Below are 461,373 nucleotides of genomic sequence, written 5' to 3'. Positions count from 1 at the left end.
GGAAGGGCGGGCTGGCCGGGGGCGTCCTCGGCGCGGTCTCGACGGCGGCGGTCTCGGGCGTGCCGGCGGTCGGTGGTTCCGGCGCCGTCGGCGCGGGCGTCAAGGCAGGGTTCCTGGGCCAACTGGGCCAACTGATCGGCGCGCATCCCGTCGTCGCCGTGGTGGCCGCCGGCACGGTGGCCGCCGGTGCCACGGTCACCACCGCGACCTGGCCGGCGGCGGATCCACGGCCACCGGTGGGGATCGCCGCCCCGACCTCGGCACCCTCGGCCGCGGAGTCCCGCTCGACGCCGGCGGTCGCCGTCCCCCCGACGTCGGCACCGCGCGCGACCACCCCGGCGCGGGTGCGGCCGGATCGGACCGGCGCCCCGTCGGCGAGTACCGGGCCGCGACCGTTGCCGCTGGGGCGGGTGTCGATGGAGTCGGTCAACCAGGTGGGGGCGTTCGTCACGACCGTCGACGGTCTCGGGCTGCTGGCCCGGGTCGGCGCGGAGAGCGACGATGCGACCCGACGGTGGGCGACGTTCGAGGCGGTCCCCGGCCTGGCGGACCCGGAGTGCGTCTCCTTCCGGGCCGAGGACGGGCGTTACCTGCGTCATTCGTCCTGGCGGGTGCGGTTGAGCGAGGTCGAGGAGAGCCGGCTGTTCCGTGGGGACGCGACGTTCTGTGTGCGGCCGGGCACGGCAGCGGACTCGGTGTCACTGGAGGCGTCCAATTATCCCGGCTGGTTCCTGCGCCACCGGAACTTCCAGCTCTGGGTGGACCAGGTCGTCGACGATCCCGCCTTCCGCGCTGACGCCTCGTTCCGGACCCGGTCCCCGCTCGGCGGGTAGCGGCCGGCTCCCCGTGCGGCTTCTTCTCGTGCGGCTTCTTCCCGTGCGGCTTTCTTCGGCGGTGGTCACGGTCCCGTCCGTGGCGGCGATCCGGTGGCCGTCGCCGGGGCGGTCCCGGCCGTCGTCGGCGGCATCGGGCGCGTGACGGGCAGGGCAGCGGACCTGGCGCCGGTACCCGCGACCGTGCGACACCGGGACCGATAACAGAAAAGTGCTGTGAGATTTGCGGCCGTGGTCGGGCCCATCCGATCCGGTGGAAAGTGTTATCGGATCCCGTCGTCCGGAGTCGGTGTTCTGCCCGGGATCGGCGCGGTCGGCGAGTACGGCAAATTCTGCATAGACATTGACGTTCACCCTTGAGTACGCCGTAACGCTATGGCAATATCCGGTACATCCAACGGAGCGGCTCAGCTGAGTTTGATTCGATGTGGGGGGACATCTGCCTCCTTCGTGTTAGCGCTCACATCAGGGTCACGGCCAGCTGAGCTCGGCAGGCGAGGATGGTCACCGCCAGAGGGAGAAACGCCGTGCATGTCGTGGCGCAGTCGCCGCCGGGCGGGCCGGCACCGGCACCGGCACCGGGGCACCGGTCCCCGGTTCGTGGCCGGCGGCGCCGCCGGCGGTCCATTCTCGTCGCCGTCCCGACGACCGCTCTCGTCAGCACCGCCGTCGCCACCTTCGGCCCGGTGGCGGCCTCGGCCGCCACCACGGACACCGGCGCCTGGCATGTGCTGGTGAACCGGAACACCGGCAGGGCGCTGGACGTGTACAACCGGTACCGGTTCGGGATCTTCAAGTACGCCACCCAGGCGCTCGGCGGCGCGGTCACAGCGCGCAGGTTCGAGCTGTCCACACCATGACGCTCGGGGCGCGGATGCGGAGGGGACCGCCCTTCCCCGCCACAGACCGCACCCCGGGACCGCCCACCTGGCGGAGGTGGGCGACGGGAGCCGGCGCGGAGTAGGCGACGCGTCGGCTCCCGGCGGTGTTTCGGGGGCGGCTGTCGGCAATGGTCCGCGCCGCGTGGGATCTCGACGACGCCAGATGGGAACCGGGCGTGGGGGCGGACCAGCAGAGAGCCGAGGTAGGGAGGGAGTGCCCGGGTTCGTCGGGCACACGTTCGACGGCGCCCGAGGTCGGCGACGACATTTGTCCAAGACCGGTGCGCGGCGTCCCGGGCACCATCGCCGGATGACCGAGTACGACGTTGCGCCCCCGCCCGGACTGCACCTGGTCCAGGACGGTCCACCGCAGGCACCGGCGATGCTGCTCATCCACGGCTCCGGAGCATCGAGCGGCTCCTGGAACCCGGTGGTTCCGGCACTCGCCGACCAGCACCACGTCATCCGGGTCGACCTCGCCGGTCACGGCAAGTCCCCGCCCGCGCCGTCGTACGACGTGCCCGCCCAGGCGAGCCGGGTGGCGGAGGCACTCGACCAGATCGGCGTCCGGGAGGTCGCGGTGGTCGCGCACTCCAGCGGCGGTTACATCGCCACCGCGCTCGCCGGCCAGCGCCCCGCCCTGGTGAGGTCACTGGCGTTGATCAGCACCGGCCCGAGCCCCGACGCGTTCCTTCCGCAGCCGATGCTGCTTCGGGTCCTGCTGGCCCCACCCCTCGGTCCGCTGCTGTTCGCGAGGCGTTCCGACGCGATGATCCGCCGGGGGATCAGCGCGACCTGCGTTCGCCCGGTGGAAATTCCGGACGACGTGGTCGCCGAGCTGCGGGGGATGACCTACCGCACGTTGCGCACGGTACTGCGGCGGAACACCGCGTACGTCGCCGAGCGGAGCGTGCCCGCACGACTCGCGGATCTCGACGTCCCGGTACTGGCGATCTTCGGTGCCGCCGACCCTCGCTGGGACCCGGCCTCGGCACAGCAGTACGGGGCGGTGCCGAACGCTCGACTCGAACTGCTGCCCGGCGTCGGTCACGTACCCATGCTGGAAGCGCCCGAGGCGGTCAGCGAGCTGCTGCTGAGTTTCGCCGCAACGAGCCGCTGACGTCCCGGGCCGTTACCTCGGAACCCTAGGCTGGTGGTGTGCTGCCCACCGGGACGTACCCCGACTGGGCGTCGGTGGAGATCGCGGTCCCGCGCCCGGCGCGCCGGCTGCCGGGAATCAGCATGGCCGGGTTCCGCCACCGCGCCGGGGCGGCCGTGGACATCGCCATGGTCGCGCACCCGTCCGTCACGCTGATCGTCGACCTCAGCGAGGGGGAGGGACTCGGCTACCAGACGCACGGCCGGTACGGTCGCGGCAGCGTCGTCGTCGGGCTCCTTCCCGGGGACTTCCGGGCGGCGGGCCGCCGGGGCGAGTGCCTGCAGATCCGCCTGGAACCGGTGGTGGCTGCCGCGGTGCTCGGCGCGCCGACCGAGCTCGACGGGATCGCGGTGTCCCTTGAGGACGTCTGGGGCGCGGACGCCGGGCGGGTCGAGGAGAGACTGCGCGGAACCGCCTCCTGGGACGAGCGGTTCACGATCGCCTGGGAGATCCTCGGTCGGCGGCTGGACGGCCGCCCACGCGTCGATCCGGAGGTCGCCCAGACCTGGCGGCGGACCCTTGCCAGCCGGGGACGGGTGCGGGTCGACGGCCTGGCGGACGACGTCGGCTGGAGCCGCAAGCGCCTCTGGTCCCGCTTCCGGGCCCAGATCGGCATCACACCCAAACGCGCCGCCCGGCTGGTGCGGTTCGACCACGCCGCACACCTCCTCGCGGCGGGTCGGGCCGTCGCCCACGTTGCCGCCGAGAGCGGCTACGTCGACCAGTCCCACCTGCACCGCGAGATCAGGGCGATCGCCGGGCTCACCCCCGCCGCCGTGGCGAACGCCCCGTGGCTCGCCATCGACGACGTCGCGTGGCCGGCGTCGGCGCGCCCGGGAGCCCCGGCGACCCGGGGCGAACGCCCTGCCGGCCGCTGAGGCCGACCACGATCACCGATGTCCGGGTCACCCCGCTCCGGTGGTGCGGTGGATCACCCCGGCGCGGCGGGCGGTGAAGCCTGTCGATACGGTGTTCGCGGCGTGCCGGCCGGTGCGCCTCGGGAACACAATCAGGACGGGGGGTTCCATGCTGCTCAGACGCCTGACGACAATCGGGATGGCCGCCGGGCTCGTCACCGGAGCCGTGCTGGCGATCGCCGCCACGCCGGCCCACGCGGCGCCGACGAGTGTGACGTCGTACTCGTTCACCAGCGAGGCCGGTGACTACATCGGCGGTGGACAGAGCCGCGACTACCAGGCGCCGTCGGCCGACATCCAGCTCTCCGGCACCGCCGGATACGTGACGATGCGGGTGGATGCCGGTTCGGAGTGGTGGACGATCGAGTTGGCCGCGCCGAACGGCGACGTGCTCCGGCCCGGCCGGTATCTGGATGCGGAGCGGGCCGCCTTCCGTACCGGCCGCTCGCCGGGACTCGACGTGTCGGGGACCGGGCGGGGCTGCAACCAGGTGTACGGCAACTTCTGGATCGACCAGATCGGCACCGACGCCGACGGTACGGTGACGATGCTCGACGCGCGGTTCACCCAGCACTGCGAGTCGGCGACCGCACCCCGTCTACAGGGGACGGTCAAGTTCGCCGCCTACCCGCTGTCGTACCGGTTCGTCAGCGATGCCGGGGACTACATCGGCGGCGGGGTGACCAAGGCGTACACCAACGCGACGACGGTGTTCGGCCTGCGGGGTACCGCGAGCGGAGTGTCGTACTCGGTCTCCGGCCAGCGTGACTACTGGACGGTCGAGCTGTACCCGCCGGCGGGGGAGACGCTGCGGGTGGGTACCTACACCGACGCCCAGCGGTACCCGTTCCACGACAGCGGCCACCCGGGCCTGTCGGTGAGCGGGAACGGGCGGGGCTGCAACACCCTGACCGGGCAGTTCACCATCCGGGAGATCGCGTTCGACGCGTCGGGTGCGGTGAGCGCACTCTCCGCGACGTACGTGCAGCACTGCGAGGGCGACACCGCGGCGTTGCGGGGCACGATCCGCTACTTCGCCTGACCGACGCTGGTCGAGCGGTGCATCTGGCCGAGGCTGGTTGAGCGGTGCATGTGACCGAGGCTGGTTGAGCGCTCACCCGGCCCGAGGCAGATTGCGCGGGGGCGTGGCCGATGGTCGCGCCCCCGTCGCTTCTCCGACGATGTCGCGCGTCGTTTCCGACATCCCCGACCGGTCGGCATCGGCGGCCGGCCAGCGAGCGACATATCGGCAACCCTGAGTGGCGACTCAGTGGACGAGTAGGCGAAAACTGCACTTCACTCGTGGAACGGACTCGCTTCACGGGTGGTGGTGTGCGGAATTACCACTCCGATTCGACATTGCCCCTAGTCAATATCGAAGGGCGATGCTATGAATTTGGTGGGTCACTGGCGGCCTACCAGGGCACTGCCGCCTCCACCGTCCGGGCATCGACGTCGTTTTAGGAGAGAACAGTACATGAGCGAAAATCAGGATGGTTGGTTGCGGTACGCATGGCGGCGATACCGGAGAGCTGTCGCCAAGGCGGCGGCATCGGTCGGAATCGCCGTGCTTGCCATCGGAGTCACGGCGGGCGCCGCCGTCGCCGGTACCGGTGCTGGTACCGGTGCTGCGGAACGCGGCCCGATGAACGTCTCGGCTGCGGTCGCTCCGACGGTTTCCAGCGTCGCCGCCGGTTACTCACACACCTGTGCCATCAGCACCGACGGAGGACTCTGGTGCTGGGGCGGCAACAGCAGCGGTCAGCTCGGTGACGGCACCACCACGAGCCGGACCACGCCGGTGCAGATCGGCAGCGTCACCAACTGGGCGAGTATCGACGCCGGCACCAGTTACACCTGCGCGGTTCGGACCGACGGCACGCTGTGGTGCTGGGGCCGTAACGGCAGCGGTCAGCTCGGCGACGGCACCACCACGCACCGGAGCAGTCCGGTGCAGGTCGGCAGCGCCACCAACTGGGCAAGTGTCAGTGCCGGCGACGGTCACACCTGCGGCACCCGTACCGACGGCAGCCTGTGGTGCTGGGGCCGCAACCGCAACGGCCAGCTCGGTACCGGTGCCGCCCTGGCCGACGCGAGCACCCCGGTACGGGTCGACACGGCGACCAGCTGGGTGAGTGTGGCGGCCGGTTACGCGCACACCTGTGCCCGCCGCACCGACGGCACCCTGTGGTGCTGGGGTGACAGCTCGAACGGCCAGCTCGGTCTCGGCATCCTGAGCTACCGGACCTCCCCGGCGCAGGTCGGTACCGGGACCACCTGGACCGGCGTGGTGACCGGTTACACCTTCACCTGCGCCGTCCGCGCCGACGGGACGCTGTGGTGCTGGGGCGAGAACGGCTACGGCCAGCTCGGCGTCAGCGGCCCGCACCGGACCTCGCCGATCCAGGTCGGCAGCGCCACCACCTGGAGTTCGGTGCTCGGCGGCAACGACACGGCCTGCGCGGTCCGCACCGACGGCAGCCTGTGGTGCTGGGGCAACAACTCGATGGGGCAGCTCGGCGACGGCAGCACCACCCACCGGAACGCCCCCACCCGGGTCGGCACCGCGACCACCTGGGCCGGCGGGGTTGTCGGCAGCTACCACAACTGCGCGGTCCGCACCGACGGCGGCCTGTGGTGCTGGGGCAACAACGCGTCGGGACAGCTCGGTGACGGCACCCTGACCCAGCGGTCGACCCCGACCCAGGTGACCATCCCGGGCTGACCGTAACCAGCCGCTCTTCCTGTCATGTCATCGGCCCGCCCGCTGAAACACCGGTGGTGCGGGCCGATGGCATGGCGACCACCCGTCCACTGAGGTACCGGTGATGAGGGCCGATGGCACGGCTACCGCCGGACGTCATGCCGGAACCGCGCCTGACACGCACACCCCCAGCTCCCGGTGGCCGCCTTCGGGGTGCACGTGGGCGTGGCTGGTGAGGGCGGCGAGCCGGCGTTCGGCCTCGACCCGCTCGGGTGCCCGGAGACGGTCGAAGATGGCCAGCGCCCGCGTCCAGTACCGGCACGCCTCGGCGCGGTCGTCCCGTTCGAGCAGGCCGGCGATGCCGGCGAGGGCTCGTCCCTGCTCGTAGGGGTGGCTGATCCGGGTGGCCACCTGCAACGCGTGCCGGTGGTAGCCGACGGCCTCGTCGGGGCGTTGCTGGGCCGACAGGGCCAGGCCGATCCCGTTGAGCGCCGCCGCCTCGCTCCGCCGGTCACCGGGCTGTTCCGCCGCGGTCAGCGCGCGTTCGTGGTACTCGCGGGCGTCGTCGAAGCGGCGCAGCCCGCACAGCGCGGCACCCAGTTCGGTGAGGGCGAACGCCTCGCCGTAGCGGCTGCTGGTGCGGTCCCCGATCCTCATCGCGGCGCGCAGGAAGCGGATCGCCAGCCCGAACTGGCCGAGACGCGATCTGACCGCCCCGATGTTGGCCAGGGCGGTGGCGAGATTGAACGGGCTGTCGGAGAGGCGTGCCGCGTAGAGGTGCCGGCGGTGCATGACCAGCGCGTCCTGATATTTACCGAGGAACATCTGCACCAGACCGATGTTCGGCAGGATGGTCATCGCGTACGGACCCCACGATCCACGGTCCGCCAACAGACCGTTGTACAGGGTGATCACGTCATCCACCCGGCCCAGGTGCCAGTAGACGGTCCCGAGATTGGCCTTGCTGCCACTGGCACCGGCCCGGTCCCCGGCCTGCTCCCGTACCTCGATCGCGGTCTCCAGATCCCGGACCGCGAGCTGTAGGTTACCGCTGCGCATGTAGGCGTACGCGCGGTAGTTGCACATCGTGGCGACGCCAGCCTGGTCACCGGACTCCCGCGCCGCCTGTAGCCCGTTCCCATAGATGTCGAGGATGTCGTCGGAGTAACCCCGCATCATGTAGAACCGCCACCCCGAGGCGGCCAGCCGCGGTGCCCACTGTGGACACGTCCCCGCCGCGAGTCGGACCAGCGCGCGCAGGTTCTGCCGTTCCGTCTCCAACCATTCCAGGTTCGTCGGAAGCGCCGGGAGCAGATCCGGCCGCAGCGGTCCACCCGGGTTCGTGATCGCCGGCATCGGGGCCCGCTCCATCGCCCGGCTCGCCGCCAGGCAGGCGTGCACGTAGTAGTCGAACAGCCGTTCCAGGGCCGCGTACCGGTCCGCCACCGCGTCTCGGCCCACGGTCAGCTCGCGCGCGTAGTCGCGGACCAGGTCGTGCAGCCGGAACCGGCCGGCGGCCGGCTCCTGGACGAGGTGCCGGTCGACCAGTTCCGCCATCAGCGTCTCCCCCGCCATCAGCGAGACGTCGGCCAGCGCCGCCGCCGCACCCACCCCGAAGTGCTCGCCGGGGAAGAGTCCCAGCAGCCGGAACATCCGGCGTACCGGCTCCGGCAGTGGCTCGTAGGACAGGCTGAACGCGTTGGCGACGGTGCTGTCCTCGGCCGACAGCTCGCCCAGCACGGGGCGAGCCCCGGCCAGCCGCTCCGCGAGATCCGCCACCCGCCACTCCGGGCGGTGCGCCAGCCGAGCGCCCGCCAGCCGGATCGCCAGCGGAAGATACCCGCACCGGCCCACCACCGCCGCCACGGCCTCCGGCTCGGCGTCGACCCGGTCCCGCCCGACGAGCCTGGCCAGCAGATCGATCGCCTCGGCGGGGTCCAGCAGCGGCAGGGTCAGCGGCGGCACGCTGCTGCTGACCACCAGCCGCCGCCGGCTCGTCACCAGCGTCAGCGATCCCGGCGCCGACGGCAGCAACGGGGTCACATGCTCGCTGCTGCCCGCGTTGTCCAGCACCACCACCACCCGCCGGCGGGCGAGTTCGGAGCGCCACAGCGCGATCCGGTGGTCGAGTTCCGCCGGGATCTGACTCGCCGGGACGCCCAACTGGCGCAGCAGGGTGATCAGCGCCGCCGCCGCGCTGACCTGACCGTCGGTGCCGTGTCCGCCCAGGTCGACGAACAACTGCCCATCCGGGTACGCCCCGGCGAACCGCCCGGCCAGGTGGACCGCCACCGCCGTCTTGCCGACTCCGGCCATCCCGTCGATGACCAGCACCGCCGACGCATCCGGATCCGCCCGCCGGATCGCCGTCGCCAGCCTGTCCACCAGCTCGTTCCGGCCGGTGAAGTCCGCCGGTGTCCGGGGCAGCCAGCGCGTCGGGAGCACCCCGCCACCATCCGGCACCGGCGATTCCGGCCGCTGCGAGCCGGTGCCGCCGCGCGGCGTCGACCGGTCCCGGGCACCCGGACCGGCACCGGCTCCGTCGAGGAGCGGATCCCGGTTGAGTACCGCCTGGTGCAGCCGCCGCAACTCCGCGCCCGGTTCGATGCCCAGTTGCTCCACAAGTGCCGAACGCGCCACACCGAACGCGGCCAGCGCCCCCGGTACGTCTCCCTCCTGGTAGAGCGCCCGGATCAGCAACGCGTACCCGCCCTCCCGCAGCGGATGAACGCTCAGATGGTCCCGCAGCATCATCACCGCGGTTCCGGACCGGCCGGTTGCCAGGCAGACCTCCGCCCACTGCTCGACCATCCCGATCCGCAGCTCCCGCATCGCCTCCGCCCGCGCCGACAGCGCCGGACCCAACGGCAACCCGGCCAGCATCGGCCCCCGCCACCGCCCCTCGGCCCGGCCGAGCGACCGCTCCGCCCCGGCGAGGTCCCCGCCGGCCAGCGCGGCGGACGCCTCCTGAAGCTCCGCCGTGAACCCGAACACGTCCACGTCCTCCGGGCGCAGATCGAGTTCATAGCCGTCGCCGCGCCGCACCAGCGCCCGACGGCCGGGTGCGACCCCGTCCAACAACCGGCGCAGGTTCGCCGCGTACCCGCGCAGGTTCGCCACCGCCGAGGCAGGTGGACCCGCGGGCCACAGCTCGTCGACCATCTCCGGCATCCCGACCCGGCGTCCCGGCTGCAACGCCAGCATGCTCAGCACGATCTGCTGTTTCGGCGGTCCGGGCGGCAGCCGCACGTCACCGACGCTGATCTCCAGTGGTCCGAGAAGCCGAACCTCCAGCATCACAGCCCCCCACCTGCGGCCCGATATCACCTGGTACCGAGGCATCCTATCGACGCCCACCACGGGAGAGGTGGATGGAACGTCGGGCGAGAACGGAGCACGAACGAAGAAAGACGGCCGGTGGCGGGGATGAGATCGTGGCTGCGCGGCGTCGGTCACGCCGCCCCGCCGGGCTCGTCTGTCGACAACGGCGCCGCCCGACCGGGCCACGGTCCTCGATCGGAAGGCAGGACGACATCATGGCGCACATCGATCTCGGGGTCGACGAGGTGCGGTTTCCCGGCATCAGCGGCCCGATGCGGTACCGCCCGGAGACGGCGAAGCCGCTCAACGAGTTGGCCGAGGTACTGCTGCGGGGCCCGCACCCGCTTCCGGCCGGTGAACGGGAACTGATCGCCGCGTACGTCTCGGGGCGCAACGAGTGCGACTTCTGCTGCGCGTCGCACTCGGCGTTCGCCGCCGCACAGCTCGACGACGGCATGACCCTGGTCGAGCAGGTACGCGCCGACCTCGACACCGCCCCGATCTCGGCGAAACTGCGGGCACTGCTGCGTATCGCCGGGGCGGTCCAGGTCAGTGGCCGCAACGTCACCACCGAGCTGGTCGCCGACGCCCGTGCGAACGGCGCCACCGATCTGGAGATCCACGACACCGTCCTGATCGCCGCCGCGTTCTGCATGTTCAACCGGTACGTCGACGGCCTCGGCACCTTCGCACCAGTCGGTCCGGACGCCTACGCCGAGTCCGCGCGCCGGATCGTCGAGGTCGGCTACGGCGCGGCGGTCAACGCGTAACCGGCCCAGACGTGCAGCCGGCCCAAGCGCTACGCGGAACCGGCCCAGACGCGCAGCCGGTGCGGGTGCGCAGCCGGCCAGAGGTGTCGGCATCCTGAGCACGGCCACGGGTGACCGCACCCGGATCCCCCTGCGATCGTCGACGGACACGCCTTGCCAGGCCCGTCACCCGGTCGGAGGGATCGATGGACCACCCACGCCGCCTGCTCGATGCCGCGCAACAGTTCCACGCGGAGATGGTCGACCGGTTGAGCACGCTCGTCGCGTACGAGTCGGCACCGGGCTCACTGCCCCAACTGGAGTCCTGTGCCGACCTGCTCGCCCGCTGGGGGGAGGAGGTGCTCGGCCGGCCCGCCCGGCGGGTCGTGGTCGACGGCCTGCCGCACCTGCTCTGGCCGGCGGTCGACCAGCGCGTGCTGCTCCTCGGCCACTTCGACACCGTCTTCCCGGTCGGCACGATCCGATCCAGGCCCTTCGCCGTACGCGGGGACGTCGCGACCGGCCCCGGCGTCTGCGACATGAAGGCCGGCATCGTGCAGATGTTCACGGCGCTGCGCCTGGTCGAGGAGACCTCGACGGTGGGCGTACTGCTCAGCTGTGACGAGGAGAGCGGGTCGATCACCTCTCGACCGCTCATCGAGCGGGAGGCACTGCGCTCGGCTGCGGTTCTGGTCTGCGAGGCGGCCACCCCGGACGGGCAGGTGAAGGTGGCCAGGAAGGGCGGCTCGGTCTACCGCCTCACCGTCCGGGGGCGTGCCGCACACGCCGGCGTCGAACCGCAGCGCGGCGTCAACGCCACGGTCGAGGTAGCGCACCAGGTTCTCTCCCTCGGTGCACTCGGCGCGCCGGAGGGCGGGGGCACCTCGGTCACCCCGACCCTGCTCTCCGCCGGCACCACGACCAACACGGTGCCCGAGCGCGCCAGCCTCTCCGTCGACGTCCGAGCCTGGACCACCGACGAACTCGAACGCGTCGACCACGCCATCCGTGGGCTGGTGCCGTACCTGCCCGAGGCGACGCTCGCGGTGCAGGGCGGGATCAACCGCTATCCGATGTCCCCGGAACTCGCACGCCCCCTCCTGGAGCTGGCCCAGTCGATCGCCGGCCAACTCGGCATCCCGAACCTCGTCGGCGCGTACGCCGCCGGTGCGTCCGACGGCAACTTCACCGCCGCGCTGGGCGTACCGACCCTGGACGGGCTGGGCGCGGTCGGCGGCGGGGCGCACTCCGCCGACGAGTACGTCTGCCTGGACCGCATGCCGGAGCGGACGGCACTGCTGGCCGGACTCGTCGACACGCTCCGCACCGCCGAGCGTCTCGTACCGCGACGCATCGACGAAATCCCGTAACGTGCTCACCGTCGGCGAACGACCGGCAGCGAGGGGTCGGCGTCGGCATGACCACGGGACAGCGCTCGGGATCGCGCATTCCGCTGCTCGGAGTAGAGGAGGAGTTCCTCGTCGTCGACGGCGCCCGGGGCGAGGTCGTACCCGAGGCAGCGACTGTCGTCGACGGCGCCCGACCGGCCCTCGGCGCCCGGGTGGGTGGCGAGATCACCAAGCTCCAGGTCGAGACCCGCACCGATCCGTGCCGGAGCCTGGACGAACTCGGCGGGCAACTCGTCGAGGGCCGCGCCGCCGTGCAGGCCGCGGCCCGGTCGGCCGGCCTGCGGGTGATCGCCAGCGGCTCGCCGGTGCTCGGTCGCGCCGTGCCGCCGCCCATCACCGAGGGGCCACGCCAGGACCGGGGCACCGCCACCTTCCGTGGGCTGCACGACGAACTGGCGATCTGCGCCCTGCACGTCCACCTGGAGCAGCCCGACCGGGACCGCGCCGTGCTGATCGGCAACCACCTGCGGCAACACCTGCCGGTGTTTCTCGCCCTCTCGGCGAACTCGCCCTACTGGGCCGAGCGCGACACCGGTTACGCGAGCTGGCGCAGCGTCACCTGGGGACGTTGGCCGGTGGCCGGCCCGCCGCCGTTCCTGAGGTCGGCACGGCAGTACGACGACCATGTGCAGACACTGCTCGAGGCGGGCGCACTGGTCGACCACGGCACGATCTTCTGGGATCTCCGGCTGTCGACGAAGTACCCCACGCTGGAGGTGCGGGTCGCCGACGTACCCCTCACCGCCGCCGAGTCCGTGGCACACGCCGCCCTGGTGCGGGCGCTGGCGGTCGTCGCAGGTGATGCCGTCGACCGGGGGGACGAGGGACCGGAGTTGGCGCCCGAGCTGATCCGGCTCGCGTACTGGCGGGCCGCCCGCGACGGAATGGGCGGGTACGGCGTCGACGTCACCACGGGACGGCTGCTGCCCGCCGCGACCCTCGCCGAGCGCCTGGTCGAGCTGGCCCGACCGGCGCTGGACGAGTCGGGTGACCGCGAGCGGGTCGAGGACTGGCTGGCCCGGCTCGGCACGGACGGCGACGGTGCGACCCGCCAGCGGGCGGCGGCGGCGCTGCGCGGACGCCTGACCGACGTGGTCGACGAGATCGCCAACCAGACCGCCCCCGATGCGCCCGCGCGCGATGCGTCCCCATCCGACGTGCCAGCAGTGTCCCCGTCCGACGGGTCGGTATCCGGCCCGCCGGCGAGCGGGTGAAGAAAGCACGCCGGCATAACGCGAATCGCCCCCGCCTCGGAAATGCTGGAGGAACCGGACGCGGCGGCAGGCAGCCCTCCCGCCGACGGCCGGCAGACCCGATCAGGGGAGGCCCCAGGTGACCGACGCCTACCTGCTACCCAAGATCCCGATCCGGCATCACCGGCGGCCGCCGGCGGAGATGGTGCGCGAGGCCGAGGCGTTCGCGGAACGGATGGCGCAGCGCCGTTCGGTACGTGACTTCGCCCCCGATCCCGTACCCGACGCGGTGATCGAGGCCGCCATCCGGGCCGCCTCGACCGCGCCCAGCGGTGCCAACGTGCAGCCGTGGCGGTTCGTCGTACTCACCGACCCGGCCCGTAAACGCCGGCTGCGCGAGGCGGCCGAGGCCGAGGAGCGCGCCTTCTACGACCGCCGCGCCTCGAAGGAGTGGCTGGAGGCGATCGCCGGCTTCGGCACCGACTGGCGCAAGCCGTTCCTGGAGACCGCGCCGGCCGTGATCGTCGTCTTCGAGATCCACCAGGGGCCGCACAGCCCGAAGCCGTACTACGTCAAGGAGTCCGTCGGCATCGCGGTCGGCCTGCTGATCACCGCCCTGCACCACGCCGGTCTGGTGACCCTGACCCACACGCCCAGCCCGATGCGGTTCCTCAACGAGGTGTGCGAGCGCCCGCCGGAGGAGCGCCCGCACGTGGTGATGCCGGTCGGGTACCCCACGCCGGACGCCCGAGTGCCCGACCTGACCCGCAAGCCCCTCGACGAGGTCATGGTCCGGTGGTGAGATCCCTGGTCAGGAACTCGACGAGCGGCTCGACGTGCCGGTCCGGGCGCCGCCACTGCGCGAGCAGATCCTCCAGCAGGTGCTGCTCGGCAACCAGCTCCGCGCCACGGTACCGCCGGATCACCGGGTGGATGAAGGCGCTCTCCCGGGCCCGGTCCGGGGTCGGGTGCCGGTCGATGGCGAAGACGTCACCGTAGTCGTCGCGCCCCCACCGCAGCGCGAGCGTGTACCAGTGCGGAACGGCCGCGAAGCGCTGCACGGCGTAGTCCTCCGGCAGGTCCTCGTAGTGGTGGAAGTCGCCTGTGACGTGGTCGCGGACGAAGACGTCGCAGAGGTACTCGAACTGGGTCCAGAGCGCCGAGGACCAGTTGACCCGGTCCAGCATCAGTTTGGCCAGCGACGCGGCCTCGGCAGGTGTCGTCGTGAACGGCAGCGGGACGTCCTCGTACCGCTCGCGCAGGATCCGGGTGAACGTGCGGAGGTTGTACCGAAAACCGTCGATGAACGGCGACGACGCGTGCTTGACGTCCCGGGCCTGGGCGATCGTGCCGGCGAAGTAGAGGCCGTCGACGTTGCTCGACTGCCAGTCGGGGCGTAACCCGGGCATCCGGCCGTCCCGCACCATCTCGGGCCGGCACGTCTCGTCGAACATCGTGGTGTCCATCCGGAAGCCGGTGCAGCGCAGTACCGCGTGGTAGTCGAGCACGGCCGTCTCACCGTCGGCGTGGGTGTACGTGATCGACACCTGGTACCGCCCGTCGACCGGGCGGATCTCGTCGATGGTGCAGTCGAGCACCGAGTGCAACGTCTTGAACTGGTAACTGTCCAGAATGGCGCCGTACTGGCCACGGACGTCTCCGGGATGCTTGGTGTTCCAGGCGAGCCGCAGCGGTTGCCGGCTGGCGAGGTGCACCATCGACGCCCGGCCGAGGATCGCCGACGCGGTCTCGAAGGCGGAGTTCCCCTTGCCGATGATCAGCACCCGCTGGCCGTCGTACGCCGTGGGCTCGATGACCATGTCCTCGTACCCGACGGCGTGCTCGATGCCCTTGATCGCCGGTACGAACGGTCGGCCCCAGCCGGTCGCGACGACGAGGCAGTGCGCGCGCACGTCCCCCCGGTCGGTCCGTACCGTGAAACCGTCGTCCGTCCGGGTGATCCGCTCGACCGTTGTGCCGTACCGGACGTTGAGCTGGTGGACCCGCTGGAACTCGGCGAGGTAGCGCACCAGGTCGTCGGCGGCGGGCAGATACTCCTCGCTGAACTTCGGGAACAGCAGATCCGGGCAGTCGTTGAGCAGCGAGTTCCAGTCCCAGCGCAGCCGGATCTCGGGATCGGTGCTGTCGGTGTGCACCTTGTTCAGCGAGATCAGCCGGCGATGGCGTGGGAACCGCCGGAAGAACCCGCCCGGTGCGTCGGCACTTTCGAGCGTCAGGTAATCGGCGCGGTGCTGCGCAAGGTAGTAGCTCAGCTGGAGTCCGGCGGGTCCCGCCCCGACGATGACGTACCTGTGCTCGTTGTCGACCATCCCGGACCCTTCGACGCAAGAGGTGAGTCCATCGACGATGGAATGGATAGTGGAGTGTGTCAATGCCGCCCGTCGACCCGTACGCGAAGCCGTCGGCGGTCGGTGACGCCGCCGAGGCGCTCGCCGCCGTCACCGGGGCGGTCTCGGTCTGACGGGCGACCATCCGGTACCGGGGCGGGCGCGGCAGTCGTACTTTGGACGGATCTGTAAGACGCACCGCCGTTCGTACGATGGTCCCGTGCACCCTCGCCTGCGTGCCGTGCTGGCCGAGCCGCGCGCCCCACACGCCCCGCCCCGGGTCTGGCGCGACTGGGCGCTGCTCGCCGTCTTCGCGCCGGTGATCGTGCTGGAGGGCGTCCTCCGGCCCGACCTGCCGTGGCGGGTTGGTTGCGTCGTCATCGCCCTCGCGCTGCTGCCCACCCTGCTGTGGCGGCGTACCCGGCCGCTCGCGACCGTGGCTACCGCGTTCGGCTTCACCGCGGTCGCCCCGCTCGTGCTGCCGGGCGATGCCTGCGACATGTACGCGTCGACCTTCATGCTCCTGCTCTGCTACGCGCTGTTCCGCTGGGGCTCCGGCCGGGACGTGGTGCTCGGTGCGGTCTTCGTGGCCGCCAAGGTGGCCGTCACCGGCCTGACCGGCTCGATCACCGGCGGCGAGGTGGTCGCCGGCTTCGCGGTGGTCTTCGCCGTCGCCACGCTGGGAGTCGCGGTCCGGTTCCGGGCCGCCGCCCGGCTGCGGGAGTTCGACCGGGTCAAACTGCTGGAGCGGGAGCGGCTCGCCCGGGACCTGCACGACACGGTGGCCCACCACGTGTCGGCGATGGCGATCCGGGCCCAGGCCGGCATCGCCGCGTCGGCCAGCCAGCCGGGCGCCGCCGTCGAGGCGCTCCGGGTGATCGAGGCCGAGGCGTCCCGCGCGCTCGCCGAGATGCGCGCGATGGTCCGGGTGCTGCGCCGTGACCAGCCCGCCGAGCTGGCGCCGAGCCCACGGGTCGCCGACATCGAGCGGCTCGCCGGCCGCTTCCGGGCCGGGCCGGCGGTGGACGTGCAGCTCCGCGGCGATCTCGACGACCTTCCGCCGACGGTCGGCTCCGCCCTCTACCGCCTCGCCCAGGAGTCGGTAACCAACGCCCGCCGGCACGCCCGGCACGCCACCCGGATCGAGGTCAGCGTCGCCGCCGACGAGACCCTGGTCCGCCTGCGGGTCAGCGACGACGGCGAGCCCCGTCCGGCCGGCCCGTCCGGCTTCGGCCTGGTCGGCATGATGGAACGGGCCGGGCTGCTCGGCGGCACCTGCGAAGCCGGCCCCAACCCTGACCGTGGCTGGACCGTGACGGCGGTGCTGCCGCGCTCCGGGGTCGGTTCGTGACGGTGCGGGTGCTGGTCGCGGACGACCAGGAGATCGTCCGTACCGGCCTGACCATGATCTTGAACGCTCAGCCCGGCATCGAGGTCGTCGGCGAGGCCGGCGACGGCCGCCGGGCGGTCGAACTCGCCAGGCGGCTCCGTCCCGACGTGTGCCTGCTCGACATCCGGATGCCCGGAATGGACGGCATCGAGGCCACCAGGGCGCTCGCCGGGCCGTCGGTCGCGGAACCGCTCGCGGTGGTCGTCATCACCACCTTCGATCTCGACGACTACGTGTACGCGGCACTGCGCGCCGGTGCCCGCGGCTTCCTGCTCAAGGACGCCGGCCCCGACCTGCTGGCCCAGGCCGTGCACGCGGCGGCCAACGGAGACGCGCTGATCGCGCCGAGCGTCGCCACCCGGCTGCTGAAGGCGTTCGCCGAGGCGGGGCCGGCCGGGCCGCCGAAGCAGCCGATCGAGGCGCTCACCGACCGGGAGGAGCAGGTGCTGGTCGCGGTCGCGCGCGGGCGTACCAACCGGGAGATCGCCGACGAGCTCTACATCACGCTGAGCACCGTCAAGTCGCACGTCACCAGCCTGATGACCAAACTCGGGGTACGTAACCGGGTCGAGATCGCGATGTGGGCGTACGAGACCGACCGGCACCGTGGTCGTTGACGGCTGCCGCCGAAGGTACGACGATCGGGTACGACCATGGGCCGGGCCGATCGCGGCCCTTGTGCCGATGAGCCGGGGCGGGTACGGCGGCCACCATCGACGACATGACGAGACGCGAGTGGCGGCTGCCGGCCGCGCTGATCCTGCTTGGCCTGATCCCGATGATCGCCGGAGCGGTGCGGGTGACCGAACTGGGCACCGGCCCGGAGGTGACCCCGGCGAACGCGCGCTTCGTCGCCGACCCGCTGCCGGTGGTGTCGCACGTCGTCAGCGCGGTGCTCTACACGATCCTGGGTGCATTCCAGTTCGTGCCCAGCCTGCGCCGGCACGGCTGGCACCGCCTCGCCGGCCGGGTGCTCGTCCCCTGTGGACTCGTGGTCGCCCTCTCCGGGCTGTGGATGACGCTCGGCTACGACCTGCCGGCCCATGACAACGACGTACTCGCCGTGCTGCGGCTCGTCTTCGGCTCGGCGATGGCCGTCTCGATCCTGCTCGGTCTCGCCGCCGCGCTGCGTCGGGACTTCACCCGGCACCGGGCGTGGATGGCACGCGGTTACGCGATCGCCCTCGGCGCCGGCACGCAGGCGTTCACCCACGCGCCGTACGTGGCGGCGACCGGTGAACAGCCCGACGGGAACGTACGCGCCGCGCTGGTGGCCGCCGGATGGCTGATCAACCTCGCCGTGGCCGAGTGGTACCTGCGCCGGCCGGCCCGTACACCCCGCCGGCCGCGTGTCGCCGCCGCCGGATGAGGTACCGGCGCCACCATGATCAGCACGGTATGCGGCCCGGAGTGGATTTCCGGCCGGGATCGGCCTGTGACAGCCCTCGCCGAGCCGGACAGGTAGGGGGTATGGACGACGAAGGAAAACACCTATGAGCGACGCTGACCCGGGCGGCCGGGCGGAGCGTTTCCGTGCCCTGCACCTGGAGACGTACCCGGATCTGCTGCGCTTCGTCGAGCGGCGGGTGCCGGCCAGCGAGGCCGAGGACATCGTGTCGATGGTCTTCCTGACGGCGTGGCGGCGCTTCGACGAACTGCCTGACGACACCCGGCCGTGGCTCTTCGCGGTGGCCCGCAACACCATGGCGAACCAGGCCCGGGGCTGGTTGCGGCGCCGAGCGCTGGACGTACGGCTGGGGTCGTTGCAGGTACCCGATGGCCCCGACGAATCCGCGGGTGCGGCGGCCCGGGTCGACCTGGCGCGTGCCTGGGCGGCCCTGGGTGCGGCGGACCGTGAGGTTCTCGCGTTGGTCGCGTTCGACGGTCTGACCGCCGAGCAGGCGGCCGTCGTGTTGGGCTGCCGAAGGTCGACGTTCGCGATGCGGCTCAGCCGGGCCCGGCGACGCCTCCAGTCCGCCCTGGAACCGGCCGGGTCGACCACCCGCTCGTCTCTCCGCCCTCACCCGCTCAAGGAGCAGCAGTCGTGGACGCAGGCATGAAGGATCTGGAGCAACTGTCGATGCTCGACCCGGCCCGGGAGCGTACCCCCACCGAGATGGAGTGGGCGCGCTCGCAGGCGTTCGTCGAGCGGGTGCTGGCCGGCGAGGTGACCCGGAAGCCGGCTCGGCGGCCGGTGGGCCGTTGGCTGGGGGTGGGCGTCGTCGCGGCCCTGGTCGTGCCGGTACTGCTGCCGGGCGCGGCGGAGAAGGCGATCGCGTCCTGGACCGCCACGCCCAGTGCGCGCACCGGGGAACAGGTGCTCCCGCAGGCGCGCACGTGCGGCGCGAACGATGTCGGCGGGGGCTCGTCCACGGTACGCCCGGCCGACGTGCTCCTGGCCGAGCAGCGCGGAATCGCGACGTTGCTCATCCTGCGGAAGAGCAACGGCGTCGTGGTGGAGTGCCTCAGCGTGGACGGGGAGCAGTTCGCCTCGATGTCACTTGCCGACAGCGGGCCGCTGCCCACCCCGCCGGCCAACACGGTCAACCTGGAGACGATGAGTTCCCTCGGGAGCGGCGGCGGCATGTGGTCGAACATCATCGGTCTGGTGGGGCCGGGTGTCACCGGGGTGGAGGTGCGGCTCGACGACGGCAGGCACTTCCAGGCCAGTGTGAAGGCCGGCTGGTGGGCGGCCTGGTGGCCGGGGCCGGAGGGCGGCGAGGTCGACCACCTCACGGTACTCGTGCACTCCGCCGCCGGTACGACCAGCCACCGCCCCTCCGAACTTCCCTGACGGCTGGCCGGGGCGCGCACGTTCCCAGGCTTTCAGCGGCGGCCCGGCGGCTTTCCGACAGCGGGCCGGCGGTGGGGGACCCGGTTGGGTCTCCCACCGCCGGTCGGTGTTCTCGGTCAGCGTTGCAGCGTCAGCAGACCCGGCCGGTAGGGCAGGAGGCCGTAGTCGCCGCCGGAGTTGGGGGAACGCCCCTGGTAGAGCAGGCGCAGGTTACAAGGATCGACGGTCATCGTCTGGTCCGCGTTGCTGCGGATCAGCTCGCCGTGGCTGATGTCGTTGGTCCAGGTGGCGCCGCTGTTCGCCTTGCCGGCGAACGGGTTGCTCTCGGTCGCCGCCTGCGGCGTCCAGGTGCCGCCCAGGCTGGTGGCGGTGAACGAGCGGAAGTAGCGGCCCTGCGAGCCGATCGCCTCGACGAGCATCAGGTACCGGTTCTGGCCCTGGAGCTTGTAGACCTGGACGCCCTCGAACAGGTTGTTCGTCGAGTCGGTCATGATGGTCGTGTAGTTCGAGCCGAAGCTGCCGGGGAAGTTTCCGATCGGCATGCTGGCCCGGTAGATCCGGCCGTTGTCCCCGGCGAAGAACAGGTACATGTTCTGGTCGTCGCCGATCAGCGCCTGGTCGATGGGCCCGGTGCCGGAGTTGGAGATGCTGCCGGTGAAGAGCGTCTGGTGCGCCGACCAGCTGTTCACGTTGGTGGGGTCGGTCGAGGTCCGGTAGGAGAAGGCGGGCCCACCCCACTGGTACGCGAGCACCCAGACGTTGCGGGGGGCGAAGTAGAACAGCGATGGCGCGACAGCGGAGAACGGCATCGCGTTCTGGCTGGCCGAGCCCATCTCCGACCAGTTCGTGAAGAGGCCGAAGTTCATCGAGCCCCAGCTCGTCCCGGTGTCGTGCGTCGTGGCGTAGACCAGTTGCCTGCCGTTGTAGGGGGCGTGGGTGAAGTCCTTCAGCGACACCCATCCGGACCTCGGCTGGGCCAGCGCGCCTGTCGACGACCAACGGTACGACGACGGCAGGTTGCAGGTTCCGGTTGGCGGTGGCGTCGTCGGCGGTGTGGTGGGGGTACCGCCACCGCTGAGCCGGACGAGTTGCCACTGCTGGTTGGCGCCGTTCCAGTCGTCGTACTGCACGATGTTTCCACCGTCGGCGGTCGAGGCGCCCTGCACCTCCACCACCTTGTTGCTGTTCCGGTTGATCAGCCGGACGTAGCCACCGTCGGAGTCGGCCAGCCGGAACTGCTGGTTGGTTCCGTTGGTGTCGCTCCACTGGACGATGCTGCCACCGTTGGCGGTCGACCAGTTGTAGACGTCGAGGACCTTGCCGGAGAGGCGGGACCGCAGCCGGTAGTAGCCGCCGCCGGAGTCCACGAACTGCCACTGCTGCTGGTTGCCGTCGTTCCGGGCCCACTGGGTGATCCGCGCGCCGTCGTTGGTGGCCAGGTTGTACACGTCGAGCGCCTTGCCGCTGTTGCGGTTGACCAGCACATACCACGCGCTGGTGTCGACCGTCGCAGCAGATGCCGGAACCGGACCGAACGCCACCGCCGCGGTGGCGACGAGGGCCGGCACCACGCTGAGGACGAGCGCGGACCGCCAGCGGCGTCGCCGGACCCGGGGTGTGGCCGGGCTGGCCGGTTCTGGACCCGGCGTGCCTGGTGGCGCCTTCGCCACGACATCCATAGTCTTTCTCCTTTGCCGAACCACCCGGGGCGCTGTCCGCCACGCGTGGCAGTGGTGGGGTTCCTCGCATTCCCTTCGACGACACGAAAGCGCGGGTGACCGGCAGTCGTCTGTCATTCAGGTGTGCGGACCGGACGGGCTGGATTGCCTGGTCACGCGCTGATCCGTCCTCCTCGGGGCGCCGGAACCGAACAGTGTTACCGCTAACATGACCAGCTGTGCAGTCTCACGGACATTAAGTGAGACACGAGGGAGCCGCTCTGGCGGATGTACGGCATATTGCCAGAGTGTTTCGAGGGATTCAAGGGGCGGACGTCAATGTGTAAATCGACGTGCAGAACCGTGCGGCGGGATGGCTTACTGCGGACGACCCCGACGTGTTCCGGGTCGGCCGATAACACTTTTCCGACCGGGAGAGTCGGGCGGGGCGCACGACAAATTCAAACGGCGTTTTCTGTTATCGATGCCGGTTCTGCGCGGTCGTGCGCCGTACTGTCGAACCGAACCCCAGCGTTACACCGGCCCCACCGACGTTCTCAGCCGGCTGGCCCGTGACTCCAGGTGGCGTCGCTCGGCGAGACTGGCGGTGGCCTTCGCGGCGCGCCGGTAGTCCTGGTACGCCCCGGTCGGGTCGCCGATCCGCTCGCGCAGGTGCGCCCGTACGGACAACAGCCGGTGGTTACCGGCCATCCGCTCGTCACCGTCCAACGTGGCGAGCAGGGCCAGCCCGGCCGGCGGACCCTCGACCTCGGCGAGCGCGATCGCCCGGTTGAGGGTGACCATCGGATTCGGAGCGATCCGTTCCAGGATCAGATAGAGGGCGTGCACCTGGCGCCAGTCGGTTTCCTCGGCGGTGGTCGCGTCGTCGTGCGTGGCGGCGATGGCGGCCTGGAGTTGGTAAGGCCCCAGCGCCGGGCCGGCCAACGAGGCCTTGACCAACTCGGTGCCCTCGTCGATCAGTCCACGGTCCCACCTCGTGCGGTCCTGCTCGTCCAGCGGAATCAGGTCGCCGGACGCCGTGGTGCGGGCCCGCCAGCGGGCGTGGGTGAGCAGCATCAGCGCCAACAGCCCCCGCACCTCGTCGTCACGGGGGAGTTGTGCGTGCACCAGCCTGGTCAGCCGGATCGCCTCGTGCGCGAGGTCGGCCCGGTGCAGGTCGGTGCCGGAGGAGGCGGTGTAACCCTCGTTGAAGATCAGGTAGAGCACCTGTAGGACGGCTCGTAGCCGCTCCTCCCGCTCCGCACCCTCCTTTGGCAGCCGGAACGAGCTGCCGGCCGCCTTGATGCGCTGCTTGGCCCGGCTGATCCGGGCCGCCATCGTGGGCTCCGGGACCAGGAACGCGCGGGCGATCTCGGCGGTGGTCAGGCCGCCGACCGCCCGCAGGGTCAGGGCGATCTGCGATGCCGGGGTCAGCGTCGGATGACAACACAGGAAGAGCAGGACGAGCGTGTCGTCGGTGTCCGGTACGTCCTCGGGTGCCGATTCGAGGGCGGCGGCCGACTCCCGGTCGCGGCGGGCGCGGTCGCTGCGCATCTCGTCGATGAGCCGACGGGTGGCGACCGTCAGCAACCAGCCGCGCGGGTTGTCGGGTACCCCCTCGGCCGGCCACTGCGCGGTGGCGGCGAGCACCGCCTCCTGTACCGCGTCCTCGCATCCTTCGAACTGGCCGTGCCGACGTAGCAACACGCCGAGGACCTGCGGCGCGAGTTCGCGCAGCAGGTCCTCGAAAGCCGGTGCCGTCACGCCTCCAATTGTCCGTCAGCGAACATCACCTGCCGCACCTCGACGCCCAGGCCGTCGATCGCGCTGTCCGGAATCCGCGACGCCAGCTCGACGGCCCGCTCCTTGCTCTCGCAGTCGACCAGGTAGAACCCGCCCAGGTACTCCTTGGCTTCCACGAACGGCCCGTCGGTGATCACGGGCTGGCCGTTGCGGACGGCCACCACGGTCGCCTGTGACGGGTCGACAAGCGCCAGCGTGTTGATCAGTTCTCCGGACTCCTTGAGCGCCTCGAGGAACCTGCCGTGGCCGTCACCGATCGCCGCCCTCTCCTCGTCGGTCAGCGCGTCCAGCACGGCCGGGTTGATATGCAGGCTGATCAGGAACTTCATCTCGTACTCCTCGTGCTTCGCGGGCCCGGGCCGGGCCGCTTCCGCCGGTTGGTCGGAGCCGCCGCCGCCAGCTTGACATCCCAGCCGGGGACGTTCCGACGAGTTTGTCAGCGTCGCCTCGCCCGGACCGTGGGCTCGCCGCCACCTCATCTCCGACTCGCTGGCCGGTGCGGTCGCCGCCAGCCGGCATCTTTGGCCAGCCAGGGCGCAGCCACCGGACGGCAGCCGGGCACGGGCAAAGGCGGCGTGGTGACCCCGTGGACATGGTACTAATTTCGACGTAATTGTCGGGAGAGACGGGGACCGGTGGCGGAGGCTCGATCGGGGTGGATCCTGCGTGGCCAGGGGGCCGCCCGCCGGACCTCCTACCTGGAACTCCTCTTCGACCTGGGCCTCATCGTCGCGCTCACCCGGCTCTCCGACCGGCTGACCGGCGCCCTCGGCTGGGACCACGTGCTGGAAACCCTGGTCCTGCTCGCCGCGGTCTGGTGGGTCTGGACGGTCACCGCGTACACCACCGACTGGTACGACCCCAGCCTGCCGTTGGTGCAGTTGATCGTCATCGGTGTCCTCCTCGGCGGGCTGCTGATGTCACTGGCGGTCAGCAGTGCATTCGAGGGAGGCAGCGGGATCGCCTTCGCCGCGTCGTACGTCGGCCTGCACCTCTGTCGCGGACTCGTCCTGGTCACCGCGCTGCGCGGCCACGTGCTGCGGTTGCGGGCCATGCGGGTGCTGGTCTGGTTCTGCCTGACCGGCGTGCTGTGGCTGGCCGGCGCCTTCCTGCCCAGCACGTGGCGGTTGGTGCTCTGGGCGATCGCGATCACCATGGACTTCGCGGTCGGCTTCTTCGGCTATCCACTGCCCCGGCTCGGCCGGTCGGGGGCCGAGGAACTCCGGGTGGGCGGGGAGCACCTGTCGGAACGCTACCGGCAGATGTTCATCGTCACCCTCGGTGAGATCATCCTGGTCGGGATACGGCTGTACGGCGACCCGCCGTTCGCGTCGCTGAAGACCGCGGCCGTGATCCTGCTCTTCGTGATGACCGTGACGATGTGGCGGATCTACATCGTCTACGTCGCCGATCACTTCGCCACCGGGATCGACCGGGCCACCAATCCCGGTCGGATCGCACTGATCGCCGCCTACGCCCACCTGGTCATGGTGGCCGGGGTCGTACTGGTCGCCGCCGCCGGGGACATCGTCGTCAAGAATCCCACCGGCGCGGTCGATTCCACCCAACTGGCCGTGGTGGTCGCCGGTCCGCTGGTGTTCCTCGCCGGCCGCAGCGTGTACGCGCTCGTGGTGTTCCGGGCGATGCTGTGGCGGCTGCCCATCGGCGTGGTCGCCCTGCTGGCGGCGGCGGTACTGACGCAGGGGCTGCCTCCGATCGCGATGAGTGCCGTGATCGCCGCCGCAATGATGGTGATCGCCTTCGTTCCGCACTTCGGCAGGCCGATCCACCGCGGTCGTTGGAACATCTGCACCCGGTGGTGATCCGGGGCGCCCGTCGGTCAGTACGGCGATCCCGGCACGTTCAGCTCGATCTGGTACAGCCCGAAGTTGCCCCACGTTCCGGAGGTGATGAACAGGGTCCGGCCGTCGGGGCCGCCGAACGCGGCGTTCGTGCTGTTCCGGCCCGCGGAGATCGTGCCCAGCCGCTCGCCGGTCGGGGCGAAGACGTGGATCCGGCCGTCGGTGTGCGAGGCCCAGTAGATGTTGCCGGCGCAGTCGACCGTGGCGCCGTCCGGGCTGGCCAGGCTGGCGAAGACGGTACGCCCGCCGACGCTGCCGTCGGGGTACACGTCGTACCTGAAGATGGTGTTCTGGGCGAACCCGCCCACGTAGAGGGTGGTCTCGTCAGGCGAGAGCACGACGCCGTTGGGTTGGCCCACGGTGCCGTCGACCAGGAACACCTCACCGTCGCCGCTCACCCGGAAGACCCCGGTCATCCCGGCCATCTCGTCCGGCCGGTTGCCGCGTTGGAAGTTCGGGTCGGTGACGTAGACGGTGCCGTCAGCGCGGACGGTGAGGTCGTTCGGGGAGTTGAACCGCCGTCCCTGGTAGCCGCTCGCCAGTTGGCTCCGGCTACGGTCGGCCAGCAGGTACGCCGACACGCTGCGCTGGTCGTGGGTGGCGGCGAGGATCCGGGTGCCGTCCGCGCTCACGGCCAGCCCGTTGCTGCCGGCGTTGTCGAGGAACACGTCGAAGGTGGCCGGCGGGGTGAACCGGCGGATCGTCGACGGCTGCACGTTCTCCGGGCCCGTACCTCCGCGCATGTCGGAGAGGAGCAGTTGACCCGATCCGGCGAGCCAGACCGGTCCCTCCAGGAAGGTGAATCCGCCACCGATCCTCGTGGCGGTCAGGGAGGGGGCGGGTAGCGGCGCCGGATAGGTGGCACCCGGGGTGCAGGGACCGGTCGGGCCGGCGAGGAGCCCGCCATCCACGGGGTTGCCGGCGGGTACGGTGTCGCCGGCATTCGCCGCGCCTGTGACACCGGTGCTGATGGTCAGGGCGGTCAGCAGCGTCAGGGCACCGGACAGGGCTGCTCGGGCGGATCGTCGGGGCATCGGTCGAATCCACCTCTCCACAGGCACCGTATCGACGTCTATGTATATCACGATGTCGTCGGTGGGTGTTCGTCGATGTCGACACGCTGCCCGGCCCGGTGGCGACGCGCGGCTGCCCGGTCCGGCATGCCAGTGCACCCACACCCGGCGGGCAATTTAGTGAGGCCCGTCCATATTGACGTTCGGCGTCGTCGGCGACAGGATCTCCGCACCACCAGCAGCGTGATCCCCTGGGAGGCGCCATGTCCCGTCCCCGCCCGAGGCTCCTGCGGACAGCCGCCCGGCTGACCGCGCTCGCCGTAGCCGCCGCCGGCGTGCTGCTCACCGTCGCCACACCCGCGAGTGCCGCGGTTCCCGCCGGCCGGTACGTCGCGCTGGGCGACTCGTACACCGCCGGTCCGCTGATCCCCACCCAGGTCGACCTGAACTGCCTACGGTCCAACCGCAACTATCCGTCGCTGGTCGCCGCGTCCGCCGGATCGTCGTCCCTGGCCGACGTGAGCTGCTCCGGCGCCACCACGAACGACATCCTCAACGGCGGCAGCGGCCAACTCGGCATCGCGGTACCACCGCAGCTGAGCGCGGTCACCTCGAACACGGCGCTGGTGACGGTGCAGATCGGCGGCAACGACATCGGCTTCTCCGGCATCATCAGCGCCTGCGCGGAGGCGAGCCTCAGCAGTCCACTGGGATCGCCGTGCAAGAACCGGTACACCAGCGGGGGCACCGACCAGTTGCAGGCCCGGATCGCGGCCACCGCGCCGAAGGTGACCGCCGTGCTACAGGCGGTCCGCCAGGCCGCGCCGAACGCCCGGGTGGTGGTGCTCGGCTACCCGGCGATCGTGCCGGACACCGGATACGGCTGCTGGCCGGTGGTCCCGATCGCCTACCAGGACGTGCCCTACCTGCGCGGCATCGCCAAGTCGCTGAACGCGATGCTGGCCAGTACCGCGACCGCGAACGGCGCCACCTACGCCGACGTCTACACCCCGTCGATCGGCCGCGACACCTGCAAGAGCAGTGGTACCCGGTGGGTCGAGGGGCTCGTGCCACAGAACTCCGCCGCGCCCTTCCACCCGAACGCCCGGGGCGAGCAGGGCATGGCCAACGCCCTGCTCGCGACGCTGAACGGCTGATCGCCCCCGACCGTCGAGCCGGCCCCGCCTGACGAGGTTCAGCTGCTCGCCACGTCAGGCGGGTCCTCGCTACGTCAGGCGGGTCCTCGGCATTTCAGGCGGTGGCCCGGCCGGCCAGCGCCCGGAGGTGGCTACCGCCGCCGAGGGCGCGCAGTGCGTTGAGGATGACGGCCACGTCGATGCCCTCCTGGAGAAACGCCCCGGCCACCGGAGGAAGCAGCCCGAAGGCGGCAGCCACCATCGCCAGCACCGCCATTCCCATGCCCACGGCCGCGCTCTGCACCGCGATCGCGCGGGACCGGCGAGCGATCTCCACCACGTCGGCCAGCCGGTCCAGCCGGTCCACCGACAGCACCGCGTCGGCCACCTCGGCCGAGGCGGTCGCCCCGGTCGCGCCCAGCGCCACCCCGACACCGGCGGTCGCCAACGCGGGCGCGTCGTTGATGCCGTCGCCGACCATCACCGTCACCACCCGCTCGGACTCGGCCCGGACCCGGTCGACCTTCTGCTGCGGCGAGCAGCGGGCCACCACGTCGTCCACCCCGACCGCGCGGGCGACCCGCTCGGCGACCTCCGGCCGGTCACCGGTCACCATGACCAGCCGACGGAACCCGGCCTGCCGCAACCGCCGTACGGTGTCGACCGCATCCGGGCGTACCGGGTCGCGCAGCAGCACCGCTCCGGCGAGTACGCCGTCCAGGCTCACCCACACCGCCGACAGGCCGTTCGACTCCGCCTCCCGCCGTTCGCGTACGGCCCAGTCCGGCAGGTCACCGCCGTGCTGTCCGACCCGGACCAGCCGGCCGTCGACCCGGCCGCAGACCCCCTGTCCGGGCTCCTCGGTCACGTCGGCGGGCAGCGCCAGCCGCATGCCCTGATCCCTTGCCTTCCGCACGATCGCGGCAGCCAGTACGTGCGAGGAGAGCTGTTCGACCGAGGCGGCCAGCCGCAGCAACTCGTCGACGTCGCCACCGGGCGCGGTCACCACCCCGGCCGTCTCCGGACGTCCCGTGGTCAACGTTCCGGTCTTGTCCAGCAGCAGGGTCCGGGCCCGGCCCAGCAGTTCCAGCGAGCCGCCGTTGCGGACCAGCACGCCGCGCCGCGCCGCGCGGGACAGCCCGGAGACGATCGCGATCGGGGTGGCCAGCAGCAGCGGGCACGGAGTCGCCACCACCAGGACCGCGACCGCCCGGACGAACTGCCCGGAGGCGCCCCAGGCGATCCCGGCCAGCGCCAGGGTGAACGGCACGAACGCCGCCGAGTACCTGTCGGCCAGCCGTACCATCGGCGCCTTCTCCGCGTTCGCCTCCTCGGCCAGCCGGACGATTCCCGCGTACGTGCTCTCGGCCGCCGTGGCGGTGGCCCGCAGTCCCAACGCCGCACCCGCGTTGACCACGCCACTGACCAACCGATCTCCTGCCCGGCGCTCGACCGGCTGGGACTCGCCGGTCACCGCCGACTCGTCCAGCGTCACGGCATCCTCGGCGACGCCGTCCACCGGTACGACATCACCGGGGCCGACCAGCAGCCGGTCGCCCGCACGGACGTCGCGTACGTCCACGTCCTGGATCCCGCCGTCCGGAGTACGGCGACGTGCCCGGCGCGGCGCCCGGGCCAGCAGCTCGTGCAGGTCACGGGTCGCCCGCCCCTGCGCGTAGCTCTCCAGGGTGTGCCCGCTGGCCAGCATCAGCGCCACCACCGCCCCGGCCAGGTACTCGCCCACCAGCAGGGAGGTGAGCATGGCCAGGGTCGCGATCACGTCCACGCCGATCCGGTGCCGCCGTAGCGACTGGACCAACCAGCGCAGCGTCACCAGCAGGGTGACCGAGGCCGTCGCCGCCCAGCAGATGTTGGCGGCCCCGCGCCGCCCGGCGAGCCACAGGCCCGCACCGACAAGGACCGGCACCGCCAGGGCGGCCAGCGGGGCGAAGGCACGCCACCTGCGCCAGCGTCCCGCCAGGGATCCGCGCACGCTCCCACCCCCGGGTCGAGCCGTGGCCCGCCACCCCGGACCGCCGACGGCGTGCCGAGCTGCGGGCCGGGCTCCGCCACCGGGGCCGGGGGTTCCGCCTCACCGGACGGCGGTGTGTCGTAACCAGGGTCTCAACCGGCCGTGGCTGACGTGGACGAAACGTCAGGATTCGGGTACGGCGATCAGCAGCGGAAGTGGCTCTCGGCTGTCAGCGGCAGTCCTGTCGGTGCGGTACGCCGACCGGCCCGGCTCCCGGCCTGGTCCACTGCGGCACGGGACGGCCGTCCCTGCGCCACCTCGTGCAGGTCGGTTCCTGCGGCCAGCCCTCCGGTGAGTCCTCCCAGACCTCCTGCCGGCCGTAGACGGTCAGGTCGAGCAGCCGGTGCGACGACATCATCGCTTCGACGCCCCGGCCGGTCGTCTCGTACGTCAGGAAGAACCGGTCGTCGCGGCGCAGGAAGCAGACGATCTCGCCGCCGCCGGCGTAGGCCGGGTCCTCGATGCCGTGCGTGGAGTACCACGGGTGCTGGTAGCCCATGAAGTCCCGGAAGGGAGCCAGCTCCTCGTACGGCCCCTCGCAGAAGACCGCGAAGGAGATGCCGCGCTCCTCCAGGTAGGCCGCGTTCTGGAAGTCCCAGATGCTGGCGGTGCAGCCCTCGCACTGGTCCTCGAACGGCTTTCCGAGGTGCCACATGTGCCGGTAGACGACGAGTTGGTCACGGCCGGCGAAGATGTCCGCCAGCGGTGTCGGGCCGTCCGCCCCGATGAGCGACATCGGCGTTATCTCGGTCATCGGCAGGCGGCGCCGGGCGGCGGCGATCGCGTCGCCCTCGCGCGTGTGCGCCTTCTCGCGGGCGAGCAGAGCCTCCCGCTCGCCGAGCCAGGTCTCGCGATCGACGACCGGCGGGGCGGCGGGGGTCGTGGTGTGGGTGATTGACATGTCGCTATCCTAAACATAGCTGACACTTGCTTGACCATAGATAGACGGAAAGGTTGTGAGGCGGTCGTGCCGACCAAGCGGACCTTCCGGGATCTCGGCGACGCCTGCCGGGCCGCGAATGCTCTCGACCTGGTGGGGGATCGATGGACCCTGATCGTGGTGCGCGAGGTGATTCTCGGGCCCAAGCGCTTCACCGACCTGCAGGAATCCGTCCGTGGCATCACCCCGGCCGTGCTCACCGACCGGCTGCGGTCGCTGCGGGAGGCCGGGATCGTCGAGCAGGTCGTCCTGCCGGACCTGGCCCGCACCCGCGCCTACGTCGCGACGGACTGGGGCCGCAAACTGGAGTCGGTTCTGGAATCGCTGGGGCGTTGGTACTCCGCCGGCCCCGACCCGGGCACTGTCGGCGGGATGACTCCCGACGGGACGGCCATCGCCATGCGGACGATGGCTCCGGAGGTGCCGGGCCAGCTGCCGGTGCTGGCCCTCCGCCTGTACGACGGCCGGCGCCCCGACCCGCCGACGCACGACTACCGGGTGACCACGGTCGGCGGGCGGCTCGACGTCCGGGCGGGTGTGGCCAGCCGGCCGGCGGCGACGGTGACCGCCGAGTCGACGGTGTGGAGCGGTCTCCTCTTCGACGGTGTGCCACTCGCCCGGGCCGAGCGCGACGGGACCGTACACATCGACGGCGACCGGGAAGCCGTGCTACGGATCGTGCGTCTCTACGCCTGAGAGAGATCCTGCGTCTCTATGCCTGAGCAGGATCCTGCGTCGCTACGCCCGGGCAGGTCGTCGACCCACTCGCGGATCTCCGTCAGCCACTGTCGGGCCGGAACAGCCGCGGCGCGAAGTCGATGAGATTCTTCTGCCACGCGTCCCAGCCGTGCGGGCCTGCCGTCACCCCGGCGAACTCGTACCGGATCCCGAGGGTGTCGAAGGTCGCCATCGTGGACAACACGATGGGGTAGACGAAGTCCGTCTCGTTGCCGGTGTACATCCGCAGCAGCTTGGTGCCCTCGTTGACCGCCGCCACGTCGAAGCCGGTGGAGTTGAACACCCCGGCGGAGAAGGTGCCGATGTAGGCGAACTCGCCCGGATGCCGCTTGAGGATGTCGAGAGCCTGGAACCCACCCATCGACAGGCCGGCGAGCGCCTGCCGGGCCGGTTCGTGCGAGATGTGGTACGCCGACCGGGCCGCCGGGACGACGTTGTCCAGCAACTCCCTGCCGAAGTCCGGCACGTTGCCGTTGCTCATCACCACCACCATCGGCACGAGCTTGCCGTCCCGGAAGCCGTTGTCGAGGATCTGCCTGGCGCGGCCCATCTCCACCCAGTCGGTGTAGTTCTGGCCGCTGCCGTGTTGCAGGTAGAGCACCGGATACGGCTCCGCACGACCGGGATCGTATCCGGGCGGCGTCCAGACGTACGCGGTGCGTTCGGCCGAGACCACGGTGCTGGTGTAGGTGAGGGTCGCGAGCGTGCCACCCCGACCGGCCGGTACGTCGGTGAGCGGACGGGCGGCCCGGCCAGGGGCGAGGAAGGTGCTCCAGGTCGGCTCCGAGGTGACGCGCGTCGGGTTCGCGGTGTCCTTCCTCGACTCCAGGTCGACGATGAACTTGTAGTAGTAGAACCAGGGCTTGAGTGGACCCACCGTTCCCCGCCACCGGTCACCGACGCGGGTGAGCGGAACATTGACCCAGCTTCCGCCCGGCGCCCAGTTGCCCCAGAGGGTCACCCGGTCCGCGCTCGCGAACTCGCTGCCCGTCTCGACGGTGGCGAAGGTGTCTCCGTTGGCGTCCCGGGTGAGCCACGGCGTCGGCGTGGTGCCCGGTGCCGGCGTCACGAACTCCCGGATCAACGGCAGGTGGCCGACGCTCGGACGGTGGTCGCGGACCGGCCGGAACAACCGCGGCAGGAAGTCCGCCAGGTTCTCTCGCCAGGCGTTCCAGGTGTGGCCGTCGTCCGGGTTCACCCCGTCGAAGTCGTGCCGCACCCCGGCCCGGTCGAGCAGGCGCAGGGTCCGGTAGGTCGGGTTGTACGCGGGGTCGGTCATGTTCCCGCTGTACAGGCGCAGCAGCCGGGTTCCGGCGTTGACGGCCCGGCCGTCGATCCGGAGGTGCTCGTCGGTCAGCGGGCCGGCGAACGAGCCCAGGTAACCGAACTCCCCGGGGCGGGTCAGGGCGGAGCGCAGCACTCGGGTACCGCTGACCGAGGCGCCGGCGAGCGCGCGGCGCGCGGGGTCGTCGGCGATGTTGTACCCGCGCCGGACCGCCCGCGCGATGGCGCGTAGCTCCTGCTGGAAATCGGCGGCGTCGCCGTCACCGAGCACTACCACCATGGGCTCGATCCGCCGCTGCACGGCGAGGTTGTCGAGGATCTGCCTGGCGCGTCCGAGGTCGAGCCAGTCGGTACGGCCGCCCACCGCGCCCTGCTGGAGATAGAGCACCGGGTACGGCTGGCGCCGGTCCGGGTCGTAGCCGGGTGGGGTCCACACGGTGGCGGAGCGCGTATGCCGAGGCCCGGCCGGGTAGCTGACCGTGCCGAGGGTACCGCCCTGACCGTCCGGCACGTCCGCGAGCAGGCTCGCCGAGTCACCCGGAACGAGGAAGGTGCTCCAGGTCGGGTCGGAGGTGACAGTGGTGGCGTTGGTCGGGTCCTTGAGGACCTTGGTGCCGTCGGCCCGGATCCGGTAGCGGTACAGCCCCGGTCGCAGTGGACCGATCACCGAGGTCCAGGCGTCCCCGGAACGTCCGAGGCCCAGGTCGGCGAGGGCGAAGGACGGGCCGAAGTCCGCCTCGACGACGACGTTCGACACCGTGCCGAACGCGCTTTCGAGGTCGGCTGCCGGAACCCGGAACGACGCGAAACCGCCTGTCACGCTGAGCCACGGGGTCGCCGCCGGCGCCGGCTGGGCTCCGGCCAGCGCGACGGTCGCCCCCAGGACGAGGGTGCCGAACACCGCCAGGCAGCGTACGCCGGTACGGCATGTCCGCCACCACTGCTGAGCTGCCCCTGCCATTGCCCCAACTCCTCGCGCCGTGCTGGGCGGCGACCCGAGGTCGGCTCCGTGCCCGTCGCCCAGCAAAGTGGCGTGCCGGCCGCCAACCGGGCAGGTCGGCTGCGACGAACGCCCTTGCTTTGCGCGGTTGCCCAGGCACTCCGGCAGGTCGTCGGCCGAGCTGAGCACCGCTACCAGGTTAGGTGTGAGCGATAACATACGCGGTACATCCAATTGCGTCAATCAACGGCGCTGCTGCCGCGCAGGCCGGAGACCCGGCACGAAGAGCAGTGCGACCGTCCTCATTGGTGCGAGCCCGCGTCCGGGCCACGACCTTGATCGCGAGGATTGATGGGGGCAAATCGATCGTGTAAGGTGAGCCCACCCCGGACAGCCTGACGATCCGGGCCGGCGGCGCGCGTGTCTCGGAGCAGATCGGGGCAAGGCCCACCGAGCGGCCGGGGTGACTATCTGATGAATGCGCGGCCGAGGGGGCTGCGACCACCCGAATCAGGCGATCGTCCTCATGTGCGGCTCGTAGCTGTCTACACGTGGGGCGGCAGGCCTTTCGGCCCCTTCGGCGTGTTGCGCGAGGCGATACGAAGGAGGCGAAAACCATGGAGGACAGTCCGCTGCGGTCTCGGCGCGGCTTTCTGGGGATGGGTGTGGGGCTGCTCGGCGCGGCCGGTCTGGCCGCGTGCGGAGACACCACGCCGTCGACCCCCGCTGTGCAGGCCGAGGTCCCGAAGGAGTTGATCGACGCCGCGGCGTCGTTGAAGGGCTCCTCGATGGGAATGCTGTCGCAGAAGCTGTACTCGGAGGCGGCGAACGGTGCGCTCGACAGCTCGATCAAGAAGTTCGCCGACACCACCGGTACCAAGATTGACAACAGTCTCGTCCAGGCCGACGCCGGTGACGTGGTGGCCAAGATCCACGCCGAGGTCGAGGGCGGCGTTGCGCGGGACCTGGCGTTCATGACCGACTCGCGTTTCGTCGCCCAGTTCCAGGCGCTGGGCGACCTGGAGGACGTGACAGACGTCGTTCAGGCGCTGACGGCCAGGTACGGCGAGCCCACGGCGGAGTCCAAGAACTTCTGCGTCTTCGACGGCAAGTGGTACGCCATCCCTTACCACTTCATCGGGATCGGGTCGTTCCTGCGCAAGGACTGGATGCAGGACAAGGGCATCACTCCCAAGGACATCTACACCTGGGAGGAGTTGCGAGACCTCTGCCTGGCCATCTCCGATCCGGGCAAGCGCCGGTTCGGCTGGGGCATGACCGTGAACCGGTCTGGTGACGCGAACGGCCTCATCGAGGCGGTGATCAACTCGTACGGCGGGGCGATCGCCTCCAACGACGGCCGGAAGGTCACCTTCGACTCGCCCGAGACGGTGCAGGCGGTGACCTTCCTGGCCGACATCTACACCAATCCCAAGTACAAGCCGATGCTGCCGCCCGGGGTGGCTGCCTGGACCGACTCCAGCAACAACGAGAACTGGCTCGCCGGGATCCTCGGCTACACCCGCAACCAGCTCAGCGTCTACGCGGACTCCAAGACCAAGAAGAACCCCGTCTACGACAGGACCCACGTCTTCGCCGACTGCATCGGGCCGGCCACCGACAATCCGCTGCTGCTCGGCCAGTCCCAGGCCTTCGTCATCTTCAAGGGCGCCAAGAACGCCCCGCTCGCCAAGCTCCTGGCGCAGTACCTGGTGAGCGCGCCCGCGCTGCTCGGGGTGGCGAAGGAGGCGCCCGGCCTGGCGCTGCCCGCCTGGGAGAAGGTCTGGGACGCCGACCCGTTCTTCACCGGTGGTGACCCGGCGTTCCCGATCATGCGCAGAATCACCGAGCAGTCGCTGCCGCTGACCACGAAGAACGGCCTGAACTTCCCGCAGAAGGCCAGCGCGGGCCAGCAGGCCGCCGTCGGGGCGTACGTGCTGACCGACATGATGCAGCAGGTCATCCAGGGAACGACGCCCGCGCAGGCAGTACGCGCCACCCACGCCAAGATGGTGCAGATCTTCACCCAGCAGGGGCAGCCGCAGTGACATCGGTCCGTCCGGCGCCGACCCCGGTGACGAAACGATCCTCGCCGCCGGGGTCCGGCTCCCTCACACCGGTCCAGCGCAGGCTGGGTCGCGACTGGCGGCTGGCGGCACTGTTCGTGGCGCCGATGGCCGTACTCGTCGGCGGGCTCGTGCTCGTACCGATCGCCTGGTCGATCTTCACCAGTACGACGGAACGGCACGGGCAGGAGAGCGTGTTCGTCGGCCTTTCCAACTACATCGCCCTGGCCGGCGACGAGCAGTTCCGCACAGGCGTGGTGAACTCGTTCGTCTTCACCGCGTACGCCGAGGTGTTCAAGGTGGTGCTGGGGCTGTCCGCCGCCCTGCTGCTGCACAACCTGCGCCGTGGCCGGGCCGTGCTGGCCGGGCTGCTCCTGTTGCCGTGGGTGGTGCCGACGGTGGTCACGGCATTCAGCTGGCGCTCGCTGCTCGACCCGATCTTCGGCAGCGTCAACATGCTGCTCACCGAGTCGGGGATCGGGCCACTGCTGGCAGAGGCGCACCTGGTCGACACCTGGCCCGCAGGCTGGCTGTCCGAGGCGTCGCTTGCGATGCCGTCGGTGATCCTCGTCAACGTGTGGAAGGGGGTGCCGTTCTTCACCGTCGCGTTCCTCGCGGGGTTGAAGGCCATCCCGGCAGACCTCTACGAGGCGGTGACCGTCGACGGCGCCTCGTCGTGGCAGCGGTTCCGCCACGTGACGCTGCCCGGACTGCGCCACGTGATCACCGTGACGGTGACGCTGTCGTCGATCTGGACGTTCAACAACTTCGACCTCATCTGGTTGCTGACGCAGGGCGGCCCGGGGGACGCGACAGCGCCGTACGTGCTTGTCGCCTATTCGAAGGCGATCCTGCAACTGCAGTACGGCGCGGGTGCGGCGGTCACCCTCGTGATGTTGCCGGTCATCGGCGGGCTGGTGTTCATCCTGGTCCGGCTGTTGCGCCGGGACGCCGGCGCCGAACTGCCCCGACGGGCCCGGCTGGCGGAGCGGGCGGGGAAGGCACGCAGGGTGCTGCCGTGGGCCATCGCCCTGGTACTCACCGGTCTGCTCGCGGTGGCCTCGCCGCACATCGTCTGGAAGGCGGCACTGGTTCTCGGGGTGATCCTGCTGGTCGTGGCGGTGGTCGGCCGGCTGGTCTCGGCGCTCCAGGCCTGGGGACGCCGCCGGGCGTCGTCGGTGGTGTCGAAGCTGGGGTCCGGTCTGGCGATGGCCGCGTTGCTCTTCTTCGTGCTCGCCCCGCTGTACTGGATCGCGGTCACGGCCTTCAAGTCCGAGGGTCAGATCGTCATGCGCGAGCACGACCTGTGGCCAACGCCGTGGACCATGCAACAGTTCACCGATCTCTTTGCCACCAAGCCCTTCGGTCGCTGGTATCTCAACACCGTGCTGGTTTCCGCCGCCTCCACCGTGGTGGCGCTGGTCTGTGCCGCCCTGGCCGGCTACGCGCTGGCCCGGCTGCGGTTCCGTGGGGCGCAGAGTTTCACGGTCACGGTGCTGATCACGTACGTGATGCCGGGCGCGCTGCTGTTCATCCCGCTGTACCAGTTGCTCATCGGGGTGCGGCTCACCGACTCGCTCTGGTCCCTGGTGGTGACGTACCCGACCTTCACGCTTCCGTTCGCCACCTGGCTGCTGGTGGGGTACTTCTCGTCGATCCCCATCGAGCTGGAGGAGGCCGCGCTTGTCGACGGCTGCACCCGCCTCCAGGCGTTCGGCCGGGTGGTGCTGCCGCTGGCCAAGCCGGGACTGCTGGCGGTCGCGCTGTTCACCCTGACCAACGCCTGGAACGAGTTCCTCTTCGCCTTCGTGTTCATCACGAAGGACGAGTACAAGACGCTTCCGGTGGGGATGCAGTCGATGATCATCGGGGACGTCGTACCGCAGGGGCAGCTCGCCGCGGCGTCGCTGCTCGTCAGCATCCCCGTGGTGCTCATGTACGCCTTCGGGCAGCGGTTCCTGACCGAGGGGCTCACCGCAGGCGCGGTGAAGGGCTGACCCGGGATGCCGGCCACAGCCTCACCGGCTCCTGCGAACGACGTTCCGCTTTGTGGGACACCCTCGCCGGAGGGGCGTCGACCGACCGGGCGCGGTGTGGTCGGCGGGGCTGGCCCCTCCGGTGTCCCGGAGGGCCAGAACTGTCACGCTGAACTGCCAACTTGCCACCCAGACGCAAGGGCCGGCCCATCCGGCGGGGGTGGCCCGAGCCATTGGCGGCAGCGTCAATCGGATTGGCATGGTGTACCGTCCTCAGGGAAGGCGTTCCAACATCGCGAGGGTGTGGTAGTCGACGCCTGCCTGTGGAGGAATCTGATGACGCCCAGCAGCTATCTGTTCGTTCCCGGTGACGCTCCGGACAAGATCACCAAGGCGGGACGGACCGGCGCGGGCGCGCTCATCCTCGACCTCGAGGACGCGGTGGCGCCGCCGAAGAAGGCGGTCGCCCGCGAGAACGTGGCCAGAGCGGTCGGCGACGGCGCGGACCGACCACAGACGTGGGTCCGGGTCAACCAGGAGCCGTTGCTCGCCGAGGACATCGCCGCGGTCGCCGGGCCCGGCATCGCCGGGATCGTCCTGCCCAAGGCCGAGCCGGAGCTGCTGACGGCGGCAGACAGCCTGCTGGCGGAGGCCGAGCGCCGGCACGGTCTGGCAGACCGGACCCTGGCCGTGATCGCGCTTGTGGAGACCGCGCGGGGGGTGTTGTCGGCGGCGACGCTGGCCAGCCATCCCCGGGTGGTCCGGCTCGGGATCGGCGAGGCGGACCTGATCGGCGAACTCGGCCTGCGGCCCGGACCCGAGCGCACGGAGATGACGTCGATCCGGCTGGGCATCGTGCTCGCGTCCTCGACGGCCGGGCTGGCCCCACCGATCGGGCCGGTGGAGACCGCGCTGGCCGATCTGGAGCTGCTCCGGGCGACGACCACGGCGCTGCTCGGGCTCGGCTTCCGGGCACGCACCGCACTGCATCCGCGCCAGATACCGGTGATCAACGAGGTGTTCACGCCGTCGGCGACCGAGGTGGCGCAGGCCAGGCGGATCGTCGCTGCCCTCGACGCGGCGGAGGCATCCGGCTCGGGGGTGGCCGTGGACGAGAATCAGCAGTTCATCGACCTTGCGGTGGTGCGATCCGCGCGGGAGATTCTGCTACGTCACAATGGCTCCGTCTGAGATTCCCCGGGCACGGCGGCCCCACGCGGCGCGTACGGTGTTCCAGTCCAGGAGGGCAGCGGTGGCCGTAACCGAGACCACGACAAACGATTCGGCGTTTCGTACCGTCAGCGGCGTCGAGCGTGCCCTGGACGTGCTGATGCTCTTCGCCGAGTCCGACCAGCCGACGCTCGGTGTCTCCGAGATCGGCCGGCAGATGGGCCTGTCGAAGGCGGTGGTTCACCGCATCCTGACCACGCTCTGCAGCCGACGCCTCATCGAGGTGGACGAGAACACCAGGCGGTACGTGCTCGGCCCGGCCGCGCTCGCCCTCGGCCGGGCCTTCCTCGACCGGGTGGACATCCGCGACCTCGCCCGTGAGCCGATGCGCCGGCTGAGCCGGTTCGCCAACGAGACCTCCACCCTGTCGATCAGGGTGCGCCACCACCGGATCTACGTCGACCAGGTGGCACCGGCCCGGGACGTCCGGATGACGGTCCAGGTCGGCCATCCGTTCCCGTTGCACGCCGGCAGTTCCTCCAAGGCGTTCCTCGCGTTCATGACGCCGGCCGAGCAGGAGGCGTACCTGACCGAGGCCGCGCCGCTGGTCGTGATGACCGATCACACAATCGTCGACGCCAGTCACCTGCGCGACGAGCTGCGGATCACCCGCGAGCGGGGGTACGCGGTGTCGTTCGGCGAGCGGCAGGCCGGTGCGGGTTCGGTAGCCGCTCCGATCCTCGACCACGACCGGGTACCCGTCGCCGTGCTGAGCATCTGTGGCCCGGTCGAGCGGATCCGGGGCCGTATCGACCAGCTGGCCTCCGCTCTGCTTGCGGAGGTACGCGGCATCTCGGTCCGGCTCGGTGGCGAAGGGCTCTGACCTTCCGTCGCGGGGCTCGGCGACCTTCCGACGCGGGCTCGAACCGGCGCTTCGCTACCCGGCGGAAGACCGGTTGGTGACGCCGTGCCGCCACACGTGACCGGGTGGGCTCCGGGGACCGGCCGGCATGCTGATCCTGACCTGCCCATTCGGCCCCCTGTGGCACCGTGGCGGGTGCGATAGGTTCCGACCATGTCTCTATTGAGAGAACTCTGTTCCGCTCAGTGGAACAAATGGGCGCTCCGATGATCACCCAGGCCGGGCCGAGCGCCCCACTGCGGGTCGGAGTCGTCGTCCCGCCGGCGAACCCGACGGTCGAACCGGAGCTGTACCGACTGCTGCCGCCCGGCGTCGTCCCGCACGTCGCCCGGCTGCCCGCCCTGCCCGACCTGGACATGGCCGACCGGCTGGCGCACTACGTCGACGATGTGCTGCCGGCGCTGGACACCCTGCGCGGGCTGGCTCCGACCGCGGCGTTGGTGGCCTGCACCGGCTCCTCCTATCCGCTCGGCGTCGACGGGGACGCGGCCTGGAGCCGGGACGCCGGCCAGCGGCTCGGTGCTCCCGTGCTCACCGCCGCCGGGGCGATCCGCACGGTACTGTCCCGCCTCGGCATCCGCTCGCTGGTGCTGGTCTCGCCGTACCCGTCCTGGCTGACGCGCCGCTGCGCGCAGTTCTGGAGCGACGCGGGTCAGCTGGTACGTGAGGTGGTCGAGATTCCGGGGAGCGGCGCGATCTACGACCTCGGTCCGGACCGTATCCAGGGCGTACTCGATCGGGTGCTCGCCTCGGTCCGCGTGGCTGATCCGGGCACGGCGCTGCTGGTGGTCGGTACCGGCGCCCCCAGCCTGGCGGCGTTGGACAGCCGGGCCGGGGCAACGGAGATCCCGTTGCTCTCCTCGAACCTCGCCGGCGCCTGGGCGTTGCTGGAGACGACCGGGCATCCGGAGCGGGCCGGTGACTCGTCGAGCACGGCGCTGCGACGGCTGGCCGAGCGGCTCACCGCGGCCTGAGCGTCCGTCCGGGCCGGCTCTCCGGTGCGGGCTTGCCGGGTGCGCTGATCCGGGTGCGCTGGTCGCCGGACGGTATCGCCCATCTTGGAACGCAGGACCGCTTAGCGGAAGGCTTTGCGGCATCCGTCCGGTGCCGTGCGCCGCCTCGGCGGTCGCGTTGCGGCGGTGGGCGCGGATACCCCGCCGGTGCCGGGCGCCGGGGCGTGGCAACGCAGCCGGCCTATCCTTCCACAGATGTAGATGCCTGCTCAGACGGCTGTTGACGGACGCCGCGCGCAGGTGTCCCGGCGCGTGCCAGACCGCAGGTCAACGGCGCGGGTGGGCCACGAATCCGCTGGTTGCAATCGTGATCGAAACCTTGACGGATCTTCAGGTGAGCCCTACTGTCTCCTCAACAGATACGGCGTTTCTATTAGCGGAACGATGTTTGCCCTACGGTGCGCGGCGGACATCCCGCTCCGGCACGATCCGCTCGCGGCTCAGAGCCGGCAGCACGTTCGGCGGGACCAACCAAGCTGAAGAATCGGGAGTGTGTTGTGGCCATCGCGCCCTATGGAGTCGCGTGTATCCAGTCGCCCATCCGGCAGATCACCGACGCGAACGACCGCGACGAGGTCATCCAGACGAACACCAACCGCATCCTGTCCCTGCTCGACTACACGACGGGACGCTTCGGCCGTGCCAAGGTGGCGCTGCTGCCCGAGTTCTCGTTGCAGGGCTACGACCACTTCGACACGGTCGAGGAGATGCTGGCCGTCTGCGTGACGATCCCCGGACCGGAGATCAACAGGTTCAGCGCGGTGGCCGCCGAGAAGGGCATCTACATCGCCGGCAACGCCTTCGAGGTCGACCCGGACTGGCCCGGGCGCTGGTTCAACACCGCGTTCCTCATCGACGACCGCGGCGAGGTCATCCTCAAGTACCGGAAGATCCACTGTGGCAGCGTGACCGGCCGGGCCACGAACACCAGTCCGGGCGACGTGCTCTCCGAATACCTCGACCGGTACGGGCTGGACGGGTTGTTCCCGGTGGCGGACACGCCGCTGGGCCGGATCGGGATGATGGTCTGCTACGACGTCACCTTCCCCGAGGTGGCCCGTTCGCTGATGATGCGTGGCGCGGAGCTGATCCTGCACCCGACCGGTGAACCGTACGGCGCGCACCGGCCGGCGTGGCGGCGCGCGAAGGCGACCCGGGCCTACGAGAACAAGGTCTACCTCGCCTCGGCCAACCACGCGGCGTACTACGCCAAGACCGATGACGGCGTCTGGACCGACGCGCCGGACCTGGCGTTCGCGCGACGCCAGAGCACGGCCATCCCGCCGAGCATGCGTTCGCACGGACACTCCGAGGTCATCGACTTCAACGGCACGACGATCGCGGAGATCGGCGGGCCCGGTGAAGCCACGGTGATCGGCACCATCGATATCGAACGACTGCGTTTCGAGCGCAACAGCATGGGCCTGAACTTCGCCGCACAACTGATGCCGGAACTGTTCGCGCATGTTTACCAGACCGCGCGGCACCGTCCGGTCGACCAGTGGAAGGACGCTCCTATCCAGCACTGGCAGGAAGGGCGTGAGCTGCTTCGCAGGTCGATCGACGGATTGCGTGAACGAGGCAGCATCAAGCCCTCCATCTACAGCAGCTAGTCCGGCTCAGAAGACCGGTGCACTGAACGGAGCCTCGCATGGCATCAAGGTCCGCTATGTATCAGAAGTCCGCCGTGCCGGCCCGAAAGGGCGGGCGCTGGCGGGCTCTGGTGGAGCATCCGCGGTTCGCGTGGATCTCAACACCGGTCCTGGTAGTTTTCTTCATCGTCCTGTGGGACCTCTACGCGGTCATCGCCGACATGTCGAGCTTCGTCCTTCCCCGGCCGAAAGAGGTCGCGGTGGCGTTCAGTGAACAGATCACCACGCCATTCGTCTGGACCGGCCACATCTGGACGACGTTCTACGAAATCGTGTTCGGCCTGCTCCTGGCCTGCGTCCTCGGTATCCCCCTGGGCTTCGTCATCGGTAAGTGGGAGCTGCTGGAGCGGATGACCCGCCCGTTCCTGGTCGCCTCCCAGGTCGTACCGATGATCGCGTTGATCCCGCTCTTCCTGCTGTGGTTCGGCTTCGGGTCGTTCTCGAAGATCGTCATCGCCGCACTGAGCGCGTTCTTCCCCTTCCTCATCAACACGGCATTCGGCGTCAGGTCGATTCCGAAGCCCCTCAACGAACTCATGCTGTCGCTGAAGGCGAGTCAGTGGGAACGGTTCCGCAAGCTGGAACTGCCCTACACCCTCGCCTACACCATGGCTGGTGCCCAACTGGCCATCGTCACGGCGACGATCGGTGTGATCGTCGGCCAGTACCTCGGTGGTAACCAGGGACTCGGCCGGTACCTCGTGATGCTGCAGAACGACCTGCAGATCGCCCGCGTATTCGGTGCGATCATCATGATCGCGCTTCTCGGCTTCCTCCTCTACTCGGCTGTTGTCGCGGTGAACCGTGTCCTGGTCCCGTGGCACGACTCGGTCAGAAACACCCGGCGCTGAGCACCAGCCGTCGGGTCGCGTTTCGCGACGAGAAGGGCTTCAGTCATGTCGCAGCACAGACCTCTCCAGAACAATATGAACGTTCCCTCCGCTTTCTCCCGTCGACGGCTCCTGGGCATGGGTGCCGGCCTCATGGCGGTTCCGCTGCTCTCCGCCTGCGGTGACGACGAGGAGACGCCGGGCGCCCCCGCCGGCGTCGACATGGTCAAGCAGACCGTGATGGCCCCGGCCGACTTCAGCGTCAGCTTCCTCGACATGCTCGTCTCCGCGCACCAGGGCTTCTTCGCCAAGGAGGGGATCGAGGCCGACCTGCAGAGCGGTACGGGCAGCTCCTCGGCCCTCCAGGCGATCATCGGCAACGTCGCCCACTACACCCGGGCCGGTCGTACCGCGTTGCCGGCGATCGTCAACGAAGGTGCTCCGCTCAAGGTGATCGCCACCGCGCAGCACAGCGACATCTGGGAGATCGGCTCGCTCAGCAAGAACCCGATCGCCGAACCCGGTGCGCTGCGCGGCAAGCGCATCGGCGTGGCGAGCGAGGGCGGCTCCACCGAACAGCTGGTCCAACTGCTGGCCGAATCCGCCGGGGTCAAGCGGGACGAGTTCAAGCTGATCGTGGTGGGCGTCGGCGCCGCCGGGTACCAGTTCATGCGCAAGGGCGACGTCGACGGCTGGATCGTGCACAACTACGTCCGCAAGGCCCTCGAGAAGGAGCAGGGCGAAAAGCTCACCGTGCTGGTGCCGGAGGATCACATCAAACTTGCCGGTTCGTCGTGGACGATGGCGGCCAAGACGGACGTCGGCGACGTACCGACCCGGTTCCTGCGCGGACTGCTGAACGGGATGCGGTTCGCCGTCGACGAGAAGAACCGCGACGCCGTCTTCGGGGCACTGCAGAAGTACAACGCGGAGGCCAAGCGCAAGACCTTCGACGAGCAGTTCCCGGCCCAGACCGACACCTGGCTGGCCAACAACGGCGTGGACGGGCTGCTCGACCTGGTCGAGGCGGACTGGGAGTCGACGCTCAAGCTGATGCACAGCGCCGGCATGATCAACAAGGTCGTCGACCCGAAGACGTTCCTGGACCGGTCCTTCATCGACAAGGCCAGGGCGTGAACGTCCTGACCGACGACGTACCGTCCGGCGGGCAGCCGCTGCCGGTGCTCGACGTACCGGTTCTGATCGCTGGCGGCGGGCCGGTCGGCCTGTCGCTGGCGACCGAACTGGCCAGGCGGGGCATCGAGTGCGCCGTCATCGAGAGCCGTGAGTCGGAGACCGAGCACCCCAAGGCGACGCTCGTCGGTGCCCGGACCATGGAACTGTTCCGCCGGTGGGGGATCGCCGACGCCGTCGAGGACGCGGCGATCCCCCCGGACCACCCGTACTTCATCGTGTTCGCCACCGAACTGGCCAGGCACGAACTGCACCGTTTCCGGTCGGCGTCCCGGGTGGAGATGCACGGCGGGCCCGGCAGCCACCGGTTCCCCGAGGTCGAGTGGTCGCCGTACGGCAAGACCCAGATCGGGCAGCAGGCGCTGGAGCCGATCCTGCGGGCCCACCTCGCCGGGTACGAGTCGGCCCGCACCCTCTACGGCTGGACCCTGACCGGGTTCACCCAGGACGACTCCGGGGTCGACGCGGTCATCGAGCACCGGTCCGGCACCCAACGGCGGGTCCGGTCCCAGGTGCTCGTCGGCTGCGACGGGGGACGCAGCCTCGTCCGCAAGGCGCTCGGCGTGCGGTTCGTCGGGCGGGGCGCGATGCGGGACAACGTCAGCTTCCTGTTCCGCTGCCCGGACTTCATCGACGTGCACGGTCGCGGGCTGGCCAACCTCTACTTCACCCTGCACCCGGACAGCTTCGGCGTCTTCACCGCGATCAACGGCAGCGACCTCTGGAACTACCAGTACTACTTCCTCGACCCGGACAGGTCGACCCGGGACCTGGACGTGCACGACGTACTGGCCAGGGCGGTCGGCAAGCCGTTCGACTTCGAGCTGCTCAAGACCACCCACTGGAAGCACTACCAGTCGGTGGCGGACCGCTGGCGGGTGGGCAACGTCTTCCTCGCGGGGGACGCGGCGCACCTGTTCGTACCCACCGGCGGGCTGGGCATGAACACCGGCATCGGCGACGCCTGGGACCTGGCCTGGAAACTCGAGGCACACCTCGGCGGGTGGGCCGGTGACCACCTGCTCGACAGCTACCAGACGGAGCGCAAACCGATAGCCATCCGCAACGGCCTGCTCTCGGCGATGAACTCCGACCGGCTCGACATCGTGATGGCCGAGACCGACCGGGCGGTACTGGCACCGGGCCCGGAGGGTGAGGTGGCCCGTACCGAACTGCGCGCCAAGGCCGAATGGGTGTCCCGCCAGTTCAACAGCGCCGGGCTGCACCTGGGGTACCGCTACGCACGGTCCCCGATCTGCGTACCGGACGGGACACCGGAACCGCCGGACGATCCGATGCGGGTGATCCAGTCGAGCTGGCCGGGCTGCCGGGCGCCGCACGCGTGGGACACCGAGGGGGTCAGCACGCTGGACTACCTCGGCAACCGGTTCACCCTGGTCATGGCCCCGGAGGCCGACGAGGCCGCGGCCGGCCCGCTGCTGTCGGCGGCCCGCGCCGCCGGCCTGCCGATCACGTCCGTGCGGCTGCGCAGCGACGCCGCCGCGGCCCGCTACGAGCGCCGGTACGTGCTGGTCCGTCCGGACGGGCACGTCGCGTGGCGGGGGGACACCACCCCCGAGCGGCCGGACGAGGTCGTCGACGTAGTGCGCGGAGCCCGGCGCGAGCCACTTCCGAGCACGCCCGTGCCTGATCGCGACCCCGTCGGCAGCACAGTCTGACCGGCACCGACACCGTGACCTGGAGAACGACGTAATGAATCTCATGTCCGTCAGGGGCGTCAACAAGACGTTCAACGCGGGGCAGAACCGTGAGGTCCGCGCCCTCGCCAACGTCAACCTCACCATCGAGGAGGGCGAGTTCCTGGTCCTGCTCGGGCCGTCCGGCTGCGGCAAGACGACGCTGCTGCGGCTGCTGGGCGGGCTCGAGACACCCACCTCGGGCTCGATCGAGTTCGAGAGCTCGTCGAGCATCCACCAGGACCGCAGCCCGATCGGCTTCGTGTTCCAGGAAGCGACGCTGATGCCGTGGCGTACCGCGCTCAACAACGTCGAACTCTCCGCCGAACTCTCCGGGATCCCCGCTGCCGAGCGGCGTGAACGCGGGTTGGCGCTGCTGGACCTGGTCGGGCTGCGCAGCTTCGCCGACAAGTACCCCCGGGAGCTTTCCGGTGGCATGCAGCAGCGCGTCTCCCTGGCCCGCGCCCTGGCCCACGACCCGCCGTTGCTGCTGATGGACGAGCCGTTCGGTGCGCTGGACGCGCAGACCCGCGACACGATGAACGTCGAGTTGCAGCGCATCTGGCTGGAGAGCCGCAAGACGGCGGTCTTCGTCACCCACTCCATCCAGGAGGCCGTCTTCCTCGCCGACCGGATCGTGCTGATGGCCACCGGACCCGGACGCATCCAGTCGATCACCGAGGTCAACTTCCCCCGCCCGCGGTCCATCGAGATGGTCGAGGAGCCGGAGTTCCGGGAGATCGCCCGGAAGCTGCGGGTCGACATGGGCGCGGCCCATGACCAGGCCGCCAGCCTCGGCGGATGAGCGGGCACCGGGCCATGGCCACCGGCACGTTCGAGGGTGGGAGACAGTGAAACTCTGGCAGGCGCTGCGGGAGACCCGGGTCATCGACCTGGCTCACGAGCTGCGGCGTGGCATTCCGGTGTCGCCGAACCATCCGGCGTTCCAACTCGCCCTGCTGCGGCGGCACGGCGACATGACCCGGCCGGACGGCGGGTCGGCGGCCAACGAGATCATCGTGATGGGGGGCCACGTCGGTACCCATCTGGACGCGCTGGCACACGTCTCCCAGGACGGCCGGCTGCACGGCGGCATCGTGGCCGACGAGGTGACCAGCCACGCCGGAATCGCGGTGCACGGCGTCGACACCTTCGAGCCGCTGACCTGCCGGGGCGTGCTGCTGGACATCGCCGCGCTGCACGGCGTCGAGGTGCTGCCCGCCGACTACGTGATCACCGCCGGGGACCTGGCGGAGGCCGAGGAACGGGCCGGCGTCACCGTCCAGGCCGGGGACGCCGTGCTGATCCGCACCGGCTGGTCGACCCACTACACCGACCCCGCACGCTTCCTCGGCCAGGTCGGCGGGGCGCCCGGTCCGGGTCCGGACGCCGCCAACTGGCTCGCCGCCCGCCGGGTCGCCGTCACCGGCGCCGAGACGATCGCGTACGAGGCCATCGCGCCGGGCGCGGGGCACGCCACGCTGCCGGTACACCGGATCCTGCTGGTCGAGGCGGGCATCAACATCATCGAGGTGATGGACCTGCGCCGGCTCGCCGAGACGGGTGCGACCGAGTTCGGGTTCGTGCTGGCCCCCCTCAAGCTCGTGGGCGCCACCGGTTCACCGGTGCGTCCGCTGGCACTGCTGCCGACCTGAGCGATCCCCGATGCTCCCCGCGCCTCCGGGTGATGCGGGCCCCCGGCCCGACGGCCGGAGTATCAACGGAAGGAAACAGATGACCGGCGGCGTAACCCCACTCTCCGGAATCCGGGTGATCGACGCGTCGACGATCCTCGCCGGGCCGTTGACGTGTCAGATCCTCGGCGACTACGGCGCCGATGTGATCAAGGTCGAGCACCCCCGGTACGGCGACGGCATGCGCCACCACGGTGCGGCCAAGGACGGCGTGCCACTGTGGTGGAAGTTGGTGTCCCGCAACAAGCGCACCGTCGGCCTCGATCTGGGCGACCCCCAGGGCGCGGAGATCTTCCTCGACCTGGCGGCCAGCGCCGACGTCGTGGTGGAGAACTTCCGGCCCGGCCGGATGGAGGCGTGGGGGCTGAGCCCGGCCCGGTTGCACGAACGCAACCCCCGGCTGGTGATCCTGCGGGTGACCGGCTTCGGCCAGGACGGGCCGTACGCCAGCCGACCCGGGTTCGGCACGCTGGCCGAGGCGATGAGCGGCTTCGCCGCGATCACCGGCGAGCCGGACGGCCCCCCGACACTGCCACCCTTCGGCCTCGCCGACAGCATCGCCGGGCTCACCGGCGTCGGCGCGGTGCTGATGGCCCTCTACCACCGGGACGCCGCCGGTGGGCCGGGCCAGGTGATCGACATGAGCATCCTCGAACCCATCATCACCGCCCTCGGTCCGCAGCCGCTCGTCTACGACCAACTCGGCATCGTCCAGCAGCGCAGCGGGAACCGTTCGTCGAACAACGCGCCCCGGAACACCTACCGCACCAGGGACGGCTCCTGGGTGGCCATCTCCACCAGCGCCACCCCGATCGCGGAGCGGGTCATGCGGCTGGTCGGCCACCCCGAGGTCATCGACGAGCCCTGGTTCGCCAGCGGCCGGGACCGGGCCAGGCACGCCGACCTGCTCGACGGGTACGTGGGCGGCTGGATCGGCGAACGGACCCGGGACGAGGTCATCGCGGAGTTCACCCGGGCCGAGGCGGCCATCGCCCCCGTCTACGACATCGCCGACCTCAGCGCCGACCCGCACATCCGCGAGCGGCAGGTGCTCGTCGAGGTACCCGACGAGGACTTCGGCCGGCTGCGCATGCAGAACGTCCCGTTCCGCCTCGACGTCACCCCGGGGGCGATCCGCTGGACCGGGCGGCCCCTCGGCGCCGACACCGACGAGGTGCTCGGCGGTGAACTCGGCATCGACCAGGAACGGCTCGCCGAACTGCGTGAGCGTGGGGTCGTCGCGTAGCCGGGCGCACCTCGAAAACGGGTCAACCGGCACCACCGGCCGGCCCGGCCCGAGGGCGGCTCCCCGCCCAGCGTTTCCCTGATCCGGACGGAGTGCTGATGAACGCGTTGCAACAGCTGGCCGAGTTCGCTGTCGAGTGCCGTGACAAGGGTGTGCCCGGGGAGGTCTCGCGGAGCATGCGCCAGCGGGTCCTGGACATTCTCGGGATCTCCCTCGGCGCGCACCGGTTGCCCTCCAGCCAGGCCGTCGTCGCGCTGATCGCTGGCGAGGGCGGCCGACCGGACGCCTGCATCATCGGCCGCCCCCGGCACCGGGTACCGGCGGCGCAGGCCGCGTTCGTCAACGGCGTACTGGCGCACTCGCTCGACTACGACGACACCCACCTGCCGTCGGTGCTGCACCCCAGCGCCAGCGTGGTACCCGCCGCACTGGCCGCCGGGGAGGCGGCCGGCAGCTCCGGCGAGCAGCTCATCCGGGCGGCGGCGGCCGGTGTCGAGGTGGTGGTGCGGCTGGGGATGGCCGGCTACGACCCCGCCACCGGCACGTCGCTCTTCTTCGACCGTGGCCAGCACGCGACGTCCATCTGCGGCACCGTCGGCGCGGCAGCCGCCGCCGCGTTGCTGTTCGACCTCGACGCCGAGCGGGTCGGTCACGCCATGGCGATCTCGGTGAGCTTCGCCGGGGGTGTGCTGGAGGGCAACCGGACGGGCGGCACGGTCAAGCGCATGCACTGCGGCTCGGCCGCCGGAGCCGGGGTCCGCGCCGCCCAGTTGGCCGCGGCAGGGATCACCGGCCCGCCCACGGTCCTGGAGGGCCGGTTCGGTTTCTACCACGCCTTCCTCAGCGGCCAGTACGACGAGCGGGAGCTGACCGGCGGGCTCGGCGAGTCGTGGGCGGTGCCCGGCATCTTCTTCAAGCCGTACCCGGCCAACCACTTCACGCACGCGGGTATCGACGCGGCGCGGGCGATGGCGGCGGCCGGGCTGCGGCCGGAGGACGTGGCCGAGGCCGAGCTGGCCGTCGCCGCCCCGTCGGTACGCACCATCGGCGAACCCATCGCCGAGAAGCGCGCCCCGCTGACCGGGTACCAGGGGCAGTTCAGCGGCCCCTACACCGTCGCCGCCGCGCTGTACGGCGGGGGCGGCCTGGGGCTGGGCATCGGCGACTTCACCGACGAGCTGGCTTGCGACCCCGGCCGGCGGGCACTGATGGCCCGGATCAGCGTCGTGTCGGATCCGGTCTGCGACGAGATCTTCCCGCACCAGTTCCCGGCGATCCTGCGGGTGCGCACCCACGACGGGCGGCGCCTCGAGGAGCGGGTGCTGGCCAACCGGGGCGGCCCGAAACGCCCGCTCGACGACAGCGAGCTGCACGTCAAGCTGGTCGACGCCGCCCGGCAGGAGCTGAGCGGGCCCGGTTGTGACCGGCTCGCCGAGCAGGTGTTCGAGCTGCCCCGGACGCGTGTCCTGACCGGGCTGCTGGCCGCGGCCGGGGCGGGCCCGGATTCCGAGAGCTGAGCTGGAGAAGAGAATGACTGAATACGATCGGATCATCACAAACGTGCGGGTCGTCCGGCCGGACCGGGACGAGGTCGAGTCGCTGGACATCGCCATCCGCGCCGGAACCTTCGCCCGGATCGCGCCCGGCATCGACCCGCAACTCGCCGCCGAGGTCGTGGACGGCCGGGGCCTGCTCGCGTTCCCCGGCGTGGTCGACGCCCACCAGCACTGGGGCATCTACAACCCGCTCGGGGTCGACGCCCGTACCGAGAGCCGGGCGGCGGCCCAGGGCGGGGTCACCACCGGGATCAGCTACATGCGTACCGGCCAGCTCTACCTGAACCGGAGCGGACCCTACGGTGAGCTGCTGCCCGTGTGCCGGGAGCTTGTCGACGGGAACACCTATGTGGACTACGCGTTCCACGTCGCGCCGATCCTGCCCGAGCACCTCGACGAACTCGAGTCCATCGTGGACGAGCAGGGTGTCGCCTCGTTCAAGGTGTTCATGTTCTACGGCAGCCACGGGCTGCACGGCAGCTCGCGGGACCAGAACGCCTTCCTGATGACCCCGCCGGGGCACCGCTACGACGTGGCGTTCTTCGAACGGGTGATGCGGGCCATCCAGCGCCTGCGGCAGGCCCGGCCAGACCTGGCCCGGTACGTGACGCTCTCCCTGCACTGCGAGACGGCCGAGATCATGGCCGCGTACACCGAGCAGGTCCGCGCGGAGGGCGTGCTCACCGGGCTGGCCGCGTACCACGCCTCGCGTCCGCCACACTCGGAAGGGCTGGCCGTGGCCGTCGCGTCGTACCTCGCGCACGAGACCGACCTGCCGACGATCAACCTGCTGCACCTGTCGTCGGCCAAGGCGATGGAGTCCGCGCTGACGATGGCCCGCGCCTATCCGCACGTCGACTTCCGCCGGGAGGTGACGATCGGGCACCTGCTCACCGACCTGGAGACGGTCAAGGGGGTCGGAGCCAAGGTGAACCCGCCGATCCGGCCGCGCGAGGACGTGGAGCGGCTCTGGGAACACGTGCTGGCCGGCGAGGTGGACTGGGTGGTCAGCGACCACGCGTGCTGCCGGGACGAGGAGAAGTTCGGCGGCGACCGGGACGACGTGTTCCTGGCCAAGTCGGGCTTCGGTGGTACCGAGTACCTGCTGCCGGGACTGGTCTCCGAGGGCAGCCGCCGGGGCATGTCGTACCCGCAGATGGCGCGGCTGCTGTCGTGGAACCCGGCGCAGCGGTACGGGCTGCTGCGCAAGGGGACGATCGCCGAGGGCTACGACGCCGACCTGGTGCTCGTCGACCCGACGGCGACCTGGACGGTACGGGCCGAGGAGTCGGAGTCGAGCCAGGAGTACACCCCGTTCGAGGGCATGAAGCTGACCGCGAAGGTGGTGGACGTGTTCCTGCGCGGTGCGGCGGTGCTGCGCAACGGCGCGGTTGTCGGGGAGCCCCGGGGCCGGTTCGTCGCCCGCCCGACCGCCGGGCCGGCCTCGGCGGCCGAAGCTGTTCCGGATGCCGCCCCGGCAGCGCGTTGATCCTGGAATCCCCACGACCGGCTCTTGATATATGACTTAAGTAAGCTAGTCTTGTATCACATCTAGTTGTGGAGATACGGGAGGACGCCGTGGCGATGGTGCCAGCCGGTGACACGCCGGACGGCTTCAGGGAAGCGATGCGCCGCTACGCCAGCGGCGTCACCCTGATCACCGTCCACTCCGCAGACCAGGCACCGATCGGCATGACGGCGACCGCGTTCAGCTCGGTCTCGGTCGACCCACGGCTCGTCCTGATCTGCCTGCACAGCGAAACCCGGACCTACGAGCGCCTGCTGCGCTCGGGGTACTTCGGGGTCAACCTCCTCGCCACCGGCGCCGAGGAGATCTCCAACCTCTGCTCCCGGCCGGGCGGCACCAAGGTGCTGCCCCCGGAGTGGCTCCTCGACCGGACCGAGTGGACGGCCCCGCCGGTACGGGACTCACTCGCCTTCTTCGACTGCGAGATCTACCGGCACTTCCCGGCCGGCAGCCATCACATCGTGGTCGGTCGGGTCCGGGGGATCGGGCTGGCCGAGGCGGCGACCGACGCCGCCGGCCCGGCCGATCCGCTCCTCTACTTCCAGGGCGCCTACCGCACGCTCCAGCCACCACCGGCCCCGGCCGCCCGGGCTGGCACCACCACCTCAGAACCCGTTGGCACAGCAGCGCGGTCGGCCCAGCCGGTGAGCGCGACGAAAGGTAGTGCGTAATGACGCGCGACGGTGCGCAGTACATCGAAGGGCTCCGCGACGGCCGACAGGTCTACATCGACGGCGAGCTGGTCACCGACATCACCCGCCACCCCGCGTTCAAGGGCGCGGTGCAGTCGATCGCCGCGCTCTACGACACCGTGCACGACCCGGCCAACCGGGAGAAGCTGACCTTCACCTCGCCGACCACCGGGGAGCCGGTCAGCCTGGCCCACCTCGTCCCGCGGTCCGCGGCCGACCTGACCCGCCGCCGGGTGGCGCTCAAGGCGATGGCCGAGCGGACCTACGGACTGATGGGGCGCGGGCCGGAACACGTTGCCGGCTTCCTCGCCGGCTTCGCCGGACACTCGCACGTCTTCGGCGAGGGCGGGGCGCACTTCGCCGAGAACGTGCTGCGGTTCCACGCCAAAGCCCGGGACGAGGACCTGTACCTGACCTACACGATCCTGCCGCCGCAGATCGACCGCAGCAAGCCGGCGCACCAGCAGGCCGACCCGCACCTGTATGCCGGGGTGGTGGCCGAACGCGACGGCGGAGTGGTGGTACGCGGGGCACAGATGCTCGGCACCGGCACCGCCATCTCCGACTACGTCTACCTGAGCAACATCGCGCCCCTGGTGCCCGGCGACGAGGCGTACGCGCTGGCCGCCATGGTCCCGCTGAACGCCCCCGGCGTGAAGGTCTACGCCCGCCGCTCCTACGCCACTGCCACGTCGAGCCTCTTCGACTACCCGGTGAGCGCCCGGTTCGACGAGACCGACTCGCTGCTCGTCTACGACGACGTCTTCGTGCCGTGGGAGAACGTCTTCGCCCACCGCAACATCGACGTGGTACGCCGGCAGTGGTTCGCCACCGCCGGTCACCTGCTCGGCAACAACCAGGCCCAGATCCGGTTCTGGACCAAACTCGAGTTCCTCGTCGGGCTGGCCCATCGGATCGCCGAGATGAACGGCTCGGTGAAACTGCCGCCGGTACGGGGCGCGCTGGGCGAGATGGCCGCCAAGGTCTCCACGGTCGCCGGCCTGGTACTCGCCCAGGAGCAGAACGCCGTGGTGGACTCCCACGGGGTGGCCTGGCCCGGCCGGGCGCAGTGCTTCGCCAACATGACGATGCAGCCGCAGCTCTACTCGGAACTGCTGGTGATGATCCGGGACCTCTGCGGCGGCGGTCTGATCCAGCTGCCCTCCTCGGCCAACGACTTCGCCAATCCGGCCATCGCCGCCGACCTGGAGCGCTTCGTGCAGTCTCCGGGTTTCCCGGCCACCGAACGGGTCAAGCTGCTCAAGCTGGTGTGGGACATGGTCGGCTCGGAGTTCGCCAGCCGGCACCACCAGTACGAGATGTTCTACGCCGGCGCGCCGTTCGTGGTGAAGAGCCGGATGTACGACGCGTACGACTTCACCGCCGGCCGTGAACTGGTCGACACCATGCTCGCCAGCTACGACCTCGGCGGGTTGCGGGAGGCGGCCCACGACGACCGGGCCCGGGTGGGGAGCTGACCGGGTGATCGCCCAGGACCTGCGCAGCGCCTTCGCGAAACTCGAACGGCACGGGCTGGCCACCACGCTCACCGACCCGGTCAGCTGGGAGTACGAGGCCGCCGCCGTGCTGTGGGAACTGTCCCACGGCCCGGCGGTCCGCTTCGCCACCGTCCCCGGGTACGAGGCGTCGCTGGTGGGCAACCTGCTCAACACCAGGGAGAAGCTCGCCTGCCTGCTGGACGTCGAGCCGGCCCGGCTGACCGACACCATCATCGACGCGATCGAGCGTCTCGTCCCGCCCGTCGAGGTGACCGACGCACCCTGCCAGGAGGTCGTGGTCACCGAGGGCATCGACCTGACCGCCCTGCTGCCGGTACCGGCGATCAGTGAACGCGACGCCGGCCGGTACCTCTCCGCCGGTGTCGTCTTCTGCGGCCCGCCCGACGGGCAGCGGCAGAACCTGGCCATCTGCCGGCTCCAGGTGCAGGGGCCGGACCGGCTCGGCGTCAACTTCGCCCCCACGCACTCGTGGCAGTTCCTGCACGAGTGGTGGAACCTGGGCCGGCCGATGCCGGTGGCGGTGGCCATCGGCTGCCATCCGGCGGTCATGGCCGCCTCCCAGCTGCTCGTCCCGTTCGACGAGTCGTACGCGGCCGGCGCGATGCTGGGCGGGCCGCTGCGGATGGTCCGTGGTCGCACGGTCGACGTCCGGGTACCCGCCGACGCGGAAGTCGTGATCGAGGCCGAGCTGTACCCCGGTGAACAGGCGCCGGAAGGGCCGTTCGGCGAGTTCCCCGGCCTGTACGCGCCCCGCCGCGACAACCCGGTGCTGCGGGTCACCGCGATCACCCACCGGCGTGCCCCGTGGCTGTCGATGATCGTGGGCGGTCGGCACCCGGAGCACCTCGTCACCGGCGCGGTGGCCCGGGAGGCGACCCTGCTCGCCTCGGTCCGCGCGGTGGTACCCAGCGCCCGGCGGGTGGTGCTCACCGAGGGCGGCAGCTGCCGCTTCCACGCGGTCATCGCCATCGAGCAGCGCAACCCGGGGGAGGCCCGGCTGGCCATGCTCGCCGCGTTCGCCGCCCAGGACCTGATCAAGCACGTCGTGGTGGTCGACGACGACATCGACCCGGCCGACAGCGACCAGGTCGAGTGGGCGGTGGCCACCCGGATGCGGGCCCACGAGGACCTGATCGTGGTACCCGGGATGAAGTCCAACCCGGTGGACCCGGCGTCGGTCGGCCGCACCGTCAGCAAGCTCGGCATCGACGCCACCCTGCCGGTCGGCGGTGACCCGGAACGATCGCTTGTCGCCGACGTCCCCGCGCCCTGGCGGGAACGGGTACGCGCACGATGGCCGCAGCTGTTCGGGCCGGCCACCGCTGGCGAGCGCCCAGCGGAGGTGTTCGACCCGGCCGCCGGTGACGGCAGCCGACCAGCGGAGGTGCTCGATTCGGGTGCCGGTGACGGCGGCCGACCGGCGAGGGCGGAGCGGTGAGCACCGGCGGCATCAGCGGCCTGGCCGACCAGGTCCGTGACCGGCTCGGCACCGAACCGCCGGGCATCACCGTCGCCGGTGAGCCGGTGACCGGACTGGCCGGGGCGCAGACCTTCGACCCGTCCAGCGGGGCGCCGCTGGCCGAGGTGCCGGTGGCCACCGAAACCGTCGTGGACCGGGCCGTCCGGGCCGGCCTGGCGGCCCAACCCGGCTGGCACGCGCTGGGCGTACCGGGCCGGCGGCGGTACCTCGACGCGCTCGGTCAGGTGGTCCGGGAACACCGGCACGAGCTGGCGATGCTCGACGCGATGGACGGCGGCAACCCGTACCCGGCGATGCTCGCCGACATCGAACGCTGCCTGCACCAGTTCGTCACCTGGCCGGCGGTGGCCGGCATGACCGGCGGCGACACGATCCCGATCGACCCTCGTGACCTGCACTTCACCGAGTACCAGCCGTTCGGGGTGGTGGCCCGGGTGGTCGCCTACAACCATCCGGCGTACTTCGCCATCAAGGCGATGCTGCCGCCGCTGGTGATGGGCAACAGCGTCGTGCTGAAGCCGGCCGACCAGACGCCGCTCTCCGCGCTGCGCCTGGCCGAACTGGCCCGCGACGTGCTGCCGCCCGGCGTGCTGACCGTGCTCTCCGGCGGGGCGCAGACCGGCCACGCGCTGGTCACGCATCCCGAGGTACGCCGGATCGGCTTCACCGGCAGCCTCGTCACCGGGCTCGCCATCCAGCGCGCGGCGGCCGGGTCGGCGGTGCGGCACGTGTCGCTGGAACTTGGCGGCAAGAACGCGATGATCGTCTTTCCGGACGCCCCGGTGGAGGCGGTCGCCGACGCGGTCGTCGCCGGGATGAACCTGGACAGCTGCGCCGGCCAGTCGTGCGGCTCCACCTCCCGGGTCTTCGTGCACGAACGCGTACACGACGAGGTGGTCGGGGCGGTGGCGGCCCGGCTGGCGACGATCGAACCCGGGGTGGCGTACGCGGAGGGGACCGCGATGGGCCCGCTCGTCTCCGCCGCGCACCGGGACCGGGTGGCCGGGTACGTGACCGCCGGGCGGGACGAGGGCGCGCGCCTGGTGTGCGGTCCCAGCGTCCGCGACCCGCGCGCCGGGTACTTCCAGTACCCGGTGCTCTTCGACCGGGTGGAGCAGGACATGCGCATCGCCCGGGAGGAGATCTTCGGCCCGGTGATCTCCGTACTGCGCTGGTCCGATCTGGACGACGCGCTCGCGCGGGCGAACGCGGTCCAGTACGGCCTCACCGGGGCGGTCTGGACCAACGACCTGAGCCAGGCGATGCGCGCCGTACGCGGCCTGGACACCGGGTACGTGTGGGTGAACGACGTGAGCCGGCACTACTGGGGCATGCCGTTCGGCGGGGTACGCGACAGCGGCCTCGGCCGGGAGGAGTGCCTGGACGAGTTGCGCTCGTACGCGCAGGTCAAGGCGGTCAACCTGAGGACACGACGGTGAACGACGACAGTCAGGCCGTGCCGTCCGGCGCCCGGGTCACGCTGCTGCGGGCGCCACTGGCCGAGATCGTGGCCGCCGGGCCGGGGCAGTGGTACGCGCCGGAGGACGAGGACACCGCCGCCCTGGCGTTGCTGCCCGGCACCGTCCCCGGCGGACTGGCGTGTGAACTCGTCTACGACTCCGGGCCGGTGGCGCGGGCCAGCGCCCATCTGCTGGTGGTCAGTTTCGCCGTACCGCCGCAGGCGCTGCCGGTCTTCGACGACTGGTACGACAGCGAGCATTCCCCGCTGCTGCTGAACGCCCCGTCCTGGTTGCGCATCCGGCGCCTGTACGCCCCGCAGGCGCCGCCCGGTGAACAGAACTGCTACGTCCTGCACGACCTGGCGGATCTCGACGTGCTGGCCGGGCCGGACCGGGAGGCCGCCAGGCTGGCGCCGAAGCGGGCCGTCGTCGCGGCGCAGCCCTGGTACGCCACCTCCCGGCGCTGGCGCTTCACCCCGTACGGCGCCGCCGCGCCGCGTGGCTGATCGTTCCCGGCCACGCGGCTCACCATCCGCGGCGGTCGGCTCAGAAGTCGCGCAGCAGCGGGCCCGCGTCGCCGCGCTGGTCGGTGATGCCGGACTGGCGCAGCGCGTGCCAGACGGTGGCGGTGTTCATCGAGATGGTCGGGGTGTCCAGCCAGCGTTCGGCCTCGGCGGCCAGGGCGAGGGCGTTGAGGTTGGTGCCGACCTGGACCAGGGCCTCGGCACCACAGCGGTCCAGTTCACGCAGGGCGGCGACGATCCGGTCCTGGCCGACCTCGGCGATGTCGGTGGCCGACGTGCAGCGCAGCCCCGCGACGTGGCGTACCTCGAACCCGCTCTCCTGGAAGTAGTCGCGGGTGATGGCGTCGGATTCCGGCTGGTAGGGCGTGAGCAGGCCGATCCTGGTCGCACCGATGCGGTGCAGCGCGGCGATCACCGCCCCCGGGCCGGTGGTGACCGGCAGCCCGGCCTGCTGCGCCACGTCGTCGACGAAGTCCTGGCCACCCCGTACGCCCCGGCGCATCACCTCGGCGGACATGGCGATGATGATCCGGTCGGGCTTGGCGGTCAGCACGTCGCGCAGCGCGGTGGCGAATCCCTGGTCCATCTCGTCCAGCAGCGTCTTGGCGTCCGCGTCGGTGGCCATGGACGGGCTGGCGATGTAGGCGCGGCCGGCGTGGAACGTCACGCCGTACGGGCAGAGGGCTGCGAAGTCGTGCTCCACCATGATGTTCGTGGAGGGGATGATGACTCCCCACTTGGCGCGGATGGTGCCTCCAGTCAACATGACGGCGAGCATAGGTTACCTGAGTGCCTATTTCTAGTGTGATATTAAGCTGCTATACATCTGGTGACCGGGCAGATTACCTTGCTCAGGTTGCTAACTTGACTGTGCTAGCCGAGCCGTGGGGGAGTGCCGTGCCACGACCGCTTGACGGTGTCACCGTGATCAGCCTCGAACAGGCGGTGGCGGCTCCGTTCGCCACCCGCCAGCTCGCCGACCTCGGCGCACGGGTGATCAAGATCGAGCGCCCCGGCGGCGGTGACTTCGCCCGCCGCTACGACGAGTCCGTGTACGGCCAGTCCAGCTACTTCGTCTGGCTCAACCGGTCCAAGCAGTCGGTGACGCTGGACGTCAAGCACCCCCTCGGCAGCGAGGTCCTGCACGACCTGCTGGCCCAAGCTGACGTGTTCGTGCAGAACCTCGCCCCCGGCGCCGCGGACCGGCTCGGGCTGCCCGCCGACCGGCTGCGCGAGCGGTACCCGGGCCTGATCGTCTGCGACATCTCCGGTTTCGGCGCCGACGGTCCCTGGGCGCACCGCAAGGCGTACGACCTGCTGGTCCAGTTCGAGACGGGGCTGGTGTCACTCACCGGTACCGCCGACCAGGTGGCGAAGGTGGGCGTCTCGATCGCGGACATCGCCGCCGGCACGTACGCCTACAGCGGCATCCTGACCGCCCTCTACACCCGGGCCACCACCGGTACCGCCCCGGCAGTCGAGGTGTCGCTGTTCGACGCGCTCGCCGAGTGGATGGGGCAACCCGCCTACTACACCCGCTACGGCGGGCGGCAGCCCGAGCGGGCCGGTGCGGCACACGCCACGATCGCGCCGTACGGCCCGTACCCGGCCGGCGACGGCACGTCGGTGCTGCTGGCGATCCAGCACGAACGGGAGTGGCGTACCTTCTGCGACATCGTGTTGGGCCGGCCCGAGCTGGCCGACGACGCGCGGTTCGCCAGCAACGCCAGCCGGGTGGCGCACCGGGTCGAACTCGACCGGGTCATCGCCGACCGACTGGCCACACTGGACGGCCCGACCGTGCGTGGGCTGCTCGACCGGGCCGGTATCGCCAACTCCCGGCTCAACTCCGTCGAGGACTTCCTGGCCCACCCCGTGCTGGCCGACCGCGACCGGTGGCGCACCGTGGCCACACCCGGTGGCGAGGTGCGCGCCCTGCTGCCACCGGCCGTGCTCAGCGGCACCGAGGCGTATCTCGGTCCGGTGCCGGACATCGGCGAGCACACCGACGCGGTACTCGCCGAGATCGGCCGCGACCCGGACCAGATAGCGGCGTTGCGGGCCGACGGAGTCGTGTGAGCGGATGCCGGACCTGGGCGAGCGGAGTCGGGTGAGCGGATGCCGGACCTGGGCGAGCGGAATCGGGTGAGCGCGTTGGCGGAGTCGAGGAAGCAGAGAGACCGGAAGGGATCATCGTGACCACCTTGAGCGCGGAAGAGCAGGCGGTCGTCGACGTCGTACGCGACTTCGTCGACCGCGAGGTCCGGCCGGTCGCCCGTGAGCTGGAGCACGCCGACGAGTACCCCGAGGCTCTGATCGGGACGATGAAGGAACTGGGCATTTTCGGCCTGGCCATCCCCGACGAGTACGGCGGCACCCGGGTCTCCATGTCCTGCTACGCCATGGTCACCGAGGAGCTGGCGCGGGGCTGGATGAGCCTGGCGGGCGCGATGGGCGGTCACACCGTGGTGGCCAAGTTGCTGCTCGCCTTCGGCACCGACGAGCAGCGGGCCCGGTACCTGCCCGCGATGGCGACCGGCGCGTTGCGGGCCACGATGGCGCTTACCGAGCCGGGCGGCGGCTCGGACCTGAGGGCGATGACCACCACGGCCCGGCCGGACGGCGACCACTACGTGATCACCGGCGCGAAGACCTGGATCACCAACGCGCGGCGTTCCGGGCTGATCGCGCTGCTGTGCAAGACCGACCCGGCGGCCACGCCCGCGCATCGTGGAGTGAGCATCCTGCTTGTCGAGCACGGGCCGGGGCTCACCGTCTCCCGCGACCTGCCCAAGCTCGGATACAAGGGTGTGGAGAGCTGCGAGCTGTCCTTCGACGGGTACGTGGCGCCGGCCGATGCCGTACTCGGCGGCCGGCCGGGGTACGGCTTCGCGCAGATGATGACCGGACTGGAGACCGGACGCATCCAGGTGGCCGCCCGGGCGCTCGGCGTCGGGCGGGCCGCGTTCGAGGACGCGTTGCGCTACGCGCAGGAGCGGTCGTCGTTCGGCGTGCCCATCTGGAAGCACCAGTCGATCGGCAACTACCTGGCCGACATGGCCACCAGGCTGACCGCCGCCCGCCAACTCGTGCTCTACGCGGCCGAACGCGCCGAGTCCGGCCAGCGCTGCGACCTGGAGGCGGGCATGGCCAAGCTGTTCGCCTCGGAGACCGCGATGCAGATCGCGCTGGACGCGGTACGGGTGCACGGCGGATACGGCTACTCCACCGAGTTCGACGTCGAACGGTACTTCCGCGACGCCCCACTGATGATCGTCGGTGAGGGGACGAACGAGATCCAGCGCAATGTCATCGTCCGGCAGCTCATCAGCCGCAATGGATTGGAAGCGTGACCGCCATGGCGGATCGGACCCGATACGGCAGCGACCTGATGGTCGAGACGCTCGCCCGGCTCGGCATCGGGCATGTGGCGATCAACCCGGGGGCCACCCTGCGCGGCTTCCACGACTCGTTGGTCCGGGCCGGCCGCCCGGAGCTGGTGCTGACGCTGCACGAGAACGTGGCGGTGGGCATGGCGCACGGGTACGCCAAGACCACCGGCCGGCCGATGGGGGTGGCGCTGCACAACCTGGTGGGCCTGCAGACCGGCTCGATGGCCCTGTTCAACGCCTTCCTCGACCAGGTGCCGATGCTGGTGGTCGGTGGCGCGGGACCGGCGGACGCCACCCGGCGCCGGCCGTGGATCGACTGGATCCACGCCGCCCGCGACCAGGCGTCACTGGTACGCGACTTCACCAAGTGGGACGACGCACCGGCCAGCCTCGCCGCCGTACCGCACAGCCTCGCCCGGGCGTACAACGCCACCGTCTCGTTCCCGCAGGCGCCGGTCTACGTGGCCCTGGACGCCGGGCTGCAGGAGGGCGGCTGGCCCGAGCCGCTCGCGGCCAACCCGCTGTGGGCGCCGGAAACCGCCCTGGCCCGGCACACCACGCCCACCGTCGCCGACGCCGACCTCGCGCCCGTGGCCGAGGCGCTGGTACGGGCGGAACGGCCGCTGCTGCTCGCCGACAACGCGGGCCGCAGCGAGGCGGCGTACCACGCACTGATCGCGCTCGCCGAGCGGCTCGGTGCCGGCGTGGTCGACCTGGGCGCCCGGCACAACTTTCCGAACACCCACTGGGCCGACGCCACCGGCCGCCACCACGCCGCGCTCTCCGAGGCCGACGTGGTGCTCGCGGTCGACGTACGTGACCCGTACTTCGCGCTCGGCCGCACCGACGTGGCCGAGCGGGACTTCGCCTGGCTGCCCCGGCCCGGCGCGCGGGTCTTCGTGCTCTCCGGCGCGGCGCTTGTCGAGCGGGCCCCGGTGGACCGCTCGGCAGCCGCCTGGGACCGGATCGAGGCGGTGCTCACCGGTGACGCCGCGCTCGCCCTGCCGCGGCTGGCGCAGATGGTGACGGAGCTGGTCGGTGCGGACCCGGACGCAGTCGAGGGGGCCGGGGCGCGTACCGCGCAGCTGAAGGCGCAGGCGAGCACCCCGGCGATGTGGCGGGCCAGGATTCGCCGCGACGCGGGGGAGTTCGGCCCGGCCCGGCTCGCCGCCGAGACGTTCGAGGCGGTCAACGACGGCCCGTGGCAGCTCGCCTTCGGCGCCCTCTACGGCAACACCCGCCGCGCCTGGGACATGGCCGGGTGGAACTGCTACCTGGGCATCTCCGGTGGTGGTGGGCTCGGCTACGGCGTACCGGCGGCGATGGGCTGCGCACTGGCCCACCGTGACGACGACACACTTGTCGTCGACATCCAGTCCGACGGGGATTTCCTCTACACCGCCTCGTCGCTGTGGACCGCCGCGAACCAGCGGCTGCCGATGCTTGTGGTGATGGCCAACAACCGCACGTACAACCAGGACCGGATGCACCAGACGGAGATCAGGCACCAGCGCGGCCGGGACACGGACGTTGCGGTGGGCATCGACATCACCGATCCGGACGTGGACTTCGCCGGCCTGGCCCTGGCCCAGGGCGTCGAGGCGTTCGGCCCGGTGCGGGACGCGGCCGACCTGCCGGCCACCCTGCGCCGGGCGGTGTCGATCGTGCGCGAGGAGCGACGCCCGGTGCTGGTGGACGCCCAGATGACCCGAGACCGGAGCTGAGCGAAGCCGGAAAACTAACCTCGGTACCCGTGCTTGGTATGTTACTCAACAGCGGCGTTTTCGTTGGCTGTCGAGAGGAACGGGTGTTGAACGAGACCGAGGTCGCGCTGGCCGCCTGGGCGCAGAGCGGGCGCGACGGGATCACCGACCAGAAGTCGTACGTGCAGGCCGTCGCCACCGCTCGGTACGTTATCCGCAAGGTGGTCCGGATCGTCGACGACGTGGCCCGGGAGCGCGGCTTCGATCCGCTGGCCCACCAGGCGCTGATCCAGATCTTCGGCGCCGGGGACGAGCCGCTCGCGGTCAACCAGCTCGCCGAGCGGCTGGACATCGTGCCGGCGTTCGCCTCGCGTCTGGTGCGGGACCTGGAGGATCGCGGGCTGGTGCGGCGGGAGCGCACCGACGAGGACCGGCGGATGATCAGGGTGGTGGCCACCCCGGAGGCCGGTCCGGTTCTCGCCGAGATCAACGATCTGGTGCAGGCGCACGCCCAGCTCTTCCACCGTCAGCTCACCGACGACCAACGGCAGGCCGCGCTCGTGGTGTTCGCCTTCTTCGTCGGCGTCAAGAGCGATTCGACCATCGGGGAGACGTTGCGGGCCGGTCTGGGCGCCGCCGCCAAGGGGTGAGCTGCGCCGATCCACCCACTTGACCATGGACATGCTGTGCCTGAGTAGCTAACCTGACTCAGGTATCAGGCTATGGTAGGGGTGTTCATTGATCGCATCGCAGCTCGCCACCGTCGCGATCCGACTCCACGCTGAGGGAGTCGGTGCCGAGGCACGCGCCGCCGCGTCCGCCGCCCTCGCGGCCTGCCGTCCAACGGATCGGACGAGGGGCGGCACGGCCATCACAGCCGACCCGACGGTCGACGCCACAGCGGAGGCCACAGTGGACGCCACGGTGGCGGCCACAGCGGACGCCACGATCCGTGCCGGCGCCTTCGGGCACACCAACCCCGATGACGGCGCCGTTGGTGACACCGTCCCCGGTGACGACAACGCTGAGGGCTCCGCCCCCGGTGACGATGTTGCCGCCCCCGGTGACGATGCCGCCGGTCCGGGGGGTACCGCCGGTTCGGGGCGTACCGCCAGCTCGGGGCGTGTCGCCGGTCCGGGCGGCGCCTGGGTCGCGGCGGCCGACCCGCTCACCCGGGCGCTGCGGCACGCGGCGCAGAGCCCCTCCGCCGCGTCCTGGCCGTGGCGACTCGTCGCGGCGACCCTGGCCGGGCAACCCGGCCACGGTGACCGGGCCGTCGACGCGGCACTCATCGGCGCGGAGATCGCCCACCGGCTCGCGGTGGCGCTGCGTGGCCCGGTGGCCACCGCCTGGGACGCCCCCGGCCGGGTCGGTGCGATCGGCGCGGCGGTCACCGCCGGCCTCGCCAGCGGCGCCGACACCAGCCAGCTCGGGTCAGCCGTCGCCATCTCCGCGAGCCTGACCTGTGGACACCGGGTACACGCCGGCACCCCGCTGGGCAACCTGCACGCCGGGTTCGCGGCGGCGGCCGGCGTACTCGCCGCGAGCCTGGGGCGCCAGGGCGTGACCGGTTCCCCGACCGCCATCGAAGGCCCCCGGGGGTTGCTCAACGCCTACGACGAGCGCGACGCCGCCGCCGGCCTGCTGGCGGGGTTCGGCAAAATCTGGTACGTCCTCGACGGCCAGCCGACCCACCCGGTGCCCGGCAGCGAGCCAGCGACCGCCGCCGGGGAAACCACTGACCGGGAGACTGCTGCCCGGGAAACCACTGCCGGGGAAGCCGCTGCCGGAGGAGCCCTCGCTGGGCAGATCCCCGCCGGACAAAGCCCCGCCGAGCCGACCGGCCCCGACGACGCGGACGACCTGGCCGACCAGCTTGCCCGGTTCGCCAGCGCCCTTCGGCTGGAGGACCTGCCCGAGGCGGTACGGCACGCGGGCCGGCGCACCCTGGCCAACGTGGTCGGGCTCGCCGTCGATGCGGCGGAACACCCCGCGGTCGAACTCGTGGCTGCCGCCCTGCGCGAGCTTGGCCTGCACGGCACCGCCAGCGCGCTCGGGCGCCCCGAGCGGGTGTCGCCGTACGCGGCAGCGCTGCTCATGGGGTACGCGATGCACGTGGAGGACTTCGACGACACGCACCTGCGTACCGTCCTGCATCCCGGGGCGCCGGTGGTGGCCGCCGCGCTCGCCGCCGCACAGGTGACCGCGGCAACCGGGGCGGAGGTGCTCGCCGGTGTGGTGGCGGGGGTGGAGGTGGGCAGCCGCCTCGGCATCGCCCTCGGCCCCGGCCACTTCGACCGTGGCTGGCACGTCACCGGCACGGTGGGTCATGTCGCCGCTGCGGCGGCAGCCGCCCGGGTGCTCCGGCTCACCGCCGCAGAGACCGCGCAGGCGCTGGCGATCGCCGGTGACCTCGCCAGCGGCGTGACCGAGCAGCTGGGCTCGATGACCAAGGCGCTGCACGTCGGCCGGTCCGCCGCCGACGGGGTGCAGGCGGCGCTGCTGGCTCGGGCTGGGCTCAACGGTGCGCCCAGCCCGTTCGGCGCCGCTGGCGGTCTGCGCTGGGCGCTCAGCCCCGGGTACGACCCCGACGCGGCGATGGCCGGGCTGGGCAGCGCCTGGGAAATCGAGGACAACGCGTTCAAGCCGTACAGCTGCGGGATCGTCAGCCACCCCGTCATCGACGCCGCCATCGCCGTACGCACCGCCGGGCTGAGCGCCGCCGACATCGAGCAGGTGGTGGCGACCGTACGACCCGTGGTGCTGGAGGTGATGGGCGTTGCGGAGCCGCGCGACGGCCTGCAGAGCAAGTTCTCCGTCTACCACTGCTTCGCGGTCGGACTGCTGGACGGCGGTGCCGGACCGGCCCAGTACAGCGACGCCCGCGCCACCGACCCGGCCGTGCTGGAGTTGCGCCGCCGGGTCGAGGTACGGACCGACCCGGAGATGCCCAAGGACGCCTGCCGGGTGGAGGTGCTGGATCGGGACGGCGGCCGGCACGAGTTCGTGATCGAGCACGCCACCGGCAGCGTGGCGGCGCCGATGACCGACGCCCAGTTGGCTGACAAGTTCCGGCTGTTGGCCGCACCGGTGCTCGGCGCCCGCGCGGAGGAGTTGTGGCGGGCCGCGATGACGCTGGACGCGGCGCGGCGGGTGGACGAGCTGTTCACGCTGGCGGTGCCGGCGTGAGCGCCCCGGAGGTCCTCACGACCCTGGCCGCGAAGGTCCGCCCCGGGCACACCGCACTGGTGCTGATCGACATGTGCAACGACTTCCTGAGCCCAGCGGGCAAGACGGCGGTACGGGGTGGCCGGTCGCTGGAGCACGCCCGCCGGGTGATCCCGGCGATGCGTCGGCTGCTCGACGCCGCCCACACCGCCGGGGTACTGGTGGTGCACGCCCAGCACACCACCCTGCCCGAGCATCGCAGCGACTCCGGCCCGTGGCTGGACGCCCGATCCCGCGCCACGTTCTCGGTGACCGACCTGTGCGTGCAGGGCAGCTGGGGACAGCAGATCATCGACGAGCTGGCCCCGACCGGTACCGATGTGGTGGTGCAGAAGTACCGCTACAGCGCCTTCGCCGGCACCAACCTGGACCTGGTGCTGCGCTCGGCGGGCATCCGCACGGTGGTCTGCGCCGGGGTCTCCACGAACGTGTGTGTCGAGGCGACGGCCCGCGAGGCGTTCAGCGCCGACTACTACGTGGTCCTCCCCGAGGACGCCTGCGGCTCCTGGTCGGCGGAACTGCACGACGCGGCGCTGGAGACGGCCCGCCACCGGTACGCCGTGGTCTGCGGCACCGGCGATCTGACCGCGATATGGGAGGAACACTGATGGACCTGCTGCTGGACGGCCGCCTCGTCGCGGTCACAGGTGCCGGTGCGGGTATCGGCCGGGCGGTGGCGACCGAACTGGCCGCGGCCGGCGCTCGGCTGCTGCTCGCCTCGAACGTGGCCGACGAGCTGGCCGAGGTCGCCGAGCACCTGCGCGCCCACGGGTCACCGCAGGTCGAGACGGTGGTCGGGGACATGACCGCCCCGACCGGGCTGGCCGCCCTGCGCGAGGCGGCCCAGCGGCAGGGCGGCCTGGCCGGCCTCGTGGCGTGCGTGGGCTCGACTCCGATCGGCACCTTCGACGAGATCGACGACGACGTCTGGCAGGTCGCCTTCACCACCAAGTTCCTGGCCTCGGTCCGGGCGATGCGGGTGGCCGCCGAACTGATGCGCGCCGACAGCGCTCACGGGCGGATCGTCGTCATCGCCGGCAACGCCGCCCGGGACGCCCCCACCGGAATGGTGACGTCGACCGCGATCAACGCCGCGTTGAGCGGACTGGTCGCCAGCGCCGGCCGGCTGCTCGCCCCGGAGGGGATCGGTGTGGTCGGGCTGCATCCCGGCCCGACCCGGACCGCCCGGTACGAGGCACTGGTGGCGTACCAGGCGGAGGCCGCCGAGGTCGACGGGAAGACGGCGGCGGCGGAGCTGGCGGCCCGTATCCCGGTGGGGCATCCCGCCGATCCGGGCGACATCGCCGCTGCCGCCACCTACCTCGTCTCGCCCCGGGCCGCGCACATCGTGGCCACCTGCCTGACCGTCGACGGCGGGCAGACCTGGGGTTGACCTGGTCTGCCCGCCCAGGACGCCGCACCCGCCCGAACCCGGCGTTGAAGGAGTGAGCATGTCGTGGATCCCGCACGCGTTACCGGCGGCCCTGCCGCCGCTGGCCCCGCTGGCCGGCGCCGGACTGATCGTGATGCCGGTGCTCAACGTGGAGTCCTGGCCGTTCGACCGGCCGATGCCCCGCAAGGTGCTCACCGGGCCGCACGGGCGCGACGACGTACCTGACGTGCCAAACTTCAGCTGGGTCGACTACGGTCTGCGGGCCGGCGTCGAGCGGCTGGTCACCGGGTTCGTCGAGCGTGGGCTACCGGTCGGGCTCAGCGTCAACGCCGCCATCCGTGACGACTATCCCGCCGTGTTCGACCTGCTGCTGCGGACCGGGTGGGAGTTCATCGCCCACGGGGTACGCCAGGAGTCGCTCACCGGCGCCGCCGACGAGCGTGAGGTGGTCGAGGCGTCGTTGCGGATGCTCACCGAGGGCACCGGGGTACGCCCGCGTGGCTGGATGGGCCCCGGCCTGGCCGAAACCATGCGTACCCCGCAGGTGCTCGCCGAACTCGGCGTCGAGTACATCTTCGACTGGTCGGTGGCCGACCATCCTCTGTGGATGAGCACCGAGCCGCCGCTGCTGGCGCTGCCGTACAACCTCGAACTCAACGACAGCGTCGTCATCGCGGTCGAGCGGCAGCCGATGCCCGAATACCAGCGGCGGGTCCGTGAGACGGTCTCCGTGCTCAAGGCCGAGTCGGCCCGGGGCGCCCGGGTACTGGCCCTGCCGCTGCATCCACACCTGCTCGGCGTACCGCACCGGGTCCGTGGCCTGATGACGCTGCTCGACGAGATGGCCGCCGACCCCGACGTCACCTTCGCCGGCCCCGGAGCCGTGGTCGACTGGTACCGCGAGCAGGTCCCGTCGTGACCCCGTCGGGCGGCCCGGAGGCGCCGGAGGCGCAGCACCCGCAGCAGCCGGTCACCTTCACCGAGAGCGTCCAGCCGGCACCGGTGCACACCTTCGCCGGGTTGCTCGACGACGGGCTGCCGACCCCGGAGGCCGGCGATCCGCTCCCGCCGTTGTGGCACTGGGTGGCCCTGCCCCGGTGGCCGGCGGCCGGCGCGGTGGGCCCGGACGGCCACCCCGAACACGTGGTACCCCGGCACCCACCGGGCTTCCCGCGCCGGATGTTCGCCGGCGGCACGGTACGGCTGGTCGCGCCGCTGCACGTCGGCGCCACCGTGCACCGCACCGTCCGGGTGCTGTCGCAGACCCGCAAGAGCGGACGGCAGGGCGAGTTCATGCTCGTCACGGTCGAGACCCGGCTGACCGGTACCGACGGGCACCTGGCCGTGCTGGAGACCCAGGACATCATCTACCGGCGGGCCGCCGAACCCGGCGCGACGACAGCACTCGGCGCGACGGCGGCACCCGGCGCGGCGGCGGCCGGCGCGCGTGAACCGCTGCCGCAACCGGACCCGGTGTCCCGGCTCCTGGAGCGGGCCGGTGACGGCACCTGGCGATTCCGTACCGACCCTCGTCTGCTGACCCGGTTCAGCGCCGCAACGGCCAACGGACACCGCATCCACTACGACTGGCCGTACGCCACCGGCGTCGAGGGCTATCCGGGGCTGGTCGTGCACGGCCCGCTGATGACCCTCGCACTGCTGGAGACGGTACGGCTGTGGGAGCCGGAGCGTCAGCTGCGCGTCGTGGAGCACCGCAACCACTGGCCGCTGTTCTGCGGGCAGACCGCCGAGATCAGCAGCGTCGCCGGGCCGGAGACGACGTCGACGCTCACCATGTCCAGCCCCGGCGTCGACGGTGAGCCGGTCGTGCACACCACGGTCCGGGTGGAGTACGGCCCCTGACGACCCTGTGCCGGACCGGGTTGACAGCAGTACGGGCCACCGCTCGTGGGTGCCGCCCCGCAGAGATCACCGGAGGCCGAGACGGGCCGGTCGGGCTGCGTGGTTGGATGGACGGATGGCTACTGACCTGGTCGCTTGCGTCGCGGGTGCCGGCTCGTCTCCTCCGCCGCCCCCCGGAGTCGAGGAGATTTCGCCCGGGTTCACCCACGCGCTGCGGCGTGCGGGCGGCACCGTGGCGCAGGGGCTGCTGGGGGAGCGTTCCCGTCCGCGCGGCCTGAGCGCTGCACCGTCAGTGTGACCTGGAGGAACCGGATGATCCGCTTCCGACCCGTGCCGGTGCTCGTGGGCGCGGTGGTCACGGTGACGGTGCTGGCGGCGCTGCTCGCGGTGCCGGCTGTCCGGAACCTCGTCGCGCCCGCCCGGCCCGGCGCGGCCGAGTGGTCCTCGACCGGTGGCGCCCCGACAGGTGGTGCCCCGGCTGACGGTCCGGTCACCCCCGACGCCGCCGCCCTCCGGCCGGCCGCCACCACCCCGGTCGGAATCAACGGCCGGCTGCGCGTCTGCGGCGCCAGGCTCTGCAACCAGCACGGCAAACCGATCCAACTGCGGGGCATGAGCACCCACGGAATCCAGTGGTACGCCCGGTGCGTCAACGACGCCTCGTTGGACGCGCTAGCCGACGACTGGCGGGCCGACGTCCTGCGGGTCTCCCTCTATGTGCAGGAGGAGGGGTACGAGACCGATCCGCGAGGCTTCACCGATCTGGTGAACGACTATATCGAGCAGGTGACGAAGCGCGGGCTCTACGTGATCGTGGACTGGCACATGGTGAACCCGGGCGACCCCAACCACAACCTCGACCGGGCCCGGACGTTCTTCGCCGAGGTCGCCGCCCGGCATCGGGACAAGACGAACATCCTGTACGAGGTGGCGAACGAACCCAACGGCGTCTCGTGGTCGAGGATCAGGTCGTACGCTGAAAAGATCATCCCGGTGATCCGCTCCCAGGATCCGGACGCGGTGGTGCTGGTGGGGACCGCAGGCTGGTCCACCTTCGGCCTCTCCGAGGGCGGCTCGGAGCAGGAAGTGATCAGGAAACCGGTTCGGGCCGGCAACGTGATGTACACCTTCCACTTCTACGCGGCCTCGCACGGCACGAAGTACTTCAACGCGCTGTCCCGGGTGTCGAAGGTTCTCCCGATCTTCGTCACCGAGTTTGGTACCCAGACCTACAACGGCGACGGCGCGGACGATTTCGCCGACGCCCGGCGGTACCTCGACCTGATGGCCAAGCGCAAGATCAGTTGGGTGAACTGGAACTACTCCGACGATCCACGGTCGGGGGCGGTCTTCAGGGCCGGGACCTGTTCGGGCGCGGAGTACGCCGGCACCGGCGTACTGAAGCCAGCCGGCGTCTGGATCCGCGAACAGCTACGCACCCCCGACGCCTTCCCCACCCCCTGACGCCCAGACCCCTGTCCCGCCACCTCGGTGGTCGGCCGCTGCACGGCTCTACACGCTCAATGACCTTGGCCTGCATCCGAACCTCTTGCGCGGCTTATGTGCGGGCGGCTGGGAGAAACACCTCGTAACAGAGTTCCGCGCTTCTGTCTCGACGCCCGCCCAGTCAGCCCTGGAAAATGCATTGAATCGCCGTAAATGGCGATTACAGAGTTCGCGAACCGTCTTCTCCGAGGCGTTGACCCCATATCGTCGACCTGTCCGAGATTGTGCCCTGGCGGAGGCAGGACTCTTGTGTCGCACCGCTGCTGGCGACCCCCGGACTCGGGGTGACAGCGGGGCTGCGCTTCGTGCAAGCCGTCCCGGGAATGGGACTCTCCTGCTATCCGACCCTGGTACGCCGGCCGGCGCACCAGGGTCGCGCCGATGTTACCGATCAGGATGTCCAATCTGCCCGGCCGGCAATGATCTGCGTACCGAGTTCACGACGCTTGTCAATGTCGTCTACATTGACCTCACTATCGCTGAAGAGTGCGGGAGATTCGTTGACTTCGTTGCAGATCAGAGTGGCCGCCAACTTCACCGCCGCGCCGCTCGCGGAGTCCCTGGAGTTCGTGTTCGGCCGGGCCGACATCCCCGCCGAGGTGACGTACGCGCCGTACGGCGAGGTGTTCCAGCCACTGCTCGACCCCGAGGGTGCCCTGCGGGGCAACAGCGACGGGGCGAATGTGCTCCTGCTGCGCCGGGACGGGTGGCTGGACGGCGGAGCGGACGCCGCCGGGCAGATCGCCGACGACCTCGTGCGGGCGATCGTCGACTGCGCGGCGGCGACCGGCGTGCCGCACCTGGTCGTGTGCTGTCCCGCCGACGATCCGACCGACGCCGCAGCCTCGGCCGGATTCGAACGGAGGCTTGTCGACGGGCTTGCCGGCGACGCCCGGATCCGGGTGCTGTCCGAGGCCGAGACGCTGCGTGGATATCCGGTGCCAGCCGTCCACGACCGGTACAGTCTGGCGACGGCGGACATTCCGTACACGCCGGAGATGTACGCCGCGCTCGCCCTGACCATCGCCCGGGCGGTGCACGCCTGGCGGGTGCCGCGGCCGAAGGTGATCGTCGTCGACGCCGACCACACGCTCTGGGACGGGGCCGTGGGCGAGGACGGCCCACTGGGCGTGCGGGTCGGCCCGGAACGCCGGGAGATCCAGCGGCTGCTGCTGGCGCAGCGCGACGCCGGCCGGCTGATCTGTGTGGCCAGCAAGAACGCCGAGGCGGACGTGCTGGCGGCGCTGGACGGGCATCCGGACATGCTGCTGCGGGCCGAACACCTGAGTGGCTGGCGGATCAACTGGGCGCCGAAGTCGGCGAACATCGCCGAACTCGCCGCAGAGCTCGATCTGGGCCTCGACACGTTCGTGTTCGTCGACGACAACCCGGTCGAGGTCGCCGAGGTCCGGGCGGCGCATCCGGCGGTGCTGGCGCTGTCCCCGCCGCCGTCCGCCGACGACATGCTGGCGTATCTGCGACACTGCTGGCCGCTGGACCACCCGCGGGTCACCGAGGACGACCGGTTGCGGGCCGCACGCTACCGTACGGAGCGCCAGCGCGACGCCGCCCGGACGAGCGCGCCCTCGCTGGCCGAGTTCCTGGCCGGGATCGACCTCGTCGTCGAGGTGGAGCCGATGGGCGAGTCCGACGCCGCCCGCGTCGCGCAGCTCACCCAGCGGGTCAACCAGTTCAACCTTGCCGGCACCCGCCGCTCGGTGTCAGAACTGGTCGCGGCGCAGCCGGGTGCGGAGCGCCTGGTCGTGCGGGCGCGGGACCGGTTCGGTGACTACGGCGTGGTCGGCTCGGTGACGGCCACGCTGACCGGCTCGGAATACCGGGTGGACGGGCTGTGGCTGAGCTGCCGCGCGCTGGGTCGTGGTGTGGAGCACCGGGTGCTCGCCGCGATCGGAGCCCGGGCGGTCGAGCGTGGCCTGAGTACGGTGTCGCTGCCCTACCGCCCGACCGAGCGCAACCAGCCGGCGGTCGACTTCCTGCGTGGCCTGTCGGCGGAACACCGGACCGGACCGGACGGCCTGGAGTTCTTCGACCTACCGGCCGGTGCCGCGGCGACAGTGGTGTTTCGGCCCGGTCCCGGGCACCCGGCGGCGCCGGCCCGGACCGGGATCGCGCCGGCACCGGCCGTCGTCACCGACAGCGCGGCCGTGGACCTGATCGCCCGCTCGCTCGCCACCCCGGCGCAGGTGCTCGGTGCGCTCGCGGCCCGCCGGTCCGCTCCGGACGCCGCCGAGCTGGCCACGGATGACGCGACCCAGGCCGTGGTGGCGAAGATCTGGGCCGAGCTGCTGGAGTTTCCGCCCCGGACGATCCACGACGACTTCTACGAACTCGGCGGCCACTCGCTGCTGGTGGTGCAGTTCGCCGCCCGGGTACGCGAGGAGTTCGACGTGGAGTTGCCGGTCGACGTACTCTTCACCGACCGGTTCACCGTCGCGGACATGGCGAAGGCGATCGACGAACAGCGCTTGGCGTCCGGCGACGACGACGTGCTGCTCGGGCTGCTGGCCAGGCTGGACGGGCTCTCCGACGACGAGGTGCGTCGCCTGCTCGACGCCGAGCGGTAGCCGGCGATGGCGACCTTTCTGCTGTGCACCGACGGGACGCACGGCGACGTGCTGCCGTTCCTCCGACTGGCGCAGGGGCTGACCGCCCGGGGCCACGAGACGGTCGTGTACACCCACCAGGTCTACGCCGAGTTGGCCGCACGGATCGGGATCCGGCTCGTCGCCACCGACACCACGGAGGCGTACGAGCGACTCCTCGAAGACCACCGCGACGTCCTGCTCAACGTGCTGACCCGGGTGGACCACGTGGTGGACTTCTACCACCGCAACGGGATCTTCGACCAGATCCACGGTGAGTTCGCCGCGATGGCGGCGCTGGCGCGTACCCGCCCGGCCGGCGAGGTGGTGCTCGTCGGCCGGCACACCTCGCGGCTGTCGATCCTGCTCGGCCGCGAGGCGCTGCGGATACCGGCGGCCTGGGTGTGCGTGACGCCGACCCAGCACATGGGCGCGCCGCTCACGCAGCGGCTCTATCCACGCGGGCTAGCCGATCCGATGAACGCGCTGCGGGACAGGTTGGGACTGCCCCCGGTGACCGACTGGGGCTCCTGGCTGTCTGATGTGGACGGCTGTGTCTGCCTGTGGCCGGACTGGTTCGACTCCGCGGGGCATCCGGCGCCGGCTGACGCCGCCCGGGTCGGGTTCCTGCTCAACGACGAGGCCGAGGGCGGGGCGCTGCCCGCCGAGGTGGCGGCGCTCGTCGCCGACGACCTGCCGGCCGAGGCCCGACCAGTGCTGATCACCGGCGGGTCCAGCCGGATGCTGCACCGCGACTGGTACGCCACGGCGGTGGCCGCGGTCGCCGCTGCCGGCCGTACCGGGATCGTCGTGTGCCGGTACCGGGACCTGCTGCCGCCGGACCTGCCGGACGGCATGCGGTGGTTTCCGGCTCTGCCCTTCGCCACCCTGATGCCGGAGGTCGCCGCGGTGGTACACCACGGCGGGATCCTGACCTCCGCGCGGGCGGTCCGGTCCGGCACCCCGCAGGTCGTCCTGGCGCACGGCGTGGACCGCCCGGACAACGCGCGCCGGCTGCGGCAACTCGGGCTCGCCGAGTGGCTGCCGGCGGCACGCTGGGAGCCGGCCGGCGCGGCCGCCCAGCTGAGCCGGGTGCTCGCCGACCCGGGCTACCGGCAGCGCGCCGCCGACCTGGCCCCGACGATCGACGGCGCGACCGCGCTCGACGCCGCGTGCCTGGCGGTGGAAAGACTTGTCGGCCGGGCGGTGGCGGCGGCCCGCCCCGTTCCGGCCCTGGCCGCTGCGGCACCTGGTCCTGCGGTCTCCGCCGGCCCGACGTCGGTCGAGGCGCTGCCCGCCGGGGCGGCGGACGGACCGGATCCGCGCCTGGCCGGACTGTCCCCGCAGCGGGCGGAGCTGCTGCGCCGCTGGCTCGACCGGCAGGCCGGCCCGGCCGGCTCCCTCCCGAACAACTGACCCCCACCGGAACCAGACGACGCCCCACCACCGGAACCAGACGACGCCCCACCGGAACTACACGGCACCGGCCGAGCCCACACGGTCGCGGCGAGCGAGGAGAGACGCACGGATGGACGCCACTGCACTCGACCACGTCGGCGTGGTGACCGACCAGGCCGAGCCGGCCCGGGAGAGCCTGCGACGGCTCGGGTTCACCCTCGCCGAGGAGGGCGTCGCCGACGCGTACGGGGTCGCCTGCCAGTTCTGGTCGCCGGACGGCAAGCCGGGCCCGACGATCGAACTGGTCACCGCGACCCGGGCCGGATCGGCCGTGGACGGCCACCTGAACCGGCACGGGCCGGGTGTGCACCACGTGGCGGTGGAGGTGGAGGACGTGGTCGCGGCCCTGGCCGAGCTGCGCCGGTGCGGCGCTGTGCCGATCGACAACGTACCCCGGCCGGGCGCCCGCCCCGGCATGCGTGTCGCGTTCGTCTATCTCGGCCGCGCTACCGGGATGATCGTGGAACTCGTGGACTACCGTGGCGTGCCGGGTGGTCCGGCGTGAGCGTCACCGGAGAGGACCGGATCGTCCCACCTACCGGCGACCGGGTCGCTCGGCTTTCCAGTGAGCGGCAGGCACTGCTGGACCGCTGGCTGGCGCGGGCCGAGGCGGCTCGGCCCCCGGCAGGTCCACGGCCGATCACGGCCCGCCCGCCGGGCAGCCGACCACCACTGTCGTCGGCGCAGGCCAGGATGTGGTTCCTGGAGCAGTACGCTCCGGGCACCAGCACGTACACCATGTGGATGCCGATGCGGCTCGGTGGCGCACTCGACGTGGACGCGCTGCGTACTGCGCTGCGGACCGTGGTCGCCCGGCACGAGAGCCTGCGGATGCGGTTCCCGGTCGGGCCGGACGGCGTGCCCTCGGTCGACATCGCCGAGCCGGCCGACGTGCCGATGCGCGTGCTGGACGTGTCGGACGCGATCGACGGAGCGGATCCGGCCGATGCGGCTCGCAGGCTGCTGGAGCGCGAGGTGGCCCAGCCCTTCGACCTCGCCGCCGGTCCGCTGGTCCGGTCGGTCCTGGTCCGGCTCGGTCCGGAAGACCACGTGTTCTGCCTGCTCGTCCACCACATCGTGATCGACGGTTGGTCCACCGACATCGTGCTCAACGAGATGTGGCTCGGCTACGACGCGGCCCGCGCCGGCCGGGAGCCGGACCTGCCGGAGCTACCGGTCGGGTACGGCGACTACGCCGCCTGGCAGCACGACTGGTTGACCGGTGCCGACGCCGACACCGGTCTGCGGTACTGGCAGGACCGGCTGGCCGACGTGCCCCCGCTCGCCCTGCCCACGGACCGTCCGTATCCGCCGGCCCAGACGGTGACCGGCGCCACCGTGACGTTCCGGTTCGACGCCGCCCTCACCGCGGGCCTGCGGCGGGTGGCCCGGCAGTACCGGGCCACCGAGTTCATGGCGCTGATGGCCGGCTTCCAGGCGGTTCTCGGCTGGTACGCCGGGCAGTCCGACTTCGGCGTCGGCAGCCAGGTCGCCGGCCGGGACCGTGCCGGTACCGAGGGCATGGTGGGGTTGCTGGTCAACACGGTGGTGTTCCGGGCCGACCTGGGCGGCGATCCGAGCTACGCCGCGTTGCTCGGCCGGGTCCGGGATGCCGCCGTGATCGCCTACGCTCACCAGTTGCTGCCGTTCGAGCACGTGGTGTCCACGCTGAACGTGACCCGGGACGTCCGGCGGCCGCCCGTGTTCCAGGTCAACCTGGCGATGCTCAACTGGGACCACGCCGGGCGGAGCAGGCACGGTGGCCTGCTGGTCACGGCCTTTCCGGTGGACAACCCGGTCACCCGGCACGAACTGGCGTGCTACATCCGTCCCGACGACGCCGGCCTTGCCGGCCACATTACCTACAACACCGACCTGTTCGATCGGGAGACCGTCGCCGGTCTCGCCGACCGGTTCCGGGTGCTCCTCACCGCCGCCGTGGCCGAGCCGGACCGGCGGCTGTCCGAGGTAGACCTGCTCGGCGCGGCCGACCGCGCGCGGTTGGCGGCCTGGTCCGACGGTGGTGCGCTCGCCCCGAGCGCACCGACCCTGCCCGACCTGATCCGCCCGTGGACGGTACGCACTCCGGACGCACCGGCCGTGGTGTACGGGACCAGGACCCTGTCGTACGCCGAGCTCGCGGCGGCGGCGCAGCAGTTGGCGGCGCACCTGCGGCGACTGGGCGCCGGTCCGGACATCCCGGTGGGCATCTGCCTCGACCACGCCCCGGCCCTGGCCGTGGCGGTACTGGCCGCCGTGACCGCCGGTGCCGGCTATCTGCCGCTGGATCCGGAGGCGCCGCCAGCGCGGCTGGAGTTCCTGCTGTCGGACTCCGGCGCACCGGTCCTGGTGACCGAGGCGGGGCTTCGGGACCGGTTCACCGGCTTCGCCGGCGAGATCGTCATTGTCGACGCCAGCGGCGCCCCGATCGGATGCGTCGACGCCAGCGAAGCCGAGGTCGGGTGCGTCGACGCCGGGGAGGCCGCAGTCGGGTGCGTCGACGCAGTGGAGGCGGTAGCGGAGGAGGACCCGGCCGGTGCCTCCCTGCCCGACCGGGTGGCCGCGCCGGACGACCTCGCGTACGTGATCTACACGTCCGGCTCCACCGGCCGGCCAAAGGGGGTCGCGGTCGCGCATCGCCAGCTCGTCAGATACCTCGACGGGGCGCGGGAGAGGCTGCGGATCGCCCCGGGTGGCCGGTTCGGGCTGATGCAGTCGATGTCGTTCGACTTCAGCGTCACGATGTTCTGGCTGGCGCTGGCAACCGGTGGAGTGGTGCACCTGCTGCCCCGGCGGGTCGCCGGCCGCGACCTCGCCGCCTATCTGGCGCGTACCGGGATCGACTACCTGAAGCTCACCCCGTCGCACCTGGCCGCGCTGGCCGGGGACGTCGACGACGTCGCGGCGCTGCTGCCCCGCCGCGCGCTGCTGCTCGGCGGAGAGGGTTCGCGCCTGGACTGGGCCCGCGATCTGGCCCGACGTGGCCGGATCGCCGTCATCAACCACTACGGGCCGACCGAGACGACCGTTGGCGTCACCACCTTCGAGATCCCACCGGGCGGCGACGTACCCGCCGAGGTGGCCGGCAGCGTCGGTACGCCGATCGGCCGGCCACTGCCCAACGCGCGGGTCTACCTGCTGGACCAGCGGCTGCGGCCGGTCCCGCCGGGTGCGGTCGGCGAGGTGTGCATCGGCGGGGACCGTCTTGCCCGTGGCTACCTCGGCCGGCCCGAACTGACGGCGCAGCGGTTCCTGCCCGACCCGTTCGGCCCACCCGGCAGCCGGCTCTACCGCACCGGCGACCTGGGCCGGTGGCTGCCCAGCGGCGACCTGGAGTTCCTGGGTCGCCGTGACGACCAGGTCAAGCTACGCGGATACCGGATCGAGCCGGGGGAGGTGGCGACGGCGCTCGCCGCGCTGCCCGGCGTCGGTCAGGCCGTTGTCGTGGTCCGCGACGAGCGGCTCGTCGCCTACCTGGAGCGGGCGGCCGGGCCGGCGCTCTCCGACACGGACCCGAACGCGGACTCGAACGCGGACCCGAACGCGAGCGTGGGCACGGCGGGTGGGGCCGATCCCGACATCGCCGAGATCCGGCGCTGGCTGGCGCCCACCCTGCCGGAGTACCTGCTGCCGGCCCAGGTGGTCTGGCTGGACCGGCTGCCGCTGCTGGCGCACGGCAAGGTGGACCGGCAGGCGCTGCCCGAGCCGGTGGTGACGCCGTCCGGGGGCGACGGCGGATCCAGCACGCCGGACGGGCCGGTGCAGTGCGCCATCGCCGAGGTGTGGGCGCAGGTGCTGCGGCTGCCGCAGGTCGGCGCCGACGACGACTTCTTCGACCTCGGCGGGCACTCGCTGCTGGCCACCCAGGTGGTCAGCCGGTTGCGCCAGGCACTGCCGGCCGGCACCCGGCCGGTCACGGTGATGGATCTGTTCAAACACCCGACGGTACGCCGGCTCGCCGAGCACGCCGAGCGGGCCGGACCGGCCTCGGGCGAGCTGCTGCACGAGTTGACGCCGTCGGTCGACCCGGCCCTGCACGTCCTGTCACTGGTGTGCGTACCGTACGGCGGCGCCACCGCGATCGTGTACCAGCCGCTGGCGGACGCGCTGCCGTCCGGGCACTCGCTGTTCGCGGTGGCACCGCCGGGCCGGGACCTCGCGACGGCGGAGGCCGACCGGTCGGTGGAAGAGGTGGCCGCCGCGTGCGTGGCCGAGATTCTGGACCGGGTACCCGGCCCGCTGGTCGTGTACGGGCACTGCGGCCCGGGCGGCGCGCTCGCGGTGGAGATCGCCCGCCGGTTGGAGGCCGTCGGCCGCCCGCTGGCGGCGGTGTACCTGGGCGGCGTGTTTCCGTTCGCCCGCCCCACCGGCGCGCTCGGCCGGCTGGCCAGGACGCTGCGGATGGAGCGGCTGCGCAGCGACACCGTCTACGCCAACTGGTTGCAGTCGATGGGCGCCGACGTCGGAGCGTTGGAGCCGGACGAACGCCGCCACCTGATCGGGGCGATGCGACGCGACGCCGAGTTCGCCGAGGACTATTTCACCCGTCTGTTCGACCAGGGTGCGGCGCGGCTGCGCGCCCCGGTCGTGTCGATCGTCGGCGAGCGGGATCCGGGCACGGAGTACTACCAGGAACGGTTCCGGGAGTGGGCCTTCCTCGCCGACCGCACGGCACTGGTCGTGATCGACGAGGCGGGACACTACTTCCTGAAGTACCGCGCGCCGGAACTCGCCGAGATCGTCACCGGTACCCACCACCGGTTGGCCGTCGCGCCGACCGCTGGTACGGTCGTCGACGCCGGGACGGACCCGGCGCTGGCCGGTCCGGCCGACGGTACGGGCACCTGGCGGGTCGGCGGTGTGCAGCACGGAGACGCCGGATCCGAGCCCGCCGGGCCGAGGCCGAGCATGGCCCGTTTCCTGACGGTTGCGCTGAGCCAGCTCGTCGCCAACACCGGCGCGGCGCTCACCACGTTCGCCATCCCACTATGGATCTACCTGCGTAGCGACTCGCTGCTGAGGTTCGCCCTCTTCTCGGTGGTGGCCACGCTGCCGGGCATCCTCGCCGGACCGGTCGCCGGGGCGTTGGTCGACCGGGGCGACCGTCGCCGTACCCTGATCGCCGCCACCGTGGCGGCGAGCGTGTTGCAGGGCAGTCTGGCCCTGCTGGTGTGGAACGACACCGTTCCGGCGGGTCTGCTCTACGGGCTGCTGGCGCTGCTGTCTGTGGCCGTGGCGGTGCAGCGGCTGGCCTATCTCAGTGCGGTGCCGCAACTGGTGCCCAAGCGATACCTCGGCAACGCCAACGGGGTCGTGCAGTTGGCGGCCGGAGCGGCAAACTTCCTGGTGCCGCTGCTGGCGGTCGGGCTGCTGGCCGCGATCGGGCTGGCCGGCATCCTGGTCGTCGAGGTCGCCTGCTACGCCGTCGCGCTGCTGGTCCTGGGGTTCACCAGGTTCCCCGCCACGATGGCGTGGCGTCGACGGGAGTCCGTCGGCCAGGAGATCCTCGGCGGGTTCCGGTACTTCTGGAGTCGTCTCGGCCTGCGCGCCATGCTGATGTTCTTCGTCGTGATCAACATTTTTCTCGCGATGGTCGTGGTGCTGCTGTCCCCACTGGTCCTGACTGTCGGCACCCTCACCGACGCCGGCCGGGTGGCGACGATCGCCACCGCCGGAGCGCTCGCCGGTGGTCTGCTGGTCGCGGTCTGGGGCGGGCCGCGCCGGTACCGGATGCGGGGCATGCTGATCAGCACTGCCGGATACGGCGTGAGCGCCCTCGTCGTCGCGCTCCGGCCGGATCTGGGCGTCATCGCCGCAGGCGCGGTGGGCATGTCGTTCTTCCTCGTGGTGCAGAACGGCATCTGGATGACCATCATCCACACGAAGGTGCCGCAGCGCTTCCACGCGCGGGTCATCGCGCTCAACCAGATGGTCGCGCAGAGCGTGGTGTCGGTCGGGTTCATCGCCGCGCCGATGCTCAGCGAGGTGCTGGGGTCGCTGATCCGGCCCGGCGGTGCGTTGAGCGCGATCCTCGGGCCGGTGCTCGGGGTCGGCCCCGGGCGCGGGATCGCCCTGGTCTACGCGGTCTGCGGGCTCGTGATGGCCACCGTGTCGCTCGGCGCGTTGCGGCGTACCAGGCTGGCCACGTTCGACCGGACGGTGCCGGATGCCGAACCCGACGACCTGGTCGGGCTCGCCGCGCTGGCCGAGCGGGGCCAGCCGGGTCGTTGACAGCCAAATCGTTGATAGCCGGGTCGTTGACAGCCGGTCACCGGGCGGTGTTCACCGCCGCCGAGGCGATGGTGCCCCGAACCCCGCCGTCGCCACCGAGAACCGTCCCAACCGGGCTGGCACATCCCCTGCGAGACGCCGACAGTAAGGGCAAGAGCAACGTCTGCCGCGAGCTCCGGCTTACCCTTGACCTGGAGCGGCCAACAGTCATGCCTGACTGAGATCGACGAGGTTTCCGTCCCTGTCACGGACACAGGACGTGCGCGGCTTCCAAGAAAAGTCCGTAGCCGGATGGACCTCAACTGCGCCCGCCTTGAGCGCGCGGTCGTGAGCGGTGTCGACATCGTCCACGAGCAGCCCGAATCGGGTGCTCCCACTCTCCGACGCCTGGCCATCGCACTCCTCGAGCGTGATCAGGAAGAACCGGTCGCTACGGTAGGTGCCGAACTGCAGCGACGAGATCGCCTCGTTGAACACAACGTCGAACGCAGTCGTGTAGAAGGCCGCCGCCTCCTGGACATCACCGACCTTGATTCGGATCTGGACGGGCCGAACGGCCTGCAACGCGGGCATCGAAGTTCCCTTCTCGATGAATTCGTCGACGGCGAGGATCCGCTGCGACAGCTCACGCACCTGAGCGACCAACCGATCCCGGTGACCGTCGAGCGTTGACCGGACCTGTCCTGCGGCTTGCCCCACCACCGCCCGGATCTCATCGATCGGCACGCCGACGGCACGCAGGCCACAGATCAGGCGAGCGTCGTCGAGCTGGCTGCGGCGATAGCGCCGGTAACCGGTGCCGGCATCCACCCGGGCAGGTTTGAGCAGCCCGATCTCGTCGTAATGACGCAGCGCAGGGACGGTCAGGCCGGTCGCCGCGGCGACCGCACCAATGTTGAGCAGATCATCACCGTTCACCCGTCCAGCTTCGAGCCTCAGGCCGCACGAGAGTCAAGCTCCGCGGCCGGGTGAGATCAGCAACCACGCGTTCGTCGCCGTGCGGCCCTTGACAGCTTGATCACGTGGGATGTCTCTACAGGGTTACGGCCGTAGAACCGTGCTTCAGCAGCCATTCCGCGATAGCGGAGTAGTCCGTGTCGGTGAGGCCGCGGCGCGGGTCCACACGGTGCAGGAGCGCGGGCGCACTGTGGTGCGACGCCACCCAGGTCCGGTCGACGTCCGTGATCTCGTCGTCGACCCATACGAAAGAGCGTCCCGCAGCCCACTCGACGAGGTGGCGTGTCTTCCAGTGCAGCCGACCGTCGTCATCGTCATCGTCATCGTCGTCCGGCCAGTCGACGATGGGCAGCTGCGGCAGGCCGAGCCGTGGTGCGAGCACCTCGTTCGCCTCGGCCATCCAGGTCGTGGCCCAGACCAGGTCGCAAGGCAACATGGTCAGGCGGCGGCCGTGTTCAGGTTCGAGCCGGGCCAGCAACGGGTTGGCCTCGGCGTCCATCTGCGGCGCGGCGCCAGCGAACGGCAGGAGCGTCCCGTCCACATCGAGGAACAACAGCGGACGCGCACCGATACCGTGTTCGGCGAGACGGCGTACCCCCGCCCCACCCTGATCCGACCAGACCTGATCCGCAGCCCAGTCCAGCCACTCGTGCGGCGGTTCGTCGGCTCGAAAGTACGCGATCCTTGCCGCCTCGTCCATCGGGGCGGACCCCCACCAGTGCGACCAGACCATCAGGTGCCACTCGCCGTAACCCATCCGCCAGCCGATGCTGAACCGCTCGATTTCCGGGTGTGCCCGCCACGGCGGCAGAACCCGCCCATGGGCGTCAAGCTGCTCGCGCACCGCGGCGTCGAGAAGTTCCCGCGTCCGGTCATTCACCGCCTATCCTCCTCGGCTCAGTTCGATGACGGATCGCGGTCAACGTACACGTTCCACTGCCATGGAAGTTCCGCGCTGCGGGCGGCGCAGCCGAAGTCATCGGCGTTGCTGATGTTGATCTGCTCGCAGACCGGGCAGCAGCGGAACCCGAACGCCGCAGTGAACCTCCGGAATGCTCCAGCCCCGCCTTCTCGCGAGCGGCGGCTACGGCCGGGCCATGAGGAGGGCTCCGGGACCTGTGGCCGCCGGTGGGCGACGTACAGCTCACCGGCGGCGACTCAGGGGTCAGTCACGAGGGACGGGCCTTGGGGTGATGAAGAACGCCAGGCCGGCAGCGGCGGCGGCGGCGATTGCAGCGGTGGCGAAGCCGCGGGAGAATCCCGCAGCGCTGGTACCCGCGATGCTCGCCGCAGCCATGCTCGACACGACGGCCGCACCGAGCGATGCGCCGAACTCGTGGAACGTGCTGACGATTCCGGACGCCAGACCTGCCTGTCCCGGGTCGATCTGTCCAAGCGCGGTGGCGGACGCGACGACGAACACCGCCCCGGTACCGGCGGCGGCGAGGCTGACCCCGGCGATCATGGCTGCGGTGCCGTCCCACAGCGCGGGGAGCGCCATGCCTGCGGCGGAGATGAGGAGTCCCATCACGCCGAGGATGCGAGGGCCGATGCGACCAATTATGCGGCCTGCCGCGTTCGCGCCGATCATGGTGGCGACGGCCACGGGGAGGAAGAGCAGCCCGGTGTGTAACGCGCCGTACCCACGGTGGTCCTGCAGATAGAACGATCCGAGGAAGAAGACGCTGATCATCAGAGCGGTGGCCACGAGGATCAGCAACGCCCCGGTCGCCACCGGTCGGCGCAGCAGTAGCCGCATGTTCATGAGCGGACTCGCGGCGAGGCGCTGGCGGGCGACGAAGGCGCCGTAGAGGATCGCCGCGGCCACCAGCAACGCCACGGTCGTCAGGGTGCCCCAGCCTCGGTCGCCGGCTCTGATCAAGGCATAGATCAGGGTTCCGGTGGCAGCCGTCACCAGTACCGCGCCAAGCACGTCGAGTCGACCCGGCGCGGGGCTGCTCTGCCCCGGCGGGAGCAGCGCCCGCAGGGCGAGCACCAGCACAAGTCCCACCGGGACGTTGACGAAGAACACCCAGGGCCAGCCGGGCCCAGCAGTCAGCAGCCCACCGAGGAGAACACCCAGGGCGGCGCCGGTGCCGCCCAGCGCTGACCAGATTCCGAGTGCCTTGTTGCGCTCGTCGCCGTCGAAGATCGTGACGACCAGTGACAGAGCAGCGGGGGAGAGGAGCGCCGCGGCGAGGCCCTGGGTGACGCGGCCGCCCAGGAGCATGGCACCGTTGGTCGCCAGTCCGGCGGTCAGGGACGCGGCAGTGAACAGTATGAGCCCCACGAGTACGAGGCGTCGGGCTCCGAACAGGTCGGCGGCGCGTCCCCCGAGGAGGAGCAGGCCGCCGAAGGCAAGCGTGTACCCACTCACCACCCAGGTGAGGGTCTCCCGCTCCAGCCCAAGATCTGCACCCATGTGGGGCAGGGCGATGGCGACAACGGTGACGTCCAGGATCAACATCAGTTGTGCGACGCCGACGAGCCCCAGGATCCGCCAGCGACGCGGGTTCGGGCTGTGGGTCGGCCTGGTCAAAGCCACGGGTTCGGCCATGAGTAGCCGCCTCCTTCCAGTCAAGTCGAACGGTAGTGTTCGAGTTGCAGGGGCAACCATAACTCGTACACGCCTGTTCGACTTGAGGAGTTGCATGTCTCACTCCGGAACCAAGCCGTCCCGCCGAGCTGACGCGCAGCACAACGTGGAGAAGATCCTGGAAGCCACCGTCACCTGCCTCGGCCGAAACATCGACGCCAGCGTCAGTGAGATCGCGCAAGCAGCGGGAGTGGGCCGGGTGACGCTGTACGGCCACTTTCCGTCACGGACGGCTCTCGTCGAGGCTGCGCTGACACGAGTCCTGCTCAAGGGGGAGGATGTCCTGGCGGGTCTGGATCTCACTGGCGACCCCCGGGAGGCGTTACGCCTCCTGGTCGAGTCGAGTTGGCTACTGATGGCTCAGGCGAGCGCCGTCCTCGAGGCGGCGCAGGCGACGTTGCCTCCCGGGCGGATACGGGAACTACACGCGAAACCCGCCCAACGCGTCGACGAACTGATTCGCCGCGGCCAGGCCGAAGGCGTCTTTCGCGACGATCTCCCGGCAACCTGGCTGGCCAGCGTCCTGCACCACATTCTCAAGGGTGCAGCCGTCGACGTGGCCGACGGGCGACTGAAACAGGCAGACGCGACGCGCTTCATCTCCGAGACCGTCCTGGCCGCCTACACCTCTGCCGACAACTAGCCACTGATCGCGGCCGGTCCTGAGGCGACCTGCCGGCGGAGCTGGACGCCATCGTCCTGTCCGTCGAGTACGCCGCGACCCTCGTGGAGGGCGAGCCTGAGGGCTGGGGCTTCACCGGCGCAGGCCGGCCCGTGAGGCCGAGCTGGTGCTGAACTCTTGACTGCCGGCGAGAGCGATAGTGATGACCATCGCTGCACGCTGCGGCGCCAGGGACTGAGATGGGGTACGGCGCGTGGAAATATAGTCGACGTAGGTCGATTAACTGAACGGGGGATCAACGTGACGACACAGTTGTCCAAGGCCATCGCCGTACCGGGTCCCGCCGGGCATCCGCTCCTCGGCATGCTGCCGGCGCTCCGCCGCGACCTCCTGGGATCGATCCTGGACGGCTTCCACACGTACGGCGACGTGGTGGCTTACCACGTCGGACTGCCTCGGGGGCCACGTGCCGTCAGCGTCGACGTGGTGAACGTGCACCACCCCGACGGCATCCATCAGGTCCTTACCACGCCTCAGGTCTTCAGCCGCCGTGCGAGCGCGTACGAAATCCTTCGGGAGTTCATCGGTGAGGGCCTGCTGACCAGCGACGGAGACCGTTGGCTGCGACAGCGGCGGACGCTGCAACCGCTGTTCACGCCGCGCCGGGTAGCCCGCTACACCGAGCTGATGGCCGAGGAAGCGGCCCGGGTCGTCGACGACATGGCGATCACCACGGGATCCGTCGTGGACCTGTACCAGGTCATGCAGCGCTACACGATGCGGGTGGTCGGCCGGGCGCTGTTCGGCGACGACATCGACGAGGTCGTCCCCCGTTTACAGGAGCTCATGCCCATTCTGGGCGACCTCGCGCTGGCGCGCGCCCTACAGGTCGTCAAGCTGCCGCTGAACTGGCCGACTCCGCGGTCCCGCCGGATCATGCAGGTACGTGCGACCCAGTACGAGATCATCGACCACATCATCGCCGCCCGCCAGCGGATGGGCGGCGAGGAGAACGAGGATCTGCTCAGCCGGTTGTTCGCGGCCGAGGATCCGGAGACCGGGCAGGCGCTGTCCATGGAGGAAATCCGGGATCAGATGCTCGTGTTCCTGCTCGCCGGGCACGAGACGACCTCGGCCGGGCTGGCCTTCACCATGCACCTGCTGGGTCGGCATCCCGAGGTGCAGGAACGGGTCGCGGCCGGAATCGGCACGGGCGACGAAAAACTGGTGCGAGCTGCGGCGATGGAAGGCATGCGGCTGTACCCGCCCGTGTACAGCATGGAGCGAATGACCGAGTCTGACGTCGTCGTCTCCGGTCACCGCATTCCGGCCAATACCAAGGTGGTAGTTGCTCCCTGGGTCACGCACCGGCATCCGGAATTCTGGCCCGACCCGGAGCGCTTCGAGCCCGACCGGTTCCTCGGGCAGCAGGAGCGGCCGCGCTACGCCTACTTCCCGTTCGGTGGCGGGCCGCGCAGTTGCATCGGGGAACACTTCGCGCTGCTGGAGATGACCGTACTGCTGAGCGCGTTGCTCGCCCGTTACCGTGTGGACACCCGCGAAGAGCGGCTGGAGGTCGTACCGATGGTCACTCTGCGTCCGGCTGGCGCGGTCCGGGCCACGCTGACCGTCCGGTGAACCGGTGTCCTGGCTGATCCGGACAGGATCAGCCAGGACACCGGTTCGGCCCGGCGTCCGGTTGTCGCTACCTGACTCGGGTCCCGTCACCCGTCGCGACGGGCATCGGCTCAGGGGCAGGCGAAGCGGTAGCCACGGCGGCGGGCTGAGGGCGGGCGGCAGGTTTCCGGGATTTGGCGAACCGGCGCATCATCGGCCGTTCCACGCCGATGTGAAGCAACGACGCAAGGCCGAGGGTCACCAGGTAGGCGCCGACCATCACGGCCAGCGCAGCGGCGACGCCGAAGCCGCTCGGCGACATGTTCCCGGCGCCGTACAACACCAGGATGTGAATGAGGTAGAAGGCGAAGGACGTGTCGCCCAGCCAGCCGGCGACCCGCCCGCGCAGCGGTGAGCGGTGCCCCTCGACGTCCGCTCGCGCCGCGGCAGCCACCAGCAACGCGAGCGGGATGACCATCGCCGCGACCACCGAGTAGAGCAGCGGCACGACCTCGGAAATGCCGTAGAAGGCCAGCGTGACAAGCGCGGCGGCGGGCAGGCTCAGCCTGATCCACAGCCCCCGCATGACGAGCTGGGCGATGACGATCCCGAGGACGAAGTCCAGCATCCGGATCAACGGGAACTGTTGTACGAACCAGAACTGCGGAAATGCCGCGTCCGCGTAGGTGTACGTCGGCTCGTCCGGCAGGAACGCCGTGGCGACGACGGGTGCGACAAGCATCGCGGCGACAATGCCACCCGCGATCGACCAGAGCCAGGCAGCGGAGAGCCTTCGGGCGCCGGCGAGCAGCCACGGGAACGATGCGTAGAAGAAGATCTCACAGCTCAGCGACCAGCTCGGCGGATTGACTCCGTTGAAGATGAACTCATCCGGAATCCAGCTCTGCACCAGCGCGACGTTCGCAAGCGTCGGCCACAGCGGCGCGCCCCCTCGTATCAGGACCAGAAGAACGATGAACACGGCACAGACGACCAGGTGGTTCGGCAGGATCCGGGCGGCCCGACGGCGCCAGAATCGGCGATTCGGCTCGTGGTCCGGAGCCGACCAGGTCAGGACGAAACCGCTGAGGATGAAGAAGAAGCCAAGCGCAGCAGATCCGGTACGGCTGAGAGCGGTGTACCACCAGTCGTCGACCCGCTCGTCGGCGAAAAAGCCGAACAACGTTGTGTGGGAGAAAAAGACCGTTACTGCGGCGATCCCCCGCAAACCGTTGAGCGTCGGCAACTGCCGGGCCATACGTCCCGCCTGCTGTGTCATCGGCGGCCACCCTCCGTTGGTTCGGAAATCTCCTGTCTGCGTACCGGCCGGCGCGTCCGGAATGCCTCCTCCGCGATGTCGGCCGCGCGCCGCACGCCGTCCAACTCGCGATCCGGGCGTTTGTAGTGCTGCGCTTTCGCGTGGTAGGCAGGGTCGTCGCTCACCTTGTCGATGGCCGCCCGCAGCCGCGCCGACTCACCGCGTGCACCGGGATGAACTCGCCCGCGCCGAGGTACCTGAGCCGGGCGGGCTGACGCACACCAGCCGACATCAGGCCAATAGGCTCGTGAAGATCGACGCTAGTCTTGCCGGCTTGTTCTGTAGCGCTCCTCGGGAACCAAGGTAAGAACCCAGGGATGCGGCGCTATAGCAGTGCAGGAAAAGTGGCGTTGCGGTGGCAGAGCATAGATCATTGATCCCCCCGATCCGCTGGTCTACATCCACCAGCGGCGATCGCTTGACGATCTCTCTGGAGCAGGATGCTACGCCGGACCCGCAGCGGGAGTCCAGTCCACTTTGTTACCGGATCCTTCCCGCCACTGCGCCCGCGCTGCCTTCCAGGCAGCTCGAGTCAGGTGGCAAGCGAGAGGATGAGATCAAGCGCATCTCAGTCCATTGGGCAAGATCAACGAATAGTCGTCACTGAATTCGGTCTCGCGCCGAGGGCGCCGCCCCGTGCGACAATGCCGTCGCGGATCGGCTGTACCTACGGGTCAGGGGCTTTGCGTAGTCGTCTGAGGGTGCTTCTGACCTGGGATTTCGCAGGTTCGTCGGCCTGATTGGAGGGTGACGTAGGACGGGTGCGGTCCGTCGGTGATCATGGAGTTGCTGAGACAACATGACACCGAGAAGGACCACACCCGCGCATGTCATCATCGCTGATCGACGTGATCCGTCACCATGCCCCCGCCCCGCCCGGCTCCTTGACTGCTGGAGGTGAGGCGTTTGGCCTGTTGGAGGCCCTGGCGAGGGTTCCCGATCCGCGTGACCCGCGTGGTGTCCGGTACCCCCTGGCCAGCGTGCTCGCGGTCGCGGTGTGCGCGGTGATGGCCGGGGCTTGCACGTTCGCCGCGATCGTCGACTGGGTCGATGATCTCGATGCGCCGGCGTGGGGCCGGCTTGGGTTCACCGGTCGGGTTCCGGTGCTGAGCACGGTGTGGCGGCTGTTGGTCCGCGTTGACGCCGAGACGTTGACGGCGGTCCTGGCCGACTGGCTGTGCTCCCGGCTGTCGGCGCCGCCGCCGATCAGGCGGGTCATCGCCGTGGACGGCAAGGTGGTGCGCGGCGCGGTCCTGACCGAGGGACGGGTCCATCTGCTGTCGGCCTACGACACCTCGACCGGTGTGGTCCTGGCGCAGGTCCAGGTCGCGGCGAAGTCGAACGAAATTCCCGCGTTCGCCCCGCTGCTGGAACAGGTCACGGCACGGCTGGGCAGCCTGGCCGGGGTGGTGATCGTCGCGGATGCCCTGCACGCACAGGTCGCCCACGCCCGAGCTGTCGCCGCTGCCGGTGGGGACCTGTACGTGTCGGTCAAGGCCAACCAGCCGACCTTGTACGCTCAGCTCAAACGGCTGCCGTGGGCGCAGGTGTCGATCGGGGACCAGCACCGCGACACCGGACACGGCCGCCGTGAGACCCGCACCGTCAAGGCGCTGACCCTGCAGACTCCCGGCGGCATCGGTTTTCCCCATGCTCAGCAGGCCGTCCGGATCACCCGCACCCGCACCGTGGCCGGCAAGCGAACCCGGGAGACGGTCTATCTGGTGGCCTCGTTGCCCGCCGCCCACGCCCAGCCTGCCGACCTGCAGCAATGGGCCCGGCTGGAATGGCACATCGAGAACCGGCTGCACTGAGTCCGCGATGTGACCTTCGGCGAGGACGCCCACCGAGCCCGCACCGGCACCGGACCCGCCGTCGCAGCCGTCCTCCGCAACACCGCCATCGGCTTCCACCGCGGCAACGGCGAAACCAACATCGCCCGAGCCACCCGACGCGCCAACCGTCGCCCACACGACCTCATCACCACCGTGACCAGCAGCTACCCGACTACGCAATGACCCTGACCTACGGGTAGTCAGTGGTGGCGGCTGACGTGGCTCAAGCGAGACCGTGCGCTCGCCGTACTACTCACCGGGTCTCACGCGGTTGGCCGCCCGGCTCGCCTCGGGACCGGCCGGCGGGGGAGTGGTGCCCTTGCTGGTGTTGCGCTACTGCCGGCTGGGTGGCTCCGGTACGTGACCGGGCGCGGGCAGGGGTGGCGTTGCTGTTGGCGGGTGATCCGGGCGGCTGTCTTCGGGTGGCGCTGCCCACCATTTTGGCGGGGAGTCGCGGACCCGCGCTGGCTTCGCCGGGGCCGGCGGGAGGGGTCGGTGAGCGTGCCGTCGCGGCGGCAGCGCGGCCCCGCGTCGTGCCGCTTGGCTTGCCCGGGTTGTCGTGCGGGTTCTGCTGTGATGTAGCGGTGAGGGCGAAGGATACGGACGAGCTGACCGTGCTGGTGGACCGGTTGCGACGGGATCGTCGCCGTGACCCGTACGCGGGCCGGGATGCCTACTCCCGGGCCGCGCGTGAGGTCGCGGACCGCTGCCAGAGACTGATCGACGCGGGTGAGGCGGCGGTCGCGGTGCCCGTGCTGCGCAAGGCGGTCGACCGGATGACCAGCGCCCTGATGTACATGGACAGTTCCTCCGGGGTGCTCGGCAACGACCTGGCGAACCTGATGGAGGTGTACGCCCGGGCGTGCCGGGCCGCGCCGCCTCGGCCCGTTGGGCTGGCAGCGTGGCTGGTGAAGCTGGTGTGCGAGGGCCCCGGCTGGCCGGACGTGGTGCTGCGCGAGTGGGCACCGGCGTTGGGGGCGAAGGGCGTGACCGAGATGGCACGGTTGGTCGACGGGCGTGCCGCCGCGGCCGACCCCGATAACTGGCATCAGCAGTGGGCGGTGCGGTACCTGCGGGAGCAGTTGGCCGAGGTCTCCGGCGACGTGGACCGCCACGTGCGGATATTGGCGGAGCACCTGGCCAGCGCCGACCAGTACGGGCGGATCGTACGGGTACTGGCGCAGGCGCACCGGCTCGCCGAGGCGATCAACTGGGCCCGACGCGGGCTTGTTGAGTATCCGTCCGGCCACCAGTCGGTGAAGCTACGCGACCTGCTGGTGCGGCTGCTGATCGAGACTGGTGAACCTGGGGCGGCGGTGGCCGAACGCCGGGCTGCGTTCGACGGCCAGCCGACGCTCGACAACTTCCGGTCGCTGCTGGCGACCGTGGCCGAGACCGACCGGGAAGCCGCGCACACCGAGTGGGCGTTGGCGGTGGTACGTGACCGCGCCGCATGGCAGGAGGCTTACCTGCCCGATCTGATCGACGCGCTGGTGCTGGCCGGCCGTGACGACGAGGCATGGCACACCGGGCTGGCCCGCCTGGACGAGTTGCCCGCCCGGCAACGCGTCGAGCTGCTGGAGTTACGGCGGCGAACCCACCCGGCCGAGGTGCGGGAACCCCATCGGGCGCTCATCGACGCCCAACTGATGGACTCGTACGACAAACGCCGCTACGACAAGGCGATCACGCTGCTGCGCAGCCTACGCGAGGCGTATACGGCCACCAGCGAGACCGCGCAGTTCGACGCCTACCTGCAAGCGTTACGCGCAGAACACAAGCGTCGGCCGACGTTCCTGGCCAAGCTCGACGCCGCTCAGCTACAACCCGACCGGTAGGGTGTACGCCCGTGGCGGTCCGCATCGATGTTGAGGCGTTTCGTGATTCGATCCCGACAGCCGTGGGTGAGGCTGCGGCACGGCTGCTGACCGACGACAGCGTTGGTGAGTTGGAGCCGGCCGGTGGCGGTTTCCAGGCGGTGGTACGCGACCGCGGCGCCGCCTTCCAGCCGTGGGTGGGCATCGTTGACGGGGTGTTTACCGGCGACTGCGACTGCGGGATCACCGGGGATGCACTTTGCGCGCACGCGGTCGCGACAGCGTTGACCGCGTTCACCGCCGGCGTCGCCTTCTCCGGCGCCGCAACCCCACCCGGCGCCGTCCCCGCGGAACCCGAACGCGCCCAGTACCTTGAGGCGGTGCAGCGCCTCTCGCCCCGCCAGTTGGCGGACCTGGCGGCGGGGTACGCGGTTCGGGACCGCCTGTTCGCCACCCTGTTGCTGGGCGAGGCCGGCATGCTCAACGGCGCCGACGAATCCGGTCTCGCCGACTTCCGCGCTGTTGTCCGGGACGCGTCGAATGTGACCACCGGTAGCAGGTGGCAGATCTCCGATGTGGAGGCCGCCGGGCACCGCTTGGCTGCCGAGGTCGAGATCCTGTGCGCCCGCCCCGCGACCTCTACTGCGCTTGAATTGGTCGAGGAGGCCATCCTCGTCTGGGACGAACTATCCGGACACCTCCGCGACGCCTACCACATCACCCGCACCGAACCGGAGGAGGTCACTGAGCCGCTCGTGGGCGCACACCGTGATCTGTGTGAACGCCTCGACCTTGACCCGGGGGAGATTGCCGAGCGGCTGAACCGGCTCGTTGAGCGCTGCCGCTACGACACCATGGACGTTGGTATGTACGCCGATCTGCTCGGCGAGTACGCGGGCACGGTCACATCCGCTCGCTGGTAGCCCCGCTGCACAGGTCCGCCGCGCGCGGTGACCGGTGCGACCGCGGCCCTCGTCGCGCCACAAAGACGTGCTCCCGTCCTGATGCGGATGAACATCAGCATCGCCCTGGATGTCCGAGACATGCTCGGTGGCGTCCTACCCAACTCGATCACCCAGCCGGGTACCGAAATCGTCTACGTTCGGCGCTCGGTGCCCGACCACATCGCGGCGTTGGTCGAGCTTATGCAGGACCCGGACCGTGAACTGACCGTGGGCGGCTCGACGGTGACCGCCAGCGAGGTTCTCGGCGAGACGTGGGACGAGTACACCGACGACGTGATACGCAAGGTCACGACGCACATCAAGGTCGCTGATCTCATCGGCGCCCGCCGTGCCCTCTGGTACGCGGGCTTGTCGGGAATCATCTACGCCTTTGCCTGGTTCCCCAATCCCTGGTGGTCCCAAGCCGCCGTCCGTCGATCGGAACGTCGGCCACCGTCCGCAGGTGAAATCCGTGCACCCGCCCCGACGACGGCCCGCACACCGGACAGACCGCGGTGCCCTGCGGAGTCCGTGCCCGCACCACGATCCGCTCGCCCTCATCGACGACATCCTCTATGACCAGCGGGGAAAGACCCGAGAACACCGTCCGCACCAGCTCGTTGACATCCTTCACGCGAGTGTCAACGACCATCACAACTCTCCGTCACCACCGAATGTGAGTCAGGGCCGTTATTTGTACAGTCCCCTTTCTAGCAGCCTTGGATGCGGCGGGACGTCGACTAGCCTTCCGATTGTGGCGGCAGACGATCTCCCGACCGGGCTTGTCGAGTCTGAGCAGCGGTGTTGTTGACAGATCGCGGCCGGGATGCGTTGTCGGAAGAGCGGGTGGCAACCGTCGGTTCCGGCTGACCCGATCGTTGGGCCGGGTACCTCGGTCAGCCCGGGTACTTGCCGTCCGGCGAGCGGACGCAGGGGGACATCACGATCAGGGCGATCCAGACCCGGTCACCCGAGGTCGTCCAGGAGAACTGGAAGCCGTCGGCGGGGTTGACCAGATCCAACTCGGCACCGGCGCCCCCGGGCAGGACCCGGAAGTTCTTGAGCTCATACCCCTTCGCGGTCCACTCGTCGCGGAGCCGTTCCAGCGCCATGGTGTGGCGCTCGACGGGGAGCGTCACGTGGCTGAACCCGGAGACGTGGAAAACGGCGTCGTCACGGTACCCATCGCAGGGTGCCGGTCTGACGGACGGCGCCGGATCCGGGCTGCCCTCGCCGATCGCCTCCGTGGCGGCACCGAGGTGCGCGCGGGTCGCCGCCTCGACGTCCGCTCTCGACTGGCTCTGCACCGTCGGATCCTTCCCGTTGTCCGCCCCCGAGCAGCCGGCGAGGGCCGCCAGCACGGCGGCGGTCGCCACCACTGCGGCTCGTACCCTCATCGTGGCGACTGCCCGTGATCGAGAGTCACCTGGTCGTAGAGGCCGAGCACGATCCGGCCCTGGTTCTTCAGGCTCTCACTGCCCGGGGTCCAGTATCCGCTGTGCCCGGAGGTGTCCACCTGGTAGCGGTTGGCGCCGAAGTCCTGGTCGGTCGGTTCGTTGTCGTGCACCCCGGGAATGCTGCCCGTCGCGCCGGTCATCGGGTCGTTCGCCGCGCCGCCCGCCCAGACGTGCCGGGGATCGAGTTGGAGTTCTCCGGCGGTGCCTACCGACATTCCGGGACTGCCGGCCGTCACGATGTCGTGTACGGTCAGGCCGTCGCCTCGGCTGGCAGCCTCGCCCACCACCACGCTGCCGTAGCTGTGCCCGATCACCGTGGTGTGGCTCGGCCCTGGATCGTGTGCGGCGTTTAGGCCGTTGACGAAGCTGTCCAGGGCCGGGGCGCCGGCCTCGGCGTGTCCGGTACCCATCGCACTGGTGTCGAATCCCGGGGCGTCGTAGCCGAGCCAGGCGATCACCGAGACGCCGCCGGCCGTCGGGCCGCCGATCTGTTGTGCCGCTTGCTGCACCTCGGCTGCCCGGTCGATCTGCCCGCGCATGTTGTCGAGTTCGGTGCCGGTGCCGGGGACCAGTACGGCGGTGTGCGCGGCGCTGTCGGGATTGCCGACCGCGACGATCGCCTTTCCGTCGTTGGCGTTCTCCAACCCGAGCAGGTACAACTCCTGGCCGACCGGCCCGTACTCGGCGGCCTCCAGTTTGTCGAGCAGCGGAAGCAGCCGGTCCAGTTCGCGCCGTTCCTGCGCACCCCACTCCGGCGCGTGCCCCAGTTCCGCGACGTGTGACCGCAACGCCAGCCGGTTCGCCTCGTCCCGGTCGGTGGCCGGCAGCCCGTCCAGCGCGCCGAGCCGGTCGGGATGGGCGGTCAGGTACAGCAGGCGCTGGTCCTCGCTGAGCCCGTCCCACCAGGCTCGAACGCTCGTCGGATCGGTGCCGTCCGCCGGGATGGCGGACTCCGCCACGCCGAGCAGGTCGGCGACCTCCCGGGCGTCCAGGATCGCGTTCTTCCATTCGAAGGTGTCCATGGCGCCACGGTCGAGCGGCTCCAGCTTGCCCAGGGCGTGCTTGATGTCCGCGTCCGCGTCGTCCGCCTCGGCGAGCAGCTTGCCGATCAGGTCGGTGTAGATCTCGGCGTTCTGGTACTGCAACGCCCGCTCGGCCCGGCCGTCGTCGAGGTGGATGTGCCAGTCCTGCGCGGGCGGCGGCACCACCCGACCGTCCTCCTCCACCCGCAGCCCCAGCAGGTCGCAGGCGTCAATCGCGGCGTGCAGGCGCTGCTGGACGTCACGTAGCCGCTGGGCGGCGTTGCCGAGCACGATCGCGGCCATCCGGTGCAGCAGGGCGGCCAGCTCGAACTCGTCGTCCAGCAGGTCGAGGCGGGCGAAGAGCGCGGACGCCGCGTCGCCGGACCAGCCGGAGGTTCGCAGCGGCGCGGTCAACTCGGCGACGACCCGCCGTTCCAGTTCACCGGATCGGCGGGCCAGCAGCCGCCATGCCTCCGCCGCCTCGGTCAGCGTGCCGAGCCGGGCGTCGCGCAGGTCGACGTACGTGATCACGCCGGTTCACCGTCCCACCGCGCGGAAGTTGTCCGCGCTGGCCCGGTCGCTATGCCGGTAGTCACGGGCGCACAGGCGTAGGCCCTCGGCCAGCGCGTCCAGCCGCTGTCGCAGCTTGCCCAGGTCGTCCTCCCACCAGTGCAGCAGGTTCTCCAGTGCGGTCCCGGTCTGCCAGCCGCGCAACTCCCGGGCCACCTGAGTGGTCTCCGGTTTCACATCCGTCAACTCCCGGTCGAGGCCCACCCGCAGCTCGGCCGCCACGCCGGCCTTCGCCTCAAGCAGTGCCGGGTCGACTCGTACCTCCGTAGCCATCGATGCCCCTCCCCGGATCGGAGGGTAGCAGGGCGGGCACAATACGTGTCTCCGTCGGAAACGGCGCCAGGTCGGGACCGACGAAGTGCAGCCGGTTCGGTCGCGCGCCGGTGCGGATGGTGGCGCCGAGCGGGCACGGGCACGGCGGATCGGCCTGTACGGGATGAGCGGCTCAGGCGGAGAGGTCGAGTACGTCACCGCGACTCGTACTGGGCTTCGGCAACCTCACCGAGGACGCCGTTCGCGACGCCGTCTGCATCATCGCCACGCTCGCCAAACACCGCGCACGCCCGCTGGGGACGCCGACTACATCGACTCGCCCCGACCCGGTCACCGCACCGCACGTGCATTGGATCTTCGCGCAGCGGATTGCCGGAACCAGTGCCGCCGGCATCGCCCGCACCCTCAACCACCTGGGAGTTCCGTCACCATCGCAGTACGACCGCAGCCGCAACTGGCACCGGACAGCGGAAGGGTGGACGGTGCGGACGGTCGCGGAGATCCTCGCCAACCCCCGCTACACCGGCCGGCAGGTATGGAACCGGCAACGCACCGACGTCAACTCCATCAGCAGCGGGCACGACCAACGAGACACCCGATGGAACCCCACCACAGACTGGGTAATCTCCAAACAGCAAGCCCACACCGCGCTGATCAGCGAGCAGGACTTCATCACCACCCAGGCCATCCGCCCCCACCGGACCGCCGCCGCCGGCGCCACCCGCAGCTACCTGTTCACCGGCCTACTGCGCTGCGCACCCTGCGGTCGCAGGATGGAATCCCACTGGGTCAACCAGCGCCCCGGCTACCGATGCCGCCACGGCCACACCAGCACCCGACACCCCACGAGCCGACGTCACAAGATCCTCTACCTGCGGGAAGACCACATCATTGGCAGGCTGGCCACCCACTCCGACTTCGCGGAGACCCTCCGTGACCCACACAAGTTGGTCAGCTTCCTGCGCACCAACAAGATCATCATCGTGTGCGATCAAGAAGCCTGCGCGCCAGCAAGAAAGACATCCACGCACGTCAGGACACGATATCCATGATCGATATGTGGTAATGATGTGTCCGAGGGGGGACTTGAACCCCCACGCCCTATACGGGCACTAGCACCTCAAGCTAGCGCGTCTGCCATTCCGCCACCCGGACCTGCATTACGTCACCGAGCCACCGACGAGACAACGACTTGTCCTGTCGGCCGCCCGCAGCGCCGCACGGGGGACAACTGTACACGGCGCCCGTAGATCACGCACGGCGGCATACCCCGAGCCGTCGGCGCCCCTGCTTCTCTCATACTGGCACCATGATGATCACTCGCAGCAACCCTGAGAAGCTCCATGCCACCCCGGGCTACCACCACGTCACGATCGTCCCGGCGGGCCGTACCGCCTATCTGGCGGGGCAGTGTCCGTTGGATGCCGGAGGGGTACTGGTCGGTTCTGGCGATTTCGGCGCTCAGGTGGACCAGGTCGCCGCTAACGCCATGATCGCGCTCGAGTCGGTGGGCGCCGGGCCGGAGCACGTGGTTCGTACGGTCATCTACGTGGTCAGCCCGGACCGGGACGTGCTCGCCGAGGTCTGGCGGCGCTTCCAGGCGTCCGCGCTCGCTCCGGCGTTCAGCACTGCCAGTACTCTGCTCGGGGTGGCCCAGCTGGGCTTTCCGGGTCAGTTGGTGGAACTCGACGTCACTGCTGCCCTGCCGATGTGATCCGCCGGGAGGCGGCGCGCGGACACTCCCGGCAACGGTGATCATAAGTCCCGGCGCGCTTGCACTCCGTAGTTGTAGATCGAGGGATCGACCGGCCGCGCGTGGGGTCACCGGCTCGGCGAGCATGATCAGGTATCCGGTGACCACGCGGTCCGGTCGTCGGTCAGGTGGGCGAATTCACCCCGATGTTCCCGCTCGTCACGACGCCGCCTTCATCTGCCTCGGCCGCCGTCGCTGGCGTTCCTGGTGTCCATGCTCCACGACAAAGATCCCTACCCACCTCGGTCAACGGGCGTCGCTGCTGCCACCCGACTCCTCGCCAAGGACTCTCACCCGGTCGTCTTCAACGTCATAACCGATGATCGGCGCTGTGTCCGAGCCCTCAGCGGTCATCACCACCGGCTTGCCCAGCCTGCGGCCGATCGCCCTCATGAACCGGCACAACACGTCCAGCCGCCGCTGACCCTGCACCTCCCGCAGATCGATGTCGAAGTCGATCTGCTCAGCGGCGTATGGCTGAAAGATCGCCAGTACCCCCGGGGCGGGCCACACCTTCAACGTCACACCCGCCTCGTCCCGCAAGCGCAGCATGTCCTCAACCCGATGCGGCACCCGGACCACGCGCCCGTCCACCGCGTACTCGTAGGCCCATCCCGTGGACCGGACAAGATCTACAACGGCCTGCCAATCAGCGACCGTCGTATCCGGCACATGCAGGTCCGGCAACACTCCGTTCGACGCCGGGTCGAACCACTCCCTTACGTCATCCCATTCAAGATCAGACACCTGGCCATGCTGCCGCCGTTCACCGCGACCCGCACCCCTGTTGCTTCACAAGGCGATAGGACACCCGCCGCGCCTACGCTGCCCGGTACGGCGGTCACCGCCACCGGCGGTGGCGCCACTGCGGACGGCGCGACCTGACCTTCCGTCCGGCGCCGGCCGAGAAACGGCAGGTAAGCCAGATCCATTGTGGATCAGCAGCCGCGTGGGCGCCGAACCGTGTCGATGTTCTCGGGCGTGTCCCACCCGCCAGGATTGTTGACAATGTTATTGGTAATCGTGTTGGCCACCCCTATGATCGGTCTGCCTCCGACAAGCGTGGCGGCTTCCGACCCGGACGTACGCGTGCCCGCGGAACCGCTCGGGAAGGATCGTCGATGACAGCGTCTCCGATCGGGCGCGGTCCGATCCTGGTGGTGAGCGCACACGCCGCCGACTTCGTCTGGCGGGCCGGTGGCGCCATCGCCCTCGGCGCCTCCCGGGGCCGGCAGGTGCACGTGCTCTGCCTCACCTTCGGCGAGAAGGGTGAATCGCAGGGGCTGTGGAAGCAACCCGGCATGACCCTCGACCGGGTCAAGGAGGCCAGACGCGACGAGGCGGGCCGGGCGGCGAAGGTACTCGGTGCCGAGATCGAGTTCCTCGACGCGGGGGACTATCCGCTGCGCGCCACTGACGACCTGTACGACAGCGTCGTCGCGACGATCCGCCGGGTCGACCCGGCCGTGATCCTCACCCATCCGGCCAGGGATCCCTACAATCTCGACCACTCGCTCAGCCACGAGATCGTGCTCCGGGCCCGGATGGTGGCCCAGGCGGCCGGACACGACCGGGAGACCCGACCGATCGGCGCCCCGAACGTGTTGCAGTTCGAGCCACACCAGCCCGAGCAGTGCGGCTTCGTGCCGAACCTGCTGCTGGACATCACCAGTGTCTTCGAGCGCAAGGTCGAGGCGATGCGGATCATGGGAGCCCAGGGTCATCTGGTCGGGTACTACACGGATCTCGGGGTACGGCGCGGGGTGCAGGCGGTCCGTAACGGCGGCGATCGGTCGATCACGCACGCCGAGGCGTACCAGCGGGTCTTCCCGGTGGTCGGCGGCGAACTGCTGTGAGCGGTCACGTCATCGTCAGGGTCGACGCCGCCCCACCGCCCGACGCCGTCGCGCGACTCGGCCGGCAGGGCGTGTCGACGGTGCACGAGGCGCAGGGCCGTACCGGCCTGCTGGGGCACCTGCTCAGACCCATCTACCCGGGTGCCCGGATCGCCGGCCGGGCGGTGACCGTCTCCGCCCAGCCGGGGGACAACCTGATGATCCACGCGGCCGTCGAGCAGACCCGCCCTGGTGACGTACTCGTGGTCGCCTTCACCTCGCCCAGCACGGACGGTGCCTTCGGCGAGCTGCTGGCCACCTCGCTGCGGGCCCGTGGTGTCCTCGGCGTCGTCATCGACGCGGGCTGCCGTGACGTCGCGGCGCTGACCGAACTCGGCTTCCCGGTGTGGTCCCGGGCGGTCTCCGCGCAGGGCACCGTGAAGGCGAGCCCGGGTTCGGTGAACGTCCCGATCGTGCTCGGCGGCGGTTACGTGCGTCCGGCCGACGTGATCGTCGCCGACGACGACGGAGTCGTGGTGGTGCCACGCGAGCGGGCCCGGGAGGTCGCCGAGGCCGGCGCCGAGCGCGAGGCCAGGGAGGAGGAGAAGCGGCGGCAGCTCGCGGACGGCATGCTCGGGCTGGACATGTACCACCTCCGGCCGCTGCTGGATCGACTCGGCGTCCGGTACGTCGACGCGACCGACCAGGGCGACGCCACCGACCAGGACGACGCCACCAGCCAGCGCGACGCGATCGGCCAGGACGACGCCCAGGATGCCGGGCAGACGCGAGCCGCACGCCCGCGCGATCCCGACGCCCGATAGGACCGAGGTAGGACCGCCGACCACCGAGGCCGACCACCGAGCCTGCGAGGGGCGGGGGAGGGGCTGGACACCTCAGCGCAGTGAGAGCACCAGTTGCTGCGGGCGGTGGTCGGAGACGCCGTTGGTCGACCCGCCGAAGCGGTACGAGTGCACCCGGACCGCCGCCGAGACGAAGGCCCAGTCCAACCGCCACAGTCGCGGCCAGCCGGGCGCGTCCGACCAGGTCGCCGGATAGCGCGCCGAGGACGCGTACCCGGCGTCCCGGAGCCCGTCGGGCACCTTGGCCAGGTCGCCCATTGCCGGACTGGTGTTGAGGTCACCGACGACCAGTATCGGATGCGGATTGCTCGCCACGTCCCGGGCCAGCGCCCGCCACTGCGGCTCGCGCTGCGCGTGCTGCTGCCGGATCACCCGGTAGAACTCGCCGCCCAGCGGACTGTGGTCCGGCACCAACTGCACCGGCATGTGCAGGTTGTAGACCGACAGTACGCGCCCCGCCCCGAGGTCCAGGTCGGTACGCAACACCTTGTACCGCCACTGTTCCGTCGTGCCCCACAGTGGCGGTGGCATGTCCGGCGCCTCCAGCGGCAGCCGACGCAGGATCGGATGGCGGGACACTGTCACCAACTCGCCGACGACCGCGACGTGGAAACCCGGGAACTCGGTACGCAGCCGGGCCAACTCCGCCTCGCCCGGACCGGACGAGTGCTCGTACCAGTATTCCTGCAGCAGGTAGACGTCGGCGTCGGCGGCCCGGAGCAGCGCGTACAGCCCGTCGGTCTGGCCGCCCTCGTCCCAGTACCCGGTGTTCCAGCTGAAGACCCGGACCGCGTCGGGCGGGGGCGGGCCGTCACCGCCGGAGAGCCCGCGCAGGTTGAGCCCGGACAGCGGCCCGCCCAGCAGCAGCGCGGCGGCGGAGAGCAGCGCCACCGGCCGGCGCGACCGGCGACACGGCGCGGCGGCCACCGCCAGCAGCAGCGGTACGCCGAGGAAGGCCGGCGGCGGCACCGCGTCCACCGCGAGCCAAAGCCACCACCGGCCGCTGAGTATCAGGTGTGCCACGGTGAAGGCCAGCCAGAACCCTCCGGCGGCGACCAGCCCGGTGTAGAGCCACCACCGCCAGCCGCGCCGCCCCCGCCGGACCACGTCGGACGCGGGCTCTGTCCCTGCCGCAGGCTCCGCCTCGGCTGCCCGCCCTGCCTCGGCTGCCGACCCCGTCCCGGCCGGCGCGGGCAGGCCGGACTCCGAGGAGCCAAAACTGCCGGAAGCGCCGCTGCCCGGAGCGTCAACGCGCGGTGGAACGGTGCCTTCAGCGCCAGTGCCCGGTGGAACGGTGCCCGGTGGAAGGGCGCCCGCAGTGCCAACGCCCGGTGGAACGGTGCCCGGAGGGCCGGTGGGCGGCCCTCCGGGCAGCAGTCCGTCGCTGCCGGGAACGGCGACCGTCACGCCGGCCCCCGCAGCGGGGCCGGGTCGACCGGGAACGAGGCGTCGTAGAGCCGGCGGAACGTGCCGGAGGCGAGCCACTGCAGCGTGCCGGTGGCCACCCCGGCGGTGATCGTGACGTTGACCAGGAAGTGCAGCCCGGCGAAGAAGACCAGGAAGGGCACCCCGTGCCGGCGGCGGACGAAGCCGTACATGCCGGCGTCGCAGGCGAGCGAGGCGGCCAACAGCCCGGCGGGGACCACCAGCCCCCAGGGGCCGAGCAGCAGCGGCACCGCCAGCGCCGGCAGTACGCCGAACGCGGCCAGGCTGCCCCAGGCCCGCGCGGCCGTCTCGAAGCCCTGCCCGAACCGGCGGGCCCGGGCGTAGAGCGGGATCCGCAACCGTCCCCTGTGGAACAGCTTGCGCAGCAGCCCGCGCAGCTCGTGGTCGTGGTCGTGCCGGCCCCGGACCAGCGAGGTGAGCACCAACCGGTAGCGGCGGCTCAACCGGTAGCCGTAGTCGACCTCCTCGGTGTGCCGCAACCCGGGGTTGAACGGGCCGATCTCCTCGAAGACGGTCCGGCGCAGCATGCAGACGGCCGGGAAGAGGAACGACACGTCGCCTTCCGAACTGATCGACCAGTAGTGATATTGCAGGCCACGGTACCGGGCCACCGCCGTGTCGTGCAGCAGCGGCTCGGGATCCTCGATCCCGCAGACCGCGCCGATCCTCTGGTCGCCGAGGATCAGGCGTACCGCGTTCGCCACCGCGTCCGGGGCCAGCACCAGGTCCGAGTCGACGTAGCAGATCAGCTCGCCGCTGCTGTGCGCGGCGCCGATGTTGCGGGCCCGGCCGCAGCCGCCGTTGCGCCCGGTGCTCACCACCCGTACCCCGAGCGCCTCGGCCACCGCCACCGACTGGTCCGTGGAGCAGTCGTCGACCATCAGGATCTCGATGTTCGGGTACGTCTGGTCGAGGATCGACCGCAGGCACAGGTCCAGCGACTCGGCGTAGTTGTAGTTCGGCACGATCACCGAGACCAGCGGGCCGTCGCCCGGCCGCGCACCGTTGACCGTCATCGGGTCGCCACCTCCGGCCGGTCGTAGAGGCCACGGAACCGGCCCGAGGCGAGCCAGGCGGCGACTCCGGAGATCGCGGCGACCGCGATCACCAGGTTGAGGAAGAAGTGCATCGCCATGAAGTAGCCGAGGAAGATCACCCCGCGTTCCCGGCGGACGAACCGGTACATCGGCAGGTCACCGGCGAGGCAGGCGGCGAGCGCGGCGAGCGGCACCGCCAGGAACGCCGCGCCGAAGACCACCGGCAGGGCGCAGGTCAGCACGGTCAGCAGGGCGGCCACGCTGACCCAGGCGCGCGGCCCGCTGCTCAACCCGCCGGGAAACTCCGGCTTGCGGGCGTACATCGGGATGTGCAAGGCGGTGCGGGTGAAGACCTTGCGGATCAGTACGCCCAGGTCGGCGTCGTGGTCGTGCACGCCGCGCACCTTCGGCGAGAGCCAGATCTGGTACCGCTGGGCGAGCCGCATCCCGTAGTCGGCGTTCTCGGTCTCCCGCAGTCGCGGGTTGAACGGCCCGATCTCGGCGAAGACCCGGGCCGGGATCGCCAGCAGCGCGGTGTAGAGGGTGAAGATCCGCCCCTCGTCGGCGATCAGCCAGTAGGACTGCTGGAGGCAGCGGTATTCCTCAAGCAGGCTGTCCCGGACCAGCGGCACCGGATCGTAGTTGCCGCAGACCGCCCCGATCTCCGCATCGGCGCCGAGCAGTTCGACCGCGTTGGCGACCGCGTCCGGCTTGGCGGCCACGTCCGAGTCCACGAAGAAGAGGATCTCGCCGTGCGCGTTCGCCGCGCCGAGGTTGCGGGCCGCCGCCGGTCCCGAGTTGGTCGGGGTACGCAGCACGCGCGCCCCGTACGACTCGGCGACCGCCACCGAGTCGTCGGTACTACAGTCGTCGACCACGATCAGTTCCAGGTTCGGATAGTTCTGTGTCCGCAGCGCACCGAGGCAGAGCCCGAGTGCCGTGGCGTAGTTGTAGTTCGGCACGATGACCGAGACGAGCGGTGTGTTCATAGGTCCATCCAGTTCACCAGATTGGGAAAGCGGGCGCCGATTTCCGCCAGGACCAGCGTGGTGCCGATCAGGACGGCGCTGGCCACGATCATCCGGTCCCGCAGCAGCGCCCGGATCGGGTCGCCGCCGGACTGCCGGACCAGTACGGCCTGGAGGTAGCGGAACGCGGCGAGCAGGCCGAGCGGCACCACCACGGCGAGGGTGACCGGGCGCCACGGCCCGAGTGGCGCGTCGGTGTTCAGGTAGAGCAGGAACGTCGTGCTGGCCAGCGCGGTGTTCAGCCCGAGCAGGTGATCGGCGAGCAGCACGTTGTAGCCGGCCAGCGCCGGGCGATGCGCCGATCCGGCAGCGGCCAGCTCGTGTCGCCGCTTGCCGAGGATCAGCACCAGGCAGCCGGCGAAGACCGCGGTGAGCAGCAGTCCGGACGGCGCCGCCCCGGTGGCCGCGTACCCCTGGAGGACCCGCAGCACGAAGCCGGCGGCGACGACGCAGATGTCCAGCATCGGCAGGTGCTTGAGCCACCGGCTGTAGGTGATGCTGAGACAGAGGTAGCCGACAAGCGGCCACCACGGCAGGTCGGGACCGAGCAGGACCAGGCCCAGCAGCAGTCCGGCCAACCCGACCGCGAGCAGCCAGGCCACCGGTACCGGCACCAGGCCGGCGGCGACCGGCCGGTTGCGTTTTACCGGGTGGGTACGGTCCAGCCGGCGGTCGACGATGTCGTTGACGACGTAGATGGTCGACGCGGCCACCGTGAAGACCAGCACCGCCCAGCCGGTACGCAGCAGCGCCGACGCGGTCCACAGTGGTGTGTCCAGCAGCGCCAGCGGTACGGCCAGCAGGTTCTTGACCGCGTGGCCGGGGCGGGTCAGTGCCAGCAGGTGCCGGGCGAGCCGGGGGGCCGGGAGACCGCGTCCCGCCGCAGCCGGTACGGCGGGCTCGACGACCGTCTCGACGGCGGTCATCCTCGGCTCCGGTCAGAGAGAGACACCTTCGACTCCGATCAGAAGAAGATCTTCGCGAGGGAGAGCACGCCCTGCCGCCACGGGTCTCGGCTGGTCCGCCCGTCCCGGGACGGGCGCGCCAGGTGGCGCTCCGAGCGCCACCACTCGTAGGTGCGCAGGATCGCGTCCTCGTTCGACAGTTTCGGGGCGAAGCCGAGCCGGTCGACGGCCTTGTCGATGCTCACGTAGGAGTCGTGCCGGAGCTTGTGCAGCAGCCGCCCGTAGACGGGGGAGAGCCGGCTGCGCTCCAGCAGTTCCAGGGCGAACAGCGCCGGCCGGGCCGGTATCCCGACCACCCGTTTGCCGTGCCCGGCCGCGTCCAGCACCGACTGGAAGTCCTCGCGCAGGGTGCGGAACCGTTCCGCGGCCAGGTTGTAGGTGTCGTTGGCCACCTCGTCGGGCGCGGCCAGCACGGTGAACACCGCGTCGACCAGGTCGTCGACCGCGAACATCTGGATCCGTACGTCGCCCCGGCCGAGTACCGGGAAGTTCCGGCCCTCCTCGGCCCACTCGAAGAGCATCGCGAAGAGTCCCATCCGGCCCGGCCCGAGAAACGTCTTCGGGCGCAGGATCGCGACCGGGAGCCCGTCGGCCCGGTACCGTTCGACGATCTCCTCGGCGGCCGCCTTCGCCGCGCTGTACGTGTCGACCGGCTCCCGGGGGTGCTCCTCCGGGGTCGGCACCTGGCGGGGGAGTCCGTAGACGGCTGTCGACGAGACGTGCAGTACCCGGTCCACCCCGGATCTGCGGGCGGCCCGCAGCACGTTGGCGGTGCCGTCCACGATGATCGAGCGGATCTCGGCGGCCGGATAACTGGGCAGCGCCGCCGCGCAGTGCAGTACCGCCGCCGCACCGTCGGTGGCCCGCTCCATCACCCGGGGGTCCCGGATGTCGCCGACCACAGTGACGCCGGGATCCGGGCGCAGGTCCACCCCGCACACCTGGTGCCCGTCGGCGGTCAGCCGCTCGACGAGCCGGGAGCCGAGCATCCCGGCCGCCCCGGTCACGGTGATCACCACAGCGTGGACCCCACCTTCTGCGCGACGAACCGGGTGACCAGCTTGGCCAGGCCCCGCTCCAGCACCTCGCCGAGCGCGTCGCAGGCGCGCTGCACGTCGGCCGGGTCGGTGACCAGGGACGGTCCGAGGATCAGCGGGTTGCGGCCGTTGAGGGTGTAGTAGGTGAAGATGTCGTGGTCCCGGTAGAGCGCGTTGATCACCGCGCAGGTGACCAGCTTCGCCTTGAACCTCGGGTCCCGGGCCATCCCGGCGGGGGCGAGCCGGGCGACCAGGTCGAGGATCTTCGGGCCGCCGTCGATCTGTACTCCCCACAGCGCGCCCGCCCCGGCAACCCGGCCCACCGCGTCCGGGAACTCCTTGGCCAACCGCTTCAGCGCGGGTTCCAGCACCCGCTCCAGTTCGCGGGCCCGGGCCGGGTAGTCGTCCTCCACGACGATGTTGATCGCCTCCAGCGCGGTGACGCACTCCTCACCCATGCCGTAGTAGGTGGTGCTGGTGCTCTGCAACAGCGCGTCGGTGAGGTTGTCGTACGCCTTCCGGAACACCCGTTCCCGCGCCACGAATGCAGAAATCGATGACTTTCCACCGCCGAATGACTTGGATGTGGTAAGGACGTCCGGGACCAGCTCCGGATACCGCATGAAGTAGAAGAGGCTGCCGGTCTTACCCCAGCCGGTGTAGATCTCGTCGAATATGAGCACGATGTCGTGCCGGTCGCAGAGCTGGCGAATGCCACGGAGGAAGTCCTCGTCGCACCAAGTCACGGTGGAGGCGCTGAAGGGCTCGACGATGAGGGCGTAGACATCGTCCGGATGTGCCTCGACCGCCGCCCGGACGGAGTCCAGATTCCCATAGGTAAATGGAACTATGCCGGGAATGGTGGGAAAACCGAACGACGGTTGACCGGTCAGCCCACCCGAACCCAGCAGCTTTCCGTGGAACCCGCAGTCCGCCCGCAGGATCGTCCCGCGCCGGCCACCGTGGTACTTGTACGCCAGCTTCACCGCCCCCTCGACCGCCTCCGCACCCGAGTTGGGCAGGAACGACATCCGCAGGTCACCGGGGAGGAGCTGGGCCAGGTTGTGCCCGAGCGCCGCCAGGTACGGCGAGAAGTACGTCTTGTGCACCTCCATCCGCCGGGCAGCCGCGAACCGTTGCCGGGCGGCCAGGATGCGCGGATGGTTGTGACCGTGGTTGAGTACGCCCACGCCTCCGGTGAGGTCGAGGACGCGGCGGCCGTCGCGGAGCACCAGGTGTGCGCCTTCGGCGTGGTCGACCAATTCCCGGCCGAACCCGAACGAGGTCATCAGGCTGACCTGGCTCGCGTTGACGTAACGACGATAGAGGTCGTGCACCTCGCGAACGGTGAGTCGATCGCAATCGGACAGGCTGACCAGATTGGGCATGTCGTGACGCTATCGATTGGTACGGGATCTTCTCTGGATCGGTGCTGGACGCAACCTTGACTACGTAAGGCAACGCTTGCCAGTCGACAACCGACTGGATAGCTTGGTCGCGACGGAGTAGATCTCGTAATGTCAATGTCCCTGACGGTTGTCCCGCAATCCCGCTGAGGTGGGTGAACATGTCGCCGACGGTGTCGGTCATCATCCCGGTACACAACGGCTCGAAGACCCTCCGCGCCTGCCTGGCGGCCGTCTACGCGCAACGGCACCCGGTCACCGAGGTCATCGTCGTCGACGACGCCAGCACCGACGACACCCGCCAGATCGCCGCCGAGTTCCCGTGCCGGCTGCTGGTGACCGACCGCAACACCGGGCCGGCCGCCGCCCGCAACCGCGGCATCCGGGCCAGCGTCGGCGAGCTGCTCTTCTTCCTCGACTCCGACTGTGCTCCCGAGCCGGACGCCCTGGCCAACGCGCTGGAGATCCTCACCGCGCAACCCGACGTCGCCTGCGTACACGGCATCTACTCACTGCGGCCGCTGTTCGACGACGGCCCTGTCGAGGCGTACCGGCTGCTGCACGGGCACTACTGGCGGCTGCGCCACGTGGGGCGGGTCCGGACGACCCTCTTCGCGGTCTGCCTGATCCGCCGGGAGGTCTTCGCTGACGTCGGCGGATTCGACGAGCGGCTGCGCGCCTCCGAGGACGTCGAGCTCGGCGACCGGATGGGTGACCGGTACGGCATCGTGCTCACCGACACCGTGGTCTGCCGACACGACGACGACAGCCACCTGGGCCGGCTGCTGCGCAAGCAGTTCGGTCGCTCCCAGCTTCTCGTCCCGGTCGCCCGGGCCGAGCGCGGGCCGGCCGGGATCCGGGCCAACACCCCGGCGGGCCTGCTCACCGCCGCCCTGGTGCCGCTGACCCTGCCGCTCGGCCTCGCCTCTCCGGTACTGCTGGCGGTCCCGCTCGCCCTGCTGGCGCTCTTCGTCGCCGCGGACCCGGGACTGCTGCGCTTCGTGCTGCGCCGACGTGGCCCCGGCTTCACGGCCTTCTTCTACGCGGTGCACCTGCTCGTCCAGTTGACCATCGTCGCCGGTGCCGTCGTCGGAGGGCTGCGGCACCTGGTGGACCGGGACTTCGGCCCGGCCGGGGTGCCCGCCGCGAAATCGCCGCGATGAGCGGGCCGTTCGGCACCCGGACGGCGGCGCCGGTCCGGCGGAGCCCTGCGGAAGAAGCCCGGATCGAGGCCCGGACCGAAGCCGGGCGCGAACCGGTCGAGGCGGGACGGCGATGACCGCGGAACCCGGCATCCGGCGGATCTCCTGGCCGTACCTGTCCGCGCAGGCGTTGCACTACCTCTTGTTCGCGCTCCGGGCACAGCAGTTCCGCAGTCGCCGGCCGATGCTCGGGGACGGGCACCGGCCCGTCTTCGGGGTGCCGGGGCAGAGCGTGGCACTCACCGTCGACGACGGGCCGCATCCGGAGTGGACCCCCCGGATCCTGGACCTGCTCGACCGGCACCGGATCCAGGCCACCTTCTTCCTGATCGGTGCCCGGGTCGCCGAACACCCCGGGCTGGCCCGCCGGATCCGGGATGCCGGCCACCTGGTCGGCAACCACTCGATGACGCATCCGCAGCCGTTCGCCGCGCTGCCCGCGCCCCGGCTGCGTACCGAGATCGTGGCGGCGCAGCGGCGGATCGAGGATGCCGTCGGGGCCGCGCCCCGACTCTTCCGCGCACCTGGCGGCAACTGGTCGTCGGCGGTACTGCGGACCACCGCCGACCTCGGCCTGGTGCCGGTGGACTGGACGGTCAACCCGAGCGACTGGCGCAGCCCGGGAGTGGACCGGATCGTCCGGCGGCTGTCCCGGAGCCGCCCCGGGCACGTCCTGCTCTGCCACGACGGCGGCGGCGACCGGTCGCAGACCGTGGCGGCCCTGGAAACCGTACTTCCCCGGTTGCTCGACCGGGGACTGCGGTTCGTCGTACCCGGTGTCGACCGTAGGTGACGACGTGCCGTTCTGCGTACGACGACGCCGGGCAGTGTCGCCCGGCCGTGCGGGGGGAAGCAGCGATGCCTCTCTAGGGGGAAGTGAAATGTCGGAAGACGACCTGAAGATCCTGCTGCTCGGCCCGATCCGGGCCGAGCGGGGCGGTACCAACCTCTACCTGGGCACTCCACGGCAACGGGAGGTGCTCGCCGTACTCGCGCTGCGTTGCGGGATGGTGATGTCGGTGCCGCAGATCGTCGACGCGATCTGGAACGGACGCCGGCCCGATTCGGTGGAGAACATGGTGCACACCTACATCGGCCGGCTGCGCCGGGTGCTGGAGCATCCGGGCCGGCCGCCGGCACTGGCCCGGGTGCTCCGGTCCACCCGTCCGGGGTACACCCTCGACGTCCCGGCGGTCGCCGTCGACGTCACCCGGTTCGAGCACGATGTCAGGGTGGCCCGGGCGGCCCGGGCCCAGGGCGAGCTGTCCCGGGCGCTCGACTCCTTCCAGCAGGCGCTGTCCCGCTGGTCCGGTCTGGCGCTCCAGGAGGCGACGGGGCCGCTGGCCGAGGCGGAACGGATCCGCCTCACCGAGCTGCGTCAGGACGCGGTGGAGGAGGCCACCGGGGTACGCCTGCTCCTCGGCGACGTGGAGAACCTCGTCTCCGAGCTGCGCTGCATGCTCGCCGAACAGCCGATGCGGGAGCGGCTCTGGGAACTGCTGCTTGTGGTACTCGGTCAGACCTCGCGGCGGGCCGAGGCGCTCACCGCCTTCGAGGACGCCCGGGTCACCCTGGCCGACCGGCTCGGGGTGGAGCCGGGACACCGGCTCCAGGACCTGCACCGGCGGCTGCTGCGCAGTGAACCCGTCACCGTGCGGCCGTGGTGGGAGCGGCGGGTCCCGGTCTGATCCCGGCACCCGGCTCGGCGTCGCCCGACCGGACGTGACCCGGCTCGGCATGGTCCGGCCCGGCGCGATCCGGCAGGGCGCGATTCGGATCGCTCTAACCCGGTAGGGCACGATCCGGCTCGATCGCCAGCTCGGTGCGATCCGGCTCGACGGTCGGCTCGGTGCGGTCCGGGGTCGGCTCGGCGGAATCCAACCCGGCGGATCCGCCGCGCCCGGGGCCATCGGCCCGGTCACCACCCTCCCGGCCGGTGAGCACGAAGAAGGCACCGGCAGGACTGTCCCCGAGGCGCGCGGGGACCTCCTCGACGCCGAGTCCGCAGGCCCGGACGATCCGGGTGAACTCCTCGGCCGGGGCCTCGTCGTAGATCTGCACGACGATCCGGCCCCGGGGCGTGAGCATCGCGGGCAGCCGGCGCAACAGTTCGGCGGCCTCGGCCTCGGTCAGGTAGTAGACGACCTCGCGGAGCAGGATCGCGTCGTACCGTCGCGCCGTGTCGAAGGTGCGGATGTCCGCCACCTCGAACGTGGTGTCCGGCCGGCCCAGCGCCCAGGCCGCCTCGATCGCCCGGGAACTGAGGTCGACGCCGTGGTAGTGCCGGTAGCGACCCGGCGCCAGCGGCAGGTTCGCGCTGGTGCCGCAGCCGAGGTCCAGGATCGTCGGTCGGGGCGCCCAGTTCTCGATCAGCGACAGCGGCATGTCACCATCGGACATGTCGTCGAGATAGCGCCAGAATCCCAGCGCGTACTGGACGTTCCACCACACCCTGTTGACCCTGGGATTGGGTCGGATCAGCACCCGGACGGGGATCCGAATCAACCGTGCCATCGCACGGATCAGCGCATTCGACATGGTGTCACCGACATTCTCGAACGTGGACGGCATTCTCGAACTGGGAGCCTTCTCGACCTGGCAGGCATTTTCGATACAGACGCGATCGCGACGGTTTCCGGGGGACGGGTTTCCGGTCCGGCTGGGCGGTGGGGCGACCGGCGGGACCGGTTGCCGGGTCAGCCGGTCAGCGCGGGATCGGCGCCGCGCATGCCGAGCCGGCGCCGGTGGACGTACTGGGCGAGCAGCAGCCCGCCCGCGCCCACCGCGACCTCGCTGAGTGCGCAGACCAGCCGGCTGGTCAGCACCACCGGGGCGGCGACCGACACCGGCATCACGGTCGACAGCCCCACCATCAGCACGGCCTCCCGGACACCGAGCCCGTCCGGTACGACCATCACCAGCAGCCCGGCCACGGTCGCGGCGGCGAACCCGGCCACACAGACCAGGTAGGAACGCAGCGGCGGGGCGCCGGCGGTCACCGCCAGCAGCCAGAGGTGGTGCCCGGAGACCACCCAGGACAGTGACTGCGCGGTGATCGCCCGCCGGACCCCGGCCCGGGACGCGCTCACCTGCGGCGGTGGCCGGCGCAGCAGTCGCGCCGTCGCGGCGAGCCCCCGGTTGAGCAGCTCGGGGCGGGCGAAGAGCACCACCAGCGGCAGTACGGCGAGCAGCATCCAGCCGGTCGTCCGATCCAGGACCGCAGGCCCGGCCGCGAGGCCGATGGTCATCCCGGTCAGTGCCACCACCACCCAGCTGAGTCCGAAGACACCCGCCAGGCGTACCGCCCCGACGTCGATCTCCTTGCCCATCCGGAGCAGTACCGGCAGCGCGACGAACCGGCCCGGGACGAACTTGGCGAGGAACCCGACGAAGAACAGCCGGGCGGCCGTCCACCTGTCGACCGCCGCACCGAGGTCGACGAAGAGTGCCTGCCAGGAGTGGTAGCCGAGCAGCAGCCCGACCGAGTTGATCAGGAGCGCGCCGCCGAGTACCACCGCCACCTGTACCGGGTCGAGTCGCTGCGCCAGCTCGCGTACCGGTGACCAGTCCTGGTCGCGCAGAAAGAGCGTCAACCCGGCCGTCAGGGCCAGCACGAAGACCACGACCAGCAGCTGGTTGGCCCGCCGCCACCAGCCGGGCCGCCGCCCGACCGCGCGCCGTACCGCTTCGACCGCGCGCCGCACCGCCTCGACCGCCGCACCCGGGCCGGGCGGGTTGGCTGAACCGGTGGCGCCGTCCGGGCCGGGCGAGCCCGTCGAGCCGGGTGTGGGTGTCGGTGTCGGGCCGCCGGGGGCGGGTGTCGGGCCTGCCGGGCGGGTCACCGGGTCGACTCCGGGGCCAGCGGGGCGACCCGGTCGGGCCGGGGACGCCGGAGCAGGGCCCGGCCCAGCCCGAGGGCCAGCCCGGCGAACTCGGTCAGGTGGGTAAGGAACCGCATCCCGGTGGCGAAGAGCAGGAAGCCCGGCCCGCGCTGCCGGAGGGCGAACCCGAGCAGCGCCCGATCCGCGGCGAGGAAGGCCGCAAGCCCGGCCAGCGGCACCGGCAACAGCCACGGCGACCAGGCGACCAGCGGCGACCCGGCCACCGTGAGGGCGCTGCCGAGCAGCCCGACGACCGAGCCGAGGTCGATCCGGTGCGGTGCCCGCCGCTCGGCGGCATCCACATCGGACTTTGCAGGCTCCGGGGCCCAACGGGCCGCGACGACCGCTCCGGCGTACGTCCGGGCTCGGCGGAAGTGCTCCGACAGGTACGGCCCCAGCCGGTCGACGTCGTCGTGCCGACCCAGCACCCGGTCGCTGGTGCGGATCTCGTACGACGCCGGCAGGCGGGTGCCGAACTCGACGTCCTCGGCGTCACGCAGTCGCTCGTCGAATCCGCCCACCAGCTCGAAGACGTCCCGGGGGACGGCGGTGAGGGCGAACACGGTCATCGAGGTGACCCCGACGTCGCGGCGCCGCCAGAAGTGCTCGAACAGCGTCTTGTAGGACTCGACCGGCCCGTCCGCGAAGAGCGGCGTCAGATCGTAGATCCCCTGCACGACGCCGCAGCCCGGATGAGCCCGCAACTCCGCCACCGCCCCGGCCACCGCGTCGGGGGCCAGCGCGATGTCCGAGTCGACGAAGAAGAGCAGGTCGCCGCCGGCTCGGGCGGCACCGGCGTTACGGGCCGCCGAGACGCCCCGGTTCTGTGGAAACGCCAGCACGGTGCAGGGAAACTCGGCCGCGATCTGCCGGGACCGGTCGGTACTCGCGTCGTCGACGACGATCACCTCGGTCGCCGGGTGCGTCTGCGCGTAGATCGCCGCCAGACAGGCCCGGAGAGTCTTTTCCTTGTTGTAGTTCGGAACGATGACCGACACCCGCGCGAATCGCGGGTCGACGGTGTGGTCGAGTGAGGACAATGTGCCTGGTCACCCCCTTTTTCCCGGCGGGCCGGTAAACGGTAGCAACCGGCGTACCGCCATTTCTGGAACCGGCCTGGATTACCGAGTGCGACGGCGACGGGCGCTCGGTGAATGGTCGGTGGCGCCTGGCGAATGGACGGCGGAGCTTGGCGATTGCGCGGCGGCGGCCGGGACGCGGGGCGACCCGGCTGCGCGCCTGACGGTCGCTACCGGTCGGAGCGTAAGCGAACCGTAAGGGCCGCTCCGCAGAGTGGGTGACGGCGGGGCGGCGGCAGGGGCGGCCGGATCGCCGGACATCGAAGGAGAGGACAGCTACCGTGAGATCTTCGACAGCACGCGGCTTCGCGGCGGCCGTGATGGTGGCGGCGGCCGTACTGGCGGTGCCGGGCGGCGCCGCCGGGGCGGCCGGGCCGGTGGACTGGTCGGCCGCCTGGGCGACCGGCGTGCACCACCCGGTTCCGGGCAACGATTGGGACGGGCCGAACTGGTCGGTCGACGGCTTCAGCGGCGAGTCGATACGTCAGGTGGTGAGGGTCAGCGCAGGCGGCTCCCGGCTGCGGGTCCGGCTTTCGAACCGGTACGGCAGCCAGCCGCTGCGGCTGACCGGTGCGACCGTCGGCGGCTCCGGCGGCGGCGCCAGCGTCCAACCCGGTACGCTGCGCCCGCTCACCTTCGGGCACCGGGCGTCGGTGACCGTCCCGGTCGGGGTTGAGGTGGTCTCCGACCCGGTCCGGTTCGGAGTCGCGGCGCTGGACCGGCTGGCCGTTACCTTCTACTTCGCCGACGCCACCGGGCCGGCCACGTTCCACCAGGGCGGCCTCACCACCAGCTACCGTGCCACCGGCGACCGTCGTTCGGATCCCGGCGCCGAGGCGTTCGGCGGTGACACCAGCCACTCGTGGTACTACCTGACCGGCGTCGACGTCTCCGGGCCGGCTCCCCGACCGGCCGGCAGGGACGGCTCCGACGGCCGGACCGCCGCCCGGAGCACGGCAGCTACCCGGGGCACGACAGCCGCCCGGGGCACCGTTGTCGCGTTCGGCGACTCGCTCACCGACGGCTACGGCAGCACCCCGGGAGCCGACAACCGGTACCCGGACCAGTTGGCCGAGCGGCTCTCCGCCCAGGGTGTGCGTCTGGGCGTGGTCAACCTCGGGATCAACGGCAACAAGCTGCTTGCCGACTCGCCCTGCTACGGCGAGCGGGGAGTGACCCGGTTCCACCGGGACGCGCTCGGCCAGCCGGGCGTACGGACCGTGGTCGTCCTGCTCGGCACGAACGACATCGGCGGGGGCGGCTTCCCGGACTTCGGCTGCGGCGTCTCGCCGGTGGTCACCGCCGCCGAGGTCGTCGACGGACACCGGTCACTGGTCCGGGCCGCGCACCGGCGGGGGATCCAGGTGGTCGGGTTGACGATGCCGCCGTGGAAGGGGGCGTTCGGCTACGACACCCCGGCGAACGAGGCGGTCCGGGACCAGGTGAACGACTCGCTCCGGGCAGGTGTCGGGTACGACGCCCTGGTCGACCTGGACCGGCTCCTCGCCGACCCGGCGGACCCGGACGCACTGCGACCGGAGTACGACGCCGGTGACCGGCTGCACGTCAACGACGCGGGGGCGGACCTGATCGCGACCGCGCTCGCCCGAGCCCTGCGCTGACCCGGGCCCGCATTTCACAGGAGGGACGAACGATGACCGAGTCCATGCTCGACGAGCATGTCCGAACCACCTACTCGACCGAACACCAGGCCATCATCGGGGTGCTGCGTGACCTGATGGCGGAGGCCGCACCGGGTGCGCGGGAGGTGATCAGCAGCGGGTCGCTCGCCTGGCGGGGAGAGCGGATCCTGGCGATCCTCAGCCCGAGCCGGACCCACCTCACCTTCGCCTTCGGGCGGGGAGCGGAGTTCACCGACCCGCACGGCCTGCTGGCCGGGGTGGGCAAGACCACCCGACACGTCAAGATCAAAAAGCCGGAGGCGGTGCCCGTCGACGCGCTGCGCGACTACATCCGGCAGGCGGTGACGCTGGACGGGCGGTGAGCCGCCCTCGGCCGGGGCGGCGGTGCGGATCGCCACGACCGGGCCGCCGCACGCCAGCTCACCGCCGCCGCACGCCAGCACACCGCAGCGCACGGCAGCACCGCAGCACCGCAGCACGCCGGCACCGCCGCACCGAGCGTGCGGCGGTGCCGGCGTCTATTCGCTGTTCGGCCGGTCACAATGGCGGCCAGGCGTTGGCCAACAGTTGCCGGAAGTGCGGCGGGAACCACTCGCCGACCGCCGGGGCGTTCTGCATGGCCCCGCTGGTGACGGTGGGGAAGAGGTGCGGGCGGTACGTCGGGTCGCACATCGGCTCGTACGGCCGGTTCGCCCCGAGTACGTCACTGGCCCCGTCGGACTCCCCGGGCGGCTTGATCCAGGCGTACGCGTCGATGCCCGGCCTCGGAGCCGCGACCGGCCGCTCGCCGAGTCCGGCGCCGACCTGGTTGCACCAGTTGCCGAGGTAGCCGCGCCGGTCGGTCCGGCCCGCCTCGACATACTCCTCGGCACTGGTGGCCGGACCGGGGCCGGTGGGCCGGTTCGGGCCACCCCAGCCGTTGCGCGAGGTGTCGACGAGCATGCCGACCTGCGCGGAGAAGCCGACCGCGACCAGCCGTTGGCGCAGTTGCTGGGCGTAGGGCAGCTCGTCGACGTACCGGTTGCCGGCGATCCACGGGGTGTCCCGGACCGGTTGGCCCTGCACCACGTCGTCGACGTCGAGGTACGGCTCGCGCAGCACCGAGTAGTTCGCCACGTTGACCGCGAAGCCGTGCACGGCCGAGGGGGTGCTGCCGGCTGTGGTGGCGGCCTGGTACAGCAGCGACGCCGTCGCGGCACCGTCACCGGACCACCCGAGCTGGCCGTGGTGGCTGGCGTCCAGGTAGGCGTAGACGTTGGGCAGGGCGGCCAGCCGGGCGAGCGCGTACCCGATGCCGGCCAGGTAGCTGCCCTGGGCCTTGACCTGGTCGCAGCCGAAGGTCGCGGCCGGCCGGGGCGAGGTGTGGGTGACGAGGTTCGGCAGCGAGTTCGGCTCGACGACGGTGACGATCCGCAGGTTCGCGTAACCCGGGTCGGCGAGGATCGCGACGATCGGGTCGATGAACTCGCTCCGGTACCTGTCGAGTTCGCCGATGGCCAGCTCGCCGTAGCTGACCCGGCGGTTGCAGTCCCGCCCGGGCAGGTCGTAGAGGGTCAGCTGCACCAGGCCGGCGCCCTGGGCCAGCGCGGCGTCCAGGTGGGCGCGTAACCCCATCCGTCCCGGCGTACCGGTGATGGCGGCGATCCGGTCCAGCCAGATCGCGGTCGGCTGGTTGGCGACGGCGGCGCCGCCCGGTTCGGCGCCGGCCCGTGCCGACCACTCCGGGTTGACGTACGCCGTGACGCCGAGGTAGGGGTTGTCGACCCGGACCGAGTGCCGGGGCCGGTCGCCGTCCCCGGCGGCTTCCGGCCGCCGATCGGGGTCGACGGGGAATCCGGTGCCGGCGTGCGCCGGCGCGGCGACCGATCCGGCCAGCAGGGCCAGCGTGGTCAGCGCGGGCAGCAGGGCCAGCGCGGTCAGGGCCCGGTGGGGCCCCTCCGACGCGGGTACAGACAGCCGTAGTCTCATGATTCGCTCACCCCACGATCCGACCACCCACGGGCCAGGAATCGATGACTATGAATTGATAGTACTACCCGTCCACCCGGAATGCCGCTGCCCGACCGGTCAGCCCGGGGTGCGGCCGACGGCGTACCGGAACGCGTTGTCGAGCCGGTAGCTCCCGTCCGGCTGCCGGAACGGGCGAGCGGCGTCGCGCACCGTCGGCCCGGTGGCGGCGATGGTCGCCGGATCCTCGCCCAGCAGTACGCCACGGACCAGCGCGTCGTCGTCCGGGGCGTACCAGGGGACCGGGACCAACCCTGCGGCCACCACGTCGAGCCCGCCCTCGACGAGCAACCGCTCCAGCCCACCCGGCTCCCGCAGTTCGCCGTCCGGCGGCAGGTCCTCGCCGGCGGCGTCCGCCAGCACCCGCTCGACCACGTCCAGGTCGTTGTGCCGCCCCTCCGCCCAGTTGGCGATCGCGACCAGGCCGCCGGGCCGGGTGACCCGGACGAACTCGGCCAGTGCGTCCAGGGTGTCCTCGGCGAACTGCACGGCGTTGACCGAGGTCACCAGGTCGAAGGTGTGGTCCGGCCAGGGCAGCCGTCCGGCGTCGCCGAGCCGGAGGTCGGCGGCCGGTACCCGGGACCGGGCCAGCGCCAGCATGCCGGGCGCCGGATCCAGCCCGGCGGTCGCCGCGCCCAGCCGGTCGAGGTAACCGAGCAGGTCACCCCCGCCGCAACCGACGTCGAGCACCCGGGAACCGGGGCCGATCCCGGCGGTCTCCGCCACCGCCCGCCAGACCGGCTCCGTGAAGCCGCCCCACAGTTGCGCCCAACCCGCCGCCACCGCCGACCAGCGGTCCGGATCCGCCCCGTCCACCTGCGTCTCCCCGGCCGGGCTCAACCGTCGCGCTGGTCGCGGCCGACCTCGCGATCCCGGCGTACCGTCGCCTTGCGGCCCTTGATGGTGCTCTGCCGCAGCCTGGCGATCACCTCGTTCGCCGCCGACCTCGGCACCTCCACCAGCGAGAACCGGTCGGCGATCTCGATCGAGCCGATCTGCCGGCCGCTGACCTCGGTCTCGCCGGTGATCGCCCCGACCAGGTCCTGCGGGCGGATCCCGGCCCGCCGGCCGACCCCGATGAACAGGCAGGCCATGTCACCGGAGCGCGGCCGGGCGCCGCGCCGGTCGTCCCGGCCGCCGTCCCGGCCACCGTCGCGCCGGGTCCGGCCGTCCCGATCGGCCCGGAACGCCACCTGCGGGATGTCCTCCTCCTCGTCGACCGGACCGCCGGCCGACTCGTGCGCCAACTTCACCGCCGCCAGCGCCACCTCCATCACGTCGAACTCGTCGGTGAGGGTCTCCACGATCACCCGGAACGGGTCGAGGTCGTCCTCCAGCAGGCTCTCGTGCAGCGCCGCCCGGGTCATCTCCAGCCGCCGGGTCCGCAGGTCGGCCACGGTCGGGATCTTGTCGATCGAGATCCGCTGCCCGGTGGTCCGCTCGATGGTCTTGAGCATCCGGTGCTCGCGGGGCTCGGCCAGGGTGATCGCCACCCCCTGCCGCCCGGCCCGGCCGACCCGGCCGATCCGGTGCACGTACGACTCCGGAGCGGACGGCACGTCGTAGTTGACCACGTGGGTGAGCTGCTCGATGTCCAGCCCCCGGGCCGCCACGTCGGTCGCCACCAGCAGGTCGGCGGTACCGGCCCGGAGCCGGCCCATCACCCGGTCCCGCTGCTCCTGCGTCATCCCGCCGTGCAACGCCTCGGCCCGGTAGCCGCGACCGTTCATGGTCTCGGTGAGCCGGTCGACCTCCTCCCGGCTGCGGCAGAAGACGATCGCCGCGGTCGGCGCCTCGACGTCGAGTACCCGGCCGAGCGCGGCCGGTTTGTGCGCCCGGGCGACCACGTACGCGGTCTGCCGGACCAGCGGGGCGGTGCCGGTGGGGGTGGGCTGCCGGCCGATCTCGATCCGGGCCGGGTCCCGCAGGTACTGCCGGGCCATCCCGTCGATCCGGGCCGGCATGGTGGCGGAGAAGAGTACTGTCTGCCGCTGCTCGGGCACGTGTTGCAGGATCGCCTCGATGTCCTCGGCGAACCCCATGTCGAGCATCTCGTCCGCCTCGTCCAGCACCACGGTGACGAGGCCGTCGAGGCGCAGTGTGCCCCGGGCGATGTGGTCCAGTGCCCGTCCCGGGGTGGCCACCACCACGTCGATCCCGCCGTCCAGTGCCCGCAGTTGCCGGGCGATCGGCTGGCCGCCGTAGATCGGCAGCACCCGTACGCCGAGGTCGCGGCCGTACCGGTGGATCGCCTCGGAAACCTGCACCGCCAGCTCCCGGGTCGGCACCAGGATCAGTGCCACCGGCGCACCGGAGCGTTCTCCCTCCGGCAGCCGGTGCAGCAGCGGCAGCGCGAACGCGGCGGTCTTCCCGGTCCCGGTGGCGGCCTGGCCGAGCAGGTCCTGGCCGGCCAGCAGGGGCGGGATGGCGGCCCGCTGGATGGCGGTCGGCTCCTCGTAGCCGAGTGTGCCGAGCGCGTCCAGGAGCTCGCTTCGCAGCCCGAGATCGGCGAAGGTGCCGGAGCCGTCGTCGGCGTCGTCCGGGCTGGTGTTGACAGGCGGAGCGGGTGGTGCGCTGTCGGAACTCATGCCTATCAGCTTTTCACCACGCCGAACCGGCCGCTGCGGCGACCGGCCGATCCCGGGCCGTGCGCCGCTCGCCGGTCAGCGCACGGACCGGCTCCGGGGCCAGCCGTTCAGCGCCGGGAACTGGCGTAGGTACCGTTCGCAGGCGAGGCCGAAATCGTCGTCGGGCGGCGGAGGCAGCCGGGTCGCGGCGACGAACCGGCGTGGGTCGGTCGGCCCGGGCCGGAGCATCCGGATCTCCTCGTCGAGGAACTCGCCTCCGGTCAGCTCGGCGGCGGCCAGCGCCAGGGCCGTGGCCACCACGACGCCGACGCAGGTGCGGTACGGGCTGAACACGGCCTGTATTCCGAAACCAACCTCGGGCAGGTGGTCGATGACCATCAGCCACACCCCGTCGCCACTGGCCGGGACGTCGAGCTCGTAGTGCAGCGCGCCGGGGCTGGTGGCGGACTCGGCCGGGATCGGGTCTCCGATGCTGGTAGCGGCCAACTCGGCGGGGTCGAGGCACCGCCCGGGATCGACCCGCTGCCCCTGGACGTACCGCCGGTCCGCGACGAGGTCCAGCTCGGGCGTGGGTACCGGGCCGAGCAGTTTGGCCAGGGTGTGCCGGGTACCGGCCAGCAGGGCGGCGAGCGTGGTGGGCCGGGCCAGCGTGGCGGCGAGGTCGACGGACACTCCGGAACGGTAGCCGGCGGTCGTGCGTCGCGGGGTGTCGACCAGGCGAGGCACGCTCCGCCACCTGGTCGACCGCGGGTGGCGGGCGCGGCCCGGCGTCGCAACGCCCCGCCGGACCGCTCTCCGGGCACCCGCCGGACCGCCCTTCGGCTCCTGTCCTCGCGCCGGGGTTCAGCCGGTGAAGAACTCGACCAGCACCGGGGCGAGCGTCTCGGCGGGTACGCCGTGCCACCCACCGGGCAGGCTGCGGCGCGTACCGTTCGGCAGCGCCCCGACGAGCGTGCCCGACATGTCGGTGAGATCCTCGCTGCTGCCCTGGCTGTCGAGTACCAGGGTGGGCACCGTGACCGAACTGACCAGCGGCAGCGACATCGTGTCGGAGAGCGTGCAGTCGTAGACCAGGGTGTGTGCCACGGCCTCCAACGCCGCCCGGACCTCGGGGGCCATCTCGTCGACGATCTCGTCCGGGACGCCGATACCCCGGTGGAAGTACTCCACCGCCTCGCGACGTTGACCGGCCCGGACGAGCTTGTCGAGGGCGAGGGTGAACTCGCTCGGGCCGCTGGGCGTCTCGGTGGGCACGATCGGCGCCTCGAAGAGCGCAAGCCGGGGGATGGGCAGCCCGCTGGCGGCGGCGTGCAGGGCGAGCAGCGCGCCTGACGACATCCCGTACACGAACGCCGACCCGCCGGCCGCGGCGATCACCGCGGCGAGGTCCTCGACCTCCCGCTCGACCGCGTACGGCAGGGTGTCGCCGCTGCCACCCCGGCCGCGCCGATCGTAGACGTACACAGTGAAGTGGTTCGCCAGCAGTTCCACGGGGGCGGGAAGTGCGCGGAACCCCGAGTAGTTGCCGGCGGCGTCCACCACCACCAGCGCCGGCCCGGTGCCGGTCCGCTCGTAACCGAGGACGGTACCGTCCCGAGAGGTCAGCTTGGCTGATCCGGACATTTCATTCTCCTTCGTTCGACGGGACACGGAGTCGTCCCGGGAAGTGGTCGAACGCGTCACAGCGGAATCGACATCGTGACCCGGTAACCTGCAGAGTCCCGCGCGCAGAGGAGGCGGCACGATGCGGTACGTCTGCCTGATCTACGCCGACGAGAGCCGGTACGCCGAGATGTCGCAGGGCGAGATCGACGCGCTGATCGACGAAACCACCGCGCTTACCGAGGAACTCGAGGCGAACGGCCGACTCCTGGTCGGGCACGCGCTGGAACACGTCGCTGGGGCCCGTACCGTGCGGGTGCGCGACGGCCGGCTCTCCGTCACCGACGGCCCGTTCACGGAGACCAACGAGCAGCTCGGTGGCTTCCTGTTGATCGAGGCCCGGGATCTCGCGGAGGCGACCGCGATCGCCGGCCGGATCCCGGGGGTCAGCATGGGCAGTGTCGAGGTACGCCCCGTCATCGACCTGATGCGGGAGCATTCGGCGGGATGACTCCGACCGCCAGGACCACCGGCTCCACCGGGCTCGCCGGCCCTGCCGGCACTGACGGTCCCGCCGGCACTGACGGTCCCGACAGCGTCTCCGGCGGGCCGGGGGGCGGGCGCCCGGACGGGGTGGTCGGGCGGATCGAGACGCTCTACCGGACCGAGTCGCGCCGGGTGCTGGCCACCCTGATCCGGTTGCTGGGCGACTTCGACCTCGCCGAGGAGGCCCTACAGGACGCCTTCGCCGTCGCCGTCGAACGCTGGTCCCGGGATGGCGTGCCGGACCGGCCGGGCGCTTGGCTGGTCTCGACCGGGCGGTTCCGGGCGATCGACCGACTGCGCCGCCGCGCCCGGTTCGACGCGCTCCTCGCCGACCTGGCCGGGCAGCTCGACGCGCAGGCCGCGCCGGGGGAGCCGGACCTGCCCGACGACTCGGACCTGCCCGACGACCGGCTGCGGTTGATCTTCACCTGCTGTCATCCGGTACTGCCGCCGGACGCCCAGGTGGCGATGACCCTGCGTGAGGTGTGTGGGCTCAGCACCGAGGAGATCGCCCGGGCCTTCCTCACCCGGCCGTCCACCGTCGCCCAGCGGATCGTACGGGCCAAGGCGAAGATCCGGCAGGCCCGGATCCCGTACGAGGTGCCTGCCCCGGCCGAGCTGCCGGAGCGGCTGGAGATGGTGCTGCGCGTCGTCTACCTGGTCTTCACCGAGGGGTACGCCTCCGCCTCCGGAAACTCTGTCGTCCGGGCCGAGTTGGTCGACGAGGCGATCCGGCTCGGTCGCCTGCTCGCCGACCTGCTCCCCGAACCGGAGGTGCTGGGTCTGCTGGCGCTGATGCTGCTCCAGGACTCCCGTCGGGCGGCCCGCACCTGCACCGAGGGTGAACTGGTGCTGCTGCCCGAACAGGACCGCTCCCGGTGGGATCGGGCCCGGATCGCCGAGGGAGTCGTACTGCTGCGCAGGGTGAACTCCACCGGGCAGGTCGGCCCGTACGCCCTCCAGGCGGCCGTCGCACTGGTTCACGCGGCGGCACCGAACGCCGCAGCCACCGACTGGGCCCGGATCGTCCGCCTCTACGACCTGCTGCTCAACGTCGACCCGTCCCCGGTGGTGGAGCTGAACCGGGCGGTGGCGGTGGCGATGCGGGACGGCGCGTCGACGGGACTGGCGCTGGTCGACGCCGTGCTGGCGGGCGGGCGGCTCGACGGCTACCACCTGGCGTACGCGGCCCGGGCCGACCTGCTGCGCCGGTTGGGGCGTACCGACGAGGCCCGGCGCGCGTACCGGCGGGCGCTGGAACTGACCCGACCGGGACCGCAGCGCCGGTTCGTCGAACGACGGCTGCGGGAGCTCGCGTACGGGACCGACGAGTAAGCGTCACCGCCTCGCGTCCGGTGTGGACAGAGGGTGCGGCAGGCGCTGGGACGGCTCCGAGCGGGCATGGCGTCGACGTGGTCGGACGGGGCCGGCATACTGTTCGGATCGTGGCTGCGGAAAGTACTCGATTCGTGCTGGCCGGCGCGACCGTGGTGGTGACCGGGGCGGGTTCCGGCATCGGCGCGGCGCTGGCCACCCGGTTCGCCGCCGAGGGCGCCCGGGTGTTTGTCAACGACCTTGACGCCGGAGCGGCCCGCGCGGTCGCGGATCGGATCGGTGGCGAGGCGTTCCCCGCCGACATGGCGGATCCGGCCTCGGTGGCCGCACTGGTCCGGCACGTCCGGGAGCGGTTCGGCCGGATCGACCTGTTCTGCGCCAACGCCGGAGTGCTCGGCACCGGTGGGCTGGACGCCGCCGACGAAGCCTGGGAGCGGGCCTGGCGGGTCAACACCATGTCCCAGGTGTACGCCGCCCGCGAACTGCTGCCCGGCTGGCTGGCCACGGGACGGGGGCGGCTCCTCGTCACCGCCTCGGCGGCCGGGCTGCTCACCATGCTCGGCGACGCTCCCTACTCGGTCACCAAGCACGCGGCGGTGGCGTTCGCCGAGTGGCTGCGGGCGAGCTACGCCCACCGGGGCGTCGTCGTGCAGGCGCTCTGCCCGCAGGGGGTCCGCACGCCGATGCTGGAGCAGGGCGAGGGCCCGGCTGCCGCGCTGCTCGCGGCCGGGGCGGTCACCCCGGAGCAGGTCGCCGAAGAGGTGGTGGCGGCGCTCGCCGACGACAGGTTCCTGGTGCTGCCGCATCCGGAGGTGGCGACGTACTACACCCGGCGGGCGACCGATCCGGAGCGCTGGCTGTCCGGAATGAACCGGGTGCAGCGTGACCTGGAACGGTCGGCCGCCGAAGCAGAGGCGGAGGCCGAAGCGGACGCCGACGACGACGGGCGGGGCGGGACCGGGCCCCGTTGACCTGGCGGGTGGCGCCGACGGTCCGGGTCGATCCGGGAACCCGCTGACCCGTCCGGCCGTGCCGCATCGGCTCGGCTGAAACCACACAACCGGGTATCGCTGTCGGTTTGCTTCCGGTATCTCGCACCCTTCATTGCGGCGGCACATGGGCGCGGAATCGCGGTAGCCTCGCGCCGAACTGGACGGATTGTCCTGGATACGGCCTCATTGCGTCCGCTGGATGACCAAACTGTTACGGCAGGATGTTGACGGACCACAGGAACGGGCGTAAACAGAAGACAAGCAAAAACGATCGGGCGGGAGATCCAACAGATGTACGCCGAGGAACGTCAGCAGGAGATCCTGCGTCTGGCCCGCGAGGCGGGTCGGGTCGACGTGATGGCGCTGGCCGAGGGCATGAACGTGACCGCGGAGACGATCCGCCGGGACCTGACCGTGCTGGAGCGGGCCGGCGTGCTCCGTCGGGTGCACGGCGGGGCGATCCCGGTCGAGCGGATCGGCTTCGAGCCCGCCCTCGCCGCCCGGGACGCCGTACTCATCACCGAGAAGGAGCGGATCGCCAAGGCGGCGCTCGCCGAGCTGCCCGACGAGGGCGCGGTGATCCTCGACGCCGGCACCACCACCGCCCGGCTGGCCCAGCTCCTGCCGTCGGACCGCGAGCTGACCGTGGTGGTCAACTCGCCGGTGCTCGCCTCGGCGCTCGGGTTGAAGCCCAACCTGACGGTGCTGCTGCTCGGCGGCCGGCTGCGCGGCAAGACACTGGCCACAGTGGATGACTGGGCGCTGCGCCCGCTCGCCGAACTCTACGTCGACGTCGCGTTCATGGGCACCAACGGCTGCTCGGTCGAGCGCGGGATGACCACGCCCGATCCGGCCGAGGCGGCGGTGAAGCGGGCGATGATCGGCGCCGCCCGCCGGGTCGTACTGCTCGCCGACCACACCAAGATCGGCAACGACTACCTGGCCCGGTTCGGTACCCTCGCCGACCTCGACCTGCTGATCACCGACAACGGGGTGGACGAGGAACTGGCCGACGAGGTCGAGGCGGCCGGCGTACGGGTGGTGCGGGCATGATCCTCACCGTCACGCTCAACCCCAGCCTGGACCGGGCGATGGAGATCGACCTGCTGGTCCGGGGCGAGGTGATCCGGGCCGCCTCCGCACACCTCGACCCGGGCGGCAAGGGCGTGAACGTCTCCCGGGCACTGCTGGCCAACGGGGTGCCGTCCCGGGCGGTGCTGCCGGTCGGTGGTGAGGAGGGGGCCCAACTCGTCCGGCTGCTGGAGAGCGAGGGCGTCGACCTGCTGGTGGTGCCGATCGCCGGGCGTACCCGGTCGAACATCACCCTCGCCGAGCCGGACGGCACGGTAACCAAGATCAATGAGTCCGGCCCGATCCTGAGCGGGCCGGAGTTCGCCGAGGTCACCAGCGCGGTGCTCGCGGCTTCCGGTTCGGCCGACTGGGTGGTCGCCTGCGGCAGCGTGCCGCCGGGACTGCCGGTGACGGCCTTCGGCGACCTCTGTGCCCGGCTGGTCGATGCCGGCGTGCGGCTGGCGGTCGACACCAGCGGCCCGGCGTTGCGGGCCGCCGCCGAGGCCGGTGTGGCGCTGGTCAAGCCGAACCGGGAGGAGCTGGCCGAGGCGGTCGGCGTCCCACTGCGTTCCCTCGGCGACGTGGTCGACGCCGCCGTGCGGCTGCGGAGCTGGGGTGCCGGTGCGGTGCTGGCGAGTCTCGGCGCCGACGGCGCGGTGCTGGTCGACGCCACCGGCGTGGTCACCGGCGAGTCGCCGGTGGCGCGGCCGAAGAGCACGGTCGGGGCCGGCGACGCGCTGCTCGCCGGGTTCCTGGCTGCCGGCGCGGCCGGGCCGGACGCCCTCGCCGAAGGGCTCGCCTGGGGTGCCGCCGCGGTCAGCCTGCCCGGCAGCCGGATGCCCGGCCCCGGCGACCTGGCCCGGAACACCGTCCGACTCCACCCCCGACCGGACCTGGTCCGGCCGCTGCTACCGCAGGGGTGAGCCGGCATGCCAGCTGCCGACACGACGACAACCTGCCGGGCGTCAACCTCCCGGACGACAACCTCCCGGACCTCGACCTCCGGACGTCAACATCCGGAACGCCAACATCCCGAACCTCAACCTCCCGAACGTCAATATCCCGGCCGTCAACCTCCCGGACGTCGGCACACCCCTCCGACGGCATGACATTCGAACCCGGCCGCGTTCGCCAGCGCCGGCCAACCTCTGCGAAGGAGTCCCCCTCATGGCCGTGTCGTACACCCCGGAGGTCCAGGGCAGCGGCTTCAAAGCCCGGATCCAGCGGATCGGCGGTCACCTGGCCGGAATGGTCATGCCCAACATCGGCGCGTTCATCGCCTGGGGCCTGATCACGGCGCTCTTCATCCCGACCGGCTGGATTCCCAACGAGGACCTGGCCAAGCTCGTCGACCCGATGATCTTCAGCCTGCTGCCGATCCTGATCGGCTACACCGGCGGCCGGATCGTGCACGGCCAGCGCGGTGCGGTGGTCGGTGCGGTGGCCACGGTCGGCATGATCGTCGGTGCGGAGATCCCGATGTTCCTCGGCGCCATGATCATGGGGCCGGCCGCCGCGTACCTGATCAAGCTCTTCGACCGGCTGGTGGAGGACCGGATCCGGCCCGGCTTCGAGATGCTTGTCGACAACTTCTCCGCAGGCATCGTCGGCGGCGCGATGGCGCTGTTCGGCGTCTGGGGGGCCGGCCCGGTGGTCGGCCGGCTCAGCGACTGGGCCGGCAGCGGAGTCGACTGGCTGATCGGGCAGAACCTGCTCCCGGTCGCCTCCGTACTCGTGGAGCCGGCCAAGGTGCTCTTCCTGAACAACGCGATCAACCACGGCGTACTCTCGCCGCTGGCGGTCGCGCAGGCGCAGGAGACCGGCAAGTCGATCCTGTTCATGATCGAGTCGAACCCCGGCCCGGGTCTCGGCCTGCTGCTCGCCTTCTTCCTCTTCGGGCCGCGCTCGCTGCGGCCGAGCGTGCCGGCCGCCGGCATCATCCACTTCCTCGGCGGCATCCACGAGATCTACTTCCCGTACGTGCTGATGAAGCCGCGCCTGATCCTCGCCACCATCGCCGGTGGCGCCGCCGGGGTCGGCACCTTCATGGTCACCGGTGCCGGACTGGTCGCCACCCCCTCGCCCGGCAGTATCTTCGCCTACGCGGCGGTCACCCCCCGGGGCGGCTGGTTCGGCATGGTGCTCGGCGTGCTGATCGCCACCGCGGTCTCCTTCGTGGTCGCCTCGGCGCTGCTCGGCTTCGGCCGGCTCAACGGCGAGTCGAAGGCCGGCGAGGACACCGACGGCGAGGTCACCGACGGTGCGGTCACCGACGGCGGGACCGGCGAACCGGCGACGGCGCAGCCCGGCACCGAGGCCCGGGACCGCGAGACCAGCCCGGCCGTGGCCCGTTCCGCTCCCGCCGAGAGCTGACCCGAACACAGTACGAGCGAGAGGGGTAACCGCCATGGGCAGCATCAACGGTAAGGACATCCACAAGGTCGTGGTCGCCTGCGACGCCGGGATGGGCAGCAGCGTCATGCTCGCCAGCCAGCTCCGCAAGCAGCTCAAGAAGTACTCGGTCACCGTGGAGCACACCCCGGTCAACTCGATCCCCGGCGACGCCGACGTGGTGATCACGCACAACGGGCTGGCCGCCCGGGCTCGGGCGGCCGCACCCGACAAGGTCGTCGTGCCGTTCCAGGTCTTCCTCGGCGATCCGGCGGTGACCGCCGTGGTCAAGGCGATCGAGTCCGGTGGTGAGGTAAGTGACTGAGCTGTCCGGGGACCTGCTCGACCGGCGGGGGATCCACCTGACCGAGGTGGCCGCCGACCGCGACGACGCGATCCGGCGCTGCGGCGAGGTGCTCGTCGACCTCGGCGCGGTCCATCCCGAGTACGTCAACACCATGCTCGCCCGGGAACGCTCCGTCTCCACCTACGTCGGCGAGGGTGTGGCGATCCCGCACGGCACGCTGGCCGGCAAGGACCTGGTGCACCGGGACGCGCTGGCGGTGCTCCGCTTTCCCGCCGGCGTCGACTGGGGCGGCCAGCCGGTCACCGTCTGCGTGGCGATAGCTGCCCGCGGCGACGGCCACGTCGAGCTGCTGGCCAGCCTCGCCGAGATCCTGCTCGACACCGACCGGGCCCGCGCACTGCGCGAGGCCACCGACCCCGAAGACGTGCTGGCACTGCTCACGCCGGCACCGGAGGACAGCAACCGATGAAGGCCGTTCGATTCCACGCTCCCGGCGACGTACGCATCGAGGACGTCCCCGAGCCGACCCCGGGCCCGGGTGACGTCAAGATCCGGGTACGCAACTGCTCCACCTGCGGCACCGACGTCAAGATCTCGAAGTTCGGGCACCACCACATCCACCCGCCCCGGGTGATGGGGCACGAGATCGCCGGTGAGGTGGTGCAGACCGGTTCCGAGGTCACCGGCTGGACGGTCGGCGACCGGGTGCAGGTGATCGCGGCGATCCCGTGCGGCACCTGTCCGGAGTGCCGGCGGGGCCGGATGACCGTCTGCCCCAACCAGGAGTCGATGGGTTACCACTACGAGGGCGGCTTCGCCCAGTACCTGGTCGTCCCGGCGAAGGTGCTCGCGGTGGACGGGCTGAACCGGATCCCGGACGGCGTCGGCTTCGCCGAGGCGTCGGTGGCCGAGCCGCTGGCCTGTGTGCTCAACGGGCAGGAGTTGGCCGGGGTCGGACCCGGCGACGACGTGGTGGTGGTCGGCTCCGGACCGATCGGCTGCCTGCACGTCCGGCTGGCCCGGGCCAGGGGCGCCGCCCGGGTCTTCCTGGTCGAGCTGAACCGGGAGCGCCTGGAGATGGCGGCGGCGCTTGTGCACCCGGACGCGGCGATCTGCGGTGCCGAGGCCGACCCGGTCGACGAGGTGCTGAAGCTGACCGACGGGCGCGGTGCCGACGTGATCATCACGGCGGCGGCCTCGGGCGCGGCGCAGGAGCAGGCGGTGCAGATGGCCGCCCGGCAGGGCCGGATCAGCTTCTTCGGCGGCCTGCCCAAGGGCAACCCGATCATCTCGCTCGACTCCAACCTCGTGCACTACCGCGAGTTGACGATCGTCGGCGCCAACGGGTCCAGCCCGGCCCACAACGCCGAGGCGCTGCGCCTGATCGCCAGCGGTTCGGTGCCGGTCTCCGACCTGATCACCCACCGGCTTCCGCTGGAGCGGGCCATCGACGCCTTCGGCGTGGTCGCCCGGGGCGAGGCCATCAAGGTCACGATCGAACCCTGAGAGGGAGGCCATCATGGCTACGCGTACGGTGACGGTCGGCTCCGCCAGCGGCCTGCACGCCCGCCCGGCGGCGCTCTTCGTCGCGGCGGCCGGGGCCGCACCGGTCCCGGTGACCATCCGGACCGGCGAGAGGCGGGCGGTACCCGCGAACAGCATGCTCTCGGTGCTCTCGCTCGGTGCCAAGCAGGGCACCGAGGTGGTGCTGGAGGCTGACGGTGAGGGGGCCGAGGCGGCCCTGGACGATCTCGCCGAGCTGCTCGCCCGGGACCTGGACGCGGAGGAGCCGGCCGATGCCTGAACCGGCCGGGCCGCGAGACCGCGAAGGTGCGCTGCACGGCATCGGGGTCAGCCCGGGAGTCGCCGGTGGGCCGGTGCTGCGGGTCGCCGGGGTGCCGGCACTGCCCGCACCCGCCCCGGTGACCGATCCGGCGGCCGAGGCCGACCGGGCGGTGGCGGCGCTGCGCGAGGTGGTCGCCGAGCTGAACCGCCGGGCCGACCGGTCGGGGGAGAAGACCCTCGTCGACGTACTCCGGGCGCAGGCGATGATGGCCGAGGACCCGGTGCTGCTCGACGCCGTACGCGAGAAGGTGCTGGCCGGCACCGACGGGCCGCATGCGATCGACGCGGCCTTCGCCACCCACCGCGCCGCGTTCGAGGCGGCCGGCGGATACCTTGCCGAACGGGTGGCCGACCTCGACGACCTGCGCGACCGGGCGGTGGCGGTCTGCCTCGGCCGCCCGATGCCCGGAGTCCCCTCGCCGGGGCACCGGTACGTGCTCACCGCCTGGGACCTGGCTCCGGCCGACACCGTCGACCTGGACCCGGAGCAGGTGGTCGCGCTGCTCACCGAGTCCGGCGGCCCGACCAGCCACACCGCGATCCTGGCCCGTGCGCTCGGGCTGCCGGCCGTGGTCGCCTGCCCCGGCGCCCGCGACCTCGCCGACGGCACGACGGTACTGGTCGACGGCACGACCGGTCTGGTCCGGGTGGACGTCGACCCGGCGGAGGTGGCCGCCGCCACCGCCGCCGACCGGGAACAGCTGGCGGCGGTGGCGGCGGTCTCCGGCCCGGGGCGTACCTCGGACGGGCACCCGGTGGCCCTGCTGGCGAACATCGGCTCGGTCCGCGACCTGGCGGCGGCCGAAGACGCCGAGGGGGTCGGGCTGTTCCGCACCGAACTGCTCTTCCTGGACCGGAGCCGGGAACCGTCCCTGGCCGAGCAGGCGGAGGCGTACCGGGAGGTCTTCGCCGGGCTGGCCGGGCGCCGGGTGGTGATCCGCACCCTGGACGCGGGGGCCGACAAGCCGTTGCCGTTCCTGCACCAGGCCGACGAGCCGAACCCGGCACTCGGGGTACGCGGCCTGCGGCTGGTCCGGCAGCGCCCGGAGCTGCTGCGTACCCAGTTGGCGGCGATCGCCCGAGCGGCCGGGCAGACCGGTGCGGAGGTCTGGGTGATGGCACCGATGGTCGCCACCCGGGCCGAGGCGGCCGAGTTCGCCGACGCGGTGCACGCGGCCGGGCTGCCGAAGGCCGGGGTGATGGTGGAGGTGCCGGCGGCGGCACTGCGCGCCGGTCAACTGCTTGAGGTCGTCGACTTCCTCAGCATCGGCACCAACGACCTCAGCCAGTACACCTTCGCCGCCGACCGGCAGTCCGGCGTGCTGGCCGAGCTGCTGGACCCGTGGCAGCCGGCGCTGCTGCGCCTGATCGCCGAGGTGGGTGCCGCCGGACGCGCCGCCGGCAAGCCGGTCGGGGTCTGCGGCGAGGCGGCGGCCGATCCGCTGCTCGCCCCGGTGCTGGTCGGCCTCGGGATGACCAGCCTGTCGATGTCGGGGCGCTCGTTGGCCCCGGTACGGGCGGCGCTCGCCGCGCGTTCGTACCCCGACTGCCAGCGGCTGGCCCGGCTGGCCCTGGACGCGGACGACCCGCAGCGGGCGCGTAAGGCGGTCGCCTGAGCGGGGCGGCCGGCCGGGTCGGCACCCGGCCCCGGCACACGGATCGGCCCACGCCGCTGTGCTTGGCGCGGGCCGATCCGTAGGTTGTCCGCCGGGCGGGGGTCGGGAATGTGGTTCCGTCGTCCCTCCGGCGACTGATCTCAGCCGAGGGCTGATCTCAGCCGGCGGGCGGGAAGGGGTCGTCGCTGTAGGTGTGCTCGGTCTCGATCTGGCCGTCCTGCTTGTGCACGACGAGCTGGCTCGGCTGGTTCGACTTTGCCGCGTCACGGCCGGCGCCCAGCGCGCTCTCCTTGGTGTCGTAGCGTCCGACCACTGTGGAGCCGTGCTCCACCTTCCAGCCGCTGGCCTCGGGAACGACGTGGTACTGCGTCCGGGATGCCATCTGTCCCTCCTGGTCGACTGTCGGTTATGGAGAAACTGCTACCCGCAGTCCGGAATCGGAAACCACCGACATCCGCCCGCTCCTCGTCCCCGGTTGACATGCAGCTGATTGGCTGCCTATCGTCATGGGCAACCATTTGGTTGCATTTTAGTGGGTGGTGGGGATGGACGAGGTGTTCAAGGCGCTTGCCGACGGCAGCCGTCGACGGCTGCTGGACAGCCTGAACACCTGCGACGGGCAGAGCCTGCGGGAGCTGTGCGCGGGGTTGGAGATGACCCGGCAGTCCGTCAGCAAACACCTCGCGGTGCTGGAGGCGGCCAACCTGGTCACCACGCTCTGGCGTGGCCGGGAGAAGCTGCACTACCTCAACGCCGAGCCGATCAACGCCATCGCCGACCGCTGGATCAACCAGTACGACCGGGCGCGGGTGCACGCACTCGCCGACCTCAAGAGGGCATTGGAGCAGGAACCCATGGGTGAGCGTGAATTCGTCTACACCAGTTACATCAAGACCACCCCGGAACGCCTCTGGCAGGCGCTTACCGATCCCGCCTTCACCAGCCGGTACTGGGGGATCACCTTCGACACCGACTGGCGGGCCGGCTCGGAGATGGTCTGGGTGCACAACGGGGTACGGATCGCCGGGCCGGAACAGGTGGTACTGGAGGCCGACCCCTTCCACCGGCTGTCGTACGCCTGGCACGACTTCAGCCCCGAGTTCGCCAAGGCGTACGAGATGGATCCGGCAGAGGTGGCCAAGATGGCCGAGGAGCCGCGCAGTCGGGTGAGCTTCGAGATCGAGCCTCGGGGCGAGGCGGTGCGGCTGACGGTCGTACACCAGGGTTTCGCGCCGGGCAGCACTCTGCTGGAGAACATCGGCGAGGGTTGGCCGGAACTGCTCTCCAGCCTCAAGACGCTGCTGGAGACCGGTGAGCCGCTGCCGCAGAGCGAGCCCGAGCCCGAGCCCGCAGCCGCGGCCGGCTGACCCGCCGGGTCGGTACCCTTTATCGAGCTCAACCACGCGGCGGGCCCGAGCCGGACGGCGCGGTACCTGCCGTCCGGCTCGCATACTGGAGATCGACTGTCTTGTCCGGCACCTTCCCGCCCGCCGCGTCCCCGACCGGCTCCGAGCCGGTTCGCCTGCCCAACACCGGGCCGGCTCGTCCGACCAACACCGGGCCGGCTCGTCCGACCGACTCCGAGCCGGCTGGGCGGCGGCGTCAGCTGCGCGCCGACTGCGAGCGCTGCTTCGGGCTCTGCTGCGTGGTGCCTGCCTTCGCCGCCTCGTCGGACTTCGCCATCGACAAGCCCGCCGGCCAGGCCTGCCCCAACCTCCGCTCCGACCACCGCTGCGGCATCCACCGCGACCTGCGGCAGCGCGGCTTCGCCGGATGTACGGTCTTCGACTGCTTCGGCGCCGGCCAGCAGGTCGCCCAGGTCACCTACCAGGGGCGGGACTGGCGGGGTGATCCGGAGATCGCGGCGGGGATGTTCGAGGTCTTCCCGATCATGCGGCAGCTCCACGAACTGCTCTGGTATCTGACCGAGGCTCTGGCGCTGCGTCCGGCCGAACCGCTGCACACCGAACTGGCCGCCGCCCTGGCCGCGACCGAAGGGCTCGCCGACGCCGAGCCCGCCGTGCTGGTCGCCCTGGACCTGCCGACCCATCGCCGGAGCGTCAACGAGCTGCTGTCACGGGCCAGCGAGCAGGCCCGGACCGGGGCCGGGCGGACGGGTGGCGACCGGCGTGGAGCCGATCTGGTCGGCGCCGACCTGCGCCGTGCCGACCTGGTCGGGGCGAACCTGCGCGGGGCGTACCTGATCGGGGCGAACCTGCGCGGCGTCGACCTGACCCTGGCCGACCTCACCGGGGCGGACCTGCGCGGCGCCGACCTGCGCGGTGCCGACCTGACCCGCAGCCTCTTCCTCACCCAGGCCCAGGTCGACGCGGCCGCCGGAGACGCCCGGACCGCCCTCCCGCCCACGCTGCGGCACCCGACGCACTGGTCCCTTCCACCCACCCGCCCCCGTCGCCCGTCCGCCCGCCTTCGGCGTCGTTCATGATCAGGTAGCGTCCGGCTCGCCCTGGGCGGCCGAACGCTACCCGATCAAGGGAGCGATGTTCGTCAGTGTGGGATGGCGGGGGTGGGGGAGGGTTGGGTCGGTCGGACGACCAGGAGCAGTACGGCGAGCGCGGCGACCATGCCACCGGCGATCACCAGGCCCATCCCCACGCTGCCGTTGCCGAGCACGCCGACCAGCGGCGCCAGCAGTGCGCCGATGCCGAACTGAACCGCACCGAGCAGCGCCGCCGCGGTGCCGGCCGCCTCGCCGTGCCGGGTCAACGCCAGCGCCGGGGCGTTCGGCATGGCCAGACCGCAGGCGGCGAGCACCACCCAGAGCGCCACCAGTACGGTGGGTAGCCCACCCAGCCCGGTCGCGGCGAAGCCGAGCAGCGCGAAGCCGGCCAGCGAACCGAGGGTCAGCGCGGTGAGCAGGATCCGCTGCGGGGCGTACCGGCGCAGCAGCCGGACGTTGAGCTGGGAGGCTCCGATCAGCCCCACCGCCCCGGCACCGAAGACGATTCCGAACTGCTGCTCGTCGAGACCGTACTGCTCCTGGAAGACGAAGGAGGAGCCGGAGACGTACGCGAAGAGCGCCGCCATCGCCAGCCCGGCGACCAGGACGAGCCCGACGAACGTACGGTCCCGCAGCAGCGAGCGGTAGACCCGGGCGGTGCCGAGTACCCCGCCACTGCGCCGCCGGTGCGGTGCGAGCGTCTCGGGCAGCTTGAACGCCGCGAGGACGACCAGGACGATCCCGAACACGCCGAGCGCGACGAAGACCCCGCGCCAGTCCGTCCAGCCCAGCACCGCGCTGCCCAGGGTGGGCGCCAGCACCGGGGCGGCACCCATCACCAGCATCAGTCGGGAGAAGATCCTCGCGAAGGCCATCCCGCTGAACAGGTCGCGTACCACGGCCATCGCCACCACCGAGGCGGCGGCCGTGCCGAGCCCCTGCAACACCCGCAGCACGCCGAGCGTGCCGACGTTGGGGGCGATGACGCAGAGCGCCGAGGCGACCACGTGCAGCACCAGGCCGGCGAGCAGTGGTACCCGCCGGCCGACCGCGTCCGACAGCGGGCCGATCAGCAGTTGACCGAGGGCGAGCCCGGCCAGCGTGCCGGTGAGGGTCAACTGCACCGCCGCCTCGGCGGTGCCAAAGTCGGCGGTGATCGCTGGCAGCGCCGGCAGGTACATGTCGATCGTCAGCGGCCCGATCGCGATCAGCGCCCCGAGGACGAGTACGAGTCGCAGCCGTTCCCGGCCCGTCATCAGGTCGCCGGGCGTGCTGGGCGGCCCGGACGCCTCGACGTGCTCGACGGTGGCGGTCATGAGACATTTCCCGGCTGGTGCTGACGGGTACGGACGCGATGAGCAAAGATCACACCTGCCTCCAACCGCTGCTGGTCCGGCACATTCCCGCGCTTGATCAAGAGGTGCTTCAGTTCACAGCCGCCCCGGCAGCCGGCGCCTCCGGTTCACATCTGTGCACGACGGGCGAAAAGGTCGTGAATGCGCGCCGGATCGCTGGTCAGCAGGTCCTCCAGCTCGTCCTCGTGCAGCACGGGGTGGCCGAACTCGGGCAGGTCGGTGTGCGCCAGTCCGGGACTGTTCAGCCGGAGCCGGCCAGCCTTGCGATAACAGCAGTACGGCAGCCCCGCCTCCCGCATCCGCAGGGTCAGTTGCCAGTCCCGTGGTGCCGAGCAGGTGACGCGGATGCCACGCGCCCGTAGCGCCGGAACGATCTCCTCGTACGACTCGGCACTCAGCGGGTTGCCGTCCGTGTTGACGTTCTGCAGCCGCGTCATCCGCAACAGCGGAGCGAGATCGGTGATCAGGTTCCGTGACAGGTCGAGCTGGATCAACGGTGGGTCGCCGATGCCGTCGAGTGAATTGAGACCGCTGTCCCGGACGACCAGGCACTCCAGCTCGGTGAGGCCCGACAGCGGACCGAGGTCGATCGGACCGCATCCGCTGAGGATCAGCATGGTCAGCCGCCGGCAGCGTTCGACGCCGAACAGCGTGCGGGCATGTGTGACGTGCAGCTCGGTGATCCGGGCCCAGTCGCTGTCCCGGGCCGGCAGCGTCTGGCCGACCGCGTGCTGCAACGCCTCCACAACGGCGGAATCGAGAACGTCCCTCATGCGCTGTGGCTCCTTCTCTACCCGGGGCGCGCCGGGCGGTTTCCAGGTCGAGGAAGGTTGGCCGACGACCTCTCGATACTGGTCGAGGGGTGCTCCGGTTCACATCCGCCGATCCGTCCCGGGCCCGATACTGCTACGACGTCCCGGACCGCCCGAATCGTGACGCCCGGCCGGCGTGGACTCGAAACGAGGGGCTGCCCGGTGGTGGCGGAGGACCGGCCGACCCTCGAACTGCTTACCGACCGGCGGCCGGGACAGCAGGCGTCGTACCTCTTCTTCGGGGCGGCACACTACCTGCTGCTGACCGGGGTACGGCATCCACTGCGCGACTTCTATCCCTCGCTGGTCGGCTCGTCAGCCGCCGATCCGGCCGATGCCGGGCCGGTGGAGACGATGCCGATGCCGGGCCGGTGGAGACGATGCCACCGGGAGCGTCAGTCCGTCGGGAAGGTGATGGTGTCGTCCGCCCGGACGTCCGGCAGGGTGCCGGTCCGGGCGAATTCGGTCCAGACACGGCGCAGGACTCGACCCCGGCGGTCCACCTCGGCCCAGTCGGTCGAGCCGAGCAGCGCGGCGCTTCCCAAGCCTGGCGGTTGCCGAACAGGAGTGGCAGGTCGGTGAGGTGCGCGCCGTATCCGTTGTCGTCCGGCCGCCACGTCATGCGGTACCGGAACGCTCGACCACCGGCGGCTCGGTGCCGGTCGCCGGCACCGGCGACGTTGCCACCGCCGTGGATCCAGACCAGCACCGGCAGCCGCTCGTCATCGCCGACGTCGGCCGGAGCGGTGACCGACAGCCGCTGGCAGTTCTCATCCGTACCCAGGTCGTCGTCGCCGATCAACCGGGCGAACAGCCTCGGCGGCAGTTGTGGCGCGGCCGGGGCCCGCCGGAACGCGTTGACCGGTGTCGCGTGATCGCGACGGGCGGAGCGAACCGTGCCGCCTCGGCGTACGGAATGCCGAGTGCCCGCACCACTTCGTCGTCGACCAGACCAACGACGACTCCGGCCCTGAGCACGAAGCGTCGCTCGGCCGGGTCAGCCCTACCAGCGCCGTCGTTCGCCCTCATCCGGCATCGGCTGCGGAGCCGGGAGTGCCGTAGGTGGGGCACAGCTCGACCGCCGAACCGGTCGCCGCGAGCACACCCTCGGCGGCCTGGAGCAGGTCCATCAGCTCCGGGCGGGTCAGCGAGTAGAACGACTGCCGACCCTCGCTGCGGTAGTCGACCAGGCCGCAGTCACGAAGACAGGCCAGGTGCTTGGAGACCGTCGACTGGGCGATTCCGAGCTCGGCGGTCAGGTCCACCACCCGCGCCTCGCCGGCAGTGAGTCGCTGCACGATCCGAAGCCGGGTCTCGTCGGCCAGCGACCGGAACAGGGCCACCGCCGGGGTCATCCCGGCGGCGATGCTCGCGCCCACGAACTCCCCGCCGCCATTCATCGCCATTGCGGAATGATATCCCTCAAGTGCGATGCTGGGTCATGGTCATGCTCTTTGGCGGCGAGGAGAACGCTGATCTAGAGTGATGGCTCGGCAGATGGTGCAGATAATGAGCAGCAGGTGCAACATGTGCACCAGACGGGAGCCCGATGACCCCGGTCGCGACGACCGATGGCCAGCCGACGCCGCTCGACGCGGTCTGCGTCGGCGAGACGATGGCGATGGTGACCCCGACCCCCGGTGGGCGGCTGGACGCCGAGTCGACCTTCGTGCTCCGGGCCGGTGGCGCCGAGTCCAACGTCGCGATGTTCCTCGCCGCGCTTGGCCACCGGGTCGGCTGGGCCAGCCGGGTCGGCGCGGACCCGCTGGGCGAGCTGGTGGTCGGGCAGGTCCGGGCGGCCGGGGTGCAGACCTGGATGGTCGAGGTCGACCCGACCCGGCCGACCGCCGTCTATCTCAAGGACCCCGGCCCGGACGGGACCAAGGTCTACTACTACCGGAGCGGTTCCGCCGCCGCCAGCATGGATCCGGGATACGCGGCCAGGATCGACGCCGTGCCGGCGGCCGTACTGCACCTGAGCGGCGTCACCCCGGCGCTCTCGGAGAGCTGCCGCGCACTCGTCGAGCGGCTGATGAGCAGCCGGCCGGCGGGACGGCAACTGATCTCCTTCGACGTCAACCACCGGCCGGCGCTCTGGCCCGACCTCTCCACCGCCGCCACCGAACTGCTCCGCCTCGCCCAGGCCGCCGACGTGGTCTTCGTCGGGCTGGACGAGGCGGCGCGGCTCTGGGACGTCAGGGAACCGGCGGACGTCCGCGCCCTGGTCGACCGGCCCGGCACCCTGGTGGTGAAGAACGGCTCGGTGGAGGCGCTCGCGTTCACCGCCGACGGGGTCACCGTCGAGCCGGCCCGGCCGGTCGAGGTGGTGGAGCCGGTCGGTGCCGGCGACGCGTTCGCCGCCGGTTGGCTCTCCGGCGCGCTGCGCGGCCTCGACCCCGCCGCCCGGCTGAGGCTCGGGCACCTGGTCGCCGGTGCCGCGCTCGGCTCCGTCTCCGACTTCGCCGAACTGCCTCCGGTGCCGACGATCTGCGCGACGCTCGGAATCAGCCTCGACGACTGGCACGGGTCGACGCCGTCACCGTCCGGCCCGTCGGCGTCCAGCCGGTCCGCCGGCCCGGTCGACTGAGGCGGGGAGTCCCGAGCCGTGTCCCAGACCGTCGAGCGCGCCCTGCGCATCATCGAACTCTTCGCCGAGCGGCCCCGTACGCTCGGCGAGATCGCCGACGACCTCGGGGTGCACAGGTCGACCGCGCTGCGGCTGGTGCAGACCCTGGAACGGGGCGGGTTCGCCCGCCCGGTCGACGGCCGTTACACGATCGGCTTCCGGATGGTGGCGATCGCGCAGCACGCGGTGGAGCAACTGGACCTGCACCCGGTGGCCCACCCGCACCTGGTCCGGCTCGGTGACCGGTACGGCCACACCGTGCACCTCGCCCAACTCGTCGACGACGAGATCGTCTACGTGGCCAAGGTGGACGGTCGCGGGGCGCTGCGGATGCGGTCCCGGATCGGCCAGCCGGTCGACCCGCACACCTCCGGCGTCGGCAAGGCGGTGCTGGCCCACCTCGACGAGCCGGCCCGGGATCGCTTCCTGGCCCGGCTGACGTACCCCCGGCACACCGACACCACGATCGTCGATCCGGAGCGGTTCCGGGCGGAGCTGACCCGGACGGTCGAGCGCGGCTGGGCCGAGGACGACGGCGAGTTCGAGGACTTCGTCAACTGCGTGGCCGTACCGGTCCGGGACGCCCGGGGGCGGGTGCTCGGCGCGGTGTCGCTCACCGCGCTGCGCGCCCTGGCCCCGCTGGAACGGCTCCGCGAACACCTGCCGGAGCTGACCGCGACCTGCGCCGCGATCTCCCGGGACCTCGGCTGGAACGGAGAACAAGGATCATGAACGGAGCCACCGTGTCGAACCCTTCCACGACCTTCTTCGACAAGCTCTTCGCCGAGCAGCCGGTGATGGCGATCCTGCGCGGGTTCGACCCGGCCCGGACCGTCGAACTCTGCGGGCGGGCCTGGGACGCCGGCATCGACGTGGTCGAGGTACCGGCGCAGACCCCGGACGCGCTGCCCTCGCTGCACGCCGCCGTCGCGGCCGGCCGGGAGCGGGACCGGCCGGTCGGCGCCGGCACGGTGGTCACCCCGGAACAGGCCCGGACGGTGTACGAGGCGGGCGCGGTCTTCACGGTCGCCCCCGGGTACGACCCGGAGGTGGCCGCCGAATGCTCCCGGCTCGGTCTCGCCCACCTGCCCGGGGTCGCCACCTCGTCGGAGATCGGCCAGGCGCTGCGCACCGGGCACACCTGGCTCAAGGCGTTTCCGGCCAGCGAACTCGGCACCGGCTGGCTCCGCGCCCAGCACGGTCCCTTCCCGATGGTGAAGTTCGTCGCCACCGGCGGGATGGACGCCGACAACGCCGCCGACTTCCTCGCGGCCGGCGCCCGGGTGGTGGCGGTCGGTTCCGCGTTGCAGGACTCCCGCCAACTCGACCTGCTCGGCCGGCTCGTCCGCCGGTGATCCCGGCTCGTCCGCCGGTACTCGCTCGGCCGCTTGTGATCCCGCTCGTCCGCCTGTGGTCCCCGCTCGCCTGCCGGTGATCCCCCTCGTCCGTTGGTGACCCGGCCCGAGCGGGGTGTCCCTGGCCGACCGGCGCGGCGAGGCGGTTGTACCGGCCTCGCCGCGACCCGATCCCGACCGGTCCCAGCTTGGTTCAGGAGACCCGGGTCTCCCGCTCCTGCCACGCGGCCCGCAGTGAGGTCTTGCCGTTGGTGCGCAGCAGCGACCCCTCGTAGAGCCGGGCGGCGAACGCGATGCAGAGCGCGGCGGCGCCGAGCAGGAGCACAAGCGCCACGATCGGCTCCCAGGCCGCGGCGTCGCCGAAGAAGAGCCGCAGCGGCATCGCGGTCGGCGCGGAGAACGGCACGTAGGAGAGCACCGACATCGCCGTCGGGTTGCTGTTGAGGAAGATCACCAGGAAGAACGGCACCATGATCACCAACTGTGCCGGGCCGGACGCCCCGCTGATGTCCTCCTGGCGGCTGACCAGCGCACCGGTCACCGCCCAGAGCGAGGCCAGCAGCACGAAGCCGACCACGAAGAACGGGATGAACCAGGCGATCGCCGGGCCGAGCTGACCCAGCAGCCCGGCGTCCCCGCCGACGGCCTGCATCGAAATCACCGCGACCAGCGCGATCAGGGCCACCTGGCCGAAGGCGAGCGCGCCGTTGCCGAGTACCTTGCCGGCGAGCAGGGCTCGGACCGGTACCGCCGCGACCAGGATCTCCACGATGCGGGTCTGCTTCTCCTCGGTGACGCTCTGCGCGATCTGCACGCCGAAGCTGATCGAGACGAAGAAGAAGACCATCGAGAAGGACATCGGCACCAGGAACGCCAGCAGCGGGTCGACCGCGTCCGGGTCGAGCAGTTGCACCGGGGGAGCGCTGCTCAGCGCCCGGACCACCGAGTCCGGGGTACGGTCCATCGCCAGCACCCGCAGGCCGCCGGCACCGTCGGTCGGTACCACGGCGGCGTCCACCTCGCCGTCCCGGACGAGTTGCTCCGCCGAGGCGACGTCGGGGGCGCTCACCACCTCCATGCCGGCCCGATCCAGGGCCCCGCCGGCCTCGCTGGAGCCGACCACCGCCACCGTGGAACTGCTGTTGGCGAAGAGCGCCGGCAGCACCGTGCCGGCCGCCGCGATCAGCAGGAAGAGGAGGGTGCTGATCAGGAACGTCCGGTCCCGGAGCTTGACCGCGATCTCCCGGGCGGCGACCAGCTTCGTCGCGCCCCACAGCGTGGTGGGGGCGGCGGCGGGTCCGGCCTGCGGCCGGGTGGGGGACGGTGCGAGCGTCGTCACTGGGTTACCTCCCGGAAGATCTCGGCGAGCGAGGGGACGATGGGACCGAAGGCGCGTACCGGACCGTGGGCCAGGGCCGCCCGCAGCACCGCCTGGTCGTCGGCGGGATCGGCGAGTTCGATCACTACCCGCGCGCCGTCGAGGTCCACTATGGAGACTCCCGGGAGGTCCCGGATCCAGCCGGCGTCGGTGTCGGTGACGAGTTGGTAGCGCGGGGTCGCGTACCGGGAGCGGAGTTCGGCGCGGCTGCCGGCGGCGCGTACCGCCCCGGCGGCGATGATCACCAGGTCGTCGCAGAGCCGCTCCACCACGTCCAGTTGGTGGCTGGAGAAGAGCACCGGCACCCCTCGGGTGGCCCGCTCGCGCAGCACCCCGGCGATCACCTCGACGGCGATCGGGTCGAGCCCGGAGAAGGGCTCGTCCAGGATCAGCACGTCCGGGTCGTGCACCAGCGCCGCCGCGATCTGGGCCCGCTGCTGGTTGCCGAGGGAGAGCTTCTCCAGCGGGTCGTCGGCCCGCTCGCCCAGACCGATCCGGTCGAGCAGCTCGTCGACGCTGCGCCGGGCGGCCGGTGCGGTCAACCCGTAGAGCCGGCCGAGGTAGACGAGCTGCTCCCGGACCTTCATCTTCGGGTACAGGCCACGCTCCTCGGGCATGTAGCCGAAGCGCTGCCGTACCGCCCGGGTGACCGGCTCGCCGTTCCAGGTCACCGTCCCCGAGTCGGCGGAGAGCAGGCCGAGGATGATCCGCATCGAGGTGGTCTTGCCGGCGCCGTTGGCACCGACGAACCCGGTCATCCGGCCCGGACCCACCTCGAACGAGATGTCGTCGAGCACCCTCCGGCCGCCGAACGACCGATCGACGGACGCCACGCGCAGCATCCAGCCTCCTTCGTCAGGTCTCCGGCCGGCGCACCCGCGCCGACCGGAGACGACGTTAATCCGGCCGGACCGCGCTGACGTCCGCCGCGCGACGGAACCGCAAGGATGATCCACTTCCGCCGCCGGGCGCTGCCGGGCGCCGTCGGGACGACCGGGCGACCCGCCGGGCGGCCGGGCCGGTCAGCCGCCGGCACCGCCCGGGGTCACCACACCGTGTTCGTACGCGAAGACGACCGCCTGGGTACGGTCGCGCAGCCCGAGCTTCATCAGTACCCGGGAGACGTGCGTCTTCACCGTCGCCTCGCCGAGCAGCAGCCGCTCGGCGATCTCGGCGTTGGAGGCACCCCCGGCGAGCTGCACCAGTACCTCCCGCTCCCGCTCGGTCAGCTCGGCCAGCCGGCGGCGGTCGAGGTCGGCCGGGCCGCCGGCCCCACTGGCCGTCCGGGGTGCAGGTCCCGGCGGCGCGGCGAAGGTCGCGATGACCCGCCGGGTGATCTGCGGGGCGAGCAGCGCGTCGCCCCGGGCGAGGATCCGGACCGCCTCGATCAGGTCCTCGGGCGAGCCGTTCTTCAGCAGGAATCCGCTGGCTCCGGCCTGGAGCGCGGCGAATAGATAGTCGTCCCGGTCGAAGGTGGTCAGGATCAGCACCGCCGGCCCGTCCGTTCCGGTGCCCGCCACGATCTGCCGGGTCGCCGCCAACCCGTCCAGGTGCGGCATCTCCACGTCGAGCAGTACGACGTCGGGCCGCTGGGCGAGGGCGAGTTCCACCGCCCGGTGGCCGTCCGCCGCCTCGCCGACCACCTCGAGGTCGTCCTCCGTCTCGAGGATGATCCGCAGGCCGGCCCGGACCAGGTGCTGGTCGTCGGCGAGGAGGACCCGGATCGGTGTCGCCCGGTTCGGCTCGGTCATGCCGTCATCCTGGCCGGAGCGGCGTCGGCGGTGTCCGCCTGGGTGATCGGGAACCGTGCCCGTACCCGGAAGCCGCCGTCGGTCCGGGCGCCCGCCTCCAGGGTGCCGTCGTGCGCGGCGACCCGTTCCCGCATGCCGATCAGGCCCAGCCCGGTGCTGCCGTGGGGGCGGGCCGGCGCGCTCCGGCCGTCGTCGGTCACCTCCACCTCGACCTCTCGGCGCAGGTACCGGATCCGCACGTCGACCGCGCCGGCCCGGGCGTGCTTGATGGTGTTCGTCATCGCCTCCTGCACCACCCGGTACCCGGCCAGGGAGACCGACTCCGGCACCGGCACCGGCGTGCCGTAGACCTTGTACTCGACGGTGAGCCCGGCATCCCTGGCCCCCTGGAGCAGGCTCTCGACCTGCGCCAGCCCGTACCCGAGCGCCTCGTCGGCGGCACCCGCGTTGCGCAGTACCCCGAGCATCCGGCGCAACTCGTCGACGGCGGTACGCGCGCTCTGCTCCACGGCGGCGAGCGCGGTCTTGGCCTTCTCCGGGTCCTTGTCCATGACCCGCCGGCTCGCGCTGGCCTGCACACCCATCACCGAGACGTGGTGGGCGACGACGTCGTGCAGTTCGCGGGCGATGCGTACCCGTTCCTGGGTGACCGCCCGCTCGGCGTTCTCGGCCCGGGACCGGCGCAGCTCCTCGGCCTGCACCGTCAACTCGTGCTGGCGCAGCGCCGAGGTCCAGGTGCGGTTGCCGAGCAGATAGGCGAGCAGGAAGAAGGCGATGTTGAACAGCACGGTGCTGATGGCGGCTGCGACGAACGGGGAGATCGGACCGGCTCCGCCCGGGAAGTCCGACTCCAGCTCCGCGATGCTCAGCCCGGCGGCGATCGCCAACCAGGCGAACATCGCGGCGATCACCCCGATCCTGATCCGGGCGGCCAGCCGGCGGTCCCGGCCCCACACGCCGAGGCTGTAGATCGCGATGAAGAGCGTGGCGGATGCGACCGAGACCTCAGGGTTCTGCCGGACCTGGGCGGCGATGAAGATCGCGGCGAGGACGATTGTGCTGATCTCCGGATGGCTGCGCCGCCAGATCAGCGGGAGGCCGCTGGCGACCGCCCAGGCCAACTGCTCGGGCCAGGACGGCGGGGGACCGAGCGGAAAGCTGCCCATGCTGTTCGACAGCACCACGCTGAGCAGGCCGAGTGCGGCCATCGACAGGCCCAGCCAGAGGTCGCGCTGGCGCTGCTGCCGGGTCGGCCCGGGGCGGACCCACGGACGTGCCGGCTCGTTCTCCGGACCGCCTACCGGTGCCGTGTCGTCTCGTCGCGCGCTGCCAGCCTCCACCCGACATGAATAGCGTATCCGTCGCGTCCGGCGCATCTTCGAGCTGCTCGGATTGTCAAGATCACCGACGATCCGCAGCCTGTTCCGGCGGGTTCGAGGTCGAGTGTCGGCTCCGCCCCCGACCCGGCCGGCGGAATAGTTGACGCAGCAAGTATGTTGTGCGGGGCAATCCGGGGGGTAGGCACCCGGGACCTAGTGAGGAGCTGGCGATGCAGTTCGGGATCTTCAGCGTGGGAGACGTGACCACGGACCCGACGACCGGACGGACCCCGTCCGAGGCGGAGCGGATCAAGGCCATGGTCACCATCGCGTTGAAGGCGGAGGAGGTCGGCCTCGACGTCTTCGCCACCGGTGAGCACCACAACCCACCGTTCGTGCCGTCGTCGCCCACCACCATGCTCGGCTTCGTCGCGGCCCGGACCAGCCGGCTGCTGCTGTCCACCGCGACCACCCTGATCACCACAAACGACCCGGTGAAGATCGCCGAGGACTACGCGATGCTCCAGCACCTGGCCGACGGCCGGGTCGACCTGATGATGGGTCGGGGCAACACCGGACCGGTGTACCCGTGGTTCGGGCAGGACATCCGCAACGGCATCCCGCTGGCGATCAACAACTACGACCTGCTGCGCCGGCTGTGGCGCGAGGACGTCGTCGACTGGGCGGGCAAGTTCCGTACCCCGTTGCAGTCGTTCACCTCGACCCCGCGACCGTTGGACGGGATCCCGCCCTTCGTCTGGCACGGCTCGATCCGCAGCCCCGAGATCGCCGAGCAGGCCGCGTACTACGGCGACGGGTTCTTCGCCAACCACATCTTCTGGCCCAAGGAGCACACCCAGCGGATGGTCGGCCTCTACCGGCAGCGGTTCGAGTACTACGGCCACGGCGACGCCGACCGGGCCATCGTCGGGCTCGGCGGGCAGGTGTTCATGCGGCGCAACTCGCAGGACGCGGTGGCCGAGTTCCGGCCGTACTTCGACAACGCACCGGTCTACGGGCACGGCCCGTCGCTGGAGGAGTTCACCCGGGAGACCCCGCTGACCGTCGGCAGCCCGCAGCAGGTGATCGACCGCACCCTCACCTTCCGCGACTACGTCGGCGACTACCAGCGGCAACTCTTCCTGCTCGACCACGCCGGACTGCCGCTGAAGACCGTACTGGAGCAGTTGGACATCCTCGGCGAGGAGGTCGTACCGGTGCTGCGGCGGGAGTTCGCCGCGCTGCGCCCCGCGCACGTACCCGACGCACCGACGCACGCCTCGATGAAGGCCGAGCGGGAGGCGGCGGCCGAGGCAGGGGCCGAGGCGGCGGCCGAGACGGGGGCCAGCCGATGACGGCGCGGACCCTGGCGGTCGTCTCGGCCGGGCTGCGCGTGCCGTCCTCCACCCGGCTCCTCGCCGACCAGCTCAGCTCGGCCGCCGGCACCGAACTCGACCGCCGGGGCGTGTCGGTTCGCACCGAGGTGGTCGAGTTGCGCGACCACGGGCACGACGTGGTGAACCACATGCTCACCGGTTTTCCGTCGACGGCGCTCAAACAGGCGCTGGACACCGTCTCCGGCGCCGACGGGCTGATCGTGGTCACGCCGATCTTCAACGCCTCGTACAGCGGCCTGTTCAAGTCGTTCTTCGACGTGCTGGAGGATGACGCCCTGGTCGACCGGCCGGTGCTGATCGGCGCGACCGGCGGCACCGCCCGGCACTCGCTCGCGCTCGAACACGCCCTGCGGCCGATGTTCAGTTACCTGCGCGCGGTGGTGATGCCGACCTCGGTCTTCGCCGCACCGGAGGACTGGGCCGGCGGCAGTGCGCAGGGTACACTGCGCCGCCGGATCGACCGGGCCGTCCGGGAACTCGCCGATCAGGTCGCCCAACGCGAACCGGCCGAGGCTGCCGACCCGTTCCGGCTCACCACCAGCTTCGACGAACTGCTGACCGGCGACTGACCAGCCTGGCGCGACTGACCAGCCTGGCGCGACTGACCAGCCTGGCGCGGCTGACCAGCCTGGCGCGACTGATCAGCCCGGGCCGTGCCCAGCCGACCCGGGACCGGGCCGGTCCGGGTACGTCCGGTTGAATGTGCCGATGACCCCACCGGTGCCCCGGGCCATCACGCAGGCGACCATCCGCGCTGTCGAGGCCGTCCGGGCGCGGGACGCCGACGTCCTCGACGAGGCGGCCGGCGACCTGGCCCTGCTCCCCGCCGAACAGGTCGGGCTGGTGCTCGGCGCGGTGTTGCGGCTGCTGCTGGAGCAGGCGCATCCGGACGGGCTGGCCGGGGAGGACGTGCAGGCCGTACTCGTGCGGTGTGCCCGGAGCAACGCCGACTGGTTGCCGGGGCTGGACGTCGGGGTGCTGGCGCTGCTGCTGACCGGTGCGCTCGGCGTACACCAGATGGCGGACGAGGCGCCGCCGGCCGATCCGGCGGCGGTGGCCCGGCACGCCCCGCTGCTCGTCGCCGACCTGCTCGCCGTCACCGGCGGAGCGGTCGGCGACTACCTGGCAGCCGCCCTGGCCGAGATCGCCGTCGCGGAGACGATGGAGCTGCCCTGACGACCTCTGCGGCGGTGACGTCCGAACTCCGTACGTGAAGTCCGGCGCCTGTCGACGTCGACTCAGTGGCCGGTGGTGTCGGAGTCGGTGGCGGCCTGCTCGCCCCGGTCCAGCGCGGAGAGCGCGGCGACGTCCTCCGGGGCGAGGGCGAAGTCGAAGACGTCGATGTTGCTCCTCATCCGCTCCGGCGAGGCGGTTTTCGGGATCGGGATGAGGTCCAGTTCGAGGTGCCAGCGCAGCACGACCTGTGCGGGAGTACGGCCGTACCGGTCGGCGATCTCGGTCACCACCGGATGGGCGAGGAGTTCGCCACCGTGCCCGATCGGCCCCCAGGACTGGGTGGCGATGCCGTGCTCCCGGTGGTACGCCCGGGCGGCGTCCCGGGTCAGCGTCGGATCCAACTGGATCTGGTTCACGTCCGGCGTCACGTCCGTCGCGGCGCGGATCCGGTCGATGTGCGCCGGCTTGAAGTTGGACAGCCCGACGGCCCGTACCAGGCCCTCCCGGAGCAGGTCGGTCAGGCCCAGGAAGGCGTCGACGTACCGGTCCTGCCAGGGCATCGGCCAGTGGATCAGATAGAGGTCCAGATAGTCGACGCCGAGTTTGCCGACGCTGTCCCGGAACGCCTCCCGCACCCTGTCCCGACCGTGCCACTCACCGTTGAGCTTGCTGGTGACGAAGAGCTCCTCCCGGGGTACCCCGGAGGCGCGCAGGCCACGGCCGACACCGACCTCGTTGCCGTACTTGTACGCGGTGTCGATCAGCCGGTAACCGGCCCCGATCGCCTCGGCGACGGCCCGCTCCGCCTCGGCGTCGGTAAGCGGCCAGGTCCCGAAACCGAACCGTGGTATCCGGGCGCCGTTCGCCAGCTGTCGGGTCGACACGGTCGGCTCTGCACTCATCTGGTCGATCTCCTGCGGTCGGGTCCGGCCCTGCGATGCGGCCGGTGCGGTGCGACGTTCCTGATCAACAACCTACCGCCGCCGACGCGCCGGTCGCCCCCAGGCGGCGTCGGACGTCAGGCGGGGGAGCGCCTCGAACGTCCGGCGGGGGGCGGGTCGGAGGTCAGGCGAGGGGAGTGCGTCGCAGGTCAGGCGGGGCCGTCGACCAGGGCCAGCAGGGTACTGGTCAGCGTGTTGCTGGCCAGCGGCACCTTGTAGGCGTTGCCGGGCAGCGGTCGGGCCTCGGCGAGTTCCGCCTCGGCAGCCGCCCGGAACCGGTCCTCCCGGGCCGGGCCGCCGCGCAGCAGCTCCTCGGCCCGGGTGGCCCGCCACGGCTTGTGCGCCACCCCGCCGAGTGCGATCCGGACGTCCCGTACCGTGCCGTCCGCCACGTCGATTGCCGCCGCCACCGAGACCAGCGCGAACGCGTACGCCGCCCGGTCGCGGACCTTCCGGTAGCGGGACCGGGTGGCGAAGGCGAGCGGGGGCAGCTCGATCGCGGTGATCAGCTCCCCGTGTGCCAGTACGGTGTCCCGGTGCGGTTCGCTGCCCGGCAGCCGGTGCAGCTCGGCCATCGGGATGCGCCGCCCGCCCTGCGGACCCTCGGTGTGCACGGTGGCGTCCAGCGCGACAAGTGCGACGGCGAAGTCCGACGGATGGGTGGCGATGCACTCCGGCGAGGTACCGAGGATCGCGAGTTCGCGGTGGTAGCCGTCGATCGCCGAGCAGCCGGTGCCGGGCTGCCGCTTGTTGCACGGGGTGCTGACGTCCTGGAAGTACACGCACCTGGTGCGCTGCAGCAGGTTCCCGCCGGCGGTCGCCAGGTTGCGCAGCTGGCCCGAGGCGCCGGAGAGCAGCGCCTGGGAGAGTACCGGGTAGCGGCTGCGTACCAGTGGGTGTGCCGCCAGTTCGCTGTTCGGGGTGGCGGCGCCGATCCGGATGCCGCCGTCGGGCAGCTCCTCGACCTGGTCCGAGGTCAGTCGGCGTACGTCCACCAGCAGGTCCGGCGTGGCCACCTCGAGCTTCATCAGGTCGACCAGATTCGTCCCGCCGCCGAGGAACGCGCCGTTGGGCGCCTCGGCGAGCAACGCGACGGCACCTGTCACGTCGTCGGCCCGGGTGTACCGGAACGGCCTCATCGCCGGGCCAGTTCCTGGATCGCCGGCACGATGTTCGCGTACGCGGCGCAGCGGCAGAGGTTGCCGCTCATCCGTTCCCGGATCTCGTCGGCGTCCAGCCCGGTCCGCCCCCCGTCGCCGGCCGGGACACGGTCCGTGGTCACCGCGCTCGGCCAGCCCGCCTCGGCCTCGCGCAGCATCGCCACCGCCGAGACGATCTGCCCGGGTGTGCAGTAGCCGCACTGGAAGGCGTCGTACCGGATGAAGCACTGCTGCATCGGGTGCAGTTCGCCGTCCGGTGCCAGGCCGGCGGCGGTGACGATCTCGGCCCCGTCGTGTGCCACCGCGAGGGCGAGGCAGCTGTTCACCCGCCGCCCGTCCAGCAGGATCGTGCAGGCGCCGCACTGCCCGTGGTCGCAGCCCTTCTTCGGACTGGTGTTGCCCAGCCGCTCCCGGAGCGCGTCCAACAGGGTGGTCCGGGTGTCGACGGTGACCCGGTGGGCGGTCCCGTCCACCCGGAGGCTGACCTCGGCATCCATCCTCGGCGGCCTCCCGTGGTCGAGTCGCGGACGAACATCCCCAAACTAGCCATACCAATGCGGTGAAGCGGTGAAATGCGGCAATCCCTTCGGAGGGCGCTGGCGGGGTGGAGCCGGCGCCGGGCGTACCCCCGGGGGCCGCCAGCACGGCGCTGCTGCTCCGGCGGACCTGGGCGTGCGGGCCGCCGCGCGGCGTGGGCGACAATCGACGCCATGCGGTTCGGCATCCTGGGCGCGACCGAGGTGTACGCGGGCGACGGCCGGCGACTCGCCGTCGGTGGCCCGCGCCTGCGTGCCCTGCTGGCGCTGCTGCTCCTCGACGCCGGCCGGGTGGTCTCGGCGGACCGTCTGATCCAGGGCCTGTACGGCGACGCCCCACCCACCCGGGCCGCGAACGCGTTGCAGTCCCAGGTCTCCCGGCTGCGCCAGGTGCTCTCCGGTGTCGACGGGCCGGAGCCACCTGTGGAGTTCCATCCGGCGGGCTACCGGATCGCGGTGCAGCCGGAGGACGTCGACCTGCACCGGTTCACCCGGCTGGTGGCGGACGGCCAGCGCGCCCTGGCCCGGGGTGACCGCCGGGGCGCAGTCGAGCTGCTGCGTGCCGCGTCGCGGCTGTGGCGCGGGGAGCCGCTGGCCGACGTCCGGGAGGCACCGTTCGCCCGGGCCCAGGCGATCCGCCTGGACGAGCTGCGGCTCGCCGCCGTCGAGGACCGGGTGGCGGCGGAACTCGACCTTGACGGGGCCGTGTCCTCCGTGGCCGAATTGCGGGAGCTGGTGGCGGCGTACCCGCTGCGGGAACGCCTGCGTGGACAGCTCATCCGCGCGCTGTATCTCGGCGGTCGTCGGGCCGAGGCGCTGGCCACCTTCGAGGAGGCCCGGCGACTGCTCGCGGCGGAACTCGGCACCGACCCGTCTCCGGAACTGGCCGCGCTGCACGTGGCGGTGCTGCGCGACGATCCCGCACTGCTCCCGGCCGCCGGAACAGCCAGCCCGGCCGCCGGAGCACCCGGCCCGGCCGTCGGAGCACCCGGCCCGGCCACCGATCCGCCGAGCCTGGCCGTCGAGGGTGCCGGTCCGGCCGTCGCTACGCCGAGCCCGGAGGTCGAGGTTGGCGGTCCGGCCGCCGCCGGACTGTCCGGGGTGGCCGTCGGCCTGCCCGGGCAGCTCAGCAGCTTCGTCGGCCGGGAGGAGGAACTGGCCCGGGTCGGCAAGCTCCTCGGTGAGGGGCGGTTGGTCACGCTGCACGGTCCCGGTGGTGCCGGCAAGACCCGGCTGGCCATCGAGGCGGCCGGCCGGCAGTCCGGCGAGGTGTTCCTGGTCGAACTCGCGGCGGTGACCGCGGGGGCGGACGTCGCCTCGGCGGTACTTGCCGCGCTGAACCTGCGCGACGCCGCGCTGCGCGCCCAGGGCGGTCCCCGGGACGCCGCCGACCGGCTGGTCACGGCGCTCGCCGAGCGCAGCCTGCTGCTGGTACTCGACAACTGCGAGCACCTGGTCGCCGATGTCGCCCGGCTCGTCGCGCGGCTGCTCGGCGCCTGCCCGAGGGTGCGGGTGCTGGCCACCAGCCGGGAGCCGCTCGGGCTCACCGGCGAGGCGCTCTGCCCGGTCTCCGGGTTGCCGCTGCCACCGGTCGAGACCGGCGTCGAGGCCGCCCCGGGGTACCCGGCCGTCCGGCTCTTCGCCGAACGGGCCGCCGACGTGGCACCGGGATTCGCCGTCGGCCCGGACAACCTCTCTGCGGTACTGCGGATATGCCGTACCCTCGACGGCCTGCCGCTCGCCATCGAGTTGGCGGCGGCCCGGCTCCGGGCACTGCCGGTCACCGAGATCGCGGCCCGGCTCGACGACCGGTTCCGGCTGCTGACCCGGGGCAGCCGGCTCGCCCAGCCCCGGCACCAGACCCTATGTGCGGTGGTGCAGTGGAGCTGGGATCTGCTGGACGAGACCGAGCAGCGGTTGGCGCGCCGGTTGACGGTCTTTGCCGGCGGCGCCGACCTGGCCGCCGTCGAGCGGGTCTGCGGGCCGCTCGACCCGGGCCGGGGTGACCTCCGCGCGGCCGGCGCCGAGCCGCTCGACCAGGGCCGGGGTGACACCCGCCCAGCTGGCGAAGACCTGCTCGACGTGCTCTCCAGCCTGGTCGACAAGTCCCTGGTGGAGGCGAGCGGCGGGCGCTTCCGGATGCTGGAGACGGTGCGCGCGTTCGGCGCCGAACGGCTGGCCGAGGCCGGCGAGGCGGAGGAACTGCGGCGGGCGCACGCGGCGTACTTCCTCGAACTGGCCCGTACCGCCGATCTGCGGTTGCGCGGCGCGGACCAGCTGGACTGGCTGCGCCGGCTGGACGGTGACCGCGACGACCTGCACGCCGCGTTGCGCCGGGCGATGGCCGCCGGAGACGTCACCACCGCGCTGGAGCTGGTCGCCGCGCTGTCGTTCTACTGGTGGCTGCGCGGCCTGCGGGGTGAGGGGGCCGCACTCGCCGCCCAACTCGTCGAGCAGGTCGGCGGCGACCCGCCCCCCGACCTCGCCGAGGAGTACGCCCTCTGCCTGCTGCACGCCTCGCTCGGCGGGTACGGCTCGGGACCGCGGGGCGTCGAACCGGCCGCCACGCTCCTGTGGAGCCTCGGCCGTCCACCCCGGCAGCCGTTCCTGCTCTATCTGTCCGGGGTCGCCAACGGCCCACCGCCGGAGCTGGCGGCGCAGTTGCTCGGCACCCCGGAAGGCTGGACCGGACTCATCGGGACCGACCCGTGGAGCCGGGCGCTGGCGGCGCTCGGCATGGGGATGATGCTGATGCTCGAAGGCCGCTACGAGGAGGCGTACGTCCGGCTCGACCGGGCGTTGGCCGACTTCCGGGCCATCGGGGAGCGGTGGGGGACGATCCTGGTCCTGACGATCCTGATCGAGCTGGCCTACCGGCGCCGCGACCACACCCACGCGGCCCTTGTCGACGAGGCGCTGCGACTGGCCGACGAACTCGGCTCGATGCTCGACATGGCCGAACTGCTGCGTACCCGGGGCGATGGCCGGCTCGGCATCGACGACCTGGCCGGTGCGGCGGACGACTACCGGCGGGTGCTGGAGCTGGCCCTGCCGGCCGGCGCGCCGGAGCTGCTGGCGGCGGCACATCTCGGGCTCGGCGAGATCGCCCGCCGGCACGGTGACCTGGATCGGGCGCGCCGGCTCTGCGAGCAGGCGTTGGCGGAGTGCCCGACCGGCTGGTTCGGCGCGGAGGGGGTACGGCTCTCGGCGCTCGCAGCCCTGGGACAGATCCTCGCGGCGACCGGGGACGAGGCCGGCGCCCGGACCCGGTTCCGTCAGGTGCTGGGCGGTGCGGCGGGAGTGTGGGAGCTGAGCATCCTGACGATCGCGGTCGAGGGCTTCGTCGGACCGGTGCTCCGGGACGGCGACGCCGACCGGGCCGGCCTGCTGCTCGGCGCGATCGCGGCGTTGCAGCCCGGCTTCGGCAGCGCGGCGGCGATCGACGACGCACCGGTCGCCGCCGCCGTCCGGGCCCGGCTGGGCGTTGCGGCGTACCGGCGTCTGCTGGCCCGGGGTGCGGCACTGACCCGGGAAGAGGCGTTGGCGATGCTGGCCACCCCCTGACCGGAGACGACCGCGCCGACCCGCGACCGGTGCGCGACGCGGTACGAGACGCAATAGGCGACGCGGTGCGCGGCCGGTCAGCGCGGCCGTCAGCGATCGGTGCGTGACCGGTGCGCGCGGTCGGCGACGGTCTACGGCATGACAACGCAGACATCAGCGGTCGTGGCCGAGGGACTGCACAAGCGGTACGGCGAGACCCGGGCCCTCGACGGGTTCGACCTGAGCGTGCCGGCCGGCACGGTGTGCGGGCTGCTCGGGCCGAACGGCGCCGGCAAGACCACGGCGGTCCGGATTCTCGCCACGCTGTTGCGCTTCGACTCCGGTCGGGCTCAGGTGGCCGGGTACGACGTGGCCCGGCAGCCCGAGCGGGTCCGTGAGGTGATCGGCCTGACCGGTCAGTACGCGGCGGTCGACGAGGTACTCAGCGGACGGCAGAACCTGATCCTTTTCGGTCGGCTACACCAGCTCTCGGCTCGGACGGCCCGACGCCGCGCGGACGAGTTGCTGGAGCAGTTCGGGCTGACCGCCGCGGCGAGCCGGTCACCGGCGGAGTACTCCGGCGGGATGCGCCGCAGGCTGGACCTGGCGGCCAGTCTGATCATGACCCCCCAGGTGCTCTTCCTCGACGAGCCGACCACCGGGCTCGACCCGCGCAGCCGCAACCAGCTCTGGTCGGCGGTACGCGGTCTCGTCGCCGACGGCACCACCGTGCTGCTGAGCACGCAGTACCTGGAGGAGGCGGACCAACTCGCCGACCGGATCCTGGTGGTAGACGCCGGGCGGGTGGTCGCGGAGGGCACCTCGGCCGAGCTGAAGGCGCGGATCGGGGCGGACCGGATCGAGGTGGTGGTCCGGCACGCGACGGAACTCGGTACCGCCGCCGGGATCGTCGAACGTTCCGCAGCCGGGCCGGTGGCGCTCGACGCGGAGATCCGGCAGCTCAGCGCTCCGGTCGTGGACCGGGTGGCGGCGCTCGGCGACGTGATGCGGGCGCTGCGGGACGCCGGTATCGCTGTCGACGACATCGGGTTGCGTCGACCGACCCTCGACGAGGCGTTCCTGCACCTGACCGGAAAGCAGAACCCGGCGGTGCAGCCGACCGCCACGGGAGCGTCAAGGTGACGGGGCGGGGCGCGGACCGGCCGGGCGGGTACGACGACGAGCAGAACGCAGGTGACGGCATGACCAGTACGTTGCAGGCACAGCACCGGGCGCAGCAGGTGCGTCCGGTCCGGCGGCCGGCGGGGCCGTTGGCCCGGTTCCGTCGGGCGGTGACCGACGGCTGGGTGATGACCGGCCGGAACATGGGGCACGTGATCCGCTCGCCGGAGGAGATCGTCATCTACTTCAGCCTGCCGATCATGTTCGTACTGGTCTTCGGTTACGTCTTCGGCAGCGGGATGGCGGTGCCCGGCCAGGGCAACTACCGGGAGTACCTGCTGCCCGGCGTCTTCGTGATGACCATGCTGTACGGGCTGGGCGCCACCGCCAGCGGCATCGCCATGGACGTCAGCCGGGGCGTGGTGGACCGGTTCCGGTCGATGCCGATGGCCCGGACCGCGCTGGTCACCGGGCGGACCGGTGCCGACCTGCTCCGCGCGTTGCTGGAGATGAGCATCCTGGTCGTCTGTGGCCTGCTGGTCGGCTGGCAGTGGCGCAACGGCCTGCTGGACGCGCTCGCGGCGGTGGGGCTGATCCTGCTGCTGCGGCTCGCGCTCACCTGGGTCGGCATCTTCCTCGGGCTGATGGTGCCGAATCCGGACACCGTCGGTGTGATCGTCTTTCCGCTGGCCTTTCCGCTGACCGCGCTCTCCAACGTCTTCGTGGCACCGGACCTGATGCCGGACTGGCTCGGCGCGATCTCGTCGTGGAATCCGCTGTCGGCGACTGTCGCGGCCAGCCGCGAGCTGTTCGGCAACCCGGGGACCGGCGGGGAATCCTGGGCGGCGCAGCACCCGCTGCTGCTCGCGGTCAGCTGGCCGCTGCTGCTGATCGTCGTCTTCGCACCACTGGCTGTCCGCCGGTACCAGCGACTGAGTCGCTGAACGGCAGGCCGGGTACCGCCCGGTCCGGGGGAGCGCTGGGGGATCCGGCCGGTGGTCGCGGGTGTGACCGCCGGCCGGATGCCCCCTGCCGGGCGTCAGGCGCAGAGCTGGATCTCAGGCGTGGAGCTGGGCGTCGAGCAGCGCCGAGGCGGTGAGCGCGGCCAGCCCGTCGTTCGATCCGGGCTGCGGCGGGTTTATCGGCAACTTGACGCGAAATCCGATCTCCTTTATCGTCTTGGCGACGAAAACAGGGGAGGTGGCGCGTCATGGCGGACGTGACCAGGCGGCTGTTCCTGCGACACCTGCGCGGGGCGCCGACCACGTGGATCCGGCACTCCGTGCGAGGCAACGTACGGCACGAGGGGGTCGGACAGTCCTTCTGGTACCGGCCGCTGGTCAGCGTACTGAGTGAGGTGCCGATCGACGACCGTGAACTGCCACTGCTGTTCCACGCCCGGACCAGTGACTTCGCCGACGTCACGGTGCAGGCGACGGTGACGTACCGGATCGCCGACCCGGCGCTGGCGGCGAGCCGGCTGGACTTCTCGGTCGACCCGCGCCGGGGTGTGGCCCGCGGACGGCCGCTCGACCAGATCGCCACCCTGCTGGCCGAGCTGGCCCAGCAGCCGGCGCTGGACCTGCTGGCCCGGGTGCCGCTGGCCGAGGCGCTCACCGACATCGCCGCCGTCCGCGAGGCGGTCACGGCGGCGCTGCGCGACGAGGTCCGGCTGGCCGACGTGGGCGTCTCGGTGGTCAGCGCCCGGGTGGTGGCGGTGCGGCCGGAGCCGGAGATGGAGCGGGCGCTCCAGACACCGACCCGGGAGTCGGTGCAGGTCGAGGCCGATCGGGCAACCTACGCCCGCCGGGCCCAGGCGGTCGAACAGGAGCGGGCGATCGCCGAGAACGAGTTGCAGAACAAGATCGAGCTGGCCCGCCGGGAACAGCAGCTGGTCGAGCAGCACGGCGCCAACTCCCGACGCAAGGTCGAGCTGGAGGCGGCCGCCGAGCTGGCGGTGGCCCAGGGCAAGGCCGAGCGGGAGAAGGTGACGAACGCGGCGGCAGCCGAGCGGGCCCGGGTGCTCGCCGCCGCCGAGGCGGACAAGGAGCGCACCCTCGCCGGGGCGAAGGCCGACGGGGTACGCGTGATCGGGCTCGCCGAGGCCGAGGCGGAGACGGCTCGACTGGCGGCGTACCGGGATCTGCCCCCGGAGGTGCTGCACGCGCTGGCGCTGCGCGAGGTGGCGGGGCAGCTTCCCGAGATCGGCCAGCTCACGGTCACTCCGGACGTGCTGACCGGCCTGCTGGGCCGGCTGTCCCGGTGACCGGGCCGGCGCCGGGCGCGGCACGGCCGCGGCGGTGCGGGGCGCGACCGGTCGGGCGGGCCGGATGAGCGCCACCCTGGCCCCCAGGGTGGTCGTGGTGAGCCGGCGCAGCGAACTCGACGAGTTGCTGGCCCACCACGGCACCCGGGCGGCAGCCGGCTACTACCTGCACCAACGAGGGCGCGACCTGGCCGAGGTGGTGACCCGGCACGACGCGCTCCAGGATGCGCTGACCACCGTCGGCGCGGCGATCCCGGCGGACTGGCGCCGGGGGCGGGTGGACCGGGACGACCTGCCCCGCTTCCCGTTCGCTCCGGAGGACATCGTGGTGGCGGTCGGCCAGGACGGACTGGTCGCCAACGTCGCCAAGTACCTCGACGGGCAGCCGGTGATCGGGGTGGACCCGGAGCCCGGCCGCAACGCGGGAGTACTCGTCCGATTCGGGCCCGAGGCGGTCGCCCGGCTGCTCCCCGCAGTGGTCGCCGGACGTGCTCCGCTGCGCGAACGGACAATGGTCCGAGCCGTCCTCGACGACGGCCAGGAGCTGATCGGGCTCAACGAGGTCTACGCGGGGCACCCCGGTCACCAGTCGGCGCGCTATCTGCTCTCCACCGCCGACGGTCGACGGGAACGCCAGTCCTCCTCGGGCCTGGTCGTCGGCACCGGCACCGGAGCGACCGGCTGGTGCGCCTCGATCGCCCGGGAACGCGCCGCCGCGCCGCCGTTGCCGGCCCCGGACGAACCGGCACTGTGCTGGTTCGTCCGGGAGGCGTGGCCGTCCCCGGCCACCGGCGCGTCGCTGACCGCCGGGCGGCTCGGCGCGGACGAGACGCTGGAGATCGTCGCGGAACACGAGCGGCTGGTGGTCTTCGCCGACGGGCTGGACGGCGACCACCTGACGATGGCCTGGGGGCAGCGGCTGACCGTCGGCCCGGCCGAGCGCCGGCTACGCCTGGTCGAGCCGCTGTCCGCGGCGGCCGGCTCGGGCGTCCGCCCGGGACGTGCGGCAGCGTGCCGCGGCCGAGGTTGAGTGCCGTGGCCGAGGTTTGACCGCCGCGATCGAGCCTGGGGTGTTCGCCGGTGGGGGCGCCACCCAGGGCAGGATGCCGTCGGCCATGCCGGCCGCGCCGGCCGCGCCGGACCCGGCGGTCTCGGCGAGCAGGGCCTGGCCGATCCCGGCGACACCGGCCAGCAGTCCGGGGTTCTGCCTGGCCCAGCGCGAGACACCGCCACTGCCCGGGACGAGCCTCGCGGTCCGGCACAGGGTGCTGGTCGCGGCGTCGATGGTGCGCGCGTACCGGGCCGGTGTCACGAAGCCCTGCCGCTCGATCGACCTGATGATCGTCAAGTTTCCGGCCAGCCCGTGACACAGGACCATCCGGTCCACTCCGTCCTCGGACAGCCAGTCGAGTGACCGGATCGTCGTGTCGAGTCCGGACGCGATCTCCTCGCGCAGCCGGGGTGTGCCGAGCAGTCGCCAGGTCAGGGCTCGCCCCAGCGCGATGCCCGGGGCGCCGTGACACCAGGCGAACGCATACCGCCGGCCGCCTCCGGAGCCTCGGGCGGTCGGCTGGACCCGGAAGTCGGGCCAGTTGCGCTGGACGCGGGAGAAGCGCTGTCGCTCGTACTCGACAGCGGCCAGCGCCGCGTTGCGGTACCGGTCGTCGCCGGTGGCCACGGCGAGGTCGGCCAGGGCCAGTGCGATGCCGGCGCAGCCGTGGGCCAGCCCGGTCAGCGGTACGTTGCTGCGCACCTGCGGCTCCCGCCAGGCGACTGTGTCGGCGACCCGGATCGCCCTGGTCAGCAGTACCCGGCCGACTTTCTCCGCCGCGTCGAGTACCGGGCCGTCCACTCCCTCCCGGACCAGCGTCAGCAGCCCGGTGACGGTACCGGCGAGACCCGCCAACCAGTCGTTGCCCGGGCAGATCAGATCGCGGTCGAGCCGGTCCCGGACGATCTGTTCGCCAAGGGCTCGAAGCTCGGGGCGGTCCAGCCGGTGAGCGGCCCGCAGCAGGCTGGTGGCGACCCCTGACCAGCCGAGATAGTAGCCGGCCTCATTCGGCGCCATCCGCTGCTCGACCTGTCGGGCGGCACACCGGAACGCGCCGACCGCCGCGTCGGCGAAGCGCCCGTCGTCGACGGTCTCGGCCAGTGTCGCCAGGAAGGACGCCACGCCTGCCGCGCCGGAGTAGACGTCCGCGCCGATCGCCGCCCAGCTCTCCCGGCCGCGCGGACCCCACCAGTTGCAGGCGTCGCCCCACCACACCGCCTCGGCCAGCAGTACCTCCCCGATGGCCACTGCGGCCCCGACCGGATCAGCCGGCGGCGAGCCGGCAGCGAACGGGTCGACCGCACCAGCCCCAGAACCGGCGGGGCCAGGGCCAGCGGCGGCGGCAGGGTCAGCGGGGCCAGGGCCAGCGGCGAGTTGCCGCAGTACGCCGGAGCCGGGGTTCTGATAGGGCACGACCATCGAGACCCCGTTGACGTCCAGCCAGTTGACCACCTCTGCCGCGCGGCGTACCGGTCCGCGTGCCCGGCGCGCAGCCGGGGTGCAGAGCGCCTCGGCGAGCAGCCGGCACCGGTGCTGGCCGAAGCTCTCGCCGCCGCCCGGATCCTGCGCCACCCCGACACCGCGCAGCAGCGCAGCGGTGAGCGGGGGAATCCGGTCCCTGAGCACCGGATCCAACTCCTGGTGGCAGCCGGCGACCACCTCGGCCACGGCCGGGTACAGCGCACCGGCCACGTAGAGCACCGCAGAGTCGCAGCGCTGGTACCCCTGCGGAGTGTTCGCCAGCTTGAGGGCGAACGGTATCGACCGGGCGTTCAGTCCGGCGCTCAGCAGCCGGGTGAGCGTGCCGGCGCCATCGGCCAGGATGTTCCAGTAGACACGGATCGTCGAGTCCGGTTTGGACGGCTGGGCGACGGTGCCGAACACGTAGCAGAAGCCCGGTTGCACCGCGCGGAGGCAGGCCGACTGCCGTACGGTCAGCGTGTCTCCCGGCGAGGTGCCCGGATCCGGTCCGGCGAGCGCCGAGCGGGGTACCAGGAAGGAGAGCCCGTCGCGGATGGCGATCACGCCCTCGGGGTGCGGGCGGGCGAAGCGCCAGGTTCCGTCCGGCGGACCGGCACCCACGATGCTGTCCCGGATCTGCTCGACGAAGGCGGCGTCCGGCGCGTTGCCGGCCGGAGCCTCCCGCAGGCGGGTGGGGACGGGAATGCCGGTGACGAAGAAGTGCTGGTAGAGATGTCGGGCCAGCGTCGACCGGATCGACGCCGACGCTGACCGGTCGGCGCTGTCGCTCGGCGGTGCGGCGGAGATCCGCTGTCCGAACCAGACGAAGCGTCGTTCGTCGAGGACCCGGACGTGCCTGACGAGATCCGCCAACTGTTCCCGATACGAAGTCATCGCGGGTTCCTCAGCTCACCGGGATACCGAGCAGGTGGCGGACACCCTCGTAGGGACGTCGGGCGAGATTGTGCGCGAGTTGGAGCGCCATGACGCATCGAGGGTCCAGGGTCTCCTCGCCCACACTGGCTTCGAAGATCGACCAGAGCAGTCTGACGACGCTGAACCGGACGGCACGGTCGAGCACCGAGCGGCGTTCGACCGCCGAGAGCCGCCGCGCGGTGGCGTAGCCACGCCAGAACGTCGCCAGTGCCTCCTGTAGCTCGGGTACCGACAGCGCCGACCGGGCGACCATCGTCTCCGCCGTCCCGGTGCGGGGATCCGGCATCGAGCCGAGCCAGGAGCCGAGATAGGCGGCGATGACGCAGCCGATGTCCCAGGCTGCGTCGCCCAGCCCGGCAGACTCGAAGTCGACGAGTACCGGTCGGGCGACGCTGCTGCCGTTCGTGTCCGGCAGCAGCACGTGTGGCCATTTGACCTCGCCGTGGATCCAGGTCGTGCGGCGCCAGCCCTCCCGGCAGCCGGTCAGGGTGGCACAGAGCGTCACGTCCTGCTGTACGCATCGGACCAGCTCAGTCGTGGCGGCGCCGAGAAACTCGCGAAGCGCGACCGGTGGCACGTCCAGCAGGAGCGACGGCGGCAGTGGCGCGTACGGATCGTCGGCGGTCGGCGGAAGCTCGTGCAGTGCGGCGAGGAGCCGGCCGAGTCCCCGCCCGATCCGGGTCGTCGAGCGCCGGGACGTGATCCGCAGCGGGTCGGACGGTCGGGACGGCCAGACCGCCTCCAGCACCAGCAGCGGCAGGTCCGGATCGTGCCGGACCAGCCGGGGGCCGATGCCCCGGTACTCCTCGCGGGGCGACAGAACCTGGTAGACCCGGGTCTCGTGCCGGACCGTCGCCCGCTGTTCGGGACTCGTCGGATGCTTGAGGAAGTAGCAGCGGCCCGGACCGGCCTCGACGACGTGACTCGAACTGCGGCTGCTCCGGGTGGTCAGCACCACGTCGCAGGGATCGTCGCCCTCCCGGAGCAGGAGACCATTGTCGCGCAGATAGCCCAGCAGGCTCGCCGGCGACGACACTCCCGGAGCGGGGATGCCCCGCGCGGCCGGACTCTCGACGGCGGGCGCCCCGCTCACACCCGGCAGAAGACCGTGCAGAAGCATGTCTGCTGTTCGATGGTGATCTGGGGGCGGCAGAAATAGGGGTAGGTCTGCGGATAGCGGAGGATGTCGACATCCGGCCCGCGGCGTCCGCGCCGCAGCCGGGGCCGCGACTCCGGTACGCCGTCGCCGGCCCCCTCCGCCGCGATCCCGGCCAAGTACGGCCCACGCAGGAAGTCCGCGTGCAGGTCGGCGGAGGCGGTGTTGACGTGGTCGACGGTGGCCGAGGCCCGGACGACGACGACACTCGGATCCAGGGAGGTGGCGTCCGCAGCGGCCTGGCGGAAAGTGACGATGTCCGTCTCGGCAATCCGGAGGTAGCTGTCCAGACCCACGGTCAGATAGAGCCGCCAGTATCCGTTCTGGATGTCCCGACCGAGATGGCCGTGCAGTTCCACCACGTCGGGGGGCGGATCCTGCGGCGCCGCCCGTAGGTCGTCGACGAGACGGTCCTGTCGCAACGGCGGTTGGTGGGCGGCCGGTCCCGATTTCTCATCCGGCATGGCGAAACTCCTCTGTGGATTCCGTCGAGCGACGTTCAGAAGGTCGCCTTCGGGGCTCCCCGGCCCGGGTCGACCCGGCTCGGCCCGGCCGCCGAGGGGCGTACGTCGACGTCGAAGATCGCCGTCGGCAGATAGACGGTGGCGCAGGCGTTCGGGATGTCCACCACCCCGGAGAAGCGCCCCTCGATCGGGGCGGCACCGAGGATCAGGTACGCCTGCTCGGGGCTGTAACCGAAGCGGGTCAGGTAGTCGATCGCGTGCAGGCAGGCGCGCTGGAACGCGAGCTGCGAGTCGAGATAGCGCTGCTCCCCGTCGGTACTCACCGAGATGCCGGAGAAGGCCAACCACTGGCTGTACTGCGGAGCCACGATCCCCGGTAGGAAGATCGCGTTCTCCGACACCCCGTATGTGGTCATCCCGCCCTTGATCACGTCCACGTGCAGGTCGATGTAGCCACCCATCTCGATCGCACCGCAGAAGGTGATCTCACCATCGCCCTGGGAGAAGTGCAGGTCGCCGACGGAGAGGTTGGCGCCGGGGACGTACACCGGATAGAAGATCCGGGTCCCCTTGGTCAGGTTCTTGATGTCCTGGTTGCCGCCGTTCTCCCGGGGCGGCGCGGTCCGGGCCGCCTCCGCCGCGACCCGGTCGAAGTCGGCGCCGGTCAGCGAGCCGAGGATCGCACCGTCCGGCAGCGGCGGCAGCGACAGCGGTGGCACCCGGTCCGGGTCGGTGGCCCGCAGCGCTCCCTCCCGCTTGTTCCACTTGGCCAGCAGCGCCGCCGAGGGAGCGGTGCCCATCAGACCCGGGTGGATCATCCCGGTGAAGGTCACCCCGGGAATGTGCCGGGACGTGGCCTGCTGCCCGCTGAAGTCCCAGATCGCCTTGTAGGCGTCCGGGTAGTAGTCGGTCAGGAAGCCGCCGCCGTTCTGCTTCGGGAAGATGCCCGTGTAGCCCCAGCCCTGGCCGGCGAGCGGACCCGAGTCCTCCTGCGGGATCGGTCCCACGTCGAGGATGTCGACCACCAGCAGGTCGCCGGGCTCGGCACCACTTACCGAGAACGGGCCGCTGAGCGCGTGCACGATCTGCAACGGCGCGTCCCGGACGTCCTCGGCCGAGTCGTCGTTGTGGATCGCGCCGTCGAACCACTCCCGGCAGTGCGCCCGGAACGACTGGCCGGGCCGCACGGTGGCGACCGGCGGGATCTCCGGATGCCACCGGTTGTGGCCCATCAGTTCCTGCTCGGTGAACTTCTTCGTCGAGTCCAGCGGAAACAACACCTCGGGCATCGCGGCTTCCCTTTCACCCGTCAAGGTCGTGGTAGACGGGCGTGCCCGGGGTGGGTCGGTCGGGCCGCCGCGCCGCGTCGGCCGGGAACCCGGGACACCACCTCCGGGGCTTCGGCGCTGCGGCCGGCCCGGTCGAGGGCCGCGACCAGGGGCCGCGGCATGGCACGCAGCGACGGAGCCGAGAAGACCCGGCCGGCCTCCGCCGCGCAGGTCGCGCACCGGAGGTGCGCGGGAGCCTGCCCGATCGGAAACCGGGCCGGGAAGACCCCGTCCCGGGGACACCGGTACTCGTACGTCGCCACGGCTACAGGATCGGACCAGATGGGGCGACTTCGCAGGTCAACGCCACAAGTGACACCTTTCGGTGCCAATGTTTCGCAGGCCGGTCGCGCGGCGACACCGGAGCACGCGGACGAGCTGACGAGGCTGTGTGCCGGCCACGTACCGATGCTTGCCCAAGAGCATCTAGTACCAGATACTGGCCGGCAACATTCACCGCGACCGTCCCGCGGGGCCACCAGCCCACCGCCGGTCGCTGCCACGGGGAGGCGACTATTCCTTCAACGACAGCACAGAGGCGTCGTTCGAAAACAGCCAGGCGACGGTCCCGTTGGGCCGTTCTGGCGGCCGGGGTGCTGCTGGCCAGCGGCCTGAGCGCAGTGGATCCCGCCGGCCCTCAGCACGCCGCCGCGGACGAGGTAGGCACCCTCGGTTCGTCGGCGCGCGCCAGCCTCGGCGGATACCCGGTGTGGGCGCACTTCTCGAACCCGCGTACCGGGCGGGACTACACGATCATCGATGAGCTGAAGCGGCTGATCAACGCCGCGCCGTCGGGTTCGGTCATCCGGGGCACGATCTTCTCGATCAGCATCGACTCGGTGGCGTCCACTCTGGTCAACGCGAAGAACCGGGGTGTGACCGTACAGGTGGTGTTGGACGGCAAGGTGGCGAACTCCTCCGACCCGTCGATTCCGCTCATCCGCCAGCTCACGCACAAGTTCTGCACCAACTCGAACGGCGGGGGTGGCTGCATCAGCACCAGCCCGGACGGGGACATGCACGTCAAGTCGTTCACGTTCACGTCCACAAGGGACCCGAACGGGACGGCCCGGAGCAACGTGTCGTGGTTCAGTTCCTCGAACCTGACCTACTCGTCGGGGCCGGACGCGTTCAACAACGCGGTCACCGTCTACGGCGACGCGGCGTTGATGAACGGACTGAACACGAACTTCGCCGACATGTGGGCGCGGCGCCACTACACCGACAACGACTACTACGATGCGGAGTCCGGGCGCGGGCGGTACATCGCGTCCGCCGGGGACGTTTACGCCTCGCCGGAGGGGGTCGGCCAGACCGACACCATCGCGACCCGGATCAACGACATCACCCCCGACAGCAACTGCCAGATGCGCATCGGGATGCCGTCCGTCACGAGTGGACGTCCGGTGGTCCTCAACCAGATCCTGCGCTACCGCAGTGGCGGGTGTCGGGTGTGGATGGTGGTCGGTGGCACGCCCGAAGAGGGCATCAGGATGAACGAGACGGTCTACCACACCCTGCTGAACGCCGGGGTGAACATCCGGCGGATGGCGAAGGTGCACGACAAGTACTTCATCTCGTACGGCAAGTACGGCGAAGGCGTGTACCGGTTCCGCGTGCACACCGGATCGCAGAACTGGACGCAGGACGCGCTCAACGAGAACGACGAGATCTTCGTCAAGATGGGACCTGAGGCGTCGGACTCGAATCCGCTCTACGACGCCTTCATCGGCCACTTCAACAGCGCCTACAACTACGGCACGACGTGCACGGTGAGCAACTTCCCCTGTAAGTGACCGACCGCCGTCGCCCACCCGACCGATCGCGGTTCGGGTGGGCGACGCGGACCGTCCCCGACCAGCCGTGGCCGGTCGCCGGGATGTCAGTCGACGACAGTGACGTCCTTCCAGAAGGCGACCCGGTCCCGGACCATCTCGGCGTCCGGCTTCGGCTCCGGGTAATACCAGACGGCGTCGACGCTGCGCCGGCCCTCGTGCTCCAGCGTGTAGTACGACGCGGTGCCCTTCCAGGGGCAGATCGTGTGCGTGTCCGAGTCTCGCACCAGGTCGTCGCGCAGGGCCGTACGCGGGAAGTAGTGGTTGCCCTCGACCACGACGGTGTCGGCGCTCTCCGCGATGACCAGGTCGTTCCAGATGGCTTTCGGCATGTCTCCCAGACTATGCCGGGCCTGGGGCCGATCGGCCCTGCTCGGGCAGGCGGAATCGAGCTGTCCCCCGGCCGGGTGGGGGACAGCTCGACCACGCGTGCGAGGCGGAGCGTCGTGCTCAGCGGCCGGTCCGGTCCAGGTTCGGCAGCGGGCGTTCCGCCATCACCGTTCCGGCCTCGTCGTACCCGACGAGCGTCGGCGGTTCGACGCGCCCGTCGGCCAGGTACCAGAAGAAGAGTTGGCCCTCGGCGAGCAGCGCCGGCCGGGTGCTCCCGTCGGGAAGCCGTAGCTCCGCCCGGGTGACGCCGCCGGCGGTGGCCCACATGGTGTGTATTCCGCGGTCGTCAGCCGATCCGCCGACGCTGTGGAAGGGCCCGCTACCACGGTCCGACGCCGTCTCGCAGCTCCCGCCGGCCAGCCGGAAGTCCTCCGGGGCGGGTCGGTCGAGCGGGCCGGGCGACTCGAACATCGGGGCGACGCATGTCGTGCCGTCCCCGCTCCGCGCGGACCAGACCGACAGGACCATGCCGTCCGGACCCGGTGCCTGGGCCACCCGCCGCGCCGTCTGGACGTCCACCCCGCCACCGGTTTCCGTGCTCCAGAACGAGAGCGGTCCGGTGAACGAGTCCGGCAGCAGTCCGCCGGCCGCCGCGACGCCCGCGCCCGACGCGAGCACACCGGCGGTCAGGGCGGTGGTGAGCAGCACCCGTCGCCGACGCGGCCGCACCTCGACCGGCGCCGGTGCGTCGGCGGCGGTTCGCAGCAGGCGGGCCAGCGCCGCCTCCCGGGCGGCGGAGGGCCAGTTGTCGTCGACAGTGCTCGTCGGCCGCAGCTTTTCGAGGGTGGCGAGCCTGCTCAGCCTGTTCATGCGGTACCTCCGGATGGCAGTGATTTCGGTGTGGGGTCGGTATTCGTGGCCGTCTCCGGGTCGCCGTCGGCCCGCAGCCGCCGGCGGGCCCGGAGCAGGCGTACGTGGAAGGCGGGCAGCGAGCACCCGGCCACCTTCGCCGCCTGCCGGGGGGTCAGCCCGTCCCAGGCGACCAGCAGCAGTGCTTCGCGCTCCCTGGGTGTCAGGGCCGCCAGCCCGGCCAGCACGGCGGCGCGTTCGGTGGCGATCACGTCCGCCGCGACGGCCGGTTCGGCGACCTGACGGAGCCGTTCCAACTCCGCGACCAGCCGAGCCTGTCGATGCCCGGACCGGCGCAGGTTGCTGATCGTGTTCCGGGCGACCACCAGCAACCAGGGCAGAGGGTCGTCCGGAACGCTGGCCAGCCGCCGCCAGGCCACCAGGAACGTTTCCGACACCACCTCCTGGGCGGTGTCGGCGTCGACATGGCGCAGCGCGTACGCCATGATGCGGGGACTGTACTGCGTCCACAGCGCCACGAGCCGCTGTTCTTCTTCGCTCACACCTCGTACTGTCCGGTCGACCCGGCAAACTTACGCCCCGCTGTCCTGAGGGTCCGATGGCGGGCGGGTTGACGGTACGTTTCCGGCGGGTGAAGGAAAATACCGCGCCATCGAAGGTGATCGCAAGATATTGACTTGTGATCCTGCGGCAGCCATCCTCGTCGATATTCGATCCCCGCTCGGTATGGAGGACCCCTTGTTCAGAAGTACCGCCAGAATCCTCGCGGCGCTCACCATGGCGGCGGCGGCCACCCTGGTCGCGACCGTGACCACCGCCGGACCCGCGCAGGCCGACGGCTGCTACACCTGGGGCCGGACCCTCTCGGAGGGAATGTCCGGTGAGGACGTACGGCAGTTGCAGGTCCGGGTCGCCGGCTACCCCGGCTACAACGCGGTCCTCGGCATCGACGGTGCCTTCGGGCCGGCCACCCGGGCGGCGGTGGTCCGCTTCCAGCAGGCGTACGGCCTCGGTGCCGACGGAGTCGCCGGCCCGCAGACCTTCAACCAGATCTACGCCCTCCAGGACGACGACTGCACCCCGGTCAACTTCAGCTATTCAGAGTTGAACACCTGCAACTCGGACTGGTCCGGCGGTGCCGTCTCGGCCGCCACCGCCCGGTTCAACGCCCTGGTGAACATGTGGAAGCTCCAGGCCATGCGGCACGCCCTCGGTGACCAGTCGATCCGGGTGACAAGCGCATTCCGCAGCTACTCCTGCAACAGCGCGGTCGGCGGCTCGGCCACCAGCCGGCACCTCTACGGTGACGCGGTCGACCTCGGGGTCAGCCCGCACTCGCTGTGCCGACTCGCCCAGCAGGCCCGCAACCACGGCTGGCGGGAGATCCTCGGCCCTGGTTACCCCGGACACAGCGACCACACCCACGTGGCGCACAAGTCGAGCCGTACCTGGTCGGCGAGTTCCTGCGGGGTCTCCTGACCATACCGCCGGGGCGCCCGTCGGCGGCGGGACGGGCAGCGGCGGTCCCCAGGTTCGTTCACCGGGCCCCTTCCACACGGAAGGGGCCCGGTGGCCGTACTCCCAGGCAGCGTCACGCCTCGATCAATCTCGCCCGCACAGCGCGTTCTGGATCAGCGTGTCGGCGCCGCGTTGCTGCCGGAGGAGGCTGTCGAACGAATCACCGAGCGAGGCGGACATGGAGACCACAGCGCTGCGCCGACCGTCGCCGCTGACACCGGTGACCGTGATGTATCCGCCGTCCCCGCCGTCGTGTCCCCAGTAGACACCGCCGCAGGGCAGCGGCCGGCGGGCCAGACCGAGCCCGTAGCGACCGCCCGGCCAGATCGTCCCGATCTCCTCGCTGATCTCGACCGTCCGCGTCATCTCGGCCAGTTGCGCGGGGCGCAGCAGCCGGCCGCCCAGTAGTGCCCGGAAGAACCGGTCGAGATCCCGGGTGCTGGAGGTCATGGCGTCCGGGTCCACCAGAATCTGCTCGGTGACGTCGATAAGCTCCCCGGTCTCGAAGAGTTGGTATGCCTTCGCGTGCGGTCGGGGTAGGAACGGCGAGGTTCCGGGCCAGGTGGTGTGGTGCAGCCCGAGCGGAGCGACGATCCGGTCGGTGATCTCCTGGTGCAGGGCACGGCCGGTCACCCGTTCGATGATCATGCCGACGAGCACGAAGCCGGTGTTGGCGTAGCCCCAGTCCGTTCCGGGCTCGAAGTCCGGCGGGTGGTTCATCGCCCGCTCCACGAGTTGCTCGCGGGTGTACACGTCGTACCGCTGCTGGAGATACTCCTCGGGTGTGGTGTAGCCGGGCAGGTCGTCGTGGATGCCGCTGGTGTTCTGCAACAGGTGCCGTACGGTGATCCGACGGCCGTCGTTGCCGTTGCCGCGCACGACGCCGGGTAGCCACCGCTCGACCGGGTCGTCGAGGGACAGCCGGCCCTCTCCGACCAGTTGCAGGGCGACGGTGGCTTCGAACGCCTTGCGGGTGCTCGCGATCCGGAACCGTCCGTTCGGTGGCACCGGGCGTCCGGTGGCCCGGTCGGCGACGCCGCTGGTGGCGACGAGGTGCCGACCGTCAGGGGTGGTCACCCGGGCTTGCACACCGGTCACCCCGAGGGCGCTTATCGCGTCGGTGTCCCGTTGCAACCGGCTGTCGGTGTGGCCGGAACCGGTCCTCGAACCCTCGGCCGGGTCGAGCCCGGTGACCGCGAAGGTGAGCGCGACGAGTCCCGCCGCCGCGCCCGATGCGACCTGTCGCCTCGACAGGTTGATGCTGCTCTCCGATCTCATGGCGCTGACGTTAGGAGCCGTGTCGACGGATCCCGATACCCCGTACCACCGGATCTGAGGTACGGCTGGCTGTAGTGCCACGGGCGGCGGCCACCAGGCAGACTCGACGCCGTGTCGGAAACAGAACAGGACGCCGCCGCCCGGAGGAGGATGCCCAACGCCGGGATCAGCCCACTGCTGGAAAGCACCAGCCCCCTGTTGAGACGTGGCAGGGGAGTTCCGTGACGTCGGGTCGACGGTGGGTGCAGGTGTGGCGTGCCGCCACCTACCTCCTGGGATCCCTTTTCACCGGGATCGCCACGCTGCTCGCGCTGCCGCTGCTCTGTTATCCGGGGCTGGCCCGGCGGTGGGCGAACTGGCACCGTGACCGCGCCGGCCGACTGCTCGGCACGCCGCTCGCGTCGCGTCCGGCCCTGCCCGGGGCGGGGCGTGCACCGGAGGGTCGCCGGACGCGACGATGGGCCGATCCTGCGACGCCCCGCGATCTGCTCTGGCTGCCGGTGAACGCCGTCACCGGGGTCGTGCTCGGCCTGCTCACCCTGCTCTGCGTGGGCAACCTCCTGCCTGCGGCGGTCGCCACACCGCTGTGGTGGGCTTTCGCGCCGGAGGATCGGCCACGGCTGTTCATCGACATTCCGGTGACCGGCTGGACGACAGCCCTCACCCTCGGCCCACTGCAGATCGTCCTGCTCACCGTGCTGGCGTACCTCGTGTTTCCGTCGATCGCTCGGGTACACGCCCGGATCTGCCTGTCGGTGCTGTCGCACTCGACGGCCGAACAGCTCGCCGACCGGGTCGCCGAGCTGACCCGTACCCGGGCAGACGTGCTCGACGCACACGGTGCGGAGTTGCGCCGGATCGAACGCGACCTGCACGACGGCACCCAGGCACGGCTGGTGGCCATCGCGATGCGGCTGGCCGTGGCCCGCCGGACACTGTCCGACAGTCCGCGAGACGAGCAGTTCCTGGCAGAACTTCTCCGGGACGCACACGTCGGGACCGAGGAGGCGATGACCGAACTCCGCGAGGTGATCCGAACCGTCTACCCGCCGATCCTCGCCGACCGCGGCCTCACCGGCGCACTGAGCGCGGTGACGGCCCGCTGCGGCGTACCGACCCGGTTGGACATCGGCGACCTCGGGCCGGTACCGGCAGCCGTGGAGGCCGTCGTCTACTTCGCCGTCGCCGAGGCACTCACGAACGTCGCCAGGCACAGCCAGGCGACCACGGCCGGCGTACGGGTGAGCCGCACGGCAGAGCGGTTGTCGGTGGTGATCACCGACGATGGCGTTGGCGGTGCCGACGACCGGTTGGGCACCGGCCTGGCCGGGATCCGTCGCCGGGTACTCGCGCTCGACGGCACCGTCGAGGTCGACAGTCCGGCCGGCGGGCCGACGACGGTCACCATGGAGCTGCCGTGCGGGTTGTGATCGCCGAGGACAACGTGCTGCTGGCCACCGGGCTGGAACTGCTGCTCAAGAGCGTGGGGTTCGACATCGCCGCCATCGCGAGCGACGCGGCGGGCTTCCTCACCGCCGTGCGGGACCATCGGCCCGACGTCACTATCGTCGATGTCCGGCTGCCGCCGTCGTATCGGGACGAGGGCATCCGGGCCGCCCTCCAGGCCCGGCGGGAACACCCCGGCCTGCCGGTCCTGGTGCTGTCGCAGTACGTCGAGCAGCAGTACGCCGCCGAACTGCTCGCCACCACCGGCGGGGGTGTCGGCTATCTCCTCAAGGACCGCGTCAGCCGGGTGGACGAGTTCGTCGACGCGCTGCGTCGAGTGGCCGCCGGTGGCACCGCCATGGACACCGAGGTCATCGCCCAACTCCTCGCCCACCGTGGAGACCCGATCGCCGCCCTCACTCCCCGCGAGCGCGAGGTACTCGCACTGATGGCCCAGGGACACGACAACGACACCATCGCCGACCGGCTTGTCATCAGCGACAACGGCGTACACAAGCACATCGGCAACATCTTCCAGAAGCTTGGCCTCGCCGTGACCGACAGCGGTCATCGCCGCGTCCTCGCCGTTCTCGCCTACCTCAACGGCGCGGGCCAGAGCGGCGGCTGATTCGGTGTCGGGGCGTGACTGTCGAAACCCGATGGCCGTGGCGACCGGGCGGGTGCGATGATCGGCTCCTGGGTCGCTAGCTCAACTGGCAGAGCATTCGGCTGAGTAGCGCTTCCGCTTTCCGCCTGTGCGGTGATGGATGGCGCTTCCTTCTCCTTATTGGATCGAAGGGTTCGGGGTTCGAATCCCCGGCGGCCCACTTTTCGCGGTTGCAGTCCGGCAACTGCCGGAGTCGACCGGAACGGGGGACGCACGTGCTCGAAAAGCTGATCATCCAGAAGACCCTGCGCGTGCCGGCCAGCACCGGCGCGGCCGGCGACGGCGCCGGGGTGGCCCGGCAGCTGGACGCGGCGCTGCTCGACGTCGGGTTCTCGGCGTCGCGGGCACTGCTGGAACATGTCGGCGGCCTGGCCCCGGCACCGGCGATGGACCTCGCCGCAACTGTGGTCTCGGCCGTACGCGAGCTGGTCGGCGACCAAGTCCAGCACAACGCCTACTTCATCGGCTTCCCGGACGACGTGCCGGACACTGTGGAGTTCTGGCTGGAGCGGCTGCGGGCGGCAGTGCTCACCGGCGGCGGTGTGGCGACCGACGCGCAGCTGCGCGACGCGATCGCCTCGGGTGGGGTGAACCTGCTCGACCTGCCGGCCTACGGGACCTACCAGCACACCTACGCCGAGCTGTTGGCCGCGCACGACGACCTGGTCAGCACGGCCGGGGACCGGCTGACCCTGCTACGCCTCGGTGACTCCGCCGAGGTGGAGGCGGAGCGGCTCTACCTGGCTCTGGCCGGCAGCTCGACGCCACACGGCGAGACGGATCTCGCGATCCTCAGCGAGCTCGCGGTCGCCTGCATGGACGGTACGCAGCCGACCGAGATTCCGGTGCGGGAGAACCGTGCCGTGCTCAACGGCGTCCGGCTCGTACTCGGACGGCCACTGGTCGGCGTGGACACCACGACCGACGTGCTGCGCCTCGCCTGCCACGTCTCCGGCGGGGACGTCTCGCTCGTGACACCCACCCGATTCCGTGCCTTCCGGCGCCGGGAGCGGCGGATCATGCTGGCCGCGCTCGACGAGGTCGTCGGCGCCAGCCCGGCCAAGCTCGGCGATGTCGTGGGCTACGCGGAGCGGTGGAAGCGGCTCGGGGAACGGCTGCACCCGCACGAGTACGACCAGTGGCCGCACGCGCAGCAGGTGTTCGCGGTCGCGCGCGGCGAGCGGCGGGTACGCAATCTCGCCGGCCGGGCGGAGGCGGCGATCCGCGCCGGAGCGGTCGGTTCGGCAGCCTCCACGCTCTCGGCTGCGCCGGGTCTGCTCCTGCGTTCCGCCGACCGGCTGCTGCGGCTGGCCCCGACGCCCGAGCGTGCCGCCGTTGTCGAAGCAGTCACCGGTGCGCTCGACTCGGCGTCGGGTCGAGTGCTCCTCTCGCTGCGGGAGCATGTCGACAACCGGCTGACGCCCGCCTCCGCCCGGATGTACGCGAGCCGCTCGCGCACCGCGTGGATCGGTCCCGACAACCGGCCACCGCTGCCGGCCGAGCTGGTGGCCGAGCTGTCCTCGCTGCTCGACGCCGAGATCAGCGCCCGGCTGCCGGAACTGGACCGGCCACTCGTGGTGGACCCGGAAGTGCTCGATGTCGCACTGCCGCTCTCCGGCAAGGCGACCGAGGACGGCTTCGCGGTCCTGCCGAGGGGCTCCCGGGCATCGGTCTCCGGTGAGCTGCTGCGCTTCTTCACATACTGGCGCCAGACCAGTCGCCGCACCGACTACGACCTGTCGGTGCTGCTGCTCGATGACGAGTTCCACAACGCGGGCCAGGTGTCCTGGACGAACTACCGCCACGACGGGGTGGTGCACTCCGGCGACATCACGAACGCCAGGGAGGGCGCCACCGAGTTCATCGACGTGCCCCTGACGATCGGCGGACCATACGTGGTTCCACAGGTCAACATCTATGCTGGTGAGTCGTTCGACGAGGTCGCCGAGTCGATGTTCGGGTACCAGACCCGCAGCAAGGACCAGCACGGCGCCCCGTTCGACGCCCGGACCGTGCGGGCGCGTTCGCAGATGCGTGGCCAGGGCCGGATCGCGCTGCCGATGGTGTTCGCCCGGAGCGAGCGTGGCTGGCAGGCGGTGTGGCTGCACCTCTATCTGCGGGGCAGGCCGTCGTTCAACCGGGTGGAGGAGAATGCTTTCAACACGGCCGACCGGGTACGCGCACTTGTGGAGCGGCGCTATCTCACCGTTTCCTACCTCGTCGAGCGGTGGCGCGCGCGGGCCGAGGTCAGGACGTGGGACGGCCGGCTTCCGGACGAGCCGGTCACCTTCGTCGGCATCGAGGCACCAGAGGACCTGCCGGACGGATCGGAGGCATATACACTGCACCGACTCAGTGAGCTGATTCCCGGTTAGCGACGACCACCGAGGCCATGCGGGCGCTTCCTTCTACTCCGTTCGATTCGGGGCCCTCCGCGGCTAGCGGAGGATCTGGCACTCAGCACCCGCGCTTTCCTCGGCCGTCGTTCACGGTCGGTTCCGTTGGCTCGCCGTCCGCCCGGCGTGGCTCAGGTGACCCGAAGAGCTGCCATAAACTGATCCGGTGACATTGGACGGATACCGGCTCGCCATCGACTTCGGTACCTCGTCCACGGTGGCGATGCTCGCGGGTCCGGACGGACGTGCCAGACCACTGCTCTCCGACGCATCGCCGCTGCTGCCGTCCGGGGTGTTCGCAGGGCCGGAGCCGGGTTCGTTGCGCACCGGCGTGGATGCCGAACACGCCGCATCCGCCCATCCGGCAGGCTTCGAGGCCAACCCGAAGCGACGGATCGCCGACGGGGTGATCTGGCTCGGCGAACGGGAGGTCGCGGTCGTCGACGCGATCGCCGCGGTGTTGGGCCGGGTGGGTGCCGAGGCGCGGCGGGTGGCTGGCGGGCCAGCGAGCACTGTGGTGCTCACGCATCCGGCTGGGTGGAGCCGTACCCGACTCGGTGTCCTGGCCGATGCCGCCGAACGTGCGGGACTCGGCCCGTGTGCCTTCGTCGCCGAGCCGGTCGCGGCGGCGGCGTACTTCGCTGACGTGCTCGGTCGTGATCTGCCGGTGGGTCGGTGCCTCGTCGTGTACGACCTCGGTGCCGGCACCTGCGACGCCAGCATCGTCCGGCGTACCGGAAGCGGGTTGGAGGTGGTGGCCACCGCCGGGCTGGACGACATCGGCGGCCTGGACCTGGACGCGGTCATCGTGGGCCATGCCCAGGCGTCGACCGCCGCCGGTGACCTGTGGGGACGGTTGGAGTGGCCGCAGACGCCCGCCGACCGGTACGCCCGCCAACTGCTGTGGCGTGAGGCGCGCACCGCCAAGGAACAACTGTCCCGGCACGCCACCGCCGAGCTGCGCATCCCGCTGCTCGACACCGTCGTCCACGTGACTCGCGAGGAGTTCGAGACGGCGGCCCGTCCCCACCTGGACCGCACCGTGGACCTCACCGGCGCCTTGCTCCGGGACGCCGGCGTGCCTCGACAGGAGATCACCGGAATCTTCCTGGTCGGCGGCTCCTCCCGGGTACCGCTCGTCGCCTCACTGTTGCACCGCACCCTCCGGGTCGCTCCCACCGCCCTCGATCATCCCGAACTCGTCGTGGCGGAGGGTGCCCTGCACGCCTCGACAGGCACACCCCGACTGCCTGTCGAACCGGTCCCGCCGGCGCCGGAGAAGTCAGAGTCGGGAAAGCAGGAGCCGGGGAAGCAGGACCCGGGGAAGCAGGAGCCGGGGAAGCAGGAGCCGGAGAGGCAGGGCCGCGTTGGCGTCCTGTCCCGGCGCGGGTTCGTCGTCGGAGCGCTCGGGCTGATCGGGCTCGGCGCGGCGGGCGGGGCGGCCTGGGCGCTCTGGCCGCGAGGCAGGCTGACCGGCGACGACACCTCCGGGATCGCGTTCAGCCGCGACGGCGGGACGCTCGTCTCGACCCATTCCAGTTCTGGCGGCCTGGTCCGCATCTGGGACGTGCAGAACAGGGAACAGCTGGCCGAGGTCGAGGTGGGCACCAGCGGTGTCGGGAACCCGGTGGTCCATCCGGACGGCAACTCGTTCGTCATCAACGAGGCTGACCAGGTCGTCCTGCGCGACGTACGGACCGGCGAGACGATGGAGACGAGGTACGGCCTCGAGGAGAGAACGTCGATGTCGTACTTCGCGGCCGACCCCGACATCACCTTCATCGGACTCAGCCCCGATGGCCTGCTCCTCGCCATCGGCACCAGCACCGATGGCCCGGTTCTCCTCGACATTGCCGGTCGCAAGGTCGTCACCCACCTGATCCCGGCTGGGCACGACTCCAGCATCCCGGTGCGCGGGGTGAACGAGCTGGCGTTCAGCCCGGACGGAAAACGTCTCGCCGTCGCAGGTAGTTCGCCCCCCAGGGATGGGGACGAGGGCTGGATCAGCATGCCGGAGTACGGCTGCACGCTGTGGGACATAGCCAGCCGCCGGGCGCTGACGAACCTCATCCCGGAGGTGACCTATTCGGTGGCGTTCAGCCCGACCGGCGACACTGTGGCCACCGCCGGGAAGTCGGGAGTGCGACTGTGGAACGCGAGTACCGGCGAACTCGGTACCACGTTCACCAGGAACGAGGCGACATCGTTGGCGTTCAGTCCGGACGGCAGAACGCTGTTGACCGGCGGTGCGAACGGCGTCTGCCTCTGGGATGCCGGCACCGGCAGACTCAGCCGTGAGCTGTCCGGAAACCATTTCGACTGGGTGGCGTTCAGCCCTGGCGGCAAAGCCGTCGCGGCGGCGGCTGAAGACGAGGAAGACGCCTCGCCCGGGTGCTGGCTCTGGCAGCTCGACTGACAGCCGACGGTGGCAGTGAGGTCCCGTCCCGGACCGGTGGGAGGTCCCGTCCCGGGCCGGTGGGAGGTCCCGTCCCGGGCCGCCGTGGGGGGAGGCGGTGGCGACCCGGGACGGGACCGGTCGGGTGATGAGGTGTCAGGTCGTCGGTGGCAGCCAGCCGAGGAACCGTACGGCCAGCGTCATCGCGTCGCTCTGCGGCTGGTCGCCGAGTGCGGTCAACAGCTTGCGGGCGAGGTGCAGCCGTAGGCCCTGCCGGTCGCCCCGGAACATGGCGAGCAGGACGAGTCGGGCCGGCTGGCAGGGCCAGTTCGCCCCGCACGCGCGGCAGCGGAAGAGCGGCCGGCTGTGCACGTGCGGGCGGCGGCGGGCGAGCAGTGGCCGGGTCATGTCGACTCGCCGGGCGCGGGTCGGCTCATCGCACCGTGCGTCCGGCCCGGCTGCCCTGGTCGGCGCGGTGGGTCTGGGCCGGTGTCAGCGCACCGGCCCGGCCGATCTCGTGCGAGCCGGTCGTTGAGTTCCAGAGCGCAAACCGGCTGTTCGTGCCCCGACCCCGAGTTCGAGGCGCGTCGGATGGGCGGCGGTCTCGGGGCGGCGATGGTGGCGGGTCCGGCAGTCGGCCGGCCGCCGGGCCACCGGTCGGCGGCGTTTCCGGGGGTACGACCGGAGCTACCCCGACCACACCCCGCCCGCTGCCGGCTGACGGCAGGTACGGCATCGGCACGAGTTCGACCGAGTCCGGGCAGCGCCACCGCCACCCGCAGCGGCAGTACCGCCAGAGCCGGCGCCAGTCCCGACGGTGCCGGGGCTTCGCCGGGCCGACCCGCATCACGACCGCCCGAATACGTGCTACCGGAATCATCGCTTGCCTCCCTTCCGTGGAATTTCCAAAATTGGATGCGGGGACGGCGCCGGGAAAATTGCCGTCCCCGCCGACGCCGCCCCCGCGGCAGCCCTCGCCCGGCCTTCAGTTGCCTTCCCGGAATTGGTTTCGAGCGGGGGCGCTTCTCTTCCACAATGGCCTGTCTCCCCCTACTCTCGGAAGGCGTCGCGCCGCATCGTGGGTGCTAGACGCACATCGTGTGCGTTGTGTGGCGCGCCGGTCGAACTGTGAGGACGGTGTGGTCATGGATGATCGAATTCGTTATCTGCTCGACGAGCTGCGGCTGACTCGGGATGCGCGTGGAATGACGCAGGACGATCTTGCCCGGCATATTCCTTGGGCGTCATCCACCATCGCGATGATCGAGTGTGGCCGTCGCAAACCGCCGCCCGGATTCTGGGATGCCGTGGACCACGTATTGCAGACCGGCGGTGCGCTGGGTCGGCTCGCCACCCGACTCGGCTCGCCGCAGTGGTTCGTCGACTGGTCGGGCGCCGAGCAGGCCGCCGTCTCGTTGCGGTCGTATCAGGCGCTGGTGGTGCCGGGGCTGCTTCAGACCGAGGCGTACGCCCGGGCGGTGTTGACCGAGGCCGGGTTGACCAACCTGGAGGAGGCGGAGCGCCGCCTCGCCACCCGCCTCACCCGGCACGCGCTGCTGACCCGGCCCGACCCGGTGGACCTGACCGCCGTGCTGGACGAGGGACTGTTGCACCGCCCGGTCGGCGGGCCGGCGGTGATGCGCGAGCAACTGGATGCGCTGGTCGCCGCCTGCGCCCTGCCACACGTCCGGCTGCATGTCGTCCCGGCCAGCGTCGGCGCGTACGCTGGGCTGAACGGACCCTTCGTGATCGCGACGGCAGCGGACCGGGCCGAGACCGGCTATCTGGACAACCAGTTGGTCGGGCAGGTGGTCGACGAGCCGGAGGCGCTGGCGTTGTTGCAGCGGGCCTGGGAGGCCGTCCGGAGCGAGGCGCTTCCGCAGCAGCAGTCCACCGAGTTGATACGGGAAGTGGCGGAGAAATGGATCTGACCGGCGCGCAGTGGTTCAAGAGTTCCCGGAGCAGCGGCAACGGCGGTGACTGTGTCGAGGTGGCCGGCAATCTGCCCGGTGTGGTGGGGGTGCGGGACAGCAAGGACCCGTCCGGGCCGGCGCTGGTCTTCGACCCGGCGGCCTGGCACCGCTTCCTCCACGACGTCCCAAAGCAGTAGTCCACCGAGTTGATACGGGAGGTGGCGGAGAAATGGATCTGACCGGCGCGCAGTGGTTCAAGAGTTCCCGGAGCAGCGGCAACGGCGGCGCCTGTGTCGAGGTGGCCGGCAATCTGCCCGGTGTGGTGGGGGTGCGGGACAGCAAGGACCCGTCCGGGCCGGCGCTGGTCTTCGACCCGGCCGCCTGGCACCGCTTCCTCCACGACGTCCCGACCCGCTGACGCCCGGCCGGCTTACCCGCTGACGCCCGGCCGGTTGACGCCTGACCGGCCGGCCCTGGTTTCCGGGCCTGGCATCCCTGAGATTTCTCCGGGTGCCGGTGGCCACCTTCGACAGATGTGCTCCGTCGCGCTCGCGGCGAGGCTGGGCAGATGCGAATTACCTCTCGACGCTGGCTGCTCGGTGGCCTGGTGGCGCTGCTGACGGTGTCGGTGCCGGTCGCCGCACCGGCAGCGCCCGTCCGGACCACACCACCCGTAGCGCCATCCGCGGCGCCGCTGCGGCTGAGCCTGCCCGAGCCGACCGGACCGTACCCGGTCGGCAGCACCGAACTGCACCTGGTCGACGCCGGCCGGCCCGATCCGTGGCTGGACGACGGCCGACCGAGAGAGTTGATGGTGAGCCTCTGGTATCCGGCCCTGACCGCCCACGGCGGGCGCCCGGCGCCGTACCTGCCACCGCTGGCCGGGCGGCGGTTCGCCGAGCGTACCGACAGCCAGCTCGGACTGGCCGCCGGTCAGGTCGACTGGGCCGGAACAGTCACGCACGCCCGGACCGACGTGCCGGTACGCCCCCGGCCTGGCGGCCACCCGGTCGTCATCTTCTCACCCGGCGGTGGCGTACCCCGAACCAACGGCACGATGCTGGTCACCGAGCTGGCCAGCCGGGGGTACGTGGTGGTGACCGTGGACCACACCTACGAGGCGCCGGAGGTCGAGTTTCCCGGTGGCCGGGTCGAGACGCAGCGGCTCCCCGACATCGACCCCACCGAACTCAACCACCGGATGCTCGACACCCGGATCCGGGACACCCGGTTCGTCCTCGACCAGCTCGCGGTACTGGCCGGGGGCGGAAACCCGGACGCCGGACAGCACCGACCACCGCCCGGCCTCGGTGCCGCACTCGACCTGTCCCGGGTCGGGATGTTCGGCCACTCCGCCGGGGGCTTCACGGCTGCCGAGACGATGCTGTCGGACCGCCGGCTCGACGCCGGGGTGAACATGGACGGCAGCCTGGCGTACAGCTTCTCGGCCGGGGACTTCGGCGAGGTGGTGGACCGTGGGCTCGACCGGCCGTTCCTGCTGTTCGGGGCGGGGCAGAGCGTTGGTACGCCGCACACCCACCAGCACGCCCGGGACTGGGCGGGCTTCTGGGCGAACTCCACCGGCTGGAAGCTGGACCTCTACGTGGCCGATGGTGAGCACTTCACCTTCACCGACCACCAGCCGCTGCTGCCGCAACTCGCCGAGGAGGTCGCGCTGCCGCCGGGACTGGTCGAGGGGGCGATCGGCACCGTGCACCCGGACCGGATCGTCGCGTCGCTGAAGGCGTATCTCGCTGCCTTCTTCGACCAGCACCTGCGGGGCCGGCCGCAGCCGCTGCTCCGGGATCCGTCGCCCCGGCATCCCGACGTCACCTTCGTGCGCCCGTAGTGGGTACGTCGGGCCGCGCTGCGCCCAGCTTGGGTAACCGGCGCGTTCACTCCACCAGGGCTACCGGCCAACGCCTCATCCGATAGGGGAGCCAGATGACACGGCCCGCGATTCGGCCCACCAGCTTCAGGTCGACGAGATGATCCAGCAGCGCAGGGTCCACGGCGGACAACGAAATGTGCTGGTCGAGCGCATCGCCGAACAACGACCGCAGCGCCGTCAGATCCATCTCGTACTGGACCCGGTTGGCCGAATCGTGGGCATCCTCGACGAGCGCGAACCCGGGCCCGCGTCGCCAGGTGAGCATGCCGTAGCGCCACGACGAGCGCGCGGCAGCGTCGTCGCGAGGTGGCGTCAGGTGCCTCGCATGCTCGTGCGCGACGCTCGGCAGCCCGCCAGTCCAGTGCAGCGGCAGCCCGTGCGCGAGAGCGGCCTTGCCCAGCTCGAACCAGTCCGGAAGCGCGGGCTCGGTCAGCTCGCCGCCGTCGACCTTCAGCATGGCGACGCCGGCGTCCGCCAGGACCCGGAGATCGCGCGGAGCCAGCCTGGCCCCTGGCCACGCGTCGAACTCGATGGTGAGGCCGAGCCCGGCAACGCCCGACATCGAGATCGCCGCGAGCACCTGACTGATTCCGTCCGGGTCGATCCGGACGACCGCCCGCTTCCTCGCCGGGTCGTGTCGCACCTGGCCGGCCTCGCGCAGGGCGGCGAGCACCGGTTCCGAGTCGGCGAACGGCACGGCCGGCGCGACGGTGCGAGCCGAGCCGGCGACCCGGGGCAGCGCGTACGGGGTGTGCTGAAGCGGCAACGGGCGCAACGACAGCTCACGCGGCAACGAGTTCACCCTCTTCCTTCCACGACACCCGTTCGCGGGCGTTTGCCGGCATGGCCAGCGCGACCCAGACCCCGTCGTCTTCGTAGACCAGGCCGAGCGTCCGCCAACGGTGCAGCAGGTCCTGCACGGTCCTGTCGTCGATGTCGTAACCGCCGGCCCGCAGCGCGGCCTGGATCGCCGGCAGCGACAGGTGTCTGGCCAGCGTGAGGTAGATCGCGGCTTCGTCGTCGCGCAGCACGTGGTCGCGGATCGGCCAGCCGTCACGACGGTCTTCGATGAGAACCTCGTTGTCGCCGAGTCGGTAGTGCAGCGTCGATCGCTCGTAGGCTCGCTGCCAGTGATCGATCCCGTCACTCAACCGCTTCGCTTCCAGATCGTCGATCCCCCGCGCCGGGTACGCGAACGCGTACGCGAGGTTGGCCAGTTCGGACTCCGACAAGGGGTAGACGATCCCGTACCACTCGGCGGCTCTACGCGGCCCGTCGATGCCGAGTTCGGGGCGGAGGTACAGCGGGGAGAACCGGTCCAGTGCCAGTCGACTGCTCCGTCGCGGCGGCGGTAGGTGTACCAGGGCGGGAATCTGGTCCACCACGTGTGCGTAGTCGCGCTCCCACTCTTCGCCCGGAAACCCGTACAGATAGTTCCACAGTGGAAAGATTCCGTACTCCCGGAACAGGCGTATCGCGCGTACCTGCGCCGCTCCGGTTGTGCCCTTGTCCATGAGTGAAAGTGGCCCGGACGCGAGGCTCTCGATGCCCGGCTGAACCGACACCACGCCTGCGGCGGCGAGTACGGCGAGCTCGTCCGGCTTGAGGTTCGACTTCACCTCGTAGAAGAGGCGCAGGTCCCAGCCGGTCTTGGCCAGTTGCGGCAACAGGGTCGTCAGGTATGCGGGGTCGAGGATGTTGTCGGTCATCGTCACGTCGAGAATGCCGAACTCGGTGACGGCCTCGGAGATCTCCTTCCAGGCTCGCTCCGGGGGCTTCGACCGGTAGCCGATGCTTCCGCCGTTCAGGCCACAGAAGGTGCACTGCCGCTTCTCACCCCACCAGCAACCGCGCGACGTCTCCAGCCGGAGGAAGGTTTCGGAGATCCATGGACGGGCGGGCGACCGGTGCACGTGTTCGAAGTACGGCCGGATCGTGGCGATGGGCAACGCGGGCCCTGGCGTCCCGATCGGTTTGTAGGGGTTCTCGACCGATCGGCCGTGTGCGTCACGCCAGCAGAGGCTTGTCACAGACTCGAACCCGCGCTTGTCGGCCATCGCTTCGAGTAGTTCGGTAAGCGGCCGCTCTCCCTCGCCACGAACGACGAAGTCGATCTGCGGGAAGTTGCGGTGCAGGGCAGCGCCCATGTCCCCGTCGCAGTTCGCGCCGCCCAGGGCGACCGGCAGGTCGGGGCGTCGCTGTTTCAGGCGCAGGGCAACGGCCAGTGACGGGACGTTCTGCTCGAACGTCGTGGTCAGGCCAACCAGGTCCGGCCCTGTCGCCAGCACCCGTTCGACCACCTGATCGACGAACTCCGGCGCACGATGATGCAGCGCAACTGCGGTGCCGAGGTTCTGGAAGCCCACGCGTTCGAGGTACGCCGTGAACTCGGCCTGCCGCCAGCCGGGCTCGAACAGAGCGGACGTGAAGACCCACTCTCCGACCCCGTAGTCGTACCCGCCCTCGCTGATCGCGAGGTAGTCAGCAGGGCTGAGACCGGCGGCGTCGTCCAGGCAGTACTCCGCGTAGTTCAGGTTTTCGTAGAGCTGCGTAACCTGGTGGCCGAGGTCGGTAGCGACGGTGTCCAAGGTGGACATCGCCATCGACGGCCAGGTGAGGGCTTGCCAGGGCATGTTGACGAGCGTGATCCGCATCCGGTGTCCTCGATGGCGAAGAAGTCGATGGCCGCACCCTCACGTGGCGGACAGCGAGCGCCGGTAGCGTGCCGGGTCGGCGACGCTACCGGCGTGGTGTGACTCGCTACGGGGCGTCAAACGGCGCTCTCAGCGGCTCATTGCCATTCGATGGCGCCGGCGCCCTTGCGGGGGACGACGACCCGTGTCTGACGGACCACGAGCCGAGGGTTGGCGCTCTCGCTCGCAGCCCTTGATGCTCGAGCGGAGTCCGACGTCGTGGATGTAGGGGTAGCGACCGGCAACGTCCTGTCCATTGCGACTCCCCGTTGATCAGGTTAGGTCCCTATTGGACCAGCTCAACCCCCGCAAGTGTTGACCATGGCACGGACCCGAGTCAACCGACGAGCCGGCTTGTCCGCACCGGCCCGGCATCGGTGTTGGTACACGTCTTGTGATTGATCCTGTCGGTTCGTGCGGATCGCGGGCCGGTTCGGTCGGGTGCTGGGGGATGTTCGCCGAGGAGACTGTCGAGCTGCCCCGCTTGTGCGCCCGGCAACCCCGGCTTGCGCGCCCCGCCTGTGCACCCAGCTCGACAGTCTCCGTACCGACCACCCACCACCCCGCCACTAGAAGCTGCTGACCAACTTCACGAACGCCTCGTCGATGTCCTTCGGATCCTGGGCGTTGAAGGCCTTTCCAGCGGACGCCTTCGAGATCTGGTCCAGCGGGCCGAACTCGGATTGCTGGTCGAAGGCGATACAGAAGATCTTCACCGGTCGCGCCGGATCCAGCTTGACGTCCCGGAGCAGCTCGGCGAGGGTACCGCCGGTCTTGTGCTCGTTCTTGCCGTCGGTGAGCACCACCACCGCGTTGATCCGGGTGCGGTCGTAGTTGTCGAGCATGTGGCGGTGCGCCGCCCGTACCGTCGTGTGCAGCGCGGTGCCACCGTCGACGTGCAGCTTCTTCAGCCGGTCGGTGAGGAGCTTCTGGTCGAAGCTGGCGAGCGGCACCTCCTCGCTGTAGGGCCGTTTCCCTCGCTGCGTCGTCTCCGACGAGAACGACCAGAGCGCCACCCGGTCCTCGGAGTTCAACAGGGCGAGTCCCTTGGCCGCGGCGTCGGCCGCCACCTCGAACCGGCTACGGTCGCCGATCCGGGCGGTCATCGAACCGGAGGTGTCGATGGCGATGAGGATGTTGGCCTTCTTGCGGAGCGTGCTCCAACTCTCCAGGATCGCGCTCACCACGTTCGGCTCCGGCGGGTCGAAGTAGGTCAGTTCGGTGTTGCCAGGCCCGCGTACCGACGCGACGAGGCCGTCCGGGGCGTTGCGCTCGTGGTCGCGGAAGCCGAGCTGCCCGAAGGCCCGTTGTTGCGCGTCCTCCTGGAGGAAGTTCAGGAAGTCCTCGGCGGCCTTCCGCTGTCGCCGGTCAGCGGAGGGCAACACCACGTACGGGTGGTCGAGGTTGAACGTGCCCTCCTTGGGATAGAGGGCGACAAGCGGCACTCTGGGCTTCTCGCCCCTGTTCGGGCTCAGCTCGCCCTCGTTGTAGAGATAGACCAGCTCCTCCTGGACCACGATCGCGCTCATGTCGGTGGCGGTCGTCTGGTCGACGCCGGAGAGGTCAGCCTCGGCGAGGTCCCGCAACAGCTCCACCGAGTCGTCGTTGTAGTGCGACACGTTGGCCTCGATCCGGCGGACGAACTGGGTCACCGCGGGTTTACCGAGATCTGCCTCGGTCAGGTCGCTGGCCCGGTTGACCGCGGCGTAGTACGTCGCGATGGTGGCCGCCAGGCCGGAGGTGGAGAGCCTCGGGTTGTCCTTGCCGAAGGTGAACTGTCCCCACCCGGGCCGTCCGAAGGTCGACCATCCGGCGTCGCCGGACAGGCCGAGGATCTCGCCCCAGCCGAGCTGGCCGCGCTGCCTGAGCACCTCGGCTTTCGGTTGTGGCATGGCGATCACCAGCGGACTGTTCGCAATGGACGGGTATTTGCCCGGGGTCTGCACGGGCCGGCCGGCCGCCTCGTCCAACAGCTTCAACTGGCCGGTCCACAGGCTGGACGTCGGCAGCCACACCTGGGGCTCGGCAAGGGCGGGTTGCTTGGCGGCCCAGCCGCCGGCCAGCGCCTCCATGGCTCGGCCCGAGGTCAGGCCGTGCACGGTGACTGTGGCGCAGGTGTCACCGACGCGCCGGCGGCTGTCGTTGTAGCGCTGGGCGAGTTGGCTGATCAGTGCGCTCTTCTCCGAGGAGGAGTTGACCGTCAGCGGTACGCAGTTTCCCGCCTCCGTGCGCTCCGCCGGATCGGGCCGGACGATCAGGTAGGCGGCGGCGATGACGCCGAGCCCGGCGACGATCGCCACCGTGTACGGCAACCAGGCCCGGACACCCTTGCTACCTGAAGCCATGTGATCCTCCGAAGGTCGGCGTACTGGTAAACGTTCTGCCCGCTCCTTCGGACCTCGGGGGAGGGGAGGCCCGGGGGCGCGGCGGGAGTCAGAACCGCGGGCCGTGCGGTGGGCGCTCGGTTGCCGGGCCGCTCGGGGCGGAGTCCGCTCCGGGCGGGACGGCCAGCGCCGCGGCGACGAGCACGCGGATCGTGTAGACCACCAGGAAGGTGATCGCTCCGGTGAGCGCCCCGATGCTGATCGAGGTGGACCCGGCGTAACCGGCTGCCGCACCGACCGCACCGAGGAAGATCGCGGTCGAAACACCCCACGGGTTGCCGAGTTCGCCCCGCAGGCGTCGCGGCCAGGGCTCCCGTGTCGGACCGCTCGGTCGCACCGCCGCGCGGGCCCGGACGGGTTCCGGCCGGGTCGGGTTCGGCGCGACCTCACCGGCCAGCGCGGAGGTGCCGGCTGCCGATCCGGGCGGCATCGGCGAGGTGCCGGATATCGGGCCGGTCGGCATCGGCGTGGTGCTGGCGGGCGTCGGCTCCGGTCGGGGCGGCTTGGCCCGGCCGCTCGCCGGACGGGTCGAGACCGTGGCGGTGGCCGTCGCGTTGCCCTCCTTCAGGACCGCCTCCATCGGCATGGTCTTCGCGGGCGAAGCGGCATAGCCGAGCAGGTGCAGCAGGACCTGCTCGGAGTGCGGGCGGGCCAGCGGGTCCTTGGCCAGGCATCGCCGGACCAGGTCGTCGAGCGGGTCGGGCAGCGCGGGCAGGTCGGGTGGTTCGTGGAGCACCCGGTGCATCACGACGGCTATCGAGTCGTTGCCGAACGGTGCCTTGCCGGCCGCCGCGAACACCAGGGTCGCCGCCCAGGCGAAGACGTCGCAAGCCGGACCCACGTTGTTGTCCCGGAACCGTTCCGGCGCCATGTACGGCGCGGTACCCACGATCTGCCGGGTCATCGTCTCGGTGGCGTCGAGCGCGCGGGCGATGCCGAAGTCGATCACCCGAGGACCGTCCGCGCCGAGGATGACGTTGTCCGGCTTGAGATCGCAGTGTACGACGTCGGCCCGGTGGATCGCGGTGAGCGCGGTGGCGGTACCGACGGCCAGCCGGTGCAACGCGTTCCCGGAGATCGGCCCCTGGTCGCGTACCTGCCGGTAGAGGGTGGGGCCGGCGATGAACTCGCTGACCACGTACGGCGTGTCGCCGTCCACCTCGGCGTGCAGGATCTGCGCGGTGCAGAAGGGCGCGACCTGCCGGGCGGCGGCGATCTCCCTGACGAACCGGGTCTTGGCCTTCGGGTCGTGGCGCAGGTCAACGTTGATCATTTTGATCGCGACGTGCTGCCCGGTGCCGTCGCGCCCCAGGTAGACGACGCCCTGGCCGCCCATGCCGAGCCGGCCGAGCACCTGGTAGGGGCCGATCGCGCGCGGATCGTGCGAACTCAACGGTGTGCTGTTCGGCGTCGCCGCTGCCCACTGTGCCAATCCGACTCCCCGATCCGACGACCGACCACCCGCACGCGGTGAAAGGTCATGGTGCCATGCCGGTGCGACGCAGCGGTCTGCGGCGTTACCGCACTCCATCCACTCGGGACGACAGCGGGCGAGGTCGATCAGTCGGAGCGGTGAGGCCGGTTCCCTACCGGGCGGACGGCACCGGCAGGCCCGCCTCGTAGCCGACCGCGAACGCTTCCAGGGCGGCGTCGGTGCCGGCTCGGTCACCGGTGGCGAGCAGGTCGAGCAGCAGGCCCCGGATCACCGCCAGGCCGAGCCGGGCGTGCGTGCGGGCCACCTCGGCGGGTACGCCCCGGCGGGCGGCCAGCTCGACGTTCAGGTCCAGCCAACTGTCCACCACGCCCTCCAGCAGTGCCGTGGTGCCCGGATGCCCCTGCACCGCCTGGCCGTACAGCTCGAAGAAGAGCCGCTCGTACGGCCACAGCGCCGGGTCGGCCAGCCGCCGCCACATGCTCCGGATCACCTCCGCCGGCTGGGTCGCCGGATTGAACTCCAGTGTGGAAAGCGCGGCACGCTGCCGGTTCTCGATCTCCCGCACCACCTCGACGAGCAGCCCCTCCTTAGAGCCGAAGTGATAGATCAGCATCCGGTGGCTGGTGCCGAGGTCCGCCGCCAACCGGCGCAGGCTCAGCCCGCCGACACCCTGCTCGGCGATCCGCTCGACGACCCGGGAGAGCAGTTGTTCGCGTACTTCAGCAGGCATGTACCATACGGTACATGTACCAGGTGGTACACGAATCGGGGAGGGTGCGGACGATGGCACGAGAAGAGATCGACGTGAGGGTGCACACCACGGCCAGCCCGGCGGTGGTCTACGCGCTGCTGGTCGACGGCGCCGGCTGGCCCGGCTGGTCGCCGCTGGACTCCTTCGAGTTGGAGCGCCCCGGCCCGGACGAGCCGGAGGGGGTCGGTGCGATCCGGGTCTTCCGGACCGGTCGGGTGACCAGCCGCGAGCGGGTGGTCGAACGGGTGCCGGACCGCCGGTTCAGCTACGAACTGGTCTCCGGGATGCCGCTGCGCGGCTACCGGGCCGACGTCGACCTCACCCCGGAGCGCGGTGGCACCTCGATCCGCTGGCACTCCACCTTCACCGCCAAGGTGCCGGGCACCGGCTGGATCTACCGGCGGACGCTGCACCGGTTCATCGGCCAGGTCGCGGCCGGCCTCGCCGCGCACGCCGCCACCCTGGCAGCCGGTGACCACCCGCCGGCCGAGCGTACGGGTCTGCGTGGTCGCGATGCCGGGGTCAATTAGTATGGCGCCGGCTATCCGGAGCGTAACCGTGTGATCCCTGCTCACCGGCGGCGCTCCGTCGTCGGCGCAGCGGGCATTTCGTGGAGGATCACATGAGCACCGGGACCGAGACTTTCGAGTTCCAGGCCGAGGCGCGTCAGCTACTCCAGCTGATGGTCCATTCGATCTATTCGAACAAGGACATCTTCCTGCGGGAACTCATCTCCAACGCCTCCGACGCGTTGGACAAACTGCGGCTGGCGGCATTCGCCGACAAGGATCTGGAGGTCGACACCTCCGACCTGCACATCGTCATCGAGGTCGACCGGGAGGCGCGTACCCTGACCGTCCGGGACAACGGCATCGGGATGTCCCGGGACGAGGTCGTCATCCTGATCGGCACCATCGCCAAGTCCGGCACGGCGGAACTCCTGGAGAAGATCAGGGAGTCCAAGGACGCGGCCGGTTCGCAGGACCTGATCGGGCAGTTCGGCGTCGGCTTCTACTCCAGCTTCATGGTCGCCGACAAGGTGACCCTGCTGACCCGGCGGGCCGGTGAGTCCACCGCGACCCGCTGGGAATCCGACGGCGGCGCCACCTATGTCGTCGAGACCGTCGACGAGGCGCCGCAGGGCACCTCGGTGACAGTGCACCTGCGGCCGGAGGACGCCGAGGACCAGCTCTTCGACTACACCGCCGAGTGGAAGATCCGGGAGATCGTCAAGCGCTACTCGGACTTCATCGCCTGGCCGATCCGGATGACGGTCGAGCGGACCGACAACGACGGCAAGACGACCACCGAGGTCGAGACGCTCAACTCGATGAAGGCGCTCTGGGCGCGGTCGAAGGACGACGTCAAGGAAGACGAGTACAAGGAGTTCTACCGGCACCTCAGCCACGACTGGACGGACCCGCTGGAGACCATCCACATGCGGGCCGAGGGGACCTTCGAGTACGAGTCGCTGCTCTTCATCCCGTCCCGCGCCCCGTTCGACCTCTTCATGCGGGGCGCCAAGCGCGGTGTGCAGCTCTACGTCAAGCGGGTCTTCATCATGGACGACTGCCAGGAGCTGATGCCGGAGTACCTGCGCTTCGTCAAGGGTGTGGTGGACGCGCAGGACCTGTCGTTGAACATCTCCCGGGAGATCCTCCAGAAGGACCGGCACATCCAGTTGATGCGCCGCCGGCTGGTCAAGAAGGTGCTCTCCACGGTCAAGGAGATGCAGGCGAACGACGCGGAGCGCTACCGCACCTTCTGGTCGGAGTTCGGCCGGGCGGTCAAGGAGGGCCTGCTCGACGACTTCGACAACCAGAAGACGATCCTGGAGATCGCCTCCTTCGCCTCCACCCACGACCCGGAGCAGTTGACCACCCTCGCCCAGTACGTCGAGCGGATGAAGGAGGGGCAGACCGACATCTACTACTCCACCGGCGAGTCCCGCACCATCGAGAACTCGCCGCACATGGAGGCGTTCCGGGCCAAGGGCTACGAGGTACTGCTGCTGACCGACCCGATCGACGAGATGTGGGTCTCCTCGGTGCCGGAGTTCGAGGGGAAGAAGTTCCAGTCCATCGCCAAGGGGCAGGTCGACCTCGGTTCCGAGGAGGAGAAGGAGAACGCCGGCGCGGAGCGGGAGCAGCAGGAGAAGGACTTCGCCGACCTGCTCGGCTGGTTGACCACCCAGCTCGCCGAGAACGTCAAGGAGGTACGCCTGTCGTCCCGGCTGACCACCTCACCGGCCTGCATCGTCGGCGACGCCCAGGACATGACTCCCACCCTGGAGAAGATGTACCGGGCGATGGGGCAGGAGATGCCGGCCGTGAAGCGGATCCTGGAACTCAACCCGACGCATCCGCTGGTCAGCGGGCTGCGCGAGGCGCACGCGGAGCGCAGCGAGGACCCGGCCGTCGCCGAGACCGCCGAGCTGCTCTACGGGATGGCGCTGCTCGCCGAGGGCGGCGAACTCGGCGACCCGGCCCGGTTCACCAGGCTGCTCGCCGAGCGACTCGCGCGTACCCTCTGAGCCCGCGCTTGGTGGCCCGGGTCGCTGGGTAAGACCCGGGCCATGACCAGCACGATGACCGCCGAGTCCGCCGCCGCGCCGACGCCCGGACCAGCCGTGACCCCGGCCCAGGTGGCCCGGGTCGCGGTCGTGGCACACCGGAAGAAGTCCCTCGGCGGCGGGCTCGACGAACTCCGCTCCCGGCTGCGTGGCGCCGGGGTCGAGGACCTGCTCTGGTACGAGGTGCCGAAGAGCCGCAAAGCACCGAAGAAGGTACGCAAGGCGCTCGACAAGGGCGCCGAGCTGATCTTCGTCTGGGGCGGGGACGGCATGGTGCAGCGCTGCTCGGACGCGATGGCCGGCTCGGACGCGGCCCTGGCGATCCTGCCCGCCGGCACGGCGAACCTGCTCGCCAGCAACCTCGGCATCCCCGAGGACCTGGCCGAGGCGGTCCGGATCGGGCTGACCGGGCCGCGTCGGCGGCTCGACCTGGGACGGCTCGATGGCGAGCACTTCGCGGTGATGGCCGGTGCGGGTTTCGACGGGGAGATGATCCGGGACGCGGACCGCGACCTGAAGGATCGACTCGGCCGGGTGGCGTACCTCTGGACCGGGCTGCGGCACGTCCGCACCGAGACGACGCACATGCGGATCCGGGTGGACGGTGCGGACTGGTTCGAGGGGGAGGCGAGCTGCGTACTCTTCGGCAACGTCGGCACGATCACCGGCGGCATTCCGGCCTTCGACGACGCCCGTCCCGACGACGGCTGCCTGGAGGTCGGCGTGGCGACCGCCAGCGGCGTGCTGGACTGGATCCGCACCCTCGGCCAGATGGCGGTGGGCCGTTCCGACGACTCGCCGTTCGTCCGGATCACCCGGGGCCGGAAGATCAATGTCCGGTTCGCCGAGCCGATGACCTACGAGCTGGACGGCGGCGCCCGGGACCGGGTCAAGCGGCTGAAGGCCCGGATAGCCCCGGGTGCGCTGACGGTCTGCGTACCCGAGCAGGAAGCCTGACCGGGGCGCGGCCGGCGGTGGGTCAGTGGGCGGAGCCGGCCAGCCGGTCGTCGTCGGCCCGCCGGCCCCGCAGCCGGGCCGGCAGGTCGAGGATCGAGTCGAGTCGGCGGTCCTCCGGCACCGGCGCGCGGCGGTCCGGGTCGATCAGGTACGCCCGGATCCCGGCCCGCTCGGGTCCGCAGAAATCGGGCCGGTAGCTGTCGCCGACGAAGACCGCCGAACCAGCGTCGATGCCGAGGGTCTCCAGCGCGGTGGCGTAGATCCGCGGATGGGGCTTGCACCAGCCCAGCTCCACCGAGGCGACGACGGCGTCGAAGTACTCCGTCAACCCCATCGCCGCGAGGTGGCCGGGGACCAGCCCAGGCTGGTGTGTGTTGGTGACGACCGCGAGCCGGTGGTCGCGGTGCAGGTCGCGTACGAGTTCGGGGACGCCGGGGAGGTAGCGCACCCCGGTGTTCCACTCGCGGACGTACTCCCGGACGAACGCGTCGGCGTCCTCCGGAGCCGGCGAGCGGCCGAGGAGGTCGGTCAGGAAGACCGTGCCGACCTCGATCATGGAGAACTCGGAGTCGTTCTCGGCGCTGCGCCTGTCGAACTCGGCGAAGGTCGCCGACCAGGCGGTCAGGTATTCGGCGTAGTCGAGGTCGACGCCGAGCCGCCGGAGTAGTGCGTGTGAGCCCGGATAGCCCTGCTCGGTGCGGCTGGCCGAATAGGCGACCAGGGTGCCGAAGAAGTCGAAGAGGATGTGGCTGGGGCCGGCGGCAGGCATCGGGAAATTATCCCATCCGGCCGCGACCCCGCCCCGGCCCGGCACCGGGGGAAAACCCGTCGATCCGCCGCTGACCTGGTGCGTATAGTCTGGCTGCCCGGTGCGGCCGGGCGGCCCGGGATCAGAGTCGGGACGCCGGTCAGCGGGGTCGGTCAGAGTCGCTGGGGAGGTCGTCGCGTCCAGGGAAGCCGAGCGCAGACTCATCGCCTCGAACAAGAAGGCCCGGCACGAGTACGCGGTGCTGAAGACGTACGAGGCGGGGATCGTGCTGCGCGGCACGGAGGTCAAGTCGCTGCGGGCCGGGCAGGCGTCGCTCGTCGACGCGTTCGCCCAGGAGCGCGACGGCGAACTCTGGCTCTACGGGCTGCACATCGCGGAGTACGCCTACGGGACCTGGACGAACCACCAGCCGAAGCGGATGCGGAAACTGCTGCTCCGCCGAGTGGAGATCAACAAGATCCTGGATCGGATCCGTGATCCCGGGCTGACCCTGGTGCCGCTGGCACTGTATTTCTCCAACGGCTGGGCCAAGGTCGAACTCGGGGTGGCCCGAGGCAAGCGCTCCTACGACAAGCGCCAGGCGCTTGCCGAGCGGGACGCCAACCGGGAGATCGCCCGGGAGTTGGGCCGGCACCTCAAGGGCAACTCCCAGCGGCACCGGGCTACCCGTCGCTCCTGACCCGGGCCAGGAAGCCGGCGAGGTTGGCGGTGGTGCGTTCGATCCGCTCCGCCAGCGTGATCGTCTCGTCGAGGCGCCGGCCGGCGTCCTTCTTTCCGCGCAGATAGAGCGGACAGGCCAGGTCGGTGCAGAGGTAGGCGCCGACGGAGTTGCCCTGCCGCCCCTCCCGTCCGGCCTTGCGGGCGGTCATCAGCGAGACGCCGTCGCCGGTGTGGGTGGTCAGGCAGAGCGAGCACATGCTGCGCCGGACCCGCCCGGTCCGCGGCGCCACCCGCAGCGCCACGCCGACGAGCCCGTCGCCGGACTCGGCGACCAGATAGGCCCGCTCGTCGGCGGCCGGATCCCGCCAGCCGAAGAAGTCGAGGTCGGCCCAGGCACGCTCGTCGAGGTCCCTGGGCACGGCGAGACGCTTCGCCTCGCCCTTCGTGCAGTTGACGAAGGAGGCGCGGATGGCCGGTTCGGTCAGGGGTACCATAGGATCCAGCCTAATATCTCTAGGCAACCGAATAACGATCCTAGGCGTGAGGTGTGGCACATGACGCGCGCGGGACTCACCACCGAGCGGCTGACCCTGGCGGCGGCGGAGCTGGCCGACGAGGTCGGCTTCGCCAACCTGACCATCTCGGCGCTGGCCCGCCGCTTCGGTGTCAAGGACGCCAGCCTCTACTCCCACGTCCGCAACGCCCGCGACCTGCGGGTCAGGGTCGCGGCACTGGCCCTGACCGAACTCGCCGACCGGGCCGCCGCCGCGCTCGCCGGTCGCGCCGGCCGGGACGCGCTGGCGGCCTTCGCCGACGCCTACCGGGACTACGCGAAGCGACACCCCGGCAGGTACGCGGCGGCACAGTTCGAGCTCGATCCGCAGACGGACACGGTGGCCGCCGACGCGGCCCGCCGGCACGCCGAGCTGACCCGGGCGATCCTGCGCGGCTACCGGCTGGCCGAACCCGACCAGACCGATGCGGTACGCATGCTGCACAGCACCTTCCACGGCTACGTGAGCCTGGAGCGGGCCGGTGGATTCCGGCACCACCCCCGCCCGGTCGACGACTCCTGGGCCAGGACGGTGGATGCCGTCGACGCCGTCCTGCGGAACTGGCCGGCCGGGTGAGTGCCGTCGACGGTGAGCCGCCCGCGCAACCGGGGTGGGCGCGACCGCACCCTATATTTGTCCGCAGCCGAACCCGCCCACCCGGTCCCGACGTCCGGCAGCGGCGGGCGCGGGGGAGGCGCCGACAGAAGCCGGAGGTGGCCGTTGCCAAGCCTGCTGAGGTGGGAATCCGACGCCGGGTGGGCCGGGCAGCGCTGGGTGACGAGCTGGGCGTCGATGCCGCAGCTCGCCGAGCCGGAGAACACGCCGCCGCCACCGTTCACCGGGCACGACCGGATGCTGGCCGACAGCACGCTCCGGCAGACCGTCCGGATGTCGGTGGCCGGATCGCGGGTCCGGCTGCGCCTCTCCAACGCCTTCGGCGGGGCACCGCTGCCGGTCACCGCCGCCACGGTCGCGCTGCCGGCGGAGGGCAGGGCCGGGGTCAGCGCGATCCAGCCCGGCAGCGCGCGCCCGGTGACCTTCAGCGGGCGGGACTCGGTGACCGTACCGGTCGGTGCGCAGTTCGTCTCCGACCCGGTCGACATCGCCGTACCGGCCCGGGCCAACCTCACCGTGACGCTCTATCTCGGCCAGGGGCTCGCCTCGGACCGGATCACCGCACATCCCGGATCCCGGACCACCTCACACCTGCGGCACGGTAACCATGTCGCGGCGTCGACCCTGCCCGGTGCCACAGCGGTCGACCACTGGTACCTGCTCAGTGGCGTCGAGGTGCCGGCCGGGCCGGACACCAGGGTCGCGGTGCTGCTCGGTGACTCGTTGACCGACGGGCGGGGCTCCACCACCAACGCCAACGACCGCTGGCCCGACCAACTCGCCGACCGGTTGCACGGGTACGACCCGACCCGGCAGGTCGCGGTGGTGAACCAGGCGGCCGGTGGCAACCGGGTACTCGCCGACGGGCTCGGGCCGAACGCACTGGCCCGGCTGGACCGGGACGTACTCGCGCAGAGCGGCGTCACCTGGCTGGTGGTGTTCGAGGGGGTCAACGACATCGGCACCGCCGAGGCCACCGAGACCGCCCAGCGCAACGTCACCGAGGATCTCCGCACCGCGTACGACCAGATCGTCACCCGGGCGCACGCGCAGCAGATCCGGGTGTACGGCGCCACGCTGACCCCGTTCGGCGGGCACTGCGACTACGACGACCCGAACGGGCTGCGGGAAGCCACCCGACAGGCCCTCAACAGGTGGATCCGGGACAGTGGCCGGTTCGACGCAGTGCTCGACTTCGACCGGGCCGTACGGGATCCGGCGGAGCCGCGTCGACTGCTTCCGGCCGCCGACACCGGCGACCACCTGCACCTCAACCCGACCGGCTACCGGCTGCTCGCCGACGCCGTACCGGCCAGGCTGTTCCACTGAACGGTTCGCCGTGACCTGGATCAGCCGACGCGCAGCCAGCCCGGGTTCGACCCCGGGGTGAGCGCCTCCAGCCAGGCGGCCGGCGCCGTCTCGTGCTCGGCGGCGATCGGCGCCGGCCCGCCGAGGGCGCGCTGCCAGTCGGGTGCGGTCGCGCCACTCAGCGCCCGCCGCCAGGAGACCGCCCGGCCGACCTTCGCCACCCGCAGCGCCAACCGGACCGAGTGGCGCAGCTCGGCACGGTCCCGCAGGTCGGTCCAGGGTTCCAGGTAGGCGTCCCGGAGTCGGGACAGCTCCGGACCGGCCGGATCCACCCCGAGCTGGTCGGCGGCGACGTTCAGCGCCACGAGCAGGCTGCCGAACGGGTGCGCGAGGCAGGCGTCGCCCCAGTCGAAGAAGCGCATTCCGGCGGCACCGACGAAAACGTTGCCGTCGTGCAGGTCGTCGTGCTGGATCGACGCCGGCAGCCCGTCCGCGTCGAGTTCGGCGCACCAGCGGTCGTACTCGGGAAGGAGCGCGACCAGGGCGGCCCGGTGCGGCTCCGCGAGCCGGACCGCCGGATCGGCCAGCAGCCCGGCCAGCGCGGCCGGCATCCGGGCCGGTCGCAGGTCCGGCACGCCGAGCCCGACCAGGCGGTCGGCGTGCGGGGCCACCACCCGCTGGAGACCGGCGTACGTCCGGAGCAGCTCCGCCCAGCGGGCCGGGTCGGGTCGCCCGGTCAGCTCCCGCAGGATCGTCCCGCCGTCCGGGCCGAGCAGCCAGCCCTGGTCGCGATCCACCGCGAGCGGCGCCACGACCAACTCCGGCACCAACTCCGCCAGGGCCTCGACCACCCCCGCCTCGAAGGCGTTCGTCGGCACGTTCGCCTTGAACCACATCCGGCCGGCGCTGGTCTGCACCCGCCGGATGATCGACCAGGCGCGCACCCGCTCGGTCTGCACCGCAGCCAGCCCGGCGATACCCCGTTCGGCCAGCCGGTCCGTGATCCATGCGTCGCTCTCGGCGCGCCAGCCGGCGTCGAGTCGATCCTCGGCCGAGGGTTCTACGGTCACGCTGCCACGCTAACGGCATCGCCGGGCGGACGGCCGGCAGCCACCTGAGCGACCGGCGGGGGCGGCCAGGCGGGCTGGTTCCGGGCCGCCGGGGCCCAGCGGGGGGCGGTCGGCGCGGAGACTGTCGAGCTGGGTGCATGGGCGGGGCACCGAAGCCGGGGCCCCCACCCGCACCCGACCCGCCGTCAGGTTCCAGCCCGAAGAGGCATATTCGGCCTGGCGTGTCGCACGAGTAGGCGAGCGACGGTCCGGGTATGGATCGCGGCATGAGCGAAGAGACGAGTGACCGGGTCGAGAACCGGGCCGCCCACCTGCTGCCGGAGGAACGTTCCGTGGGCAGCGACGACCCGGAGGCGCAGGCCGCCGCGGTGCTGGCCGACTCCGACCGGCGCGAGGCGGGCGCGGCGGTGCTGGCCGAGACCGACCCGGGGACCACGGAGTCGGAACGCCGCATCGCCGAGGCGGCGGCCGCCCCGGACTCGTTCCTGGAACGGCGCACCTCGGAGCAGACGGTGACCCCGGACCGGGACGTGGCGCCGGAGCAGACCGCCGCCACGGGGCAGGCGACGACCCCGGAGCCGCCGGACTGACAGGAGATCAGACCAGCGGGAACTCGTCGAAGAGCAGCACCGGGGCGTCCGGGTCGCGGGTGTCGAACCGATAGGACCGGACCACCCCGGCGGTCGAGTCCAGGACCGAGAAGACCGTGATGTCGTTGCTCGCCACGTAGGGCAGTGGGGCACCGGTCGGCCCGGCCAGCGGCGCGACGCTCGGAACGACAGGCGTCAACCCGCCCGGATCACCCTGCCGGACGTGCTCCGGCCCCGCCGGCAGGTTCCGGGCGGCACCTGACGACACGTCGTACGCGCCGTAGCTGTTGCCGACGTTCGAGGTCTCCAGCCAGTTGACCCCGGCCGGATTCCGGAACCGGTTCCACAGGTGGGCGTGACCGTTGAGCACCAGGTGCACTCCGGTGGCGCAGAAGAGCGGTTCGAGGTCGCGCAGGATGTGGTCCTCGGCCAGCGGGTACGCGTACCGGACCGCGCTGACCTCCCCGGTGTCCGGATCACGCCCCACCGTCTGCACCGGATCGGTGAACGGCGGTGTCGAGTTGTCGCCGAGCCCGTGACCGGGATGGTGGAACATCACCACCCGGTACCGCGCCGCGCGGGCCTCGGCCGAGGTCAGCTCCTGTTCGAGCCAGCGGTACTGCGCGGAGCCCCGATGCACCGGCTCGAAGATGAACTGGCCGTGCCCCCACCGCTCGGGGTGGGCCAGGTCGGCCGGATCCTCCTGGAACTTGCCCCGCCCGACCGGCACGTGCGGGCGCCAGATCGAGGTGACGAAGAGCGTCACCAGGTGCACGTCGCCGATCGTCCGGGACCACCAGCGGGGGCCACCGGCCGCACTGCGCGGGTACGGGAACAGCTCCTCGTACGTCGTGACGTCCCAGGAGCGCAGCCGCAGTTCCGCCTCGTCCGGCTCACCCGCCTCGGCTGGCCTGTCCGCGCCCTGCGCCCGGCAGCGCTGCCGGGCCACCTCCCTCGGCTGCGGGTCGTTGAACTGGCTGTCCAGGCTGGCCGTCTCGGACCACCGGCCCATCACCTCGTGGTTGCCGATCGCCGGGAAGATCGGGGTGTGCTGCAACAGCGGTGCACCCGAATAGGTCCGGCCGGCGATCGGGGTCCGCGCCCGCCCGGTCATCCCGGCGAAGAAGGCGGGACCGGTGGTCGCGTCGAACCAGTCGCTGGCCCGGTCGCCGACGTTGACCATGTCGCCGGCCATCAGCACCCCGTCCAGCCGTACGCCGACCGTCTCGGCCACCTTCTCCAGGTTGGCCGCCGTCATCGCCTTGAGCTGGTGGTCACTGCTGAGCAGCAGCCGTACCCCCGATCCGGCCGGCGCCGCCGGAGCCAGCGAGTACGCCGCCGTGACGGTGACCCGGTCTCCGTGCGCCGCGACCACCCGGTACGGCGTGCGGCCGGGCGCCAGCCTGGTGACCCGGGCCAGGTGCCGGTACACCGGGCGGCGGGTCACCGTCGGAGCGCCGCGGCCGGACACCTCGTGTCGGGCGTCCTCCCGGGTGCGGGAGAGCGGCTGGGTCCGCGCCTCGAACCGCCGCCACCCGGGGCCGGACGGCTGGTCGCCGGAGGCGGCGTCCCGGGCCTGTCGGGGCGACATCCCGGTTACCTCCGGGCCGGCCAGCACGCACCCGCCGGTGCCGGGCTCCTCGGTGTGCCAGACGACCCAGACATCGTCGGGACCCGGATCCAGCAGGTACGGCTCGCAGAGCAGCGGTGCGGCGGTCATCGCACGTGATCTTCCGTCATCGCGGGACAGTCAACCACCCGACCGGCCGGGGTCAGCCGAACGGGTCCCAGTGGCTGGCCCGGGCCACCACCTTCCACCCGCCGGCTCAGTGGCCGCCTTCCTCCACACAGAAGACGTTGCCCTCGGTGTCGGCCAGTACGACGTACCGGAGGCGGGTCCCTGGGGGCTCCGGGTCGTCATCGCCGGGGTAGTGCGGCCAGTCGACCCGGCGGGCGCCGAGTGCGACGAGCCGGTCGACCTCCTCGTCCAGGTCGCGGTCGTCGGCTCTGAGGTCGAGGTGGATCCGGGGGAACTGCTCGGCAGGGCTCTCGCTGACGTCCAGCGCGATGGCGCTGCCGGGGACCCCGGGCGGCGGTTCGAGGACGATCCAGTCGTCGCCGGGGTACCGGGGTGGCCGGCGCACGTAGCCGAGCGCCTGCCGCCAGAATTCTCCGGCCCGCTTGTCGTCGGTGACCCCGAGCGAGATCTGACTGATCATCGTCATGCCGGGATGCTAACCGGAGGACAACAGTGTGGCGCGGCGGCCAATGGCCGCCGCGCCACAGGAGCGGTGTTCCGGTGTTCGGGTCAGTCCGCGTCGCGAATCACCGTCGGCACCGCATCCCACCCCACCCAGGGTCAGCCTGTTGAGCAGCTCGCGGTGGGTGTGGTGTTGTTGCCGTTCTTGTAGAGCGTGATCCCGAAGTTGTTGCCGTTGCCGTTCGGGCGTGCCGTGAGGGTGCCACTTGAGCCGCTGACCGACGCGTTCCAGCTGTTCTGCAGGCTCTGGCCGCCGTTGGTGCGGATGGTGACGACCCAGTTGCTCGCACCGCTGACCGAGAAGGTCGTGTTGAACCGGTCGCTCCAGTCCTCGGCACGGCTGACGCTGACCGAGCAGTTACCGCCGCCCGGCGGGTTGGTCGGGCCGGTGGTGGGACCGGGGCCGGGATCACTGCCGCCGCCCTCCCGGACCGTGATGTCGGAGCTTCCCTGGCTCTGGTAGCCCTCGGTCGCCATCACCTGGTAGGCCCAGCTGCTGCCGAGGTTGAGGCCGGCGCGCGCCCAGGCGTCCATGTGGTTGCCGAAGGTGATCGTGCCGCTGCTGCGCTTCTGCTGCCGGACGCTCCAGTACTGGTAGAACGTGGCGGTACCGTCGATCGACGGCTGGTTGACCCGCTGGCTGCGGAGGATGTCGTAGGTGCCACCGTCGGTGGTCACCGTGCCCAGCCGGGTGGCGCCGCTGCTCGGGTTGTAGCTACCGAAGTTCTCCACGACGTAGTACTCGATGAGCGGGTTCCGCGTCCATCCGTACAGGGCGAGGTAGGTGTTGTTGTTACCCGGGTTGTACGTACCCGAGTAGCTGACCGTCCGCCGGCCGCCGCTGGACCAGCCCTTGCCGCCGACCCAGTTGTTGGTGCTCCTGCTCCACGAGCTGGAGTACCGCCCGTTCTCGCGCAGCACCATGCAGGCGTCGCCGCTGTCCTTCCAGAACGAGAAGTAGAACCCGTTGTGCGAGCCGGTGGTGTTCGAGCAGACTTGCCGGTCGGCCTCGGCGTGCGCGCTGGGCGCGAGCACCGTGCCGCTGACCGTCAGCGCCAGGGCACAGGCGGCTCCGAAGAGCAGCCGGATGCCGCGCTTTCTCGGTCTGGTGGGGGTGTGGTGCGTGTCGTTCATCTAGTTGCTTCCTCCTCGTGGTGGCTGGCGGGGGCCAGCGGCGCGGTACGACCCGGCAGGGCGGTCAGCCCCCGGTAACGGGCACCGGGCACCGGCGTCGTACGGCGCGGTGGTGGTGGGCCGGTCGTCGCGCGGTCGACAACCGGAGGAGCGGAACGTGCCGTTAAGCCATCGACAGTGGTGGAGGTCTGCCGATGGCGTCAGTATTGGTCGGCCTCCGGTCACATGTCAACGCTTCCCGGAAATATTGCGGAAACCTTCTGCTGTCAACGATTCGGCCCGGGGTTGTCTATGCAGGTCAGAGGGTTGGCTGACCGGTCGGGACAGTGGTCCGTCGACCGAAAAGACACTCGGATAGCCAAGATCCGGAGAGGCGTGACCGAAAGTTACGGAGAACTTCCGGACCATGTCGAGGGTGAACGGTGCGCAGGGAGCGGCCTCGCGGAAACGAACTCGCGGGTGGCGGTCGACCGCCACCCGCGAGTGCTGGTGAGGAGGAAACGGCGTGGGTCAGCCCCAGTTCTGCGGAGCCGGCTGCCGGGTGGTGACGTTGATCCGGTTGAAGAAGTTGGTGGTGGCGATCCAGAGCACCAGCGCCGCCAACTCCCGCTCGTCGAAGTGCCGGGCCGCCTCCGCCCAGATCTCGTCCGGTACCGCGTCGGCCCGGTCGGCCAGCCGGGTGGCCGACTCGGCGAGGGCCAGCGCCGCCCGCTCGGCGTCGGTGAAGTACGGCGTCTCCCGCCAGGCCGCCACCGAGAAGAGCCGCTCGTCGGTCTCGCCGTTCTTCCTCGCGGCCCGGGCGCCGCTGTCCACGCACGCCCCGCACCCGTTGATCTGACTGGCCCGCAGGTGTACGAGCTCCAGTGTGGACGCCGGCAGTCCGACCGAGTGGCTCTCCTTGTAGAGCAGGTTGATCGCCGTTACCGCCTCCGGCAGAAGCGCGGCGGGATTGTTGAGCCGTGCCTGCATTACTGACTCCCTTACGACATGGTGGGCCGGTGTCGTTGTCACGCCGGCCCGTTTTCGTCCGTCGCTGTAGTGACGACCCCGACGAGGGCGCTGTGACGAAAGTGGCATAACTCACAAATACGGGCAAAGTAACGGCGAAGTGAAGGGCACAACCGTGAGGGACGAGGACCTGCTGGCGCAGCGGTTCGAGCGGAACCGGCAGCAGTTGCGGGCCGTGGCGTACCGGATGCTCGGATCGTCGGCCGAGGCGGACGACGCGGTCCAGGAGGCGTGGCTGCGGCTGAGCCGGACCGACACCAGCGAAGTCGACAACCTCGGTGCCTGGCTGACCACGGTGGTCGGCCGGATCTGCCTGGACATGCTCCGGTCGCGCGGCTCCCGCCGCGAGGAGCCGCTCGATGCGCGTACCCCCGAACCGGTCGCGGTCGCCGAGCAGGCCGATCCGGAGCGCGAGGTGATGCTGGCCGACTCGGTCGGGCTGGCCCTGCTTGTCGTGCTGGAGACCCTCACCCCGGCCGAGCGGCTGGCCTTCGTCCTGCACGACCTGTTCGCGGTCTCCTACGACGAGATCGCCCCGATCGTCGGGCGCAGCCCTGCCGCGTCCCGGCAGCTCGCCAGCCGGGCCCGCCGCCGGGTCCAGGCGGGCGCCGCCACCCCGGAGGCGGACCTGTCCCGGCAGCGCGAGATCGTCGACGCCTTCCTCACCGCCGCGCGGGGCGGCGAGGTCGGCAGGCTGCTCACCCTGCTCGACCCGGACGTGGTGGTCCGGGCCGACCAGGCCGTCGCCCGGCTCGGCGGACGCACCGAGTTGCGGGGCGCGGAGCAGGTCGCCACCTTCTTCGCCGGCCGGGCCCAGAGCGCGCGGACGGCGGTCGTCGACGGCGCGCCGGGTGCGGTGGTGCTGCTCGACGGGCAGGTTCGGATCGCGATCAGCTTCGTCGTCACCAACGGCCGGATCCGCGCCGTGGACGCCGTCGCCGACCCGGAGCAGTTGTGCGAACTCGACGTCACGGGGGTGGGCGAGTGAGCTGAGCCTCAGCCCTGGAATGAATCTGCCCTGGAATGAACCTGACGCGCATCAGGTTGGGCGAGAAGGAGCAGCAGGGGAGCCTTGATGAGTCAGAGCAGGTCAGAGGCGGAATTGCCGACAGCCGGGTCGGCTGTCCCGTCGACCGCCGAACCGGACGTACCAGGTGACGAGCCCACAGAGCCGGCGCACCTTCCGGCGGTACCGGGTCTGGTGATGCTCACCGGCGATGCGGACGCCCCGGTGTGCTCGGACGGAACCTGCTGGTGAACCGAGGAGAGAATTCAGTGCGACTCGAAGTGTGGTCCGACATCGTCTGCCCGTGGTGCTATCTCGGGAAGCGGCGGCTGGAGAAGGCGCTCGGGGAGTTCGAGCACGCCGACGAGGTCGAGGTCACCTGGCGCAGCTTCCAGCTCGACCCGTCCTACCCCAAGGGCGAGCCCCGACCCGTGCCGGAGGCGCTGCGCGAGAAGCTCGGCGTCTCGCCGGCCCAGGTCGCCGCGATGCAGCGGCAGGTGACCGCGCTCGCCGCCGAGGAGGGACTGGACTACCACCTCGACCGGTCGATCATGGCGAACACCTTCGACGCGCACCGGCTGACCCACCTGGCCCGGGAGTACGGGCTCGGCACCGAGCTGCACGAACGGCTGCTGCGGGCCAACCTGGTCGAGGCGGAGAACGTCGACGACACCGAGACGCTGGTCCGGCTCGGCACCGAGGTCGGGGTACCGGCCGAGGCGGCCCGCCGGGTACTGGCCGGTGACGAGTACGCCACGGAGGTCGAGGCCGACATCGCGCAGGCCAGAGCGTTCGGTGCGAGCGGCGTACCCTTCTTCGTGCTGGATCGCAGGTACGGCATCTCCGGCGCGCAGCCGGTCGAGGCGTTCCTCTCCGCGCTGCGTACCGCCCACCGGGAATTGGGTGCCGGAGCCCGCTGAGGCGTCGGTGCGCCCTGCACGTCGGCGGTCGCCGGAGCCGGGCCGCCGGATCCGATGCTTCGTCGACTAGGGTCAGCCGGCATGGGCGCTATCAAGCCGTTGCATCTGCTGACCCTCGTCTGCTGCCTCGTGTCGCTGGCCGTCGTGGTGGCCGGCGCCGCCTGGTACGCCATGCGGCGTCGCTGACCGCCGCACCTGGACGAGGGGAGCGTGCCGGTGACGGGCTCGGCGACGTATCTGCTGGAGTGCGTGCTCCGGGCCGGGATGCGCGATGTCGTCGCGGTGGAGCCGGCGACGGGTGGGCTCGCGGCGCTCGCCGGAACAGCCACCCGCCGGAACGCACCCCCGGTCTTCGTGAAGGCGTTCGACGAAACGCCTTCCGACAGAGCGCCGTCCGACGCCGTCTTCGGCTCGGCGGGCGAGGGGGCGGCCGACGAGGTCATTGCCACGGAGGCGGAAGAGCCGGCTGACGACGTCTTCGTCACGGAGGCCGAAGGGCTGGCCGCGCTGCGCGACCTCGGCGGCCTGGCGACCCCCGAGGTGATCCTGGCGGACAGGGAACTGCTGGTGCTGTCGCTGTTGCGGCCGAGGCCGCACAGCGAGACCTTCTGGGAGCAGTTCGCCCACGCGCTGGCCGGGCTGCACACCAGCACCACCCATCCGCGCTTCGGATGGCACCGCGACAACTGGCTGGGTCGCCGTCGGCAGATCAACACCTGGGACGACGACGGCTTCGCGTTCTTCGCACAGCACCGGCTGCTCCGGTGGCTCGGGCAGCCCCGGGTCGACGCGGCACTCGACCGCGAGGACCGGGCTGCGCTGGAGCGGCTGTGTCACCGGCTGCCCGACCTGCTGCCGGAGCGGCCGGCCTGCCTGACCCACGGCGACCTGTGGGCGCAGAACGTCATGGCGACCCCGGACGGGGGGCCGGCGGTGATCGACCCGGCGGTTTCCTACATGTGGGCCGAGGTGGACCTCGCGCACCTGTGGACCACCGCGCCTCCGCCCGAGGCGCAGCGCTTCTTCGCGGTCTATCCGGAGCTGACCTCCCTCGACGCTGGCTGGCAGGCACGGATGCCGATCATCCAGCTGCGCCAACACCTCGCCGTACTGGCCCAGTTCGACGACGACTGGGGCACGGCCGACCAGATCCGGGCCACCCTCGCCCCGTTCCGGACCCGAACCACCTGACCGGCCGTCGGTCAGGCGGATGGGAAGTCGAACTCGCCGTCCTTGGCGCCGGCCAGGAAGGCGTCCCACTCCGGTCGGGTGTAGACGATCACCGCCGCGTCCGGTGCCTTGCTGTGCCGTACGGCGACTCGGCCGGAGCCGTCGAGCAGCGGGCCGGCTTCGACACAGCTTCCGCCGTTGCTCGCGCTTTTCGTGCTGATGTGCCAGGCAACCGCCGGCAGGGACTCGCTCATCACAACTCCTCCGCGATCGTCGCGATCAGCCTCGCCGACCCGGTCGGGCCGAGCGCCATCTGCTGCAACTGAGCGTACGCCTCCGCGTACCGTTTGGATTTCGGCGCTTCCATGAAGAGCCGGCCGCCGAGGTGTTCGGCGTAGGCGACCTCGGGGTAGGGCTTCGGCATCTTGAACAGCCAGAACGAGCCGTCGAGGCCGGGGTGCAGGCCGATGCTGGCGGGAAGGACCCGGACCTCCACGTTGGGCCGGCGCAGCACTTCACCGAGATGCTTCAGTTGGCCGCGCATCAGCGCCGGGCAGCCGACCGGACGGCGGAGCACGCTCTCGTCGAGTACCGCCGAAACGGTGACCCCGAAGTCGGGCTCCAGCACCCGCTGCCGGTCCAGCCGCAACTGCATCATTGACGCATCGAGTTGGCGTACGTGCTCGCCCTGTCGATCGGCTTCCTGCCGGAAATCGACGCGGGGCAGGCCACGGTCTGCGCGGAGGACGCGCCGCACGTACACCATCGGGTCTGCTGTGACCAGCCGTTGCCCGGTGGCCGTCGCTGCCCGTCGCGGGCCGACCACGACGGGCCCTGCATCGAGCCGGCGGACTGATGGGGGAACAGCCAGCCCTCTCGGGCGGCCGCGGCGCCGGTCAGTTCGCCGGCAGGGGTGGCAGCGGGCCGACGATCCGTTCGTAGGTCCGGGCCAGGCCGTCGATCAGGGCGTCCAGGCCGAGCGCGAAGGCACCCTCGTCGACGCTGCGCTGGTGCTCGGCGAGCCGGTGCGCCTGACTCAGGTGCGGATAGCGCGCGGCGTAGAGCTGCGGATCCTCGACGAAGCCCCGGGCGAAGGAACCGAGCGCCGAACCGGCGACGAAATAGCGCATCAGCGCGCCGATGTGGGTGGCCCGGGCCGGCGGCCAGCCAGCCCTGACCAGCCCGCCGTAGACGGCGTCCGCCATGGCCAGCGCGGCTGGTCGGCGCCCCGGACCCTGCGCCAGGTACGGCACGATGTTGCTGTGCGCGACCAGCGCCTGCCGGTAGGAGTGCCCCCACAGTCGCAGCGCGTCCCGCCAGTCGTGGGTGGCGAAGTAGGAGACGTCGACCTCTGCCGTGATGGCGTCGGCCACCGCGTCGAGGATCTCGTCCTTGGTGGCGAAGTGGTTGTAGAGCGACGGGCCGCGTACCCCGAGTTCGGTCGCCAGGCGGCGGGTGGAGAGCGCCTCCAGCCCTTCGGCGTCGATGAGCGCGGCGGCGGCCTCGATGATCCGCTGCCGGCTCAACAGGGCCTGACGAGGTCGCGGCATCCTGGGTCGCCCTCCTGCTCGGGATCCTGGACGAGTCCGTGCTCTGGCACGCTGGGGGACTGGCGCGGGAAAACTTCCAGCGCTAGTTTAACGGGCAACGGCCGGGACACCGCCGGCCCGGGTCGACGGCAGGGCGGAGCTTCGCTCGGAGAAACCCTCCCGGTCACCCGAATCCACCAGCGAGGAGTGCAACGTGGGCAGATTCGCCGACCGGGTCGCCGTCGTCACCGGGGCGGCCCAGGGGATCGGTGCGGCCACCGCGCGGCGGCTGGCCGCCGAGGGGGCCACCGTGGCCGTCGTCGACCTGGCCGCCGAGCGGGCGCGGCAGACCGCCGACGAGATCGTCCAGGCCGGCGGAAAAGCCATCGGGTACGGCTGCGACGTCACCGACGGTGCGGCGGTCTCGGCCACCTTCGACGAGGTCGTCGCGGCGCACGGCCGACTCGACGTGCTGGTGAACAACGCCGGGATCACCCGGGACAACCTGCTGTTCAAGATGCCGGCCGACGAGTGGGACGCGGTGATCACCACCAACCTGACCAGCATGTTCCACTGCTGCCAGGCGGCACAGCGGCACATGGTGAAGGCGAAGTACGGCAGGATCGTCAACCTCAGCAGCCGCTCCGCGCTCGGCAACCGGGGCCAGGTCAACTACGCGGCGGCCAAGGCCGGGGTGCAGGGGCTCACCGCCACCCTCGCGATCGAACTCGGCCCCTTCAACATCAACGTCAACGCCGTCGCGCCCGGCTACATCGCCACCGCGATGACCGCGGCCACCGCCGAGCGGGTCGGAGCCACCCCGGAGGAGCACCAGAAGTACGCGGCCGAGCAGACCCCGCTGCGCCGGGTCGGCCAGCCGGAGGAGATCGCCTCGGTGATCGCCTTCCTGGCCAGCGACGACGCCTCCTACGTCAGCGGCCAGACCCTCTACGTCAACGGCGGCGCACGCTAGCGTCGGGGGAGGACGGGACAGCATGGACTTCTCGCTCGGCGAGGAGGAACGGGCGATCCGCGACACCGCCCGCGCCTTCATCCGCAACGAGGTGATGCCGCTGGAGTCGGAGGTGCTGCGCCGGGAACGGGCCCACCAGCCTGGCCTGCGCCACGACGAACTGCGGGAACTCCAGCTCAAGGCGAAGGCGTTCGGCTTCTGGGGGCTGGACACCCCCGAGGAGTACGGCGGGATGGCCCTGCCCGCCGTGACCCAGTCGCTGATCTGGACCGAGATCGGGCGCAGCTTCGTACCGTTCCGGTTCGGCGGCGAGGCGGACAACATCCTCTTCGAGGCCGACGCGGCACAGCGCGAGGAGTTCCTGATTCCCACCATCGAGGGCGATCGGATCTCCTGTTTCGCCATCACCGAACCGGGCGCCGGTTCGGACGTGGCCAACATCCGGCTGCGGGCCAGGCGCGACGGCGACGACTGGGTGCTGCGCGGAGAGAAGACCTTCATCACCAACGGCAACGAGGCGGACTTCGCCATCGTCGTCGCGGTGACCGACCCGGACCGCAAGGTGCACGACGGCGGAGCGACCGCGTTTCTGGTGGACCGGACGATGGGCTGGACCTCCGAACCCATCCAGACGATGGGGGAGGGCGGGCCGGCGTCGCTGGTCTTCGACGACGTACGCGTGCCGCACCGCAACATCCTCGGCGAGCTGGGCCAGGGCTTCACCCTCGGCATGCGCTGGATCGGCAAGGGACGTTACCTGATCCCGTCGCACGCGCTGGGCATCGCCGAACGCGCCCTGGGGATGGCCATCGAGTACGCCAACACCCGGCAGACCTTCGGCAAGCCGATCGGCGCCAACCAGGCGATCCAGTGGATGATCGCGGATTCGGAGACCGAGCTGGAGGCGGCCCGCTGGCTGGTGCTCCGGGCCGCCTGGACGGTCGACACCGGCCACGACGCCCGACACGCCACCTCGATGGCGAAGCTCTACGGCGCCGGCATGGTCAACCGGGTGGTCGACCGGGTGATGCAGATCCACGGCGGCATGGGCTACACCCGGGAGCTGCCGATCGAGCGCTGGTACCGGCAGGTCCGGCTGCTGCGCATCTTCGAGGGCACGGACGAGATGCAACGACTGATCATCTCGCGGGATCTGCTCCGCGGTTACACCAAGCTCGGAGGGCACCTGGAATGAGGACGTTCGCCTCGCTGCACGAACTCGCCGGTGCGGTCGGCGAGCAGCTCGGCCCCGGCCCGTGGCACCGGATCGAGCAGGACCGGGTGAACGCCTTTGCCGACGCCACCGGCGACCACCAGTGGATACACGTCGACCCGGAGCGGGCGGCCGCCGGCCCGTACGGGACGACGGTGGCGCACGGGTTCCTCACCCTCTCCCTGCTGCCGGTGCTGGTCCGTGACCTCTACCGGGTCGAGGGGATCCGGCTGGCGATCAACTACGGGCTGAACCGGGTGCGTTTCCCCGCCCCGCTGCTGACCGGTGACGCGGTCCGGGTCAGTGCCGAACTGCTCCAGGTCGACCCGGTCTCCGGCGGTGGGGTGCAGGTGCTCACCCGGGTCACCGTCGAGCCGGAACGGGGCGGCAAGCCGTGTTGCGTCGCCGAAACCGTCACCCGGCTCTACGCTGCCGAGGAGGAACCGGTCCAAACCGTGTGACGTGTCGTGGCGTGGCGCGGCGGCGTCCGCTGGGGGACGGCCGGCAGCCTACGTGAGCGACCATCCCCACCCCGCACCCGACCCGACCCGAGATCGCCGGCTCGAAGACACCCGGAAGCACCGGCAAGAATGCTGGCGGAGGATGCCGTGGCGTACCTGTTCCTCTTCGTGGCGATCGGTGCCGAGGTCTTCGCCACCAGTACCCTCAAGGCGACCCACGGGTTCACCCGGCTCTGGCCGACGGTGGCCTGCCTCGCCGGTTACCTGGTCTCCTTCGTGGCGCTCTCCCAGGCGGTCCGGCAGGTGCCGGTCGGTGTCGCCTACGCGATCTGGTCCGGCCTGGGTACGGCGGCGATCGTCGCGATCGGCGCCACCTTCCTCGGCGAGCCGATCACCCTCACCAAGGTTGTCGGAATCGGCCTCATCGTCGCCGGGGTCGTGGTGCTCAACGTCGGCGGGGGAATGGCACACTGACCGGCCGTCGCCCGCCCGCCTCGCGTCGCTGCGGTCAGGTGGGCGGGCGGTCGCGTTTCGGCAGCTTGGCCACGACCGCAGAGTAGGAACCGTCCACCGCCTCCCGCAGCTCGTCGTCGGGAATCCCCGCGCCGAGCCGCAGCGTGTTCCAGCCGGAGCGCCCGATGTAGGCCATCACCGAGGCGTCGTCCGGAAACCGGTGCAGCCACTCGTCGGCCACCTCCCGGCTCGGGCCGCACTTGACCCCGACACTGGAGCGCGACTCCTGGCCGAGGAAGGCGAAGACCTTCGGCCCGACCTTGACCACCACGTCGCCCTCCCACGGCTCGTCCTGCCACGCGCCCGGCTTCGCCAGGCAGTAGGCGAGCATCTCCGCCCAGGTCACCGGTATTCTCCCCGCAGATGGATCGGGCATGATCCCGCCCATCCTGACAGAGGACCCGGCCCCGGCCAAGCCGTCCTCAGGCGAGCAGCTTGTCCAGGCTGATCGGCAGCTCCCGGATCCGCCGCCCGGTGGCGTTGTAGACCGCGTTGCCGATCGCCGCGGCGACCCCGACCGTGCCGATCTCGCCGATCCCCCGGGCACCGAGCGGGTTGAACAGCAGGTCCGGGTGGTCGAGGAAGTGCACGTCGATCGGGGGCACGTCGGCGTTGACCGGCAGCAGGTAGTCGGCGAAGTTGGCATTCGCGATCCGGCCGGTCTCCGGCTCGACGACGGCACCCTCCAGCAGCGCCTGGCCGATGCCGAAGATGACCCCGCCGATGATCTGGCTGCGGGCGGTCTTGGCGTTGATGATCGCGCCGCCGTCGATCACCGTGGTCATCCGGCTCAGCCGGGGTTCACCGGTCCACCGGTTGACCCGTACCTCGCAGAAGTGCGCGCCGAACGAGGTGAAGGCGTGCTGCCCGTGCTCCGGGCCGGGTCCCGCGTTGCCGGTCGCCTCGACGCCCTCCGACCCGACCGCGCGGAGCAGCTCCGCAAAGCCGATCCGCCGGTCGGGGGCGACGAGTTCACCCCGGTCGTACCGGACGTCGGCGGCGGGCACCCCGTGAAGTGGTGACCGATCGTCGGTCACGGCGAGGGTGATTAGCGCCGTCTTGGCCGCCTCGGCGGCGGTGGCCACCGCCGGGCCGGTACTCGCGGTGGAGGCCGAGCCGAACGAGCCGATGTTGGCGGCCAGCGTCGAGTCGCCGAGGTCGCTGCGGATCCGGGAGACCGGCAGGCCGAGCGCCTCCGCGCCGAGCACCGCCAGCACCGTCCACATGCCGGTGCCGAGGTCGGCGGTGGCGCTGGCGACCGAGACGTCTCCGTCGGGCCGGAAGCGTACCTGCACCGAGGCCGGGAACCGCTCGCCGGGATAGTTGGCGGTGGCCATGCCCATCCCGACAAGCCACTCGCCGCGTACGACGGCACCGGGCGTGGGGTTGCGTCGGGTCCAGCCGAAGCGTTTCGCGCCGACCCGGTAGCACTCGGCCAGGTGCTTGCTCGACCATGGCACGTTCCGGCCCGGAAAGACGGTGGCGTCGTTGCGCAGCCGCAGCTCCACCGGATCCAGTCGCAGCTTGGCGGCGAGTTCGTCCAGCGCGGTCTCCAGCCCGAAGGAGCCGGACTCCTGGCCGGGCGCCCGCATCCAGGTCGGCGGCGGCCCGTCCAGCGTCACGATCTTCTGGTCGAGGTGCAGGTTCTCGGTGCGGTAGAGATAGCGCGAGGTGGCGTGCGCGGACGTCTCGTAGATGCCGCCCGAGGCGGACTGGCTCGACCAGACCTGGTGTTTGATCGCGACCAGGGTGCCGTCCCGGCGGGCGCCCAGGCTCACCGTCTGGCGTACGGCGGAGCGGTTTCCGCTGACCGTGAAGGTCTGCTCCCGGGTCAGCACCACCTTCACCGGCCGGCCCAGGGTACGCGCGGCAGCCGCGGCGAGCAGCGGATGTGCCCAGGTGGCGATCTTGTTGCCGAAGCCGCCCCCGACGTGCGGGCTGACCACCCGGACCTTGGCCGCCTCGACGCCGAGTGCCGCCGCCATCGCGCCGACGGTGAGCGACGCGCTCTGGGTGCCGGTGTAGAGGGTGAGTGCGCCGTCCTGCCAGGCGGCGACGCAGGCGTGCGGCTCCATCGCGCTGTGGTGCTTGCCCGGCTGCTGGTAGGTGCCGGAGACGGTCACCTCGCTGGCGGCCAGCGCCTCGTCGATCGAACCGACCCCGTCGGCCAGGAACTCCAGCCGGGCCGGGTCGCCGCCGATCGGGCCGGGGTCGGTGGCCCCCGGGACGCCGGCGGCGAAGGAGACCCTCGCGGGTCGTACGTCGTAGTCGACCCTGATCAGTGCCGCCGCGTCCCGGGCCTGCTCGAACGTCTCCGCCACCACCAGCCCGACCGCCTGGCCGTGATGGTGCACCTCGGCGTCCTGCAACGGCAGCCAACTGTGCCCGACACTGAACGGGGTGCCGCTGCCGAGCAGTGCCAGCGAGCGGAACGGGGTGTAGACGGCGAGCACCCCGGGGGCGGCCTCGGCGGCGGTCACGTCCATCGCCCGGATCGTGCCCCGGGCCACCGTACTGACCAGCAGGTAGCCGTGCGCGAGCCGCTCGACCGGCTGGTCGGCGGCGTACCGGGCCGTGCCGGTGACCTTGAGTCGGCCGTCGACCCGGTTGACCGAGACCGTCCGTGCAGCGCCGCTCATCTCGACTCCACCAGGTTCGTCAGGGCGCGCACGATGGTGCGCCGCAGCAGCGTCGTCTTGAATCCGTTGTGCGCCAAGGGCCGGGCCGCGTCGACGGCCAGCTCGGCGACCGCCTCGAACACCTCCGGCCGGGCGGGCCTGCCGCGTAGCGCGTCCTCCACCGCAGGCAGCCGCCAGGGCCGGGTGCCGACCCCACCGACCGCCACCCGTACGTCCCGGACCACGCCACGGTGCAGGTCCAGCGCCACCGCCGCCGAGGCGAGGGCGAACTCGTACGACTGGCGGTCGCGGATCTTCAGGTACGCCGATCGGGTGGCCCAGGGCAGCGGCGGCACGGTGACCCGGGTGACCAGCTCACCCGGGCGCAGGTCGTGCTCCCGCTGCGGGGTGTCGCCGGGCAGCAGGTAGAAGTCGGCGAGCCGGACGTCCCGGGTACCGCCCCGACCGACCAGCCGGACGCGGGCGTCCAGCGCGACCAGGGCCACCGCCAGGTCGCTGGGGTGGGTGGCGACGCAGGAGTCGCTGGTGCCGAGGATGGCGTGGCCGCGGTTCTCGCCTTCGACGGCCGGGCAGCCGGAGCCGGGCTGGCGCTTGTTGCAGCCGGTGCTGGTGTCCCGGAAATAGCCGCAGCGGACCCGTTGCAGCAGGTTGCCGCCGATGCTCGCCATGTTGCGCAGCTGCGGTGAGGCGCTGCGCAGCAGGGCCTGAGCGAGCACCGGGTATCCGCCGGTCACCAGCCGGTGCCCGGCCACGTCGCTCATCCGTTCCAGCGCACCGATGTGCAGCCCGTCCCGGTCGGCCGAGACGCCGCGCAGCGGCAGCCGGTTGATGTCCACCACCTGCCGTGGGGTCATCACCTCGAGCTTCATCAGGTCCACGAGTGTGGTCCCGCCGGCCAGGTACGCCGTGCCGGCGCCACCGCCGGCCAGCGCCTGCGACACGTCCTGCGCGGTCGTGTAGTCGAAGGGCCTCATCGGTCCGCCCCGCTGCGCCGGGCCGTCCGGACGGCGGCCACGATGTTCTCGTACGCCCCGCAGCGGCAGATGTTGCCTGACATGTGTTCGCGGATCTCGTCGTCGGAGCCGGTGTGCCCCTCGTCGAGCAGGGCGACCGCCGACATGATCTGCCCGGAGGTGCAGAACCCGCACTGGAAGGCGTCGCAGTCGATGAACGCCTGCTGCACCGGGTGCAGCCGGTCGCCGTCGGCCAGCCCCTCGACGGTGGTGACCCGACGGCCGGCGGTTGCCGCTGCCAGGGTCAGGCAGGCGAGCACCCGGCGACCGTCGACGTGCACCGTGCAGGCGCCGCACTGGCCCCGGTCGCAGCCCTTCTTCGAGCCGGTCAGCCCGAGCCGTTCGCGCAGCGCGTCGAGCAGGGTCACCCGGGAGTCGATCCGCAGCCGCTCGGTACGGCCGTTGACCAGGAGCGTGATCTCGACAGTCGAGGCGCGGGCCGGTTCCGGTGCCGGCGCCGCCGCGGCGCGTTCGGCCAGTCCGGTGCCGATCGCCGGCCCGGTGGTCGCGCCGACGGCCAGCCCGGCGGACGCGACCGCCGTCCGGTGCAGCACTCCGCGCCGGGACACCCCGGGGGTCGGGACGTCGACCGGGGGCGAGTCCGATCTGGACTCACTGCTCATCACACACACCTCCGCCACGTGCCGCCGGCCGGTGCGGGCGCGTACGGTTACGCGCGGTGCGGTGGGGCACCGGATCGCGGCCGGGGCCTCCCAGTGAATCAAAGAACATGGTCGATGTCGATGCGTTCGGTGCGGAATCGGTCGCACCGGGTGGCGTACTCCATCGATATCTGTCATGCTCTTGCGCCATGGTCCGGCTGACGAAACGGTTCCCCCTCATCCTCCTCACCGCCGCTGCGGTGCTGGCCAGCGGCGGCGCCGCGCAGGCCACCGGCGGCCCGGCCGGGCACGGCGGCGGCCATGGCGGAGGGCACGGCGGCTGCGGTCCGCGTACGCTGCTGTTCTGCGAGGACTTCGAACGGCTGCCCACCGGTGGCGCCGCCTCGCTGGCCTGGGGCATCGACACCAAGGACGGCACCCTGACCGTCGAGCGGCAGCGGCAGGACAAGGTGCTGCGGGTGCACACCGAGGGCAACGGCCGGGCCTTCCTCAAGGTGGACGACTTCGCCGCACCCGGCAACAGCTTCTACGGCCGGATCCGGTTGAAGGTGGACGCCTTCCCGACCGCCCCCGACTGGGCACACTTCACCCTGGTCGAGGCGACCGGGTCGGGCAGCGCCGAGGTGGTCCGGCCGATCGGCGGCCAGTGGGCGCCACCGCTCGGCGGCTCGTACTGGGGCGTGGGTGCCGACGGCGGCCCGACCGGCGACTGGACCAACTGGCGGGAATCCGCGCCCACCGTGGAGGACCGGTGGCAGTGCTTCGAGTGGCAGTGGGACGCCACCGACAACCGGGTCGCGGTCTGGATCGACGGCGTCGCCCAGCCGGAGATGACCGTCACCACCACCGAGCACGGCGGCAACCCGGTCGACTTCGTCCTACCCCGGGCCGACACGGTCAAGATCGGCTGGCAGCTCTATCAGGGCGGTCCCACCCCGGACCACTTCGACCTCTGGCTCGACGACATCGCGCTCGCGTCACACCGGGTGGGCTGCGGTCGCTGAACGGAGGACCCCGCTCGGGCGACACTCGCAAGGGGAGGTTCGGCGGAACCGCTAACCTGGGGTTCCGTCCCCCTCGATCCCGTACGGAGCTGATCTCGTGACCGCGCCAAACGACGGAGGCTACCCCGCCTTCCCGATCGACGTCCCGACCTCGGCCCGGATGTACGACTACTCGCTCGGCGGCAAGGACAACTTCCCGGCGGACCGGGCGGCGGTGCAGTTCGTCAACTCGCAGTACCCGGCCAGTCTGGACGTGACCCGGGAGAACCGGCTCTTCCTCTACCGGGCCGTCCGGTTCCTCGCCCGCGACCTCGGCATCAGGCAGTTCCTCGACCTCGGCAGCGGGTTGCCGACCCAGGCGAACGTGCACCAGGTGGCGCAGCAGTTCCAGCCCGACGCCCGGGTGGTCTACGTCGACGTCGACCCGATCGTGCTGGCGCACGGCCGAGCCCTGCTGGCCGACGACGAGACGACCCGGGTGATCGCCGCCGACGTCACCGAGCCGGAGAAGATCCTCGCCGACGAGGACGTCCGCCAGATGATCGACTTCTCGCAGCCGGTCGCGGTGCTGCTTCTCTCGGTGACCCACTCCATCGTCGACGACGACAAGATCCGCCACCTGTTCGCGGTGCTGCGCGAGGCGATGGCCCCGGGCAGCTACCTCGGCTACTCGCAGCTCGCCGGCACCGACCGGGCCGGGGTGGACGCCGGCAACGCGATGGTGGAGAAGATGGGTATCACCTGGAAGAACCGCATGGTCGACGAGGTGGCCGAGTTCGTCCGCGACTTCGAACCGGTCGACCCGGGGCTGGTCAACGTCAGGACCTGGCGCCCGGACCCGACCCAACCGCCGCTGGCGCCGGTCGACGAGGCGCTCCGGCCCTACCTGGGCAAGGGCGCCGAGGAGACCCGGTTCTACGAGTACGGCGGCGTGCTGCGCCGACCCTGACGAAGCGGCTCGCGCGGAATGACGCCGACTGCCGCAAGTCTTCACCGCCGCACCGGCACCCCGGTTGACCTCGGCGGAAGCCTCCGGAGCGCCGCCGACTAACATCGACCGGTCGCAGCCGAGCGGCCCCGGAAGGACAGATGAGCCAGTACGCGTTGTTGATCTCCCCGTCGTCGAACCGTGTCTACGCGGACGCGTCGGTGGCGCTCACCCGGGCCGAGTTGGCCGTCTTCGACCGGGCGGTGCTCGGCAACCGGCTCGGCGAGATCACCGAGACCGTGCTCGGGGGTGCCCGCTACGTCACCTTCACCGCCGACCGGCTCGACGAGCGCGACGTCGCCCACCTGGCCAACCTGTCGTCGATCTACGTGTTGTTCGAGGCCACCGACGGGCTGCTCCGGCCGGTCGAGCTGTGCCCGCTGGACCGGTACGACGACGACCTGCTGACGATCCCGAAATATCCCGGCAAGACCAACGAGCAGTTCACCAAGTTGCTGCTCAACGTGACGGTGCTCTCCTCGGCCTTCGCACCGGAGATGCTGGACCGGACTCTCCGGGTGCTCGATCCGCTCTGCGGCCGGGGCACCACGCTGAACCAGGCGCTGATGTACGGGTACGACGCCGCCGGGGTGGACCACGACCGGGCGGACTTCGACGCGTACGCGACGTACATCCAGACGTGGCTGAAACGCAAGCGGCTGAAGCACCGGGCTGAGTCGGGGCCGGTACGCCGCAACCGGCAGGTGGTGGCCCGGCGGTTGCAGGTCGAGCTCGCCGCCGACAAGGAGTCCTACCGGGCGGGCCGGACCCAGCGGCTGGACGTGGTGCAGGTGGACACGCTGCGCAGTGCCGAGTTCTTCCGCCCCGGCACCCAGGACGTGCTGGTCGCCGACGCCCCGTACGGGGTACAGCACGGCAGCCGCAGCACCGGGCAGCGGCTGGCCCGCAGCCCGCTGGCCCTGCTCGCCGAGGCGGCACCGGTCTGGGCCGGTCTGCTCCGGCCCGGCGGGGCGCTCGGCGTCGCCTGGAACACGAACGTCGCCCGTCGGGACGAGGCGGCCGGAGTGCTCGCCGACGCCGGACTGGAGGTGCTGGCCGACGGCCCGTACCTGGAGTTCGCCCACCGGGTCGACCAGGCGATCGTCCGCGACATCCTGATCGCCCGTAAACCCTGACGAACGGGTGTAAGGAAGGGCCCCCTCTACAACAAAAAACGATAAGAGGGGGCCCTTCCTTACAGCTCAGTAGCTGCAGCCGCTGGTGGGCAGGCTGGTGGCGGCGGGCGGGGTGACGCCGTCGTAGAGGGCGAGCAGGAAGTTCTGCGGGCACCGGCGGGTGCTGCCGGTGCGGATGCCGAAGTGCAGGTGCGGGCCGGTCGAGTTGCCGGTGTTGCCGGTCGAGCCGATCCGCTGTCCGGCCGTGACGGTGGCACCGGAGGCAACCGACCAGGCGGAGAAGTGGCAGTACGTGTAGATCGCCCCGTCGGTGCCGGTCAGGTTGATGCCCTGGCCGCAACTGCTGTCGTTGATCCGGACCACGGTGCCGGCCCGTACGGCGTACGCGGCCGTGCCGGTCCCCACCGGCAGGTCGATCGCGGGGTAGTCGTGGTGCGGGTCGTCGTACTCGCTGCGCGGCAGTGCGGTGCGGGGCAGCGGCAGGGAGAAGCTCGTGCCGCCGCTGGTGGCGGTGGTGATCCGCACGGCGTCGGCGACGACGTAACCGGTGCCGCTGGTCCACCGGCTGACCCCGACCGCGTTGTAGTCGCCGGCCGCGAGCGGGAAGGTGCCGAGGCTGACCCACCGGCCCCCGTTGGATCGCTGGTCGACCCGGATGTGCTGATCTCCGCTGGTGGCGGCGACGATGAACGGGGTGGAGTTGTTGTAGCCGGAGTCGGACGGGTAGAAGACCTCCACGACGTAGTTGTCGGCGGCGGGGACGTTGACCTTGAACCAGGCGACGTCGCTGGCGGTGGTTTCCGGGGTGGCGAACCGGTAGTCGGGTCCCTGCCGGTCGGCTGACCAGGTGGACGTACCCCAGTTGGCGCTGGCGGTGAAACGGCCGGCGTCGGCGTTGTCCACGGCGACAGTCGCGGCGCTTGCCGGGGTGGCCGTGAGCAGGATCGGGGCGGCGATGGCGGCCGCGGCGAGTATGGCCAGGCTACGTACGTATCCGGTCTTCATCCAAGGGCCCTTCGGCGCAGGCGGGGCGAAAAGTTGAAGGTATTTAACCAATCGATGGCGCTCTTGGAAAGACTTCTACATCGATGTTCGGCTGTGTCTTTCGGGCGCTGGACGGCACGATGACGGGATATCGGAGTAAATCCGGCTATTGAGGTATTGGGCGGTGTTCTGCGGCTTACAGTGGCGTGGTGGTCGAGCCGGTCACCGACTCGGCCGTTCGGTGTGCGGGCAGGTCACGGGGGGCCGGATGAGCGACGAACTGACCAGCGACGAGCCGTTCGGCCGGCTGGAGACCGTGCACACCTTCTCCGGCGCCATGCCGACCGGGGTGACCGTCTCCCGGCAGGGCCGGATCTTCGTCAACTTCCCGCGCTGGGGAGACCAGGTCGACGCCACCGTCGCCGAGCTGCGCGACGGCGCCCTCGTGCCCTTCCCCGACCAGGACTGGAACCAGCCCGCAGGCGACGACGACGCCGGTGCCTTCGTCTCGGTGCAGAGCGTCGTCGTCGACCCCACCGACCGGCTCTGGGTGCTCGACACCGGCAGCCCGAAGTTTCAGCCGACCCGCCCCGGCGGCCCGAAGCTGGTCTGCGTCGACCTCGACACCAACCTGGTCACCCAGACCATCCTCTTTCCCGCCGACGTCGCGCTGCCCACCTCCTACCTCAACGACGTCCGGTTCGACCTGCGCCGCCGCTCGGCCGGGGTCGCGTTCATCACCGACTCGTCCAACTCCGGACCGAACGGCATCGTCGTGGTCGACCTGGCCAGCGGGGCGGCCTGGCGACGGCTGCACGACCATCCGTCCAGCAAGGCCGAACCGTTGGCCACGTTCCGGCCGCTGGTCGAGGGACGTCCCTTCCTGATGTGCCCGCCCGACGGGCCGCCGAGCCCGGTCTCCATGGGCGCCGACGGGATCGCCATCTCGGCCGACGGCGGCCGGCTTTATTACTGCCCGCTCGCCTCCCGCCGGCTCTACAGCGTCTCGACCGACGCGCTCGTCGACAGGTCACTGGACGAGGCGGAGGTGGCGGCGACGGTCCGTGACGAGGGCGACAAGGGCTCGGGCTCCGACGGACTGGAGAGCGACGACGCCGGCCGGATCTACCTCACCGCGTACGAGCAGAACGCCATCCTGCGCCGCCACCCCGACGGCCGGTACGAGACCCTGGTACGCGACCCGCGCCTGCTCTGGCCGGACACCATGTCCGTCGCCGCCGACGGGTACCTCTACGTCACCGCCAACCAACTCCACCGGCAGCCCGACTACACCGGCGGAGTGGACCGGCGACGCCGCCCGTACGTCCTGTTCCGGATCGGTGTCGACGCCGGTCCGGTGGCACTGCTGCCGATGCCCACCTGAGATCCGATCATCTGCCAGTGATCACCGACAATGTCCACAGCGGAACCGGTAATCATCCGACGCCGAAAGATCGTCCGGTGCCGGTACGCGGATTTCCGTTCCGAACCGAGCTGATCGGGTTGCGGTAACGACCTGTTCGGTCGGCGCGAACAAGCTCTTTGGTCGCATCTCCAGTGATTCCCGCGTCGTTTCCTTCCTGGAAAACTTCACTGTGAGCCCACCCGCAAGTTCCACGAAACGTGGCGAGCGGTGATCGGGAAGGGAGCCGGACTTGGCAGAGCGAGACAGGGTGTCGGCAGCGGTCCTGCGGGACCTGGCGGCGGAGATCTTCGAGGTCAACCCGGACGAGGTCACCGAGGGGGCGGCCTTCTACGAGGACCTCGGGATCGACTCGGTGCAGAAGGTCGAATTCGTCGTCCGGATCGAACGGCAGCTCGGGGTACGGCTGACCGACGAGGAAGCGGCCGGACTCCAGGACTTCGGCGACACTCTCGCCGTACTCCGGGATCGGGGCATCTCCGTTGGACCGTGACCGGACCGGCCGCCCCGCCGTGGTGATCTCCGGCGTCGGTGCGGTCTCCGCCGCCGGCCTCGGCGCGGACGCGCTCTGGACGGCGGTCACCGCGGGCCGGGTGCTGACCGGCCCGGTGACCAGGTTCGACATGTCCCGTTATCCGGCCCGGTGCGGTGCCGAGGTGCCGGCCGGCGCGGTCGCCGACCTCGACGCGATGGTGCCCGGCCACGAGTCCCTGGCCGCCCGCTTCCTCGCGGTGGCCGCGCTGGAGGCGCTCCGGCACGCCGGAGTTCCGGAACGGGACCGGACACACCGGCTCGGCGTCTTCGCCGGCACCGTGATGGCCACCCGACCCATCCTGGACCGGGGGATCGGCACCGGCCGGCTCGACGTGCCCGGCCGGACCTGGGCCCAGCCGGACACCCTGCTGGACACCCTCCGCGAGACGGTCGCGGTCACCGGGCCGACCGTGTTGTTCGCGCCCGGTTGCGCGGCCGGGAACAGCGCCGTCGCGGCCGGCGCCCGGGCGGTCGCGGCCGGCGAGGTCGACGTCGCCGTCTGCGGCGGCGTCTCCGAACTCTCCCTGGAGATCCTCGCCATGTTCACCTCGCTGCGCGCCCTCGCGGTCGACACCGTGCGGCCGTTCGACGTCAACCGGCGTGGCACCATCCCGGGCGAGGGCGCCGGAGTGCTGGTCCTGGAACGGGCCGACCGGGTCGCAGCCCGGGGCGGGCGCCCGCTGGCCCGGTTGCTCGCCAGTGCCGCCGCCGCCGACGCGCACAACCCCACCCAGCCACATCCGGACGGCAACGGTCTGGTCTCGACCATCCACAGCTGCCTCGACCGGGCCCGGCTGACCAGCGACGACATCGGCTGGGTCTGCGCGCACGGCACCGGTACCCAGGCCAGCGACGGCATCGAGGCCCGGGCGGTGGCCAAGGCGCTCGCCGGCCGGCGCCGCCCGGTGGTCTCCTCCATCAAGGGACAGTTCGGGCACGCCGAGGGGGCCGCCGCCGCGCTGGAGGCGATCGTCGCGGTGCAGGCGCTCGCCGCCGACCTGGTGCCGGGAAACGTCACGCTCATCGAAGCCGACCCGGCCTGCGGCGGCATCGACCTGGTCGAGCCGGCCGGCCGGCGAGCCCCGGTCGGGGTCGTGCTCAGCCAGGCGTTCGGCTTCGGTGGCGGCGTCTCGACGGTACTGCTCGGAAGGGACGAACGTGCCGCCGGTTGACGACTGTCTGGCCGTACGCGGCCTCGGGCTGCGGCTGCCCGGCGTGGCCGACGCGGCGGAGCTGGCCCGACTGGTCGACGGGGCACTCCTACCGCCGGCACCGGTGCGCCGCTTCACCGCCCCGGAGGCCGGCCTCGCCCCGCTCGAATGGCGCACACACGCTCCGGTCGCGCCCCGGCTCCCGGCCACCGTCACCGGGCGGGGACTGCGGGCCGTCCCGCCCGAGTCGCTGCTCGCGCTCGCCGTGGCCGCCGAGGCCGGTACCGCCCCGCCGGACGCTCCACCCGACCCGTGGCAGGTGACCTCGCTCGTCGACCCCGTCGAGGCCGGTCGGGCCGCCGTACTCTGGGCCAGCTCGACCGCCGGGCTGGCCGAGTACGCCCGGATCTGCGTCGAGGCCGCCACCCTGGACCCCGGGCTGAGCAGCCCGATCATCGGTCCCGCCTCGGCGTTCAACGGGCCGGCCGCGACCGTCTCCATCCGGCTCGGCCTCGACGGCCCGAACGAGACGACGACCGGCGGCACCACGGCCGGGCTCACCGCACTCGTCGAGGCGGCCCGGCTGCTCGCCGACGGAGCGGCGACCCGGGCGCTGGTCGGCGGCTCGGCGACGGTGAGCCGGTGGAGCCTGGCCGGCCTCGCCGACGGGTTCGCCGCGGGCGAGGGCGCCGCCTGCCTGGCGGTGTCGCCGTGCCTCGCCGACGAGCCGGGCATCCGGCTGGGACGGTTCCGCCGGACCAGCCTCGACCGGTCCGACCTGGCGGCACACTGCCGCGCCCTGGTCCGCGCCGCCCGCCCCGCGGGATCGGGCTGGGCGGCCGGACCACCCGCCGGTGCACCGCCCGCCCGCCACGCGCCCGACCACGGCGCGCCGGGCGGCGGTGTACCGGTCGAGCCGGGTGGCGGTGCAGCGGTCGAGCCGGGCGGCGGTGCACCGGTCGAGCCGAATGGCGGTGCACCCATCGGGCCGGTCGGCGGTGCAGCGGTCGGGCCGGTCGGCACGATGGTCTCCACAGTCGACAGTGAGCTGGTCGAGGCACTCGCGGGGGAGGCGCACCGCCCGGTCTGGCACCTGGAACGGGCACTCGGCGACTTCGGGGCGGCCGGTGGCCTCATGGCGGCGGCCTGCGCCGTCGCGTACTGCGCCAGCGCACCCGCACCGACGAGCCTGCTCGCGGTGGCGATCGAACCGTCCGGCAACGCAGCCATCCTGGAGGTCTCATCATGGCCAGCGCCAACCTCGTCGAGCGGCTGGTGGGGCGAGCACTCGCGTCCGGTCGGGGCGAGCGGCCCGCGTACCTGACCGGTGCCGGTGAGCGGCTCGGCTACGCGGAGCTGTACCGCGCGGTGCGGGGCTACGCGGCCCGGCTGGCCGAGGCCGGCATCGGCCCCGGCACCCGGGGACTGGTGGTCGCCGACGACGACCTGCCGACCGCGGTGGCGATCCTGGCACTCTGGTGGCGGGGCGCCGTGGCGGTACCGGTGAGCCCGATGCTGACCGGGGCGGAACTCGAGTTCATCGCCGGAGACTGCCGGGCCGGCTTCCTGCACGCCGACGAGGCGGGCGCGGCACGGGCGGACCAGGCCGGCCTGACCGGACTGCCCCGGGGAGGTGCGCACTGGCTGGAGCCGGGCGGGCCACCCTCACCGCCGCCGGTCACCCAGCCGCCGTCCGAGGTGCTGCTGATCCAGTACACCTCGGGCAGCACCGGCAAGCCGAAGGGGGTACTGCACACCGCAGCCGGCGTGACCGGAGTGCTTGACGGTTTCGGTAGGATCCTCGACCTGCACCCCGACGACCTGGTGCTCTCCACCGCCAAGCTCTCCTTCGGGTACGGCTTCGGCAACTCGCTGCTCTTCCCGCTCGCCGCCGGTGCCGGGGTACTGCTCAACCAGGGCCCGCCCGACGTCTACCGGCTGGCCGCGACGATCGCCCGGTACCGCCCGACAGTGCTCTGCGCGGTACCCCGGATCTATGCCGCGCTGCTGGACCGGGCCGGCCAGGGCGACCCGACGGACCCGGGCGGCATCCCCGACCTCGGTTCGCTGCGGCTGGCCGTCTCGGCCGGTGAGCACCTGCCGGCGTCGCTCTGCGCTGACTTCACCGGCACCTTCGGCGTGCCGCTTGTCAACGGGCTGGGCGCGACCGAGGTGCTGCACATCGTGCTGGCGACCCGGGGCAGCCAGCCCGGTTCGACCGGCCGGCCGGTGCCGGGTACGACCGTGACCGTCCGGGACGAGACCGGCCGGATCGTGCCGGAGGGTACGGAGGGGCGGCTGCACGTGGCCGGCCCCTCGGTGGCCGCCGGCTACCTGGACCGCCCCTCCTCGGCGGCGCGGACCTTCGCCGACGGTGGTGCCTACACCGGCGACATCGTCCGGCGGGACCCGGACGGGGAGCTACGGTATCTGTGCCGGCACGACGACCTGATCAACATCGGCGGTTACAAGGTCTCGCCGCTCGACGTCGAGGCGGCGGTCCGGGACCTCGACGGGCTGGCCCAGTGTGCGGTGGTCGGCGCCCGGGACCAGGCCGGGCTGGAGCAGGCGATCGCCTATCTGGTGCCGGCTCCCGGTGTCGACCCGGGCGCGCTGCGCCGGGCGGCCCGGGCCGCGTTCCGGGCCGGGCTGCCGGCACACAAGCGGCCGGCCGTCGTCGAGGTGGTCGAGGCGCTGCCGACCACCTCGACCGGCAAACTCGCCCGGTTCCAGTTGCGCGGCCGGGCCGGCGAGCCGGTGACGGTCCGGATGCGGGTACTCCGCGACGGCCCCGGCCGTACCCTCGTCTGCATCCCGTACGCGGGCGGTTCCTCCGGGGCGTTCACCCGGCTGGCCCGGCACCTGCCCGGATCCTGGCGGGTGGTGGCCGGCGAGGCGACCTACCGCAAGGGCGCGACCATCGCCGACGCCGCCCGTGCCTGGTGGCGGGCGAGCACGCCGTACCTGTCGGACCAGGCGGTGCTGTTCGGGCACAGCCTCGGCGCGGTACTGGCCGCCGCGGTGGCCGACGCGGCGGGGGAGGGGCTGGGCGAAACTCCGGTGGTCCTCTCCGCCCCGCCGGTGCTGCCCGGCACGCAGCGGCCAGCGCTGGTCTCCGACGACGACGAGACCCTGCTGGCCGGGCTGCGCAGCACCGGTCTGCTGCCGACCAGCGGACTCACCGCCGAGGAGGTGACCCGACTGCTGCTGCCCCGGTTCCGCCGGGACATCGCGCTGGCCCCCGAGGGCTTCCAGGGGGTGGCGTCCCGGGCCGTGCACGTGCTGCTCGGCACCGACGACGGGCTCTGCACCCGGGACGCGGTCACCGCCCGGATTCCGGTCGACCGGATCGCCAGCCTGCACATGGTCCCCGGCGACCACTACTTCGTCGCCACCAACCCGGCCCGGACCGCCGAGGTGCTGGCCGGGATGTTCCGGGACTGACGGCGCGCCGCCACCGGCAGCGCCTCCCGGGCGTCTCCCGGGCGGTGGCTCCCGGCACTCGGGGCGGTCGGCCGGGATGTCCGCACGGCGCGCTGTCGAGCCGGGTGCACGGCGCCCGGGCTGTCGCTCGCTGCCGCGTGCGGGCGTCACGCTGCGCCGGCTCAGCTCCAGTCCGTCTGGTAACCCTCAGGGCGCAGCAGCGCGAGCAGCTCGGCGTCGGTGGGTCGATGGGTACGGGTCAGCATCGGCCGTAGGGCATCGGCCGCCACATATTCCGGTACCTGAACGACGACGCTGAGCAGACGGTCGCCGTCGACGCGGAGCAGCGCCGTGGACGGGATGCTGTTCGGCGCCTGTTTGGAGACGACGAAGGTCACTCCGTCACCGAGGTCCGTACAGGTCACGACGGCCACTGCCCCGCAGTCGACGCTGTCTGCCGGCGTTCCGTCCGATCCTGGGTGCAACTGCCACTTCACCGGCACCTTCCGCCCGTCGGAGACGGCGAGGTCGAAGACCAGATCGAGGCCGGTGCCGTCCAGCCAGCCATGCGTCCCGTCGGGTGGGAGGTCGTCGGGTACGAGCAGCTCCTCGCGCGGCCACGGTGACATCCGGGTGAGGTCGTGCAGGTCGCGGCGGTCCTTCGCGGCGCGATACTCGACGCGCAGGCCGATCCAGGCGCCGGCACAGAGCACGGCGACGACCAGGACGGCAACGAGGCGGCGGTACACGTCATGATCTTTTCACGGCGGCATCGCGGGCCGTCACGACCACGCGATGCCGCCTGGTCAGAGGGCGCTAGCCGAAGGTGTACGGCGTCAGATACCGCGGCAGCAGGATGTGGGTGCGCGGCGCTACCCTGCGCACGGCTGCGACGAACCTGTCCAGCCGAGCCTGGTCGTTCGTGCTGACCGGAGGCGGGTTCGTCAGGGCCGTCTCGAAGTTGTCCCAGTGCACCGGTACCACAGTGCTGGGCCGGTCGAGGGCCTCCAGCAGGCGCGGGACGTATTCGTGGGTGGAGTCGGTGCTCGGTATCGCGATCATCGCGACGTCGGGGGCCAGACCTGCGAAATTGCGTTCGACGAAGTCGCTGGCACCCATGAAGAGCACCGACGGCCCGCCGCGTGGGGTCACCTGGAAGGCGAGCGTGTCTCCTTCCGGCAGGTCCGCGATCGTTTCCGGCCTGACCGGCGTCACGACGCGGACGCCGGGGAAGACCATCGAGTACGAACCGTTGCGGCTGTGCAGCGACGACACCACCTCGACGGTGTAGTCGCCGAAATCGAGCACCTCGCCGCCCTTGACCATGCTGAGTTGGGAGGTGGGCAGGCCGTAGGCCACCCCGAGGTGGTACGCGGTGAGTGTGCCGAACACCCGGGCGCCGGACTGCTTGGCGATCTGTGGGACGTCGTTGTAATGGTCCCAGTGGGTGTGCGTCACGAGAATCGTCTGAGGTGTCCCGGGGTGGTCCCCGATACGCTCGCTGTCGACGGTCAGCGGAGTGGCCGGGTCGAACGCGCCGGCGAACAGCCCGGTGCTGAAGCGGCTCAGGTACGGGTCGACCAGGACAGTCCTCGCGCCGATGTCGATGCGCCAACCGGAGGTGCCCAGCCAGCGGAACGTGGCGCCGGGGCCGCTCGCCCGAGGGCGGCGGGGTACGGCCGGTGCGGCGGACGCGCTGGACGGGATCGAGGCGGCGGTGGCCGCCGCCAGGCCGGCGGCGGTACCGAGGAACCGGCGGCGGCCGAGTCGTGATTCGGTCATGGCGGGAGAGCGTGGCACCGCCCGGCGTGGCGAGTCCAAGACCATCCGCTCGTACCGTGCATACCCGGTTACGTATCGGTCCTGGCCAGCCGGCCGATGCGACCCGACGGCTGAGGCGTTGTTCACATCCCGCGCAGCGCCTCGACCGCAGCGTGGGCCACCTCGCCCATCGCCAGGTCGACGTCGATCCGTCGGGTGCTCAGCCGCTGGGTCTGCGCGAAGACCGCGATCGCGTACCGGCCGCCGTCGGGGTACTCCGCGACTCCTGCCTCGATGTGCAGCCCCGGCAGGGTGCCGGTCTTGGCGGCCACCCGCACCTCGGGCGGGAAGCCGGACGGCAACCGGGTCCAGAACATCTGCCGGGACATCAGGTCCCGCACCATCCCGCACGCCGCAGGCGGTCCGGCCTCGTCCCGCCAGATCAGGGTCAGCAGCCTGGTGATCTCCCGCGCGGTACTGGAGGTGGTGTGTGCGGGGTCGAAGACCCGCAAGGCTCGTATCCGCTCCTCCGACATGGCGGGGAAGACCCGAGCGAACTCGACGGCGTCACTCGCGCCGACGTCGGCGAACATCGACTCCAGCACCTGCCGCGGCCCGCCGATCACCCGGGTACGGGCGAGCCCCAACTCCGCGGCGAGCAGCGGTACCACGTCCCGACCCACCCGCCGCAGCAGCAGGTCGGCGGCCGTGTTGTCGCTGACCGACATGGTGAAGTACGCCAGGTCGCGTAGCGACAGCTCCACGTCGTCGGCGCACCCTGCCGTACCCCAACCCCCCAGCCGATCCCCGGCGCCCACCAGCACCCGCTCGGTGGGGTCGACCTGCCCGGCCACGACCTGTCGCGCGAACTCCAGCACCAGCAGGATCTTGAACACGGACGCGAGCACCACCTGCTCGTCGGCGCGCGTTCCGACCTCCCGGCCGTTGTCGACGTCGACAACGTGGACGCACGCGTTGACCCCCACCCTGTCGAAGATCTCCCACACGCCGCCACGGTAGCCGGCACCGCTCGCGTACCGTCGGGCCATGGATCTCTTGCGGCACCTGCGCTATTTCGCGGTGGTGGCCGAAGAGCTGCACTTCGGCCGGGCCGCCGAACTGCTCGGCATCGCCCAGCCCCCACTGAGCCAGTCGATCCAGCGGCTGGAGCGGGAGCTGGGTGTCGAACTGTTCGACCGATCCCGGCGCCAGGTCGCACTCACCTCCGCCGGCCGGCTGCTCCTCGACGAGGCGCGTGGCCTGCTCGCCGGCGAGCAGCGGATGCGGACGCTCGTGCGCATGGTGCGCGACGGTACGCTGGGGACACTGCGCGCGGGCGTACCACCGGAAACGGCCGCCGTCACGCTCCAGGCCCTCCTGCGGCAGCTCACCGAACAGCTTGCCGGGCTCGATGTCGATCTGCAGGAGCTGACCACCGGCGAGCAGTTGCGGATGCTCGCCGACGCCCGGCTCGACATCGGCCTGGTACACCACCCGGTGGACGCACCTGAACTGCGGTTTCATCCAGTCACCCGGACCCGGCTCGGGGTGGTACTGCCGCGCGCGTCGCCGCTGGCCCGGCGAACCGACCTGGCGTTGGCCGACCTCGCCGGCCACGACCTCGTTCTGCCGCCCCGCACCACCGCGCCAGGCTGGCACGACCATGTCCTCGATGTGTGCCGGCAACACGGCTTCGCGCCGCCGCGGGTCCGCCATGCCCGCAACCCCGAGTTCCTGCTGGGGCTGGTACTTGCCGGACACGGCGTCGCGTTCGAACCCGAGAGCGCCGCACGCCGCGAGCCGCGCGTGGTGTGGCGACCCCTCACCGGACACCCGCTGCACAGGACCACCCTGGCAGCCTGGCCTGCGCGGTCGCACCATCCGGCGGCGGAACGATTCGCGGAGATCGCCGCGGCGACGCTGGGCGGGGAGGCCCCGCCGATGGCTGTCCCCCGGGCGGATGCGGCGCGCCCGTGGAGCATCGTGTTCGCCCCGCACAGTGCTGGTACCGGCCGTGCTCTGGCAACGGCACCTGCCGGACCGGCCGGTAGGGAGTGCCAGGTCAACGGCTGATCCTGGTTGTCGAGGTGGTCAGTGGTTGGCCAGGGAGAAGTCCGGCAGCAGAGCGGGGAGTTTCCGGGCGCCCTTGTCGGTGATCGTCAGGGTGCGTTCACCGTCTCGGCGTACCAGTTCGGCGGCGAGGAGCACGTCGAGCACCTCGGCGCCGAGTACGCCACCGAGGTGCGGCAGCCGCTGGTTGCGGTCGAGGCAGGCGGTGGCGAGCTTGCGCCGTCCGGGGCGTACGGCGTCGAGGTCGACCCCGAGGTCGCCGAAGGCGCTCGGGTCCTGGCCGAGCCGCAACTCGTCGTGCTGCCCGTCGGGTGGCACCAGTGCGCCCCGCTGGACCAGGGCGGCGAAGACCGCCACGCCCAACCGGCCGGCGCAGTGGTCGTAGCAGGTGTGGGCGATCTCGGCCGGTGACGGCGGCGGGGCGGGGCGCGGGCCGGGGGTGTCCGGGCGGCCGTGCCGGGCCAGCGCGGTGAGCACGTCGACCGTGTCCGGACTGGCCAGTCGGTAGACCACGTGCCGTCCGCGCTGCTGCACGGTGACCAGCCCTCGGGCACGGAGCCGGGCCAGGTGGTTGCCGAGCCGTGGCGCGCTGACCCGGAGCGCGTCGGCGAGCTGGGTCATCGTGTGCGGGCCCTCGACTGCCAGCAGTTGCAGGGCGGTCAGCCGGATCGGGTCGGCGAGTTCGCGGGCCAGTGAGGTGGCGGCGGCCAGCATCGGGTCGTCGGGATCCACCCAGCCGGTCATGCCGCGTCTCCTCCTCCTCCGGGGCCGTACCAGGCAGCCTCCCGGGAGTACCAGTCAGCCTTCGGGCCCTACCAGGCAGCCTAACACCATTCATGATTTCCTGAACTCCGGTTGCGCGGTCGGCGGCTCCTCGTTACGTTCACATTTCAGGATTCACTGAAAGGTGGTGGACGTGTCGGCAACCGTTGTCGCGAGCGGCCCAGGAACCGACGACGTGACCACCGCCGGGTTGCGCCGGCTGCTCTGGGGCCGGGGCGTATCGGCGCTCGGCGACGGCATGTGGTTCACCATCTGGGCGCTCTACCTCACCCGGATCGTCGGCCTCCCGGCCGGGACCGTCGGCGTCGGCATGGCGGTCGCCGCCGCCTTCGGCCTCGCGGCGGCGGTACCGCTCGGCGCACTCGCCGACCGGCACGACCCGCGCCGGGTACTCGTGGCGATCACGGCGGTCCGGACCGTCGGCATGGCCGGTTACCTTCTGGTGGACGGGTTCTGGAGCTTCCTCCTCGTCACCGTCGCCTTCGTGGCCCTGGCCAACGGCGGCAGCGCGGTGCGCACCGCCCTGGTGGCGGCGCTGGTGCGGGACAACGCCGCGCGGGTGCGGGAACTGGCCCGGCAACGGGTCGCCCAGCACATCGGGTACGCCGCAGGTGCGGCTCTCGGCGCCGCCGTACTCGCGGTGGACCGTCCCGGCGGCTACACGGTCGCGATCGTCGTCAACGCGGTCACCTTCGCGGTCTTCGGGATCGTCGCCGCCACCGTTCCCGGGCGGCGGACCGGCCCGGACGCTGGCTCGACCCGGGCGGTCCGGGCCAACGTCCGGGCGGCCGTCGGCGACCTGCCGTACGTCGGGGTCACCGCCACCGTCGCGCTCTTCTCGCTCTGCTGGGCGATGCTCTCCACCGGGCTGCCGCTCTGGATCGCGGAGTCGACCCGGCTGCCGCTGGTGCTCAGCGGCATCGTGGTGGTGATCAGCTCCGTCGGCATCGCCGTCGGGCAGGTGCCGGCGACCCGGCTCGCCCGCACACCGGCCTCGGCCACCCGGACGGCCGTCTGCTCGGGCGTCGCGCTGGCGGTGAGCTGCCTGCTGCTGGCCGGCACCGCGGGCGGGGCCGGGCCGGTGGCGGTCATCGTCGTGGTGGTCGCGGCGCTGGCCCACCTGGCAGGTGAACTCGGGTACGTCGCGTCGAGCTGGACCCTGTCGCTGGGACTGGCCCGGGAACGGGCGCTCGGCGCGTACCAGGGGTTGGCCGAGGCGGCCACGGCGACGGTGCAGATCTTCGGACCCGCCCTGTTCACCCTCGCCGTGGGCACATACGGCACCGTCGGCTGGCTCGTCGTCGCCGCGATCTTCCTGATCGCCGCAGCACTGCTTCCGGTGCTCGTCCGGCGGGCCCTGCGTGACCGCCCGGTCAACCCCTGACCGCCGCTCGCCGAGGCTAGTCGCTGCTGTTGGCGATCGCCTCCTCGAACTCGCCCCGCACCTTGTCGCCCCCGGTGCTCCGCCACTGCTTGACGGTCTCGTCCCAGTTCGAGACGGGCTTGCGTCCGCTGAGGATGCTCATCTGGGCGTCGTTGACTATCGTGCCGAGTTGCCCGGAGCGCCGCGACCAGGTGTCGGAGAAGAGTCCGAGGGTGGGATCCTTGACCGCGGTCGGGATGATCGACTTCTGGTACTCGTACGACTTCCGGGTCGCCGCCGCCTCACCCGGTACGAAGATCACGTCGGGGGCGTCCACTATGTAGCGGATCCCGAGTGCCGTCTGGCTCACCCCGGCCTGGGTCAGCTGCGGACCGCCGCCGGTCATCCGGTAGTGCACCCCGGCGACCCCGTACCGGCGCACCAGCCACTCCTCGGTGCCGAACGGCGCGGCTAGCCAGTTGCAGACCTTCAGCAGCGCCCGGATCCGACCCTCGTCGGCCTTCTTGAACGCGGTGAAGTTGTTTGTCGCCTGGGCCTGCCAGGTGGCCGCGAACCCGCCACCGCCGTGCAGGGGCGGCCGCATCCCGCCGATGTCGAAGTCGGCACCCGCGATGTTCTCCGCGTAGAACTGCGGCCAGGCGGTGTACCGGTCCGTGATCATCAACGCGCTGCCGGCGTTGAACCACTTCTTCGCCGGCGCGTTGTTGCTGAAGCTGTCCGGATGCACCACGCCGTCCTTGACCAGCCGCGCGGTGTCGGCGAGTGCCTGGCTGAACTCCTCGCTCTCGTACGCGCTGACCAGCCTGCCGCCCTCGATCTTCCACCGCCACGGGTTGCCGAGCATCTGCCGGACGAAGTCGAGCGGTGCCTGGGCCAGCGCCCAGCGGTTCGCCCGAGCATCGGTGATCTTGCGGCAGACGTCCCGGAACGCGGCGAAGCTGTCCGGCTGGACGTCGGCGCCGAGCTTCTTGAACAGGTCGTCCCGGCGCATCAACAGGGTGCCGCCGATGCCCCTCGGCACCGGCAGGCCGTAGATGCCGCCGTTGTAGCGGCAGTCCCGCCAGGCGTCGGTGGGCAGGTTGGCCAGGAACGGGTACTCCTGCACCGCGTTGCCGGAGAGGTACGGGCTGAGGTCCTGGCACTTGGCGGCGAGCCAGGCCGGCAGGTTGGCGGTACCGGCGGGCAGCCCGTTCGGGGTGTACAGCGCCGGCACGATGACGTCCGGCAGGTCGTCCCCGGCGACCAGGGTGGCGAACTTGGTCGGCATGTCGGAGTTGGGCACGATCGTCAACCGCAGGTCGACGCCGAGCCGCTGGTTCATCTCCTGCCAGAACGGGTTCTGCCCGACCGCCGGCGGCACCGGCGAGTTGGTCAGGACGAAGGCGGAGAACTCCCCGCCGTCGCCGGGCGGACCGTCGGTCGCCCTGACCGGCGGCTCCGGATACTTCAGGAAGGCGTCCAGCAGCCCCTGCCGGTTGCCCCTCAGCTCAGGGGTGACCCCGGTGTACGGGAGGTAGTTCGGCAGTCTCGCCGAGCCGCTGGCCCGGTTGCGGTCGCCGTCCGTGGCGGTGCCGCCCTCGCCGCAGCCGGCCAGCAGCCCGGGGGTGGCGAGAGCGGCGGCGGTGCCGAGCGCACCGGTGAGAAATTGTCGGCGTCCAATCGCCGGTTGACCTGTCATCGTCTGCTCCTTGGCGTAACGCCTGCGGGGATCGGGGGAGGAGGAGCGGTTTCTTCAGCCCTTGACCGCGCCGATCAGCACGCCCTTCGTGAAATGCTGCTGCACGAAGGGATAGACGACGAGGACAGGGACGATGGAGAGCACCAGGATGGCCATCTGGACCGCCTCCTGGGGCGGCAGTGCCGCGCCGGCCGAGCCGAGCTGGTCGACGCCGAGCTGGGTCTGGTTCACCACGTAGGTCCGCAGCACGAGCTGCAACGGCCACTTCGCGGTGTCGTTCAGGTAGAGCAGGGCGCTGAAGAACGCGTTCCAGTACGCCACCGCGTAGAAGAGGCCGATGACCGCCAGCACGGCCCTGCTCAGCGGCAGCACGATCCGGAACAGGATGGCGAGGTCACCTGCACCGTCCATCCGGGCACTGTCGATGACCTCCCGGGGCAGGTCCATGAAGAACGCCCGCAGGATGATCACGTTGAACGCGTTGACCGCGACCGGCAGGATCAGCGCCCAGTAGCTGTCCAGCAGTCCGAGGCTCTTCACCACCAGATAGCTCGGGATGATGCCAGGGGCGAAGAGCAGCGCGAGGAGCACGACCATCAGCAGCGGCCGGTGTGCCACCGACCGGGGGCGGCTCAGGCCGTACGCCAGCAGGATGGTGGTGGACATGCTCAACGCCGTACCGGCCACGGTGACGAAGACGCTGACCAGTGTCGCCCGGGTCACCACGCCACCGGAGAGGATCGCGGCGTACGCGGCGAAGCTGACTTCGTCCGGGACGAGTACGAAGCCGCCGTCCCGGGTGATCTGCTCGTGCGTGGCGAGGCTCGTCGAGACGATCCCGAGGAAGGGTACGAGCACCGCCGCACAGCAGAGCGCCAGCACGACGCCCTTCAGTGCGCGTACCGGTCGGGACGCGGCGGGGACCCCCGCGATGGTGACCCGGTTGCTCATCGCTGGTAGACCCCCTGCTCTCCGAAACGGTGCGCGAGCCGGTTGGCGCCGAGCACCAGGAGCAGCCCGACCAGCCCCTTGACCAGGCCGACCGCGGCGCTGACCCCCCAGTCACCGGCGAGGATCCCGTTGTTGTAGACGTAGGTGTCGAGCACCTCGCTGGCCTCCGCCCCGACCGCCGCCTGCTGGAGCACGATCTGCTCGAAGCCGACCGTGAGCGCGTCACCGAGCCGCAGGATCAGCAGCAGCACGATCAGGCCACGCAGCCCGGGCAGGGTGATGTGCCACAGTTGCCGCCAGCGGGTGGCACCGTCCACAGCGGACGCCTCGTAGAGCGTGCCGTCGATCCGGGACAGCGCGGCCAGGAAGAGGATCGTCGCCCAGCCGGCGTCCTTCCAGAGCACCTGCCCGGTGACCAGGGCGAAGAACGCGTCCGGGTTGCTGACGATGCTGACGGTGCCGAGGTCGTGATCCCGGAGGAAGTTGTTGAGCAGACCGCCGTCGCCGAGCAACTGCATGAAGATCGCCACCACGATCACCCAGGAGAGGAAGTGTGGCAGATAGAGGACGCTCTGCACGGTCCGCTTGAGCCGCTCGGACATCAGGCTGTCCAGCAGCAGCGCGAGGGCGATCGGGGCGGGGAAGACGACGAGCACCTGGAGCAGGGTGATGATGAGGGTGTTGGTGAGTGCGTTCAGGAACGCGGGATCGCCGTTGACGATGATCCGGAAATTCGACAACCCGGTCCACGGGCTGTCGAGAATTCCGACGTACGGCTGGTAGTCCTTGAACGCGATGACGTTGCCGAGCCACGGTAGATAGTGGAACGTCAGCAAAAGCGCGAGCCCGGGAAGTGCGGCGAGTAGCAGGATCCGGTCCCGCCGTACCCGTTCCCACCACGACAACCCGGCCCACCCCACTCAGTACCGCCGGATGCGACGCGTGGACACGATGGATCGCGACAGTTCCGGAAGTCGGCTGTTACATCCGGGTAAACCTAGAGTCACCCCAGTAGAGCGTCAAGACACGAATCGATGCCAGTTGCGCGGCCTGTTCAGCGGCGCGGAGCAACCGCCCGGGGTGAACACCGGGCAGCGGATCGCGGCGGACGCTCAGTGCTGGAGGGCCCTGGCCAGTACCGTGACGTCCTCGTCGCCGAGCCCGTGCTCGACGGCCCGCTGCCACTGCGCGGCCAGGCTGTTCGCCACCGAGAACCGGTCGATGTCGACCTCGTGGAGCGCCAGGTTGACGTCCTTGAGCCCGAGGGAGAGCGAGTACTGCGCGGAGTATTCGTCGCGGCCGATCCGCTCCAGCTTCTCCGCCGCCCAGGGCGAGACCAGCGGGCTGCCCCGCAACGCGTCGAGCACCGCCGCCCGGTCCAGGCCGAGGGCGTGCCCGAGCGCCATCGTCTCGGCGATTCCCTCGGCCAGGAAGGCCAGCAGCATGTTGTTGACCAGCTTGAGCCGGGAACCGGCGCCGACCGGGCCGGCCCAGACGGTCCGCTGCCCGAGCGCGTCGAAGACCGGGGCGATCCGCTCCCGGGCCTGCTCGGGGCCGGAGGCGAGCACCACGAGCTGACCCCGCTCGGCCGGGCCACGGCTGCCCGCCACCGGCGCGTCCAGCAGGATCACGTCCGGGCGCTGCTCACGGACCAGTCCGGCGATCCGCTCGGTGTCGGAGACCCCGATGGTGCTCATCTGGGCCCAGATCGCGCCCTCGGCCATCCCGGCCAGCATGCCCTGGTCGATCGCGATGGAGCGGACCGCGTCGCCGTTCGTCACCATCGTGATCACCACGTCGGCCCCGCGTACCGCCTCGGCGGGACTGTCGGCGACCTCGGCACCCTGTTCGCCGAGGAGCCGGGCCGGTCCCGGCCGGCGGTTCCAGACGACGGTCGGCAGGCCGGCCCGGACGAGGTTGGCCGCCATCGGCTGACCCATGCCACCCAACCCGAGTACGGCCACCCGCTGCGTCCGCGCCATCGAAACGTCCTCCCGTAGGTCGTGCCTCCATCCGGCAGCGTAGGGGAGCGGGCCGCGCCGTCGACCCGAAACCCGGGCCGAGTCGCCTGGCCGGTGACATGTCGACTGGTGCAGGTGACAGGTCGACCGGATCGCTAGTGCGGGAAGGCGCGGGGCTTGCGGCTCGACACGTCGTACCGGAAGTCGTCGATGCGTGACGCCACCTGGCGGGCTCCGACGGTGCGCTCCAGACGGTCGAGATAGAGCGAACGCCGGGCCAGGGCGCCCAGCTCGACGGTGAAGTAGATCGCCATCAGCGGGTTGACGAAGAGGGTGCTGCCGCTGGTCCGCCGGGTGAACTGGACGTCGCCGACCTCGCCCCGGGTGGCCGCCGCGATCTGCCCGTTGACGATGCTGGGCCGCAGCGGGGTGGCGGCCTGGGCGCGGGCGACCGCCTCCCGGTACAGGGTCGCCTCCCGGCTCCGACCGGGGATCGACAGCGCGCCCAGATAGGCCCCCTCGCGATCCAGCGCGGCGAGGTTCTCCAGCACCTGCACGTGGTTGACCCCGTGGTACGCGTCGATGCCGAACCCGAGGCAGCAGACCAGCCGTACCGGCACCGTCAGCCCGGCGACCGCACCGAGGCTGGTCATGTCCTCGACCGGAGTGCCGAGCCCGGCCTCGTCGCCGCGCAGCAGGATGTCGGTGCCCCCGTCGACAAGTACGATCGCGTCCACCTCGAACCGCTGCACCAGGTGCCGGTACGCCTTGCGCAGCGGCTGCACGCCGGTGCGGGGGAAGGCGTGCACCGTCGACGGGAAGCCGCGTTCGGCCAACCACTCCGCGAGGGCACGCTCCGGAAAGTAGTCGGCGGGACCCTTGGTCTCCGGGGTGACCGCCGCGACGTTCTCGGCCAGCCAGCTGTCCAGGTCGAGCAGTTCGAGTTGGGCGAACGAGTAGTTGGCCAACTGCACCTGGACCCCGGCGTCCCAGAGCGCGATTGCCAGCGGAAGTCCGGCGTAGACGTCGAAACCGCCCCCGGCCCCGGCGATCAGCACGCTGCGCGCGCCGGCCAGTGCGTCGAACAGCGGCGGCGTCGCCAGTCCGGCCACCGGGCCTCCCCACGATCGTCGTCCCGACCCGCCCGACCGGCGGCGGCCCCGGAGCGGACCGTCGGCGAATACTACTCAGCTGCACCGCTCGGCATCGAACCAGTTCAACCGGTCGGCACCGAGCCGGTTCAACCGGTCAGCACCGAGATCGCGGCGACCAGGTAGAGGCAGCCGCCGAGGCTCACCGCGATCCCGGCCACTGCCGGCAGCCAGGCTGCGGCGGTCGCCGCCACCGGCCAGCGCCGGGTCGTCCCGGCCAGCAGCGCGACGCCGCGGATGGTGAGCACCCCGACCCCGGTCAGCGTGCCGGCCATGCCGATGCCGAAGGCGAGCACCAGGACCAGCCCGTCCAGGGCCCGACCGGTCAGCAGGCCGCTGACCAGCACCAGGAACGCGGACGGTGAGGGCAGCAACCCACCGGAGAGAGCGAGCACGGTCAGCCCGCGCCGGGACCACGGATCGGTCGGCGCCGGTACGTCGTGCCGATGCCCGTACCCGTGATCATGCCCGTGCCCGCGATCGTGATCGTGATCGGGTGCCGGGCCGGACTTTTGCCCGTGTCCGACGAGGACATGACTGTGACTGTGGGGGTGGGAGCCGTGGGCGCGCAGGTGTCGCCAGCTCAGGTGTGCGCCGACGCCGATCACCAGCAGTCCGGCCGCCACCTGCATCCACGCCGTCAACGTCTTCGTGCCGAGGCTCGCGGCGCCGCTGAGTCCGACCCAGGCGAGCGCCAGCACCAGGACCGAGAGGGTGTGCATCGCCGCCACGATCACGCCGAGCCGGACCGCGTCCCGGTAGCGTCCCCGGGTGCCGACCAGGTACGCCGCCGTCACGCTCTTGCCGTGGCCCGGGGCGACCGCGTGTGCCGCGCCGACCCCGAGCGCCACCACCAGGGCGAGCCAGAAGACTCCCCGGCCGTCGAAGAGGGCAACCAGCCGGCCCTCGAACCCGGTCACGACCGGCCTCCGGCGCGCCGCCGACGCAGCCGTACCGTGACCAGGGCGGCGACCCCGACGAGCAGCGCGGCGGCGACGCCGCCCAGGGTAGCCACGCTGCTCGCCGGCAGGCTTCCCGCGCCGGCCGTGAACCGCACCCGGTGGGTCTGCTCGGCGGCGGTGAAGAGCGTCCGGTCCGGCGCCGCCGGGGTCTGGCTGGTGAGCATCGTCCGGTACGCCTCGTTGAGGTCGGTGAGCGCGCCGACGGTGACGTCGAGGTCGACCACCTCGGCCGGGCAGTCGAAGACGAGTCGGGCGCCCTCGTCGAGCAGCCGGTCGAGGGTGTCGAGCCGGCCCGGACACGGGGTACCGTCCTGCCGCACCGCGATCCGGTCCAGCAGGTAGTCGTGCACCCGGGGCGAGCGCTGGAGCTTCTGTTCCCCGGTGAGGTCGGTCGCGACGGCGCCGAGCGCCGGGTCCTCGAAGGCGCCGAGCGACTGGCCGAGCGCCACCCAGTCGTCCTCGGCGGCGAGCCAGGCGATGTCGACGCGGGAGCCGTGCACGCTGATCCGCGCGGTCGAGGGCGGGCCGAACGGGTGCGCGGCGGCCGGGGCCGCCGGGACGGCGAGCCCGGAGAGCACGGCGAGCGCGGCCAGGCCGAGCGCGACGGCCGGCGACGGGAAGCGGGCGATCAAGGAGTCTCCTGGGGTACGAGCCGAGCCCGGACCACCGCCGGGCGGCGACGGTCCGGGCCGGGCGGGAACTACTTCGTCACGGTGATGGCCGGACTGGTGATCTGCTGGTTCTCGCTCTCCAGGTAGACCACGTGACTGGTGTTCTTCTTCGCCGACGGCGGCAGCGCGAAGCTGTACTCCAGCCGCCCCAACTCGTCGGCCTTCCGGTAGCCGATGAAGACACCCTTCCTGCCCGCGCCGTCCTTGGCGTTGCGCAGGTAGACGGTGACCTCCTCGCCGGGGTCGTAGCCGTAGGCGTTGATCTTGACCTTGCCCTTGGCCTCGACGATGGTCTTGTTGACCCTGACCTGCTCGCCGACGGTGTTCTCCGGGGTACGCAGCTCGTTGACGGTACGCTCGCCGGCCGCGTTCTTCCGGATCACGACTCCGTCGTGGTGCTGGCCGTTGGCGTACCGCGCCTCGTACCGGATGCTGTCACCTGTGACGTCGATGAGCTGGTAGAGCTGCTTGTCCTCAGCCTGGCTCATGATGTCGGCGTTGTTGCCGGTCCAGACCGAGCCGTCGACGTCGTACATCTTGCCGCCGGAGACCGACACCGCGTAGACGGTGCTGTCGTGCACGGTGAGCGACCGGCGCGACGAGGTCACGCTGCCCCGACCGTACGTGTGGTCGTGGCCCTGGAGCACCAGGTCGACACCGTACTTCTCGAACAGCGGGCCCCACTGTGCCCGGACCACCGGGTTGTTCCGGCCCTCCGCCGTCGAGTAGACCGGGTGGTGGAAGGTCACCACCGTCCACTTGTTCGGGTTGTTCCTGAGCAGCCGCTCCAGCCACGCCGTCTGCGCCGCCATCACGTCCGGGATGCCCTGCACGTTGGTGTTCAGCCCGATGAACCGGACACCCTGGTAGTCGACGGTGTACGCCGTCTTGGCCAGCTCCGCCGGCCAGCCCGCCGGCCCGTTGTCCGGGTACGGGAACTGCGGGGTCCAGAACGACGACAGCGCGCTGCCGCTGTACTCGTGGTTACCGGGGATCGAGATGTTGTTGATCTGGCTGTCGATGAAGCCGCCGGCCTGGTACCACTGCCCCACTGCTCCTCGCTGTTGGCGGAGTCGATGAGGTCACCGGCGTTGACGATCAGCTTGGCCTGCGGGCGGTCCGCGAACGCCTGCCGGAAGACCCGGGGCAGCGCCGAGTCGAGATAGTTCTGCGCGTCGCCGTAGTAGATGAACGAGAACGGCTTGGCGTCGGCGGTCGCCGTGGTGAAGTCGGTCCAGGCGCTCCAGTTTGTGCCGTCGCCGACCCGGTAGGTGTACCGGGTGCCGGGCTTGAGGCCGGCGAACTCCACGGTGTGGTAGGTCGAGGCGTACCCGAGGGAGGTGTTGACCGACTTGGTCGACATCGCCTTGACCACCGAGACCGTGCCGGCGGCCGGCGTCACCTGGCCGAGCGCGGCGGGCGCCTCCAGAATCTCGGCCTGGGCCCACTCGGGGGTGGCCTCGGCCCGCCAGGTCACCCGCTGCGAGGTGGCCGGGGCGGTGGTCGGGGTGAGGATGATGCGGTCGGGCATCGGGGACGGCCGGTGGATCTCGGCGGCCGGGTACTTGCCGGGTGCGGCGTCACCGAACGCCACCGGGCTGACCGCGAAACCGCCGACGAGCATGGCTGCGGTGCCGATGGCGGCAAGCCTGGCCCGCCGGGAGCCCAGGATCCAGGGTCTCTTGACGTCAGTCACTACAGGGATCACCTTTCGGGGTGAAAGCGGGTACTGCCGCCGGCCCGCAGCCGGTGGCCAAGGGCATTCAGCCAGAGGTGGGAGACCGGCGGTCGACCGTCGACTGGACGCCGGGTGAACGAGCCTGACCAGCGGATTAATTCATGATCAACGCGGGGTGCCGGGTGCCGGGCTTCATCCTGCGGTGGCAGTGCGGCCATCGGCCGGGAACCGGCCGTTCACCCGGGCCCACCTACCATGCCGGCGGCAGGTCACCCCGTGTCCCGCCTGCCGGCAGCCCGCCCGATCGACGACCCGTACGGAGCACGATGAAACTGCCGTCCCGCCGCTGGGCGATGGTCGCCACCGTCGGCACCCTGGCGGCGCTCGCCGCGATCGAGCCGACGGTCGCGCCGCCGATCGTCAAGGGGGACGGCTTCGTCACCGCGCAGACCGGTGGCCTGCTCAACATCGAGGGCGGCGAGTGCTTCTCCGACCCGGTGTACTCCCGGGAGGCCGCCGAGGTGGTCGTCCGGTACGAGCCGTGCGAGTCCGGTGCCGACAACCAGTCGTACGGCTTCCTGCGCGCCGCCGACGGGCCGTGGGACCGCGTCGGGCTGGCCGACTTCGGCTGGCAGGGCTGCCGGGGGTACTTCGACCGGCGCTGGCCGGACGGCGAGCGCGGCACCCTCGACTTCTATCCGGTCCTGCCGACCGAGCAGACCTGGGCGGACGGCGACCGTACCGTGATGTGCGTGGTCTACCGGCCACGCGGCCGGCTCACCGACTCGGTCCTGCCGCTGCGCTGACCGGGCGACGCCCACCCCGGCGCCGTTGCCGATGGCCCGGCGCTCTTGCCGAGGCACCGGCGCCCCGGCCGCTGGACCGGCGTTCTTGCCGCTGGACCGGCGCTCTGGTCGACGGTGCTCAGGCGCGCAGGCCGCCGTCGACAGGCAGGCAGACGCCGGTGACGAAGGAGGCCCGGTCACTGAGCAGCCAGGCGGCCGCCTGGGCGATCTCGTCCGGCTCGGCGGCCCGACGCAGCGGGGTGAGTTCGTTGAGCCGGTCGACGGCGGCCGGCTCGTCGTCGGCCCACTGCCGGATCACCCCGGTCATCGTGGTACCCGGGGCGATGGCGTTCACCCGGATGCCCTCCGGGCCGTACTCGACGGCGGCGGTCTCGGTGAGGCTGTTCACCGCCCGCTTCGTCGCCGCGTACGGCCCCAGTCCCGGTGCACCGCGCAGGCTGCCGACACTGCTGACGTTGACTATCGCCCCCGAGCCGGCGGTGGCCCGGATCGCCCGGATCTCCGCGGTCATCGCGAGGAACAGCCCTCGATAGTTGACCGAGGTGACCAGGTCGAAGTCCCGCTCCTTCGCGTTCACCATCGGGGTGTGCGGGATCGAGATGCCACCGTTGTTGAACGCCACGTCGAGCCGGGCGTGCAGCCGGATCACGCTCTCCACCGCCGCCTGGACGCTGGCCCCGTCGGTCAGGTCGGCGACCACGTAGTCCGCGGTACCGCCCGCGTCGCGGATCTCCCCGGCGACCTCGGCCAGTTCCGCCTCGGTCCGGGCCGCCAGCACCACTGTGGCACCCTCGCGGGCGAACAGCCGGGCGGCGGCGGCACCGATGCCGCGCCCCGCACCCATCAGCAGCGCGACCTTGTCACCGAGCAGGCCGGTGCTGCCGCCCACGGCGTTGGTTCCGGTCATGAGATCACTCTCTCATCACCGAACGGTGATCCGCAGGCACGCTCCGCATCTGCTCCCTACGGGCGGGCACGGGTCACCGACTGAGCTGGACGTGGCCTTGGTCGCCAGCCGCCTCCAGGTCCCAGTACTTGCCGAAGGCCTGCAACCGGCCGAACCTGATCCGGCCGAAATCCGCCGGAAGGTGCGGGTCGATCAGCAACCGACCGTCGCGGGCGTCCAGGCCGAGCAGGGTACGCACGAAGAGCAGCGGCGCCGCGCTGGCCCAGGCCTGCGGGGTGCACGCCGTCGGGTACGGCACCGGCTTGCGGCCGTACGAGCGGTCGTAGCCGGCGAACGCCTCCGGCAGCCGGTGGGCGGAGAAGTCCGCCGCCTCCAGCATCGCCACGATCACCCGGGCCGCCTCGTCGCGGTACCCGTACCGGGCCAGCCCGTGCGCGATCAGCGAGTTGTCGTGTGGCCAGACCGTGCCGCTGTGGTAGCCGATCGGGTTGTAGCACCTGTCGGTCGTCGAGGTGGTCCGGATGCCCCAGCCGGAGAACATGTGCGGGGCGAGGAGCTGGCCGGCGACCACCCCGGCCCGCTCCGGCGGCACGATGCCGCTCCAGAGCAGCTGCCCCATGTTCGAGGTCATCGAGTCGATCCGGCGCTTGTCCCCGTCGAGGCCGACCGCGTAGTACCCGCCCCGGTCCTCGATCCAGAAGTCCCGGTTGAACCGCTCCCGGAGCTGGTACGCCTCGGCGCGCAGCCGCTCGGCCAGCTCCGGATCCCGTAGCGGGCCGTCGGCGAGTTCGGCGATCCGCAGTTTCGCGTCGTACGCGTAGCCCTGGATCTCACAGGTGGCGATCGGCAGTACCGGGATCGTGCCGTCGGAGTAGGCGATGCCGTCCGGGGAGTCCCGCCAACTGTGGTTGCCGAGCCCCTGCGGCGACCGGGTGGCGTACTCGACGTACCCGTCCCCGTCGAGGTCGCCGTAGCGGTCGATCCAGTTCAGTGCGGCGTGCACGTTGTCCCGGAAGCTCCGGACGAACTCCTCGTCCGACGTCCAGCGCCAGTACTCGGAGAGCAGGATCAGCCAGAGCTGGGTGGCGTCGGAGGTCCCGTAGTAGGGATTGTGTGGCTTCTCGCCGGTCCGGGTCAGCTCGCCGCTGCGTACCTCGTGCAGGATCTTGCCCGGTTCCTCGTCCCGGAAGTCGTCCAGCCTGCTGCCCTGGTAGTTGGCGAGCGACCGGAGGGTGCCCCGGGCCAACCGTGGCCCGAACGACAGCGACTGGTACGCCGTGACCAGCGAGTCGCGGCCGAAGACGGTGAGGAACCAGGGCAGGCCGGCAGCCGGCAGCACGATCGTCTCGCCACCGATGGTCTGCTCGATGCGCAGCGCCACCAGGTCCATCTTGGACTTCTCCATCACCCGGCTCAGCAGGTGGGAGTCGAGATCCTGCGAGGGACACTCGTCCCGCCAGGTGTGCGTGGGGTCCTCGCCGACCAGGTCGAAGCCCTGACCGAACCGGCGGTGCAGCGAGGGCAGCTCGGTCGGCCGGCGGGGCAGTGCCACCGACACCTCGGCCTCCCACCTCAGCCCCGGTTCCAGCCGCAGGTCCCAGATCAGGTCGTTCTCCTCCACCCGGTCGGCCGGCGGCGACACCCGGATGTCGGTGACGGCGGTGAAGTCCGCGTTGCGGTAGGTGAAGCAGAGCCGGGAGCCGTCGGTCGAGTAGTCCCGGGTGATGCTCGCCGAGCGGTCCCGTACCCGTTGCTTGATCTCGAACAGGTCCGCGAAGTCGGTGCCGACCCGCAGCCGGAGCTGCACCGACTGCACCTCGGTGGCGAAGCACTCCAGCTCGATCCGCTCCTGCATCATGTCGCTGATGAACCGCTGCCTGCGCACCCCGACGCTGTTGGTCGGCACGTGCGGCAGGTCGGAGTTGGTCAGGAAGAAGGCCGCCGAGTCGTCGTCGACCAGTCCCGAACTGAGGATCAGCAGCGGCGCCCCGCCGAGGGTCAGCTCCCACTGGCTGAGCAGCCGGGTGTCGTCGTGCACCAGCCCGCCGATGGTGCCGACCGGTACGTCCCCGGCGGCGTTGCTGACCATGAACGACCGGCCCTCGACCACCGCGACCGCGTCCGGGCCCAACTCCGGCGGCTGGGTACGCACCACCGAACTCGGCGCGTTGCTACTGGTCACCACCCCCGGGGTCGGGTCGGCCGGAGTGGGACGCCGGACAACATTCGTCACGGCAGCCCCCTTCGCCCGGACGAGAAGCGTGGCCATCCTGTCGACGCCAGCCTAGGCAGCGCCGGGGCGGCACCGGTGCCGAACGACCCAAGAAGGCTCCTAGAGCCGGCCGTCCGGGTAGCGGGTCAGGTAGCCGCCCATGGTCCGGAAGTAGTCGGCGGCGGAGTGTTCCCGGTCGTCGTCGGTGCGTACCCGGGTGATGGCCAGACCGGGGCGGTGCCCACGGCGCGCGTCGGCGCCGGCCACGACGACCACGCCGTCGCCCTCCCGGTAGAAGATCCGGCCGGGCGTGCCGCCGTAACGGCCATCGGAGACCCGGGCGGCCAGGATCCGCAGTCGCGCGCCGTCGTGGTGGGTGAAGGCGTTCGGGTACGGGTCGGACTGCGCCCGGACCAGCCGTTCGATCTCCTCGGCGGGCCAGTTCCAGTCGATCCGGCTCTCCTCGATCGAGCGCTTGTGGAAGAAGCTCGCCTTCGACCGGTCCTGCGGGGTCCAGTCGGTGCGGCCGGAGGCGATCAGTGCCAGCCCGTCCACGGTGATCGGGCCGAACAGTTCCAGCGTGCGGTGGAACAGGTCGGTGGTGGTGTCGGTCGGGCGGACCGGTATCGCGCGTTGCAGCACGATGTCACCGGCGTCGAGGGTCTCGTCCATCAGGTGCGCGGTGACCCCGACCTCCTCCTCGCCGTTGAGCAGCGCCCAGATCAGCGGGCTGAACCCGGCGTACGCGGGCAGCAGCGAGTCGTGCACGTTCAGCGTCCCGTACGGCGGCAGGTTGAAGATCTCCGGCGGGATCCAGGTACGCCAGTTGGTCGCCACGATCACGTCGGGCGCGGCCTGCCGGAGCCGCTCCATCAGCTCGGGGTCGCCGGGACGCTTGCGCAGCAGCACCGGTACCTCGTGCTTCTCGGCCAGTTCGGCAACCGAGTCGTCCCAGATCTTCTCGTACGCGTGTTCGCTGCGCGGATGCGTGACGACCAGGGTCACCTCGTGCTCGGAGTCCAGCAGCGCCTGTAGGGTCCGGTGCCCCCAGGTCTGGTAGCCGAACATCACAACCCGCATCGACGGTCTCCTCTTCGATCGGCTCGTCCCAACCCGTCCCGGCCCGGCACAGTCAGGTCAACTCGTCCATATTGTTCTTGACCTTGGTGTAGGTTAGCCTAACCTAAATGCCACGGATGGTCGACCGTCCGCGCCAGCCGCACTCGTCAATACGAATCAGGTCCTCCACCACGCCGCCGACCGGCCGGCAGACTGATGGGACAGGTATGTCACGAACCATTCGCAGCGACGACTCCCAGGTCCACGATCTCCTCGGCATCGGCTTCGGTCCGTCGAACCTCGCCCTGGCCATCGCCGTCCGGGAGGCCAGCGCCGGCCCGGACCGGATCGGCAGCGCCGTCTTCCTGGAGCGCCAGCCCAGCTTCGGCTGGCACCGGGGAATGCTGCTCGACGACGCCACCATGCAGGTGTCGTTCCTCAAGGACCTGGTGACGCTGCGCAACCCGGCAAGCGGATTCAGCTTCCTCTGCTACCTACAGAGCCGGGACCGGCTGATCGACTTCATCAACCACAAGAACCTCTTCCCGTCCAGGGTCGAGTTCCACGACTACCTGGAGTGGGCGGCGGCGCAGGTCGACGACATGGTCCGGTATGGACACGACGTGGTCGAGGTCCGCCCGGTCCGGCAGGATGGCGAACTCGACCACTTCGAGGTACTGGCCCAGGCCGGGCCGTGCTCCGCCACCCCGGTCAGCCACCGGGCCCGCAACCTGGTGCTGGGGGTCGGGCTGCGGCCGTACCTGCCGGCCGGGATCACCCTGGACACCCGGGTCTGGCACACCCGGGACCTGCTGCCGAACCTGCGTGGCCTGGTGCCGTCGGCGCCGACCCGGTTCGTCGTGGTCGGCGCCGGGCAGAGCGCGGCCGAGGCCGTCGACCACCTGCACCGCGAGTTCCCCGCCGCCGAGGTCTGTGCGGTCTTCTCCCGGTACGGCTACAGCCCGGCCGACGACAGTTCCTTCGCCAACCGGATCTTCGACCCGGCGGCAGTGCAGGAGTACTTCACGGCACCGCCGGAGGTGAAGGAGATGATGCTCGACTACCACGGCAACACCAACTACTCGGTCGTGGACTCCGAACTCATCGACGAACTCTATCGGCGGGTCTACCAGGAGAAGGTACGCGGCGTCGAACGGCTGCGGATCCTCAACCTGACCCGGCCGGTCGAGACGGTCCGTACCCCGGACGGGGTGCGGATGGTGGTGGAGTCGCTGGTCACCGGGGAGCGGACCGTGCTCGACGCCGACGTGGCGGTCTTCGCCACCGGATACCGGCCGGTCGACCCGTTCGACCTGCTCGGCGAGGCGGCACAGGTGTGCCTACGCGACGAGGCCGGCCGGGCCGTGGTCGACCGCGACTACCGGCTGCGTACCCGCCCGGAGGTCCGGGCCGGCATCTACCTCCAGGGCGGTACCGAGCACAGCCACGGCATCTCGTCCTCGCTGCTGTCCAACACCGCCGTACGGGCCGCCGAGATCCTCGGCTCGATCCGCGCCCGCTCGGCCGGCCCGGCACTCGACCGCCAACCCGAGTACGTCGGCGCGCCCGCCCCCGCCTGATACAACAGGATCGCCGCTCGCCCTGCCAGCTCGCCCGGGGACGGTGGGTCGGCCAGTCCGGCGCGGGGCAGTACCGGTTCAGTCGGCGGTGGTCGACCGGCCCTCGTCCGCCGACGGTCCCGGCCCGTGACCGGGATCCGCGGCCGGCTCCTCGGCTCCACCCTGGTCCGGGTCGGCCGGGGTCGGGTCGGTGCGGCGGTTCCACTCGAAGGTGACCTTCATGTGCGCCTCGCCGGTGGTCTCGGCGACCACGAAGCCGCCCTTCGCAGCCACCTTGAGACCGAATTCGATCGCCACCCGGTCGGCCCCGCCGGCGTCCCGGGCCCGGTCGGCGGCGCTCTGGGCGAGCCGGTGGAACCGGTCGAACGCCTCGCCGAACGTCTCTGACAACCGGGCGACCACCTCGCGGGACCGACCGGCCGGGGCGACTCCGGTGACCTGATGGGTCACCTCGACCAGCACCGTGCTGTCGCCGTCGACCGGAATCTCTACGTAGTAGGTCATTGCCGTCCTCACCGGTCGACGAACTGCGCCGGCCCAGTGTAGTGCCGGATCACCACGGTTGCGGACTCGACGACGCCCCGGGGCGGGCCGCCGTCGACCCGGCGACTTGTCCGAGGTCGATACCCTCGGAGACTCCAGTTCGGAGCGGTCCAGTTCGGAGCGGTCCAGTTCAGAGTGGCCAGTTCAAGTGGTCCAGTTCGCCAGCGGGAGGCCGATCGATGCCCCACCTCACTCCGTCGGACATCCGCAACGTCGCATTCCGGAAGCCGTCCCTCGGCCGGCGCGGGTACGACGAACAGGAGGTCGACGAGTTCCTGGACGCGGTGGAGAGCACCATCTCGGCACTGACGGAGGAGTTGGCGGCGCTGCGTGGGCAGTCGACCTCCACAGCCGCTGTCGCACCGTCCGTGGCCGCACCCGGGGTGGGCGTCGAGCCGCAGGTCGCGATCCTCGCCCAGCTCGAAGAGATCAGGGCCCGACTCACCCGCATCGAGGCGGCGGTCGCGGGTGGCGGCCCGAGGTCGCCGTTCGGCGATCCGTTGTTCCGAAGTTGACCGGGCGAGCGGTGCCTCGGTTGTCGACCAGCCCTCGCCAGGAGTCCTGATGCCGCGAGTGCACTCGTACACTCGCCGGGACGGCACCCGGGTAAGAGGGCACTACCGGTCCCGTACCCGGCGCCCGGGTGTCCGCCGCCCGTACCCGCGCCGACGTCGCGGCGGCAGGTCGGCTCCGGACCGGTCGGGCTGGTGGTTCGCCGGGGTGGTCGGAGTGCTGGTACTGGTCTGGCTGGTCGTTGACTTCGTCCAGCAGTACCCGGTCCGGGCGCTGGTCATCGCGGTCGGGCTGTTGGCGGCCGGCGTCGGGGTGCTGACCCTGCTGGTTCGGGCACGACTCCGGGAAGAGACCGAGACGGCGGTACGCGCCCGGTACGTCGAGACGACCGACACCATGACCGGGGCGGAGTTCGAGCGCTGGGTGGCCGCCCTGCTGAACCGCTCGGGTTTCTCCCGGGTGACCGTCTGCGGTGGTGCCGCCGACCGGGGAGCGGACATCACCGCTGTCTCCCCGGACGGTCGACGGGTCGTCGTGCAGTGCAAGCGGCACAGCCCGACGAACCGGGTGGGCAGTGCGGCGATCCAGCGGTTCGCCGGCACCTGCCGGAGCATCCACCGGGGCGAGATCTGCGTGATCGTCACCAACGGGTTCTTTGCCGCCGGTGACGGGCTGCGACTCGCCCATGAGCTGGGGATCGGGCTGGTCGACCGGTCGGCACTGGGGGAGTGGGCGTACGCCGGGACGCCGCCCGCGTTGCTGGGTCGACGCTGAGCATCGCTCGACATGGCGCGTGGGGGTGCTCTGTCCGATGGAGGATCAGGCCCTACCGCCCAAGCGGCTTTACCATGTCCGGGTGGGGCACGAGATCACTGCACTGCTTGTGCGTGAGCCGTTCGACGATGATGTCGCCCGCGAGTGGGACATCGTCGGCGTCCCGCTCGATCGCGGGCTGCGCCTGGTGCACCTCAGCCACTACTACACGGCTTACTGGCAGGCTCGGCGCGGGGAGACCCGCAAGCTCGACGTGCCGGTCGGCTTTCCTGGAACCTTCCCTCGGGAGGCAGTGGTGGCCAGCCTGGCGGCCGAGGTCCCCGGTGCGGCGTCCCGGCAGCAGCAGCCGACGTTCGCAGTGGTGATGACCGAGTACTCCGGCGGAGTTGGCGGGCAGTGGGCTTGCGCGTTCGTCGCTGGCCGCCGGGTGCCGGAGGCTGTCACCATCAACGCGGCGCTGCAAGTGCTGGGCGTTCACGCGACCGACGGTGTCGACGAGTTCGACAGTGTCGGTCTCGGCCGCCATCGCAGCTCGCCGGAGGGCCTCGATCGCTACGTCGACCTGTGCGACGAGTTGGGTGTCTGAGCGCACGGGCCGTGGCCCAGGACGCGTTGATGGTCCGGGATCCGGACGCCACCCGGCCGGCCGATGCCCTGCTTCCCGGACGACGGGAGCCGGACGGTCCGGCACGAGGGGCTGCACGCGATGCCCTGACCGCCCTCGACCGGCGGTCGTGCCGGATGCCGTTCGCCGGTCGAGGCAGGATCGTCAGGCGCGGGCGGCCAGCAGCGGCCGGGGGTGGTGCCGGCTGGTCGGGATCACCAGCGGAGTACCGGTCAGCGGGTCGAGGCTCACCTCGCACCTGACGTCGAAAACCTCGTCGACCACCTCGGCGGTGACCACGGCCGACGGTGCACCCTGGGCGACGATCCGGCCAGCCTTCATCGCGATCACGTGGTCGGCGTACCGGCACGCCTGGTTGAGGTCGTGCAGCACCATCACCACGGTACGGCCGTCCCGTCGGTTCAGGTCCACCACCAGGTCGAGTACGTCGATCTGGTGCGACAGGTCGAGGAAGGTGGTCGGCTCGTCCAGCAGCAGTACCGGGGTCTGCTGAGCCACCGCCATCGCGATCCAGGCCCGCTGCCGCTGCCCGCCCGAGAGTTCGTCAACCGGCCGGTCGGCCAGCTCGGTCACCCCGGTCGCGGCGAGCGCCTCGGTCACCGCCCGCTCGTCCTCCGGCGACCACTGCCGCCACCAGGTCTGGTGCGGCGAGCGGCCCCGGCCCACCAGGTCGATCACGGTCAGCCCGTCCGGCGCGACCGGAGCCTGCGGCAGGATCCCCACCTGGCGGGCGACCTGCCGGGTGGGCAGCGAGTGGATCGCCCGACCGTCGAGCTGGACGCTTCCGGCCGTCGGGTTGAGCAGCCGGGCAAGTGCCCGGAGCAGGGTGGACTTGCCGCAGGCGTTGGCGCCGACGATCACACTGATCCGGCCCGCCGGTATCACCAGGTCGAGGTCGTCGACGACCACCCGGTCGCCGTACGCCAGGCGCAGCCGTTCGGCCCGCAGTTCGGGGTGGTCGGCCGCGCCGCCCGGCGGGGCGTCGAGCACGGTGTCGGTGATTGTCAGATCCACTGTCACGTCAGCCTCCAGAACCGGCGCGGTTGGCCCGGACGAGTAGCCAGAGCAGGAATGCCGCGCCGAGCGCCCCGGTGACCACGCCGACCGGCAGGTCGACGTCCGGGATGATCCAGCGGGCCACCAGGTCGCTGGCCGAGACCATCAACGCCCCGGTCAGCGCGGACACCAGCACTGGCGGGGCGGAGAGCCCCGCCAGCCGCTGGGCGATCTGTGGTGAGGCCAGTGCCACAAAGAGCACCGGCCCGGTGGCGGCGGTGGCGAACGCGACCATCGCGACGCCGACGAGCACCAGGCAGAGCCGGGCCAGTTGCACAGGCGTACCGAGCCCCTGGGCGACCTCGTCGCCGAGGTGCAGGGTACGGGTCCACCGCCCGAGCAGCATCCCGGCGGGCAGCAGCACCAGTACGGCGGCGGAGAGCGGGCCGACCGTCTCCCAACCGCGACCGCTGAGGTTGCCGACCAGCCAGCCGAGCGCCGCCTGCGCCTCGGCGAGCTGTGCCCGGGTCAGCAGGTAGTCGGTGGCGCTGGCGCACATCCAGGAGACGGCGATGCCGACCAGCACGATCCGGTATCCGGTGGCGCCACGCCGCCAGGCCAGCAGGTAGATCAGCGCGGCGGTGACCAGCCCACCGGCCAGGCCCAGCGCCGGCAGGCTGAGCCCGGCACCGCCGAGCACGATGGCCGCCACGACGGCGGTGGTGGCACCGGCGTTGATGCCGATCATGTCCGGGCTGGCCAGCGGGTTGCGGGTGATGGTCTGGAAGATCGCCCCGGAGACGGCGAACGCGGCACCGGCGAGTACGCCGGTGAGCGCCCGGGGCAGCCGCAGCTCCCGGACGATGAAGACCTGAGCCGGATCGCCGGAGCCCCAGAGCGCGGGGACCACCTGCGGCAGGCTGACCGGATAGTCGCCGGTGGCGATGCCGACGCAGAAGACCACGAAGGCGAGTACGGCGAGACCGAGGCAGCAGGCCAGCACCCGCCAGCGGAGTACGCCGGAGACGGGCGGCCGGCTGATCCGGAACGGGGTACGGCCGCCGGTGCGGCGCAGGTCGAGGAGGGTCATCGGGTCAGAGCTCCGCGAGCCGGCGGCGCCGGACCAGCATGATGAAGAACGGACCGCCGATGAAGGCGGCGATGATGCCGACGCCTACCTCGCTGGGCCGGGCGATGACCCGACCGACGATGTCGGCCAGCAGCAGCAGGCTCGGCGCGAGCACCATGGTGAACGGCAGCAGCCAGCGGTGGTTCGGGCCGGTGATCAACCGGGCCACGTGCGGCACCACCAGGCCGACGAAGACGATCGAGCCGGCGACCGCGACCGCGGCTCCGGCGAGCAGGGTCACCGCCAGGGTGCCGAGCAGGCGTACCAGGCCGACCCGGCGGCCGAGCGCGGCCGCGACGTCGTCGCCGAGGGCGAGGCTGTTCAGCGCCGGGGCGGAGGCGAGCGCGAGTACGGTGCCCACGGCCAGGAACGGCAGTAGTTGAGCGATGGTGCCGAAGTCCGGTCCGGAGAGCGAGCCGGCGGCCCAGAACCGGTAGCGGTTGAGCGCGTCCGGGTCGCGTAGCACGACGGCGCTGGTCACCGAGTTGAGCAGGAAGGTGATCGCGATCCCGGCCAGCGCTACCTTGACCGGGGTGGAGCCGCCCCGGCCGACCCCGCCGAGCAGGTAGACCACCACGCTGGCCAGCAGGGCACCGGCGAAGGCGAACCAGATGTAGCCGTAGAGCGTGGCGATGCCGAACCAGGCGATCGCCACGACGATGCCGAGCGCGGCACCGGCGGTGACGCCGAGCAGACCGGGATCGGCGAGCGGGTTGCGGGTCAGTCCCTGCATCAGCGCGCCGGAGAGGCCCAGTGCCATTCCGACCAGCAGGCCGAGCACAGTGCGCGGCAGGCGTACGCCCCAGATGATCGCCTCGATCTGCGCATCGGCGGTCCGCGCGGCGGCCCGGTCGAGCAGGGTCTGCACCACCTGGTCCAGCGGGATCTGCCGGCTGCCCACCGCGACGGAGAGCAGGGAGAGGACGATCAGGACGGTCGTGGCGACGAGGAAGAGTCCGACCGGACGCCTGGATCGGTGGCCCGTCGCCCGGGCGGGCGCGGGCCGGCTTACCGGTGGTGCCTGGTCGGTTGTCACACGGTCCTCAGGTTTCTTCCGCGATTCTGTGTCAACGCTTCACTTCTTAGGGTAGGTATACCTTAGTTCACCGCTTCGATGGATGGGGAGGCCCGCTCCGGCGAGGCTGTTGAGGTTAGGTAAGGATTACCTTACTATCACCGTCATCGGTACCGGCCGCCGGTGCCGTGCCCGAAATCCGGGCAACCGTCGCCCGATCACCGGACAACCGTCGCCCGATGTCGCGCGATCAATCCGAGCTTGCGAGCGTCCGGGCCTCCGAGCTTCCGGGTGGAGTGCCGGACCCGCCGAGACCGAAACGCGCCCGGCCACCCCATCCGCGACGGGACCCCCAGAGAGACCGAAGAGGAGCCGATGTCCACGACACCTGCCCGCACGACGCGTACCCGGCCGGTAGCCCAACTCGCGGCGGCGCTGGCCGTCCTCGCCGTCGGCCTGGCCGGTTGCGGCGGTGGCGACGACGGCGCCGATCCGACGCCCTCCGTGAGCACCGGCGGCACCTTCCCGGTGACGGTCGAGCACAAGTACGGCAGCACCGAGATCACCAAGGCGCCCACCCGGGTCGTCACGCTCGGGCTCAGCGACCAGGACCCGGTACTCGCCCTCGGGGTCGTGCCCGTCGGTGCGATCGACTGGTTCCTGGAGCGGCCGTACGGCAAGTGGCCGTGGGCGCAGCCGCTCTGGGGCAGCACCCCGCCGGAGATCGTCGGTGAACGGGACGACTACAACCTCGAGAAGATCGCGACACTGCGGCCGGACCTGATCATCGGCCTCTACTCCGGGATGACCCAGGAGCAGTACCAGAAGCTCTCCCAGATCGCCCCGACCGTCGCCCAACCGAAGGGCTTCGCCGACTACGCCGCACCCTGGCAGGAGATGACCCGGCAGGCCGGCCGCGCCCTCGGCAAGCCCGAGCAGGCCGACAGGCTGATCGCCGACGTCGACGCCCGGTTCGCCAGGGCCCGGCAGGAGCACCCCGGATTCGCCGGCCGGACCGTCGCGGTGGTCGACCCGTACGAGGCCGGCAAGTACGCGGTCTTCGCGCCGAGCGACCCGAAGGTGGTCTTCATGACCCAGCTCGGCTTCAAGGTGCCCGACAGCATCGTGCAGGCGGCCGGCAAGGAGTACGCGGCCGAGATCGGCTCCGAGCGGCTCGATCTGGTCGACGTCGACAAGCTGCTCTTCCTCACCTCCGACGCCAGCGCCGAGCCTCGGGTGAAGGCGGACAGCGTCTACGCCACCCTCGACGTGGCGAAGCAGAACCGGGCGGTCTTCCTGCCGTACGAGAACCCGCCGCTCGGTGGTGCGCTCTCGTTCAGCACCGTACTCAGCGTCCCGTACGCGCTGGACCAGATCCTGCCGCTGCTCGGCGACGGCTGACCCGCCGGCCGCACCGCCACGACTCCACTCCGGACCGATCCCACCCGCTCGCGAGAGGCGGTACCTCGTCGTGCCCACAAGTGACCTGAACCGTGCCGGGGCCGGGCCGACGGCAGCGGACCGGCACCGGATCCTCGTCGAGTGGAACGACACGGTCCGGCCGGCACCCCCGTCGACCTGGCCGGAACTCTTCGCCGGGCAGGTACGCCGGGCACCCGGGGCGGTCGCGGTGGTCTGCGAGGACGTCGAGCTGACGTACGCCGAACTCGACGCCCGGGCCGACCGGCTGGCGCGGGCGCTGCGGGCCCGGGGCGTCGGGCCGGAGAAGGTGGTCGCGCTCTGCCTGCCCCGCTCGGTCGACATGATCGTGGCGGAGGTGGCGGTGCTCAAGGCCGGCGGCGCCTACCTGCCGGTGGACCAGGACTACCCGGCCGAGCGGATCGGTTTCATGCTCGCCGACGCCCGACCGGTCTGCCTGGTCAGCACTGCCGCGCTGGCCGGCGAGCTGCCGCAGACCCCCGGCCTGCCGAGACTGCTCCTCGACGAACTGACCAACACCGATCAGCTTGACGCCGGCCCGGGAGGCGCCGGTCAGTGCGACGCCAATCAGATCGACGTCGGCCCGGGAGGCGCCGGCCCGGGAGGCGCCGGTCAGGTCGAGGTCGGCCCGGGGGACCTGCCGTCGCTGGAGCCGGAGAACGCTGCCTACGTCATCTACACCTCCGGCTCGACCGGCCGGCCCAAGGGGGTCGTCGTCTCGCACGCCGGGGTGGCGAAGCTGGTCGCCACCCAGCGCGCCCGGCTCGGCGTCGGCCCGCACAGCCGGGTACTCCAGTTCGCCTCGCCCAGCTTCGACGTGGCGTTCTGGGACCTCTGCCTCGGGCTGCTCTCCGGCGGCCGGCTGGTGGTGGTACCGGCCGAACGCCGGGTGCCCGGCCCGGCGCTGACCGAGTACGCCCACCGGCACGGGGTGAACTTCATGATCCTGCCGCCGGCCCTGCTCGCCGCGATGCCCCGGGAGTTGACCCTGCCGTCCGGGGCGACCCTGCTGGCCGGCACCGAACGGGTCTCCCCGGAACTGGTCGCCCGGTGGGCCCGGGACCGGCCGATGTTCAACGCCTACGGGCCGACCGAGGCGACTGTCAACTCGACGCTCGGGGAGTGCGACCCGGCCACCCCGCCCGGTGGCGTGGTGCCGATCGGCCGCCCCGACCCCGGCACCCGCTGCTACGTGCTGGACGCCGCCCTCCAGCCGGTGCCGGCCGGCGTCACCGGCGAGCTCTACCTCGGCGGCACCGGGCTGGCCCGGGGCTACCTCGGCCAGCCAGGGCTGACCGCACAGCGCTTCGTGGCCGACCCGTACGGGCCGGCCGGCGGGCGGCTCTACCGCACCGGTGACCTGGTGCGCTGGCTGCCGGACGGGCGACTGGAGTTTCTCGGCCGCGCCGACGACCAGGTGAAGATCCGCGGGTACCGGATCGAGCCGGGCGAGATCGAGTCGGTACTCGCCCGGCATCCGGCGGTGGGGCAGGTAGCCGTACTGGCCCGGCCGGGGCGGGACAGTCAACAGCGGCTAGCCGCGTACGTCGTACCGGCGCTGGACCGGCCGGCGGAGCCGGTGCCACCGCAGCGGTACGCCAACCGGCCGGCGCCGTTGCGGGACGTCACCACACTCCTCGCCGAGCTGCGCAGGTACGCCCGCGGTTGGTTGCCCGAGCACATGGTGCCGGCCGCCTTCGTACCGCTGCCCGAACTGCCGGTGCTGCCCAGCGGCAAGCTGGACCGGGCTGCCCTGCCGGTGCCTGACTTCGCGGCGGCGAGCACCGGAGCCCGGCCCCGGGACGCCCGCGAGGAGGTGCTCTGCGCCCTCTACGCCGAGGTGCTCGGGCTGCCCGAGGTCGGGGTGGAGGACGACTTCTTCGCCCTCGGCGGAGACAGCATCGTCTCGATCCAGCTCGTGATCCGGGCCCGCCAGGCGGGGCTGGTGGTGACGCCACGACAGGTTTTCCAGCGGCGTACCGTCGCCGAGCTGGCGCCGGTGGCCGAGTCGCTGTCCCGGGAGGTCGCGCAGGACCCGCAGGCCGGGGTCGGCGAGTTCCCGCTCACCCCGATCATGCGCTGGTTGGACGGGTGCGGCGGGCCGATCGACGCGTTCGCGCAGTGGCTGGCGGTCCGGGTACCGGCCGGGGCGACCGCACAGCGGCTGGCCGGCGCCCTCCAGGCGGTACTCGACCGGCACGACGTGCTCCGGGCCCGGCTGGTCCGGGCCACCCCGCAGCGCGCGGGCCGGCTGGTGGTGCCGGCGCCCGGCACCGTGCCGGCGGCGGACCGGCTGCACCGGATCGAGGTCGGCGGGCTGCCCGACGAGGCGCTGCGGGACCGGATCGGCGCCGCCGCCGACCTCGCGGGCGCCCGGCTGGCTCCGGAGGCCGGCGTGCTGCTCCAGGCGGTCTGGCTGGACGCCGGCCCGGACCGGGCCGGCCGGCTGGTCGTGGTGGTGCACCACGCGGTGGTCGACGGCGTCTCCTGGCGGATCCTGCTGCCCGACCTCGCCGCCGCCTGGACCGACGTGCTGGCCGGTCGACCGCCCCGGCTGGAGCCGGTCGGCACCCCGCTGCGCCGCTGGGCCGAACTGCTGCACGCCGACGCCGAGTCGGCGCGGCGGACCGCCGAACTTCCACTCTGGACAGAACTGCTCGCCGGCGACGACCCGCCGCTGGCGGACCGTGCACCGGATCCGGTCGGCGACCTCGACAGCGTCCGCCGGGTCACCCTGCGGCTGCCGGTCGAGACGACGGCGCCGCTGCTCACAAGCGTTCCGGCGGCCTTCTCCGCCGGGGTCAACGACGTACTGCTCACCGCGCTCGCCCTGGCGCTCGCCGACTGGCGGCGTCGGCGGGGGACCGGTGTGCCCGGACCGGCGCTGGTGGCGCTGGAGGGGCACGGCCGGGAGGAGCAGCTCGCCGACGGCGTCGACCTGTCCCGCACCCTCGGCTGGTTCACAAGCATCTTCCCGGTCCGGCTCGACCTCGGCCCGATCGATCTCGACGAGGCGCTGGCCGGTGGCGAGGACGCCGGCCGGGCGCTGAAGCGGATCAAGGAGGGGTTGCGGACCATCCCCGACCACGGGCTCGGGTACGGGCTGCTGCGGCACCTCAACCCGGAGACCGCAGCCGTACTGGCCGGGCTGCCGCAGCCGCAGATCAGCTTCAACTACCTCGGCAGGTTCGGGGTGGAGTCCTCCGCCGACGGCTGCTGGACCGCGCTGCCCGGGCTCGGCCTGCTCGCCGGTGGCTTCGACGCGGCGATGCCGGTGCTGCCGTACACGCTGGAGGTGAACGCCTTCACCGAGGACCGGCCGGACGGGCCGGGGCTCGGCGTCAGCTGGGCCTGGCCGTCGACAGTACTGTCCGAAGAGGACGTGCGAGAGTTGGCGCAGGGCTGGTTCGCCGCGCTGGAGGCGCTGGTCCGGCACGCCGCCCGGCCGGGAGCGGGTGGCCCGACCCCGTCCGACTTCCCGCTGCTTGCCCTGCGCCAGGAGGACGTCGACGCCCTCGTCGCCGCCGTACCGGGGGTCGTTGACGTGCTGCCGCTGACCCCGTTGCAGCAGGGCTTCCACTTCCACGCGGTCGCCGCCGGGGCGCAGCGGGACCCGTACCGGGTGCAGCAGGTGATCACACTGCGCGGACCGCTGGACGCCGCCGCGCTGCGCCGGGCCGGCCAGGACGTGCTCGACCGGCACGCCCCGCTGCGGGCCGCCTTCCCGCAACTTCCCGATGGGCGGCCGGTGCAACTCGTCGCGGACGGCGTCACCCTGCCGTGGCGCGAGGTCGACCTGACCGGGTACCCGGAACCGGAGCGGACGGCCGAGTTCGAGGCGCTGGCCGAGGCGGAGCGGGCTGCCCCGTTCGACCTGACCCGACCGCCACTGCTGCGCTGCGTACTGGTCAGGTGGGCGGAGGAGCGGCACAAACTGCTGCTCACCCACCACCACATCGTCACCGACGGCTGGTCGGCCTGGGTGACCCTGCGGGACCTGCTCAGCCGGTACGCGCCGGTTGGCGAGCCGGACCGACTGCCGCCGGTCACCCCGTACCGGCGGTACCTGGAGTGGCTGGCCGGCCGCGACCGGGCCGCTGCCGAGCAGGCCTGGCGGGCGGCACTGGCCGGCCTCGACGGCCCCACCCGACTGGCAGCCGAGGCCGAGGCGGGCTTCGACGGAATGTTCCACCCCGAGCGGGCCCGGGTGGTGCTGCCGCCCGAGGTGGCCGCCGGGCTGGCCGGGCGGGTCCGGGCGGCCGGGCTGACCCTGGGCAGCGTGCTGCACGCCGCCTGGGCCGTGCTGCTCGGCCGGCGCCTCGGCCGGCGCGACGTCGTCTTCGGCAGTACGGTCGCCGGCCGGCCGGCCGAACTCGACGGCGTCGAGGCGATGGTCGGGCTCTTCGTCAACACCGTCCCGGTGCGGCTGCGCTGGACTCCGGCGGAACCGCTTATCGAGCTGGCCGGCCGGCTACAGCAGGAGCAGGCCGAACTCCTCGACGCACAGCACCTCGGATTGCCGGCGATCGGGCGGTTGGTGGGAAGCGGAGAACTCTTCGACACCCTCGTGGTGCTGGAGAACTATCCCGTCGACGTGATCGGGCGCCGCCCCGGCGGGCTGGAACTGGCCGGGGTCGAGTTCCGGGAGGCGACCCACTATCCGGTCACCCTGCTCGTCTCGCCGGCCGGCGGGTCGGTGGAGCTGACCGTGGAGTACGACCCGGAGCGGATCGACGCGGCGACGGTACGCCAGCTTCGTACCGGGCTGGCCGAGATACTCGGCGCGTTCGTCGCCGAGCCGGACCGGCCGGTCGGGCGGATCGACCTGCTGCCGGCGGTCGACCGCGACACCGCGTTGACCCGGCTCACCGGCCCGGTCGCCCCGGTGCCGCCGCAGACCCTGCCCGGCCTGGTCGCCGCGCAGGCGCACCGGACACCGGACGCGGTCGCGCTTGTCGACGGTGAACGGCGGATCGACTACGCGCAGCTGGAGCGCCGGGCCGGTGCGCTGGCCCGGCGACTGGCCGCCCGGGGCATCCGACCCGGCGACGTCGTCGCGGTGGCGGTACCCCGGTCGGCCGAACTGGTGGTGGCGCTGCTCGGCGTGCTGAAGGCGGGTGCCGCGTACCTGCCGCTGGACGTGACGCACCCCCGGGAACGGCTCGGCACTGTCCTCACCGACTCCGGCGCCCGAGCCGTGCTATCCACTGTGGAGACGATGGCCCGGGTGCCCCGGCCGGCCGGCGTGGCGCAGCTGCTGGTCTCGGCGACGGCGGAACCGGCTGAACCGGCTGAATCGCAGTCAGCGTCGGGTGCGGTGGTTTCGGTCAGTGACGGCGGCGACCCGGAAGCACCGGCGTACCTGATCTACACCTCGGGATCGACGGGCCAGCCCAAGGGAGCACTCGTCGGTCACCGGGCCATCGTCAACCAGCTTGCCTGGTCACAGCGGCGGTTCGGGCTCGGCACCGACGACCGGATGCTGCAACTCGCCCCGGCCGGTTTCGACACCTCGGTCTGGGAGATCTTCTGGCCACTGTCGGCCGGTGCCGCAGTGGTGCTGCCCGGCGAGGACGAGGCAGGTGACCCGACCCGGTTGGCCGAGCTGATCCGCCGGCACCGGGTCAGCGCGGTCACCTTCGTACCCTCGCTGGTCGAGGCGTTCCTGCTCGCCGACGAGCTGACCGCCGACCCCGGCTGGGCGGCAAGCCTGCGCTGGGTCTCCTGCGGTGGCGAGGCGCTCGCCCCGGAACTGGCCCGCCGCTGGCAGGCGCTCACCGGCACGGCGCTGGACAACTTCTACGGACCCACCGAGACGGCGGTGCAGGTCACCTGGTGGGCGAACGACGGCGGTGCGGAGCGGACGGTGCCGATCGGCCGCCCGGTGGCCAACACCCGGCTGTACGTGCTGGACGACTGCCTCCGGCCGGTGCCGCCCGGCGTACCCGGTGAGCTGTACGTCGCCGGAGCGCAGCTCGGATACGGCTACCACGCCCGGTACGGGCTGACCGCGCAACGTTTCGTCGCCGACCCGTACGGCCCGGCGGGGCAGCGCATGTACCGCACAGGTGACCTGGTGCGGTGGCGTACGGACGGCGTACTCGAATATGTCGGCCGCGACGACGAGCAGGTCAAGATCCGGGGGCACCGGGTCGACCTCGGCGAGGTGGAGACGGCACTTCGGGCCGCGCCCGGGGTGGCGCAGGCGGTCACCGCCGCCCGGGTCGACGGCCGGGGCCGGACCGGCCTGGTCGGTTACCTGGTGCCGGAGGCCGGACGCCGGCTCGACGTCGAGGCGGTCCGCGCGGCGGTCCGGGCCAGGCTGCCCGAGTCGATGGTGCCGGGCCGGTTCGTGCTGCTCGACGCCCTGCCGCTGACCCGCAGCGGCAAGCTCGACCGGGCCGCCCTGCCCGCACCGGGCAACAACGGCACGGCAGCCTCAGCCGCGCAGCAGAGCAGCACGACAGCCCCAGCGGCGCAGCAGAGCGGCGGCACGGCAGCCTCTGCGGCACCGGAGAGCAGCGGCACGGTCGCCCTCGCCGCACCCGCTCCGGTCGATGCGTCCGGAGTGGACTGTCTGGTGCGGCCAGCCGGCGGTGGTGCGGCCGAGCGGCTGCTCCGGCACGTCTTCGCCGAGGTGCTCGGCCTGCCCGGGGTCGGTGCCGACGAGGACTTCTTCGCCCTCGGCGGCGACAGCATCCTCTCCATCGCGGTCTGCAGCCGAACCCGCCGGCACGGCCTGGTGCTCGCCCCGCGCGACGTCTTCCGGCACCGAACACCACGGGCGCTCGCCGAGGCCGGTGGTGGCGACGCCGCCCTCACCCCGGCCGCCGCCCCGACGGTTTCGGCCGCCGCCGCCGAGACGGCCGTGAACCCGGACGAGGCGACAGTGAACCCGGACGAGGCGACAGTGAACCCGGACGAGCCGACAGTGAACCCGGACGAGCCAGTCACAGACCCGGACGAGCTGGGTGAGGTACCGCTGCTGCCGATCGTGCACTGGCTCCGGGAAACCGGCCTACCGATCGACCGGTTCACCCTGAGCACCCTGCTTGTGGTACCGGCCGAGCTGGACCTCGGATCGCTGACCGCCGTACTCCAGCCGGTGCTGGACCGGCACGCCGGGCTGCGGTTGCGGCTGCACCGGATCGCCTCGGTGCTCTGGTCGCTCCAGACGTCCCCGGTCGGCACGGTCCGATCCGCCGACCTGGTACGCCGGGTCGACGCCGCCGGCCTGGACGAGGCCGGGTTGCGGGCCGTGCTGGCCGCCGAGTCCTCCGCCGCCACCGAGCGGCTCGCCCCGGACGAGGGGAGGATGCTCCAGGCGGTCTGGTTCGACCGCGGCGACCGGCCGGGCCGGCTGCTGTTGGCCGTCCACCACCTGGTGGTCGACGGCGTCTCCTGGCGAATCCTGCTGGCCGATCTCGCCACCGCCTGGGCCTCGGTGGCAGCCGGACAGCCGCCCCGGCTCGCCCCGGTCGGTACCTCGCTGCGGCGCTACGCCCGGGTGCTCGGCGAACACGCGCACCGCCCCGAGCGGCTGGCGGAGTTGCCGCACTGGGTCGAGACGCTCGCCCCGGGCGCCGAACTGCTGCCGGGGCAGAGGCGGCCGGCGGGACCGGCCCGCCAGCACGTCGTACGCCTCGATCCGGCGCGGACCCTGCCGCTGCTCACCGCCGTACCAGCGACGGTCGGTGGCGAGGTGACCGGAGTACTGCTCGCGGCGCTGCGACTCGCGGTGACCCGGTGGCAGCACCGTTACGGCCGCGACGGCGGCGCCGACCTGCTTGTCGACCTCGAACGGCACGGTAGGGAGGAGATCGAGCCGGACCTCGACCTGTCCCGCACGGTCGGCTGGTTCACCAGCGTCTCCCCGGTACGCCTGCCGGCCGGCACCGATCCGGTCGAGCTGCTGCGTACCGTCGGCGAGCGGATCCGGGCGGTACCGGACGGCGGGCTCGGCCACGGGCTGCTGCGGTACCTGAACGCCCAGTCGGCGCCGATCCTGGCCGGACTCTCCTCCGCCCAGCTCCTCTTCCACTACTACGGCCGGTTTCCCGGCGGCACCGATCTGGCCTGGACGCCGGCCGCCGAGTCCGACGCGATCACCGTGCCCAACGGCGGGCTGGGCCTGACCCACCTGCTCCAGGTCGACGCGGTCGCCACCGAGACCCCGGCCGGGCCGATGCTGACCGCGACCTGGACCTGGCCGGACGGCGTGCTCGACGAACCCGAGGTGACCGCGCTGGCCGCCGACTGGCTCGACGCGCTACACGCCCTCACCGGCGCCGTGGCCGAGCTACCCGCCAGCACTGCTGCTATCGCCGGGCCGCCCGGCGGCGCGGAGCCTCGGCCCGTGGTGGCGGCCGGGCTGGTGCTCGGCCCGGACGAGATCGACCGGATCAACCGGGCCAGCCCGGTACCGGTGGCCGAGATCTGGCCGCTCTCGCCGTTGCAGGAGGGTCTCTACTTCCACGCCAGCTACGACACCTCGGCGCTGGACGTCTACACCGCGCAGGACGCCTTCGACCTCGGGTACCGGCTCGACTCCGAGCGGCTGCGCCGGGCCGGCGCCGCGTTGCTGGCCCGCAACCCCGGCCTGCGGGCCGGGTTCGTCAGTGTCGGGCTGCCCCAGCCGGTGCAGTTCGTCGCGGTGGCCCCGGAACTGCCGTTGACCGAGGTGGACCTGACCGGCCTCGACCCGCAGACCCAGCGGACCAGGATGGCCGAGTTGATGGCCGAGGACCGGCGTACCCGGTTCGACCTGACCCGGCCGCCGCTGTGCCGGCTGCTGCTGCTCCGGCTCGGTGACGACCGGGACCGGCTGGTCGTCAGCCACCACCTGGTGCTCTGGGACGGCTGGTCCGAGGAACTCTTCGTCGAGCAGCTCTTCACCCTCTACGAGCGCGACGGCGACGACCGGGACCTGCCGCTGGCCGGCTCCTACCGCGACCACCTGGAATGGCTGGCCACCCAGGACACCGAGCTGGCCGCCCGGGCCTGGCAGGACGCGCTCGCCGGACTCGCCGAGCCGACCCTGGTCGCCCCGGAGGCGAGCCTGACCCCCGTCGTCCCGCACCGGGTACGGGCCGAACTGCCGACCGCGATCGGCGACCGGCTGCGCGGGTTCGCCCGCAAGCACGGGCTGACGCTGAACACCGTGCTCAGCGCCGCCTGGGGGCTGGTCCTCGGCGGTCACCTCGGCCGCACCGACGTGGTCTTCGGGATGACGGTCGCCGGCCGGCACGCCGAGGTGCCGCACGTGGAGAACGTGATCGGGCTCTTCCTGAACACCGTTCCGGTACGCGTCAGCGCCGAGCCCGGCGAACCGGTGGTGCGCCTGTTGCGTCGGCTGGGGGAGCAGCGGATCGAGCTGATGCCGCACGACCACCTCGGGCTCGGTGCGGTGCAGCGGGCCAGCGGGCACGCCCGACTCTTCGACACGCTCTACGTGTTGCAGAACTTCGTCGACGAGGGGGAGTCGGCCCGGCTGCGGGACCGGCACGGGATCGCCGCCGTCGACGGGGTGGACGCCACCCACTATCCGCTGACCCTGGTGGTCACCCCGGCACGGCGGCTGCGGGTGGCGCTGGACCACCGCCCCGACGTCGTACCCGGCTCGGTGGCCCGGAGCCTGCTGGACCGGTTCGTCGCGCTGCTGACCCGGCTGGTCGCCGAGCCGGAACTGCCGGTCGGCCGGCTCGACCTGCTCACCGGCGCCGAACGGGCCGAGCTGACCGAGGAGTGGACAGCCACCCGGCACCCGATCGGCACCGAGTCCGTCGCCGACCTGCTCGCCGAGCAGGCCGCCCGGACCCCGGACCGGGTCGCACTGGTCTTCGCCGGCCACACCCTGACGTACGCCGAGTTCGACGCCCGGGTCAACCGGCTGGCCCGGCTGCTTGTCGCCCGGGGCGCCGGGCCCGAGCGGGTGGTAGCGCTGGCACTGCCCCGCTCGATCGAGATGGTGGTCGCGCTCTTCGCTGTCCTGCGCACCGGAGCCGGGTATCTGCCGCTGGAGCTGGACCATCCGGCCGAGCGACTGGCCTTCGTACTCGCCGACACCGCGCCGATGTGCCTGCTGACGGTGGCCCCGGTCCGGTCCCGGCTGCCGGGGACCGACATCCCGGCGGTGCCACTCGACGACCCGGCGGTACTTGCCGAGCTGGCCGGACTTTCCGGTGCCGCGCTCACCGACACCGAACTCCCGGCCGGATTCGCCAGTACCGATCCGGACCGGCTGGAACATCCGGCGTACCTGATCTACACCTCGGGCTCCACCGGGCGACCGAAGGGGGTGGTGACGCCGTACCGGGGTTTGACGAACATGCAGCTCAACCACCGGGAGGCGATCTTCGACCCGACCGTGGCGGCGGCCGGTGGCCGGCGGCTGCGGATCGCGCACACCGTCTCGTTCGCCTTCGACATGTCCTGGGAGGAGCTGCTCTGGCTGGTCGAGGGGCACGAGGTGCACGTCTGCGACGAGGAGCTGCGCCGGGACGCCCGGGCGCTGGTCGCCTACTGCGACCGGCACCGGATCGACGTCGTAAACGTCACCCCGAGCTACGCGCACCACCTCATCGAGGAGGGCCTGCTCGACCGGCACGAGACCGAGCACGAGACCGAGACCGAACGGGACGAGCCGGCGGACGGCGGGATCGCACGGCACCGGCCGGTGCTGGTGCTGCTCGGCGGCGAGGCGGTCTCGGAGGCGGTCTGGAACCGGTTGCGGGACACCGAGGGCACCGCCGGCTACAACCTCTACGGGCCCACCGAGTACACGATCAACACCCTGGGCGGCGGGACCGCGGACAGCGCCACCCCGACCGTCGGGCGGGCGATCTGGAACACCCGGGCGTACGTGCTGGACGCGTACCTGCGACTCGTCCCGCCCGGCGCCCCCGGTGAGCTGTACATCGGCGGGATCGGGCTGGCCCGGGGCTACCACCGGCGGTTCGGGCTGACCGCGCAGCGGTTCGTCGCCGACCCGTACGGCGCGCCGGGGGAGCGGATGTACCGCACAGGTGACCTGGTCCGGCGCCGGCCGGACGGGAACCTGGACTTCCTCGGGCGCACCGACGACCAGGTGAAGATCCGGGGGTACCGGATCGAACTGGGCGAGGTCGAGACCGCGCTCGCCGAACATCCGCTCGTCGCACACGCCGCCGTGCTGGTCGACGCCGGCACCGATCCCGGGGTACGCCGGCTGGCCGGTTACCTGGTCCGGGCCACCGGGTGGACGGAGTCGGAGGACGAGGCAGTGCTCGCCGACGTCCGGGCGGAGCTGAAGCGGCGGCTGCCGGACTACATGGTGCCGGCCGCGCTGGTACCGCTGGACCGGCTGCCACTGACCGTGAACGGTAAGCTCGACGTGGCGGCGCTGCCGGCTCCGACGGTCCGGGCCGGTGCGGCCTCCCGTCCGCCGGCCACCCCGGTCGAGGCGGCGCTGTGCGACCTCTTCGCCGAGCTGCTCGACGTGCCCCGGATCGGCGTAGCGGAGAACTTCTTCGACCTCGGCGGCCACTCCCTGCTGGCGATCCGGCTGGTCAGCCGGGCCCGGGTGGCACTCGGTGTCGAACTGGCGATCCGGGACCTCTTCGAGGCGCCGACGGTAGCCGAACTGGCCGCCCGGATCGACACAGCCGCCGCTAGGGTCGACCCGTCGGCCCGGATCGATCCGTCGGCCCGGGGCGATGCGACAGCCGGGATCGACGGCGCCGGGCGGATTCCGCTGGTCCGGGCCGAGCGCCCCGCCGTGCTGCCGCTCTCCTTCGCACAGCAGCGACTCTGGCTGATCCAGCAACTCGCGCCCGATTCGGCGGCCTACAACTTCCCGATCGCGGTACGGCTGCGCGGGGCGCTCGACATCGCGGCGTTGCGTGCCGCGCTGGCCGATCTGACCGGCCGGCACGAGACGCTGCGTACCCTGCTCGGCGAGCGGGACGGCCGGCCGTACCAGCGAGTGCTGCCGGCGGCCGATGCCCGGCCGGTGCTGGAAACTGTCGCCGCCGCTTCGGCCGAGGTGGCCGGGATCGTCCGGGAGGCGGTACGCCGTCCCTTCGACCTGACCACCGAACCGCCGCTACGGGCCACCCTCGTCACCGTCGACCCGGCCGCGGAAGGAGAGCCGGAGCACGTCCTGGTGCTGGTGTTGCACCACATCGCCACCGACGAGTGGTCGGACGGGCCGTTCCTGCGCGACCTCGGCACCGCGTACGCGGCCCGGCGGGCGGGACGGGCGCCGGACTGGGCACCACTGCCGGTCCAGTACGCCGACTACGCGCTCTGGCAGCGTCGGCTGCTCGGCGACCCGGCGGATCCGGGGAGCCTGGCCGCGCGGCAGCTCGACCACTGGCGTACCGCATTGGCCGGCGCGCCCGAGGAACTGGTGCTGCCCACCGACCGCGCCCGGTCGGGGCGGCTCGACCCTGCCGGGGCCGAGCTGTCAGTGCCGCTGCCCGCCGAGGTCGGTGCGGGGCTGCGCCGGCTCGCCTCGCGCACCGGTACCAGCCTGTTCATGGTGGCGCACGCGCTGGTCGCGGCCCTGCTGCACCGGCTCGGCGCCGGTACCGACATCCCGCTCGGCGCACCGATCGCGGGGCGGGACGACGCGGCCCTCGACGACCTGGTCGGGTTCTTCGTCAACACCCTGGTACTCCGGACCGACCTGTCCGGCGAGCCGACCTTCACCGAGCTGCTCGCCCGGGTACGCCGGACCGACCTGGCCGCCTTCTCCGCTCAGGACGTACCGTTCGAGGCTGTGGTCGAGGCGGTCAACCCGGCCCGTTCGGTCTCCCGGAACCCGCTGTTCCAGGTGATGGTGGTGCACCGCAACCGCACCGCCGGGTGGGGCGGTCTCGCCGGACTGACCGTCACCGACGAGCCGGTCGACGCCTCGGCGGCAAAGTTCGACCTGGTCTTCGACTTCGCCGAGTCCGCCGGGGGCCCGACCGGGACCGGCGAGGAGGCGCTGAGCTGCCTGCTGAAGTACCGGACCGACCTGTTCGACCGGGAGACCGTGGCGCTGCTCGGTGCGCGGCTGCTCCGGCTGGCCCGGGCGGTCGTCGCCGACCCCGACGCGCCGGTGGGCCGGCTCGACGTCTTCGTCGGCGATGAGCGGGACCGGGTGCTGTGCGACTTCAACGCCACCGGCCGGGCGGTGCCGGAGGAGACCCTGCCGGCCATGTTCGCCGATCGGGTGGCGCGTACCCCGGAGGCGGTCGCCGTGGTCGACCGGGAGCGGACCCTGTCCTACGCCCAACTGGACGCCGAGGCGGCCCGGATGGCTCGGCTGCTCGCCGGGTACGGCGTCGGCCCGGAGACCGTGGTCGGGGTGGCGGTACCCCGCTCGGCGGAGACCGTGGCGGTGGTGCTCGGGGTACTCCGGCTCGGTGCCGCGTTCCTGCCACTGGACCTCGGCCATCCGGCCGACCGGTTGGGATATCTGGTCGAGGACTCCGGCGCCCGGCTCGTGCTGACGACGCCGGAGGCCGCCGAGCGGCTGCCGGAGCTGGCCGGGGTGCACCGGCTGCTGGTCGAGCCGCTCCAGCCGGCGCCGGTGCCGGCGACGCCCACCGATCCGGACGGGACCGGCCCGGTGGTGCCGGTCGGACTGGACCACCGCGCGTACGTCATCTACACCTCGGGCAGCACCGGCCGGCCAAAGGGCGTGGTGGTGTCGCACGAGGGGCTCGGCAGCCTGGTGGCGACCGCCGTCGACCGGATGGGAGTGGACGCCTCCTCCCGGGTACTCCAGTTCGCGTCGACCGGCTTCGACGTATTCGTCTTCGAGCTGGCGATGGCGCTGTGTGCCGGTGGCCGGCTGGTGATCGCCCCGGACGAGGCACGGACGCCGGGCCGACCCCTGGTGGACCTGCTGGAGCGGGAACGGGTCAGCCACGCCATCCTGCCGCCCTCGCTGGTGTCGGCACTGCCGCCGGACTGTGAACTGCCGGCCGGACTGGTCGTGCTGGTCGGTACCGAGACGGTGCCACCGGACGTGATCGGGCGGTGGGCACGGCGGCTGCGGCTCTTCGCCGCGTACGGGCTGACCGAGGCGACTGTGAACTCGACGCTCTGGCGGGCCGAGCCGGACTGGTCCGGGCCGGTACCGATCGGGCTGCCCGACCCGAACACCCGGGCGTACGTGCTGGACGAGTGGCTCCGCCCGGTACCGCCCGGGGTGGCCGGTGAACTGTACGTCGGCGGCCGAGGACTGGCCCGGGGCTACCTGGGCCGTCCCGGGCTGACGTCGGAGCGCTTCGTCGCCGACCCGTACGGCCCGGCCGGGGCGAGGATGTACCGCACAGGTGACCGGGCGCGGTGGCGGGCCGACGGCATCCTGGACTTCCTCGGCCGGGTCGACGACCAGGTGAAGATCAGGGGCTACCGGATCGAGCTGGGCGAGGTCGAGGCGGTACTAGCCCGGCACCCGGGGGTACGCCAGGCGGCGGTGGTGGTGCACCGCAACGCCGACCTGACCCGGCTCGCCGGGTACGTCGTGCCGGCCGGGGCGGCGTTGGATCCCGCCGAGGTACGCGCACACGCCGCCGAACAGCTCCCCGACTACATGGTCCCGGCCGCCGTGCTGGTACTCGACGGGCCGCTGCCGCTGACCGCGAACGGCAAACTGGACCGGCGTGCCCTGCCGGCCCCGGACTGGACGGCGCTGACCGGCGACGAGGCGCCGGCCACCCCGGCACAGCAGAGCCTCGCCGACCTGGTCGCGGAGGTGCTCCGGCTGCCGAGGGTGGGAGTCTCGGACGACTTCTTCGCCCTCGGCGGGCACTCGATGGCGGCGATGCGGCTGCTCGGCCGGATCCGGGCGGTGCTCGGCGTCGACCTCGCGGTCCGGGACATCTTCGAGGCGCCGACCGTGGCCGGACTGGCGGACCGGCTCGCCGGGGCGGTGGCGGAGCGTCCGCCGCTGCGCCGGGCAGCGGAGGTGGCCGGGCCGGGCCGCTCCGGGCCGGCTGCCCGGCGGCCAGCGGCTCCGGTGCAGCGGATCTGGTGGGGCCTGCACCGGGCGGGAGCCGAGCCGCAGGCGTCCGGCCGGACCGGTTGGGACCTTGCCCTGCTGGTCCGCGCTGGCACCGGACCGGGCGACGGAACGGGTGGCGGGACGGGCGACGGACCGGGCGGCGGGACGGGCGACGGAACAGGCGCCGGAACGGGTGGCGGGACGGGCGACGGAATGGGCGGCGCGGCGCGGTTGGACGTGTCGGCGTTGGCGGCGGCGCTTGCGGACGTGGTGGAGCGGCACGAGCCGCTGCGTACCGCGCTCGTGGCGGGTGCGGCGGGCGAGCCGGTGACCGTGCCGGTGGCCGACCGCGATCTGCTGGAGGTGTCGCCGGGCAGCGGGGTGCCGCGCGACGAGCAGATTGCCGAGCTGGTCGGCGACGGGGTGGATCCGACCCGGGAGCCGCCGCTACGGGCCCGGCTGCTGACCGGGCCGGGCGACGATCGGGTACTGCTGCTGACCATGCACTATCTCGGCGTGGACGAGTGGTCGGTGGTGCCACTGGCCAGGGACCTCGGCACCGCGTATGCCGCCCGGATCGATGGGCGGGTACCGGAGTGGGCGCCGCTGCCTGTCGACTATCCGGACTACGCCCGCTGGGCGCGTACCCTGCTCGGCGATCCGGCCGACCCCGGCAGCCGGCACGCGAGGCAACTCGACTGGTGGCGGGGGGCGCTGTCCGGCGTACCCGATCGGCTGGCGCTGCCGACCGACCGGCCGCGACCGGCGGTGCTCTCCGGGCGCGGCGGCCGGGTCGAGTTCGTGCTGGACCCGGCGTCGCACCGGGCGGTCGACGAACTGGCCCGGCAGACCGGGACCAGCATGTTCATGGTGTTCCAGGCCGCCCTGGCGGCGCTGCTGCACCGGCTCGGCGCCGGGCCGGACGTCCCGATCGGCACCCTGGTGGCCGGCCGGACCGAGGCCGCCCTCGCCGACCTGGTCGGCTGCTTCGTCAACCCGCTGGTGCTGCGCACCGACACCGGTGGCGACCCGACCTTCGCCGAACTGCTCGGCCGGATCCGGGAGGCGGATCTGAGCGCCTTCGACCGCCAGGACCTCCCGTTCGACGCGATCCGCCGCACCCTGCCGGACGGCTGGTCGCTGCCGCAGGTGATGCTCGTGCACCACGAGGAGGCCGGGCTGAACGGTCCGGATGGCGCGGCGGCGCTGCGCTTCGAGCCGGTACCGACCGGGACGACCCGGGCGGAGCTGACGGTCAGCTTCTACGAGCCGCTCGGCGACGGCCCGGTGCACGGTGAACTGGAGTACGCGGTCGAGTTGTTCGACCCGGCGACCGCGCGCCGGCTCACCGACGAGTTGCTCGGGCTGCTCGCCTCGGCGCTCACCCGGCCGGAACAGCGGCTCTCGGCGCTCGGACCCGACCAGGCGCCGGCCCTGACCACCCAGTCGGACGGCACCGCCGCCGACCACCCGGAAAGGAACTGCTCATGACCACCAATCCGTTCGAGGACCCGGACGGTCAGTACCTCGTGCTCGTCAACGACGAGGGACAGCACTCGCTCTGGCCGTCCTTCGTGGACATACCGGCGGGCTGGGCGGTGGCCTTCGGCGCCGACGGGCCGCAGCCCCGGGACGCCTGCCTGGCGTACGTCGAGGAGAACTGGACCGACCTGCGCCCCCGCAGCCTGCGGGAGCGGATGGCCGGTACAGCCGCAGATCCGGATCGCTGATCGCCAGCGGGCCGGACACGGTCCGATAAGGACGACGGGCTGTCGAAAGTCCTCGATGCTCTGTTGGCAGATGCGTCCGGCGAGGTGGTTCAGGGTGCGACTGGGCGATGAATCGTGGCGGGCTAGGGCAGCATGGCGAGGCTCTCGTGGATCGCTCGGCCCGGCCAAAGCCGCACGACACGGCCGGGGCACCATCCGTGGCTCATCGCCGGAAGGCGATGGCGAGTACCACCGGGCTTGGTCGTCCGTTCCACGTCACGGTAAGCGCAGGGGTTGCGGCCGACGGTGGTGGAACGTTCATCTCGAGGCCGCGCATGACCGACAGGATCACGGGGTTGGTGATGATCGTGGTGACCTCGTCACTGTCCAGGACAGCACCGAGCGCGTCGATGACTGGCAGAACACCGCTTGCCCCGCGTGTGGGCGTCGACGGCCCGTGGTCGGGCCGTCGACGCCTCGAACGTCAGCCGGCCGGAGTCAGCCGGATCATGTTCCAGGAGAGCGGCGGCAGCACCGCCGCGAGCCGTCCGTTGTCGACCTTCAGGTCGGCGAGCCGGCTCGGAGTCACCCGCTCGGGTGCCTCCGCGCTGTTCGTCGCCTCCGGATCCGAGTCGGTCAACACGACGTGCTCCCCGGCGGCGAGCCCTCCGCAGGCCCGCAGGTCGACGTCGAGGGCGAGTGGTTCCCGCTGGTCCCGGTTGACCGCGAAGAGCGTGACCGCGCCGGACTCGTCGTCCCGTACGGCGGTGGCGGTGACCGTCGGCACCTCGCCGTGCCGGGCGGTGTCGTGAAGTGGCCCGGTCGGCTCGACCCGGAGCACGGTGCCGCGCCCGTGCTGGGAGGTCAGTGCGAACGGGTGGTACGTCGGCTGTACCCAGGCCGGCCCGCCCGGCTCGCTGCGGATCGGCGCGATCACGTTGACGAGCTGTGCCAGACAGGCGATCTTGACTCGGTCGGCGTGCCGGAGCAACGAGATCAGCAGGTCACCGACGACCACCGCGTCGACAACCGAGTAGGTGTCCTCGATGAGCCGGGGTGCCTCTGCCCAGTCGAGCTTCTCCTGGCCGACGAACCGGCTCTGGTACCAGACGTTCCACTCGTCGACCGAGAGGTTGATCCGCTTGCGGTGCTTGCCGACCGCGCGGACGTGATCGCAGGTGGCCACCACGGATTCCACGAATCGGTCGAGGTCGACGGCGCTGGCCAGGAAGCTGTCCCGGTCGCCGTCGTGCTCCTGGTAGTAGCTGTGCAGGGAGACGTAGTCGACCAGGTCGTACGTCTCCTCCAGTACCGTCGCCTCCCAACTACCGAAGGTCGGCATTCCGCTGCCGGAGCTGCCGCAGGCGACGAGTTCGATCGACGGGTCGACCTGGCGCATCGCCTGGGCGGTCTGCGCCGCCAGCCGGCCGTACTCCCGGGCTGTGGTGAACCCGGTCTGCCACGGGCCGTCCATCTCGTTGCCCAGACACCAGAGCTTGATGTCGTACGGATCCGGGTTGCCGTGCTTTCGCCGCAGGTCCGACCAGTACGTCCCGCCTGGGTGGTTGGTGTATTCCAGCAGGGTACGGGCGGCGTCCACCCCCCGGGTCCCGAGGTTGACCGCCATCATCGGCTCGCTGCCGACCCGGCGGCTCCAGCCGACGAACTCGTCCACCCCGATCTCGTTGGTCTCGATGGAGCGCCAGGCCAGGTCGAGCCGGCGGGGCCGGGACTCGCGCGGGCCGATCCCGTCCTCCCAGTTGTAGCCCGACACGAAGTTGCCACCCGGATAGCGCAGCACGGGCACACCGAGCCGCCGGACCAGCTCCGCCACGTCCTGGCGGAACCCGTGCTCGTCGGCGGTCGGATGTCCCGGCTCGTAGATCCCGGTGTAGACGCAGCGCCCGAGGTGCTCCACGAACGAGCCGTAGATCCTCGGGTCGACCTCCCCGATCCGGAATGCGGGATCGATGGTCAACGCGGCCTGGTGCACGAATCCTCCAACAGTCGATCTTCGGTGCGATGGTCAGCCTTTCAGACCGGTACCGGCGATGCCCTCGACGATCCGGCGCTGGAAGAGCAGGAAGACTAGGACCAGGGGCAGCGCGCCGAGCACCGCCGACGCCATCGTGTCGGCGTACCGGATGCCGTAGGTGCCCTGGATGGCGGCGAGGCCGACCGGGATGGTCATCAGCTCCGGGTTGGTGACGGCGAGCAGCGGCCAGAGCAGGTTGTTCCAGCTCCAGACGAAGGTGAAGATCGTCACGGCGGAGACCGCGGGCCGGGACAGCGGCATGACGACCCTACGGTACGTCCGGAAGAAGCCGGCGCCGTCCATCCGGGCGGCCTCGTCGAGGTCCCGGGGAATCCCGTCGAAGAACTGCTTGAAGATGAAGATCGCGATGGCGGTGGGGACCTGCGGCAGGAACACCGCCCACCAGGTGTTCAACAGGTGCACGCTGCCGAGTTCCCGGAACTGCGGCACGATCAGCACCTGGCTCGGGATCAACAGACCGCAGAGCAGGAACCAGTAGACCAGCCGGCGGTACCGGAACCGCAGCCGCGACAGCGCGAACGCCGCCATGCTCGCGGTCAGCACCGTACCGGCCGCGGCCAGCGTCGAGGTGACGAAGCTGGAGAGGTACCACTTGAGGATGTCGCTCTGGGTCAGCACCGTGTGGTAGGCGGCCAACGTCGGATTCTCGATCCACCACGTCGGGTCGGTGGTCTCCCCGTTCGGCTTCAGCGAGGTGTCCACCGCCCAGGCCAGCGGCACCAGCCAGAGCAGTGCGAACGCGACCAGGATCCCGACGCAGCAGCGGTTGAACAGCCGGATCCGTCGGTCGACCGAGGCGGCCAGGGCCGCGCTACCGGCATCGGTGCGACGGTCCCGCTCCCGCTCGGTGTCGCGGTTCGATTCGAGCAGCGCCATCTCACACCTCCGATTCCTGGCGGCGGGTCATGACCAGCCAGACCGTGGAGACCGCCAGCACCAGCAGGAAGAACAGCGTGGACGCGGCGGCGGCGTAGCCGGTGCGGTAGTCGGTGAAGCCGACCTCGTAGACGTACTGGAGCGCCGAGCGGGTGCTGAAGTTCGGGCCGCCGTTGGTCATCAGGTACATCTGGTCGAAGACCTTCAGCGAGGCGATCACCTGGAGTACCACCACAAGCGTGGTGGTACGGGCCAGCAGCGGCAGGGTGATCCGGCGGATCTGCTGCCACGGCCCGGCCCCGTCGATCGCGGACGCCTCGTAGAGGTCCCGGGGAACGTCCTGGAGACCGGCGAGGTAGAGCACGAAGTTGAAGCCGAGCGTCCACCAGACGGTGGTGATCGCCAGCGAGACCATCGCCCAGGACGGGTCGCCGAGCCAGTTCGGCGCGGTGAGACCCATCGCGTCGACGGTACGGCTGAGCAGGCCGAGTTCCGGCGTGTAGATCCACAGCCAGATCAGCGCCACCACAGCGGAGGGCAGCACGTACGGCAGGAAGAAGGCCAGCCGGAAGAACCAGCGCCCCCGGCGGGCGCGCTCGGCCAGCAGCGCGAAGACCAGCGCCAGGACGACCAGTGGCGGGGTGGTCAGCAGGGTGAACCAGGCGGTGTGCCAGAGCGCCCACCAGAAGTCGGGACTGCCAAGCGCCTCGGCGTAGTTGTCCAGGCCGGCGAAGTCGCCGAGCCCGGGGCGGACCATGCTGGTGTGGAAGAAGCTCATCACCAGCCCGTAGAGCGCGGGGCCGATGATGAAGAGCAGGTAGAGCGCGAGGAACGGGGCCAGGAAGATCAACGCTGGCCGACCGTGCCCGGGCCGCTGTCGCGCGGCCGGCGCTGGCGAGTCGGATCCGGTGGAGGTCCGGTCGGGGGAGTGGGTGGTGGTGGCCACGGCATACCTCCTCGGTGAGGTCAGGTCACACCGGTGACGGAGTCTGGGCGAGGACGGTCAGCTGCTCACGGATCTGCGCGATCGCGGCCTGCGGGCTGAGCTGCCCGCCCTCCACCGCGCCGACCACCGAGCCGATCACGTTCTCGAAGTTGGAGCCGGAGCCGGAGTACCAGGCGGGCGGGTCGTAGACGGCGGTGTCCGCCGCGGCGGCGTAGCTCGACTGTGGACTGAGCCGGCGGTAGGCGTCGCTCTGCGCGAACGGCAGCCAGGTGGGTACGTGTCCGCCCTCCGCCCAGGTGAGGCTCTGGTCGAGAACGAACCGGACGAAGTGCAGCGCCCGGTCCAGCCGGGCCCGGTCGGCGTCGGGGCGCGCCGGCAGGATCAGGGTGTGCGAGTCGGCCTGCACGGCGTGCGGACCGCCGAAGATGTTGGGCACCAGCGTCATCCCGAACGGCGTCTTGGCGGTCTGGAAGGTGCTGATCTCCCATTCGCCGTTCAGGTGGAAGCCGACCTGCCCGGTGGCGAACATCGCGATCGCGCCCGGGTAGTCGGCGCCGCCCGGGATCAGCCCCTCCTCGACGGTGAGGGCGCGCAGGTAGTCGAGCACCCGGCCCGCCTTGGCGTCGTCGAGCACCACCCGCGCGCCGTCGTCGGCCAGGATCTCGCCCTCCAGTTGGGAGTAGAGGGTCTGGAAGAACCGGAACGGCGAGGCCGGGTCGGAGTTGATGCCGTGGGTGGCGGCGTACCCACCGGTCACCTGCTTGACCCGGGTGAGCGCGTCGGCGAACGCCGCCTCGCCGACGATCGGCTTGAGTTGACCGTCGGAGTCGAGCAGTCCGGCCTGCCCGCAGATGTCGGTGTTGTAGAAGAGCACGAACGGGTGGGTGTCCAGCGGGATGGCGTACGCCCGGCCGTCGACCAGACCAGCCTGCCAGGCCCGCTGGTTGAATTTCTCCGGTGCCATGCCGTGCCGGGCCAGGTCCTCGGGGTGCAGTTCCTGGATCAGTCCCGCGTCGACCAGGGTCTTCATCCGGGTGAGGTGCGAGATTGCCACGTCCGGTGGTTCCTCCCCGACAGTGGCCAGGGAGAGCTTGGTGTAGTACGGGTCGCCCCAGGCCAGCGTGATGGCCTTGAGCGGGATGTCGGGGTTCGCCCGGCGGTAGGCGTCCTGGATCTGCTGCATCCGGACGCCGTCCCCGCCGCCGAAGAGGTTCCAGTACTCGACGGCGCCCGGTGCCGCCTCGGTCTTCAGCAGTCCGGCGCCGACCGGGGTGCCGCAGCCGGTGAGTGCCGCGGCACCGGCACCGGCGAGGGCGCCGAGCAGTACGCCCCGGCGGCTCAGTGCCGGACCCGGGGGGCGGGGGACGGGTGGCGGACCTTGCATGGTTCCCCTCCTGACCGGAGTAGTCGATGAACCGTTTCAGGTACCAATCCCGGGGCTCCGGCGAGCACGGCGACGCGGCAGCGCCCCGGTGGTCGCCTACCGAAGCAGCGGATGTTAGCGATCACACTGGTGCAGATTGTTGCCGGTCGTGTGGAGTGTCGTCAATCGTTGCTCGCTATTTTTCTGCGCAAAACCGGCGCGGTTGGACGTCGCCGCCCAGCCCGTCGAAGGAGCCTGGCCGGGGCGAGCTGACCCGGCGGGTTCCTATCGTTTCAACCGGTACCCGGCGGCGCGCGTCAGCTCGCCGCCGATCCTCGACCAGCTCAGCCGTCGGCGTCGCTTAGCCTTCGGCGCCGGTCGTTGACCCCGGTCGCCGCTGCCCCGGTACCGGATCCTGGCCCGGCGTCTCCGGGGTGCCCGTCGCCGGGGTGCTCGGCTGCGGGGTGCTCGGCTGCGGGGTGTCCGCTGCCCGGGTGCCCGTCCAGGCCGCCCAGAGCGTCGCGTACCGGCCGCCGGCGGCGACGAGTTCGTCGTGGGTGCCCGTCTCCGCCACCCGGCCGGCGTCCAGCACGATGATCCGGTCCGCCGCGGCGGCCTGGGTCAGCCGGTGCGCCACCACCAGTCCGGTACGCCCGTCCAGCGCCCGGGCCGCCGCCGACTCCAACTGTCGGGCTCCCGCGCTGCCGGCCTCGGCCGTCGCCTCGTCCAGGATCGCCACCGGCGGCGCGGCGAGTACCAGCCGGGCCAGCGCCAACTGCTGGGCCTGCGCCGCCGTCAACCGGTGCCCGCCGTCGCCGACCACCGTGGCCAGCCCGTCCGGCAGCGCGCGTACCCAGCCCAGCGCGCCGACCCGGTCCAGCGCGCCGAGCAGTTCCTCGTCGGTGGCGTCCGGCCTGGCCAGCCGCAGGTCTGCGGCGAGCGGGCCGGCGAAGACGTGCACCTCCTGGCTGACCAGCGCCACGGTCCGCCCGGCCACGACACCGAGATCCTCGATCGGTACCCCGCCGAGCCGGATGCCGCCACCGCTGGGCCGGTGGATCCCGGCGATCAACTTGGCCAGCGTGGTCTTGCCGGCGCCGCTCGCCCCGACCAGTGCGACCCGTTCGTTCGGCGCCACCGTGAACGTGACGTCGTGCAGTACGTCGTGCCCAGGCAGGTACGAGTGCCGCAGCCCCTTCGCCTCGACGCTGCCGTCCACCGGTACGGGCCGGTGTTCCGGCGCCCGCTGCGCCGGCAGGCCGGTGACGCCGACCAGCCGGACCAGGCTGGCGGCGGCCGCCTGCGCGTCGTCGACCAGGCTCAGCGCGGCGTTGAGCGGGCCGAAGAGGTTGTGGAAGTAGAGGGCGGCGGCGGAGGCCGTACCGACCGAGACCGCGTCCGCGCGCACCAGCAGGAAGCCGGTCACCAGCACGGCGGTCAGTCCGACGAACTCGGCGAGGTTGAGCCGCCCGAAGAACCGGGTCATCAACCGGATCCCGCGCAACGTCAGCTCCACCGCCGCGGCGGAACTGCCGGCGACCCGGTGCAGGTGCGGCTCGGTGAGCCGGAACGCGCGTACCGTCCGGGCACCGCCGACCGTGTCCAGCAACTGCTGCTGCTGGGTGCCGTGTGCCACCCGCTGACTGGCGTAGAGCGGCTGCGCCCGGCGGGCGTACCACCGGGCGGTGTGCAACTGGATCGGCGCGGCGAGCAGCGCGGCGAGCAGGAACCGCCAGTCGAGTACGGCGAGCCCGACCAGGGTCAGTCCGATGGTGAGGCCGGAACGGGCGATCTGTGGCAGCGCGGTCCGGACCGCCTCGGCGACCACCGTCACGTCCCCGGTGACCCGCGCGGTCAGGTCGCCGGAGCCGGCCCGCTCGACCTGCTCCAGCGGCAGCTCCAGTACCCGGTCGATGAACCGCTCCCGCAGGTCGGCGAGCATCCCCTCGCCGAGCCGGGCGACCTGGGACAGCCCCAGCGCCAGCGTGATCCCCTGGACGACCGCGACCAGCCCGAGCAGCACCGTCGGGGTGGTGATCGCGGCGGGTGGTCGGCCCCGTACGACCAGGTCCACGATGTACCCGAGCAGCGGCGCGGTGAGCAGCCCGACCGCGGTCGAGCCGACGAGCAGGCCGAGGGCGCGACCGGCAAGCCACCGGCGCGAGCGCAGCAACCCGGCCAGGGTCTCCCGCACCTGCCGCCCGGTCGCGGTCGGCAGCAGCTCCCGGGCCGGCTGGTTGGTGCCGGCGGGCTCGTTCATCGCCGAACTCCTCGCGTCCGGCTGCCCCGACCCCCGTCGACGCCCGGGTAGGGCTGCCGGGATTCTCGGCCGGCGCTCACCGCAGCACCGACGACCGGTAGGTGGCGTCCCGCCGGATCAGGTCGGGATGGCTGCCCTCGGCCCGTACCGCGCCGCCGTCGAGCAGCACCACCCGGTCGGTGACCGCGAGCAGCGTCGGGCTGGTGGTCACCAGTAGCGTGGTCCGGCCCTGCCGGAGTTCCCGCAGGCCGGCCGCGATCCGGGCCTCGGTGACCGCGTCGACGGCGGTGGTCGGATCGTGCAGCACCAGTACCGGAGGCTCGGCGGCGAGTGCCCGGGCCAGGGCCACCCGCTGGCGCTGCCCACCGGAGAGCGAGCGTCCACGTTCGGTGACCAGCGTGTCGATCCCCGTCGGCAGGGTCCGGGCCACCTCCGGCACGTCGGCGGCGGCCAGCGCCCGGTCCACGTCGGTGCCGGCGTTCGCTGCCGCGCCGACGTTGTCCCGCAGGGTCCCCTCGAACAGGTCTGCGTCGTGCGGGGCGACCAGGATCGCCGCGCGCAGCCGCTCGGGGTCAAGGGTGTGCAGCCCGACGCCGTCCAGTTCGACACTGCCGCCCTCCGGGTCCACGTCCCGGCCCAGGCAGCGCAACAGGTCGTCGGCGGCGGCCGGGTCGGTCGCCACGACGCCGACCAGTTCACCCGCGCCGAGGTGCAGGCTGACCCCGCGCAGCGTGCCGTGTCGGACGTCCCGCAGGTCGACCCGGCCGCGCACCGGAGTGCCGGGGGAGCCGTCGCCGGTGGGCGTCGCCGGTGCCGCCCCGAGCACCGAGGCGATCCGGTCGGCGGAGGCGCGGCCCTGGGCGAACTCGGCGTTCACCCAGCCGAAGACGGAGAGCGGTCCGAGCAGGAAGAGTGCCAGGCCGACGGCGGCGACGAGCTGCCCGACGGTCAGGTCGCCCGCCGCCGCGAGCCGCCCGCCGAGCAGGCCGACGGCGGCGACGAAGAGTCCGGTGATGATGAGCAGGGTGCCGTCGTACCAGGCCTGGGCCCGGGCCGCCCGGACCGTGGCGGCCAGCGACTCCCGGCTGGTCCGCCGGTAGCGCTGGGCGGCGGCCGGGGCAGCGCCGAGACCCTTGAGTACGCGAAGGCCGGCGACGAGGTCGGCGGCCACCCCGGAGGCGTACGCCGCCCGCTCCTGCTCGGCGTGACTGCGCCGCTCCAGCGGGCGGCCGAGTCGATGGGCCAGCCAGAGCAGCAGCGGCGCGCCGACCAGCACCAGTAGTCCGAGCGGTACCGAGACCAGCAGCAGGGCGACGCCGCCGACCAGCAGGCCGGTGGTGGCCCCGATCGCGGTGGCGAGGGCCCGGTTCACCGCACCGACCCGGTCGGCGTCACCGGTGGCGGTGGCAACCAGCGCGCCGGGCAGTCGACCGGTCTCCGCCCCGCCCCGGTGGTCCAGGATCCGACTGGTGAGTGCGAGCCGGAGCTGGTGGGCGGCCTGCTCGACGGCGCGTTCACCGGTACGCGCGCTGAGCCGGAAGCTCGTCGACAATACCGCGAACACCACCGCGAGTACGCCGATCCAGCCGATCAGGTCGACCACCCCGCCCCGGCCGACGGCCCGGTCGATGACGACGCCGATCACCACCGGTACGAGTGCCTCGCCGGCCTGGTGACTGGCGCTGAGTCCCGCACTGGCCAGTACCTGCCGGAGCTGGCCGGTGATCGCGCCGGTCAGCACCGTACGTGCCGTGGGACTGCCGGTCGGCACGCTCGGGCTCCCTCACTCGTCGATCTCACTCGTCGATCTGAAGGTTAGCTAACCTATCAGCATCAGCAGTATCGTGATCCCGACCACCGCGTCGACGACACCGCACCATTCGGAGAAGCCGCGCGGGACCACCCGGTTGGCCCGGTGGTGGGCGTAGTCCCAGATCGAATGGGCGAACCAGCCGAAGCCAACCAGATAGTGGCCCACGTCGTCCGGCACCACCAGTGCGGTGGCCACCAGGAGCAGATAGAAGGCCAGCCCGGCGAGTTGCACCGCGAGGATCCGCCCGTCGCCGAGTTGCCGGCGTACCGCGCCGATCCCTAGGTAGGCGAGCGGGAGGATCAGCATCACCCAGGCGTCCATGACCCAGGGGCTGGTCCAGTTGTCGATTGTCATCACCAGGGCCAGCCAGGTCGGCCAGCGCCGCTTCAGCGCCCCGACCACCCGCCCGGCCACACCGGGGGCGGTCGGGGCCGGCCCCTGGGCGGTCGCGGCCGGGTGACCGCCGGCCGGGTGCGCACCGGTGTACTCGTCCAGCCGGCGGAGCATCGCGAGCAGCATGGCCGGCAGCATCAGCAGGTGACCGGCAGTCATCAGGAACTCCCCGCTCACCGCCCCGAGCCAGTACGGCGGAAGGAAGAGCAGGAACGGCAGGTACATCGCCGCGCCCATCTCGGCGACCGGTGCCCACCCGTGCGCCCGGTGACGCATCCAGATGGACATCGCCACTGTCATGTTGGTGGCCATCACCAGCGCGCCGATGTCGGGGCGGCCGAGCAGCTGGGTCAGGTCGAGTCCGGTGCCGGCGTCGACGGCGGTGGCCAGCACCTCCCACACCGGGCCGAAGAGCAGCATCCCGGCGACCATCGCGACCGTCATCTCGGCGAAGTGCCGCAGGAAGTGCCGGACGGGGCGGTGCCGTACGGGGCGGTGCCGGGGCGGCTCGGAGGCGTGCGGTCGGGACTGCGGGACGGCGGCGGGTTCGGTGCTCCGGACCGTGGTGTCCGGCGTCGTGGCTGTCATGGCTCAAGGCTGTCGGTGCGGCCGGTCAACCGGCAGGCGCGCGCCGCACGGTTCGAGCATGCGGATCGCATGGCTGGACCGTGCGGCGCGACCGGGTGCCGGAGGGAAGCACCGGCCCGGTGCTGGACCCGGGCCGGTGGCTCGGTCAGGGACGCCGGGCGGTGGCGTACGCGGCGGTGCCGATCAGCTCCAGCGACACCTGGAGCCGGGACAGGCTGATGTTCTTCTCGATGGTGTCCTCCGGGCTGTGGTACGGCGGCTCCAGCATCGCCGGAGTCTCCTCACCCCGCCAGGAGAAGTTGGCGCTGGCGATCCCGACCTCCTGGAACGACTGGTGGTCGCTGGAACCGCGCTGGGTGACCGGGGAGATCCGGGGCTGGTAGCCGAGCCGGGTCGCGGCGGCGGCCACCTCGTTGGTGGCCCGGTTCGCCAGACCGTCGAAGGAGAGCAGCCAGTACCGGGTCGCCGGGTCCCAGCTCGTCGCCACCATGTCGTTCTGGTAGACGGCGACGATCCGGTCCCGCTCGGCCTGCGGCAGCTGCGCGACGTAGTAGCGGGAGCCGATCAGCCCCTGCTCCTCCGAGCCCCACAGCCCGAACCGGACGGTGGCGTCGACGGGCAGGCTGCGCAGCACCCGGGCCAGTTCGAGGCAGAGCACCGTACCCGAGCCGTCGTCGTTGGCGCCCGGTGCGCCGATCACCGTGTCGTAGTGCGCGCTCACCATGACCACCGGGCTGTCCTGGCCACCCCGTTTGGGTGCGCGTTCGGCGAGTACGTTGTGCGAGGTCAGGCCCCGGTGTGCCGAGGTGGCGACGGTCAGGGTCAGCGGGCGGGTGGCGAGTCGCTCCCGCAGCCGGTGCTTCTGCGCCTGGGCGACGCCGACCACCGGAATCGGCACCGGGGAGCTGGCCGAGCCGGGCAGGGTGGGCGAGAAGGCCTGCGCCCGGCGCGGCTCCACCAGGTCGGCCGGCAGGAAGACCACCGCCGCGACCCGGTTGGCCACGGCGGTGGCGACCAGGGTCTCGCGCTGCGCCGCGACGTAGTCGACGAGCACGATCTTGCCGGCGACGTCCGCCGGGTAGTTCTCCGGTGCTCCGGCGCCGACATCCACCACCCGGCCGGTGACCCGGGTGTCGAGGGCGGCGTGTGGCGAGGCCCCGACCTGCCAGTTGAGGTCGTCGGGTAGACCGGGACGGGAGCTGAGCTGGCCGAGGAACTTGTCGGCGACGCTGAACGGCTGGAGCGTTGTCCGGTAACCGAGGTCGTCGAGTTCGTCGGCGAGGTACTTCGCGGCGGTCCGCTCGGAGGCGGTGCCGCCGATGCGCGGGCCGATCCGCTCGGAGAGATGCCGCAGGTGGTGCAGCGCCCGCCGGGCCGAGACCCGGCTGGCGACCAGCCGGTCGTGCGCGCCCAGGTTTGGCGGGTGGACGGCACCCGGGCGCTTGTCGGTCACTGCCCAGGCCGGGCTGGCGGCGGCAAGGGCGGCCGCACCGCCCAGGCCGAGCGCGAGCGCCCGGCGTCGGCTGACGGCGGACCTCTCCGAAGGGGTGTCGGCGGCGGGGGAGTCAGGGCGGCTCTCCAATGTGGTCCTCCTGGTTGCGCCGGTCCGGGCCGACATCACCGGCGTGCGGACCGCGGGATGGTCACCGTCGTCGAAAGAACGTGGTCGGGGGCGGATCTCGGGGTTACGGTGCAGTGAATGTAGCCCTGCCCGATCACCAGATTCAAGATCGATTTACCGGGCCGAGACTCTCCGGGTCGGTGGGTGCCGCCTCGTCCGGGCAGACCGGCGCATCCAGGTAGGCGTGCAGGAGTTCGGTCGGGGCGCCGGCTTCGAGCAGCAGGTCGACGGCGTTTATCGCATACCAGTTGTCGGCGACGGCGTGCATGGCGGCGGCCTGGGCGAGCAGGTCGGGATCGGCGGCCAGCTCGGTGAGCTCGGCGAGGGCGACGGCCCGGACCAGCCCTTCGCGATAGCCGCCGGCGTAGTCGGTCGCTATCTGGTGCGCCCGGGCGAGGACGAGTCGACGGTCGGTGGGCTGCTGGGTGGCGAGGCGGGCGCGGCCGCCGGCCTGGTCTCGGCTGTCGTACACCTCGATATTCTATCGTACAAGTGTTCTAATCGTGCACCCGGGAGGGCGGTTCGCGGCCGTCGTCCACAGTGGTCGAAGGGCGGGCGGAGCCACAGCTCAAACCCGTCGACGCAGCAGCTCGACGAGCCCGGCGAAGCGTTCGAGTGCGGCGACGCCGTCGGTCGCGGCCACCTGGAGGGCCAGCACGTCCGGGCGGAGCCGGTCGAGCAGCAGTTCGCAGAAGGCGAGCAGTTGCCGGGGCTCGCCGACCCGCCGAAAGCGGGCGAGCACGGCGTCCCGGCCGAGCCGGTCGGCTCGCTGGCGCAGCCGGGTCGGGCTCGACGCCACCAGCCGCCCCGGCGTACGCAGCCCGCGCCAGGGTCGCAGCGCGCGCATCGCCTCGTCGTCGCTGTCGGCGAGCACCACGAAGCTGCTCAACACCACCCTCGGTGGCGTACGTCCGGCAGCCGAGGCCGCCGCCCGGGCCACGTCCACCACCTCCCGGCCGGTCCGTTCGGGGTCCTTCACCGAACTGAGCACCCCGTCGGCGAGTCGACCGGCGGTCTCCGCCGAGCGTGGGCCGGCGGCCGCAAGGTGCACGGGTACCCCGGTCGACGGCGGACTGTGCAGCCTGATCGAGGAGACCGGATAGTACGCCGCGTCCGGCCGTTCGACGGTCTCGCCGGCCAGCAGCGGCCGGAGCAGCCCGAGCGCCTCGGTCATCCGGGCCAGCCGCTCGGGGTACGGCGGAAACCGGCCCAGCGGTGCCTCGTTGATGCCCTCCCCGGTGCCGACCCCGAGTTCGAACCGGCCGCCGGAGAGCCGGTCGAGGGTGGCGGCGGCCTGCGCCACCACCACCGGATGCTGGCGGAACAGTGGACAGGCCACCGCGGAGACGAGGGTGGCGCTCCGGGTCGCCGCCGCGACGGCGCCCAGCGTGGCCCAGCCGTGGCCGGCCGCACCGGCGTCGTCCACCCAGGGCTGGAGGTGGTCGGAGACGAGTATCGCGTCGAAGCCGGCCTGCTCGGCCCGACGGGCCTGGGCCACCAGCAGCTCGGGCTGCCACTCCTCGTGGCCGAGGAACCAACCGAACCGCGTCACCGGGCCCCCCTCCGCTCTCGGTGGTGCCGACCGCCGGCACCGACGGCACCGGGCGCAGCCGTGAATCCTCGGAACCGTGCCGGCGGGTAGCGGGTCACCGCCCCGCAGCCGCAGCCGCAGCCGCCGCCGTCACGGAGCCGCCGCTGTGCCACGAGCCGGCGTCGCCCGGGGCGGCATCGCCGCGTCGATGGTCGAACCGGTGGCGGTACCGACCGGACGGCCGGGGTTGGAAGCCGGCCAGAAACCATATCATCATCGATGTAACAACCCCGTCGAGTGGCGCCTCGGCGTGGCGCACCGACCAGGAACGGTTCGGTTCGGCAGCCGCCTGCCCTGGGGTCCACCCTCGACCACCGCACGTCCCGGGAGCAGACCATGAGATCCCAGCGCCGCGACCTCGGAAGGCCCACGTTGAGCGAGGTCGCGGCCCGCGCGGGCGTGGGGCGCGGCACCGCCTCCCGGGTGGTGAACAACTCCTCCCAGGTCAGCCCGACGGTCCGGGCCGCGGTGTGGGCGGCGGTCCGGGAACTGGGGTACGTGCCGAACCGTGCCGCCCGGGCGCTGGTCACCCAGCGGACCGACTCGGTCGCGCTTGTCATCTCCGAGTCCGGGGAACGGGCGTTCGGTGAGCCGTTCTTCGCCGGCATCGCCCGGGGGGTCAGCGCCGGACTCGCCGACACCCCGCTGCAACTGTGGCTCTCCTGGATCCAGTCGCCCGGCGGGCGGGAGAAGATGGAGCACCAGCTCACCGACCAGCACGTGGACGGCGTGATGCTGATCTCGCTGCACGACGCGGATCCGCTGCCGGGCCTGCTGATGGAGCGCGGACTGCCGACCGTCCTCGGTGGACGGCCAGCCCGGATGCTGGGCCTGGGAGCCCAGCCGGCGTACTTCGTCGACGTGGACAACGCGGGCGGGGCTCGACAGGCGGTCGAGTACCTGATCGGGATCGGCCGGCGGACGGTCGCCACGGTCGCCGGGCCGCAGGACATGGGAGCCGGGGTCACCCGGCTGGTCGGCTACCGCGAGGCGCTCGCCGCGCACGGCCGGCCGGCCTGCGAGGACCTGATCGACTACGGCGACTTCAGCGCGAACAGCGGTATCGAGGCGATGCGCCGGCTGCTGCACCGGCGGGCCGACATCGACGCGGTCTTCGCCGCCTCCGACCTGATGGCCCTCGGGGCGATGCAGGCGCTGCACGAGGCCGGCCGGCGCATCCCGGCCGACGTGGCGGTGGTCGGTTACGAGGACTCGTCGCTCGCGCTGCACGCCAATCCACCGCTGACCTCGGTGCACCAACCGGTGATCACGATGGGGACGGAGATGGCCCGGCTGCTGGTCGCGCAGATTCGGGGTGACGACATCCCCTCACCGGCCGTCTTCCTCGACACCCACCTGGTCCGCCGGCAGTCGGCCTGAGCCCCGGCCCTGACCGGCGGGGGTCGTCGGCACCCGGATCCACCGGTTCCGTCCCGGCGTGCCGTCTCGGCTACCGTCGGCCGGTGACACCGGACCTCGATGCCTGGGACCCGTGGCCGCCGTCGGTGGTCGCGCACCGGCTGGCCGGGCTCGACCTGCCCTGGTGCGTGGTGGCCGGCTGGGCGATCGACCTCTGCCGGGGCGTACCCTCCCGGCCGCACGAGGACCTGGAGATCGCCGTACCGGCCGGGCGGTTCGCCGAGGTACGGGAGCGCCTGCGCGACTGTGACTTCGCCGTACCGCACGACGGCCGGCTCCTGCCACCGACGCCGGAGTCGATGCGGACCAGCCACCAGACCTGGGCGTACGAGCGGGCCGTCGGCAGATGGCGGCTGGACGTGTTCCGGGAGCCGCACGACGGGGATGTCTGGATCTGCCGGCGCGACGAGCGGATCCGTCGACCGTACGCCGAGATCGTCCGGCACGATCCGGACGGCGTGCCGTACCTGCTGCCGGAGGTGGTGCTGTTGTTCAAGGCGAAGGGCACCCGGGCGAAGGACGAGGCCGACTTCGCCACCGCGCTGCCGCTGCTGGACGACGGCGCCCGACGCTGGCTCGACGGGGCACTGGCGCTGGTGCACCCGGCTCATCCGTGGCGGGCGCGCCTGGTCACCGACTGACCGGACCGCACCCGCGCCCGCCGCCGGGCCGGTCGGTGGTCGTGGCCGGGCACGGTTGATGGTCGTGGCCGGGCCGGTCGGCGGGTCGGGGCCGGGCACGGTTGATGGTCGTAGCCGGGTCGACTCCGCTGGTCGGGAGGTGCCGGACGTCGCGCGGGGCGCGTGGTTCCGGTTCACCGGGGCGGCTCCTCGGCCTGGGTAGCTGGCGGGAGGCGTTCGCGCCGGGCGACCAGCAGGCTGCTGCGGGCCGCCGCGGTCGCCACCACCCCCGTCGAGAGGGCGGAGAGCGCCAACGGGCTGAGCACCAACCCGAGTGGGCCGATTGCGATGAGCACGACGACGGCGCCGAGGTAGGTCCGGGAGTGCACGCCGAGAATCGCTCTCTTGAACAACAGGAACCCGGCGAGGAAGAGCAGCGGACCGCCGAGCACGGTGCCGATCACCGCCGGACCGGCCGTACCGCCCGGCTGGTGCAGCACCAGGTCGTCCCCGACCGCGGTGACGATGACGCCGGCCACCATCGGGATGTGCAGATAGGTGTACGCCGACCGGCCGAGTCGGCCCGGTTCCTCGGCCTCGACGATCACCTGCCGGGCGGCCTCGGCGCTGCGGTCGAAGTAGATCCACCACAGCGCCACGCTGCCGAGAAAGGCGCTGGCCAGCCCGGCGAGGGTGGTCCAGCCGTGTCGCAGGGCGCCGAAGACGGTGCCGGTGACCAGGATGGACTCGCCGAGCGCGATGATCACGAAGAGTCGGGCCCGTTCGGCCAGATGGGCGCCGTTGATCGCCCACTCCGCCGGGCTCGACCGCCCCCACCCGGGCACGTAGAAGCCGAAGGCGGCCGCGGAGCTGTCCAGGGCAACGGCCGCCACCCAGAGACCGAGCCGGAGCGGGCCGGTGGCGAACCCGCCGGCCAACCAGAGTGGCGCGGAGACCGTCCGCCAGACGAACAGGCGTTGGAAGTTGCGGTACAGGTCCGAGCGGCGGGCCAGGGCGGAGGCGACGAACAGCGAACGGCCCACCGACAGGGCCACGTACGTCACGGCGAACCAGAGCCCACGGTCCCCGTACGCCTCGGGCAGCGTCGAGGACATCACCAGGCTGATCCCCATCAGGGCGATCAGCAGCACCCGTACCCGGGGCTGGTTCGGGTGGAACCAGTTGGTGATCCAGGCGGTGTCCACCCAGGCCCACCAGACGGCGAGCAGCAGTACCCCGGCTCCGGCCAGGCCGGTCGGGTGCAACCGGTGCAGCAGCAGTTCGGTCAGCTGGGTCACGGCGAGCACGTAGACCACGTCGAAGAAGAGTTCGATGGTGGTGACCCGGGAGTCCTCCGGCCCGCGCAGCACGTCCGGTCGCCCGCCAGGGCTGGTCAACCTGCCTCCACCGGAAACGGCCGGCTCGTCGGCACGGCCGACAAGCGGATGATCGGGGATAATTGCTACGTTATCCCGCTTTGGTGCTGTAATGGTGCAGTATCCGGCCAGTGGCCGCGCCCGGATTGGTGGTGTGGCCGCCCGACCCGGCCTGCCGTGCCGGGTAGGCCCGGTGGGGGCCGTTTGCGGGCCGGTCGGCCGGGGATGCGAAGCACTCGATCGCCGGAGTACGCCAGCTCTCCTGACACCGAGACTCCCGAGGTCGTACGAGACGGGGGATGCCCCAGCGGAGGAGACATGCCGGTACTTGCCAAGAAGGTCCTCACCTGGCTGTTCGTGGGTTTCCTGATCTTCTTCATCGCGTTCCGGCCGGACGGCGCCGCCGAGCTGGTCGAGACGATCGGGGCGGTGCTGATGGCGATCGCCCAGGGGATCGGTGACTTCCTGACCCGGCTGATGGCCTGACCGAAAGGGCTGCGGTCAGGCCAGCGCGGCGAGGGTCTCGGCGGCGACCTGGAGGTCCTCCCGGGGCTCGACGACAAGTACCGGCACCGCGGCACCCGGCGGCGAGACCAGCCCGTCGGTCTCCCGGTTGCCGCCCTGCGGCGGCGTGACGCCGAGCAGGCCGAGGCCGGCGCAGACGTCGTGCCGCACCTCGGGCTGGTCCCAGCCGATCTCGCCGGTGAAGACCAGCGCGTCGAGCCGGTCCAGGCTGGTGGCGGCGGCGGCCAGTTCACGACGTACCCGGTGGGCGTAGACCTCGAGGGCGAGTGCCGCCACCGGGTCGTCTCCGGCGGCGGCGACCAACTCGCGGGTGTCGTCGGAGCGGCCGGCGGAGAGGCCGAGCAGCCCGGACCGTGAGTTGAGCCCCTCGGAGAGTTCGGCGAGGCTGAGCCGGTCGTCGTCGAGCAGCCAGAGCAGCATGCCCGGGTCGACCGCGCCCGAGCGTTTCGACATCGGGATGCCGTCCAGCGGGGTGAACCCCATCGAGGTGTCGACGCTGCGGCCGTTCCGGACCGCGCAGACCGAGGCGCCGCCGCCGAGGTGGGCCAGCAGGAGTTGGAGGCCGTCCGCCGGCCGGTCGAGCAGTTCTGCGGCCCGGCGCAGCGCGTAGGCGTACGACAGGCCGTGGAAGCCGTACCGGCGCAGTCCCCACCGCCGGCGCCACTGCGCGGGCAGCGGGTAGGTGGCGGCGGCCGCCGGCAGGTGGGCGTGGAAGGCGGTGTCCGGGCAGAGCACCTGCGGCACGTCGGGCAGTTGCTCCCGGATCCGGTCCAGCAGGCGCAACGCGGGCGGCAGGTGCAGCGGGGCCAGCGTGGCGAGCCGGTCGAGGTCGGCCCGGAGCGCCTCGTCCACCCGGGTCGGGGTCCGGACCAGGTCACCACCGTGCACCAGCCGGTGGCCGACGGCGTCCGGCGCCGGGTGGGTGGCGAGGAATTCGTGTACCGCCCGGTCACCCTCGGGCGATCCGGGCGGCTCGGTCCGGGCCAGGCCGTCGATCACCTCGCCCGCCCGGACGTAGTCGAGCCGGAGGCTTGCCGACCCGCCGTTGACGGTGAGTACGACCGGCGGGTCCGGTCGCGGCCCGCTCGTTCCGGTCGGCATCCGTGCCTCCTTCGCCCCGTCAGGTCGTCGGTGTCCATCGGTTACCCAGACTGTCGCTCGCCACGCCCGACGTGCCTGCCGGTACGGCCTTTCCGAAATCATTTCGAGAACCTTTTCGAAACGAAGCAAGATCAACCGCTGTCACCTGTGACGCTCCGGGCTTCGCGTCATGTCCTCGTAATGCGCGCAACACCTTGCCGAAAACCTTTTCGTACGCCATCGTGTGCTGAACGCCGAAACCCACCACCGCCGATGTCACCGGCGGCCCCGGCGCCAAGAAATTGATCACCATCAATCACTTGAGCGAAGGAGGAGTCCGATGAGGCGATGGTGGCAGGCCCTCGCGCCGTTGCTGGCGCTGGGCCTGGTGTTCACCGGGATGGGAGTGGCGAAGGCCGCGCCCGGGGACAACCTGGCCTGGACCGCGACCGCGAGCGCGTCCTACACCTCACCCTGGGAGAGCGTCGCCGCGATCCGGGACGGCATAGACCCGACCACCTCGAACGACACCCAGAACCCGCGCTGGGGCACCTGGCCGAACACCGGAGAGCAGTGGGTGCTGCTCACCTGGACCCAGCCGCAGACCATCCGGGCCGCCGAGGTCTACTTCTTCGACGACAACGGCGGAGTACGCCTGCCCGCCTCCTGGCGGGTGCAGAGCTTCAACGGCAGCGGGTACGTCGACGTCGCCGGGGCCAGCGGCTATCCGATCGCGGCCAACCGCTACAACCTGGTCACCTTCAACGCGGTCAGCACCACCCGACTGCGGGTGCTGATGGTCAGCGGCGCCGGCTCGGTCGGCCTGCTGGAGGTCAAGGCGCACGCCCAGCCGCCCGGTACCGGCCCGACCAACCCGCCGACCACGCCACCCTCGTCCGGCTGGAATCCGCCGTCCAACCTGGTCACCCCGCTGGACGAGGTCTGGCGGCACCAGGAGCAGACCTACAACAACGGCAACCTGTACGGCTTCCGCAACTACGGCTGGGACCAGCTCTTCGCCAACCGGGGCTACGTGAACTACTGCGTCCGCTGGGACTCCTCGGCCAGCGTCACCGCCGCCCAGCGGGACCAGATCCACGCGACCCTGGCCCGGCAGCACAAGAAGTGGATCGACGTGATGGTCGGGCACGACGCGTTCCCGTACACCGACGTGCCGATCCGGGTCGTCGGCTGGGCGGTACGCGACCGGGCACAGCTCCAGTGGTCGGACACCTCGGTCGACATCTACGTCGGTGACATCCGGGAGAACGCCCCGCAGTGCGCGGCACCGTGCGGCCGGTTCTTCAACCAGAACGGCCAGTACCCGAACTGTCCCGGCGGCGCGGCCCGGCACTACGACCAGTCGCTCTGGCTGACCGACGGCTTCGGCGGCGGTGCCGGCGGCGACTGGGGCCAGCGGATGGGCCGCGAGTACTTCATGAACAACATCAACGCGGAGAACCTGCACATCCTGCTGCACGAGATCGGCCACACCTACGGGCTGGACGACTTCTACGACTGGACCCCGACCGGACAGTGCTGCTTCCTGATGAAGGCCGGCAGCGCCAGCTCGATCACCGAGTTCGACCGCTGGATGTTCCGGGACTGGTGGCGGCACCTGAAGAGCCGCTACGGCTACTGACCTGGTCGCTCGAACCAGGGTCGCCCGGCCGGTCCGGCCGAGCGACCCCGCCCCCGGAGGTGACCAACCATGCCCACACCCGCGCTGTCCCGCCGATCCCTGTTGCGGACCGGCGCCGCCGTCACGGTCGGTACCGCGGTGGCCGGCACGCTGCCGGCCGCGCCGGCCGCCGCGGCCCGGACCGCCAACAACCCGAGCGGCCGGTGACCCGACGTTCCGCCTGGCCACCACCCCCACACGGAACAGGAGAGCAGACAGTGCGCAGCAGACGATGGTTCCGGATCGCCGCCGGCGGGGTCGCCGGGTTGCTGGCCGGAGTCGGGCTGGTGATCCCGGCCGGTCCCGCCTCGGCGGCGAATCCGATCATCACCAGCATCTACACCGCCGACCCGGCCCCGCTGGTCGTCGGCAACACCATGTACATCTACGCCGGCCGGGACGAGGCGCCGGTCGGGGACAACAACTTCCGGATGCGGGAGTGGCACGTCCTCTCCTCGACCGACGCGAACACCTGGACCCAGCACGGCGCCCGGGCCTCGATCGCCACCTTTCCGTGGGCCGGTGCGGACGCCTGGGCCAGCGAGGTCGAGCCGCGCAACGGCAGGTACTACTGGTACACCTCGGTCAACGGCCGGGGCGCCGGCTGGATGGACACCGGGGTCGCGGTTGCGGACAGCCCGCTCGGCCCGTTCACCGACGCCAAGGGCGGGCCGCTGATCAGCGACAGCACCCCGAACTCCTCAGGGCTCAACATCGACCCGACGGTCTTCGTCGACGACGACGGGCAGGCGTACATCTACTGGGGTGGGTACTGGGGCGCCCGGGCGGCCCGGCTGAAGTCGAACATGATCGAGCTGGACGGGCCGGTGGTGACCCCGCAGGGGCTCGCCAACTTCTGGGAGGCCCCGTGGATGTTCAAGCGCAACGGCCTCTACTACATGATGTACGCCGCTAACGACACCAACGGCTGCGTCACCTCGTCCAGCTACGCCTGCCAGCGGTACGCCACCGCGACCAACCCGATGGGACCGTGGACGCACCGGGGCATCGTGCTCGGTCAGGTCTCCTCGACCACCAACCACGCCGGGGTGGTGGAGCTCAACGGTCAGTGGTACATGGTCTACCACACCGCTGACGCACCCGGTGGGGGTAACTTCCGCCGCTCGGTGGCGGTGGACCGGCTCTACTTCAACGCCGACGGCACCATGCAGCGGGTGGTGCAGACCGGCACCGGCCCTGGTCCGGGCCCAGGTCCGGGCGGCCCGCCGGCCTGGCGACCTCGGCGACCGCCTCCACCTCGCACGTCTCGGCCTGGGAGAGCCTGGCGGCGCTCAACAACGGCGGCGTACCGGTGAACGCGGCCGACCGGAGCAACCTGGCGTACGGCAACTGGCCGCAGCAGGGCACCCAGTGGGTCGAGTACACCTGGCCGTCGGCCCGGACCGTGAACCGGATCGCGACGTACTGGTTCGACGACGACCAGGGCATCGACCTGCCCGCCTCCTGCCAGGTGCAGTACTGGACCGGCAGCGCGTACGGAGGCGTGCCCGGACAGTCGAGTTGCGGGGTGGCCGGCAACACCTACAACGTCACCACCTTCAACTCCGTGAACACCACCCGGCTGCGGCTGAACATCACCTCCCGATCCGGCTTCTCCACCGGCCTGCTGGAGTGGCTCGCCTACCAGCCCTGACCCCCGGCCCGTCGTGGGACAGACCCCCTCCGCCCCGCGACGGGCCGGTCCATCCCCCCCACCACCGAACCCCCTTTGGAGGTGACCCCGATGCGTTTCGCACCGGGTAGCAAGCGGAGAGCCTGGGCCACCGGGCTGGCGGTCGTGTTGGCCACCGGTGCCCTGGTGGCGCCCGGTACGCCGGCCACGGCCGCGCAGACCATCGGCTTTCCGACGTTCACCGGACCGGCGATCCCGGTCCCGCCGGTCGGCTACAGCACCGGCAACACCATGCAGGCGATCTACGACGCCGAGAGCGGCGGCACCGACTTCTGGCTGGACCGGCTGCTGGCCCGGCCCGGCAACGACCCGGCCGGTGCCTGGCTGATGACCCGGGGCCGGGGCATGTTCATGTACACCCACAACCCGTCGGTGATCGGCTTCGGCGGCAACGCCGCCTACTGGGACAACATCAGCAGCCAGCACGCGTACTCGATCGCGGTCACCCCGGGCACCTTCACCGAGCAGGTCTCCAGCCGGTGGCAGTCGCCGAGCCACTGGCGGGGCGTCTACACCAGCGGGTCGGTCCGGGTCGAGGTGACGAAGTTCATCACCGCGCAGAACGTCGCGGTGACCAACCTGAACGTGCAGAACACCGGTTCCGGCTCGGCGACCGTGCAGTTGCGGGCCACCTCGCCGTACGCCACCACGGGCAGCGGCAGCGAGCTGACCGGGACCAGGGCGGTGAAGAACAACCTGACCACGCTCTATCCTCGGCTGTCCGGGGACGGGTTCACGGTCAGCTCGGGCGGGCTGAACCGGTCGGTGACGCTCGCCGCCGGGCAGTCGGTGAGCACGAAGGTGCAGCTCGGGTTCGTCGCCAACGAGATACCGGAGTCGCTGTCCGAGTACAACGCCTACCGGGGGTACACCCCGGCGACGGCGTTCGGCACGCACGTGCGGGCGTACAACAGGTGGTGGGCGGAGAACATCCCGTACATCGACGTGCCGGACGCGGCGATCAAGAAGAACATCTACTACCGCTGGTGGCTGATGCGCTTCAACTACCTGGACGTGGACATCCCCGGCCAGGACTTCCAGTTCCCGACCTCGGTCGAGGGGGCGCTCGGCTACAACAACGCGATCGTGCTGACCCAGCCGATGCACATCGACGACCTGAAGTACCTGCGCAACCCGGTCTACTCGTACGGGCCGTGGACCTCGGTCGGGCAGGTGTCCCGCAACGGCCGGTTCACCGACAACCCCGGTGACCCGGAGAACTGGTCGAACTCCTACACCCAGTACGTCTCCGAGGCGGCCTGGCGCAGCTACCAGATCCACGGCGGGCAGCCGGCGATCGCGGCGAACCTGGCCCGTTACGCCGAGCAGGACGTCAAGGGGCAGCTCGCCAGCTACGACACCAACAACAACGGGATCATCGAGTACGACTGGGGCGCGATGACCGGCAACGACGCCGACGCGGTGTCGTTCCACTGGCGTGCCGGCAACCTGGACCGGGCCGAGGGCGCGTACGTCTGGAGCAACGCGATGGCGGCGGTGCAGGCGTACACGCTGCTGGGGAACACGGCGAAGGCGAACGAGATGCAGACGATCGCCGACCGGATCCGCAACGGCATCGTCAACGTGCTGTGGAACCCGTCTCGGCAACTGCTGGAGCACAAGCACGTCGCCACCAACACGCACGTGCCGTGGAAGGAGATCAACAACTACTACCCGTACTCGGTCGGGCTGATGCCGAACACCGACCAGTACCGGCAGGCGCTGCGCCTCTACGACGACCCGGCGGAGTACCCGATCTTCCCGTTCTTCACCGCCAACCAGCGCGACAAGGCCGCGGCGGCCGCCGCCGGCCAGCCAGGCAGCAACAACTTCTCCACGATCAACTCGACAGTGCAGTTCCGGCTCTACTCCTCGGTGCTGCGCAACTATCCGAACCAGTGGATGACGGCGGAGAACTACAAGCAGTTGCTCTACTGGAACGCCTGGGCGCAGTACATCGGCGGCAACACCCAGTGGCCGGACGCCAACGAGTTCTGGGCGGACTGGAACCCGTCCTCCCGGACCATCGCCTATCGCTCCTGGATCCACCACAACATCCTGGGCAGCAGCAACTGGACGGTGGTCGAGGACGTCGCCGGGCTGCGGCCGCGCACCGACAACACGATCGAACTCTCGCCGATCGACATCGGCTGGTCGCACTTCGCGGTGAACAACCTGCGGTACCGCAACATGGACCTCAGCGTGGTCTGGGACGACCCGGCCGACGGGGTCACCAGGTACTCCGGGGTGCCGCAGGGCTACTCGGTCTATCTGAACGGCACCCGGGCGTTCACAGTGGACCGGCTCACCCGGGTGCTCTACACCCCGGCGACCGGCGCGGTCACCCTGCTCTCGGGCGGCACGACCAGCTTCAGCACCGCCGTCTCCGGACTGCAACTTCCGCAGCAGGTGGTGCAGAACAGCCCGAGGATGGTGGACATCTTCGCCAAGGCCGGCGCCGACCTCACCTCGAACACGCCGAACCTGGCGCAGGGCGCGACGGCGACCGCCTCGTACACCGCCGCCGGCACCGCCACCGGAGCGGCGGTGGACGGCTTCCCGATCAACGAACCGATCTGGGGCGCCTACGGGACCCCGAACGCCATCGACTCCTACGAGCTGAACTTCGGCCAGGCCCGGGCCGTGGACGAGGTACGGCTCTGGTTCCGCAACGACCGGGCGACGAACCGGTACCGGCCGCCGGCCTCGTACAACGTGCAGTACTACAACGGCAGCGCCTGGGTGAACGCCGCGTCCCAGGTCAGGACCCCCGGCACGCCGCAGTCCAACTACAACCGGGTCAGCTTCACCCCGGTCAGCACCGCCCGGCTGCGGGTGCAGTTCACCCACGCCTCCGGCTCGGCGAAGACCGGACTGACCGAGATCAAGGTCTACAACCGGGGCGGCACCAACCCGGATCCCGATCCCGATCCGGATCCCGACCCGGGCGGCAACGTGGCAGGGGCGGCGACGCCGTCCGCGTCGTACACCTCACCCTGGGAGAGCGTGGCCGCGCTGAACGACGGGATCGACCCACCCAACTCGAACGACACCGTCAACCCGCGCTGGGGCACCTGGCGGAACACCGGCGCGCAGTGGGCCGAGCTGACCTGGAAGACCAGCCGGACCCTGAACGCCGCCGAGATCTACTTCTTCGACGACAACGGTGGGGTGCGGGTACCGGCCTCCTGGAAACTCCAGTACTGGACCGGCAGCGCCTACGCCGACGTGCCCGGTGCCAGTGGCTATCCGATCGCGGTCAACCAGTACAACCGGGTGACCTTCCCGAGTGTCGGCACCACCCGGCTGCGGGTGGCGCTCACCAGCGGCCAGGGCTCGGTGGGGCTGTTGGAGGTGAAGGCGTACAGCCCCTGAGCCCGGCCGCCTCCGAACCAACCCCGCACAGGGCCGCCCGGACGTCCCACCAGGGCGTCCGGGCGGTCCGGGTACTCCGCAGCGCACCCACCCCTGACGGGGGTACGAGTTGTCGGCCACTTCCAGGCCATGTGACCATTGCCGCCGGAGCAAGGAGGCACACCATGACCGAGCCGAACGCGGGCACGGACCCGGAGTCGGAGCTCGGCGACGGCCAGCCGGACTGTGCCGGTGAGCACGTCCAGGCCTGTACGGTTCGCGAGGTTCTGGACCGGGTGGGCGGTAAGTGGAGCATCGGGATCATCATCGAGGCGAGTCGGGGACCGATCCGCTTCACCGAGCTGGAACGCTCGGTCGAGGGGATCAGCCGGCGGATGCTCACCCTCACCCTGCGCAACCTCGAACGCGACGGGCTGCTGGTCCGGACCACCTACCCCACGGTCCCGCCCCGGGTCGAGTACGTGGCGACCGAGATGGCCCGGGAACTCTACGACTCGCTGCTGGTACTGACCCGCTGGGCGGAACGGCACCGGCAGGCGATCGCCGCCGCCCGGGAGGCGTACGACCGCCGGCACGGAGTCGCCTGACCTCGACCGGCAAGGCCCGTCAGCGCTCGTTCGGGTCGATCGGTAGGGCCCGTCAGCGCTCGTTCGGGTCGATCCTGGCCCGCACGTCGGCGTGCTCGGCGAGCAGGTGCAGCAGGTTGGAGCCGTCGATCAGCTCCAGCGGCTTGCCGGAGGCGAACTCGAACGACTCCGGCCCGTAGCCGCTCGTCGTCACCAGGATGCCCTTGGTCGCCCCCTCGCCCAGTACGGTGCCGAAGAGATCCCGTACCGCCGAGACGTCCATCGTGCCCCGGTCGCGGCGGGCCTGGATCACCACCTTGCCACCGAAGATCGGCCGGGGGTCGAACGCCACGCAGTCGATGCCGCCGTCCGGCGCGGTCCGGGTTGTCCGGGTCTCCAACCCGAGGTTGCCGAAGAGTTTCCGGATCAGCTCCTCGAACTCGGTTCGGCTCAGCTTGTGCAGATTGGGACGGTGGTCCAGGTCGGCGAGCACGTCCACCTCGTCGACGAAGCGCTTGTCGACCACGTCGAACTCCAGCACCGGGTGTACCGGAACCAGGTCCTCGGGCCGGGGCGACAGGGTGGCCCGCAGGTGCCGCAGGCAGGCGGCCGGGTCGACCTTGGCAAGGTTGATGGCGGTGAAGGCGTCCCGGCTGGTCCGCAGGGTCACCAGGCAGGGCCGGACCGCCTGCCCGGTGCCCGGGTGGGTGGTCTCGACGATGCCGTTGAAGACGATCGTCTCGACCAACCGCGTCCGGTCGGCCTCGAAGAGTTCGTGCACGGTACGCAGCGCCACCTGGGTGATCACGTCGGCGTACCGCTGCCGGATCTCGTCCGCCGGGCGGGCCACGGTCTGCACCTCGTCACCGGCCTTGACGTATCGGTATTCCCGCACCTTCGGCACGACCGCGACCGTCGGCAGCAGGTATTCCACCACGATCAGCCGGGAGTCCGGGACGTAGGCGAGCCGGTAGCGCTGTGGGAAGTCCTCCGGATAGACCGAGTTGCCGAGCACCAGCCCGAAGTACTTCACCACGGCGTTCGGCTCGGCGGCGGCGAGCGCGGCGCCGAACTTCTCGATCTCGGCGTTGTGGCTGGCGACCTGGGCGTCGAGCTGCTGGCAGTGCTTGTCGTACTTGCGGCGGGCCTGGGCGAGTCGCTGCTGCCGGGCCGTCTCGCCGGCCGTGTGCTTGGCCTTGGCCTTCTCGAACGCCTGCTCCGCCTCGGTGAGCAACTGTTGGTAGCGGGCCTCACCGCCGAACATCTTGCCGAGCGCGTTCGGCTCCGGCGGCGCGAACCGGCGCCAGTCCGGCGCCCGCAGCGGCACGCCCAGCTCACCCGGCCTGAACTCCGGATAGCTTGCCTGCTTCTTCAGCCGTTCGAGGTCGATGTGGTCGTCGATGGCCAGGGTGGTCTGGAGCAGGTTGTCCAGCTCGTCCAACTGGGACTGGAGGTTGGCGTTGGCGGCCTTGACCCGGGCCGCCCGGGCCTCGACGTAGAGCCGTCGGCGTTCCCGCTCGTCGGCCTGTGCCGCCCGCTCGGCGGTCTCCCGGGCGCGCTCGGCCTCCCAGAGCATCTGCTGGTGCTGCTGGTACGGGGTGGTCGATGCCCGCTGCTGTGCGTGCACCTGCTGTGCGTGTGCCCGCTGCATCTGCCCCATGACGCCCATGTATTTCCCCGATCAGCCGTCCAGCACCGATCACTCTCAGTGACCGGTGGCGTTCCGTGCCCCGAGCTGACGCCCCTCTCTCCGGCGTACCGTCGACCACCATCGCTTCGATGCACATTTTCGTCTCAAGGCAACGGGCGCGTCCAGCGGGGACCCCAGGGTAGCCGCCGGGGCGAAGTGCCCGTACCTGACGCAAAACGCCCCTGGTGGCGGCAGGGGTGGCCGGGCGGGCGGCCGGGGCCGGCGGTGCTAGGGTGCCCCGGGTGACCGACGCAGATGTGCACCTCGCCGCCCAGCCGCGCCTAGACACCGTCGTGACGGAGTTCTCCACCGACGCGCGGCGGCTGCGCAGCGAATACGCCGGGATGGCCTGGATCGGCGACCGACCGGATCCGGAGAGCGGCCAGTTGGGTCCCGACTACCGGCAGCGGAACGTGGACTCGCAGCTCTTCCTGCCCGACACCCACTGGTACGACGTGGACGCGCTCGACGACGTCGAGGTGCAGGTCACCGCGGGTCTGCTCCAGGTGGCCGGCACCGCGCTGCGCACCCAGGGGCTGGTCGGGGCCATCGCCGAGCCGGTGGTCGAGTTCTTCGAGCACCCGGAAGGGCTCCCGGGGGTGGGGATCTGCCTCGACCTGCGCGGTCAGATCTTCTCCAACCTCGGCGTCTCCTACCGGGTGACCGTGCTCTGCGCCCCCGAGGCGGTACTCCGACGAGGCGAGATCGTCCAGCCCGACGAGGAGACCGACGAGACCGATACCGCCGACTGATCCACCCGTCCCGTCACCCGTCCCGCCCGCGCGAGCGGGCGGGGGTGCTCGGGTAACCGCCGGTGGGCCGGGGTCACTCGGGTAGCCACGGGTGGGGCGGGGTCACTCGCGCAACCGCCAGGCCCGGCCGGTGCTCGGCGCCCGCTCGCTCGGGGGCGCGGCCGAGGTCGCCGTGCCGGCGGACGTGCCGGACGACGCCGGGTCGGTCGTTCCGGCGGCGGTGTCCGCTGCGGGCGCGGCGCCGCCTGACCCGGGCGCGGCCCCGTCCGTTCCGGGCGCGGCCCCGTCCGTTCCGGGCGTGGCGGCGTCCGATGCGGGTGCGGCGTCCGCTCGGTCGGGGTCACCGGTCCCGGGACGGGAACGGCGTAGGTACAGCCAGGCGGCGACGGTCAGCCCGAGGATCAGCCCGACGACCAGGCCGGTGGTCAGCGAGCCGGAATCCTGGTCCGGGTCGTCGGCGGTCGCGTCGCCGTTCGGGGGCGCCGCCACGGCGGTCGGGTCGGTCGCGGCGCTCGGGTCGGTCCCGGGCGGCGGCGCCAGGGTCAGCACCGGCGCCGGGAAGTCCGGCTGCGGGACCTCGTCCGAGGGCGGCTGGTTCCAGTTCGTCACGTGGCCGTCCGAGTACGTCTGCGTCACCTCGAAGGTCATCTGGTCGGTCTGCGGCATCGGGCCGAGCGAGACCACCAGCTCGGCCGGAGCACCGCCCGCCGCCGGGGCACCGGACCGGGTCCAGACGATGCTGGCGACCACCTCGGTGACCTGGCCGTGGTGGATCCCGCCGAGCGTCTGGTCGACCTTGCGCATCGTCATCCGGGGCGCCCACTGCGGGTCAGACATCGGGTACGTCTCCGCGACCGGAGCCGACTCCGGCATCGACAACTCGATTCTGGTGGTGTACGCCGGTGCCCGGTCCTCGGTGACCCGGAAGGTCAGCTTCGCCGCCGCACCCTGTACGGCCTGCCCCGGCGTCACCGTCACGTCGGCGGTCGCGGCCCCGGCGCCGAGGGTGCTCCCCGCGACGGCAGCGGCGAGCAGGGCGACGACCCAGCACCTTGCCCTGTGGCGCACAGCAGAAGTCCCTTCGTCCGGCCGATACCCCTGACAGTTCGGCTCCCGAGCGATAGTTCGGGTCCCGAGCGAAAAAGGTTCAATCAACGGGCCGGTATGTTACGCCGGCCGCTCGGAGGTGTGTCGGCAACCGGTTAACGGTTATCTTCCAGAAGGTCCGATTTTCATCTGATAGTTGGCGGTCGGCCCGGATCCTGGGTGGAGCTGCGACGTTAGGAAGGACATGCATCGACGCGTACGCCCGCTTCTCGTCGCGGCCGCCTCGCTGGCCGCCATCCTCCTCGGCACCTCCTGCGGAGCCGAGCCGGACGCCGGCACCCCGCCAGCGGCCCAGGACACCGCCACCGCCACGCACGGCGGGCCACACGGCACAGTCGACATTCCACCGGCCGCGCCGCTGCGCTCCGGCGAGCGCTTCCTCACCCTGAACATGGCGCAGCCGTACCGGCCGGCCGCGCCGAACGGCGGCACCGACGAGTACCGGTGCTTCCTGGTCGACCCGGGGCTCACCGAGGAGGCGTTCCTGACCGGCAGCCAGTTCCTGCCGCAGAACGGCGCGATGGTGCACCACGCCATCCTCTTCCGGCTCGACCCGACCGAGGCGGCGTCGGCCCGCAAACTCGACGCGGAAACCCCGGGCGACGGCTGGACCTGCTTCGGCGACGCCGGGATCGGTGAGGCGGCCTGGGTCGCGCACTGGGCGCCGGGCGCCAACGAGACACTCCTCGCGCCGGGGCTCGGCTATCCGATGCCGCCGGGCAGCCAGCTCGTGATGCAGGTGCACTACAACCTGATCGACGTCCGGGCCGCCGGTGACGACACCGACCGCTCCGGCGTCCGGCTGCGCCTCGTCGGCGGCCTCGAGGAGGTCGAGCCACTGGTCACCGAGTTGCTGGCCGCCCCGGTCGAACTGCCCTGCGCCGCCGACGAACGCGGCGAGCTGTGCCAGCGCGAGGCGGCGGTGCGGGACGTACGGCAGCGGTTCGGCGCGGAGACGGGCGAGCAGGCGGAGCGACTCAACAGGTACTGCAACGGAGGTCGTGCCCCGGCCGCCGGCAGTACCCAGCACTGCGACCACCCGGTCGACAGGGCCGGCCTGGCGCACGCGGTCGCCGGTCACATGCACCTGCTCGGCCGGACGATCAGGGTGGAGCTGAACCCCGGCACCCCGAGGGCGCGGACCCTGCTCGACATCCCCAGCTACGACTTCGACCAGCAGGCCATCCGGCCGCTGCCGCAACCGGTCGCGATCAAGCCTGGCGACGTCCTCCGGGTCACCTGCAGTCACGACGTGACGCTCCGGCAACGGCTGCCGCAACTGCGCAACCTGCCACCCCGGTACGTGGTCTGGGCCGACGGCACCAGCGACGAGATGTGTCTGGGCATCCTCGTGATGTCCCGACCCGACTGACCCACCCGGTCCCGCCGCAACGTCGTGCTGCGGCGGGACTCGGGCGTCCCCGGCGGTGGCCGCTCGGGCGTGCTCACTCCGTCGAGGATGGGCGTGCTCAGGCCGTCGAGAGTGGGGCGTGCTCAGGCGCCGTCGAGGGGTGTCGGGCGTGCTCAGGCCATCGAGACGTCGAGGGCGGCCGACCGGACGTCCGGCACCGGATGGCGGCGCAGCCGGTGCAGCAGCTCCCGCCACGGCTGGCTCCAGCCGTACCGGCCGCCGGCCTGGGCCAGTGCCAGTGCGAAGAGCGCCCCGGCCAGGTCGGTCCGGTCGGCGAGCCGGCCCGCCGCGTCGAGCAGGACGGCACCGGACGGCACACCGGTACCGGTGGCCACCCGCGCGCCGACCTGTGCGGCGAGCCGGTCCGCCAGCACCGGCCGGTCGGCGAGCAGTCCGGCAAGCGCGGCGAGATCCGCGACCAGTTCGTCGGGTACCTCGGTCTCCAGCCGGACGAGCCGCGCGAAGAGCCGCCCGGCGGCCGGTACGAACTCCGGCTCCGCCGCGAGTAGCCGGGCGGCTGCCACGACCGGCTCCCGGTCCCGCTCCGGCCCGGTGTCGGCCCAGTCGAGCGCAACCTCCACCAGTGCCTCGATCCGGCGTCGCGCCGGCCGGTCGAGGGCCGGGCCACCCGGATCGGTGTCGGCGCCGTTCAGCCGGACCAGTGCCGCCAGCGCGGCGACCAGCGGACCCGGGCGGGCCGTCGTGTCCGCCGTCGGCTGGTCGACCGGCTCCGAGCCCTCATCTGTCGGACCGGCGGCGGTCGACACGTCGAGCAGCCGGCCGACGGTGTTCACCACGGTCGGCCAGAGCTGCTCGCTGCGCAGGTCGGCCACGGCCGCGACGACCACCGGGACGAGGTCGTCGGCCCAGGGCGCCCACTGCGGCAGTGCCACAAAGGCCACCCTCGCCACCATCGGGTCGGGATGGTCGCAGGCGCGTACCACAAGCGTGGCGTACCTGCGGCGGTGGCTGGCCGAGGTCGCCTCCGCCTGCTGTGCCAGTACGGCGAGCAGTTCCTCCCGGCTCCCCTCGGCGGCCTGCTCGACGATCTGCCAGCTTTCCGGCTGGTCCAGCCGCAACCGGGCGGCGGAAACGACCGCGGCCCGGACATCGCGGTGCTGGCCCTGCTGCCGCCAGGCGTCCCACAGCGGCCGCATCGACTCCGGCCCGCCGAACCGGGCCAGCAGCCGGAGCGCCTCCTTGCGACTGGTCACCTTGCCGCGCCCGGTCGCGATCTCCCCGAGAGTCCCCGCCAGCATCGACGGTGCGACGAACCGTGCGGCCCGGCCGGCGGCGTAGGTGGCGACCCGGGCCCGGTCGCTGTCGGCGTGGCCGAGCAGGATCGGCAGCGCCTCGGCAGGCCGGTCGGTCCAGGGCAGCGCCCCGAGCGCCGCCTCGGCGAGGTTGACGTTCGGCGAGTCGACCCAGCGGGTGACGAACGGCAGGCCCAGCTCGGGCACCTGGGCGGCGGCGGCGATCGCCTGCACGCGGGTGTGCACCGGGGTGCCGGCGTCGGCGGTGACCTGTTTCAGCAGCTCCACCAGGGCACGCTGCTGGCGCGGGAGCCAGCGTCCGGCGTACCGGGCCGACGGGGGTGTCCACCGGGTGCCGGCGCTGAGGAACTTTCCGGCCGGTACCGGGCCGGGCAGCACCAGGTCGAGCAGGTCGGTGCGGCTGGCGGCGACGATCTGCCACACCTCGTTGATCTCTATCGTCGACGGGTCGACCCGAAGCACCTCGGCGACCCGTTCCGAGCGGGTCGCCGGGTCGTCGAGCCAGAGCCGGACCGCATCCTGGAACTCGTTGAAGACCACCGCCGGATCGATCGCCCGGCGCAGCAGTTGTTGCAACTCCGGCACGTGCCAGGCGCGCCGGCCGAGCATCCGGGCCACGGCGGCGACCGGCTGGTGGCTGCCGCGCTCGATGGCGCGATCCAGCCAGGGCCGTACGATCGCGAAGAAGTCGTGTTCCTGCCCCCGGCGCAGGCCGGTGTCGAGCCGGCCGAGCCACGGCAGCCGGCGATCGTCGTAGAGCCGCTCGAAGGTCCGCAGTGACCACCGCACCAGCGCCGAGCGGTCCGGATGGTGCCGCAGCACCGCCACCGCCAGCGTGCTGAGGGCGCCGAGACTGGCCCCCGACGCATCCCGGGCTCCGGCGGTGTCGGCCGCGATTTGGTCCAGCGTGGCGGGCGAGGCGGAGCTGAGCAGTCGGGGCATCGCGGCGAGTGCCAGCAGGGCACGGCTGCGGACCGGATCCTGCTCGTTGCGCAGCCGGAGCAGCCGGTCGACGGCGTCGGCGACGGCCGCCGGATCGGCGCTGCGCGCGGCGGCGGCCAGCAGCAGTTCGTAGCCGGTGGCCCGGTCGTCGGCATCGGCCCGCCGCAGCGCCGCCGACAGCGCCGGCTCCGCCTCCGGCCAAGGCAGCTGCGCCGTGTACCGCAGCGTCTCTGCCTCGTCCTCGGCGATCTTCGGCAGCGCCAGGATGCGCCGTGCCTCCCGGTGCCGCCACGCGTGCGGCAGCACCGTCAGCACCTGATCGGAGAGGAGCAGGTGGGTGCGGTCCAACTGTGCCGTCGCGGCGTCGTAGAGGGTTCCCCGGTGCCGGGGCGGCAGGGCGGCGAGCAGTCGGGTGAACCCGGCGTCGTCGTCCCGGAGCCGCTCGGCGAGGAGCACCAGTTCGGCCGGGTCGCGTCGACCGAGCCGATCGAGCAGGGCGCTCGGCAGCCGGGCGTGCCGGAGCCAGCCCGCGCGGGCGGGATCGGTGAGCAGCCGGAGCACCCGGGCCGGGTCGGCGGCGGCCAGCACCCCGTAGCCGGCGAGGTCGCCGGGGAGCCAGCCGGTCGGGGCGTACCGGTCGAGCAGGTCCAGGATCCGCCCCGGCGCGCGGTCGGCGCAGCGCAGCAGATGGTGGCCGTGCCGCCCCCACCACCGTTGCCGGGCCGGCGCGTCGAGCCCGGCCAGCACCTGTTCCGCGTGGTCGAGCATGATCTCCCGGTGCCGGCGGAGCAGCCCGGACCAGTTGTGGATCACGTGGTCGAGTTCGGGCAGCAGCCGCCGTACCGTCTCCGCACCGCAGCCGGGCAGCAGTCGGGCCGCCTCGGCGTCGCCGTAGCGGTCGCGTACCACGTCGATCAGCGCCTCGGCCCGGTCGCTGTGCCGGGACCGGGCGAGCGTCCGGCAGACGAGCCGGCGGTGCGCCGCCGACGCGTCGGCCACCAGCGCGACCAGGTCGTCGGCGTCGAGCCGGTCGGCCCGCAGCGCGGCCCGGAGCGCGGTGCCCCGGATCGACGGGTCAGGGTCGGCGAGCGCCGCGGCGATGCCGGCCGCGTCGCGGCCGATCAGCGCCATCGTCAACGCCAGGTGGCGCTGGTACCGGTCGCCGCCGCGCAACTGGGCGAGTACGTCGGGAAGGGTGCCGTCGCCGGCCATCGCCCGTACCGCCGGAGCCAGTCGACGGAGCCGTTGCGGGTAGGGCAGGGGATCCAGTTCGCGGAGCAGCCGCTCGGCAGGGGTGGTGGTGGACACGTGATCATTGTGCCGAGCCGCCCTTCGCGGCCGCGCCCGCATTTCCGCCCACGCCCCGGGCGGCTCGGGTGCACCGGCTGACCGGACCGGCGACGCGCGGTCGGCGGCGGGTTCCTAGCATGGTGGGACCTGCCGCCGGAGCGGCGGTGTCGCCAGGCGGCGAGCGGATGTTACGGACCAGGGGACAGATGGCAGAGACTGGTAGCGGCGGGCGTCCGTCGGTGCGATCCACCCGGCTTCCCGCCGAACCGGCGGCGACCGGCGGGCCGGTCGAGCGGGCGGGACTGGTCGTCCGGCCCAACCAGCGGCTCGGCCAGCTCGTGCCGCGCCGCCCAGAGGGCATCACCGGCAACCAGTGGAACGCGGCCAGCCGGGCGCTGCTCGACTTCGTGGTCTCCGATCCGGACGGTCGGGCGGCGTCGTTCGCGGTCGAGTTCGTCGACAGCAGCGTGCGGACCCCGCAGACGCAACGGGACGACCGGATGAAGCAGGCCGTTTGCGACGCGGTCGGCTTGGAGCTGCTCCGGATCGAGTCGGCCACGTTGCAGCCGGCCACGCACGGCAGGCGGATCGTCGAGTACGTCATCGACGCCCGCGCCTTCCTGTCCACCACCGACGATCCCGTCGAGTACGCCGCACTCGCCCCGGACGCGCCGCGCAGTTACCGGGACATCGTCGGTCGGCTGCCGGACGGCAGCAGCGGGCACGTCAACGACCTCGGTGCGGTCGCCCGGGCGGCGGCGGTGGAGGCGTATGTCAACCGGGAACTTGTCGATCCGATCCTGCGCAGCCTGCACCTGGACTGGAAGGACGGTCCGGCCGAGGGTTGGGCGTGGCTCCAGGTGCGGAACGGCGCGTACCTCTTCGAACGGGTCCGGATCTGGCAACACCGCTTCAGTTGCGGGATCGAGCCGGGCCGGTTCGCCGAGGACCTCGCCACGATGGCGGTGGGGGAGCGGCTGCGGCTGCGCGAGACCGTCGAGTTGCCGTTGACCGACCGGGATCGGCTGACCGGCGAACTCGACGGGTTGCGCCGTCGCCGGGACGAGTTGCTCAACCCGTACGCCTTCGAGCACGTCTCGTTCGACTAGCGGGTCGCCGCCGGGCCGGGTCCGCGCTGGCATCGGACCCGGCCCTGCGTCGGGCCGCCGCCGCAGTGCTCAGGTGGTGGCGGTGCAGCTCAGGGTCGGTACCGGGTTGCTGCCGGTCTGCGACCCGAGGAAGCCGAAGCTGGTGCTGGCACCCGCGGCGAGACTTCCGTTGTAGTCGGTGTTCCGGGCGGTGACCGTCGATCCGCTGGTGGTGACGGTGGCGCCCCAGGAGTTGCTTACCTGTTGCCCGTTGCCGAAGGTCCAGGTCACCGTCCAGCCCCGGATCGCGGCGCTGCCGGCGGTGACCCGTACGTCGGCCTGGAAGCCACCGGACCAGCTGCCGGTGACGGCGTACGCCGCCGTGCAGCTACCCGTGCCGCCGGCCGGCGGGGTGGTACGCGTCGGCGCGGTCGTCGGCGGCGCGGTGGTGCGGGTCGGCGTCGGGGTGGGGGTACGGGTCGGCGAGGCGGTCGGCTGCGGGTTGCTGCCGCCGAAGTTCACGTCGCTGCACCAGTAGTAGTTCTGGTCGGCGTGGCTGGCCTTCCAGATCACGAAGACGATGTGCCGGCCGGAGCGTCCCGGCGCGCTGACCGGCATCGTGATGGAGACGCCGTTCAGCACCGGGTCGCCGTTCTCCCTGGTGCCCTCGCCGGGGAGGTACCGGCCGGTCTCCCGGACCAGTTCGAGGTCGCCCCAGCCCAGCCGTTGGGTGAGCGGGTTGAACCCCTGCCGGGTGACGTAGATCCGGAAGTAGTCGGCGCCGTGCAGTGCCTGGTCGTGCACAGTGACGTTGAAGTTGCTGCCGACGTTCGTGGCCTGCCAGTTGCCCGGGTTGTCCAGCGCGGCGTACCGGATGCCGCCGGTCTCGCCGGCACTGCACAGTTGACCGCTCGGTACGGCGGCCTGGTGATTGCCGTTCACACCCTCCCGGTAGAGCCCGTTCCAGTTCCACATGGCGCTCGGGTCGGCCTGCCAGGCCTGCCAGCACATCGGGTCCTGGGTGGCCATCGCCGGGTTCTGGAAGTCGTTGCCCCAGCGCTTCCAGCAGCCGTAGTTGCGGGAGGCCGGGTTGATCGTCGAGCCGTGCGCGTTCGCGGTGTCCCGGGAGACCGCGAGGGCGGCGGCGAGAAGGACGACCGCGCTCGCCGCGACCGCGAGGATCCGCAGGATCGCTGGGGCGCGGCGTCGGGCCGGGTGCAGGGGTTGGGCGGACGAAGACATGGGATCCCCCAAGGCGTCGATTGGCACGGGCGAGTACGCGGGAGGCTGCCCGACGCTCCCGAACTGTCCACCCGGCTCCGGTGGCGGTGTCCCTGGAAAGACACTCACATCGCTGGATGGTGCTTGTCAATAGTTGGGGATGCCAACAAAGGCGCCCGGGTCGAGCATGCCCGCACCGGCGGGCGAGGGCCGTACCATCGCGCGGAGGCGCAGTGACCGGGGAGGCGACATGGGTACGGAGGTGACCCCGATCCGGCCGGCGGGTGGCCGGGACGGTGTGCTGGCGCGGATGGCGGCAAAGGTCGAGCTGCTGCGCTCGGTCGAGGCCGAACACGGCTTCGGTGCCGTCATCGAGCAGCCGGCCAGCGCGCTGGAGCCCATCCCGGAGGCCCCGGACGGTCTGGTGGAGGTGTTCGGTCTCTTCTGCCGGCTGGAGGGGAGCTACTTCCGGTTCGTCCAGCCGCCCGAGATCGACACCGCCGCCGCCTGGGCGGGTCGGGAGTTGTGTGCGACCGACGAGCTGCTCGGCTATCCGCTCACCATCGGCTACGAGATCCGGGGCATCCCGGTGGACCTGGTCGCCGAGCGGAACCTCGGTTCGCCGATCCGGCTGGACGTCGAGACCGGCAGCGTCTTCTTCATCGACACCGACGAGTACATCTACCACGTCAAGGGCATGCCGGGACCGATCGAGGTCGAGGAGTACGCGCCGGACGTCGTCACCTTCTTCGACGAGTACGTGCTCGGTGCGGGGTACCCGGAGTTCGTCCAGGGGATGTGCGGGGCGGTCGCCGCCGACCACCGGGTGCGCCGGGGCCGGTTCAAGGGGCAGTACACCGACACCTGGCGGCGGCTGCTGGCGGTGGCCGGACTGGCCGGCTGAGCCGTCTTCAGGCTCTTCAGGCTGTTCAGGCGCGGGGCTGGCCGCGTCGCCGCGCGGTGTGCTGGCGTACCTCGTCGAGGTGCTCGTTCATCGCGTCGACCCGGGCCGCGAGCGCCGGATGGTCGGCCCGCAGGTGCTGCCGGGCGTCGGCGAGCGGCCGGACCAGCGCGTTCGGGTCGGTACTGCCGAGTGCGTCGTGCAGCCGGTCCAGGCTGGGGCGGGCCGCCGAACCGAGATCGGTGAGCGCGGTGATCTGCCCGGCGAGCTGGCGCAGGTCGGCGCCGTTGTCCCGGGCCCAGCGGGCGGCCGCGCGGTCACCGGCCCGGCGATCGCGCTCGGCGCGTACCCGATCGTCCCTGGTCTGTGCTGCGGCGTCGTCCTCGGCCGGGCGCAGCCGCAGGTAGCGGCGCTCGGCGGCCTGCCGGCTCGCCACCCCCAGCGCCGGGGCCAGCTCGGCCCAGCTCGCCCCACGGCGCCGGGCGGCGCCGATGAGCAGCGGCTCCCAGGATTCGAGTTCCGCGCGCAGTTGCCGGAGCAGGACGAGGGCCGTGAGCACCTGGTCGACGGTGACCTCGACGCCGTCCGCCGTCCCGGTTGGCGGGGTGGCGGAGTCGGCACCCCGGGGGAGCGGGGCGGTGCCGACGCCGACCCGGCTGGTGACCGCCTGGACGCGTTCGAACGCCGTGCCGGGGTGCCCCGGCCCGGCCTGCTGCCCCTGCTGGTCCATCAGTCTCCCGTTCCCGGCGTGGTCATCGCTGTCCGGTCGTTGCTGTCCGGTCGTCGCTGTCTCGTCGTGCTTCGTTTGGTCGTCGCTTGGATGACGACTCCGCTTGTCATCGTTCCGACGACATGATACAACCGAGGTGTCGCGCATTGACAGCCCAGTTGCCAGCACTAGGAGGTGGATCCGATGTTGATGCGCAGTGACACCTTCCGCGAGCTCGACAGGTTCGCCCAGCAGGCCCTCGGCGCCATGAGCGCGGGCACCTGGACCCGGCCGACGGCCATTCCGATGGACGCCTACCGCAACGACGAGGAGTTCGTCGTCGCGTTCGACCTTCCCGGGGTCGCCCCGGACGCGATCGAGATCAACGTGGAGCGCAACCTGCTGACCGTCCGCGCCGAACGCCGGCCGCCGGCCCTCGGCGAAGGCACCCGGGTCCACGTCTCCGAGAGACCGCTCGGGGTCTTCTCCCGACAGCTCTTCCTCGGGGACGGGCTGGACACCGACCGGATCGAGGCGAGCCACGAGAACGGTGTGCTGGCCGTACGGATCCCGGTGAAGGAGCAGGCGAAGCCCCGCCGAGTGGAGATCACCACGGGCGGATCACGACAGAAGGTCCTCAGCGCCTGACAGGGGTACAGCCGAACCGGTCCGGCGGTTCGCCGGTCACCGGTGCCGTCGACGGTGGGGGTGACGCAGGTGCGCAGCGGCGTACGGCACGAGCACTCGACGACCCGATCGGTGAACGAAGCATTCGTCGAGCTGGTTCAGCGGGACGACGAACTTGTGCGGGCAGAGTTCGAGGCGCTCATCGACGCTTGCTGGAACCAGCCGCCACCCCCTCCGCCGGCCCGACCACAGCCCGGGCCACGGCCTCCACTGTGGCCTGTCGGACCACCCGACGGCGTGCGGTTCGTCGCCGTCGAGGCCGGTCCCACAGCTAACCGATGGCGACGGCAGCGCGGTCCTCCGGGCAACCGGACGGGTCCACCGGCCGACTGAGGCGGGTGCCGACCCGACCGCATCTCTCGTCGATCTTCTCTCCCGTTACAACCACGGAATCACAATCACGGAACCACAATCACGGAACCAGGATCACAACCACGACCACCGGCCCGGTCCACCTCGGGTGGGCCGGGCCGGTGTGATTGTTCCGCTCCTGCCCGACGTCACCGGATATGGTGGCGTCGTGCGCTTGGTGCTGATGGCGGACACCCACGTGCCGAAGCGCGCCCGGGACCTTCCGCCGCAACTCTGGGCGGCGGTCGACGAGGCCGACGTGGTCATCCACGCCGGCGACTGGGTGCACGAGCCGCTGCTCGACGCGCTGGAAGCCCGCGCCGCCCGGCTGGTCGGGGTGTACGGCAACAACGACGGCCCGGAACTGCGGGCCAGGTTGCCAGAGATCGCCCGGGTCGAACTGGCCGGCCTGCGGATCGCCGTGGTGCACGAGACCGGCCCGGTCACCGGACGGGAGCGTCGCTGTGCCGCCCGGTTCGCCGACTGCGACCTGCTGGTCTTCGGCCACTCCCACATTCCGTGGGACACCGAGGCGTCCGGCGGGCTGCGACTGCTCAACCCCGGCTCACCGACCGACCGGCGCCGTCAGCCGTACGCCACGTACCTGACCGCCGAGGTGTCGGACGGTCGGCTCGACGATGTCGTACTGCACCGGCTGCCGCGCCGGACCTGATCCGGAGAGGACGTGTCGATGCGTACCGACCTGGCCCGGTACGCGCGGCAGGTGCTCGGCCCGGCGCAGGTGGTCGGGGACCGGTCCTGGCGGCACGGGGTGGCCGGTGTGCTGGAGGTACGGGACGCCGACGGGGCAACCTGGTTCGTCAAGGGGCACGCCGAGCCGGAGCGCTACCGGCGAGAGCTGGCGGCGTACCGGCGCTGGGTGCCGGGACTCGGCGGGCAGGCACCCAGGCTGCGGGCGTACGACGACAGGCGCCTCGCGCTGCTGTTGTCGGCGGTGCCGGGCGAGGCCGGCCTGTCGCACGTCACCGATCCGCAGGTGCAACACGCGGCAGGGGTACTGCTGCGCCGGCTGCACGGCACCGAGACGTTGCCGCCCTGGACAGACCTGGCCGCCGCCAAGCTGGACGAGCTGGATCGGCTCTCGGACCGCTGCGACGGGCTGCTCGGACGCCGGGAACTCGACTTCGTCCGGGCCGGGCTGCGCGACATCTCCGGCGTTCCGGCACCGGCCCGGGTGCCGTGCCATCTCGACTACGGTCCGCGCAACTGGCTCGTCGCCCGCGCTGACCAGCCCTGCGGCGAGGAGCGGGTGCGGGTCATCGACTTCGAGTGGGCCGGGCCGGAGGTCTGGGTCAACGACCTCAACCGGCTCTACTTCGGCCCGTGGCGGGACCGGCCGGACCTTGCCGACGCGTTCCTGGCCGGCTACGGGCGTACCCTCACCGACACCGACCGGGCGATCCTGCACGCCTGCGGGGCGCTGACCGCCGTCTTCATCGTGGTCTGGGCGCACGGGCGCGGCGAACCGGGGTTCGCCGAGGCGTGGCGGCAGAACCTGCACCGGTTGATGGACGGTTGGCGGTGAAGGGGCAGGTGCGCAGGGTGACCGGCCGATCGGCCCCGCGCGTTCCGATCACCGGCCTGCCAGACTGGGGGAATGCATGACTTCGACGTGCTGGTGGTGGGCTCGGGACCGGGTGGCCAGAAGGCCGCGATCGCGGCGGCGAAGCTCGGCCGCCGGGTGGCGGTGGTGGAACGGCAGCACATGGTCGGCGGGGTGTGCATAAACACCGGCACCGTCCCGTCCAAGACGCTGCGCGAGGCGGTGCTCTATCTGACCGGGCTGAGCCAACGGGAGGTCTACGGCCAGAGCTACCGGGTCAAGGACGAGATCACCGTCGCCGACCTGACGGCCCGGACCCAGCACGTCATCGGCCGGGAGGTCGACGTGGTCCGCAGTCAGTTGGCGCGCAACCGGGTGCGGCTGATCACCGGTACGGCCCGGTTCGCCGACCCGCACACGGTCACCGTGACCGATCCGGTGGGGCGCGAGTCTAAGGTGACCGCCGAGAAGGTCATCATCGCCGTGGGCACCCGGCCGGCCCGACCGGCCAGCGTGGACTTCGACGAGCGCACGATCATCGACTCGGACGGCATCATCAACCTGGACCGGGTGCCGAACTCGATGGTCGTGGTCGGTGCCGGGGTGATCGGCATCGAGTACGCCTCGATGTTCGCCGCCCTGGGCACCGAGGTCACAGTGGTCGAGCGGCGCGACCACATGCTCGAATTCTGCGACCTGGAGATCGTGGAGGCGCTGAAGTACCACCTCCGGGACCGGGCGGTGACGCTCCGGTTCGGTGAGACGGTGGCGGCGGTCGAGCGGCACACCCGCGGTGCCATCGCGGTGCTGGAGAGCGGCAAACGGATCGCCGCCGACACCGTGATGTACTCGGCCGGCCGGCAGGGGCTCGGCAGCGAACTCGACCTGGAGCACGCCGGCCTGGCCGCCGACGCGCGCGGCCGGATCGAGGTCGACGCGGAGTTCCGCACGGCGGTGCCACACATCTACGCGGTCGGGGACGTGATCGGCTTCCCCGCACTCGCCTCCACCTCGATGGAACAGGGACGGCTGGCCGCCCACCACGCCTGCGACGAGCCGGTCCGGGCACTGCCGGAGGTGCAGCCGATCGGCATCTACACCATCCCCGAGATCAGCTTCATCGGCCGGACCGAGGACGAACTCACCCGGGACAGGGTGCCGTTCGAGGTCGGCATCTCCCGTTACCGGGAACTCGCCCGGGGCGCGATCAGCGGCGACTCCTACGGCATGCTGAAACTGCTCGTCGCCCCGGAGACCGGTCGACTGCTCGGGGTGCACATCTTCGGCACCGGTGCCACCGAACTCGTGCACATCGGACAGGCCGTGATGGGCTGCCAGGGCACCGTCGACTACCTGGTCGACGCGGTCTTCAACTATCCGACGCTGGCCGAGGCGTACAAGGTCGCCGCGTTGGACGCGATGAACAAGATGCGGCACCTCGCCCGGCTGCGCGACTGAACAGCCGATCCGGCCAGGCGCCGGACGTTGTGGACGTCGGTGAGGCGTGAGGTGTCTGTTACCGTCGATGACCTAACAGACCCATCCACAACCGCCACTGCTCCGATGCGTTCTGCGACGGAGAGGAACCGCGCCGATGAGTGCACTGTTCAACGCCCTGCGGGAGCGGGTCGAGGTCAATGCGCGGCACGCGGTCGAGACCTACACCAACGAGGTCAGCGAGTACCAGGCGATGGCCTCCGGCGCCGACGACCGGATCGGGATGTATGACTTCGCCGTCTTCATCAGGCGCCGGTCGCTCGAACTCGCCGGGGCGGAGGCGCCGCTGAACGAGCAGGACCTGGCCGGCATCGCGGCGGTCGGCCGCCAGCGGGCCGAGGTGGGGCTGTCGGTGCCCTCGCAGCAGCACGTGCTCGGCCTGCACACCGCGATGATGGTGCGCGAGGTGCACGATCTGGCCCGGCCCGAGGACGTCACCGACCTGCTCCGGCTGGTCGGCTGGCTCGGTGCCCAGGGTGTCCGGGCTCGCAGCGCCTACCTGCGCGGCTACACCCGTGGCGTGGGCGCCGAGCAGGTGTTGTCGACCCGGCTGGAGATCCTGGCCCGTGCGCTGCTCGCCGACGAGCCGGTGGAGCCGTTCGTCGCCGACCTGCGCCGCGCTGGGCGGTACCATATCTCGATCTTGAAAATGGCGCGGCCCGCGACTCCGGAGACGCGGTCCGAGGTGGTCGCCGCGCTGGCCCCGGACCGGATCCCGGCCACCTGGCTCGCCGCCGACGAGGTCGCCGTGCTCACCCCCGGTACCGTCGGCAAAGCGAAGATCCTCCAGCGGGTACGCCACGTGGCGGCGCTGATCGGGCAGCCCTGCGCGGTCGGCTCGGCGGAGGGGGCGGTGGGCGGGCTGGCCGATGCGCTGGCCTGGGCTCGCGAGGCGAGCCGGGTGGCGCCGCCGGAGGACCGCCCGGAGCGGCTGCCGGAGATCGCGGACCTGTTCGTGGAGATGGCGGTGGCCCGCACCCCGGCGGTCGACGGCTGGCTGCGCACCTACGCGAAGGCGCTGGCCACCGGCCCGGACCTGGTGGCGACGTTGCGTGCCTACTACGCCAACGACATGAACCGGGCGAGCACCGCCGCCGCGTTGCACATCCACCCGCGCACGCTTGACTACCGGCTGCGCCGGGTACGCGAGGTCAGCGGCATCGATCCCGGCTCGACGGTCGGGGTGCGGCTGCTGACCGCGACGGTAGCCCGGACGCTCGCCGTGCGGAACTACGCGGACTGACAAACGTCACTGCGGACTTACGCTCTGCTGACGAAGACGCGCGGCGTCCGCTGCCGAGAAACTCTCCGCCATGTGGAGGAGACCTACACGTGGCATCGCGGCGTCGGCCGTCGCGCTCGCGATGCTGCTGACCGGGACCGCACAACCGGCCCGGGCCAACGCAGACGGCGGCCTCAGCAGCCCGATCGTGGACGCGGCACTGATCGCCTACAACATCTACCGGTCGGGCGGCGCGACGCCGGACCAGATCGTCGAGTTCGTCCGGATCGTCACCGGCGCACTCACCGGTCTTGAGAACGAGGTGAAGGACCACGCCGACGGTCACGAGGCGGCCGAGGTGCTCGGGCACGCCAGCCAGGTCCGGATCGACATGCTCGACTACCACAACATGCGGGACAACGAGGTCACGGCGGAAGTGTTCGCCATGCGGGTCGGCGGCTACGCGGCGAACGCGAACCACAAGTACCGGGTGGTCGGGCGGAAGGCGAAGGACCAGATCGGGCTCGGCGCGCAGACGCTCTATCCGATCGCCATAGCCGTGCGCGTCGACATCAACTGGACCGGCGGCCTCGGCGACATCGAGGCCGCGTACCGCGCACTCAACCAGCAGATCGTGGCCGACCTGGAACCGACGTGCACCCGGGTCAGCGATCCCGAACCCATCCCGGGCCGGATCTACGTGCGGCACGAGTGTGTGGCGGCCAACGGCGAGTCGGCGATCGCCGTCGACCACAAGGTCGGCGACACCTGGCACAGCGGACCGGTCAACCTGGAGACCCTCAAGCTCGAAGCCGCCAGGAACTCGAGCTGGGCGGCGGCCAAACGCATCCTCGCCGGACAGGGACAGTAGGAGGGCAACATGAGGAAACGACTGCGCAACTGCGTGATCGCCGCCGGCCTGGCCGTCGCGGTCACGGTGGTCCCGAGTACCGCACCGGCCCAGGCCGCGCCGCGCACCGAAGGGGTGCAGGCGATGGCGTTCGACTGGGTCAGCCTCGTGGTCGCGGTCGCCGGGCACCTGCTTGGCGGCGGCGGCTCCGAGGACGCCTCGCTGAAGGCGGCCGTCCAGCAGATCGTCGCCGCCGTCGAGTCCGCGAAGAACGACATCATCGCGCACACCGACCTGATCGCCGCGGCTGACGTGCAGGCGTGCGCCCGGCAGCACACCATCGAGTTCGCCGACATCGAGAACATGTCGAACACGGTGCGGCAGCTCTGGGCGCAGAACGCGACAGGCTGCGCGACGCTGGCGACCGCGTACGTCAACACCGTCCAGACCCCGCAGGCGGTCGACAACATCGGTCACGTCCTGCCCGCGCTGTTCGCCATCGTGGTCGCCGCCCGGGGCCGCGCCGGCCTCTCCAACGGCATCAACCTGGTGATCCAGGACCAGATCCGCAGCTACGAGGCGGTCGTCGCCAAGCTCACCCCGACCAACTGCGTGAAGAAGGGAAACAAGGAACCGGGCTCCCCACGCGAGAAGTGGTGGGAGTGCATCGCCTACAACGGCGACTGGGGCCAGTCCGGCTGGGTCCTCGCCCCAGCCGAACCCGTGCGCGCCGAGGCCGAGAACGCCGCCACCCGCAACACGAGCCGACCCGCCGCCCTGTCCGGGCTACCCCAACTCCGCTCGCTGGGAGTCTGACCAGCCGGTCCGGGCCGCACGGTGTCGATCGACCCCGTGCGGTCCGGACCGGTCGTCGTCCCGCTCGGCGGCGTCGCGCTTTGCCGAGCTGGTGGCAGCACCGCCGCGCTGTCGGCAACTATCCACTGTCCGCGATCCGTCACCTTGCTGTCGTGTCCCGGCTGGCGTCCGCGCGGTTGAACCGGGTGACGGGCATTGGCCGGAGTGGATCCGGGAGGCGCGACGATGATGATCCGACGATGGTACGGCGCGATGGCCTCCGTGGTCGCCCTCCTGGTCGCCGGGGCGGGAACGGCCCGGATCGTGTACGGGAACGCCGACCGCAACGACGACGACCGGGAACGCTGGAGCGTCGTACGGGAACGGCTGACCGGCTATCAGGAGGACCCGTTGGCGATCTCGACCAACGGCAGTGGTGCGTTCAGCCTCGCGGTCGACGAGGAGAACCAGGAGCTGACCTACCGGCTCGGGTACGAGGCACTGGAGGGCACCGTCACCCAGGCGCACATCCACGTCGGCGGCCGGGCGCAGAGCGGCGGGATCAGCGCCTTCCTCTGCACCAACCTCGGCAACGGGCCGGCGGGCACCCAGCCCTGTCCACCGGCACCGGCGACGGTCAGCGGGACGATCCGACCGGTAGACGTGATCGGCCCGACCGCACAGGGGATCGGGGCGGGAGAGTTCGCCGAGCTGGTCGCGGCGGTACGGGCCGGTGCCGCGTACGTCAACGTGCACAGCTCGCGCTATCCCGCTGGCGAGATCCGCACGCAGCTCTGGCGGCATCGGCACTGACCTATCGAGCATCCTCGACCCGGATGCTCTTGACGGAACGTTGCCCCCTGGTTAATGTCCGGTAACTTTGTGAGCCGCGCCACAACCGGAACCGGGGGTTCCCGGATGCTGCAGGTGCGCAATCTGGAGGTCGTCTACGACGACGTGATGCTGGTGCTGCGCGGGGTGACCCTCGCCGTACCGCCCGGCGGGATCGTCGCGCTGCTCGGCGCGAACGGCGCCGGCAAGACCACCCTGCTGCGGGCGATGAGCGGTCTGCTCGACGTGCACGACGGCACGGTCACCAAGGGCACGGTCACGCTCGACGGGGAGCCCATCCACCGGCTCCGCCCGGCCGCAGTGGTTCGCCGGGGCGTCTGCCAGGTGATGGAGGGCCGCCGGATCTTCGCCGAGTTGACAGTGGAGGAGAACCTGCGGCTCGGCGGGCACACCGCGCACCGGCAGATCCCGTCCCGGTTGGAGCACGTCTTCGGGCTCTTCCCGGTGCTGGCCCGCCGTCGCCGGGACGCCGCCGGTTACCTCTCCGGCGGCGAGCAGCAGATGCTCGCGATGGGCCGGGCGCTGATGGCGCAGCCGCGCTACCTGCTGCTCGACGAGCCGAGCCTCGGCCTCGCCCCCCGGCTCGTCGAGCAGGTCAGGGAGCTGATCGTGGCGATCAACGCCACGGGGGCCGGCGTGCTGCTGGTCGAGCAGAACGCCACGATGGCGCTCTCGCTGGCCACCCACGGCTACGTACTGGAGACCGGTCAGGTGGTGCTGGACAAGCCGGCCGAACAGCTGCTGGCCGACGACGACATCCGGGAGTTCTATCTCGGGCTCGGTGCGGCGGCCGGTGCCGGCCGGCGCTCGTTCCGGGAGGTCAAGCACTACCGGCGGCGCAAGCGGTGGTTGTCGTGACGGCGGTGGTGCGGCAGCGCGCGGCGGATCCGGCCGAGGCCGACCCGATCCTGCGGTTCGAGGACGTCCGGCTGCACTTCGCGGGCGTACGGGCCATCGACGGGGTGAGCTTCACGGTGGGTCGGCACGAACTCTTCGCCATCATCGGGCCGAACGGCTCGGGCAAGACCTCCATCTTCAACGTCCTCTCCGGGGTCTACCGGCCGCAGACCGGCCGGGTCGTCTTCGACGGCGTGGACCTGGTCGGCCGCCGGCCACACGCCATCGCCGCCCTCGGCATGGCCCGGACCTTCCAGAACGTCGAACTCTTCGGCAACCTCACCGTGCTGGAGAACCTGCTGCTCGGCCGGCACCACCACATCGACTACGGACCGCTGGCCGCGATCGCCTGGCTGGGCCGGGCCCGCCGGGCCGAGATCGCCAACCGGGCCGCCGTCGAGGAGATCGTGGACTTCCTCGAACTGGAACGCTGGCGGCGGATGCCTGTCGGTCTGCTGCCGTACGGGGTGCAGAAGCGGGTCGAGCTGGGTCGGGCCCTGGCGATGGAACCGAAACTGCTGCTGCTCGACGAGCCGGTCGCCGGGATGAACCTGGAGGAGACCGAGGACATGGCCCGGTACGTCCTCGACATCCGCGACGAGCTGGACATCCCGATCGTGCTTGTCGAGCACGACATGGGCCTGGTGATGGACCTGGCCGACCGGGTGCTGGTGGTCGACTTCGGCCAGGTCGTCGCGACCGGCAGCCCGGCGGAGATCCCGCACCACCCCGACGTCGTGCGGGCCTACCTGGGCGGCGCCCCCGGCCCGTCCGGTGCCGAGCCGCGACGGGAGGAGCCGAGATGACAGATCCCGCCGCCGGCCCGTCCACCGACGCCGTCCCGGCCCACACCATCGCGGTACGGGTCCGCGACCGTGCCCTCGCCACCCCGCACGAGGTGGCGATGCGGGAGAAGGACCGGGGCATCTGGCAGGAGGTGACCTGGGCCGACTACTGGGACACGGTGCAGACCGTGGCGCACGGGCTGCTGGCCCTGGGCGTCCGGCCCGGCGACCGGGTGGCGATCCACGCGGAGAACCGTCGGGAGTGGCTCTTCACCGACGTGGCGACCGTGGCGCTGCGGGCGATGACCGTCGGGCTCTACCCGACCAATCCGGCGGCCGAGGTCGGCTACCTGCTGTCCCACTCCGGCGCCCGGGTGCTGATCGCCGAGGACCAGGAGCAGGTCGACAAGGCGCTGGAGGTCGCCGACGACTGCCCGGAACTGGAGCGGATCGTCTATCTCGAACCGCGCGGCATCCGGCACCGCTACCGGCATCCCGCCCTGCTGGGCTGGGACGAACTCCTGGCGATCGGCGCCGAGCACCGGGCGGCCGAGCCGGGCGCTGTCGACGCCCGGATGGCGGCGGCGACTCCCGGGGACGTCGCCACCCTGATCTACACCTCCGGCACCACCGGTCCGGCCAAGGGCGCGATGTTGACCGTGGCCAACGTGGACTTCGCGATCCGGGTACTCGTCGACGACGGCGGTTTCACCGATCCGCCACCGGGGCCGTACGACCTGCTGCTGTCGTACCTGCCGCTCTGCCACGTCGCGGAACGGATCTTCACCACCTGGTTCAACGCCGGTGCCGGGGTGCAGGTGGCGTTCGCCGAGTCGATCGACACCGTGCAGGCGAACCTGCGGGAGGTGCAGCCGACTATCCTGTTCGGAGTACCCCGGATCTGGGAGAAGATCCTGGCCGGGGTGACCATCCGGCTGGCGAACGCCTCACCTGTGAAGCGGTGGAACGCCCGGCTCTGGCTCGGGGTCGCCGACCGGATCGCCGGTACGCTGGCCCGCACCGGCGGCCGGCACACCGCCGGAACCCGACTGGCGTACGGCATCGGCTGGCTCTTCTGCTACCGCGCGCTGCGGGTACGGATCGGAATGCGTCGGGTCCGGTACGCCGCCTCCGGTGCCGCCCCGATCGCCCCCGACGTGCTGCGCTTCTTCATGGGCCTCGGTGTCCCGATGCACGAGGTGTACGGGATGACCGAGAACACCGCCGTCGCCACCGGAAACCGGCCGGGCCGGGTCCGGCTCGGCACGGTCGGCGAGCCGCACCCCGGCGTCGAGCTGCGGATCGACGAGGAGACCGGGGAGATCCTGACCCGGCACGGTGGCGTCTTCGCCGGCTACTACCGGGATCCCGAGGCGACCGCGGCGGTACTCGACGCCGACGGGTGGCTGCGGACCGGCGACATCGGCGAGTGGGTCGACGGCAGCCACGTGCGGATCACCGACCGGGCCAAGGACATCATGATCACGGCCGGTGGCAAGAACGTCGCCCCCTCCGAGATCGAGAACGCGCTGAAGGCGTCGCCGTACGTCAAGGAGGCGGTGCTGGTCGGCGACCGCCGGCCGTACCTGACCGCGCTGATCGGGATCGAGCTGGAGACCGTGGGGGAGTGGGCGCAGCGCAGAGGGCTGCCGTACACCACCTATCGGGACCTGGCCGGCAAGCCCGAGGTCCGAGAGCTGGTCGAGGGGCTGGTCACGGCGGTCAACGCCGGACGGGCCCCGGTCGAGCAGGTTCGGCGGTTCGCGCTGCTGCCCAAGGAACTCGACCACGACGACGGCGAGCTGACCGCCACCCAGAAGGTACGCCGGGCCGCCGTCGCCGAACGCTTCGCCGACGAGATCGACGAGCTGTACCGGCGCGACCGGGCAAGGACCAGCGCGGGGAGGACCGGCCCGGGGGAGACCGACCCGGCCAGGACCGGCGCGGGGGAGGCGGGATGACCGAACTGGCCGAGAGCCTGCTGCGCGGCCTGGGTACCGGCAGCATCTACGCGCTGCTCGCCCTCGGCTTCGTCATCATCTACAAGGCGACCCGGGTGATCAGCTTCGCCCAGCCCGCCTTCATGCTCGCCGGTGCGGTACTGGTCACCTACCTCGCCGGACCGCTCGGCTTCTGGCTGGCGGTACCGGTCGCCGCGGTCCTCACCGCCGGGCTCGCCCTCGGGGTGGAACGGGTGGCGGTGCGGCCGATGGTCGGCCGGCCCGCGTTCGTGGTCGCCATCATCACCCTGGGGGTGGACGTCGCCGTCCGGGTGGTGGTCAACGGCTTCATCGGGCTGGACGTCCGGCACGTCGGCGACCCGTGGGGCCTGCGTACCGTGACGGTCCCCGGCACCGGGATCGACCTGCAACAGCGGCACCTGGCCGCACTGCTCGCCACCGTCGTGCTGATCGCCGGGCTCTTCGCCTTCTTCAGGTACACCCGGATGGGGCTGGCGATGCGGGCCGCCGCCTACGACCAGGAGGCGGCGCTGGCCCAGGGCGTCTCGGTCGGCGCGGTCTTCGCCCTCTCCTGGGGGCTGGCCGGTGGCCTGGCGGCGGTGGCCGGCACCTTCGCCGCCGCCGGGGCGAGCGTCGACGCGGCGCTCTGGCTGATCGCGCTCACCGCCCTGCCGGTGATCATCCTCGGTGGACTGGACTCGCTGCCCGGTGCGGTGCTCGGTGGACTGGCGGTGGGGACGATCCAGGAACTCACCGCCACCTACCAGCACCACGCGCCCTGGCTCGGCGGCAACGTCTCGGTGATCAGCCCGTACGTGCTGATGCTGCTGGTCCTGCTGGTCCGCCCGTACGGGCTCTTCGGCACCAGGGAGGTCGAGCGGGTATGACGATCGCGGGGCGGCGTACCCGGACACGTGGCCGGCCGGAACTGCGTACCTCGTACGCGAGTGAACTGGCCCTTTTCGACACCCGGGCCAAGCGGGTGGCGGTGGCCGGGTTGCTGGCCGTCGCCCTCGCCCTGCCCTTCCTGCTCACCGACGAGTGGCTGCAACTGCTGGCGCTCTGCTGCGTCGCCGCGATCGGGGCGATCGGGTTGGGACTGGTCACCGGGTACGCCGGCCAGGTCTCGCTCGGGCACGCGTTCTTCCTCGCCGTCGGGGCGTACACGGCGGCGGCGATCAGCGGCGACCCGGACGGCCGGGTGATCGGGTTCGGGGTCACAAACATCGCGGTCTGGCTCCCCGCCGCCGGCCTGGTCGCCGGGCTTGCCGGGGTGCTGGTCGCCCCGCTCGCCACCCGGCTGCGCGGGCTCTACCTGGCGATCGTCACCCTCGGTCTGGTCTTCATCGGCGCGCACGTCTTCAGCGAGTGGTCGGCGCTCACCGGCGGTGCCGGGGTCGGCCGGCCGGCGGCCACCCTGGAGTTCTTCGGGCAGCCGATCGCCGCCACCGGCCCGCTCGGCACCCGGGACCAGAAGCTCTACTGGCTGATGCTGCTGCTCCTGATCGGCTTCGCCCTGGCCGCCGCCAACCTGGCTCGGTCGAAGGTGGGGCGGGCGTTCACCGCTATCCGGGACCGGGACATCGCGGCCGGGGTGATCGGGGTGAACCTGCCCCGGTACAAGACGATCGCCTTCGCCGTCTCGTCGGCGTACGCCGGCTGCGCGGGGGCGCTGCTCTACACCATCACCGGGTTCTTCGACCCGGGCTCGTTCAGCCTGCTGCTGTCGGTGCAGTACATCGCGATGGTGCTGATCGGCGGTGCGGGCACCATCTCCGGCGCGATCGCCGGGGCGTTCTTCATCACCCTGCTGCCCCGGTTCACCCGGGAGTTGCAGGCGTGGGTGCCGTTCCTCAGCGCCCAGCCGAACGAGGTGCCGAACGTCTTCCAGGTGGAGACGATCCTCTACGGCGTACTGCTCGTCGTCTTCCTCATCGTCGAGCCCCGGGGCCTGTTCGGGATCTGGGTACGGGTCCGCAACTACTGGAAAACCTGGCCGTTCTCCTACTGAGCTGCTCCTACCGACCTGTGAGGTAGCCATGGGAAGGAACCGACCCTCCGATTCCGCGCCGCGCCGAATCGCCGCCGCGACCGTCGCCCTGTTGTTCTGCTCCGGGCTCGTCGCCTGTCGCGGCGGGGACACCGAAACCGACGCCTCCGGGGTGAAGACCGACGTCGGGGTCACCGCCGAGCCGTGCCCCGAGGCGGTGGACCGGAACAAGGGCTGCATCTACCTCGGCATCATCTCCGACCTGACCGAGGGACCGTTCCGGGCGCTGGCGGTGCCGATCACCGACGCGCAGAAGGCGTTCTGGAAGCGGGTGAACACCGCCGGCGGGATCGGTGACTACGAGGTCGACGTGACCCGCTGGATCCGGGACAACAAGTACAACCCGCAGACGCACAACCAGGCGTACCAGGAGATGAAGCCGAACGTGCTGGCCCTGGCCCAGACCCTCGGGTCGCCGACCACCGCCGCCATCCTGGCCGACATGAAGGCCAGCAGCGTGGTCGCGGCACCGGCCGCCTGGACCTCGGCGTACGCCTTCGAGGACGTGATCGTCGAGTCCGGCGCCAACTACTGCCTGGAGTCGATGAACGCGCTCGACTACGCCAGGGAGGCGCACGGGGTGAAGTCGGTGCTGGCCGTACACCTGGCCGGCGACTACGGCGACGACGCGGCGGCCGGGGCGAAGCTCGGCGCGCAGAGCCTCGGGCTCACCTTCAACGCGGTGAAGACCGACTCCGGCGCCGACAAGCAGGCCGGTGCCATCCAGGCGATCCTCTCCGGCCGGCCCGACCTGGTGATCCTGACCATGGGACCGGCCGACGCGGCGGCGATCGTCGGACAGGCGGCGGCCCGGGGCTTCACCGGCCGGTTCATCGGCACCAGCCCGACCTGGAATCCGGCACTGTTGGCCAGCGCCGCCGCGCCCGCCCTGCTGGCCCGCTACGAGCAGACCGCCCCGTGGGACGCGTGGGGCACCGACACCCCCGGGCACCAGGCGCTGCGGCAGGCACTGGGCCAGGTCACCCCGAACGACGGGTACACGGCCGGCTGGGTGTGGTCGTACCCGATGAAGGCGGCGCTGGCCAAGGCGGTGGCCGACGGCGACCTGACCCGGGCCGGGGTGCTGGCGGCGGTCAAGTCGCTGAAGTCGGTCGACTACGAGGGCATGCTGCCGGCGGGTGCCGGTAACTACGCCGCAGGCCCGAACGACGGCGCGGTCCGGGTCACCGCCGTCTACCGGCCGGACCGGGCCGCGCCGACCGGGGTGAGCCAGGTGCGGCCGTTGACCGCCGGCCCGACCGCGCAGGCGTACACCCTGGACGGGCCCTGCTACGAGAAACTCTGAGCGGCCGGCCCGGCAGCATCCGGGAATGAGCGTGCCGTGGTCGACCGGTCAACGGGCCAGCCGGTCGACCGCGGCCACCACCGCGCCAGCGCCGTCCTCGGCTGCCACCCGCTCGGCGAGGGCCTCCGACCGGCGGCGCAGCCCCGGCTCGGCCACTGCGGCCCGGATCGCGGCGGCCAGCCCGGTCTCGTCCAGCCGGCGGAACGGCAGCACCGCCGGAGCGACCCCGAGGGCGGCCAGCCGGGCGGCCCAGAACGGCTGGTCGGCGAAGACGGGCACCGGCACCGCCGGCACCCCGGCGCGCAGACCGGCGCCCGTGGTGCCGCATCCGGCGTGGTGGACCAGCGCGGCCATCCGGGGAAAGAGCCAGTCGTGCGGTACGTCCCCGACCGCGATCAGCTCCCCGTCCCGCTCCTCGGCCAGGACCGTGTCGGCGTCGCGCAGTCCCTGCAGCACGCCGCGTACGCCGGCCCGGCGCAGTGCACCGGCGACCAGGGTGTGTAGACCGTTGCCGGTGTCGGCCAGGCTGCCGAAGCCGACGTAGACCGGGGGTGGGTCGGCGGCGAGGAAGTCGACCAGTTCGGTCGGCGGTTGCCAGCCGGGGCGGTTCACCGGCCACCAGTAGCCGACCACGTCCAGCCCGGCCGGCCAGTCCGGTGGCCGGGGCAGCACCGCCGGGCTGTACCCGTGCAGCACCGCCCAGCCGTCCCCGTCGGCCAGCCGGGCCAGCCGACCGAGCCGGACCGGTGGCAGGCCGAGTTCCGCGCGCAGCCGCCGGGAGGCGTCGGCGTACACCCGGTCGACGAGGAGCCGGCCGAGCCGGCCGGCGAGGCGGTTGCCCCAGCCGCCCAGCGAGCGCACCCCGAGCACGACCGGCGGGAACGCCCGGGTCGGCGCGGTCGGCTGGAGGAAGACCCCGAGGCTGGGGATGCCGTGGTACTGCGCCACCGAGTAGCCCAGTGGTGCGGTCGTGCTGGACAGCAGCAGTACCTCGGTGTCCGCCCCGGCCGCAGCCGCGATCCCGGTGCCGAGTTCGGCGACGAACCGGCCGCCGAGCCGGACGAACTCGACCAGCTCCGGTGCGCCCGGCACGGTCCAGGAATGGCGTTCGCCGGCGTGGTCGGCCCGCAGCGCCGACAGGTCCCCGGCGAGCGGCCGGAAGTCGAGGCCGGCTCCGGTGACGATGTCGGCGTAGGGCGCCGGGGCGGCGAGCGCCACCCGGTGGCCGGCGGCCCGTAACCGGGCACCGAGTCCGGTGTAGGGCGCGACGTCGCCGAGGGAGCCGGCGGTGACTATCAGGACCCGCATGGCGACCTCCCGGTGGGCCGGGGACTCCGGCCGTAGGCGCGTGGTCGCGGTGTCGCAGGGGCGTCGCGGGGTATCCGGAGTCTACGTCCGGCCGGGGGCCCGGGTCCGGGTCTTCGGGCAGTTGGGTCCGGGCATTCGGGCAGCCGGGTCCGGGCCTTCGGGTGGCCGCGGTGCCGGGAGGGGGTCCCCTGCGCTTCGGCGGAAGCCGGTGTGGCCTTCCGAGGATTCTTCGCACCTCCTGCGGGTAGATGGCCGGATGACGTTTCGACCCGGGCGGTACGAGGCGAACCGCAAGGAGGCGTCCGAGCCACCCGTAAGCGGCGTCGGTGAGCGGCGTCCGCGCGTAATGATCATCTATGCCAGTGCGGGCGCCGGGCACGACGGCGCGAGCCGGGAACTGGCCGGCCGGCTGCGCGAACGCGGCCTCCTGGCCGACTGCGTGGACCTGGCCGACATCTTCCCGTGGGGACTCGGCCGGCTGCTGCGCGGCACCTACCACGGGATGCTGAGCCGGCTGCCCTGGATCTACGGGCTGCTCTTCGCGATCGGCGGGAACTTCAGCCGGGCCGCCCCGATCACCCGGGCGCTGCTCCGGCCGGTCGGGCCCCGGGTGCTCCGGATGCTGCCCCCGGACACCCGGGCGGTGGTGTCGACGTACCCGGTGGTCAGCCAGATCGTCGGGCCGCTGCGCCGGGACGGGCGGCTCGCCGTACCCGTGGTCACCTACCTGACCGACTTCGCGGTGAACCCGATCTGGGTGTCGCCCGGCATCGACGTGCACTGCGCCGCGCACCGCACCACCCGGACCGAGGCCCGGGCGCTCGGCGCCGGTGAGGTGCGGGTGGCGGGCCGGATGGTCTCGGCCGGCTTCCGGCCGGGCTCGGCGGCGGAGCAGCGCCGGGCCCGTGAGCGGCTCGGCCTGCCCGTCGACGCCCGACTCGCGTTGCTGGTCGCCGGCTCCTGGGGCGTCGGCGCGGTGGCCCGGACGGCGGCCGAGATCGCGCGTACCGGCGTGGCGGTCCCGGTGGTGGTCTGCGGCCGGAACGAGACCCTCTTCCGCCGGCTGGAGCGGCGAGGCACCGGGTACGTCTTCGGCTGGGTCGACGACATGCCGGAGCTGCTGCGCGCCGCCGACGTACTGGTGGAGAACGCCGGCGGACTCACCGCGCTGGAGGCGATGGCCTGCGGCCTGCCGGTCGCGACCTACCGGCCGATCCCCGGACACGGCCGGGCGAACGCGGCCACCATGGCCCGGGCCGGGGTGGCGACCTGGGTACGCCGGGTCGCCGACCTGGGTCCGACCCTGGTCCAGCTCGCCGACGGTACGGCCGGCGAGCGGCAGCGGGCCGCCGGGCTGGCCCTCTTCGAGACCGATCCCGCGACGGTGGTCGCCGACATCGCCCGTGGTGGTGCGCTGCCCGGAGCACCGGCGACCGAGGGGCCGGGACAGACGTTCGACGCCCCGGTCCCGGCCGACGGGCCGCTCGGCGCGCCCGCGCTTGCCGACGGGTCGCTCGGCACGCCAGTGCTGCCCGCCGGGGTGCCCGCGCTTGCCGACGAGCCGCCGGCGCTCGACGCGCCCGCCCTGGTCGACGGTGCCGTGCCGGTTGACCAGGAACTGCCGGCCGAGGTGACGGCGGCGGTGGCCGCGGTGCCGTCCCGCCGGACGCTCACCCGGTGGGTCGGGTTGCGGGCCGGCGTGGCGAGGCTGCGGATCGGCGCGGACCAGCCACGGTCCGACGGTACGCGGCCGGACCGGCAAGGCTGAGGTGGGCACGACAGATCGGGCCGTCCCACGGGTGGCGGAAGTGGTGGCCGTCCGGCCCGGTGCCGGGACTGGCCGGTCGGTACGACCCGGAGGTACGACCCGGTGAACTACATCGCCATCCTGCTCGGACTCGCCTCGGCGGCCTGCTTCGCGGTGAGCTCGGTGATGGAGCAGCGCGCCGCCAAACAGGAGCGGCCGACCCGGACCATCGACCCACGGCTGTTGATCCGGCTGCTGCACCGGCGGTTGTGGCTGCTCGGCTGGGTGCCGGACGCGTTCGGCACCTTCCTCCAGGCGCTGGCGCTGCGTTTCGGTCCGCTCTCCCTGGTCGAGCCGCTCCTGGTCAGCGGGCTCTTCATGGCGATTCCACTGGAGGCGGCCGTCGAGCGGCGCCGGCCGCACCGCCGGGACATGCTGGTGGTGGTGCTTGGGGTTGTCGGGCTGACCGGGTTCCTGCTCGCCGCGGACCCGCGCGGTGGAGTGACGGAGCCGAAGACCTGGTCCTGGATCATTGTGACGACCGGGATCGGCGCGCTGGTCGCCATCTGCCTGGTGGTGGCCTGGCGAACCCAGGACGCGACCCGGGGGCTGATGCTCGGCATCGCCACCGGGCTGCTGTACGGGACGGCCGCGGCCCTGGTGAAGAGCGTGATGGAGAAGCTGCCGGACCATCCCGGCGCCATCTTCACGTCCTGGCACATCTACGCCCTCATCGTGGTCGGCGGCACCGCCCTGGTGCTGAACCAGAATGCCTTCCAGGGGGGCCCGATCGCCGCCCCGCTGACCGCGATCGCCCTGCTCGACCCGCTCAGCGGCGTCCTGATCGGCGTCTTCGCCTTCGAGGAGCAACTCTCCCTGGAGGGGCCCCGGCTGATCGCCGGACTGGTCGCCGTGGCGGCGATGACCGTCGGGATCTGGATGGCTCGGCGCACCCGGTCAAGCTGACACGCCGGCCGCCGCCGTCGATCCATCGGGCGGGTCCGGTCGGATCCGGGATACGCCGCGACGGATGGTTGAACACGCCGAGAGGAATTCGGCAGGCCGCACCGCCCAGGGTAGGAATTTGGGTACTCTCGGTGAAGATTACTTAGCGCGAGTGGTGGATTACGACCAATCCGGCGCGGCGGTCTGGCGCGGCCCCGCTGAGCCGACTGGACCTCGCGAGAGGCGGCAGTGTGCTTCATCTGACCGACGACGCTCCCGACCATCCGTCCGCGGATCGGCCGGGTGGGCGCCGGCAGCCGGACACCGTACTGGCCGGGGAGAACTTCCCCGTCGCGCTGCGTGTCCTGCCGGCCCGGATCCGCCGGCACCTGCTCGCCCTCTACTGGTACGCCCGGTACGTCGACGACCTCGGCGACGAGCCGGACCGCAGCGGCCGGAACGAGGCGCCAGCCACCCGACTCGCCGCGCTGGACCGGTTCGACCGTGAGGTACGCGCCCTCTACCACGGTCGGCTGCCCCGGCACCCGGTACTCGTCCGGCTGGCACCGACCGTGGTCGACTGCCGGCTGCCGATCGACCCCTTGCTGCGGTTGATCGAGGCGAACCGGCGTGACCAGACGGTGACCCGCTATCCGACCTTCGGTGCCCTGGTCGACTACTGTCACCTCTCCGCCGACCCGGTCGGCGAGCTGGTGCTGCACGTCTTCGGTGCCGCCTCGCCGGAGCGGATCCGGCTCTCCGACCGGATCTGCACCGCGTTGCAGGTGGTCGAGCATCTCCAGGACGTCGCCGAGGACCGGCGCCGGGGCCGGATCTACCTGCCGACCGAGGAGTTGGCGGCGGCCGGGGTGCCGGAGGAGGACCTGGACGCGCCCCGGGCGAGTGACGGGCTTCGCGCCGTGGTCCGGCGCCAGGCACGGCGCGCGGGCGACCTGCTCGACGGCGGTGCGCCGCTCGTCGGTGACCTGCACGGCTGGGCCCGACTGGCCGTCGGCGGGTACCTCGCGGGTGGGCGCGCCGCGCTCGCCGCACTTGCCCGGGCCGGTCACGATCCGCTGCCCGGGCCACCCAGACCCACCCGGGCCGGAATCGCCGCCGCCTGGTTCAGGTCCTACTGGCCGTCCCGGGCCGCCCTGCGCCCGAGTGGGGTGCGCGGATGACCGCCGACGCGGGGCTGGAGCGCGCCTACCGCGAGTGCGCCCGGGTGACCCGCAGCCAGGCGCGCAACTTCTCGTACGGGATCCGGCTGCTCCGCCCCGACCGCCGCGCCGCACTCTGCGCGGTGTACGCCGTCGCCCGGCGCATCGACGACATCGGCGACGGCGACCTGCCCGCCGCGACCAAGCTGGCCCGGCTCGACCAGATCCGGGCGGCGCTGCACCGGTTGCCGGAGGCCGGCGGAGATCCGGTGCTGGTCGCCCTGGCCGACGCGGCGGACCGGCTGCCGATCCCGTTGGCCGCCTTCGACGAGCTGATCGACGGCTGCGTGGCGGACGTCCGGGGTGCCCGCTACGAGACCTTCGAGGAACTGGTCGGCTACTGCCGCTGCGTCGCCGGGTCGATCGGCCGGCTCTCGCTCGGCGTCTTCGTGCTGCGGCCCTCGGTCGACCGGGCCGCCGCCGCCGAACTCGCCGACACCCTCGGCATCGCGCTGCAACTGACGAACATCCTGCGGGACATCGTGGAGGATCGGGCCGCCGGCCGGGTCTACCTGCCCCGCCGTGACCTGGAGCGGTTCGGCTGCACCCTGGAACTCGGTCCGGACGGGGCGCTGACCGACCCACCGGACCCGCTCGCCGCGCTGCTGCGCTGGCAGGCGCACCGGGCCGAACGGTACTACCAGACCGGCCTGCGGCTGCTGCCGCTGCTGGACCGGCGCAGCGCGGCCTGCGTGGCGGCGATGGCCGGCATCTACCACCGGCTGCTGGCCCGGATGATCGCCGATCCGCTGGCGGTGACCCGGCAGCGGGTCTCCCTGCCCGGCTGGGAGAAGGCGTACGTCGCGGCGCGGGCGATGACCCGGAGCGCACCGTGACCGACGGAGAGGTCTGCGTGGTCGGCGGTGGGTTGGCCGGCATCGCCTCGGCGGTGCGGCTGCTCGACGCCGGGCACCGGGTGACCCTGGTGGAGGCCCGTCCGGCGCTCGGTGGGGCCACCTACTCGTTCCGACGCGGCGAGTTGACAGTGGACACCGGGCAGCACGTCTTCCTCCGCTGCTACCAGCAGTACCGTGACCTGCTCGTCCGGCTCGGCAGCGCCGACCGGGCGGCCGTGCAGGACGGGTTCGCGGTGCCGATCCTGCGGGCCGGCGGTCCACCGCACGTACTGGCCCGCAACCGCCGACTGCCGGCCCCGGCCCACCTGCTGCCGGCCCTGCTCGGCTACCGACCGCTGCGGGTCGGGCAGCGGCTGGCGGCGGTACGGGCCGCCGCTGCGCTGCGCCGGGTGGAGCCGGACGACCCGGCCGCCGACCGGGTCAGCTTCGGTGCCTGGCTGGCCGCGCACGGGCAGGACGCGCCGACAGTGGCCCGGCTCTGGGAGCTGATCTGCACCGCTGCCCTGAACGCCCCACCGGAACGCGCCTCGCTGGCGCTGGCCGCCCGGGTCTTCCGGACCGGGCTGCTCGACCGGGCCGACGCCGCCGACATCGGCCGGCCGACCGCGCCCCTGTCCGAGCTGCACGGTGTGCCGGCGGCCGGGCTGCTCCGCCGGCTCGGCGCGACCGTCCGCACCGGGGTACGGGTGCAGCGGATCCGTGCCGACCAGGGTCGGTTCCAGGTCTCCGGCGAGGGCGTCGAGCTGACCGCCGACGGGGTGGTGTTGGCGGTGCCGCACCCACAGGCCGCTCGGCTGGTGCCGGCCGAGGCCGCCCCGGACCGGGCGCGCTGGGCCCGGCTGGGCGCCGCCCCGATCGTCAACGTGCACGTGCACTACCAGCAGCGGGTCACCGATCTGGAGTTCGCGGCCGGATTGGACACGCCGGTGCAGTGGGTCTTCGACCGGACCGCGCCCGGCGGCTCCGGGCAGTACCTGGTGGTCTCCATCTCTGCCGCCGAGGAGGTGCTCGGCGTCCGGGCCGGCGACCTGGTCCGGACCTACCTGGACGCGCTGGCGGAACTCTTCCCGGCGGCCCGGCAGGCCCGGATCCGGGACGCGTTCGTGACCCGGGAACCTCGGGCGACCTTCCGGCAGGGGCCCGGTACCCGCAGCGCCCGGCCACCGGCCCAGACCCGGGCGCCAGGGCTGGCCCTGGCCGGCGCGTGGACCGACACGGGATGGCCGGACACGATGGAGGGCGCGGTACGCAGCGGCCACCGCGCCGCCGACGTGCTTCTCGCCCATTTCGGATCGGCGCCGAACCCCGCGGAGGCACCGGCGTGACCGACCGCAGCGAGAAGACGACATGACCGAGCGGAGCGACGTCATCGAAGGGCTCAGTCGTCCAGGTCACCGCGACGACGAGCGTAGCGAGGAGACGACATGACCGTGATGCTGCCCAGCGTCCTCGCCCAGGTGGACGAACTCGTCCAGCCCGAGATCCGGGCGACGCTGGAACGGATCGACGAGCGTACCCGGCTGGTCGCCGGGTACCAGCTCGGTTACTGGGACGCCGCCGGGGAGCCCGCCGGCCGTGGCGGCAAGGGGCTGCGTCCGGCACTGGCGCTGCTCTCCGCCCAGGCCGCCGGCCAGCCGGTACGCCGGGGACTGCCGGCGGCGGTCGCGGTGGAGCTGGTGCACAACTTCTCCCTGCTGCACGACGACGTGATCGACGGTGACCTGGAGCGCCGGCACCGGCCGACGGCGTGGGCGGCGTTCGGGGTCGGGCCGGCGATCCTGGCCGGGGACGCCATGCTGAGCCTCGCCGACGAGGTGCTGGCCGCCGACCCCGCCCTGGACGTACGCGCCGGACTGAGCACCATGCACACCGCGATCCGGCGCCTGATCGCCGGGCAGGCGGCCGACGTGGCCTTCGAGTCCCGTCCCGACGTCACCCTCGACGAGTGCCTGGCGATGGCCCGGGACAAGACGGCGGCGCTGCTCTCCTGCTCCGCGACGCTCGGCGCGGTGCTCTGCGGCGCCCCGGCGGCGCTGGTCGACGGCCTGGCCCGGTACGGCGAACGCCTCGGCCTGGCCTTCCAGCTCGTGGACGACCTGCTCGGCATCTGGGGCGAGCCGGCGGTCACCGGCAAACCGGTCCTGGCCGACCTGCGGGCCCGGAAGAAGTCGGTACCGGTGGTCCGGGCCCTCACCTCCGGTGGTCCGGCCGCCGACCAGCTCGCCGAGCTGTACGCCCGGACCGGCGACCTCTCCGCCGCCGACCTGGGCCTGGCCGCCGAGCTGATCGAGGAGACCGGCGCCCGGGACTGGACCGAGAAGCAGGCCGACCGGCTGCTCACGGAGGCGCTGGCCGAGCTGGACCAGTTGGCCGAGCCCGGCTCGGCCGCGGAACGCTCCGGCGCGCACGTCGACCTGGTGGCGATCGCGCACTTCATGACGGGACGGGACCACTGATGGGCACGACGCTCTCCACAAGCGACGGCAACCCAACCGTGCAAGGAAGGGCCCCCTCTACAACAGAAAACGATAATAGGGGGCCCTTCCTTGCAGCTGAGGCGGCGTTGGAGCGGGCCCGGGATCTGCTGATCGCGCGACAGGAGCCGGGCGGCTGGTGGCAGGGCGAGCTGGAGACCAACGTGACGATGGAGGCCGAGGACCTGCTGCTGCGGGAGTTTCTCGGCATCCGTACCGAGGTGGAGACCGCGCCGACGGCCCGGTGGATCCGCTCGAAGCAGCACGCGGACGGCGCCTGGGCGACCTTCCACGGTGGGCCGGGGGACCTCTCCACCACCATCGAGGCGTACGCGGCGCTTCGGCTGGCCGGTGACCCGCCGGACGCCGAGCACATGTGCCGGGCCCGGGAGTTCGTACTCGCGGCCGGTGGCATCGAGCGGAGCCGCGTCTTCACCCGACTCTGGCTGGCGCTCTTCGGCGAGTGGCCGTGGCACCGGTTGCCGGCGATCCCGCCCGAGGTGGTGCTGCTGCCGTCGTGGTTCCCGCTGAACGTCTACGATTTCGCCTGCTGGGCCCGGCAGACAATCGTGCCGCTGTCGATCGTCCGCGCGCTGCGCCCGGTACGCCCGCTCGGCTTCTCGCTCGGCGAGCTGCGTACCGGACTGCCGCCCCAGCCGGAACAGCGGCGCGGCAAGGGGCGCTGGATGCACCGGCTCGACTCGGCGCTGCGCGGCTACGAGCGCCACGCGGTCGGCCCGGTACGCCGCAACGCGCTGCGCCGGGCGGCCGAGTGGATCGTCGCCCGGCAGGAGGCCGACGGATCCTGGGGCGGCATCCAGCCACCGTGGGTGTACTCGCTGATCGCGCTGCACCTGCTCGGCTATCCGCTCTCGCATCCGGTGCTGCGCAGCGGGCTGGCCGGGTTGGAGCGGTTCACCGTACGGGAGGAGACCCCGGACGGCCCGGTACGCCGGCTGGAGGCGTGCCAGTCCCCGGTCTGGGACACCGCGCTGGCGATGGTGGCGCTCGCCGACGCGGGGGTGCCAGCCGACCACCCGGCGCTGACCACCGCCGCGGACTGGCTGCTCGCCGAGGAGATCCGGGTCCCCGGCGACTGGTCGGTACGCCGGCCCGGGGTGCAGCCCGGCGGCTGGGCGTTCGAGTTCGACAACGACGGCTACCCGGACACCGACGACACCGCCGAGGTGCTGCTGGCGCTGCGGCGCTGCGGGGCGCCTCCGGCGTTGCGGCCGGCGATGGAGCGCGGGGTCCGGTGGCTCTGCGGGATGCAGTCCGCCGACGGCGGCTGGGCCGCGTTCGACGCGGACAACACCCGGGCGATCGCCCGGGACCTACCGTTCTGCGACTTCGGTGAGGTGATCGACCCGCCCAGCGCGGACGTGACCGCGCACGTGGTCGAGGCGCTCTGCGCGGAGGGGTTGGCCGGCTCGATACCTGTGCGTCGTGGCGTGGCGTGGCTGCTGCGCCACCAGGAGGCCGACGGGTCCTGGTTCGGCCGGTGGGGCGCCAACCACGTGTACGGGACCGGCGCGGCGGTGCCGGCGTTGATCGCCGCCGGGGTACGCCGGGACGACCCGAGAATCGTCCGGGCGGTCTGCTGGCTGCACCGGCGGCAGAACGCCGATGGCGGCTGGGGCGAGGACATGCGCTCGTACCGCGATCCGGCCTGGCGGGGTCAGGGCGACTCGACCGCCTCGCAGACCGCGTGGGCGCTGCTGGCCCTGCACGCCGCCCGCACCGACGACCTGACGTCGGTCCGGCGCGGGGTGGACTGGCTGGTGCGTACCCAGCGGCCGGACGGGGGCTGGGACGAGCCGCAGTACACCGGCACCGGGTTTCCCGGCGACTTCTACATCAACTACCACCTCTACCGGCTGGTCTTCCCGGTCAGCGCCCTAGGCCGGCTGCTGCGCGACCCGGAGTACACCGGTCGGTTGCTGCGCGATCCGGAGTACGCCGGCCGGCTGCCGGGCGGTTCGGAGTACGCCGGCCGGCTGCCGGGCGACCCGGGAGAGTCCAGTTGAGCGGCGGGGACTGGGTGCTGTTCGCACCGATGCGGGCGGAGGCGCTCGGTCTGCGGCGCGGTCTGCCGCCGGGCGCACCGCTGCGGCGTACCGGTCGGGGTCCGGCCCGGGCCGCCCGGGTCGCCGCCCGCCACCGCGACACCGCCGCGCTTGCGGTGGCCGGCATCGCCGGTGGCCTGGTGCCGTGGCTGCGCACCGGGGACGTGGTGGTGGCCACCGAGGTACGCCGGGCCGGCGTCGTCGGCGGTGCCCCGGTACCCTGCCCGGCCGCCCCGATGATCGCGGCGGCACTGCGCCGGGAGGGTCTGACCGTCCACCTGGGACCCGTGGTGACCAGCCGGCGGATCGTCGACGGCGCGGACCGGACCCGGCTCGCCGCCACCGGCGCGATCGCGGTGGACACCGAGTCGGCGGCACTGTTGGCCGGTGCGGCCGGCCGCCCGATCGCCTGCGTACGGGTGGTCGCCGACGTGCCACCGCATCCGCTCTACCGGCCGGCGACGCTCGGTCGGGTGGTCGCGGCGCTGCGGGTACTGCCACGACTCGGCCCGGCCCTGTCGGAGTGGGCGGCGGCGACCACCGCCCGGCAGGTGGTGCTGGCCGCGCCCCGGTCGTTCTGTGCCGGGGTGGAGCGGGCGATCAGCGTGGTGGAGCAGGCGCTGGACCGGCACGGTCCACCTGTCTACGTGCGCAAGCAGATCGTGCACAACGTGCACGTCATCGCCGACCTGCAACGTCGCGGGGCAGTCTTCGTCGACGAGCTGACCGAGATCCCGGACGGCGCGACGACTGTCTTCTCCGCGCACGGGGTGGCCCCGGCCGTCCGGCAGGCCGCCGCCGACCGGGGACTGCCGGTGATCGACGCGACCTGTCCACTGGTGACCAAGGTGCACAGCGAGGCCCGCCGGTTCGCCGGGCGGGGCAACACCGTGCTGCTGATCGGGCACTCCGGGCACGAGGAGACCGAGGGGACCCTCGGCGAGGTACCCGGCCGGATCGCCCTGGTGGAGTCGGTCGGTGACGCGGAACGGATCGAGGTCGCCGACCCGGACCGGGTGTCGTACCTGGTGCAGACCACCCTGGCCGTGGACGAGGTGACCGGGGTCCTTGACGTACTCCGGCGGCGGTTCCCCGCGCTGACCGGACCCTCCTCGGACGACATCTGCTACGCCACCACCAACCGGCAGGCGGCGTTGCGCGAGGTGGCCGCCGTCGCCGACGTGGTGCTGGTGCTCGGCTCGGCCAACTCCTCGAACTCCCGGCGCCTGGTCGAGGTGACCGAGCGCGGGGGCACCCCGGCGTACCTGGTCGACGACGTCGAGCAGGTCGACCTGCGCTGGCTCGCGGGGGCACGGACGATCGGCGTCACCGCCGGTGCCTCGGCGCCGCCCTGGCTGGTCGACCAGACCGTTGCGGCGCTGGCCGGGATCGGCGCCGACGCGGTACGGGAGCACAGCACGCGTACCGAGGATGTGCACTTCACCCTTCCCAAGGAGATCCGAACACCATGACGGGGACCAGTTCGCGCAGCATCGCGCGGGACCACCGCGCGCCGATCGACCGGCCGACCGGAACGGGGTGGTGACGATGGGCATGCCACTGCGCCAGAGCCTGCGGGTCGGCCGCTATCTGATGGAGCAGAAGCTGCGCCGGAGGACGCACTTTCCACTGCTGGTCGAGTTGGAGCCGCTCTTCGCCTGCAACCTGGCCTGCGCCGGCTGCGGCAAGATCCAGCATCCGGCGGACGTGCTGAAGCGCCGGATGCCTGTGGAGCAGGCGCTCGCCGCGATCGAGGAGTGCGGGGCGCCGATGGTCTCCATCGCCGGTGGCGAGCCGCTTATGCATCCGGAGATCGACCGGCTGGTCGACGAACTCGTCAAGCGCCGCAAGTACGTCTTCCTCTGCACCAACGCGGCGCTGCTGCGCAAGAAGCTGCACAAGTTCACCCCGTCCCGCTACTTCTCCTTCGCCGTGCACATCGACGGGCTGCGGGAGCGGCACGACGCCTCGGTCTGCAAGGAGGGCGTCTTCGACGAGGCGGTCGAGGCGGTACGGGAGGCGAAGCGGCGCGGCTTCCGGGTCACCAGCAACACGACCTTCTTCTCCACCGACACCCCGCAGACCGTCATCGAGGTGCTCGACTATCTCAACGACGACCTCGGCGTCGACCAGATGATGCTCTCCCCGGCGTACGCCTACGACAAGGCACCGGACCAGGAGCACTTTCTCGGCGTCGCGGAGACCCGGGCGATGTTCAGGAAGGCGTTCGGTGAGGGGCGCCGGAAGAAGTGGCGGCTGAACCACTCGCCACTCTTCCTGGACTTCCTGGAGGGCAAGGTCGACTTCTCCTGCACCGCCTGGGCCATCCCGTCGTACTCGCTCTTCGGCTGGCAGCGTCCCTGCTATCTGCTCGGCGACGGCTACGCGCAGACGTACCGGGAACTGATCGAGACGACCGACTGGTCGGCGTACGGCCGGGGGCGGGACGCGCGCTGCGCCAACTGCATGGCGCACTGCGGGTACGAGCCGACGGCGGTACTCGCCACGATGTCCTCGCTGCGCCAGTCGATCCGGGCGATCCGCGCCAACTGAGATGCAAGGAAGGGCCCCTTGTACAACAGAAAACGATAATAGGGGGCCCTTCCTTACACCTCAGCCGAAGCGGTCGGCGAGCCGGCGGTAGGTGGCCGGCAGGGTGGCCCGGACCGCGATCGGCAGCACCATCCAGCGCGGCAGGCAGACCTCGTGCCGACCGGTGAGCATGCCGGTGAGCAGGGCGTCGGCGGCCCGTTCCGCCGGCACCGGGCGGGGGCGGCGGCGCGGGTACGGCCGGCCCCGGCGGGCGAAGAACGGGGTGTCGACCACGGCGGGGACGAGTTCGGTGACCACGATGCCCCGACCGGTGGTCTCCTTGCGCAGGCTGTCGGCGAAGACACTCAGTCCGGCCTTGGTACCGGCGTAGACCGCCTCCTCGCGTACGCCGAGCCGGCCGGCGATCGAGCCGACGAAGCCGAGCCGCCCGCTGCCCCGGTCGAGCATCCCTGGCAGTACCGCCCGGGCGAGCAGCATCGGGGCGGTCAGGTTCGCCGCGACCAGCGCCTGGATCTGGGCGTCCGTCATCCCGGTCAGCGGCCCGGCGAAGCCCTGGCCGGCGTTGTTGACCAGGATGTCGACCCGGCCGGCGCTGTCGAGTACCCGTCCGGCGAGCGCCTTCGTCCGCTCCGGGTCGGTGAGGTCGCACGGGATCGCCGTACCGCCGGACTCGGCGGCGACGGCCGCGAGCCGTTCGGGGTCGCGGCCGCTGAGGAAGACCCGAGCGCCCGCGCCGGCCAGTCGCCGGGCCGCGGCGGCGCCGATCCCGGAGGAGGCGCCGGTGACCAGGGCGACGGCGCCGGCAAGGCGACGGGAAGTCATATCGGTAGTGTGGCCCATCCGGGGCCGGTGGACCGGACGGAGCGCCGAACCGGAACCCGCGCGACGGCCGATGGCCGGCGGTCGGCGGTCGCGACCGGTCGGGGCGATCGCGCCAGATCGTCGGCGGCCGGCAGCCGGCGGTCGCGACCGGTCGGGGCGAATGTGCCAGATCGTCGGCGCCCGGCGCCCGGCGCTCGGCGGTCGGCTCAGGACTCGACGTCGGCCAGGATGGCGCGGAGGAACGCCGGTGTCTCGGTCGGCGGAACGGCCTCGACACAGAGCCGTTCCATCGCGGCGGCGTAGTAGTCCACGTCGTCACGCTTGTCGAGGTAGAGCGCGCTGGTGAGCTGTTCCATGTAGACGACGTCCGGCAGTTCCTGGTCCGGGAAGCGGAGCAGGCTGAACGCACCACCGGCCGCGGCATGCCCGCCGGCCCGGAACGGGATCACCTGGACAGTCACGTTGGGCAGCTTGCCGACCTCGATCAGGTGCTCGAGTTGGCCGCGCATCACGCCGACCCCGCCGATCGGGCGGCGCAGGGCCGCCTCGTCCACCACTGCCCAGAGCTGCGGCGCACCCGGCCGGGTCAGCACCTTCTGCCGGTCCATCCGCAGCTCGACCCGACGTTCGATCTCGTCCGGCGGGGCCCCGTCGTGGGCGAGCAGCACGACGGCCCGGGCGTAGTCGCGGGTCTGCAACAGCCCGGGAATGTACTGCACCTCGTAGGCCCGGATCAGCGCGGCGGCGGCCTCCAGGCCGAGGTAGGACTGGAACCAGTTGGGCAGCACGTCACCGTACCGGTGCCACCATCCGGGGTTGTTGGCCTGCCGGGCCAGGGCGAGCAGGGCTGACCGTTCGTTCTCGTCGGTCACCTGGTAGAGGGTCAGCAGATCGGCGACGTCACGTTCCTTGAATCCCACCCGGCCCAGCTCCATCCGGCTGATCTTGGACCCGGACGATCTGATCTCCCAGCCCGCGTCCTCACGGCTGACGCCCCTGGCCTCCCGCAGCTTGCGCAACTGGCTGCCGAGCAGGATCCGCAGCACGGTGGGGCCGCCCGCCATCCCGGGATCGGCGGCTCCACCCGCGAAGACCGGCCCACCATCGACGATCGGTCCGCCGTCGGCAATCTCGCCGTCGGGGACCGAGTCATGGCCGGATGGAGCCATCGTCACGTGTCGCCTCCACACATGCTCGACGCAGCCCACCGAGGGCTGGGCCAAATCCGTCGGTAAGCATGCCATGGCTGGACGGTGAGGAGGGTAGACCCAACGCGCTAATTTTATCGACCCTCGTACAGTCGGGGTTCGCGTCGGTGTGTCGGAACGGTGGCGAACGGTGAGGTCGGCGTAACGGACGCCGTAGGTACCGTCGGCTATCCGATGAGGTTGTCGAAGTCCCCGTCGCGGGCGCCGAGGATGAAGGCAGTGATCTCGTCGATGGTGTAGATCAGCGCCGGGCCGTCGGGGTCCCGGGAGTTGCGGACGGCGATACCCGCCCCGCCGGGCAGCTCGGCCATCTCGACACAGTTGCCGCTGGGGTTGCTGCGGCGGCTCTTCTGCCAGGCGAGGGTGGGCAGCTGGCTTGTGGACATGCCGTTGTACGTCTGAATCATCGCCAGTCTTTCTGGGGTTTCTTCTGGAGGGCTGGGGGCGGTGGGCGTCGCGTAGGCCCGACTGCGTACTGATTCCTCCCCGTGAACGCGTCCTCAGCCGTGACGGGGTGTGGAACACCCGTCTGGTCGACGGGGTGTGGAACACCCGTCTGGTCATCAGTGCATGACCATCTGCACGTGCATTCGCTCTTGCGTCTGCACCTGACAGCGAGCATGATAGCGCGGTAAGGGTGTGTCCGTTTGTTCACTTTTCGTGATGGAGGCGGGGGGCCGTTGCCAGCGCAACCGAAGCGTCGGGGACCAGGCAAGATCGCCGACATGCGCGCCTGCCTGGGCAGATGGTCGCCAACGGATCGCAACGACACAGTTTCTGCCCGTGCTGGCATATGCGAACGTGGATCACGGACAGTCACTACTTACCCCGGGCTACCGACCTTCGGACACGGTCTGGATCCGGCCCGCGACTGTCCTCCGAGCCGGGTCTCCTGAGGGGACACGCCATCGTGGACCCCTTCACCCTCGCCGCCGGCGCCGCTGCGGTAGCCGGCCTCGGCGCGGCCTGGCGGATGCGCGGCCAGGTGCGGCTGGCCCAGGCGGAGGTGGTCCGGCTCCGCGAAGAGTTGCAGTCGGAACGGCACGCGGCCACCCACGACCCGCTGACCGGACTGCTCAACCGGCGCGCCTTCTATCAGATCGGCGCCGCGCTGGTCGCCGACCCCGGCCGGCCGCCGCTGGTCGCGGTGGTCCTCGACCTCGACGACTTCAAGCAGATCAACGACCGGTTCGGACACTCCGCCGGAGACCAGGTGCTGGTGGCGGTGGCCTGGCGGTTCGCGGCGTACGCCGGCAACAACCTGGTGGCCCGGCTCGGCGGCGACGAGTTCGCCGGCCTGCTCGCCGGTACCCGTGCCGACGGGCGCTGGCTACACCAGTCCGCGCGACGGCTCGCGGAACTGCTCTCCGCGCCGATCCAGGTGGCCGAGCGCGACCTGCGGGTCACCGCCTCGATCGGGCTCGCTCCGGTGCACGGCTGCGCGCAGTTGGCCGAGGTGCTCGACCTCGCCGACGCGGCGATGTACCGGGTGAAGACCCGCCGGGCCCGACTCGCCCCGGCCGATGTCGACGCGGCCGGTTGTGCCGGCCCGTTCGGGGGGTACGTCCAGAGCCAGCCACAGCTTCGCCGGTCGAGCAGTACGACCGACGACACCACCGGAACGCGGGCCATGCCCCGTGAACTGATCGAGACGACACCCGGTGCCGAGTCAGGAGGGCAGTGACAATATGCCAGTACCCAACGTGGATCCGCACCGACGGAACCCGGCGGAGATCGACTCCACCGCCAGTTACCGACCGACCGACCCGGTCTGGGTCTACCGGTCCGGCACCTGGCGGGCCGGAGTGGTCGAGGCGGCCTCGGCGCTGGCCGCGACGGTCACGTACCGGCCGAACAGCGCCCGGGGCACCGGGGTGGACACTCTCACCGCGCAGTACATGATCCGGCGGCAGGAGCCGGACCCGTTGCTCGACGGCGAATTCGCCGGACGCCGCTAGGAACCCTTCAGGACCAGGGGCCCGGTCAGCCGGGCCCACCGCCTTGCGGACCACCGGTGTCGGCCGTTGTCCGTCCCGACGCTCCGGCTGGCCGGCGGGTGGAGTTCAGCGGCCGCGTCGCCCCGCGTAGGCGCCGAGCGCGGCGACCAGTCCGGTGCCGAGTGCCGAGCCGAGCGCCACGAGCACCGCACCGATCACCCAGAGCCCGTCGCCGTCCGGATCCGTGGCGGCGTCGACCGAGAACGCCACGGTGAGTACGGCCGGCACGACGACAGTGGCCAGCCACGGCCGGCCCCGGCGTCCCGCCTCGAAGACCAGCACGGCCAGTACCACCCCGAGCCCGATCACCTGCCAGGCCGAGTACGGCCCGGTCTGCGCCCCGGTCACCGGGTCGGTCTCCTTGTGCTGGTCCCAGCCGAGGAACGCCCAGTACGCCAGCGCGGTGAAACCGGCGAGTCCGGCGATCCAGAGCGGGGTGTGCCGGGCCCGGGCCGGCTGCCGTTCGGTCATACCACCGACTCTTCCGCATCCGCCGGTCCCGGACCCGAGTACCCCTACTCAACGGTGCGGTCACTCACGCCACCAGCCCGACCCGATGGGCACTCCAAGGCATCCAATGAGCCCTGACGAGTCCGGTGAGCCCGCGCAAGATGCATTTTTCTGGTTTAACGGGTGTTACGGTCAAAACCGGCAGTAGTTTTCGCGATCACGACTTCGGGATCACGCCGAATCACGACTTCGGGATCACGCCGAACCTGGGAGAGGCCGGACATGCCCAGCCAAGAGGTAGCCGGGGAGGTCGGATCACGGGTCCGGCCGAGCGGGCAGCAGCAGTCGCGGGGAACCGCTGCCCACGCCCTGCGCCCGGCCACCGGCGCCTCCCTCTCCGAACTGGTCGGATATCGGGCGGCGGTGGCGGAGCTGCTCGCCGAGGTGGCCGGCCAGACCGGCCGCGACGACCTGCCCAGACTGGAGCGGACCCTGACGGACCGGATCACCGGTCCCGACTTCGCCGCCGTGCTCGGCGTCCTGCCCGGTGGCGCCGCCGACGCCGCGAACCGGCTCGTCCGGGAGATCCGGGACTACCGGCCGAACAACCGTAGCGTCGCCCGCGACCTCGCCGGGCTGATCCGGATCTACCTGCTCTCCCGGATCGACGTCATGTGGTGGGGGCACCTACCCGGCTTTCCGACCGACGCCGACCTGCACCGCTGCCCGGAACTTGTCGATCTCGACGCGCTGCGCCGCAGCAACCTGCTCCGGTTCCGCTACCGGCGGCCGGGCGGGCACCTGCTGAGCCGGGCGGCCCGGGCGGTCCAGCGCCAGGTCCGGCCACCCGGGACACCGCCGGCCGGCCGCGTCACCGTACCGGCGGCCGGCATCGGACCACGGACCACCCGGACCCGGCCCGAGGTGGTGGCGCTGCTGAACCAGCTCGCCGTCGACCTCCGCCGGCGCCGTCCCGGCCCGACTCCGCCGCTGCGGGTGACGAGCCTCGCCCGCAGCCTGGAACACCAGCACCGGCTCCGAGCCCTCGGGTACGCGGCAATGCTGCCCAGCGGGCACTGCCTCGGGTACGCGATGGATCTGGAGATGTCCTGGCTGCGCCGCCTCGACGCGCCCGGGATGGTCGCCGCCCTGCTGCGCGAGCGGCAGGGCTGGGGCGACGTCAACGTCATCGACGAGGGTCAGACCTGGCACGTCTGTGTCAGCCCGCGCGCCGCCAACCGGCTGCGGCGGGACTTCCTGACCGCACTGGGAGGTTGAGCGGCATGTCCGGCATCGTTCTTCTGCTCGGTCCCGGCGCCGACCGCCGCACCTTCCACCGGATGATGGCCGAACTCACCCCACGCGGCGACCTCGCCGAGACCAGGCTCGGCCCCGACCTGCTGGCCGGCGTCCAACGGCTGCGGATCGTCGACCGGGAGCGCGCGGCGCAACCCTGGAGTTCCGCCGACGGCCGCTGGCTGCTCTGCTACAACGGCGAGGTCTACAACCACCGGGAACTCGCCGCCGAACTGCGCCGGCTCGGCCGGCAGCCGCGCACCGACAGCGACACCGAAGTGGTACTGGAGGCGTTCCTGGCCTGGGGACCGGAAGCCGTCACCCGGCTGCGCGGCGAGTTCGCCCTGGCGATCGCCGACACCGCCACCGGACGGCTCTACCTGGCCCGCGACCCGCTCGGGGTGCGGCCGCTCTACTGGTCCCGGCACCTGCGTCGGCTGCACGTCGCCTCCGAGGTCAAGGCGCTGGTGCCGGTCGGCGCACCGATCTCGGAGCTGCCGCCCGGACACCACGGCTGGGCCGACGCAGCCAGCGGGCCCGAGCTGATGCCCTACCTGGACCTGGACCGGTCCGGCGCCGGACGGTCACTGGTGCGCGACGCCGGGGAGGCGGCGGTGCTGCTCCGCGAGGCGGTCCGGGACAGCGTCCGGGCCCGGGTCGACACCGACCTCACCGTCGGGGTACTCCTCTCCGGCGGCCTGGCCAGCACCCTCACCCTGCTGCACGTCCGCGAGTTCCACCACGACTGCGTGGCCTTCACCGTCGGCACACCGGAGAGCCCGGACGTGCGGTACGCCCGGCGACTCGCCGCCGACCTCGGCGTGCACCACGAGGTGATCGAGATACAGCCCCGGGACGTCCGGCTCGACGACATCCGGGCGGCCATCCGGATCTCCGAACTCACCGAGTACGCCGACCTGATCGACGCGGTCGTCTCGGTGCCGCTCTTTCGGCGGGTCCGGGACCTCGGCGTCCGGGTGGTACTCACCGGCGACGGCGCGGACGACCTCTTCGGCGGCCACCCCGGCTCCGGTCGGATCGGTCCGGAGGCGGCCGGTCGGATCTTCCGGCACCGGCTGCGCAACCTCTGCCGTACCGGATTGCAGCGGGTGGACCGGACCGGCTTCGGGCACGGGGTGGAGGCCCGGCTGCCGTGGCTCGACCTGTCACTCGTCGAGCTGGCGATGCGGCTGCCGGCCGAGCTGAAACTGCGGGACGGCCAGCGGCAGTGGCTGCTCCGGCACGCCCATGCCGATCTGCTGCCGGAGTACGTCCGGGACCGGTCGAGGGAGCCGATGGCGTACGGGTCCGGGCTGCACGAGGGGGTGCGGCCGTACCGGGCGCTCTTCGGCCGCCAGTACCGGGCGTTCGGGTACGAGTTGCTGGAGCCGGTACGCCGGGACTTCGACACCGTACTGGTGCGCTGCGGGCACGACCTCGACCGCGCGGTCGAGCGGGGAACGGCTCGGCCGGACGTCCTCGAACACGCCCGCGACCTGGCCGGGATGGCGAGATGGAAGGTCGGCCCGGCATGGCGCCGGCTTACCGGCTCCGGCCGGCAGAGCTGAATCGCCAGCGGAGGGCTGCCGGCTCGGCTCAGCCAGACAGCGGAGTAGGTCGGTCCGACAGCGGAGTAGGTCGGTCCGACAGCGGAGTAGGTCGGTCCGACAGCTCGGCACTCCGGTAGGCCACGGCGAGCCGGCGTACCCCCTCGGCCAGCGTCTCCGGATCACACATCGAGAACGACAGTCGCAGGTGGCGGTGCCCGGTGTCGGCCACGAAGAACTGCCGGCCGGGCAGGTAGGACACCCCGGCGGCCTCCGCGTACGGCAGCAGTCGGGTACCGCCGTACGGGTGCGGCAGCCGCAACCAGAGGAACCAGCCGCCGCCGGGTACGGTGAACTCCGCCTGCGGCAGCTCGTCGCGTACGGCGGCCACCAGCGCATCACGCTGCCGGCGGTACCGGACCCGGATCGCCTCCACGTGCCGCCGGTACGCCCCGGAGGCCGCGAACTCGGCCAGGATCAGCGCGCTGGCGTGGTTGACCCCGCCGCCACTGTCCACGTAGCCCCGTGCGGTTACCGCCGCGACCACTGACGGGTCCCCGGTTAACCAGCCGAGCCGCAGTCCTGGCGCGACGCTCTTGGCGAACGACCCGATCCGGACCACGGTTCCCGGTTCGGCACCGCTGAACAGCGAGGGCGGTGCCGGCGGCGGATAGGCGAGTTCCCGATAGGTGTCGTCCTCCACCACCGGTACGCCACTGCTGACGGCCATATCCAGCAGCGCGGTACGCCGCTGTGCCGGCAGCGACCGTCCGGTCGGGTTGTTGAAGGTGGGTACCAGGTAGAGCATCGCCACCCGCCGGCCCTGCCGGGTGACCGCCCGGATCAGGTCGGCGGTGGCGGCGGGGTCGATCCCGTCCTCGTCGGCGGGGGCGGGCACGATGTCGACCCGGTGGTCGGCGACGACCCGCAGCGCCAGGTGGTAGGTGGGAGAGTCGACCACCACGACGTCACCGGGCCGGCAGAGCACGGAGGCGATCAGGTCGAGCGCCTGGGACGCGCCAGCGGTGACGAAGATCTGCTCGGGCACGGGTGCCACGGAATCCACCTCGGCCAGCCGCTCACAGAGCCACTCGATGAGCGGCCCCGGCCCGGCCGAGTGCCCGTAGGTGAGCGCGGCGGCACCGTACCGGCGCAGCGCCGAGCAGGTCGCCTCGGCCCAGGCGTCCATCGGCAACGCCGCCGGGTGCGGATGTCCCCAACCGAGGTCGACGCCTCCGGCCCGGCTTTGGAACTGCACGATGGGCAGTGCGGGCGGGCGCGGTGCCGTCATCCACTCACCATAGCCAGCGCCGCCGGCCGCCCACCCGGTCGAGCGTCGGGAGCGCATCGGAAGCTGTCGGAAGCGCGGCCGGGGAGCGGTGCGGCGGCGGTACACCGGGAACCGTTCCGACCGCCCCTTGTGCTCCGTCGCGGTCGCGTCGCGGAGGGTGAGGCGTGAGTGAACCGGTACTCCAGACTGCACCCGCGAGCCGGCGCGGCACACCGGGTGCATCGTGATAGACACTGCGTTACGCTTTCGTTCCTGTCCGCCTATTCGAGGAGCGCCTTCGCGACATGGCCCTGGTCTCAGCAGTCCGGCGCGTGCCGGGTCCGGACAGGCCGGGCCCCGGTAGGCGTACGGTCCGACTGCTGACCCGAATTGCCCTGCTCGGCGGCGGTGCCCTGGCCGGATACGTCCTCCTCAGCACGCTCGACGGGCCGGCGCTCGCCGGCGACCGCGACGCTTCGGCGACCGCGCCGCGACCGCTCGACTCGCTCGTCGAGACGGTCGCGCCGGGGTTGCCGGCACTGCTCGACGATCACGTTCAGTTGCCTCGAAAAGCGACACCGGAGACCGATCGCCCCACTTCCGGCCCGGCCCGGACCCGTCCAGAGTCCGCTCGTTCGGACTCCGTGCGTCCGGGCCGGCTCCGTCCGGAGTCCACTAGGCGTCCGGAGTCGACCCGTCCGGAGCGGACCCGCCCCTCGACTGCCGCCGAGCGGGGTGGACCCGCGTCGCGGCCGCAGCGGAAGCACTCCGCTGGCCGGGTGACAACCGAGTCGGGTACCGAGCGCGGTGCAGCGGCCCCCGATGCCCGGCGACTGCTCCGCACGCCCGGGTTCCTGGGCGGAAGCGGCCCCACCCGACCGGACCAGGCCAGCCCGCAGACAGCTCGACCGGCAGCCGTCCTCGATGCTCCGCTTCGGACGGTCCTCCCCAAGACAACACCGGCCCTGCCGCACACCCCGTCGTCCCTCCCCACGACACCGACCCGGCTGCCTGTGCTGACGGCCGTGGTTCCGGAGGTGGTGGCTGCGGTTCCGGAGGTGGTCGCTGCGGTGCCTGTGGTGACCGCCGTGGTTCCGGAGGTGGTGGCCACGGTGCCTGTGGTGCTGGAGGCGTTGCCGGAAGTGGTGGCGGTTGTGCCGGCGGCGGCCCAACGGTGGCCGGAACTGCTCCTGGCCGTACCGGAGATCGTCGGCAGCGTGCCCGACGTCGTCGGTGACGTGCGGTACGACGGTCACCTCGGCGTACCGTCGTCCCGGCTCGTGGTGCACCAACCGGTCGAGCCGGCTCCGCCGCCCGCCGGGTCGTGGCCGTCGGTCTCCCCGCCGGCCCTGGCTCAGCCGCTCGGGCCGGTTCCCCTCGGACCGTCCACCTTCTCCACGCCGCTGCGGCAGTCGCTCGATCCGGGTGCCGGCAGCGCGGCGGGCGCGAGCCGCCTGTCGATTCCGCGTGCCGTCGCTCGGGACACCAACTCCGGGTTGCCGCCCACGCCCCGTTCACCCGTCGACACCGGCGCCGGCACCCAGCAGGCCGGGCCCACGCAGTCCAGCGGCGGACACTGCGCCGCACTGCCGGCCGCGCCCGGCTGGCAGCCAGCCACGCGTTCTCCGTCGGTCCTGGCGGGCGGAGACGCGAGTCCCACCAGCAGGTTGCCGGGGGTACCAGCGCTGCCTGGCTGACCCATCCGGCGGCCGTACCTCGGTCGCTTCCTCCTTCTCCGCCATGCCTGCCAGCGTTCCTGCGGGCAACCCGGTGGAGAAGCTTCCGTCGGTACACCGGGCACCGCCGTACCCGTCGAGGTGGCGGGCCCGACCGACGGCACCGTACTCAATCGTGCTCGTGATCGACTCCGGTCGGGTGGGACCCGCTCGGATGTCGACGTTGTCGCTGAGTCGTGTACCGAGATCGGAGTGACCTCGTGATCCGGATCGTGATCGTTGAGGAGATGGGTTTGTTGCGGGGGGCGTTACGGGCGGTGTTGTCGAGTGAGGAGGACCTGGACGTGGTGGCGGACCTCTACGAGCCGGGAGAGGTGGTGACGGTTGCCAGGCGGCACCGGCCGGACGTCGTGGTGGTCGACATGGATGTACCGGGTGCCGACATGCTCGACGTGTTGGCGCAGCTCGGTGCGCAGACGCCGGACATTGCGGTACTGGCCCTGAGCGCCCAGCTGACCCCGGAGGCGCTGCAACGGGCGATCCGGGCCGGCGCCCGCGGTTTCGTCGACAAGAACCTGCCCCCGGCGGAGCTGGCCCGGCTGGTCCGGTCGGTGGCGTTCGGCGAGCGGGTGTTCGACCCGGTCGCCGCCGTAGCCGCGCTGAGCCCGCCGGAGAGCCCACTCACCAGCCGTGAGCTGGAGGTGCTGCGGGTGGTCGCCGAGGGATTGCCGCTCAAGGAGATCGCCCGTCGGCTGTACCTGGCGCACGGCACGGTCCGTAATCATCTCTCGGTGATCATGCGCAAGACGGGTACCCGGAACCGGCTGGAGGCGGTCCGGCAGGCACAGCGGGCGGGTTGGATCTGATCGGGCCGATCACCCGCGCATCCTGGGCAGGGGCCGGCGGCGACGAACGTGTCGGCGGCCCCGGTCGCTCCAACGGGCGCACTCAGCGTGCTCGTGTTTGAATGTTCACGCGGGGTGATCTAGCGATGACAAGTAGCAGGGGGGAACGTGATACGAACGCTGCTCGCGCTGAACGGCGCTCTCATCCGTGGCGCCCTGGCCTTCGTGCTGACCACACAGGACGACATCGAGGTCGTCGCGGAGGTCGACCGAGCCGAGGACATCGGCACGGCGCTGCGGATGCAGCGGCCCGACGTGGCCATCGCGGACGTCAAGCTCTTCGGGGCGGGGGCCCTCTCCAACGGGGTCGCACCGTCCGAACCGCCTCCGGTCCTGGTACTGGTGGACCCGCGCCGGCCGAGGGTGCTCGGGGACGCGTTACGGGCCCAGTGCCAGCGTCTCGGCTTCCTCGGCAGCGACGTCGGCCCGGAACGGGTGATCGAGGCGGTACGCCGGCTCGCCTGCGGAAAGTCCGTGGTGGACGCCGACCTGGTGGTCGCGGCGCTCGCCCGGAACAATCCGCTCACCGAACGGGAGGTGGAGGTGCTGGAGATCGCCGCCGAGGGGTGGCCGGTGGTGGAGATCGCCGGCAAGCTCTCCCTCTCTCCCGGTACCGTGCGTAATCACCTGTCGCGGATCGCCGGCAAGACCGGCGCGCGTACCCGGATCGAGGCGATCCGGATCGCCCGGGAGAAGGCCTGGATCTGAACCGTCCGGGGGAGGGGCTGGATCTGCATCGCTTCGATCCGGTTCGGGATCGGGGACGGTGGTGGGCGGGGCGGTCGCCGTCCCGCCCGCCACGGTTCAGAGCACGGGCACACCTGTCCGGCTGCTGAACCGGCGGGCGTCCGTCAGGTCGTTGACCAGCGGTTCGCCCTTCAGGTTGAGACTTGTGTTGAGCAGGATCGGGCAGCCGGTCCGCCGCTCGTGTTCGCCGAGCAGGTCGTAGAGGCCCGGATGCTGCTGCCGGGTCACGGTCTGCACCCGGGACGTCCCGTCCACGTGCACGATCCCGGGAAACGCCAGGGGGTCGCGACACCGGGCGGTGAACTGCATGTACGGCGACGCGCCGACCGGCATGTCGAAGTACCGCTGGGCGACCTCCTGCCGGACCACCGGGGCGAACGGCCGGAACGGCTCCCGCCCCTTCACCCGGTTGACCCGGTCCCGGCTGTCCGGGCCGCGCGGGTCGGCCAACAGCGAACGGTTGCCCAGCGCCCGGGGGCCGAACTCGGCGCGGCCCCGGGCCACCCCGACGACCCTCCCGGCGGCCAGCGCCTCGGCCAGGGCCGCCACCGGGTAGTCGCCCCCGATCAGGGTGCCCAGGTACGGCCCGGCCCAGTTGAGCTGGTGGCCGAGGACCGCAGCCGCCGCGCCGAGGCTCGACCCGGCGTCCCCGGGATTCGGCAGCAGGGTTATCCGGTCGAAGCCACTCTGCCGGGCGAGCAACTCGTTCGCGACACAGTTGAGCCCGAGCCCGCCCATCACGGTGAGCGTCGCCGCCTCGACCCGGGTACGCAGCCAGCGTGCCGCGCCGAGCAGCACCTCCTCGGCCACCACCTGGATGCTCGCCGCCAGGTCGGCGGGATCGGCCCGGGGCTGCCAGTCGCCGATGCCCCGATGCACGTTGCGGCGTAGCCGGAAGGTCGGTGGAGTGAGCTCGATCAGATCCGTCTTGAGCTGCGCGACGTACCTGGGCCGACCGAGCGCGGCCAGCCCCATCACGATGAACTCCTCCTCGTTCGGCTTGAATCCACAGCGGCGGGTGAAGGCGCTGTAGAGCAGTCCGAGGCTGTGCGGGTAGCGGCAACGGGCGAAGACCCGGTAGACGCCGTCGCGGAACTCGCCGAGGGTGAGCGTCTCGAACTCGCCTATCGCGTCGGCGGTGAGTACCGCCGTGTGCCGCTCCCCGCTGGTGAAGTGCCCGGCGGCGGCGTGCGAGTGGTGGTGCCCGACGTACCGGATCGGGACCCCGCGCAGTTCGGGCAGGTCGAGCCGGCGCAGGTAGCGGCGGGGCAGGTCGTCGACGTCGACGGCGTGCCGGAACTGCCCGGCCCGTACGTGCCGGAGCTTCTTTCGCAGCGGGTGCTCGTACCAGGCGACCAGATCGGGGCGGCCCCAGGAGAGCGCCTCGGCGAGCAGCCCTGGGGCGAGGTCGGGATCGTTCTTCAGGCGCGAGTACCGTTCGGCGTGCCCGGCGAAGAGGATCTCGTCACCCCGGACCACACAGGCCGACGCGTCGTGCGACAGGGCGCTGAGTCCGAGTACCTGAATGGCCTCCATCGAGGCAACTCTATATAGCTGGCACCTCGGTGGAAACGGGATCGCCCCGCCAGTGCCCGACGAGTTCCCGGTATGTCGCCGAGCGGGCCAGCAGCTCGTCGTGCCGGCCGCGCAGTGGACGACCACCGTCGAGAATCAACACCTGCCGGGCCCGCAGCGCCGAACTGATCCGGTGGGCGACCACCACCAACGCGCCCGGTCGGGTGGCGAAGGCGTCCTCGACGGTCGCCTCGGCCACCGGGTCGAGATGACAGGTCGCCTCGTCCAGGATCGCCAGCGGTGCGGGGGAGAGGTAGGCGCGTACCGCCGCGACGAGTTGCCGCTCACCGGCGGAGAGCGCCGTGGGGTCCAGCGTCGCGGTCAGCCCGCCGAGCCGGCGTACCAGCGGCAGTAGTCCGAGCCGGTGTACCGCCGCGTCGACCCGGTCGGGCCGTACGTCGGGACAGAGGTAACGCAGGTTCTCCAGCAGCGTGCCGGTGAAGACGTACGCCTCCTGCGGGATCACCACCCGGTGCCGGGCCAGGGTCGCCGGATCGGCGGCACCGATCGAAGACCCGCCGCCGACCAGCACCGTCCCGCCGAGCAGCACCGTCCCGCTCTGCGGTCGGAGCAGCCCGGCGAGCAGCCCGGCCAGGGTGGACTTGCCGGCCCCGCTCGGCCCCACCACCGCCAGGTATGCCCCCTCGGCGAGGGTGAGGTCGAATTTGTCGAGGACCGGGCAGGCCCGGGGGCCGTACCGGAAGGTGACCCCGCGCAGCTCCGCCAGTGCCGGCGCAGCGCCCCGGCGCCGGACGGTCGCATCGGCCCGGCGCCGGACGGCGGCATCGGCCCGACCGGGAGCGGTGGCGGTGGCGGTGTTCGGCGGTGTGTCGCCGTCGCCGGACCCGAACGTGGTGGCGGCGAGGATCCGGTCCAGGGTCACCGCGAACCGGAGCCCGCCACCGGCCACGCCCTGCACCAGCGCGTGCAGCGCCGGCTGGAGACCGGTGGCGACGTACACCAGGGCGCCGAGCACCGCACCGGCGGTGAGCCCCCGCTGGACCAGCCACGGCGCGGCCAGCAGCAGTACCGCAAGCGGCAGCCAGCCCCCGACCGCCAGGCTCAGGCTGCGCAGCGCCGCCATCCGGGCCAGCGCGCGCTCGGCGCGGGCCTGTCGGTCCACCTGCCGGCCCACCCGCGCGGCGACGGTCTCCTGCGCCCCGCAGGCCACCACGTCCCGGTGCCCGGCGAACGCCGCCCCGGCCGCCTCGCCGAGCCGTTCGTCGGCGTGGACGTAGTCGCGCTGCCGGGCGACCATCGCCGGCAGTGCGGCGGCGAAGAGCACCAGCCCGGCGACCAGCGGTACCGCGACCACCCCGGCCACCACCGGAGTCAGCGAGAAGAGCCCGAGCAGTGCCGCGCCAGCGGTGAAGAGGAATCCCCGAACCACCATCACCAGCCCGGCGAAGGTGTCCCGGACGATCTCCACCTGATGGGTCAGCCGGGCCACAGCCGCGGTCTCCGGCCGGGCTCCGGCAGTGGTCGACCGGTGCAGCGCCCCGGTGACCACCCGGCCGGCCAGTTCGTCGCGGAACGGTTCGACGACGTCGCCGAGGCAGGCGTACGCCCGGTTGGTGCCGACCGCGCCGAGCACGACCGCGACGGCCAGTACGCCCAGCCAGGCCAGCCCGGTGCCCGGCCGGCCGGCCAGGAATCCGTCGTCGACGGCCCGGGCGGTCAGATAGCCGGCGAGCAGGGTCGGCAGCGCTTCGGCGGCCGACCAGCCGGCGAGCCGGCGGAGCGGGCGGTTCCGGCGGCGTAGCGCGGCGGCGGTGAACCGGGCGACCTCGCTCACCGGACCGCCTCCACCGGTGGCTCCGTCGCCGAGACCACCGGCTCCGTTGCCCCGGCCGCCGGCTCGGTCGGCTCGACTGCCGGTTCCGCTGCCCGGGCCGCCGGCTCGGTAGCGGGCGACGCCGGGGTGGCGGCGAAGACGCCCCGGTACTCCGGATCCCGCCACAGCAGGCGGTGCGGGCCGACGCCGCGCAGCCGGCCGCCATCCAGCCAGGCGACCAGTTCCGCAGCGGCGGCGGTGGCCACCCGGTGGGTCACGACCAGTCGGGTACGCCGATCCGGGTGCGCGGCGACCGCGGCCGCGATCCGGTGCTCGGTGGCGGTGTCCAGGCTGGACGTCGCGTCGTCGAGGATCAGCAGCCGCTGCGCGTGCAGGGCTCGGGCCAGCCCGAGTCGCTGCGCCTCGCCGCCGGACATCGGAGTCGTGTCGAGCCGGCTGTGATAGCCGTCCGGCAGCCGCTCGACGAACTCGTCGATGGCGGCCGCCCGGGCCACCACTCCGGGCCGGGCGCCGGCGCGAGCCCCGGAACCGGCGCCTGATTCCGAGCCTGAGCCTGAGCCGGATTCGGGGGCTGAGCCGGATTCGGAGCCGTCGTTTGCATGAGTGTCGGTGTCGGCGCCGAGCATGACGGCCTCGGCGATCGTCTCGCCGATGAGTACCGGCCGCTCGAAGCCGTACCCGACCGCCTGCCGCAGGGCGCGGCGACTCAGCCGGCGCAGCGGTGTCCCGTCGAGCAGTACCTCGCCGGCATCGGGGTCACGCAGCCGGCCGGCGACCGCGGCCAGGGTCGACTTGCCCGCCCCGGAGGGGCCGACGACGGCGATCGTGGCGCCCGGCGGCACCCGAAGGTCGATCCCGTCCAGCACCGGTCGGCCGTCGTCGGCGTACACGGTGACTCCGGTCAGGACCAGCCGGCCCGTACCGTCGGGCAGTGGTGCAGTCCCGTACGAGCGGGGTGGTTCGGCCAGTACGGCGGCGACCCGCTGCACCCCGGCCCGGGTCCGGACCAGCCGGTTGAGCGTGGCGACGATGCTGCCCAGGCCGGCGCCGAGCGCGGCGTACTGCACGGCGGCGAAGAGCTGGCCCGGGGTGAGCCGCCCCTGCGCCACCGACCAGCCGCCGACCGCGACGATCGCCAGTTGCAGCAGCGGGGCCACCGCAGCGGTCCGGCCCGAGGCGCGGGCCAGTGCCGCCCAGGTGCGGGTACCGTGCGTGCGCAGCAGCGGCAGCGGCTCCAGTACCCGATCGATCTCGGCCCGGACGGTGCCGGCGGCGGCGATCGTACGTGAACCGTGCAGCGCCTCGGCGAGCCGCGCGGCGATCCTTGCCTGTACCCCGAGATAGCCGGCGGCGGCGGCCGAGGCGTCGGTGACGAAGGCGCGCAGGCCGACGGCGAGCAGTAGCAGCCCGGCACCGAACGTGGCGGCGAGGCGCCAGTCGAGCAGCAGCAGCGCGACGACGCTGCCCAGCGGGGGGAGCGCGGCGGTCACTCCGAGAACCACGGTGCTCCCGGCCTGCCCGGAGTCGGCGGCCTGACCGACCAGCCGGCCGACCAGGTCGCCAACGGGATAGCGGGTGGCCCGGCGCGGATCGAGGGCGAGCAGGTGCCCGAGCAGCCGGTGCCGCAGCCGGGCGGTGGTCCGGGCGGTACCGGCTCCACCCGCGAGGTTGCTCAGCGTGTCGGTGGCGACGATCAGCACCACCAGACCGCAGGCGGCGAGTGGCCACCACCGGTCCGCCTCGCCGAGCGCGGCGTCCACGGCCAACCCGAGAGCAGCCGGTAACAGCAGTTCGGCCACCGCGCCGAGCAGCGCGGTGGCCCCGAGGGTGACGGTCCAGCCGCCGCCGTACGCGATCGCCTGCCGGAGAAGCCGGTTCCCGTCGGCCTGGACCGGCCGGTTCCCGTCGGCGGCCACGCGTACCACCCTCCCGTCGACACGGGGTTGCCCTGGGCGGGGACGTCTGCCCACCCAGGGCCCCGATGCTGACCTGATCAGTTGCAGGTCGTCACGGACAGCGAGCTGTCGCCGCACAGCAGCAGGCTCGCGCGGCTACCGCCGCCACCGCCGCCCCCACCGGTGCGGTCGGCCAGCTCCATTCCCTGAAGGTCCAGAAGCGCCATGGTTGTTTCACCTCCTCCTTACTGTTCGGTCCGTTGTGCCCCTCGCGGCAGCGAGGGGAGTCTGGTCGCGCCGGTCAGCGGCGCGAGGAAGGGCAGCGTCACCGGCTCGTCGTGCCGGGCCATCCCGGTGGCGAGCAGTACGCCCGCGCTCCCGGTGGCCAGGTCCATCGACAGCCGCAGCAGTTGCTCGCCGGGAAAGGCGAGGAAGCCCCGGTACGGCAGCGCGTGCCAGGCGAGCCGCCCCACCTGCCGGTCCAGTTCGGTCCGGTCGTCCTCCCGGCCCACCCCGGCACCGCCGGGCTGTTCCGTGGTCAGGTGTTCCCGGCTCGGCTGTTCCCCGGTCGGGCGGCACTGTTCCCCGGTCGGGTGGCTTTGGTCGGGCGTCCGCGCGGCAAGGTAGGCGATGATGCCGGCCCGCCCGGCGAAGAGCCCGGACTGTGCGTAGAACGGGGCTCGGGCGGCCCGCCGGATGGCGTCGGCGGACTCGGCGAGTTCCGGGTCCGGCCGGTGCCGGAGGTACTGGTCGAGCACCAGCCCGATGCCGACGCTGCCGTGTGCCAGGTACGGCATGGTCCGCCAGCCCTCGTTGACCTCCAGCGCCCCGTCCGGGCGTACCACGCACCGGCGCAGGTCCTGCCGTAGCGCGTCACCGGCCCGGTCCAGCAGTTCGGTGTCGCCACCGCACTCGTAGAGCCGGAGGAACATCAGGGCCGCTCCGCTGCGTCCCCGGGTCAGTCCCGCGTACGGGTGCTGCCCGCCGCTGATCTGCGCTCCGGCGCCGGTGCTGCCGGCGGTGTCGCCTCCGGCCGGCGCACCGGCGCCATCGGCAGACCGGTCGGCGACCAGTTCGGCGGCGCGCCAGGCAGCCTGCCGTAACCTCGGTTCACCGGTCCGGCCCGCCATCTCGGCGAGGTTGAGCGCTATGCCGGAGAGCCCACTCACCAGGTCCTCGCCGAGTTCTTCCCAGGGCTCTCCGAGGCAGATGTCGAGTACGTCGAGGGCGTCCTGCCGCCGGCCGAGGTGCTCCAGGGCGTACGCCACCCCGTGCAGTCCGTCGTAGAAGCCGCAGCGGGTGCCGGAGGCGGGTCGCAGGGCGCGCTTCACCAGCCAGTCCTCGTACTCCGGGTACCGGCCGGCGCCGGTGGCGTGCAGCGCGTGCAGGACGCCGGCGGCGCCGTACCCGAGGTTCAGGCCACCGGTGCGGAACTGGTCGATGTCCCCGGGGAAGAGCCGGTCGTCGCGGTCCGGGGTGGCACTGGCGAGGATGGCGCCGGCGATCCGGTCGCGCAGCTTCGGCCAGGCCGCCCGGCCGGCGGCGAAGTCGTCGGCCATCAGCTCGACGATGGCTGGCGGTGCCGCGGCGGCTGTCGGTTTCGCGGCGGCCATCGGCTCAACGTCGACCCTCGGTTTCGCGGAGGCTGTCGGCTCGGCGGCGGCTGTCGGTTTCGCGGCGGCCATCGGGTCAGCGGAGGCTCGGGAGGCGTTGCCGGTGATCTCGGCGACGGCCGCGTCCAGGAAGGCGCGTGGCACCGGGAAGTGCGCGGCGACCACGTCGGCGAGGTGCGCGGCCTTGGTCGGGGCCAGCCGGACCATCTGGGTCAGCGGCAGGAAGAGGGCGAGCCGGAGGCAGGCCAGGGCGTAGCGGTCCACGGCCAGCCCGGTCCGGTCGCGCGGGGCGGCGAATGCCTGGTTGCGCAGCGCGGGGCGGCTCGCCTCGGCCACCGGCGCGGCGACCTCGAAGTCGACAAGGGTGACCCGGTCGTCCGGCCCGACCATGATGTTGAACAGGTGCAGGTCGCCGTAGACGATGCCGTGCGCCGCGATCGCCTCGACGGTCCGCTCCACCTGCTGGTGGATCCGCAGCGCCCACTCCGTGTAGTCGGCCAGCTCGGCCGGGGTTGCGTCGGCGTCGACCAGCGGGTACCGCTCGACGATCAGCTTGTTCAGCGCCCGGCCCTCGACGAACTCCAGAGCGAGGAAGCGGTGGTCGCCGAGGACGAACTCGTCGTGCACCCGGGCGATCCCCGGCACGTCGGCGAGCCGGCGCAGCATCTCGGCCTCGCGGTGCAGCCGGGTGATCGCGTCCGTGCCGGTGGCGTCCAGCCCGGCGTGCGGGCGGGCCTCCTTGAGTACCACCTGGGTGTCGGTGCGGGTGTCCCGGCCGACGTACAGGCCGCCGCCGTTGGAAAAGTGGATCACCCGTTCGATCCGGTACGGCAGGTCCGTGGTGGTGGTCGCGTTGCGGGCGGCGAGATGCGGGCCGAGGAACCCCGGCAGGGTCACCCAGTCCGGTACGTGGAAGACCGGGTCCCGCCGGTCCGGTACCAGGGTGCCGTCCCCGTCCTCGATCGCGGGTACCACCTGGCCGTCGTCGCCGACGCAGTACCGGGCGGCGAATCCGCCGTACCGGACGTAGACCGGGCCGGCACCGTAGCGCAGGTCACTGAGGATGTACGGCCCGGCCTCGCCGTCCAGCCGCTCGGCGAGTTCCTTGCAGGCCAGTTCGAGTTCAGCCTCGTCCCGGGGGTAGATGGTGACGAACTTGCCGCTGGAGCCACGCCGGGCGTACTTCGAGTTGCGCATCAGCAGCATCCGCGGGCCGCGGAGGAACTTGAACGAGATTCCCCGGGGTACGCAGTAGTCGAAGACGCTGTCCAGGATCCGGTCGGCGTTGTCCAGACAGGCCGACACGTGGATCTTCCAGCCCTGCTGGGGAAGCTTGCCGTCCCGGGGGCCGTAGATCAGCCAGTCGTCGCTCGGTTCGCGCTGCCAGCCGTCCGGCACCTGCCGGTCGGCGGCGGTGAACCCGGCGGTGGCGGTCGCGGACGTGGTGCTGAGCGAGTCGTAGAACAGTGGATCGACCGCACAGTAGGCGTCGTATCTCTCGTCCATCTCGCGGCTCCTCGGGTGGTCCCTGGGCGACCGTGCTCCATCGATGCATCCGAGTCTCCTGGTCGGATCCGAGGTGTTACTAGTGTGTTAAGTCATCCCCCAGAGTGCGTCGTGCACGGGTACCTATGACAAATGTCAGGGCCAACTTTTCAATCAAACTCATCAATATGACCAAACCCGGATATGCGACTGGCGCGGGTGCGGATGGTGGCGGACCATCTGCGACGCCGTGGCCCCGGGTGAGTGGGGTCGGCCGACAGACGTAGCGCGCCGGACCGACCTGTCGGGCGGTCCGGCGCGCTGCTGTCGATGGTCTGGACGGGATGGCCGCGCTCAGCGCGAGGGTTCGGGCACGTCACACTCGATCTCGGGGTTCAACCCGACGTAGTTGAGCGGTCCGGCGATCACCGTCACGATCGTGGTGCCGACCTCAGCGCAGTTGTCGTTGCTCCGGTCGAAGTACCCGCGCTGCCCGGCCGCGATCGCGCCGATGATCAGCCACAGCAGTACGATGACGCCGCCTATCGATCCGTAACGCATGAGAGCCTCCTCGGGGGTGGAATGCGGATCGGCCCGGCGCGGTGACCGGCGCTCGAACCCCCTGCCGGCCCCGGCCCGCCGGGAATGTTGGTGACCTGATACCCAACGCCCGATCCCGTGCAAACGCCGCCCTGACGCGAGCGGTGCGCGTGGCGGTCCGGCGGGCAGCGGTTTCCGAACCGATCACTGCAACCGGCGCGGCCCCGAACCCTCCTCGCCGAGTACGTCCCGTGGGTTGACCAGCCCGCACTGCTCGAAGGAGAGGCAGCCGCAACCGACACATTCGGTGAATAGATCTCGCATCCGCTCCAGCCGGGCTATCCGGTCGTTCAACTCGGCGCTCCAGCACTCCGAGGCACGGATCCAGAACTCCCGGGTGGGCGCGACGTCCTCCGGAAGGAAGCCGAGCACCTCGCCGATGACCGACAGTGGGATGCCGACGCTCTGCGACGCCCGGATGAAGGCGACCTTGCGCAGCGTGCTCCGGTGGTAGCGCCGCTGGTTTCCCGAGGTACGGCGGCTGCCGATCAGCCCCTGCCGCTCGTAGAAGCGCAGTGCCGACGCCGGTACGCCGCTGCGCTGGGCGAGTTCGCCGATCGTGAGGTGCTCCGCCTGCCAGGAAACTGTCGTCACCCCGCCGAGGCTAGCTTGACTTGAACCCTTGTTTAAGTCCGAGCCTGGCTCCGACGGTCCCGCACCGGGACCCCGGGCCGGCCGCATCCGGTCGGCCCCGTCGGCACGAGGGGACTGAAGATGAGCGACAACCGAACGATCCTGGTCATCGGCGCGACCGGGAACGTGGGACGGCACGTGGTCGACGGGCTGCTGGCGGCCGGGGCCGAGGTCCGGGCACTGGTCCGGGATCCCGGCCGCGCCGATCTGCCCGGCGGTGCGACCCCGGTCCGTGGCGACCTCGCCGACCCGGACGCGCTGGCCCGGGCCGCCGCCGGGGTCGACGGAGTCTTCCTGCTCTGGCCGTTCTTCACCGCCGATCTGGCACCGGCGGTCGTGGACGCCGTCACCGCGCCCGGGGTACACGTCGTCTACCTCTCCGCGATGAGTGTCCGGGACGATCAGGACCCGGCCCGCAACGGATTCTGGGGCGAGTTGGAGCGGCTGATCGAGAGCTCCCCGTCGAGCTGGACCTTCCTCCGGGCCGGCGGCTTCGCCACCAACACCCTGGGATGGGCGGACCAGATCCGTGCCACCGCAACGGTCCGCTGGGTCTACGGGGAGGCGGCCCGGTCACTGATCCACGAGCGGGACATCGCGGCGGTGGCGGTCCGGGCACTGACCGAGGACGGGCACGCCGGTCGCAGGTACGTGCTGACCGGGCCGGAGCCGGTGACCCAGGCCGAGCAGGCACGGCTGATCGGCGAGGCGATCGGCCGACCGGTGCGCTGGGAGGAGATTCCGGTCGATCAGGCCCGCCAGGAACTCCTCGCGGCCTGGGGAGACGGCGACTACGTCAACGGGGCGCTGGCGTACTGGGCAGGGCTGGTCACCGAGCCGGAGCCGGTGACCCGGACCGTGCAGGAGTTGACCGAGGTGCCGGCGCGTACCTTCCAACAGTGGGCGGCCGACCACGCCGACGACTTCCGCCCGATCCCACTGCGGGACCTCGGGTAGGGGTACGTCCCGCCGCTCCGAACCGGACGACCCGACCCGGCCGCACCGGTCGGATGGGGGAACTCAGTGCACAGTGGAGGGAAACCGATGACGGAGACGCACGACGCACGGCCCAGGGCAACAGGGGAGGCGCCCGCAACCGAGGAGGTACGTGACAGTCCCGCCGGCTGGGTGTCGGCGCACGTCCGGCGCTATCTGGCGACCGACGGGGCGGACGGGCACGACTACCAGGGCTTTCCGACCCTGCTGATCACCACCCGGGGCCGGAGGAGTGGCGTCCTGCGTAGGACCCCGCTGATCTACGGCCGGGACGGCGACCGGTACGTCGTGGTGGCCTCGAACGGCGCCGCCGCCCACCATCCGAGCTGGTTCCTCAACCTTCGGGCGGATCCGTCGGTGCGGGTGCAGGTGAGGGCGGAGCGGTTTGCCGCCCAGGCTCGGGTCGCCGACCCTGCCGAGCGGCCCCGGCTCTGGGAGTTGATGGCGAAGATCTTCCCGATGTACCGGACCTACGCCGAGCGGACACCCAGGCAGATCCCGGTGGTGCTGCTGGAACGCCGTTGAGGCGACCGCCCCGGGCCGGTCCGCTCCGGACCGTGGTCCGGGGCGGTGTGCTCCCGGGGTGCAGGCTATCCGCCGGCTGCCCGGACGAGCCGGCCCCGCAGCACCACCGCGCTCGGGTGATCGAGCCGGTCGAGGTCGTCACGGGGGTCACCGGAGTAGACGACGGCGTCGGCGGGAGCGCCCGGAACGAGGCCCGGCAGGCCGAGGTAGTCCCGGGCGGTCCAGGACGCGGCACCGAGCGCGACGTGCGGGGGTACGCCGGCAGCCGCCAGCGCGCGTACCTCGTCGGCGATCCGCCCGTGTGGCCGGGCGTCGGTACCGGCCAACAGCGTGACCCCGGCCTCGGCGGCGGCCGCGACAAGTGGTCCGTGTGCGATGGCACCGCTCAACCCCCAACGCCGACGTGGGGAGTCGGCGGCCTCGCGCAGCCGGTCGAGTGCGGCGGTGATCACCGAAAGCGTCGGTGTCAACGCCGTACCCTGCTCGACCATCCGGTGCAGCAGGGCCGGATCCAGGTGCATGCCGTGCTCGACCGAGTCGACCCCGGCGGCCACCGCCGCGGCACCGCCCACCGCGTGCTGGGTGTGTACGGCGACCCGCCCGCCAACGCGGTGCACGGCGGTCACCGCAGCCCGGAGTACGTCCACCGGAAGCGGGTCGTCACCCGGTAACCAGTCGGCGACCACCTTCGCCCAACCGCTCTGGGCGGCCTGGGTCGCGGCGACCTGCGGCAGGTCGGCGTGACTGGCCCGGCGGCCCCATTCGGCGAAGAACTGGCCGTGCTGGGCGATCCACGGTCCGGCGTGGACCGCGCGGGGCAGGTCGGGGTCGGTGCCGAACCAGGACGGTGGCTCACCGGCCAGCCCCGGTGCGCGGATCAGGGTCACCCCGTGCTTGGCGTGCCGACCCAGGTCGAGGCGGAGCAGCTTCTCGTCGAGCGGCCGGCCGGGCGCCTCGGCTCCGGGGTGGGTGTGCGCGTCGACCAGGCCGGGCAGCAGCCACCCCTCGGCGACAAGTTCCGCGTTCCGGACCGGATCGGTGGTCCAGCGATCGCCGTCGGCGTAGAGGTCGACCCACTCGCCGTCGGGCAGGGCACGCCCGCGTACCCGGAGGACGCTCACCGGGCTCGGCCGGCGTCCGGGACGGAACCCGTCCGGCGTTGCCTTGTCATGGACGACCAGCCTACCGCCGGACCGGTCCGTCCGGCTCAGGTCGACATCGTCCGGCTCAGGTCGACATCGTCCGGCCCACGTCGACACCGTCCGGCTCAGGTCGACACCGTCCGGCCTACGTCGACCGTCCGACGCGGTCGCCGGACAGCACTGTCCGACGCGGCCAGCGGGCGGGACCGTCCGATACGGCCGCCGGGCGGGACCGTCCATCGCGGTCGTCGGGCGGCGTCGGGCCGACCACCGAGGACGTGGCCGTCCCGTACCTGCCGGCCACTGTCGACCCTCCTAATTTACCAGATCATCGGCCTATCTCCACAGATAGGCGTATAACGGGATCAAAGGTTTATCTCGGCGCGACCGATCATCGGTCGTGCCGCGACGGGCGAAAGGTCTGGTCATGCGACCGCTGCGGGTGCTGCGGATCATCTCCCAAATGGCTGTGGGCGAGGCTGCGCCGCAGGTCGGCGCGTTGATGCGCGGGCTGGACCCGGACCGCTTCGAGCAGCGGCTCTATGCGGGACCGGTCGAGCCGGGTGCCGGCGACTACCGCCGGTTGCGCGCCTCCGACGTACCGGTCAGGGTGCTGCCCGCGCTCCGTCGCCCGGTTCGGCCGGTCGACAACATCCGGGCGACGGCCGCGCTGATCGCGGAGATCCGGCACTTCCAGCCGGACCTCGTGCACACCCACGACCTGCGGGCCGGCCTGCTGGGCCGGGTGGCGGCGGTCACCTGCCGGGTACCGATCCGGGTGCACACCTTCCACACCCATCCGTTCCCGGGCTCACCGCAGGTCGCCGGCCAGCTCGTCGCCGGTGCCGAGGCGGTGCTGGCCCGGACCAGCCACGCGCTGGTGGCCGTCGGTGCTCGGGTCCGCGACGACCTGCTGGCCGCCTCGATCGGCCGTCCCGACCAGTACACCGTGATGCCGCCGGGGGCGAGCCTGTCTCCGTTGCCCGAGCAGGCCCAGGCACGGCGTACCCTCGGACTGCCCGAGACCGGGCCGGTGGTGGCGTACCTCGGTCCGCTGAGTACGCCCAAACGGCCGGACCGGTTCCTCACGGTGGCCCGGGCGGTGCGGCGGACTCGGCCCGATGTCCGGTTCGTGGTCTGCGGCGAGGGTGACGAGTTGGCCGAGATGGTCAGACTGGCCGCCGCCAGCGGGATCGAGGTCACCTTCCTGTCCTGGCGGTCGGACCTGGAGACGGTCTACTCCGCCGCCGACCTGGTGTTGCAGACCTCGGACCACGAGGGGACGCCGCTGACCCTCATCGAGGCGGGTCATGCCGGCCGACCGGTGGTGGCGACCGACGTGGGCGGTACCACCGAGGTGGTCCGGCACGGCCGGACCGGACTGCTCTGCGACCGCCGGGACGTCGACGGGCTGAGCCGGGCGGTGCTGCGGCTGCTGGGTGACGACGAGTTGCGGCGCCGGATGGGCCGGACCGCGCTCACCGAGACCAGGGAGGCGTTCGGCACGCCCCGGCTGGTGGCGGCCACCCGGGATCTCTACCACCGGCTCGCGACAGCCCGGGGCTGCTGGCCGACCGAGCGCGCCGAGCCGGTCGGCGTGCTGGCCCGAGCCCGCTGACCCGCCGCCGTCGGGCAGAGGAGCGTCTGGCGGAGGAGCCCGCTGACGCGAGGGAGCGACCGGCCGAGCCGCCGCCGGAGCTGGTGCCCGGTGCCGTCACAGGCGCTCGACGACCGGGCCGCGGCAGCGGTCGCGGCTGTCGAAGACGTACCGGGCGGACCTGACGATCATGTCGTAGTCGAGCCCGTCGTGGTCGGTGACCACCACCACCGCGTCGGCCTGCCGTACCTCGTCCTCGGTCAGCTCGACCATTGCCAGCTCGGTCGGCACATTCCGGGGATCGGCGTACGGCTCCACCGCCCTGATCCGGGCGCCGAGCGCGTGCAGCCTGCCGGCGAGGTCGATCGCGGGGGAGTCCCGCAGGTCACCGGTGTTCTTCTTGTACGCCAGACCGATCATCAGCACCCGGGCACCCCGCAGCGGCCGGCCCTGGCTGCTCAGTCCCGCCATCACCCGCTGTGCGACGTACTCCGGCATGGTGTGGTTGATGTCGCTGGCCAGCTCGACGAACCGGAACTGCCGGCCGAGCCGGCGTTTCACCTGCCAGGAGAGATAGCAGGGGTCGATCGGCAGGCAATGGCCGCCGATCCCGGGGCCGGGCCGGAAGGACATGAACCCGAACGGCTTGGTCGCCGCCGCGTCGATGGCCTGCCAGATGTCGATGCCGAGCTGGTGGCTGAAGGTGGCCAGCTCGTTGACGAGGGCGATGTTGACCTGGCGGAAGGTGTTCTCGATCAGCTTGGTGAGCTCTGCGACCCGGGTCGAGTCGACGGGTACGGTCTGCTCCACGATCCGGCGGTAGAACGAGTCGACCCGGTCCAGCGCCGCCGGCCCCATCCCGGAGACCACCTTCGGGGTGTTCTCCAGCCGCCAGACCGGGTTGCCCGGATCGATCCGCTCGGGGCTGTAGCCGAGGTGGAAGTCGTCCGGGCTGCGCAGCCCGCTGCCCTCCTCCAGCAGCGGCCGGAGCAGTTCTTCGGTAGTACCGGGGTAGGTCGTCGACTCCAGGATGACCGTGCAGCCGGGGCGGACGTACGGGGCGAGTGCCGCACCGGCCTGCTCCACGTAGCTGAGGTCCGGTACGCCGTCGCGCAGCGGGGTCGGCACGCTGATCACGCAGACGTCGAAGTCCCGGGCGTCGGCGTAGTCGCTGCTGGGCAGGTAGCGGCCGGTGGCCAGCGCCGCACGGAGCCGCTGGTCGGAGATGTCCTCGACAAAGGATTCCCCGCTGCCGAGTCGCTTGATCCGGTCGGTGTCGAGGTCGAGTCCGACCACGTCCAGTCCCGACTCCACGGCGGCCACCGCGAGCGGCAGACCGACGTATCCCTGACCAACGACAACCAGCTTTTCCCTGCTCATGCGGGCTCCCACCGGGGCTTCGACGACGTCGAGCACACCTTAGGGGGATTTATCGTTGATCACCCTGGAAACAGGGATAAAGGGAAGTATTTCGCGACCTGCTGATCCGAGGCGCGTTGTCTCACTGTGAGTAGTGCGAAGACTACCAACAGTACGAGGTCGTTCGGTTCAGCCGTTGCCGGGCTCCACCGGACCGCCAGTGCCCGGCGGGTTCTCCGGACCGGTCGGCGGGTTGCTCGGCGCCGGGTTCGTCGGCGGCGCCGTCTCGGTCGGCTCCTCGGTCGGCTCGGTGTCCGGAGTCGCGGTCGGCGTCGGGGAACTGGTGGGACGCGGTCGGGGGGTGTCCCGGGGGCGGTCCGGGTCGGTCTCCTGCCCGCTGGGCACCGTCGCCGACGGCTGATCCGGGATGTGTGCCTCCACCGTCGCACTGCTGCTTGGCGTCGGGGACGGCGGCGCGTTCGTCGCCGGGGCGTCGTCGGCCATCCGGAAGGCGATTATCGCGGTCACCACCGCGGCACCCAGCCCCACCACGGCGGCGATCCCGGCCAGGGTGAGGATGCCGATGCCCGGCTCCCGGTCCCGGCCGCCCGAGCCGACCACCGGATTGTCGGTGAGCGTGCTCGGCCCGTTCCCCGCGCCCGCACCGCCGGCCGCTCCGGCCCGGAGACCGAGCCCGGTGACCGCGGTCGACGACTTCGCCGGGGCGATTCCGCCGCCGTCGATCCCGCCCGCCGCGTCCGCCGCCACCACCTCCGGGTGGTTCGCGGCGGCCCGGGCCGCCGTGGCCAGCGCCGCGGCGTCCGGGTACCGGTCGGCCGGATCCTTGGCCAGGGCCCGGCCGATCAGCTCGGCCACCGGAGCGGGTACGTCCTCCGGCAGCGGATCCGGATCCTCGTGCAGGTGCTTCACCGCGACCTGCAACGGGTTCTCCCCGGTGAACGGCGGCTGCCCGGCCACGCACTGGTACGCCACCGCACCGAGCGAGTAGATGTCGGTGGCGGCCGAGACGGGCTTGCCGGCGGCCTGCTCCGGCGCCATGTAGAGCGCGGTACCGGGTACCGCGTTCGAGCTGGTGATGCTGGTGATGTTCACCGAGCGGGCCACCCCGAAGTCGAGCAGCCGGACGGTGCCGTCGGCCTGCACCAGCAGGTTGCTCGGCTTGACGTCGCGGTGCACGATCCCGCCCTGGTGCGCGGCGTGCAGTGCCTGGGCGACCTGCGCCACCACGTGCATCGCGTCGACCACGCTCAGTCGTCCGTTGTCCCGGATCCGCGCCGACAGCGGCTCGCCGTCGACGTACTCCATCACCAGATAGTCGGTGCGGCCGGTGGAGAGTTCGTCCTCGCCGTAGTCGAAGACCTGCACGATGCCCGGGTGGTGCAGGGTGGCCAGCATCCGGGCCTCGGCCCGGAACCGGGCGATGAAATCGGGGTCGGAGAGCAGGGAGGGGAGCAGCACCTTGACCGCGACCCGACGCCCGAGCACCACGTCGGTACCGCGCCACACGTCGCCCATGCCGCCGGTGGCGACACGCTCGTCCAGGCGGTAACGCCCGCTCAGCAGGACTCCCGATTCCAGCACGTGCACACCGTACCCATCGGGCCGGGCGCGTACCCAATCGCGGCGGGAACGGTGGAGCGTCGATCGGTGGAGCCGTGCTTCACCGTACCCGGAGGGCAACCGCGACCCGTCCCGCACCCCGGCCGGGACGCGCGCTCGATCAGCCGGAGACCTCGATCGCGGTCGAGTCGGCGGGGTGGTAGCAACGTACCCGTTCCGGGTCGACGCCGAGCCAGACCGGACTGCCGGGGCCGATCCGGAACGTCGACGGCGCCTGCACCTTGAGCTGCCGACCGGCCAGCTCGACGGTGAGCAGGATGGCCGCTCCGGTCGGCTCGACCACCTCCACCCGGGCCGCCAGCCGGTCCGGCCCGTCGGTGTCGTGGACCTCGATGTTCTCGGCCCGGACGCCCACCGTCACCTCGTCGCCGGAATAGTCGTCGAGCACCGGCGGTGCGGGGGTGGACTGGTCGCCGATCCGCAACCGTGCCCGGCCGTCGGTCCGGTCGACCCGGGCCGGCAGGAAGTTCATCGGCGGGGCGCCGAGGAAGCCGCCGACGAACTCGTCGGCCGGCCGGTCGTAGACCTCCAGCGGCGGGCCGATCTGCGCCACCCGGCCCTCGCGTAGCACCGCGATCCGGTCACCCAGGGAGAGCGCCTCGGCCTGGTCGTGCGTGACGTAGACGGTGGTGGTGCCGAGCTTGCCGACGATCCGCTTCAGCTCGGTGCGGAACTCCATCCGCAGCAGTGCGTCCAGGTTGGACAGTGGCTCGTCCATCAGCAGCACGTCGGCGTCGGTGACGATCGCCCGGGCCACCGCGACCCGCTGCCGCTGCCCGCCGGAGAGCTGCGCCGGATAGCGGTCCAGGTATTCGGTCAGGTGCAGGAGTTCGGCCGCCTCGCCGACCCGCCGGTCGATCTCCGCCTTCGGCGTCTTGCGCATCGTCAACCCGAAGGCGATGTTCTGGCGTACCCGCATGTGCGGCCAGATGGCGTACGACTGGAAGACCATCGAGAGGCCGCGCTGCCGGGCCGGCAGTTCGGTCACGTCCCGGTCGCCGATCCGCACGCTGCCGGAGTCCGGGGTCTCCAGCCCGGCGATCATCCGGAGCAGGGTCGTCTTGCCGCAGCCACTCGGCCCGACGAGCACCAGGAACTCGCCGTCACGCACCTCCAGGCTGATGTCGTCGGTGGCGGGGGAGCGGGTCCCCGGATAGGTCTTCACCAGGTTCCGCAGCACGATCTCGGCCAACGTTCGTCCCTCTCAGCGGATCGTGGTTCCCCACATGTTCAACAGATAACGGCGCATGAACGCGATGAAGATCAGCGCCGGAACCACCAGCGCGAAGCCCCCGGCGAAGCGGAACGCCAGTGGCGAGTCGGCGAGCGTCGAGAGCACCTGGGCCGGCAGGGTACGCCGGTTCAGGGTGAGCACCGCCGCCCCGAGCACCTCGTTCCAGGAGGTGACGAAGGTGAAGATCGCGGCGGCGGCGATCCCGGGCAGCGCCTGTGGGAGTACCACCCGGGCGAACGCCCTCGGCGCGCTGGCCCCGAAGACCATCGCCGCCTCCTCGTGCTCGACCGGCACCGCCACGAAGATCGCCGACGTGATCAGTACGGTGGTCGGCAGCGCCAGCGCGGTGTGCAGCAGCGCCACGGCGTAGGTCGTGTCGTAGAGCCCGGTGGCCAGGAAGACCCGGGCCAGTGGCACCGAGAGCACCACAATCGGCAGCGCCCGGGTGAGCAGCAGGAAGAGCTGGTACGGCTCCCGGCCCCGGAAGGCGTACCGGGCCACGGCGTAACCGGCCGGTACCCCGAGGACCAGTGACAGGGCCAGGCTGAGCAGCCCCACCTCGACGGAGTTCTGGAACCCGCCGACCACCCCGGTGCTGTCCAGGAAGACCCGCATCGTCTCGGTCGAGACGTCGGTGGGCAGCAGCGAGAGCGGGAAGCGGTTCAGTGACTCCCGGCTGGAGAGCGCGGCCAGCGCGATCAGATAGATCGGCAGCCCCATGAAGAGGGTCACCGCGACACAGGCGACGTGGATCGCGATGCTGCGGCGCCGGGCCGCCCGCAGCCGGCTCACCGGCCACCGCCACTGGCCGCCGGGTCCCGCAGCACCCGCAGGTAGACCACCGCGGTGCCGAGCGACATCAGCATGATCACCAGGGCGATCGCCGCCGAGACCCGTTCGTTCTGCAACGTCACGTACCACTGGTAGGTCTCGCCGACCAGCAGCGGAAAGCTCCGGCCGGTGAGCGCCTGGGCGACGGCGAAGGTCTGCAAACCGAGGATGGTACGCAGGATCAGCGCCACCTGGAGGCTCGGGCGCAACTGCGGCAGGATTATGTACCGCAGCCGCTGCCAGTACGTCGCGCCGAAGACCGCCGCCGCCTCGTCGTAGTCGCGTGGGATGTTCTGCAACCCGGCCACCACGATCACCAGTACCAGCGAGGTGGCCCGCCACAGTTCGGCCAGCAGCACCGCGACGAACATCGTGGTGTCGTTGTCGTAGGAGAGCCAGGCGTAGCCCTCGCCGAGCCCGAGGTGGGCCAGGACCGAGTTCAGGTACCCCCGGTCGGCGAAGATGGAGAGCCAGACCAGCCCGGCGGCCAGATCGCTGATCGCCAGCGGTACGCACCAGACGTAGAAGTAGAACGACGACAGCCTCGGCCGTTCCCGCAGCAGCAGCGCCATGGTCAGCGCGAACGCGAACTGCAACGGGATCAGTACGACGATCAGCAGCGCGGTGTTCCGGGTCGCCGTCCAGAAGTAGGGATCGTCGAGCATCCGGCGCAGGTGGGCCAGGGTGGGCCCGTCGTCACCGGTGAACGCCTGCCCGACCCCTACCGCGATCGGCCAGAGGAAGAGCGCGGCCAGGAAGATCACCGACGGGGCGACCAGCAGCGCGGCCGTCGGTACCCGGGGCCGTCCCCGCCGCCGGTCCGGCCGGGCGCCCGGTGCCGGCCGGGACGGTTCGGTGGGCGCCGGATCCGGCGCGGTGGTCACTGCACCCGGCACGTCTGCCCCGCCGCGACCGGGTCCGGGCGCCAGCACGGCACCTTCACCTCGTCCAGGATGGTGTTGAGCTGCTGGGCCTGCCGGTCGAGGACCTGCTGCACCGGCCGGCGGTCCAGGCAGATCTCCTTGAAGCAGTTCTTGAAGATCTGGGACACCTCGCCGTCCTTGGCGCCCAACCCGACCGGAGGCAGGGCGAGCAGCGCACCCTCGGCGTCCTGCTGGCGGCGTACCGCCTCGGCCTCCAGCGCCACGGCCGGCGGCAGGTCGCTCGGGAGCGTCGCCTGGACCACCGGGAAGAAGGCGTTGCGGCGCAGCACCTCCAACTGCACGTCCGGGGTGGTCAGCGTCTCGATCACCTGGCGCGCCCGATCCGCCTCCGGAGCGCCCTTCGGGATCGCCAGGCCGGCGACGACAAGCATGTAGCCGAGCCCCTTCGGGCCGCGTGGCGCGGGTGCCATCACCCAGTCGTCCGGCTTGTCACCCGGGGCGTTCACCAACCGGGCGACGTGGTCCCAGGCGATCAGCACCTCACCGCGCTGCAACGGCTCCTGCATGTTGTCGTAGTTGGTCGACGCGGGTGCGGTCTGCGCCCACAGCTCCACCATGTACTGCCACGCCTGCACCGCCTCCGGGCTGCGGAAGGTGGTCATCTGACCGCCGGTGAAGCTCGGCAGCAGGTAGCCCTGGAAGAACCGGTGGTAGAGACCCTTCGGGCCGCAGGGCAGGCCGAGGACCGGCTTGTTGCCGTTGGCCCGCCGGGCGTTGCCGACCCAGGTCAGGAACTGGTCGTAGGTGAGATTCTGCACGTCGGCGCCGCTGGGCAGCCACTGCAACGCCCGTTTGTTCACCGCGAGCACGTACGACGCCTGCATCCACGGCAGATAGGTGGTGGCGCCGCCGGCCAGCTTGCCGAGCTGGGCGAGGTCGGTCGGGAACTGCCGGTCGGCGAGTTTGCCGGCCAGGTCGTCGAGGTTCTCGAACTTGTCCGCGTGCGGGGCGAAGTCGCCGTGCAGCCCGCCGGCCAGGCTCACCTGGACCCGCCCGGCAGCGACCTGCGAGGTGATTGTCGAGGAGAAGACGTTCGGCTCGACGGTGTTGTACGCGATCGCGCCGCCGGAGACCCGGTCCCGGAGGATCTGCTCGAACCGCTGCCGCTCCTCGACCGGGGTGAACTGGGTCGAGAGGAAGGTGATCGAACCTTCCTCGTCCGAGCCGCTTGTCGACGCGCCGCCGCAGGCACCGAGGAGTGGAGCGGCCCCGGCGGCGATGCCGAGCCCGAGCAGCCGGCGCCGGTCGAGCCGGAGGTTCGTGCCGGGCGCGCCTGTGTGTCGTGCCATCGTGCCTCCCCGTGACGGTGGTGGCCGACCCGGTTGGAGTGCTGAGCGGGCACCGGTGCCGGCTGGAGCGGAGTGTCACAAGTGCACATATTCGCAAGCTTGGTGTCAAGCCGAGGGCGGCGTTCCGGTCCGTCCCGTTATCGAACCGGCGCCCCGGCGTGTCCGGCCCGCCCGAGCGACAGGTTGGTCAGCCGGTCAGCTGGTCGGCCTCCTCGGCGAGCTGGTGGCGGCGGCGCGCCCAGTGTGGCCGGCTGGTCGGGTGCCGTCCCGGTCAGCGCCGCCCAGGCCGCCTCCGCCGGCCGGGTCAGTTGCCGCTCGAAGCGCACCCGCCAGCCGTCCCCGGTGGTGTCGGCGACGCCTTCGGCCAGCCCGAACCGCTCGACGTACGACTCGTGCAGCCGTCCCGACGGTCGCTTCGAGCGATCGGGCGCGCGGCCCGCCAGCAGTCCTTCGAGCGCGTCGAGGCAGAGCCGCCAGCCGGAGGCGAAGCTCGCCGCGCCGGCCCGGTCGTCGAAGACGTGGCTGAACACCAGCAGGCAACCCGGACCGTCAGGGTGCAACTCGATCCGGAAGAGTTCGTCCTCCCAACTGAACGCGAACAGCCGGGGCGGCTCGTACGCCTCGACCCGGCCGACCGACTCCGGCGGCGCGTCGGGGCCGGAGCCGAAACTGAAGCTCATCCGCCCTCCGGGGCGCGGCTCCAGGCGTACCTCGGCGGGAAACCACTCGCGGAGGTGCTCGGGCGCGGTGACGGCCGGCCAGACCTTCTCCGCCGGGTGGGCCAGCCGGCGTTCGATGCGCAGCACCTGACGTCCGTGCGTCGTCTCCAGGCTCTCGTTCACGGCAACTCCTCGGATCTCGGATCGTCGTCGCGCCGGGCGTCGTCGCCCCCGGCGGAAGTGTCGGACCCGGCTGGCATGGTGTGCAGATGTCGTTCGAGGGCATCGATCCGGCTGGACCACATCCAGCGATACGGCGCGAGCCAGGCGTCGAGTTCGGCGAGCGGTTCGGGGCAGAGTTCATACCAGCGACGCTGCGCCTCCGGGCGGACCCGCACGAGCCCGGCGTCACGCAACACCCGCAGGTGTTTCGAGGTGCCCGGCTGGGTCAGCCCCAACTGTTCGGTCAGTTCGCCGACCGAGCGGGGGCGCTCGCGCAGCAGGTCGAGGATGCGCCGGCGGACGGGCTCGGCGAGGACTTCGAACGGCGTTGCCACGACGGCTAACATACCAACTCAGTAATATGCCGAGCAAGTTATGCATGCCCCTGCTCGGCCGTTCTCCGGAGCGTGCGTCCCGGAGAACCGGGTAAGGGAAATCGATTCTCAGGAGGGAGGACCCGCACCGATGCCATCCGACCTGGACAGCGGCACGATCCTGCGGGCGGTGGAGGACGCCGAGGGTTACGTCGCCAAGATCTGTTTCAAGACCGGCCCGCCCAGGCTCACCGGCGTAGAGCTGGAATGGACCGTGCACGACGCGGCCGTTCCGAGCCGACCTGTCGACCCGGTCCGGCTCCGCACCGCACTCGGCCCGTACGCCCCGATCACCCTCGATCCCGACAGCCCCGCCCAACCGCTGCCCCGCTCGGGCACGGTGAGCGTGGAGCCCGGCGGCCAGGTGGAACTCTCCACCGCCCCCGGCGGCTCCCTCGGCGAGTTGCACGAGAGCACCACCTCGGACCTCGCCCACCTGACCGATCTGCTCGGCGCCGCAGGTCTCGTCCTCGGCGACACCGGCATCGATCCGCACCGGCCGCCGACGCCGGTGGTCGACACCCCCCGCTACCGCGCGATGCGTTGCGCCTTCGACCGGCTCGGGGCGGCCGGCCGGACCATGATGTACAGCACCGCAGGGCTCCAGGTCTGCCTGGACGCCGGCACGGTCGACCGGTTCACCGACCGGTGGGTCGCCGCGCACGCGTTCGGGCCGCCCCTGCTCGCGGTCTTCGCCACCGCCCGCCGGCACGCCGGTCGGGACACCGGCTGGGCCTCGGCCCGGATGGCCGCGTGGCAGTTCATCGACCCGGCCCGGACCCGTCCGGCCTGGTCACCGGCGTCCGGCTCGGCCGACCCGGTCGACGCCTGGGTCCGGTACGCGCTCGCCGCCCCGCTGCTCTGCGTACGCCGGGACGGCGGGGACTGGACGGTTCCGCCGGGGATCACCTTCCGGGACTGGCTCGGTGGTGCGCTGCCCCGGCCGCCCACCACCGACGACCTCGACTACCACCTGAGCACCCTCTTCCCGCCGGTACGCCCCCGGGGCTACCTGGAGATCCGCTACCTCGACGCCCAGCCCGGTGCCGAGTGGATCGCGCCGGTCGGCGTGCTCGCGGCACTGTTCGAGGACGACCGTGCCCGGGACGCCGCCCGGATGGCCTGCGAACAGGTTGCCGGGCGGTGGGCCGAGGCGGCCCGGCTCGGGCTGCGGGACCCGCTCCTGGCCCAGGCGGCCGACACCCTGCTCGACCTCGCGCTGCGGTCGCTGGACCGTACCGGTCTGCCCCCGGCGACCCGCGAGGAGATCACCCGGATCGTGGCGCGACGGCTCGCCGCCGCGCGGAAGGAGCCGACATGACCGACGTCCGAGCCGCCAATCCGACCGGGTCGCTGCGCGACCGGATCGCCAACGAACTGACCCGGGCCCGGGACCGCAGCATCCGGCTCACCGAGGCGGTCGACGACGAGGACCTGGTCCGGCAGCACTCACCGATCATGTCCCCGCTGGTCTGGGACCTCGCCCACGTCGGCAACCAGGAGGAACTCTGGCTGGTCCGCGACGTCGGTGGCCGCGAGCCGGTACGACAGGACATCGACGACCTCTACGACGCCTTCAAGCACCCGCGCCGGGATCGTCCGGCCCTGCCGCTGCTCGGTCCGGCCGAGGCCCGACGGTACGTGGCGACCGTCCGGGACAAGGTCTTCGACCTGCTGGACAACGTCCGGTTCGACCGCGACCGGCTGGTCGCCGACGGGTTCGCGTTCGGCATGATCGCCCAGCACGAGCAGCAGCACGACGAGACGATGCTCGCCACCCACCAGCTCCGCAACGGTCCGCCGGTACTCTCCGCGCCCGAGCCGCCGGCCGCGGTCGTACCTGTCGCCGGTGAGGTGCTGATTCCCGCCGGCCGGTTCACCATGGGCACCTCCACCGACCCGTGGGCGTTGGACAACGAGCGCCCCGGCCACCCGGTGGAGCTGCCGGCGTACGTCATCGACGCGGCGCCGGTGACCAACGCGGAGTACCTCGCCTTCGTCGCCGACGGTGGCTACTCCGACCCGCGCTGGTGGAGCGAGGCGGGTTGGCGGCACCGCTGCTCGGTCGGACTGACCGCGCCGATGCACTGGCGGCGGGACGGCACCGACTGGGGCTGCACCCGGTTCGGCCGGTTCGCCCGGCTGATCCCGGACGAGCCGGTGGTGCACGTCGGCTTCCACGAGGCGGAGGCGTACGCCGCCTGGGCCGGCAAGCGGCTGCCGACCGAGGCCGAGTGGGAGAAGGCGGCCCGCTGGGACCCGGAGACCGGCCGGTCCCGCCGCTATCCGTGGGGTGACGGGGACCCGACTCCGGAGCACGCCAACCTCGGGCAGCGGCACCTGGCACCGGCGCCGGTCGGGGCGTACCCGGCGGGGGCCTCGCCGCTCGGCGTACACCAGTTGATCGGGGACGTCTGGGAGTGGACCTCGAGCCCGTTCCACGGCTATCCCGGGTTCACCGCGTTTCCCTACCGGGAGTACTCGGAGGTCTTCTTCGGCTCCACGTACCGGGTGCTCCGGGGCGGCTCCTTCGGCACCGACCCGGTGGCCTGCCGGGGCACCTTCCGCAACTGGGACCTGCCGATCCGCCGGCAGATCTTCAGCGGCTTCCGGTGTGCCCGGGACGCCCGGCCGGAAGAGACCGCGTGACGGGCGGCCGCGTGAGGGAAGACCGCGTGACGGGCGGCCGCCGTTCGCCGGGCCGGCCGGGTCGGGGCGGCTGATGTGCCGTCACCTGGCCTATCTGGGGCCTCCGCTGCCGCTGGCCGCGCTGCTGTTCGACCCGCCGCACTCGCTGGCCCGGCAGTCCTGGGCACCACGGGAGATGCGCGGCGGCGGCACGGTCAACGCCGACGGCTTCGGCGTCGGCTGGTACCCCGTGGACGGCCCGCCGGTGCGCTACCGGCGGGCCACCCCGATCTGGGCCGACGACACCCTGCCGGTGCTGGCCGCGGCGACCTCGGCCGGTGCGGTACTGGCGGCGGTGCGCTCGGCCACCGCCGGCATGCCGGTGGTGGAGACCGCCGCCGCCCCGTTCGCGGAGGGACCGTGGCTGTTCAGCCTGAACGGCGTGCTACGCGGCTGGCCGGACTCGGTCGTGTCCCTGGCCGGCCGGCTACCGACCCGGGACCTGATGACGCTGGACGCCCCGACCGACGCGGCCCTGCTCTGGGCGCTGGTACGCCACAGGCTGCGGGCCGGGGTCGCGCCGGCCGAGGCGGTGGCCGGGACGGTCCGCGAGGTCGCCGCCGCCGCGCCCGGCTCCCGGCTGAACCTGCTGCTCACCGACGGGCACCTGGTGGTGGCGACCACCGGCGGCCACGCGCTGTCGGTCCGGTCCGGTGACGGCTCGGTGCTGGTCAGCTCCGAGCCGCTGACCGAGGAGCCGGGCTGGCGGCCGGTGCCGGACGGGCAGCTCGTGGTGGCCACCGCCGACCGCATCGACGTCACACCGATGGGCCCGGTGCCGGCACCGACCCGGCCGGAGGCGGATCGGTGAGCGGTCGGGGTGGTGGCGCGACTGCCGGCGGCCTGCGCGGCTGCGCGAGTGCGGGTGGCCTGCGCGACTGCGAGGCGCCTGCAACGGCAACGGCCGGCCGGAGAGATCGACGAAGTGACAAGGCCCGCCGCAGGGGGCGGCGGTGTCGACCGAGGGGAGTGTGCGGGTGACCGCGGATCCGTTGGAGATACACCTTGAGGAACGGGACCTGGCACAGGCGCTGCGGCGCGACGTCCGGGTGGGGCTGACCGCGACGCCCAGGTGGCTGCCGCCCAAGTGGTTCTACGACGCCCGGGGCAGCGAACTGTTCGAGGAGATCACCCGACTGCCGGAGTACTACCCGACCCGGGCCGAGCGGGCCGTCCTGGCGGGCCGGGCCGGGGAGATAGCCCGGCTCACCGAGGCGAAGACCCTGATCGAGCTGGGCTCGGGATCGTCGGAGAAGACCCGCCTGCTGCTCGACGCGCTGACCGCGCAGGGCAGCCTCGGCACCTTCGTACCGCTTGACGTCTCGGTGAGCGCGCTGGAGCAGTCGACCGCCGAGATCGCCGCCGCGTACCCGGGGCTGCGGGTACGCGGCATCGTCGGCGACTTCACCCGACATCTGGACCGGCTGCCCACCGGTGGCCGGCGGCTGGTGGCCTTCCTCGGCGGCACCATCGGCAACCTGCTGCCGGCGGAGCGGGCCGAATTCCTGGCCGCGCTGCGCTCGGCACTGGAGCCGGGGGACTGGCTGCTGCTCGGTACCGACCTGGTGAAGGATCCCGGCGTACTCGTCCCGGCGTACGACGACGCGGCCGGGGTCACCGCCGAGTTCAACCGCAACGTGTTGCGGGTGCTCAACCGTGAACTGGGTGCGGATTTCGAGGTGGACGCGTTCGACCACGTCGCGCTCTGGGACCCGGACCAGCGCTGGATCGAGATGCGGCTGCGGGCGCGGCGGCCGATGCGGGTCCGGGTACTCGATCTCGACCTGACGTTCGCCGAGGGGGAGGAGCTGCGGACCGAGATCTCGGCGAAGTTCCGCCCCGAGGACGTCGACGCGGAGCTGGCCGCCGCCGGATTCACCGGGCAGGCCCGGTGGACCGACGACGGCGGCCTGTTCGCGGTGACCCTGGCCCAGGCGAGCTGAGCCGGGAGGGGAGCTGAGTCCCCTGGAGGGCTGGCCCGGGCGAGTTGAGTCCCCTCGGGAGCTGCGCCGGGGCGAGCTGCGCCCGGGCGGCTCTCGGCGGGACCGTCCGGTCAGCTCTCGACGTACTGCTCCACGTAGCTTCCGGTGGGCGGGATCGGGGTGATGACGTCGATCAGCACCCCGTTCGGGTCGGCCACGATGAAGTGGCGCTGCCCGAAGTCCTCGCTGCGCAGTTGCAGTGCGGCGTGGAGTCCCGCGTCGAGGACGAGTCGTTGCCACTCGGCGTCGACGTCGGTCACCTCGAAGTTGAGCAGCAGCCCCCGCACGGGGTTGCGGTACGCCTCGGGCACCGTCGGGTGGCTGTGGTCGACCAGGGCGAGTTCGTGCCCCTGGGGACCCGGGTGCCGGAGACTGACGTACCAGTCGGCCTCGAAGGTCAACTCGAAGCCGAACAGTTTGGTGTAGAAGTCCCGGGACTCCGCCAACCGGGAGGTGCAGATCACCGGATAAAAGCTGGTCAGCATCAGTGGTTACCCCTTTCGCATACCGTCGGTATGTGAAAGTAAGCTAGTTCGCGTACCGTTGGTATGTCAAGGGAGGGGCGATGCCGGATCTCAGTCGGCGGCAACAGCGGGAGCAGACCCGGCAGACCCTGCTACGGGAGGGCCGGCGGCTCTTCGCGGCCCGGGGTTACGCCGGGGTGGGGCTGACGGAAATCGTCCAGGCGGCGGGCGTCACCAAGGGCGCCCTCTACCACCACTTCGACGGCAAGGCGGCGTTGTTCCACGCCGTCCTGGCCCAGGTGCAGCAGGAGGTCGCCCGGCGGGTCGTCGCGGCGGCCGAGGTCCCGGGCGATCCGTGGCACCGGTTCACCGCCGGTTGCGAGGCGTTCCTGCTGGCCAGCACCGATCCGGAGGTACAGCGGATCATGCTGATCGACGGACCCGCGGTGCTGGGTTGGGCACAGTGGCGGGCGCTCGACGAGGCCCACTCGGCCCGTCACCTGGCGGAGGCGCTCGGCGCGCTGATCGAGACCGGGGTGCTCGCCCCGCAGCCGATCGCACCGCTGACCCGGCTGCTCTCAGGCGCGATGAACGAGGCAGCCCTCTGGCTCGCGACCTCGGACCGGCCCGAGGACAAGGTGGAGACCGTCGCCGCCCTGACCCGGATGCTCGCCGGGCTGCGCGCCACCTGAACCGCCGCGTCGGCGCCTGATGCCGGTCGGCACCTCCGCCAGACCAGCCCTTCCGTCGGTCGGCGCCTCCGTCAATCGCCACCCCCGCCGGGTCCGCGCCTCCGCTGGGTCCGCGCCTGCGCGGGTCCGCCGCCGGCTGCCTTGTCCGGTCACGGGCACCCGCCGTCGGCCCCTGGTCACGCGGGTCGGGCGGCCGAGGGTGCCTGGATGCCGTCGGAAGTGCTCGGGTATGGTCGTCGGCAGCGAAGGGGAGTAGCTCCCAACGTCGTGGTCGACATACTGGTGTGCGCGTGTCGTGCACCCGGCCACGCGGCCTCACCTGGTGGGGCGGGCGAGACCTTCGACTCAGGCAGCAATGCCGGGTCGAGGTCGCCCACGCCCCCCGCCCGGCATCGACCGGGAAGGGTGACATGGAGGATTTCAACACCGCCTTGGCGATCAGCTTCGGCGTCATCTTCGTGGCCGAGTTGGGCGACAAGTCGCAGTTGATGGCGTTGACCTTCGCCACCCGGTTCAAGGCACTACCGGTGATCATCGGCATCACCGTGGCGACCTCGGTGGTGCACCTCGCCTCGGTCGCCCTCGGCGTCGGGCTCGGCGCCGCGCTTCCCACCGGCTGGATCGCCCTGGTCGCCGGGCTGGCCTTCCTCGGATTCGGGATCTGGACGCTGCGCGGCGACTCGCTCACCGAGGAGGAGCGGCGCAAGGCGGAGCGGACCCGCCGATCCGCGATCATCGCGGTCTCGATCGCCTTCTTCCTTGCCGAACTCGGCGACAAGACCATGCTGGCGACGATCACCCTGGCCACCCAGCACGGCTGGTTCGGCACCTGGCTCGGCTCCACCATCGGCATGGTCGCCGCGGACGCCCTGGCCATCGGGATCGGCCGGATCCTCGGCCGCCGCCTACCCGAGCGGACCATCCGGTACGGCGCCAGCGCGCTCTTCGGGATCTGTGGTGTCTGGCTGCTGGTGGACGCGGTCCACCAACTGACCTGACGATCCCGGTGTGGGACGGCCGGGATGCGGGTAGCTGTTTCGACGGCCAGCGGGCTGTCCGGCGGAGCGTGGCCCGAACGGAGGATCACTGCATGACCAGGCACGATGAGCCGAACGAGTACGGGTTCGCCGGGGACGCGACGATGCCCGAGCCGGAACTGCCGCACAAGCGGGACGTGGTCGCGGAGGAGGCCGAGGACGTCGCCGTCCCGGGTTCGGACCTGTCGCGCGAGTTCCGGGAGGCGCTTGCCGACTCGGACCAGGTGGACGAGGCGGACGATGATGGGGAGCAGTCACCGCGGCGTTGAGTTTCGGGCATCAGGCGACGGCACCGGCCGGTTTGGCCAGCGCCGTCGCCTTTCCGGTTGCCCGTCCCTCCGCCTCGCCCTCCGCTGTCGTCTCCGCCTCGCCCCGCCCGCACCGCGTCGACGGTCCTGCCTGACGGACCTCGTCGGCTGACACGCCGCTGGTACTTATCGGCGTTATTGTGCCGACTGCGACTACTGAGGGCGCTCAATCATCTACATTCGGTAGGAACTGCCATGCGACAACTCGGAACTTCTTCATACTTTCGCATTTTTGTGATCATTCGATGTCTTTGGCACCCCTGACCGGTTGGTGCCGAGACGGAAGGCCGGGGCTGATGGATCTGCACACTTACCTGCGCGCGCTGCGTCAACGCTGGTGGGTGGTACTCGCGACGGTGATGGTCGCGCTGGGCCTCGCCGGGTTCGTCACGGTACGGGCGACCCCGCAGTACGCCTCCTCGGTGACCTTCTTCGTCACCTCCTCCGGGCAGGGCATGACCGATGCCTACCAGGGCAGCCTCTTCCTCCAACAGCGGGTCAAGTCCTACGTCGACCTGCTCAGCAGCGACCGGTTGGCGCAGACCGTCGCCGCGGAGGAGCGCGTCGGGCTCACCGCGGACGAGGTGCGGTCCCGGGTCAGCGCGCGGGTCGAGGCGGACACCGTCCTGCTCTCCGCCACGGTCACCGACTCCGACCAGGCCAGGGCGCTGCGCCTCACCGAGGCACTGGCGGCGCAGTTCGTGAAACTCGTGCACACCATCGAGACGCCGCCCGGGGCCAAGGAACCTCCCATCAAGATCGAGGTGGTCGGCGGCCCCCGGGTGAACGCCGAGCCGGTCTCGCCCCGCCCGGTGCGCAACCTCGTCCTGGCCGGCGTCTTCGGGCTGGTGCTCGGCGCCGCGCTCTCGGTACTGCGCGGACTGACCGACACCACCTTCCGGGACGGCGAGACCCTCCAGGAGGCGACCTCGGCGCCGCTGCTCGGCAGCATCCCGTACGACGGGCAGGCCCGGTCGAACCCACTGATCGTCGGTACGGCGGCACAGACGGCCCGGGCCGAGGCGATGCGGAAACTCCGTACCAACCTGCGGTTCGTGGACGCCCAGGAGCCGGCCCGAGTCATCGCGGTGACCAGTGCGGTGCAGGCCGAGGGGAAGTCGACGCTCGCCTGCAACCTGGCGATCACCCTCGCCGAGGCGGGCTGGCAGGTGCTGCTGGTCGACGCGGACCTGCGCCGGCCCCGGGTCGCCGGCTATCTCGGGCTCGGCTCCGGCGCCGGCCTGACCGACGTGCTGATCGGCGAGGTCGCGGTCGAGGACGTGCTGCAACCGTGGGGCGACAAGTCCCTGCTGGTCCTGCCGGGCGGCTCGGTGCCGCCCAACCCGAGCGAGCTGCTCGGCTCGAAGGCCATGGCCGACCTGCTGCTGTCGCTGCGCGAGCTGACCGACATCGTCATCATCGACACCCCGCCGCTGCTGGCCTTCACCGACGGCGTGGTGGTCGCGGTGCAGGCCGACGGTGCGCTGCTGGTGGCCCGCCAGGGCAAGACCCCGAGCGCGCAGACCGCCGCCGCCGCGCAGGCGCTGCACTCGGTCTCCGCCCGGGTGCTCGGCTGCGTGCTGAACATGTCGAAGGAAAACAAGATCGACGTCGAACAGTACCGGGCGTACCGGAAGGGTGCGCCGGTGGAGACGGTCCTCGCCGCCCGCGGCGACGGCCCACCCGCCGCCGACCCGGTGCGTTTCCCCCCGAACGACACCGTGGCCGCCGCGTCCGCGGACAACACGGAGGAGCTCGACCGGGTACCGCGATGACGCGGGCTCGCCCGGTCGCGGGGTGATCGGGGGATGAAAAATGAAGATCGGCGTTATCTCGTACTGGTTTCCGCCTGAGCCCGCCTTCATACCGGGTTGCCTGGCCGAGGAGCTGGCCGCACGCGGTCACGAGGTGCGGGTGCTCACCGGGTTCCCGAACCATCCGACCGGCCAGGTCTACCCGGGGTACCGGCAGCGGTGGCGGCACCAGACCGACGAGGGCGGGGTGCTCGTCCGGCGGGTGCCGGCGTACGCCAGTCACGACGGTACGGCGGCCCGGCGGGCGGCCCGGCAGCTCACGTACGCGATGAGCAGCGCGCTGGCCGCCCCCGGTTTCCTGGCCGGGGTGGACGCGCTCTACGTGCACTTCCCGCCGGCCGGCGCGTACGCGGCGGCGGCGCTGCTCCGGACGCTGCGCCGGGTACCGGCGGTGCTGCACGTGCAGGACATCTGGCCGGCCGGGGTGACCCCGCCACCCGGGCAGGCGGGGCAGGCAGGGCAGGACGGCTCGGGCGGCTTCACCCACGGGCTGCTCACCCGGACGATGCGGGCGATCTACCGTTCGGCGGCCGGGATCGCGGTGATCTCACCCTCGATGCGGGACGTGGTGATCGAGCGGGGCGCCGATCCGGACCGGGTGCGGGTGGTGCTGAACTGGACCGACGAGCGGCTGTTCCGGCCGATGGGTACCACCCCGGCGGCCCGGCGGGCGATCGGGCACCGGGGGTACACCACGGTGATGCACGCGGGCACGATGGGTCCGTTCCAGCGCGTCGACACGGCGGTACGGGCCGCCGCGGCGGTCAACGGCAAGATCGATCTTGATCTGGTACTCGTCGGGTCCGGGCCGGAGGAGCGGCAGTCCCGGCAACTGGCCGAGGAGTTGGGTGCGACGAACGTCCGGTTCCTCGGCTGGCGTCCCCCGGCCGAGATGGCCGACCTGTACGCCGCCGCCGAGTACCAGCTCGTGCTGCTGCGTGACCATCCGGCCCTGCGCGGTGCGGTGCCGGCGAAGTTGCAGGCGGCGCTGAGTGCCGGGGCGCCGGTGGTCGCCTCGGCCGGTGGGGACACCGCCGACCTGGTGGAGCGGGCCAGGGCGGGACTCTCCTGCCCGCCGGAGGACTGGCAGGCGCTGGCGGACCGGTTCGCCCTGGCCGCGGTGATCCCGAGTAACGCCCGCGCGGAGATGGCACAGCGGGCCCGGGACAGTTACCTGTCCCGGATGTCGATGCGGACCGGTGTCGACCAGATGGAACAGATGCTGGCCGAGGCTGCTGTCAGTCGACGGCGCCGTTGACCTGGGTCTTCCTCCGTGGGCGAGGGCCGAGGCGTTGTCCGATTCATGAGTATTACTCACAATAAAGGCATAAAAGTATCATAGAAGCCTTCGAAATACCAACCGCGAACTGTCCACCGTGCTATAGAGATATAGGCACTAACTGCGTTGTGTCTACTTTCATCCGAGTTAGTCGAAAGCGGTGGTGGCGGTGGGGGACATGTCCCCGAGGCGGCGGGCGTCCCGTCGTCGAGTGGTCCGGCGGCAACTCCGCCGGATCCTACTCACCGCACTCGTCGTCGGTTGCCTGCTGGCTGTCGCCGGCGGCTGGCTCGGCCTGCGCGGCTGGCAGGCCGGTGGCCACCTGGAGAACGCCGCCAGCCTGGCCCGGGAGCTGAGCCAGCAGGTGCTGGACGGCCAGACCGCGCAGGCACGCCGAACCCTGGAGGCGCTGCAACAGCAGACCGCCGCCGCCCGGTCCCGTACCGGAGACGTGGGCTGGCGCGCCGCCGGCTCCGCACCGTACGGCGGCCGGAACATCGCGGCCGTCCGGGAGCTGGCGGTCGGCGTCGACGAACTCGCCCGGCGGGCCTTCCCGGCACTGGTCGAGCTGAACCCCCAGGCGCTGCTGCCCACCTCCGGGCGGCTCGACCTGGCCGCGCTGCGCGGCGCGATGCCCACGCTCGCCGAGGCGGACAGCGCGGTACACGAGGTCCGGGACCGGATCCGGACGGTGCCGACCGCCGGGCTCGTGCCCACCGTCCGGGACGCAGTCTCGCAGCTGCGCACCGAACTGGACCGGCTGGCCGAGGTGACCTCCGCCGTCCGGCGCAGCGGGGTGCTGCTGCCGACCCTGCTCGGCGACAACGGCACCCGGACCTACCTGGCGGTCTTCCAGAACCTCGCCGAACCCAGGGCCACCGGCGGGATCTTCGGTGCCTACGCCGTCATCCGGGCCAGCAAGGGCGAGGTGAAACTGGTCAAGCAGGGCCCGGCCACCGATCTCAACACCTACGGCAAGCCGCCGCTGCCGCTGAGTCGGGAGCTACGCGCCCTCTACACCGACCTGCCCGGGATCTATCCGGCGGACGTGAACCTCACCCCACACTTCCCGACCGCGGCCACCCTGATCCGCGAGATGTACCGGCGGGCCGGCGGGGGCACCGTCGACGGCGTACTCGCCACCGACCCGGTCGCGCTCTCCTACCTGCTCAAGGCCATCGGGCCGGTGCCGGTACCCGGGCAACCGACCCTCACCGCGCCCACAGTGGTGCGTACCCTGCTGTCGGACACGTACCGGCGGCTCGACAAGCCGGCCCAGCAGGACAACTACTTCGCTGCCTCGGCCCGGGCGGTATTCGACGCCCTGCTCAACCGACAGGTGAACCCCCGCGCCGTGGCGCAGGCGGTAAACGCCGCCGTCGCCGAACGCCGGATCCTGTTCTGGAGCGCGCACCCCGGCGAGCAGCGGGAACTCGTCGACACCCGACTTGCCGGAGCGCTGCCGGAGCAGGAGACGGTGCAGAACGTCGGCGTCTTCCTCAACGACGGCAGCGGCGCCAAGCTCGGGTACTACCTGCACCGCTCGGCGGAACTCACCGTCGGGGACTGCCGGGCGGACGGCAGCCGGGAACTCCACCTCCGGCTCACCCTGCGCTCGTCCGCACCCTCCTCCGGACTCAGCGCGTCGGTACGTGGGCTCGCGATGTCCGGCGACCCGTACACCGCCCGGGTGCTGGTCTCGATCTTCAGCCCGGTGCGCGGCTCACCGCTGCGCGCCCGGGTGGACGGGAAGGCGACGCCGATGGGTGGCGGCGTCGAGCGGGGGCGCCGGGTCGGGGTACTCGCCGTCGACATCGGACCCGGGCGCACCCGCGTACTCGAGGTGGGTCTGCTGACCCCGCCGAAAGCCAGTGGTACGGCCGAGTTGTGGCTCACCCCCGGCCCGACCCCATGGACCACCCGTGTCAGTTCCGCATCCGCGTGTGGCCGGTAGGCCGGCGCGTCAGGACAGGTCATGCGATCCGTTGTGAACGTCATGCGATCAGTAGAGAGAGGATCCATCATGCGGCTTTCCCGCATCATCGGCTCGGCCGTGGCGGCGCTCGCCACGGTGGGCGCGTTCGCCATCGCGGGGTCGCCCGCACAGGCACAACCACAACCGCCGTACCCACCACAGCCACCGTCGTTGACGGTCAGCGACCAGACCGTGGGCGTCGATCAGACCTTCACCGTCTTCGGCTCGGGGTTCGGCGGTAACGAACTCGTCCGGCTCGTCTTCACGCGTACGCCGTCCGCGCTCGGCGCCGAGACGGCGGCGCAGGACTCCGGCGGGGTTGGCGCGATGCTGCCGCTCGCCCAGGCACCGACGGTGTACCGGAATCCCACCACGATCACCGTCCGGGCCAATGTGACCGGGGAGTTCTCGGTCCGGGTCCGGTTCAGCCGTACCGGCACCGTGACCATCACCGCGACCGGGCTCACCACCGGTAGGACGGCGAGCACCACGGTCAGCATCGTGCAGGCGCAACCACCGCTGCCGGTCACCGGTAGCAGCACCGGGCCGCAGATCGCGCTCGGCACCATGCTGCTGATCGCCGGCGTGCTGCTGGTGCTGGTGGCGGTCGCCTGGCAGACCAGGAGCCGTCGCCGGGGCCGGTCGCGGGAGCTGACCTCGGTCGGCTGACCATCACGCGGGCGGCGTACGCCGCCCGCACGTCGCAGGGCGCCTGCCGGACGGAGCATCCCGTCCGGCAGGCGCCCTCGTTACCGTCGTGGGAACCGTTGACCGCCGCTTTACTGCTTTACTATGGTGCTAGAAAAGCAGTAAGGGGTTACCGTGTTCGTCTTCCGGCTCGACACCCGCTCCGGCGTGCCGCCGTACCTGCAACTCGTCCAGCAGGTCCGCCAGGCGGTGCTGCTGGGTTTTCTCCAACCCGGTGACCGCCTCCCGCTCATCCGCGAGGTGGTCGAGGACCTGGCGATCAATCCGAACACCGTCGCCAAGGCGTACCGGCAGATGGAGCAGGAGAACCTGGTCACCGGCCGGCCCGGCCAGGGCACGTTCGTCAACGAACAGCAGTCGGCCGCGATGCCGGCGTCGACGTACACGTCGCTGCGCCGCGGCCTGGCGACCTGGCTGCGCCGCGCCTACGCGGCCGGCCTCGACGAGCAGGCGGTCGACGCGCTTTTCACCTCCGTCCACCAGCAGACGAGGAATGAGGACGTGGCGTGACAGCGACCGGGTTCGCGCTGCGCACCGACGGTGTGGGCAAGCGGTACCGGAAGGGCTGGGCGCTGCGCGACTGCACCCTGGCCCTGCCGGCGGGCGGCGTGATCGCCCTGGTCGGGCCGAACGGCGCGGGCAAGACCACGCTGCTGCGCCTGGTCGTCGGGCTGCTGGCCCCGAGCACCGGCACGGTGGAGGTCCTCGGCCACGACGTCACCGCCAGCACCCCGCAGACCCTGTCCCGGGTCGGGTTCCTGGCCCAGGAACACCCGCTGTACAAGCGCTTCACCGTCGCCGAGATGCTCCGCTTCGGCCGGGCCTGCAACAGGCGGTTCGACCAGGGGCTGGCCGAGCGCCGGCTGGCGGGGCTGGGCATCCCGCTCGACCGCAGAGCCGGCACGCTCTCCGGCGGGCAGCAGGCCCAGGTCGCGTTGGCGCTGGCCCTGGCGAAGCGGCCGGACCTGCTCGTCCTCGACGAGCCGGTGGCCAGCCTCGACCCGCTGGCTCGACACGAGTTCATGCAGGTCCTGATGGGTGCGGTGGCCGAGGGCGGGGTGACCGTCCTGTTCTCCTCCCACGTCGTGCACGAGCTGGAGCGCGTCTGCGACCACCTGGTCGTGCTCAACCACGGCCGGGTCACGCTCACCGGTGACATCGACACCCTCCTCGCCGAGCACCGGCTGCTCGTCGGCCCGCGCACGGCAAACGACCTCGACCGGGCCGGCACCGTCGTGGAGGCCGTGCACAGCGACCGGCACACGACCCTGCTGGTACGCGACGGCGCGATCCCGGCCGCGCCCGGGTGGCAGGCCCAGCCGGTCGCGCTGGAGGACCTGGTGCTGGCGTACCTGCGCCGGCCGTCCGGGCCGAGCGTCGCGGTCACGCCGGGGGTGCCGGTATGACGTGGTTGATCTGGCGTCAGCACCGGACCGAGGTCTGCGTGCTGGGTCTGCTCGTCGGCATGTTCGGCATCGCCCTGCTCGTGCTCGGGGCGCAGGCACACGACCTGTTCCCCGGCGGTCCCGCCCGGTGTGCGGGAGAGGCGGGTGTCAACGAGGCCTGCACGTCCTCCTTCCGCCGGCTCGACGAGGAGTACGGCTACGTCGAGAACCTCCTGGCCGCCTTCTATCTGGTCCCCGTCGTCATCGGTGCGTTCCTCGGTGCGCCGCTGCTCGCACGCGAACTGGAGGACGGCACCTGGCAGCTCGCCTGGACGCAGGCCGTGCCGAGGATGCGCTGGCTGGCGGCCAAGCTCGTGGCACTGGCCGGCATCACAGTCGCGCTCACCGGGATGTTCACCGCGGTGCTCACCTGGTTCCGTCAGCCGTTCGACGCGTGGGAAGGGCGGTTCCAGTACGACGCCTTCGACCTGGAGGGACTCGTTCCGGTGGCGTACGCGCTGTTCGCCTTCGGCGTCGCCACCGCCGCAGGGGCGATCCTGCGACGCAGCCTGCCCGCCTTCGGCGTCGCGTTCGGGGCGTTTCTCGCCGCCCGGATGTCGGTGGCGCTGTTGGCCCGTCCCGCGTACGCCACGCCGCTCACCACCATGGAGCCGGTCCCGGTCGGCGGCGCGGAGGACCAGCCGGGAAACCGGCCCGGGCACAGCGTCGCTGACTGGATGATCGAGGACGGCTACGCGGACGCCACCGGGCGCAGGCTGAGCTGGACCGAGTACCACGAGCTGGAGGAGGCTGCCAACCGGGCCGGCACCAACGTCAACCAGTTCCTGCACGCCCGTGGCATCCAGCAGTTCGGGGTCTACCACCCGGCCGACCGGTTCTGGACGTTCCAGCTCATCGAGGCGGCCCTGTTCGTCGCCGTCGCGGCGATCCTGATCGGTGTGGTGGTGTGGCGGGTACGACGCCGTGTGATCTAGCTGGTCAGGTGCCGAGCTGGCAGCCGGGGCCACGGACCAGCCGCTGGAAGTCGGGGCACTGGAGGAAGTCCTCCACCGGGCAGTCGAGCGCGTGGTCGAGCAGGTCCCGGGAGGCGGTCGCGACCGCGATCCGGCGGTCCAACTCGTCGCGGTGCCGCTGAAGCACGGCCCGGCGGGCCTGCGCGTCGTCCGCGCCGAGCATCATCCGGAGCTGGTCGAGGCCGATCCCCACCTCGCGGCCGCGCATGATTATCGCCACCCGGGTGACCTGGGCGGTCGTGTAGCGGCGGCGGCCGTTGACCCGCCGGTCCGGCTTGATCAGGCCGACCGACTCCCAGTGCCGCAGGACGTGGGTGGCCAGCCCGAACTGGGCGGCCAGCTCGCCGATGGTCAGCTCGGCTTCATCGGCCGGTGCGGGGCTTGACTTCATGTTGACATTAACATGCAGAGTGGGTCCCATGGTCAAGCGAGAGAGCGCCCGCCAGGCCTGGGACAGGCGCGCGGCGGGCTACGACAGGGCAGGCGACCGGATGGAGCGGCTGACGATCGGGGACAGCCGGGAATGGATCTGCGCGCGGGCCAGGGGGCGGACCCTGGATGTCGCGGTCGGCACCGGCCGCAACCTCTCCTGGTACGACGGGGACGTCGAACTGGTCGGCATCGACCTCAGCCCGAACATGCTGGCGGCGGCCCGTCGCCGAGCCGGTTTGCTGGGCCGGCGGGTCGACCTGCGCGAGGGCGCGGCGGAACGGCTGCCCTTTCCCGACGCCTCCTTCGACACCGTTGTCTGCACCCTCGGGGTCTGTGCCGTCGTCGACCGGGACGCGGCCCTCGCCGAGATGCGCCGGGTACTCCGTCCGGGCGGTCGGCTGCTGCTGCTCGACCACGCGGAGCGGCGGTGGCTGCGCGGACGCCCCGCCGACCTCGCCACCCGGCTCGGCTTCGTCACCGAGGCCCGGGACCGGCTCCGCCTCGGCCTGATCGAGCGGCTGGCCGCCCGGAAACCGGCCTGATCGAGCGGCTCGCGGCGGCGGAAGCCGGGGTGATCGAGCGCGGGTAGCGGCGGCGAAAGGCGGCCTGATCGGGCGGCTCGCGGCGGCGGGAACAGCCTGATCGGACGGCTGGCCGTGCGGAAGCGGGCCTGGCGGGGCGGGACCGGACGACTGTCGCCCCCCGTTCCTGCGCGACCTCGTCCGGCACCGCCCGCTCGCGGTCCTCCCAGCCCGCCCGGTGTTCCGTCGGGCCAGTGAACAACCTCGACCGCGGTCGAGGTCAACCCGGTTCTCCGGGCCGTCGGGCCTGACGGTGCACGATGACGTTCAGGCCAGTGCCGCGCGGACCTCCGGCACCACCTCTTCGGCGAAGATCCGGGACTGCCGTTCCCGGTCACCGCTGGGCCAGAAGACGAAGGTGTTCATCCGCTGCTCGGTGTGCAGCCGGGTCAGCGTCTCGACCCAGCGCCGTACCGGGCCGTGGAACGGGTCCCGGTCCTCCGGGCGGATGAGTCCCATTACGTTGTAGAGCCGGACGATCCGCCCCGGATCCCGGCCTGCCGACCGGGCGGCCTCGTCGATGAGTTGGTTGAGTTCGCCGACCCGCTCCGGTGACACGTACGGCGCCGACACCGACCAGCCGTCAGCCTTGGCGCCGACCAGTCGGACCGCCTTCGGGCCGACCACGCCCAGCCAGAGTCCGATCTCGTGCGCCGGACGGGGCCCGGGGCGCAGCCCCTGCACGGTGTAGTGCCGGCCCGCGAACTCGTACGGCTCACCGGCCCAGGAGGCCCGGATGACGTCGATCGCCTCGGTCAGGGCGGCCCGGGCGGTGCGACGGTCACGCCGTGGGCCACCCATCCCGGCGATCGCGTCGACGAACCCGCCCGCGCCCAGCCCCAGCTCGAACCGTCCACCACTCAGCACGTCGATGCTGGCCGCCTGCTTGGCCAGCATCGCGGGCGGGCGCAGCGGCAGGTTCGCCACATTCGGGAAGAGGTGCACCCGACCGGTCCGGGCGGCCAGCCAGGTGAGCACGGTGAAGGTGTCGAGGAAACCGTCGTTGTAGGGATGGTCCTGGACACCGACGTACTCGATGCCGCTGTCGTCGGCGATCGTGGCGATCCGTTCGGCGATGGCCAGGCCACCGACGTTCGGGTCCACGTTGAGGCCGAACCTCACCGGCTGATCCATGGCGCCAGTCTGGCATCCGAGCCGCGCCGGCGGGTCGGCCAGTCCGGCCTGCCACGCCGCCGGGCGGCGTAGGCTCGACCGGTGAGCATCACCGAACCGATGCCGGGGGAGACCCTGCCACCGGGCACCGGAGCGGGCGCGGGGACCGAACCGACGAACGTGCTGCTGCCCGGCCACGACGTGCCGCTTGGCCGGTATACGACGGTGCGTCGGCTGTTGCCACAGCGCCAGCTCCGCACCATCGGCGCCTGGTGCTTCGTCGACCACTTCGGTCCGGACGACGTGGCGAACCGGCCCGGCATGGGGATCGGGCCACATCCGCACACCGGATTGCAGACGGTGACCTGGCTGGTGCACGGCGAGATCCGGCACCTGGACAGCCTCGGCAACGACCAGCTCATCCGGCCCGGTCAGCTCAACGTGATGACCTCCGGCCACGGCATCGCGCACGCGGAGTACTCGCCACCGGAGCATCCGCCGACCCTGCACGGGCTGCAACTGTGGGTCGCGCTGCCCGACGCGGCCCGGTCCGGCCCGCCCGGGTTCGCCCACCACGCCGAACTTCCGGTGCTCACCGAGCCGGGCTGTTCGGTGACCGTACTCGTCGGGGAGCTGGCCGGGGTCCGGTCGCCCGCGGTGGTGTACTCGCCGTTGCTCGGCGCGCAGCTCTGGCTGCCCGACGGTGGTGCGGCCCGGCTACCGCTCACCGCCGGCTTCGAGCACGGCCTGCTGGTGATGTCCGGGGCGGCCGAGGTCGACGGGGTCGCGCTCACCCCCGGCTCGCTGCTCTACCTCGGGGCCGGTCGTGCCGAGCTGGCGGTGCGGGCGAGCGGCCCGGCCCGGCTGATGCTGCTCGGCGGCGAACCCTTCGACGACGCGCTGGTGATGTGGTGGAACTTCGTCGGGCGCTCGCACGAGGAGATCGCCGAGGCCCGCGCGGACTGGGCGGCCGGAAGCCTGCGGTTCGGCCGGGTGCAGGGTGACGACTCGGCACCGCTGCCGGCGCCGTCGATGCCGACCACCCGGTTGAAGAGCCGCGACCGGCACGGACGTACCGTCGGCTGACGGTCGTGCCCCGCGGCTGACGGTCGTGCCCTGCGAGTGATGGTCGTGCCCCGGCGCACCGCACCGCATCGTCGGTCGGTCTGGCGCCGGTGTGGAAACCGGCGACTCCGGCCAGCTTTGGCCCGACCTGTGGTGGGTAGTCGCCGGCATGGCGACGACTGCGACGACGAGCGTCGAGGACCGCAAGCGGCTCGCCCGCCGGCTGGTGGCACGCAGCCGAGGCTTCGCCGAGGAGTACGGCTTCCAGGTCACCAACAACCCGGCGAGCCTGTTCCAGGTGCTTTGCCTGGCGATCCTGCTCCGCCGCACCGGTGACGTGCGGCGGGCGGTCGAGCCGGCCCGGGCGTTGCGGGACGCTGGTTGGGAGAGTCCGGCCCGGATGGCCGGGTCCCGCCCCGAGGCGCGCTCGGCGGTGCTGCGCGAGCACGGTCGGGGCGCCGACGCCGACCGGTTGGCCGGCACCCTGGGCGAGCTGGCCGGGGCACTCGTCACGCGCTACCAGGGAGACCTGCGTCGACTGCGGACCGCCGCGAGACAGGTGCCGGCCCGGGAGCGGGCGTTGCTCGCCGAACTGCCGGGAGTGGACGCCGAGGTGGTGGAGCTGTTTCTGCGCGAGGTGCAGGCACTCTGGGCCGAGACGGCCCCGGTCGCGGACCGTCGGGCGCTCGTCGCCGCCCGCCGGCTCGGGCTCGGCCGTTCAGCGGCCGACCTGGCCACGTTGGCCGGTGGCGGTGAGTCGACGGAGAAACTGGCCTGGTTGGTGGGTGCCCTGGCCAGGATAGATCTGGAGGACAGATACCACGAAATCGCCCGTTGAGCGGCGAAAGAGCGTGCTTTCGCGCACAGTTTTCCGGATTCCTGACCGAACGGTCCATCCCGCATCATAGGGTGGGTGGGCGGCGTCAGCCAGCCTGGTTCAGGTCGGCCCGCCGCGGTCCGGTGAGCGTGTCCGGTTCGGACGTGTGACCTCACCGGGGTACTGGCGGACGTGGCGCCCGGGACACGACGCGCGAGCGGCTGTGAACGGGCGCCCCGTCCGGTACCTTCCCATCGATCCACCACTCAGGCCAGCCCATCCGTCCACTCTGGACGGTGCGTCGCTCACTGGGCCAGTCCGGCGAGCAGGTTGATGGCCGCGGCGATGATCACAGCGCCGAACAGGTACGACAGCAGGGCGTGCCCGAGCACCGTCACCCGCATCGCCTTGGTGGTCAGGTCGGTGTCGGCGACCTGGAACGTCATCCCGATGGTGAACGAGAGGTACGCGAAGTCCGTGTACCGGGGCGGGTCGTCCTCGTGGAAGTCCACCCCGCCGTCCTCGCCCGTGTAGTAGAGCCGGGCGTAGCGGGAGGTGAAGACGGTGTGCACGACCGTCCAGGAGAGCAGCACGCTGACGATGCCGAGTCCGATGTGCAGTTCACGGTCGATGCCGCGCGCCTCATGGTCGGTGGCGAGCAGGATGCCGATCGCCGACAGGCTCGCCAACCCGGCCCCGAGCAGCACCGCGTCGCGTATCGGGCGGCTCGGATCCTCCCGGACGGCGAGTTCGGCGGTCTGCCGCGAGTCCCTGGGCCACAGCACCCGCCAGGCCCACAGCAGATAGGTCGCCGCCGCCGCGTCCCAGCCGATCAGCGGTCCGATCAGCGGCGAGAGCACGACGGTAGCCGGGATCCCGACGCAGACTCCGACCACCATGATGACGGCCATCTGGATCGAGGCCTGGGGCGGGTCGTACCAGGGTCTGCGCCGCATTCCCGGAACAGCTGGTCAGATCTGGCGCATGTGCCGGGCGACCCGCTGGTGGGTACGGTCGCGGGTCTTGGCGGCCAGTTCCGCCGGGCTGGCATCCGGGGCCAGGTCCGTCTTGGCGGACCGGGCCACCTCCTCGGTGTTCTGGTAGTCCACCGGGGGCATCCCGCGCAGTGCCTGGAGCACCTCGCGGGGCGCCCCCGCGCGTTCGGCCTCCCGGACGATGTCCTCCTTCGGCGCCGGAAAGTCCATCGACTTCAGGTACCGCAGTACGTCCGCGTTGGTCACCATCGGATCCCGCTCCTCGCCGGTTGGCTGGTTCACCGGCCGGCCGGATACCCGTTGTCGGCACCCTCACGCCTACCCCGAAGGACGGATCACCTGCTGCGCCGGCAGGTGCCAAGCCCGTGGCGCCGGTAGGTGTTCAGCGCACGGCGCCGGCACGTGCCAGGCCCGAGGCGCGTCGGGTGTTCAGCCGACTGCGCCGTCGGTGCGCAGCCGGCGGATCCGGTCGGCGTCGAGGCCGAGTTCGCCGAGCAGTTCGTCGGTGTGCTCGCCGGGCTGCGGCGGTGGCCGGCGGATCGATCCCGGGGTACGGCTGAACCGGGGTGCCGGGGCCGGCTGTTCGGCTCCGGCGTGGATCACGAAGACGTCCCGGGCGGCGAGGTGCGGGTGCCGGGGCGCCTCCGCCCAGTCGAGAACCGGTACCACGCAGGCGTCGGTCCGCTCCAGCAGCGCGGCCCACTCGTCGCGGGTACGGGTCCGGAAGAGTCGCGCCCAGGCCTGGTGCAGCGCCGGCCAGTTCGCCGGATCGTCCCGGTCCAGCGCCTCGTCCGGCGGCAGCGGAAAGCCGGTCAGCCGGACCAGTTCGGCGTAGAACTGCGGCTCCACCGCGCCCACGGCCAGGTACCGGCCGTCGGCGCACTCGTAGGTGTCGTAGAACGGGGCGCCGCCGTCGAAGATGTTCACGCCACGGTCGTCGCCCCACCGGCCCGTCCGGCGCATCGAGTGGATCATCGTGGCCAGCAGGGAGACCCCGTCGACCATTGCCGCGTCCACCACCTGCCCGGTGCCGCCGCCCCGGATGTCGAAGAGCGCGCAGACCACGCCGAGGGCGAGCAGCATCCCGCCACCGCCGAAGTCGCCGACCAGGTTCATCGGCGGTACCGGCCGCTCGCCGGCCCGGCCGATCCCGTGCAGTACGCCGGTCAGCGCCAGGTAGTCGATGTCGTGCCCGGCGTACCGGGCGTTCGGGCCGTCCTGCCCCCAGCCGGTCATCCGGCCGTAGACCAGTTGGGGGTTCACCGCCAGGCAGTCGTCCGGGCCGAGCCCGAGCCGCTCGGTGACGCCCGGCCGGAAGCCCTCGATCAGCACGTCGGCGCCACGGACCAGGTCCAGCACCACCTGCCGGCCGTCCGGCGTCTTGAGGTCGACGGCGATCGACCGGCGACCCCGGTTCAGCAGGTCGGGATGGGGGGTGCCGAACCGCTCCGGCCGGACCTGCGCCATCCGGTCCACCCGGACCACGTCGGCGCCGAGGTCGGCCAGGACCATCGCGGCGAAGGGTCCGGGGCCGATGCCGGCCAGTTCGACGATCCGGACGCCGGAGAGCGGGCCGGTGCCTGCCGGCGGGGGAGCGATCATCCGTGCACGATAGGACACCGCATCCCCACCCCCGGTTGCGGACGGCGTCGTGGCCCGACGGCCGGCACCGCCGGCACCGCCGGGTCGGCCCGCTCGGTCGTCGGCTCAGCCTGCTCGGGTTTCGGGTCAGCCTGCTCGGTCGTCGGGCCGGCCTGCTCGGTCGTCGTGTCGGCCTGTCGGTTGTCGTCGATCGGCCGGGGCAGGGCTTATCGTCACGGGGTGGAGCGGCTTGGTCACTGGCGGCTGGTGGATGCGCCCCGGCCCGGCCGGGCCGAACGGCTCGGCCGCCTCGTCGGCCTGCGGGTGGTGCGGGTCCCGGGGTTGCACCGGGTACTTGTCGTGGCCGGCTCGACAGACCGGCTCCGGGATCTCCTGACCCGGCCCGACTGCCTGCACCCGACCCGGCGGGCGGTCGTCGTCGTGGCGTACTGGCGGGCACCCCGGCGCGGCTGGTCGAGCGGCATCGGGCCGCTGGAGCACCTGCGCCGGCACCGGGTGGCGCTGCCCGGCCGGGGGCGGGGGACCGCCGTCGTCTCCGTCCGGCTCTCCGGACCGGTGCGACTGCGTGAGGTACTGCGGGCGGCGTTGGACGCGTTGGCACCGGGGCGGCCGTTGCCGGCACCGGCCGGGCCGAGCCTGACCAGCCACGGGACGCTGCCGGCGTACCTGCCGGCGGGCGCGACGGTGCTGCTCGGCGAACTGGTCGGCAACCCCGAGATCCGGGCCCACGACGTACTGCTGCGGGCGGCGGGCAGCGACGACGAGGGGCCGTACGCGGTCGGCTGGCCGGTCAGCCGACACGGGCTCCAGCCGCCGGGGGGTGCCCCGGCCGTACTGGTCGACGCCTGCCGGATCAACCCCCGTGGCCGCCGGCCCGACTGCTACCAGCCCGACGCGCCCCGGGTACGCCTCGACTTCGCCCCGCAGACCCGTCGACCCGGCCCCGGGGCGTACCCGCTGGACGGGCCCGGTCTGACCGCGCCGGTGCTGGCCACCCTGCGCCAGACCGGAGTGGTCGACTGCCCGCAACTCCCCGACGCCGAGCCGGTGGCGGTGGCGGCGCTGCTGGTCCAGATCGCGATGACCGGGGCGGTACTCGCCGTCCCGGCGTTGCCGGAGCGGGTCGCCGGGCTGCTCGCGCCGGAGTTGCGGGAACTGCTGACCGCCCCGGTGCCACCGGCCGGGACGCTGGCCCTGGAGGCGCGCAGCGTCCGGCAGCGGCGGGCAGCACTGCGCGGGCACGCGGTCGCGTTCGCCCTGCCCCGGCTCACCTCGGCGGTCTTCCCGGCACTGCCCCTCGTGCCGTCGGTGAGCGCGATCCTGTCGACCCGGCGCCCCGAACGCTTGCCGGAGGCGGTCCGGATGCTGCTCGGGCAGACGTACCCGGATCTGGAGATCGTGCTCTGCCTGCACGGCGTCGAACTGCCGGAACCGGTCCGGGCCACGCTCGCCGACTCCGGCCGGCCGTACGAGATCGTCCAGGTGCCGGGCAGCGCCAGTTTCGGTGCCGCGCTCGGTGCCGCGACCGGGCGGGCCCGGGGCAGCCTGGTCAGCAAGTTCGACGACGACGACAGCTACGCCGCCGAACACGTCTGGGATCTGGTGCTGGCCCGGCACTACTCCGGGGCGACGGTGGTGGGCAAGGGATCCGAGTTCGTGCACCTGGAGGATCGGGGCATGACCCTGCGCCGGCCGTCCGGCACCGCGGAGTCCGACTGCCAGGTGGTGGCCGGCGGCACCATCCTGATCGGCCGGGGCGACCTGGAGGCGGCCGGTGGCTGGCGGCCGGTGCCCCGCTCCGTCGACCTGGGACTGCTCGACCGGGTACGCCGGGACGGCGGCGGGATCTACCGGACCCACCCCTTCGGCTACGTCTACCACCGGCGGGCCACCGGGCACACCTGGGACCCGGGCCGGGACTACTTCCTCGACAGCGCGTCGGCGTACTGGCCGGGGTTGCCCGCCGAGGTGCTCGGTGAGTTCGAGGATCCGCCCGGCCGCCCGGAAATCGCTGGTTGCCACCTCCGGCCCACCGGGAGGTGGTAGGACTAGCGGGTGGGCATCGTGTCACCAGGCTTCCAGGGCCGGCGTCGGGAGTCCGGGCCGAACCTGCCGCCAGGGCAGTACCTGACCGAGGACTTTCCCGTGCTCTCGGCCGGCCCCACTCCCCGGGTGCCGACGACGGACTGGGAGTTCGTCATCACCACCGAGACCGGCAACGAGTTCCGGTGGAGCTGGGACGAGATGTGGGCGTTGCCCAACGAGACGCCGACGGTGGACATCCACTGCGTGACCCACTGGTCGAAACTCGGCACCAACTGGCAGGGCGTCTCCCTGGACACCCTGCTCGACGGTATCGACACCGCAGCGGACTACGCGCTGGTGCACTCGTACGGCGGCTACACCACCAACCTGCCGCTCGACGATCTGCGTGACGGGCAGGCCTGGGTGGTGCACAGGTACGACGGTGCGGACCTGCCCGCCGAGCACGGTGGCCCGGCCCGGTTGCTGGTGCCGCACCTGTATTTCTGGAAGTCCGCGAAGTGGGTGCGCGGCCTCCGCCTCGGCCTGACCGACGAGCCCGGTTTCTGGGAGACCGCCGGCTATCACGATTACGGTGACCCATGGCGCGAACAGCGGTACCAGGGAGACTGATGAAGCGGACCGGCTGGTGGGTCGCCCGGCTGGTCGACCGGCGAGCCGAGACCGCGACCTCCGGCACGCTGGTGCTCGAGGTGCCGGACTGGCCGGGGCACCTGCCCGGCCAGCACGTCGACCTGCGGCTGACCGCCGAGGACGGCTACCAGGCGGCGCGCAGCTACTCGATCTCCGCGCCCGCCGACGGGGACCGGATCGAGGTCACGGTCCAGCGGGTACCGGACGGCGAGGTCTCGCCGTACCTGCTCGACGGGCTTTCGGTCGGGGACCAGATCGAGGTCCGCGGCCCGGTCGGCGGCTACTTCGTCTGGCGGGTGACCGACCCCTCGCCGGTGTCGCTGATCGGCGGCGGGTCGGGCATCGCGCCGCTGATGGCGATGATCCGGGCCCGCCGGGCGGCCGGAAGCCGGGTACCGTTCCGGCTCATCTACTCGGTCCGCTCCGATCAGGACGTCTACTTCGCCGACGAGTTGCGCCGACGCGCCCGAGACGACCGGGGTCTCGACGTCGCCTACGTCTACACGCGGGACGTGCCGGAGGGCCTCTCCGCGCAGCCGCACCGGATCGCCGTCGCGGACGTCAACACCCACGGCTGGCCGGCGCAGCTCGAACCGGTCAACTTCGTCTGCGGCCCGACCGGCTTCGTCGAGGCGGTCTCCGACATCCTGGTCGCGCTCGGGCACGAGCCTCGGCGGATCAGGACGGAACGCTTCGGGCCGACCGGCTGACCGGCAGACCTGGGTTGATCGACGGCTGGCTGACGGCCGACCGACCGCGCGTTCAGCCCGACCGCGTTCAGCCCGACCCGTTCGAGGCTGAGGATCCTGGAGGCGAGATGACCGAGCAACTCCGACCGGACCCGGGGCGGATGGACTACCTGGACGGCAACATGCTGGCCGGGCCGATGCGGGAGGTCTTCGCGGCGGACCTGACCACGGCGACCGGCCGGTGTGCCTCCTGCGGCCAGACCGGTCCGATGGCCGGGCTGCGGGTCTACTCGAACGCGCCAGGGATGGTCGCCCGCTGCCCGAGTTGCGAGGAGGTGATGCTCCGGCTGGTGCGTACCCCCACCAGCGCCTGGCTCGACCTGCGTGGCACCACCTTCCTGCAGATCCCGATGCCGGCAGAGCCGGCCACGATGCCCGGCCCGACCGCGATGTAGCCGACCGGCCCGACCACGATCCGGTCGACGTGGTGGACCGGCGGGGGAAACCGTCTGCGGTGATGATCATCGGCTGGCACACTTGTCCGATGCTTCCCGTCGATGATCCCGCCAGCGTTCGCTACGCCCGGATGCGCTGGAACACGCCACTGTCGGAGGAACACGCCGAGCTGCTGCTGCAGAGGCTCGACGTACCGGCGGGCGGTTCCGTGCTCGATCTCGGCTGCGGCTGGGGCGAACTGCTGCTGCGGGCCGTGGCGGGCGGCGACGCGGCGCTCGGCGTCGGCGTGGACACCGACCCGGAGACCCTGGACCGGGGTCGGCGGGCGGCGGCGGAGCGCGGTCTTTCGCAGGTCAGTTTCGTCAACCAGCCGGCGGCCACCTGGCGGCAACCGGCCGACCGGGTGATCTGCCTCGGCTCGGCACACGCCTTCGGCGGGACGGCAGGCGCGCTCGCCGCCCTCGCCGACCTGGTCCGCCCCGGCGGCCGGCTGCTCTTCGGTGACGGCTTCTGGGCGCGGACGCCCTCGCCGGAAGCGGTCGAGATCTTCGGCACCGACATGCTCAGCCTGCCCGACCTGGTGGAGCTGGTCCGGAGCACCGGTTGGCGGGTGCTGCACCTCTCCACGACAGACCAGCGGGAGTGGGACGACTTCGAGAGCACCTGGCGGGCCGGCCGCCAGGAGTGGCTGCTGGCGCACCCGGACGACCTCCGGGCCGCCGGCGTACGCGACGAACTCGACGCGCGACTGCGGGAGTACGTCACTGTCTATCGTGGAGTGGTGGGGCTCGGATACTTCGTGCTCGGTCGCTGACTGTCGGAGGGCCGACCGCTACACTGGGGCCGGAACGGATTCCCTTCGATGGCCCGTGTGCGCCGAGAAGCACGCCTTTAATGATCGACATCTCCTGCGGCGGAGTCGCCGCCCGCCGATGAGCCCGGCGATCCGGGTCCGTCCCCGCCGCGAGCTGGCCGCCACCCGCCGTCGCCGGGCGCACCGCTGCTGGGGACATCTCGTCGCGGCACCCCTGTGGCCGATGCACCACGCCAACCTCGGCACGTTGCTGCGTACCTGTGACGCGGTCGGCGCATGTCTGGCCGTACCGCCCTGGCGCTGGGTCGACGAGGCGCTGGCGCGCGGGAACACGTTGCGTCGGCCGGGCTGCGTACACCGGGTCGGCGATCCGGTGCGGTGGCTGGCGACGGAGCGTGCGGCGGGCGCCCGGGTGCTCGGCGTCGAGTTGGCCGACGAGGCGGTCCGGCTCGCCGACCTGCCGGCGGCCCGCCGCCGCACCATCGTCGTGCTCGGGCACGAGTCAACCGGCATCCCGCCGGAGGCGCTGGACAACCTCGACGCGGCGGTCGAGATCCCCATGGTCGGCACCGGGCTGAGCCTGAACGTCGCGGTGGCCGGTTCCCTGGTCCTCTACAAACTCGCCGGCCTGATCTGACCGTGAGCCTGGCCGGGTCGGTTCGTCAGCGCCGAGCTGATCATCGACGGAAAGCCGTAACCGTCGGTGGTGCGCCCTAGACTGCGGCGCCATGATGGTGCGACTCGTACCGCTCGGCGGCGTCTGATGTCCAGTGTGGAGCCGGAGCCGGTGATGTCGGTGCGGCTGTCGCCGTACGCGGCAGAGTTGCTGCGCCGGATGACCGACCCCGACCGGCAGGCGGAGCGGGTCGCCGGGGCGGAGCCGGTGGAGCTGTCTCGGGTCGGCGCACGGGAGTTCGGGGTGCTGCTGGTGGCCCTGCGTGACCCGGCCCGTCCGGTGCACGGGGTCCAGCATCCCGGCTGGACGGTCCGGTGGGCGGTGGAGCAGGCGGTCCGGGAGCGGCAGCCGAGATTCACCCCGGCGTCGTGCGCGGCACTGCTGAAGGTGGAAGCCGAGCGGGCCGGTGCCGAGCCGTACGCCGCGAACCCGCCGCTGGCCGCCGCTGCCCTGCTCCGCTGCGACGGCCCGTGGCCGGACCCGGTACGCCGCAGTGCCGGTGCCATCGCCCGGAGCGTGCTCGGGTACGGCAGGATCGCCGAGCCGTACGCGGTCGCCGCGCTCGCCGGGCTGGCCGGCGGGCTCACCCGTCCGGTGCTGACCAGACTCTTCGCCTGGTCGCTCCACTCGTTCGCCCGTGACGAGTTCGACCTGCTGACGAAGCTCGGCCCGACCGCCCAACTCCTGGTCGCCGAGGTCAGCCCGGACCGGTCCTTCCTGTGCCCACCACGGCTTCCCGACGCCTGGCAGCGACTCGCCGCCATCGACGAGTACGTCTCCTTCGTCCGGCGGGTACTTGAGGCCGCGCACGCCCGGGTCGCCGCGATCCAGGCCGGTGAGCTGCCCTACGCGGCCGACAAGGCGTTCGAGCCTGCCGAGGTGGCGGTGCTGGGCCGGGCCGTCCGGCTCGCGCTGCTCCGCGCCGAGCCGTGGTTGCCGGAGCTGCTTCGCCCGCTGCTGCTCGGTGTCGCGGTCGCCCCGACCGACGCCCGCACCCTGCCGTCGCAGGCACTCCTCTACGAGGTGGCCCGGGCCGCCGGTGACTTCCCCACCCCGGAGGCACTGGCGGCGCTGATCGCCGCTCGCGGGGTGGTGCGGCACAAGGGGGTGCCGAAGCAGCTCGACCGGATGCTCAAGCGGGTCGAGCGCGGGCTCGCGGAGCGGCCCGACGCGGTGCTCCGGCTGCCCGACCTCGGCTTCGACGCCGACGGCGGATGTGTCGTCCCGGTCGGCGACCACCAGGCCGTGCTGACCGCGTCGGAGGAGGTGCTGCTGCGCTGGCGGCGCGCCGACGGCACCCTCTCGGCGACCGTGCCGGCACCGGTCCGGCGCGACCATCCCGACCGGCTCAAGGAGTTGCGCGCCCGGGTCAAGCAGGCCAGGGAACAGCTCACCGCGCTGGCCCGGACCCTGGAGGCGGGACTTGCCGCCGCCTCGGCGCAGCCGTACCGGCAGTGGCGGGAGGGGTTGGCGACGAACGGGCTCGGCTGGCAGGTGGCCAAGCGGCTGATCTGGGAGTTCCCGGACGCGTCCGGGCGGTGGCGGGCCGGGCTGCCCGACGACGGCTGGCGGGCGGGGGACCCGGACGGGGCCGGTGAGCTGTTCCGGGACGTCACGGGCGGGCCGCTGCCACCGCCCGATCCGGAGACGCCGATCCGGTTGTGGCATCCGGTCCGGGCCGGAGTCGACGAGGTCCGGGCCTGGCGGGACCTGCTCACCGGGCGGCGGGTGCGGCAGCCGCTCCGGCAGGCGTTCCGCGAGGTCTACCTGCTGACCCCGGCGGAAGAGGAGACCGGCGACCACTCGCTACGGTTCGCCGCGCACATCGTGCACTACCGGCAGCTCTACGCGCTGCTCAAGGGGCGGGGCTGGACGACCGGGATGCTCGGCCCGTGGGACGGCGGGGACAGCGGGCAGGCGTACCGGGTGCTGGCCGGCGGGACGTGGCGGGTCGGCCTGCACCACGACTACCTGGGCGAGGAGGGGGTGGAGTGTGCGAGTACCGGCCGGGTGTGGTTCGAGCGGTTGGGCGACGGTACCTGGCGGCCGAGCGCGCTGACCGAGGTGCCGGTGGAGTTGTTCAGCGAGGCGATGCGCGACGTGGACCTCTTCGTCGCGGTCACCTCGATCGCCGCCGACCCGTACTGGACGGACGGGCACACCGGGTACCTCGACTACTGGCGGGCCGAGAGCAGGCGGGAACTGAGCAGCAGTGCCCGGGTCCGCCGCGAGGCGCTGGCCGGAATCCTGCCCCGGACGAGGATCGCCGACCGGTGCACCCTCACCGACCGCTATCTCGTCGTCCGGGGCGAACTGCGGACGTACCGGATCCATCTGGGTAGCGCGAACATCCTGATGGAGCCGGACGACTCCTACCTCTGCATCGTGCCGGACCGGCGGAAGGCGCCCGGCGACATCTTCCTGCCCTTCGAGGAGGACCGCCTCGGGCTGATCCTCAGCAAGGCGTTCCTGCTCGCCGACGACGCCCGGATCACCGACCCGTCGATCCTGGCGCAGCTGCGCCCACGGCCGTGATCGGGATCGGGGATCGGGGATCGGGGGAATGGTAGGTGAGATGGTTTTCGCGACCACGGGTCGATGGCGACGGCGTGTCAGACCGGGCGGATCCCGGGCTCACTCGCCAGTGACCAGGCCCCGGTCCGTCTCGTCGAGTGGGGTGCCCGCTGATCGGCTCGCGTTCCGGTGCCGGAACATCTCCTCCAACGCGGCGAGCCCGGCCACCAGCACGAGCAGCAGACCGAGTGCGGCCAGCGCCGGCAGCAACGCCACCAGCGGCAACAGGCTGAAGCAGGCGGCGGCCACGCCGAGCCGCCGCCAGGCGATCTGCCGGTGGATGCGCCAGTGGGTGTAGGCGAAGGTGCCGAGGAAGAGGGCGCAGCCGCCGACGAGCCGGGTCATCTCGGCATCGGTCAGCAACTCGAGCGGCGCCATCACCACGTCTGCCAGGCCGTCGGCGATCGCGACGATGGCCAGACTGAACAGCAGGTGGCCGTAGACCAGGACCGTCCGCCGCAGCGCAGCCTGCTCCCGGTCGTCCGCCCGGTCCAGCGCCCACCGGAATGCCTGTACGCCGTAACCGAAGTAGGTCCACCAGAGCGCGGCGATCAGGGTGTACCCGGCGGCCATGGTCAGCACCAGGAGCGCCGTCAGCGGTTCTTCGACGGACGCCGCGCCGACCTGGATCACGGACTCGCCGAGGACCAGGATGATCAACAGGCCGTAGCGGTGCACGTAGTGCCGTGGCTCTACCCGGATCGTCCGGATGGTCCGGACGGCCAACCAGGGGCTCAACACATCGATGACAGCGGCGACGGCCCAGAGCGCGATCCGGGCCGTACCCTGCACCAGGGCCCCGGTCAGCAGCAGCGGGCCGGTCAGCACGACCACCCCGTGCGGGCTGAAGACGAAGGCCCGCCAGCGGGGGAGATTGCGCAGCGTGACCAAGCCCAACAGGATCCGGGAGGCGATGGCGGCGCTGGCGAAGAGCAGCCCGCGATCGCCGTACGCGCCGGGGATGGTCATCGCCAGCAGCACGCTGCCGAAGCCGAGCGCGAGGATCACGACCCGGCCCGACGCCATGCTGACGGGTTGCTGGTCGGTGTAGAGACCGACACCGCCCCAGATCCAGTAGACCGTTACGAAGAGGATCAGAACCTTGCCGGCGCCCGCCCAACTGTGGTTCTGGTCCAGCACGTGGGAGAACTGGGTGAGTGCGAACACGAAGGCCAGGTCGAAGAAGAGCTCCTCCCAGGTCACCATCTTGCCGTTCGGCTGCTGGGCCCGCACCGTCACACCATACCGAGGCGGTGGCCAGCGGGAATTCTCCTCGGCTGCACCACCTTCGGCGACGACGGACGGAGATGGCGCGGCCGTGCGGTTCTGCGAGCGGCCTGGCTAGGCCCGATCGACGGTGAGCAGCAGCGGGGTGTCGACCCCCTGCCCGGCGGCCAGATCGGCGAGGAAGCCACCCAGCCAGCCGAGCGCGTCGGGCGTCCATTCGGCGAGCGTGCCGTGGAAGGTCGCCCGGTGCCGGGGCGGGCCGTTCCAGAACCGGTCGTCGAACGGTGGCGTCATCGGCGGATCCTGGCCGGTAAGCGAGTACGACGCGCACTCGAACACGTCCTGGTCCAGCCCGCCGATCCGCTGGTGAACCGCCGCTGCCGCCGACGGGATGGATGGTGCCAGGCCGCTGTCCAGGGTGACCCGTACGGGCGTTCGTGCCCTCGGATCACCGTCGCCGAACCAGCCGGCGGTGCGCAGCGACGGCATCCCGGCGTACTCCGGAGGTGACGACGACGGATCGAGACCCTGCACGGGCAGCAACACCTGCACCGCCCGCAGGTCAAGGGTGCCGACCCGGGCGAGCACGTCCCCGGCGCAGCGCAGGAACTGCTGCACCGGCAGCGGCCGGTCGACGGGCAACGGCTCGACCCCCACCTGGAACCAGGCGACCAGGGACGTGTCGGGGGCGGCCAGCGGGTGGTCCTGCCCGGCGTCGTTCATGCCCCACAGGCCGGGTGCCCCGGTCGTCCGCTCCTCGACGACGCCGTCGGTGATCCGGACGACCCCGCCGACGTCGTCGAGCCAGCCCATCGCGAGCGACCGTTCGTGGAAGAGCGCGTACACGTCCCGGACGCTGCCCGGGTCCCGCCACGGATGCGGCGTCAGTTCGCCGTGGAGCGCAGCGAACATGGTGCCGGCGGGCGAGCGGGTACCGGGTGCGAGGCCGGGGCGGGCCTGGGTACTGTCGCCGGTCACCCTTCCTCCGCCGGCTCTTCGGACGGGTTGGAGTTCGGTGGCAAGGGGTTCTCCTCTCCGGAGCGGCCACTGGTGGAGCTGGCCACTGAGCCTGTCCGGCCCTGACGTCGGGTCGGACGAAGTATCCCGGATCATCCGTGCGCCATGCGTCCGTTGTGAGATGGTTTGCCCAGTGGGGCCCGCTCTTTCACCGCGACGTCCCGCGTCAGCATTCGACGTCGACGGGGGCGGCAGATGAGGTTGCTGGTCACAGGGGCGGCAATCGTCGCCGGTGGGCTGTTCGCCCGACGGCTTCTCGGTCGCTCCGGTGGCGGCGGTCGGCAGTGGCCGCAGCGCCTGGTCAGCCGCCGGAAACCGCGCTGGCACGTCGCCACGGTCAACCGCCCGGTGCACGAGATCGGCGCGGGCCAACTGCCCGAGCCGTTGACCGGGCTCGGCGACGCGGTGGAGATCCAGCTCCGGCCGGCATCCGGCGACCGGGGGACCGAGATCGCGGTGCGACTCAGGGACGGCGCCACACTTCCGGTCGCCGCGGCCGTGCGCCGGGCGGTGGGCCGGGACCCCGAGCAGGCGATCCGGGCGGCACTGCGGGAGGCGAAGCAGCTCATCGAGACCAGCGAGGTGCTGCACCCCGACCATCCGCCGACCACCGAGACGACCCCGCTGAACCGGCCACTTCAGATGGCGACCCGACATGGACGCCGGGAGGGCCGGCTGTGAAGGCGCTGGTGTGGGAAGGGGCCAACGAACTCGCCGTACGGCAGGTGCCGGATCCGCAGATCCGCAACGACCAGGACGCGATCGTACGGGTGCGCCGCACCGTCACCTGCGGGTCCGACCTGCACCTGCTCGGCGGGTACGTGCCGTTCATGGAGCGCGGTGACGTCATCGGGCACGAGTTCCTCGGCGAGATCGTCGAGATCGGTTCGCAGGTCAGTAAGCACCGGGTCGGCGACCGGGTGGTGGTCTGCTCCTTCGTCTCCTGCGGCAGGTGCTGGTACTGCCAGCAGCAGCAGTACTCGCTCTGCGACAACGGCAACACCAACCCGGCGATCACCGAGAACGTCTGGGGCTTCGCGCCCGGCGGCTGTTACGGGTACTCGCACGCGCTCGGCGGCTTCGCCGGCAGCCACGCCGAGTACATCCGGGTGCCCTACGCCGACCAGGGCGCCTTCACCGTCCCTGAGGAGGTCAGCGACGAGCGGGCCGTCTTCGCCTCCGACTCGGCGCCGACCGGCTGGATGGGTGCCGACCTCGGTGGCGTACGACCGGGCGACGTCGTGGCGATCTGGGGCGCCGGGGCGGTCGGCCAGATGGCGGCCCGCGCCGCCACCCTGCTCGGCGCCGACCGGGTCATCGTCATCGACCGGCTCGACGACCGGCTGGAGATGGCGCGGCGGCACCTCGGCGTCGAGACGCTCGACTACGAGCGGCAGGACATCGGCGGTGAACTGCTGGAACGCAGCGGCGGCCGGGGTCCGGACGTCTGCATCGAGGCGGTCGGGATGGAGTCGCACGCCGGCGGGCCGCAGCTCTGGTACGACCAGGTCAAGCAACAGCTGCGGATCGAGACGGACCGCCCGGTGGCGGCCCGGGAGGCGATCTACCACTGCCGCAAGGGTGGCAGCGTCTTCGTGTTGGGCGTCTTCGCCGGCATGGTGGACAAGTTTCCGCTCGGTGCGCTGATGAACAAGGGGCTGACCCTGCGCGGCGCGCAGCAGCACGGCCAGCGGTACATCCCGATGCTGCTGGACCGGATGGCCCGGGGCGAGCTGGTCACCGAGCACCTGGCGACGCACCGGATGCCGTTGGACGAGGCGCCGCGCGGTTACGACATGTTCAAACAGAAGCTCGACGGTTGTGTACGGGTCGTCTTCGAGCCCGCCGGCTGAGCCGCCGATGGCCTACCGGCCGAGCTGCCCGGGATCGGCCGTCAGCACCTCGGTACGCCGGGCTGCGGCTCCGGCGCCACCCCCGCCCTGCCACTGCGTTCTTCGATGGGATGAGCCGCGATGCGGAAACGGGTAACCACCGAACCCGGACAGGACCCCGGGCGGCTGATCCTGGCCCCCGCGCGCTCGGGCGGATATCCCGGGCCGGTCCGGGAGATTGTGCGGGGCAACCGACTCCTCCGGCTGCTGGGCACCACCGACGCCAAGCAGATCGGGCTGCTCTACCTCACCACGTCGTTCTTCTTCTTCCTGGTGGCGGGGATCGAGGCGATGCTGATGCGGGCCGAGCTGGCCCGGCCGGGGATGCAGTTCCTCTCCCCGGAGCAGTACAACCAGCTCTTCACCTCGCACGGCACGATCATGATGCTGCTCTTCGCCACCCCGCTGGCGTTCGCCTTCGGCAACTATCTGGTGCCGTTGCAGATCGGCGCCCCGGACGTGTCGTTCCCCCGGCTGAACGCGCTGGCGTACTGGCTCTACCTGTTCGGCGGGCTGGTGGTGCTCGGCGCCTTCATCTCACCCAACGGCGGTCCCGACTTCGGCTGGACGGCGTACCCGACGCTGAGCCTCTATCAGCACACCCCGGGAGTCGGTGGCAACCTCTGGGTGGTCGGCCTGGTGATCTCCGGCCTGGGCACCATCCTCGGCGCGGTCAACCTGATCACCACCACCCTGACCCTGCGGGCGCCGGGCATGACGATGTTCCGGATGCCGCTGTTCACCTGGGCGATGCTGATCACCGCGCTGATGGTGATCGTCGTCTTCCCGCTGCTGGCGGCGACCCTGATGGCCCTGCTCGCCGACCGGGTGGTCGGGGCGCACGTCTACGCCGCCGACCACAACGGCCCGATCCTCTTCCAGCACCTGTTCTGGTATTTCGGCCATCCCGAGGTCTACATCGTGGCGCTGCCGTTCTTCGGCATCATCAGCGAGATCATCCCGGTCTTCAGCCGCAAGCCGCTCTTCGGCTACAAGACGATGGTGCTCGCCCTGGTCGTCATCTTCCTCTACTCGATGACGGTCTGGGCGCACCACATGTTCGCCACCGGCCAGGTGCTGCTGCCGTTCTTCTCCGCGTTCACGTTCATCATCGCCGTACCGACCGGGATCAAGTTCTTCAACTGGATCGGCACGATGTGGAAGGGGCAGCTGACCTTCGAGACGCCGATGCTCTTCTCGATCGGGTTCCTGGTCACGTTCCTCTTCGGCGGGTTGACGGGTGTGTTGCTGGCCAGCCCGCCTGTGGACTTCCACACCACCGACACCTACTTCGTGGTCGGGCACTTCCACTACGTACTGTTCGGCACGATCGTCTTCGCCGCCTTCGCCGGGGTGTACTTCTGGTTCCCGAAGATGACCGGCCGGCTCCTCGACGAGCGCCTCGGCCGGGTGCACTTCTGGACCATGTTCGTCGGCTTCCACGTGACGTTCCTGGTGCACCACTGGCTCGGCAACGAGGGGATGCCCCGCCGGTACGCCGACTACCTGCCCACGGACGGCTTCACGACGCTGCACACCATCTCGACCATCGGCTCGTTCATCCTCGGCGCCTCCACGCTCTTCTTCATCTACAACGTGTGGAAGTCGTGGCGGTTCGGCCGGATGGTCTCCGTCGACGACCCGTGGGGCTTCGGCAACAGCCTGGAATGGGCCACCACCTGCCCACCCCCACTGCGCAACTTCGACCGGATGCCGCAGATCCGTTCGGAGCGGCCCGCCTTCGACGCCAAGTACGGCCCGCTCGTCGCCGACCTCGGCCGGGACCTGCCGCAACGGGCTGCCGAGCCACCGCAGACGATCCGGGACGAGATGCACCGCGACCGTACGACGCCCGAACCGCCGATGGTGGAGGGTGCCCAGCGGGCCCGGGAGACGGTCGGGCACTACCCACCGGAGGAGTCCGGCGCCCGGCCGGTGGAGGTACCCGATCCGGAGCACGTCCGCCGGCCGAGCTTCGAACACACCGAGGAGGCGACCGAGAACCCGTTCGACGCCAAGCGCACCGGGCCGAGTCCGAGACGGTGGCGGGACCCGGGCGGCGACGAGGCGGGTGACGACGAGCGCGACGGGGAGGATCGGTAGTGGTTTTGTCGTACCCGGCGGACAGGATGCGGGCGACGACGAGACCAGGGAGTGGATCATGATTGGAAAGCTGGAGATGGTGGTGCTCGACGCGGCCGACATCGATAGTCTTGCCACGTTCTACCAGCGCCTCGCCGGGTGGCAGCGGTCGAAGGTCGAGGACGGCTGGATCACGCTCGACACGCCCGATGGCTGGCAGATCGGCCTGCAACTGGCTCCGGACCACCAGCCGCCGAGCTGGCCCGGTCAGGACCGGCCGCAGCAGGCCCATCTCGACCTGCGGGTGCCCGACCTCGACGCCGCCCTGGACCGGGCCGTGGGCCTCGGCGGGACCCCGCTGGCCAAGAACGAGGCGTGGTACACCGTGGCCGACCCGGCCGGGCACCCCTTCGACCTCTGCCTCAAGGCAGACAACCCCGACACCACCCTGATGGGCGTGATGCTGGACTGCCCCGACGCCAAGGTGCTCAGCGCCTTCTACGCCGAGCTTCTCGGCAAGCCGGTGACCTACGAGGGCGACGGCATGGCGATGATCGGCGACGACGGCGAGCAGCCCGTGCTGTTCCAGCAGGTGGCCGACTACAGCGCGCCGAGCTGGCCGGATCCGGCACACCCGCAGCAGTTCCACCTCGACGTGATCGTCGAGGACTTCGACGTCGCCGAGCCTGCGGCGCTCGCCCTGGGCGCGACCCGGCAGCCGGGGGGCGACAGGACGTTCCGGGTCTACACCGACCCGGCCGGCAAGCCGTTCTGCCTGACCTGCCCCGAAGCGTCGTAGCCGTCCCCGAGTGCGGTGACCGCCGCGCCACGCGACCAGGCGTGGCGCGGCGAGCCCTGCGCGGCGTGGTGAGTCCCGCGTGGTGCGGCGAACACCGCGCGGTGCGGTGAGTCCCGCGTGACGCGGTCAGTCCCGCGTCGTCCGGCGAACACCGCGCGGTGCGGCGAGGCCCGCCGGCTGCGACCGTAACCGGCGGTTCCAGAGCCCTGGCCAGTCTTTCGGGTACGACGCGGCGCTCCAGCCCGCCCGTCGACCGGGTCACCGGGTTGGCGCGGGTCAGCGCAAGCGCGCGGCCAGCCGCCCGGTGACCTGCGGGCAGGCTCAGCCGTCCGGGGTGAACAGGCCCTGGATCCCGACGATGATCGCGATGATGCCGAAGATCGCGAGTAGCAGCCCGACCCCGGTCGCCGCGGTGTCGGTGTCGGTGTTGGTGCGTGGCGCCTGCCGTCCGGTCAGCCGGTCCCAGAGCAGGGCGAGGCCGACGCCGATCCCCACCACCTCGAAGTGGAACGGACGCGGCCCCGAGACGAGGTGCACGATGAGGTAGTAGCCGCCCGCCACCAGCGCGACGATCCCGACGACCCAGCCGAACGGCGCGACCCGGCCGGCGAAGCGCCCGAGGTCGTCGCCGACCCGGGGTAGCCGGCGCAGAAGTGCGACGGCGAGCAGGAACCCGCCGAGGATGTTGGCGAGGTCGAGCAGCAAGGCCATGATCACGAACGGTCTCCTCCACCCACGTCACGGACGCGAACTCACGCATGTCGATCAAGAGCATAGTGAGGTCCGGCCCGTCCCGCCCGGTGGCCAGAGCGCTCCGGGCGGGACTGGTGACGACGGATCGTTCGCGAGCCCGGCATGCCGGTGCCGTATGCGGCTGCCGGGGTGTAGTCAGCTGCTGGGGGTGTAGTCAGCTGCCGGGGCGGGGGAACGCGACCGGGCTGCGGTGCCCGGCGCGGTCGACGGCACGTACGCCGAAGAAGACGTTGTCCTTCGACAGGTCGATGGTGGTCGTGGTGACGTCACCGACCGGGATCACATGGGTCCACTCCGGGGCGGTGGTCTCCCGCCACACGATCTCGTAACCGGCCAGGTCCGGCTCGGTGCCCCGGGTCCAGCGCAGCTCGGTGTCGTTCGTCAGGTTCGTGGTGACGATGGTGACGCCCTTCGGCGTACCGGGGGCCTGGGCGAGGGACCAGAGCGCCGCCGCGTTCACCCTGGCGACCCGGGTGATGTACTCGAAGTCGCAGAACTCCGGCAGGTCGCCGTACTGCTTGCCGTCGACCACCCGGACGTCCTGGTGCTGGTGCGCGAAGTCCTCGTTCGGCTCGGTGAACCGGCCGGCCGGGTAGCCCTGCTCCAGGAAGGAGATGTGGTCGCTGCCGCGCAGGTAGCGGTCCCGTCGGTAGATGACCCGGATCCGCATCCCGGTGCTGTCGTTGTCCGCCACGTCGCTGACGTACCGGGCGAGTTGCCGGCTCGGCGAGTCGTTCTCGCCGCCGACGGAGCGCCGGGTGTTCGCCTCGGCCGGCGTCTCGGCGGTCGGCACGCCCTCGGCGAAGAGCCGGAGCGTACGCCGGTCCCGGGTGCCGTCGTCCGCCGTCGAACTGCCGACGATGTCGTCGCTGAACATGCCCTGCACGTCGGCGCCGGCCGCCTTGTACTGCCGGGCCATGTATCCGGAACCGTAGAGCCCCTGCTCCTCCCCGGCCACCGCGGCGAAGACGATCGTGGCCTCGCTGCGCCGGGTCGCCATCACCCGGGCGAGTTCCATCGCCACCGCCACTCCGGAGGCGTCGTCGTCGGCGCCCGGCGCGTCGCTCGTCGCGTCCATCACGTCGCTGCACCGCGAGTCGTAGTGGCCGGTGACGACGTAGATCCGGTCCGGCGAGGTCTCGCCGCGCAGCGTGGCGACGACGTTCGTGATCCGGGTCGGCACCGGGATCCGGGAGGCCGGCTCCTGGACGTACGACTGGAGTTCCACGGTCATCCGTCCACCGGAACGGGCGGCGTAACCCCGCATCTGCTGGTAGATCCAGTCGCGGGCGGCCCCGATGCCCCGTGTCGGATCGTCCTGGCTGGAGAGGGTGTGCCGGGTACCGAATTCGGCGAGCCGGCGGACGATCGCCTCGATCCGCCGCTGGTCGATCTCGCGGAGCAGCTCCCGCAGCTCCCGATCGGGGGACTGGGGCCGGATCGGCCGGCCCGGCCCGGACGGGCCGCCGCCGGTGGTGGCGGAGGCGGTCGAGCCGGCGGCGGTCGAGCCGGTGGCGAGCGGTGCGGCGACCGTGGCGGCGGCCGCGGTGACGGTGGCGGCGGACAGGAACGTACGGCGGCTCGGCTTCGTGGGCCGATCGCCTCGGGAGTCCTGGGATGTCATGCCAGGCATCGTCATCAATGCGAACCGGGCCTGTCAACGGGCATGATCGTCCTCCCCCTCCCGTTCCCCACCGCCCACTGCGGTGTAAGGAAGGGCCCCCGCATATCGTTTTTTGTATATGCGGGGGCCCTTCCTTACACCCGTGAGTGGCGGGTTTGGGCGGGCCGTGTCCGGGAACGGGCGTTCTCATGACCAAACCGCGCGTTGTGATCGTCGGGGCCGGGTTCGCCGGCTACCACGCGGCGAAGAGCCTGGCCAGGATCGCCAACGGCCGGGCCGAGATCGCGCTGCTGAACCCGACCGACTTCTTCCTCTACCTCCCGTTGCTGCCCGAGGTCGCGGCCGGAATCCTGGAGCCGAGCCGGGTTTCGGTCTCGCTCGCCGGCACGCTGGACGGGGTCCGGGTGGTGATCGGCGAGGCGCGGCACATCGACCTGGCGGCGAAGCGGGTCGACTACACCGGTGCCGAGGGCGACCCCGGGCAGCTCGACTACGACCGGTTGATCATCTCGGTCGGCAGCGTCAACAAGCTGCTGCCGATTCCCGGCGTCACCGAGCACGCGCACGGGTTCCGGGGTCTGCCCGAGGCGCTCTACCTGCACGATCACGTGGTCAGCCAGGTCGAGTTGGCCGAGGCGACCGACGACCCGGCGGAGCGGGACGCCCGGAGCACCTTCGTGGTGGTCGGCGCCGGCTACACGGGTACCGAGGTGGCCGCGCACGGTCAGCTCTTCACCGACGCGCTGGCCGCCCAGCATCCCCGGCTCGGCGTACGGCCGCGCTGGATGCTGCTCGACCTCGCCGAGCGGGTACTGCCGGAACTCGACCAGCGGATGTCCGAGACCGCCCGCCGGGTGCTCGACTCCCGGGGCGTGGACGTGCGCATGGGCACCACGGTCTCCGAGGCGACTGCCGACGGGGTACGGCTCAGCGACGGCGAGTACGTCCCGACCCGCTCTCTGATCTGGTGCGTCGGCGTGCGCCCCGATCCACTCGTCGCCGACCTCGGACTGCCCACCGAGAAGGGGCGGCTGGTGGTCGACGAGTTCCTCAACGTGCCCGGCTTCCCGGACGTGTACGCCTGCGGGGACGCCGCCGCCGTACCCGACCTGACCCGGCCGGGTGAGGTGACGGCGATGACCGCCCAGCACGCCCAGCGGCAGGGGAAACTGGCCGCGCACAATGTCGCCGCCTCGTACGGGCAGGGCAAGCGGCGGCCGTACCGGCATCACGACCTCGGTTTCGTGGTGGACCTCGGCGGTACCGACGCGGCCGCGAACCCGGTGCACGTACCGCTGTCCGGGCTGCCCGCCAAGGCGGTGACCCGGGGCTACCACCTGATCGCGATGCCGGCGAACCGGGCCCGGGTCAGCGCCGACTGGCTGTTGGACGCGGCTTTCACCCGCCAGGCGATCCAGCTCGGCCTGGTGCCGGCCCACGCCGTACCACTGGAGAGCGCCTCCCCGGAGCTACCGGCCCGCCGCTGACGCACGCTACCGACGCACGGTGCCTACGCGCCGAAGCCCGACACCCCCTGACTCAGCTCAGGGACCGAAGCGTGGTCCCCGGGGCCGCTCCGGCGGTGCGGCCATCCCGGCGCCTACCTCGTCGATGGCGTCGTCGATCTGGTGCGCGAGCGTCACGTCCAGCGCGGTGACCGCGTCCAGCGAACGGGTCCGCACGGTGAGCACCGCCGACTGCGGCGACTCGCGGCCGATCGTCGGTCCCCGCCCGGTCTCCGGCCGCAGCCGGGCCAGCCGGCCCAGCACCCGGTCCAGGTTCTCCGGCGGCAGTTCGATGCTGCGGGTCAGCCCTCGCCGGTCGCCGGACCAGTAGGGAAGGGTCGCCAGCGCGTCCCGGAGTTCGTCGTCGGTGAGTGCTGCGGTGGCACCGGCCGGGTCGACCAGTCCGCCGCCGGCCGGTGGCGGACCGAGCAACTCCCGCAACTCCGGCGGCAGGTTCAGCGAGTCGAGCAGTCCGTCGTCCCGTGCGGCGAGCGCGCTCAGGGTCGCCTGCGCCTGGTATCGGGCCTGTTCCGGGCTGCGATGCGTCAGCCGGGCCACCTCGTCGAGGAATCCCGCGAGGTCGCGGTGCCGGTCACCGGTGGCCGTCGAGCCGTCGTCGTGCAACTGGTTCGGTACGGCGTCGAGCAGCCGCTGCCGGTCGGCGTTGTCCAGCGCCCGTGCCAGCGTCGCCACGGTGGCTCCGGCGGCGGCGCGGGCCTGCTCGAAGTCGACGCCGGCCCGGCGCCCGATGTCGGTGACCAGATCCCGGTACGCGATCACCGGAAGCTCGGCGGTGGTCGTGCCGACCATCCCGTCGGGGATCGGCATGGGACGCTCGGCGGGTGCCGGCGGTGGAGTCGTCGGACCGCCGCGCTCGGTGCTCGGCTTGCGCGCACCGGCCGGTGCCGGACCGTCCCGACGGCTCCGGTCGAGGCTGCTGAGCTGCCTGTCCGCACCGAAGGTCGCGCCGACCTCGCTCGGCCGCCGGCCCCGCTGTCGGGCCTGCCGAGCCAGGGTACGTCGCCGCTGGTTGTCGCCCTCCATCTGCTTCCCGCTCATGCCGTTCTCCTCGCTGCGCTCGTCGTCGTGAGCCCGGCCCGTACGGTGCGTACCGGCGGGGTCCACCTCGGCTCGCTCCGCGTCCCGCCACCAGCGCATCGGGCCGGTCACGGCCGACCCGTTCGGGCCGGTCAGGCCGATCCGTCACGCGCGGCGGCGCGATCAACTGCCTTCCCGACCGGGCATCGACGAAACGCGCCCGGATCCGGGGCCGGCCCCCGAGCAACTCACCCGGTCCGGGTGAAGCCTCCTCACCCGCCCGGCATCGATGATCGGTTGGGTCCTGGGAACGCCAGGTACCGCCGAGGAGGCCACCGTGAAGAGGATCGTCGAGATCGTCCCCGCCCGGCCCGGTTGGTACGCCCGCTGGCGGCTCGCCCCGGACACCACCCGTTGCTACCCGGTGTCGCTCTGGGCGCTGCTGGAAGAGACCGACGAGGGCGGCCGCGAGGTGATCGGGCTGGACGCCGTCGGCCAGTGGCCCGGCTCCGAGCAGAACGAGACGGGCGGCGAGTTCGTCCGCTACCTCTTCCAACCGCCCGACAGCGGGGCGCCGGAGGACGCGGCCCGGCCGGACGAGTTGGGCATCGAGCCGACCCGTCAGCCGGCCCGACTCAAGGCCGTCTGACCTCGAGCGGTACGGGTCCGTCGGGCGCCGGGAAGGCCCGGTCGAGTTCGGCGAGATCCTCCTCGGTGAGGGTCAGCTCCACGGCGGCCCGGTGCTCACGGACCTGATCCGGGCTGGTCGCCTCCGTCACCGTGCAGAGCCCCTGCTGCCGCAGCAGCCAGGCCAGTCCCACCTGACCCGGGGTGGCGCCGTGCCGCCGTGCCACCCGGGCCGGTACCGGATGATCGAGCAGCCGCCCCCGCTCCAGCGGCGAGTACGCCATCACCGGCAGGCCGGCGGCGCGGCAGCGGGGGAGAAGATCCCACTCCGCCTCCCGACGCAGGAGGTTGTAGGGGATCTGGTCGGCCTCCACTGCGGTACCGCCCGGGATGGCGGCCAGTTCCACCACGTCCGGTACGTCGAAGTCGGTCACGCCCCAGTGCCGGATCAGCCCCTGCGTGATGAGGCTGGTGAACGCCTCGACCGTCTCCGGCAGCGGCACGTCGCCGCGCTGGTGCAGCAGATACAGGTCGATCCGGTCGGTGCCGAGCCGCTCCAGGCTGCGGGCGCAGGCATCGGCGGTCCCGGTGCGGCCAGCGTGTTCCGGGGAGACCTTGCTGACCAGGAAGACCTCCTCGCGCCGGTTGCCGAGCGCCTCCCGGACCAGTTCCTCCACGGCGCCGTCGGCGTACGCCTCGGCGGTGTCGATCACGGTGAGGCCGGCGTCCACCCCGGCGCGGAGGGCGGCGATCTCGTCGTCCCGCCGCCGTGGGTCCTCGGCCATTCCCCGGGTGCCCTGAGCGAGCGCGGAAATCGTCTCACCGGAGGGGAGTGTGACCGTGGGGACGCTCCGATCCGCCATGCCGTCGCCCCCTCCTGACCAGGCCTTCTCCTGCCGCCTGCCGGTGCGCGCCTTCCCCCGGCCGGGCGGGGCAAACCGCGCTCGCGGGCCGGTCGGCGGGGGACACGCCTGCCGGGTCACCGCACCGGTAGCCTCTGGCACACCGGTCCTCGAAGTAGATCTAGTCGATGCGTATACTTGTCTGACTGCAAGTATCGGCTGCTGAGCGTACGGAGGCGGGTGTGGTTTTCTCCGTCAGGCATGTGGTGCACCCCAAGCTGGTGCGCCTTCACCTGGGGGGCGAACTGGACATAACCACCGCGCCGGGGCTCAGCGCGGAGATCGACCAGTTGGTCGACGACGGGCACCGCCGCCTCCTCGTCGACCTCGCGGAACTCACGTTCTGCGACTCCAGCGGTCTGGCGGCGTTCGTTCGAGGGGACGACCGGGCGGGTGCCCAGGGCGGCTGGCTCAGGTTGACCGGTGCCACGGGGCGGGTCGAGCGGGTGCTGCAGATCAGCGGCCTGGACGACTTGCTCCGTTATGACCAGGAACAGCATGGCCCGGCCGCATTGCGTGACCGTTGATCGGCTAGAGTTCGCACGCCGCGTCGACGGTGAGACAGCCGTCGGCGACCAGACCACAGGCTCGTGACCCGGGCCACCGCCCCCAACAGATCCCCACGACCAGAGACAGGTGTGCTGTGGACGCAGCCGAGTCGAGCCCCGTACGCATTCTGGTCGTCGACGACGACCCGGGCGACGTCCTGATGATCGAGGAGGCGTTGGCCAGCTCCGAGGTGCCGAAGTCGATCGACGTGGTGAGCGACGGCCAGGAGGCGATGGAGTTCCTGTACCAGGAGGGGCGGCACCAGGACGCGCTCCGGCCGGACATGATCCTGCTGGACCTGAACATGCCCAGGATGGACGGTCGGCAGGTGCTCAACAAGGTGAAGAGCGACGACAACCTGCGGACGATACCGATCGTGGTGTTGACCACGTCCAACGCCGACACGGACATCCTCGGCAGCTACAACCTGCGGGCCAACGCCTACGTCACCAAGCCGATCGACCTCGACGACTTCAACGACGTCATCCGCCGGATCGACGAGTTCTTCGGGCAGATCGTGGTGCTGCCGAAACACCGCTGAGTAGTGGCGATGCCGAAACACCGCTGAGCAGTGGTGTTGTCGTCGAAACGTCGCTGACCAACCACACAGCGCGGTCGCCCGGAACGGGGCCAGGCCGGCGACCCGGACAGGGCCGTCCGGTGGTCTGCGTCCCGCCTACCGGCCATCTTTCGATCATGCACTACCGACGGCGTGCGTGGCCTTGTTACCGTCGTCGGCCAGCGGGATCGAGAGGAGCACGGGCGTTGGACGGGGCAACGGCGTACCTGGTTGCGGCGGCGGGTCTGCTGATCGCGGCGGCGGGCGTACTGGTGGCGGTGGTCGCGCTGCGTACCGCCCGGAAGCGGGCCGAGCGGCCGGCCGGAACACAGGTACGCGATCCGTTCCGCAGCGTCGACGACGACGCCGACGCGCTGCGCGGCGATCCGCGTACCCTCAAGCCCGGCGACCTGGTGGAGATCCGGCACACCTCGTACGGGGTGCGCGGCACGCTCCGGTTCCGGGAGGGCGCCTGGAGCTGGACGGAGCACCTGCTCGACGACGCGCACGGCGCCAAGGTCTGGCTCTCGGTCGAGGAGGACCCGGACCTGGAACTGGTGCTCTGGACCGAGCTGTCGGGCGCCGACGTCATCCCCGGCCCGGCCGAGCTGGAGGTCGCCGGCCGGCGGTACCGGCGGGACGAGTCGGGACGGGCCACCTTCACCTCGACGGGCAGCACCGGGCTCGACCCGACCGGCACGGTCCGCTACCACGACTACGTCGCCGCCGACGGCGCCGCGCTCTCCTTCGAGGCGTACGGCGACAGCGAGCGCTGGGAGGTCGGCACGGGTGAGCGGCTGCATCGGGCCGAGGTGCTGATCTATCCACAGGCGACGGGTGGCGCCGACGATCCGGCGACGGGGCGGATCGGCTGAGCGATGCTGGTCACCCTGCACACGGCGTACGAGGACACCACCGCAGCCGAGTTGAGTCTCGCGCTGGACACGCCGGAACAACCCGCACTGCACCTGCTCGACCTCGGTCCGCTGGCAGAGCTGGGCCATCCCGGCACCAGGCTCCAGCTCCGGCTGCTCGGCGCCTCCCACCAGGTGGTGCTGGAGGGTTCCGGTGCCGGCCTGATCGAGACCGTGGCATGCCTGCCCGGTAGACGCCCCGAACTACCGTCGACGCTTGCCGATCCGGCCACCGGTTACCGGTTCACCGCCCGGGTGCGGCGGTTGGCGGCGGCGGAGATGTCGGCTCGGGCGGCCCAACTGCGGCGGGACCTCGCCGACGACCCGTACGCCCTGGTCGGGGTCTTTCCGGGCGGGCCGGACGCGATAACCGCGCTGCGGGTGTCGCGCCGTACGGACCCGGGTGGTGGCGGGACGGGCGGAATCGGTTGGCACACCTGGCATGCGTACCCGCAGAGCGGGGAACTGGTCGAGACGGAAACGGTGGTGACGGCGGTATGAAGTACCGCAGGTGGTTCGTGGTCGGTGGCGCGTTCGCCCTGGTCGGCGCCCTGATCGCTGGCTTTGCCATCTTCTACGGCAACTTCTTCCCGCGCGGCTACGTGCAGGACCGGTACACCCGGGCGGCGGCTCAGGACATCGGCCGGGACGCGACCGCGTACCGCTCGGACAAGTCGCCGAGCGTGGTCGCCGACGAGATCACCGGGGCGTGGCGGCCCGCCGACCAGTACGTCGACTCCAGCGGCGTCTACCTCCGTTACGACGAGGACTCGGTGGTGATCCTGCCGCTGGCCGGCGGCTCGCTGATCCTGTTGGAGCGCCTGGTCACCGCCTATCCCCGCTACTCCAGTACGGTCGGCCACGCCTGGGGCTGGGGGCGCGGCAGTTCGGTCCGGGGTGGCGGCCCCGGCGCCGGCAAGTAACCCCCGACGGCTTCCGCCCACTGACTATCTTCCAACTGCTATCTCTCACCCCCTTTCTCATCCCTCCGGAGCCTGATGTGTTGACGACCCTCGCCACCGACATGCTGGCCACCCTCGCCTACGGGGTGGTCGGGCTCGTGCTGATGGCGGTCGGCTACGTGGTGGTCGACCTGGCCACCCCGGGCCGGCTGCACGACCTGATCTGGGCCGACCGCAACCGCAACGCCGCACTGCTGCTCGCCTCCAACCTGGTCGGGGTGGGCATCGTCGTCACCACCGCGATCGTGGTCAGCCACGACGACTTCGTCGAAGGGCTCGTGAGCACAGCCGCGTACGGGCTGCTCGGTCTGCTGATCATGGGCGGAGCCTTCCTCCTGCTCGACCTGGTCACCCCGGGACGGCTGGGCGAGATCCTGGTCGACCCGCAGCCGCACCCGGCGGTCTGGGTGTCGGCGGTGGTGCACCTGGCGAGCGGGGCCGTCGTCGCGGCCGCTATCAGCTGATGGCCGCCCGCGGAAAGGGCGGCGGCGCAAAGGGCAGCGGTGCGACGGGCGGCGGCGGGCAGAGTGGGAACGCTCGCTGGATCGCCGCCGGGCGGGCGAAGGCCGCGGAGAAGACCGCGAACCGGCTCAAGGTCACCCTGGCCGGCGTCGTGTGTCTGCTCATCGTGGGAGCCATCGTCGTCGCGGTGCTGAGTCCCAGCGACGACAGCACCCGGGTGCCGCCGCCCGAGCTCGCGGCGCGGGCCGACACCGTCACGCTGCTCCGGCAGGCGCACACGACGCAGCAGATCTGTTACGGCTGGCGGCTGCGCAGCGGTGGGGCGTCGTTCGGCGACCCACCGGTCAGCATCGGCTCCAGTCTCGGTGACAACGTGCCGGTGGACAGCGATCCCGCCCGCTGTCCCCGCTGGGTGGAGATCGACGCGTCGATCAGGTACACCTCGGCGAGCAGCGAGTCGAGCGACAGTGCCTGGTACCAGGTGACCAGCTCCGCCGACCTGGCCCACATCGACTTCGACCGGGGTCTGCAGCGACTCGGTGTCGACTCGGACCAGTTCATCGACGATCCGGGGCGGGCGATCTGCCAGGCCGCAACCTTCCTGCCGCTGCTGGTCTCGGAGGCCGGTGCAGGCTCGGCGACCAGGGCGGCGCCGCCGGCCACGGCCGATGCGGCACCAGCACAGCTGCCCGATCCCGGTAACGACTTCTGGCGCGACCGCTGGGCCTTCATGCTCGGCGCCGCCGGGCTCTTCCTGCTCACCGCCCTCTTCCTGGCGATCGGCGTCTTCGAGCGCCGGCACCAGAGGCAGAAGTCGGTCGGATCCGCCGCGGGCCGCAGCCTGACTGCCGACCTTGTGGTCGCCCCGGGGAACGGCCGCGGCGGCAGCGGTCGCCGACGATGAGCTCGACCCGGACCGATCCGCTGCCGCAGGCGAACCCGGCAGGTGCCGATCCGCCGCCCCAGGCCGACTCCGCGGGTGCCGGTCCGCCGCCGCGAGCCGACTCCGCAGGTACCGGGTCGAGTGGCCCGGCGGACCGGCCACGGCGGCGGGCGGCCCGGGCCGGGGTGCTCGGCGCGGTCTTCGTCTGCGCCGCCTGCGGCCTGGTCTACGAACTGGCCCTGGTGGCGCTCGGCAGCTACCTGATCGGGGACACCGTCGGCCAGGCGTCGATCGTGCTCGGCGTGATGGTCTTCGCGATGGGGATCGGAGCGCTGCTCGCCAAGCCGTTCCAGAACCGGGCCGCCGCCGCGTTCGCGGTCGTCGAACTCGCCCTCGCGCTCTTCGGTGGGCTCTCGGTGCTCGGCCTCTACGCCGCCTTCGCCTGGCTCGACCTCTACGCTCCGGCGCTGGTCGGCACCGCCCTGCTGCTCGGGCTGCTGATCGGGGCGGAGATTCCGCTGCTGATGGTGCTCCTGCAGCGGATCCGGGAACAGTCCGCCGGCAGCGCCGTCGCCGACCTCTTCGCCGCCGACTACGTCGGCGCGCTGCTCGGCGGCCTCGCCTTCCCGTTCCTGCTGATGCCCTTCTTCGGCCAGCTCCGCGGGGTGCTCGTGGTCGGGGTGGTGAACGCGCTGGCCGGGCTCGCGCTGGTCGGCACCGTGTTCCGGCGCGAGCTGACCGCCCGGGTCCGGCTCGCGCTGACCGCCGGCACCGTCGCGGTCGGCCTGATCCTCGGGTACGCCTACCTGACCGCCGCCGACTTCGAGGTGACCGCCCGCCAGCAGCTCTTCCGGGATCCGGTGGTGCACGCCGAGCGCAGCAGATACCAGGAGATCGTGCTGACCCGTTCGGTGCCACTGGTCGCGCAGGGCGTCACCGACCTGCGGCTCTATCTCAACGGGGACCTCCAGTTCAGCTCGGTCGACGAGTACCGCTACCACGAGGCGCTGGTGCACCCGGTGCTGACCGGCACCCGGCGTTCGGTACTGGTGCTCGGTGGCGGCGACGGGCTGGCGGTACGGGAGCTGCTGCGCTATCCCGACGTCGACTCGGTGACACTTGTGGAGCTGGATCCGGCGGTGGTTCGGCTGGCCCGGACCGAGCCGCAACTGCGGACGCTGAACGGGGACGCCTTCGCCGACCCCCGGGTCCGGATCGTTCACGCCGACGCCTTCGCCTGGCTGCGCACCCAGCCGGACCGGTTCGACGCGGTGGTGGTGGACCTGCCGGACCCGGACGAGACGGCGACCGCGAAGCTCTACTCGGTGGAGTTCTACTCGCTGGTCCGGGCGGTGGTCGCCGAGCGGGGCCGGGTGGTGGTGCAGGCGGGTTCGCCGTACTTCGCGCCCCGGTCGTACTGGTGCGTGGCGGCGTCGCTGCGGGAGGCCGGGTTCACCACGGCGCCGTACCACGTGGACGTGCCCTCGTTCGGCGACTGGGGGTTCCTGCTCGCCGCCCCGGGGTCGACGGCTCCGGCGCTGGGGCTGCCGGCCGACGTACCCCGGTTGCGCTATCTGGACTCCGGCACGCTGCGGGCCGCCACGAACTTCCCGCCGGACCGGCAGCGGTTGGAGTTGCCGCCGTCGACCCTGCTGCACCCACGGGTGCTGGAGTACGCCCGTGCGGAGTGGCGCCGCTACTGACCGCCGCCCGGCGTACCGCTCAGACCAGTGCGCCGACCACAGTGCCGGCCCGCACCTCGTGCTGGGCGTACGCGTCGGGGAACGCGGAGATCTGTACCGCCTGCGCGGCGGCGGCCACGCTCATCTCCTGCCAGCCGGGGATCTGGAGCAGGGCGGCGTAGAACCGCTCCGCCGCGTACGCCGGGCGCATCAGGTTCGCCACGGTGCCCCAGCCGGAGCTGGGTCGCTGCTGGAACAGTCCGACGGAGTCGTGGTCGTAGCCGACGCCCTGGTTCGGCAGGTTCAGCGACTCCGGCAGTGCTCCGCTGGCCAGGTTGTAGAGGTTGCTCTCCTGCATGGCGGTGGCGATCGCGACCACCAGTCCCCGGCGCGGGACCTCCATCTTCACGCCCACCTGCACGATGGTGTGCGCGTTGTCCATCTGCGTCTGGGTGAGCCCGGCGACCGGGGTCGGCCGGGTGGGCTTCTTGCTGACCCGGGCGACCTTGGTCCGGGCCACCGATGGCCGGGTGGTCGGCGTGGCGGCGGGGGTGGGGGTCGGCGCGACGCTCGGCGCGAGGGTCGGGGTCGGCGCGGGAGCCCGTTCGGTGGCCCGGGAGGCGGGCTGCCGTTCGGCGCTGGCGGCGCGCTCGGCGAGCAGGTTGGCCGGGGCCGGGGCGGCCGGGCCGGTCCCGGTCTGCGACTCGACGAAGACCACGGCGCCGAGGCAGCAGGCCACCGCGGCGGCCGAGCCGACCCGGAACCGGGGTGACGAAAGCAGTGTCCGGGTGCGGCGCAGCCGGCCCGGCGGGTCGGCCCGATGGCGGCCGGTTACCTGGTCGGCGGAGGCGATATCAGCCGAACGGTCAGCCTGCGCTTCGTTGTCCTGTCCACGATCAATCTGTTCCCTGTGAGGCACCCGCCGAGGTTAGGTAAAGCCGAGCTGAATGGGATCGGCCAGAACAGTGGTCTGCGCCACAGTTTTGCCTGGTCAACCGGGCACTCGTCGGCAGCCGGGCCGGGATCGGCGGGACCGGACAGGTCTGGCATGTCCGTCTTGCCGTGCGGGCGGTGCCGGGCGGGTACGCTTCGCCGTCGTCGCCAGGGTCGGCGTCCAAGATCGCCCGGTTCGGTCGTTCGGTCCAGTTCGGCTGGCCCGGTCGGGCCCGCCGGGGACTGGTCCGAAAGGTCGAACCGGCGCCATCCGCTCGGGCAGGGCCGCCCTTTCCCGAGTCGGCGGCGCCATCCGATCCTCGGTCCGCGACCGCGCCGGCTCCGATACGATGCTCTCGGTGGCGGAGAGCAAGATCAAGCCGGCGGACGGCTGGCCGGCTGGGCGGGGGCGGCGCCGCGGCACGCTGATCCTTGGCGCGGCCGCCCTACTGACCGCGCTGATGGCGGGCCACCGGCTGATCCCGAACGTGCGTGGCCTGGGCAGCCTGGTGGACAGCGGGGCGCCCTTCCTCGGTCTCGGCGTTCCGCTGCTGATCCTCGCCGCCGCACTGCGCCGGTCCCGGGTCGCGCTCGCCGCCGCGCTGGTGCCGGCCGTGCTCTGGGCGGCGCTCTTCGGCACCGCATGGCTGCCCCACGGCGGTGGCGGGTCGGTCCGGCTGCGGGTGGCCAGCCAGAACCTGCGGGCCGGCAACCCCGACCCGGCGGGCACGGTGAGCAGCCTCGCCGACACCGAGGCCGACCTGATCGGGTTGCAGGAGATCTCCGGCGACACCCGCATTCCGGTTTCGGAGGTGCTCACCGAGCGGTACCCGTACCGGGCGGCCGTCTCGACCGTCGCGCTCTGGAGCAGGTACCCGATCCGTGAGGACGTCGGCGTCGACACCGGGCTGGCCTGGACCCGGGCGCTGCGGGCGGTGGTCGCCGCGCCCGGCGGCGACGTGGTCGTCTACGTCGTCCACCTTGGCTCGGCCCGGGCCGGGGACACCGGCACCCGGGACCGTACCGTGGCGGCGCTGGCCACCCGGATCAGGCAGGACCCGGCCGAGCGGTTGATCGTGCTCGGCGACCTGAACACCGCCACCACCGACCGCATGATCGAACCGCTCACCGAACTGCTCAAGGACGCCCAGGCCGACGCCGGGAGGGGACCCGGCTTCACCTGGCCGGCCGCCCTGCCGGTGGCCCGGCCCGATCACGTGCTCTACCGGGGGCTCACCGCGGCGTACGCCCGGGTCGTCCGTACCCCGGCCAGCGACCACCGGGCGGTGACCGCCGGCTTCCGGTAGGGCCGCGGAGCGTCGTCAGCGCTGGCCGGGCTCGGCCGGGCCGACGGTGAGGGTGTGCCGGCCGCCGTCGCTGGAGAACGGCCAGAGCCGGTCGGCGTACCGGGCCAGGTCGGTGAGCTGGTCCCGGTTCAGCCCGACGGAGGCGATGCTGGCCCGCACGTCGGCCCGGTAGAGCCCGTCGGCGTCCCGGGCGAGCCGCGCCTGGGCGCGGACCTGGACGGTGTGCGCCTCGTCGGTGATCCCGGTGGCCGCCTCGACCGCCGCGTGGTGCAGGCAGGAGGCGAACGCCGCCGCGAGCAACTGTTCGGGGGCGAGCCCGGTGCAGTGCGGTGCCAACGGCGAGGCCAGGGTGGTCGAGAGTTCACCGTCGTCGGTACGCAGCCGACCCCCCTCGGCCGTCGCGGTGGCCTCGTGCACCCAGGCTTCCGATTCCGCCATCCCGCACCCCCCGTGTGGTCCCCCGGCCGGGCTACCCGGCAGGGGAGCCGGGAAACCCGCAGCCAGCCACCGCCGGACTTCAAGATCCGCCACGCGCTGGGCGTCAAGATCATGTCAAGAAGGGGCTCGGCCGCGTAGCCGAAGTGTCAGAACCGGCCCCCGGTACCCCGCCTCCGCGTTTACCTGGATCGGGCGGTCGAGAACGGTCGCCTGGACGCGCGTGCTGGAGAGGACGTTCGGTGATCGACGTCGTGTTCGTGATGCTGACGCTGGGGCTCTTCGCGGCTCTCGGCCTGCTCGCCCGGGCGGTGGAGCGGCTGTGAGCGCAGTCAATCTCATCGGCCTGGTGCTCTCGGCCGGGCTGGCCGTCTTCCTGTTGTTCGCCCTCCTGTTCCCGGAGCGTTTCTAGATGAGTACGACGACCGCGGGCATCATCCTCGTCGCCGCGCTCGCCGTGGTGCTGGTGGCGGTACACAAGCCCTTCGGTGACTACCTGTACCGGGTGGTAGCCGGGACCCGGCACTCCCGGGTGGAGCGGGGCATCTTCCGGCTGATCGGTGTCGACGCCAGGGCCGAGCAGTCCTGGGGCACGTACGCCCGCAGCGTACTGGCGTTCTCGCTGGTCTCCCTGCTCTTCCTCTACGCCTTCCTGCGCCTGCAGGACAAGCTCTGGCTCTCCCTCGGCCTGGACGCGGTACCGGACCACATCGCCTGGAACACCGCGGTCAGCTTCGTGACGAACACGAACTGGCAGGCGTACTCGGGTGAGTCGACCATGGGCCACCTGGTGCAGATGGCCGGGCTGGCGGTGCAGAACTTCGTCTCCGCCGCGGTGGGCGTGGCGGTGGCGGTGGCCCTGGTCCGGGGCTTCGCCCGCAGCCGGACCGACCAACTCGGCAACTTCTGGGTCGACCTGATCCGGGTCACCCTGCGGGTGCTGCTGCCGATCGCGGTACTCGGCACCGTCGTGCTGATGATCGGCGGGGTGGTGCAGAACCTCTCCGGTGGCACCGACGTGACAACGGTGACCGGCGGCACCCAGACCATCACCGGCGGCCCGGTCGCCTCGCAAGAGGTGATCAAGGAACTCGGCACCAACGGGGGTGGCTTCTACAACGCCAACAGCGCGCACCCGTTCGAGAACCCGGCCACCTGGACCAACTGGGTCGAGATGCTGCTGATCCTGGTGATCCCGTTCAGCCTGCCCCGGGTCTTCGGCCGGATGGTCGGGCAGGTCCGGCAGGGCTACGCGATCGTCGCGGTGATGGCGATCCTGGCGATCGTCAGCATCACCCTGACCAACGTCTTCGAGCTGACCGGCGGCGGTACGGTGCCGCAGGCGGTCGGGGCGGCGATGGAGGGCAAGGAGGCCCGGTTCGGGGTCTCCAACTCGGCGACCTTCGCCGCGGTCACCACGCTCACCTCGACCGGTGCGGTCAACTCGTTCCACGACTCGTTCACCCCGCTCGGCGGGATGATGCCGCTGGTCAACATGATGCTGGGCGAGGTGGCGCCGGGCGGGGTCGGCGCCGGCCTGTACGGCATGCTGATCCTCGCCGTGATCACGGTCTTCGTGGCCGGCCTGATGGTGGGGCGCACCCCGGAGTACGTCGGCAAGAAGATCGGCGCACGGGAGATCAAGTTTGCCTCGCTCTACTTCCTGACCACTCCGATGCTGGTGCTGGTCGGCACGGCGGCGGCCTTCGCCACCGGCAACAACGCGACAGCGCTGAACGTCGGCCCGCACGCCCTGTCCGAGGTGCTCTACGCCTTCACCTCGGCGAGCAACAACAACGGCTCGGCGTTCGCCGGCATCACGGTCAACACCCCGTGGTGGGACACCGCGCTGGGGCTCTGCATGCTGCTCGGCCGGTTCCTGCCGATCATCTTCGTGCTCGGCCTGGCCGGCGCGCTGGCCAGGCAGAAGCCGGTACCGGCCTCGGCGGGAACGCTGCCGACGCACCGGCCGCTCTTCGTCGGGATGCTCACCGGCGTGACGCTGATCCTGGTGGCGCTGACCTTCCTGCCGGCGCTGGCGCTCGGCCCGCTGGCCGAGGGGTTGTGAGTCCGGTGACATTCCGCAACGACATGATGAGGAAAGGGAAGATGACTGTCAGCCCGGTGGTACCCGCCCCCTCCGGTGGGCTGCCGTCCTCCGGCCCCACGAGCGGTGGCCGGATCGGTGGAGGGCTGTTGGATCCCCGGCAGCTGGTCCGCTCGCTGCCGGACGCGGTCCGCAAGCTCAACCCGGTGACGCTGTGGCGCAACCCGGTGATGTTGATCGTGGAGGTCGGCGCGGTCTTCACCACCGCGCTGGCCATCGCCGACCCGACCGGGTTCGCCTGGGCGATCACCGTCTGGCTCTGGCTGACCGTGATCTTCGCCAACCTGGCCGAGGCGGTCGCCGAGGGTCGGGGCAAGGCACAGGCCGCGACGCTGCGGCAGGCCAAGCGGGACACCGTCGCGACCCGGCTCACCGGCTGGTCGCCCGGTACCAGTCCGGGTGCCTACCGGGACGAGGCGGTGGCCGCCACCGAACTGCGGCACGGCGACATCGTGCTGGTCGAGGCCGGACAGATCATTCCCGGTGACGGTGACGTGGTCGAGGGGATCGCCAGTGTGGACGAGTCGGCGATCACCGGCGAGTCCGCTCCGGTGATCCGGGAGTCCGGCGGCGACCGCAGCGCGGTGACCGGCGGCACGAAGGTGCTCTCCGACCGGATCGTCGTACGCATCACCCAGCAGCCGGGGCAGAGCTTCATCGACCGGATGATTGCCCTGGTGGAGGGGGCGAACCGGCAGAAGACCCCGAACGAGATCGCCCTGAACATCCTGCTCGCGGCGCTCACCGTCATCTTCCTGATGGCGGTGGTGACACTCCAGCCGCTGGCGATCTTCTCGAAGGCCTTCCAGGGGGCGGCGCCGGACACCGCGGCGATCAACGCCGACGGGGTCACCGGCATCGTGCTGGTCTCCCTGCTGGTCTGCCTGATCCCCACCACTATCGGCGCGCTGCTCTCCGCGATCGGCATCGCCGGGATGGACCGCCTCGTCCAGCGCAACGTGCTGGCGATGAGCGGCCGGGCGGTCGAGGCCGCCGGTGACGTAAACACGCTGCTGCTGGACAAGACCGGCACCATCACCCTCGGCAACCGGCAGGCGGCGGAGTTCGTCCCGGTCGACGGGGTCACCGCCGAGCAGGTGGCGGACGCGGCCCAGCTCTCCAGTCTGGCCGACGAGACCCCGGAGGGGCGCTCGGTGGTGGTGTTGGCGAAGAACGCGTACGGGCTGCGGGAGCGGGAACCGGGGCTGATCCCGCACGCCACCTTCGTACCCTTCACCGCGCAGACCCGGATGTCAGGTGTCGACCTCACCCCGGACAGTACCGTCGACGGTGGAGCCAGCGGCCCGGCCCGGCGGGTACGCAAGGGCGCGGCCGCAGCCGTGATGAAGTGGGTACGCGACAACGGCGGACACCCGACCGACCAGGTGGGGGAGATCGTCGACGGGATCAGCGGCGGTGGCGGTACCCCACTTGTGGTGGCCGAGCACGTCGACGGCGAACCCGCCCGCGCCCTCGGGGTGATCCACCTCAAGGACGTGGTCAAGTCCGGCATGCGGGAGCGGTTCGACGAGATGCGCCGGATGGGCATCCGGACCGTGATGATCACCGGTGACAACCCGCGTACCGCGAAGGCGATCGCGGACGAGGCAGGCGTCGACGACTTCCTCGCCGAGGCCACCCCGGAGGACAAGCTCGCGCTGATCAAGCGGGAGCAGGAGGGCGGCCGGCTGGTCGCGATGACCGGCGACGGCACCAACGACGCGCCGGCACTGGCCCAGGCCGACGTCGGGGTGGCGATGAACACCGGCACCACGGCGGCGAAAGAGGCCGGCAACATGGTCGACCTCGACTCCGACCCGACCAAGCTGATCGAGGTCGTGGAGATCGGCAAGCAGTTGCTGATCACCCGGGGGGCGTTGACGACCTTCTCGATCGCCAACGACATCGCCAAGTACTTCGCGATCATCCCGGCGATGTTCGCCGGGATCTATCCCAGCCTGGACACCCTGAACATCATGCGGCTGGCCAGCCCGTCCTCCGCGATCCTGGCCGCGGTGGTCTTCAACGCGATCATCATCGTGCTGCTTATCCCGCTCGCCCTGCGCGGCGTCCGCTACCGCCCCAGCAGCGCCAGCAGGCTGCTGACCCGCAACCTGTGGGTCTACGGCCTCGGCGGCGTCGTCGCACCGTTCGTCGGCATCAAACTCCTCGACCTCCTCATCTCGCTCATCCCAGGGATCTCGTGATGCGCCTACCCACCTGGCTCGCCCAACACCTGGCCGCGTTCCGGGCCGTGCTGGTCTGCACCGCACTGCTCGGCCTGGCCTACCCACTGGTCATGGTCGCGGTCGGCCAGCTACCCGGCCTGCACGACCGGGCCGAGGGCTCGCTGGTCCGCGACGCGGACGGCACCGTCGTCGGCAGCGCGCTGCTCGGCCAGTCCTTCACCGACCCGGACGGCAACCCCGTACCGCGCTACTTCCAGCCCCGCCCGTCGGCGGCCGGCGACGGCTACGACCCGACCTCCAGCGGCGCCAGCAACCTGGGGCCGGAGAGCGTCGAGGACACCCTTCCGGTGCCCGGCGCGGTCGACGAGGAGGGAAAACCCGACGAGGGTACCCAGAGCCTGCTCACCCAGGTCTGCACCCGCAGCCGGGCGGCGGGCGAACTCGACGGCGTCGACGGCCGGCGACCGTTCTGCACCCCGGACGGGGTGGGTGCGGTGCTGCGGGTCTTCCACCGCGACGGGCTGACCGGCCCGGTGACCCGGGCGGTGAGCGTCAACCAGGCCTGCCCGGCCACCCCGTTCGTCGCCACCCACGGCGGGGTCGCGGTCGAGTGCGCGGTCCCCGGGCAGGACTACTCCGGTGGAGTGATCACCCCGATCCGGGGCGACGCTCCCGCCGAGCCGGCGGTACCCGCCGACGCGGTCACCGCCAGCGGCAGCGGCCTCGACCCGCACATCAGCCCGGCGTACGCGGCGATCCAGGTGGCCCGGGTCGCCCGGGAGCGGCACACCACCCCGGAGCAGGTACGCCGGCTGGTCGACGAGCACACCGACGGGCGGGGGCTCGGCTTCCTCGGCGAGCCCCGGGTCAACGTGCTGGAGCTCAACCTCGCCCTCGACCGCGAGTTGCCGGCCGGCGGCTGATCGGCACCGGGCGGCACCGAGAGATGGCACCGGGCGGCCCCGAGAGATAAGGCAGGATCGGCAGCGTGGCACGCGGGCAACTGCGCATCTACCTCGGGGCCGCCCCCGGGGTCGGCAAGACGTACGCGATGTTGGAGGAGGCGCACCGGCGGGCGGCCCGCGGCACCGACGTGGTGGTGGGTCTGGTCGAGACCCACGGCCGCCCGCACACCGCGGCGATGCTCGGCGACCTGCCGGTGGTGCCGCGCCGGACGATCCGCTACCGGGACAGCGACTTCACCGAGATGGACGTCGACGCGGTGCTGGCCCGCCGGCCCGAGGTCGCGGTGGTGGACGAACTCGCCCACACCAACGTGCCCGGATCGCGCAACGGCAAGCGCTGGCAGGACATCCAGGAACTGCTGGACGCCGGCATCGACGTGCTCTCCACGGTCAACGTCCAGCACCTCGAGTCGCTCAACGACGTCGTGGAGCAGATCACCGGGGTCGTCCAGCGGGAGACCGTGCCGGACGGCGTGGTACGCGGCGCCGAGCAGGTCGAACTTGTCGACATGACCCCGGAGGCGCTGCGCCGGCGGATGGCGCACGGCAACATCTACCACCCGGACAAGATCGACGCGGCGCTGGCGAACTACTTCCGGATCGGCAACCTCACCGCGCTGCGCGAACTCGCCCTGCTCTGGCTGGCCGACAAGGTGGAGGACCAGCTCGACAGGTACCGGGCCGACCAGGGCATCGCCGCCACCTGGGAGACCCGGGAACGGGTGGTGGTCGGGCTGACCGGCGGGCCGGAGGGCGACACGCTGATCCGCCGGGCGGCCCGGATCGCGGCCCGGGGCCGGGGCGCCGAACTGATGGCGATCCACGTGTCCCGCAGCGACGGGCTGCGCGGCGCGGACCCGAGCACCCTGGAGCGGCAGCGGATGCTTGTGGAGCGGCTGGGCGGCAGCTACCACCAGGCGATCGGCGCCGACATCCCGACCGCGCTGCTGGACTTCGCCCGAGGGGTCAACGCCACCCAGATCGTGCTCGGAGCCAGCCGCCGGGGCCGGTTCGCCCAGATCCTCTCCCGGGGCGTCGGGGCCACCACCGCAGCGCTCTCCGGGCCGATCGACGTACACCTGGTCACGCACGAGCAGGCCGGCCGGGGCCGCCTGGTGACACCGCCGGCCGCGCTCTCCCGGCGGCGCCGCCTGATCGGGCTCGGCCTGACCGTCGTCGGCATACCGGTGCTGACGTACCTGCTCTGGCTGCTCGCCGACGAGCTGTCGCTCACCAGCGACCTGCTGCTCTTCCTCGCCGCCGTGGTCGGGATCGCCCTGGTCGGCGGCTGGTGGCCGGCGCTGCTCGCCGCGCTGCTCAGCTCACTGCTGATCAACTTCTTCTTCACCCCGCCGGTGCACCGGTTCACCATCTCCGAGACCGAGAACCTGCTGGCGCTCGTGGTCTTCCTGCTGGTCGCCGCCTCGGTGAGCGGGGTGGTGGACCTGGCCGCCCGGCGTACCCGGGAGGCGGCCCGGGCCAGCGCGGAGGCGCAACTGCTCGGCGCGGTCGCCGGCAGTGTGGTCCGGGGTGCCCGGCCGGTGACCGCGCTGCTGGAACGGCTGCGCGAGACCTACGGGCTGGGCTCGGTCACCCTGCTGGAAGGCTCCCGGGACGCGCCGGAGAGCCCGGACCGGCAACGGGACCCCCGAGCCTGGCGGGTGGCCGCCAACGTCGGCGCCGAGCCGTGCGGCACCCCGGCAGCCGGTGACGTCGAGGCGGGCGTCGACGACGACCTGCGGCTGGTGCTGCGCGGCCGGGTGTTGCCGGCGGCCGACCGGCGCATCGTCGAGGCGTTCGCGGCACAGGCCGCCGTGGCGCTGCGGCAGGAGCGGCTGGCCGAGGAGGCGGCGGCGGCCAAGCCGATCGCCGAGGCGGACCGGCTGCGTACCGCGCTGCTGGCGGCGGTCAGCCACGACCTGCGTACCCCGCTCGCCTCGGCGAAGGCGGCGGTGACCAGCCTGCGCAGCGCCGACGTCGAGTTCGACGACACCGACCGGGACGAGTTGCTGGCCACCGCCGAGGAGTCGCTGGACCGGCTGACCCGGCTGGTGGCGAACCTGCTGGACATGAGTCGGCTTCAGGCCGGGGCGCTGGGGCTGCGACCGGCGTTCCTCGGCCTGGAGGACGTGGTGCCGTCGGCCCTGGACGAGCTGGGCGAGCCGGCCCGCCGGGTCCGGGTCAGCCTGCCCGCGCACCTGCCGGCGGTCCGCTCCGATCCGGGACTGCTGGAACGGGTGGTGGTCAACCTGGTCGCCAACGCGCTGCGGTTCAGCCCGGCGGACCGGCCACCGGCGATCACCGCCAGCGAGCACGGCGGCTTCGTCGAGCTGCGGGTGGTGGACCGGGGTCCGGGGCTGCCAGCCGAGCAGTGGGAGCGGGCCTTCCTGCCGTTCCAGCGCCAGGGTGACCGGGACAACCACGCCGGGCTCGGGCTCGGACTGGCGCTCTCCCGGGGCCTGGCCGAGGCGATGGGTGGCAGCCTGGAGCCGGAGGAGACCCCCGGCGGCGGGCTGACCATGGTGCTGCGACTGCCGGTGGCCGACGAGGAGGGGACCGGGTGACCCGGGTACTTGTGGTCGACGACGAGCCGCAGATCCTCCGCGCGCTGCGGATCAACCTGAAGGCCCGGCGGTACGACGTCGAGATCGCCGGGGACGGCGCCACGGCGCTGCGGCTGGCGGCCAGCCACCGACCCGACATCGTGGTGCTCGACCTCGGCCTGCCGGACATGGACGGCGTGCAGGTGATCCGGGGACTGCGCGGCTGGACCAACGTGCCGATCATCGTGCTCTCCGGCCGGGCCGGCAGCCAGGACAAGGTGGCGGCACTGGACGCCGGTGCCGACGACTACGTCACCAAGCCGTTCGGCGTCGACGAGTTGCTGGCCCGGGTCCGCGCGGTGACCCGACGGGCCGCCGGAGCCGGCGAGGAGGTGCCGGCGGTCGAGGTCGGCCGGTACGTCGTGGACCTCACCGCACACACGGTGCGTACCGCCGAGGGTGCCGAGGTGCGGCTCACCCCGACCGAGTGGCACCTGCTGGAGATCCTGGTACGCAACCCGGGCCGGCTGGTCAGCCAGCGTCAACTGCTGCACGACGTCTGGGGACCGCAGTACCAGTCGGAGACGAACTACCTGCGGCAGTACATGGCCCAGTTGCGCCGGAAGCTGGAGAACGACCCGTCCCGACCACGGCATCTGTTGACCGAGCCGGGGATGGGTTACCGCTTCCAGCCCTGAGGCGGGCGCCGACCTCTGCGGTCAGTGCCGTGGGCCCGGACCGGTGGCCGTCGGCGGCGGGACCAACGCCGGGCCGGTCGCCGGCGCCCCCGCCCCGCCGGCCGACTCGGGCGTTGTCGTGATGGCGCCGCCCCGGCGGCCCGGGGTACGCACCACCAGGGCCAACCCGCCCAGCACGACGGCACCGGCCACGATCTCCGTACCGGTGATCGGCTCGCCGAGCAGCAGTGCGGCGGCGGTCAGCCCGAAGATCGGCACCAGCAGGCTGAACGGGGCGACCCGGGCCACCGAGTAGATGCCGATGAGCCGGTTCCAGATGCCCCAGCCGACAAGCGTGGAGAGGTACCCGACATAGCCGACCGCCAGTACGGCGTTCCAGGACATCCCGGTGATCGCGTCGATCACCACCCGTGGACCGTCCACCACTCCGGCCAGGCCGAGCAGCGGCAGCGGCGGTACCAGACTCGACCAGACCAGCAGCGACAGTGGCCGGGTCTCGCCGCTGGTCCGGATCACCACGTTCGCCAGCGCCCAACTGCCGGCGGCGGCCAGGGTGAGCGCGAACCCGATCGCGGTGGCGTGCCCGCCCGCGCCGACCGCGAGCAGGGCGATGCCGGCCGAGCCGGTGAGCACCCCGGCGAGCTGGGTACCGCTGGGTCGCTCGCCGAGGAAGGCGGTGGCCAGCATCACCGAGACCAGCGCCTGGGTCTGCAACACCAGTGAGGCGAGCCCGGGCGGCATCCCGGCGTCGATGGCGACGAAGAGCAGGCCGAACTTGAAGACGCCGAGGATCAGGCCGTAGCCGAGCACGTACCGCAACCGCGCGGTCGGCCGGGGGACCAGGAAGACCAGCGGCAGCGCGGCGGCGACGAACCGCAGCGCGGTCAGCACCAGCGGCGGCAGGTCGCGCAGGCCCACCTCGATGACGACGAAGTTGACCCCCCAGAGGGCGGCGACCAGAACCGCCTGCATGCGGTGCGGAAATCTCATGCGCACCACGCTGCCGGCCAGCTCGGTTAAGGTCCAGTTCAAGATTCTTAACCGGCGCTGTAGCGTGGCTACATGGATCTCGACGTCCGGCGCCTGCGGGTGCTGCACGAGGTGGCGCTGCGCGGCGGCGTGACCGCTGCCGCCGCCGCCCTGCACGTCACCCCGTCGGCGGTCTCCCAACAGCTCGCCCAGCTCGCCCGGGAGGCCGGCTATCCGCTTGTCGAACGCTCCGGCCGGGGCGTGGTTCTCACCTCCGCCGGCCAGGTGCTGGCCCGGCACGCGGAGCGGATCCTCGGCGCCGTCGAGCAGGCGGTCACCGGGCTGGCCGTCGCGCACCAGCGGGTCGCCGGTACCGTCCGGGTCGGCTCCTTCCCGTCCGCCGCCGGCGCACTGGTCGCCCCGGCCGCCGCCCAGGCGATGGCCGCGCACCCCGACCTGGACGTACGGGTGAGTGAGGCGGAGGACGAGCAGAGCCGGCTGGACCTGCGTTCCGCCGTACTCGACATCGCGGTTCTCCAGGAGTACGACCACGTGCCCGGGATCGCCACCGCCGAGCTGGACCGGCATCCGATCACCACCGACCCGATGCACCTGATCACCCCGGCCGGCTGGGGTCGGCACACCGGACGGCTCGCCGACCTCGCCGACGTGCCCTGGGTGGCCAGTGCCGTGCACACCCCGTGCGGCGGGTCCACCCTGCACGCCTGCCACCTGGCCGGTTTCGAGCCCGACATCCGGCACCGGGCGATCGACTTCGCGCTGACCCTGGACCTGGTGGCGGCCGGGCTCGGTGCCGCCCTGGTGCCGGGGATGGCGCTGCGCAACGTACCGGCCGGGGTGCACGTCGAGCCGCTGCTCCGGCCGGTCACCGGTCGACGGATCTTCGCGGTGACGCGCTCCAGCGGCGACGGGCCGGTCCATCCGGCGGTCGCCGCCGTACTGGAGGCACTGGCCCTGGTAGCGGAGCGGCGGCAACCGCTCGACGAGTGCGGGCTGAGCCGCGGCACCGGGCTTGCGGTGATGTCACAGAACTCCGGCTAACGCTGTCCGAGGAAGCGCTCGCCGGCGAGTTCTATCCGTTCGATCTCGGCCCGGAAGAAGCCGGCGATCTCCGCGCACCGGTCGGGATTTGTCGGACCGCCCTCCCGACGGGGCAGGTCCGGATAGGGGCTGCCGATCACGAAGATGTTCTCGTCGTTGTACTGGTTGGCCGGGGCGGTGTAGTTGAACGAACCGGCGATCACCACCGCCTCGTCGATCACCATCAGCTTGTGGTGCAGCTTGCCGAAGGCCGGTGACCGGATCGGGGCGTGGAGCGCGATGTTGGCCCGGTCGAGTTCGTGGGTGGCGGCCCACTTCTGCATGCCCTGCCCGGGGTCCACCGCTCCGCTCACGGTACGCCCGGCGGCGGCCAGCGCGATCATCGCGTCGTCGATCCCGGACGAGCCGGAGAAGGTGAAGATGGCGAAGTCGACCCGCTCGGTCGCCTTCAGCATCTGCTTCATGATCTCCAGTTCCGGGGTGTGGTCCGGCGCGAACAGCACCTTCACCGGCACCCCGCCGACGTTGTACGCGTTCGGCACCCGGCCGTGCTCGCCACGCCCGAACCGTCCCTGCCGGAGCCGGGCGAACTCGTCGGCGTACTCCCGACAGATCCGGGCGTCGTGGAAGAGTACGACGTGGTTGAGGTTGCGGTGGCAGTCGGTGCCGGTGAAGTTCGCCGAGCCGGAGAGCACCGCCGTCCGCCCGCCAGCCCGCTGCCGGTAGTCCCGGACCGCGAACTTCTGGTGGAAGATCGCCGGGTTGTAGTCGGCCTTGACGTCGACGTCACAGCGCAGCAGTGCGGCCACGATCCGCCGGTTCGGTTCCAGGCTGCGGCTGCCGGGCTCCGGCTCCCACTGGGCCCGGTGCCGGGCGTCGGCCTCGGGCTCGCCGGGCCGGGCGGTGACCCGGGGCAGCTTCGCCGTCCGCAGGTAGTCCTGCTCCAGCACCATCCGGACGCTGACGCCCCGGAACCGGGCGTCGAGGATCGCCTGGGCGATCGGCTCCGAGTCGAGTTCCTGCACGGCGATGTCGAGGCTCTCCCGGGCGCCGCCGATGAAGTCGACCACCACCGCCTCGAGGTCGTCGGCGGCACCGAGTTCCCGGGGCCCGACGTACGCCTCGATCTTCCTGCCGGCGAAGGTCGCCATGCGGCCAGGCTCGCACCCGAGGGTCCCTCCCGGTGTCGTCTTGGCTACAAACCCCACCCCGCCCCGGCCAGGCGTAACCGTTCGGGTGGCAGGCTGGGGCCGTGTATCGGGAGCGGAGGTCCGGGCTGGCCGGCGCCGTGGTCTGGACGGCCACCCGGGCCGCAGGCGCCGCACCGGGGCGGGTGCTGCCGGACGGCTGCATGGACCTGATCTGGTCGAGCCGCAGCGGCCTGCTCGTCGCCGGCCCGGACAGCGTCGCCCAGGTCGCCGCCGGGCCGGCCGGTGAGCGGTACGTCGGCCTGCGCTTCCCGCCGGGCACCGGTCCCGCGGTCTTCGGGCTACCGGCACACGCGCTGCGGGACCAGCGGGTCCCGCTCGCCGCGCTCTGGCCCGGACCGGAGGTGGCCCGGCTGACCGAGCGGGTGGCGTCGCACCACCGGCCCGGCCTGGTGCTGGAGGCGGTCGCCGCGACCCGGCTCGCCACCGACGGCGGCCCGGATCCGCTCGCCGCGCCGCTGGCAGCCGGGCTCGCCGCCGGCCGCGAGGTCGCCGACGCTGCGGACGCGCTCGGGCTCGGGACCCGGCAACTGCACCGGCGCAGCCTGGCACTCTTCGGGTACGGCCCGAAGACGCTCGCCAGGATCCTGCGGATGCGCCGGGCGCTGGCCCTGGCCCGGGCCGGTACGCCGGCCGCCGAGGTCGCCGCCCTGACCGGGTACGCCGACCAGGCGCACCTGTCCCGCGAGGTCAGGAGCCTGGCCGGGGTACCGCTGCGGCAACTGCTCGCCCCGAGGCCCGCTAGCCGGCCGCCTGGGTGAGCGGGGCGTACAGGTCGACGCCGTTGCCGTCCGGGTCGAGCAGTACCGCGTACCGCTGACCCCAGGGCGCGTCCCACGGCTTGAGATGTCCCTCGTAGCCGGCGGCGGTCATCTCGGCGTAGACGCTGTCCACCTCGGCCGGATCGGCACACCGGAAGGCGAGGCTCATCTGCGAGTCGGTCGGCGGCGTGAAGTCCGGTTCCATCGAGCGGACCATCTCGTGGGTGTCCCACATCAGGCGTACCCCGCCGGGCAGGGTGAACTCCGCGTGCGGCTCGGTGTCGGCGCTCGCGGGGACGTCCAGTCCCAGCTTCCGGTAGAAGGTGAGAGATCGGGCCATGTCGGCCACGAGCAGGCCGAATGCGTCTAGTCTCGGTGTCATTCGATCAGCGTAGAGACGGGCCAACGCCGCGTCTTGAACGAATCGGACCTGCCGGACCGGCGTCACGGGTGCCGATGCGGTCGACGGATCATCGGCGTACGGTGTGTTGAACGGCATCCGACGTCCTGCTTTCCGCCACCTGACCGGTGGGTTGCGGATGGTCGGTCGCGTTGTCGTGCGCGCGGTCCGGTCGTTGCTGGCAGGCGACCGGGCAGGGCGCTCTTTTTTCGGGTACGGGGGCAGAGAGAAAGGGAGGTGGCCGAGCAATGGACCTTCTGGCCTACCTGGATGCGGGATCGGGCAGCCTCATCGTGCAGGCCGTGGTCGGCGGCGTCGCCGGAGTCGCGGTGGCCGGGAAGCTCTACTGGCGCAGGCTGACCAGCCGGTTCCGCAAGCAGCCGGCGCAACCCACGCAGACCTCGAAGCAGGACTGAGGGCGGTCCACACCCGATGGTCGTACCACCTCCCGTCCCGGCAACGTCCACCACCACCTCCCAAACCGTTCCCCGAGCCGATCCCGGCTCCTTCCGCGACCCGGTGAACCGCGTGCTGCACGCCGACGGCCAGGTCTTCCGGGGACTCGGCCCGCAGGGCGCCGAGGACTGGCGGGCGCTCGCCGGGGCGGAGTTCTTCAAGCGGCTGCTCGCCGACGGCAGGATCTGCGGCACCGAGACCGCCGACCCGGCGACCCTGCCGGCCAGCCTCACCGGGCAGTGGGCGACAGTACTCCGGCACGAGCGCATCCCGTTCGTGTCGTACCCGTACGAGTGGTCGTTCGCCATGCTGCGCGACGCCGCGCTGCTGCACCTGGAGATCCTCCGGACCGCCGTACCGGCCGGCTTCACCACGAAGGACGGTTCGGCCTACAACCTCCAGTGGCGGGGCGCCGAACCGGTCTTCATCGACGTCGGTTCGTTCGAGCCGGCCCGCGACGGCGAACCGTGGGCCGGCTACCGGCAGTTCTGCCAGACCCTGCTCTATCCGCTGCTGCTCCAGGCGCATCTGGGGCTGGACTTCCAGCCGTGGCTGCGGTCCCGGATCGACGGGATCGAGGCGGGCGAACTCCGCAAGCTCTTCGGCGGTACCCGACGGTTCCGGGCCGGTGTGCTCAAGCACGTCCACCTGCACGACGCGATCCAGTCCCGGTACGCCGCCGCCAGCACCGGCGCCGTCCGGGCCGAGTTGAAGGACGCCGGCTTCTCCCGGGACCTGGTGCTGGCCACCCTGCGGGCGCTGGAGAAGCTGGTCGGCCGGCTCGACTGGCAGCCTCCGGCCAGCCACTGGTCCGGCTACCGGGAGACCTGCACCTACTCCGACGACGACCGGGAGGCCAAGGAGCGGTTCGTCGCCGATGCCCTGGCCGGGTCGAACCGGTCCCGGCTGGTGCTCGACCTCGGTGCCAACGACGGCACGTACTCGCGGCTGGCCGCCCGGCACGCCGACTACGTGGTCGCGGTGGAGAGCGACCCGGCAGTCGTCGACCAGCTCTACCGCCGGTTGCGGGCCGACGGTGAGCGCCGGGTGCTGCCGTTGGTGATGGACCTGGCCGACCCCTCGCCGGGCGGCGGCTGGCGTGGGGTGGAGCGCGGCTCCTTCGCGCAGCGGGCCGACGCGGACGCGGTGCTGGCGCTGGCCGTGGTGCACCATCTCGCCATCGGGCGCAACGTTCCGCTGCCGGAGATCGTCGACTGGCTGGTCGGGCTGCTGCCGGCGGCGGGCGGCGACGGCCGGCTGGTGGTCGAGTTCGTGCACCCCGACGACCCGATGGCGGCCCGGCTGCTGGCCAACAAGCCGGCCGGGCTCTTCCCGGACTACCACCGGGAGGAGTTCGAGCGGCTGCTCGGGCTACGCTGCGACATCGTGCGGCGGCTGGAACTGCCGTCCGGCACCCGCACCCTCTATCTCGGGACACCGCGTGGCTGAGCCCGACGCCGGCGAGCGGCCAGCCGAGCCACCACGTTCGGCGGACTCACCACTTCCGGCGGAGCAGCCCGCCGAGTCATCGGAGCCGGCGGAGCAGCCGGCCACTCCGCCGGAAGCGCCGCAGCGGCCGGCAGGACGGGTCGAGTCGCGGGCGCTGGTCGAGATCGTGGCGCTCTGCGGTCTCGTGATCACCCAGCCGCTGCTGGACGTGACCGGCAAGAGCCCGGACTTCTTCCTCTTCCACGGCGCCGACCGGTGGGACATCCTGCTGCTGGTGCTGGCGTACACGGTGGTGCCGCCGCTGGTGCTCTGGGGCGGTGGCGCGCTGCTGGGCCTGCTGGCCCGGCGGGTCGCGGGGCCGCAGCGGGGCCGGGCGGTCCGGACGGTACTGCACACGGTGACCCTCGGCCTGCTGCTCGCCGCGCTGGCGGTCCAGGTGGGCAAGCACCTCACCCCGGTACGCGGGGTGCCGCTGGTCGGCCTCGCGGTGGTCGTCGGCGCCGCCGGGGCGTACGTGTACCGGCGTTGGCAGGTGACCGGCCAGGTGCTCCGGGTCGCCGCGGTCGGTCCACTCGTCTTCGTGCTGCTCTTCGTCTTCGCCTCGCCCGCCTCGGCCGTGGTGCTGCCGGGGGAGCGGTCCGGGGCGGTTGCGGGGGCCAGCCGGGGCGGGGCCACCCATCCGCCGGTGGTGATGCTGATCCTGGACGAGTTCCCGCTGACCTCCCTGCTGGACGGTGCCGGCGCGATCGATGCCCGCCGCTATCCGAACTTCGCCCGGCTGGCCGGCGAGTCGACCTGGTACCGGAACGCGACCGGGGTGGCCGGTTACACCCCGTACGCGCTGCCGGCGATGTTGACCGGCCGGTACCCGGCGGAGCAGCAGGCGCCGCACCACTCCCGCTATCCGGACAACCTGTTCACGGCGTTCGCCGGGCCGTACCAGATCCAGGCGCAGGAGAGCATCACGCAGCTCTGCCCGCCGCGACTCTGCCCGGACCGGGCCGCCGGTTCCGCCCGGGGTGGCCTGCCGACCCTGCTGCGGGAGAGCGCCACCCTGCTGGAGCAGATCGTCTCGCCGTCCGAGACGGGACAGCGGGACCCCGAGGACTCCTACCGGGAGATCACCCGGCGCGAGGCAGGCAAGGCGGACGAGCCGGCGCCGCCTACCGATCCGCAGTTCCGCTGGGGAGCGCTGGACGAGAACCAGCCGGCCCGGTTCGCCGACTTCCTCGCCACCCTCCGGCCGACGGTCCGGCCGACCCTGCACTTCCTGCACCTGCTGCTGCCGCACTCGCCGTGGAACTACCTGCCTTCGGGGATCCGCTACGAGTCTCCGGACGGGATGCCCAACGACGGGGGCGGCTGGGTCGAACTGGCGTACCGGCGGCACCTGCTGCAACTGGAGTACACCGACCGGCTGCTCGGCGAGACGCTGCGCCGGCTGGACGAGACCGGCCTCTACGACGACGCGCTGCTGGTGCTCACCGCCGACCACGGGGTCAGCTTCACCCCTGGGGTGCAGGGGCGCGGGCTCGGCGCGGTCGAACGGGCGCCGGGCGAGGTCCTCTGGGTACCGCTCTTCGTGAAGCGGCCGGGGCAGCGGGCCGGCGCGGTCGACGACCGGAACTGGGAACACGTCGACCTGCTGCCGACCGTCGCCGACCTGGCCGGCGTCGAGGTGCCGTGGCGGACCGACGGTGCGTCGGCGCTGGCTACCACCCGGGCGCCGGGGGACAAGCGCTACTACGACCAGCCGGGGCAGCCGCGTACGGTGCCGGCCGGCGTCTTCGCCGACGTGGTCGCCGGGCGGGCGAGCCCGGTACTTCCGGTGCAGCCACGACCGGAACTGATCGGTCGTTCCGTGGCCGAGCTTCCGCTCGGTGCGCCGGCCGGTGCGGTGACGGTGCGGAACCGGTCTGCCTTCGATCAGATCGACCAGGCGGGCGGCCGGCTTCCGGCGCTGGTCTACGGTACGGTGCCCGACTCGGTGCCGGACGGCACCCTGCTGGCGGTGGCGGTCAACGGCCGGATCGGCGCGGTGGCCCCGGTGGTGCCGCCGGACCCCGGCGGGCAGCGGTTCGGCGCGCTGGTGTCGGACGAGTCGCTCTTCCTGCCGGGCCGGAACACCGTGGACGTGTTTCAGGTCACCGAGACCGGCACCCTGCGCCCGTTGCGCGGCTGACCCGACCCGGGCAGCGGGGTGCCAACGGCCCCCGGCCCGGGTAACGGGGTCGGAGAGGTTCGCCGTTCGCCCGGCCGACTAGCAGGTTTCGGGCCGGTCGCAAACGTTTGACCTGCGTGATCCATCACTCACCGGCCGACCACGCAAGATTCTCGGCTACCCTGCACGTTTACCGTAAAAAGTGAAGGCAATTCAACGTAGATTCTGCCGGCGAAGCGAGGATCACATGACGGATGTCAAACTCGACCACCCGCGCGGCCAGCTGTCGATGCCGGTCAAGCCCGCTGTCGACGGCCCAGCCGGCATCGCCACGGGCAACCTGTTGAAGGAGACGGGATTCGTCACCTACGACCCCGGTTTCGTCAACACCGCCGCATGCTCCTCCGAGATCACCTACATCGACGGCGACGCGGGCATCCTGCGTTACCGGGGCTACCCGATCGAGCAGTTGGCCGAGAAGTCCTCCTTCCTGGAGGTCTCGTACCTGCTGATCTACGGCGAGCTGCCCACCACGGCGCAGCTCTCCGAGTTCGACGAGTGGATCCGGCGGCACTCGCTGCTGCACGAGGAGATGCGGCGCTTCTTCGACGGCTTCCCCCGGGACGCGCACCCGATGGCGGTGCTCTCCTCGGCGGTGAGCGCCATCTCCACCTTCTACCAGGACAGCCTCGACCCCTTCGACCGGGAGCACGTGGAGATCTCCACCGTGCGGCTGATGGCGAAGGTGCCGACCATCGCGTCGTACGCCTACAAGAAGTCGATCGGGCAGGCGATGCTCTACCCGGACAACTCGCTCGGGTACGTCGAGAACTTCCTCCGGATGAACTTCGGGGTGCCGGCGGAGCCGTACGAGGTCGACCCGGTCGTGGCCCGGGTGCTGGACATGCTCCTGCTGCTGCACGCCGACCACGAGCAGAACTGCTCCACCTCCACGGTCCGGCTGGTCGGTTCGAGCCAGGCGAACCTCTTCGCCTCGGTCTCGGCCGGGGTGAACGCGCTGTTCGGCCCGCTGCACGGCGGCGCCAACCAGGCGGTGCTGGAGATGCTCGAGGAGATCAGGGCCGGCGGCGGTGACGTGCCGGGCTTCGTGCGGCGGGTGAAGGACAAGGAGCCCGGCGTCAAGCTGATGGGCTTCGGGCACCGGGTCTACAAGAACTACGACCCCCGGGCCGCCATCGTGAAGCAGGCCGCCCAGGACGTGCTGGCCCGGATGAACAAGCCGGACCCGCTGCTGGACCTCGCGATGCAGTTGGAGGAGATCGCGCTCGCCGACGACTACTTCGTGTCGCGCCGGCTCTACCCGAACGTCGACTTCTACACCGGCCTGATCTACAAGGCGATGGGCTTCCCGACCAAGATGTTCACAGTGCTCTTCGCGCTCGGCCGGCTGCCCGGCTGGATCGCGCAGTGGCGGGAGATGATCTCGGACCCGGAGACCAAGATCGGTCGCCCTCGGCAGATCTACACCGGTGCGGCCGAGCGGGACTACGTACCGGTCGAGAAGCGCTGATCCACCCCAGGCCCTTCCGGCCCGGTCGTTCACCGGCCGTCGACGCGAACCGCGCGTCGGCGGCCGGTTTTTCGTGGCCGGTCCGGCGCCGGACGACTCCACCCTTCCGTGTAACAGGGCTCACGGTGGGTAGTCGGCGGTGGCTACGTGCCCGACCGCGTCAAGCGGTGAACAGTTGCGTAGAAGGAGCCTGTGATGACACACGTGTCACGTTCGGCCCAACCCGGCCGAGGGGTTGGCCACGACGGCCATGACGGCCACGACGGTCACGACGGCGAGTTCGAATTCTGGCGCAACCACGCGCAGATCTCGCTCCAGCCGGTGGCGGCCCCATCGATCCTGGGACTTTTCGGGTACGCGGCAGCCACCTTCGTCGTCGCCACGAACCTCGCCGGCTGGTACGGCAACGCGAACACGCCGACGTTCCTGTTCCCGTTCGCCGCGATGCTTGGTGGACTCGCGCAGTTCCTGGCCGGCATGTGGGCGTACCGGGCACGGGACGGGCTGGCCACCGCCATGCACGGGATCTGGGGCGCCTTCTGGCTCTCCTACGGCCTCCTCTACCTGCTGATCGCGATCGGCGTACTGGTCCAGCCGGCCCCGTTCGTGGCGCTCGGCTTCTGGTTCGCGGCGCTCGCCGCGATCACCTGGTCCGGTGCGTTCGCCGCGCTGGCCGAGAACATCGGCCTGACCCTGGTGCTGGGCACCCTGGCCGCCGGAGCGAGTTGCCTGGCGGTGGGCCAGATCGCCGACATCTCGCCCTGGCGCACCGCCGGTGCCTACATCCTGATCGCCTCCGCGGTGATCGCCTGGTACACGGCCACGGCGATGATGCTGGAGGGCACCTTCCGCCGGGTCATCCTGCCGATCGGCAAGCTGCGCGGCCCGAACATGCCGGGCCGGGAGCCGCGCAAGGTCATCCAGTTCCTGGCCGGCGAGCCCGGCATCAAGGTCGGCCAGTAGCCGGGCGGCCGGCGCCGGCGCCGGTCCGACGAGGAGCGTGGACGGGTTCCGGAGCAGCGGCCGGAGCCCGTCCCGCCGTGCTCGTGCTGGACGGGCCGGCGCGCTGGACGCGCACGGTGCCGAACTGCGCCGCATGGGTGCCCCCACCGGGGCTGTCGACGTCCCCGTCGAGGAGTCGACCCGTCACGCCTGGATGGTGGTTTGACGCTTTCCGACGGTTGTTCGGGTTCATCCAATAACGTGGTGGTGCGGGACGTCCGACGACCAGCGACGGCGAACGGGGGAGCGATGCGCGGAGCACCGGTGGAGATGCCCGAGGAGACGCTCGACATGCCCGACGGCGCCGGCCAGCTCCTGCCGCGGGTGCTCGGCCTGCTGAGCCTCGGCCTCGGTGTCGCGGCGCTCGTGGCGCCCAACCGGGTCGGCAGGCTGATCGGGGTCGACGACGTGCCGGCCGGCCCCGCCGTACTGCGGGCGATCGGTGGCCGCGAACTCGTGCCGGTACCCGGACTGCTCCTCACCCGCCGGCCGGTCGGCTGGGCCTGGACCCGGGTCGCCGGGGACGTGCTGGACCTGGCGCTGCTCGCCCGGATGCTGCCGCAGCGGCGCGGCGAACGCCGCCAGCGGGTCGCGGCCAGCCTTGGTGCCGTCGCCGCGATCACCGCCGTCGACGTGCTGGCCGCCGTACGAAGCTCGCGCTCGGCCGGTGCGCCGCGCCGGGCGGTACGGGCCAGCGCCACCGTCACCATCAACCGGCCCGCCGACGAGGTGTACCGGTACTGGCGCGACTTCGAGAACCTGCCCCGGTTCATGTACCACCTGGAGTCGGTCCGCACCGACGGGGACGGCCGGTCACACTGGACGGTCCGGGCCCCGGGCGGGCGCCGGGTCGGCTGGGACGCCGAAATGGTCGACGACAACCTCAGCGAGCTGATCAGCTGGCGTTCGGTGCGCGGGGCCCGGGTGCCGAACGCGGGCCGGGTGCGGTTCTCCCGGGCGGCCGGCGGCCGGGGCACCGAGGTCCGGGTGGACCTGGCGTACGCGCCGCCGGGCGGGGCGGTGGGCCGAACCATAGCGAAGCTCTTCGGCGAGGAACCGGGGCAGCAGATCCGGGACGATCTGCGCCGGTTCAAGCAGGTCATCGAGACCGGTGAGGTGGTCCTGTCCGACGGCAGCCCGGCCGGGCTGGCCACCCCGCAGCAGGTACGCCAGAGGCCGGCCCGCCCGCAGGCCGAGCGGTAGTCCCGCCGACCGACCCGCCGACACCGGAGGTAGTCCATGAAGGCCAACTGCTGGCAGGGCCGGGAGAGCGTCCGGGTGGAGGAGGTGCCCGACCCGCGCATCATGAACTCCCGGGACGCGGTCGTACGGGTCACCAGCACCGCGATCTGTGGCTCCGACCTGCACCTCTACCACGGGTACATCCCGACGACCAAGCACGGCGACATCCTCGGTCACGAGTTCATGGGCGAGGTGGTCGAGGTGGGGCCGGAGGTGGGGAACCTGCGGATCGGGGACCGGGTGGTGGTGCCGTTCCCGATCGCCTGCGGCAACTGTCTCGCCTGCCAGGCCGGGCTCTATTCGCTCTGCGAGAACTCCAACCCGAACGCCGGGCTCGCCGAGAAGCTGCTCGGGCATTCGCCGGGCGGCCTCTTCGGCTACTCACACATGCTCGGCGGGTACGCGGGCGGCCAGGCCGAGTACGTCCGGGTGCCCTTCGCCGACATCGGTCCGCTCAAGGTTCCCGACGACCTGCCGGACGAGAAGGTGCTCCCGCTCTCCGACATCTTCCCGACCGGCTACATGGGCGCCGAGATGTGCGGGTTGACCGGGGGCGAGGTGGTCGCCGTCTGGGGTGCCGGCGCGGTGGGCCTGCTGGCGATGCGCAGCGCGTACCTCCTCGGTGCGGAGCGGGTGATCGCGATCGACCGTTTCCCGTACCGGCTGCGGATGGCGCAGGAGCGGGCCGGGGCGGAGCCACTGAACTACGACGAGGTCGACGTGATCGAGGCGTTGCGCGAGATGACCGGCGGGCGGGGGCCGGACGCCTGCATCGACGCGGTGGGCATGGAGGGGCACCACTCCTCGACGGTGCTCGCCGGGTACGACCGGGTCAAGCAGTCGGCCCGGCTGGAGACCGACCGGCCGCACGCGCTGCGCGAGGCGATCCTGAGCTGCCGCAACGGCGGTACGGTCTCGGTGATCGGCGCGTACGCCGGCTTCATCGACAAGTTCCCGATCGGCTCGCTGATGAACCGGTCGCTGACGCTGCGCAGCGGGCAGTGCCACGTGCAGCGCTACACGAGGTTGTTGCTGGACCGGATCCGTCGCGGCGAGATCGATCCGAGCTTCGTCATCACGCACCGGATGCGGCTCGACGACGCGCCGATCGGCTACGAGATGTTCCGGCAGAAGGCGGACGAGTGCGTCAAGGTCGTGCTCAAGACCTGACCGGACCCGCTCCGGACCCCCACCCCTGCGTGCGGGAAGTGCAGTCGACCAGCTGTCTCGGGCCGGGGTTCAAGGGCACGTTCGACCCCATTCGCAGCGGGTACGCCCCGAACCCAGCCCCGGATCGGCCACCAGGGCGCGACGGACCGTGCGGAGGCGCGATGGACGGCGTCGGCAGGCAGTGGACGGCGGCGGTGCCGGTCACGCCGCGCCGCCAGTGGCTGCGGATCTTCCTGGTCGGCCTGGCGCTCTGGATCGCCACGGTGGCGGTCATCTTCGTCACCGGAAACCCGACCCTGCTGCCCACCCTGGTGCTGCTCGGCAGCTTCCTGGTGCCGGTGACCTTCGTGGCCTGGGCGTTCCAGCGCCGGGACACCGGCGAGGTCTCCGTGAGCCTGGTCTTCAGCACCTTCCTCGCCGGGGGCGTACTCGGGGTGCTCGCCTCGGCGGTGCTGGAGTCGTACCTGCTGCGCCCGTCGGTGCTGCTCTTCCTCGGCGTCGGCCTGATCGAGGAGGCCGCCAAGCTGGCCGCGCTGGCGCTGCTGACCCGGCACCTCGCGGCCAAGACCATCCGGGACGGGATGATCCTCGGCGCCGCGGTCGGCTTCGGCTTCTCCGCACTGGAATCCGCCGGGTACGCCTTCATCGCGCTCTTCACCGTGCAGGGCCTGTCGGTGGTGCAGGTGGTGCAGACGGAGATTCTGCGCGGCCTGGTGGCGCCGGTCGGGCACGGGCTCTGGACCGCCATCCTCGGCGGTGTGCTCTTCGGGCCGAGCGGGCGGGGGTACTTCGTGGTCGGGCTACGGCTGCTCTACGCCTATCTGGGCGTGGCGATCCTGCACGCGCTCTGGGACGCGATGCACGTGATCGCGTTCTACCTGACCCTCGTGCTCACCGACGCGCGCGGCCTGCTCAGCCTGGATGGTTCCCAGGGCCGGTTGACCCCGGTCCAGGCGGTGCTGATGCCGGCGCTGGAAGGGCTTGGTTTGACGCTCGTCGCCGTGATCGGGGTCGTCTGGCTGGTGGTGCTGTGGCGGTCCGCCAATGGCCCGGGGCGACCGGCGAGCGGCTGGCGGGTGCCGACCGGTTCGAGCAGGGCAACCGCACCGCGCCCCTGAGTCGCGCCGCACCCCGACGCCCGGGCCGCGATCGACGCCGACCCGTCGTGGGCTGGTCGGCCTCGGCGAGTCGCAGTACGCCCCAGGCGGCCAGCCCGGCCCCGACGGTCGCGGCGAGGCCGCCCCAGTACCCGCCCGCCGTCCGTTCGCCGAGCAGCAGGATGGCGATGACGGCCGAAGCGATCGGATTGGTCAGGGTGACAGTGGCCAGCGGCGCGCCCAGCCCGGCACCCCGGTAGGCGACCTGGGACAGCAGCAGCCCGGCCGCGGCCATCCCGGCCACCGCCATCGCCAGGCCGGCGGTCACCAGCGGCGCGCCGCCGCGGGTGACGAGTCCGGAGACGACCTGGGTGAGTGCGGAGGCCACCGCGAAGGCGATTCCGGCAGCGGTAGCGGTGAGCAGGCTGCGCGACAGCGCCGACCGGCTCGCCCGGCTGGCGAGTACCAGCACGACCACCAGCGCGCCGGCCACCCCGGCCAGCGCCCAGCCCTGCCCTGGCAGGAGGTCGTGGCGGCCCGCCCCGGGCAGCGTGAGCGCGAGCAACAGCACCAGGCCGGCCACCGTGGCGGCGGCCCCGGACCACTGCCGGGCCGACGCACGACGACCGATGGTGGCCGCCGCGATCGGCAACGCGAGCACCAGGGTGAGTACGCCGAGCGGCTGCACCACCGACAGCGGCCCGTACGCCAGCGCGGCGACGTGCAGCGTGGCACCCGTACCGTTGCCCGCCACGGACAGCCACCAGCCGGACCGGCGCAGGACGGTGCCGAGGTAGCCCCGTCCTGCGCCCCCCGTCGGTCCCGCCTGACTCGCGAGCCGTTCCTGGAGTACCGCCGCCCCCGCGTACGCCGCCGCCGAACCCACCGACAGGACGATCGCCAGTACCAGTGCGATCACGGCCGGCCCCCCGGGGCCATGAATCGTCATGACCTCATGATCCTCGGTGACCGCTCTTCTGACGTCCCCCCGTGGTGGGCATCACCCATACGCCGCTGGGCGTAGAAGCGCTTCGGCGGGTTCCCCCGGAAGGGTGAGGTGTCCCTCCCCGACGCGGGGTGCCACGCCCCGCGCGACGCCGGCCCGGCGGGGCGGGCCTGCGGCGTCGCCTAAGCTGGCAGCCGGACCGGGGTCGGCGGTGGTCAGCCGGGCCTGGTGGGCGGCGGTCGGCCGGACGTCGTCGCCGGGCGGACCAGCGGAGGGGGAGCGGGATGCACCGCACGGCGGTGAGGCTGTTCGTGCTGGCGGCGATCGCCGAGGCGATCTCCTGGTTGGCGCTGCTGATCGGGATGGTGGTCAAGTACGGCCCGCCGGGCAACGAGATCGGGGTGCAGATCTTCGGCCCGGTGCACGGTGGACTCTTCGTCGCGTACGGCGCGCTGGTCCTGCTGGTGGCCCGGCTCGGCCGGTGGCGGTGGACCACGATCGCCGTCGCGCTGGTCTGCGCGGTGCCGCCGTTCGCCACCCTCCTCTTCGAGCGGTGGGCCCGGCGCCGTGGCCTGCTCGGTGTCGCTTCCGGTGGCCCGGCCGGCGGTGCGGGTGAGCCGACGACCGACCTTGACCGGCCGTTGGAGGACGCGGCCCGACCGTGACCGGGCCAGTGCCTGCGGGTCGTGGTGGTCGGCTGCCCGCCATCGAAGGCACGGCGCTAGCGCCCGAGCACCAGCCAGGTGACGAGCGCGCCGATCAGCAGTAGGCCGATCGCGGCCTGGAGCAGCAGCGCCGGGCCGAGGTGCGACCAGAGGGTCGGGGTACGCGGGGTGAGCAGTTGACCTGTGGTGAGGTTGACGATCCGCTCCACCCGGGGGGCGAGCCCGGCGTCCTTCTGCGAGCGGACGGTCACCTGGATGTGGTCGGCCGGCTCCAGGGCGCTCTGCGGCAGGTGTCCGTGGATCTCCATCTCGCAGAGCACACCGCTGCCGTCGCGGATCCGCAGTGGGGTCACCAGGAACTCCGGCCCCTTGCGCAACTCTTTCCACCTGCGTCTCGCACCGGCACCGGCACCGGCCCGCAGCACCGAGGCGAGCAGTAGCAGCACCACCCGCACCACCGCCGCCGTGCCGAGTACGGCCACCAGGACGGGCTGCCCGACCCGGATCTCCCGGGAGTACCCCTCCATCAGCCGTACCACGTGACCGGTGATGACCGGTCCGGGCCGCCAGGCCACCCGTTCGGGAAACAGTTCACCGTCCATGCGTTCACCACCGAGAGTCCGCTCCCGAGCACGAATTGTATCGATCATGGCGAATGAACCGACAGTGAGTGAATCTGTTTCACGTAATGTGACGATCGGCTCACTCCTGGCTGCTCGGTACGTTTCCGGCGCCGGTGGGCTCCCAGCGACCACGCAGCCGAGGTGACAAGCCGAGCGGCGTGGGTAACCCCGGCACGAGCTTGGAGAGGGGACGACCCATGCAGCTGTCCTTCCTGCGTCCGATCTGTGCCCATCCCGGCCCGTGGACGTCGGTCTACCTGGACGCCTCCCGGGACACCCACGATGCCCATGCCGCGCTCGACCTGCGCTGGCGGGCCCTCCAGGAACGGCTGGCGGAGCAGCGGACCGATCCGCGCGACGTGGCCGCCCTCGACGCCGTCGTCCGGGGACACGACCCGATGCCCGGCGACTACGGACTCGCCGCGTTCGCCACCGACGGCGAGGTGGTGCTCACCGAGTACCTCCCCGCGCCGCCGCTCAAGGACATCGCCGCGCACGGGCCGGTCGCACACACCATGCCGCTGGTCGCCCAGCGCCGGGAACAGATCCCCTGGGTCCGGGTACTGGCCAGCCGTACCGGCGCGGGTCTGGACGCGGTGAGCGCCGGCGGGGTACCCCGGCACGCCCGGGTCGAGGGCGGCAACCGCTGGCCGCTGCGCAAGGTGCACCCGGGCGGCTGGTCGCAGCCGCACTACCAGCACGCGGCGGAGCTGGCCTGGCAGCGCAACGCCGGGGACGCCGCCTCGGCCACCGCCGCGCTGGCCGAACGGGTCGGCGCCGAGGTGATCGTGGTCGCCGGGGAGACCCGGGCCCGGCAACTGCTCGCCGCTCAGCTTCCCGAGTTCTGGCAGGACCGGGTGGTGCAGACCGATGCCGGATTCCCGGCCGCCGGGGCGGACCAGACCGCCTTCGACGACGTCACCGTGCAGGCCATCGCGGAGGTCGCCGCCGCGCACGCCGACGTGGCGTTGGACAGGTTCGGCATGCAGCGCGATGTCGGCGCCGGCCTCGACGCGGTGGTGACCGCACTGCAACGCGGCCAGGTGGACACCATGCTGATCGTCGACGACCCCTCCTCGACCGACGAACTCTGGATCGGGCCGGAGCCGACCGAGATCGCCACCGGTCCCGACGAACTCCGGGCGATGTCCGTCGACGAACCGCAGCGGGTACGCGCCGACGCCGCCCTGGTCCGCGCGCTGGTCGGTACCGACGCCGGAGTCACGGTGCTCGGTCCCGAGCAGGCGCCCGACCTCACCGACGGGGTCGGCGTGGTGCTGCGCTACGTCGACGCCAGCACCCCGGCGGACCGCAATGGCTGACCTCGGGCGGTCCACGGTACGGACCAGCACCGCGACGGCGGACCGGACCATCGCCGACCTGCTTGTCGAACGACTGCGCGCCTGGCGGGTACCCCGGGTGTTCGGGGAACCCGGCGACGGGGTGGCACTGATCGTCGACGCGCTGCGCCGGGCCGGTGGTGACCCCGGCTTCGTACCGTCCCGGCAGCCGGAGGCGGCCGGATTCATGGCGGCCGGGCACGCCAAGTACACCGGCACGGTCGGGGTCTGCCTGGCCACCCAGGGACCGGGGGCGCTGCACCTGCTCGGCGGCCTCTACGACGCAAAACTGGACAGCAAACCGGTGGTGGCGATCATCGGGCAGCAGACGTACAGCGCGCTGGGCAGCGCATACCAGGAGATCGAGCTGCCCCGGCTGTTCAGTGACGCCTGTGCCCAGTTCCTGCGTACCGCCGCGGTGCCGGAACAGGTGCCGTACCTCGTCGACCAGGCGATCCGTACCGCCGTGTCGACCCGGAGCCCGACCTGCCTGGTGGTGCCGCACGACCTGCTCGGGTACGCCGTACCCGACGGGATGCCGCACCCCGACGGTGGCGGCGTGCTCGCCTCGGCGCCCGGCCTGCCCCCGGCCCGGGTCGTCCCGCACGAGGAGGACCTGAACGCCGCAGCCCAACTGCTCGGCGCGGGGCGGCGGGTCGCGATCCTGGTCGGTCAGGGCGCCTACGGTGCCGCCGACGAGATCATGGAGCTGGCCGACCGGCTCGACGCCGGGGTGGCGACCTCGCTGCTCGGCAAGCCGGTGCTGGACGAACGGCTGCCCTACCACACGGGCGTGCTCGGCCAGGTCGGCACGGCGGCCAGCGCGCAGTTGATGGCCGGCTGCGACACCCTGCTGATGGTCGGCACCAACGATCCGTGGACCGGCTACTACCCGGTGCCGGGGCAGGCCACGGCGGTGCAGATCGACATCGACGGCAGTCGGCTGGCCACCCGCTATCCGATCGACGTGCCGCTGGTCGGTGACGCCCGGGAGACGCTGCGGGCGTTGCTGTCCCGGGTGCCGCAGCGGCGCAACCGGGACTGGCGGGACATGATCGAGGCAGCAGTGGACCGGGCCCGGGCCGAGTGCGCCGCCCGGGCCGAGGAGCGGACCGGAGGGTTGAACCCCCGGCTGGTGCTCCGGGAACTCTCGGCCCGGATGCCGGTCGAGGCGTCGATCGCGGTCGACGTCGGTTCGGTGACCTACTGGTACGCCCGGCACCTGCAACTGCCGCCCGGCGTACGGGCACACCTCTGCGGCACGCTCGCCTCGGTCGGTTCGGCGGTGCCGTACGCCATCGCGGCGAAGTTCGCCCAGCCCGACCGGCCGGTGATCGTCCTGCTCGGCGACGGCGCCATGCAGTCCGGCGGACTCGCCGAGCTGATCACCGTGGCCCAGCACTGGCCGGAGTGGCCGGATCCCCGGATGGTGGTGCTGGTGCTCAACAACTCCGACCGGACCGGCCGGGGCGGCGAGCCGGAACGCGGGCCGGACACCGAACCCGTCCGGGCGCCCTGGGCGGAGCTGGACCGGCCGGCCGCGCCGGGGATGCCGGCACCGGCGGCGGTACGCGGTGGAGACATCCCGTACGCCGGGTGGGCCCGGCTGCTGGGGCTGCACGGCATCGGCGTCGACCGGCCGGAACAGATCGGGCCCGCCTGGGAGGAGGCGCTCGCCGCCGACCGGCCGACCCTGATCGAGGCGGTGGTCGACCCGTCGATCCCGCTGGACGCGCCGGACCAGCCCTTCGCCGACCTGCGCGGCCTGACCACCGGCGGGGTCGAGGCGGGAGCCGGCGACGCGGTCCGGGGCCGCGCGCAGAGCCTGGCCGATCGCGCCGCCAACGGCGCCGACCTCGTCTGACAGTCGCCGCCAATCGCGCCCGAGTCGTCTCTGACCGTCGCCGGCCCCCGGGTTTCGTCCGGTCCGTCGAAGGCTCGTCCGGCTCGTCGGAGGCTCGTCCGGGCCGTCAGGTCAGACGCGCTCGATCTGGCGGCCGGACCACTGCTCGACCAGCCGGATCGCCTCGTCGGCCGGCACGTCGGCCCGGTCGACCGAACCCAGCCAGACCGGCGTGCGCGCCCCGGACGGCCAGGCCGCCAGCAGGCGCTGGTCATCGCTGCCGGGGTGCAGGCTCAGCCTGGTGACCCGGGTCCAGGCCAGCACGCCCTGCCGCCCGGTGCGGATCCCGTCCGGGCCCGCCGACCGGCCGGCGCGGCTGCGCCGTTCCGCGAGTACCAGGCCGACCGCCACCAGCAGGCCGGCGAGGCTGGTCACCAGGGTCGCCACCGCGATCGGGCGCAGCCCGTCGCCCGAGGTCGCCTGCCAGCCGGCGATCGCCGTCACCACCAGGGCGAACGGGACGACCGCGACGGCGAAGTAGCTGGCGTACCGGGGGCCGCCGGCTGGTCCGAAGCGCAACTGGGTCACAACCGACGATCATCCGGATCCGGCCCGCCCGGAGCAAACCGGGCCGGCCACCGGCGTGGCGAACCCGGCCCTCATCGCGACCAGCGGCGCCGTCACCAGGGGCGGACATAACGGCCCGTCATCCGAATTGCGCCCGGCAGGTTGCTGACCGCCCGTTTGAACCCGATCGGGACGGGAAGGCCCGGGCAGCGCCGGACGAGGGAGGTGGGCCCAATGCGGGAGACACGGGAGTGGCTGGCCGCAGGCGGGTCCGGGCTCCCCGGGCCGGACCGCGTCGTCTCGGCGGAGAGCACCGGCCGGGTGCTGCTGGCCGTGGCGTCCCGCGCGGTCCGCGGCCAGGACTGCGCCGATCTCGGGTACCACCCGCTGCTGTCGCGCTTCCGGGGTGCCCCGGAGGCGGTACGTCGCTCCGCGCTGACCCGGGCGGCGAACCGTACCGCGCTCACCGCCGAGCAGGCCGGAGCGTTGGACGCCGACCGGGTTGCCCGGTGGATGGTCGAGCACTACCCGCCGCGCTGGTACCCCGGTGTCGTGCTCGGCTCCCCGCACGGCGGGGCGGTGCATCTGGCCACCGCGATGGGTGTGCCCTGGCTGCCGGCCGGTTTCGACGTGGCGGTGCAGTGGCCGGACGGTCGGGTCGACAGCCCGGTCGAGGCGTCGGCGTACGGCGCGCGGGTCGCGGCGAAGGTGATAGCGGGCAATCCGGGGGTACGGGTTCGACAGGTGCACGATCCGGCCGGTCGGGGCGTACTGGCCGGCTCGACAGTCTCCCTGGTGGTCCGCTGGCACCGGCTGCCGGAGGCGTACCGGGAGTTCCTCGGCAGCCGGCTGGCGCCGGGCGCGCCGGTACTGCTACTGCGGGATGTCCGCACCTGGCCGGTGGTCGAATCCGGCGGTGGGCACAGCTTCCAGCTCGGCGGGCCGGCCAGCGGGCTGGAGCCGACCGACTTCCGGACCGGCAGTGAACTGCTCGGGCAGGTACTGCGGGCGGCCGGCGGTGACGGGGCGAGTTGGGACGCTCCGGCGGGTGGCCGGGCCGGATATGCCGAACAGGGCGTGGAGTCCGGTTTCGAGACGAGCCTGCTGGACTGGGTACGCCGGGCCGGCAGCCCGCTGCACCGGGTCCTCTTCCCCGGTCCGGACGCACTCAGCGCCGCCGCCGCGGACGTGTACCGGAGCTGGCTGCGCGGGGCGGGCAAGAGCGGGGACCGCTGCGTGGTGGAGTGCGGGCGGCTGATCGACCCGTGGCAGGTGGTCCGGGCCGGCCTGGTGCCGTACTGGTGCGAGAACGCCACCGCGCGCAGCGTGGCCGGGGCGGAGTGGTGGCTCGCCGGCAGCGCCCCGTTCAGCTCGTTGGACGTACTCCCGGAGCCGCCCGGGCTGCGGTCACCGGCCCTGGCCGAACTGCCGCAGTGGCTCGCGGTGGCCTCCTTCGGGCGCCGTCGCCGGGCAGTGGACCGGGTCGCCGCGCGGGGCTATCCGGTGACCTCGGTGGCCACCCGGCACGCCACGGAGGTACTCCGGAACCAGCCGTACGACCTGCCGGCTCCCGCCCCGCTGCGGATCGTGGAGGTGCTGGCCGGGCTACGGGCCAGCGGTACCCCGCAGGGGCTGCTGGTCTGCTGATCCGCCTGATCGCAAAACTCCTCGCGACAGTCACGCGGCGTGATTGAGTACCTACAGAGCGGGAAGAACGCTGACTGCTGTTGGTCTACCGCGCTGCGCAATGCCGTGTGCGGTGTTCGCTCGCTCAGTTTCGGTACATGTTCGCCTCCGGCGCGGTGACGTTCCGTACGGCACCGATGACCGGATTCGCATCCCGGGCGGGGGACCTTCCTGAGGGAGGCGCGGATGTTCGGACAGATCACCACCACACCACCGGCCGAGCGGGGGCTGGAGGACCTGGACGCGGCCGCTCTGGCGTACGCGGCGCGGATCGCCGGCCTGCCGCCGGAACGCCGGCAGGAGGCCCGGGACGACCTCGTCCGGTTCGCCCTGCCGTTCGCCGGCAGGTTGGCGAGGCGCTACCGGGGCCGGGGTGAACCACTCGAGGACCTGGAACAGGTGGCCCGGTTGGGCCTGGTGAACGCGGTCGACCGGTACGACCCGGAACGCGGTTCCTTCACCGCGTACGCCGCCATCACCATCGTCGGCGAGATCAAACGGCACTTCCGGGACCGGACCTGGGGGGTGCACGTACCCCGGCGGCTGCGTGACCTGATCCTGGAGGTCGGCCAGGCGACGGCCGCGTTGACAAGCGAGCTGTCCCGGGCGCCGAGCGTCGCCGAGTTGGCAGCCCGGCTGGAGACGCCGGAGGAGGAGATCCTCGCGGCGCTGGAGTCGGCCGCCGGCTACAGTCCGGCCTCGCTGAACGCCCCGGTCGGCGGGGAGAGTTCGGCGGAGTTCGGTGACCTCGTCGGCGAGTCCGACACCGACCTGGAGTCGGTCGACGACCGGGTGACGGTGAGCGGGCTGCTCGGCCGGCTGCCCTGGCGGGAGCGGCGGATCCTCGCCATGCGCTTCTACGGCAACCAGACCCAGGCCGAGATCGCCGCCCGGTTCGGCATCTCGCAGATGCACGTCTCCCGGCTGCTCTCCCGGGCGCTTACCTGGCTGCGACAGGCGATGCTCGCCGACTCGCCGGCGCCGTGGCAGGCCGGCGGGGCCGAGGCGGGTGCGGCGCCGGCCCGGCTCGAGGTGCGGCAGGTGGGGGAGCGGGTGGTGGTCGAGGTGACCGGGGAGATCGACCGGGACACCGCCGAGCAGTTGCGCCAGGCGGTGGTCGAGGCGGTCGCCGACCGGCATCCGACGGAGGTGGCGATCGACCTGACCGACGTGGCGAAGCTGGACGAACCAGCGCTGGCCGCCCTGGTCGCCGGACGGGACGCCGCGCACCGGGCCGGGGTCCGGTGGCGGCTGGCTCGGGCCCAACCGGTCGTGCAACATTCGCTCAGCGCCGCCGGCCTGGTCGCGTTGCCGGCGGACTGACCACCGGCCTCCGGGCACCCGCCGGTACGCGACTCGTCGTCATCGGCCGTCCCCCTCACCCGTCGTCACCGACCGTCCTCCTCCTCGCCGGTCGTCATCGGCCGTCCTCCTCCTCCTCGCCCGGTCGGTCGCCGCCGGGCCGCCGTCCGGTACGCCAGCGTGGGCTGTCCGGGCCACCCCGGGCGGTGTCGTCGACTTGCTCGTCGGGCTCGCTCGGCTCGAACGCCGGCCGGCGTACCTCGTGCGGCTCCGGCACCTCGATCGGGCGGGCGCCGGAGTTTGCCGGCGGGTGGTGCGCGACGGCTGCCTCGGCGCCGTGTGCCCCCTCGGGAGCCGGTACCTCGCGCTCGGGGTGCGGCGTCTCGTGCCGCAGTTCGTCCCGGACCACCTGGGGTGGTCGGGTGGAGCGTTGTGGCAGGTCCCGGCCGAGGTCGGCGACGAGCGGGCCGTACTTGGCGTCGAAGGCGGGCCGCTCCGAACGGATCCGGGGCATCCGGTCGAAGTTGCGCAGTGGCGGTGGGCAGGTGGTGGCCCATTCCAGGCTGTTGCCGAAGCCCCACGGGTCGTCGACGGAGACCATCCGGCCGAACCGCCACGACTTCCACACGTTGTAGATGAAGAAGAGCGTGGAGGCGCCGAGCACGAAGGAACTGACCGTGGAGACGGTGTTCAGCACGGTGAAGCCGTCGGTCGGCAGGTAGTCGGCGTACCGGCGGGGCATCCCCTCGGCCCCGAGCCAGTGGTGCACCAGAAAGGTGCCGTGGAAGCCGAGAAACATGGTCCAGAAGTGCACCCGACCGAGGCGCTCGTCGAGGAGCCGGCCGGTCATCTTCGGGAACCAGAAGTACACCCCGGCGAAGGCGGCGAAGACGATCGTGCCGAACAGTACGTAGTGGAAGTGCCCGACCACGAAGTAGGTGTCGGTGGTGTGGAAGTCCACAGGCGGGCTGGCCAGCAGCACACCCGTCAACCCGCCGAAGAGGAACGTGACCAGGAACCCGATCGAGAAGAGCATCGGCGTCTCGAAGGTCAGCTGCCCCTTCCACATCGTGCCGATCCAGTTGAAGAACTTCACCCCGGTCGGTACGGCGATCAGATAGCTCAACCAGCTGAAGAACGGCAACAGCACCTGGCCGGTACCGAACATGTGGTGCGCCCAGACGGTCATCGACAGGATCGTGATCGCGATGGTCGCGGCGACCAGGCCCTTGTAGCCGAAGATCGGCTTGCGGGCGAAGACCGGGATGACCTCGGTGATGATGCCGAAGAACGGCAGCGCCACGATGTAGACCTCGGGATGGCCGAAGAACCAGAAGACGTGCTGCCAGAGCAGCGGGCCGCCGTTGACCGGGTCGTAGACGTGCGCGCCGATCCGGCGGTCCGCGTAGAGCGCGAGCAGCGCGGCGGCGAGCAGCGGGAAGACGAGTACCACCAGCAGGGCGGTGAAGAGCATGTTCCAGGTGAAGATCGGCATCCGGAACATGGTCATCCCGGGTGCCCGCAGGGTCAGGATGGTGGTGATCAGGTTGACCGCGCCGAGGATGGTGCCCAGGCCGGAGAGGACCAGCCCGATCACCCACATGTCCGGGCCGATCCCCGGCGAGTGCTGGTCCCGGCTCAGCGGCGTGTACGCGGTCCAGCCGAAGTCCGCCGAGCCGTTCGGGGTGAGGAAGCCGGCCAGCACCAGCGAACCGCCGAGCAGATAGAGCCAGTACGCCAGCGCGTTGAGCCGGGGGAACGACACGTCCGGGGCGCCGATCTGCAACGGCACCAGATAGTTGCCGAAGGCGAACGCCAGCGGGGTGGCGAAGAGCAGCAGCATGATCGTGCCGTGCCCGGTGAAGAGCTGGTTGTACTGCTCCGGGGAGAGGAACTGCAGCCCCGGCCGGCCGAGTTCGGCCCGCATCAGCATCGCCATCGCGCCGGCGACGAGGAAGAAGCCGAACGACGTGGTGAGGTAGAGCAGGCCGATCTGCTTGGCGTCGGTGGTGCCGAGCAGCCGGATCAGGACGTTGCCGCGGATCGCCTCGCGGATCGGGCCCGGGTAGCCGCCGGAGCGGGAGGGTGCCAGGAGCAACGGCCCGCGTTCCTGGCCGTGCTCCGGCCCGTCCTCCGGCTCCGGCCCGTGCTCCCGCTCGGGTTCGGTGACCGCCCGCTTCGGCATCCCCGGCTCACCTCGTAGCTCTTCACGGCTGGGACGAGGGGCGGCTACCCGGTAATCCAACGGCAAAACCCGGCACGGCGGCTATTTCGCCCCGGCCTGCCTCGAACGGGTGAAAACCGGCGATGCCGTGCCGGCCGGCCGGGTGGGCCCCGGCGGTGCCGGTGCCTCAGGCCAGGACCGGGGTCGGAACGACCGGGTGCGGGGCAGCGGCGGCCGATCCGCGTACCCGGTCGTACAGCTCGACGTAGCGTTGCGCCATCATCGCCGGGGTGAACCGGAGGCTCGCCTCCCGTCGGCAGTCCCGCTCGTCCAGTCGGGCGACCTCTGGCACCAGCTCGGCGAGACCGTCCTCGTCGTCGGCGAGCAGCCCGGTCCGGCCGTGCTCGATCAGCTCCGGCAGGCAGCCCCGGCCGATCGCCAGCACCGGGGTACCCAGCGCCAGCGACTCGATCACCGCCGTGCCGCCGGGCTCCTCCCAGCACAGCGGGAAGAGGCTGCCTCGGGCCGTCGCCACCAGGTCGTCCCGGGCGCTGCCGGCTACCATCCCGACCCAGCGCACCCGGTCGCCGTCCACCAGCGGGGCGACCCGCTCGCGCCAGTACCGGACGTCCGGGTTCTGTCCCGCCTCCGGCCCGGCCTCGGCCAACTCCTCCGGTCGCCGGTACGGCCCGACCGGCCCGGCCAGCACCAGGTCGAAGCCGGCCTGGTGGGCGAGCCGGGCACCGACATGCTGCCCCTTGCCCGGCGTGATCCGCCCGAGGATCACCAGATGGTCGGACTTCTCGACCGGTGGCCGGCGGTCGGCCGCCACGGCCAGCGGGGTGGCCAGGTGGATGTGCCCGACCGCGTGGTCACGCAGCGCCTGCGGGGCCCGGGCCAGTTGTGCCGCGGAGACCCCGTTGACCCGTACCCGGTCGCCGCCGTCCAGACAGCCGTAGAGGTCCGGGTGCTTGCCGAGGTCCCAGTGCAGGGTGTGCAGGGCCGGGGCGCTGCCCGGACCCATCGCGGTCAACACGGCCAGCCCGACCGCCTCCACGTGGTCGTGCACCAGGTCGATGTCGTCCCGCTCCCGCAGCGCCCGGACCACCCCGTTCAGGTGCGCCTGCGAGATCCCGCATACCTGGTTGTACGGCCGTTGCAGCGCCCCGAACTGGCCGTCGGGAAAGACCGACAGCAGTTCGTCGACCGGCAGCGTGGCGTCGGCGGTCGAGGCGAGCACCACCCGTACGCCGAGCCGGCGCAGCTCCGGTACCAGCGTGGCGACGACGTTCTCGATCCCGCCGTACCCGGGCGGCGGCACCGGCAGCCACGGGCCGGCGTTCATCAGCACGGTCAGACTCATCGGCCCTCCTCGGCTCCACCACCACACCCGGTCACACCGCCGCCCTCCGCGACGACGGCCGCAGCTCCACCAGCGGCGGGCGTTCCCGGACCGAGACGTCGCTGATCACGATTTCCCGATCCAGGTTCGGCAGCGCGCTGGCGCCGTCCCGGCGGAACTGCACCAGCAGGTGGCCCGGGGGCGCGCTCTCCTCGACCAGGCCCCGCCGGCACAGCCGCTGCCACACCGTGTGCATGATCTGGGCCGACATCCGGCCGAGCGCCTCGGTGTCCTGGTGCCGGTGCAGGCGTTCGCCGAGGTCGACCTGGGCCAGGGCGTCCAGGCCGCACATCTCCAGCAGGTCGATGAGCATCGCCGTCTCGACGCCGTAGCCGGAGACGAACGGCACCCGTTCGAGTACGTCCCGACGGCCGGCGTACTCCCCGGCGAGCGGCTGGACGAAGCCGGCCAGTTCCGGCCAGAAGAGGTTGAACAGCGGTCGGGCCACCAGTTCGGTGACCCGGCCGCCGCCCTCCGCCTCGACGCCGCTCGTGCCGACCAGCGGGCGGTGGTAGAAGCCCTTGACGAACGCGACCGACGGGTCGGTGAGCAGCGGGCCGAGCAGGCCGGTGACGAAGTGCGGCTGGAACTCCCGCAGGTCGGCGTCGACGAAGGCGACCAGATCACCTGTCGACGCGGCCAGCCCGGCCCAGAGCGCGTCGCCCTTGCCGTCCAGCCGGGGCAGTCCCCGGGTCATCTCGTCCTGGCCGACCACCCGGGCACCGGCCGCCGCCGCCACGACCGCGGTCCGGTCGTTGGACCGGGAGTCGACCACCACCACCTCGTCGACGAGTTCGACCTGCTCGACCAGGCAGGCCCGGATCGCCGCCACGATCGCCCCGACGGTGGCCTCCTCGTCCCGGGCCGGGATCACCACACTCACCGTGCGGGTTCCCTTCAGGTGTGCCAGCTGTCGCGGCGTCCACTGGTCGGCCACCCCGGTACGGTTGCTGGACCACGCCTCCAGTGCCGGTGACACCCGCGAACGCCGCATGGCGACCTCCCCCACTGGCTCGACCGGTGCCCGGCCGGGCCCCGGTGCAGCCCTCCAGCCTTCCCCGCCGGCCCCGGATCAACCGTCCACGAATCCGGTCGCCAGCACCCTGCGGACCCTTCCCGGGACGGCGCTCACACTCCGCCCATCCGGGCACACCCGGGCGGTACGGACATCCGGTCACCGACCCGGCCGGGAGTGGACCCGGCACCGGCCGGGCGGGCCGCACTTTGCCGGCGAGTTCGCGTACCGTTGCCCGTCATGGGTGTGTCGCAACGGTTGAAGACCAGGGTCCGGCGTTTCCTCCAGCGTCCGGGCACCACAGTTGATCTGGCGCCGCTGGAGAAGCTGCTGCCCACGATCGAGGCGCGCGAGGAGGAGCTCACCGAACTCGACGACGCCGCGCTCACCGAGGCGGCCGGCAAGGCCGAGGACTACGTCGAGATCTGCGCGGTGGGCCGCGAGGCCGCCCGGCGCGGGCTCGACCAGCGGCCGTACGACGTCCAGCTGCTCGGCGCCATGTCGCTGCTGGCCGGCAAGGTCGCCGAGATGGCCACCGGTGAGGGCAAGACGCTTACCGCGACGATCGCCGCGTACGGGCACGTCCGGCGGGGCAACGGGCCGGTGCACGTGCTCACCGTCAACGACTACCTGGCCCGCCGGGACGCCGAGTGGATGGAGCCGGTCTACCGGCTGCTCGGCCTGAGCGTCGGCTGGGTCACCGAGGCGTCCACCCGGGAGGAGCGCCAGGCGGCGTACGCCTGCGACGTCACCTACGTCTCGGTCAGCGAGGCCGGCTTCGACTTCCTCCGCGACCAGCTCGTCACCGACATCGACGACCGGGTGCAGCCGCCGCTGACCACCGCGATCGTGGACGAGGCCGACTCCATCCTGATCGACGAGGCCCGGGTGCCGATGGTGCTGGCCGGTGCGGTCGCGGGCGAGCAGGACCCGGTGCACCAGGCCGCGGCGGTGGTCCGTGGGCTGCGGGCCGGGCGGCACTACACGGTGGCCGACGACGGTCGCAGCGTCGCCTTCACCGACGCCGGGCTGGCCGAGGTCGAGTCCCGGCTCGGCGGCGTCGACCTCTACGACGACGAGCACGTCGAGCAGCTCTCCGCGGTGAACGTCGCGCTGCACGCGCACGCCCTGCTGCACCGGGACGTCGACTACATCGTCCGCAACGACGGGGTCGAGCTGATCGACGAGATGCGCGGCCGGGTCGCCCAGCGCCGCCGCTGGCCGGACGGGCTCCAGGCGGCCGTGGAGGCGAAGGAAGGGCTCGACGCCACCGCCGAGGGTGAGGTGCTCGGCACCATCACCGTGCAGGCGTACGTCGCGCTCTACCAGACCGTCTGCGGGATGACCGCCACGGCGGTACTCGTCGGCGACCAGTTGCGGGAGTTCTTCTCGCTGGAGGTCGCGGTGATCCCGCCGAACACCCCCTGCGTCCGGATCGACGACCCGGACCGGATCTACGCCACCCGGGGTGAGAAGGAAGAGGCGCTGATCCACGAGATCAAGGAGCAGCACGAGACCGGCCGCCCGGTGCTGATCGGCACCCTGGACGTCCAGGAGTCGGAGCGGCTCGCCGAGGCGCTGCGCGAGGCCGGGGTGCCGTGCACGGTGCTGAACGCCAAGAACGACGCCGAGGAGGCGGCGATCATCGCCGAGGCCGGCAAGTACGGCGCGGTGACCGTCTCCACCCAGATGGCCGGCCGGGGTGTCGACATCCGGCTCGGCGGCAGCGACCAGGCCGACCGGGACCGGGTCGCCGAACTCGGCGGGCTCTTCGTGATCGGCAGCGGACGGCACGACAGCCGACGGGTCGACGACCAGCTCCGGGGCCGGGCCGGCCGGCAGGGTGACCCCGGCCGTTCCGTCTTCTTCGTCAGCCTCGAGGACAACCTCGTCGTCCGACACGCACCGGACGCGATCCCGCCGTCGCCCCGGATGAACGCCGACGGTCTGGTCACCGACGAGCAGGTCGACTTCGCCGTCGAGCACGCCCAGCGGATCGCCGAGGGCGTCAACCACGAGATCCACCGCAACACCTGGCGCTACAGCGTGGTGATCGAGCAGCAGCGCAAGGCGCTGGCCGAGCGCCGGGAGCGGCTGCTCACCACCGAGGTGGCGGCGCAGATGCTCACCGAGCGCTTCCCGGACCGGGCCAAGGAGATGGACGAGGACCTCCTCTCCCGGGTCGGCCGGTCGATCGCGCTCTACCACCTCGACCGGCTCTGGGCACAGCACCTGGCCGAACTCTCCGAGGTGCGCGAGGGAGTGCACCTGCGGGCGCTGGGCCGGCTCGATCCGCTCGACGAGTTCCACCGCTCGGCCGTACCGGCGTTCAACGCGCTCGTACCCGAGATCGAGACCCGTACGGTGGAGACCTTCGAGGAGAACGAGTTCGACGACGACTGGCAGCCGGGCGAGGGTGAGCTGGCGCGACCCAGCGCCACCTGGACCTATCTGGTGCACGACAACCCGTTCGGCTCGGAACTCGACCGGCTGATCGCCGCCGTCGGCCGTCGGCTCAGCTCCAGCCCGCGCTGACCCCCGTACCCCACCGAAAAATCCCGGGGTTGTTCGTCGGAAGCCTGACGGCAACCCCGGGACCGGTGGGATCGTTCTCTTCCTGGAACGGGTGGTTTGTCCACCCGGCGCTCGGGTAGTAGCGCGAGTCCGCACCGGCGCGGGATCGGTGACGGCGGGGGAGAGGCGATCATGAGACAGGTGACGGTGCGAACCGGATCTACCGCGCGGAGCGCGGTGGTGGCGGGGGTTCTGGAACGGTGCTGAGGCTGCGGACGACGACGGAGCCGTCGACCGAAGCCCCGGGCGTGCTGGAGACCGCCGCCCTGCTCCGTGAAGTGACTGCCGGACTGATAGCGAGCGACGACTTCGACGCCGCGCTGGACCGGCTGGTACGTACCGTCCGGGACACCATCCCGGCCGTGACCTGGTGTGGGGTCACCGTGCTGCGGGCCGGGGCGCCCGCCTCTATCGCGGCCTCGGAGCCGCACCTCGACGACCTCGACGACGTCCGGCACGGCACGGACGGTCCGGCGATGGCGGCGATCCGCACCAGGGAGATGGCCTGGTCGGCGGACCTGCGTACCGAGACCCGGTGGCGACCGTGGACCACCCGGGCGCTGGCACTCGGCGTACGCGGGGTGCTCGCCGTACCGGTGGACGTGGACGAGCACGTCGTCGGGTCGATCAACCTGTACGCCCGGGAGCCCGGAGTGCTGACCGCCAGTCAACAGCTCACCGCGATGCTGCTGGCCGAGCATGCCGGGTTGCTGCTCGGCGCGGTCCGGGACCGGTCCCGGCAGATCGAACTGGCCGATGCGGCCGACGAGACGCTCGCGGCCAGTCAGGTCATCGATCAGGCGGTCGGGGTTATCATGACTCAACGTGGCTGTCCGGCCACGGAGGCGCTACGGGTGTTGCGGTCCGCCTCGGCGGCGCTGGCCATTCCGTTGCGGGACGTGGCCGAGCGGCTGGTCACCTCGGTGGCTCGTCGTCGCGACAACTGATCCCTCCGCCGTGGCCCGCGTGATGCGGCGCCGTTTCGGCGGGGTGGCCCGGGGGTAGCACGCTGGGGGTTGGGCGAGGAGCGAGCCGGGGAGGCACCACCATGCAGAGCCGCCTGCGGGTGCACGGTCATCCGATCCAGCCGATGCTGGTGACCTTTCCGTTCGGACTGTTCGTCTGCGCGACGGTCTTCGACCTGGCCGACGTGCTCGGCGGGCCGGCGTTCCTGGGGCTGGTCGGCTACTGGACGGCGGTGGCGGCGCTGGTCGCGGGTGGCCTCGCCACGGCGGCCGGCATGATCGACCTGTGGGACGCGCCCGGCGACCCGACCCGGCGGACGGCGATCATCTTCAACCTGGTGAACGCCGCCGTGGCCGTGCTCTTCGTCTTCGCCTGCCTGATCAGGTCAGGTGTGCCGGAGCACGGTGCGAGTGTCGGCCTGGTCGCGGTCGAGCTGCTCGGCCTGCTGGTGGGCGCGGTGGGGGTACGCCTCGGCGGCAGCCTGGTGCGGCAGTTCGACCAGGGCCGTGCCGAGCCGACCAGCTTCGACGGGTTCGGCCCGCCGGCCAGCTCGGTCGCCGGGGGCTTCGGCCAACCGCGCAAC

At 71.7% G+C, this 461,373-nt stretch carries 394 protein-coding genes, 2 tRNA genes and 8 pseudogenes (2 of these 404 running past the window's edge); 244 read left to right on the top strand and 160 right to left on the bottom strand.

Annotated elements, in window-relative coordinates; all coding sequences use genetic code 11:
• The 6 genes from CLT71_RS07460 to CLT71_RS07435 form a co-directional block, all read left to right on the top strand.
• Positions 1 to 833: the 3' portion of a sigma-70 family RNA polymerase sigma factor gene (locus CLT71_RS07460; RefSeq protein WP_101366463.1), read on the top strand. The gene continues 790 nt to the left of window position 1, outside the view; the window shows 833 of its 1,623 coding nt (coding positions 791-1,623); its start codon lies off the left edge, out of view; its stop codon occupies positions 831 to 833.
• A 527-nt stretch (positions 834 to 1,360) separates the two neighbouring features.
• Positions 1,361 to 1,693, top strand: a complete 333-nt coding sequence (locus CLT71_RS07455) for a hypothetical protein (RefSeq protein ID WP_143743398.1) — start codon at positions 1,361 to 1,363, stop codon at positions 1,691 to 1,693.
• A gap of 331 nt (positions 1,694 to 2,024) precedes the next feature.
• Complete coding sequence (locus tag CLT71_RS07450; RefSeq protein ID WP_101366461.1) at positions 2,025 to 2,834, top strand: alpha/beta fold hydrolase; 810 nt, start codon at positions 2,025 to 2,027, stop codon at positions 2,832 to 2,834.
• Positions 2,835 to 2,872: 38 nt separating this feature from the next.
• Positions 2,873 to 3,751 (top strand): helix-turn-helix domain-containing protein, encoded by an 879-nt coding sequence (locus CLT71_RS07445; RefSeq protein ID WP_486483114.1) that lies wholly within the window; start codon positions 2,873 to 2,875, stop codon positions 3,749 to 3,751.
• A gap of 148 nt (positions 3,752 to 3,899) precedes the next feature.
• Positions 3,900 to 4,832, top strand: coding sequence for a hypothetical protein (locus tag CLT71_RS07440; RefSeq protein ID WP_101366460.1), 933 nt, complete (start codon positions 3,900 to 3,902; stop codon positions 4,830 to 4,832).
• Positions 4,833 to 5,357: 525 nt separating this feature from the next.
• The gene (locus tag CLT71_RS07435) at positions 5,358 to 6,515 is read left to right on the top strand and encodes an RCC1 domain-containing protein (RefSeq protein WP_486483113.1); all 1,158 of its coding nucleotides are present in this window, start codon (positions 5,358 to 5,360) and stop codon (positions 6,513 to 6,515) included.
• Positions 6,516 to 6,650: 135 nt separating this feature from the next.
• On the opposite strand, the gene CLT71_RS07430 is transcribed toward CLT71_RS07435, so the two are convergent.
• Entirely contained in the window at positions 6,651 to 9,791 is a 3,141-nt protein-coding gene (locus tag CLT71_RS07430; RefSeq protein ID WP_158242201.1) for a BTAD domain-containing putative transcriptional regulator, read from the bottom strand.
• 239 nt (positions 9,792 to 10,030) lie between these two features.
• Between CLT71_RS07430 and CLT71_RS07425 the strand changes: the two genes are divergently transcribed.
• The 4 genes from CLT71_RS07425 to CLT71_RS07410 all read left to right on the top strand — a co-directional run bounded on the left by CLT71_RS07425 (position 10,031) and on the right by CLT71_RS07410 (position 13,968).
• Positions 10,031 to 10,585: a carboxymuconolactone decarboxylase family protein gene (locus tag CLT71_RS07425; RefSeq protein ID WP_101366457.1), complete on the top strand. Its 555-nt coding sequence runs from the start codon at positions 10,031 to 10,033 to the stop codon at positions 10,583 to 10,585.
• 185 nt (positions 10,586 to 10,770) lie between these two features.
• Positions 10,771 to 11,934 (top strand): M20 family metallopeptidase, encoded by a 1,164-nt coding sequence (locus CLT71_RS07420; RefSeq protein ID WP_101366456.1) that lies wholly within the window; start codon positions 10,771 to 10,773, stop codon positions 11,932 to 11,934.
• Between the two features lie 47 nt (positions 11,935 to 11,981).
• Positions 11,982 to 13,187, top strand: coding sequence for a glutamate--cysteine ligase (locus CLT71_RS07415; protein ID WP_101366455.1), 1,206 nt, complete (start codon positions 11,982 to 11,984; stop codon positions 13,185 to 13,187).
• Between the two features lie 181 nt (positions 13,188 to 13,368).
• A complete protein-coding gene (locus CLT71_RS07410) occupies positions 13,369 to 13,968 on the top strand; it encodes a nitroreductase family protein (RefSeq protein ID WP_101371231.1) in 600 nt (199 codons plus the stop codon).
• Here CLT71_RS07410 and CLT71_RS07405 read toward each other — a convergent pair.
• Positions 13,952 to 15,496, bottom strand: coding sequence for an NAD(P)-binding domain-containing protein (locus CLT71_RS07405; protein WP_101366454.1), 1,545 nt, complete (start codon positions 15,494 to 15,496; stop codon positions 13,952 to 13,954). The two genes, CLT71_RS07410 and CLT71_RS07405, sit on opposite strands and share 17 nt — an antisense overlap.
• A gap of 238 nt (positions 15,497 to 15,734) precedes the next feature.
• Between CLT71_RS07405 and CLT71_RS07400 the strand changes: the two genes are divergently transcribed.
• The 5 genes from CLT71_RS07400 to CLT71_RS07380 all read left to right on the top strand — a co-directional run bounded on the left by CLT71_RS07400 (position 15,735) and on the right by CLT71_RS07380 (position 19,698).
• Positions 15,735 to 16,865: a sensor histidine kinase gene (locus CLT71_RS07400; RefSeq protein ID WP_101366453.1), complete on the top strand. Its 1,131-nt coding sequence runs from the start codon at positions 15,735 to 15,737 to the stop codon at positions 16,863 to 16,865.
• On the top strand, positions 16,862 to 17,521 hold the full coding sequence (locus CLT71_RS07395) for a response regulator transcription factor (protein WP_101366452.1): 660 nt from the start codon (positions 16,862 to 16,864) through the stop codon (positions 17,519 to 17,521). Before CLT71_RS07400 ends, CLT71_RS07395 begins: the two co-directional genes overlap by 4 nt.
• A gap of 104 nt (positions 17,522 to 17,625) precedes the next feature.
• Positions 17,626 to 18,273: a DUF2306 domain-containing protein gene (locus tag CLT71_RS07390; protein WP_101366451.1), complete on the top strand. Its 648-nt coding sequence runs from the start codon at positions 17,626 to 17,628 to the stop codon at positions 18,271 to 18,273.
• A gap of 124 nt (positions 18,274 to 18,397) precedes the next feature.
• On the top strand, positions 18,398 to 18,964 hold the full coding sequence (locus CLT71_RS07385; RefSeq protein WP_101366450.1) for an RNA polymerase sigma factor: 567 nt from the start codon (positions 18,398 to 18,400) through the stop codon (positions 18,962 to 18,964).
• Entirely contained in the window at positions 18,949 to 19,698 is a 750-nt protein-coding gene (locus tag CLT71_RS07380) for a hypothetical protein (RefSeq protein WP_143743397.1), read from the top strand. Before CLT71_RS07385 ends, CLT71_RS07380 begins: the two co-directional genes overlap by 16 nt.
• Positions 19,699 to 19,814: 116 nt before the next feature.
• Here CLT71_RS07380 and CLT71_RS07375 read toward each other — a convergent pair whose 3' ends face one another.
• The 3 genes from CLT71_RS07375 to CLT71_RS07365 form a co-directional block, all read right to left on the bottom strand.
• Positions 19,815 to 21,377 (bottom strand): non-reducing end alpha-L-arabinofuranosidase family hydrolase, encoded by a 1,563-nt coding sequence (locus CLT71_RS07375; protein WP_199187541.1) that lies wholly within the window; start codon positions 21,375 to 21,377, stop codon positions 19,815 to 19,817.
• A gap of 513 nt (positions 21,378 to 21,890) precedes the next feature.
• On the bottom strand, positions 21,891 to 23,120 hold the full coding sequence (locus tag CLT71_RS07370) for a sigma-70 family RNA polymerase sigma factor (protein ID WP_101366448.1): 1,230 nt from the start codon (positions 23,118 to 23,120) through the stop codon (positions 21,891 to 21,893).
• Positions 23,117 to 23,488, bottom strand: coding sequence for a YciI family protein (locus tag CLT71_RS07365; RefSeq protein WP_101366447.1), 372 nt, complete (start codon positions 23,486 to 23,488; stop codon positions 23,117 to 23,119). The genes CLT71_RS07370 and CLT71_RS07365 overlap by 4 nt, the downstream gene beginning before the upstream one ends.
• A gap of 306 nt (positions 23,489 to 23,794) precedes the next feature.
• Between CLT71_RS07365 and CLT71_RS07360 the strand changes: the two genes are divergently transcribed.
• Positions 23,795 to 24,982 (top strand): low temperature requirement protein A, encoded by a 1,188-nt coding sequence (locus tag CLT71_RS07360; RefSeq protein WP_101366446.1) that lies wholly within the window; start codon positions 23,795 to 23,797, stop codon positions 24,980 to 24,982.
• Positions 24,983 to 24,999: 17 nt separating this feature from the next.
• Here CLT71_RS07360 and CLT71_RS07355 read toward each other — a convergent pair whose 3' ends face one another.
• Positions 25,000 to 26,055: an SMP-30/gluconolactonase/LRE family protein gene (locus CLT71_RS07355; protein ID WP_101366445.1), complete on the bottom strand. Its 1,056-nt coding sequence runs from the start codon at positions 26,053 to 26,055 to the stop codon at positions 25,000 to 25,002.
• A 242-nt stretch (positions 26,056 to 26,297) separates the two neighbouring features.
• On the opposite strand from CLT71_RS07355, the gene CLT71_RS07350 reads away from it, so the two are divergent.
• Positions 26,298 to 27,191 carry an SGNH/GDSL hydrolase family protein gene (locus CLT71_RS07350; protein WP_101366444.1) on the top strand — a complete coding sequence of 298 codons (894 nt, stop codon included), beginning with the start codon at positions 26,298 to 26,300 and terminating at the stop codon, positions 27,189 to 27,191.
• Positions 27,192 to 27,285: 94 nt separating this feature from the next.
• On the opposite strand, the gene CLT71_RS07345 is transcribed toward CLT71_RS07350, so the two are convergent.
• Together CLT71_RS07345 and CLT71_RS07340 are read right to left on the bottom strand one after the other, a co-directional pair.
• Positions 27,286 to 29,163: a heavy metal translocating P-type ATPase gene (locus CLT71_RS07345; RefSeq protein WP_101366443.1), complete on the bottom strand. Its 1,878-nt coding sequence runs from the start codon at positions 29,161 to 29,163 to the stop codon at positions 27,286 to 27,288.
• A gap of 208 nt (positions 29,164 to 29,371) precedes the next feature.
• The gene (locus CLT71_RS07340; RefSeq protein WP_101366442.1) at positions 29,372 to 30,103 is read right to left on the bottom strand and encodes a DUF899 family protein; all 732 of its coding nucleotides are present in this window, start codon (positions 30,101 to 30,103) and stop codon (positions 29,372 to 29,374) included.
• A gap of 66 nt (positions 30,104 to 30,169) precedes the next feature.
• Between CLT71_RS07340 and CLT71_RS07335 the strand changes: the two genes are divergently transcribed.
• Positions 30,170 to 30,838 carry a winged helix-turn-helix transcriptional regulator gene (locus CLT71_RS07335; protein WP_158242200.1) on the top strand — a complete coding sequence of 223 codons (669 nt, stop codon included), beginning with the start codon at positions 30,170 to 30,172 and terminating at the stop codon, positions 30,836 to 30,838.
• An 82-nt stretch (positions 30,839 to 30,920) separates the two neighbouring features.
• Here the strand turns inward: CLT71_RS07335 and CLT71_RS07330 are convergent, their stop codons facing one another.
• The gene (locus tag CLT71_RS07330; protein WP_101366440.1) at positions 30,921 to 33,125 is read right to left on the bottom strand and encodes an alpha/beta hydrolase-fold protein; all 2,205 of its coding nucleotides are present in this window, start codon (positions 33,123 to 33,125) and stop codon (positions 30,921 to 30,923) included.
• Between the two features lie 596 nt (positions 33,126 to 33,721).
• On the opposite strand from CLT71_RS07330, the gene CLT71_RS07325 reads away from it, so the two are divergent.
• The 19 genes from CLT71_RS07325 (at position 33,722) to CLT71_RS07235 (ending at position 57,306) form a co-directional block, all read left to right on the top strand.
• Positions 33,722 to 35,152: an extracellular solute-binding protein gene (locus CLT71_RS07325; RefSeq protein WP_101366439.1), complete on the top strand. Its 1,431-nt coding sequence runs from the start codon at positions 33,722 to 33,724 to the stop codon at positions 35,150 to 35,152.
• A 26-nt stretch (positions 35,153 to 35,178) separates the two neighbouring features.
• Positions 35,179 to 37,167, top strand: coding sequence for an ABC transporter permease (locus CLT71_RS07320; protein ID WP_486483112.1), 1,989 nt, complete (start codon positions 35,179 to 35,181; stop codon positions 37,165 to 37,167).
• Positions 37,168 to 37,482: 315 nt separating this feature from the next.
• Positions 37,483 to 38,337, top strand: a complete 855-nt coding sequence (locus CLT71_RS07315; RefSeq protein ID WP_101366437.1) for an HpcH/HpaI aldolase/citrate lyase family protein — start codon at positions 37,483 to 37,485, stop codon at positions 38,335 to 38,337.
• A 61-nt stretch (positions 38,338 to 38,398) separates the two neighbouring features.
• Positions 38,399 to 39,199 carry an IclR family transcriptional regulator gene (locus tag CLT71_RS07310; protein ID WP_199187540.1) on the top strand — a complete coding sequence of 267 codons (801 nt, stop codon included), beginning with the start codon at positions 38,399 to 38,401 and terminating at the stop codon, positions 39,197 to 39,199.
• Between the two features lie 233 nt (positions 39,200 to 39,432).
• Complete coding sequence (locus CLT71_RS07305) at positions 39,433 to 40,212, top strand: aspartate racemase/maleate isomerase family protein (RefSeq protein WP_101366435.1); 780 nt, start codon at positions 39,433 to 39,435, stop codon at positions 40,210 to 40,212.
• Between the two features lie 536 nt (positions 40,213 to 40,748).
• Complete coding sequence (locus tag CLT71_RS07300; protein WP_158242199.1) at positions 40,749 to 41,864, top strand: nitrilase-related carbon-nitrogen hydrolase; 1,116 nt, start codon at positions 40,749 to 40,751, stop codon at positions 41,862 to 41,864.
• 56 nt (positions 41,865 to 41,920) lie between these two features.
• Positions 41,921 to 42,754: an ABC transporter permease gene (locus CLT71_RS07295; protein WP_158242198.1), complete on the top strand. Its 834-nt coding sequence runs from the start codon at positions 41,921 to 41,923 to the stop codon at positions 42,752 to 42,754.
• Positions 42,755 to 42,886: 132 nt separating this feature from the next.
• Complete coding sequence (locus CLT71_RS07290; RefSeq protein ID WP_158242197.1) at positions 42,887 to 43,870, top strand: ABC transporter substrate-binding protein; 984 nt, start codon at positions 42,887 to 42,889, stop codon at positions 43,868 to 43,870.
• Positions 43,867 to 45,606: an FAD-dependent monooxygenase gene (locus CLT71_RS07285; RefSeq protein WP_158242196.1), complete on the top strand. Its 1,740-nt coding sequence runs from the start codon at positions 43,867 to 43,869 to the stop codon at positions 45,604 to 45,606. Before CLT71_RS07290 ends, CLT71_RS07285 begins: the two co-directional genes overlap by 4 nt.
• A gap of 43 nt (positions 45,607 to 45,649) precedes the next feature.
• Positions 45,650 to 46,429: an ABC transporter ATP-binding protein gene (locus CLT71_RS07280; protein WP_486483111.1), complete on the top strand. Its 780-nt coding sequence runs from the start codon at positions 45,650 to 45,652 to the stop codon at positions 46,427 to 46,429.
• A gap of 46 nt (positions 46,430 to 46,475) precedes the next feature.
• Positions 46,476 to 47,279, top strand: a complete 804-nt coding sequence (locus CLT71_RS07275) for a cyclase family protein (protein WP_486483110.1) — start codon at positions 46,476 to 46,478, stop codon at positions 47,277 to 47,279.
• A gap of 79 nt (positions 47,280 to 47,358) precedes the next feature.
• Positions 47,359 to 48,564, top strand: a complete 1,206-nt coding sequence (locus CLT71_RS07270) for a CoA transferase (RefSeq protein WP_101366428.1) — start codon at positions 47,359 to 47,361, stop codon at positions 48,562 to 48,564.
• Between the two features lie 98 nt (positions 48,565 to 48,662).
• On the top strand, positions 48,663 to 50,081 hold the full coding sequence (locus tag CLT71_RS07265) for an MmgE/PrpD family protein (protein WP_101371229.1): 1,419 nt from the start codon (positions 48,663 to 48,665) through the stop codon (positions 50,079 to 50,081).
• A 13-nt stretch (positions 50,082 to 50,094) separates the two neighbouring features.
• Positions 50,095 to 51,609: a dihydroorotase gene (locus CLT71_RS07260; protein WP_101366427.1), complete on the top strand. Its 1,515-nt coding sequence runs from the start codon at positions 50,095 to 50,097 to the stop codon at positions 51,607 to 51,609.
• Positions 51,610 to 51,677: 68 nt separating this feature from the next.
• On the top strand, positions 51,678 to 52,319 hold the full coding sequence (locus CLT71_RS07255; RefSeq protein WP_101366426.1) for a flavin reductase family protein: 642 nt from the start codon (positions 51,678 to 51,680) through the stop codon (positions 52,317 to 52,319).
• On the top strand, positions 52,319 to 53,818 hold the full coding sequence (locus tag CLT71_RS07250; protein WP_101366425.1) for a 4-hydroxyphenylacetate 3-hydroxylase N-terminal domain-containing protein: 1,500 nt from the start codon (positions 52,319 to 52,321) through the stop codon (positions 53,816 to 53,818). The genes CLT71_RS07255 and CLT71_RS07250 overlap by 1 nt, the downstream gene beginning before the upstream one ends.
• Before the next feature lie 4 nt (positions 53,819 to 53,822).
• Positions 53,823 to 55,298 carry a UbiD family decarboxylase gene (locus CLT71_RS07245; protein ID WP_158242195.1) on the top strand — a complete coding sequence of 492 codons (1,476 nt, stop codon included), beginning with the start codon at positions 53,823 to 53,825 and terminating at the stop codon, positions 55,296 to 55,298.
• Positions 55,295 to 56,779: an aldehyde dehydrogenase family protein gene (locus CLT71_RS07240; RefSeq protein ID WP_101366423.1), complete on the top strand. Its 1,485-nt coding sequence runs from the start codon at positions 55,295 to 55,297 to the stop codon at positions 56,777 to 56,779. The genes CLT71_RS07245 and CLT71_RS07240 overlap by 4 nt, the downstream gene beginning before the upstream one ends.
• Positions 56,776 to 57,306, top strand: coding sequence for a hypothetical protein (locus tag CLT71_RS07235; protein ID WP_101366422.1), 531 nt, complete (start codon positions 56,776 to 56,778; stop codon positions 57,304 to 57,306). Before CLT71_RS07240 ends, CLT71_RS07235 begins: the two co-directional genes overlap by 4 nt.
• Before the next feature lie 40 nt (positions 57,307 to 57,346).
• Here the strand turns inward: CLT71_RS07235 and CLT71_RS07230 are convergent, their stop codons facing one another.
• Complete coding sequence (locus CLT71_RS07230; RefSeq protein ID WP_143743396.1) at positions 57,347 to 58,090, bottom strand: aspartate racemase/maleate isomerase family protein; 744 nt, start codon at positions 58,088 to 58,090, stop codon at positions 57,347 to 57,349.
• 131 nt (positions 58,091 to 58,221) lie between these two features.
• Here CLT71_RS07230 and CLT71_RS07225 point away from each other — a divergent pair, with 131 nt between their 5' ends.
• The 14 genes and pseudogenes from CLT71_RS07225 (at position 58,222) to CLT71_RS07155 (ending at position 80,701) form a co-directional block, all read left to right on the top strand.
• Positions 58,222 to 59,403, top strand: a complete 1,182-nt coding sequence (locus CLT71_RS07225) for a CaiB/BaiF CoA transferase family protein (protein ID WP_101366420.1) — start codon at positions 58,222 to 58,224, stop codon at positions 59,401 to 59,403.
• A 116-nt stretch (positions 59,404 to 59,519) separates the two neighbouring features.
• A complete protein-coding gene (locus CLT71_RS07220; RefSeq protein WP_101366419.1) occupies positions 59,520 to 60,677 on the top strand; it encodes an acyl-CoA dehydrogenase family protein in 1,158 nt (385 codons plus the stop codon).
• A gap of 5 nt (positions 60,678 to 60,682) precedes the next feature.
• Positions 60,683 to 62,440, top strand: a complete 1,758-nt coding sequence (locus CLT71_RS07215; RefSeq protein WP_143743395.1) for a thiamine pyrophosphate-binding protein — start codon at positions 60,683 to 60,685, stop codon at positions 62,438 to 62,440.
• Positions 62,441 to 62,526: 86 nt separating this feature from the next.
• Positions 62,527 to 63,069, top strand: a complete 543-nt coding sequence (locus CLT71_RS07210) for a MarR family transcriptional regulator (RefSeq protein WP_158242194.1) — start codon at positions 62,527 to 62,529, stop codon at positions 63,067 to 63,069.
• A gap of 262 nt (positions 63,070 to 63,331) precedes the next feature.
• Positions 63,332 to 65,608: an MmgE/PrpD family protein gene (locus CLT71_RS07205; RefSeq protein WP_158242193.1), complete on the top strand. Its 2,277-nt coding sequence runs from the start codon at positions 63,332 to 63,334 to the stop codon at positions 65,606 to 65,608.
• Positions 65,605 to 66,255, top strand: a complete 651-nt coding sequence (locus CLT71_RS07200) for a cysteine hydrolase family protein (protein WP_101366415.1) — start codon at positions 65,605 to 65,607, stop codon at positions 66,253 to 66,255. Before CLT71_RS07205 ends, CLT71_RS07200 begins: the two co-directional genes overlap by 4 nt.
• A complete protein-coding gene (locus tag CLT71_RS07195; RefSeq protein ID WP_158242192.1) occupies positions 66,255 to 67,040 on the top strand; it encodes an SDR family NAD(P)-dependent oxidoreductase in 786 nt (261 codons plus the stop codon). The genes CLT71_RS07200 and CLT71_RS07195 overlap by 1 nt, the downstream gene beginning before the upstream one ends.
• 58 nt (positions 67,041 to 67,098) lie before the next feature.
• A complete protein-coding gene (locus tag CLT71_RS07190) occupies positions 67,099 to 67,959 on the top strand; it encodes a polysaccharide deacetylase family protein (RefSeq protein WP_101366413.1) in 861 nt (286 codons plus the stop codon).
• On the top strand, positions 67,956 to 68,903 hold the full coding sequence (locus CLT71_RS07185; RefSeq protein ID WP_199187538.1) for an HTD2 family dehydratase: 948 nt from the start codon (positions 67,956 to 67,958) through the stop codon (positions 68,901 to 68,903). The genes CLT71_RS07190 and CLT71_RS07185 overlap by 4 nt, the downstream gene beginning before the upstream one ends.
• A gap of 382 nt (positions 68,904 to 69,285) precedes the next feature.
• Positions 69,286 to 70,367: pseudogene (locus CLT71_RS07175) on the top strand (glycoside hydrolase family 5 protein); the annotation flags it as partial.
• A gap of 551 nt (positions 70,368 to 70,918) precedes the next feature.
• Positions 70,919 to 72,994, top strand: a complete 2,076-nt coding sequence (locus CLT71_RS07170) for an HAD-IIIC family phosphatase (RefSeq protein WP_158242191.1) — start codon at positions 70,919 to 70,921, stop codon at positions 72,992 to 72,994.
• A gap of 6 nt (positions 72,995 to 73,000) precedes the next feature.
• The gene (locus CLT71_RS07165) at positions 73,001 to 74,428 is read left to right on the top strand and encodes a nucleotide disphospho-sugar-binding domain-containing protein (protein WP_101366411.1); all 1,428 of its coding nucleotides are present in this window, start codon (positions 73,001 to 73,003) and stop codon (positions 74,426 to 74,428) included.
• 112 nt (positions 74,429 to 74,540) lie between these two features.
• Positions 74,541 to 74,975 (top strand): VOC family protein, encoded by a 435-nt coding sequence (locus tag CLT71_RS07160; RefSeq protein ID WP_101366410.1) that lies wholly within the window; start codon positions 74,541 to 74,543, stop codon positions 74,973 to 74,975.
• Positions 74,972 to 80,701 carry a non-ribosomal peptide synthetase/MFS transporter gene (locus CLT71_RS07155; protein ID WP_199187537.1) on the top strand — a complete coding sequence of 1,910 codons (5,730 nt, stop codon included), beginning with the start codon at positions 74,972 to 74,974 and terminating at the stop codon, positions 80,699 to 80,701. The genes CLT71_RS07160 and CLT71_RS07155 overlap by 4 nt, the downstream gene beginning before the upstream one ends.
• Positions 80,702 to 80,908: 207 nt before the next feature.
• On the opposite strand, the gene CLT71_RS07150 is transcribed toward CLT71_RS07155, so the two are convergent.
• The 3 genes from CLT71_RS07150 to CLT71_RS07140 form a co-directional block, all read right to left on the bottom strand.
• Complete coding sequence (locus CLT71_RS07150; protein ID WP_143743392.1) at positions 80,909 to 81,619, bottom strand: MerR family transcriptional regulator; 711 nt, start codon at positions 81,617 to 81,619, stop codon at positions 80,909 to 80,911.
• 115 nt (positions 81,620 to 81,734) lie between these two features.
• A complete protein-coding gene (locus CLT71_RS37865; RefSeq protein ID WP_486483658.1) occupies positions 81,735 to 82,229 on the bottom strand; it encodes an HAD domain-containing protein in 495 nt (164 codons plus the stop codon).
• Positions 82,230 to 82,823: 594 nt separating this feature from the next.
• Positions 82,824 to 84,215 (bottom strand): MFS transporter, encoded by a 1,392-nt coding sequence (locus CLT71_RS07140; RefSeq protein WP_101366408.1) that lies wholly within the window; start codon positions 84,213 to 84,215, stop codon positions 82,824 to 82,826.
• 145 nt (positions 84,216 to 84,360) lie between these two features.
• On the opposite strand from CLT71_RS07140, the gene CLT71_RS07135 reads away from it, so the two are divergent.
• Both CLT71_RS07135 and CLT71_RS07130 read left to right on the top strand, forming a co-directional pair.
• Complete coding sequence (locus CLT71_RS07135) at positions 84,361 to 84,897, top strand: TetR/AcrR family transcriptional regulator (protein WP_199187536.1); 537 nt, start codon at positions 84,361 to 84,363, stop codon at positions 84,895 to 84,897.
• A 279-nt stretch (positions 84,898 to 85,176) separates the two neighbouring features.
• A complete protein-coding gene (locus tag CLT71_RS07130; RefSeq protein ID WP_101366406.1) occupies positions 85,177 to 86,514 on the top strand; it encodes a cytochrome P450 in 1,338 nt (445 codons plus the stop codon).
• 67 nt (positions 86,515 to 86,581) lie between these two features.
• Here CLT71_RS07130 and CLT71_RS07125 read toward each other — a convergent pair whose 3' ends face one another.
• Positions 86,582 to 87,772 carry an acyltransferase family protein gene (locus CLT71_RS07125; protein WP_101366405.1) on the bottom strand — a complete coding sequence of 397 codons (1,191 nt, stop codon included), beginning with the start codon at positions 87,770 to 87,772 and terminating at the stop codon, positions 86,582 to 86,584.
• Positions 87,773 to 88,638: 866 nt separating this feature from the next.
• Here CLT71_RS07125 and CLT71_RS07120 point away from each other — a divergent pair.
• The 4 genes from CLT71_RS07120 to CLT71_RS37855 all read left to right on the top strand — a co-directional run bounded on the left by CLT71_RS07120 (position 88,639) and on the right by CLT71_RS37855 (position 92,386).
• Positions 88,639 to 89,625 (top strand): ISAs1 family transposase, encoded by a 987-nt coding sequence (locus CLT71_RS07120; protein ID WP_486483109.1) that lies wholly within the window; start codon positions 88,639 to 88,641, stop codon positions 89,623 to 89,625.
• A gap of 9 nt (positions 89,626 to 89,634) precedes the next feature.
• Positions 89,635 to 89,829, top strand: a complete 195-nt coding sequence (locus CLT71_RS37860) for a hypothetical protein (protein WP_486483108.1) — start codon at positions 89,635 to 89,637, stop codon at positions 89,827 to 89,829.
• Between the two features lie 401 nt (positions 89,830 to 90,230).
• A complete protein-coding gene (locus CLT71_RS07115; protein WP_101366404.1) occupies positions 90,231 to 91,484 on the top strand; it encodes a hypothetical protein in 1,254 nt (417 codons plus the stop codon).
• Between the two features lie 11 nt (positions 91,485 to 91,495).
• Positions 91,496 to 92,386 (top strand): hypothetical protein, encoded by an 891-nt coding sequence (locus CLT71_RS37855; protein ID WP_486483107.1) that lies wholly within the window; start codon positions 91,496 to 91,498, stop codon positions 92,384 to 92,386.
• Positions 92,387 to 92,828: 442 nt separating this feature from the next.
• On the opposite strand, the pseudogene CLT71_RS07105 reads toward CLT71_RS37855, so the two are convergent.
• From CLT71_RS07105 to CLT71_RS37850, 4 genes and pseudogenes are all read right to left on the bottom strand, one after another.
• Positions 92,829 to 93,059: pseudogene (locus CLT71_RS07105) on the bottom strand (ISL3 family transposase); the annotation flags it as partial.
• 244 nt (positions 93,060 to 93,303) lie between these two features.
• Complete coding sequence (locus tag CLT71_RS07100) at positions 93,304 to 93,804, bottom strand: hypothetical protein (RefSeq protein WP_143743390.1); 501 nt, start codon at positions 93,802 to 93,804, stop codon at positions 93,304 to 93,306.
• Entirely contained in the window at positions 93,801 to 95,417 is a 1,617-nt protein-coding gene (locus CLT71_RS07095; RefSeq protein WP_101366402.1) for an alpha/beta hydrolase, read from the bottom strand. Before CLT71_RS07095 ends, CLT71_RS07100 begins: the two co-directional genes overlap by 4 nt.
• A 6-nt stretch (positions 95,418 to 95,423) precedes the next feature.
• Entirely contained in the window at positions 95,424 to 95,729 is a 306-nt protein-coding gene (locus tag CLT71_RS37850; protein WP_143743389.1) for a type VII secretion target, read from the bottom strand.
• A gap of 344 nt (positions 95,730 to 96,073) precedes the next feature.
• On the opposite strand from CLT71_RS37850, the gene CLT71_RS37845 reads away from it, so the two are divergent.
• A complete protein-coding gene (locus CLT71_RS37845; RefSeq protein ID WP_486483106.1) occupies positions 96,074 to 96,781 on the top strand; it encodes a recombinase family protein in 708 nt (235 codons plus the stop codon).
• Between the two features lie 19 nt (positions 96,782 to 96,800).
• On the opposite strand, the gene CLT71_RS07085 is transcribed toward CLT71_RS37845, so the two are convergent.
• Positions 96,801 to 96,884: transfer RNA gene (locus CLT71_RS07085), tRNA-Leu, on the bottom strand.
• Positions 96,885 to 97,038: 154 nt separating this feature from the next.
• Between CLT71_RS07085 and CLT71_RS07080 the strand changes: the two genes are divergently transcribed.
• A complete protein-coding gene (locus CLT71_RS07080) occupies positions 97,039 to 97,443 on the top strand; it encodes a RidA family protein (RefSeq protein ID WP_101366401.1) in 405 nt (134 codons plus the stop codon).
• A gap of 285 nt (positions 97,444 to 97,728) precedes the next feature.
• On the opposite strand, the gene CLT71_RS07075 is transcribed toward CLT71_RS07080, so the two are convergent.
• Complete coding sequence (locus CLT71_RS07075) at positions 97,729 to 98,229, bottom strand: hypothetical protein (protein ID WP_101366400.1); 501 nt, start codon at positions 98,227 to 98,229, stop codon at positions 97,729 to 97,731.
• A gap of 374 nt (positions 98,230 to 98,603) precedes the next feature.
• On the opposite strand from CLT71_RS07075, the gene CLT71_RS07070 reads away from it, so the two are divergent.
• Together CLT71_RS07070 and CLT71_RS07065 are read left to right on the top strand one after the other, a co-directional pair.
• A complete protein-coding gene (locus CLT71_RS07070) occupies positions 98,604 to 99,338 on the top strand; it encodes a PIG-L deacetylase family protein (RefSeq protein WP_101366399.1) in 735 nt (244 codons plus the stop codon).
• Positions 99,335 to 100,141 carry a 4-carboxy-4-hydroxy-2-oxoadipate aldolase/oxaloacetate decarboxylase gene (locus CLT71_RS07065; protein WP_101366398.1) on the top strand — a complete coding sequence of 269 codons (807 nt, stop codon included), beginning with the start codon at positions 99,335 to 99,337 and terminating at the stop codon, positions 100,139 to 100,141. The genes CLT71_RS07070 and CLT71_RS07065 overlap by 4 nt, the downstream gene beginning before the upstream one ends.
• A 72-nt stretch (positions 100,142 to 100,213) precedes the next feature.
• Here the strand turns inward: CLT71_RS07065 and CLT71_RS07060 are convergent, their stop codons facing one another.
• The 6 genes from CLT71_RS07060 to CLT71_RS07035 all read right to left on the bottom strand — a co-directional run bounded on the left by CLT71_RS07060 (position 100,214) and on the right by CLT71_RS07035 (position 106,982).
• The gene (locus CLT71_RS07060; protein WP_101366397.1) at positions 100,214 to 101,287 is read right to left on the bottom strand and encodes an endonuclease/exonuclease/phosphatase family protein; all 1,074 of its coding nucleotides are present in this window, start codon (positions 101,285 to 101,287) and stop codon (positions 100,214 to 100,216) included.
• A gap of 296 nt (positions 101,288 to 101,583) precedes the next feature.
• Positions 101,584 to 102,642 (bottom strand): glycosyltransferase family A protein, encoded by a 1,059-nt coding sequence (locus tag CLT71_RS07055; protein WP_101366396.1) that lies wholly within the window; start codon positions 102,640 to 102,642, stop codon positions 101,584 to 101,586.
• On the bottom strand, positions 102,639 to 103,652 hold the full coding sequence (locus CLT71_RS07050; protein ID WP_101366395.1) for a glycosyltransferase family 2 protein: 1,014 nt from the start codon (positions 103,650 to 103,652) through the stop codon (positions 102,639 to 102,641). Before CLT71_RS07050 ends, CLT71_RS07055 begins: the two co-directional genes overlap by 4 nt.
• Positions 103,649 to 104,617 carry a UbiA prenyltransferase family protein gene (locus tag CLT71_RS07045; protein ID WP_101366394.1) on the bottom strand — a complete coding sequence of 323 codons (969 nt, stop codon included), beginning with the start codon at positions 104,615 to 104,617 and terminating at the stop codon, positions 103,649 to 103,651. The genes CLT71_RS07050 and CLT71_RS07045 overlap by 4 nt, the downstream gene beginning before the upstream one ends.
• 38 nt (positions 104,618 to 104,655) lie before the next feature.
• A complete protein-coding gene (locus tag CLT71_RS07040) occupies positions 104,656 to 105,675 on the bottom strand; it encodes an NAD-dependent epimerase/dehydratase family protein (protein ID WP_101366393.1) in 1,020 nt (339 codons plus the stop codon).
• Positions 105,669 to 106,982, bottom strand: a complete 1,314-nt coding sequence (locus tag CLT71_RS07035; RefSeq protein ID WP_486483657.1) for an aspartate aminotransferase family protein — start codon at positions 106,980 to 106,982, stop codon at positions 105,669 to 105,671. Before CLT71_RS07035 ends, CLT71_RS07040 begins: the two co-directional genes overlap by 7 nt.
• Before the next feature lie 278 nt (positions 106,983 to 107,260).
• On the opposite strand from CLT71_RS07035, the gene CLT71_RS07030 reads away from it, so the two are divergent.
• The 3 genes from CLT71_RS07030 (at position 107,261) to CLT71_RS07020 (ending at position 109,989) form a co-directional block, all read left to right on the top strand.
• Positions 107,261 to 108,262: a glycosyltransferase family A protein gene (locus CLT71_RS07030; protein WP_101366391.1), complete on the top strand. Its 1,002-nt coding sequence runs from the start codon at positions 107,261 to 107,263 to the stop codon at positions 108,260 to 108,262.
• Between the two features lie 112 nt (positions 108,263 to 108,374).
• Positions 108,375 to 109,094, top strand: coding sequence for a polysaccharide deacetylase family protein (locus CLT71_RS07025; protein WP_486483105.1), 720 nt, complete (start codon positions 108,375 to 108,377; stop codon positions 109,092 to 109,094).
• An 88-nt stretch (positions 109,095 to 109,182) separates the two neighbouring features.
• Positions 109,183 to 109,989, top strand: a complete 807-nt coding sequence (locus tag CLT71_RS07020) for an AfsR/SARP family transcriptional regulator (RefSeq protein ID WP_101366390.1) — start codon at positions 109,183 to 109,185, stop codon at positions 109,987 to 109,989.
• Between the two features lie 94 nt (positions 109,990 to 110,083).
• On the opposite strand, the gene CLT71_RS07010 is transcribed toward CLT71_RS07020, so the two are convergent.
• The 3 genes from CLT71_RS07010 to CLT71_RS07000 all read right to left on the bottom strand — a co-directional run bounded on the left by CLT71_RS07010 (position 110,084) and on the right by CLT71_RS07000 (position 113,180).
• The gene (locus CLT71_RS07010) at positions 110,084 to 110,815 is read right to left on the bottom strand and encodes a class I SAM-dependent methyltransferase (RefSeq protein WP_158242190.1); all 732 of its coding nucleotides are present in this window, start codon (positions 110,813 to 110,815) and stop codon (positions 110,084 to 110,086) included.
• 182 nt (positions 110,816 to 110,997) lie between these two features.
• On the bottom strand, positions 110,998 to 112,143 hold the full coding sequence (locus tag CLT71_RS07005) for a lysylphosphatidylglycerol synthase domain-containing protein (RefSeq protein ID WP_101366388.1): 1,146 nt from the start codon (positions 112,141 to 112,143) through the stop codon (positions 110,998 to 111,000).
• Complete coding sequence (locus CLT71_RS07000) at positions 112,140 to 113,180, bottom strand: glycosyltransferase family 2 protein (RefSeq protein WP_486483104.1); 1,041 nt, start codon at positions 113,178 to 113,180, stop codon at positions 112,140 to 112,142. The genes CLT71_RS07005 and CLT71_RS07000 overlap by 4 nt, the downstream gene beginning before the upstream one ends.
• 362 nt (positions 113,181 to 113,542) lie before the next feature.
• Here CLT71_RS07000 and CLT71_RS06995 point away from each other — a divergent pair, with 362 nt between their 5' ends.
• On the top strand, positions 113,543 to 114,883 hold the full coding sequence (locus CLT71_RS06995; RefSeq protein ID WP_486483103.1) for an SGNH/GDSL hydrolase family protein: 1,341 nt from the start codon (positions 113,543 to 113,545) through the stop codon (positions 114,881 to 114,883).
• 32 nt (positions 114,884 to 114,915) lie between these two features.
• A complete protein-coding gene (locus tag CLT71_RS06990) occupies positions 114,916 to 115,266 on the top strand; it encodes a DUF1801 domain-containing protein (protein WP_101366385.1) in 351 nt (116 codons plus the stop codon).
• Positions 115,267 to 115,441: 175 nt separating this feature from the next.
• On the opposite strand, the gene CLT71_RS06985 is transcribed toward CLT71_RS06990, so the two are convergent.
• The 5 genes from CLT71_RS06985 to CLT71_RS06965 form a co-directional block, all read right to left on the bottom strand.
• A complete protein-coding gene (locus CLT71_RS06985; RefSeq protein ID WP_101366384.1) occupies positions 115,442 to 116,872 on the bottom strand; it encodes a glycoside hydrolase family 6 protein in 1,431 nt (476 codons plus the stop codon).
• Between the two features lie 99 nt (positions 116,873 to 116,971).
• The gene (locus CLT71_RS06980) at positions 116,972 to 117,727 is read right to left on the bottom strand and encodes a class I SAM-dependent methyltransferase (protein ID WP_101371222.1); all 756 of its coding nucleotides are present in this window, start codon (positions 117,725 to 117,727) and stop codon (positions 116,972 to 116,974) included.
• Between the two features lie 20 nt (positions 117,728 to 117,747).
• The gene (locus tag CLT71_RS06975) at positions 117,748 to 119,499 is read right to left on the bottom strand and encodes a DEAD/DEAH box helicase (RefSeq protein ID WP_101366383.1); all 1,752 of its coding nucleotides are present in this window, start codon (positions 119,497 to 119,499) and stop codon (positions 117,748 to 117,750) included.
• A 75-nt stretch (positions 119,500 to 119,574) separates the two neighbouring features.
• A complete protein-coding gene (locus CLT71_RS06970; RefSeq protein WP_143743387.1) occupies positions 119,575 to 120,171 on the bottom strand; it encodes a hypothetical protein in 597 nt (198 codons plus the stop codon).
• 171 nt (positions 120,172 to 120,342) lie between these two features.
• Positions 120,343 to 121,122, bottom strand: coding sequence for an alpha/beta hydrolase (locus CLT71_RS06965; protein WP_101366381.1), 780 nt, complete (start codon positions 121,120 to 121,122; stop codon positions 120,343 to 120,345).
• A 121-nt stretch (positions 121,123 to 121,243) separates the two neighbouring features.
• Between CLT71_RS06965 and CLT71_RS06960 the strand changes: the two genes are divergently transcribed.
• The 11 genes from CLT71_RS06960 to ptsP all read left to right on the top strand — a co-directional run bounded on the left by CLT71_RS06960 (position 121,244) and on the right by ptsP (position 131,204).
• A complete protein-coding gene (locus tag CLT71_RS06960) occupies positions 121,244 to 121,612 on the top strand; it encodes a YciI family protein (RefSeq protein ID WP_101366380.1) in 369 nt (122 codons plus the stop codon).
• Positions 121,609 to 122,982, top strand: coding sequence for an RNA polymerase sigma factor (locus tag CLT71_RS06955; RefSeq protein WP_101366379.1), 1,374 nt, complete (start codon positions 121,609 to 121,611; stop codon positions 122,980 to 122,982). Before CLT71_RS06960 ends, CLT71_RS06955 begins: the two co-directional genes overlap by 4 nt.
• A gap of 110 nt (positions 122,983 to 123,092) precedes the next feature.
• Positions 123,093 to 123,953, top strand: coding sequence for an SDR family oxidoreductase (locus CLT71_RS06950; protein ID WP_486483102.1), 861 nt, complete (start codon positions 123,093 to 123,095; stop codon positions 123,951 to 123,953).
• 312 nt (positions 123,954 to 124,265) lie between these two features.
• Complete coding sequence (locus tag CLT71_RS06945; protein WP_101366378.1) at positions 124,266 to 125,027, top strand: DeoR/GlpR family DNA-binding transcription regulator; 762 nt, start codon at positions 124,266 to 124,268, stop codon at positions 125,025 to 125,027.
• Entirely contained in the window at positions 125,024 to 125,968 is a 945-nt protein-coding gene (gene pfkB / locus CLT71_RS06940; protein WP_101366377.1) for a 1-phosphofructokinase, read from the top strand. The genes CLT71_RS06945 and pfkB overlap by 4 nt, the downstream gene beginning before the upstream one ends.
• A gap of 244 nt (positions 125,969 to 126,212) precedes the next feature.
• Positions 126,213 to 127,418, top strand: coding sequence for a PTS mannitol transporter subunit IIBC (gene mtlA, locus CLT71_RS06935; protein ID WP_101366376.1), 1,206 nt, complete (start codon positions 126,213 to 126,215; stop codon positions 127,416 to 127,418).
• Positions 127,419 to 127,452: 34 nt separating this feature from the next.
• A complete protein-coding gene (locus CLT71_RS06930; RefSeq protein WP_101366375.1) occupies positions 127,453 to 127,761 on the top strand; it encodes a PTS sugar transporter subunit IIB in 309 nt (102 codons plus the stop codon).
• Between the two features lies 1 nt (position 127,762).
• Positions 127,763 to 128,212, top strand: a complete 450-nt coding sequence (locus CLT71_RS06925) for a PTS mannitol transporter subunit IIA (protein ID WP_101371220.1) — start codon at positions 127,763 to 127,765, stop codon at positions 128,210 to 128,212.
• Complete coding sequence (locus CLT71_RS06920; protein WP_101366374.1) at positions 128,209 to 129,249, top strand: zinc-dependent dehydrogenase; 1,041 nt, start codon at positions 128,209 to 128,211, stop codon at positions 129,247 to 129,249. Before CLT71_RS06925 ends, CLT71_RS06920 begins: the two co-directional genes overlap by 4 nt.
• A gap of 13 nt (positions 129,250 to 129,262) precedes the next feature.
• Positions 129,263 to 129,547: an HPr family phosphocarrier protein gene (locus CLT71_RS06915; RefSeq protein WP_101366373.1), complete on the top strand. Its 285-nt coding sequence runs from the start codon at positions 129,263 to 129,265 to the stop codon at positions 129,545 to 129,547.
• Positions 129,540 to 131,204 carry a phosphoenolpyruvate--protein phosphotransferase gene (gene ptsP, locus CLT71_RS06910; protein WP_101366372.1) on the top strand — a complete coding sequence of 555 codons (1,665 nt, stop codon included), beginning with the start codon at positions 129,540 to 129,542 and terminating at the stop codon, positions 131,202 to 131,204. Before CLT71_RS06915 ends, ptsP begins: the two co-directional genes overlap by 8 nt.
• Positions 131,205 to 131,361: 157 nt before the next feature.
• On the opposite strand, the gene CLT71_RS06905 is transcribed toward ptsP, so the two are convergent.
• Positions 131,362 to 131,586, bottom strand: a complete 225-nt coding sequence (locus tag CLT71_RS06905) for a DUF2188 domain-containing protein (RefSeq protein WP_101366371.1) — start codon at positions 131,584 to 131,586, stop codon at positions 131,362 to 131,364.
• A 163-nt stretch (positions 131,587 to 131,749) separates the two neighbouring features.
• Between CLT71_RS06905 and CLT71_RS06900 the strand changes: the two genes are divergently transcribed.
• The gene (locus tag CLT71_RS06900; protein WP_101371219.1) at positions 131,750 to 132,571 is read left to right on the top strand and encodes an ArsR/SmtB family transcription factor; all 822 of its coding nucleotides are present in this window, start codon (positions 131,750 to 131,752) and stop codon (positions 132,569 to 132,571) included.
• Positions 132,572 to 132,810: 239 nt separating this feature from the next.
• Positions 132,811 to 133,650 (top strand): pentapeptide repeat-containing protein, encoded by an 840-nt coding sequence (locus tag CLT71_RS06895; RefSeq protein WP_199187869.1) that lies wholly within the window; start codon positions 132,811 to 132,813, stop codon positions 133,648 to 133,650.
• A 62-nt stretch (positions 133,651 to 133,712) separates the two neighbouring features.
• On the opposite strand, the gene CLT71_RS06890 is transcribed toward CLT71_RS06895, so the two are convergent.
• Complete coding sequence (locus CLT71_RS06890; protein WP_486483101.1) at positions 133,713 to 134,981, bottom strand: multidrug effflux MFS transporter; 1,269 nt, start codon at positions 134,979 to 134,981, stop codon at positions 133,713 to 133,715.
• A gap of 146 nt (positions 134,982 to 135,127) precedes the next feature.
• Positions 135,128 to 135,793: a PPP1R42 domain-containing protein gene (locus tag CLT71_RS06885; RefSeq protein ID WP_158242189.1), complete on the bottom strand. Its 666-nt coding sequence runs from the start codon at positions 135,791 to 135,793 to the stop codon at positions 135,128 to 135,130.
• Between CLT71_RS06885 and CLT71_RS37840 the strand changes: the two are divergent.
• Positions 135,680 to 136,144, top strand: a pseudogene (locus tag CLT71_RS37840) (hypothetical protein); the annotation flags it as partial. The gene CLT71_RS06885 and the pseudogene CLT71_RS37840 overlap by 114 nt on opposite strands.
• Positions 136,145 to 136,227: 83 nt before the next feature.
• On the opposite strand, the gene CLT71_RS37835 reads toward CLT71_RS37840, so the two are convergent.
• The 3 genes and pseudogenes from CLT71_RS37835 to CLT71_RS06870 form a co-directional block, all read right to left on the bottom strand.
• Positions 136,228 to 136,377: a hypothetical protein gene (locus CLT71_RS37835; protein WP_486483758.1), complete on the bottom strand. Its 150-nt coding sequence runs from the start codon at positions 136,375 to 136,377 to the stop codon at positions 136,228 to 136,230.
• A 122-nt stretch (positions 136,378 to 136,499) separates the two neighbouring features.
• A pseudogene (locus tag CLT71_RS36375) lies at positions 136,500 to 136,682 on the bottom strand (carboxylesterase family protein); the annotation flags it as partial.
• A gap of 175 nt (positions 136,683 to 136,857) precedes the next feature.
• The gene (locus CLT71_RS06870) at positions 136,858 to 137,238 is read right to left on the bottom strand and encodes a metalloregulator ArsR/SmtB family transcription factor (protein ID WP_101366367.1); all 381 of its coding nucleotides are present in this window, start codon (positions 137,236 to 137,238) and stop codon (positions 136,858 to 136,860) included.
• A 143-nt stretch (positions 137,239 to 137,381) separates the two neighbouring features.
• On the opposite strand from CLT71_RS06870, the gene CLT71_RS06865 reads away from it, so the two are divergent.
• From CLT71_RS06865 to CLT71_RS06855, 3 genes are read left to right on the top strand one after another with little or no spacing between them, the layout of a single operon-like run.
• Positions 137,382 to 138,419, top strand: a complete 1,038-nt coding sequence (locus tag CLT71_RS06865; protein WP_101366366.1) for a sugar kinase — start codon at positions 137,382 to 137,384, stop codon at positions 138,417 to 138,419.
• Positions 138,420 to 138,437: 18 nt separating this feature from the next.
• Positions 138,438 to 139,190, top strand: coding sequence for an IclR family transcriptional regulator (locus tag CLT71_RS06860; RefSeq protein WP_101366365.1), 753 nt, complete (start codon positions 138,438 to 138,440; stop codon positions 139,188 to 139,190).
• An 11-nt stretch (positions 139,191 to 139,201) separates the two neighbouring features.
• Positions 139,202 to 139,813, top strand: a complete 612-nt coding sequence (locus tag CLT71_RS06855; RefSeq protein ID WP_486483100.1) for a bifunctional 4-hydroxy-2-oxoglutarate aldolase/2-dehydro-3-deoxy-phosphogluconate aldolase — start codon at positions 139,202 to 139,204, stop codon at positions 139,811 to 139,813.
• Positions 139,814 to 140,006: 193 nt separating this feature from the next.
• Here the strand turns inward: CLT71_RS06855 and CLT71_RS06850 are convergent, their stop codons facing one another.
• From CLT71_RS06850 to CLT71_RS06835, 4 genes are all read right to left on the bottom strand, one after another.
• Positions 140,007 to 141,089, bottom strand: a complete 1,083-nt coding sequence (locus tag CLT71_RS06850; RefSeq protein WP_101371216.1) for an ABC transporter permease — start codon at positions 141,087 to 141,089, stop codon at positions 140,007 to 140,009.
• A gap of 59 nt (positions 141,090 to 141,148) precedes the next feature.
• Entirely contained in the window at positions 141,149 to 142,033 is an 885-nt protein-coding gene (locus CLT71_RS06845) for an ATP-binding cassette domain-containing protein (RefSeq protein WP_101366363.1), read from the bottom strand.
• A gap of 180 nt (positions 142,034 to 142,213) precedes the next feature.
• Positions 142,214 to 142,942 carry a response regulator transcription factor gene (locus tag CLT71_RS06840; RefSeq protein ID WP_101366362.1) on the bottom strand — a complete coding sequence of 243 codons (729 nt, stop codon included), beginning with the start codon at positions 142,940 to 142,942 and terminating at the stop codon, positions 142,214 to 142,216.
• Positions 142,939 to 144,282 carry a sensor histidine kinase gene (locus CLT71_RS06835; protein ID WP_486483099.1) on the bottom strand — a complete coding sequence of 448 codons (1,344 nt, stop codon included), beginning with the start codon at positions 144,280 to 144,282 and terminating at the stop codon, positions 142,939 to 142,941. Before CLT71_RS06835 ends, CLT71_RS06840 begins: the two co-directional genes overlap by 4 nt.
• 209 nt (positions 144,283 to 144,491) lie before the next feature.
• Here CLT71_RS06835 and CLT71_RS06830 point away from each other — a divergent pair, with 209 nt between their 5' ends.
• From CLT71_RS06830 to CLT71_RS06820, 3 genes are all read left to right on the top strand, one after another.
• Entirely contained in the window at positions 144,492 to 145,616 is a 1,125-nt protein-coding gene (locus CLT71_RS06830) for an LLM class flavin-dependent oxidoreductase (protein WP_101366360.1), read from the top strand.
• Positions 145,613 to 146,227: an FMN reductase gene (locus CLT71_RS06825; protein WP_101366359.1), complete on the top strand. Its 615-nt coding sequence runs from the start codon at positions 145,613 to 145,615 to the stop codon at positions 146,225 to 146,227. The genes CLT71_RS06830 and CLT71_RS06825 overlap by 4 nt, the downstream gene beginning before the upstream one ends.
• 139 nt (positions 146,228 to 146,366) lie before the next feature.
• Entirely contained in the window at positions 146,367 to 146,834 is a 468-nt protein-coding gene (locus CLT71_RS06820) for a hypothetical protein (RefSeq protein ID WP_101371215.1), read from the top strand.
• Positions 146,835 to 146,896: 62 nt separating this feature from the next.
• Here CLT71_RS06820 and CLT71_RS06815 read toward each other — a convergent pair whose 3' ends face one another.
• The 3 genes from CLT71_RS06815 to CLT71_RS06805 form a co-directional block, all read right to left on the bottom strand.
• Complete coding sequence (locus tag CLT71_RS06815) at positions 146,897 to 147,736, bottom strand: aldo/keto reductase (protein WP_101366358.1); 840 nt, start codon at positions 147,734 to 147,736, stop codon at positions 146,897 to 146,899.
• A 188-nt stretch (positions 147,737 to 147,924) separates the two neighbouring features.
• Complete coding sequence (locus CLT71_RS06810) at positions 147,925 to 148,914, bottom strand: FAD binding domain-containing protein (RefSeq protein ID WP_101366357.1); 990 nt, start codon at positions 148,912 to 148,914, stop codon at positions 147,925 to 147,927.
• On the bottom strand, positions 148,911 to 149,432 hold the full coding sequence (locus CLT71_RS06805; RefSeq protein ID WP_101366356.1) for a 2Fe-2S iron-sulfur cluster-binding protein: 522 nt from the start codon (positions 149,430 to 149,432) through the stop codon (positions 148,911 to 148,913). The genes CLT71_RS06810 and CLT71_RS06805 overlap by 4 nt, the downstream gene beginning before the upstream one ends.
• A 213-nt stretch (positions 149,433 to 149,645) precedes the next feature.
• Here CLT71_RS06805 and CLT71_RS37830 point away from each other — a divergent pair, with 213 nt between their 5' ends.
• The 5 genes from CLT71_RS37830 (at position 149,646) to CLT71_RS06780 (ending at position 157,432) form a co-directional block, all read left to right on the top strand.
• Positions 149,646 to 153,035: a BTAD domain-containing putative transcriptional regulator gene (locus CLT71_RS37830; RefSeq protein WP_101366355.1), complete on the top strand. Its 3,390-nt coding sequence runs from the start codon at positions 149,646 to 149,648 to the stop codon at positions 153,033 to 153,035.
• 138 nt (positions 153,036 to 153,173) lie between these two features.
• Entirely contained in the window at positions 153,174 to 154,157 is a 984-nt protein-coding gene (locus CLT71_RS06795; RefSeq protein ID WP_101366354.1) for an ATP-binding cassette domain-containing protein, read from the top strand.
• A gap of 167 nt (positions 154,158 to 154,324) precedes the next feature.
• Positions 154,325 to 155,080: an ABC transporter permease gene (locus CLT71_RS06790; RefSeq protein WP_101371214.1), complete on the top strand. Its 756-nt coding sequence runs from the start codon at positions 154,325 to 154,327 to the stop codon at positions 155,078 to 155,080.
• A gap of 266 nt (positions 155,081 to 155,346) precedes the next feature.
• Positions 155,347 to 156,402, top strand: coding sequence for an SPFH domain-containing protein (locus CLT71_RS06785; protein ID WP_101366353.1), 1,056 nt, complete (start codon positions 155,347 to 155,349; stop codon positions 156,400 to 156,402).
• A gap of 64 nt (positions 156,403 to 156,466) precedes the next feature.
• On the top strand, positions 156,467 to 157,432 hold the full coding sequence (locus CLT71_RS06780; RefSeq protein ID WP_143743384.1) for a diacylglycerol kinase catalytic domain-containing protein: 966 nt from the start codon (positions 156,467 to 156,469) through the stop codon (positions 157,430 to 157,432).
• Here the strand turns inward: CLT71_RS06780 and CLT71_RS06775 are convergent.
• Genes CLT71_RS06775 through CLT71_RS06755 form a run of 5 tightly spaced genes read right to left on the bottom strand, consistent with a single transcriptional unit; the run spans position 157,349 to position 163,061 of the window.
• Complete coding sequence (locus tag CLT71_RS06775; protein ID WP_101366352.1) at positions 157,349 to 159,808, bottom strand: lanthionine synthetase LanC family protein; 2,460 nt, start codon at positions 159,806 to 159,808, stop codon at positions 157,349 to 157,351. The two genes, CLT71_RS06780 and CLT71_RS06775, sit on opposite strands and share 84 nt — an antisense overlap.
• A gap of 10 nt (positions 159,809 to 159,818) precedes the next feature.
• The gene (locus CLT71_RS06770; RefSeq protein WP_158242188.1) at positions 159,819 to 160,943 is read right to left on the bottom strand and encodes an aminoglycoside phosphotransferase family protein; all 1,125 of its coding nucleotides are present in this window, start codon (positions 160,941 to 160,943) and stop codon (positions 159,819 to 159,821) included.
• Positions 160,940 to 161,470, bottom strand: coding sequence for a hypothetical protein (locus tag CLT71_RS06765; protein ID WP_101366350.1), 531 nt, complete (start codon positions 161,468 to 161,470; stop codon positions 160,940 to 160,942). The genes CLT71_RS06770 and CLT71_RS06765 overlap by 4 nt, the downstream gene beginning before the upstream one ends.
• Before the next feature lie 35 nt (positions 161,471 to 161,505).
• On the bottom strand, positions 161,506 to 162,759 hold the full coding sequence (gene fmdA / locus CLT71_RS06760) for a formamidase (protein WP_101366349.1): 1,254 nt from the start codon (positions 162,757 to 162,759) through the stop codon (positions 161,506 to 161,508).
• Positions 162,760 to 162,779: 20 nt separating this feature from the next.
• A complete protein-coding gene (locus CLT71_RS06755; protein WP_101366348.1) occupies positions 162,780 to 163,061 on the bottom strand; it encodes a zinc ribbon domain-containing protein in 282 nt (93 codons plus the stop codon).
• A 330-nt stretch (positions 163,062 to 163,391) separates the two neighbouring features.
• Here CLT71_RS06755 and CLT71_RS06750 point away from each other — a divergent pair, with 330 nt between their 5' ends.
• Entirely contained in the window at positions 163,392 to 164,594 is a 1,203-nt protein-coding gene (locus CLT71_RS06750) for a phospholipase D-like domain-containing protein (RefSeq protein WP_101366347.1), read from the top strand.
• A gap of 86 nt (positions 164,595 to 164,680) precedes the next feature.
• On the opposite strand, the gene CLT71_RS06745 is transcribed toward CLT71_RS06750, so the two are convergent.
• From CLT71_RS06745 to CLT71_RS06735, 3 genes are all read right to left on the bottom strand, one after another.
• A complete protein-coding gene (locus CLT71_RS06745; RefSeq protein WP_101366346.1) occupies positions 164,681 to 164,965 on the bottom strand; it encodes a DUF427 domain-containing protein in 285 nt (94 codons plus the stop codon).
• 118 nt (positions 164,966 to 165,083) lie between these two features.
• On the bottom strand, positions 165,084 to 165,833 hold the full coding sequence (locus CLT71_RS06740; protein WP_101366345.1) for a hypothetical protein: 750 nt from the start codon (positions 165,831 to 165,833) through the stop codon (positions 165,084 to 165,086).
• Positions 165,830 to 166,375 carry an RNA polymerase sigma factor gene (locus CLT71_RS06735; protein ID WP_199187535.1) on the bottom strand — a complete coding sequence of 182 codons (546 nt, stop codon included), beginning with the start codon at positions 166,373 to 166,375 and terminating at the stop codon, positions 165,830 to 165,832. The genes CLT71_RS06740 and CLT71_RS06735 overlap by 4 nt, the downstream gene beginning before the upstream one ends.
• Before the next feature lie 235 nt (positions 166,376 to 166,610).
• Between CLT71_RS06735 and CLT71_RS06730 the strand changes: the two genes are divergently transcribed.
• The gene (locus CLT71_RS06730) at positions 166,611 to 167,312 is read left to right on the top strand and encodes a D-Ala-D-Ala carboxypeptidase family metallohydrolase (protein ID WP_486483656.1); all 702 of its coding nucleotides are present in this window, start codon (positions 166,611 to 166,613) and stop codon (positions 167,310 to 167,312) included.
• A gap of 123 nt (positions 167,313 to 167,435) precedes the next feature.
• On the opposite strand, the gene CLT71_RS06725 is transcribed toward CLT71_RS06730, so the two are convergent.
• The gene (locus CLT71_RS06725) at positions 167,436 to 168,629 is read right to left on the bottom strand and encodes a serine hydrolase domain-containing protein (RefSeq protein ID WP_101366344.1); all 1,194 of its coding nucleotides are present in this window, start codon (positions 168,627 to 168,629) and stop codon (positions 167,436 to 167,438) included.
• Between the two features lie 221 nt (positions 168,630 to 168,850).
• Here CLT71_RS06725 and CLT71_RS06720 point away from each other — a divergent pair, with 221 nt between their 5' ends.
• The 5 genes from CLT71_RS06720 to CLT71_RS06705 all read left to right on the top strand — a co-directional run bounded on the left by CLT71_RS06720 (position 168,851) and on the right by CLT71_RS06705 (position 175,554).
• Positions 168,851 to 170,059: a sensor histidine kinase gene (locus CLT71_RS06720; protein ID WP_101366343.1), complete on the top strand. Its 1,209-nt coding sequence runs from the start codon at positions 168,851 to 168,853 to the stop codon at positions 170,057 to 170,059.
• Entirely contained in the window at positions 170,047 to 170,703 is a 657-nt protein-coding gene (locus CLT71_RS06715; protein WP_101366342.1) for a response regulator transcription factor, read from the top strand. Before CLT71_RS06720 ends, CLT71_RS06715 begins: the two co-directional genes overlap by 13 nt.
• A 70-nt stretch (positions 170,704 to 170,773) precedes the next feature.
• Positions 170,774 to 170,902: transfer RNA gene (locus CLT71_RS36915), tRNA-OTHER, on the top strand.
• A gap of 55 nt (positions 170,903 to 170,957) precedes the next feature.
• Entirely contained in the window at positions 170,958 to 173,117 is a 2,160-nt protein-coding gene (locus CLT71_RS06710) for a TerD family protein (protein WP_101366341.1), read from the top strand.
• 187 nt (positions 173,118 to 173,304) lie between these two features.
• Positions 173,305 to 175,554 carry an Hsp70 family protein gene (locus tag CLT71_RS06705; protein ID WP_143743383.1) on the top strand — a complete coding sequence of 750 codons (2,250 nt, stop codon included), beginning with the start codon at positions 173,305 to 173,307 and terminating at the stop codon, positions 175,552 to 175,554.
• 135 nt (positions 175,555 to 175,689) lie between these two features.
• Here CLT71_RS06705 and CLT71_RS37825 read toward each other — a convergent pair whose 3' ends face one another.
• Positions 175,690 to 175,941 carry a flavin reductase gene (locus CLT71_RS37825; protein ID WP_486483098.1) on the bottom strand — a complete coding sequence of 84 codons (252 nt, stop codon included), beginning with the start codon at positions 175,939 to 175,941 and terminating at the stop codon, positions 175,690 to 175,692.
• 737 nt (positions 175,942 to 176,678) lie between these two features.
• Here CLT71_RS37825 and CLT71_RS06690 point away from each other — a divergent pair.
• The 4 genes from CLT71_RS06690 to CLT71_RS06675 all read left to right on the top strand — a co-directional run bounded on the left by CLT71_RS06690 (position 176,679) and on the right by CLT71_RS06675 (position 179,295).
• On the top strand, positions 176,679 to 177,464 hold the full coding sequence (locus CLT71_RS06690; RefSeq protein ID WP_101371211.1) for a Scr1 family TA system antitoxin-like transcriptional regulator: 786 nt from the start codon (positions 176,679 to 176,681) through the stop codon (positions 177,462 to 177,464).
• Positions 177,455 to 177,643, top strand: coding sequence for a DUF397 domain-containing protein (locus CLT71_RS06685; RefSeq protein WP_101366338.1), 189 nt, complete (start codon positions 177,455 to 177,457; stop codon positions 177,641 to 177,643). The genes CLT71_RS06690 and CLT71_RS06685 overlap by 10 nt, the downstream gene beginning before the upstream one ends.
• A 32-nt stretch (positions 177,644 to 177,675) precedes the next feature.
• Positions 177,676 to 177,864, top strand: coding sequence for a DUF397 domain-containing protein (locus tag CLT71_RS06680; RefSeq protein WP_101366337.1), 189 nt, complete (start codon positions 177,676 to 177,678; stop codon positions 177,862 to 177,864).
• Positions 177,865 to 178,014: 150 nt separating this feature from the next.
• Positions 178,015 to 179,295 carry an alpha/beta hydrolase gene (locus tag CLT71_RS06675; protein ID WP_101366336.1) on the top strand — a complete coding sequence of 427 codons (1,281 nt, stop codon included), beginning with the start codon at positions 178,015 to 178,017 and terminating at the stop codon, positions 179,293 to 179,295.
• A gap of 46 nt (positions 179,296 to 179,341) precedes the next feature.
• On the opposite strand, the gene CLT71_RS06670 is transcribed toward CLT71_RS06675, so the two are convergent.
• The 5 genes from CLT71_RS06670 to CLT71_RS06650 form a co-directional block, all read right to left on the bottom strand.
• Positions 179,342 to 180,139: a DUF5825 family protein gene (locus CLT71_RS06670; protein WP_101366335.1), complete on the bottom strand. Its 798-nt coding sequence runs from the start codon at positions 180,137 to 180,139 to the stop codon at positions 179,342 to 179,344.
• A complete protein-coding gene (locus tag CLT71_RS06665) occupies positions 180,120 to 181,991 on the bottom strand; it encodes a RiPP maturation radical SAM C-methyltransferase (RefSeq protein ID WP_101366334.1) in 1,872 nt (623 codons plus the stop codon). Before CLT71_RS06665 ends, CLT71_RS06670 begins: the two co-directional genes overlap by 20 nt.
• Before the next feature lie 608 nt (positions 181,992 to 182,599).
• On the bottom strand, positions 182,600 to 184,375 hold the full coding sequence (locus tag CLT71_RS06660; protein ID WP_101366333.1) for a substrate-binding and VWA domain-containing protein: 1,776 nt from the start codon (positions 184,373 to 184,375) through the stop codon (positions 182,600 to 182,602).
• Between the two features lie 88 nt (positions 184,376 to 184,463).
• On the bottom strand, positions 184,464 to 185,846 hold the full coding sequence (locus tag CLT71_RS06655; protein WP_158242187.1) for a serine/threonine protein kinase: 1,383 nt from the start codon (positions 185,844 to 185,846) through the stop codon (positions 184,464 to 184,466).
• Between the two features lie 154 nt (positions 185,847 to 186,000).
• Positions 186,001 to 186,579: a TetR/AcrR family transcriptional regulator gene (locus tag CLT71_RS06650; RefSeq protein ID WP_101366331.1), complete on the bottom strand. Its 579-nt coding sequence runs from the start codon at positions 186,577 to 186,579 to the stop codon at positions 186,001 to 186,003.
• A 53-nt stretch (positions 186,580 to 186,632) separates the two neighbouring features.
• Here CLT71_RS06650 and CLT71_RS06645 point away from each other — a divergent pair, with 53 nt between their 5' ends.
• The 3 genes from CLT71_RS06645 to CLT71_RS06635 all read left to right on the top strand — a co-directional run bounded on the left by CLT71_RS06645 (position 186,633) and on the right by CLT71_RS06635 (position 190,129).
• A complete protein-coding gene (locus CLT71_RS06645; RefSeq protein ID WP_101371210.1) occupies positions 186,633 to 187,130 on the top strand; it encodes an SRPBCC family protein in 498 nt (165 codons plus the stop codon).
• 92 nt (positions 187,131 to 187,222) lie between these two features.
• The gene (gene htpG / locus CLT71_RS06640; RefSeq protein ID WP_101366330.1) at positions 187,223 to 189,133 is read left to right on the top strand and encodes a molecular chaperone HtpG; all 1,911 of its coding nucleotides are present in this window, start codon (positions 187,223 to 187,225) and stop codon (positions 189,131 to 189,133) included.
• 42 nt (positions 189,134 to 189,175) lie between these two features.
• Positions 189,176 to 190,129, top strand: coding sequence for a diacylglycerol/lipid kinase family protein (locus CLT71_RS06635; protein ID WP_486483097.1), 954 nt, complete (start codon positions 189,176 to 189,178; stop codon positions 190,127 to 190,129).
• A gap of 22 nt (positions 190,130 to 190,151) precedes the next feature.
• On the opposite strand, the gene CLT71_RS06630 is transcribed toward CLT71_RS06635, so the two are convergent.
• On the bottom strand, positions 190,152 to 190,898 hold the full coding sequence (locus CLT71_RS06630) for an HAD family hydrolase (protein ID WP_158242186.1): 747 nt from the start codon (positions 190,896 to 190,898) through the stop codon (positions 190,152 to 190,154).
• Between the two features lie 181 nt (positions 190,899 to 191,079).
• Between CLT71_RS06630 and smpB the strand changes: the two are divergent.
• Positions 191,080 to 191,577: pseudogene (gene smpB, locus CLT71_RS06625) on the top strand (SsrA-binding protein SmpB); the annotation flags it as partial.
• On the opposite strand, the gene CLT71_RS06620 reads toward smpB, so the two are convergent.
• Positions 191,561 to 192,052, bottom strand: coding sequence for an FBP domain-containing protein (locus CLT71_RS06620; RefSeq protein ID WP_101366328.1), 492 nt, complete (start codon positions 192,050 to 192,052; stop codon positions 191,561 to 191,563). The pseudogene smpB and the gene CLT71_RS06620 overlap by 17 nt on opposite strands.
• Before the next feature lie 60 nt (positions 192,053 to 192,112).
• Here CLT71_RS06620 and CLT71_RS06615 point away from each other — a divergent pair, with 60 nt between their 5' ends.
• Both CLT71_RS06615 and CLT71_RS06610 read left to right on the top strand, forming a co-directional pair.
• On the top strand, positions 192,113 to 192,688 hold the full coding sequence (locus CLT71_RS06615) for a TetR/AcrR family transcriptional regulator (protein ID WP_101366327.1): 576 nt from the start codon (positions 192,113 to 192,115) through the stop codon (positions 192,686 to 192,688).
• Between the two features lie 144 nt (positions 192,689 to 192,832).
• A complete protein-coding gene (locus tag CLT71_RS06610; protein WP_486483096.1) occupies positions 192,833 to 194,056 on the top strand; it encodes an SGNH/GDSL hydrolase family protein in 1,224 nt (407 codons plus the stop codon).
• A gap of 20 nt (positions 194,057 to 194,076) precedes the next feature.
• Here CLT71_RS06610 and CLT71_RS06605 read toward each other — a convergent pair whose 3' ends face one another.
• On the bottom strand, positions 194,077 to 195,105 hold the full coding sequence (locus CLT71_RS06605) for a phosphotransferase (protein ID WP_101366325.1): 1,029 nt from the start codon (positions 195,103 to 195,105) through the stop codon (positions 194,077 to 194,079).
• A 266-nt stretch (positions 195,106 to 195,371) separates the two neighbouring features.
• Between CLT71_RS06605 and CLT71_RS06600 the strand changes: the two genes are divergently transcribed.
• Positions 195,372 to 195,695, top strand: coding sequence for a hypothetical protein (locus CLT71_RS06600; protein ID WP_486483095.1), 324 nt, complete (start codon positions 195,372 to 195,374; stop codon positions 195,693 to 195,695).
• Positions 195,696 to 195,702: 7 nt separating this feature from the next.
• On the opposite strand, the gene CLT71_RS06595 is transcribed toward CLT71_RS06600, so the two are convergent.
• From CLT71_RS06595 to CLT71_RS06580, 4 genes are all read right to left on the bottom strand, one after another.
• A complete protein-coding gene (locus tag CLT71_RS06595) occupies positions 195,703 to 197,415 on the bottom strand; it encodes a metallophosphoesterase (RefSeq protein ID WP_101366324.1) in 1,713 nt (570 codons plus the stop codon).
• A 106-nt stretch (positions 197,416 to 197,521) separates the two neighbouring features.
• The gene (locus tag CLT71_RS06590; protein ID WP_101366323.1) at positions 197,522 to 197,920 is read right to left on the bottom strand and encodes a VOC family protein; all 399 of its coding nucleotides are present in this window, start codon (positions 197,918 to 197,920) and stop codon (positions 197,522 to 197,524) included.
• Between the two features lie 134 nt (positions 197,921 to 198,054).
• Positions 198,055 to 199,089 carry a glycoside hydrolase family 11 protein gene (locus CLT71_RS06585; protein ID WP_101366322.1) on the bottom strand — a complete coding sequence of 345 codons (1,035 nt, stop codon included), beginning with the start codon at positions 199,087 to 199,089 and terminating at the stop codon, positions 198,055 to 198,057.
• A 510-nt stretch (positions 199,090 to 199,599) separates the two neighbouring features.
• The gene (locus tag CLT71_RS06580) at positions 199,600 to 200,058 is read right to left on the bottom strand and encodes a carboxymuconolactone decarboxylase family protein (protein WP_101366321.1); all 459 of its coding nucleotides are present in this window, start codon (positions 200,056 to 200,058) and stop codon (positions 199,600 to 199,602) included.
• Positions 200,059 to 200,212: 154 nt separating this feature from the next.
• On the opposite strand from CLT71_RS06580, the gene CLT71_RS06575 reads away from it, so the two are divergent.
• The 3 genes from CLT71_RS06575 to CLT71_RS06565 all read left to right on the top strand — a co-directional run bounded on the left by CLT71_RS06575 (position 200,213) and on the right by CLT71_RS06565 (position 203,214).
• On the top strand, positions 200,213 to 201,085 hold the full coding sequence (locus CLT71_RS06575; protein ID WP_101366320.1) for a sigma-70 family RNA polymerase sigma factor: 873 nt from the start codon (positions 200,213 to 200,215) through the stop codon (positions 201,083 to 201,085).
• 287 nt (positions 201,086 to 201,372) lie between these two features.
• Positions 201,373 to 202,023, top strand: a complete 651-nt coding sequence (locus CLT71_RS06570) for a DsbA family oxidoreductase (RefSeq protein WP_101366319.1) — start codon at positions 201,373 to 201,375, stop codon at positions 202,021 to 202,023.
• A 216-nt stretch (positions 202,024 to 202,239) separates the two neighbouring features.
• On the top strand, positions 202,240 to 203,214 hold the full coding sequence (locus CLT71_RS06565; protein ID WP_486483094.1) for a fructosamine kinase family protein: 975 nt from the start codon (positions 202,240 to 202,242) through the stop codon (positions 203,212 to 203,214).
• 11 nt (positions 203,215 to 203,225) lie between these two features.
• Here the strand turns inward: CLT71_RS06565 and CLT71_RS06560 are convergent, their stop codons facing one another.
• Positions 203,226 to 203,447, bottom strand: coding sequence for a DUF397 domain-containing protein (locus CLT71_RS06560; RefSeq protein WP_101366318.1), 222 nt, complete (start codon positions 203,445 to 203,447; stop codon positions 203,226 to 203,228).
• Positions 203,447 to 203,851, bottom strand: coding sequence for a DUF5753 domain-containing protein (locus CLT71_RS06555; RefSeq protein ID WP_486483093.1), 405 nt, complete (start codon positions 203,849 to 203,851; stop codon positions 203,447 to 203,449). The genes CLT71_RS06560 and CLT71_RS06555 overlap by 1 nt, the downstream gene beginning before the upstream one ends.
• 12 nt (positions 203,852 to 203,863) lie before the next feature.
• On the opposite strand from CLT71_RS06555, the gene CLT71_RS06550 reads away from it, so the two are divergent.
• Entirely contained in the window at positions 203,864 to 204,049 is a 186-nt protein-coding gene (locus tag CLT71_RS06550) for a hypothetical protein (protein WP_101366317.1), read from the top strand.
• 40 nt (positions 204,050 to 204,089) lie between these two features.
• Here CLT71_RS06550 and CLT71_RS06545 read toward each other — a convergent pair whose 3' ends face one another.
• Complete coding sequence (locus CLT71_RS06545; RefSeq protein WP_101366316.1) at positions 204,090 to 204,743, bottom strand: TetR/AcrR family transcriptional regulator C-terminal domain-containing protein; 654 nt, start codon at positions 204,741 to 204,743, stop codon at positions 204,090 to 204,092.
• A 193-nt stretch (positions 204,744 to 204,936) separates the two neighbouring features.
• Here CLT71_RS06545 and fabG point away from each other — a divergent pair, with 193 nt between their 5' ends.
• From fabG to CLT71_RS06525, 4 genes are all read left to right on the top strand, one after another.
• Positions 204,937 to 205,695, top strand: coding sequence for a 3-oxoacyl-ACP reductase FabG (gene fabG / locus CLT71_RS06540; RefSeq protein WP_101366315.1), 759 nt, complete (start codon positions 204,937 to 204,939; stop codon positions 205,693 to 205,695).
• A gap of 22 nt (positions 205,696 to 205,717) precedes the next feature.
• Positions 205,718 to 206,890 carry an acyl-CoA dehydrogenase family protein gene (locus CLT71_RS06535; protein ID WP_101366314.1) on the top strand — a complete coding sequence of 391 codons (1,173 nt, stop codon included), beginning with the start codon at positions 205,718 to 205,720 and terminating at the stop codon, positions 206,888 to 206,890.
• Entirely contained in the window at positions 206,887 to 207,369 is a 483-nt protein-coding gene (locus tag CLT71_RS06530; protein ID WP_101366313.1) for a MaoC family dehydratase, read from the top strand. The genes CLT71_RS06535 and CLT71_RS06530 overlap by 4 nt, the downstream gene beginning before the upstream one ends.
• Positions 207,370 to 207,498: 129 nt before the next feature.
• The gene (locus CLT71_RS06525) at positions 207,499 to 207,843 is read left to right on the top strand and encodes a DMT family transporter (RefSeq protein ID WP_486483092.1); all 345 of its coding nucleotides are present in this window, start codon (positions 207,499 to 207,501) and stop codon (positions 207,841 to 207,843) included.
• A gap of 34 nt (positions 207,844 to 207,877) precedes the next feature.
• Here CLT71_RS06525 and CLT71_RS06520 read toward each other — a convergent pair whose 3' ends face one another.
• The 4 genes from CLT71_RS06520 to CLT71_RS06505 form a co-directional block, all read right to left on the bottom strand.
• Positions 207,878 to 208,228, bottom strand: coding sequence for an MmcQ/YjbR family DNA-binding protein (locus CLT71_RS06520; RefSeq protein WP_101366312.1), 351 nt, complete (start codon positions 208,226 to 208,228; stop codon positions 207,878 to 207,880).
• A 76-nt stretch (positions 208,229 to 208,304) separates the two neighbouring features.
• Positions 208,305 to 210,521 carry a xanthine dehydrogenase family protein molybdopterin-binding subunit gene (locus CLT71_RS06515; protein ID WP_101366311.1) on the bottom strand — a complete coding sequence of 739 codons (2,217 nt, stop codon included), beginning with the start codon at positions 210,519 to 210,521 and terminating at the stop codon, positions 208,305 to 208,307.
• A complete protein-coding gene (locus tag CLT71_RS06510) occupies positions 210,518 to 211,495 on the bottom strand; it encodes an FAD binding domain-containing protein (protein ID WP_101366310.1) in 978 nt (325 codons plus the stop codon). Before CLT71_RS06510 ends, CLT71_RS06515 begins: the two co-directional genes overlap by 4 nt.
• Complete coding sequence (locus tag CLT71_RS06505; RefSeq protein ID WP_486483655.1) at positions 211,492 to 211,953, bottom strand: (2Fe-2S)-binding protein; 462 nt, start codon at positions 211,951 to 211,953, stop codon at positions 211,492 to 211,494. The genes CLT71_RS06510 and CLT71_RS06505 overlap by 4 nt, the downstream gene beginning before the upstream one ends.
• A gap of 392 nt (positions 211,954 to 212,345) precedes the next feature.
• Here CLT71_RS06505 and CLT71_RS06500 point away from each other — a divergent pair, with 392 nt between their 5' ends.
• The 3 genes from CLT71_RS06500 to CLT71_RS06490 all read left to right on the top strand — a co-directional run bounded on the left by CLT71_RS06500 (position 212,346) and on the right by CLT71_RS06490 (position 215,285).
• Complete coding sequence (locus CLT71_RS06500) at positions 212,346 to 213,161, top strand: hypothetical protein (RefSeq protein ID WP_486483091.1); 816 nt, start codon at positions 212,346 to 212,348, stop codon at positions 213,159 to 213,161.
• Positions 213,162 to 213,258: 97 nt separating this feature from the next.
• Positions 213,259 to 214,110 carry an SAM-dependent methyltransferase gene (locus CLT71_RS06495; RefSeq protein WP_199187533.1) on the top strand — a complete coding sequence of 284 codons (852 nt, stop codon included), beginning with the start codon at positions 213,259 to 213,261 and terminating at the stop codon, positions 214,108 to 214,110.
• Between the two features lie 140 nt (positions 214,111 to 214,250).
• A complete protein-coding gene (locus CLT71_RS06490) occupies positions 214,251 to 215,285 on the top strand; it encodes an SAM-dependent methyltransferase (RefSeq protein WP_101366309.1) in 1,035 nt (344 codons plus the stop codon).
• A 66-nt stretch (positions 215,286 to 215,351) separates the two neighbouring features.
• On the opposite strand, the gene CLT71_RS06485 is transcribed toward CLT71_RS06490, so the two are convergent.
• On the bottom strand, positions 215,352 to 216,290 hold the full coding sequence (locus tag CLT71_RS06485) for a golvesin C-terminal-like domain-containing protein (protein ID WP_101366308.1): 939 nt from the start codon (positions 216,288 to 216,290) through the stop codon (positions 215,352 to 215,354).
• Between the two features lie 247 nt (positions 216,291 to 216,537).
• On the opposite strand from CLT71_RS06485, the gene CLT71_RS06480 reads away from it, so the two are divergent.
• From CLT71_RS06480 to CLT71_RS06460, 5 genes are all read left to right on the top strand, one after another.
• Positions 216,538 to 217,653 carry an L-dopachrome tautomerase-related protein gene (locus CLT71_RS06480; RefSeq protein ID WP_101366307.1) on the top strand — a complete coding sequence of 372 codons (1,116 nt, stop codon included), beginning with the start codon at positions 216,538 to 216,540 and terminating at the stop codon, positions 217,651 to 217,653.
• 271 nt (positions 217,654 to 217,924) lie between these two features.
• Positions 217,925 to 218,185, top strand: a complete 261-nt coding sequence (locus tag CLT71_RS06475; protein ID WP_101366306.1) for a phosphopantetheine-binding protein — start codon at positions 217,925 to 217,927, stop codon at positions 218,183 to 218,185.
• A complete protein-coding gene (locus CLT71_RS06470; RefSeq protein WP_101366305.1) occupies positions 218,175 to 219,398 on the top strand; it encodes a beta-ketoacyl synthase N-terminal-like domain-containing protein in 1,224 nt (407 codons plus the stop codon). Before CLT71_RS06475 ends, CLT71_RS06470 begins: the two co-directional genes overlap by 11 nt.
• Positions 219,385 to 220,701 carry a beta-ketoacyl synthase N-terminal-like domain-containing protein gene (locus CLT71_RS06465; RefSeq protein ID WP_101366304.1) on the top strand — a complete coding sequence of 439 codons (1,317 nt, stop codon included), beginning with the start codon at positions 219,385 to 219,387 and terminating at the stop codon, positions 220,699 to 220,701. Before CLT71_RS06470 ends, CLT71_RS06465 begins: the two co-directional genes overlap by 14 nt.
• On the top strand, positions 220,623 to 222,821 hold the full coding sequence (locus tag CLT71_RS06460; protein WP_101366303.1) for an AMP-binding protein: 2,199 nt from the start codon (positions 220,623 to 220,625) through the stop codon (positions 222,819 to 222,821). Before CLT71_RS06465 ends, CLT71_RS06460 begins: the two co-directional genes overlap by 79 nt.
• A gap of 161 nt (positions 222,822 to 222,982) precedes the next feature.
• On the opposite strand, the gene CLT71_RS06455 is transcribed toward CLT71_RS06460, so the two are convergent.
• The 3 genes from CLT71_RS06455 to CLT71_RS06445 all read right to left on the bottom strand — a co-directional run bounded on the left by CLT71_RS06455 (position 222,983) and on the right by CLT71_RS06445 (position 225,568).
• On the bottom strand, positions 222,983 to 223,549 hold the full coding sequence (locus CLT71_RS06455) for a hypothetical protein (protein WP_101366302.1): 567 nt from the start codon (positions 223,547 to 223,549) through the stop codon (positions 222,983 to 222,985).
• Positions 223,550 to 223,616: 67 nt separating this feature from the next.
• On the bottom strand, positions 223,617 to 224,582 hold the full coding sequence (locus tag CLT71_RS06450; RefSeq protein ID WP_101366301.1) for an MBL fold metallo-hydrolase: 966 nt from the start codon (positions 224,580 to 224,582) through the stop codon (positions 223,617 to 223,619).
• 122 nt (positions 224,583 to 224,704) lie between these two features.
• Positions 224,705 to 225,568, bottom strand: coding sequence for a serine hydrolase (locus CLT71_RS06445; RefSeq protein WP_486483090.1), 864 nt, complete (start codon positions 225,566 to 225,568; stop codon positions 224,705 to 224,707).
• Between the two features lie 40 nt (positions 225,569 to 225,608).
• Between CLT71_RS06445 and CLT71_RS06440 the strand changes: the two genes are divergently transcribed.
• Positions 225,609 to 226,634, top strand: coding sequence for a LysR substrate-binding domain-containing protein (locus CLT71_RS06440; protein ID WP_101366299.1), 1,026 nt, complete (start codon positions 225,609 to 225,611; stop codon positions 226,632 to 226,634).
• 18 nt (positions 226,635 to 226,652) lie between these two features.
• Here the strand turns inward: CLT71_RS06440 and CLT71_RS06435 are convergent, their stop codons facing one another.
• Positions 226,653 to 227,375, bottom strand: a complete 723-nt coding sequence (locus CLT71_RS06435) for a metalloregulator ArsR/SmtB family transcription factor (protein WP_101366298.1) — start codon at positions 227,373 to 227,375, stop codon at positions 226,653 to 226,655.
• Positions 227,376 to 227,547: 172 nt separating this feature from the next.
• Here CLT71_RS06435 and CLT71_RS06430 point away from each other — a divergent pair, with 172 nt between their 5' ends.
• Entirely contained in the window at positions 227,548 to 228,798 is a 1,251-nt protein-coding gene (locus CLT71_RS06430; RefSeq protein WP_199187532.1) for an MFS transporter, read from the top strand.
• Between the two features lie 16 nt (positions 228,799 to 228,814).
• On the opposite strand, the gene CLT71_RS06425 is transcribed toward CLT71_RS06430, so the two are convergent.
• From CLT71_RS06425 to CLT71_RS37815, 9 genes and pseudogenes are all read right to left on the bottom strand, one after another.
• Entirely contained in the window at positions 228,815 to 230,476 is a 1,662-nt protein-coding gene (locus CLT71_RS06425) for an extracellular solute-binding protein (RefSeq protein ID WP_101366297.1), read from the bottom strand.
• Between the two features lie 54 nt (positions 230,477 to 230,530).
• Entirely contained in the window at positions 230,531 to 231,427 is an 897-nt protein-coding gene (locus CLT71_RS06420; protein WP_101366296.1) for a carbohydrate ABC transporter permease, read from the bottom strand.
• Positions 231,424 to 232,332, bottom strand: coding sequence for an ABC transporter permease subunit (locus CLT71_RS06415; protein WP_199187531.1), 909 nt, complete (start codon positions 232,330 to 232,332; stop codon positions 231,424 to 231,426). Before CLT71_RS06415 ends, CLT71_RS06420 begins: the two co-directional genes overlap by 4 nt.
• Before the next feature lie 207 nt (positions 232,333 to 232,539).
• Entirely contained in the window at positions 232,540 to 233,523 is a 984-nt protein-coding gene (locus tag CLT71_RS06410; RefSeq protein ID WP_486483654.1) for an NAD(P)-dependent oxidoreductase, read from the bottom strand.
• A 20-nt stretch (positions 233,524 to 233,543) separates the two neighbouring features.
• Positions 233,544 to 234,500: a DUF1152 domain-containing protein gene (locus CLT71_RS06405; RefSeq protein WP_101366294.1), complete on the bottom strand. Its 957-nt coding sequence runs from the start codon at positions 234,498 to 234,500 to the stop codon at positions 233,544 to 233,546.
• A gap of 128 nt (positions 234,501 to 234,628) precedes the next feature.
• Positions 234,629 to 235,459, bottom strand: a complete 831-nt coding sequence (locus tag CLT71_RS06400; protein WP_101366293.1) for a HoxN/HupN/NixA family nickel/cobalt transporter — start codon at positions 235,457 to 235,459, stop codon at positions 234,629 to 234,631.
• Positions 235,456 to 236,133, bottom strand: coding sequence for a hypothetical protein (locus tag CLT71_RS06395; RefSeq protein WP_101366292.1), 678 nt, complete (start codon positions 236,131 to 236,133; stop codon positions 235,456 to 235,458). The genes CLT71_RS06400 and CLT71_RS06395 overlap by 4 nt, the downstream gene beginning before the upstream one ends.
• A gap of 68 nt (positions 236,134 to 236,201) precedes the next feature.
• Complete coding sequence (locus CLT71_RS37820; protein WP_486483089.1) at positions 236,202 to 237,224, bottom strand: metallophosphoesterase family protein; 1,023 nt, start codon at positions 237,222 to 237,224, stop codon at positions 236,202 to 236,204.
• A 227-nt stretch (positions 237,225 to 237,451) separates the two neighbouring features.
• Positions 237,452 to 237,703 (bottom strand): annotated as a pseudogene (locus tag CLT71_RS37815) (fibronectin type III domain-containing protein); the annotation flags it as partial.
• Between the two features lie 473 nt (positions 237,704 to 238,176).
• Here CLT71_RS37815 and CLT71_RS06385 point away from each other — a divergent pair.
• Positions 238,177 to 238,656: a hypothetical protein gene (locus CLT71_RS06385; protein WP_101366291.1), complete on the top strand. Its 480-nt coding sequence runs from the start codon at positions 238,177 to 238,179 to the stop codon at positions 238,654 to 238,656.
• Between the two features lie 118 nt (positions 238,657 to 238,774).
• On the opposite strand, the gene CLT71_RS06380 is transcribed toward CLT71_RS06385, so the two are convergent.
• From CLT71_RS06380 to CLT71_RS06370, 3 genes are all read right to left on the bottom strand, one after another.
• Positions 238,775 to 239,563 carry a glucose 1-dehydrogenase gene (locus CLT71_RS06380; protein ID WP_101366290.1) on the bottom strand — a complete coding sequence of 263 codons (789 nt, stop codon included), beginning with the start codon at positions 239,561 to 239,563 and terminating at the stop codon, positions 238,775 to 238,777.
• A 73-nt stretch (positions 239,564 to 239,636) separates the two neighbouring features.
• Complete coding sequence (locus CLT71_RS06375; protein ID WP_486483088.1) at positions 239,637 to 241,796, bottom strand: amylo-alpha-1,6-glucosidase; 2,160 nt, start codon at positions 241,794 to 241,796, stop codon at positions 239,637 to 239,639.
• Between the two features lie 99 nt (positions 241,797 to 241,895).
• The gene (locus CLT71_RS06370; RefSeq protein WP_101366288.1) at positions 241,896 to 242,855 is read right to left on the bottom strand and encodes a methionyl-tRNA formyltransferase; all 960 of its coding nucleotides are present in this window, start codon (positions 242,853 to 242,855) and stop codon (positions 241,896 to 241,898) included.
• 206 nt (positions 242,856 to 243,061) lie between these two features.
• Between CLT71_RS06370 and CLT71_RS06365 the strand changes: the two genes are divergently transcribed.
• Positions 243,062 to 244,414, top strand: coding sequence for a lysine N(6)-hydroxylase/L-ornithine N(5)-oxygenase family protein (locus tag CLT71_RS06365; protein ID WP_101366287.1), 1,353 nt, complete (start codon positions 243,062 to 243,064; stop codon positions 244,412 to 244,414).
• A gap of 78 nt (positions 244,415 to 244,492) precedes the next feature.
• Here CLT71_RS06365 and CLT71_RS06360 read toward each other — a convergent pair whose 3' ends face one another.
• The gene (locus tag CLT71_RS06360) at positions 244,493 to 244,918 is read right to left on the bottom strand and encodes a CU044_2847 family protein (RefSeq protein WP_101366286.1); all 426 of its coding nucleotides are present in this window, start codon (positions 244,916 to 244,918) and stop codon (positions 244,493 to 244,495) included.
• Positions 244,919 to 245,136: 218 nt separating this feature from the next.
• Here CLT71_RS06360 and CLT71_RS06355 point away from each other — a divergent pair, with 218 nt between their 5' ends.
• From CLT71_RS06355 to CLT71_RS06345, 3 genes are all read left to right on the top strand, one after another.
• The gene (locus CLT71_RS06355) at positions 245,137 to 245,472 is read left to right on the top strand and encodes a DivIVA domain-containing protein (protein WP_101366285.1); all 336 of its coding nucleotides are present in this window, start codon (positions 245,137 to 245,139) and stop codon (positions 245,470 to 245,472) included.
• Between the two features lie 49 nt (positions 245,473 to 245,521).
• A complete protein-coding gene (locus tag CLT71_RS06350; RefSeq protein WP_101366284.1) occupies positions 245,522 to 246,244 on the top strand; it encodes a restriction endonuclease in 723 nt (240 codons plus the stop codon).
• A gap of 82 nt (positions 246,245 to 246,326) precedes the next feature.
• Positions 246,327 to 246,830 carry a hypothetical protein gene (locus CLT71_RS06345; protein ID WP_143743380.1) on the top strand — a complete coding sequence of 168 codons (504 nt, stop codon included), beginning with the start codon at positions 246,327 to 246,329 and terminating at the stop codon, positions 246,828 to 246,830.
• A gap of 183 nt (positions 246,831 to 247,013) precedes the next feature.
• Here the strand turns inward: CLT71_RS06345 and CLT71_RS06340 are convergent, their stop codons facing one another.
• From CLT71_RS06340 to CLT71_RS06330, 3 genes are all read right to left on the bottom strand, one after another.
• The gene (locus tag CLT71_RS06340) at positions 247,014 to 247,817 is read right to left on the bottom strand and encodes an ABC transporter ATP-binding protein (RefSeq protein ID WP_199187866.1); all 804 of its coding nucleotides are present in this window, start codon (positions 247,815 to 247,817) and stop codon (positions 247,014 to 247,016) included.
• Positions 247,818 to 247,890: 73 nt separating this feature from the next.
• Positions 247,891 to 248,955 (bottom strand): iron chelate uptake ABC transporter family permease subunit, encoded by a 1,065-nt coding sequence (locus CLT71_RS06335; protein ID WP_101366281.1) that lies wholly within the window; start codon positions 248,953 to 248,955, stop codon positions 247,891 to 247,893.
• A 4-nt stretch (positions 248,956 to 248,959) separates the two neighbouring features.
• A complete protein-coding gene (locus CLT71_RS06330) occupies positions 248,960 to 250,030 on the bottom strand; it encodes an iron ABC transporter permease (protein ID WP_101366280.1) in 1,071 nt (356 codons plus the stop codon).
• A gap of 354 nt (positions 250,031 to 250,384) precedes the next feature.
• Between CLT71_RS06330 and CLT71_RS06325 the strand changes: the two genes are divergently transcribed.
• The 3 genes from CLT71_RS06325 to CLT71_RS06315 all read left to right on the top strand — a co-directional run bounded on the left by CLT71_RS06325 (position 250,385) and on the right by CLT71_RS06315 (position 268,159).
• The gene (locus tag CLT71_RS06325) at positions 250,385 to 251,410 is read left to right on the top strand and encodes an iron-siderophore ABC transporter substrate-binding protein (RefSeq protein WP_101366279.1); all 1,026 of its coding nucleotides are present in this window, start codon (positions 250,385 to 250,387) and stop codon (positions 251,408 to 251,410) included.
• Positions 251,411 to 251,480: 70 nt separating this feature from the next.
• Positions 251,481 to 267,920, top strand: a complete 16,440-nt coding sequence (locus CLT71_RS06320) for a non-ribosomal peptide synthetase (RefSeq protein ID WP_158242185.1) — start codon at positions 251,481 to 251,483, stop codon at positions 267,918 to 267,920.
• Positions 267,917 to 268,159, top strand: coding sequence for an MbtH family protein (locus CLT71_RS06315; RefSeq protein ID WP_101366277.1), 243 nt, complete (start codon positions 267,917 to 267,919; stop codon positions 268,157 to 268,159). The genes CLT71_RS06320 and CLT71_RS06315 overlap by 4 nt, the downstream gene beginning before the upstream one ends.
• A 463-nt stretch (positions 268,160 to 268,622) precedes the next feature.
• Here CLT71_RS06315 and arfA read toward each other — a convergent pair whose 3' ends face one another.
• The 10 genes from arfA to CLT71_RS06265 form a co-directional block, all read right to left on the bottom strand.
• On the bottom strand, positions 268,623 to 270,131 hold the full coding sequence (gene arfA, locus CLT71_RS06310) for an arabinosylfuranosidase ArfA (RefSeq protein WP_101366276.1): 1,509 nt from the start codon (positions 270,129 to 270,131) through the stop codon (positions 268,623 to 268,625).
• 33 nt (positions 270,132 to 270,164) lie between these two features.
• On the bottom strand, positions 270,165 to 271,070 hold the full coding sequence (locus CLT71_RS06305) for a carbohydrate ABC transporter permease (protein WP_101366275.1): 906 nt from the start codon (positions 271,068 to 271,070) through the stop codon (positions 270,165 to 270,167).
• A 1-nt stretch (position 271,071) separates the two neighbouring features.
• Complete coding sequence (locus tag CLT71_RS06300; RefSeq protein WP_199187529.1) at positions 271,072 to 272,016, bottom strand: carbohydrate ABC transporter permease; 945 nt, start codon at positions 272,014 to 272,016, stop codon at positions 271,072 to 271,074.
• A gap of 25 nt (positions 272,017 to 272,041) precedes the next feature.
• Complete coding sequence (locus tag CLT71_RS06295) at positions 272,042 to 273,400, bottom strand: extracellular solute-binding protein (RefSeq protein ID WP_101366274.1); 1,359 nt, start codon at positions 273,398 to 273,400, stop codon at positions 272,042 to 272,044.
• A 340-nt stretch (positions 273,401 to 273,740) separates the two neighbouring features.
• A complete protein-coding gene (locus CLT71_RS06290) occupies positions 273,741 to 275,639 on the bottom strand; it encodes an ABC transporter ATP-binding protein (protein ID WP_101366273.1) in 1,899 nt (632 codons plus the stop codon).
• 76 nt (positions 275,640 to 275,715) lie between these two features.
• Complete coding sequence (locus CLT71_RS06285) at positions 275,716 to 277,410, bottom strand: ABC transporter ATP-binding protein (RefSeq protein ID WP_101366272.1); 1,695 nt, start codon at positions 277,408 to 277,410, stop codon at positions 275,716 to 275,718.
• A gap of 48 nt (positions 277,411 to 277,458) precedes the next feature.
• Entirely contained in the window at positions 277,459 to 278,433 is a 975-nt protein-coding gene (locus CLT71_RS06280) for a hypothetical protein (RefSeq protein WP_486483087.1), read from the bottom strand.
• Positions 278,434 to 278,578: 145 nt separating this feature from the next.
• Complete coding sequence (locus CLT71_RS06275) at positions 278,579 to 280,015, bottom strand: M28 family metallopeptidase (RefSeq protein WP_486483086.1); 1,437 nt, start codon at positions 280,013 to 280,015, stop codon at positions 278,579 to 278,581.
• 142 nt (positions 280,016 to 280,157) lie between these two features.
• Positions 280,158 to 280,526, bottom strand: a complete 369-nt coding sequence (locus CLT71_RS06270) for a hypothetical protein (RefSeq protein WP_101366270.1) — start codon at positions 280,524 to 280,526, stop codon at positions 280,158 to 280,160.
• 96 nt (positions 280,527 to 280,622) lie between these two features.
• Positions 280,623 to 281,606, bottom strand: coding sequence for an LLM class flavin-dependent oxidoreductase (locus CLT71_RS06265; RefSeq protein ID WP_158242184.1), 984 nt, complete (start codon positions 281,604 to 281,606; stop codon positions 280,623 to 280,625).
• 375 nt (positions 281,607 to 281,981) lie between these two features.
• On the opposite strand from CLT71_RS06265, the gene CLT71_RS06260 reads away from it, so the two are divergent.
• Together CLT71_RS06260 and CLT71_RS06255 are read left to right on the top strand one after the other, a co-directional pair.
• Positions 281,982 to 283,025, top strand: a complete 1,044-nt coding sequence (locus CLT71_RS06260; protein WP_101366268.1) for a LacI family DNA-binding transcriptional regulator — start codon at positions 281,982 to 281,984, stop codon at positions 283,023 to 283,025.
• Between the two features lie 83 nt (positions 283,026 to 283,108).
• Positions 283,109 to 283,705: a nucleotidyltransferase domain-containing protein gene (locus tag CLT71_RS06255; protein WP_101366267.1), complete on the top strand. Its 597-nt coding sequence runs from the start codon at positions 283,109 to 283,111 to the stop codon at positions 283,703 to 283,705.
• A 173-nt stretch (positions 283,706 to 283,878) separates the two neighbouring features.
• Here CLT71_RS06255 and CLT71_RS06250 read toward each other — a convergent pair whose 3' ends face one another.
• Positions 283,879 to 285,081 carry a low temperature requirement protein A gene (locus CLT71_RS06250; RefSeq protein WP_158242183.1) on the bottom strand — a complete coding sequence of 401 codons (1,203 nt, stop codon included), beginning with the start codon at positions 285,079 to 285,081 and terminating at the stop codon, positions 283,879 to 283,881.
• A 297-nt stretch (positions 285,082 to 285,378) separates the two neighbouring features.
• On the opposite strand from CLT71_RS06250, the gene CLT71_RS37385 reads away from it, so the two are divergent.
• The gene (locus CLT71_RS37385) at positions 285,379 to 285,546 is read left to right on the top strand and encodes a hypothetical protein (RefSeq protein ID WP_165436734.1); all 168 of its coding nucleotides are present in this window, start codon (positions 285,379 to 285,381) and stop codon (positions 285,544 to 285,546) included.
• A gap of 15 nt (positions 285,547 to 285,561) precedes the next feature.
• Here CLT71_RS37385 and CLT71_RS06245 read toward each other — a convergent pair whose 3' ends face one another.
• Both CLT71_RS06245 and CLT71_RS36370 read right to left on the bottom strand, forming a co-directional pair.
• Complete coding sequence (locus CLT71_RS06245) at positions 285,562 to 286,686, bottom strand: acetate and sugar kinases/Hsc70/actin family protein (RefSeq protein ID WP_101366265.1); 1,125 nt, start codon at positions 286,684 to 286,686, stop codon at positions 285,562 to 285,564.
• Between the two features lie 19 nt (positions 286,687 to 286,705).
• Complete coding sequence (locus tag CLT71_RS36370; protein WP_143743379.1) at positions 286,706 to 286,981, bottom strand: hypothetical protein; 276 nt, start codon at positions 286,979 to 286,981, stop codon at positions 286,706 to 286,708.
• 24 nt (positions 286,982 to 287,005) lie between these two features.
• Between CLT71_RS36370 and CLT71_RS37810 the strand changes: the two genes are divergently transcribed.
• The 6 genes from CLT71_RS37810 to CLT71_RS06225 all read left to right on the top strand — a co-directional run bounded on the left by CLT71_RS37810 (position 287,006) and on the right by CLT71_RS06225 (position 294,001).
• Entirely contained in the window at positions 287,006 to 288,307 is a 1,302-nt protein-coding gene (locus tag CLT71_RS37810; RefSeq protein WP_486483085.1) for a cellulose-binding protein, read from the top strand.
• 69 nt (positions 288,308 to 288,376) lie between these two features.
• Positions 288,377 to 288,514 carry a twin-arginine translocation signal domain-containing protein gene (locus CLT71_RS36365; RefSeq protein ID WP_143743378.1) on the top strand — a complete coding sequence of 46 codons (138 nt, stop codon included), beginning with the start codon at positions 288,377 to 288,379 and terminating at the stop codon, positions 288,512 to 288,514.
• A 50-nt stretch (positions 288,515 to 288,564) separates the two neighbouring features.
• Complete coding sequence (locus CLT71_RS06235; RefSeq protein ID WP_199187528.1) at positions 288,565 to 289,662, top strand: glycoside hydrolase family 43 protein; 1,098 nt, start codon at positions 288,565 to 288,567, stop codon at positions 289,660 to 289,662.
• Complete coding sequence (locus CLT71_RS37380; protein ID WP_199187527.1) at positions 289,659 to 290,000, top strand: hypothetical protein; 342 nt, start codon at positions 289,659 to 289,661, stop codon at positions 289,998 to 290,000. Before CLT71_RS06235 ends, CLT71_RS37380 begins: the two co-directional genes overlap by 4 nt.
• Before the next feature lie 90 nt (positions 290,001 to 290,090).
• Positions 290,091 to 293,414, top strand: coding sequence for an MGH1-like glycoside hydrolase domain-containing protein (locus CLT71_RS06230; RefSeq protein ID WP_101371196.1), 3,324 nt, complete (start codon positions 290,091 to 290,093; stop codon positions 293,412 to 293,414).
• 164 nt (positions 293,415 to 293,578) lie between these two features.
• Positions 293,579 to 294,001 carry a winged helix-turn-helix transcriptional regulator gene (locus CLT71_RS06225; RefSeq protein WP_101366264.1) on the top strand — a complete coding sequence of 141 codons (423 nt, stop codon included), beginning with the start codon at positions 293,579 to 293,581 and terminating at the stop codon, positions 293,999 to 294,001.
• A gap of 52 nt (positions 294,002 to 294,053) precedes the next feature.
• On the opposite strand, the gene CLT71_RS06220 is transcribed toward CLT71_RS06225, so the two are convergent.
• Positions 294,054 to 295,640 (bottom strand): restriction endonuclease, encoded by a 1,587-nt coding sequence (locus CLT71_RS06220; protein WP_158242182.1) that lies wholly within the window; start codon positions 295,638 to 295,640, stop codon positions 294,054 to 294,056.
• 272 nt (positions 295,641 to 295,912) lie between these two features.
• Here CLT71_RS06220 and CLT71_RS06215 point away from each other — a divergent pair, with 272 nt between their 5' ends.
• Positions 295,913 to 296,422, top strand: coding sequence for a hypothetical protein (locus CLT71_RS06215; RefSeq protein WP_143743377.1), 510 nt, complete (start codon positions 295,913 to 295,915; stop codon positions 296,420 to 296,422).
• A gap of 102 nt (positions 296,423 to 296,524) precedes the next feature.
• Here the strand turns inward: CLT71_RS06215 and CLT71_RS06210 are convergent, their stop codons facing one another.
• Positions 296,525 to 297,490: a YcnI family protein gene (locus CLT71_RS06210; protein WP_158242181.1), complete on the bottom strand. Its 966-nt coding sequence runs from the start codon at positions 297,488 to 297,490 to the stop codon at positions 296,525 to 296,527.
• Between the two features lie 223 nt (positions 297,491 to 297,713).
• Here CLT71_RS06210 and CLT71_RS06205 point away from each other — a divergent pair, with 223 nt between their 5' ends.
• Positions 297,714 to 298,901, top strand: a complete 1,188-nt coding sequence (locus CLT71_RS06205) for a monooxygenase (protein ID WP_101366260.1) — start codon at positions 297,714 to 297,716, stop codon at positions 298,899 to 298,901.
• 152 nt (positions 298,902 to 299,053) lie between these two features.
• Here the strand turns inward: CLT71_RS06205 and CLT71_RS06200 are convergent, their stop codons facing one another.
• Positions 299,054 to 302,464 carry a hypothetical protein gene (locus tag CLT71_RS06200; RefSeq protein WP_486483084.1) on the bottom strand — a complete coding sequence of 1,137 codons (3,411 nt, stop codon included), beginning with the start codon at positions 302,462 to 302,464 and terminating at the stop codon, positions 299,054 to 299,056.
• 221 nt (positions 302,465 to 302,685) lie between these two features.
• Here CLT71_RS06200 and CLT71_RS06195 point away from each other — a divergent pair, with 221 nt between their 5' ends.
• Positions 302,686 to 303,555 (top strand): DUF2726 domain-containing protein, encoded by an 870-nt coding sequence (locus tag CLT71_RS06195; RefSeq protein WP_486483083.1) that lies wholly within the window; start codon positions 302,686 to 302,688, stop codon positions 303,553 to 303,555.
• 69 nt (positions 303,556 to 303,624) lie between these two features.
• Here the strand turns inward: CLT71_RS06195 and CLT71_RS06190 are convergent, their stop codons facing one another.
• Complete coding sequence (locus CLT71_RS06190) at positions 303,625 to 304,776, bottom strand: lytic polysaccharide monooxygenase (protein ID WP_101366257.1); 1,152 nt, start codon at positions 304,774 to 304,776, stop codon at positions 303,625 to 303,627.
• A gap of 229 nt (positions 304,777 to 305,005) precedes the next feature.
• Here CLT71_RS06190 and CLT71_RS06185 point away from each other — a divergent pair, with 229 nt between their 5' ends.
• Positions 305,006 to 305,659 (top strand): hypothetical protein, encoded by a 654-nt coding sequence (locus CLT71_RS06185; protein ID WP_101366256.1) that lies wholly within the window; start codon positions 305,006 to 305,008, stop codon positions 305,657 to 305,659.
• A gap of 25 nt (positions 305,660 to 305,684) precedes the next feature.
• On the opposite strand, the gene CLT71_RS06180 is transcribed toward CLT71_RS06185, so the two are convergent.
• A complete protein-coding gene (locus CLT71_RS06180; protein ID WP_199187526.1) occupies positions 305,685 to 306,386 on the bottom strand; it encodes a type III effector protein in 702 nt (233 codons plus the stop codon).
• Positions 306,387 to 306,569: 183 nt separating this feature from the next.
• On the opposite strand from CLT71_RS06180, the gene CLT71_RS06175 reads away from it, so the two are divergent.
• The 14 genes from CLT71_RS06175 (at position 306,570) to CLT71_RS06110 (ending at position 321,182) form a co-directional block, all read left to right on the top strand.
• Complete coding sequence (locus CLT71_RS06175) at positions 306,570 to 307,013, top strand: HSP20 family small heat-shock protein (protein WP_101366255.1); 444 nt, start codon at positions 306,570 to 306,572, stop codon at positions 307,011 to 307,013.
• A gap of 559 nt (positions 307,014 to 307,572) precedes the next feature.
• The gene (locus CLT71_RS06170) at positions 307,573 to 308,076 is read left to right on the top strand and encodes a metallophosphoesterase family protein (protein ID WP_101371195.1); all 504 of its coding nucleotides are present in this window, start codon (positions 307,573 to 307,575) and stop codon (positions 308,074 to 308,076) included.
• 18 nt (positions 308,077 to 308,094) lie between these two features.
• Positions 308,095 to 308,949, top strand: coding sequence for a protein kinase family protein (locus tag CLT71_RS06165; protein WP_101366254.1), 855 nt, complete (start codon positions 308,095 to 308,097; stop codon positions 308,947 to 308,949).
• A 72-nt stretch (positions 308,950 to 309,021) separates the two neighbouring features.
• Positions 309,022 to 310,425, top strand: a complete 1,404-nt coding sequence (gene sthA, locus CLT71_RS06160; RefSeq protein ID WP_101366253.1) for a Si-specific NAD(P)(+) transhydrogenase — start codon at positions 309,022 to 309,024, stop codon at positions 310,423 to 310,425.
• 136 nt (positions 310,426 to 310,561) lie between these two features.
• Positions 310,562 to 311,707 carry a helix-turn-helix domain-containing protein gene (locus tag CLT71_RS06155; protein WP_101366252.1) on the top strand — a complete coding sequence of 382 codons (1,146 nt, stop codon included), beginning with the start codon at positions 310,562 to 310,564 and terminating at the stop codon, positions 311,705 to 311,707.
• A gap of 70 nt (positions 311,708 to 311,777) precedes the next feature.
• Positions 311,778 to 312,557, top strand: a complete 780-nt coding sequence (locus CLT71_RS06150; RefSeq protein WP_143743376.1) for a hypothetical protein — start codon at positions 311,778 to 311,780, stop codon at positions 312,555 to 312,557.
• 9 nt (positions 312,558 to 312,566) lie between these two features.
• Positions 312,567 to 313,352 (top strand): hypothetical protein, encoded by a 786-nt coding sequence (locus CLT71_RS06145; protein WP_101366250.1) that lies wholly within the window; start codon positions 312,567 to 312,569, stop codon positions 313,350 to 313,352.
• A gap of 225 nt (positions 313,353 to 313,577) precedes the next feature.
• Positions 313,578 to 314,144: a CHRD domain-containing protein gene (locus CLT71_RS06140; RefSeq protein WP_101366249.1), complete on the top strand. Its 567-nt coding sequence runs from the start codon at positions 313,578 to 313,580 to the stop codon at positions 314,142 to 314,144.
• A gap of 105 nt (positions 314,145 to 314,249) precedes the next feature.
• Positions 314,250 to 315,041, top strand: a complete 792-nt coding sequence (locus CLT71_RS06135; RefSeq protein ID WP_101366248.1) for an ABC transporter ATP-binding protein — start codon at positions 314,250 to 314,252, stop codon at positions 315,039 to 315,041.
• Entirely contained in the window at positions 315,038 to 315,886 is an 849-nt protein-coding gene (locus CLT71_RS06130) for an ABC transporter ATP-binding protein (RefSeq protein ID WP_486483082.1), read from the top strand. The genes CLT71_RS06135 and CLT71_RS06130 overlap by 4 nt, the downstream gene beginning before the upstream one ends.
• Positions 315,883 to 317,826, top strand: a complete 1,944-nt coding sequence (locus tag CLT71_RS06125; protein ID WP_101366246.1) for an AMP-binding protein — start codon at positions 315,883 to 315,885, stop codon at positions 317,824 to 317,826. Before CLT71_RS06130 ends, CLT71_RS06125 begins: the two co-directional genes overlap by 4 nt.
• Positions 317,823 to 318,713, top strand: coding sequence for a branched-chain amino acid ABC transporter permease (locus CLT71_RS06120; RefSeq protein WP_101366245.1), 891 nt, complete (start codon positions 317,823 to 317,825; stop codon positions 318,711 to 318,713). Before CLT71_RS06125 ends, CLT71_RS06120 begins: the two co-directional genes overlap by 4 nt.
• Positions 318,710 to 319,837 (top strand): branched-chain amino acid ABC transporter permease, encoded by a 1,128-nt coding sequence (locus CLT71_RS06115; RefSeq protein ID WP_101366244.1) that lies wholly within the window; start codon positions 318,710 to 318,712, stop codon positions 319,835 to 319,837. Before CLT71_RS06120 ends, CLT71_RS06115 begins: the two co-directional genes overlap by 4 nt.
• A gap of 28 nt (positions 319,838 to 319,865) precedes the next feature.
• Positions 319,866 to 321,182 (top strand): ABC transporter substrate-binding protein, encoded by a 1,317-nt coding sequence (locus tag CLT71_RS06110; RefSeq protein ID WP_101366243.1) that lies wholly within the window; start codon positions 319,866 to 319,868, stop codon positions 321,180 to 321,182.
• A 48-nt stretch (positions 321,183 to 321,230) separates the two neighbouring features.
• Here CLT71_RS06110 and CLT71_RS06105 read toward each other — a convergent pair whose 3' ends face one another.
• Positions 321,231 to 322,490: a glycosyltransferase gene (locus tag CLT71_RS06105; RefSeq protein WP_101366242.1), complete on the bottom strand. Its 1,260-nt coding sequence runs from the start codon at positions 322,488 to 322,490 to the stop codon at positions 321,231 to 321,233.
• A 256-nt stretch (positions 322,491 to 322,746) separates the two neighbouring features.
• Between CLT71_RS06105 and CLT71_RS06100 the strand changes: the two genes are divergently transcribed.
• From CLT71_RS06100 to hpnH, 9 genes are all read left to right on the top strand, one after another.
• A complete protein-coding gene (locus CLT71_RS06100; protein WP_158242180.1) occupies positions 322,747 to 324,258 on the top strand; it encodes a glycosyltransferase in 1,512 nt (503 codons plus the stop codon).
• A gap of 102 nt (positions 324,259 to 324,360) precedes the next feature.
• A complete protein-coding gene (locus CLT71_RS06095) occupies positions 324,361 to 325,203 on the top strand; it encodes a DMT family transporter (protein WP_101366240.1) in 843 nt (280 codons plus the stop codon).
• 230 nt (positions 325,204 to 325,433) lie between these two features.
• Positions 325,434 to 326,363 (top strand): squalene synthase HpnC, encoded by a 930-nt coding sequence (gene hpnC, locus CLT71_RS06090; RefSeq protein ID WP_199187525.1) that lies wholly within the window; start codon positions 325,434 to 325,436, stop codon positions 326,361 to 326,363.
• A complete protein-coding gene (hpnD, locus tag CLT71_RS06085) occupies positions 326,360 to 327,238 on the top strand; it encodes a presqualene diphosphate synthase HpnD (RefSeq protein WP_101366239.1) in 879 nt (292 codons plus the stop codon). The genes hpnC and hpnD overlap by 4 nt, the downstream gene beginning before the upstream one ends.
• Positions 327,235 to 328,584 (top strand): hydroxysqualene dehydroxylase HpnE, encoded by a 1,350-nt coding sequence (gene hpnE / locus CLT71_RS06080; RefSeq protein WP_101366238.1) that lies wholly within the window; start codon positions 327,235 to 327,237, stop codon positions 328,582 to 328,584. Before hpnD ends, hpnE begins: the two co-directional genes overlap by 4 nt.
• Positions 328,585 to 328,683: 99 nt before the next feature.
• Positions 328,684 to 329,715 carry a polyprenyl synthetase family protein gene (locus CLT71_RS06075; protein ID WP_101366237.1) on the top strand — a complete coding sequence of 344 codons (1,032 nt, stop codon included), beginning with the start codon at positions 328,684 to 328,686 and terminating at the stop codon, positions 329,713 to 329,715.
• Positions 329,716 to 329,822: 107 nt separating this feature from the next.
• Positions 329,823 to 331,760 carry a squalene--hopene cyclase gene (gene shc / locus CLT71_RS06070; RefSeq protein ID WP_199187524.1) on the top strand — a complete coding sequence of 646 codons (1,938 nt, stop codon included), beginning with the start codon at positions 329,823 to 329,825 and terminating at the stop codon, positions 331,758 to 331,760.
• Positions 331,757 to 333,271 carry a 4-hydroxy-3-methylbut-2-enyl diphosphate reductase gene (gene ispH, locus CLT71_RS06065; RefSeq protein WP_486483081.1) on the top strand — a complete coding sequence of 505 codons (1,515 nt, stop codon included), beginning with the start codon at positions 331,757 to 331,759 and terminating at the stop codon, positions 333,269 to 333,271. The genes shc and ispH overlap by 4 nt, the downstream gene beginning before the upstream one ends.
• A gap of 76 nt (positions 333,272 to 333,347) precedes the next feature.
• On the top strand, positions 333,348 to 334,352 hold the full coding sequence (hpnH, locus tag CLT71_RS06060; RefSeq protein WP_101366235.1) for an adenosyl-hopene transferase HpnH: 1,005 nt from the start codon (positions 333,348 to 333,350) through the stop codon (positions 334,350 to 334,352).
• 60 nt (positions 334,353 to 334,412) lie between these two features.
• Here the strand turns inward: hpnH and CLT71_RS06055 are convergent, their stop codons facing one another.
• From CLT71_RS06055 to CLT71_RS06045, 3 genes are all read right to left on the bottom strand, one after another.
• Positions 334,413 to 335,174, bottom strand: a complete 762-nt coding sequence (locus CLT71_RS06055) for an SDR family NAD(P)-dependent oxidoreductase (RefSeq protein ID WP_101366234.1) — start codon at positions 335,172 to 335,174, stop codon at positions 334,413 to 334,415.
• Positions 335,175 to 335,380: 206 nt separating this feature from the next.
• Entirely contained in the window at positions 335,381 to 336,238 is an 858-nt protein-coding gene (locus tag CLT71_RS06050) for a Scr1 family TA system antitoxin-like transcriptional regulator (RefSeq protein WP_101371192.1), read from the bottom strand.
• A gap of 311 nt (positions 336,239 to 336,549) precedes the next feature.
• On the bottom strand, positions 336,550 to 336,789 hold the full coding sequence (locus tag CLT71_RS06045; protein WP_101366233.1) for a DUF397 domain-containing protein: 240 nt from the start codon (positions 336,787 to 336,789) through the stop codon (positions 336,550 to 336,552).
• 500 nt (positions 336,790 to 337,289) lie between these two features.
• Here CLT71_RS06045 and CLT71_RS06040 point away from each other — a divergent pair.
• Positions 337,290 to 337,880 (top strand): annotated as a pseudogene (locus CLT71_RS06040) (GGDEF domain-containing protein); the annotation flags it as partial.
• Positions 337,881 to 338,070: 190 nt separating this feature from the next.
• Positions 338,071 to 338,340, top strand: coding sequence for a hypothetical protein (locus tag CLT71_RS06035; RefSeq protein WP_101366232.1), 270 nt, complete (start codon positions 338,071 to 338,073; stop codon positions 338,338 to 338,340).
• A 105-nt stretch (positions 338,341 to 338,445) separates the two neighbouring features.
• Here the strand turns inward: CLT71_RS06035 and CLT71_RS06030 are convergent, their stop codons facing one another.
• Complete coding sequence (locus CLT71_RS06030; protein ID WP_101366231.1) at positions 338,446 to 338,850, bottom strand: hypothetical protein; 405 nt, start codon at positions 338,848 to 338,850, stop codon at positions 338,446 to 338,448.
• A 261-nt stretch (positions 338,851 to 339,111) separates the two neighbouring features.
• Here CLT71_RS06030 and CLT71_RS06025 point away from each other — a divergent pair, with 261 nt between their 5' ends.
• Together CLT71_RS06025 and CLT71_RS06020 are read left to right on the top strand one after the other, a co-directional pair.
• The gene (locus CLT71_RS06025) at positions 339,112 to 340,107 is read left to right on the top strand and encodes a hypothetical protein (RefSeq protein WP_101366230.1); all 996 of its coding nucleotides are present in this window, start codon (positions 339,112 to 339,114) and stop codon (positions 340,105 to 340,107) included.
• 5 nt (positions 340,108 to 340,112) lie between these two features.
• Positions 340,113 to 341,693 carry an asparagine synthase-related protein gene (locus CLT71_RS06020; protein ID WP_101366229.1) on the top strand — a complete coding sequence of 527 codons (1,581 nt, stop codon included), beginning with the start codon at positions 340,113 to 340,115 and terminating at the stop codon, positions 341,691 to 341,693.
• Between the two features lie 28 nt (positions 341,694 to 341,721).
• Here the strand turns inward: CLT71_RS06020 and CLT71_RS06015 are convergent, their stop codons facing one another.
• Complete coding sequence (locus tag CLT71_RS06015) at positions 341,722 to 342,963, bottom strand: aminotransferase-like domain-containing protein (protein ID WP_158242179.1); 1,242 nt, start codon at positions 342,961 to 342,963, stop codon at positions 341,722 to 341,724.
• A 1,058-nt stretch (positions 342,964 to 344,021) separates the two neighbouring features.
• On the opposite strand from CLT71_RS06015, the gene CLT71_RS06010 reads away from it, so the two are divergent.
• From CLT71_RS06010 to CLT71_RS06000, 3 genes are all read left to right on the top strand, one after another.
• Positions 344,022 to 344,639 carry a hypothetical protein gene (locus tag CLT71_RS06010; RefSeq protein ID WP_143743373.1) on the top strand — a complete coding sequence of 206 codons (618 nt, stop codon included), beginning with the start codon at positions 344,022 to 344,024 and terminating at the stop codon, positions 344,637 to 344,639.
• Positions 344,640 to 344,854: 215 nt separating this feature from the next.
• Complete coding sequence (locus CLT71_RS06005; RefSeq protein WP_486483080.1) at positions 344,855 to 345,484, top strand: response regulator; 630 nt, start codon at positions 344,855 to 344,857, stop codon at positions 345,482 to 345,484.
• A gap of 147 nt (positions 345,485 to 345,631) precedes the next feature.
• Positions 345,632 to 346,231, top strand: a complete 600-nt coding sequence (locus tag CLT71_RS06000; RefSeq protein ID WP_101366226.1) for a response regulator transcription factor — start codon at positions 345,632 to 345,634, stop codon at positions 346,229 to 346,231.
• 96 nt (positions 346,232 to 346,327) lie between these two features.
• Here the strand turns inward: CLT71_RS06000 and CLT71_RS05995 are convergent, their stop codons facing one another.
• The 7 genes from CLT71_RS05995 to soxR form a co-directional block, all read right to left on the bottom strand.
• Complete coding sequence (locus CLT71_RS05995) at positions 346,328 to 347,806, bottom strand: carbamoyltransferase C-terminal domain-containing protein (RefSeq protein WP_101366225.1); 1,479 nt, start codon at positions 347,804 to 347,806, stop codon at positions 346,328 to 346,330.
• A 10-nt stretch (positions 347,807 to 347,816) separates the two neighbouring features.
• Positions 347,817 to 349,640 carry an ABC transporter ATP-binding protein gene (locus CLT71_RS05990; RefSeq protein ID WP_199187523.1) on the bottom strand — a complete coding sequence of 608 codons (1,824 nt, stop codon included), beginning with the start codon at positions 349,638 to 349,640 and terminating at the stop codon, positions 347,817 to 347,819.
• Positions 349,637 to 351,556: an ABC transporter ATP-binding protein gene (locus CLT71_RS05985; protein WP_101366224.1), complete on the bottom strand. Its 1,920-nt coding sequence runs from the start codon at positions 351,554 to 351,556 to the stop codon at positions 349,637 to 349,639. Before CLT71_RS05985 ends, CLT71_RS05990 begins: the two co-directional genes overlap by 4 nt.
• A 77-nt stretch (positions 351,557 to 351,633) precedes the next feature.
• Entirely contained in the window at positions 351,634 to 351,762 is a 129-nt protein-coding gene (locus CLT71_RS05980; protein ID WP_101366223.1) for a SapB/AmfS family lanthipeptide, read from the bottom strand.
• Between the two features lie 18 nt (positions 351,763 to 351,780).
• On the bottom strand, positions 351,781 to 354,654 hold the full coding sequence (gene lanKC, locus CLT71_RS05975) for a class III lanthionine synthetase LanKC (RefSeq protein WP_101366222.1): 2,874 nt from the start codon (positions 354,652 to 354,654) through the stop codon (positions 351,781 to 351,783).
• Between the two features lie 333 nt (positions 354,655 to 354,987).
• Entirely contained in the window at positions 354,988 to 355,194 is a 207-nt protein-coding gene (locus tag CLT71_RS05970; RefSeq protein ID WP_101366221.1) for a hypothetical protein, read from the bottom strand.
• Positions 355,195 to 355,377: 183 nt separating this feature from the next.
• Positions 355,378 to 355,827 carry a redox-sensitive transcriptional activator SoxR gene (soxR, locus tag CLT71_RS05965; protein WP_486483079.1) on the bottom strand — a complete coding sequence of 150 codons (450 nt, stop codon included), beginning with the start codon at positions 355,825 to 355,827 and terminating at the stop codon, positions 355,378 to 355,380.
• Positions 355,828 to 355,947: 120 nt separating this feature from the next.
• On the opposite strand from soxR, the gene CLT71_RS05960 reads away from it, so the two are divergent.
• Positions 355,948 to 356,823: an NAD(P)H-binding protein gene (locus tag CLT71_RS05960; protein ID WP_101366219.1), complete on the top strand. Its 876-nt coding sequence runs from the start codon at positions 355,948 to 355,950 to the stop codon at positions 356,821 to 356,823.
• Between the two features lie 87 nt (positions 356,824 to 356,910).
• Positions 356,911 to 357,387: a nitroreductase family deazaflavin-dependent oxidoreductase gene (locus tag CLT71_RS05955; RefSeq protein WP_101366218.1), complete on the top strand. Its 477-nt coding sequence runs from the start codon at positions 356,911 to 356,913 to the stop codon at positions 357,385 to 357,387.
• A 65-nt stretch (positions 357,388 to 357,452) separates the two neighbouring features.
• Here the strand turns inward: CLT71_RS05955 and CLT71_RS05950 are convergent, their stop codons facing one another.
• Positions 357,453 to 358,508: an amidohydrolase family protein gene (locus tag CLT71_RS05950; protein ID WP_486483078.1), complete on the bottom strand. Its 1,056-nt coding sequence runs from the start codon at positions 358,506 to 358,508 to the stop codon at positions 357,453 to 357,455.
• A gap of 448 nt (positions 358,509 to 358,956) precedes the next feature.
• On the opposite strand from CLT71_RS05950, the gene CLT71_RS05945 reads away from it, so the two are divergent.
• Positions 358,957 to 360,147, top strand: a complete 1,191-nt coding sequence (locus CLT71_RS05945; RefSeq protein WP_101366216.1) for a glycosyltransferase — start codon at positions 358,957 to 358,959, stop codon at positions 360,145 to 360,147.
• Positions 360,148 to 360,243: 96 nt separating this feature from the next.
• Here the strand turns inward: CLT71_RS05945 and CLT71_RS05940 are convergent, their stop codons facing one another.
• The 8 genes from CLT71_RS05940 to CLT71_RS05905 form a co-directional block, all read right to left on the bottom strand.
• Positions 360,244 to 361,506 (bottom strand): nucleotide sugar dehydrogenase, encoded by a 1,263-nt coding sequence (locus CLT71_RS05940; RefSeq protein WP_101371188.1) that lies wholly within the window; start codon positions 361,504 to 361,506, stop codon positions 360,244 to 360,246.
• Positions 361,507 to 361,674: 168 nt separating this feature from the next.
• Positions 361,675 to 363,087 carry a serine/threonine-protein kinase gene (locus CLT71_RS05935; protein ID WP_101371187.1) on the bottom strand — a complete coding sequence of 471 codons (1,413 nt, stop codon included), beginning with the start codon at positions 363,085 to 363,087 and terminating at the stop codon, positions 361,675 to 361,677.
• Between the two features lie 139 nt (positions 363,088 to 363,226).
• Positions 363,227 to 364,318 carry an ABC transporter ATP-binding protein gene (locus CLT71_RS05930; RefSeq protein ID WP_101366215.1) on the bottom strand — a complete coding sequence of 364 codons (1,092 nt, stop codon included), beginning with the start codon at positions 364,316 to 364,318 and terminating at the stop codon, positions 363,227 to 363,229.
• Positions 364,319 to 364,330: 12 nt separating this feature from the next.
• Complete coding sequence (locus CLT71_RS05925) at positions 364,331 to 365,152, bottom strand: carbohydrate ABC transporter permease (RefSeq protein WP_486483077.1); 822 nt, start codon at positions 365,150 to 365,152, stop codon at positions 364,331 to 364,333.
• The gene (locus CLT71_RS05920) at positions 365,149 to 366,075 is read right to left on the bottom strand and encodes a carbohydrate ABC transporter permease (protein ID WP_486483076.1); all 927 of its coding nucleotides are present in this window, start codon (positions 366,073 to 366,075) and stop codon (positions 365,149 to 365,151) included. The genes CLT71_RS05925 and CLT71_RS05920 overlap by 4 nt, the downstream gene beginning before the upstream one ends.
• A complete protein-coding gene (locus CLT71_RS05915; RefSeq protein ID WP_101366214.1) occupies positions 366,072 to 367,424 on the bottom strand; it encodes an ABC transporter substrate-binding protein in 1,353 nt (450 codons plus the stop codon). Before CLT71_RS05915 ends, CLT71_RS05920 begins: the two co-directional genes overlap by 4 nt.
• 137 nt (positions 367,425 to 367,561) lie before the next feature.
• Complete coding sequence (locus CLT71_RS05910) at positions 367,562 to 368,266, bottom strand: SRPBCC family protein (protein ID WP_158242178.1); 705 nt, start codon at positions 368,264 to 368,266, stop codon at positions 367,562 to 367,564.
• Positions 368,263 to 368,640, bottom strand: a complete 378-nt coding sequence (locus CLT71_RS05905) for a metalloregulator ArsR/SmtB family transcription factor (protein WP_101366212.1) — start codon at positions 368,638 to 368,640, stop codon at positions 368,263 to 368,265. The genes CLT71_RS05910 and CLT71_RS05905 overlap by 4 nt, the downstream gene beginning before the upstream one ends.
• Positions 368,641 to 368,770: 130 nt before the next feature.
• Here CLT71_RS05905 and egtA point away from each other — a divergent pair, with 130 nt between their 5' ends.
• The 4 genes from egtA to egtD all read left to right on the top strand — a co-directional run bounded on the left by egtA (position 368,771) and on the right by egtD (position 373,310).
• The gene (egtA, locus tag CLT71_RS05900) at positions 368,771 to 370,000 is read left to right on the top strand and encodes an ergothioneine biosynthesis glutamate--cysteine ligase EgtA (RefSeq protein ID WP_101366211.1); all 1,230 of its coding nucleotides are present in this window, start codon (positions 368,771 to 368,773) and stop codon (positions 369,998 to 370,000) included.
• Entirely contained in the window at positions 369,997 to 371,328 is a 1,332-nt protein-coding gene (gene egtB, locus CLT71_RS05895) for an ergothioneine biosynthesis protein EgtB (RefSeq protein ID WP_101366210.1), read from the top strand. The genes egtA and egtB overlap by 4 nt, the downstream gene beginning before the upstream one ends.
• A 73-nt stretch (positions 371,329 to 371,401) precedes the next feature.
• Positions 371,402 to 372,178, top strand: coding sequence for an ergothioneine biosynthesis protein EgtC (gene egtC / locus CLT71_RS05890; RefSeq protein ID WP_101366209.1), 777 nt, complete (start codon positions 371,402 to 371,404; stop codon positions 372,176 to 372,178).
• A 166-nt stretch (positions 372,179 to 372,344) separates the two neighbouring features.
• Complete coding sequence (egtD, locus tag CLT71_RS05885) at positions 372,345 to 373,310, top strand: L-histidine N(alpha)-methyltransferase (protein WP_101371184.1); 966 nt, start codon at positions 372,345 to 372,347, stop codon at positions 373,308 to 373,310.
• 110 nt (positions 373,311 to 373,420) lie between these two features.
• Here egtD and CLT71_RS05880 read toward each other — a convergent pair whose 3' ends face one another.
• Complete coding sequence (locus tag CLT71_RS05880; RefSeq protein ID WP_101366208.1) at positions 373,421 to 373,834, bottom strand: VOC family protein; 414 nt, start codon at positions 373,832 to 373,834, stop codon at positions 373,421 to 373,423.
• Positions 373,835 to 373,914: 80 nt separating this feature from the next.
• On the opposite strand from CLT71_RS05880, the gene CLT71_RS05875 reads away from it, so the two are divergent.
• The 10 genes from CLT71_RS05875 (at position 373,915) to CLT71_RS05830 (ending at position 384,006) form a co-directional block, all read left to right on the top strand.
• Positions 373,915 to 374,505: a TetR/AcrR family transcriptional regulator gene (locus CLT71_RS05875; RefSeq protein WP_101366207.1), complete on the top strand. Its 591-nt coding sequence runs from the start codon at positions 373,915 to 373,917 to the stop codon at positions 374,503 to 374,505.
• Positions 374,506 to 374,915: 410 nt separating this feature from the next.
• Complete coding sequence (locus tag CLT71_RS05870) at positions 374,916 to 375,503, top strand: TMEM165/GDT1 family protein (protein WP_101366206.1); 588 nt, start codon at positions 374,916 to 374,918, stop codon at positions 375,501 to 375,503.
• Between the two features lie 92 nt (positions 375,504 to 375,595).
• Positions 375,596 to 375,811: a hypothetical protein gene (locus CLT71_RS05865; protein ID WP_101371183.1), complete on the top strand. Its 216-nt coding sequence runs from the start codon at positions 375,596 to 375,598 to the stop codon at positions 375,809 to 375,811.
• 335 nt (positions 375,812 to 376,146) lie between these two features.
• Positions 376,147 to 377,625: a polysaccharide biosynthesis tyrosine autokinase gene (locus CLT71_RS05860; protein WP_101366205.1), complete on the top strand. Its 1,479-nt coding sequence runs from the start codon at positions 376,147 to 376,149 to the stop codon at positions 377,623 to 377,625.
• A 40-nt stretch (positions 377,626 to 377,665) separates the two neighbouring features.
• On the top strand, positions 377,666 to 378,922 hold the full coding sequence (locus CLT71_RS05855; RefSeq protein WP_101366204.1) for a glycosyltransferase family 4 protein: 1,257 nt from the start codon (positions 377,666 to 377,668) through the stop codon (positions 378,920 to 378,922).
• Between the two features lie 199 nt (positions 378,923 to 379,121).
• On the top strand, positions 379,122 to 380,897 hold the full coding sequence (locus CLT71_RS05850) for a DUF4012 domain-containing protein (protein WP_101366203.1): 1,776 nt from the start codon (positions 379,122 to 379,124) through the stop codon (positions 380,895 to 380,897).
• A 69-nt stretch (positions 380,898 to 380,966) separates the two neighbouring features.
• The gene (locus tag CLT71_RS05845; RefSeq protein WP_101366202.1) at positions 380,967 to 381,587 is read left to right on the top strand and encodes a hypothetical protein; all 621 of its coding nucleotides are present in this window, start codon (positions 380,967 to 380,969) and stop codon (positions 381,585 to 381,587) included.
• A 153-nt stretch (positions 381,588 to 381,740) separates the two neighbouring features.
• A complete protein-coding gene (locus tag CLT71_RS05840) occupies positions 381,741 to 382,136 on the top strand; it encodes a GntR family transcriptional regulator (protein WP_101366201.1) in 396 nt (131 codons plus the stop codon).
• Positions 382,133 to 383,032, top strand: a complete 900-nt coding sequence (locus CLT71_RS05835) for an ABC transporter ATP-binding protein (RefSeq protein ID WP_101366200.1) — start codon at positions 382,133 to 382,135, stop codon at positions 383,030 to 383,032. Before CLT71_RS05840 ends, CLT71_RS05835 begins: the two co-directional genes overlap by 4 nt.
• The gene (locus CLT71_RS05830) at positions 383,029 to 384,006 is read left to right on the top strand and encodes an ABC transporter permease subunit (protein ID WP_101366199.1); all 978 of its coding nucleotides are present in this window, start codon (positions 383,029 to 383,031) and stop codon (positions 384,004 to 384,006) included. The genes CLT71_RS05835 and CLT71_RS05830 overlap by 4 nt, the downstream gene beginning before the upstream one ends.
• A 4-nt stretch (positions 384,007 to 384,010) precedes the next feature.
• Here CLT71_RS05830 and CLT71_RS05825 read toward each other — a convergent pair whose 3' ends face one another.
• Positions 384,011 to 384,436 carry a MerR family transcriptional regulator gene (locus tag CLT71_RS05825; protein WP_101366198.1) on the bottom strand — a complete coding sequence of 142 codons (426 nt, stop codon included), beginning with the start codon at positions 384,434 to 384,436 and terminating at the stop codon, positions 384,011 to 384,013.
• A 28-nt stretch (positions 384,437 to 384,464) separates the two neighbouring features.
• Between CLT71_RS05825 and CLT71_RS05820 the strand changes: the two genes are divergently transcribed.
• Positions 384,465 to 385,019, top strand: coding sequence for a methyltransferase domain-containing protein (locus CLT71_RS05820; RefSeq protein WP_101366197.1), 555 nt, complete (start codon positions 384,465 to 384,467; stop codon positions 385,017 to 385,019).
• A gap of 306 nt (positions 385,020 to 385,325) precedes the next feature.
• Here the strand turns inward: CLT71_RS05820 and CLT71_RS05815 are convergent, their stop codons facing one another.
• Positions 385,326 to 386,192, bottom strand: coding sequence for an LLM class flavin-dependent oxidoreductase (locus CLT71_RS05815; protein ID WP_101366196.1), 867 nt, complete (start codon positions 386,190 to 386,192; stop codon positions 385,326 to 385,328).
• Positions 386,193 to 386,273: 81 nt separating this feature from the next.
• Here CLT71_RS05815 and CLT71_RS05810 point away from each other — a divergent pair, with 81 nt between their 5' ends.
• Complete coding sequence (locus tag CLT71_RS05810; RefSeq protein ID WP_199187521.1) at positions 386,274 to 387,257, top strand: pirin family protein; 984 nt, start codon at positions 386,274 to 386,276, stop codon at positions 387,255 to 387,257.
• A gap of 148 nt (positions 387,258 to 387,405) precedes the next feature.
• The gene (locus CLT71_RS05805; RefSeq protein WP_101371181.1) at positions 387,406 to 388,074 is read left to right on the top strand and encodes an HhH-GDP family DNA glycosylase; all 669 of its coding nucleotides are present in this window, start codon (positions 387,406 to 387,408) and stop codon (positions 388,072 to 388,074) included.
• Between the two features lie 284 nt (positions 388,075 to 388,358).
• Here the strand turns inward: CLT71_RS05805 and CLT71_RS05800 are convergent, their stop codons facing one another.
• The 3 genes from CLT71_RS05800 to CLT71_RS05790 form a co-directional block, all read right to left on the bottom strand.
• The gene (locus tag CLT71_RS05800; protein WP_199187520.1) at positions 388,359 to 389,009 is read right to left on the bottom strand and encodes a DUF1345 domain-containing protein; all 651 of its coding nucleotides are present in this window, start codon (positions 389,007 to 389,009) and stop codon (positions 388,359 to 388,361) included.
• Between the two features lie 15 nt (positions 389,010 to 389,024).
• Complete coding sequence (locus tag CLT71_RS05795) at positions 389,025 to 389,330, bottom strand: DUF2795 domain-containing protein (protein ID WP_486483075.1); 306 nt, start codon at positions 389,328 to 389,330, stop codon at positions 389,025 to 389,027.
• A gap of 147 nt (positions 389,331 to 389,477) precedes the next feature.
• Positions 389,478 to 390,650 (bottom strand): CaiB/BaiF CoA transferase family protein, encoded by a 1,173-nt coding sequence (locus CLT71_RS05790; protein ID WP_101366195.1) that lies wholly within the window; start codon positions 390,648 to 390,650, stop codon positions 389,478 to 389,480.
• A 219-nt stretch (positions 390,651 to 390,869) separates the two neighbouring features.
• Here CLT71_RS05790 and CLT71_RS05785 point away from each other — a divergent pair, with 219 nt between their 5' ends.
• From CLT71_RS05785 to CLT71_RS05755, 7 genes are all read left to right on the top strand, one after another.
• Positions 390,870 to 392,696 carry a hypothetical protein gene (locus CLT71_RS05785; RefSeq protein ID WP_101366194.1) on the top strand — a complete coding sequence of 609 codons (1,827 nt, stop codon included), beginning with the start codon at positions 390,870 to 390,872 and terminating at the stop codon, positions 392,694 to 392,696.
• A gap of 18 nt (positions 392,697 to 392,714) precedes the next feature.
• Entirely contained in the window at positions 392,715 to 393,305 is a 591-nt protein-coding gene (locus CLT71_RS05780) for a molybdopterin-dependent oxidoreductase (protein ID WP_199187861.1), read from the top strand.
• The gene (locus CLT71_RS05775; protein ID WP_199187519.1) at positions 393,305 to 394,036 is read left to right on the top strand and encodes a ferredoxin reductase; all 732 of its coding nucleotides are present in this window, start codon (positions 393,305 to 393,307) and stop codon (positions 394,034 to 394,036) included. The genes CLT71_RS05780 and CLT71_RS05775 overlap by 1 nt, the downstream gene beginning before the upstream one ends.
• A gap of 107 nt (positions 394,037 to 394,143) precedes the next feature.
• On the top strand, positions 394,144 to 394,470 hold the full coding sequence (locus CLT71_RS05770) for a DUF6510 family protein (protein ID WP_486483074.1): 327 nt from the start codon (positions 394,144 to 394,146) through the stop codon (positions 394,468 to 394,470).
• Positions 394,471 to 394,559: 89 nt separating this feature from the next.
• The gene (locus CLT71_RS05765; protein ID WP_199187518.1) at positions 394,560 to 395,285 is read left to right on the top strand and encodes a class I SAM-dependent methyltransferase; all 726 of its coding nucleotides are present in this window, start codon (positions 394,560 to 394,562) and stop codon (positions 395,283 to 395,285) included.
• Between the two features lie 118 nt (positions 395,286 to 395,403).
• Entirely contained in the window at positions 395,404 to 395,922 is a 519-nt protein-coding gene (locus tag CLT71_RS05760; RefSeq protein ID WP_101366191.1) for a TrmH family RNA methyltransferase, read from the top strand.
• Positions 395,923 to 396,048: 126 nt separating this feature from the next.
• Positions 396,049 to 398,496: a DUF4132 domain-containing protein gene (locus CLT71_RS05755; RefSeq protein WP_143743372.1), complete on the top strand. Its 2,448-nt coding sequence runs from the start codon at positions 396,049 to 396,051 to the stop codon at positions 398,494 to 398,496.
• A 99-nt stretch (positions 398,497 to 398,595) separates the two neighbouring features.
• Here CLT71_RS05755 and CLT71_RS05750 read toward each other — a convergent pair whose 3' ends face one another.
• Complete coding sequence (locus CLT71_RS05750; protein ID WP_143743371.1) at positions 398,596 to 399,768, bottom strand: low temperature requirement protein A; 1,173 nt, start codon at positions 399,766 to 399,768, stop codon at positions 398,596 to 398,598.
• A gap of 108 nt (positions 399,769 to 399,876) precedes the next feature.
• Positions 399,877 to 400,740 carry a hypothetical protein gene (locus CLT71_RS05745; protein WP_101366188.1) on the bottom strand — a complete coding sequence of 288 codons (864 nt, stop codon included), beginning with the start codon at positions 400,738 to 400,740 and terminating at the stop codon, positions 399,877 to 399,879.
• A gap of 234 nt (positions 400,741 to 400,974) precedes the next feature.
• Here CLT71_RS05745 and CLT71_RS05740 point away from each other — a divergent pair, with 234 nt between their 5' ends.
• From CLT71_RS05740 to CLT71_RS05725, 4 genes are all read left to right on the top strand, one after another.
• The gene (locus tag CLT71_RS05740; protein WP_101366187.1) at positions 400,975 to 401,460 is read left to right on the top strand and encodes an SRPBCC family protein; all 486 of its coding nucleotides are present in this window, start codon (positions 400,975 to 400,977) and stop codon (positions 401,458 to 401,460) included.
• Positions 401,457 to 402,632 (top strand): zinc-dependent alcohol dehydrogenase, encoded by a 1,176-nt coding sequence (locus tag CLT71_RS05735; RefSeq protein WP_101366186.1) that lies wholly within the window; start codon positions 401,457 to 401,459, stop codon positions 402,630 to 402,632. Before CLT71_RS05740 ends, CLT71_RS05735 begins: the two co-directional genes overlap by 4 nt.
• 120 nt (positions 402,633 to 402,752) lie before the next feature.
• Positions 402,753 to 404,774: an aa3-type cytochrome oxidase subunit I gene (ctaD, locus tag CLT71_RS05730; RefSeq protein ID WP_101366185.1), complete on the top strand. Its 2,022-nt coding sequence runs from the start codon at positions 402,753 to 402,755 to the stop codon at positions 404,772 to 404,774.
• Positions 404,775 to 404,832: 58 nt separating this feature from the next.
• Positions 404,833 to 405,552 carry a VOC family protein gene (locus tag CLT71_RS05725; protein ID WP_101366184.1) on the top strand — a complete coding sequence of 240 codons (720 nt, stop codon included), beginning with the start codon at positions 404,833 to 404,835 and terminating at the stop codon, positions 405,550 to 405,552.
• Between the two features lie 321 nt (positions 405,553 to 405,873).
• Here the strand turns inward: CLT71_RS05725 and CLT71_RS05720 are convergent, their stop codons facing one another.
• Entirely contained in the window at positions 405,874 to 406,263 is a 390-nt protein-coding gene (locus CLT71_RS05720; RefSeq protein WP_486483653.1) for a hypothetical protein, read from the bottom strand.
• 196 nt (positions 406,264 to 406,459) lie between these two features.
• Complete coding sequence (locus CLT71_RS05715; RefSeq protein WP_101366182.1) at positions 406,460 to 407,929, bottom strand: M20/M25/M40 family metallo-hydrolase; 1,470 nt, start codon at positions 407,927 to 407,929, stop codon at positions 406,460 to 406,462.
• Positions 407,930 to 408,117: 188 nt separating this feature from the next.
• Between CLT71_RS05715 and CLT71_RS05710 the strand changes: the two genes are divergently transcribed.
• Complete coding sequence (locus CLT71_RS05710) at positions 408,118 to 409,416, top strand: NAD(P)/FAD-dependent oxidoreductase (protein WP_101366181.1); 1,299 nt, start codon at positions 408,118 to 408,120, stop codon at positions 409,414 to 409,416.
• A gap of 57 nt (positions 409,417 to 409,473) precedes the next feature.
• On the opposite strand, the gene CLT71_RS05705 is transcribed toward CLT71_RS05710, so the two are convergent.
• Positions 409,474 to 410,493, bottom strand: a complete 1,020-nt coding sequence (locus tag CLT71_RS05705) for a DUF2267 domain-containing protein (protein WP_101371176.1) — start codon at positions 410,491 to 410,493, stop codon at positions 409,474 to 409,476.
• Positions 410,494 to 410,809: 316 nt separating this feature from the next.
• Here CLT71_RS05705 and CLT71_RS05700 point away from each other — a divergent pair, with 316 nt between their 5' ends.
• The gene (locus tag CLT71_RS05700; protein WP_101371175.1) at positions 410,810 to 411,121 is read left to right on the top strand and encodes a hypothetical protein; all 312 of its coding nucleotides are present in this window, start codon (positions 410,810 to 410,812) and stop codon (positions 411,119 to 411,121) included.
• Here CLT71_RS05700 and CLT71_RS05695 read toward each other — a convergent pair.
• Positions 411,108 to 411,962, bottom strand: coding sequence for an aldo/keto reductase (locus CLT71_RS05695; RefSeq protein ID WP_101366180.1), 855 nt, complete (start codon positions 411,960 to 411,962; stop codon positions 411,108 to 411,110). The two genes, CLT71_RS05700 and CLT71_RS05695, sit on opposite strands and share 14 nt — an antisense overlap.
• A 221-nt stretch (positions 411,963 to 412,183) precedes the next feature.
• On the opposite strand from CLT71_RS05695, the gene CLT71_RS05690 reads away from it, so the two are divergent.
• From CLT71_RS05690 to CLT71_RS05655, 8 genes are all read left to right on the top strand, one after another.
• The gene (locus CLT71_RS05690; RefSeq protein ID WP_101366179.1) at positions 412,184 to 412,528 is read left to right on the top strand and encodes an STAS domain-containing protein; all 345 of its coding nucleotides are present in this window, start codon (positions 412,184 to 412,186) and stop codon (positions 412,526 to 412,528) included.
• A gap of 116 nt (positions 412,529 to 412,644) precedes the next feature.
• Positions 412,645 to 413,091, top strand: a complete 447-nt coding sequence (locus CLT71_RS05685; protein ID WP_199187517.1) for a response regulator — start codon at positions 412,645 to 412,647, stop codon at positions 413,089 to 413,091.
• A gap of 224 nt (positions 413,092 to 413,315) precedes the next feature.
• A complete protein-coding gene (locus tag CLT71_RS05680; protein WP_101366178.1) occupies positions 413,316 to 413,984 on the top strand; it encodes a DUF4178 domain-containing protein in 669 nt (222 codons plus the stop codon).
• 3 nt (positions 413,985 to 413,987) lie between these two features.
• The gene (locus CLT71_RS05675) at positions 413,988 to 414,524 is read left to right on the top strand and encodes a DUF2617 family protein (RefSeq protein ID WP_101366177.1); all 537 of its coding nucleotides are present in this window, start codon (positions 413,988 to 413,990) and stop codon (positions 414,522 to 414,524) included.
• Positions 414,521 to 414,946, top strand: coding sequence for a DUF4247 domain-containing protein (locus CLT71_RS05670; RefSeq protein ID WP_101366176.1), 426 nt, complete (start codon positions 414,521 to 414,523; stop codon positions 414,944 to 414,946). Before CLT71_RS05675 ends, CLT71_RS05670 begins: the two co-directional genes overlap by 4 nt.
• A gap of 80 nt (positions 414,947 to 415,026) precedes the next feature.
• Positions 415,027 to 415,449 carry a DUF350 domain-containing protein gene (locus CLT71_RS05665; RefSeq protein WP_101371173.1) on the top strand — a complete coding sequence of 141 codons (423 nt, stop codon included), beginning with the start codon at positions 415,027 to 415,029 and terminating at the stop codon, positions 415,447 to 415,449.
• Positions 415,449 to 416,351 carry a hypothetical protein gene (locus tag CLT71_RS05660; protein ID WP_101366175.1) on the top strand — a complete coding sequence of 301 codons (903 nt, stop codon included), beginning with the start codon at positions 415,449 to 415,451 and terminating at the stop codon, positions 416,349 to 416,351. The genes CLT71_RS05665 and CLT71_RS05660 overlap by 1 nt, the downstream gene beginning before the upstream one ends.
• On the top strand, positions 416,348 to 418,033 hold the full coding sequence (locus CLT71_RS05655) for a polyamine aminopropyltransferase (protein ID WP_101366174.1): 1,686 nt from the start codon (positions 416,348 to 416,350) through the stop codon (positions 418,031 to 418,033). The genes CLT71_RS05660 and CLT71_RS05655 overlap by 4 nt, the downstream gene beginning before the upstream one ends.
• 19 nt (positions 418,034 to 418,052) lie before the next feature.
• Here CLT71_RS05655 and CLT71_RS05650 read toward each other — a convergent pair whose 3' ends face one another.
• Positions 418,053 to 418,931 (bottom strand): hypothetical protein, encoded by an 879-nt coding sequence (locus tag CLT71_RS05650; RefSeq protein ID WP_101366173.1) that lies wholly within the window; start codon positions 418,929 to 418,931, stop codon positions 418,053 to 418,055.
• 373 nt (positions 418,932 to 419,304) lie between these two features.
• On the opposite strand from CLT71_RS05650, the gene CLT71_RS05645 reads away from it, so the two are divergent.
• Complete coding sequence (locus tag CLT71_RS05645; RefSeq protein ID WP_486483073.1) at positions 419,305 to 420,252, top strand: endonuclease/exonuclease/phosphatase family protein; 948 nt, start codon at positions 419,305 to 419,307, stop codon at positions 420,250 to 420,252.
• Between the two features lie 15 nt (positions 420,253 to 420,267).
• Here the strand turns inward: CLT71_RS05645 and CLT71_RS05640 are convergent, their stop codons facing one another.
• On the bottom strand, positions 420,268 to 420,690 hold the full coding sequence (locus CLT71_RS05640; protein ID WP_101366171.1) for an OsmC family protein: 423 nt from the start codon (positions 420,688 to 420,690) through the stop codon (positions 420,268 to 420,270).
• A gap of 319 nt (positions 420,691 to 421,009) precedes the next feature.
• Here CLT71_RS05640 and kdpF point away from each other — a divergent pair, with 319 nt between their 5' ends.
• The 6 genes from kdpF to CLT71_RS05605 all read left to right on the top strand — a co-directional run bounded on the left by kdpF (position 421,010) and on the right by CLT71_RS05605 (position 429,189).
• Positions 421,010 to 421,099 (top strand): K(+)-transporting ATPase subunit F, encoded by a 90-nt coding sequence (kdpF, locus tag CLT71_RS05630; RefSeq protein ID WP_101366169.1) that lies wholly within the window; start codon positions 421,010 to 421,012, stop codon positions 421,097 to 421,099.
• Positions 421,100 to 422,755, top strand: a complete 1,656-nt coding sequence (gene kdpA / locus CLT71_RS05625) for a potassium-transporting ATPase subunit KdpA (protein WP_101366168.1) — start codon at positions 421,100 to 421,102, stop codon at positions 422,753 to 422,755. It abuts the gene before it with no gap.
• Between the two features lie 41 nt (positions 422,756 to 422,796).
• The gene (kdpB, locus tag CLT71_RS05620; protein ID WP_101366167.1) at positions 422,797 to 425,001 is read left to right on the top strand and encodes a potassium-transporting ATPase subunit KdpB; all 2,205 of its coding nucleotides are present in this window, start codon (positions 422,797 to 422,799) and stop codon (positions 424,999 to 425,001) included.
• Positions 425,001 to 425,906, top strand: a complete 906-nt coding sequence (locus CLT71_RS05615) for a potassium-transporting ATPase subunit C (RefSeq protein ID WP_101366166.1) — start codon at positions 425,001 to 425,003, stop codon at positions 425,904 to 425,906. The genes kdpB and CLT71_RS05615 overlap by 1 nt, the downstream gene beginning before the upstream one ends.
• Before the next feature lie 65 nt (positions 425,907 to 425,971).
• Positions 425,972 to 428,512, top strand: a complete 2,541-nt coding sequence (locus CLT71_RS05610) for a DUF4118 domain-containing protein (protein WP_101366165.1) — start codon at positions 425,972 to 425,974, stop codon at positions 428,510 to 428,512.
• A complete protein-coding gene (locus CLT71_RS05605; protein ID WP_101366164.1) occupies positions 428,509 to 429,189 on the top strand; it encodes a response regulator in 681 nt (226 codons plus the stop codon). The genes CLT71_RS05610 and CLT71_RS05605 overlap by 4 nt, the downstream gene beginning before the upstream one ends.
• A 21-nt stretch (positions 429,190 to 429,210) precedes the next feature.
• Here CLT71_RS05605 and CLT71_RS05600 read toward each other — a convergent pair whose 3' ends face one another.
• Positions 429,211 to 430,179, bottom strand: a complete 969-nt coding sequence (locus CLT71_RS05600; protein ID WP_101366163.1) for an EamA family transporter — start codon at positions 430,177 to 430,179, stop codon at positions 429,211 to 429,213.
• A 72-nt stretch (positions 430,180 to 430,251) separates the two neighbouring features.
• On the opposite strand from CLT71_RS05600, the gene CLT71_RS05595 reads away from it, so the two are divergent.
• A complete protein-coding gene (locus CLT71_RS05595; protein ID WP_101366162.1) occupies positions 430,252 to 431,220 on the top strand; it encodes a LysR family transcriptional regulator in 969 nt (322 codons plus the stop codon).
• Here CLT71_RS05595 and CLT71_RS05590 read toward each other — a convergent pair.
• The gene (locus tag CLT71_RS05590) at positions 431,217 to 432,371 is read right to left on the bottom strand and encodes a phospholipase D-like domain-containing protein (RefSeq protein WP_101366161.1); all 1,155 of its coding nucleotides are present in this window, start codon (positions 432,369 to 432,371) and stop codon (positions 431,217 to 431,219) included. The two genes, CLT71_RS05595 and CLT71_RS05590, sit on opposite strands and share 4 nt — an antisense overlap.
• A gap of 101 nt (positions 432,372 to 432,472) precedes the next feature.
• On the opposite strand from CLT71_RS05590, the gene CLT71_RS05585 reads away from it, so the two are divergent.
• On the top strand, positions 432,473 to 433,189 hold the full coding sequence (locus CLT71_RS05585) for a helix-turn-helix domain-containing protein (protein WP_101366160.1): 717 nt from the start codon (positions 432,473 to 432,475) through the stop codon (positions 433,187 to 433,189).
• Here CLT71_RS05585 and CLT71_RS05580 read toward each other — a convergent pair.
• Positions 433,170 to 433,571, bottom strand: coding sequence for a VOC family protein (locus tag CLT71_RS05580; RefSeq protein WP_101366159.1), 402 nt, complete (start codon positions 433,569 to 433,571; stop codon positions 433,170 to 433,172). The genes CLT71_RS05585 and CLT71_RS05580 overlap by 20 nt on opposite strands.
• A 266-nt stretch (positions 433,572 to 433,837) precedes the next feature.
• Between CLT71_RS05580 and CLT71_RS37375 the strand changes: the two genes are divergently transcribed.
• The 8 genes from CLT71_RS37375 (at position 433,838) to CLT71_RS05545 (ending at position 443,718) form a co-directional block, all read left to right on the top strand.
• Positions 433,838 to 434,005, top strand: coding sequence for a hypothetical protein (locus CLT71_RS37375; protein WP_199187516.1), 168 nt, complete (start codon positions 433,838 to 433,840; stop codon positions 434,003 to 434,005).
• Between the two features lie 16 nt (positions 434,006 to 434,021).
• Positions 434,022 to 435,494: a class I SAM-dependent methyltransferase gene (locus tag CLT71_RS05575; RefSeq protein ID WP_101366158.1), complete on the top strand. Its 1,473-nt coding sequence runs from the start codon at positions 434,022 to 434,024 to the stop codon at positions 435,492 to 435,494.
• Complete coding sequence (locus tag CLT71_RS05570; protein WP_101366157.1) at positions 435,487 to 437,676, top strand: sulfatase-like hydrolase/transferase; 2,190 nt, start codon at positions 435,487 to 435,489, stop codon at positions 437,674 to 437,676. The genes CLT71_RS05575 and CLT71_RS05570 overlap by 8 nt, the downstream gene beginning before the upstream one ends.
• A 226-nt stretch (positions 437,677 to 437,902) precedes the next feature.
• Positions 437,903 to 439,186, top strand: coding sequence for a citrate synthase (locus CLT71_RS05565; RefSeq protein WP_101366156.1), 1,284 nt, complete (start codon positions 437,903 to 437,905; stop codon positions 439,184 to 439,186).
• A 195-nt stretch (positions 439,187 to 439,381) separates the two neighbouring features.
• Positions 439,382 to 440,149, top strand: a complete 768-nt coding sequence (locus CLT71_RS05560) for a GPR1/FUN34/YaaH family transporter (protein WP_101366155.1) — start codon at positions 439,382 to 439,384, stop codon at positions 440,147 to 440,149.
• A gap of 288 nt (positions 440,150 to 440,437) precedes the next feature.
• Positions 440,438 to 441,391: an SRPBCC family protein gene (locus tag CLT71_RS05555; protein ID WP_486483072.1), complete on the top strand. Its 954-nt coding sequence runs from the start codon at positions 440,438 to 440,440 to the stop codon at positions 441,389 to 441,391.
• Between the two features lie 36 nt (positions 441,392 to 441,427).
• The gene (locus CLT71_RS05550; RefSeq protein WP_101366154.1) at positions 441,428 to 442,600 is read left to right on the top strand and encodes a zinc-dependent alcohol dehydrogenase; all 1,173 of its coding nucleotides are present in this window, start codon (positions 441,428 to 441,430) and stop codon (positions 442,598 to 442,600) included.
• A 161-nt stretch (positions 442,601 to 442,761) separates the two neighbouring features.
• Entirely contained in the window at positions 442,762 to 443,718 is a 957-nt protein-coding gene (locus tag CLT71_RS05545) for a PrsW family glutamic-type intramembrane protease (RefSeq protein ID WP_101366153.1), read from the top strand.
• Between the two features lie 76 nt (positions 443,719 to 443,794).
• On the opposite strand, the pseudogene CLT71_RS37805 reads toward CLT71_RS05545, so the two are convergent.
• Positions 443,795 to 444,646, bottom strand: a pseudogene (locus tag CLT71_RS37805) (DMT family transporter); the annotation flags it as partial.
• A gap of 296 nt (positions 444,647 to 444,942) precedes the next feature.
• On the opposite strand from CLT71_RS37805, the gene CLT71_RS05535 reads away from it, so the two are divergent.
• On the top strand, positions 444,943 to 445,308 hold the full coding sequence (locus tag CLT71_RS05535) for a DUF3817 domain-containing protein (RefSeq protein ID WP_486483071.1): 366 nt from the start codon (positions 444,943 to 444,945) through the stop codon (positions 445,306 to 445,308).
• A gap of 56 nt (positions 445,309 to 445,364) precedes the next feature.
• Here the strand turns inward: CLT71_RS05535 and CLT71_RS05530 are convergent, their stop codons facing one another.
• Positions 445,365 to 445,910 (bottom strand): hypothetical protein, encoded by a 546-nt coding sequence (locus CLT71_RS05530; protein WP_101366151.1) that lies wholly within the window; start codon positions 445,908 to 445,910, stop codon positions 445,365 to 445,367.
• A 218-nt stretch (positions 445,911 to 446,128) separates the two neighbouring features.
• Between CLT71_RS05530 and CLT71_RS05525 the strand changes: the two genes are divergently transcribed.
• Complete coding sequence (locus tag CLT71_RS05525; protein WP_101366150.1) at positions 446,129 to 447,253, top strand: baeRF2 domain-containing protein; 1,125 nt, start codon at positions 446,129 to 446,131, stop codon at positions 447,251 to 447,253.
• Positions 447,246 to 449,135, top strand: coding sequence for a thiamine pyrophosphate-binding protein (locus CLT71_RS05520; RefSeq protein WP_101366149.1), 1,890 nt, complete (start codon positions 447,246 to 447,248; stop codon positions 449,133 to 449,135). The genes CLT71_RS05525 and CLT71_RS05520 overlap by 8 nt, the downstream gene beginning before the upstream one ends.
• 111 nt (positions 449,136 to 449,246) lie before the next feature.
• Here the strand turns inward: CLT71_RS05520 and CLT71_RS05515 are convergent, their stop codons facing one another.
• The gene (locus tag CLT71_RS05515; RefSeq protein ID WP_101366148.1) at positions 449,247 to 449,702 is read right to left on the bottom strand and encodes a hypothetical protein; all 456 of its coding nucleotides are present in this window, start codon (positions 449,700 to 449,702) and stop codon (positions 449,247 to 449,249) included.
• A gap of 213 nt (positions 449,703 to 449,915) precedes the next feature.
• On the opposite strand from CLT71_RS05515, the gene CLT71_RS05510 reads away from it, so the two are divergent.
• Together CLT71_RS05510 and CLT71_RS05505 are read left to right on the top strand one after the other, a co-directional pair.
• Positions 449,916 to 451,328 (top strand): hypothetical protein, encoded by a 1,413-nt coding sequence (locus CLT71_RS05510; protein ID WP_101366147.1) that lies wholly within the window; start codon positions 449,916 to 449,918, stop codon positions 451,326 to 451,328.
• A gap of 225 nt (positions 451,329 to 451,553) precedes the next feature.
• A complete protein-coding gene (locus CLT71_RS05505; RefSeq protein WP_101366146.1) occupies positions 451,554 to 452,690 on the top strand; it encodes a SigB/SigF/SigG family RNA polymerase sigma factor in 1,137 nt (378 codons plus the stop codon).
• A 94-nt stretch (positions 452,691 to 452,784) separates the two neighbouring features.
• Here CLT71_RS05505 and ctaD (CLT71_RS05500) read toward each other — a convergent pair whose 3' ends face one another.
• The 3 genes from ctaD (CLT71_RS05500) to CLT71_RS05490 all read right to left on the bottom strand — a co-directional run bounded on the left by ctaD (CLT71_RS05500) (position 452,785) and on the right by CLT71_RS05490 (position 457,229).
• On the bottom strand, positions 452,785 to 454,854 hold the full coding sequence (ctaD, locus tag CLT71_RS05500) for an aa3-type cytochrome oxidase subunit I (RefSeq protein ID WP_101366145.1): 2,070 nt from the start codon (positions 454,852 to 454,854) through the stop codon (positions 452,785 to 452,787).
• A gap of 166 nt (positions 454,855 to 455,020) precedes the next feature.
• The gene (locus CLT71_RS05495) at positions 455,021 to 456,196 is read right to left on the bottom strand and encodes a glycosyltransferase (RefSeq protein ID WP_101366144.1); all 1,176 of its coding nucleotides are present in this window, start codon (positions 456,194 to 456,196) and stop codon (positions 455,021 to 455,023) included.
• Between the two features lie 31 nt (positions 456,197 to 456,227).
• Complete coding sequence (locus CLT71_RS05490; protein ID WP_101371171.1) at positions 456,228 to 457,229, bottom strand: glucosyl-3-phosphoglycerate synthase; 1,002 nt, start codon at positions 457,227 to 457,229, stop codon at positions 456,228 to 456,230.
• 261 nt (positions 457,230 to 457,490) lie between these two features.
• Between CLT71_RS05490 and secA2 the strand changes: the two genes are divergently transcribed.
• The 3 genes from secA2 to CLT71_RS05475 form a co-directional block, all read left to right on the top strand.
• Positions 457,491 to 459,785 (top strand): accessory Sec system translocase SecA2, encoded by a 2,295-nt coding sequence (gene secA2, locus CLT71_RS05485; protein ID WP_101366143.1) that lies wholly within the window; start codon positions 457,491 to 457,493, stop codon positions 459,783 to 459,785.
• A gap of 248 nt (positions 459,786 to 460,033) precedes the next feature.
• Positions 460,034 to 460,771 carry a GAF and ANTAR domain-containing protein gene (locus CLT71_RS05480; protein WP_101371170.1) on the top strand — a complete coding sequence of 246 codons (738 nt, stop codon included), beginning with the start codon at positions 460,034 to 460,036 and terminating at the stop codon, positions 460,769 to 460,771.
• A gap of 101 nt (positions 460,772 to 460,872) precedes the next feature.
• On the top strand, positions 460,873 to 461,373 hold the 5' portion of the coding sequence (locus CLT71_RS05475) for a DUF2231 domain-containing protein (RefSeq protein ID WP_101366142.1). The gene runs 6 nt beyond the window's last position; the window shows 501 of its 507 coding nt (coding positions 1-501); its start codon is at positions 460,873 to 460,875; its stop codon lies off the right edge, out of view.

The sequence above is a fragment of the Plantactinospora sp. CNZ320 genome (genome assembly GCF_002846275.1).
Note: the sequence above shows the minus strand (reverse complement) of the source record. Positions and strands in the feature narration are given on the sequence as shown.

Coding starts and splice junctions, on each gene's coding strand:
- CLT71_RS07330 (WP_101366440.1), bottom strand. CDS start 33,125: ATGGCAGGGGCAGCTCAGCAGTGGTGGCGGACATGCCGTACCGGCGTA.
- CLT71_RS05590 (WP_101366161.1), bottom strand. CDS start 432,371: ATGGCGACCTTCGCCGGCAGGAAGATCGAGGCGTACGTCGGGCCCCGG.
- CLT71_RS05960 (WP_101366219.1), top strand. CDS start 355,948: ATGAGCGACAACCGAACGATCCTGGTCATCGGCGCGACCGGGAACGTG.
- CLT71_RS06630 (WP_158242186.1), bottom strand. CDS start 190,898: ATGCCTGCCGCCGGCCCCAGCCACATCCTCTTCGACTTCTTCGGCACC.
- CLT71_RS07410 (WP_101371231.1), top strand. CDS start 13,369: ATGGTGCGCGAGGCCGAGGCGTTCGCGGAACGGATGGCGCAGCGCCGT.
- egtB (WP_101366210.1), top strand. CDS start 369,997: ATGACCGACGTCCGAGCCGCCAATCCGACCGGGTCGCTGCGCGACCGG.
- CLT71_RS06600 (WP_486483095.1), top strand. CDS start 195,372: ATGAGCGAAGAGACGAGTGACCGGGTCGAGAACCGGGCCGCCCACCTG.
- CLT71_RS05615 (WP_101366166.1), top strand. CDS start 425,001: ATGCGCCTACCCACCTGGCTCGCCCAACACCTGGCCGCGTTCCGGGCC.
- CLT71_RS07165 (WP_101366411.1), top strand. CDS start 73,001: ATGGCGACCTTTCTGCTGTGCACCGACGGGACGCACGGCGACGTGCTG.
- CLT71_RS07215 (WP_143743395.1), top strand. CDS start 60,683: ATGGCGGATCGGACCCGATACGGCAGCGACCTGATGGTCGAGACGCTC.
- CLT71_RS05550 (WP_101366154.1), top strand. CDS start 441,428: ATGAAGGCCAACTGCTGGCAGGGCCGGGAGAGCGTCCGGGTGGAGGAG.
- CLT71_RS05640 (WP_101366171.1), bottom strand. CDS start 420,690: ATGGCGGAATCGGAAGCCTGGGTGCACGAGGCCACCGCGACGGCCGAG.
- CLT71_RS07055 (WP_101366396.1), bottom strand. CDS start 102,642: ATGACGGTCAACGGTGCGCGGCCGGGCGACGGCCCGCTGGTCTCGGTG.
- CLT71_RS07340 (WP_101366442.1), bottom strand. CDS start 30,103: ATGTCAATCACCCACACCACGACCCCCGCCGCCCCGCCGGTCGTCGAT.
- CLT71_RS07365 (WP_101366447.1), bottom strand. CDS start 23,488: ATGAAGTTCCTGATCAGCCTGCATATCAACCCGGCCGTGCTGGACGCG.
- CLT71_RS07025 (WP_486483105.1), top strand. CDS start 108,375: ATGACCGCGGAACCCGGCATCCGGCGGATCTCCTGGCCGTACCTGTCC.
- CLT71_RS06485 (WP_101366308.1), bottom strand. CDS start 216,290: ATGAAGACCGGATACGTACGTAGCCTGGCCATACTCGCCGCGGCCGCC.
- CLT71_RS06580 (WP_101366321.1), bottom strand. CDS start 200,058: ATGCAGGCACGGCTCAACAATCCCGCCGCGCTTCTGCCGGAGGCGGTA.
- CLT71_RS05880 (WP_101366208.1), bottom strand. CDS start 373,834: ATGCTGACCAGCTTTTATCCGGTGATCTGCACCTCCCGGTTGGCGGAG.
- CLT71_RS06190 (WP_101366257.1), bottom strand. CDS start 304,776: ATGTCTTCGTCCGCCCAACCCCTGCACCCGGCCCGACGCCGCGCCCCA.
- CLT71_RS06385 (WP_101366291.1), top strand. CDS start 238,177: ATGAAACTGCCGTCCCGCCGCTGGGCGATGGTCGCCACCGTCGGCACC.
- CLT71_RS06790 (WP_101371214.1), top strand. CDS start 154,325: ATGACCGGCCGGAACATGGGGCACGTGATCCGCTCGCCGGAGGAGATC.
- CLT71_RS06305 (WP_101366275.1), bottom strand. CDS start 271,070: ATGGCGCTGCTCGAATCGAACCGCGACACCGAGCGGGAGCGGGACCGT.
- CLT71_RS07355 (WP_101366445.1), bottom strand. CDS start 26,055: ATGCCCCGACGATCCGCCCGAGCAGCCCTGTCCGGTGCCCTGACGCTG.
- CLT71_RS05800 (WP_199187520.1), bottom strand. CDS start 389,009: ATGCGGCGCAGACCCTGGTACGACCCGCCCCAGGCCTCGATCCAGATG.
- CLT71_RS37825 (WP_486483098.1), bottom strand. CDS start 175,941: ATGACCCGGCCACTGCTCGCCCGCCGCCGCCCGCACGTGCACAGCCGG.
- CLT71_RS06015 (WP_158242179.1), bottom strand. CDS start 342,963: ATGACGGCACCGCGCCCGCCCGCACTGCCCATCGTGCAGTTCCAAAGC.
- CLT71_RS07430 (WP_158242201.1), bottom strand. CDS start 9,791: ATGCTGGAGGTTCGGCTTCTCGGACCACTGGAGATCAGCGTCGGTGAC.
- CLT71_RS06830 (WP_101366360.1), top strand. CDS start 144,492: ATGCAGTTCGGGATCTTCAGCGTGGGAGACGTGACCACGGACCCGACG.
- ctaD (WP_101366185.1), top strand. CDS start 402,753: ATGCGGAAACGGGTAACCACCGAACCCGGACAGGACCCCGGGCGGCTG.
- CLT71_RS05525 (WP_101366150.1), top strand. CDS start 446,129: ATGCAGCTGTCCTTCCTGCGTCCGATCTGTGCCCATCCCGGCCCGTGG.
- CLT71_RS05560 (WP_101366155.1), top strand. CDS start 439,382: ATGACACACGTGTCACGTTCGGCCCAACCCGGCCGAGGGGTTGGCCAC.
- CLT71_RS06525 (WP_486483092.1), top strand. CDS start 207,499: ATGCTGGCGGAGGATGCCGTGGCGTACCTGTTCCTCTTCGTGGCGATC.
- CLT71_RS05520 (WP_101366149.1), top strand. CDS start 447,246: ATGGCTGACCTCGGGCGGTCCACGGTACGGACCAGCACCGCGACGGCG.
- CLT71_RS05580 (WP_101366159.1), bottom strand. CDS start 433,571: ATGACACCGAGACTAGACGCATTCGGCCTGCTCGTGGCCGACATGGCC.
- CLT71_RS07415 (WP_101366455.1), top strand. CDS start 11,982: ATGACCACGGGACAGCGCTCGGGATCGCGCATTCCGCTGCTCGGAGTA.
- fmdA (WP_101366349.1), bottom strand. CDS start 162,759: ATGCCCGAGGTGTTGTTTCCGCTGGACTCGACGAAGAAGTTCACCGAG.
- CLT71_RS06290 (WP_101366273.1), bottom strand. CDS start 275,639: ATGAACGAGCCCGCCGGCACCAACCAGCCGGCCCGGGAGCTGCTGCCG.
- CLT71_RS07440 (WP_101366460.1), top strand. CDS start 3,900: ATGCTGCTCAGACGCCTGACGACAATCGGGATGGCCGCCGGGCTCGTC.
- CLT71_RS06440 (WP_101366299.1), top strand. CDS start 225,609: ATGGATCTCTTGCGGCACCTGCGCTATTTCGCGGTGGTGGCCGAAGAG.
- CLT71_RS06780 (WP_143743384.1), top strand. CDS start 156,467: ATGAGCGCCACCCTGGCCCCCAGGGTGGTCGTGGTGAGCCGGCGCAGC.
- CLT71_RS06615 (WP_101366327.1), top strand. CDS start 192,113: ATGACGCGCGCGGGACTCACCACCGAGCGGCTGACCCTGGCGGCGGCG.
- CLT71_RS07385 (WP_101366450.1), top strand. CDS start 18,398: ATGAGCGACGCTGACCCGGGCGGCCGGGCGGAGCGTTTCCGTGCCCTG.
- CLT71_RS05995 (WP_101366225.1), bottom strand. CDS start 347,806: ATGGAGGCCATTCAGGTACTCGGACTCAGCGCCCTGTCGCACGACGCG.
- CLT71_RS05655 (WP_101366174.1), top strand. CDS start 416,348: ATGAGCTCGACCCGGACCGATCCGCTGCCGCAGGCGAACCCGGCAGGT.
- CLT71_RS06665 (WP_101366334.1), bottom strand. CDS start 181,991: ATGCGGATCACGCTCGTCAACATGCCCTGGCAAGCCCTCACCTGGCCG.
- CLT71_RS05505 (WP_101366146.1), top strand. CDS start 451,554: ATGTTCGGACAGATCACCACCACACCACCGGCCGAGCGGGGGCTGGAG.
- CLT71_RS07375 (WP_199187541.1), bottom strand. CDS start 21,377: ATGGATGTCGTGGCGAAGGCGCCACCAGGCACGCCGGGTCCAGAACCG.
- CLT71_RS06135 (WP_101366248.1), top strand. CDS start 314,250: ATGCTGCAGGTGCGCAATCTGGAGGTCGTCTACGACGACGTGATGCTG.
- CLT71_RS05915 (WP_101366214.1), bottom strand. CDS start 367,424: ATGGCACGACACACAGGCGCGCCCGGCACGAACCTCCGGCTCGACCGG.
- CLT71_RS06220 (WP_158242182.1), bottom strand. CDS start 295,640: ATGGGGCAGATGCAGCGGGCACACGCACAGCAGGTGCACGCACAGCAG.
- CLT71_RS06660 (WP_101366333.1), bottom strand. CDS start 184,375: ATGGCTTCAGGTAGCAAGGGTGTCCGGGCCTGGTTGCCGTACACGGTG.
- CLT71_RS37385 (WP_165436734.1), top strand. CDS start 285,379: ATGCCGGTACTTGCCAAGAAGGTCCTCACCTGGCTGTTCGTGGGTTTC.
- CLT71_RS06120 (WP_101366245.1), top strand. CDS start 317,823: ATGACCGAACTGGCCGAGAGCCTGCTGCGCGGCCTGGGTACCGGCAGC.
- hpnH (WP_101366235.1), top strand. CDS start 333,348: ATGGGCATGCCACTGCGCCAGAGCCTGCGGGTCGGCCGCTATCTGATG.
- CLT71_RS06460 (WP_101366303.1), top strand. CDS start 220,623: ATGGCCAGCGCCAACCTCGTCGAGCGGCTGGTGGGGCGAGCACTCGCG.
- CLT71_RS05790 (WP_101366195.1), bottom strand. CDS start 390,650: ATGATCGCTCCCCCGCCGGCAGGCACCGGCCCGCTCTCCGGCGTCCGG.
- CLT71_RS06055 (WP_101366234.1), bottom strand. CDS start 335,174: ATGACTTCCCGTCGCCTTGCCGGCGCCGTCGCCCTGGTCACCGGCGCC.
- CLT71_RS07250 (WP_101366425.1), top strand. CDS start 52,319: ATGACGCGCGACGGTGCGCAGTACATCGAAGGGCTCCGCGACGGCCGA.
- CLT71_RS06245 (WP_101366265.1), bottom strand. CDS start 286,686: ATGCCGACCGGAACGAGCGGGCCGCGACCGGACCCGCCGGTCGTACTC.
- CLT71_RS06645 (WP_101371210.1), top strand. CDS start 186,633: ATGGCACGAGAAGAGATCGACGTGAGGGTGCACACCACGGCCAGCCCG.
- CLT71_RS06920 (WP_101366374.1), top strand. CDS start 128,209: ATGAAGGCCGTTCGATTCCACGCTCCCGGCGACGTACGCATCGAGGAC.
- CLT71_RS06765 (WP_101366350.1), bottom strand. CDS start 161,470: ATGCCGGATGAGAAATCGGGACCGGCCGCCCACCAACCGCCGTTGCGA.
- CLT71_RS05565 (WP_101366156.1), top strand. CDS start 437,903: ATGACGGATGTCAAACTCGACCACCCGCGCGGCCAGCTGTCGATGCCG.
- CLT71_RS05705 (WP_101371176.1), bottom strand. CDS start 410,493: ATGAGCGGGAAGCAGATGGAGGGCGACAACCAGCGGCGACGTACCCTG.
- CLT71_RS06030 (WP_101366231.1), bottom strand. CDS start 338,850: ATGACCGAACGGCAGCCGGCCCGGGCCCGGCACACCCCGCTCTGGATC.
- CLT71_RS06035 (WP_101366232.1), top strand. CDS start 338,071: ATGCCAGTACCCAACGTGGATCCGCACCGACGGAACCCGGCGGAGATC.
- CLT71_RS07325 (WP_101366439.1), top strand. CDS start 33,722: ATGGAGGACAGTCCGCTGCGGTCTCGGCGCGGCTTTCTGGGGATGGGT.
- CLT71_RS06650 (WP_101366331.1), bottom strand. CDS start 186,579: ATGCCTGCTGAAGTACGCGAACAACTGCTCTCCCGGGTCGTCGAGCGG.
- CLT71_RS06595 (WP_101366324.1), bottom strand. CDS start 197,415: ATGACCGCCGCACCGCTGCTCTGCGAGCCGTACCTGCTGGATCCGGGT.
- CLT71_RS07140 (WP_101366408.1), bottom strand. CDS start 84,215: ATGGCCGAACCCGTGGCTTTGACCAGGCCGACCCACAGCCCGAACCCG.
- CLT71_RS05675 (WP_101366177.1), top strand. CDS start 413,988: ATGCTGGTCACCCTGCACACGGCGTACGAGGACACCACCGCAGCCGAG.
- CLT71_RS06985 (WP_101366384.1), bottom strand. CDS start 116,872: ATGAGACTACGGCTGTCTGTACCCGCGTCGGAGGGGCCCCACCGGGCC.
- ctaD (WP_101366145.1), bottom strand. CDS start 454,854: ATGCCGAAGCGGGCGGTCACCGAACCCGAGCGGGAGCACGGGCCGGAG.
- CLT71_RS05490 (WP_101371171.1), bottom strand. CDS start 457,229: ATGCGGCGTTCGCGGGTGTCACCGGCACTGGAGGCGTGGTCCAGCAAC.
- CLT71_RS05755 (WP_143743372.1), top strand. CDS start 396,049: ATGTCCAGTGTGGAGCCGGAGCCGGTGATGTCGGTGCGGCTGTCGCCG.
- CLT71_RS06585 (WP_101366322.1), bottom strand. CDS start 199,089: ATGAACGACACGCACCACACCCCCACCAGACCGAGAAAGCGCGGCATC.
- CLT71_RS05715 (WP_101366182.1), bottom strand. CDS start 407,929: ATGACATCCCAGGACTCCCGAGGCGATCGGCCCACGAAGCCGAGCCGC.
- CLT71_RS06930 (WP_101366375.1), top strand. CDS start 127,453: ATGGGCAGCATCAACGGTAAGGACATCCACAAGGTCGTGGTCGCCTGC.
- CLT71_RS07045 (WP_101366394.1), bottom strand. CDS start 104,617: ATGACCGCCGTCGAGACGGTCGTCGAGCCCGCCGTACCGGCTGCGGCG.
- CLT71_RS07425 (WP_101366457.1), top strand. CDS start 10,031: ATGGCGCACATCGATCTCGGGGTCGACGAGGTGCGGTTTCCCGGCATC.
- CLT71_RS06805 (WP_101366356.1), bottom strand. CDS start 149,432: ATGGATGCCGAGGTCAGCCTCCGGGTGGACGGGACCGCCCACCGGGTC.
- CLT71_RS06175 (WP_101366255.1), top strand. CDS start 306,570: ATGTTGATGCGCAGTGACACCTTCCGCGAGCTCGACAGGTTCGCCCAG.
- CLT71_RS06975 (WP_101366383.1), bottom strand. CDS start 119,499: ATGAGTTCCGACAGCGCACCACCCGCTCCGCCTGTCAACACCAGCCCG.
- CLT71_RS06435 (WP_101366298.1), bottom strand. CDS start 227,375: ATGACCGGCTGGGTGGATCCCGACGACCCGATGCTGGCCGCCGCCACC.
- CLT71_RS37830 (WP_101366355.1), top strand. CDS start 149,646: ATGCGGTTCGGCATCCTGGGCGCGACCGAGGTGTACGCGGGCGACGGC.
- CLT71_RS06870 (WP_101366367.1), bottom strand. CDS start 137,238: ATGGCGATGAATGGCGGCGGGGAGTTCGTGGGCGCGAGCATCGCCGCC.
- CLT71_RS05510 (WP_101366147.1), top strand. CDS start 449,916: ATGCGGGAGACACGGGAGTGGCTGGCCGCAGGCGGGTCCGGGCTCCCC.
- lanKC (WP_101366222.1), bottom strand. CDS start 354,654: ATGGACGAGAGATACGACGCCTACTGTGCGGTCGATCCACTGTTCTAC.
- CLT71_RS06730 (WP_486483656.1), top strand. CDS start 166,611: ATGGCGGCGGCGGCCACCCTGGTCGCGACCGTGACCACCGCCGGACCC.
- CLT71_RS07030 (WP_101366391.1), top strand. CDS start 107,261: ATGTCGCCGACGGTGTCGGTCATCATCCCGGTACACAACGGCTCGAAG.
- CLT71_RS06620 (WP_101366328.1), bottom strand. CDS start 192,052: ATGGTACCCCTGACCGAACCGGCCATCCGCGCCTCCTTCGTCAACTGC.
- CLT71_RS06350 (WP_101366284.1), top strand. CDS start 245,522: ATGCCGCGAGTGCACTCGTACACTCGCCGGGACGGCACCCGGGTAAGA.
- CLT71_RS06480 (WP_101366307.1), top strand. CDS start 216,538: ATGAGCGACGAACTGACCAGCGACGAGCCGTTCGGCCGGCTGGAGACC.
- egtA (WP_101366211.1), top strand. CDS start 368,771: ATGCCATCCGACCTGGACAGCGGCACGATCCTGCGGGCGGTGGAGGAC.
- CLT71_RS05770 (WP_486483074.1), top strand. CDS start 394,144: ATGACCGAGCAACTCCGACCGGACCCGGGGCGGATGGACTACCTGGAC.
- CLT71_RS06280 (WP_486483087.1), bottom strand. CDS start 278,433: ATGACAGCCACGACGCCGGACACCACGGTCCGGAGCACCGAACCCGCC.
- CLT71_RS06890 (WP_486483101.1), bottom strand. CDS start 134,981: ATGACCGCCACCGTCGAGCACGTCGAGGCGTCCGGGCCGCCCAGCACG.
- CLT71_RS07290 (WP_158242197.1), top strand. CDS start 42,887: ATGGCGGTTCCGCTGCTCTCCGCCTGCGGTGACGACGAGGAGACGCCG.
- CLT71_RS06125 (WP_101366246.1), top strand. CDS start 315,883: ATGACAGATCCCGCCGCCGGCCCGTCCACCGACGCCGTCCCGGCCCAC.
- CLT71_RS06785 (WP_101366353.1), top strand. CDS start 155,347: ATGGCGGACGTGACCAGGCGGCTGTTCCTGCGACACCTGCGCGGGGCG.
- CLT71_RS06360 (WP_101366286.1), bottom strand. CDS start 244,918: ATGACCTACTACGTAGAGATTCCGGTCGACGGCGACAGCACGGTGCTG.
- CLT71_RS06025 (WP_101366230.1), top strand. CDS start 339,112: ATGCCCAGCCAAGAGGTAGCCGGGGAGGTCGGATCACGGGTCCGGCCG.
- CLT71_RS05660 (WP_101366175.1), top strand. CDS start 415,449: ATGGCCGCCCGCGGAAAGGGCGGCGGCGCAAAGGGCAGCGGTGCGACG.
- CLT71_RS05555 (WP_486483072.1), top strand. CDS start 440,438: ATGCGCGGAGCACCGGTGGAGATGCCCGAGGAGACGCTCGACATGCCC.
- CLT71_RS06325 (WP_101366279.1), top strand. CDS start 250,385: ATGTCCACGACACCTGCCCGCACGACGCGTACCCGGCCGGTAGCCCAA.
- sthA (WP_101366253.1), top strand. CDS start 309,022: ATGCATGACTTCGACGTGCTGGTGGTGGGCTCGGGACCGGGTGGCCAG.
- CLT71_RS05845 (WP_101366202.1), top strand. CDS start 380,967: ATGCGGCTTTCCCGCATCATCGGCTCGGCCGTGGCGGCGCTCGCCACG.
- CLT71_RS06745 (WP_101366346.1), bottom strand. CDS start 164,965: ATGCCGAAAGCCATCTGGAACGACCTGGTCATCGCGGAGAGCGCCGAC.
- CLT71_RS06690 (WP_101371211.1), top strand. CDS start 176,679: ATGGATGATCGAATTCGTTATCTGCTCGACGAGCTGCGGCTGACTCGG.
- CLT71_RS06815 (WP_101366358.1), bottom strand. CDS start 147,736: ATGAGTGCAGAGCCGACCGTGTCGACCCGACAGCTGGCGAACGGCGCC.
- CLT71_RS05530 (WP_101366151.1), bottom strand. CDS start 445,910: ATGGACGGTGAACTGTTTCCCGAACGGGTGGCCTGGCGGCCCGGACCG.
- CLT71_RS06590 (WP_101366323.1), bottom strand. CDS start 197,920: ATGACGATGATCAGTCAGATCTCGCTCGGGGTCACCGACGACAAGCGG.
- CLT71_RS07265 (WP_101371229.1), top strand. CDS start 48,663: ATGAACGCGTTGCAACAGCTGGCCGAGTTCGCTGTCGAGTGCCGTGAC.
- CLT71_RS06820 (WP_101371215.1), top strand. CDS start 146,367: ATGACCCCACCGGTGCCCCGGGCCATCACGCAGGCGACCATCCGCGCT.
- CLT71_RS05575 (WP_101366158.1), top strand. CDS start 434,022: ATGGTCGTACCACCTCCCGTCCCGGCAACGTCCACCACCACCTCCCAA.
- CLT71_RS07190 (WP_101366413.1), top strand. CDS start 67,099: ATGTCGTGGATCCCGCACGCGTTACCGGCGGCCCTGCCGCCGCTGGCC.
- CLT71_RS06510 (WP_101366310.1), bottom strand. CDS start 211,495: ATGAGGCCCTTCGACTACACGACCGCGCAGGACGTGTCGCAGGCGCTG.
- CLT71_RS06635 (WP_486483097.1), top strand. CDS start 189,176: ATGACCAGCACGATGACCGCCGAGTCCGCCGCCGCGCCGACGCCCGGA.
- CLT71_RS05495 (WP_101366144.1), bottom strand. CDS start 456,196: ATGAGTCTGACCGTGCTGATGAACGCCGGCCCGTGGCTGCCGGTGCCG.
- CLT71_RS05875 (WP_101366207.1), top strand. CDS start 373,915: ATGCCGGATCTCAGTCGGCGGCAACAGCGGGAGCAGACCCGGCAGACC.
- CLT71_RS07195 (WP_158242192.1), top strand. CDS start 66,255: ATGGACCTGCTGCTGGACGGCCGCCTCGTCGCGGTCACAGGTGCCGGT.
- CLT71_RS07080 (WP_101366401.1), top strand. CDS start 97,039: ATGATGATCACTCGCAGCAACCCTGAGAAGCTCCATGCCACCCCGGGC.
- CLT71_RS05940 (WP_101371188.1), bottom strand. CDS start 361,506: ATGAGCAGGGAAAAGCTGGTTGTCGTTGGTCAGGGATACGTCGGTCTG.
- CLT71_RS06500 (WP_486483091.1), top strand. CDS start 212,346: ATGGTCCGGCTGACGAAACGGTTCCCCCTCATCCTCCTCACCGCCGCT.
- CLT71_RS05980 (WP_101366223.1), bottom strand. CDS start 351,762: ATGGCGCTTCTGGACCTTCAGGGAATGGAGCTGGCCGACCGCACCGGT.
- CLT71_RS07035 (WP_486483657.1), bottom strand. CDS start 106,982: ATGACCTCGTTCGGGTTCGGCCGGGAATTGGTCGACCACGCCGAAGGC.
- CLT71_RS07100 (WP_143743390.1), bottom strand. CDS start 93,804: ATGAGGGTACGAGCCGCAGTGGTGGCGACCGCCGCCGTGCTGGCGGCC.
- CLT71_RS05600 (WP_101366163.1), bottom strand. CDS start 430,179: ATGAGATTTCCGCACCGCATGCAGGCGGTTCTGGTCGCCGCCCTCTGG.
- kdpB (WP_101366167.1), top strand. CDS start 422,797: ATGACTGTCAGCCCGGTGGTACCCGCCCCCTCCGGTGGGCTGCCGTCC.
- CLT71_RS07050 (WP_101366395.1), bottom strand. CDS start 103,652: ATGAACACACCGCTCGTCTCGGTCATCGTGCCGAACTACAACTACGCC.
- CLT71_RS07160 (WP_101366410.1), top strand. CDS start 74,541: ATGGACGCCACTGCACTCGACCACGTCGGCGTGGTGACCGACCAGGCC.
- CLT71_RS06795 (WP_101366354.1), top strand. CDS start 153,174: ATGACAACGCAGACATCAGCGGTCGTGGCCGAGGGACTGCACAAGCGG.
- CLT71_RS06965 (WP_101366381.1), bottom strand. CDS start 121,122: ATGTCCGGATCAGCCAAGCTGACCTCTCGGGACGGTACCGTCCTCGGT.
- CLT71_RS06915 (WP_101366373.1), top strand. CDS start 129,263: ATGGCTACGCGTACGGTGACGGTCGGCTCCGCCAGCGGCCTGCACGCC.
- CLT71_RS07010 (WP_158242190.1), bottom strand. CDS start 110,815: ATGGCACGGTTGATTCGGATCCCCGTCCGGGTGCTGATCCGACCCAAT.
- kdpA (WP_101366168.1), top strand. CDS start 421,100: ATGAGTACGACGACCGCGGGCATCATCCTCGTCGCCGCGCTCGCCGTG.
- CLT71_RS06225 (WP_101366264.1), top strand. CDS start 293,579: ATGACCGAGCCGAACGCGGGCACGGACCCGGAGTCGGAGCTCGGCGAC.
- CLT71_RS06075 (WP_101366237.1), top strand. CDS start 328,684: ATGACCGTGATGCTGCCCAGCGTCCTCGCCCAGGTGGACGAACTCGTC.
- CLT71_RS05860 (WP_101366205.1), top strand. CDS start 376,147: ATGGATCTGCACACTTACCTGCGCGCGCTGCGTCAACGCTGGTGGGTG.
- CLT71_RS37850 (WP_143743389.1), bottom strand. CDS start 95,729: ATGGCTACGGAGGTACGAGTCGACCCGGCACTGCTTGAGGCGAAGGCC.
- CLT71_RS07295 (WP_158242198.1), top strand. CDS start 41,921: ATGTATCAGAAGTCCGCCGTGCCGGCCCGAAAGGGCGGGCGCTGGCGG.
- CLT71_RS05775 (WP_199187519.1), top strand. CDS start 393,305: ATGAAGCGGACCGGCTGGTGGGTCGCCCGGCTGGTCGACCGGCGAGCC.
- CLT71_RS06420 (WP_101366296.1), bottom strand. CDS start 231,427: ATGAGCAACCGGGTCACCATCGCGGGGGTCCCCGCCGCGTCCCGACCG.
- CLT71_RS05850 (WP_101366203.1), top strand. CDS start 379,122: ATGTCCCCGAGGCGGCGGGCGTCCCGTCGTCGAGTGGTCCGGCGGCAA.
- CLT71_RS36365 (WP_143743378.1), top strand. CDS start 288,377: ATGCCCACACCCGCGCTGTCCCGCCGATCCCTGTTGCGGACCGGCGCC.
- CLT71_RS06990 (WP_101366385.1), top strand. CDS start 114,916: ATGACCGAGTCCATGCTCGACGAGCATGTCCGAACCACCTACTCGACC.
- CLT71_RS06845 (WP_101366363.1), bottom strand. CDS start 142,033: ATGCTGCGCGTGGCGTCCGTCGATCGGTCGTTCGGCGGCCGGAGGGTG.
- CLT71_RS06865 (WP_101366366.1), top strand. CDS start 137,382: ATGACCCCGGTCGCGACGACCGATGGCCAGCCGACGCCGCTCGACGCG.
- CLT71_RS06165 (WP_101366254.1), top strand. CDS start 308,095: ATGCGTACCGACCTGGCCCGGTACGCGCGGCAGGTGCTCGGCCCGGCG.
- htpG (WP_101366330.1), top strand. CDS start 187,223: ATGAGCACCGGGACCGAGACTTTCGAGTTCCAGGCCGAGGCGCGTCAG.
- CLT71_RS06145 (WP_101366250.1), top strand. CDS start 312,567: ATGAGGAAACGACTGCGCAACTGCGTGATCGCCGCCGGCCTGGCCGTC.
- CLT71_RS05595 (WP_101366162.1), top strand. CDS start 430,252: ATGGATCTCGACGTCCGGCGCCTGCGGGTGCTGCACGAGGTGGCGCTG.
- CLT71_RS06100 (WP_158242180.1), top strand. CDS start 322,747: ATGACGTTTCGACCCGGGCGGTACGAGGCGAACCGCAAGGAGGCGTCC.
- CLT71_RS06840 (WP_101366362.1), bottom strand. CDS start 142,942: ATGACCGAGCCGAACCGGGCGACACCGATCCGGGTCCTCCTCGCCGAC.
- CLT71_RS37375 (WP_199187516.1), top strand. CDS start 433,838: ATGGACCTTCTGGCCTACCTGGATGCGGGATCGGGCAGCCTCATCGTG.
- CLT71_RS06825 (WP_101366359.1), top strand. CDS start 145,613: ATGACGGCGCGGACCCTGGCGGTCGTCTCGGCCGGGCTGCGCGTGCCG.
- CLT71_RS07390 (WP_101366451.1), top strand. CDS start 17,626: ATGACGAGACGCGAGTGGCGGCTGCCGGCCGCGCTGATCCTGCTTGGC.
- CLT71_RS07260 (WP_101366427.1), top strand. CDS start 50,095: ATGACTGAATACGATCGGATCATCACAAACGTGCGGGTCGTCCGGCCG.
- CLT71_RS06545 (WP_101366316.1), bottom strand. CDS start 204,743: ATGCCGCGACCTCGTCAGGCCCTGTTGAGCCGGCAGCGGATCATCGAG.
- pfkB (WP_101366377.1), top strand. CDS start 125,024: ATGATCCTCACCGTCACGCTCAACCCCAGCCTGGACCGGGCGATGGAG.
- CLT71_RS37810 (WP_486483085.1), top strand. CDS start 287,006: ATGAGGCGATGGTGGCAGGCCCTCGCGCCGTTGCTGGCGCTGGGCCTG.
- mtlA (WP_101366376.1), top strand. CDS start 126,213: ATGGCCGTGTCGTACACCCCGGAGGTCCAGGGCAGCGGCTTCAAAGCC.
- CLT71_RS06045 (WP_101366233.1), bottom strand. CDS start 336,789: ATGATTCAGACGTACAACGGCATGTCCACAAGCCAGCTGCCCACCCTC.
- CLT71_RS06955 (WP_101366379.1), top strand. CDS start 121,609: ATGACTCCGACCGCCAGGACCACCGGCTCCACCGGGCTCGCCGGCCCT.
- CLT71_RS07270 (WP_101366428.1), top strand. CDS start 47,359: ATGACCGGCGGCGTAACCCCACTCTCCGGAATCCGGGTGATCGACGCG.
- CLT71_RS06675 (WP_101366336.1), top strand. CDS start 178,015: ATGCGAATTACCTCTCGACGCTGGCTGCTCGGTGGCCTGGTGGCGCTG.
- CLT71_RS07305 (WP_101366435.1), top strand. CDS start 39,433: ATGGGCGCTCCGATGATCACCCAGGCCGGGCCGAGCGCCCCACTGCGG.
- CLT71_RS07070 (WP_101366399.1), top strand. CDS start 98,604: ATGACAGCGTCTCCGATCGGGCGCGGTCCGATCCTGGTGGTGAGCGCA.
- CLT71_RS05970 (WP_101366221.1), bottom strand. CDS start 355,194: ATGCGTTACGGATCGATAGGCGGCGTCATCGTACTGCTGTGGCTGATC.
- CLT71_RS05865 (WP_101371183.1), top strand. CDS start 375,596: ATGACCAGGCACGATGAGCCGAACGAGTACGGGTTCGCCGGGGACGCG.
- CLT71_RS06315 (WP_101366277.1), top strand. CDS start 267,917: ATGACCACCAATCCGTTCGAGGACCCGGACGGTCAGTACCTCGTGCTC.
- CLT71_RS07405 (WP_101366454.1), bottom strand. CDS start 15,496: ATGGTCGACAACGAGCACAGGTACGTCATCGTCGGGGCGGGACCCGCC.
- CLT71_RS06450 (WP_101366301.1), bottom strand. CDS start 224,582: ATGACCGAATCACGACTCGGCCGCCGCCGGTTCCTCGGTACCGCCGCC.
- CLT71_RS05805 (WP_101371181.1), top strand. CDS start 387,406: ATGGCGACGACTGCGACGACGAGCGTCGAGGACCGCAAGCGGCTCGCC.
- CLT71_RS06295 (WP_101366274.1), bottom strand. CDS start 273,400: ATGCAAGGTCCGCCACCCGTCCCCCGCCCCCCGGGTCCGGCACTGAGC.
- CLT71_RS06050 (WP_101371192.1), bottom strand. CDS start 336,238: ATGGCGGGCGGCCCCACCGTGCTGCGGATCCTGCTCGGCAGCCAGTTG.
- CLT71_RS06355 (WP_101366285.1), top strand. CDS start 245,137: ATGCCCCACCTCACTCCGTCGGACATCCGCAACGTCGCATTCCGGAAG.
- hpnD (WP_101366239.1), top strand. CDS start 326,360: ATGACCGCCGACGCGGGGCTGGAGCGCGCCTACCGCGAGTGCGCCCGG.
- CLT71_RS07230 (WP_143743396.1), bottom strand. CDS start 58,090: ATGTTGACTGGAGGCACCATCCGCGCCAAGTGGGGAGTCATCATCCCC.
- CLT71_RS06515 (WP_101366311.1), bottom strand. CDS start 210,521: ATGAGCGGCGCTGCACGGACGGTCTCGGTCAACCGGGTCGACGGCCGA.
- CLT71_RS06725 (WP_101366344.1), bottom strand. CDS start 168,629: ATGAGATCGGAGAGCAGCATCAACCTGTCGAGGCGACAGGTCGCATCG.
- CLT71_RS05720 (WP_486483653.1), bottom strand. CDS start 406,263: ATGGCCTTGCTGCTCGACCTCGCCAACATCCTCGGCGGGTTCCTGCTC.
- CLT71_RS07125 (WP_101366405.1), bottom strand. CDS start 87,772: ATGACACAGCAGGCGGGACGTATGGCCCGGCAGTTGCCGACGCTCAAC.
- CLT71_RS06905 (WP_101366371.1), bottom strand. CDS start 131,586: ATGGCATCCCGGACGCAGTACCACGTCGTTCCCGAGGCCAGCGGCTGG.
- secA2 (WP_101366143.1), top strand. CDS start 457,491: ATGGGTGTGTCGCAACGGTTGAAGACCAGGGTCCGGCGTTTCCTCCAG.
- CLT71_RS07315 (WP_101366437.1), top strand. CDS start 37,483: ATGACGCCCAGCAGCTATCTGTTCGTTCCCGGTGACGCTCCGGACAAG.
- CLT71_RS06260 (WP_101366268.1), top strand. CDS start 281,982: ATGAGATCCCAGCGCCGCGACCTCGGAAGGCCCACGTTGAGCGAGGTC.
- CLT71_RS05830 (WP_101366199.1), top strand. CDS start 383,029: ATGACGTGGTTGATCTGGCGTCAGCACCGGACCGAGGTCTGCGTGCTG.
- CLT71_RS06555 (WP_486483093.1), bottom strand. CDS start 203,851: ATGATGCAGTTGCGGCTGGACCGGCAGCGGGTGCTGGAGCCCGACTTC.
- CLT71_RS06775 (WP_101366352.1), bottom strand. CDS start 159,808: ATGACTTCGTATCGGGAACAGTTGGCGGATCTCGTCAGGCACGTCCGG.
- CLT71_RS06155 (WP_101366252.1), top strand. CDS start 310,562: ATGAGTGCACTGTTCAACGCCCTGCGGGAGCGGGTCGAGGTCAATGCG.
- CLT71_RS07420 (WP_101366456.1), top strand. CDS start 10,771: ATGGACCACCCACGCCGCCTGCTCGATGCCGCGCAACAGTTCCACGCG.
- CLT71_RS06365 (WP_101366287.1), top strand. CDS start 243,062: ATGTCACGAACCATTCGCAGCGACGACTCCCAGGTCCACGATCTCCTC.
- CLT71_RS06530 (WP_101366313.1), top strand. CDS start 206,887: ATGAGGACGTTCGCCTCGCTGCACGAACTCGCCGGTGCGGTCGGCGAG.
- CLT71_RS05545 (WP_101366153.1), top strand. CDS start 442,762: ATGGACGGCGTCGGCAGGCAGTGGACGGCGGCGGTGCCGGTCACGCCG.
- CLT71_RS07450 (WP_101366461.1), top strand. CDS start 2,025: ATGACCGAGTACGACGTTGCGCCCCCGCCCGGACTGCACCTGGTCCAG.
- CLT71_RS06370 (WP_101366288.1), bottom strand. CDS start 242,855: ATGCGGGTTGTGATGTTCGGCTACCAGACCTGGGGGCACCGGACCCTA.
- CLT71_RS05855 (WP_101366204.1), top strand. CDS start 377,666: ATGAAGATCGGCGTTATCTCGTACTGGTTTCCGCCTGAGCCCGCCTTC.
- CLT71_RS06740 (WP_101366345.1), bottom strand. CDS start 165,833: ATGAACAGGCTGAGCAGGCTCGCCACCCTCGAAAAGCTGCGGCCGACG.
- CLT71_RS06105 (WP_101366242.1), bottom strand. CDS start 322,490: ATGCGGGTCCTGATAGTCACCGCCGGCTCCCTCGGCGACGTCGCGCCC.
- CLT71_RS05945 (WP_101366216.1), top strand. CDS start 358,957: ATGCGACCGCTGCGGGTGCTGCGGATCATCTCCCAAATGGCTGTGGGC.
- CLT71_RS07120 (WP_486483109.1), top strand. CDS start 88,639: ATGTCATCATCGCTGATCGACGTGATCCGTCACCATGCCCCCGCCCCG.
- CLT71_RS05710 (WP_101366181.1), top strand. CDS start 408,118: ATGACCAAACCGCGCGTTGTGATCGTCGGGGCCGGGTTCGCCGGCTAC.
- CLT71_RS05740 (WP_101366187.1), top strand. CDS start 400,975: ATGAGGTTGCTGGTCACAGGGGCGGCAATCGTCGCCGGTGGGCTGTTC.
- CLT71_RS06020 (WP_101366229.1), top strand. CDS start 340,113: ATGTCCGGCATCGTTCTTCTGCTCGGTCCCGGCGCCGACCGCCGCACC.
- CLT71_RS07020 (WP_101366390.1), top strand. CDS start 109,183: ATGTCGGAAGACGACCTGAAGATCCTGCTGCTCGGCCCGATCCGGGCC.
- CLT71_RS05825 (WP_101366198.1), bottom strand. CDS start 384,436: ATGAAGTCAAGCCCCGCACCGGCCGATGAAGCCGAGCTGACCATCGGC.
- CLT71_RS06185 (WP_101366256.1), top strand. CDS start 305,006: ATGGGTACGGAGGTGACCCCGATCCGGCCGGCGGGTGGCCGGGACGGT.
- CLT71_RS07350 (WP_101366444.1), top strand. CDS start 26,298: ATGTCCCGTCCCCGCCCGAGGCTCCTGCGGACAGCCGCCCGGCTGACC.
- CLT71_RS06490 (WP_101366309.1), top strand. CDS start 214,251: ATGAGCCAGTACGCGTTGTTGATCTCCCCGTCGTCGAACCGTGTCTAC.
- CLT71_RS06685 (WP_101366338.1), top strand. CDS start 177,455: ATGGATCTGACCGGCGCGCAGTGGTTCAAGAGTTCCCGGAGCAGCGGC.
- CLT71_RS05820 (WP_101366197.1), top strand. CDS start 384,465: ATGGTCAAGCGAGAGAGCGCCCGCCAGGCCTGGGACAGGCGCGCGGCG.
- CLT71_RS06230 (WP_101371196.1), top strand. CDS start 290,091: ATGCGTTTCGCACCGGGTAGCAAGCGGAGAGCCTGGGCCACCGGGCTG.
- CLT71_RS06945 (WP_101366378.1), top strand. CDS start 124,266: ATGTACGCCGAGGAACGTCAGCAGGAGATCCTGCGTCTGGCCCGCGAG.
- CLT71_RS05670 (WP_101366176.1), top strand. CDS start 414,521: ATGAAGTACCGCAGGTGGTTCGTGGTCGGTGGCGCGTTCGCCCTGGTC.
- CLT71_RS05725 (WP_101366184.1), top strand. CDS start 404,833: ATGATTGGAAAGCTGGAGATGGTGGTGCTCGACGCGGCCGACATCGAT.
- CLT71_RS05695 (WP_101366180.1), bottom strand. CDS start 411,962: ATGGCGGATCGGAGCGTCCCCACGGTCACACTCCCCTCCGGTGAGACG.
- CLT71_RS06425 (WP_101366297.1), bottom strand. CDS start 230,476: ATGACAGGTCAACCGGCGATTGGACGCCGACAATTTCTCACCGGTGCG.
- CLT71_RS07280 (WP_486483111.1), top strand. CDS start 45,650: ATGTCCGTCAGGGGCGTCAACAAGACGTTCAACGCGGGGCAGAACCGT.
- CLT71_RS06380 (WP_101366290.1), bottom strand. CDS start 239,563: ATGACCGGAACCAACGCCGTGGGCGGCAGCACCGGCCTGCTCGGTGAC.
- CLT71_RS06810 (WP_101366357.1), bottom strand. CDS start 148,914: ATGAGGCCGTTCCGGTACACCCGGGCCGACGACGTGACAGGTGCCGTC.
- CLT71_RS06180 (WP_199187526.1), bottom strand. CDS start 306,386: ATGGACCAGCAGGGGCAGCAGGCCGGGCCGGGGCACCCCGGCACGGCG.
- CLT71_RS06110 (WP_101366243.1), top strand. CDS start 319,866: ATGGGAAGGAACCGACCCTCCGATTCCGCGCCGCGCCGAATCGCCGCC.
- ptsP (WP_101366372.1), top strand. CDS start 129,540: ATGCCTGAACCGGCCGGGCCGCGAGACCGCGAAGGTGCGCTGCACGGC.
- CLT71_RS05815 (WP_101366196.1), bottom strand. CDS start 386,192: ATGGATCAGCCGGTGAGGTTCGGCCTCAACGTGGACCCGAACGTCGGT.
- egtC (WP_101366209.1), top strand. CDS start 371,402: ATGTGCCGTCACCTGGCCTATCTGGGGCCTCCGCTGCCGCTGGCCGCG.
- CLT71_RS05760 (WP_101366191.1), top strand. CDS start 395,404: ATGAGCCCGGCGATCCGGGTCCGTCCCCGCCGCGAGCTGGCCGCCACC.
- CLT71_RS06150 (WP_143743376.1), top strand. CDS start 311,778: ATGTGGAGGAGACCTACACGTGGCATCGCGGCGTCGGCCGTCGCGCTC.
- CLT71_RS06900 (WP_101371219.1), top strand. CDS start 131,750: ATGGACGAGGTGTTCAAGGCGCTTGCCGACGGCAGCCGTCGACGGCTG.
- CLT71_RS06560 (WP_101366318.1), bottom strand. CDS start 203,447: ATGAGCGAGTCCCTGCCGGCGGTTGCCTGGCACATCAGCACGAAAAGC.
- CLT71_RS05870 (WP_101366206.1), top strand. CDS start 374,916: ATGGAGGATTTCAACACCGCCTTGGCGATCAGCTTCGGCGTCATCTTC.
- CLT71_RS06885 (WP_158242189.1), bottom strand. CDS start 135,793: ATGAGGGACGTTCTCGATTCCGCCGTTGTGGAGGCGTTGCAGCACGCG.
- CLT71_RS05955 (WP_101366218.1), top strand. CDS start 356,911: ATGACGGAGACGCACGACGCACGGCCCAGGGCAACAGGGGAGGCGCCC.
- CLT71_RS06680 (WP_101366337.1), top strand. CDS start 177,676: ATGGATCTGACCGGCGCGCAGTGGTTCAAGAGTTCCCGGAGCAGCGGC.
- CLT71_RS06335 (WP_101366281.1), bottom strand. CDS start 248,955: ATGACCCTCCTCGACCTGCGCCGCACCGGCGGCCGTACCCCGTTCCGG.
- CLT71_RS06535 (WP_101366314.1), top strand. CDS start 205,718: ATGGACTTCTCGCTCGGCGAGGAGGAACGGGCGATCCGCGACACCGCC.
- CLT71_RS05765 (WP_199187518.1), top strand. CDS start 394,560: ATGCTTCCCGTCGATGATCCCGCCAGCGTTCGCTACGCCCGGATGCGC.
- CLT71_RS06205 (WP_101366260.1), top strand. CDS start 297,714: ATGCATCGACGCGTACGCCCGCTTCTCGTCGCGGCCGCCTCGCTGGCC.
- CLT71_RS06140 (WP_101366249.1), top strand. CDS start 313,578: ATGATGATCCGACGATGGTACGGCGCGATGGCCTCCGTGGTCGCCCTC.
- CLT71_RS06960 (WP_101366380.1), top strand. CDS start 121,244: ATGCGGTACGTCTGCCTGATCTACGCCGACGAGAGCCGGTACGCCGAG.
- CLT71_RS06115 (WP_101366244.1), top strand. CDS start 318,710: ATGACGATCGCGGGGCGGCGTACCCGGACACGTGGCCGGCCGGAACTG.